Here is a 332,267-nt window from a genome sequence, read left to right on the forward strand (position 1 = left end):
TGGCGCTCGATGGTAGCCCGGGAGTAGATGTAGCAGGGAGTGCCATAGCGGTCAGCCAGTTCGGCAACACTGACCTGTTCAGCCATCAGGCGTCCTTGGTGATAACTGAAATGGTCCATGGCGGTGTCCTATTGCTGAGGGTCGCTTTCCTGTTTGGGTTCGGGGGCGACAGGGTGTTCCGTGACTGGCGGATTGACGGCTTCAGGCTCGGGCAGCACAAGTGGCCCTTTCTGGCCACAACCGGCCAGTAGCCAGCAGCAAAAAAATGCAGTAAACAGTCGTAACATGGGAAAAGCGATGACCTTAGGAATCTAGCCCTCTATAATCGCATTCCAACCGCTAATTGCAAACAAAGAGAATAGATCATGTCGATGGATACAAGCCGCTTTCACCAACTGGCCGACGACACGCTGGAGGGCATCGTCGATGCCATCGATGACAGTGAGCTGGAGCTGGATTATGAGCAGTCCGGCAATGTACTGGATCTGGAATGCATCGATGGTAGCCACATTGTGCTGAATAAGCAGGAAGCGATGTGTCAGTTGTGGTTGGCAACCAAGTTTGGTGGTTACCGTTTTAGCCAGGTTGAGGGCCAGTGGATTGAGGAGCGGGAAGGCGTTGAGCTGTTAGCGTTTTTATCCGAATCGGTAGCCAAGCAAGGCGGAGAGCAGATTCAATTCTAATGCTTGCCAGGCGAATCCCTCCGTGGATTCGCTGGCGGAGTTACCCCAGCTGCAGCAGTTCCGATTCCGCCAGTGGCATCACGGTCAGTTCGCCGTTGCAGCGCTTGAGCCGATAGAACTGCGGCAGATTAAAGCTGCCACCGCCAAACTTCCCTTCCTGCTTAAATACATAGAGATCGCTGATGTTGTCGATCAGGGCGCTCAGCTGAGTGACGGAGTGGAAAAACCGCTGCATGACGTTGTTCTCATCCAGCAGGTAGATGTCCAGCCCCTGCTGGCGCTCGCGCACAAAGTACTGTCGCATCCCCTTGCGGGCGTGCAGCCTCAGGATTGCCGGAGCGCTGGCGTAGGGGTCATCGCCCAGGTGGGGTTGGGGCAGTGTCTGCAGGGTGCCCTCTCTGAGCGGCGCCGGCAGCGGTGGCAGTTCAGCGGCGGGCCGCCAGTGCATGCCCTGACTGGAAAACAGCAGTCCGTACTGATGCTCGCCGATGGTCAGCGGCAGAACCTGCAACTGCTCAGCCCGACTCTGTTGCCGTAAGCGTCCACACTGTTCGATCAGAAACTGCAGCTTATCGGTGATTTGACGGTTGGCTCTGTGGCCGACCGACACCACCCTGACTCGAGGCAGGTGTTCATTGGTGATGCCGGACATCAGCTGTTCCAGCATCTCCAGAATGCCATGCTCGCCGTCGAAGCTGTGGTAGTGCAGCTCTCCCCAACTGTTGCGACACAGCAGCTCCAGCGAGCCGATCAGCGGCCGCTTCGGCCGTCCGGTGGACAGCACCTTGTTGCCCCTCAGATCCAGCATCGCCTCGGATCCGTGCCAGTGGCGGGAGGGATCCTGCTCCAGATTGACCACCACCGTAATTTCGTCCAGATGCCAGGGTTGCTGCAAGGCCTCCAGATCGCTTATTTCCGGCTGCGGCAACTGCTGGCTAAACTGGCGCGCCAACCGGGTCAGTGAGCGACTGCTTCGCCCCTGGCCGGCATTGAAGCAGTGAATCTGGGTGTGGAAGTCCACCAAGCCGTTGGCGGCGGCCCAGGCGATGCATGCCAGACGGCTGCGGTGGTGGAACAACGGGCTTTCACCAAACAGCAGCCGTTTGTCCGGTTGTTGGCGATACAGGTACCAGTTGCCGCCGTGGCTGTCGCTGGCATCCACCTGCAGCAGGGTCAGGTGCGGCTCCACCAGCCCGTGGCTCCATAGCGGGTTGAGTCGCACCAGCTTGTCCGGCTCCGACTCAAACTGGGTGTAGAGTTTGCGGGTCAGAATGCCCATGTCCTGAATCTGCAACTGTCTCGGCAGGCGCTGGCCGCTGGCGAAATTGGTCAGTCTCTGGTAGCTGGCCAGCATCAATTGTTGCAGCTGTTGATTGAACCAGCGCACCTGGCCCGCATGCCAGTTTTGCGCCTGATCCAGTGAGTCGATCAACAGCGGCGTCCATTGCCATTGTTTGGCCAGTTTGGTCAGTGTGCGCCGGCGCCAGTCGTCTAGATCCACCGGGGCACTGTTACTGTGGCATTTCAAGTAGAAGCAGCGCTGTACCATCGACAGCCGGCTCGGCTCCTGCTGCCGGCTCAGATAGTGTTCGAGGCGCTGGTACAGCATCAGATAGTGATCGGTCTCCTGAACCGACTTGCCGGCCTTAAGCCCATACCATAACTGATCCCGCAGGATGCGCTGATCCGGATAGTCGGCCACGTAGGCCTCCAGCAGCAGCACTTTTAGGGCGGATTTATGGGGCCGATCGATGCCCTTGAACAGCTGCCACAGGGCGGCACCAAAAAACTCACTGGCGGGCAGGTGTTGGATCTGTCCCAGAGACAGCAGCGCGGGGTGGTCGGTTGGTGCGCCGGGCCACCAGGCCAGGGCCTTGCCGGCCAGGCGGGTCTGAGTGCGGTAGAACTCCTCCAGCAGCAGCCAGTGCTGGGCGCTGCCGCTGTGCTCCTTGTCCAGGCATCGCTGGCAGGGCTGGCCGAATTGGCAGGGGTTAATCAGGAACAGGTGGGTTTCCAACCCCTGTTCGGTGGCCCAGCGGCTGAGCCATTGCATCTTCTGTTGCAGGGCTTCCAGGGTGTCGCTGTCGAGACCGTCTTCGTGAACCAGCCACAGATCCACGTCGGAGCTTCGGGTCTGTCCCAATGAACCGCTACTGCCCATGGCATAGAGCCCCAGCAGTGGACCGTCATGGCGAAGGTCATCATCGGAAGGGCGGAACAGCGGTGGCGAAACGAAGCCGCTGATGGCGGTCGGGCAGCCGGGTAGCGCCCGAGATTCCGGGCAATGCAGGGCGCCGATCACCGTCGATAACACGGCAATCTGGTGCGGGCTCAGTAGTTGCTGGAATTGCTTAAGCCGAACCTGATTCAGGGTGTTACTCAGAGCAATGTCGGCCGAAACCTGGTTCAATGCAATCTCACAAAATGGAAGGGAAGTGTGATCATGATAACATTATTCCCGCATCGACGAGAAATCGTGAAAAGGATCAATTTTCCGAGATTTAGGGCGATAAAAGCGTGGCTAACCGCCGTGCCTGCTTTAACGCAATACGAAATGCTGGCAACATGAGCGCTAATTGTTGTTGGTAACGGCGCAAATCAGTGCCGATATTAGTTAAGGAAACCGAGACTTATGGCGCGTAAAGAGATTCGAATCGCAACCCGCAAGAGCCCGCTGGCCATGTGGCAGGCGGAGTTTGTTAAGGCCGAGCTGGAGAAAGCGCATCCCGGCCTGGAGGTGATTCTGCTGCCGATGTCCACCAAGGGTGACATCATTCTCGATACGCCGCTGGCCAAAGTCGGTGGCAAGGGCTTGTTCGTAAAAGAGCTGGAAGTGGCCATGCTGGAAGGGCGGGCTGACATCGCGGTGCATTCCATGAAGGACGTGCCGGTGGACTTTCCGGAAGGGCTGGGCCTGACCACGATTTGTGAGCGTGAAGATCCCCGTGATGCCTTCGTGTCAAATAACTACAAGACACTGGATGAGCTGCCACAGGGCGCCATCGTCGGCACCTCGAGCCTGCGTCGTCAATGTCAATTGCGTGAACTGCGCCCGGATCTGAAGATTCACGATCTGCGTGGTAACGTCAACACCCGCCTGCGTAAGCTGGATGACGGCGAGTACGATGCCATCATTCTGGCGGCAGCGGGCCTGAAACGACTGGAATTTGATCACCGCATTACCAGCTTTATCGAAAGCGAGCAGTCCCTGCCAGCCAATGGTCAGGGGGCGGTCGGCATCGAAGCCCGTCTGGACGACGCCGAGTTGCTGGAGCTGCTGAGCGTTCTGGAGCACCAGGAGACCCGTGCCCGGGTGATTGCCGAGCGCGCCATGAACACCCATTTGGAAGGGGGCTGCCAGGTGCCAATCGGTGCCTACGCCGAACTGGAAGGCGATCAGTTGTGGTTGCGTGGCCTGGTGGGCAAGCCGGATGGCAGCGTGCTGCTGCGCAACGAAGTGCGCGGCAACAAGGCCGACGCCGAAAAGCTGGGCATTGAACTGGCTGAAATGCTGCTCAGTGCCGGTGCCGGTGAGATTCTCAAAGAGGTGTACGGGGAGGCCTGATGCACGTCTTGCTGACCCGCCCGGCGGGTCGCAACCGGTCTCTGGCCGCCCGGCTGGAGGCCATGGGGGAGCAGGTAAGCTGCTGCCCCATGATGGAGATCGTCGCTGAACCGCAGCCGTGTCCCTCCCCACTGGCTGGGGCTGATGCGGCTTTTTTTGTGTCTGCTAATGCGGTTGACTACGCCGCCCGCCTGTTGCCTTCTTGGCCTCCCATTCGCTATCTGGCCGTTGGTGGTGCCACCGCCAGGGCGTTGCGCACCCACGGTGTTTCTCCCTTGACCGCACCGGTCGACAACGAAACCACCGAAGGGGTGTGGTCACTGCCGCAGATGGCGGATGTGGCCCGGCAGCGTTTTGTCATTGTCCGTGGTAATGGCGGTCGTGAGACCATGGCCGAGCGCCTGGTAGCGGCGGGTGCATCGGTGCAGTACTGGTCGGTTTATCGTCGCCAGTTACCCAAAATAAATGGTTCAGATCAAGTACAAAGCTGGCAACGGGACGGCGTTAACGCCATACTGGCTACCAGTGTCGAGATCCTGCACAACCTATTTCAAGTGGTGCCCGAGCCTCAGCGACCCTGGCTTCAGCAGCAATTGTTGTTGGTGCCGGTGGAGCGGGTGGCTGCGGCGGCCCGAAAATTGGGGTGCCAGCACATCTGCGTGACCCAGGGAGCAGGAGATGACGCTATCATTGAATCGATAGCAAACTGGAAGAATCGTTAGTAATGGATAAGAAGCCGGAACATCCCAACTCTCCCAGCCCCGATGAGTCAAAACTGGAGTCGCCAGACTCCGCTGATCACAATGCCACGCCGCCGCAGCCTGAGGCCGACGTCCATCAAGCGGCTCGGCAAAGTGAGGCTGTGCCCGATGGTGCCGAGCCGGCAACCGGAACGGGTGACACCCCAACTCCAGAGGCCGAGACGGCCATCAGCCAGCCAGTGACCGCTGCCCAGCCCCCTCTGTCTCAATCGGTGAAAGGTGAGAGCAAGGGCGCCAGCGTCGCCATTCTGGTTGCCATCGTCGCCCTGCTGCTGGCAGCGGCGTCCACCGCCTTTACGGTGTGGCAGTGGCAGCAACGTCAACAACAACAACTGCAGTCGCAGGCCCTGACCGGCAAGCTGGACGAGATGCGCACTCAGATGTTGTCCGAGCGCAACATGCTGGAGCAACGCATCGGTGAGCAGGCCCGCCAGCAACAGGGGATGATTAAGCAGGTGGCCGAGTTGCAGTCGGCACTGACCAAGGCCCGCAACCTGCGGCCACAGGACTGGTTACTGGCCGAAGCCGACTATCTGGTGCAGATGGCCGGTCGCAAGCTGTGGCTGGAGCAGGACGTGCAAACCGCCATCGCCCTGCTGCAGGATGCAGATCGGCGTTTGAATCTGGTGAATGACAATGCTTTGACGTCGATTCGGGCGGCGTTGAATGATGATATTGCCACCCTCAAAGCCCTGCCCAGACAGGATCTGGCCGGGTTGGCCCTGTCCATCGAGGCCTTGATCGCCAAGGTGGATCAGTGGCCGTTGAACCGGGTGGAGTTGCCGGACTTGGCACAAGCGGAGACCAGCAACGCACCCTCGGAGTCGGTGGATGACTGGCGTACCAATCTGGCCAAAACCTGGAGCGCGCTGATGGACGATTTCATCACCGTCCGTCGCCGTCAGGGAGATCTGCAGCCATTGCTGGCCCCGGAGCAGGAGTGGTATCTGAGAGAGCACCTCAAAGGCAAGATGATGCAGGCCCAGTTGGCGCTGTACCACGGCCATACCCAGGCCTACCGTAAGGCACTGGGAACCGCTTCTGAGTGGATCGATACCTATTTCAAACGGGACGCGGCCGAGATCGATGCGGCCCTGGCAACCTTGTCGGATCTGAAATCGGCGGAGTTGGCCAGTCGTCTGCCAACGGAGTTAAGCAGCCAACCGCTGCTGGAACGGATAGTGGCGGATCGCCTGGGTAGTGCCAGGGAGAATCGCTGATGATTAGGCTGCTGATTTATACCCTGATTGTATTGGCCGGTGCCATTGTTGGTCCCAAACTGGTCGAGAACAAAGGTTATCTGTTGCTGGCCATCGGCGATTACACCATCGAAACGTCGGTGGTGGCGGCGGTGGTGATGTTGCTGGTGGGCTTTGCCCTGCTGCAGTTGCTGGAGTGGCTGTTGGTTAAGGGCATGCAGGGTATCGGCCTGACCTGGTCGCTGCCCAGGCGCTGGCGGCTGCGCAGCTCGCGCAAATTCACGTTGCAGGGGGCGCTGGCGCTGGCGGAAGAGAACTGGTCTCTGGCGCAGAAGGCGATGTCGAAAGGCGCCGGAGCCGGTGAGTTGCCACTGGTGAACTACCTGGCGGCGGCCCGTGCAGCCCATCATCAGGGCGATGCCGAGCAGACCGAGGCCTTCCTTAAACAGGCGGAAGCCCTGCCCGGCAGCGACGCGGCGGTTAACATTGCCCGCATCCGCTACCTGATTCAGGACGGTGAGCTGGCGTCCGCCCGTCAGTGCCTGGAGGCACTTCCAGCGTCACTGAGAGCCCGTCCGACGGTGTTGAAGCTGGCCCATGAGCTGTATCAGCGTCAGCAGGACTGGGACGCTATCTCCCGCATTGCCCCGGCATTGACCAAGCATAAGGTTTTGCCCCAGGAGCAGTTGCAGGCGTTGCCGGTGGAGATTGAGCGCGGTGCCCTGCAAGCCTGTCCCACCCTGGAGGCGGTTCAGGAGCGTTGGCAACAGTTGCCGCGGCGAACCCGCAAACTGGACTCCATTGCCCTGGCGTACATCGAGGCGCTGATTCGATTTCAGCAGGCCACCGAAGCCCGCAAGATGCTGATGGCACAGCTGACGAAATCGGCGCCGCAGGCGCTGCTGCTGGAGGTGCTGCCTCTGTGCAGTGAGGATGCCGGTGAATCGCTGATTCATCAATTGCAGCGTCATTATGCGGCGCCGGAATCGGCGGAGTATTATGATTGCCTGGCCAACCTCAGTCGTCAGATACGTCAGTATCGGGAAGCGAAGAAGTACCAGCGTAAAGCTATCGAGCTGGCTCCGACCCGATACCGGTACTCACAGTTGGCGGAGTTACAGGAGCAACTGGGTGAGCACAGTGGTGCCCTGGAGAGCTATCGAAAGTTGTTGGATCGGCAACTGGCTTAGTCGCCGCTCTGGTCAGACACAGCCCCGCTTTTGCGGGGCTGTTTGGTTTTCAGGCGCGGCGTTTTTTTCTCGACTGGCGCCACATGTCAAAGGTGAACAACACCAGCGCCGCCCAGATAAAGCAGAAGGTCGTTAGCTGGGCCGGATCCAGCTGCTCGTCGTACAGGGTGATGGCCAGGCCAAACATCAGGCTGGGGCCGATGTACTGGAATACTCCCAGCATGTAAAACGGGATTCGCACTGCGGCGGCGGCGAAGCAGAGCAGCGGCAGGGTGGTGATCACCCCGGCGGCGGCGATCAGCAGATTGAGCTGTAGCGGGTTGTTGCCGAAGTTCGAGGTGGGGGAGTCCAGTTGAGCCCAGAACAGCAGCGCCACCGGCAGCATCATCGCGGTTTCCACAAACAGGCCGGTAATGGACTGCAATGCCACTTTCTTGCGCAGCAGGCCGTATAAGCCGAAGCTGCTGGCCAGTGCCAGGGAGATCCAGGGCAGGGAGCCAAAGTGCACCAGCTCCACCACCACCCCGGTGGCCGCCAGCCCCACCGCCATCAACTGCATTCTCGGCAGTCGTTCACCCAGGAAAAGCATCCCCAGCGCGACGTTGAACAGAGGGTTGATGAAATAGCCCAGGCTGGCATCGAGCATGCGACCTGAGTTGACGGCCCAGATGAAAATCAACCAGTTACCAGCGACCAGGGTGGCGGTGGCGGTCAGGGTGAGCAGCTGTCTGGGTTGGCGAAGCAGTCGGCGTACCGCGCTGAACTGCCCGGTTACGGCCACCAGCAACAGCATCATCACGAAAGACCAGATCACCCGGTGCATCAGGATCTCCGTTGCCGGTACTTCGGCAATGGATTTGAAGTACAGGGGGGCGAAGCCCCACATGCAGTAGGCCATGATGGCGTAGATCACGCCGTGGCGGAATTCCTGATTTTGCATGGGTCACACTGGTCGAAGTCGGGGGCAATAGCCGTAAAAGGAGCGACAGTATGCCCCTGCGGTGGCCATGGATGCAATGACGGCGTTAACCCACCATGTAAGTGCCGGTGCCAAAGGCGATGTGGCTGCCCCGTTCGTTGTGCAGCTCCATGCGGGAGACCGCCACTTTGTTACCGGCTCGGATGACGGTACCGGTGGCCACAAACAGTTCGCCCCGGCCGGGGCGCAGGTAATCCACCCGTAAGTCGATGGTTCCGAGCGTCTTCAGGCGCCGGACCAGTACCGCTTCGGGCCAGAGGTCGCGACTCTGGATCACGCCGGTAAAGGCGGTGAGTCCGCCCACCACGTCCAGTAGGGTGGCGGTGACGCCGCCGTGGAGAATCTGCTGGGCCGGATTGCCGACCAGTTGCGGCCGCATCGGCACTCTTAATTCAAGCTGATCCAGGCTGAGCTGTTTTAACTCAATGCCGACCAGCTGATTAAACGGGATGCGTTCGGCAAAGAGTCCGCGTACGTACTCCAGCGCTTGTGGCTGGGTCAGGGTGGTCATTGGCGCTCGCCCTCGCTCGGGTTGATTGTTTTTCAATCACTTATCAAAGCACTTCGGGGATCGGGGCACAACCTTTTTGTGGTGGCAGACAGCGGCGGTCAGTTGAATTACAATAACGGGCCTTTTGCGACCCTGTATTGAGATTCATGGACTCCACCGCTGCTGCCACGCCCCTATCCGACTGCACTGACCCTGCGCTGGCCCTGCTTCAGCAGGTGTTTGGGTACCGTCAGTTCCGTCCCGGCCAGGAACAGGTGGTGGCCTCGGCTTGCCAGGGGCGGGATGGGTTGGTGATCATGCCGACCGGCGGTGGTAAGAGCCTGTGTTATCAATTGCCGGCGCTGCTGCTCGAGGGGGTCACCGTGGTGGTGTCGCCTCTGCTGTCGCTGATGAAGGATCAGGTGGACGCCGTTCGTCAGCTGGGGATCGGAGCGGTGGCGTTGAACTCCAGTTTGAGCCGGGAGGAGTGGCTGGCCAGCCTGGCCGCCATCCGCGATGGTCAAATCAAGCTGATCTACCTCTCGCCGGAGCGTCTGCTGGCACCGGATATGATGGCCAGGTTGGCGGAGTGGCCGTTGGCGTTGATCGCCGTGGACGAGGCCCATTGCATCAGTCAGTGGGGCCACGATTTCCGTCCCCAGTACGCCCGTCTCGGCGAGGTTAAACAGGCGTTTCCCCACATTCCGATGATGGCCCTCACCGCCACCGCCGATCAGGCCACCCGGGTCGACATCGTTCAGCGCCTTGGGTTGCACCAGCCCCACGAGCACCTGTCCAGCTTCGATCGACCCAACATCCGCTACAGCGTGATGGACAAGCTCAGCCCCTTCACTCAGCTGAAGACCTTCCTGCAGCAGCAGAAAGGCAACGCCGGCATTATCTACTGCGGCAGCCGCCGTCGGGTCGAAGAGGTGGCCGAAAAGCTGCGTAAAGAGGGGTTTGCTGCCGAAGCTTATCATGCCGGTCTGGAGTCGGATCTGCGTAATCAGGTGCAGGAGGCGTTTCTGCGTGAGCAGGTGGACATTGTGGTGGCTACGGTAGCCTTTGGCATGGGCATCAACAAGTCCAATGTCCGCTTTGTGGTGCACTGGGACCTGCCAAAATCCATCGAGAGCTACTATCAGGAAACTGGCCGTGCCGGCCGCGACGGCCTGGACGCCGAAGCGCTGATGCTGTTTGACCCCGGTGACATTGCCCGGGTGAGGCAGTTGCTGGAGAGCGGCGATCGCGAGCCCAACCCGGTGGACATCCATAAGCTTAATGCCATGGCCGCGTTTGCCGAGGCCCAGACTTGTCGGCGTCAGGTGTTGCTGAACTATTTCGATGAACCCGCCCACGAGTCTTGCGGCAACTGCGACATCTGCCTGGATCCGCCGAAACGCTTCGACGCCACCGAACAGGCGCGCAAGGCCCTCAGCTGCATCTACCGGGTGAAGCAGCGGTTTGGCATGGGTCACGTCATCGAGGTGTTGCGTGGCAGTAAGAATCACGCCGTGGTGGAGCGGGGCCACGACAAGCTGACCACCTGGGGCATTGGTAGCGAGCACTCCAGTGACCACTGGCTGTCGGTATTGCGACAGTTGGTACACCATGGCCTAGTGAATCAGGACATTACCCGCTCCATGGCACTGACGCTGAATCCGGCGGCCCGATCGGTGTTGCAGGGGAATCAAAAGCTGGAGCTGGCGGAGCCCCGCATTGTGCTGGCCAAGCCCAGCCGTGGCCGCAGCCGGTTATTGCCGCAAAACTACGACCGGCGTCTGTTTGCCCTGTTGAAGCAGTTGCGTCGCACCCTGGCCGACGAGGCGGGAATTCCGCCCTACCAGGTGTTCTCCGATGCCAGCCTGGCTGAGATGGCCAGTGAGTTGCCCACCACTGAGTGGACACTGCTGCGGATCAACGGAGTGGGTGCCAAGAAGCTGGAGCGTTACGGACAGCAGTTCATCGATGCCATTGCGGCTTATTTGGACGAATGATGTTTTCCGGCCGCATCAGGCTGTGTTGAATCTGGTTGCACTCCAGCCGTGCCAACAGAGAATCGCTGCGATCCAGTGGATGAGAACGGGCCACACCGGTGGTGATGTTCAGGTAGCCGGCCTCCGCCAGGCTGCGACTGAGGCGATAGCGTAGCCGTTCGGCCTCGGCCTCACTGGCGTCCACCAGCAGCATCAGCAACTGGTGATCGCCGGGCTCCAGCATGATGTCATTGATGCGCAGATCCCGACTCAGAATCCGCTTTCTGTCCAGTTCACTCAGGGCTGGACCTTCCCAATTGAACTGCACTACCGGCAGCGTTCGGTCTGTGGTCGCCAGGGCGTGTTCCAGCTGGCTGCGCCAGTCCTGACTCTGCAGAGGCCGGTTGCCAGCGCCGGCGCCAGTGTTGCTGGTGAGTTTGAACAGCAGCCAGATCAGCCATAACAGCAGACTCAGCGAGGCGATCACCTGCCAGATCATCAATTTGTTGTGGAGCTTAAAATACTCTTCTGACTGGGCGGCCAGCCGTTCACGACTGCGGTCGATGCGCTGATCCAACTGGGCTTGCTGCTGCAACAGCGCGTCTTTTCGCAGCTGTTCCTGCAGGCCGGCGTAGGCTTTCTGATAGGACAGCTGCAGCTGATAGGCTTTTTGAAAGTGCCCCTGCAGGGCCTCGCCTTCCGACTCGATGCGATCCAGATCGGCCAGTACCCGGATGTCGTTGTCTTGCCGGTAGCGCTCCCGGGCCAGCTTCAGGTGGTAGCGGGCGTCCTCGAACCGTTCCAGGTGAAAGGCCGATTCGGCCAGAAAGCCGCGGGCCCGTGCCTGACGTTCATCCATCCCCAGCTCACCAAACTGACTGATGGCCAGCTCGGCGTATTGGTAGCCTTTGGCGAAACGGTCGAGTTTCAGACTCAGGTGGGCGTACAGCAGGTTGAAATGGGCCTGGTCGGTCAGGCTCATGTTGGGTACCAGGGCGTCCAGGCTCTCCATCTGCTGACTGGCTTCGATAAAGCGTTGTTGTTGCATCAGGGTGAAGGTTTGATTGACGCGAATCACCCAGCTGAGCACCGAGTCCGAAGGCGCTTCCCTGACGGCTTGCTCAAATAGGGTGTCGCTGCGCAGGTAGTCGCCCAGATAGTAATAGGTCCGCGCCAGTGAGTAGGACAGCATGGCGGGATGAGGCTGAAACAGTGGCGGGTAGTCGTGGGTGCTTTCAAGCCAGGTGAGGGCCTGGTACAGGTCATCCAGTGCCGCTTCAAGATTCCCCTGATCGGCGTAGATGTCGGCCCGGCGCAGCAGGCTGATGCCCAGCGCACCGTAGGCGCTGTTGTCATGGATGGCGCGATTGATGCTGTCCAACGCCTGCTCATACTGCCCCTGGGTCATGAGCTTGCTGCTCTCGCAGGCGTTCATGTAGGCCGCCAGTTGTGGCTGTTGCAACCTCTCCGCCAACGCCAGGCCCTGACGAACCACCTGCTGCACCTCGGACAGCGAGCGACTGCCTGCGGCGGATTCGCAGCGCAGCACATGCCAGCGCATCTGTTGCAGGGGGGTGGCCGATTGAATCTGTGGACCCAGCTTGTCCAGATGGGCGTAACTGTCGGGCGCACCCAGTTGCACCTCGAGAGTCAGGGCGTCCAGGCGTTGGGTCAGATCGTCCGCCAGTGCGCTCCAGGGGAGAAGCGTCAGCAGCAGGATTCCAATCATCCTAATCGGAGACAGCATTATGGCCTGCATAAATAAAGGGTAGGCCTATAGGATAATGCTTCTGTTACACGTTGGTAAAGAAGTGGATACCGACAGGGCGAGGTGGCTCTCAAAAGCGGCACCAGAACTGACTTGGAGGCGAATATGTAAGTGACGGTAATTGTTGCTTAATTGGCACATAATGGTGTCGTTTCTCGGCTGGCTTTGGGCCAGGGTTTGGTCAGAAAAAAGCAAAAATTTCCACCGCTCCGAGGATTAGTGGTTGACAGGCTTTGCGAAATACCGCCATAGTTAGGTCACTTCGTAACCACGATAAACTGAATTTTTATGTACAACGTTTTTGGTTCCACCCTACTACTAAGCCTAACCCTAGCAGGACGCTGCGCGGGCCGGCCGGTCGTGGACTAAAAACAGTACCACTCGAGCATAGCCAACCCGCGCCCTAGAGCGCGGGTTTTTTTTTGCTTGCGCATGGGAACGGGTTGTCAGGGAGGCAGTAATGACAGATCAGGTAATCTTGTTTGATACCACACTGAGAGACGGAGAGCAGGCGCTGGCCGCCAGTTTGTCGGTCAACGAAAAGTTGCAGATTGCCCGGGCGCTGGAACGGATGGGGATCGACATTATCGAGGCCGGTTTCCCGGTCTCTTCGCCCGGGGATTTTGAATCGGTGCGTCAGATTGCCGCCACCATCAAGGACAGCCGCATCTGCGCCCTGTCCCGGGCGGTGCAGGCCGACATCGATGCCGCCGCCGAGGCGATGAAAGTGGCGGACCAGTTCCGTATCCACACCTTCATTTCGACCTCCGACATTCATGTACAGAGCAAGCTGAAGCGCAACTTCTCCCAGGTGGAGGAGATGGCCACTGACGCCATCCGGTATGCCCGTCGTTTTACCGATGATGTCGAGTTTTCCTGTGAAGATGCCGGCCGGACCCCCATCGACAATCTGTGCCGTATGGTGGAGTCGGCCATCAAAGCCGGTGCCGGCACCGTTAATATTCCCGACACCGTCGGTTACACCACTCCCACCGAGTTTGGCGGCATTGTCCGCACCCTGTTTGAGCGGGTACCCAACATCGACCAGGCGGTGATCTCGGTTCATTGCCACGACGATCTCGGCTTATCGGTGGCCAACTCCATCGCGGCGGTTGAAGCCGGTGCCCGTCAAGTTGAGGGCACCATCAACGGCATTGGTGAGCGTGCCGGCAACGCGGCGTTGGAGGAGGTGATCATGATCCTCAAGACCCGCATGGCCCGTTTTGGCCTGGAGGTGGGCGCCAACCCCGCCGAGATCCACCGGGTCAGCCAGACCATCAGTCGTCTGTGCAACATGCCGATTCAGTCTAACAAGGCCATCGTCGGTGCCAATGCCTTCAGCCACAGCTCCGGCATTCATCAGGACGGGGTGCTCAAATCACAGAACACCTATGAAATCATGACCCCGGAATCCATCGGCCTGGGGCGCAACAACCTCAACCTGACTTCCCGCTCCGGTCGTCACGTCATCAAACACCGCATGGCGGAGATGGGGTATAGCGACAGCGAGTTTGATCTCGAGACCCTGTATCAACGTTTCCTGGCCCTGGCGGATAAGAAAGGCCAGGTGTTTGATTACGATCTGGAGGCGCTGCTGTTTTTTGAGAATCAGCGTGAAGAGGAAGCCCATTACCAGATTCGACAGCTGAATGTGCAGGCGGGCAGCAGTCATTTTGCCACCGCCTCGGTGGAGATGCAGGTGGGCGACGAGGTGATGACCGAGGCGGCCACCGGCAACGGCCCGGTGGACTCCGCCTATAAGGCCATCGCCAGGGCCACCGGCCACCAACTGGCCATCAAGAGCTACCACATCGGGGCCGAAGGCGGCGGTCACGACGCCCTGGGTCGGGTCGACATTACCGCCGAGTTTGAGGGGCGCACCTTCCATGGCATGGGCCTGTCGACCGACATCATCGAGTCGTCCGCCATCGCCCTGGTACGGGTCTACAACCTGATCCACAGACAACAGCAGATTCAACAAAAAAAACAACGCATCTTGGAGGAAGCATGAGCAGGCAGCATCGCATCGCAGTACTGGCCGGGGACGGCATCGGCCCAGAGGTGATGGCTGAAGCCATCAAGGTGTTGCAGGCCGTGTCCGGCCAGTTTGGTTTTAGCTTGGACTACCATCCCCATGACATCGGCGGCATCGCCATCGATCGTCATGGCCGGGCACTGCCCGAGGCCACCCTGGAGGGGTGTGAGCAGGCCGACGCCATACTGTTCGGCTCCGTTGGTGGCCCCAAATGGGAAGGGTTGCCCCCTGCCGAACAACCGGAGCGGGCATCGCTGCTGCCGCTGCGGGGCCATTTCGGCCTGTTCTGCAACCTGCGCCCGGCGCAGATTCATCAGGGGCTGGAGTCCTTGTCGCCTTTACGGGCAGACATCAGTGCCCAGGGCATGGACCTGCTGGTGGTCAGGGAGCTGACCGGCGGCATCTATTTTGGTGAGCCCAAGGGGCGTCGGGGTGACGGAGCCGAGGAAACCGCCTTCGACACCATGGTTTACAGTCGTCATGAGATTCGACGCATCGCCCGGCTGGCGTTTGAAGCCGCCCGCAAACGTCGGGGCAGGGTGGCCTCGGTGGACAAGGCCAACGTACTGGCATGTTCGGTGATGTGGCGCGAAGAGGTCAACGCCATGGCCAACGATTATCCCGATGTGGAACTGGAGCACATCTACATCGACAACGCCGCCATGCAGTTGCTGCGTCGGCCCTATGACTTTGACGTGATGCTGTGCTCGAATCTGTTTGGCGACATCATCTCCGATGAAGCGGCGATGATCACCGGCTCCATGGGGCTGCTGCCCTCCGCCAGCCTCAATGAAAGCGGCTTCGGCTTGTATGAGCCCGCCGGAGGCAGTGCGCCCGACATCGCCGGTCGCGGCATCGCCAATCCGGTGGCGCAGATTCTGTCGGCCAGCCTGATGCTGCGCCACAGCCTGGGCGAGCAGACCGCCGCCGACGCCATCGATCGGGCGGTCTCCGAGGTTCTGGCCGCCGGCCAGATGACCGCCGAACTGCTGCCGCCGGAACGTCGTCAGCAGGCGCTGTCGACCGCACAGATGGGGGATGCCATCGCCGCCCGCATTGCCGAAGGAAGCACACAATGAGCCAAACCCTGTTTGAGAAGATCTGGCACAGCCACACCCTGAATGTGCCCCAGGGGGAGACCCCGCTGCTGTACATCGATCGTCACCTTGTGCATGAAGTCACCTCACCCCAGGCGTTTGATGGTTTGCGTCAGGCCGGTCGCTCGGTGCGGGCGGTCGGCAAAACGTTGGCAACCATGGACCACAACACCTCCACCCGGACCCGATCCATTGAGGCGCTGCCGCCGTTGGCCCGGACCCAGGTGGAGACCCTGCAGGCCAATTGCCGTGAATTCGGTATTACTCTGTATGACATCCATCATCAGAATCAGGGGATTGTTCATGTGATGGGGCCGGAGCAGGGGTTTACCCTGCCGGGTACCACCATCGTCTGTGGCGATTCCCATACCGCCACTCACGGTGCCTTCGGTGCCCTGGCGTTTGGTATCGGCACCTCCGAGGTCGAGCATGTGCTGGCCACCCAGACTCTGCGTCAGCGCCGGGCCAAAACCATGAAAATTGAGGTTCGGGGGACGGTGGCCGAAGGCATCACCGCCAAGGACATCGTGCTGGCGATCATCGGCCGGGTGGGTCATGGTGGCGGCACCGGCTATGTGGTGGAGTTTTGCGGTGAGGCGATTCGCAACCTGTCCATGGAGGGGCGGATGACCGTGTGCAACATGGCCATCGAGCTGGGCGCCAAAGCGGGATTGATTGCCCCGGATCAGACCACCTTCGATTACCTCGAGGGCCGGCCCATGGCACCTGAAGGGGATGACTGGCAGAGTGCGGTGGCGCACTGGCGCAGCCTGCACAGCGATGCGGATGCCTGCTTCGATGCCGAGGTGGTGCTGGACGGAGCGGCCATCGCCCCACAGGTGACCTGGGGTACCAACCCCGGTCAGGTGATCGCCATCGATCAGCCGGTGCCGGCCGCCGAGGCGTTTGAGGAGTTGGTGACCCAGTCTGCCGCCATCAAGGCGCTGGCTTATATGGATCTGACCCCGGGTACGGCGTTAACCGATGTCAGCATCAATAAGGTGTTTATTGGCTCCTGTACCAACTCGCGCATCGAAGATCTGCGGGCGGCGGCGGCCATCGCTAAAGGTCATAAGGTGGCGCCCGGGGTGGATGCCATCGTGGTGCCCGGTTCCGGGCTGGTGAAACAGCAAGCGGAGCGGGAGGGGCTGGATGCCATCTTTATCGATGCCGGCTTCGAATGGCGTCTGCCCGGGTGCTCCATGTGTCTGGGGATGAACGACGACCGTCTCGAACCGGGCGACCGCTGCGCGTCCACATCCAATCGTAACTTCGAAGGGCGACAGGGGCGGGGCAGCCGAACTCACCTGGTCAGCCCGGCCATGGCCGCCGCCGCCGCGTTGGCGGGCCGGTTCGTCGACATTCGTACCCTGTAGGAGATCACCATGCAGCCATTCACTCACCATCAGGGCACGGCCGCGGTGCTCGACCGGGCCAACATCGATACCGACCAGATCATACCCAAGCAGTTTCTGGCCAAGGTCACCCGCGAGGGCTTCGGGGTGCATCTGTTCCATGACTGGCGTTACCTGGATCATGAGGGACAGCAGCCCAATCCAGATTTTGTGTTGAACCAGCCCCCCTGGGATCGGTCCACCATTCTGATTGCCGGGGAAAATTTTGGTTGCGGTTCCAGCCGTGAGCATGCCCCCTGGGCGTTGGCGGACTTCGGCTTGCGGGCCATTATCGCCCCCAGCTTTGCCGATATTTTTTATCAGAATGCCATTAATAACGGCCTGTTGCCGGTGACCCTGCCCGAGTCCCAGGTTCAGGCACTGATTCAGGCGGCGGCAGTGGCGCCGGTCAGCATCGATCTGCAACGTTGTCAGGTGCAGTGCGGCGAACAGAACTGGTCATTTACCCTGGACGCCGATGCTCGCCATAATCTGCTTAATGGGCTGGATGCCATCGGCCTGACCCTGGGCCACCGGCACGCCATTGATGAGTACGAAGCGGCTATTCCCGCCTGGCAACAGTAATCAGATGTACGCTGAAATCGGCTTCGACGATCAGCTCCGACCAGTGTAAATGCTTTACTTTCAATGGTTTGGGTCGTTGATTTTGGTGTGCCATTAGGTGCTGGTGAAATTCACTGTTTTAAATTCCTTGATTGGGCGTACACTGTGCGCCCAGTTTTCGAGCTTAAGTCTTTGAATTTAATGATTTATAACTTTGGTCGCTGGTGTTTAGAGCAAACATTCAGTACACCCGTTCAGCTTTGGAGCCACCAAAGCTGTGTCAATCGATCGCCTTTGTGGTGATTTATTCCAGACATCTGTTTTGAATTAGGGTTTTTATACAATTCGGATGAAGAGCAATTGCACTATTTTTTTCTCTCTCTACTATGGCGGCAAATCAAAATGACCGTATGAGGTTTGGGGAGAGTATGAAAATTCGTGTAGTTGCTGCCGTTGTTGCCACTGTGTTGGCGGCGCAGGCCCAGGGGGCTGGTTTCCAGCTGGCCGAGTATTCCGCGACTGGCCTGGGGCGGGCGTTTGCCGGCGAGGCGGCCATTGCCGATAACGCCAGTGCACAGGGGCGCAACCCGGCGCTGTTGATGCAACTGGAGGGGCAACAACTGTCTCTGGGTGCCATCTACGTGGATCCCAATATCGACTCTCAAGGTGACGTTAGCGTTAGCCTCAACGGTACCCCGGTGTATGCCACCGGACCGGGTGAAGCGGATGCGGACGATTTCGCTCCTTCGGCCCTGGTGCCAAACTTCTATTACAGCAACCGACTGTCGGATCAGTGGGCCATTGGGGTGGCACTGAACTCCTCCTACGGCCTGGCCACCGAAGTGCCGGCCGGCCATGCTACCGCGATCTTTGGTTCCACCACTGAAGTGACCACCATCGAATTTGCCCCCAGTGTGGCCTATAAAGCCAGTGACGCCCTGAGCTTCGGCGTGGCGTTGCGTGCCCTGTACGGTGACGGCAAGGTCGAGGCCACGGTTCCCGCCTGGGCTGAAGGCCTGGGCGTACTGCCTCAGGGTTCGACCGGTTCCATCCTGAAATCGGTCGAGGGTGACGGTGTGGCCTTTGGGTATCGCCTTGGCGCTACCTGGGAACCCGCTGCCGGCCACCGCATCGGTGTGGCTTATCACAGTGAGATCGAAGTGGAGCTGGAAGGCGATGCCATCGGAGCCGGCTTCGGCCTGGCGCCCGGCGCCAGCAAGCCAGGCAGCCTGAAGTTGCCTCTGCCGGCGTACGCCGAGTTTGCCACCTTCCATCAGCTGACTGAGCGATTCGCCATGCACGGCTCCATCAACTGGACTGACTGGAGTGCGTTTGAGGCTTTGATTGTGGAGTTCCCCGGCGAGCCAAGTAACCTGCTTAAAGAGGAAAACTTCAAAGACAACTGGCGCTTTGCTCTGGGCGGCACCTATCAGGCCAGCGACATCTGGACCCTGCGGGCGGGCATGGCCTATGACAAAACCGCCGTGGGTGATGCAGACCGCACTCTGACCATTCCAGATTCGGATCGTCTGTGGTTTTCCGTCGGCTCCGCCTGGCAGCTTCAGAAAGACCTGACCCTGGATCTGGCGCTGACCTACATCGAGGCCACCGGTGATGCACCGGTCAACGAAACCATCGCCATGCCCATCTCCGGCATGGGTAATGCCGAAATCAGCTACAGTGGTGGCATCGAAGGCAATGTGGTTCTGGTGGGCGCGCAGCTGAGCTACGTCTTCTAAGCTCTTTATGCTTACAAAAAAACCGGCGACCTGTTCGCCGGTTTTTTTATGCCTGTTGGCTTACTCCGGCTAGGAATTGGGCTTAATCAACGCCGACTTACCATGCTGAATCAGGGTGTGGCCGACGGTTTCCATCACAGGGCTTTGCAGGCGCCAGCTGTGCCAATACAGGGGGACCTGGATGCGGTGATCGCTCAGGGCCTGAAGCTGCCCCTGGGCCAGCGCTTCCTGAACCTGGGGTTGTGGTAACAGCGCATAGCCCATGTGTTGCAGCACCGCGTCGAGAAATCCCTGTGACGAGGGCAGCTGGTGATGGGGAGGCCGGCCGTTGGCGTCGCCGAAGTGCCGGCTCAAAAACCGGGTCAGCAGCTCGTCATCGCGACCAAACAGCAGGGTGGGAGCCTGCATCAGGGTTTGGGAGCAGATGCCGTTGGTAAAGTGGCGGTCAATAAATCGGGGGGTGGCCACCAGTTGGTAGCCCAGGGCGCCCAGCAGGGTCGATCGGCATCCCTGCACCGCTCGGGCGTGGGCCGAGATGCAGCCGGCCACCTCGCCTCGTCTTAGCCGCTCAAGGGTGACCACCTCATCCTCCACCGTCAGCTCCGACAGCACGCCGTGGTGCTCAAACAGGTGTGCCAGTGCCGTTGGTAGCCAGGTGGCGAGGCTGTCGGCATTCACCGCCAGGCGGATGGTGCTGTAAGCGCTCTCCTGTTCATCGACCAGGGTCGTCGACAGGGTCGATTCCATCATCGCCACCTGTTGCTGGTGCCGCATCAGCGCCAGCCCCGCCTGGGTTGGGCGGATGGGATGGGCCCGTACCAGCAGCGGTCGTCCCAGTCGCTGCTCCAGCAGTTTGACCCGCTGTGATATCGCCGATTGGGTCAGCCCCAGCTCCCGGGCCGCGTGATCGAAACTGCCCAGGCGGGCAACGGCGGACAGGGCTTCCAGCAGCTTGTAATCGAACATAATGTAAATAAGCTCCGCTAATATTTCATTAGCATTATTAATTTTTGTTAATTGTTGCCCCAGCCTACAATGGCTGCCATCAAGTCACAAGCCCACTGGGTTCAGGTAGAGGTAGTCGGGGATGGTTTCAGCGTACATTAATGGATTAGGGGTCGGTGCCGGATTGATCATGGCCATCGGTGCCCAGGGGGCGTTTGTCCTGAGCCAGGCGTTGAAGCGGCAATACCACCTGATGGTGGCGCTGGTGTGCACCCTGCTGGATGTGATTCTTATTGGGCTGGGGGTGGCCGGGGTTGGCGCCCTGATTACCGACACGCCGGAGCTGCTGGCGGTGGCGCAGTACGGCGGTGCGGTGTTCCTGCTGTGGTTTGGCTTTTGCTCACTGCGCCGGGCCATTGCCGGTCAGGGCGGCATGCAGGCCGTTGAGGCCATTGCCAGTCGTCGTAAGGTGCTGATCACCACCCTGGCGGTGACCCTGCTGAACCCCCATGTGTATCTGGACGCGTTGGTGCTGTTGGGCTCCATCGGCGCCCAGTTTGGCGATGCCCGCTGGTCGTTCTATGCCGGCACCGTGACCGCGTCGCTGCTGTGGTTCCTCGGGCTCAGTCTTGGCGCCGCCCGGCTGGCGCCGGTGTTGTCCACTCCCAAGGTGTGGCGGGCCATCGACCTGCTGGTGTGGGCGTTGATGTGGAGCATCGCGGTCAAGCTGCTGCTCAGCTGAGCGTAAGGCAGCGAGTGCCTTAGCCGGGCGGATCGGGTTGCGGTTTTTTGGTGGCGATTGGCATGTTGAAGTTCTGATCCATGGCGGTCTTCCAGGCCAGCTCCAGCTTTTTCGGGTTCAATAGGGGGCCGTCGATGTGCCAGTCCAACTGGCCGAGCACCAACTCGCCAAGTTGACACAGTTTTTCCGTGGCCACCAGGTTAGGGCGAAACATGATGTTGGTGCGCATTACGCGTAATACCCGCGTACCCCGACAGACAATCGACAGGTCGGCGACCACCTCCATGGCGCGGGCTTTGTCGTTTGCCAACGCCTGTTGTTCGATCAGGCTGTCGATCAGTCCATCCACCTGGAGCCGATACAGCTGGAAATGGTCCTTGAGCTCGGCCACGATCTCTGCGGAGGCCTGGCCCACCAGTCCGCAGTTATCCAGCAGAAAGCCGGTGCCCATATCGTCGTTGTTGAGGTCAAAGCTGACAAAGTCGATGCAGTAAGGGGCAAAACCAATCTGGAACATCACCTGCTCGGCACTGTTCAGTCCCAGTGCTTTGGACTGATTCAGCCCCAATCCGTGACGACGAATGTTCTCCGCTGCGGCCAACAGCAGCAGATCGTCCTTATTGCGAACCTCCCGGTACAGGCTACCCACCGACAGGCCGGCAGCCTTGGCCAGATCCCGCATGGAAAATTCAAACAACCCCTTTTCGATGACCAGTGCCCGCGCGGCTTCCAATACCTGCTGCCGATGCTGTCCCATCCCACCTCCTCCTGCTTGCTGTTGCCACTACCTTAGACGGTGTCTGGGCGCAGGCCAAGGACGGGGGTAAGCATATCAACAACAGTGTGAATGTTCACCGTCCTGCTCGGCGGCCTGAAGTCGGGAATGGGCCGTCGGTACACGGTTCCGGCTGTGGACTGAAATCGGTGGCATCGCTGTGGGTCGAGGTCAGTTGCAGCCGCAACCGACGCTTTGTCCCGGGCAAAAATGTGACCAGGCTCCTGGACGGGTGTTCCACTTTGGCCTCGCTCGGCCTTGCTTGATGTGACCGCCGTCACTCGTGAGTGCTTGCCGCGGTAAAGGCTCCACCTTTTGGGCTTGGTATTTGTGATGGCGATCATAACGGGTGGCGCCAAAAGCCGGAGTCGAACCGAATCCAACCCCCTTGGCATATTGGCGCTTTGGTGGCCGATAGACTGTTGCTGCATTGTTTAACGAGGAGGAGCCGATTTATGCAGCCAACGGGTTGGATCTTTTATCAGTCAAAATGTCACGACCTGTCACAGCACGCCTCCTGCGAAATGCGCAGCTGGGACCTTAAGTTCGACGCTGAGTTTGAATGCAGCAACATCTGCGTCTCCCGCCCGGCGCTGCGGCAAAGTGCTTGCGCCGTGCTGGCCTCAGAGAAAAGTGTCGCCTTTCATTTTGGCCTGGCGACGGATAGCCAGATTCAGGGGCAGAAGGTCTACAGTGCCCAGCTGAATCTGGGCTATCTGATCTTGCTCTTCGATCGGGTCTACCGGCCTAAAGTCGACGACGTTAAGCACTACTTTCATGAAAAGGTGCTGCCCTTTCTGCAGCCACTCAGGCAGCAGGAGGAACCCACCCGCCGCACCATGACCATTGTTAAGTTGACGGCATTGGGGTTTACCACCACCGAAATCGCCAACGCCCTGTTTTTGTCGAATCGAGGGGTGGACTACCACCTCGATCTGGCGAAAAAAAACTTGGGGGCCACCAATAAATCGGCTTTGGTCTTCCTGGCCATGCAGCACGGCTGGCTTGCCTGAGTACTCTCTAACTAAAACCGAGTAATGATGATGAAAAAATTGATTGCCTTGGCAGCCCTGTCTGCCATGGGGTTGGCCGGTTGCGGCTCCGATTCGGACAGCGCTGCGCCCACTCCGGTGCCGGAATCGCCTGCTCCGGCGCCCCTATATGACAACCTGGATGTGCATGTCGAACCCAGCCGTCAGTTCGATGGTATCGTTCGTATCTATCTGGGTCGCTGGTATCCCTGCACCGACGAGCATCCTGAGATGTGCGCCAAAGAGATGCCGGCCGACTACGATCTGCCCACCACCGGCAGCCAGACCGGCAGCTATGGCAAGCCCAAGGACGAGAACGACCGCAATAAGAACAAGTACTACAACGTTCGAACCCGTGATGACAGTAAGTACTACATGGAGGTCCATTCCGATGCCATCAAGGCATGGCGCAGCAGCGCCGTCCGCGACGATATCTTCGTTCCCGGCCAGTACTCTATTCTGGATGTGATGCTCTATGTCTCCACCCTCCGTGACGATCTGGAAGTCACCCTGGGGGAGTGGAACGATGAGCTCAACAGCTATGATTTTACCGTATCCTTCGATGCCGACGGCGATGGAAAATTCGATAACCCCGATGCCGGCGACTATCTGGACAGTGAGAACTGGTACGCCGCCAGCACTTATGATCAGGGGGATAACCTCAAGATTGCCAACCCCTACCTCGATACGTTGTATGAGCGTCTGGACGAGTACTGGGTGCAGCCGGAGATGAACATCCGTTTCCAACCCGTGTCTCCGGCGATGCGGGAGCGGGTCAAGCAGATGCAAAAAGCCGAGGCCGATCGCCTCAAGGCCAATGGCGGTAAGGTGATTCTGCCCAGCCTGGTGCTGGCTTATTTGGATGGTCGCAAGGGGCCACAACTGCCTGCCAGTAACTTCGAGGTCAAGGCCTACAACCTGCGCCCCGATGTCTATCAGCCCGGAGTGATCACCGTAATGGATGCCATGATGACCGCCTATCACGAGTATGGGGTCGACATCCGCTTTGGCTTCTGGCCCACCCTGTCTACTGGCGCTACCATCGATGCCTACATCATCACCCGGGCAGACGGTGTGCGTAACGGCAGTGAAGGGATGAGCGGTTGGGGTTGGGTTGCCGGCGAATCCCAGTCAGCCTTGGATTTCTTCAACGGCCCCGCCTGGCCTAAGGCCCAGGAGCTGGTCAATGGCAGCGCCCCCTACGACAATCCCACCATCTGCCATTTTCTGCGTGATGAGCAGGGGCAGTTGAATGAGACCACCGCCCAGGAGTGCATCGACCACTGGTACTCAGGCTATGGCGGCATCAATTTGCACCGTACCGCCGATGTTTCGGTGATGATGAACCCCAAGGAGTTTATTCAGTTGTACTGGGTGGGGCCGGATTATGGCTCCAAATATGAGATGACCGAGCACAACATCGCTTACGACGGCAAGTTCCCCATCTATGACATCGACGAAGCGGTGGTGCCCCTGAAGAACAGCCACTTTGGCTGGGGGGTCGCCGACTGTGGCCTGTGCCACGGCCTGGATAACACCCACCTTGAGGGCGGGGATTCACCGGTGTTACCCGATAATACTCAACCGCACTTCTGCGCCTCCTGCCACGGTGGCAACGGCGCTCCCCAAGGACACGGCGCAATAGTGCGCTGCCACTTCTGCCACTCCAAGGACAAGCTGATGCTGAACCACGGTGAAGCGTCGAAGCAGTACCGCTTCGACGAGATCCAATGTCTCGGGGTCACCCAGAAGGGCAACGAACTCAACGGCGAGATGGGCTCCTGTGCCGATGTGGTCAAGTCCAAGGACCCCTACACCCAAGATTTGCTGGACGGTTACGCCCACAATGGCACCACCTATGGTGAGCAGGATCCGCGCAAGCAGCTGACCCGGGGCAACAGTGATTGGCATACCAGCAAAACCTTCCCGGACCCCTACTCCTGCATGACTTGTCACAAAAACCGTTAACCGGGGTTAAACGGCAATGAGTATTCACGGCGCTCAGCTTGAGCGCCGTTTTTACTCGCGCGTCGCTTCGGGCTTTGCTGCCGGATCGAGCCTGCCCTGGCTTCTGCACCATAGGCAATTTATCTCCGGCACCAGTCAGGGCATTATTATCGAGTGAAGGTTCAGCGGTGCTTTTCTAAGCCCCGTTCTTTTAATGGCACCGAGATCATGCAGTTCTGAACCATGGCGATCTTCCAGTCCAACTGGCCAGGAATCAGCTCGCAGGTGTTCACTCTAAGGCCGTGCCCACCATACCGTTTGCTCCCATCACCGGCGGCTCGACCGCCTCGACACCTTGCAGCAGTGGCTGGCAAGGTACAATCAGCAATTTGCCATTGTCGTCCGCGACACCTTGGGAAAGACCCCGTCAGAGATCCTGAACGTGGCCCGCCACTAGATCCCCGAGGCCTGACGCCGGGGCACTACACCTCGGTGTACCAAGGCTCGGTGGGGAACAGCTCGAGGGTCTCGATGTCACTGATTCCGGCGAACCTATGGGGCAGATCCAGGCGGTTGAGCCCGGGGTTGCTGTAGGTACTGAAATAGAAGTAGCAGTTCTGATGATCTCGGATGGTGCAGAACTGGCTGAAGTCATTCAGGTTTTGCGGCGGGTTCAGCAGCAGTTTGTCCACCGGCGCCGCGTCCCGCCCCAAGCTGGTGTTTTCCAGCACCGACCCCATCGGTACCCACATGGTCTGCAACACCTTGAACATCTGCATGATGCGCAGCTGGTAATTCAGGTGTGCGGGTTCGTCCGGATTGATGCTGGCCCCGGCCTGACGCATCTTGAAGGCGCGCACAAAGCGGGACTCCGGTGTGGCATCGGCGGGTAACCCCTGCAGGCCGCTGCCGTTGGCCTGGTAGGCCTGCCCCTGAGGGTCAAACTTCACCACATTGGTGCAGGACAGGTGGGTGTAATGGTTGAGGTTGTTCAGCTGCCAGGGGTAGGAGGGTTGATTGGTCATGACGCCGTGGTGGTTGCGGTACAACTGGGTCTCGCCGTTGAGGCATTCGATGATCAGCGCATTGCCCGCTTGGTCGGTAAACGCCATGTGCAGCGGCAGAATCTGTTCCAGTACGCCGGGCAGGGGATTGACCACCGCCAGGGGGCCGTCAGGGCCGAAGTCGCGCTCAATCTCATCCACGCTGGCGTAATGCCGCAGGACAAAGCCCACCAGCTGGTTGTAGGGCACTCCGGCCCGGGTGTCGCTGACCGCTTCATAGCGTGAGCCCACCATATACAGGGCCGAGCCACTCAGGCCGGCCTCATTGAGGCCGTCGTAAAAGGTGTTCTGGGCCAGGGTCTTAAATTTGCCCTCGAGTGCCAGCTTCATCGCCGGGGTGACCGGGTAGTCATTCAGGTTGTCGGAGGCCCGCACCGAGGCAAAGCCGTAGCGCTGTCCCGTGGATGCTCGGGGCCCGTCGGCAAACAGGTCGGCCTGTTTGGGAACCAGTTGCAGGGTGGTGGGGATCACAAAGGGAAAGTCGTGGCAGCGGCCGGACAGACGGGGGTTGTCGTTACTGATGGTGCCCTGGGGGGCCAGAGTCAGATGGGTGCACATGGGCTAAAGGTCCTTTTTGATGTGCCAATGGAGCCTTTAAGCTACAAAAAAAGGGGTGCCTGACGACACCCCTTTCAACCAGCATGAACGGTATTATTTCAGGTCTTTGCCCAGAACGTAATGCTCAAACCAGGCCAGATCCCAGCTCATCTTGGTCTTGCGATGAGACATTTTGCCCAGGCCGTGGCCTTCACCGGGGTAGATCACCAGCTCGGTGGGCACGTTCAGGTAGTGGCGCAGGGTGCGGTACAGCCCCTTGGCGTGCGGAGCCGGAACCCGGGGATCATTCTCACCCATGTGGATCAGGGTCGGGGTGGTGATGCTGCCGGCGTGGGTCAGGCTGGAGCCGTGAGTGTAGGCTTCCGGTTTCTCCCATGGCAGGCCCTCCATGTAGTTGAGGACGTGACCCGGAGTGTCTTCCAGTAGCCACTGCAGACGCTGATCAAACACACCGGCACCGGAGCTGGCCGCCTTGTAGCGGGTGGTGGTGCTGATCAGGGCGTTGGTGAGGTAGCCACCGTTGCTCCATCCCATCACTGCCAGCTTGTCGGCATCGGCAATCCCCTCCTTGATCAGGGCATCGACGCCCGCTTCGATGTCGTTCACTTCGATGTCGTGCTCATGGCCGACCAGTTCCACCAGGAACTTATCGCCGTAGCCGGTGGAGCCTCGGTAGTTGGGGGACAGCAAGGCCCAGCCTTTGGCGGCGAAGCTGGCGCGGCCATAGGAGCGGTGCTGCAGGGCGTACGGTGTCGCGGCAGTCGGGCCTCCGTGAATCTGCACCACCAGTGGCAGCGGGCCGTCGGATTTCTTATAGCCAGGAGGCAGTTCCAGCATCCCTTCGACCTGGCTGCCATCCGGGGCCGTCCACTGGAAGCGGCTGATCTGAGGTAGTTTCCAGTTGTCGGTTTGCGGGTTGATGTTGGTGATGCGGTGTGGCGTCTTGCCCACTTTGCCCTGGTACAGGTCGTAGAAGTGCTCCAGGCTGTTGTGGCTCATGACCATGGTCTTGCCGTGGCCATCGAAGGCGTAGCTGCCGACCACGTAGTCGCCGTCGGTCAGGGTGCGGGTGTGGCCCTGTTCGCCGTCATCGATGTCGGTACAGAAGATCTTGACCGAGCCCTGCTCAGCGCCGCGGTAACACAACTCGTCGCTGTTGGGGCGCCAGATGCTGTCGGAGCCGTTGAGGGTGGCTTTGCCGGGACGGTCGAGATTCAGTTGCCACTGCACCTGGTTGTCATCACCGATGGCGGCCACAAACAGTTGGCCGGGGTGGCCGTCGTAATCGATGCGCCAGGACAGCTTGTCGCCATCCGGACTCCATTTGGGGTGCATCAACCAGCCGTAAGGCGAGGGCGCCTGTTCGCGCCAGGCGCTGTCTTCCAACACCGTATTGGTCTCGGCGTCGATGTCGTACACCTCGACGTGGGACCAGCCTTCCAGGAAGATCAGCTCGTTATCTGTGGTGGTGACCCGCGCCAGACGTTTGCCATCCGGGCTGACATCGAAGTCCCATACCACCTTATCGTCATCCAAAAGCAGTTTGGTGCGGAAATTCTGCAGATTGAGGCTGTAGATGGGGTTAACGTCGACGTTGCCATGGCCGTAGTTGGGGCCCTTGTTGGCGCTGCGCTGGGCGGTGAACGCATCCTGTTCGGTGTGGCTGCGGCTGGTACTGAACCACAGGCTGTCCTGACCCAGTTCGAAGTGCTTAACCCCTTTCTCTTCCCGGGTCAGTGGCACCGCCTCACCGCCGCTCAGCGGCATGCGGAAGATCTGGCTCTTGCCATTGTAGGGCGGCTGTTTGCCTTCGCCGCGTTTTTCCGCCCGCAGGAAGTACAGGTATTTGCCCTGGCTGTCGATGCGTGGTTGAGACTCCTTGTCAGGGCTGAAGGTCAGGCGCTCCGGTTTTTGCTGGCCCAGCTTGACCCGCCACAAGTCGTTCAGGCTTTTATCGGCGGCTTCATCCCAATAACTCTGTACCCAGACGGCTTGCTTGCCATCGGCACTCAACTGGACCTGGCTCATGCCCTGAATGGAGAAATAGTCATTGGGAGTGATGTCGTGGGTGCGCTCGGCCAGAGCCGGGTGCGCTGCGAGGGCAGCCGCAATTGCTGCGGGGAGCCAAGCTGTCTTCATGGGGTTATGTCCTTGTTGTGATTATTGGCATTGAGCTTAACCAATTCTCACAACTCAGAGTAGAGCTAATAACGGGATTTGTGTTTTTTGGCGTCTGGTATAACCGCAAAAGAAAAGGTGGCAGGCCGGTCGAGGGAAACCGACCCACCAAGAATCGATCAGTGACCGGTCACCAACTCAGGATCACTGGAGTGATCGACGATGACCGGGATGGCATTGGTGCGAAAGTTCAGGGGCCTGACCTGGCTACGGAGGCTATCCGGAGAGGCGTCCGGAAACGGCCTCAATCGCTGCTGACAGGGAGCCGCCACCGAGGAGACGGTTAACAGCAACGGCGGCGCTGCCGCAGAGAGGCGCGAATTCATCGTATTCATCCTTGATGAGATCATAAGCCGTGGGCGGAGCCGCCAGAGTTTTTACAGGTCGCAGGCATCCTGTCTGTCGACCGGCCTGACAGCGCAGCGAATGGTACCAAATAAAATCAAAAAAGCTATAAAAAATAGATAGATGCAAGGATTTCTGTGAATTATTTCAGTGATTTTTCTTTAGATTTCATCCGCTTGAGTGTTGTTCGCGCACCTTGGTAAAAGCTACTGAAATATATGAATTTTATTCATGGGTGCCTGCCGATTTGGCTGCGCTGTTACGCCGGCGTCGGTTGGCGCGCATCGGCGGCTTGGCGGGCACCGGACGGCGATTGTCCCGCAGGTGCTGCAGGGCTTCCCACGGGTGTCGCAGCAGCATTCGCGGGCCGGCATAGCGCATCATGATGCGGGTTTGTTGCCTGGGTTCCGGCTTATAGCAGTGGATGGGGCATTTTCCGCAGGTGGGTTTGCTGTCGCCATAGGGGCAGCGGTCGAGCTTTTTTTCGGCGTAATCCAGCAGGGTCTGGCATTGGTCGCACAGGCCCTGTGATTTGCGCTGGCCGTGGCAGTTGGCCCGGCAGTAGATCTGGGCCATGTGGCCCATGGTGCGATATTCGTTGGCCAGGCGGCCGTGCAAAATGCGGCTTTTCATAAATAACCCAGTTAATGGCTCAGGTATAGTGGTATCTTAACGGGTATTGAGAATCTATCTATACAGGGCTGCCGCATTTGCGAACCGGATCAAAGGTGCAGCACCTTGTCGCTGTGCAGGGTCCAGTGGCTTAGCTCGATCAGGGTGCCGATCTGAACACCATCGATGATCTTGTCCTCGGTCAGCCCCCGTGCCTCGGCGCAGGTTTTACACAGGTTGACCGGTACTCCCTGGGCCAGCAGCAGCTCGATCATCTGGCCGATGTGGTAGCTGAGATCCGGTGTTTGCTGGCCAGCCAGGGCGGCGACCACCGCATCGGACATCAGGAACAACCGTTGATTGACCGGCTGATCCGCATGTTCCTGCATCGCCAAGGCGATGCGCAGGGCGTTGTAGAGCTTTTCACTGCCGTAGGGGCTGTCGTGGGCCACCATCAGAATGGATGTCATAAGGATCTCCTGGAGAAAGGCTGGCGAAGGTGTAAATGGGCATTGAATCAAGGAGAAAGATTGTGCTGAATTTGTCTGCGGGAATCAATCAGGCGGTGGCCGGGTTGGCCCGTCCGGTTGAGCCTTCGCCGTTGCGCGATCCGGTGTGGCTGGGTTGGAGCGAGGATATGGCCCGGACCCTGGGCTTGCCGGCCCGCGCCACCGAGGCCTTGCTGAAGCAGTGCAACGGCGAGGGGCCGTTTACCTTGCCACCCATGGCACAGGTCTACTCAGGCCACCAGTTTGGTGGCTATACCCCAAGATTGGGGGACGGCCGCGGGTGCCACCTGGGGGAGGTGCAGGGCTATGAACTGTTTCTCAAAGGCAGTGGCCCCACTCCCTACTCCCGGGGGGGGGACGGCCGGGCGGTGATTCGCAGTGCCGTGCGTGAGTTTCTGGCCAGTGAGGCGTTGCATCATCTGGGGCTGGCCACTACCCGGGCACTGGCGGTGCTGGGATCGGATACCCCGGTATGGCGGGAGCAGCAGGAGCGGGGCGCCATTACGGTGCGGGTCAGTCGCAGCCATCTGCGCTTTGGTCATTTTGAGTACTTTAAACACAGCGATCAGCCGAAGGTGCTCGCGGCTCTGATTGATTACACCCTGGAACGGTATTTCCCCGACTGCCTGACCGGGAAGAAACCGGTGCAGGCGTGGTTTTTTGAGGTGGTGTCCCGCACTGCCGAAACCATTGCTGACTGGCAGGCGATGGGCTTTGCCCACGGGGTACTCAACAGTGACAACATGTCGATTCTGGGCGAGACCTTTGATTATGGTCCGTTTGCCTTTATGGATCGCTGCGATCCTGGTTTAGTGTGCAACCATTCCGACCATCATGGCCGCTACGCCTTCGATCAGCAGCCCGCCATTGGTTGGTGGAATCTGCAGCGGCTGGCGCTGGCACTCAGCGACCATCTGGACGCCGAGGTGATGGCGGCGGCGCTGGCGCACTATCAACAACAACTGGTGGCCCGTTACCTGTGGCGAATGGAGGCGCGACTGGGGGTCGCCTCCGACGGGGAGGTTCAGTCCAGGCTGGATCTGGTGGCGGATCTGGTGGAGATGATGCGACGTCAGCAGGTGGATTTTCACCGCTGCTTACGCAGCCTGTGCCGAATGGACCCCGGCATTGATGACAATGCGCTGGCACAGTGGCTGGGAGACGATGCCCAGTGGTGGTCCTGGCTGTCGCGTTATCGTGACCGGCTGACGCTGACGGAGCTGCAGCCCTGGCAGCAGCAGCGAGCCCGGGCCAATCCCAATGTGATTCTGCGTACCCATCTGGCTCAGCAGGCCATCGAAGCCGCCGAAAACGGCGATGCTGCACCACTGAATCAGTTGCATCAGGCCCTGCGACATCCCTATGATGAGCACCCGGATCACCCTCACTATACAGAGGCCCCCCCCTCATGGGCACAATCGATCACCCTCTCCTGCTCCAGCTGAGTGCGCCTCAGTGGCAGGCCGAGACCGGCCAGTTGCTCTGGACCCTGGCGACGGATGATGACACGTTGGCGCAACTGGTGCCGCTGATGCTGGCGCGGCTCGACTGCCGCCTGCTGGAGCACAGCTGGGGCGCGGATCGTCACCTGTGGTTGCTGGAGTTTGAAGGCTGTCGACTGGCGCTGCAGTATGAAGCGCTGTGTGACACTCTGTGGTTGCAGGCCGAACGCGCCGGCGATCAGGAGGTGACCGAGTATCTGGCACAACTTTGGACCTCATTATGACCCTCGCTCAATTTGATTTTCACTCCCTGAGTCCCGATTGCATCCTGGACGCCGTGGAGTCCGTCGGCTTGTATCCGGAAACCGGCCTGCTGCCGCTGAACAGCTACGAGAACCGGGTTTACCAGTTTCGTGCCGACGACGGCCGTCGTTATGTGGTCAAGTTTTACCGGCCTCAGCGCTGGACCGAAGCGGCGATCCTGGAGGAGCACGCTTTTGCCCACGAGCTGGCTGCGGCGGAGGTGCCGGTGGCGGCGCCGAAATTGATCGACGGCACCAGTTTGTTTGAGCATCAGGGGTACCGCTTTGCCCTGTGGGACAGCATCGGCGGCCGTGAATTTGAGGTGGATAACCTCGAACAGCTGGAACAGGTCGGTGTATTTCTGGGACGCATGCACAAGGTGGCGCAGGCGGGGCAGTTTGCCCACCGGGCGCCGCTGACCATCGAAACCCATGGCTATCAGCCACGCCAGGTCCTGCAACAACAGGCGCAGCTGCCGTCGCACATCGAGACGGCGTTCTTTACCGTACTGGATCAAGTGCTCGAGCGCGTGGCACAGGCACCGTGGCAGCGAGCGCACACTCAGCGCCTGCATGGCGACATGCATCCGGGTAACATCTTGTGGACCCCGGATGGGCCAGGTTTTGTCGATCTCGATGATGCCCGTACCGGCCCGGCGGTTCAGGATTTGTGGATGATGCTGGCGGGAGAGCGCAGCCATCAGCAGATGCAGCTGGACATTTTGCTGGAAGGGTATGAAACTTTTTGTGATTTCGACCACTCTGAATTACAGCTGGTGGAGCCGCTGCGGGCATTGAGGATGGTGCATTACCTCTCCTGGCTGACCCTGCGTTGGCAGGATCCCGCGTTTCCACGTAACTTCCCCTGGTTCGGCAGCGATCGCTTCTGGGAAGATCAGGTGTTGGCGATGAAAGAGCAACTGTCTGCCCTGCAGGAGCCGGCGTTGTCGCTGTCCCCGGGGTTAAGTTTTTGAGTTTGTTGTGGCACAGTGAGCCGCAGTTTTTGAGAATTGTTTAGAGAAGCCACTATGAAAAAATTATTCGCGATTGCGTTTACCCTGATGTTGGCGCCGTTGGCACTGGCGGCCCAATTTGAGGAAGGCACGCACTATAAAGTCGTCAGTCAGGCGCCGGTTCAGGGCCAGCCCCGGGTGACCGAGTTTTTCTCCTTCTACTGCCCCCATTGCTACACCTTTGAAAAGGTGCATCTGCCCAACCTGAAAAAGAGCCTGGATAGTGGCATCAAGCTTGAGCAGAAGCACGTCGACTTCATCGGCGGCCCCATGGGCATAGAGATGACCAAGGCGCTGGCGGTGATGCAGACCATGAAGGTGGGCGAACAGGTGAAAAAGCCGCTGTTTGCCGCCATCCATGACAACGGCGTCAAATTCAGTACCGGCAGCGATGTGAAGCAGCTGTTCGTGGATCAGGGGGTTGACGGAGAGAAGTACGATAAAGCGATCAACAGCTTTATGGTGAACTCCAAGGTCAAGAGCTGGAAGAAAGAGCAGGTCAGCAGTGGTATCCGCGGTGTGCCGGCGATCATCGTCAATGGCAAGTATCAGGTGGAGATGGGCGCCCTGGAGAGCACCGAGCAACTGTCTGAGTTGATCAACTATCTGGCTAAGAAGCAGGACTGAGTTCCGCTTCACGCCGTTAAGGGGAGCCATCGGGCTCCCCTTTTTGTTACACGATGTTTTGTATATTGAATGCAATTAATGTTAACAAAAAAAAGATCGGTGCAACACCGATCAAAAGCGAGCGTGACTCCTACCGCCTCTCAGCCCCATACCCCTCGAGGCGGCGGAACTAACCGTCATGACTCGCGGTTAGGAACACTGCTCAATCACAGTAACAAGTTTGCAACATGATGCCAAATGCCGGGGTGTCAAAAATTCACTACGGAAAGCTTTGGGATAATCTAATATCAGTAGGTTGTATTGCGAGCAAAACTAAATACAATTGCCGCGGTCTGATAGTGTGCATCAGCCAGAATAAAACAAGGAATTTTGTCGGTGAGAATTTTCCCAATTTACGCGCCAAGGATGATCGCAAAACACGCCAGAGTCTTTAGGGACGGGGTGGTGCTGGTTAAGCACGTAGGTCGACTGGAGTTTAAAGCCGGGCGTTTCATCATGCCCGTTCGTTCGTTGCCCAAGGTTCGTGAGGTGATTAACGAACTCAATGACCTGCTGCAGCCAGACGCCGCAGCAGCGACCTGATACTGGCCTGATTCCTCAGGCCGGTCAGTTTTATGCCAGTTCGCTTAGGCCAGGTGTAGGCGGCTCAGCTTCCGCATCGGCCTGAGACAATTTGTTCAATAGCCCTTCCGCTTTGCTGTTCCAGACAGCCAGTTGCTGCTCCAGCTCCTGGGTGCGTTGCTCCAGTTGCTGGTTATGCAGTTCCAGCTCCTGGGCGCGTGTCCGCTCCTCTTCCAACTCCATCTGTTGAAGTTCGATGGTCTCCAGCGCATTTTGTACGCGAGACTCCAATTTATCTAACAGTTCTAAGCTCATACGACAGTTACTACTTAATTTGGGACAGAACGCGATTCTATCAGTGCCTGCGGCTGTGATCACGGTATTTTGCCAAGGGGATTGTCGATCTCCTGACACCGTACTGGAGGGGGGCGATACAGAGAGGAAAAAGGACCGGCTTCCTAGCAAAGCCGGGATCCTTGGGTGAGATAAATAAAGCGCACCAGAGAGAGGCTCTGGCAAACGGGCCCCAGGCCCAGCCGATGATGAGAGGCGGGCTAGGGACACCTTCAAAGGCGCCCCCGTTGGCGGCCAGCGGGGGAGCTTGGGGGGTTACTTGCGCTTCAAGTCCGGGTATTTGAACTCATGGCAGTTGTTGCAGTAAACCTCGGTCTTCTTATGCTGAGCATGACAGTAGACGCAGCTCAGATCCTGGCCGTAATGCAGGCTGTCGTGAGGGTTCGGCTCAAACTCGGCACCGTGACCCGAACGGACGGTCTGCTGGGCCAACTCCTGTTTGCTGCCGTGGCAGGTCAGGCAGTTGTCCTCAGACGGGATGGTATATGGCTTGCTGTCACCGTGGCAGGTAGAGCATTCCACGTTGCCCTGTTCGTCGGTGAAAATCTCTTTGTGATACGACTTCAGCGGCATCTTGGCGGCCAGAGCCGGAACGGACAGGCCCACGCTGGCGGCGATGAAGGCGGCAATAAGTGCGTTGCGAGTAGACATGCTGTCTCCTGATTTCAAAAGGGCGTTGGGCTTAAGCCTGTTTAAGGGAAATGGCGGATGCCGCCGCCGCGCTGCGGGCAGCGTTGCGACCGGTTACCACACCTTCGGCAACCGCACAGGCGCCCAGACGGGAGGCACCGTGGATACCCCCGGTGGCTTCCCCTGCCGCGTACAGGCCGGCGATGGGCTTGTCGGAGACCAGGTGCAGCACCTCAGATTGGGTGTTCACCCGAACACCGCCCATGCAGTAGTGCACTTTCGGCCACATCCGCACCGCATACCACGGCCCCTCTGTCAGCTCGAAGGCCTGCATCAGCGGCCGTCCGAACTGTTTGTCTTCTCCGTCCCGCACAAACTGGTTCCACTGTGCCACCTGGGCCTTCAGCTTGTCCGCCGGTATGCCGTACTCTTTTGCCAGCTGCTCCAGGGTGTCGGCCTTCTTGATGACGTCGTACTTCATGCCCCAGGCCAGCGTCTGTGCCTTGGCGGCGCCTTTGGCGTTGGTCAGGCCGATGGGGTACACCGGTTTGCCCTGTTCATCGCGACGGGTCATGATGGCGTCGGCCCGGGCCTTACGATCCGCCAACTCATTGAAGAAGCGCTCACCGGTACGGGCATCGACAACGATGCCGTTCTGGTAGGTGGCGGCGGTATTGAACTGGGAGGCGGTACCAAACCCTTTCTCATCGGGGGAGGACCAGGGGCCCAGCTGAATCTGATCCAGGTGGATGGGGTTGGCACCGATCAGCATCATCTGCTTCAGGGCGCCGGCGGTGGCGCCCGGGTGGTTGGTGGAGTCCAGTTCCGAGGTCAGCTTAGGCTGCTGCATCTGGCGGAAGTCGATGTCGCGACCGAAGCCGCCGGTGGCCATGATCACCCCTTTACGGGCCCCAAGGGTACGCTGCGATCCGGTCCGCTCTTTCGGGAAGAAGTACTGGCTTTTAACGTTGACGCCAATGACGCGCTGGTCGTCATCCTGGATGAAGGATTCCAACTTGGTTTGCTTGTACATGGTGACGCCGATCTTCTCCGCCGCCTTGATCAGCGGACGGATGATGCCCGCCCCGGAGCTTTCGCGGGTCTGCAGGACGCGGGGCACCGAGTGGCCGCCGAAGTGCTGAACGAAAGGCTTCCAGACGGTACCGTAGCTTTCCAGCCACTTGGCGGACTCCGAAGTGCCGTTGCACACCAGCTTCAGCATGTTGACGTCGTTCATGCCGCGGCCGGATTTCAGCATGTCGCTGACCATCAGTTCGATGCTGTCGTTAACGCCCTCTTTGGCCTGCAGCTCCGAGCCGGCTACGGCCATGGCGCCACCGTTGATGGTGGAGTTGCCGCCAAACACCGGCATCTTATCGATGACCAGTACTTTCGCTCCCTCTTCGGCAGCCTGTACCGCCGCCGACATGCCGGCAAAGCCGGAGCCGACCACGATGATGTCAAACACCTCGTCGAACTTCTGGGGGGCGGGTGTGCAGTTTGCTTTGGCCTGCGCCTGGCCGGTCACCATCAGGGTGCCCATGCCGGCCGCGAGGGCGGCGCCTTTTTTCAGTAGCGCCCGACGGGACGCCACCAGGTTGTTGTTGTTGGTCATCTTAATCTCCAGTGCACCTTGGCATTGATATGCCTGAGTCAGTGCGAAGGTCGTGCCAGTTAAGGTTTTTCAGGGAAAAAGGGGGGGATTTATGATCGGCCCCACATGAGCACGAGATTTCGGGGAATGGGGTTACGGTATTTAGTAGGGGTTACGATAGCTGGTGTCGGACGCTCTGGTCGGGATCGCGGCGATGGCGGGTGGGAGCGAACATCTGTTTTCCACGGGGGTGGCTGGTGCGATCTGGGTGGGGGTTTTACGACATGCCGTAAAAAGCCGGCGCTGAGGCCGGCTTTTGGGAGAGGCAGAGTGGCTTAGTAGGCTTTTACAAATTCAGTAGAGGCCTTGAAGTCCGGAGTGTAAGGACGGTCTTTGTCCACGAACTTAACCAGTTTGCGGTATTCCTTGTACATCTTGCCGGTCTCTTTACCCAGCTTCAGCTTAGGGTTGTCCAGTTTGCGCAGGTCGATGGCCTGGGCGGAGTGGAACAGTTCCAGACCGAAGATGGTGCTGAGGTTGTCGGAGATCTGAATCAGGTTGTCGGACGCCAGCTTCAGGTTGGTGAAGGTGTCTTCGATGTTACCGGCGATGGCCACACCCTCGAAGCTGACTGGCTGAGCCAGTTGCTTGTTGCGCACGTGCAGATCGACGTAGGCTTTCTGGATGGCACCGAAGGCGTGCCCCACGTTGCCCGGCGCAGTCAGGAAGCGCGGCAGGTGAGTGAAGTGGTCATCCGACAGACGGGTTGAGCGCATCACAGAGTTGTGAGACACCTGGGTCATGGCCACGCTCAGCTGTTGCACCGCCATGGCGACCGGCAGCGGGTTGAAGTTGGTGGTCGGGAATACGCCACCCTTGCCGTCGATCAGGTACTTGGCCACCTGAGGCTTGTTGACGTATTTCTTACCTGGGTTGAGCACGACCGCCGGGTTGTCGTCGGAGGCGTTGATCTGAATCTTCAGCATCGCTTCCAGCTCGTCCGCCGCTTTTTCAGCCATGGCGAAGGTGTAGCCGGAGGTGCGGAAAGACAGCGGATCCTGTAGCGGACGGGTGTCGTTCAGATCCCACAGGTAGGAGCCATCCAGCTTGTTGAGAATGGTGTCAGAGGTCGCCTGAACGTAAGGGAACGGACGCACCCCGTTGGTTTGTGGCAGGAATGGGGCCACGTTGCCGTTCAGGCCTTCCAGAGACAGGCCGAACAGAGTCGGGGCCACTTCCAGAACCTGCTCGGCGTCTTTCAGTCCCTGCATGGCGTAGGCGGTGGCAAAGGCGTTGTTGGACAGGATGGACAGCGCGTCCTTACCGATGGGGTTCAGTGGCTTGATGCCGGCTTTTTTCATCGCCTTGGAGGAGCTCATGCGCTCACCCTTGTAGAACACTTCCCACTCACCCAGCATCGCCAGACCCACGTGGGAGGCCAGCAGGATGTCGGCTTCGCCCACAGTACCCTTGGACGGGATGACCGGCACGATGTCGTTGTTCAGGTAGGCTTCGTACAGATCCGCAACCTGAGGTTGTACACCGGTCTGACCGTGCAGCAGGGTGTTCAGACGAACCGCCATACCCAGACGAACCATTTCGGCAGGCATAGGTTCACCGACGCCGGCGCTGTGGGCACGCAGGGCGTTGATCTGGAACTCTTTGGATGCCTTCAGGGCTTCCTTGGTCATTTCACCGCTGGCATCAAACAGTTTGTGGTCCTTGTTCAGGCCCACACCCACGGTCAGACCGTAGACCGGCTTGCCCAGACGCGCTGCGGTCATCAGGGTGTCGTACGCCTTGTCCAGACGGGTTTCTGCTTTCTTGGCAATATCCACATCGGCATCGCCGGCCGCAATGGCCCAGGCTTGGTCGATGGTCATGTCAAAACCGTTCAGAGTGATGGTGTCTTTGGCCAATGCCGAACCTGCGGTCAGGCTCAGGGCCAGTGCAACAGCAACTTTACTTGTTACAGCTTTCACTATGCTTTCTCCAGCTTTTGTATTGTTAGTCTGTGTAAGACAAACAGGGATTCCCATTCATCGATGACAGACAATTGCAGCTTGTGTGCCAGCCATGCCAAAAGCCGGTTTTGGGGGCGGAACTATGATCGGTCACGGGCAGTTACGAAATGCCGTGAATCGATTTACCGCATTTCGTGGGACACTACGAAATCTAACTATGGCAGTGGCGGTGGTGCTCGCCAGAGTGTGGCAGTAAACGCAGGGTGAGGTAATGGCTGCGTCAGAGGCAATTATCAGGCTGTGAGCTTGCTCATAAAACAGGGGGTTTCATGAGCCTAAAAGCGCTCCGTCAATAACTGTGAGCTGGATCTTTTATTATCAATATAAGTAATTGGGATGAGTTCAGAATTGATAAATCGATGAAATATGTCGACTGGGTCTCATTTAACATTTTAGTTAATTCGTCTTTGGTTGCCCGTGGTTTTCAGTCCTTTTTTAATATCGCTTTTTTAGCATCAAATACATGACGCAATCCTCGGTATTACCTCGCTTCAGCTTTTAAAATGACGACAATTCGTAATTGAGGCCCCTGTGTCATGTCCACCGAGCTGAAGTTTTTCTATGAGGTGACCCAGCACCTGTCCGGCAGCCTGCAGCTGGATAAGTCCCTGAAGCACTGTTTTGACTACCTGGTTCAGCATATTCCCATTGATGGCATCTACATCAACCTGTTTATGCAGGAGAGTCAGGAGATTCAGATGGTGGCGCACGCCGATCGTCAGGGGGGGCAACTGCTGGACCGCCGCATCGCACTGACGCCCGAGATGTGTGACTCTCTGAACGATCGGGAGCGCCCGCCCATCCGCATTCTGAACCACATCTCTATGGATGGGGTCAGCCATCATGTGCTGTCGCAGCTGATTCCCGGTGCCAAATCACTGATGCTATTAAGAATGAAGTGCGATGATTTTCACCTTGGGGTGGTGGGGCTGTACGCCAATCAGGAGCAGAGCTTCCGCGCCCGCCATGCGGATCTGCTGCAATCCCTGCATCAGCCCTTCAGCATGGTGACGGCGTTTAACCTTCAGGGGCGAAACCTGCTGGCGGAGAAAGCGCAATTGGAGGCGGAAAACCGCAGCTTACGTCGTTCCATCGACAGCCGTGAAGACGTCATCGGCGCCAACAGCGGCCTGCGTCAGGTGATGGAGCAGGTGGAAGCCATTGCGCCCCTGGACAGCACGGTGCTGATTAATGGTGAGACCGGTTGTGGTAAAGAGGTGATCGCCAACGCCATCCATACCCGCTCCTCCCGGGCCAACAAACCGTTCGTCAAGGTGAACTGCGGTGCCATTCCCGACTCGCTGATCGATTCCGAGCTGTTTGGCTATGAAAAGGGGGCCTTTACCGGCGCCGAGAAACGTAAGCAGGGTTATTTCGAGCAAGCCAATGGCGGCACCATCTTCCTGGACGAACTGGGAGAGTTGCCGTTGTCGGCCCAGGTACGTTTGTTGCGGGTACTGCAGAGTCGCACCATCGTCCGGGTTGGTGGCATCGAGCCGGTGGAGCTGGACATCCGCATTGTGGCGGCGACCCACAGGGATCTGCAGCAGATGGTCAAGGCCGGATCATTCCGTGAGGATCTCTGGTACCGGCTGAATGTGTTTCCCATCGCCATACCGCCGCTGCGCCATCGTCGCGAAGATGTGCCGTTACTGGTACACCATTTGCTGGAGCAGTTTCTGAGCCGCTTCAAGCTGGAGCGTTTGCCCTCCATCGCCCCGGAGCAGCTTGCTAAGCTGCAGAACTACGCCTGGCCAGGCAACGTCCGTGAACTGGTGAATGCGGTGGAACGGGCGATGATTCAGTCCCGCGGGGCGCCGTTGGTGTTTGATTTTCTCAACACCGGCGGTGAGCCGGAACCGGGCCGCAGTGGTGGTGGTGAGACCGTGGTGATCGATCCCAGTCGTGCCAGCGATCATCTGGTGTCGCTGGATACCATGACCGCCAAATACATTGAGCATGCCCTGAGAATCACCGGTGGTAAGATTCACGGCAGTGGCGGCGCGGCGGAGAAGCTGGAGATTCATCCCAATACCCTGCGCAGCAGAATGAAGAAGCTGGGGCTGATGTAATTCCTCCCCGCAGAGACAAAAACGCGGCTTTAGCCGCGTTTTTTTATGCCCCATAAAAAAGCCACCGCTCAGGCGGTGGCAAAAGGGTCAGGAAATAAAACAGGGTGTTGAGGTTCGGTTAGAAGTAGTAACCGAAGTTGATGTTGATGCGCTGATCCCAGCCGTCGCCGGCTTCTGGCAGACCAACGTGATCGTCCATCTCGGTGGAGAAGGTCATGTTTTTACCCATGATGAAGTCCGCCATGATGTAGATAGGGCCGGCAGAGAATGCGGCACCGGTAACGTTCTGGTAGCTGTTGTCGTAGCTGCTGTCATCCACGTCTGGAGTCATCAGGCCGAAGTCGTTGTAGATCTTGACGCTGCCCCAGGAGGTCGGGATGGTTTTCGCCAGGTTGAAGGAGTAGATCTGACCTTTGGAAGCCACTTCATACTGCCAGCCTGCACCGCCCAGACCGATTTTGTTGTTGTCCATGCCATCTGGATTTTCGGCATCGAACTCGTACTGCATCGCCTGCAGTTGCAGCTTCCAGCCCTGGTAGCCTGCGTCCATGTGGACGGCAAAGGCGTTGCGATCACCGTTTTTCTCGGTTTTGCTGTTGTAGATCTGGCCGTACTCCAGGGAGCCGCCCATCACCACTTTCAGGTCACCGTCGGTGAGGGTGTAGGTCTGACGCAGGTTGATCTGGTTGGTTTCTTCGTTGTTGTACTCGGTGCCGTTGACGGTGCCGGAGAAGATGTCAGGGGCGTAGGCCTTGTTGTCTTTGGAGTTGTACTCGCCGTTTTTGTAGAAGGCGATGTCGGTGTGCCACTTGCCGTTGTCGAAGGTGGCCTTGGCGCCCACATCGAAATCATCCTCGAAGCCCAGGTAGTAAGGCAGGCCGAACCACCAGCTGTTGGAGATGAAGCCCGGGTTACCGAATGGAACTTTGTTGATACCGAACTGCAGTTGCCATTCCGGATCGATGTTGTAGTAACCGTAGCCCCATTTGATGAAGTTTTTGCCAGAGGCAAAACGGTATTCGCTGGACAGGCCCCAGTCGCCGTGTGTGCCATCAAATTTAAGCGTTAATACGTCAAAATTCAGGTCGCCGCCTTTATCTTTTGACTGGTCGTTATACAGCTTCATGCCGTAATTAACACGAACGGAACCACCGATATTCATGCCATCTTCTGCGGCGGCATTCACGGTGTATAAAGAAGACAAGAGTGCCGAAATAACTAAGGCAGATTTTGTCAGGCGCATGCTGTTCATCATATTTACCTTTCAATGTTTGTTGTTGTGGTAAATACAGAGCACGGGCTGTGCCAAGCAGCAAAAACCCTGAATCGGGGCTGAATTTCTTGAAACCGGATTTGCAAAAACGATATCTGGTGATTTTGCGGTTACGAGATGTCGTGAGATTAACGATATTTCACATGGGGTAGGCGCCGATTCGGGCGAATCGGCGCCATGGATGCTTACGCCATCAACAGGTAGGCCAGGAAGCCGCCCCAGCTCAGTCCGAGCAGAACCCAGGGCAGAAGGGCGGTCTGCCGGGGCATGGTGTCGATCGACACCGGCGTTTCCTCGGGCTGGGATTTGTCCCGTTGATCACGCTTCTTCTGCTTGTCCCGCTCGCGGGCCTTGGCCTTCTCCCGCTTTTTGTATTCGGCGATGCCTTTCTCGATGCCTTTGGCGATCAGCCGGGTTTGCTCTTTGGTCTGGCCCGGTTTCTGGGTGGCCTTGGCAATCTTATCGGCCTGGGCCACCACCTGGGGGGAGACGGCCTGCTGGTTCTTTGCTTTCATGGTGTCGTTCAGGTGAGAAGTGGTTGGCCCAGTGTACCCCAGACGCCATGAAAAAGGGGGCCGAAGCCCCCTTGGTGATTACTGGCCGAGTCAGTCCGGATTGTGGACGGTATCGATGCCGAAGGTTTTGCCTTCGCCATGACAGGTGCTGCAACTCTCCACCGGCAGGTTGGCGCTGCTGTCCGGGTTGCTGTCGACGGTAGCGCCGTTGCTTTCGAAGTGTGCCATGGCGGCGGCATCGGCGTGGGCGTGGCAGGAGCGGCAGCTGGCAGCGACCGGTGACACGTACTGATCGGTGCCGATGGCGATGGCGCGCTTGCCTGACGTCAGGCCACCGTCAGCGGCAAACAGCGATTGACCTGGGGTGTGGCAGGCTCCGCAGTCGTTAACGGCGCTGGGGTAGCCCTGCAGCTCGGCATCGCTGTCAAGGTAGACACCGTGGGCTTCTTCGTTGTCCCAGGCGCCGCTGTGGTAACGGTGCACCACAGTCATCAGATCCCGATTGCTGTAGGTCAGTCCAGGCACCTCGGTGAAGGAGCCATCCTCGTTGATCAGGTTCACCCCGGGGTGGAAGGAGCCAGCCCAGGTGCTGTTGTGGCAATGCATGCACTGGGTGAACTCGGTGGCACCGTGGGTGCCCTTCACATGAGTCAGGTTGTCGTGGCAGGCGTTGCAGTTGGCCTCGGTGACGGTTACCCGGTCAGGCTGGCTATGGCGAGCCGGGGTGGGCTCGCCGCCGTCGAGGTTGAAGTAGGCTACAGGCGCCAAGTTGGCGTAGCCGGTGCCGTCGGCCTCGCAGGGCATCGCCTCGCCCAGTGCACCGCAGAACTGCACCTCGGCGGTCAGGTAGATACTGCCGCTTAAGGTGCTGTCGGCCAGATCCTTGGCCACGGTCAGTACGCCGCCACTGAGGCTGACCCGATCCGGTGCATTGATGGAGAGGGTGGCATTGCGGGTCACCACGCCGTCGGGGTTGACGTTACCGAGCAGGATGCCCCGACCGGTGTTGGTCATGTAGGGGGCAAAGTCGAAATCGTCGTCGGCCGGCGCACCGTTGAAGGTGACATTGGCGGTGACCGTCAGGGTGCTGAGATCATCGGCAAGGCCGTTGTCGCTGACCGCAGCGGAGGTGAACTCAAATCCCAGCCCTTCATTGGCCAGCATCAGCGCCCGGCGCATCGGCTGGTGGCTGTATTCCACGGTACCGGGAAGCCCGGGGCCTGCCGGTGGGGCATCGGGACCGTGGCAGCTGTCACAGCTGCGGTCGCTGCCGACGGCGGCGATGTGGTTGCTGGCGTCCTCACTGGTGTGACAGGCCTGACAAGCCTGGCCATAGAGGTTGGCCTGCCAGCTGTCCTGTTCGCCATGGCAGTGTTTGCACTGGAACAGCTCCCCCGGAAATCCGATGGCTTCAAAACCGTCGCGGATTCCAGCGTGCAGGTCGTGAATCATGGCCGGGAAGTTGGCATCGCCCAGGTCCGGAGTGTGGCAGGCCACACATTGCTCCACCTTCTGGTAGTTGGAGTGGGTACTCAGGTAGGCGATACGCGGGTCATCATCCGGATAGCCCTCCAGCGCACCGTGGCACTGAATGCAGGCGGCATTGGCGACGCTGTCTTTGACCGACACCGCCAGGGCATCGCTGGCGGGAATGAAGTCCAGTGGTGTCGACAGCACTTTGTCCGCCACCCCTTCGCCGTCGCTGTTGTTCAGGTCATAGGCTCGTATGATCACCCGGTGCAGCAGGTTGGGATCGCCTTCAGCCAGAACCACCGGGGCATTGCCGTCGTGGGTCCAGCTGCCGCGATAACTGCCTGGCATGGCGTCATCCTCGACTAAGGTACAGGCATCAACCTCGTTGCCGCCGCGATCGGTGGTTTTGCCGGTCAGGGTGCAGGTCATGGAGGAGCCGGCGCCATTGGCCTGGGTGTGGCTCTGCCATTGGGTCGGTGCGCCGGTGTCACTGCTGTTGGCTGATTGGTTCAGCACATACAGGGCGATGCGCGACAGCCCGACCAGGGGCACGCGGTTACCGCCATTGACTCCGCTGGCGCTGAACTCAATGCTGAAGGGGTCGGTGCCGGTGACTACCACGTCGCCGGGTTGCAGCATCAGCTCAACCTCGGCGGCGGACTCCGCGGTGCGGGTAAAGGAGCCGGCTGGCAGGCCGGGATCTCCCGGAGGCCCCGGGGGGCCCTCCGGTCCCGGTGCGCCGTCGGCGCCGTCGTCGCCGTCACAGCCAAAGATCAACAGAGAGGCGCCCAGCAGCAGGGCTGAGCGTGTTGCAGCTGACTGAATCATCATCATTGTCCTTTTCGATTGTTGATTGCGGGCTCCTAAAATGTAGGCGAGCATTCGCGATTCGGACAGCGTGTGGGCCGATGTTTTGTCAGTGCTAAAACCCAGTAATTTAGTTGGTTTTTTCTCGGTTGAGCTGTTTCAGTGGGTGAACGCAGCGATATCCCTGCTGCAGCCAGCGTCGGTAGGCGCAGTTAACGCAGGAGCGCAGGGTGTCATCCACCTGTTCATCTTCGTCGTCGGCGATGAACCAGCGGCATTCACGGGCAGTCATGCGACTCTGTTTGCTTTCCATGGTGTCCTCAATAATGCTTCAGGTGGCGTTTCTGGGCGTTAAACCAGCGGTCGCCGTCGAAGGCCACCAGCAGGGTCATGCGGTGATTGAGCTGCACCGCTTTCAGTTTGCCCTCCAGTTCAACCCGGGTGTGGTTGGGAACCGGTTGATGGCTCAGGGTCCAGACCTGCTCCAGCGGCGTATGGCGCAGCAGCGCAGCGATGCTCACCGGTTGCCCCAGATCTTCAGGCAGTGCCAGTTGCCCCTTGTAGCGGCCGTCATCACCGCACAGTCTCAGGCCGATGCCGGCCAGGGCACCGATCACCCCGTCACCACTGCCGCCATGTTCCGATAGCCGGGCCTGACACCGCTGCGCCAGTTCATAGGCCTGATCCTTGGTCAGCACCTCCTTTTTGGCCTTCAGGCCGAACTCGATCAACGCTCGGCGCGCCTCGGTGTCGGTGTCGCTGAACAGGCACAGACCCGGATCGGAGCCCGGGGCCGATTCCGACAACAGGTGGTCCACCGCCAACTGGCGGATGCGATCCGGATCGCCGGGTTCGTCAATGCAGAAGCACATGGCACTGTTGTGCGAGGTGTAGGGGATGTCGTCGTGGACAAAGAGTTGGTGGCGGGTCACCGGCGAGCAGTGTCCCAGCCCCAACTGGTGGATCTTGCCGGCCAGCTCTTCGGCCAGCTCTCCGGTGCCCTTGGTGCCGATCTCGTCGGTGTCGTCGATGCTGAGGTAGAGGGTCATTGTGGTTGCCTGTGTGTGGGAATCAGTTGGTGGTGAGCAAGGCGCTGCAGCAGCATGGGGGTGCAGCAGGCGCCGAGAGTGGAGAACAGTCCGCCGCCGAGGGTTTTCCAGCCGGACTGGATCAGGATGACTGCCGGGTCGGCGCCGGCCAGCCACAGCTCCAGTGCGCCTTTGCCAACCCACACCGTCAGGGCCGCCGCTGCCACCAGCAGTGCCTGGGCGGTAAACCAGGGCGCCATGGGCAGCAGCAGCAGCGCCAGCTCCATTCCCAAGGCCGGCAGCAGAAACTTCAGCAGCACCAGCGGACCGCCCTTGCCGACGCCCATGATCAGCGCCAGCAGGCCGGTCATCAGGCCGCAGTACAGTACCGAGCCCCGTTGCGGCACCAGACCGCGGGCCAGCAGGTAGACCAGCACCAGCAGGAACATCGAGTGGCCGGTCAGGCCCAGTTTCAGCCGCACCACGGCTTTGAAGCTGACCAGCAGCAGGGCCAGTCCGCCGAGCAGGATGGCGTCGCTGAGTGAAAAACGGTTCACGGATTACTCCTCCGGGTAGTGGGTCATGGGCCTGGGGTTGTCATCGCAGTAACCCCGGGCCTGCAGGGCGGTGGCCTGCAGCTGGCTCAGACGAATCAGGCGAATCAGTAGCGGCAGCAGTACCTGGGTCGCCAGGGCCTTCCAGGCCGCCGGCCGCCACAGATCGCCGCTGCTAATGGGCGCGCCTCGAAGCCGTTGCAGCAGATACAGTTCTTTGGCCTCATCGGCGATCAGCGGAATCTGGCTGAGGCTGGCGCCTAGGATCAGGGCGTTGCGGTCACTCATCCAGCCCCGAATCGCCGCCAGGGTGTGGTGGCCCGGGGTGGACAGGAAAAACCACAGACCGGGAACCAGCATCAGGGTCATCCTCAGGCACAGCAACAGGGCGTCCGGCCAGCTGTCCGGGCCGAAGCGGATCAGGTACAGCGACAGGATCAGCAACAGCTGCACCACGACCAGCCGGCTAAGCTGCGACAGGGCTTTGACCCCCTGAGGCTGGCCCAGCAACAGACCCAGGTTGAGCAGGGCCAGTGGTGCCAGTGCCCAGGGGGGCAGCAACAGTGCCGCCGTTGCCAGTGCGGGAACCAGCGCCAACTTGAACCGGGTACGGCTGCGGGTGCTAACGCCCATGGATCTCTCCACCCTCTATGTGCCACTGGCGGTGGCTCAGAGGCAAAGGACGATGGCTGGCGATCAGCACGGCGCCGCCTTGTTGGAGCCGCTTCGACAGCGCCTGCCATAAGCGCCGGCCGGAGTCGGCATCCAGTCCGGCAAAGGGGTCGTCCAGCAACAGCAGTTTGGGCTTGCGGCACAGTTGACTGGCGATGGCCACCAGATGCTGTTGCCCGTAGGACAGGGTCAGCGGCGAACGCTCGGACAAAGTACTCAGGCCTAACTGGGCTAACTGCTGATCGGCCCGCTGCCGGCACCGGGATTCGGGTAGCCCCAGTTGCCGCAATGACAACCTCAACTCCTCGGCGACGGTGGTGGCACTGAGCTGGCGGGCCGGTTCCTGACACACCAGGGCCAGTTGCCCGCCGTGGTTGTCGAGACGGGGAGGGCGATTCAGTACCAGAACCTGGCCGTCGGGTGCCGGCGACAGCCCACACAGGGCGCGCAGCAGCGTGGTTTTGCCACAGCCGTTGTTGCCCCACAGCTGCACGCACTCGCCGGGGTGGATGGCCAGGCTGTCGGCCCGGAGCCGATGCCGGTTCCCCAGCGTCAGGACCAGGTTGGTTAACTGCAACACCGGTGCGCTCTGAGCCGCTGGCGGGCTCAGTGCCATTGGGCCGCACAGTGAGTCCGGTTGCGGTGGCTGGCCCAGACCGGATGGGGTCAGCCAGCAGTGACGGTCGATGAGATTGCCGTAGCCGTCACTGTGGTGTTCGGTGATGACCAGGGTGATGCCCCGTTGCTTGAGGCGGACCAGTAAGGCCAGTAACTGGGTAAACCCCTGGTCGTCCAGTTGTGCCCAGGGCTCGTCCAGCAGCAGCAGATCGGGCTGGCTGACCAGCTGGGCGGCAATCAGTACCCGGTATTTCTGCCCCAGAGACAGCGCACGGGTGGGGTGGGTCAGGGGCAGATCCAGCTCTACCAGATCCAGGGCCTGGCGGACGCGGGATTTCATCTGCTCGGAGGGGACGCCCCGAGTCTCCAGGGCCAGGGCCACTTCGGGACCGATCTGATCCCGGAGCAGCTGCAGGTTGGGGTCTTGCAGCACCAGCCCGCAACGACTCTGGCTGCGCACTTCGCCCCGGCTGACCGGTTGCAGTCCGGCCAGGATCTGCAACAGGGTACTTTTGCCGCAGCCGGTGGGGCCGGACACCAGCAGGGCCTGCCCCTTAGCCAGGCGCAGATCCAACGGCGCCCACAAAGGGGCGCCGTGACGTTCGAGCGTGACCCCGGTAAGGGTCAGAGCCGCCATGATCAGAACTCGGCGCGCAGGCTGAGCATCCACTGCCGTCCGGCGGCGGGCAGATCTTCGCTCTGCTCGTAGTACTCATCCAGCAGGTTGGTGACCGTCAGTTGCCAGGAGGTGCCCTGCCAGGGCAGGGGTTGTCCCAGGCTCAGGTCTACCAGGCTGTAGTCCTCGATCTCCACCGGGCCGTTGGCATCGTAGTACACCTGATCCATCACCCGTTGGGCGTCCAGACGGGCGGTCATCTCCCACGGCAACCGGGTCAGCAGGCTCAGCTTGACTGTATGAGTGGGTCGGTTCTGCAGTTGATCCCGGTTCTGGTCGTCCTCACCGCGGTTCTCCGCATCCAGATAGCTGTAGGTCAGATCCAGATCCAGCGCGTCCAGCGAGCGGTTGCTCCAGCCGAGGTCGATGCCACGGAAACGGTATTCGGCGTAGTTACGGTAGACGTCGTTGCTGTCCTTTTCGATGTAGTTGTCGACATCGCTGTGGTACGCCGACACCATCCAGCTGTTGGCAGCGTTGAACTGTTGCTCCAGCCCCAGTTCGAAGTGTTCGGTGGTTTCCGGCTCCAGCTCGGCGTTGGCGCCGCTGCCTTCGTACAGGTTGCGCAGTGTCGGAAAACGGATCTTACGGGCCGCCGAGGCGTGCAGCTGGGTGTTGCTACCCAGCATGTAGAAGCCGGAGGCCAGGGCCGAGTAGCGATTCTTCTCTTCGATGTCGCTGCGGTGCCAGCCGGCGGACAGGGTGGTGCCATAGTCGCCGTTGGCCAGCCATTGGTATTCGGTGACCACGGTGTACAGATTCTGGCTTTCGTCCAGATGGCTGATGCTGGGGGCACTGACACCGCCGCCACCGCCACCGCCACCGCCACCGCCGCCGCCACCGGCCCGGGCCAGGCTCTTGTTGCCGCCGCCGGAGCTGGCAGCTTTGATCACCGTGGCATCGTACTGCTGGTTCTCCAGAATCACCGCCGTAGTGAGCACGTGCTGCTGATTGCTTAGAATCCACTGGCCATTAAAGCCCTGGTTGGTCGCGGTGGAGTCGCTCTGCTGTTTATAAGCATCGAAGTCGGCGTCGGTGTACTGGTTTTCGATCTTGTCCTGCCGGTTGTAGTAGGCAAAGCCGCGCACACTGTTGTGGCTGTTAAAACGGTGCGCCACGCTGAACTGCATGCCGCCTTTCTTCAGGTCATCCACTCGTTCGTACTTGATTTTGCTGTCAGCCAGGTTACCGACCCGGCTCGGTTTGCCCCACTCCGCTTGCTCGTACTCGCCGGTCAGGCTCATGCGGGTATCATCGCCCCATTGCCACTCGGCGTTGCCATACAGGCTGTCAGAGCGGTTGTCACTGTTGTTGCGCTGGCCGCCGTTCTCTTCCGGACCCGGAGTGAAGTCATCGGCCAGGTTGAAGCCGTCCTGGCCGCTGCCGCTGTAGCTGAGCAGCAGGTTGCGGGTATCGGTGGCCCCGGCGACGCTGGCATTGGCTGCCCAGCGGCCGTCATTGCCTGCGCCCACTTCGGCGCTGACGCTGCTGGCATCGACACCGGTGCGGGTAATGACATTGATGACCCCGGCATTACCACCAGTGCCGTACAGCAACGAACTTGGTCCCATGCTGACCTGAATCTCTTCGATGCGGCTGGCGGGAATCAGGCTGGCATCAAACTGGCCGTCATAGCTGCTGTTGGCCGGAACGCCGTTGACCAGCAGCAGCACGTGGCGGGTCTTGAAGCCGCGAATGTCGATCAGCGGTCGACCGGCGCCGCCGGTGCGTACGTAGACACCGGGGATCTTGGTCAGCGCCTGGTCCAGGGTCAGGGCACCCTGTTGCTGCAGATCCTCTTTGGAGATGCTGTAGCTGGTGGTGGCCAGTTGCTGGGGCGCCGGTGCGTCACCGGTGACCACGATTACTTCCTGTACGTCAAACACTGAATCGGACTGGGCCGTCGCCATTGCCGGGCCACTGCATACCAGTGCAATGGCACTTGCCACCGTAGTAAACCGCATAACCTGTTGTTCCACTTGTAATAAGACTGGGGTTGTGGCGCCATTCTCGGATCTTGGTCACGTTATTTTCAATCGTCTTGCTCTGACCCTTAGAGCTGGATCAACAGTAAATGCGCCCAAGGGGAAGGAGTAACCTGAAATAACCATCGTGGATGGACAGAATGTCGCAATGTGCCGTTTCGCCGGACAGAAAGGGGCGGTTGTCACGGGGCCGCCATTTAGCCGCCATCGTCGCCAGTGTTATGCTAGAGGCATTCTTGAACAGGGGTGGATGCCCATGCAATTTTATCGTCGTCTGCATCCAGTGAAAGCGATCAGCTTCGATCTGGATGACACCTTATACAACAACAAGCCGGTGTTGCTGGCCGCCGAAGGCCGGTTGATGCAGTGGCTGGCTGATCACAGTCGCCAAGCCCGGGCCGGAGAGCGCAGCTGGTGGTGGCAGCAGCGAACCTTGCTACTGGATGAAACGCCGGAGTTGCGCCACGACACTACCAGGCTGCGGCACCGTACCCTGGAGCGCGGCCTGCTGGCGCTGGGGTTGTCCGAGTGCGCGTCGGCGGAGCTGGCCGATGGCGCCATGGCGAACTTCCTGGAGTGGCGTAATGAGATTGTGGTCAGCGACGAGGTGCAACAGGTGATTCAGCAGCTGGCGCGGCGTTGTCCGTTGGCGGCGATCACCAATGGCAATGCGGATCTGGCCCGATTCTGGCCACAGGCGCCGTTTGTGGTGGCCCGGTATGCTGGCCAGCATGGGCCGATGAAGCCGGCGTTACCCCTGTTTGAGCAGACCTGGCAACGGCTGGGGGTGGCTCCCGCCCAGCTGCTGCACATCGGCGACCACCCTAATGCGGATGTGGCTGGCGCCAATCGGGCCGGCTGTCAGAGTGGCTGGCTGACGCCACCCTATGAGCAGGCGGTGCGGCCGCTCGCCGCCAGTCTGCCCACATTTGCCTTCCAGCGACTGCCGCAGCTGTTGCAGTTGCCACTCTGAATACTGGTTAAATACTCAGTGTTTTTTGCTATAGTGGCGTTTTTTCCCATTGGAGCCCTGCCATGATCCCGTCGGCCTCAGCGTCTGAGTTACTCGACTCCCTCAACGATAAGCAGCGGGCTGCCGTTGAGTCGGCGCCCGGTTCGGTGTTGGTGCTGGCCGGTGCCGGCAGTGGCAAGACCCGGGTGCTGACCCATCGCATCGCCTGGTTGCTCAATGAACAGGGAGAGAGTCCGTTCGCCATTCTGGCGGTGACATTTACCAACAAGGCGTCGGCGGAGATGCGCAGCCGCATCGAGTCTCTGGTGGGTGGCCCCATGAATCGCATGTGGATCGGTACCTTCCATGGCCTGGCGCACCGGCTGTTGCGGGCACACCATCACGAAGCGGGACTGCCGGAAGGGTTTCAGATTCTCGACTCCGACGATCAGTACCGGTTGATCCGCCGTATCCTGAAAAGCCTCGATCTGGATGAAAAGCGCTGGCCACCCCGGCAGGCCATGGGCTACATCAATGCCAAAAAGGACGAGGGCCTGCGCCCGGCGCACATTGATGCCGGTCACCACCCCATGGAGCAGATGCTGCTTCGCATCTACAGCACCTACCAGGAAGCCTGTGATCGGGCCGGGCTGGTGGATTTTGCCGAATTGTTGTTGCGGGCGCATGAGCTGTGGCTCAAGCACCCACAGATTCTGCGTCATTACCAGGGGCGATTCCGCCATGTGCTGGTGGATGAGTTCCAGGACACCAACGCCATTCAGTACGCCTGGATTCGGTTGCTGGTGGGCCAGAGCAGCAACGTGATGATCGTGGGTGATGACGATCAGTCCATCTATGGCTGGCGTGGTGCCAAGGTGGAGAATCTGACCAAGTTTCTGGATGATTTTCCCGGATCGGAAGTGATTCGGCTTGAGCAGAACTACCGCTCCACCGGTAACATCCTGGCGGCGTCCAATACTCTGATTGCCAACAATGCCGAACGGATGGGCAAACAGCTGTGGACCGATGGCAAGGACGGTGAGTTGATCGCCGTGTTTCAGGCTTTCAACGAACTTGAGGAAGCCCGCTTTATCGTCAGTCGGGTCAAGCAACACCTGGAGCAGGGCGGGGCACTGGCGGACTGCGCGGTGCTGTACCGCTCCAACGCCCAGTCACGGGTGTTGGAGGAGGCGCTGCTGCATCAGCAGGTGGCCTACCGCATCTATGGCGGCCTGCGCTTTTTTGAGCGTCAGGAGATTAAAGATACCCTGGCCTACCTGAGGTTGGTGGCCAACCGCAGTGATGATGCGGCGTTCGAGCGGGTGGTCAACACTCCGGCGCGGGGCATCGGCGATCGCACCCTGGACATTGTCCGCACTACCTCCCGTCAGCACGGCTTGTCATTATGGCGCAGCTGCCAGCAGTTGTTGAACGAGAAAGCGCTGTCCGGACGGGCCGCCAACGCGGTTCGTGGTTTTATGGATCTGGTGGCGGAGATCGACGACGAGATTGCCGATTTTAGCCTCAAGCTGGCCACCGATAAGGTGATCGAGCTGTCCGGGTTGCGGGCCATGTATGAACAGGAGAAGGGCGAAAAGGGCCAGGCACGGGTGGAAAACCTGCAGGAGCTGGTGACGGCGGCCGGCACCTTTGAAAAGCCGGAAGAGGCCGAGGAGATGAGTGACGTCAACGCCTTCCTGGCCCATGCGGCGCTGGAGGCCGGTGACAACCAGGCCAGCGACAGCGAAGATGCGGTGCAGATGATGACCCTGCACTCGGCCAAAGGGCTGGAGTTTCCGCTGGTGTTCATGTGCGGCGTCGAAGAGGGGATGTTCCCCAGTCAGAAGGCGGTCGAGGAGGGGGATCGGCTCGAGGAGGAGCGGCGCCTGTGTTACGTCGGCATGACCCGGGCGATGCAGAAGCTGACCATTACCTACGCCGAAAGTCGCCGCATCTATGGCCGGGAAACCTTTGCCAAGGCATCCCGCTTTCTCAGTGAGATCCCCGAACAGTACCTGGAGTCGATTCGGGCCCAGACCAAGGTCAGCAGTACCAAGAGCGTCAACCGCTTCAGCCAGACGGAAAAGAGTTTCGATGCCACCGGCCTTAAGTTGGGGCAGAGGGTCAAGCATCCGAAGTTTGGTGACGGGGTGATCATCAACTACGAAGGCACCGGCCCCCAGAGCCGGGTGCAAGTGGCGTTCGATGGTCAGGGCATTAAGTGGCTGGTGGTGGCTTACGCCCGTCTGCAACCCATGTAGGGCCTGGCCAGCGCCGGTTCCCTGCCGGCGCCGGCATTTGCGATTACACTTAAGGTGGTGCAAGCCTAAGGAGGAATCGTCATGGGCATTGCCATTAGCGTCAGTGAATACCTCAACCACCACCACATTCCGTTTCGGGTGGTGTCCCACCCCTATTCCGAATCCGCCCTGCAATCGGCCATCGGCGCCGGCATCCCTCAGCAGCAGGTGGCTAAAGCCGTAATGTTGCAGGATCATCAGGGGCGTCACCTGATGGCGGTCATTCCGGCGGATCGGCGCCTGCGCCTGAAACGCCTGGGCGAGTTGCTGGATCGGGATCTGTCCCTGATGTCGGAAGTGGAGGCGTCGCAAACTTTTCCAGATTGTCAGTTTGGCGCCTTGCCGGCATTGGGTCAGGCGTACCATGTCCCCGTGGTGTTTGATGAGGTACTGCAGGATCAACAGCAGATATTTTTTGAAGCCGGTGACCACCAGTTGCTGGTGCAGTTGAGTCAGCGGGATTTTGGTCGGGTGATGGCCGAGGATCGCCATGGCCGCTTCAGTGTGCAGCCGACCCTGGACTACGGCCAACGACGATTGTGAGTGCTTTCCCAATTCACTAACGGCTCGTGATCCAGATCAAGACTCCTTGTGTAATAAGTGTGTACTTTGCCGGTACATACTTAGCAGGGAATAGTTAACGTGCTGTTACTTAAGCGTATTTCATTGGGCAAGAAGCTCTGGTTACTGGTCATCCTTTCCATCATTGCCACTCTGTGGTTGCTGATTTTTTCTGCGGATTTGTTGAAGCAGCGAATCAACGAAGCCAGGGATGAGGCTCTGATTAACCAGGTGGAGCAGGCCAGTTCCCTGCTGTCTCACTATCAGACCCTGGTGCCGGATCTTGGTGAGTCGGCGGCCAAGCAGCAGGCGTTGGATGCCTTGTCTGCACTGAGGTTTGAGGGGGACAACTACTTCTGGGTACTGGATCGTCAGGGCACCCTGTTGGCCCACAACCGCCGGCCGGATCAGCTGGGACAGGTGATGACTGCCGTCACCGATGCCAATGGCCAGCGTTACTGGCAGGCGATGCTGGATCGCACCGCCAACGGTGGTCGTGGCTTCCTGACCTACGCCCTGACCCAGAAAGACCAGTCGGTGCGGGATAAAACCTCCTACGTGATTGCCGATGATCGCTGGCACTGGGTGGTCGGTGCTGGCGTTGAGCATGCCAATACTCAGGCGCTGTTCTGGGATCTGATTGTGCGGCTGGTGTGGGTGTCGCTGATCGCGACTGCCATTACTCAACTGGTGAGCCATTTTATTCGCCGAGACATCAGCCAGGCCATCGGTGATCTGGAGAAAGCCTGCGATGCCATGGCCGATGGTGATCTCAGTGGCCGCGACGACCAGCTGCTGGATCGTCGTGATGAGCTGGGGCATCTGGCCCAGGCGCTGACCAAGATGCGCCGTTCGCTGGTGCAGGTACTGGCCGAGGTGAAGCGCAATGCCGACGATGCCCAGCAGCAGTCTCAAGCTCTGAGTGAGTCGGCTCAGGCCAGCCAGCATACGGTGGAGGAGCAACAGGCACAGCTGCAGCAGGTGGCCACGGCCGTTAATGAGATGAGCCACACCATCGGTGATGTGGCCCACAATGCCGAGCAGACCGCCTCTTCGACCGATTCAGCGTCTCAAAGTAGCGTCGACGGCCAGCAGCGCATGGAGCAGGCAGAGCAGCAGATCAACCGCCTGGCAGACAGTGTCAGTACCAGTGCCGATCGCATCTCCGAGTTGCATCAGGGGGTTCAGGCCATCAGCGAGATCACCGAGGTGATCAACGGCATCTCCGAACAGACCAACCTGTTGGCACTCAATGCGGCGATTGAGGCGGCCCGGGCCGGAGAGCAGGGCCGCGGCTTTGCCGTGGTTGCCGACGAAGTGCGGCAACTGGCCGCCCGCACGCGGGAGTCCACTTCCCAGGTACAGAGCACCATCGAGAGCCTGCAGCGAGGCGCGGTGACTTCGGTGGAGGCGATGCAGGGCTGTGCCACTATGGCCACAGAGAGCGCCGAAACCAGTCAGCAGATGGCAGAGACCCTTAAGGGGATGGTGACTCAAATCCGTGACGCCAACGAACGGGCCGGCCAGATTGCCACCGCTGCCGAGCAGCAGAGTTCGGTGTCTGAAGAGATCAACCAGAACCTGATCCGGGCCAACGACGCCGGCGTTGAGGTGAAAACCCAGGCAGAGCAGGTGGCCGAGCAGAGTCAGGTGCTGCTGAGTCATGCCAGCGACCTTCAGGTGCAACTGCAACGGTTTAACTTCAGCGCCGGATAGTAGTTTGGCCGGGATTGCCGCATAATGGCCCCAGTTGGAACTTGAAGAGTACGGGCACGGAAGATGCTTGCAGTGATGCGTGATCGATTAGGGCCATACCTGCGCCTGGCCAGACTGGATCGGCCAATTGGAACCTTTTTGTTGTTATGGCCGACGCTGTCGGCCATCTGGCTGGCCGCCAATAACGGCTCTCCCGATCCTCGGGTGGTGTTGGTGTTCTTTGTGGGCGTGTGGCTGACCCGCGCTAACGGCTGCATCATCAACGACTACGCCGATCGTAACCTGGACGGTCACGTAGAGCGAACCAAGGGGCGGCCGCTGGCCAGTGGCGAAATTAAGCCCAGAGAGGCCCTGGCGCTGTTTGTGGTGCTGGGGCTGGTGTGTTTTTCGCTGGTGCTGACCCTCAATACCCTGACGGTGCTGATGTCCTTTGTGGGCATGGCGCTGACCATCCTCTATCCCTTTACCAAGCGTTTTTTCCCCGGGCCCCAGATGGTACTCGGGGTGGTGTGGAGCTGGTCAATACCGATGGCATTTGCGGCCCAGACCGGTGCGGTACCGCTGGAAGCCTGGTATCTGTTTTTTGCTCACTGGTGCTGGACCGTGGCCTACGACACCATGTATGGCATGGTCGACCGCGAAGATGATCTGCAGGTGGGGATTCGCTCGACCGCCATCTGGTTTGGTCGCTACGATCGTCACTTTATCGCGGTGTTCCAGCTGATGACCCTGGTGTTGTTGTCGGCACTGGGCTGGCGTCTGCAGCTGGCCTGGCCTTACTATCTGGGGCTGGCGGTGATGGCGCTGCTGTTTGCCCATCAGCAGTGGCGGATTCGCCATCGCCACCGCGATGCCTGCTTCAAGGCGTTTTTGAACAACAACTGGGCCGGGTTGGCGTTGTTTACCGGTGTGGTGAGCAGTTACGCCCTGTAATCCGGCGAGCGTCCATAAAAAAACCGCCCACGGGCGGTTTTTTTATGGCCTGGTCAGGGCTACTTGATGTAAGCGAAGGCGTCACCGAACAGGCGTCGTTCATCGACCCCTTTTTCGCGAAAGGCTTCACGGGCGGCACCTGCCATCTCGAAGCGTCCGGCGATGTAGACGTCGTAGTCGCCCAGGCTGATGAAATCGCTGCAGACGGCGTCAATCACCGTTCCCTGGCGCTGGCCCGCGACCGCTTCATCAAACACCGGCACCACCGTCAGGTGAGGGTAGTGTTCGGCCCACCGTGCCAGCTTGTCGGCCTGATACATGCTGGCTTGATCACGGCAGCCCCAGTACAGGAAGGTGGTGGTGGTATCACCGGCGGCAATCAGGGTTTCCATGATGCTGTTGATGTAGGAGAAGCCGGTGCCTCCGGCAATCAGCAGCCGCGGCCGTGGCAGGTCCTGGCGCAGGTAGGCGTCACCGAACGGCAGCTCCACCTCGATGCTGTCGCGGCTTTGCATCGCCTCGATCACTTGCATGGCGTAGCTTTCCGCTACGGCGGCGCCGATGTGCAACTCCAGCTGCTCGCCGTTAACCGGGCTGGAGGCGATGGAGAACGGACGTTTATCTTCATCACTCATCACCACGGTCAGGTACTGACCGGCGGCAAACGTCACCGGTTGTGACGGGGTGAGGATGACCTTGAAAACGGTATCGCAAAACGGCGTCACCGAAGCGATGTTACAGCGGATCCTTTGCATTCTATTCTCATTGTTATCGGGTTACTGCGGCGCATTGTAGCCCGAAGCCCGGGCCACACGCCAGCGTAAGGATCGATTGCCGCTATCGCCACTAATCGATTCCAAGAGAGTCCCACAGGTCGTCGACCCGGGTTTTAACGGCGTCATCCATGACAATGGGTTCGCCCCACTCCCGCTGGGTTTCACCCGGCCACTTGTTGGTGGCATCGATGCCCATCTTGGAGCCCAGACCCGCTACCGGAGAGGCGAAATCCAGGTAATCGATGGGGGTGTTGTCCACCATCAGGGTGTCACGGCTGGGGTCGACCCGGGTGGTCAGGGCCCAGATGACGTCGTTCCAGTCGCGGGCGTTGACGTCGTCGTCACAGATGATGATGAACTTGGTGTACATAAACTGGCGCAGGAAGCTCCAGGCCCCCATCATCACCCGCTTGGCGTGGCCCGGGTACTGCTTCTTAATGGTGATCACCGCCATTCGATAGCTGCAACCCTCGGGGGGCAGGTAGAAGTCTTCAATTTCCGGATACTGCTTTTTCAGAATCGGCACAAACACCTCGTTCAGCGCCACGCCGAGCATGGCCGGCTCATCCGGCGGTCGGCCGGTGTAGGTGCTGTGGTAGATGGCGTCTTTGCGCATGGTGATGTGGGTGACCGTCAGCACCGGGAAGCGTTCCACTTCGTTGTAGTAGCCGGTGTGGTCGCCGTAGGGGCCTTCATCCGCCTCTTCGCCGGGCTCCAGGTAGCCTTCGAGGATGATCTCACTGTGGGCCGGTACATCCAGATCGTTGCTGATGGATTTGATCACCTCGGTGCGCTCGCCCCGCAGCAGTCCGGCGAAGGCGTATTCGCTCATGGCGTCCGGCACCGGCGTCACCGCCCCCAGGATAGTCACAGGGTCTGAACCCAGTGCCACCGATACCGGGTAGCGTTCACCCGGGTACTTCTCCTGAAAATCTTTGTAGTCCAGCGCGCCGCCACGGTGGGCCAGCCAACGCATGATCAGCTTGTTTTTGCCCAACAGTTGTTGGCGGTAGATGCCCAGGTTCTGGCGCTTCTGATTGGGGCCCTTAGTGATGGTCAGCCCCCAGGTCACCAGAGGGGCCACGTCGCCGGGCCAGCAGTGCTGGATGGGCAGTTGGGTCAGATCGACGTCGTCGCCGCTGATCACCACCTGTTGGCAGGGAGCTTTAGAGACCCGCTTGGGAGGCATGTTGAGTGCCTGCTTGAACATCGGCACTTTGGAGATGGCGTCCTTGAAACCGGACGGAACCTCGGGCTCTTTCAGAAACGCCAGCAGCTCGCCAACTTCCCGCAGGGCACTGCTGTCTTCTCGGCCCAGAGCCATCGCCACCCGTTTCGGGGTGCCAAACAGGTTGGCCAATACCGGCATCTGCTTGCCTTTGACGTTCTCAAACAGCAGCGCCGGACCGCCGCTGCGAAGCACCCGGTCACTGATCTCGGTCATCTCCAGATGAGGGTCGACCTCGGCATTGACCCGTTTGAGCTCGCCAGCCTGTTCCAAGTGGCTTATGAACTCTCGTATATCCCTGAATTTCATGCGATAGTCTCTAGTTTACAGGCTACAATCATAGCTAGTTTGCGCGGTCAGACGGCGCTTTTTGGCTAGTATACGCGTCATAGTCGGGGATGTCGCCGCTCAGGACGCTGCCGCTCACTCGAGGAGTATCCATGGATATTGGTATGTTTATCGATTTGCTGGGACCCAGCTTTATTTTTGTCGTGTTTGCCCTGGTGGCCGTGTTTACAGCGGTCAAAATTGTGCCTCAGGGGCATGAGTGGAACGTGGAGCGGTTTGGGCGCTTCACCCGCTCGCTAAAGCCAGGCCTGCACCTGGTGGTGCCCTTTATCGATAGGGTCGGGCACAAAATCAATGTAATGGAGCGAGTACTCGACATCCCCAGCCAGGTGGTGATCAGCCGTGATAACGCCAATGTGACCGTGGATGGCGTGACCTTTATTCAGGTGATCGACTCAGGCCGGGCGGCCTATGAGGTCAATAACCTGGAGAACGCCATCCAGAATCTGGCCATGACCAACCTGAGGACGGTGTTGGGGTCGATGGAGTTGGATGAGATGCTGTCCCGCCGTGATGAAATTAACGATCGCTTGCTGGCGGTGGTGGACGCGGCCACCCAGCCCTGGGGGGTGAAAGTGACCCGCATCGAGATTAAGGACATCTCACCGCCGATGGATCTCATCGAGTCGATGAATGCGCAGCTTAAAGCCGATCGCTCCAAGCGGGCTGAGATCCTTGAAGCCGAGGGGGTGAAGCAGGCGGCGATTCTCAAAGCCGACGGTGAGAAGCAGGCGGCAATATTGCGGGCCGAAGGGGAGCGTCAGGCGGCGTTTCTGGAGGCGGAAGCCCGGGAACGTCAGGCGGAGGCGGAGGCCAACGCCACCACCACGGTGTCCAATGCCATCGCCAGTGGTGACCTCAATGCGATTAACTACTTTATTGCCCAGCGCTACACCGAAGCGCTGGCGGACATCGGTAAGTCGGACTCCAGCAAGCTGGTGATGCTGCCGGTGGAAGGCAGCAATCTGGCCGGTTCCGTTGCCGGCATCACCGAGCTGATTCAACAGGTGAGGAACTCCTGATGATGGAATTGTTGCTGGGCATGACCGCTACCCATTGGCTGATTGTCGGCTTGCTGTTACTGACCCTGGAGTTGATCGGTTCTGGTGGCTATCTACTGTGGATTGGTGGTGCCGCCATTGCCACCAGCGTACTGGCGCGGTTGTCTTCGGTCAGTGTTGAAAACCAATGGTTTGTGTTTGGTTGCTTGTCGCTGCTGTTTACCTTTTTCTGGTACCTGTATCAACGGGGGCGGGACAAACGCGGCCTGGAGCGTACCGGGCTGAACCAGCGTGGCCGCGGTTTGATTGGCGCATTGGGCACCACATTAACCTCGGTATCGGCTCAGACTGGCCGGGTCAAAATCGGCGATTCCAGCTGGTCGGCGCGCTGTGTTGATCAGCAAGAGGTGGAAGCCGGTGAGCAGGTGGAAGTGATCGAGGTGGATGGCACCGTGCTGGTGGTGCGGCCGAAAGATTAAAAAAGGGCCACCGCTGGGGTGGCCAAAGTAGGATGAGATCCCGGAACAACCGGGGGCCGTCCTGGCCAAGAAAATCGTCCTGTGTCGCAACGGGCGGCGGCGATTGCCGGCTCGGGTCATCACGCCGAAGGCAATCGCGCCGGCGCCGTTATTCGTGACAGTTGGCGCAACCGGCATTGAGGTCCACTTCGTCGTGGGCCACATGGCAGTCGGTGCATTCCAGTGTGCCATCGTGCTTTTCATGGGCGTCGCCGCCCAACTCCTTCATGGCGCCGTGGCAATCCAGGCAAGCCTGGTTTTCATAGTCCATGTCGCCGGAAGGCACCCCCTCTGCGTGACAGCTTTCACAGCCACTCATATCGCTGTGGGTATCGGCGATGGGCTGAGCGCTGATTGCCAGGGGCAGGCTGCACAGCATCAGGGTTATCAGGGTGTGTTTCATCATCATCTCCAGTGGTGTTGATGCCGAAGCATCAGGCGACGGTCAACTGACCGGCGTACAAAACAAAGTGCCTCAGGGCGAACACCCCGATCAGGGTCAACATGCAGGTGGTCACCACAAAGGCATTGCTGTGCCGCAGTCGTTCCGGCATCCAGCGATTCAGTGCCGCCGGTACCAACATGCCGCCGACCACCACCAGTCCCCAGAAGATGGCGGACCAGAAGCCTCCGCCCAGTGCGACCTTGGCGGCCTCCAGGCTTTGGCCGCCGGCAAAGGCCAGGCCGATGAAGAAGGCAAACAGCAGGAAGGCCTCGAAGATCACCAGCGGGGACTCCAGTTCATGGACAAAGTGGATGTCATCGTCGGTGGGGCGGTGCTTGAACAGCAACAGGCTCATCAGAATGGAGGCGCCGATTCCCGAGGAGATGCCGGACACCAGGAACAGGATCGGCAGAATCGGGTTGTTGAGCATGGGGTAACCCTTGAGCGCCGACAACAGGAAGCCGGTGTAGGCGCCGAGGATGATCGCCAGCGCGGCCAGTACGTTTTCCACCGGGCGGCTGTGACGGCATAACCAGTTCACCAGCGCGACGAATCGCGGCAGTACCGCTTCCAGTTTGCGCATGGGCGCCGCAAAGGCGATCAGCAGCCACACCATCAGTACGCCGATGTACAGTGACGCGGCGATAACCCCCAGGGACATCACCGAGGTGGGGTTGTAGAACACCATGATTTTCCAGAAATCAAACGGCTTGGTAAGGTCGAGCACCAACAGCCCCAGGCCCACCATGATCGCCAGAGGCCCTACGGCAGCGGCACCCTGGACAATGCCACTGTGGTGGGCGGGCAGCCCTTTATTTTCCAGTTTGCGCTTGGTCAGAATGCCAATCACCGTGGCACCGGCGGAGACGCCAGCCAGAAACAGGTAGATGGCGATAGGCCAGTGCCAGACCAGGGTATCGAAATGCAGTGCGCTCTCTACGGTGTTCATTACAGTACTCCTGCTTTCTGGCTAGGGATGCGGAACAGCTTGGGATTGGTGCCGAGATCCAGCTTGGCGCGCTCGGTGCGTTGGTGGCGCAAAATGGCCGCCAGTTCACTGTCCGGATCGTTGAGATCACCAAAGGTCAGTGCTTTGGTGGGACAGGCTTCGACACAGGCTGGCAACCGGCCTTCGGCCAGGTTGGTTTTACGGCAGAAATCGCATTTGTCCGCGGCTTTGGTAACCGGGTGGATGAAGCGAACCCGGTAGGGGCAGGCGGCGATGCAGTATTGGCAGCCGACGCACTTGAACGGGTCGACGTCGACAATGCCGGTTTCCTTGTCCCGAAACGCGGCGCCGGTGGGGCAGACACTGATGCAGGGTGCATCCTGACAGTGCTGGCAGCTGTCACGGCTGAAGCGGTAATAGGGGTCTTCGTCGGCGTTGAACGGGCCGTCAATATTGAGTTTAAGGCGGCTGACCCCTTCCGGGACATGATTGACCTCGCGGCAGGCGTGCTCGCAGGCGCGGCAACCGATGCACTTGGTCTCATCGTGAATCATCGCCAGGTTTTTCACTTTACCGTCAGCGTCGGAGCTGGCGTCGGTGCTGATGGCCGCTGTGACGGCGCAGGCAGCGGAGCAGCCTAGGAATTGGCGTCTGGACAGGCTCATGATCTCTCCTTATTGCTGGCTGCCGTGGCAATCCACGCACAGTTGGGTCCGGCCGATCTCATCCAGCTGGGAGATGGGGTCGGTATGGGGGTGCAGTTGATGGCAGTCGGCGCAGCCGACTTTGTCCTGATGGACATCGTGGGTCCAGTCGGCGTTACGCAGCTTGACCGGCTTGTGGCAGCGGGCGCAGCGCTGGTTTTGGAGCGCCACCTCGGTCTGGCTGTCGGTGCCAAATTCGATGACCGGCGCTTTCTTTCTGGGATGGCTACCCTGATCGCCGTGACAGCTGGTGCAGGCCAGTCCCTGTTCGCCGATGGTGCTGTGAACGCCCTCCATAGAGCCGTTTTTCTTATGGCAGCGTAGGCACTTGGCTGAGGCGTCGTTGGCCGCCTGCAGGGGTGAGGCAGCCATGGCCAGCAAGGCGCAGCTCACCAAGATCGATAGCAGATGCCGATCTCTCATATATCCTCCGGGGAGATTGGGGGCCCCGCAGGGCCCGAAGTCGATCAGTGTTGCGGTTTGGCGTGGCGGGCTGGAGCGGCGACGGTTTTCTTTTTACCGTCGGTCAGGTACTCGTAGAAACCAACCACGATGGCAGAGGCCACATAGGGCAATGCAATAAACAGAACAAAGAACAAGAACAGGTAAGGCAATACAACTGTTAGGAAAGTAGTGAAGCTCATAATATCCTCCTGGGCTTAAAAAGGGGATTTCCCTTCCTTGACTATATTTTTAGTCTTTATTTGCCTTATTAATATTGATTACGATCAACTTTAAATCCTAACTTGCCTTATAAATAAGAATATTTTGATCTAGAAAATATTTCTATTTTCGGGAAATGCATTCTTCAAATATCAATTATTGGTAATATGATTAATTGCTTTTTCAAGCTTCTGAATATTGCTAGTCGCAACTTAGTATTGCGCTTTTGACAATTTCACCGCGGTTCTCATTGATTTGGCTTAAATTGCTGTATTTAAAAGTAATAAATTGAAAGATGCAGTTCTACAAATCGAGTTTGGGGTTAATAAATATCTGAATTAGATCTTTTGCTTTTTATCTATTTAGTGGTATTTTTTATAGTGATGATGATGTAACAAGGAGTTGCTATGAACCCGTGTTCAAAGATAGATAGCATATGCGACTTATCAATATTTAATGTTACTGTGTTTGTTAATATATACCAAGTTCTTAACTCACAGGCAGTCGCTAAAAGAATGGGAGTGCAGCCCTCAAAAATCAGTCGAGCTTTGGCTGCATTAAGACAAGTATTTAATGATCAATTGTTTATTAGAAAACAGTATGGATTTGAGCCGACCTCTCTCGCGGCTCGCCTCTACCCCACCATGGAGCAGTTGCTGCAGGTATCCGACAGTTTATCGGACCAACTGCACCCCGATGTGATTGAGCGGCGCCGTATTTCCATTGCCGTTCCGGCGACCATGCAGGCGGGTCTGACCCAGTACCTGAGCAAGGTGTGTCGCAGTCGCGGTGAGCAGCTGGACATTGTCACCACCGGCTGGAATGGCAAGGTGGTGGAGGATATGGAATCCCATCACCTGGATCTTGGGGTATTTTATGCCTTGCAGGGCTGTCCACAGCTGGGCAGTGAGCTGGTGGCCCGCAACACCTCGGCCTACCTGGTGGGCTGCAGTGAGCACCCCATATGGCAGCATGGCAGCGTGAATCTGTCGGAGCTGTTCCGTTACCCTATCGTAGTGACAGAGATGACCGAGTTTAACGATACCGAAGATCCGCTGGAGGCGGTGGCCCGCAAAATGGCCCAGGATCTCAAGGTGGCAGCCCGGGTGAGCAGTTTGACTGAGCTGACCGAGATGATCGCCAACTCCAGCAATCTGTCGGTGGTGTGCGGTGCCCATGCGGTCAACTTCCTGCGGTCGGTTAACGGCATTCGAGTGCAGCGCATTCCCGATGCGGTACGTCAGGAGGTGCTGAAGTTGAGCTGTGGTGACGCTGAGCCGGGGTTCCACCTGGTGCAGCGCAGTGGCCGTGCAGTACCGCCCTGGTTGGTGGAATCGCTGCGTCAGTTTACCCGTGAGGCCGCCGAGCCCCGGGATTGAGTGAAATCCAGATACAAAAAAAGCCGCATTCAGCGGCTTTTTTATTGTCCGTCGGCGTTAGCCTTTGGAGCGTTTCATGGCGGTGAAGAACTCGTCGTTGGTCTTGGTCATTGCCAGACGGTCGATAAGGAACTCCATCGCTTCGATCTCTTGCATCGGGTGCAGAATCTTACGCAGGATCCACATCTTCTGCAGCTCCTCGGAGCTGGTCAGCAGTTCCTCACGGCGGGTACCGGAGCGGTTGAAGTCGATGGCCGGGAAGACCCGCTTCTCGGCGATCTTACGGGACAGGTGCAGTTCCATGTTACCGGTGCCCTTGAACTCTTCGTAGATCACTTCGTCCATCTTGGAGCCGGTATCGATCAGCGCGGTGGCGATGATGGTCAGGCTGCCGCCCTCTTCGACGTTACGGGCCGCACCGAAGAAACGTTTAGGACGGTGCAGGGCGTTGGCATCCACACCACCGGTCAGTACCTTGCCGGAGGAGGGGATCACGGTGTTGTAGGCGCGGGCCAGACGGGTGATGGAGTCCAGCAGAATCACCACATCCTTCTTGTGCTCAACCAGGCGCTTGGCCTTCTCGATCACCATCTCCGCAACCTGTACGTGACGGGAGGCTGGCTCATCGAAGGTGGAAGCGACCACTTCGCCCTTCACCAGGCGCTGCATCTCGGTTACCTCTTCCGGGCGCTCATCGATCAGCAATACCATCAACTCACAATCTGGATGATTGTAGGCAATAGACTGAGCAATGTTCTGCAGCAGCAGGGTCTTACCGGCTTTTGGCGGCGCAACGATCAGGCCACGCTGACCTTTACCGATTGGGCTGGCCAGATCCAGCACCCGGGCAGTGATGTCCTCGGTGGACCCATTTCCACGCTCCATACGCAAGCGATCATTCGCGTGCAGCGGGGTCAGGTTTTCAAACAGGATCTTGTTGCGGGAGTTTTCCGGACGATCGTAGTTAACCTGATTCACCTTCAGCAGGGCGAAGTAACGCTCGCCCTCTTTCGGTGGACGAATCTTACCGGCAATGGTGTCACCAGTGCGCAGGTTGAAGCGTCGAATCTGGCTAGGAGACACGTAGATGTCATCCGGACCAGCCAGGAAAGACGCGTCGGCGCTGCGCAAGAAACCAAAGCCGTCTTGCAGAATCTCCAGCACGCCACCGCCGAAGATGTCTTCGCCGCTTTTTGCGTGTGCTTTGAGAATGGAGAATAGGATGTCTTGCTTCCGTGCGCGAGCCATGTTGTCGAGTCCCATGGACTCAGCCAGAGCAACTAGCTCGGAGACGGGTTTCTGCTTAAGTTCAGATAGATTCATGGGTGGGTCTTTGTGGTTTTGGCGCCAGTTGAATATCGACGCGTTCGTTACAAAACTAATTGAGGTTTTTTTAGGTCGCCCAAAAAGGCAGAAGCCGTGAAAGGCTGGCAAGTGTTGGCTAATAAACTAGCACTAAAGCAAAACAGCGTCCAGTGTCGGTCGGGCTTTTTAATTGAATGGTGACATGGGGAAGGTCAACCCAGGCCTAAGCCTGGGTTGAAAGGCGTTACAGATGGGAGTCAATGAACTCTTTCAACTGAGTTTTTGAGGCCGCGCCTACCTTGGTTCCAGCCAGCTCACCGCCCTTGAACAGCAACAGGGTCGGGATGCCACGAATGCCGTATTTGGCCGGGGTACCGCTGTTCTGGTCAACGTTCATTTTACCGATAACGACTTGATCGCCGTACTCTTCAGCCAGTTCATCCAGAACCGGGGCGATCATTTTACAAGGACCACACCATTCCGCCCAGAAGTCCACCAGCACAGGGGTGTCGGATTTCAATACATCGGCTTCGAAGCTGTCGTCACTCAGCTGTACAATCTTTTCGCTCATTGTTTACTCCGTTTGTTTTTTGGTCGGGACGGGTCCCATGACTGCGATCTTGGGCCAATCGGCGACGCTTTCAACCCTCAGACGAACAAAAAGTGTTGTCTCCGCCTGGGTATCAGATCTTGTCAGTTTCTTCTGCTGCGCTGGCGTCCGTTCGAGTTTCATCCGTTTACAGTCCTGGACTGTGGTGCCCTGTTTGGGCATCGGACAGTGACGGAGCGCAAACTGCTCTGTGTCGATTGAATGATTCCTCAATAGAATCGGTAATATTTGACTGGATCACGTTTTCTAATGCAAGCGCATCCGGTATGCTTTCCAACCATGAGCAAAACACACTTAACTGACACCCGCTTCACCGACCTGCCGCTGGCCCCTCAAGTGGCTGATGCGCTGGTGCAGACAGGGTTCACTCACTGCACGCCGATTCAGGCTCTCTCCCTACCTATCGTACTGGACGGCAAAGACATTGCTGGTCAGGCGCAGACCGGTACCGGTAAGACCCTGGCATTTCTGGCGGCGACTTTTCATGAACTGATCACCCGCCCTGTGCCGGAGCAGCACGATGGCAAGAGCCCGCGGGCCATTGTCATGGCGCCTACCCGTGAATTGGCGATCCAGATTCACCGTGACGCTGAGCCACTGGCTGAAAGCGCCGGCCTGAAAATGGGTCTGGCTTACGGTGGCGAAGGCTACGATGCCCAACGGGCTACCCTGGAAGCCGGCGTGGATGTTCTGATTGGTACCACCGGTCGCTTGATCGATTACTTCAAGCAGGGCGTGTTCAACCTCAACTCGATCCAGGTCATGGTGCTGGATGAAGCGGATCGCATGTTCGATCTTGGCTTTATTCGCGATATCCGCTACCTGTTCCGCCGTATGCCTGCGGCAAAAGATCGCCGTAACATGCTGTTTTCTGCAACCTTGTCTCATAAGGTGAAAGAACTGGCTTACGAACACATGAACGATCCGGTTCACGTGGAAGTGGAGCCAGAGCAGAAGACGGGTAAGCGTATCAAGGAGGAGTTGTTCTACCCCTCCAACGAAGACAAGATGCGTCTGTTGCTGACGCTGGTGGAGGAGGAGTGGCCAGACAAAGCCATCATCTTCGCCAACACCAAGCACCGCTGCGAAGACATCTGTGGCTGGATGGCCGGAGACGGTCATCGGGTTGGACTGCTGACCGGTGATGTACCGCAGAAAAAGCGGGTGCGTATCCTGGAGCAGTTTAAAGGCGGCGAGCTGGATTTCCTGGTGGCCACCGACGTGGCGGCCCGGGGCCTGCACATCAGCGATGTGACTCACGTGTTTAACTATGATCTGCCCGACGATTGCGAAGATTACGTTCACCGCATCGGGCGTACCGGTCGTGCCGGTGCCGATGGCTCCTCCATCAGCTTTGCCTGTGAAGAGTATGCCCTTAACCTGCCTGATATCGAGGCCTACATCGGTCATACCATTGCGGTGACCAATTACAACGCCGATGCCCTGCTGACCGACGTAAAGCGTCCGCAGCGGATTCAGCGTCACCGCCGCCCCAACACCGGCGGCAAACGCCCCGGCGGGCGGGATCGCTCCTCCGGCCAGCGTGGCCCTCGTCGTCATGACAAGCGGTAACCCCTCCAACGGCGGCCTTTTGGCCGCCGTTACCTTAGGTTCCAACAGTTTTAATCTGCTCCTGGCCAGTCCCAGTGCCTCTGGCGTTCCTGTAGTGGTGGCCAAACATAAGCGTAAAGTTCGCCTGGCGGAAGGGCTGGATGCCGACACGGGCCTGTCGACAGAGGCATTTGAGCGAGGCATCGATTGTCTGGCCTGGTTTGGTGACATCCTGCGACAGACACGACCACAACGGGTGCAAGTACTGGCGACTGCCGCCTTGCGGGTGGCAGCCAATGCGGATCATTTCAGGGCGCAGGCCGAGCCATTGCTGGGCTACCCCATTGAAGTGATCAGCGGCGATGCCGAAGCGGAGCTGATCTACCAGGGCATGCGCGCCTGCACGTCGGTGGCCGGAGAGGCCCTGGTGATCGATATTGGCGGCGCCAGTACCGAATTGGTGATCGGCGACGCCGAGAGAATCCATTTCAAACACTCCTTCGAGCTTGGCTGTGTGCTCTATACCCAGCGCTATTTTTCCGGTGCGGTCACCGAGACCGGTTTCGAGGCGGCGGCCGGGGCGGTGGCGCGGCTACTGACGCCACAGCTGCCGCAGATAAGGCAGTTACAGTGGCAACACTGCCTCGGCGTGTCGGGTACCGTTCGGGCATTGTTTGAGCTGGCGCCGCAACTGGGATGGCAGCAACCGGTATTGACGCTCGAGTTGCTGACGTTGGTGAAAACCCGACTTTGCGAGGACAGTGATGCGGTGCTGGCGTTGCTGGACAGCGAACGGCGGCCCCCTTTTACCGCCGGTGTGGCCATTTTGCTCAGCATCTTTCAGCTTCTGAACATCACCGAGCTTCGCCAGGCGGGCGGGGCTTTGCGCGAGGGGTTGCTGCATCGACTGCAATCCGGTTCTTACTAGGCCACTTGCACCGAACGTTATTACGATTTGTTTATAACAAATTCATTTTGGTACTAAGGGCGATCTTTCCCGGTCGAGTATTCTGTACTACCCGAAAATCAGGGCTTACTCCTGAATTCGGACAAGAATTCGATATAACAAACTGTAAACATTTTTGATACAGGCATGACTCCCCAGGCAGTGGGGTGAGGTAAGTATAAATGAGCGTATTGGTGGTGGCGAACGTCCTGGTGATGTTGGCACTGTTGTGGATGCTGTACCGCATGCAGCAGAAGCATGTGAAGTTTACCCACAGGGTGTTTGCCGGTCTCGGAATTGGCGTGGCCTTTGGTTTGATCCTTCAGCTGGTATACGGCGTGGATTCTCCGGAGCTGGCAACCTCCATCGACTATTTCAACATCGTCGGCAAGGGCTATGTGCAACTGCTGAAGATGATCGTCATGCCGCTGGTGATGGTTTCCATCATCAGTGCCATCCTTAAACTGAAGGATGCCGAGTCGCTGGGTAAAATCAGCGGCCTGACCATCGGTATACTGCTGATCACCGTGGCCATCGCCGGCTTGATCGGCTTCTTCGTCGCTAACCTGTTTGGCTTGACCGCCGAGGGGCTGACCCAGGGGGCCAGAGAGGCCGACCGTGCCGCCTACCTGATGTCACGTGAAGGTGCCGCCTCCGGCATCTCCATCGCCACCACTCTGGTGAACCTGATCCCGGCCAACCCCTTCCTCGATATGACCGGTGCCCGGGATACCTCCATCATTTCGGTGGTGATCTTCTCCGCCTTCGTCGGCATCGCCGGCCTGGGCCTGCATCGCAAACAGCCTCTGGTGGCGGAGCGATTTGATCGCTTTGTCGAAGTGGCCTACACGGTGGTGATGCGGATCGTGACTCTGGTGTTGCGCCTGACCCCTTATGGCGTACTGGCTCTGATGACCAAGGTACTGGCCACCAGCAAGTTTGCCGACATCTTCAACCTGATCAATTTTGTGGCGGCGTCTTACACCGCATTGGGATTGATGTTCCTGATTCACCTGCTGCTGGTGAGCTTCTTTGGTGGTAACCCGGTGACCTACATCCGCAAGGTACTGCCGGTGCTTTCCTTTGCCTTTACCAGTCGCACCAGTGCCGGCACCATGCCGCTGAACATTCAGACCCAGACGCATCGCCTCGGGGTGCCGGACGGCATTGCTAACCTGTCGGCCTCCTTTGGGGCCACCATTGGCCAAAACGGCTGTGCCGGCATCTATCCGGCGATGTTGGTGGCGATGATCGCCCCGACCATCGGCATCGACCCGATGACGCCGTCGTTTATCATTACCATGATCGCCACCATCGTAGTGGGCTCCTTCGGGGTTGCCGGTGTGGGCGGTGGCGCGACGTTCGCCGCGCTGATTGTGCTGACGGCGCTGGATATGCCCGTAGCCCTGGCCGGCCTGCTGATCTCCATCGAGCCACTGATCGATATGGGCCGTACCGCCCTGAACGTGAACGGCGCTATGACCGCTGGTTTTGTTACCAGCCGAGTATTGGGTCAGACCGACATGTCGGTGTATAACGGTGAGCAGGAGCTGGATGTGGATCTGGAGTCCGCTTCCTGACACTGGGAAATTAATAGAAAAGGCCGCCATCGGGCGGCCTTTTGCGTGGAAACAGAGTCTATGAAAATTGTGATTATCGGCGGCGAAGCCGCAGGCATGAGTGCCGCCGCCAAGGCGCGCCGAACCGACAAGGGTGCCGAGATTATTGTGTTCGAGCAATCGGAGGTGGTCTCGTTCGGCGCCTGCGGCCTGCCTTACTTTATCGGTGACAGCTTTGATGAGCCGGCATACATGGCGGAGCGCAGCGTGGCTCAGTTCCGTGATTCCGGCATCGATCTGCGGATTGGCCACCGGGTAGAGCAGTTGGATGCCGACCGGCAGCAACTGCTGGTGACCGATCTGGCGTCCGGGGAACGCTTCACCCAGGACTATGACAGCCTGATGATCGCCACCGGTGCTTCGGTGGTGAAACCGCCCATCGAGGGGCTGGCGCTGCAGGGGGTGCACTTCCTGAAAACCCTCGACGACGGCCTGACCATTAAGCCGCAGCTGCAGTCTGCTGCCATCGAGGACGTGGTGGTGATCGGCGCCGGCTATATCGGCCTGGAGGTGGTCGAAGCCTTGGTGCATCAGGGCAAGCGGGTGCGGCTGATTGAGCTGAGTGAGCGGGTGCTGACCGAATCGTTCGATACCGAGATCAGCGAGCTGATTCAGCAGGAGCTGGTGGATAAGGGCGTGCAGCTGCACCTTCAGGAGGCGGTTCAGTCGTTGTCTGGGGAGCAGGGGCGGGTATGTAGCGTCCAGACCGATGCCGGCCAGTACCGCGCCGATATGGTGATCGTGGCCACCGGCGTGCGACCCAACAGCGATTTTGTCGCCGATACCGGCATCGAACGGTTGGGTAACGGCGCCATTATCATCGATGAGCAGGGCCGTACCAGCCTGCGTGCGGTGTACGCCGCCGGCGATTGTGCCACGGTATGGCACCGGGTTCGCCGTGAAGCGGTCTACCTGCCGCTGGCGACCACCGCCAACAAGCTGGGCCGAATGATCGGCGAGAACCTCTGTGGCGGCGCGCGCGCCTTCCCGGGGACTCTGGGCAGTGCCGGGGTCAAGGTGCTGGCCGTGGAGGCGGGTCGTACCGGCATCAGTGAGCGGGAAGCCCAGGGGTTAGGGCTGGATTACAAGACCGTGGTGATCGACGATAAAAACACCACCAACTATGTGCCGGATCAGCAGTCACTGCGGGTAAAACTGGTGTACGACAGGGTCACTAAGCGGCTGTTGGGTGGACAGGTTGCTGGTGGGCCAGGGGCCGTGCTGCGGGTCGATACCCTGGCGGCCGCCATTCATGCCAAGATGACCACCGCGGATCTGGGGATGCTGGATCTGGTGTATGCACCGCCGTTTGCCCGCACCTGGGACGCCATCAACGTGGCTGGCAACGTGGCCAAATAACCGAAAAGGGCGCTCAGGCGCCCTTTTTTGTGCGTCTGTGCCAGGGAAGCTGGCTGCCGGAAAGGGTTAATCAGGGGCTGCTCGCAAGGAGCAGCCCCCGAGGGGTTAGGGCAGCAGCTCGAAGCGGAAGGTGTCTAACGACCCTTCCATGGCGGTGCCATCGGCCAGCATGGTGGTGCTGCGGCTCAACACCCGCTCTGTGGTTTGCGATCCAAACCAGTACAGCAGGTGAGATTCCGGGGCCATTTCATTACTGGAGGGCACCATCTGAACCTTCAGTCCGGCTTCAGTCTGGGCCCACAGGAACTCCTGGTTAGCCGGGACGGTGCCGTCACCGGCCTCGCTACACTGGCTCATATCGACCCAGCCACTGCCTTCCAGGCCGGTATCGAACGCATCCAGATGCAGATCCATGGCGCAGCCGTTCTCGTCCTCGTCGGTCAGTCGGAATGTCAGTGAAGTGGCGAAACCATCCAGGCTCAACGGGCGAACTAACTGCATGGCGTACTCCAGCTGTTCATCACCGTCCTGCTCGAAGACCTTCATCACGTCGCCGCCCAGCCCTTCGGCAGGCAACTGCATCAGTACCCAGTCATCGGCGCCAAATTGCAGTAACAGACGGTGTTCGGCGTCAATCAGCCATTCTCCATGCAGGGTTTCCCGCTCCATGCCCTCGTCATCCTGCTCTTCGACCCAGGCCATGACCCGACCCTGTTCGTTCAGCTGGATCAGGGCCTGGAATTCCGCATCTACGGCCAGGTACAGTTTGCCGGCCAACGCGGCAGTGGCCGCGTCATCGGCGATCAGCTGCGGTGGCGCGGGCTTGTCGTCGCCGTCACCGGGCTCGGTGCCGTCACCGGGATCCTGACCGTCGTCCGGATCGAAGCCACACTCCTCGGCATCCTCCACTTCGCGCAGTTCAGGCGTACCCAGGTTGGCCAGGAAGGCATCCATAGCGACCTCGTTGAAGCCCCACTGATCGCTGCGGGTCAGTCCCTCTCCGAGAACAAAGCCGTGGCGCACCGCACCTTCATACTCGGTCAGAAGAGGCTGGGCGCGGCGGCGATGAGTGAAGGAGTGGCCCCACTCAGGCAGGTTCAGTACCAGGCCCATGGGCGTCTTGGTCCAGCTGGCATCGGCGTTTTCTTTCAGCTCTGGAGCACCACAGCCGTTGTCATCACACTCACCGTGTTCGACCACATAGAGTTGTACCTTACCCTGGTCCTCCTCGATGGAGCCCTGCAGGGCAACGGCCAGGCTGGTGCCATCGTCACCACCGATGTAGACCAGCTTGGGCGCTTCGGTGCTGGCGTCATTCATCAGTTCGGCCAGGGTCTGAACCGGACCCGTCGGCAGAACCACCTGGTTGCACCATTGAACCGAGGCGTCACACTCTGCCCGGTAGGGCAGCATGGCGCGACTCTCAAGTTGCTTGAAGGTCATCTGGTAACCGCTGGCGCCCTCGGGGAAGAGTTGATTGCCACTGAACAGTGATTTCCACTCGTGCTCACCCTTGGCGTAGCGCTTCAGTTTCAGATCAGAGAGGTCCAACTGCTGAGCCCAGACCTGCTGGCGGCCATCCATATCGGAGCTGACGATGACGGAGCCATCCTCCTCCTGGGAGACAACCTCCACCTGATCGCTCATCTCGGCCCAGGCTGCCTCTTTCCACACCAGCATGTCGCGATCTTCCTCTTCGGTGATCTCGATAAAGCCGACATCGGGGCCGTCGTAACGGAAGCGGTTAAAGGTGATCAGGGATTCAACCTTCTGAATCTGCTGATATCCCAGTTCGCGCTCCTTGATGCACTGGTTGGTGCTGGAGTCGAAGAACACGTCGGAGTGGCCATCCAGTTCGAACATGCCCCCTTCGGATTCGAGCAGGGTCAGCAGGCTGGCCTCCTCAAGGTCGCCGCGCTCACGTTTGCGCTCGACCCTGTCCTGAACGTCTTCAGGGGCGAGGGGCAGTTCGTCGGCGACTTCGTCGGCGATGGTGTCGGCATCGGGCTCCTGACCATTGGCTTCCGCCTCATCCACCCGGTTTACCAGGCGTTCCAGGTTTTCGGTCAGGGTTTCGGCGATGGCATCGGCCACTTCGTTGTCTTCGGCATCACCACCGGTGCCGCCGTTCTGCTCTACGGCATGTTTCGCCTTGGCAGTGACCCGGGCGACTACCTGGGCTACCCGGTGCAGTCGCTTGTAGCCGTTGCCATTGGCCTGCTGCTGTTTGCCGACAATGTAATCTTCCACCAGGCTCAGGTCTGAGCCCAGAATGCCCAGAGTCTGCTCCAGGGCCGCCGCTGCGGTCTCCTGGTCCACGCCGGCCCGGTCCATCTCGGAAGCGAGCAGGGTAGTCAGCGGGCTGACAAACTCCACCACACCGGCCGGTGCCGTCATGGTGTAGCTCTGGGTCAGTACCACGCCTGGGTTGTCTTCATCCTCGGTCTGGCCGGCGATCACCTTCACCAGCATCTGCACCTGGTTCAGATCCAGAGTGGCATCCAGATCCTCGAAACTGTACTGGCCTCCGGCCTGGGTCAGGGTGCTGGGCTCATCGGCATCGCACTCGCCGTTGTTGTTGAGATCCAGGCACACCTGGGCATTGACCAGGTAACCATCGGCGGTGGCGCCGGACAAGCTTTGAGTGGGTTCCGGTGCCGGCGGCTCTGGAGTCGGGGTTGAATCTGAAGAGGAGGAACCGCCGCAGGCGGCGAGTTGGGTTAATGCTGCGGCCATGGACATGGCCAGCAGGTGGCGTCTGAAGTGCATAGTCTACCATCCCTAATGGTTGAGCCTGTTCAAACGCTGGCGTTGGCGAACACCGAGCAACGAAATCAATCGTTGACTCTCACGCTGGAAACCCCGCTGTCTCTCGTAACAAGAGACCGGTGGCTTTGCGTCCCAGCCTCGCGGCTGGTTTGCCATTGTCAGCGAAACATCGTGTGATGTTGTTATTGTGTAGTCAGGCCAATCGATCCACAGATAGCTCGACTCAAGGTGGTCAGCGGATTGTGGTGATTGGACTAACGAATCGAATTAAACCATGAGGTTACATGGATGTCATGGCAAAGATGGCGGGATGTGTGGGGATGCTGAAAGCGTGTGGAAAAAACATACATATAAACAGATGTTTACAGTTTAACTAAGGTGCCAAGTCATTGAATTTAATGGCGTTGGCACCCTTTTTAAGCTTACTTCAGAATCTCAACCAGATCCTGTTCCAGTGAGGTGGTTGGCGATTCGACGATGCGGCCAATCTCTTTACCCTGTTGCTGGATAATGAAGGTGGGAATGCGCTGGAAATCGTAGGCAGCGGCTAGCTGCTGGGGATCCGCTTTACTGCGATCGACGCCGATGTAACGCACCTTAAGGTGGTCGTTGCCAGCCAAATCCACAATCTTGGCAAACCGCGGGGTCTCCCGGTGGCAGTCCGGGCACCAGGTGCCGATGATGACGACAATCTCGGTTGGAGTGTCGACCGCTTTCAGTGCGTCCAGCCACTGGGGCTGAGGGGCGTAGTCAGCGTAGTTGTCGCTGTAGCCCGGAATGGCGTCCATGATGTCGGCCATGGCCAGTTCACCGGTCAAAATAACCTCCTGTTTGTCTGGTTGATCGCAGGTGGCGAAGGGGCCTTTCTGCCCCTCTTCAAAGCCACAGCCTGAGTTGGCAAAGGCGCCGCTGCTCAGCAGGGCCGGGGCCAGAAGCATGGCCATCAACGTGCTCTTCTTCATCATTCTCTCACCTTAGTTTGTCTCCTGTTAGTCTGACCCAGATTCAGCCCGGAGGTGCCCCGGCGGTGACGGAACTGTGAAGCGGATCATGACCATTTTCACAGTTTTTCCGTTGGCACCGGGGAAAGCTCCCGGCATAAAAAAGGCGGCCGAAGCCGCCTCAGTCGAGTCAGTTCAGGGGATCACTTCTCGTTCAGCCACTGAGCCACACGTTTGGCGAAGTAGGTCAGAACGCCATCGGCACCGGCCCGCTTAAAGCACAGCAGGGATTCCAGTACGATTTTACGCTCGTCGAGCCAGCCATTCTCGATGGCAGCCATGTGCATGGCGTACTCACCACTGACCTGGTAGGCAAAGGTCGGTACCTTCAGCTCGGTCTTAACCCGGCGGACGATGTCCAGGTAAGGCATACCCGGCTTGACCATCACCATGTCGGCACCCTCTTCGATGTCCATGGCCACTTCCTGTAGGGCCTCATCGGAGTTGGCGGGATCCATCTGATAGGTGTGCTTGTTGCCGCCTTTCAGGTTACCGGCAGAGCCGACCGCGTCGCGGAACGGACCGTAGTAGCTGGAGGAGTACTTGGCCGAGTAGGCCAGGATCTGGGTGTTAACGTGACCGGCGGCCTCCAGGGCATCGCGGATGGCACCGATGCGGCCATCCATCATGTCGGACGGTGCGACCACGTCGGCTCCGGCTTCGGCATGGGACAGGGCCTGTTTCACCAGCACCTCGGTGGTGATGTCGTTGAGGATGTAGCCTTCGTCATCGATGATGCCGTCCTGACCGTGGGTGGTGAACGGATCCAGTGCCACGTCGGTGATCACACCCAGCTCGGGGAATTCACGCTTCAGGGCCCGAACCGCTTTCTGGGCCAGGCCATCCGGGTTGTAGGCTTCTTCGGCGCCCAGAGACTTGATCTCTTGCGGGGTAACCGGGAACAGAGCGATGGCGGGGATACCCAGAGCGACAATCTCACGGGCTTCCTCGATCAACAGGTCAATGGACAGACGCTCGACGCCAGGCATGGACTCGACCTGCTCTTTACGGGCATTGCCCTCCAGTACGAATACCGGGTAGATCAAATCATTGACGCTCAGCTGGCTCTCGGCCATCAGTCGACGGGAAAAGTCATGACGACGCATCCGACGCATGCGGCGACGAGAAAAAGGTCCGGTTACAACGGTCACTTGCTGCTCCTTGGTAATGGGGTGATGGCCAAATTTGCCCGTCAAACAGGAAGACGACGGGTCTGGGCCGATCTCGTGGTGACAATATTAGCAAACTCTACCTCTCTGGATAGGAGCTTAATCACACTTGAAACAGGCGTTTGGCGTTCAATTGGCACTGGTACGACAACGATTCGAGGGATTCGTTGCGCAGCTCCGCCACTTTATTGGCAATGTGTGGCAGCCATCGCGGTTCGTTGCGGCGGCTCTTGGGTTTGGGTCTCAGATCCCTCGGTAACAGGTAGGGGGCATCGGTCTCCAGCAGCAGCCGATCGGCAGGAATCGACGGCACCAGTTGCGCCAGCTCCTGGCCTCTTCGTTCATCGCACACCCAGCCGGTAATGCCGATGGACAGATCCAGATCCAGTGCCTGGTTCAGCTCCTGCTCGGTGCCGGTAAAGCAGTGCAGCACGCCTCCGACCAGGTGTGGACGATGCTCCCGAACCATGGCCTGAAAGTCGTCACCGGCCTCCCGGCAGTGCATCAGCACCGGTTTGGCCAGTTCGCCGGCCAGCTTCAGTTGGGCTGCAAAGGCCCGGCGCTGGTCCGCCCTGGGGGAGAAATCGCGGTTGTAATCCAGGCCGCACTCGCCGACGGCGACCACCGACCGGTGGTGACACAGCTGACGCAGTTGCTGTGGGCTGTCGGCGTCAAACCGGCTGGCATAGTGAGGGTGAACCCCGGCGGTTGTGTGGATGCCGGGGTGATGCCGAGCCAGATTCTGCAACTGCCTGGCTTCGTCGAGATCGCTGGCAACGGCGATGAGGTGCGTGACTCCGGCCTCGGTGGCCCGAGCGATGACCTCATCCAGATCCGGGCGAAACTGACTCGAGCTCAGGTTAACGGCGATGTCGGTCCAGGGCAGTGGCGCGGTGTTAGTGGACACGCTTTACCCGCACGCTGCCATTACGGCCTTCCTGAGTCAGCAGGAACGAGCCCAGGGCCGCTTTGCTGATGGTGATGGTGGCCTGCTTGTCGAGACGGAAGTTGCGTGACTCGGTCTGTTTCCAGCTCTGGCCGTTGTCCAGGGTGATGGTGAACTTACCGTAGGCATCTTTACTCATCTTGGTGATGGTGCCCTGAATCTGCTCAGGCTCGTTCTCATCGGCCTTCTTGATCAGCCCGAACTGCTGTTCGGCGGATTGGGGTGAGCTGGCTGCGGCAGCGGGGGGGGCGACGGTGACCGGAGCCGGATTCAGAGTGGCGGCGGTGGTGCCGCTGAGTTTGTCGAAGCACACCAGGCGGTCGAGGCGATCCTGTTGCAGCTGGCAATTGGCGATGGCTTCGGCGGCCTGGTCATAGCATGCCAGACGTTGCAGTTGATCGTCGATGGACTGACAGCTGGATTCTGCGGCCTGGGTGGCAACGGGAGTGAGCAGTAAAGCGAAGATGGCGGCCTTGTTCATATAACGTTTCCTTTAATTGTTATTGTCCCTTAGACCGCCAGATCGGGAGGGAAGTTACTCTTTGGTGGCTTCCTCGGTAGTCTCTTCCTGATCCTCTTCTTCTTCATCTCGGGGCTTGTAGAGGCGAGCGAAGAACAGGCCTCCTTCAAACAGCAGCAGCATCGGCAAAGCCAACATACTCTGTGAGATGATGTCCGGCGGTGTCAGTAGCATACCAACAACGAAGGCGCCGACAACAATATAAGGTCGGTTTTTCTTCAAATCCTCCGGGGTGGTAACCCCTGCCCAGCACAATAAAATCACCGCTACCGGGATTTCAAAGGCCAGTCCGAAGGCGAAAAACAGCTTCAGAACAAAGCTCAGGTAGCTGTTGATGTCGGTTGCGACCTGTACCCCTTCCGGTGCCACACTGGTGAAGAATCCGAATACCACCGGGAATACGATGTAGTACGCAAACGCGATGCCACCATAAAACAGCAGTGAGCTGCTAACCAGCAGCGGAAACACCAGTCGCTTCTCATGCTTGTACAGTCCCGGTGCCACAAAGGCCCAGATTTGGAACAGCACATAGGGCATGGCAATGAACAATGCCACAAACATGGTCAGCTTGAAGGGAGCGAAGAACGGTGAAGCCACGTCGGTGGCGATCATCGAGGCGTTGTCCGGCATTACCGCCAGCAGCGGTAAGGACAGATAGTTATAGATGTCGTTAGCCCAGTACGCCAGACTGGCGAACACGAGCAAGACACCGCCGATGATGTGCATCAGGCGGTTTCTCAGCTCAAGCAGATGACTGATTAGGGGTTGCTGCTCGGACATACTTACTCTGAAGGTTTACCCGATTCCGTGGCCTTGGGGGCTGAGGGCTCGGGAGTGGGCGAGATCGAAGGGGCAGGGGACTCGGTGGTTTCCGGTTGTTGCACCTGATAGGGGCGATTAACCGATTGTGCAGCGTCACGAAGTTCCTGAATCGATTGCTTCAGGCCCGGATCCAGAGATTCGAGTCCTTTGGACTCGGCCTTCTTAAGATCCGACTGCAGCTGCTCGATCTTCAGTTCCTGCTCAAGTTCGTCTTTTACTGAACTGGCCATGCGTTTGATGGTAGTCAGCCACCGGCTGACACTTCGCATGGCAACTGGTAGCCGCTCTGGTCCCAGCACCACCAGGCCCAAAACGGCAATCAGAACCAGTTCAAACATGCCAATACCGTCAAACATAGTGGATTAGGCCTGTTCTTTGTTTTTCTGCTCGGCAGTGGTGGAGTCTGCTGCCTTCTCTTCTTCGATAGCTTTCTTTTCTGCAGGCTTGGCGTCTTCGTCGCCAATGGCTTTCTTAAAGCCCTTTACCGCGCCACCCAGATCGGAGCCCATGCCACGCAGTTTCTTAGTTCCGAACAGCAGAACTACGATCAGTGCGATGATTAGAAGTTGCCAAATACTGATGCCACCCATGTTGTCTCCGGGATCTCTAAAAAAGTAAATAAACGATATTCAATGTATCAAGTTTTGACGGCTTTTTCACTGGTTGTTGAGCCGCCACCCTTGGGTCCATGCCGCAATTCCGGCAAGAGCCAAAGCCGTTGAAGGCCAGATTGTACTGAATTTCCCTAGCAATATTGTGCTTGAGATCAACAAAACCGAGCCAATAATGAGGAAGTAGTGACTATTGTGAATCCTGCGGCGTTGGTGGATGTATCGATCCATGATCCCCTGGGGATGTCGGAGCAGTTGCCGACTCAGTTGCAGGTTGTCGTGCAGCAGATCCGGCATCTCCGGAAGCTTCTCCAGCCAGAACGGTAATGCCTCACGAACCCGCTTGGCCTGAGCCGATGGTCCGATCTGTTCGGCCATCCACTGCTCCAGGAAGGGTTTGGCGGTTTGCCACAGATCCAGCTGTGGATACAACTGCCGCCCCAGGCCTTCGATGTACAGCAGGGTCTTCTCCAGCAGCACCAGTTGCGGTTGCACCTCCATCTCGAATTCTCGGGCACAACGGAACAGCTCCACCAGCAGGTGGCCGAAGCTGATCTGCGACAGCGGTTTGTTCTCCAGAGGTTCCAGTACCTTGCGCAGTGCCTTTTCAAACTCGATGGGGTCGGTGTCGGCGCTGACCCAGCCGGAACCGATGTAGACGTGGGCCAGGCGGGGGTAGTCCTGGTTGAAGAAGGCCAGGAATACGTCGGCCAGGCAGCGCTTGTCGTTTTCGGTCAGGCTGCCGACGATGCCGCAGTCGATGCCGATGTAGGTGGGGTCGTCCGGGTGCTCGCGGCTGACAAAGATGTTGCCCGGGTGCATGTCGGCGTGGAAGAAGTTGTCGCGGAATACCTGGGTAAAGAACACCTCCACCCCGCGCTCCGCCAGCTTCTTCATGTCGGTACCCTGGGCTTTAAGGGCCTCCAGGTCGGTCACCGGAATGCCGTAGATCCGCTCCATCACCAGCAGCTTACGCCGGCACAGCTCCGGGTAGACTCTGGGGATGTAGAGTGCCGGTGAACCAGCGAAATTGTCTCTCAGGCGGCGGGCGTTGCTGGCTTCCTGTACCAAATCCAGCTCCGCCAGAATGGTTTTACGGTAGTCGTCCACCACCTCGGCGGCACGCAGACGCTTGCCTTTCTCGGTGTTGCTTATCAGTGCGGCGGTGGCCGCCATCAGCCCCAGATCGGCGTGAATCACCCGCTCGATGTCCGGGCGGACCACCTTGAGGATGATCTCGTCACCGGTGGCTTTAATGGTCGCGGTGTGCACCTGAGCCACCGAGGCGGAGGCCAGCGGTGTAACGTCGAAGTCACTGAACAGGCGGTCGATGGGTTGCCCCAGTGCCTGCTCAATCTCCTGCTGGGCCAGCAGACCATCGAACGGCGGGACCCGGTCCTGCAGTTCTGCCAGGGCGTTGGCAAACTCATCCGGCAGCAGATCCCGTCGCGTAGACAACATCTGACCAAATTTAATGAACACCGGCCCCAGAGATTGCAGTGCCAATTTGACTCTGGCGCTGGCGTTGGCATTGCTGGCTTTGCGCCCGACCCAGAACATCAGCCGATCCATGATTTTGAGTATCAGTGGAGTGCGCTCGGCGGGCAGAAGGTCGATCAGCCGGTATTGACGAACGGTTCGGGCTATCTGATAGGCACGCTTGAGGGCACTAAGGCTCATGGCGTTTCTCCAGCGCAGTCAGGCGGCTCAGCAGGGCCTCGGCCCGTTGCTGCAGTTCATCCACGTGATGGCAGAATAGGCCGACTTCGCTGGAACCAGGCAGTACCTGGCGTTCCTCGATCAGGTAGTCGCTCAGGTGGGCGCCACCTGCCTGAAGTTGTTGGCGACCGAGATCAAACAGCCCTTTACCCAGGCTGTGCATGCGGTAAGCCATGCCGTCGCCGACAATCTTGCTCAGGGGCTCGGTCAGATCCGGTTCAATCTGCCCCAGTAGCTGGGTCAGCTTGCCCACCAGCTGCATGTCGCCGCTGATCTCCAGCTTCTGCTGCTTGACCAGCTCCGACAGGGGTTCGCCCGCCTGAATGGCGGCCAACACCGACAGGCTGACGCTGAGCTTGGCCTGGCTGTCGCCGCCATAGCGACTGTACACCTGAATGGGGTCGGCCATGATCAGGTACATGGGCCATGGCAGTTCGGCAAGCTGCAGTTCGATCACCTGCCCCTGGCAGTCGGCCAGGGGACGGGCATCGGGGTGGTACTTCAGCAGGTGCCCCAGCGCCGCTTCCAGGCTGCCTGCTACTAGGGTGGCAAGGTGCATAGTGCCTCGCTGATCAGAACTTATAGCCGCGGTGCAGGGCAACCACACCATTGGTCATGTTGACGTAGTCCGCCTGGTCGAAACCGGCGTTGAGCATCATCTGCTTCAGGGTTTCCTGATCCGGATGCATACGAATGGACTCCGACAGGTACTGGTAGCTCTCGGCATCGCCGGCCACCATGGAGCCCATCTTGGGGATCACCTGGAAGCTGTAGAAGTCGTAGGCTTTCTGCATCATCGGGCTCAGTGGCTTGGAGAACTCCAGTACCAGCAGTTTTCCACCAGGCTTAAGCACCCGATTCATGGACGCCAGCGCTTTCTCTTTCTCGGTGACATTACGCAGGCCGAAGGCGATGGTAATGATGTCAAAATGGTTATCCGGGAACGGCAGGGCTTCGGCGTTGGCCTGTACGTAGTTGACGTTGCCGACGACACCCTGATCCTGCAGCTTGGCGCGACCGACTTTCAGCATCGAGTCGTTGATGTCGGCCAGAACCACTTCGCCTTTTTCACCCACCAGCTGGGAGAACTTCTTGGTCAGGTCACCGGTACCACCGGCCAGATCCAGAACCTTCATGCCCGGACGGGCGGCGGCGCATTCGATGGTGAAACGTTTCCAATAGCGATGAACCCCGAAAGACATCAAATCGTTCATCAGGTCGTATTTGGAGGCGACAGAGTGGAATACATCGGCAACCATTTCGGCCTTTTTATCGGCCTCTACCGTTTTGTATCCGAAATGGGTCTTGTCCCCGTTATCAGCCATGAGCGGGCATTCCTATGTTAGCTAGCTGGAAATTGGACACAGTCTACACTTTAAAACAGTGAACAGAAACGGGGTGCGGCCAATCTGTAACCGTTATCACGATGCATACTGTGCCCCCTTACAGAATTATTGCTTCGATTTCGGGGTCTGGCATTACGTGTGCGTATCGTTTTGATCATTCTTACTTTGTTGACCAGTTCTGCCTGGGCGGAGCCGCTGCCCCAATGGCGGGTATTTTTCGCCCCGGATCGGTTAGCCCAGGTTGAGAAGCACTTTGGCGCCAAGGGGGTGGACGAGGTGATGAAGCTACACGATTTTATTGATGCCCGCCTGCAACTTTCCCTGCCCCCTTTCGACCACTTGAAACCGGTGAACGACTACTTCAATCAATACCGTTTTGTCTCCGATCAGCGCCATTGGCAGCAGCCGGATTACTGGGCCACCCCGTTTGAGTTTGTGGCCAGCGGCGGTGGCGATTGTGAGGACTTCTCGCTGGCCAAGTTTTTTACCTTGCGGGTGCTGGGCATGCCGTCGGTGCAGATGCGTCTGATGTACGCCAAAGCGCTGGAGCTCAACCAGGCCCACATGGTGCTGACCTACCTGGAGCAGGAGCAGGCGATGCCCCTGGTTCTGGATAACCTCAACAAGGCGATTCTGCCCGGAGACCAGCGACCGGATCTGCTGCCGGTCTATAGCTTTAACGGTGAAGGGTTGTGGCGGGCACGGGCGTTCGACCAGGGGGTGCGCCTGAAGCAGGGGGAGAACGGCATTTTGCTGTGGCAGGAGTTATTGGAGAGGCTGGCGGCCGGGGAGGGGAGATGACGTTATTTCGGTTGTTACTGATCTGTCTGGTGCTGCTGGTGGCCAGCCTGACCGCCACCACGCTGGCGCTGTTTGTGCGTGGTAGCCAGGAGTACCTGGTGACCCAGCTGGCCAGCCATGGTCAGGACACGGCCACCTCCTTTGGGTTGTCCCTGTCGCCGGTGCTGGCCGGCGATGACTGGGTGCTGGCCGAATCCATGGTGGATGCCATCTTTGATCGCGGTGATTTTGCCTCGCTGACTCTGGAGGGCGGCGGCCGTCGGCTCGAACGGGTCGCCGGCACTCCCCCCGAGGTGGCTCCGGCGTGGTTTCGGCAGTGGGTGACGGTGCAGGTCCCCCCCAGAGTGACCGAAATCAATGCCGGCTGGCGGCTGGTGGCGACCCTGACGGTGACCGTGAATCCGCAGCCGGCGATATTGCACCTGTATCGCGTTACCCGTCATGCACTGATGGTGGCATTAGTGGTGGCCCTGTTGGCGATTGTGTCCGGAGCCTGGATTCTGCGCTGGATCCTGGCGCCTCTAAAATCGGCTCAGGCTCAGGCGGAGGGGTTGCGGCGACGGCGTTTCATCCGCCAGCACAAACTGCCGCTGCTGACCGAGCTGCGTGCCCTGACCCTGACCATGAACCGCATGGTGGAGAACAGCGAGCAGCAATATCGTCACCAGTGCAAACGCATCGAACAGCTGCAGCGGGCCAGCTTCATCGATGCCGAAACCGGTCTGGGCAATGGTCAGCGAGGCCGGGATCGGTTGGATCAGATGCTTAATGACCGTGAGCTGGAGTATGGCGTGCTGGTGCAGGTGCATCTCAGTGGTCTGGAGCAGTTGGAACATCAGCTCGGGTTAGCTGCCCAGCAGCCTTTGATCCAGGGGGTCAGCGAACTGATGCGCCAGCAGTTGGCACGGTTGCCACTGGCCAGGTTGTACCGCATGGGGCAGGCGGATTTCTGGATCCTGTTGCCAGGGGTGGAGGCACCGGACTGGGCCGCTAGTGGTGAGCAGCTGACGGCGGCGTTGAATCAGCAGGTGACCCTGGCCGGTGCGACCCGGGTGGTGCTGGCCCAGCAACCGTTCCATTTTGGTCAGTCGGTGACCGAGGTTGAGCAGCAGTTGCACCTTCAGTTGCAGCGGCGTCTGAGCGGAGCGGCCGAGGTGCCGGAGGCCGAGGTCGAGCGGGCGGATTTGTCGGTTCAGCGTGCGCGGCTGGCGCGGTTGCTGGAGCGGGTTCCCAGGCTGTTGTTGCAGCCGGTCGTTGGGCCTCAGGGGCAACCGCTGTATTACGAAGTGTTGGCGCGTTTTTTTGATGGCCAGTGCTGGCGGGCGCCGGCCTCAGTGGTGGTACTGGCGCAGCGGCTGGAGCGGGATCAGCAGGTGGACCTGCTGGTACTGGAAGCCTTGCTGGCCCAGGTAAAGCAGCAGCCACTGGCGGCAACGCTGGCGGTCAATCTGACGGCTGCCTCGTTGCTCTCTGCCCAGTGTGCACCGCGGCTGGGACGGGTTGGCAAACAGCTGAAGGCCTTTGGTGCGTCGCTGGCGGTGGAGATACCGGAACAGGCCCTGCTTGAACATCCGGACGGAGTTCGGTTCGCGGTGGAGCAACTGCTGCAACAGGGGATACCGGTGTGGCTGGATCACGTCACTCCGGCCGGGGTGGCGGAGCTGGAGACCCTGCCGGTCACCGGCATTAAGCTGGATCCCGGCTACAGCCGTCACCTGAATCAGCAGGGAAGCTACGAGTCGCTGCTACCGTTGATGGTGACCGCTGCCCATGCTCGGGGGGTGCTGGTGGTGGCGGAGCAGGTGGAGGAGGCCGAAGTCGCAGAGCGATTGTGGGGCCATCAGGTGGATGGACTGCAGGGGTTTGCCCTGACCAAGCCCAGGCCCTTTACTGAGGTGTCCGCTGCCGACCGTTCAGATAGCTGAGCACCAGCTCTGACAAGGCCTGGCCGATCTGACGCCGGCCGGCGACGAGGCCGGCGGGGTGACACTCAGGCGCTCCCTCTGCCAGGTGCAGGTAACGGCAGGCCGGGTGACGGGCCAGGGCATAGACGATGTGCAGCGCATCCATCAGCGGAATGCCGGCCACGGTTTCGGCGGAGCTGGCGAGGGCGGCAATGGCATCCAGATCCACTTCGATGCCCAAAGGCAGGGTCGAGGCACTGACGTCGTTGTCGATCTGTTCCAGCACCTGGTGCAGGGGGCGTTCACGCCGGACCCAAAGCTGCTGAAGGCTGGTCCAGTGTTTGCCGGACTGACGCAGTGCGATCAGGCTGGCTTGATTGTTCTTCTGTTCGTGTAACCCCAGCACATGGTAATAGCCCAACGCACCCTGTTCATGGGCGTAGGCGAAGCCGTTGCCGCTGTGGCGACCTTCGGGGGCTCGAAAGTCGCTGTGGGGATCGAGGTTGACGGCGGCCATGGGGCTGTCCAGCGCCTGGCTGCAGCCCATCAGGATCGGAAAGGCGTTATTGTGGCCGCCACCGATGACGATGGGTTCCAGCCCGGCGTCGACGATGGTTTCAATCACCGGCATGACCCGCTGATCCAGGTCGGCGGTGTGCTCGCGTAGGGCCTGCAGTTGTTCCGGATCCGCCGGGTCCAGAAACTGGCTCTGTTCCAGCAGTTCGGTGGTGTCGATGTGGCCCAGCAGCAGCAGTTGTTCACCGCCCAGCAGTTCATTGGCCTGCAGGTTGGCAAATTGGGCCAGAAACGCGCCCCAGCCCTGTTCGGCGCCGCCACGGCCGAGGTTGGCCCGGGGGCCGATGTCTTCAGGAATGCCCAGCAGTACATAGCGGGCACCCTGTTGGCGGCCCTCAATCAGCCGCTCAGACAGAGAAGCGGTTATCGGACCGAGTTCCGCCGCGAGCAGCCAGTGTTCGCCTTGGTGCGCCTCGCCACCGCGATGGTGAACGTAGGCGCCGAGATAGTCCTTATCTGCCAGCACCAGCGTCATGATCAGTCGATGTCCAGCGGGTCGGGGGACAGGATGATGCCGGTGGAATCGGCGTACAGGTGATCCTCCGGCAGGAAGGTCACACCGCCAAAGTTCACCGGTACGTCGACGGCACCTTCGCCGGTCTGGTAAGCGCCAACCGGAATCGAGGCCAGAGCCTGAATGCCGACGTCGATGTCCTCAAGGGCATCCACTTCTCGGACGCAGCCGTAGACGATCAGGCCTTCCCAGTTGTTGCGTGCCGCCAACTCCGCCAGTTCGGCGTCGATCAGGGCGCGGCGCAGTGAGCCTCCGCCGTCAATCAGCAGCACTTTGCCGGTGCCTTCCTGCTCCAGGGTGTCGGCGATCAGCACGTTATCCTCAAAACACTTGATGGTGTGCAGTTCGCCCCCGAACGAATCGCAGCCACCAAAGTTGGTGAACATGGGTTCGACCACGTCGACTTGTTCGGCGTACAGGTCGCAGAGTTCAGATGTGTTGTAGTGCATGATTGCCCCCTTCGCAGTGCGTTTTCGACCCAAGTATAACCCCAATTTTCACCATTGAAATGCGGCTTTTGTGGCAGAACTCATTGTTTGTTAATTGAGTTTTGCTTTCCTTGGCAGACATCTATTTCAATTGTGTTGTAAAATAACGAAACAAATCAATTTGTCAGGCAACTAATGCGTGATCTCGATCACGCTTAATGCACGAATGTATTGATGTTAACAACTTGTTTGCTACCATCTGTCGCGATTTTTTTGATTAATGATTCACCAGACAGTTCGGGGCAAGGAGTCTCCATCACCAGTCAAGGTAGAGGGGAATCGTCAGCATTTCTGAGGAAGTATCATGGAACTGAACCTGGTTGAAGTCGTCGGTCATATGGCCTCCATTATGGTTGCCATCTCCCTGATGATGAAAAATATTGTGCGACTGCGAGTGCTCAACTTCATTGGTTGCTCGTTGTTTGTGATTTACGGTTTGCTCATCGACGCATCACCGGTCTGGACCATGAACGCCTTCGTTGCCAGCGTCAACGTGTTCTATCTGGTGAAGATGTTCCGCGAAGACAAATCGCCTCAGGCTGAAAGCGCTTAAGCCGCTGATGCCGGAGAAAAGGGTCGCCAAGGCGGCCCTTTTTTGTGGCTGAAATTTGAACCTTCCCTCCCGTACCCCTGCGCTATCACCCTGTTTTTATTGATGTCATTGAATTGACCTGCGGGCGTAATTTTTCTGTCACCGGACCACCATACCTTCACAGCTAATTCGAAGAGCGAGGGGACTCGTGATGTGGCAACAACTGGATGAGTGGGACAGAGAGTGCTTTTTGTGGCTGAACAAAGCCGGTAACCATCCCGGAGCCCAGTGGTGGGCCCGCAACCTTTCCCGCAGCGGCGACGGGGCCGGATACGCGCTGTTTGCGTGCATTGCCGCCGGCTACGATGGCGCGCAGGGGATGCTGCTGCTGGCGGTGTTGCTGCTGGCCTATGCCATCGAACTGCCGCTGTATTGGCTGCTCAAGACCCGTCTGCGGCGCCAGCGCCCCTGCCAGGCGTTGGTGGGCTGCCAGGCGCTGGTGAATCCCCACGATAGATTCAGCCTGCCGTCCGGGCACAGCGCGGCGGCGTTCCTGTTTGCCACCTTGCTGGCCTGGTACCTTCCGATCCTTGCTCCCTGGTGTTTCGTCTGGGCCTCCGGCGTGGCCTGGGGACGGGTGGTGCTCGGGGTGCACTACCCCGGCGACGTGGTGGCGGGGGCGTCTCTGGGCACCTGTGCCGCTTTGGTAAGCATGTCATGGTTGATTTAGGGCGGATTGATGCGAATTTTGTACGGCATACAAGGTACAGGCAACGGTCATCTGACCCGGGGCCGGGTAATGGCGCCGGCGTTGGCCGATGAGGGGATCGAGGTGGACTACCTGTTTTCCGGTCGTCCTCGTCAGCAGTTTTTCGATATGCAGCCTTTCGGGGAGTTCCAATGCCGCGACGGCTTGTCGTTTGCGACCCGCGTTGGCGGGGTCGACATGTGGCGGACCTGCCGAACGAATCGTCTCGACACCTTCTGGAACGATGTGCGGCACCTGGACTTGGGCGATTACGATCTGGTGTTGAATGACTTTGAACCCATCAGCGCCTGGGCGGCGCGGCGCCAGGGCAAGGAGTGCATCAGCGTCAGCCATCAAAACGCCTTCCAACACGATGTGCCGGTGGCGGGACAGCGCTGGCTGGACAAGCTGATCATGAGCCGGTTTGCGCCGGCTTCTATTCACCTGGGGTGCCACTGGCATCATTTTGGCTGTGATCTGCTGCCGCCCTTTATCGAGCCGCCCCATGAGCAGGTGACCGAGGTCGGGCACGTACTGGTGTACCTGCCGTTTGAGGAGCCGGCGGCCATCGCCACTCTGTTGCGGTCGGTGCCCGAGGTGTTGTTCCAGGTGTATCACGGCCAGCCGGCGCCATTGTCGCTGCCGGCCCACGTGCACTGGAACCGTTTCGATCGTCAGGGATTTCAGCGCCACCTGGGTGGCTGCTCCGGGGTGATCTGTTCCGCCGGCTTTGAGCTGGTGTCTGAGGCGCTGGTGCTGGGGAAAAAGCTGTTGTTGAAACCGCTGAAAGGCCAGTTTGAACAGAGATCCAATGCGCTGGCTCTGGCGCTGCTCGGGGCGGCGACGGTAATGGACAGCGGTGGCCGGCATGAGCTTAAGCGCTGGCTGGCGAGCAGCGCCTGTGAACCGGTCCACTATCCGCAGATGGGGACGATGCTGGCCCGCTGGTTAAAGCAGGGGGAGTGGCACACCATCTCGGCCCTGTGCCGGGATGCCTGGGCGCAGGCGCGGTTGCCGGAGAGTTGGCAGCACAAATGGGCCTACGCCTATTAAAAAAGGAGCCGTCCGGCTCCTTTTCGATTACTTATCGCTGTAGTGAATCTTTACGTCCAGCAACGGCTCGCGGCTGCCCTTGGCGGCTTTGAGGCGGGTGAGGTACTCCTCCCACATCTGGCCCTGGTTCATGGCAAAGCTGTACAGCACATCCCAGGAATAGAGGCCACTGTCGTGGCCATCATCGAACACCAGCTTGACCGCGTATTTGCCTACCGGCTCGATCTTGTTGATGTTCACTTCCCGCTTGTTGGTGACCAGCTGGGGGTTGCCGTGGCCGTGCACCTCCGCAGAGGGCGAGCAGACCCGCAGCAGTTCGCAGGCCAGTTGGGCGGTTTCGCCGGTTTCGAACGCAACCTCGAGAACCCGTGACTTGCGCTTCAGTTTGAGCTTGGTGACTTTTGGTGCCTGACGCATGGCAAACCTCGTTGTAGTTACAGGATAAAGCGAGACAGATCTTCGTTCTCTACCAGCATGTCCAGATGATCATTGACGTACTTGGCATCGATGGTCAGGGTGTCACCGCTCTTGTCGGAGGCCTCAAACGAGATCTCCTCCATCAACTTTTCCATCACCGTGTGCAGGCGACGGGCACCGATGTTTTCGGTGCGCTCGTTGACCTGCCACGCGGCTTCGGCAATGCGCTTAATGCCGTTGTCGGTAAACTGGATGGCGACCCCTTCGGTGGCCATCAGGGCGCGATACTGCTCGGTCAGGCTGGCGTTGGGCTCGGTCAGAATGCGAATAAAGTCATCCGCAGACAGGGCTTCCAGTTCCACACGAATCGGCAGCCGACCCTGGAGCTCCGGAATCAGATCCGATGGCTTGGCCAGCTGGAAAGCGCCGGAGGCGATAAACAGGATGTGGTCGGTTTTTACCATGCCGTGCTTGGTGTTAACGGTACAGCCTTCCACCAGCGGCAGCAGATCACGCTGAACCCCTTCCCGGGAGACGTCCGGGCCGGAGCTTTCACCGCGCTTACAGATCTTGTCGATCTCATCCAGAAACACGATGCCGTTCTGCTCGACCGCGTCGATGGCTTTCTCTTTCAGCTCTTCCGGATTCACCAGCTTGGCGGCTTCCTCCTCCACCATCAGCTTGAGGGCTTCGGAGACTTTCATCTTGCGGCGCTTGCTGGGTTGGTTGCCCATGTTCTGGAACATCGACTGCAGCTGGTTGGCCATCTCCTCCATGCCCGGCGGGGTCATGATCTCCACGCCCATGGGGGATTGAGACACATCGATCTCGATCTCTTTGTCGTTTAACTGGCCTTCACGCAGTTTCTTGCGGAAGGTCTGGCGAGTGGCGCTGTCGCTGCTGCTGTTGTCCTGGGACCATTCATCGCGGGGCTTGGGCAGCAGGGCGTCAAGTACCCGCTCTTCAGCCGCTTCTTCGGCACGGAAGCGGTTGCGCTCCACTTCGTGTTCCCGGGTCATCTTGATGGCGGAGTCGGTCAGATCGCGAATGATCTGCTCGACCTCTTTGCCCACGTAACCCACTTCGGTGAACTTGGTCGCTTCGACCTTGATGAACGGCGCCTTGGCCAGCTTGGCCAGACGACGGGCAATTTCGGTTTTACCCACACCGGTGGGGCCGATCATCAGAATGTTTTTCGGCGTCACTTCCTGGCGCAGTTCGCCGTCCAGCTGCATGCGGCGCCAGCGGTTACGCAGAGCAATGGCAACCGCTTTTTTAGCGTCGTTCTGACCGATGATGTGACTGTTCAGTTCGGAAACAATTTCTCTTGGCGTCATTTCAGACATGGCGATTAACCCTTGCTTGGAAGTTCTTCAACGGTGTGGTTCTGGTTGGTGAATACGCAGATATCACCGGCGATGGTCAGGGCTTTTTCGCAGATTTCGCGGGCACCCAGATCGGTATTCTGCAGCAGAGCCTGGGCAGCGGCCTGGGCGAAGTTGCCCCCGGAGCCGATGGCCACCAGGTCGTGCTCCGGCTCCACCACGTCACCGTTGCCGGAAATCAGCAAACTGGTTTCCTCGTCTGCTACGATAAGCATAGCTTCCAGCTTCTGCAGTGACCGTTCGGTCCGCCAGGCTTTTGCCAGCTCGACGGCCGCCCGGGTCAACTGGCCCTGATGGGCGTTGAGCTTGGCTTCCAGCAACTCAAACAGGGTAAAGGCATCGGCGGTGGCACCTGCGAATCCGGCCAGCACTTTGCCGCCGTTCAGCAGCCGCACTTTGCGGGCGTTCCCTTTCATTACCGTGTTGCCCAGGGATACCTGGCCATCTCCGGCGATGACTACTTTGTCGCCGCGGCGAACCGATACAATGGTGGTCATAGTGATTCCTTTTTGCGTTCCGGGCCAGGCCCGGCTCTGGAAGTCGAATATCTGTTGTTAGCAGTAGATGTGGGGACAGTATCGGCCAGCTTCAACCCTAAAATCGGCCTCAGCCGAGATTTATGACATAAAAGCGGTGTTTGAGCGGACTAACGTGGCGATGGAAGCGGTAGTGGCCGGCAGGGGAGTGATACCAAGGCCTGGAGCAGACACCCACGTCGCCCGCGGGCTGAAGGTAGCCAGAGTGTCGTTCAGCTTTTCGTTTGGTAACGGTGTTTTACGTCGGCGGGCATGTGGGCCAGCTGGCTGGCTTTGAGGGCGTCAAAGGCGGCAAACAGTGGCCCGGTGTCGCAGCGATCGATGGTGTTCAGGCCGTGGGCAATGGCCTCCAGTGTCGACAGGCTGTCGGCCCGATGGGCTTTGCGAATCTGGTAATCGCCTTTGGGCACCTCGGCAAAGCTCAGCTTGGGCAGGGCCTGCAACCAGGGGTTGAGTTGCAACAGGCGATAGACTTTCTTCCAGGTGCCGTCGAGTACCAGCAGGTTCAGGGGGGCGCTGTCCTGGCCCAGGGTTTCCATGGCGGTGGCGTCTTCGCCTGGGTACAGCAGGTAGCTGGGGTGGTCGCTGTCGGCCAGCCGTTGTCGCAACGAAGCAAAATCCTCGGGGTGTTCGCCCGGCCATAACTGGCCCTTGTCCAGACACAGCAGACTGAGGGCAGCGGTGCCTTTGGCGGCATTCGCCTCGGAGGGGTGCTGCAGGATGTGGATCGGATGCCGGTTGTGCACCGGTGCGATGGCGGCGCACAGGCACACTTTTTGTGGTCGTTGGCAGTGGGGACAGGTTGGGCGTTTGCTCATAATTCAGTATCGAAAAAAAGGGCTACCCCAGGGTAGCCCTAATCTTTGGTTCAGTTCCACAGCCAGATCTGGCAGCCGTTGATGCCGCCGCGCTGGACCTTGTGGCGTTCGCTCTCGGCCACCCGTTTGCGCTCATAGGGGCCGAGAACCACCCGGAACCAGACGCCATTGCTGCCGGTGGTTCGTCGTACCTGGGACTCCATCCCCATAAAGGCGATCTTGGCCTTCATGGCTTCCGCCTGGCTCTGCTTGCGGAAGGAGCCGCACTGCATCTGGTAGGGGCCACCCAGCTCCTGCTTGGGCACCTCGACCTCAACCTCTTTCTCCGGCAGGGTCTCGATGTATTCCCAGGTTTCCTGTGGCTTTTCCGGCAGTGCCGGTTCGGCCTTGGCAGGTTTCGGCTTCGTCACCGGTACCGCGACCGGGGTGTCGGCCACCGGTTGCCCGTCGGACGCACCCTGAATCGACCAGAGGAAATAGCCAAAACCGCCGATCAGGGCGATCACCAGCACCAGCCTCAGCCAGGGAAAGGCCGGTTTCGATGCGGCTTTACGGCCTTTGGCGCGCGGCTTTCGACCGCGCTTGGCGTAGTCCCGGGTAGCCATGGATTACATGCGCTCCAGGGTGTTGATGCCCAGCAGACCCAGGCCGACTTTCAGGGTGTTGGCGGTGGCCAGGCACAGGCGCAGGCGGCTGGCCTTGACCTCGGCTTCGACATCATCCTTGTTGATGGGGCAGGCTTCGTAGAAGCTCATGAAGGCACCGGCCAGCTCAAACAGGTAGGTACACATCAGGTGAGGGGCGCCCTTGGCGGCAACGCCATGGACCACGTCGTTCAGTTGCACCAGCTTTTGTGCCAGCGCTTCCTCTTTGTCGTGCTCCAGGATGATGCTGCCGGTCAGTTCGGTGGCGCTGACACCGGCTTTACGGAAAATCGACTGGATGCGGCTGTAGGCATACAGCATGTACGGGGCGGTGTTGCCTTCAAAGGTCAACATGTTGTCCCAGTCGAAGACGTAATCGGTGGTGCGGTTCTTGGACAGATCCGAGTATTTCACCGATGCCATGGCCACGGTGGTGGCGATGGTGTCCAGCTCCTCGCCCTGCAGATCCGGGTTTTTGTCACCGATCAGCTTGGTGGCGCGTTGATGGGCTTCTTCCAGCAGGTCGGCCAGTTTCACCGTACCGCCGCTGCGGGTCTTGAACGGCTTGCCGTCTTTGCCCAGCATCATACCGAAAGCGCAGTGCTCGGTGGTGGTGGTCTCAGGCAGGTAACCGGCCTTGCGGGCGATCAGCCAGGCCTGCTGCAGGTGCTGCGCCTGACGGGAATCGATAAAGTACAGGATGCGGTCGGCGGCAAAGGTGTCGACCCGGTATTTGGCGGCGGCAATGTCGGTGGTGGTGTACAGGAAGCCACCGTCGCGCTTGCGGATGATCACCCCCATGGGGTTGCCGTCTTTGCCTTTGTATTCGTCGAGGAAGACCACGGTGGCGCCGTCGTCTTCCACGGCCAGGCCTTGCTCAACCAGATCGGCGACCACTTCAGGCAGCAGGGCGTTGTACAGGCTTTCACCCATGACATCGTCGTTGCTCAGGGAAACATTGAGGCGATCGTAGATGGCCTGGTTCTGGGCCATGGTGATGTCCACCAGCTTTTTCCACATGGTGCGGCAGTATTCGTCGCCACCCTGCAGTTTCACCACGTAGTTGCGGGCACGCTCGGCGAAGGCGTTGTCTTCGTCGTAGTACTTTTTGGCTTCGCGGTAGAAGGCTTCCAGATCGGACAGATCCATATCGGAGGCGCTTTCGTTCTCCATCTTTTCCAGATAGGCGATCAGCATGCCGAACTGGGTACCCCAATCGCCGATGTGGTTGGCGCGAATCACCTTGTGGCCCAGGAACTCCAGGGTACGGGTGACGGCATCGCCGATGACGGTAGAGCGGATGTGGTGTACCGCCATCTCTTTGGCGACGTTGGGCGCCGAGTAGTCGGTCACAATGGTCTGAGGCGCGGCGACGGCGGCCACGTTGGCTCGGCTGTCGGAGGCGATGGTTTCGATCTGCTTGCCGAGCCAGCCGGAATCGAGGAAGAAGTTGATGAAGCCGGGGCCGGCGATCTCGACTTTGGACACCAGTTCGGAGGCCGGCAGGGTGTCGATGATCAGTTGCGCCAGTTCACGGGGATTTTTCTTGGCGGGCTTGGCCAGCATCATGGCCAGGTTAGTCGCCAGGTCGCCGTGGCTTTTGTCCCGGGTTCGGTCTACCTGAACGCGAGGCGCAGCCTCGGCTGGAATGTGATCATTCTCTTTCAGGAGAGTGACAGTCTGTTCAAGTAACTGCTGGATATGTTCTTTCATCGCGACACCGAAAAACTCTATGGGGACAGGCCGGATAACGGCTGATAATCAAACCGCCCATATTAGCGCCTAAAGCGCTTAATACCAACGCTTTGTTTGTCCGGTAATCGAGTTTCTTGCTGTTGTAGGCCAGTGGCGGTGATTTTGCTTCGACGGCGCTTTACAGCAGATCCTGGGGATCCCGTTCCAGATGCCAGCGGCAGCGCTTTGCGGAGGGCAGTTGCTCGATGCGGGGCAGGGCCTGTTCCAGTGCCTGTTGCAGGTGCTTGCGATCGTTGGCCAGCAGCAGGGTGTGGTAGCGGAATTTTCCCGCTTTGCGCTCCATGGGGGCCGGCATCGGCCCAACCCGCTGAATCGGCAGGGCATCAAAGCAGTGGTTGGCCTCATTGAGGAACTGCTGTGCCTGATTGGCGTAGGTGGCTTCGGCCCGAATGATCGCCATCTGGCCTGCCGGTGGCAGCATGGCATCCATGCGCTCTTTCAGGGCGGTGTCGGCAAAGGGGCCGTAGCCCTGGGTGGTCAGTTGGTGCAGTAGCGGATGTTCCGGCTGGTGGGTTTGCAGGATCACTTCGCCGGGTTTGCTGGCACGACCGGCGCGACCGGCCACCTGGATGTACAGCTGTGCCAGGCGCTCCGAGGCTCGAAAATCGGCGGAGAACAGGGCACCGTCGACATCCAGCAGCCCCACCAGGGTGACGTCGGGAAAGTGGTGGCCCTTGGCGAGCATCTGGGTACCGATGAGGATTCGGGCTTCGCCGCGGCGAATCTTCTCCAGTAACTGGTTGAGACTGCCTTTGCGGGAGGTGGTGTCGCGGTCGATGCGAACCACGGGGTACTGGGGGTAGCGCTGCACCAGCGCCTGCTCCAGCTGTTCGGTGCCCACTCCCTGGGTGAACAGCTGGGTCGATCCGCATTCGTGGCACTGGCGCGGCAGGCGTTTCTGGCTGCCGCAATGGTGGCATTGCACCATGCCCGAGCCCTGATGCACCGTATAGAAGGCGTCGCAGCGACTGCAGCCATGGAGGTGGCCGCATTCGTGACACAGCAGCGCAGGGGCGAAGCCGCGGCGGTTAAGGAACAACATCACCTGGTTGCCGGCACTCAGATGTTGCTCCATCTTTTCCAGCAGTTGCTTGGACAGGCCGGCATCCAGGTTTTGCAGCCGCAGATCGACGATGCGCTGCTTAACGTGCTGGGCCACCCCGGCGCGCGCGGTCAGTTGCAGTCGTTTGTACTTGCCGTTGGCGACGTTATACAGGCTTTCCATGGAGGGGGTGGCAGATCCGAGAATGATGGGCACCTGCTGCAGTTGTGCCCGCATTACCGCTAGGTCGCGGCCGTGGTAACGAAATCCCTCCTGCTGCTTAAAGCTGGCGTCGTGCTCCTCGTCGATGATGATCATTCCCAGTTTTGGCATGGCGGTGAACAGGGCGGAGCGGGTGCCGATGACGATGCCGAGGGCGCCGGCCTGGGCTTGTTGCCACACCTGCAGGCGTTCGTTGTCGTTCATGGCCGAGTGCAGCACTCCGACCGGCACCGGAAAGCGTCGCTGGAAGCGTTCGATGGTTTGCGGAGTCAGGCCGATCTCCGGCACCAGTACCAGCACGGTTTTACCAGCCCGAAGAATGGGCTCCATCAGGTGCAGGTAGACCTCTGTCTTGCCGGAACCGGTGACCCCCTCCAGCAGGTAGGCGCCGAAGTGCCCCAGATCGCCGCTGATGGATGCCACCGCGACTGCCTGCTCCCGGTTCAGCACCTGCGGGGTTTCCCCCAGCGTCAGTTGCTGCTGCCAGTCGGTATCGAAGCTAAGGGCCTGTTCGCCGGCCTCGATCAGGCCTTTGTCGGCCAGGGCTTTCAGTGCCTGGCGGCTGAACTCCAGCTTACTGACGTCGCTGTCGGCGATTCGGGTCTGGGTCTGCAGGTAAGCCAGCAGGCGCTGCTGCTGAAAGGCGCGTTTGAGGCTGTCGAGATCGGTGCTGCGGCCGGTGTCGGTCAGTTGCCACAGTTTGATCGGCTGCGGCCGGGCCGATTCGCCCTGGCGCAGTTTTACCGGCAGCAGTTGGTTCAGCACCATGCCGATGGGGCTGCAATAATAGCGTGCCGCCAGCCGCGACAGCTGCCATAGGGTATCGTCCAGCACCGGCGTCGGGTCCAGCACCCGCTCTATGGGTTTCAGTTTGCTGTCCGGCAGATCGCTGTGCTCGCTGGTGGCCACCACCACACCCACCATCGACTGGCGACCAAAGGGCACCTCGACCCGGCAGCCTGGCTGCGGCAGGGGGTGATCCGTTGCGGGCAGATAGCTGAACAGTTGGCGAAGTGGAACGGGCAGGGCGACCTGAATGTACACAGAGCTGTCTCATTAGTTAGCGGGCATCGGTGGTCCGGGCGATTGAAGTCCCCGGTTTCTGCGGCCATCGCAGGGATCCAGCGACGGCCTTCGACTACCCTATCAGAGGTGGAACAATGATACTATGGAGGGTGATTGATGCTTGCGGCGGTTGGTCACATCATGTACCATTACGCGCCTTAAAATTGTCAATAACGACGTATGGTGTCCGGCTTTGGATCGGATAGCGATACGGCCTTAACTGAGGTTTTCCCAATGAAACAAGGTATTCACCCAGAGTACGCTGAAATCAACGCTACTTGCTCTTGCGGTAACGTAATCAAGACTCGTTCTACCGTAGGTAAAGATCTGCACCTGGACGTATGTTCTTCTTGTCACCCATTCTACACCGGTAAGCAGAAAGTTCTGGACACCGGCGGCCGTGTGGACAAGTTCAAGAAACGTTTCGGCGCGCTGTCTTCCAAGTAAGCCGACCCGTTTTAGGAAAAGGGCACCCATCGGGTGCCCTTTTTCGTTCCGGTTCGAAAATTTATTCGATAGAAAAAGACTATTTAAATTGGTCAGTCTTTTTTACCATCTAAATAGCCAAAGCTCACCTTCCAACTGACGTTTCTTCCTATATTACTGTCAGTGTTGAATTAGTTTATTTCTTCATTTAGTCACTTTTTCTGAACGATACCTAAGTATTTAATTACTTTTGCCTTCGCGGCAATGAAACTGGTCGGAATTGCCTGTTATATCAAGTGCTAATGACAACATCGGTTGCAAATTCAGGCCAGAGGAGTAAGGTTTCATGCGACTGTACCCCTCCCTTAAAATAAATGTAGTGACTGGAATTAAGAGAATGGCAGACCTCCGCGAACAAGCGCTCGAATATCACGCCCAACCCGTTGCCGGAAAAATCAGTATTGCCCTGACAAAGCCGGCGGAAACCCAACACGATCTGGCTTTGGCATACAGCCCGGGTGTTGCTGAACCGGTTCGTGAAATCGCCTCTAACCCTGCAGATGCTTATAAATACACCAACAAAGGCAATCTGGTTGCGGTGATCACCAACGGCACCGCCATTCTGGGTCTGGGAAACCTGGGGCCTCTGGCGTCCAAACCGGTAATGGAAGGCAAGTCTCTGCTGTTTAAGCGTTTCGCCAATATCGACTCCATCGACATTGAGGTGAAGCACCGTACTCAGGAAGAGTTTATCGATACCGTCGCCAACATTGCTGACACCTTTGGTGGCATCAATCTGGAAGACATCAAGGCACCGGAGTGCTTTGAGATTGAGAAACAGCTGATTGAACGCTGCCAGGTTCCGGTGTTCCACGATGACCAGCACGGCACCGCCATTGTGACCGCTGCGGGGATGCTCAACGCCCTGGAGATCCAGGGTAAGAAGCTGGAAGAGTCCACCATCGTCTGCCTGGGCGCCGGTGCGGCAGCCATCGCCTGCATGGAGTTGCTGATTAAGTGCGGCGCCGTGCGTGAAAAGATCTACATGCTGGATCGCAAAGGGGTGATTCACACCCGTCGTGATGACCTTAACGAGTACAAGAAGCTGTTTGCCAACAACACCGACAAGCGCACCCTCACCGATGTGATTCAGGATGCCGACGTGTTTGTAGGCGTGTCCGGCCCGGATCTGCTGACCGAAGATCAGGTCAAGTTGATGGGTGACAAGCCGGTGCTGTTTGCCTGCTCCAACCCGGATCCGGAGATTCGTCCCGAACTGGCCAAGGCCGCTCGTCCCGACGTGATTATGGGTACCGGTCGTAGCGACTACCCCAACCAGGTCAACAACGTACTGTGTTTCCCGTTCATCTTCCGTGGTGCCCTGGACGTTCGTGCCCGCGCCATCAACGATGAGATGAAAGTGGCGGCGGTGGAAGCGATTCGTGAGCTGGCCAAGGAGCCGGTGCCTCAGTCAGTTCTGGAGGCCTATCAGGTCAGCAGCCTCAGCTTTGGTTCCGAATACGTGCTGCCCAAGCCGATGGATCCCCGCCTGCTGCCACGGGTGGCCAAGGCGGTGGCCCAGGCGGCCATTGAGTCCGGAGTGGCGGAGATTGAGACCCTGCCGGATCACTACATGATCGACTAAGGCTGACACGCCACCATCAAGGCAGCGCATGGCGCTGCCTTTTTTTATCTGAGTAAAACGTCACTCATTTTTTTGCGGTCGATTCTCCAGTAGGCCACTGGGGGTGGGCGGTGGGATAAGACCAGCAGCGAATGGGTATTCAACAAAAGTGCAAACCCTTGCGTCATTCATAATAAGTTACTGATTTGCATCTTTAAAATGCTTAATTGAATGCACTCGCTCATGATATCGTATCGAATTAAACCCGATAGTGATTGGAGAGATGATGAAAAGTGTAATCGGTTCAGGATTGGTGTTAATAGCGGCATTGGGCTCCACTGCCGCCATGGCCGAAGTGGATCAGACCGGCTTCTATGTGGGCGGTTTTGTCGGCAGCACCACCCTGGAAGTGGAAGATTTTGATAAGTCGGAAGCGGGCTTTGGTGCCTACGGCGGCTACAACTTCAACCAGTGGTTTGGATTGGAATCGACGCTGTATATCACCAGCGACTACAAGTTGGATGATGAGGACGACGCCTACGCGGCGGCGTTCACCATTGCGCCGAAGTTTACTGCCGCCATCAATGACACCTTCTCAGTCTACGGCAAACTGGGCCTGGCCAGCATGCTGGTGAGTGTCGATACCCGCCTTGGCGATCAGGATTTCTACGGAGTCGGTTTTATGTGGGGCCTGGGGGTGAACGCCGCCCTGACCGACAACCTCAACCTGCGCCTGGCCTATGAGTCCATGAGCGGTGACCTGGAGCACGAAGACTTCAGCAGCTGGGAGATTGATACCGATCTGTCCCAGGTTAACCTGGGTCTGCACTACCAGTTTTAATCCAGCTGCAATCAGAAGGGGGCCAGAAGGCCCCCTTTTTTATGTTTTGCTCAGCGCGACCGGTTCGTTGTGGCGTCGATGGCCGCAATCAGTCCAGATCTTCCCAGGTGATGCCCAGCGCTTCCATCTGCTCTTTGGCGGCAGCGGGAATGGTGTCGGGACGATCCTTTCTCAGATCTTCATCGACCGGCAGCGGTTGACCGGTAAAGGCGTGCAGAAACGCCTCGCACAGCAGTTCGCTGTTGGTGGCGTGACGCAGGTTTCCGACCTGGCGCCGGGTACGCTCGTCGGTCAGCAATTTCAACACACCCAAGGGGATGGATACGGTGATTTTCTTCACCTGTTCACTCTTTTTCCCGTGCTCTGCGTACGGGCTGATGTATTCACCACTCCACTCTGTGCTCATTCTTAGCTGCCTTAAACGTAAGTTAACGGGGCAAATTTTAACGACTCCGGCGAGGGAGTCAACTTGTCGACATCTTAACCTATAAACGTTTAGACGTCTAAACGCCTTGACGCCCAAATTTAGATTGGTTACTTTGGACGTCCAGACATCTTGCGATCACAGAATAATCAGGAGCCACGGATGAGTACCCCAAAGCCAGCCACCATTGCCGCCCGTGAGGGCATCGACAGCGATCTGACTCATGGCGCCGTGGTGCCGCCCATCTACCTGTCCAGCAACTACACCTTTGCGGATTTTAATCAGCCTCGTCAGTACGACTATACCCGCTCCGGCAATCCGACCCGGGACACCCTGGCGTCGGCCATCGCCCAGTTGGAGCAGGGCCACGATGCGGTGATCACCGCCACCGGCATGGCGGCGGTGACCCTGGCGGTCAGCCTGCTGAAACCCGGTGAGCGTCTGGTGGTGCCCCACGACTGCTATGGTGGCAGCTATCGGCTGTTCACCAATCTGGCGGCCAAGGGCGCGTTCGAACTGTCGGTGGTGGATCAGGGTGATGAAGCGGCCCTGGCGCAGGCGCTGGCATTGAATCCGAAAATGGTGTGGCTGGAAACCCCGAGCAATCCGCTGCTGCGGGTGGTCGATGTGGAGAAGGTGGCGCAGCAAGCCAAGGCCGTAGGTGCCCTGGTGGTGGCCGACAACACCTTCCTGTCGCCGGTGCTGCAGCAGCCGTTGACTCTGGGGGCCGATATCGTCATCCACTCCACCACCAAATACATCAACGGTCACTCCGACGTGGTCGGCGGTGCGGTGGTGGCCAAGGAGCCAGAGCTGGCGGAGACGCTGGCCTGGTGGGGCAACTGCCTGGGGATCACCGGTGCCCCGTTCGACAGCTTCCTGACCCTGCGTGGTCTACGAACCCTGCCGCTGCGGATGAAGCAGCATCAGGCCAATGCTGAAGCGGTGGTGGCGCTGTTGCAGGCTCACCCGGCGGTTGCCCGGGTGCACTACCCGGGGCTGGAAAGCCATCCCGGCCATGAATTGGCCCGGCGCCAACAATCCGGTTTCGGCGCCATGCTCAGTTTTGAACTCAAGGGCGGAGAAACCGAAGTCCGCGCTTTCCTCAGCCGGTTGCAGCTGTTTTCGCTGGCCGAAAGTCTGGGGGGAGTCGAAAGCCTGGTGGCGCACCCTGCGACCATGACCCATGCGGCCATGGATCCCGAGGCCCGCGTAGCCGCCGGCATTGAAGACAGCCTGATTCGTCTGTCGGTTGGCATTGAGGACAGCGAGGATCTGGTGGCGGATCTGAGTCGGGCTCTGGGATAGGGGGCGCTGGAGTGAGCGGCAAACAGCTTCATAAGTTTGGCGGGTCCAGCCTGGCCGATGCCGAGTGCTATCGACGGGTGGCCCACGTCATTCAGACCCAGGGCCAGAGTGGTGATCTGGTGGTGGTGTCGGCGGCGGGTAAAACCACTAACGCCTTGTTGAAACTGGTGGCACTGGCCAGCAGTGATCTGGCCTGGCAGGCGGAACTGGAGGCGGTGATCGCGTTTCAGCAGCGGTTGGTGCACGCCCTGCTCGGGGAGCAGGGCGCCGGCCTGGCGGCGACGCTGGACGCGGATCAGCAGCGGCTGCAGCAGTTGCTGCAATGCCGGAGTGTCGACGGTGCCGAGGTTCAGGCCTTTGGCGAGCTGTGGTCAGCGCGGCTTCTGGCGGCCCTGTTGTGTCTGCAGGGCGCGCCGGCCACGGCGTTGGATGCTCGTGACTTCCTGATTCTGCAAGCCGGGGTGCAGCCGCAGCCCGATTGGGCGGGATCGGCAGAGCGACTGCATCGCTGCCTGGCCCAGCGTCCCAATCAGCGGGTGGTGATCACCGGCTACTACGGCAGCGATGGCGACGGCTGCACTCGACTGTTGGGACGCAATGGCTCGGACTACAGCGCCACCTTGATTGCGGCTCTGGCCGAGGTGGCCGAGGTCACCATCTGGACTGACGTGGCGGGCATCTACAATGCCGACCCCAATGTGCTTACCGATGCCCGGCTGCAATCCAGTCTCAGTCTGGACGAGGCCGATCAGTTGGCCAAGCTGGGTTCGCCGGTGTTGCATTGCCGTACCCTGCAGCCGTTGCGGCAGGTGAACCTGGCCCTCAACGTTCGCTCCAGTTTTACCCCCGATGCCGGCTACACCCGCATCCTGCCAGCAGGCAGTGAACAGACCGAGCCCGTGGTGACCAGTCTGAACCAGGTGGTGTTGCACCAGTGGCAGGGAGAGATTGAGGGATTCGAAGGTTTGCTGCAGTGGTTGCAGAGCCAGGAGATTACGCCTCTGGCCAGCTACCCGCAGTCGCGGTCATTGGCGCTGACGCCGGAGCAATCCCGCAGCCTTGGTGAGGCCTTGCTTAAGCAAGCCGGCTCACTGGGGTTGACCGAACCAAGCTGCGATGACCGCTATGGCCTGGTGGGGGTTGTCAGCCAGCACCCGGCCCGGTTGGCGGGGGCGTTTTCCCGCTTGTTGGGACGGCGGGCGTTGCCCTGTTTCCGCCATGATCATGCCCTGGTGAGCCTGGTGCCTCACTCTCAGGTGAACGCACTGGTGGACTCGGTTCACCGCCGCTGCGCCGGTCCGCGTAAGCGCATCGGCATCGTGCTGGCCGGCAAGGGCAATATCGGCAGTGCCTGGCTGGATCTGTTCGCCCAGCAGCAACTTGGGCTCAACGACGAACTGGAAGCGGAGCTGAGGTTAGTGGGGATCATCGGTTCGGAACATTATCTGATCGATCCGAATGGCCTGTCCCCCGAACGGTGGCAGCAGGCGTATGACCAGCATGCCCGCCCTTTCAGCCGGCTGGAGTGGCTGGAGCAGGCCGCCGGACTGGATCTGGATGAAGTGGTGCTGCTGGACATTACCGCCAGCGCATCGCTGGGACTGAACTACCCCGCCATCGTGTCGGCGGGCCTGCATGTGGTCAGTGCCAACAAACAGGCAGGCAGTGGCCCGAATGCTTTCTATCAGGAGCTGCAGCGGCAGCTGTCCAACTGCCATCGTTATTGGCGTTATAACGCGTCGGTGGGCGCCGGTCTGCCGGTGTTCTACAGCATCGATGACCTGAAGCGCAGTGGCGACGCCATCAACGGCGTGTCCGGAGTGTTTTCCGGCACCCTGAGCTGGCTGTTCGACCACTTTGACCGGCGGGAGTCGTTTTCCGAACTGGTGCTGCAGGCCAAGGCCGAAGGCCTGACGGAGCCGGATCCCAGGGACGATTTGTCTGGCCGGGACATGCAGCGTAAGTTGTTGATATTGGCACGCGAGCTGGGATTGACCCTGGAGCTTGAGCAGATCGAGCTGGAGTCTCTGGTGCCTGCGGCCCTGGTGGATGTGCCGCTGGAGGAGTTTCTGCAGCGCATCGGTGAGCTGGATGAGGCGATGACCTCGGCTGCGCAGCAGGCCAGGGCCGAGGGCAAAGCACTGCGCTATGCCGCCAGTCTGGTGATCGACGGTGAGCGGGTGCAGGCCCGAGTCGGCCTGGAGCGCGTCGAGCCCGACCACCCCTTTGCCACTCTGCCGGCCGGGGACAACCAGTTTTTGTTTTTGAGTAAGCACTACCCCAACGGGTTAGTGATTCAGGGGCCGGGGGCCGGGCGGGAAGTGACCGCCGCCGCCGTACAGTCCGACTTCGTCGCTATTTGCCGGCGTTTGTTGCACTGAGTAACGCACGTTTCAAAGGAGCAGTAACCATGGGATTTCATCACGCACAGCAGTTAGAAGCCTTGAACGAGCGTCTCAGCCACCTTAAAGACATTCAGGTTTCATTCGAGTTTTTTCCACCGTCATCGGAATCCATGGAACAGACGCTGTGGCAGTCCATTGAGCGGCTGCAGCCTCTCAAGCCCCGCTTCGTGTCGGTGACTTACGGTGCCAACTCCGGGGTGCGGGATCGCACCCATAAGGTGATTGAGAAGATCCATACCGAAACCGATCTGGTGGCGGCCCCGCACCTGACTCTGGTGGATGCCAGTGACGAGGAGTTGCGTGCCCTGGCCAGGCAGTATTGGCAGCAGGGAGTGCGTCACATCGTGGCCTTGCGTGGCGATCTTCCGGAAGGCCAGGGAAGACCGAACCGGTTTGCGTCCGATCTGGTGTCGCTGCTGAAGCAGGAGCACGATTTTGAGATCTCGGTGGCCGCCTATCCGGAAGTGCACCCGGAAGCCCGCAACGCCCAGGCGGATCTCATTAATCTGAAGCGCAAGGTTGATGCCGGTGCCAACCGGGCGATTACCCAGTTCTTCTTCGATATTGAAGCCTACCTGAGATTTCGCGATCGCTGTGCCGCGGCCAACATCGATGTGGAGATTGTGCCCGGGATTCTGCCGGTCACCAACTACCGGCAGCTACTGAAGTTCTCCGAGTTTGCCAAGGTGCATGTGCCCAACTGGCTGCACCACATGTTCGATGGTCTGGATGAAGACCCGGCCACCCGTAAGCTGGTGGGAGCCAACGTTGCCATTGAGATGGCCAAGGTGCTGGCCAAGGAGGGGGTCAAGGAGTTCCACTTCTACACCCTCAACCGGGCCGAACTCAGCTACGCCATCTGCCATGCTTTGGGGGTACGCCCGACGCCCTGATAAAGGGGGCCATGGCAGCGGAATTCCAGCGGCACGCTACCGGCGTGCCGCTGTGGTTTTGGTTGCCGCAACGGCCCGACAGCCCCCGCCGGCATCACCGGGGCTGCTTTGTGAGCTTTCTTGTGATTTTGCTCTAAATTTTAGCAAGTTGCATTTAGATTCGCTGGTGCAACTTTGACCGCTGTCATGTTTACGGCAGCCGGTATTTGTCAAAATACTGACACCCCAAATTCAAACAAGTATCCCATGCGCAACAATCAACCCGTGACCCAGAACGAGAAGACGCTCAGCATCGATTCTATCCTGCTGTCGACCACGGATCTGGAGGGCAACATAAAATACGCGAATGAGGATTTCACCAGCATTTGTGGTTTCTCATTTGAGGAGCTGCATCGCCAGCCTCACAACATTGTCCGTCACCCGGATATGCCGCCGGTGGCGTTCGAGTCGATGTGGTCAACGGTGAAAACCGGTCAGCCGTGGATGGGGCTGGTGAAAAACCGTTGTAAAAATGGCGACTATTACTGGGTTAATGCCTACATTGCCCCGGTCTATGAGGACGGCGTGCTGCATGAGTATCAGTCGGTGCGGCGCAAACCCACCGAGGCTCAGGTTAAGTCGGCGGATCGCATCTATAAGGCGGTCAATGCCGGTAAGACGCCCAAGGAGCTGAAGCCAGACTGGCTCGGTTTTGGCGGTCGGCTGATGGTGTGGACCCTGCTGGCGGTATTGCTGACGGCCTACGGGGCCAGCTTTTCACCGCTGCTGGCGGGTGTGGTCGGAGCCGTAGTGGCTTCGCTGGGGATCTACAGCATGATGTCGCCGTTTCGGGCTCTGGTGGATACCGCCACCAACATCATTGACGACCCCATTGCCTCGGCGGTGTACACCAATCGTCAGGATGAGATCGGCAAGATCGATCTGGCGATGCACTTCCTGGTCACCGAGACCGGTGGTGTCGTCGGCAGAATGGCCGATTCGGCCGGCTCCATCAGCGTCCAGAGTAGCGATCTGAATGGCACCATCAACGAGACCCGTGAGCGGGCCGACAGCCAGAGCCAACAGACCGGCCAGGCGGCCACCGCCATGGAGGAGATGACCGCCAGTTTTGCCGAAGTGAACAGCAACACCCAGACTGCGGCCGAGGAGATGGGCGCCAGTCATCAGGCGGCCGAGCTTGGCCATGAGCGGCTGGTGACGGTGATCGACGCCATCAACAAGCTCAGCGACGAGGTGGGTCACTTCTCCGAAGTGGTGGAGTCCATCGAGCAGGACAGCCGCGATATCAGCGGTGTGCTGGAGGTGATTCGCGGCATCGCCGAGCAGACCAACCTGCTGGCACTGAATGCGGCCATCGAGGCGGCGCGGGCCGGTGAGTCCGGCCGGGGCTTTGCGGTCGTGGCGGATGAAGTGCGGCAGCTGTCCAGCCGAACCAGCGAGTCGACGGCGCAGATTGAAACCATCGTCAATAAGTTCCAGGACAGCACCCGTCGTGCTACCGCAGCCATGGAAGCGGGCCAGAGCCAGGCATCCCGCTCGGTCAATCTGGCGGAAGAGGCCGATGCGGCGTTTGAGTCGCTGCGGGCCTCCATCAACCGCATCAGCGGCATGGCGGAGGAGAACGCCTCGGCCATGAGCCAGCAAACCACGGTGGCGGCGGAGATCAGTGAAGCGATTCAGGTGATCAGCGAACTGGCCCAGGAAAGCCTGCAGCAGACCGAGCTGGCCAAGGAGCGCGGTGATCAGATGAACCGCCTCTCCAACAAGACCCATAACCTGTCGCAGCAGTTCTGGAAGCAAAGCGTACAGCGGGAATATTAACCGGGTTGGCCTTTGGCCGATGAGACGCCAAACCCGCAGGTTATGTCACTGACCTGCGGGTTTTTGCGTGTTTGTGCGTTTAACACCAGCAAAGGGTGAGAGTTTGTCCTTTTCTGAGATTGTTATTCGTTAACACATGAATAACTTGATGTGGGTCATATTCCCCACCTGAACGGTTTGCCAGAATGGCGCCACATCCCCAAAAACATCATAACTATGCGTGATAATCAACCGGTTACCCAGAAAGAGAAGCCCCTCAGCCGTGATTGCATTCTGCTGTCGACTACGGATCTGAATGGCAACATCAAGTACGCCAACGAGACCTTTATCGAGGTGGGGGAGTACTCGTTTGAAGAGCTGCACCGTCAGCCCCACAACATCGTGCGTCATCCGGATATGCCCGGGGTGGCCTTCAAGTCGTTGTGGGATCGCGTAAAGTCAGGCCAGCCCTGGATGGGAATGGTAAAAAATCGTTGTAAAAGCGGCGATTATTATTGGGTTAATGCCTATGTGGCGCCGGTGTACGAAGACGGCAAGTTGCACGAGCTGCAATCGGTGCGTCGCAAGCCCACTGCCGAGCAGGTAGCGTCGGCCGACCGCATCTATAAGGCGGTGAATGCCGGCAAGACGCCGAAGGAGATGCGCAAAGACTGGCTGGGCTTCGGCGGCAAGATGATGTTGTGGGCGTCGGCAGTGACCGCCGGCACCGCAGCCGGGGCGGTCTACTCGCCGTTGATGGCCGGGGTGGTGGGCGCAGTACTGGGGGTGGCTGGTATCTATGTGATTCTGTCGCCGCTGCGCAAACTGGTGGATACCGCCACCAGCATCATCGACGACCCCATTGCCGGGGCGGTGTATACCGGTCGTCAGGACGAGATTGGCAAGCTGGATCTGGCCATGCACTACCTGGTGACCGAAACCGGCGGTGTGGTGGGCAGAATGGCCGATTCGGCCGGTTCCATCAGTGGCCAGAGCAGCAACCTCAACGTCACCATCAATGAAACCCGCGAGCGCGCCGACAGTCAGAGCCAGCAGACCAGCCAGGCGGCCACCGCCATGGAGGAGATGACTGCCAGCTTCGCCGAAGTGAACAGCAACACCCAGAAAGCGGCCGAGGAGATGGGCGCCAGCCATCAGGCGGCCGAGCTGGGCCATGAACGTTTGATGACGGTGATCGACGCCATCAACAAGCTCAGCATCGAAGTGGGTCACTTCTCCGAGGTAGTGGAGTCCATCGAACAGGACAGCCGTGACATTAACGGTGTGCTGGAGGTGATTCGCGGCATTGCCGAGCAGACCAACCTGCTGGCGTTGAACGCGGCCATTGAGGCGGCGCGCGCCGGTGAATCCGGTCGGGGCTTTGCGGTAGTGGCGGACGAGGTGCGTCAGCTCTCCAGCCGCACCAGCGAGTCGACGGCGCAGATTGAAACCATCGTCAATAAGTTCCAGGACAGCACCCGCCGGGCCACCGCAGCCATGGAAGCCGGCCAGACCCAGGCGTCCCGCTCGGTCAACCTGGCGGAGGAAGCCGATGCGGCGTTCGAGTCACTGCGGGCCTCCATTAACCGCATCAGCAGCATGTCGGAGCAAAACGCCACCGCCATGAGCCAGCAGACCACGGTGGCCAGCGAGATCAGCCAGGCGATTCAGGTTATCAGCGAGCTGTCCACCGACAGCCTCGAGCAGACCGAGCAGGCCAAAGATCGCTGTGAGCAGATGAGTCGTCTGTCCAGCAAGACCCACCACCTATCGCAGCAGTTCTGGAAGCAGAGCGTGCAGCGCGAGTACTGAGTTTCCAATTTGCTCCCTATGCTTGCCCCGCTGTTGCGGGGCTTTTTTATGGTTGTGTTTCAGGTAACTGCCGGGCTCCAGTAACAGCATTGTGCCCCGCTTTCACTCTTCCCTCCGTTATACCGGCGCCGGCTTGTATCCGCTGGCTTTTGGATAAACCCAAGACTCTGGCCCCCGGTTTGGCAGTGGCGACCCCTAAGTGACAAGCGGCACGGCTCGAAAACCCAGATGAAGCGTGGCCACGATCGCAATTCTCTCTTCGGATCGGGGTATTGAACCGAGCTCAGATATACCATCCAAAAACTTTGCAGTTGCTTGGTTTTGTTTGCTTTTATCTGTGGCTAGTCATTTTCCGACCGGCAACTTCAACGCCAACCACCGGCAAGGCTGGCCGGAGAATGACCTCCGGTGTTCTTAGAAGAGAATCATGATGACGTTAAAACGCAACCTGGTCGCGGCGCTGCTGTGCACCGCGCTACCCCTGACGCTCCAGGCATCCGAAACCCAACCCTACGCCCCCTCTTACCTCACCGTTGTGGGTGATAAGGCTCCGGCCCTTAAAGACTGGAGCGAGCCCAAACGCTGTAAGGGGTGCCACCCGCGGCAGTGGACCGGTTGGCAGGGCTCGATGCACTCCATCGCCTTTATCGATCCGGTATTTCAGTCAGAGTGGGCCATGGGTGACAAGGAAACCGATGGCGTCACCCGTAATCTCTGTGGCGGCTGTCATACGGCATTCGGCACCGTTACCCAGACCGTGGAGTTCGACCCGGATCAGGAAAAAAATGGACTGTTTACCACTCAGGGGGTGGCTGCCAAGGGGATCTCCTGCGAAGTGTGTCACAGTGTGGTCGACACCAATATGCGCCACACCGCCATGGGCGAGCATGGCAACGGGTCACTGGCGCTGGCCAACGATAAGGTGAAACGCGGACCATTGAGTGATGCCAAGGCCCGTGGCCACCAGGCCGAGTACTCGGAGCTGCACACCAAATCTGAGTTTTGTGCTAACTGCCACAATGTGTTTAACCCGGCCCACGATAACTTCGCCCTGGAGCATACCTACCAGGAGTGGAAGGCGTCGCCGTATGCCGAGAGTGGCATCCAGTGTCAGGATTGCCACATGGTGCCGGTCGAGGCGGCCATCAGGGTGGCCGATGAAATGAAACCTGTGGCTGAACTGGCCAACCATGGCCTGGGTGGCAAGGCCGCTCGCGGTGGTAAACAACGTCCCTTGGTGCATGACCATGGCTTTGTCGGTGGCAACGCCGTGTTGGCCCCCCTGCTGGGCGTAAAAAATGGCGAAGAACACGCCGCCGAGGCCAAAAAACGCCTCAAGAGTGCCGCAACGGTGGATACCAAGATCATTCGCGACGGCGATGACGGCGTGTTGCAGGTGACGGTACACAACCGCCGGGCCGGCCACGCGTTGCCAACCAGCCTGACCTTTATCCGCCAGGTGTGGCTGGAAGTGGTGATTCGTGATAGCCAAGGTAAAGAGCTGTTGCGGTCTGGCAGCCTGGATGCCGATAACCTGCTGCCGGAAGGTACCGTGCTGTTCCAGAACGGGTCGGTGGACGCAAAGGGCAACCCTGAACATAAGCCGTGGAAAATTGCCCGTTTTGCCACCGAAAACACCATTGCGCCCAAAGGGCACAAGACGGTGGAGTATCGTTTCAGCCTGCCCGAGGGTGCGGATGACTACCGGGTTGAAACCAAGCTGAACTATCGCTCTTTTGACCAGGGCGTGGCCGACTACTTGTTGAAGGATAAAGTGTTGGTGCCGTCGGTGGAGATGGCCAGCTTGAGCCAGGTTTTCAACGGCACTCAGTTGAAGGCCTCCGAGGCCTCATTCTGAGGGTCTGGATAACGGGGTTCAAAACTCAGTTAAACCCTAGGGAGGGGCAAGGGAGCTGGTGCTGACGGTTATCAGTCCGCTGATAAAAAGCAGGACATTTAGGCCTATCCCTCTACCTCTTCAGCATCCCGGCCTCAAGGCCGGGATTTTTTTTCAAACCGGTTTACGTCAGCGGCAGTTGATGGCTACTCCTGGCGGCGAAACGCCGTCGGGGTAACACCAATCAATCTGCGAAAAAACTTAACGAAGTTGGTTGGCTCGCTGAACCCCAATTGGTGGGCGATCTCTGCCACCGACGCGGTGCTGTGTGCCAGTAGCCGTTGAGCCTCCAGCGCGATACGGTGGTCTATGACCTGTTTGGCCGAGCGGCCCTCCGCGGCCAGGCAGGCCCGGGAGAGGGTACTTTCAGAGTAGCCAAGAGCGCGGCCATAAAACTGGACACTGCGCTGCTCCATGAAATGGAGCTCCAGCGCCTGGCGGAACAGCCGATAGGTCCGCCCGTGGCTCGATTGCCCTGTCTCAACTGTGGGTTGCAGCCGTTGCAGCTTGGCAATTCTGAGTAGCAGGCTCATCAGTTCGTGGCGGATCAGTGCCGCATCCAGCTCTTCGCCATCGTACTGCTCAAAGTCGTGGCGCAGCCGTTTAAACTCGTCCCCGAGCTGGGCGGCGTCGCCCTGAGGCAGCGACAGCAGCGTGTGCCACTCATCGAAGCGCAGCAGGCTCAACTGCTGCGGCAGTTGTTGGCCACTGTGATAGGGCAGCGCATCGGGGGCGATCAATATGATATCGGCTTCGTAGTGGTTGTTGGTGAGCCACTGCTGTACTTGGCCGGGCCGAACGCAGATGAGGGTGCCGGGCACCATCGGCCAGTTCTGAAAGTCGATGCGGTGTTGGCCCTGGCCGGAGGTAACCAGGATCAGCATATAGAGGTTGACCCGCTCTGGCTTTTGGATGAAGTCGGCGGATACCTTGCTTTTTAACTCCGACAGCGTCATCGGCTCCAATCCCAGCCCGGTTAACCTGGGGTTGTGAAACGTGATACTTCGAAGAGAGGCGTCGCTGTTCTCGGGTGAGGGCATGGGCGAGCTTGCTCGATTTTGACCATTCTTTGGGGTAAATGTACCTATAAGGTCAGCTTTAATAAAGGAATAATCCCCTCATTGTGATTTTGCAGTCAGTAATGATAAAGGATTTTGACCATGAAGAGCTGGACCAAGACCGTTACAACAAGTTCGGTGCTAGTGTTGTCTCTGGCCACTGCGGCGTGCAGCAACACCTCGCACCAGCAGCCGGAGCCATTGAGCCAAAAGGAGAAGGTGACCGCGCTGTTGAAGAGCATCGAGACCGGCGATGCCGAGCCGGTGAGTTACATCAACCCCAACAAGTACATTCAGCACAATCTGGGGGTGGCCGACGGCCTGGCGGGATTTGGCGCGGCGTTGCAGGCCCTGCCGGAGGGATCGGCCCGAGTGGATACGGTGCGGGTGTTTCAGGATGGGGATTTCGTCTTTGCCCATACCGATTACAACTTCTTTGGCCCCAAGATCGGCTTCGACATCTTCCGCTTCGAGCAGGGGCTGATTGTGGAGCACTGGGACAACCTGCAACAGACGCCGGACAGCGCCAACCCCAGTGGTCGCACCATGACCGACGGCCCCACCCAGGCCGAGGAGCTGGACAGCACCGATGCCAACAAGGCGCTGGTGCAGGGCTTTGTGAACGATGTGCTGGTCAACGGCAAGATGGACACCATCACTCAGTACATCGAGCCGAACTACTACCTGCAGCATAACCCGGGCATCGCCGATGGCCTGGATGGACTGGGTGCGGCCCTGGCCGCCATGGCGGAGCAGGGGATTACCATGGAGTACCAGCAGGTGCACCGGGTGCTGGGCGAGGGCAACTTCGTGCTGACCGTCAGCGAAGGCACTCTGGGGGGGCAGCACACCTCGTTCTACGACCTGTTCCGGGTGGAGAATGGCAAGATTGTCGAGCACTGGGACACCATCGAAGCGATTCCACCGCAGAGCGAGTGGAAGAACGGCAACGGTAAATTCTGAGCCGTACACCGGGACATCATCATCACCCGGGAAACAGACGCCCGGCCTTTTGGCCGGGCGTTTTTCGTTTCGGTGTCGCGGCTAGTCCAACGGCAGTTGATGACGGCGGCAGAACTCGCGCCAATCGTCGGAGTAGTGGGGGTTGGTGACCACTAACTCCGGTGCGTCCGGCGCCAGCTTTATCTCCAGTTCCCGGGCGAACAGCAGGTGATGGCGGGCGCCCAAACGGGCCCGGTCGGCATCGGTGACCGCATCGGCCAGCCGCTTCAGGTAGTAGTCGCCGTCGTTGGCGTAAATCTTGTCGCCGACGATGGCGTGGCCCAGATGAGCCAGGTGGGCACGAATCTGATGTTTGCGACCGGTCACTAACTGGCATTCCACCAGTGCATGCCCCGGTTCCCGGGCCAGTACCCGAAAACGGGTGTGGCTGGCCTTGCCCTTTTCATGGTCACTGACCACGTGCATCTGGCAGCGAATCGGACTGTCGGGCCGGGTATTCAGCTTGCACTGCAGCTCGTGGCTGTCCCACAGCGGGCTGCCGTGGACCACCGCGTGGTAGACCTTGCGCGGCATCAGTTCACTCAGTTTGGGCTGCCAATGGCTGGCGGCGCGCTGATCTTTGGCCATCAGTACGATGCCACCGGTGTCGAGATCGAGCCGGTGCAACAGGTGCGCCTGTTTCCAGGGGCTCTGCCGCCGCACCAGCTGCACCAGGGTGTTGTGAATATTGCGGGTGGTGCGGCTCACCGGCAGGCTGGGGGGCTTGTGCACCGCGATGATCTCCGTGCCTTCCCACAGCAGTTGCCACTGGGTATCGACATCCGGCTCGGCGTAGTCGGTGATGCGGTAGTGGAGCACCTGGCCGGCCACCAGTGCGGGATTGCCCTCGGCGAGCTCACCGTCTATCTCCACCGACGCGGCGGCTTCAAAGGCCTGCCATACGGCGGCATCCAGATAGGGAAACAGCGAACGCAGAAAGCCATACAGCGGCTTGCCGGCGTCTTTGGGGGCAACGATGTCGGTGAAGGTGGCGGTCATGGGGTCTCCGTGGTTTCGGGCAGTGTAGCCTATTTGGGGTTGGCCCAAAACTGCCGCAGTTTCACCCTGGAGGCCCGTTGATGGCAGCCGCGCTTCACAGACCCGGCCGTCTTGACCGGGTCTGTGAGGCAGTGCCGTGCGGTAATCAGGAGATCCTGAACTGGCCTATTTGGCTGTCCAGCTGCTCCGACAGTTGCCCCACCTGGTTGCTGGCGGCATTGGAATCCTCGGCATTCATGACCGTCGATTTGGCTTCGTCACTGATGTTGACGATGTTGCGGTTGATGTCATTGGCCACCGAGGTTTGCTGCTCTACGGCGGTGGCGATCTGGGTTGCCATGCTTGAAATCGTGGCCACTGACTCCGTGATGTGGATAAGGGCTTCGCCGGCCTGGGTTGCCTGCTTGGTGCTGTTCTGTGCCTGCTCCTGACTCCTCTGCATCGCCAATGCAGCATCTTTGGCGCCGCTTTGCAGCTGGCTGATCATCTGCTGAATCTGGTCGGTGGACTCCTGGGTGCGTTTGGCCAAGGTTCGGACTTCATCGGCAACCACGGCGAAGCCGCGCCCCTGTTCTCCGGCACGAGCCGCTTCGATGGCTGCGTTCAAGGCGAGCAGGTTGGTTTGGTCGGCGATGCCGACGATCACATCCAGGATGGTACCGATGTCGTCGACGTTGGTTTCCAGCTTTTGCAGCACCTGGGCGGCGTGTTCGACGCCGCTGGCCAGGCTGTTGATGGAGGCGGTGGTTTGGCTGACAACGGTCTCGCCCTCGATGGCATGCTCATTGGATTCATTGGCTGCCCGGGCCGCTATTTCGGCGTTGTTGGCGACTTCCGTTACCGTTGCCTGCATCTCGTTCATTGCGGCGGCAACCTGATCGGTTTCCGATTGCAACTGCATCATTCCATGGAGGGTTTGGTTGCTGGCGTCCGTTAGTTGGACCCGTGCCGAGGCTAACTGCAGGGTACTTTGATTGAACCCTTGAAAAAGTTCGCGAATATTACCGACAAACTGGTTAAAACTGCGCGCAACTCTGGCGATTTCATCGTTTCCGGAGTCGTCCAGGCGGACGGTTAAATCTTTGGCGCCGGAGGCGATGTTGCTCATCGACGATTCCAGCTCAGCCAATGGTGTTAATGTCCGGCGATAAAGCAGGCCCATCACGGCAATGAGAAACAGGCTTATTAGAAGGCTGCCCCAAAGGACGGCCTGTTCGGCATCACGAGTCGATGTGAGCGTGTGTGCCATCGCCAGTTCGACCTGGGTATCCAGTGACTGAGAAAGTTGATCGAGGTTTTCGGCCAGGATGCTGGACGCCTCATCGAAGCCTCCACTGCCCTTCATTAGGTCGTTTCCTGCCTCCGTCCCCTGATGCAGGTAAGCATCGGCCATTTTGACCCCGGTGTTATGAAGGGCGGTGACCTGCTGCTGAAGCGATCTGGCTTGTTGGGCCAACTCCGGGGCAAAGGTTACCAGCCTGTCCAGGTTCTGTTTGGCACCCTGCAAGCTCGCTTCGGCCTCGGCCTTGGCTTCGTCACTGCGTGTGGCGCCAACATCCGTCAGAAATTGTTGGATCTGAACCACGTAATAGCGACTGTCCTTGAGGGCGAATACGGCATTAACCAGGCGTTCTTCATCGGCTACGCTCTGTCTGGTCTGTTCAAGTTGGTTTTCAGTACTCCAAAACAACACGAACATCGCCAACAGGGAGAGGGTTATCGTCAGCTGAAGCATGCCTTTAATAGAGATCTTAATGTTCATAAATGTCCGATTTATGGATCGTTAGTATCAGTGGCTAAATTTGATCTCCTCGACTACATCGAAAGGTAAGAAGGTTCTCAAGCATTTTCCCGAGGTTTATTTGCTAATGTGAACAAAATCAGTATTTGAGGGGGAAAAGAGCAAAATAATTAGATGGGTTTAGGCTTAATAACCTCTTATGGCGCGAGTAATAATCAAGAATAAGATCAGGGGGTCAGTTATTAATGCTATTGGCTCTATATCATTGCCGGGCATTAAAAGTGAGAATGGATTTTCCTTTCATTTTCGTTTGCCGCTGGGTGACTAACGTTAATTTTGAGGCTGGGGTTGTTGTTCATCAGCGCTTCAACGGCTTTTGCCACCACGAAGCGGTCATTGTAAAGCTGAATAGTGTCTATGGTGTTGAGGGCTCTTCACCCTGCCCGAATCTCTTTCTGGTTGCCTTGTTGAAGGTTCTCCCAGGTAGGATCATCAGGTGGCAACGCATAACGACCGACTCCGCACAAATAGCCTCTCTAACACAACGATGCATGCATTGATGACTACAATATGACGATATATCCAGTGATGACTCCAACAACTTTGAGTGCCTCAGTGATTTGTGCGGTTGTGTGATTTAACGTGCGTCACACTTCTACTGCCTGAATTTTATTCCTGGAGAGAGGGCTCACGCTTTTATGATGCTTTTCTGTATTAGCTATTGCTTATATTGCAATTTCGTTTTATTCATTAGCCCGAACTTTACTAGCACCCGCAATATGGAGAAATCATGAAAAACTTTATCAGCATGAAAACCATGCTAATTGCTTTCAGCTTGGCTTTCACCTGCCTGACAACATCAGCCTTCGCGGTACCAAATGACAGCGTCGCTCTCGGTGACTTGACCGAAGGGAAAATCCTGTTTGATATCAATCTCAGCGCTCCAGAAAGTCTCCCCCTGTATCTGAATGTCATCAAAGAAACCTATGATGGCCTCGAAGCACAAGGCGTTACTCCAGATTTTGTCATCGCCTTCCGTGGCGCGGCCGTTTCTTTTGTTACTTACGAGGCTGCTGATGCTGCCCTGGAAACACAGATCGTAACATTGGCAGGACTGAACGGCGTTAGATTTGAAGCCTGTGCCGTCGCCACGAGATTGTTTGGTGTTGATAATGGTGACATCCTTGCTGACATCAACGTAGTTGGTAACACATTTATTTCCGCCGCTGGGTTTGGCAGCAGCACTAAGGGGTACGCGACAATTCCAATTATGTAACCGTCGCCGTTCGTACACCTTAAAGCTGTAAAGGAAATTACTATGAAAAAAATATCAAAGTTTACTTTGCTCGCCGGTCTATTCGGCACGGCACTGCTGACCGCTGGTTGCGGCAGCGACTCAGATTCAACCCTGCTGCCAACAGAACCCAATGACCGGGTTGCCCTGGCCGGAGAAACTACCGGGAAACTGTTTTTTGATATCAACCTAGCTGACGCCGATAAATTGGGTCTCTACTTTGATGTTATCTTGGAAACCAATAAAGGATTAGAAGAGCAAGGTGTTGAACCAAAGTTTGTCATCGCCTTTCGTGGCCCATCGGTTACCTTAATTAACGATGCCGCCACCGCCAACACCAAGACCGTGATCAAGGCTATGGCTGAACTGCCCAATGTTCGCCTGGAAGCCTGTTCAGTCGCCACAGAGCTATTCGGTGTCGATAATGCAACAATTCTTCCCGAGATTGTAGTCGTTGGTAATACCTTCATCTCCTCTATGGGTTATCAAGCCGTTGGCTATGCACCGGTTTTGATTCAATAGTTGAATTAGTTGCACAGCGTCAACAAAAGAACAAGGGGGCAGAGTAAACTTTATTCTGCCCCCTTAACCTGAGCGGAAAACCGCCTCTGGTTTTCCTTCATAGCCTTTGCGGTATATAACGTAATTAAACTCGCTTTAAGTCATGCTCTGTATACATGGCATACACCTGATTCAACTTCAATGTCGTCTGCATGCCAATTTTCGTATCCGTCTTTTGACACAGTTAGGTTATAGAACCCAGTGCGGTCATAGGCGCCAATCAATGCGTTATATGTTCGGCAATCTGGTCCGCTTGGACTCTCTAACGTTTCTTTATGACTTGAGTTTGAATCAACGCGGTTGCTCCACAAGAGATTGCCTCATCTGTCTGGTTATCGACGATCTCAATCACGATCCCGGTAGTGGCCCGGTGAAATGGACCACGCCTTGTAGCCCAACGGGATCCTGCACGTATAACCCCTTCGTTTCCAAACCGCCATGTCCCCTGCTGGCGCCGAAGCAGGCATCAGCAGCTAACCAGTTTCGTGCTGACTACCAAGGAAATCACCAGAGACTCCTGACGCCACGAAGGGGCCTTCCGGTTAGGTTCTGGCATTGGCCGATTCACTGCCCATTGCGGGCTTTCAGTCGAAGCTCGGAAATGCCCCAAAGTTTTCTAAAACCATCATAGAATCTCATTACTATCGCTTATGACAATAGCCCTGCTTCAATCAGAAGGCAGGGCTATACAGTGATTTGAGTAAGCTAATTTTGCACCAGGCTTGAATAACTTCCACCATAGCTAATCTAGTTGGTTGTGCGCATGTCGCTCAGGTTATGCGCCGTTCATCTACGATACCTGTTGCTCGTTCACTAATAGCAATTTCCCAGTTAACTCCAATGCTAGTTCTAGCAAAAGTATTCAGATTCTGTAGATTTCTTTCCTTTTCGAGAATGCTCGCCTACCACCCTCAAGTATTTCACAACACTGATCCTGGGTCGTTCTGTTGTCTATAGAACCCATACCAACAATTGAAGATTTATCGTTAGAAGCAACAAGCGGAATTACCAACTCGGCATCACCAAGAACTCCTATATTTGAATTATGTGTAACAACAATTATTTGTCTTTTCTCTTTACATTTTCTAAGGTTAGATACCACACTATTGAATATGAACTCTGAATCTAGATTATCCTCAGGTTGATCAATGATAAGAGGGAGATTGCTATCTGATTGAATTAAGATGGATAGCATAATCGATTGCTGCTGCCCCAAACTCAATTCACTGATATCCTTAACATCTGCGTCACCCTGAGATTTGTTGTGACGAGTAACTGTCAATTTCGGTCTTTCTCTAAATGGTATCGACAGAACCTTTTCTAGTGTTAATCCGGAAATATTTATCTTCACATCTTCAATGTCAATATCGCTTAGACCCAAACCAGATAGAAAATCATATCTCTTAAACCTCATATTCTTGTAAAAATCAAGAGGAGATATAGTATTGGCAATCTTGTCACTATTTGCCCATCTATGCCAACCAGTGGCATTCTTAATAAATCTTGAAAATTCTTTGGACAAGTAACCATCACCAACCTTAGCGTGAACAAACAAACCATCAACAGACTCTGAAAGGTCTTGGTTAATTCGAGTGCAGAATTTCATCCTGCGTTTCTGTATTTCACTGCTAATTCTCTCTCGATCTTTAAACAACTTTGCTCTATCAGCTTTAATTTCTTTAAGTCTAATGTCAGACTTTTGAATCTCTTTTTGTCTTCGCTGTAGGTGAGTGATTCTATTGGACAGAGTGACGAACTTCCCTTCATCGTAAGGGATTTTCTTATCGTCTAACTCTTTCTTTTTGACCTCAATCTGCTGCTTTGCAATTCCTTCTTTGCCACGCCAAGCTCTAACCTCAGTCCTGAGAAGATTTAACTTTTGCTCTAACTCATCACTTAACTCTTTATGGTGCCTGTCAACGACGTCCGAGAAATCTTGAACGATACTGAGTACATTATCCACATGATCTTTACCTACATGAACTTTGGTTTTATCGATATTGAGTAACTCGGTTATGTCACTTTTATCGGATAGGACCTCCTTGTATCTTTTGCTAAGTGCGCACAATGACTCTTCTAGCTCTTTTCTGAGTGCTTCTTCCTCAACTAAGCCAGAATGGAGCCTCATCAACTCACCTACGTTCTGCTTCTCGTAGGCACTTTTCATGCTTTCTAGCTCTTGCAGTTCTTTGTCTACGGTAGCTTTTTGAGTGACCTCATTGGTTAGATCCTGTAAATGTTCAAAGTTTGCAGAAAGTTGGACGATTTTTGATTTGTCCTCACCTTTCAGATGTTTAACGTTTGTAAACCCATCAAAGAATTTCAGAAGCTTATTGTCTTTATCATCTTCGCCAACACTATTTGAAAAGGTAGTGAAACCTTGAGAGTAAGCTTCTAATGAAACTTGAGCATCGATGAAATTAGAATTTGTATCGATACATGTTAAGGTTCCATGCTCAAGTGTGTAGTTGAACTCTTGACCAGCTTCATCCTCGTATATGAGTTCAATCTTTGATGGCCAAGCATTACTTTTTTGAACCGCTGTGGTATCTACGGGGTTGTTCGATGCCTCCTGGATAGCTGTCACAAGAGTAGATTTTCCAGTACCTCGACCACCGATAATGCAGTTCATGTTATTACTTAGTTGAATAGTCATCCCATCCAGTATTCCACCCAAAGCTTTGATTTCTTTAAACCTTGGTGGGGCGACAGGAACATCATCTTCAAGCCTAACCCTAGAGTCATGGCTGATTAGGGCAATTCTCAACCCATCGAAACTTAGCTCATCTAACTTGAAGCGAGTTAGGCGTTCTGCACCAGATGCATTTTTACCGAATGCATTCATAGAATGTGCATCCGAAGACATCACTTTGGCTAACTTGTTACAATCGGGTAACCTATGACTTTGATTTCTCTTCTTCATCGCATGTTTTCTATCTGGATTCTCATCATCCTGTGTATAGAAATTCACCGATTCATGATTTTTGATTTCGAGAGCAAATATCGAAGGGTGTTGAAAGGCTCCATCAAATATTTCATTAAACTTGCCAATACTTGCTTCAAACCCAGAGTCTACCTCTATATGAGCTAGGATGCCAAAACCATTATATTTTTTAACATACTCTAAGGACTCATAGATTCCTTGGGTTGAAAACCTTTTATCATGATCGAAGTTCAATTTGCCGTAGAAATTTTCTAGATCTTGGGTAGTGGGGAAGTAGGCAAGTAGATGACCTTGTGTCGTCGATATTTCAATTCCAGGTATAACTAGAATATCTTTGTTACCTTCAGACAAGTTAACCGCAGTAATGGAATTGGCAATCTTATTGTGGTCTGTGATACTAATGATCGAGAGGTCTTGTTCTATTGCTTTTGCGATGATGCCTTCAGGTGTCATCCGCTCATCAGTAACATCGTATGAGCCACCAGAACCAAAGCTGTGAATGTGTAGATCTCCTCGATGAAACTTTGCCCCACTAGCCATCTTATACGCCTCTAAAATATTCAACTAAATACTCAATTCATCTTACAGCCAGGGGTTCTATATGTCATCAATTTCATTGAGGTGGTATTTGATATAAATCATTGATAGCATTAGCAAGTTCCCACTCAATTTTCTGAAGCTTACTATGGTTTATTTACCCTATACAGTTTGTAGTGACTAGGTGTGGCAATCAGTTTTTCCCTAAATTTTCTAATCCAAATTTTGTTAATTTGCTAAATGTTCCAACTCACGCCATTCCAAAAGTGACTAAGAACCAATGACCGCTACTGGCGCCAAAGCAGTCACTAGCTAACTGCTAATAGTGAATTTGGAGTGTGGCGTTTTAGGAAGGCGATTAACCTCCGTCGTTGATACTTTAATGGGCGCGTGCCAAGATTCGCGCATACTGCGTTGGCAGGGTTAATCGGTTCATTTCCGGGGGCGTGATGCGTTGGTTTGTGTTGGTGTTGATAACCACATTGAGCGGAGTTGGGATGGCTGTGGCTGCCGATGAGGCCGGTTTGAGCCAATGCCGGGATAACCTGCCTGAGCTGGTAGAGCGCATCAATGCCATTCGGGCCAGTGGGCAGTTGTGCGGCGAAGTCCGTTACCCGGCAGTGGCACCCTTAGAAGCCAATACGTTGCTGCAACAAGCCGCCTGGAACCACGCCTCCAATATGGCCAACTACAACTTTCTCAGTCATACCGGCCTGGATGGCAGTGACGTGGGCCAGCGCGTGATCGATCTGGGGTATGAGTGGCAGTTTGTCGGTGAAAACATTGCCGCCGGTCAGCCCAATGTGGATACCGCAGTCAAAGAGTGGCTGGCCAGCCCTGGCCACTGCCAAAACCTGATGTCACCGGAATACCGGGAAACCGGGGTCGCCTGTGTCGCCAATTCGGATTCGGAATACGGTTTTTACTGGACTCAGGTATTTGCGGTGGGGTTTGATTAATTAAGTATGAAATTGGAAATATTATTACTATGTCCAATCAAATAATTTTAGTGAACTCATCTTCCAGTAACAGACCATTTGTTGAAGATGAGCGAATACCTTGCCCTCATTGTTACCACAATACTTAGAGCAAGCCCTATATCCTTACTGATTGTTAGTGTGTTAATTGGTGGCGATTCAGTTTTCGGTGGCATCCTTAATCCTTAATCCTGAATCCTTGTTTAGAGTGTCTACTACCGAAAACTAAGACTAATGACGTTATGTAATCAGCACCTCTGAGGTTCAAGGCATCAGGCTTAGGCGAGCGGAAGCGCTGATTGGCCAGAATTGGTATCTGGCCATACTGCCGTAGTTACTGCCACTCACCCTGTGCCTGTTCGTGGCGAATCACCTGATAGACGGCGATGTTGGCCATGGTCAGGTTGCGCACCAGCTCTGGGATGCACTGCATCGGCAGTTCGCACTGGTAGCCGTGGGGCAGGGCGATGAGTTTGCGGCTGTGGTCCGGGCCAAGAAAGTCGCTGAGAATGGTTTTGGCGGCGCCGTTGGATTCCGCTACTTCAAAGGTGACCCGGTAGAGATCGCTTGAGTAGTCTTTGGGAGTGCCCTGAATCTGGGTGTCGCTAGAACGCATGAGATCTTCCTGTGGTTGGCTGCTTTTGGCCAGCGTTTAAGCGCCATTATTGGCGTAACCGTCGAACAGTTCAATCTTGACATCCCGTCCGAGTTTGGGCGGGTGGCTCACACCACGCCGTTGCGTTTCAGCCCTCGGTGAACGTTGCGGCACAGCTTGCCCAAGCGGGAGATATCGCCCAGTTTGGGCACCTCTCCATGCTCCAGCCGGGTTTCCCAGTCGCACAGTTCGGTGTCCACCAGCTCCAGCAGTTTTTTGGGGCAGCCAATGCACTTGCCGCCACACAGCTCGGCTTCGGGCACGCCAAAGGGGAAGGCGTCCCGGGCCTGTTGAATCAGCTGGATCATGGCGGTGTGGCAATCGGGTTTCATAGCGGTGTTGGTGCTTAAACAAAGAGGCCCAGTCTCTCGCGACCGGGCCTGGTGGGTCAATATCGGCGTTGCTGTCAGCCGAGCAGCGGCTTCAGGAAGCGGGCGGTGTGCGAGGCCTTGTGCTTGGCCACCTGTTCCGGTGTGCCGGTAACCAGAATCTCGCCGCCACCGGAACCGCCCTCGGGGCCGAGGTCCACAATCCAGTCGGCGGTTTTGATCACATCGAGGTTGTGCTCAATCACCACTACGGTGTTGCCGTGGTCACGCAGCCGGTGCAGTACGTCCAGCAGCATCTGAATGTCCTGGAAGTGCAGGCCGGTGGTGGGCTCGTCCAGAATGTACAGGGTTTTGCCGGTGTCGCGCTTGGACAGCTCCCGCGCCAGTTTCACCCGCTGGGCTTCACCGCCGGAGAGGGTGGTGGCCGACTGGCCCAGGCGGATGTAGGACAGGCCCACGTCCATCAGGGTTTGTAGCTTGCGGGCAATGGCCGGTACCGGGTCGAAGAACTGACGCGCCTCTTCGACGGTCATCTCCAGCACTTCGTGAATGCTCTTGCCCTTATAGTGCACCTCCAGGGTCTCGCGGTTGTAGCGCTTGCCCTTACACTGGTCGCACGGCACGTACACATCCGGCAGGAAGTGCATCTCTACCTTGATAACGCCGTCGCCCTGGCAGGCTTCGCAGCGGCCGCCGCGCACGTTGAAGGAGAAGCGACCGGGCTTGTAGCCCCGGGCGCGGGATTCGTGAGTACCCGCAAACAACTCCCGAATCGGGGTGAAGATGCCGGTGTAGGTGGCCGGGTTGGAGCGGGGGGTACGACCGATGGGACTCTGGTCGATGTCCACCACCTTGTCGCAGTTATCCAGGCCCTGGATGCTGGTGTAGGGCGCCGGTTCGTCGACGCTGGCACCGTTCAGTTCGATGTGTGCCAGCTTGTAGAAGGTGTCGTTGATCAGGGTCGACTTGCCAGAGCCGGACACGCCGGTAATGCAGGTCATCAGGCCGCAGGGGATGGTCAGATCCACCTGCTTCAGGTTGTTGCCGCTGGCGCCTTTGAGTTCAATGACGCTGTCTTTGTTGAATGCCACCCGTTGTTCGGGAATGGCGATCTGTTTCTTGCCAGACAGGTATTTGCCGGTAAGTGAGTGCTCGCTAGCGCAGATGGCCTGGTAGTCACCCTGGGCCACCACCTCGCCGCCGTGAACGCCGGCACCGGGGCCGATGTCGACAATGTGGTCGGCGGTGCGAATGGCGTCCTCGTCGTGTTCCACCACGATCACCGTGTTACCCAAATCCCGCAGGTGGGTCAGGGTGCCGAGCAGCCGTTCGTTGTCGCGCTGGTGCAGGCCGATGGAGGGCTCATCCAGCACGTACATCACACCCACCAGGCCGGCGCCAATCTGGCTGGCCAGACGAATGCGCTGGGCTTCGCCGCCAGACAGGGTTTCGGCCGAGCGCGACAGCGTCAGGTAGTTCAGGCCCACGTTCACCAGGAAGCCGAGGCGGTCGCAAATCTCTTTCAGTACCTTCTCGGCAATCTGGGCCCGTTGCCCCTCCAGCTCGATGCTCTGGAACCACTCCAGCGCCTGGCCGATGGACCACTCCGCCAGGATCGGCAGGTTGATCTCATTCACGAACACGTTGCGGGCTTCTTCCCGCAGCCGCGAGCCGCCACAGCTGCGGCAGCTGGAGGTGCTGATGTATTTGGTCAGCTCCTCGCGCACCGAGTTGGACTCGGTGTCTTTGTAGCGGCGCTGCATGTTGTTGAGAATGCCTTCGAACGGGTGGTTGCGGGTCACCACATCGCCACGGTCGTTGACGTACTTAAAGGCGATGCTCTGGCGGCCGGAGCCGTTAAGCACCACGTCGCGGGCTTTCTTGGGCAGATCTTCAAACGGCTCATCCAGGTCGAACTGGTAGTGTTCGGCCAGGGATTTGAGCATCTGGTAGTAGTAGAAGTTGCGTTTGTCCCAGCCGCGGATGGCGCCGCCGGCCAGCGACAGCTCCGGGTTAGTGATCACTCGCTGCGGATCGAAAAACTGCTGCACTCCCAGGCCGTCACAGGTGCCACAGGCCCCGGCAGGGTTGTTAAAGGAGAAGATCCTCGGCTCCAGTTCGCTCATGGCGTAGCCACAGAGCGGGCAGGCGAAGTTGGCCGAGAAGATCAGCGGTTCGGCGTCGGCGTCGTCCATGCTGGCAACGTGAACCACGCCGCCGGAGAGTTCCAGCGCGGTTTCAAACGATTCCGCCAGTCGCTGGGCCAGGTCGTCGCGAACCTTGAAACGGTCGACCACCACTTCGATGTTGTGCTTTACGTGCAGATCCAGCGGCGGTGGATCCGACAGGTCGCAGACCTCGCCGTCGATGCGGGCACGAATGTACCCCTGGGCGGCCAGTCCCTCCAGCAGTTTGGTGTGTTCACCTTTACGGCCCTGGACCACCGGCGCCAGCAGCATCTGCTTACTGCCCGAGGGCAGGGTCAGAACCTTGTCCACCATCTGGCTGACGGTCTGCGCTGCCAGCGGCTGGCCGTGGGTGGGGCAGCGCGGCTCGCCGACCCGGGCAAACAGCAGTCGCAGGTAGTCGTATACCTCGGTAATGGTGCCCACGGTAGAGCGCGGGTTGTGAGAGGTGGACTTCTGCTCAATGGAGATGGCCGGCGACAACCCCTCGATGTGGTCGACGTCGGGCTTTTCCATCAACGACAGAAACTGGCGGGCGTAGGCCGACAGCGATTCCACGTAGCGGCGCTGGCCTTCGGCATACAGGGTATCGAACGCCAGCGACGACTTGCCTGATCCCGACAGCCCGGTAATCACAATCAGCTTGTCGCGGGGAAGGGTCAGGGAGATGTTTTTCAGGTTATGGGTGCGGGCGCCGCGGACGTCAATCTGATCCATGATACTGCCAGAGTTAAAAACAATTTGATCAGTATCGCATAATCTCTATTGCTAAGGCACTTCCACAAAATCGATGGTCTTAATCTGCATTATAAAGTCCAGTTTAAGGGCGGCGGGTGTTCACACCGGCACAGATTGGCACTGTGCAGCGTGTTCAGCTCTGGTAAACTGTCGCCCCCGGAGCGCTCCAGTAAGAGGATGCATGCAGTGAGTAATGGGTTGAACCCTACCGAACGCCGAGCGGCGTTTACCCTGGCCAGTGTTTATGGCCTGCGGATGTTTGGGTTATTTTTGATTATGCCGGTGCTGGCGATTTATGGTCAGCATCTGGACGGCTTCTCCCCCATGTGGGTCGGATTGGCCATTGGTGGCTACGGCCTGACGCAGGCGTTGCTGCAGATCCCGGCGGGCATGCTGTCGGACAAATACGGTCGTAAACCGGTGATCACCGTCGGCCTGATCCTGTTTATCATTGGTAGTCTGGTGGCGGCCACCGCCGACAGCATTCAGATGGTGACGGTGGGGCGTGCCCTGCAAGGCATGGGTGCGGTGGCCTCGGCGGTGCTGGCCCTGGCGTCGGATCTGACCCGGGAAGAGCAACGCCCCAAGGTGATGGCGGTGATCGGCTCCTTCATCGGCCTGTCGTTTGCCATCAGCCTGGTGGCCGGCCCGACGTTGGCGTCCTCCATGGGGTTGAGCGGCCTGTTCTACCTGACCGCGGTGCTGGCTTCGGCAGCGCTGCTGGTGGTGCATGGTCTGGTGCCCAATGCGGTACGCCAGGCGCCCACCGGTGATGTGGTGGCGGTTCCGACCCGGTTCCTGAAGATGCTCAAGAACCCGCAGCTGCTGCGCCTGGACATCAGCATCTTCGCCCTGCACTTCATTATGTGCGCGCTGTTTGTGGCCCTGCCCATTGCCGTGGTCGACAGCGGCCTGGCGGCCACCTCCCACTGGAAACTGTACCTGCCGGCGTTGCTGCTGAGCTTTGTGCTGATGGCACCGATGATCATCTTCTCGGTTCGCAAGCAGGACAGCCGTCGTCCGTTCCTGATGGCGATGCTGTTGCTGATGGGATCGATGCTGATGATGGCCTCCGCCCACCACAACCTGTGGGTGCTGGGGGCGGCGACACTGGTGTTTTTCACCGGCTTTAACTACCTGGAAGCCTCGCTGCCGACACTGATCTCCCGCCTGAGTCCGGCCGGTGACAAGGGGTCGGCCATGGGCATCTACTCCACCAGCCAGTTTATGGGAGCGTTCTTTGGTGGCTCCATCGGCGGTGGCATGTACACCATGTTCGGTGCCGAAGGGGTATTCCTGGCGTGTGCCGGCCTGACCCTGCTGTGGTTTATGCCGATGCTGGGCCTGAAAAACCCTCGTTCGGTCAAGAGCATTACCATGGACGCGCACATCGATAGCGACGCCCACGCCAAGACCCTGGCCAGCCAGTTACTGGCTCAGCCCGGAGTGGCAGAAGTGACCCTGATTATCGAACAGCAGGCGGCCTACCTGAAGGTCGAGGAGCCGTTTGATATTGAACAAGCCCGGCAGTTACTGGCGAACTGATAGCGAAGGCTGAGGGGAACACGATGGCCAAGGGAGTGGTGTTTTGGTTGTTGTTGCTGTCAACCGCATCGGTGCATGCCCGAAACGTGGAGCACCTGAGTATCAACCAGGTGCACTCCCGGCCGGGCGAGCCCCTTGAGCTGACCATTAATGTGGTCGGCGACGCCTTTGTGGTGGAACAGCTGCGCTTCTTTCTGGTTCAGGATGGCCACCGCACCCTACTGCACCGCTCTTCGGTCAACAACTATAAGCTGCACCTCGAGGGCAGTGAGCCGGTGAACGGCAACCGCGCCGAGGTGCTGGTGTCCAGCCTGTTTCACGATTCCGCCGATACGCAGATTCACTTTAGCGTGACACTGGATGGCGACAAGGCGCACTCACCGCAGGTGATGACCAGCGTACAACCGGTTGCGGCAGCCACCGTTACGGCCGCCGCCCCGCGAACCCGCTCCGCTACCCTGAAGGCGTGCCCGCTGAACGGCAACAGCTTCTGGTCCATGAGCCGGGAGTTGGCTCCGCAACTGGGTTTGGGCCATTACGGCGCCATGATGGCGTTGCTGCAGGTTAACCCAGACTGCTTTACCAATGGCGATCCGCAGAAACTGCACTGCGAGGCCCTGGCCTGCCCGCCGGCCCTGGTATTGAACCAGTGGCAGAACGAAGCCCGGGCCAAGCTGGCGTTTTACCGCGCTCCCGAAGTCAAACCTCGGCCTGCCATCGTGATGGACAAACGCTCCTTGTGGTCGGTGGCCAGGGACACCGCCACGAAGATGGGGCTGGGCCGCTACGGTGCCTTGATGGCGTTGGTGCAGGCCAACCCCGGCTGTTTTCGAAGTGGCAATCCAAATTACCTGATTTGCGAGCAGCTTAGCTGGCCGGAGGCCAAGATTATTGGCCACTGGAACTCAGAGGTCAGTGCCAAAAAGCGATTTGAAAGCTTGAGCAAAGCCGGCGTCAGGTGATGATCCTGCCACACTGCTGTGGTACCCTTGCTCGATTAGAGAAAATTCAGAATTGGAGACAACGATGGCCAGCCGTGGCGTCAATAAAGTGATTCTCGTTGGTAACCTGGGACAAGATCCCGAGGTTCGTTATATGCCGAACGGTAACGCCGTGGCAAACATCACCGTAGCAACCAGTGAAACCTGGAAAGACCAGCAGGGTCAGCAGCAGGAGCGCACTGAATGGCACCGTGTGGTGATGTTCCGTCGTTTGGCTGAAATCGCCGGTGAATACCTGCGTAAAGGCTCCAAAGTCTACCTGGAAGGCAAACTGCAAACTCGCAAGTGGCAGGACAACAACGGCCAGGATCGTTACACCACCGAAGTGGTGGCGGAAGAGATGCAGATGCTCGATTCCCGTGGCGGCCAGCAGGGCGGCGGTTTCCAGGGTGGCCAGCAAGGCGGTGGCTTCCAGGGCGGCCAGCAAGGCGGTCAACAGGGCGGTGGTTTCCAGGGTGGCCAGCAGGGCGGCCAGGGTAACTACGGCGGTGGTCAGCAGTCTGCGCCTCAGCAGAACTACGCGCCACGTCAGCAGGCAGCACCCGCACAGCAGAAGCCGGCCGCGCCTCAGCAGCCTGCCCAGCAAAAGCCGGCCGCGCCACAGCAGACAGCCCAGCAGAACTACACCCCGGATCTGGACGATGGCTGGGATGACGATATCCCGTTCTAGGATTCCGGTGTCACTCTGGACAGATTAAAAAAAGGCCCTGACTCGTCAGGGCCTTTTTATTTTCGGTATGGCGGTGGGGCGGGGCCAAGTGCGACGCGCCGCACTCCGCGGAACGGATGCCGTTTACGTTGCCGCTCTGTCAGCGGCAAAGAGCCGGGCCAATACGGCGGCAATCCATAGCCAATGCCCGCCGGAAGAGGCTTTTCGATATTGACGGAGCAATTTACTCGCTGTGCATATTGGAGTACCGTGATCGCTATGGCATGTCATGCTGCGGGTTTCATTGGTAAGTTCATTGGCGGTGGGGGAGAGTGCCGTCGTTCAAGCGTTCACTGAGACAATAAATTCACTGAATTTTCCTGCTGGCGAACCGCCTTTAGGAATGGATGATTAAGATAAGCCCGGCAAGGACAAGATCGGGCAGACAGGGGCGTCGATGAAGAAAACCCAGGAACAGACCCAGCGCTTAATTGCGTTTTGGGTCGCCTCTTTGAGTATCGTGGTGTTTGCGCTGCTGGTCAGTGCCTGGACCGCCGCCTACTCCCACTCCAGCCGCAACCAACAACAGAATGTGCAGCACCTGGCCGCGACACTGGAGCGGCAGTTTTTCCGCAATGCGGATCTGTCGGCGCTGGATCGCTGGCTACCGGACATGCTGCTCAGCTATGAGTTTTCCCGTTTCGGTCTGGTGCGGGACGGCCAGGATCTGTATCGCTGGCAGGCGCCCTTCCCGCTGCATCGGCGTCAGAATCATTTCGACATTCGCCTCTCTAATGAAGTGCACATGCAGGTGGTCATGCCCGCGCCGCAGATTCTGACCGGCTTTTCCGGCAGAGAGTGGGCGGTGATTTTTGCCGGCTTGCTGGCTTCGGTGGCGATGGTGGTTGTCGGCTACTTCTGGTTGTCGCGGGAGATGAACGGGGTGGAGATGCTGGCCAGGCGGAGTCGGAAAATATTGGCGGGCGATCTGTCGGCGGCCGCCCATGCCGCCTCCGGCGAGCGCCCCATCAGCGCGGCCCGGGCCATCAGCCGGTTGCATCGCAGCTGGAATCACGAGCGCCAGGCCAAGAAAAACCTGGACCACTACATTCGAGCCAACACCTTTCTCGATGCCAATCTGGGCATCGGTAACCGCTCCTTCTTTGAGCACCGGCTGCAGGCGTTTGCCGAGCAGGGTGAAATTAAACAGCAAGGCATGGTCAGCCTGATTCAGTTTACGGCGCTGGAAGGCATTCCGGCGGCGGAGCGTAAGGCGTTCATGATCCAGTTCATCGATCTGACCCGGCCGCTGATTGCCGGCTATTTTGATGCGGTATTCGCCAGCCGCAGCTCTTTGGAGCTTGGGCTGTTGATTCCGCAGCTGCCGCTGAAGGAGTGTGAAGGGCTGCTGGCCAAACTGGTCAAGGTGGGCAACATGTTGTCGCTGCCCAAGGCGGTGGACGCCGAAGAGCTGATGCACATCGGGGTGGCCTACTACAACCGTGGCGACACACCGGATCAGGTGATGAGCGAAGCGGAGATGGCGCTGAGGGCGGCTCAGCTTCAGGGCGACAGCGGCTGGTTCATGTATGACAAGGGGGCGGTAGACAGGGAGTTGGCCCAGGGCTCGGTGCGCTGGCGATCGATGATTGAAAACGCCCTCTCCCGCGATGGTCTGGTGATCTACATGGCGCCGGTGAAAGACCACCAGGGTGGCCTGAACCACCTGGAGGTGTTCAGCCGCATGCGCAACAACCAGGGAGAGCTGATGCGGGCCAGCCTGTATCGGCCCATGGCCTGGCGATGTGGGTTGATTCCACAGATCGAGTTGCGACTGGTTGAGATCGCCCTGCGTCAGTTACGAGACCACGACTGGCCGGCGGCGATATCGGTGAATGTGTCGGCGGAGTCGCTGCTGCATGAGCGCTTCATTAAACGGCTGAAGATGATCCTCGCCAGCTACAGCACTCGTCGTCAGCAGTTGATCGTGGAGATCAACGAGCGCGAGTTGGTCAGCCAGGCCGATAAGTTGGAAAAGCCGCTGCGGCAGCTGCAGGCGGCAGACTGTCTGCTGGCGGTGGATGGGGTTGGGCAATCCGTCGAAGAATTGGACTATATCGACCGCTTTGCCGTTAACTACCTTAAATTGCACACTAGCCTGTCGCAGAAAATACACCTTCGCCCAGAAAATCAACTGTATATCGGTAGTCTGGTAAAAAGCTTGGCTCACTCTAAAGTCAAAGTCATGGCAGAGGGGGTCGAGCTGGAAGCGGAGCGACAGCGATTGTCGATGCTGGATGTCGTGGCCTATCAAGGCGCCCTTGCTGGCAAGGCAACGCCAAAATTGCAGCAGATAAAGTCGCAATTTAAGGCTTTTTGACACTGTCAGGCTATTGACGCCTATGGATGGTTACCGTTAGGGAATGTGGTAATATAGCAAAATGGGTGTTTAACTAACTGACATCGCTTAAATAACTAATTAGCTTCAATGTAAAAGGCGGTTTTATGGGAATCTTTTCTCGCCGGTCAGCAGAGCCGGTGCTGATGGGTGGTTATTGGGTGGGCAATTTATGCCACCTCGCTGTCGAGAATTTCCGTCTGCCACCACTTTCTGTGGATAATCCAGACTCCTGGAAAGCAGCCTTTAACAGTTTACCCAATCTCCCTAAAGTGATTCGCTTACTGCTCAGTTCCGATCTCTATGAGGTGATCACCGTCGATCGCCCCAATGTCGATGCGGCAGAGTTGCGGGCGGCACTGACCTGGTCGGTGAAAGACCTCAGTGGCATTCCCCTTGAGCACCAGCACCTGGACTTTTTCGAACTCAAGGTACAGCCGGCGGGCCCGAAAAAACTGCAGGTAGTGGTGGCGGATAAGCGCAAGCTGGCCCCTCTGGTTACGGCGCTGCAGAAGCAGAAAGTGCGTATTGAGCTGATTACCATTGAAGAGATTGCCCTGACGAATCTGATGCCGAAAGATGAACGGCCTCAACTGATGTTGTGCCAGCAGCAGGACAACCAGTTGAACCTGGTGGTGTCGGTGGGCGGCGAGTTCGTGTTAAAGCGCCCCATCAGCGGTGTCCAGTTTGTCGAGGGGCAGGATGATGTCGGCCGTCAGACCCAGTTTGATTTTTTGACCCTGGAGCTGCAGCGATCGCTGGATTATCTGGATCGGCAGTTGCGGCTGTCGGCGCCCTCCAGCATCAACCTGCTGCTGCCGGTAGAGCTGCAGCAGTGGTTGGAACCCAGAATTCAGACCTTTTTTGAGATTCCCGTGGTGCAGGTTGCCAGTGTTGATTGCGATGTGCTGCAGTGCATCGCCAAGGCGGCCCTGGCAGAAGCTCCCGAGGTGATGGATGAAGCATAGAGTAAACCTATTCAGCCCGGATCTGCTGCCTCAGCAGATTCGGCTTAACTTCAATCGCACCGCCTCAGCACTGGCGTCCGTACTGGTCCTGATGGTGGCGGTGTACGGTTGGCTGAGTTACCTGAATCAGCAGGCCGGTGCCGAGCTGGCCAGCCTGCAGCAGCAACAGGCGAGCCAGCAGCAGCAGATCAAACAGCTCACCGAGCAGATGACCGCTCGCCAGCCGGATCCGCACCTGTTGCAGCAAGTGGAGATTTTGCAGCGTCAACTGGATGCCATGGAGTCGCTGGGGCTGGAGCTGGATCGTCGCAGCGTGATGGCCAATCCGGGCTTTTCCAACCTAATGAAAGAGCTGGCGCAAAGCAGTGATCAACAGGTGTGGTTGCAGCGATTCGGGGTGTCCGACAACGGCATTGTGTTGCAGGGGCTGGCACAGTCGCCGGCCGCCGTCCCCCAGTGGCTGGCCAGGCTGGGCCTGAAAGAGTCGCTGCGGGGCCGCTCCCTGAGTCAGTTTACCCTCCAGGGTGGCACGGATGGTCCGGTGACCTTTGTGGTGGGGCACGGTCTCGAAGGTGAGGAGGAGGGCGAGTGAATCGTATCGAGAAACTGAGAAGCCAGTTTGATGTCCTCAGCGTTCGAGAGCGCGGCCTGATCTTTGGCGGCGGTCTGGTGGTGTTGGCCATGTTGCTGTTTACCCTGCTGGTGGAGCCGATGTGGTTGAAGTTGCAGCGGAGCCAAAACAGCATCGCTGCCATCGAGGCGCAGTTGCCCGCCTATCAGGCACAGGTGATGGAGTTGAACGACCGGCTGGCGTCCGACCTGGATGAGGCCAATCGGCGCAAGATGGGCGAGCTGTCCGATCAGATTGCCCTGGAGCAGTCAAAATTGGGGGAGCGGGTTATTGGCCTGATTCTGCCCGAACAGATGCCGGCGGTACTGGCGCAGATGCTGACCAGTGCGTCCCAGGTGGAGCTGGTATCACTGGTCTCCAACCCTGCTGAGCCCCTGTCGGCGGCCAGCTCCCTGTATCAACACGGGCTGACGCTGACCCTGAGAGGGGAGTACTTTGGCCTGATGAAGGTACTGGCGAAGATGGAGTCCCTGCCGCAGCAGTTTTATTGGCAGAAAGTGAATTATCAGGTGGAAGAGTATCCGATGGCGATCATGACCCTGGATATTTATACCTTAGGAACAGAGAAGGAGTTGATTCGTGTTGGTACGCGTCTTCGTAGTGATACTGAGCTGTTTTCTGTTTACTGAGGTACAGGCACAGCCATTAAGAGATCCCACCCAGCCACCGGCCTGGGCGGCCCCGTCGCAGGCGGCGGCGCCGGTTTCCAATTCCGGCAAGCTGCAATCCATCGTGGTGTCTGACACCAAGCGGGTGGCCATTATAGGCGGCAAAAGCTATGGCCGTGGCGGCCAGGTACTGGGATCCAGAATTACAAGAATCGAGCGGGATGCAGTCTGGCTGGCCGATGGCCGAAAGCTGGTGCTGTTTCCGAAGTTAGGTGTTCAATTATGAAGAAAATCAGGGAATCGATGACGGTTATCAAAGCACTTCCCCTATTGGCTCTGGTGCTGCTGGCGGGGTGCAAATCCCTGCCGGCGGATCGACAGGATCCTGCGGGCAGCAAGCAGGCCTTGAATCAAGCCATTGAGGAGCAAGCCGGGGCGGCGTCAACGGTGCAGCCGCCGATGGCATTACCAACCGAGATTGCCCAGGAGCTGGCGGCTTCGACTCCGATGATCCCCAAGCCGGCGGTACCGCTGATTGATGTGGCTGCCAAGGATGTGGACGCCCGGGTGTTTTTCTCCAGCCTGGTAGAGGGCAGCCCCTACAGTGTGGCCTTGCACCCCGGTGTGCAGGGCAGCATCTCGCTGAACCTGAAGCAGGTGTCGGTGGATGAGGTACTCAAGACCATCGAAGACATCTACGGTTACGACGTGCGTCGCACCGGCCGCGTGCTGCAGGTGTACCCCACCGGCATGCGCACCGAAACGTTTTCGGTCAACTACCTGTATATGCAGCGTAACGGCCTGTCGGTGACCAGTGTCAACTCCGGTGGCCTGACCGATGACAACTCGAACAACAATAACGACAACAACAACAGCAATAACAACAGCTCCAATAACTCGAATAACAACAATTCGGACAGCAGCTCCAACAGCAACAATGTTAACGGCACTCGGATTGAAACCCTCAACAAGACCGATTTCTGGACTGAACTGAAAGACACCCTGACCACCCTGGTGGGCAGCGGAAAGGGGCGCTCCGTGGTGCTGTTGCCCCAGGCCGGCTTGGTGACCATTCGCGCTTTTCCGGATGAGATTCGCCAGGTTCGCGAGTTCCTGACCACCGCCGAAAGTCACATGCAGCGGCAGGTGATTCTGGAGGCCCGGATTCTGGAAGTGCGCCTGAACGATGGCTACCAGCAGGGGATTCAGTGGAGCCTGCTGGATGACGGCACCGGTGCCGACAACGTCTGGTCCGGTGGCACCAGCGGCGGTACCTTCGGCAACGCGGTGACCGATGTGCTGGGTAACGTCACCGGCCTTAAGTTCAGCAACAGTGATTTCAGCGCGGTGATCAACCTGCTGGATACCCAGGGCGATGTGGACACCCTGTCCAGCCCGCGGGTAACCGCCACCAACAACCAGAAAGCGGTGATCAAGGTGGGTTCCGATGAGTACTTCGTCACCGAGGTGTCTTCCACCACCGTGGCCTCGACCACCCCGGTGACCAGCCCGGAAGTGGAATTGACGCCGTTCTTCTCCGGCATTGCCCTGGACGTGACTCCGCAGATCTCCGCCGATGGCCAGGTGTTGCTGCACGTCCACCCTTCGGTCACCGACATCTCCGAGCAGGTGAAAACCATCAAGGTGCTGGATGACGTGCTGGAACTGCCTCTGGCTCAAAGCGACATTCGTGAATCCGACACCCTGGTGCGCGCCAAGAGTGGCGACGTGGTGGTGATCGGTGGCCTGATGAAGACGTTGATGGAAGACGTGGAGTCAAAAGTTCCGTTCCTGGGCGACATTCCGGCGGTGGGCGAACTGTTTACCAACAAATCCCAGCGTGAGCAGAAAACCGAACTGATCATTCTGATCAAGCCGACAGTGATTGAGAAGGGGACCTGGGAGCAGCAACTGAAGCAGTCCCAGTCCCTGATCAACACCTGGTACCCGAACGAGTAACTATGTACCTGTATCACTTTGGCCTCAGGGAGTTGCCTTTCTCCCTGACGCCGAACACCCAGTTTTTCATGCAGATAGCGCCCCATGTGGAAGCGCTGCAGGTGCTGCATACGGCGCTGGCGGCGGGCGAAGGGTTCATCAAAGTGACCGGCGAAGTGGGGACAGGAAAAACGCTGTTGTGCCGCAAGATGCTCAATGAGTTGGGCAATCAGTACCAGATCGCCTATCTGCCCAACCCGTGCCTGAGCGCCGATGAGCTGCGCCGGGCGGTGGCCAGTGAGCTGGGGATCGCCCAGCAACAGGATCAGCATCGCCTGACCGAAGCCATCAGCCACCGGTTGTTGCAACTGGCCGGGGAGGGCAAGCGGGTGGTGTTGCTGCTGGACGAGGCCCAGGCCTTGCCCGACGAGAGTCTGGAAGCGCTGCGCCTGTTTACCAACCTGGAAACCGAATACGCCAAGCTGCTGCAGGTGGTGTTGTTTGGCCAGCCCGAGCTGGATCGCCGCCTGGCGGATACCCATTTCCGGCAGTTGCGTCAGCGCATCACCTTCAGCTACCAGCTGCGGGGACTGACGCTGCAGGAGACTTGTGCCTACGTCGAGCACCGGTTGGCCATAGCCGGTTATAAGGGGCAACCCCTGTTCAGTTGGCAGCAGATGGCCTGGCTGCACCGGGCCAGCAACGGCATTCCCCGGTTGGTGAACGTGCTGTGTCACAAAACCCTGATGCTGGCCTACGGCGCCGGTGTGCAGGGCAGAATCGACAACGCCATGGTTCAGGCGGCGGTGGCGGACACCGAGTCGGCCTATGGTCTGTTGCCCTGGTGGCGGGAAAACCTGTTGATGGTGATGTCGCTGATGATGCTGACCCTGGCGGCGGCCGGACTGGGGCTGAGTTTCTACCTGGAGGGTGGCCTGTGAGTGTAATCAACAAGATGCTTAAGGATCTCGACCAGGATCAACGCCAGCGCATCGTCGACCCGAACCTGGTGTCGATGCCGTCGTCGCCGACAGCCCGTCAGCCACGCAATTGGTGGTGGCTGGTGCTGGTCGCCAGCATGGTGGCGGTTGGCCTGAGTTGGTACAGCCTGTGGCCGCGCCTTAGCGACCGGGCGGAAACCCTGTTGGCACAGCCGCAGCCGCAATTGATTGCGGCCGTTCCGGTGACGGCAGAGCCTTTGCCGATGGCGCAAACTCCGGCTGTCAGCGAGGTTCCCGTGGCCGGAGACAGCGCCACGACCAATGAGCCGGCACCGAACAGCGTCCGTCAGCCGACGGTGCGAACCGAACCTGTCATCGAACCGGAGCAGCGCCGCGCCGCCACCATCGAGCAGACCCAGGCTCAGTCGCCCCGGCCGGTTAAGGCCAAGCCGGAGCCCACCGTCGTGGCCGCCGCGCCGGTGCTCAAACCCAAGCCGGTGATGGTGGTGACGCCGGCGGCGTTGACGCCAGAACAGCAAGCGCAGCAGTTTCTGTCCCAGGCGCAGCAGCGCCAGGGGGGCACCGACCTGCTTAAGCAGGCTCTGGCGCTGGATCCGCAGTTGCACCAAGCCCGGGTGTTGCTGGCCGAACGTCAGGCCGACACCGATCTGGGAACCGCGCTGGTGACCCTGGCCAAAGCCAGCCAGGCCTATCCGCAGCACAGCGAGTACCCTCTGCTGGCGGCAGAACTCAGTCATCAGGCGGGCCAGAGTGAGCAGGCCAAACTGTGGCTGGGGCAGTTGGCGAACAAGCCGCTGTCCTCCGAGTTGCTGGCCCGACGGGCCGCGGTGGCCCAGGGGTTGTCCATGTTGACCATGGCGGTCAGTGATTATCAGGCCCTGGTTCAGGCGCAGCCGGATCAAGGTCGCTGGTGGTTGGGGCTGGCCTACAGCCTGGATCGCATGGGGCAGTATTCAAAGGCGTTACCGGCGTATCAGCGGGCGGCGCGCACCAACACCTTATCGACGTCAGCCCGGCAGTACATTGACCAGCGGTTGAAGCAACTTGGAGAAGCGGGATGAAGCCTCAGTTAAAGCAGCGTCTGGGTGATCTGCTGGTGGGCCAGCAGATCATTAGCGAGGCGCAGCTCAACCAAGCACTGGAAGCCCAGCGCAGCGGCGGTCGCAAACTGGGTCGAACCCTGATTGATCTCGACTTTATCAGTGAAGAGCAGCTGCTGTCGTTTCTGTCGAAACAGCTGAACGTGCCCTTTGTGGACATCAGCGAACGTCGCCTGGATCCGGCGGTGGTGAAGCTGTTGCCGGAGATGCACGCCCGCCGCTTTCGTGCCCTGGCCATCGACGGTGACGACCACTCGGTGACCGTGGCCATGAGTGACCCGGCCGATCTGGGCGCCTACGACTCCATCGTCAGCTTGGTGGCGCCGCGTCGGGTGGAGCTGGCGCTGGTGACCGAAGGCCAGCTGTTTGAGGGCATCGACAACCTGTTTCGACAGACCGATCGCATCGCCTCCATCGCCGGTGAATTGCAGCAGGAGTACGAGCAGGAGCAGGAGTTCGATCTTGCCAGCATTACCGCCCAGGACGCGGATAACGAGGCCACCGTTGTCCGGCTGCTGAACTCGATCTTTGAAGACGCCATTCGAATTCGGGCATCGGACATCCACATCGAGCCCGGCGACAAAGAGCTTCGCATCCGTCAGCGGGTCGACGGCCAGCTGCAGGAAACCGTGCTCACCGAGTACGGCATCGCCAACGCCCTGGTGCTGCGGATTAAGCTGATGGCCAGCATGGACATCTCCGAGAAGCGGATTCCTCAGGATGGTCGCTTCCACTTCGAGGTGGGCAAGCACCAGCTGGATGTGCGGGTCTCCAGCATGCCGGTGCAGTTTGGTGAGTCTGTGGTGATGCGTCTGCTGGATCAGTCAGCGGGGCTGCTGCAGCTGGAACAGACCGGTATGCCGGCGGAGATCATTGCCCGAATCCGTCACCAGATCAGTCGTCCCCACGGCATGATCCTGGTGACCGGCCCCACCGGTTCCGGCAAGACCACCACCCTGTATGCGGTGCTGAACGAGCTCAACAAGGCCAATACCAAAATCATTACCGTTGAAGACCCGGTGGAATACCGGCTGCAGCGGGTCAACCAGGTGCAGGTAAACCAGAAGATCGGCCTGGGGTTCTCCGAGGTGCTGCGGACTACCCTGCGTCAGGATCCCGACATCATCATGGTGGGGGAGATGCGTGACCAGGAAACCGCCGAGATTGGTCTGCGGGGCGCAATCACCGGTCACCTGGTGCTGTCGACGCTGCACACCAACGACGCCATCACCTCGACCCTGCGTCTGATCGACATGGGGGCGGCCCCCTACCTGGTGGCCAGTGCCCTGCGGGCGATCATCGCCCAGCGACTGGTGCGCCGAATCTGTCCCCGCTGTGGTGAAGCCCACGCGCCGAGCACCTCTGAGCTGGCGTGGCTGCGCCACATTCAGCCCGATGTCGACCACGGTCAACAGGGTTATCGCAAGGGCCGGGGTTGCCAGTATTGCAACCACACCGGCTATCGGGGCCGTATCGGCGTATTCGAGATGCTGGAGCTGGATGAGCCGATGGTGGAAGCCCTGCGAATGGGCAGCCCGGAAGCCTTTGCCAAGGCGGTCCGCAGTAGCGGCCAGTTCCGGCCTTTGGTGGACAGCGCCCTCTCCTATGCCGCCTCCGGCATCACCAGCATTGCCGATGCCATGCGACTGGCGGAGGACGTCAGCGAGATCGCGGCGCCCCTGATTGAGCGGGCCCAGGAGATGAGGGACTGATATGGCCCAGTACAGCTATCAAGGCCGCGACGCCAGCGGAACCCAGGTTGAAGGGGTACTGGAAGCGGCCAATGAAAGCGCGGTGGCGGATCAGCTGATGCGGCGGGCCATCATTCCGCTGCGTATCGAAGAGAAGCGTGGCGGCGATGGCATCGACTGGCAGGCGATGTTCCGGCCCAAGGTCAAGATGACCGACCTGCAGATGTTCACCCGTCAGATGCTGTCTCTGACCCGCTCGGGCATTCCGCTGCTGCGGGCGATTAACGGCCTGGCGGACAGCAGCCATTGCAAGGTGCTGTCCAAGGCGCTGAGAGAGGTCGCCGGGCAGCTGACCTCGGGTTACTCGCTGTCGTCGGCGCTGAACCAGCACCCGCACGTATTCAGTGATCTGTACGTGGCCATGGTGCACGTGGGTGAGAATACCGGTCAGCTGGATCAGGCGTTTTCGCGTCTGTCTCAGCACCTGGAGATGGAGCAGGACACCAAGCGGCGCATCAACAGTGCGCTGCGCTACCCGATCATGGTACTGGGCGCCATCGCCATTGCCCTGGTGATACTGAACATCTTCGTGATCCCCGAGTTCGCCAAGATGTTTTCCAAGTTCGGCGCCGAGTTGCCGTTGCCGACACGAATCTTGATCGCCACCTCGGATTTCTTCGTCAACTACTGGCCGCTGTTGCTGCTGGGGATGATCGCCACCGTTATTGGCTGGCGTATGTGGCTGGCAACCGACTCAGGAAGGTTCAAGTTTGATCGCTTCAAACTGCGAATGCCCATTGTCGGCAGCATCATGGAGCGAGCCACCCTGGCCCGGTTTGCCCGCAGCCTGGCGATGATGCTGCGGGGCGGGGTGCCGGTCAACCAGTCTCTGTCTCTGGTGGCCGATGCGGTGGACAACCGCTTTATGCACGATCGCATCGTCGAGATGCGTCGTGGCATCGAAGGGGGGGAATCCATCACCCGTACCGCCAACCATTCACAGCTGTTTACGCCGCTGGTGCTGCAGATGCTGTCTGTAGGCGAAGAAACCGGAAGAATTGATGAGCTGCTCGATGATGCCGCCGAGTATTACGAGCGCGAAGTGGATTACGACCTGAAGACCCTGACCGCCAGAATCGAGCCGATTTTGCTGGTGATTGTGGCGGCGATGGTGATGGTGCTGGCGTTGGGTGTGTACCTGCCGATGTGGGACATGTTCAGTGCCTATAAGGGCCGCTGATGAGCCTTCAGCATGGGGTCGACAATCGATTGAGGCGGGACCTCATTCGATTGGCCAGCCTGATTTTGGTACTGGCTATCATATTGGCCCTATTAATGAATTGGCGGCAGGGAGAACCTAAAGTCGATCGGCAACTGGCTTATCTGATGCAAAGCCGGTTGGTGACCAGCGTCAACCTGGCAAGGGTGACCTGGATGAAGTCCGGCCGCCCTGGGCGGATTCGATGGCAACCGCCGGGGTGGGATACCGACCCGGTGTGGCTGGAGATGAATCATCGGGGCTGGCCACAGCCGCACGGAGAGTGTGGTCGCCTGTGGTCGGCGATGATGGGCACAGAGCTGTCGGGCGAGGCGGTAACTATTGACCAGGATGATAAAAATTGCTGGGTTAGTTTTAACTCCCATGCGCTTATAAGGTATCATTCGGCCACAGGAAGTGTCATTTTATTGGCAGGTGCCAAATAATTTGCACATTGTCGAGATAGATAGCTGTTTTTATGGGTTTATTGTTTAGATTTTATCCATAAAATGGAGTAAACGTTTTGAAACGGAAGGAAGCGAGTATGAAGAAGCAGAACGGCTTTTCCTTAGTGGAATTGGTGATTGTTGTTGTGGTGTTGGGGTTGCTCGCAGCAGTGGCGCTTCCCCGTTTTATTGACATTACTGACGAAGCGGAAGACGCCGCTTCCGAAGGGGTGGCGGGCGGTTTCGCCTCCGCCATCGGCATTACCCGCGCCCAGTGGGAAGTGGAAGGTCGCCCAACCGACGGTTCGGTGGTTCTGGGTGGCCAGACGGTGTTCGTCAATGACTATGGCTACCCATCGGGAACCAGTGGCCGGGCACCGACGGCGATGACGGCTGGTCGTTGCCTGACCGCGTTTGAACAAGTCCTGCAAGCACCGCCACGGGTTGAGTTGCTCTCCTCCAATGATGTGGCTGACGCTCGCTACGCCGTAGACGTGAGCGACGGAACCGGCGGTGAGATCGTGGTTCCGGGCGGAACCAACGTGACTGCCCTGGATGAATGCATCTATGTTCAAACCGCCACCCTGGACTTGGACAGCCTGCCAGCCTCTTTGGATCGCACGACCGGTAAAGGGTTTGTTTACAACCCGGGTACCGGTCAGGTTGTGAACTTCACCAACTAATTGATTTAATAAAAGACAGGATAGAGTTTATGCAAACACAACGTGGTTTTACCCTGATTGAGTTGGTGGTGGTGATCATCGTTCTGGGTATCTTAGCTGTTACCGCGGCACCGAAGTTTATCGATCTGCAGACCGATGCCCGTGTGGGTACATTAAACGGTGCTAAAGGCGCGTTGCAGGGCGCCAATGCGCTGGTGTATTCCAAGTCAGCAATTAACAACCTGCATAAACAAGCCGCCAGTGGTTCAGACACCGTTACTCTGTATGGCACGACGAAAGTGACTCCGCTGTTTGGCTATTTGAGAGCATCGAAAGATGATGTAGCCAATGCTGTCGAGTTGGACAGCAGCTGGGTGGTTGCTGTCGATGATGCGACCACTCCGACCAAAGTGTTTATCTACCCCTCAGGCGTCACCTTTGATAAAGATGAAACCGGTGAAACCGGTGCCAGCTGCCATCTGAGCTATACACCGGCGGGTTCAGAAGGCGCGTCACCGACCTATTCAATAGTGAAAGGTAAGTGCTAATTATCTTGGGGAGGCGCTCAGTCTTCCTGTTAAATTGTTGATAGCCCATAGCATCAACAAGATTGCTCGAATTAGGATGATATGAGAATGAAAAAACAATCCGGTTTTACCCTGATTGAATTGGTGGTGGTGATCATCGTTCTGGGTATCTTGGCAGTGACTGCTGCACCAAAGTTTATTGATCTTCAAAAAGACGCTCGGACCGCGACGCTGAATGGTATGAAGGCATCTGTACAGGGCGGTAACTCACTGATTTATGCCAAGGCCGCCATTGCCGGGATCGAAGACACCTCAGGAACCGTTGCTGATGTTGCAACTACTAAAGGTTACGCTGATGCCACTTATGCGGCGATCACCGAGATGGTCGAAGCTGAGTTTGGATCGGCTAAGTTGGCTTCAAAGACTGTTAAAGCGACTGCCGAGTGGGGCATTTTTGAAGATACGGCTAATAAGGCTGCAATTATTGTCCCTAAAGATCAGACTGCTGGCGGGACTTGTAATCTGACCTACACCAACAATGACGGTGCGGTTAGCTATGTTGTAGACGGCTCTGGCTGTTAATTAAAGTACTTCTGCTAATGACCTGCCATGGGTGAACAACAGAAAGGCTTCACGCTGATCGAGCTGGTTACCATCATCGTGCTGGTGACCATCCTTTCTGTTGCCGCCCTGTCCCGATTTTTAGGGGCGGATCAGTTCGCCACCTACACTACTCGTGATCAACTGCTGTCGGAACTGCACTACCTGCAGCAACTGAATCTGGCCGGCCAGAACTGCCAGTTGAACGTCAATGGCAACGGCTTCTGGCTGACCGCCACCTGCGGTTCCCCCTCAAAACGCGCCCGTCAGGAGCGCTGTGACTCCGGCGCGGTGATCCGCAACGGCGTCTGTCTCAACGACGGCGTCGCCCTGACCCTGGCCGGTGCCAACACCTTTACCCTGAGCTTTGACGATCTGGGCCGGGTCTCCAACTGCACCCTCACCGCCGGCCAGTGTCGTCTGACCCTGTCCGGCTCAGACAGGTTGTCGCTGTGCATCGAAAACCAGGGGTACATCCATGATTGCCCGTAAGCGCGGTTTTACCCTGATTGAGATGGTGGTCGGCATGGTGGTGCTGGCGATCTCGTTGGTGATGCTGTCGACCCTGATGTTTCCGCAGGCGGAACGCGCAGCGCAGGGGATCTACCAGGCCCGGGCCGCTCAGGCCGGCCAGGTGGTGATGGGTGAGTTGATGGCCAGGCAGTTCGACAGTGCTACTCCCAGCGGTGGCGGGGCGGTGACAGCGTTGAATTGCACCAAGGTGACACCGGGCACCGATCCCACCCAGTGGCTGTTTTTGGAAGACTTCAATGGCTATCGCGGCAGCGTCGATGACCTGCTCGGCAGCAGCAGTTACGATCGCTATCAGGTGGCCGTCGATGTTGGCTGCAACACCGGAGCCGTCGGCGCCACCGTCTGGTCCGGTGGCGCCAAGGTGGTGACCATCACCATCTCGGCCCCGGATGGCAGTCCCTACCCCTATCAACTCGTGCGGGGGAACTACTGATGCGTCAGCGTGGCTTTACCCTGATGGAGTTGCTGGTGACCATGTTGATTCTGGCCATCATCGCCATCGGCGTGACCAGTTTCATCAACTTCTCCACCCGCATCTACGTCGACAGCCAGCAGTGGGGCGATGCGGTGGCCCAGCAGCGCTATGGCATGCAGCGCCTCAGCCTCGAGGTTCGCGATGCTCTGCCCGGCAGCGTATCGGTGACCACCGGCGCCACCGCCCATTGCCTGAACTTCCGCCCCATCGTCGACAGTGGCCATTTCCTGGAAGCGCCGCTGCACAACAACCCTCAACAGATCTCGATTTTCGCCATGGACTGCTGCACCGCCGCCGGGTGTCAGGACTGCATTCCTGATGATGCCGGCGATCAGTTCGGGGTGGCGATCCTCGACGGCTACAGCGTGCCCAATCCGCTGCCCAGGTTCCCCAGCTCCAGCTGCAATGGCGATAACATCTGCACCCTGAATCTGGACACGGCCATGACTCAGGGGGATTTTTCGGTGGGTAAACGCTTCTATCTGGCCGGCGCTCCCATCAGTTACTGCCTGCAGAATAACGGCGCCCTGGTGCGCAGCAGCGGCAGTGAGGTCAGCACCATGGGCGAAGGCTACACCAACAACCTGGCCGCCTGTGATCTGAATGCCCGCAACAATGAGCAATGCCCTTTCATTGTGCAGCCACCGAGCCTGGCTAGAAACAACGTAGTGAAGCTGCAGCTGTGGCTGACTCAGGCCGGACAGAGCACCCGCTTTGCCCAGGAGGTGCAACTTGAAAACGTTCCCTAGCCGGCAACGTGGCAGCACCCTGATCATTGCCCTGTTTGTCATCGTGGTGATGCTGATGCTGGGGGTGGCATTGATGCAGATGCTGGAAAACCAGGACGACCAGATGCTGCTGGAGGTCAACGGCAGTCGCACCTGGGCGGCGGGCCAATCCGGCCTGGACTGGGGCCTGGCCCGGGTACTGAACCGGGGTGCCGAAGTTGCTGCCACCGCCTGTACCAATGCCGCCGGTACCCTGACCCCTGGAGCGGGCCTGCCTAACAACGGTGGCTTTCCCGGTTGCCGGGTGGAGGTGGCGTGCACCCATATGGCGTTTATGGTGGATGGCGTTGCCCGAAATCGATTTATGATTACCGCCGACGCCAGTTGCGGCCCTACTGGACTGACGGTGAATCGTAGCTTTGAGTCACAGGCGTTTGATTAATATGGTGGCCTTAGGAAGCGTTCTAATACACAGCTATCGGGGATTAAAGCCAATGAGGAAGCATGGATTGCGTGTCGGTATGGTGCTGGCCTTGCTGCTGTGCTTGCCCATGGCCGCGATGGCGAAACCGCACACGTTGATTGATCTGGATCCTCACCCCAGCGAAAAACTGAAAGTGGTCATCAACGAGATCAACGTCGATGAAGGCTACGTTGAGCTGTTTTTTAAAGAGACCCTCACTGACTCTTCGGGTTGGCAACTGCAGTGGGCAACCAATGGCAGCAAAATGACACCTAAGCAGTTGGACTGCAGCAATAACAGCTGCCGCGCCAACTCATTTAAAGTGATAACCGGTTTTAGCTTCCACCCTAATCATATCGAAGTGCTGCTGACGGCGCCGGCCAGCCCAAGCTGGTCAAACAATGAAGTGGTGCATTACGTTCGCTCCTCCAATAATGCCAATAGCATTAAAAACAAGCAGATCTGGAGCGTCGAGTCCGAGGTGGGCACCGACGTATTCAAAAACGGCAGCCTGAGTGACATCTGTGCCAAGCCCGATGGCAGCGTTCAGGATCCAGATTGGGGCGCCTGTTTACCCTCGAAAGGAACCTCCAATGACGGTGGCATTGTTCCCGAGCCGCCCTACATCCGCTTTGGCAATGTCGATCTCAGCTCCGGCAGTGCCACCATCACCTTCGACGGCTACGGTGGCAGTGAGGCGCCGCTGCTGTTCCTGATGCCGCCGATCGACCGCAACAACCTCGGCAGTCAGCCTCCCGCCTCGGTACGGGTCTCATCCATCAATACCAGTGGCGCCACCATCACCGGCTGGCGCCCGGATGGCGGTAATGATTCCGGAATAGATTCGGTGGACTACCTGGTGGTGTCCCAAGGGACCCAGACCTTCTATGACCAGGGTGGCGATCCCCTGGTGGTGCTGGAGGCTGGTGCCATCGAAACCTGTGACTACAAGGGCAAGGAGTCCAGCGGCACCCTGTGGAGTCCCTGCGACGGAGACGATTCTGATTGGGTGGAGTTCAGCCATGACTTTGGCGGGCAGTTGGCGGTGTTGGCGGAGTTGCAGAGTTACCGCAATCTGGATTGGCGGGCCCCCTTCTATACTGCGAGGGCGGAGCTGGCTTATACCTCCGGCGTCAGCCTGGGCCTGGAGGGCAGCGAGGTCAGCAACCTGTTCCGCCACAATGAGACCCTGGCCTGGCTGGCGGTCGAGGGCAGCGGTGTGGTGGAGATCAACGGTGAGTTGTTGCGGGTCGAAGCGGGCAACCATCTAACTAACTACAAGTTCAACAACAGCAACGAGACGACTACCCAGACGCTCGCCGTCCAGTGTGGCAATCAAAGCAACGTGAAGTTCTCTACCGCGTTCCCGGCACCGCCCTATTTTTACTCCAATAAACGTACCCGAAACGGTGGCGATGGCGGCTGGGCCCGAACCTGTCACGTCAACAAAAAAAGGTTTAACGTTGCGGTCGATGAAGACCAGCAGGCCGATAACGAACGCAATCACATGGGGGAGTATTTCAGTTATCTGGCCATTGAGGCGCCGTCGGTGGCGCCGCCGACCACGGTTCGTCTGCGTCATCCGGACACCGCCATCAACTGCGTCGGTGCCCAGGTGGTGGTGGAGCTGTGTAGCGACGCCAACTGCACCAGTTTCGATACCGGCGCCGAGCTGGTGGTCACCTTCACCTCCGACGTCGCCGGGCAGTGGAAGAACAGCCGTACCGGCCAGATCGGCAGCACCCTGTCGGTTCGCCACAACGACATCCTGACGCTGTGGCAGCCACTGGAAACCACGGTGACCCTGGGGGTCAGCAGCCACCCCTATCGGTGCCTCAGCGACAACGGCGATGCCGATTGCCAGGTGGGTTATCGGCTCAGTGGCTTGCTGCTGACACCGGATACGGCCGAGATGACCTCCTGTTACACCGGCCACCGGCTGCAGGTGGCGGTGGTGGAAACCGATACCAACAGCCCGCAACAGTGCATCGCCGGAGCCTCAGGCACCGAAACCGTGAACCTGAGCTTTGCCTACGAGCAGCCCTTGTCTCCCGAGGTGCAGGCGTCGCTGTTTGTCGATGGTCAGACGCTGTCCGCGGCGGTGCAGCAACCGCTGACCATGGACTTTAGAGTCGATGGCATCGACTCGGTGCCCATGCGCTACTTGGAAGCCGGCAAGCTGAAGCTGCTGGCGTCGATGACCCGGGGCGAAGGGGACGGTCAGGTCACCCTGACCGGCGAGGCCAGTTTTGACTGGCTGCCGGCCGGGTTCCACATCCGCGCCGACAACGACCAGTGCGACAGCAACTTCACCGGTTGCAAGCCCTACCGCAAGGCGGGTCAGTCGCTGCAGGTGGAGGTCAGTGCCCACTGCTGGGTCGCCAATGACGATGGCTCTTACGCCAATAACCCCGTCACCAGGAATTTCCGTCACGACGGCATCAAGATTAAGCCTGAGCTGGTGGCACCAGCCAACAACAACGCCAGCGACAGTAGCGACGACGCCGATGCGACGGCGGAAGTGACTGCCGGCGGCAGCGGCAGCGCCGATAAGATATTGGATGAAGTGGGGGTGTTCCGCTACGTGCTCGATGGCGGCGTCAGCTACCTGGGTGGGCAGATCGATGCGGCCAACTACAGCAGCCGCAACATCGGCCGCATCACCCCGGCCTACCTGAGCGCTGAGACCAGCAACACCCAACTGGAGGGGTATTGCGGCGACTTCAGTTACCTGGGCCAACCCATCGCCTTTAGCCATGCGCCGGTACTGACCGTGGTGGCCAAGGGCACCGGCAACAAGGTTACCAACAACTTCGACAGCGAGTTCTGGAACCTGGGCAACCCCCTGTCCAGCCTCAGTTACGCCACCAGTGTGGCCGGACTCGGTCTGCAAGACACCGGCCTGCCAGCGCTGGAGCGGGACAGCGGCGATTTCGACGGCTCGCGGGAGTTTGTCCTGAGCAAAGAGTGGCTGCGCTTTAGCCGGCCGGTGGCCGCCATGGCACCGGTGAACTACCACGTTGCCGCCGCTCCCAACCTGCAGATGAGCATCGACGAAGATGCCTTTACCATCAGCGCCGACAAGGTGTGTCTGGGCCAGTGGGGCAGTTGCGAAGGCACCAGTTTTGGAACCGATGTGGCCGGCCAACGGCAGAATTACGTGTTGGCACCGCAGCTGCGCTATGGCCGGGCGGTGCTGGCCAGCGCCTATGGCAGCGAGAACCAGACTCTGACCCTGCCGCTGATGGTGGAGTACTACAATGGCGCCAATTTCAGTGCCAACATCCTCGATAGCGGTTTCTATGCCGACGGCCGCGCCTATGTGGCGGCCTCGCCGGCCAGCTCCGGCCGGGTCAGCCTCAGTGGCAGCCTTGACCCCCTGCCGGCGACCTCGGGCAACGGTTACGTCAATCAGGGTGAGTTCGCCGCCCTGCAGGTGATCGGTACCGGGGTGGTGACGCCGACGCCGCTGACCCTGGAGTACCATCTGGAATCGCCCTTCGTGGCGCAGGGGCTGTGCTCGTTCCCCGGCCAGGGCTCGGAAGCGCCGACCTGGCTGCAGTGGTACTGGGAGTCCGCGACCACACTCAGCAACCCTAAGGCCTCGGTGACCCTAGGGCGTTTCCGCGGCCATGACAAGGTGATCTACCGCCGGGAAATTTTTTAATCCACCGTGGTGGCCGGCACTTAAAAAAGCTGCGTTTAATGGGCTGTTGAGTGTGCTTAAAAGCGCTAGCCGTCATAAAAAAGTAGTGCGCCGATTTTTCGACACTGTGAAATAAGCCATAACCCTAGTGCTCAAGCGGGTTGTGGATTGGTCAGGGCGTTGGTAAAGTTAGCTGATTTTCGCATTTCTTACCGTTTCGCAAACAGGGCTGGTACATGTTCAAAAAGCTTCGTGGAGTATTTTCCAACGACCTATCCATCGACTTAGGTACCGCCAACACTTTGATTTACGTAAAGGATCAAGGGATAGTCTTGAATGAACCGTCTGTGGTGGCGATTCGTCAGGAAGGGCCTAACGCCAAGAGCGTGGCCGCAGTTGGTAGTGCAGCTAAGCAGATGCTGGGGCGTACCCCTGGCAATATCAAGGCCATTCGCCCGATGAAGGACGGTGTTATCGCCGACTTTATGGTGTGTGAGAAGATGTTGCAGCACTTTATTAAGCAGGTGCATGACAGTGGCATTTTCCGTCCTAGCCCTCGGGTACTGATTTGCGTGCCTTGCGGTTCCACCCAGGTTGAGCGACGCGCCATTCGCGAGTCGGCCCTGGGCGCCGGTGCCCGTGAGGTGTATCTGATTGATGAGCCGATGGCGGCCGCCATTGGTGCCGGGTTGCCGGTTTCCGAGGCCACAGGCTCGATGGTGGTCGATATCGGTGGCGGTACCACCGAAGTGGCCATCATCTCTCTTAACGGTGTGGTGTACTCCGCATCGGCCCGTGTCGGTGGTGACAAGTTTGATGAGGCGATCATCAACTACGTACGCCGTAACTACGGCAGCCTGATTGGTGAAGCCACCGCCGAGCGCATTAAGCACGAGATCGGTTCCGCCTATCCGGGTGAAGAGGTACGCGAGATCGAAGTGCGTGGCCGTAACCTGGCCGAGGGTGTGCCGCGCAGCTTTACCCTCAACAGTAACGAAATTCTTGAAGCGCTGCAGGAGCCGTTGTCCGGTATCGTCAGTGCTGTGATGACCGCCCTGGAGCAGTCTCCGCCGGAACTGGCGTCAGACATCTCCGAGCGAGGCATGGTGCTGACCGGTGGTGGTGCCATGCTGCGCGACCTGGATCATCTGCTGCAGGAAGAGACCGGTATCCCGGTTGTGATCGCCGATGAACCTCTGACCTGTGTTGCCCTGGGTGGCGGCAAGGCGTTGGAGATGATCGACGTTCATGGCGGCGACATCTTTGCCGAAGAGTAAGCCGCAGGCCCCCGCTCAATGAAGCCCTTTTTTATTCGTGGCGCCTCACCGCAATACCGCCTGTTTATGGCGGTATTGCTTTCTCTCGCCCTGATTTTGGCTAACGATCGCCTGTTGCCGATGCGTTCTGCATTGGCCACCCTGGTCAGCCCGCTGCAGCACTTTGCCAACATACCGGCGGTGGTGATGGACGAACTGTCCACCAACCTCTCCAGCCGTTCCAACCTGTTGCGTGAAAATGAGCGCCTGCAGCAACGGCAGTTGCTGATGAGTGAGCAGTTGTTGAAGATGGCCAACCTGCAGGAGGAGAACGCCCGTCTGCGTGCCCTGTTGCAATCCTCCACCCGTCAGGATGCCCGCCGTATGGTGGCCGAGGTGATGTACGTCGATCGCGACCCGTTTAAAAATCAGGTGCTGATCGACAAAGGGGTGAACGAAGGGGTATACGTCGGCCAGCCGGTGCTGGACGACTCCGGCGTGGTGGGGCAGGTGACCGAGGTGTCGCAAACCACTGCCCGAGTACTGCTGATCGCCGATTTTACTCACGCCATTCCAGTGCGGGTGGCGCGCAACGACGTGCGGGCGGTGGCCAGCGGCAGTGGTAAGCTGGATCTGTTGCAGCTGACCAACGTGGCCATGAGCACCGACATCAAGGTGGGGGATCTGCTGATCTCCTCCGGTCTGGGGCGGCGCTTTCCGGAAGGTTATCCGGTGGCCATCGTGACTGAGGTGATGCGGGATGAGGGCATGACCTGGGCTCAGGTCTCGGCGGAGCCGGTGGCGCACCTGGATCGCATTCGTTATCTGCTGCTTCTGTGGCAGCAAGAGGTTCAGGGCCCGGCGTCCAAGGAGAGCTCCGATGGATAAGCCGCAGCGTTACAGTCTTATTTGGATCACCATTCTGGTGGCCCTGTTTTTACAAATCATGCCGCTGCCTCAGGTGGTGGCGTCCTGGCGCCCGGACTGGGTGCTGCTGGTGCTGGCGTACTGGACGCTGGCACTGCCTCACCGGGTCGGTATCTTTACCGCCTTTGTGGTCGGGCTGCTGCTGGATGTGCTGTTGGGGGCGACCCTGGGGGTGCGCTCGCTGGCACTGTCGGTGGTGATCTATCTGGTAGCGTTGCAATACCAGAAACTGAGGCACTTTTCCTGGGTGCAGCAGGTCAGCATTCTGGCGGGGTTGAGCCTGGCCAGCCATTTACTGGTATTCTGGGCGGAGTACCTGCACAGCGGCGTGTCGCTGTCGTGGGAATACCTTCGCCCCGTGGTCACCACTCCGCTGTTGTGGCCCTGGGTATTCTGGTTACTGCGGCGAATTCGACGTCACTATAAGGTGAAGTAACATGACACAGATTCAGTGTTTCCTGGCTTCCTCCTCTCCGCGTCGCAGAGAGTTGCTGGGACAGCTGGGCTATCGATTTGATTGCGTCAGCCCGCAAATCGATGAAACCCCGGCGGCCGGTGAGAGTCCAAACCAGTATGTCAGCCGTCTGGCGGCAGAGAAGGCACGGGCCGGCCAGGCGCTGGTCAGCCAGCCGTTGCCGGTGATCGGTTCAGACACCATCGTGGTGCTGGATCAACAGATTCTGGGCAAGCCTAAAGACGCCGAGGATGCCATGGCCACGTTGCAGCGCCTTCAGGGGCGTAGCCATCAGGTGATGACGGCCGTGGCCTGTGTTCAGGGCGATCGCATCGAGCAGACCCTGGTGGTCACCGAGGTGACGTTCTGTGCCATGAGCGAGGCTCAGATTCGTGCCTACGTCGACAGCCAGGAGCCGATGGATAAAGCCGGCAGCTACGGCATCCAGGGGTTGGGGGGCGCCTATGTGCAGGCCATCAATGGCAGCTACTCTGCCGTCGTGGGTCTACCTATGGTGGAAACCCGTCAACTTTTACAAAGCATTTAACCGGGAGGCCAGGTGCAACCGTCTTCAGTCGTTGGAACCGAGCTATTAATTAACGTCACCCCTACCGAAAACCGGGTCGCGCTGCTTGAGCGTGGCCAGTTGCAGGAGGTGCACATCGAGCGTCGCGGTAAGCTGGGCATTGTCGGTAACATCTACCGGGGCAAGGTGACCCGGGTGTTGCCGGGTATGCAGGCGGCGTTTGTCGACATCGGCCAGGACAAGGCGGCGTTTCTGCACGCGTCTGACATCATCCCCCACACCGAGTGTGTGGCGGAGCCGGAGAAGAAGCAGTTCCAGGCCCAGGATATTGCCACCCTGGTTCGCCCTGGCCAGGACATCATGGTCCAGGTCACCAAAGACCCGCTGGGCACCAAAGGGGCCCGCCTGACCACCGACATTACCCTGCCGTCCCGTTACCTGGTGTTTATGCCTGGCGCCGCCCATGTAGGGGTGTCGCAGCGGGTGGAATCGGAGCAGGAGCGGGAGCGGTTGAAGAAGATCGTCGGCCAGTTTGTGGATACCGACGGTGGCTTTATCATTCGAACCGCTGCCGAAGCCGCCAGTGAACAGGAGCTGGCCCACGATGCCGCCTTCCTGCGCCGGGTGTGGCGCAAGGTGTCGGAACGTCGTCGCCGTCCCGGTGGCAAGGTCACGCCGCTGTATGAGGATTTGACCCTACCGCGCCGCATTCTGCGGGACCTGGCCATCAGCAAGATTGAACGGGTGCAGGTGGACTCCAGGCTGGCCATCGCCGAGCTGACCGAGTTTGCGGAAGAGTTTGTGCCGGAAGTGGCACCGGTGCTGGAGCACTTCACCGGTCCGTCGCCGCTGTTTGATCTGTTTGATGTGGAAAATGAAATCCAGCGCTCCCTCGAGCGTAAGGTGGAGCTGAAAAACGGTGGCTACCTGATCATCGACCAGACCGAGGCGATGACCACCATCGACATCAACACCGGTGCCTTCGTCGGTCATCGTAACCTCGAAGAGACCATCTTCAATACCAACCTGGAAGCCACCCGGACCATTGCCCACCAGCTGCGTCTGCGCAACCTGGGCGGCATCATTATCATCGATTTTATCGACATGACCTCGGAAGAGCACCGCAGTCGGGTACTCAGTACCCTGCAGGCGGCCCTGGATCAGGATCGGGTTAAAACCAGTGTCAGCGGCTTCTCCCGCCTGGGGCTGGTGGAGGTTACCCGCAAACGTACCCGGGAAAGCCTGGAGCATGTGCTGTGCGGTGAGTGCCCAAGCTGTAAGGGCACCGGCAGCATGAAGACCGTCGATACTGTTTGCTACGAGATGTTCCGTGAGATCATTCGGGTGGATCGCCAATACGATGCCGATGAATTCTCGGTGTACGTGGCGCCGACGGTGCACGATGCCCTGATCGGTGACGAAGCCCATAGCCTGGCGGAGCTGGAGGTGTTCATTGGAAAACGGATTCGCTTGCAGCCTGAGCCGTTGTACAGCCAGGATAAGTTTGACGTGGTGATGATGTGACACTCTCCGCGCGCGCGCGGCGTCTGTTCCGGTTTTGTTGGTACGGTGCCGCTTCGGTCATCGTCCTGTTCGCCTTGCTGGTCAGTGCGGTGCGCTCCCTGCTGCCCGAGTTGGACTCCATTCGTGATGACCTGACCCAGCAGATTCAACAGCGCAGCGGCCTGATTATGACTCTCGGCCAGCTGGGCGCCAGCTGGGAGCCCAAGGGTCCGCAGCTGATGATCAAGGCGTTTCACCTGCCGACCCAGGAAGATCTCGATATCGATATCCAGGTTCAGGAGGCCGTGGCCCAGCTGGATTTCTGGCGCTCGTTGCGGGATCTGGACTTTCGTTTCGACCGGGTAACCTTTCATGGGGTCGAGGTGCATGTCCACGGCCCGCTCGCCAGCTCTGGCGGCGACAGTGGCAATGCCGTTACCGCGTTTAAAAATACTTTCCTGCATCAACTCAGTGAACTGAATATCTCCGAAGGGGTGCTGTACCTGCACCTGTCGGATCAAAAACCGGAACCCATCCACATTGCCAATCTGCAATGGCGCAACCACGGCAATCGTCACCTGGGTGAGGGTCGGCTGTACCTGGATGAAACCAGCAACCTGGATGAAACCCTGAAGCTGGCAGTGGAACTGCGCAGTGCCCAGCATCAACGCCTGTTCGGCCGCGGTTACCTGCAGGCGGAGCAACTGGACATCGGTGACTGGCTGGCGCGGCAGTTTGGCAACGACACTCGACAGTTCCGAGGCGTACTGAACATGCAATCCTGGCTCAGTTTCGACGAGCAGGGGGTACGCGGAGCCCAGATTGCCTTTGGAGAGAGTGATTTCAGTTGGCAGCAGCCTCAGGCCCAGCGCATGGCCATCAAGGGGGGCAACCTGGTGTGGACGCCCACCGCCACCGGTGGCGAGTTGACCAGTCGTGATCTGCAACTGACCAGCAATGGCCAGCCCTGGCCGGACACCCGCCTGGCGGTGTCGAAGCACGGCGATGACGTCAGCCTGTGGATGAACCGCTTACCGCTGGACAAGCTCAAGCCGCTGCTGGGCCTGTTGCCTGGCATTAAGGATCGAACCCTGGCGGACCTGCTGGACGCCAACGGCCGCGGAGAGCTGGCCGACATCAAGCTGCAGCAGCGTCAGGACGGCTGGGCCGCCTCGGCCGGAATGAAAGACCTGGGTTGGGACATGAGCGGCAAGGTGCCGGGGTTGTCCGGGCTCAATGGCCAGTTTGTCTGGCGTAAAGATCATGGCCGGTTGATCCTGCCCAAGCAGGATCTGGCCTTCTACTGGCCATGGCAGTTTTCCCACACGGTGAAATTCAGCGAAGTTTCCGGTGAACTGGCCATTGAGCAGCAACAGGGCTGGGTGGTGAAAACCGACAACCTTAAGCTCGATGGTGACATCTTAAAGGCCGATCTCGAGGCCGCCTTGCTGCTGCCGGAGCAGGGGGCGACGCGGCTGCAACTGTATGGCAATGCCGAACTGAAGCAGGCGGATAAGGCGGGGCGGCTGTTCCCCCGCAAGGCCATGGGCGAAGCGCTGTCAGATTATCTGTCGACGTCGCTCCAGGCCGGTCACACCGACGATGCCCAGGTTCTCTGGCACGGTGATTTCGCTGATTACCCCTATGACGGCGGTCAGGGGGTGTTTCAGGCCGGCTTCACCCTCAAGCAGGGCCAGTTCCAGTTTCTGCCCTCCTGGCCGGCGGTGACCGACATCACCCTGCAGGCGCTGTTTGAAAACATACGCATGGATTTGTGGCTGAAACAGGGCCTGCTGGACCAGGTGCCGGTACAGGATGCCCACGTGTTTATTCCGACCCTGGATCGCAGTGCCACCCTGACGGTGTTGGCTGGCGTCCGGGCTGATGCCCAGGCGGTGACCCGGCTGATGCAGGCGTCGTCACTGGCCTCGTCGGTCGGAGCGACCCTGGAGCAGTTGAAGATCGACGGCCCGGTGGCAGCCAGCCTGGATCTGACCTTCCCGCTGGGATCCAAGGTGGCGGATCAGTCGCCTGCCATTCTGGGACGGGTGGCGTTCTGGGACAACCCGGTGTATCTGACGGCCCTGTCCACTCAACTGTCCGGGTTGCGCGGTGAGCTGCAGTTCGACGGCGATAAGGTCACCGCTACCGATCTCAGCGCCCGAGTGTTCAATCAACCCCTGTCCATCAGCCTGCAGACCGGTCGCAGCGGCGACAGCGAGTATAAAGCGGATCTGCAGCTTGGTGGTGAGTGGCAAACGGCCAACATCGATGAGGCCAATTCGTTTCCGCTGTTCAGCCACCTCGAGGGTGGAGCCAACTGGACTGGCGATGTCGGACTGGTGTTCCTGCAAGATGGCCAGTATCGCTACGACGCCCAGGTCAACAGCAACCTGGAGGGGTTGGCCATCGACCTGCCGGCGCCGGTGGGCAAGTCGGCGTCGACGCCCCACCGGGCGGCTCTGGAGGTTCATGGTGACAACCGCGGCGCCGAACTGCAGTTCAGTGAAGGGATGCGGTTGGGGTATCTGGCCCAGTTCAGTATTGACGATCAGGGCTTCCATTGGCCCAAATACCAACTCGCCATCGGTAAACGCCCCAGCCTCTACGGCGTTGAGGGCGGCTCCATCGATCTGGCCATGGCCGAAGTCGAACTGGCCCATTGGCTGCCTCTGATCACGGGTTTTATCGACACCAGCGACGACAAACAGGCCAGTCTGGTGCCACCGCTGACGCGGGTGCATGGCTCCATCTCCCGGTTGGACATCTTTGGTCTCTATTTCGACCAGACCCTGCTGGAGGGCTGGCCGGATGAATCGGGCTGGCGTTTCCGGGCCGAATCGGATCAGCTGCGCGGTGACGTCCTCATCGGTAAGCAGTGGCGGGAAAATGGCATTGGTGTCATCGCCGATCATCTGCAGCTGCTGTGGGACAGTAATGGCGGCAGTCCACAGAAAGCCAGTGCCGATCTGATTGATCAAATGCCCGGGGTCAGCATCGAAGTGGCCGATTTCTCAGTCAAGGATCTGCCTCTGGGCCGGCTGGCCCTGGCTGCGTCCCATACCGAGTCGGGTTACAGCGTCGATCGCCTAGAGTTGTCGCGGCCCGAGTATCGGCTGGATGCGTCCGGTTTGTGGGTGGCGGACGGGGACCTGACCCGGTTCGATCTCTCCGGGGAACTGAACAGCCCTGACTTTGGCAAGCTCAGCTCGGTGATCAAGCAGCCTCTGGGGATCAAATCGTCGCCCCTGGATACCCACTTTGCGGTGAGCTGGCAGGATGCTCCCTGGGATCCGGATTACGCCAGCCTTAACGGCCACCTGGGCTTTGAGTTGGGCAAGGGCCACCTGTCCGAGGTCTCCGATAAGGGGGCACGGATTCTGTCCCTGTTCAGCCTGGATTCACTGTTGCGTAAATTGTCGCTCGATTTTACCGACGTGTTTGGCAAAGGGTTTTATTATCAGTCATTTAAAGGTGATATCGCCTTTGTTGACGGCGTCTCGACCACCACCAATACGGTGCTCGATGGCGATGCCGGGGTGATGAAGATTAACGGCGACAGCGATCTGGTCAGCCACCAGCTGGATTACCGCATCAGCTTTTCTCCGGCCCTGACCGCCAGTGTGCCGGCGGTGGCACTGATCTCCGGAGCGTCCCTGACCGTGGGGGTGGGCGCCTTTGCGGTGTCCAAGATCCTGGAGCCGGTGATTGAGATCATCACCCAGCTGAACTTCAAGTTGACCGGAACCTTTGAAGAGCCGATTCTGGAAGAGCTGGAGCGGGCCAGCAGGGAGATTCGCATCGTCGATGACAGCCCTGCTCCAGAGGCCAGCCCGAAGCCGGCGCCGGCAACCGAGGCGCAACCGGAGATGGAGTCGCTGCCGGAACCCCTGCCAGACGGGGAAGGCAAAAGCGTCGGTCAATAACCTGATTCTGGCCAGGAGGGCCTTATGCAGTTGTATGCACTGCAATGCTGCTCGTTAGCGCAGCCCCAGGAGAATCTCGGCCAGTTGCGACAGCTGATGCAGCCGTTGCTGGCGCAGCCCGGCCCCAAATTGGTGGTGTTGCCGGAGTGCGCCCTGTGCTTCGATGGCCCCACGGGCCAGTGGCAGGCGTTGGCCGAGCCTCTCGGGCAGGGGCCGATGCAGCAGGCGCTGTCGCAGCTGGCGATGGAGTTCAGCTGCATTCTTGTCGCCGGTACCGTACCGATACAGGCCGATGACGGCCGGGCTTATGCCGCCTCGCTGGTGTTTGATGACCAGGGGCGCCGTATCGGCCACTACAATAAGATTCATCTGTTCGACGTCGATGTGGATGATGCCACCGGCCGCTACCGGGAAAGCGATACCACCTGCCCCGGGGAGCACATCGAGGTGATCGACACGGCCGCAGGCCGCATCGGCGTGGCGGTGTGTTACGATCTGCGCTTTCCGGAGCTGTTCCGGGCACTGGCGGCCGAAGGCGCCGATGTGGTGGTGGTGCCCAGCGCCTTTACCCACAAAACCGGTGAGGCCCACTGGCGGGCGTTGCTGCAGACCCGGGCGTTGGAAAACCAGCTGTACCTGGTGGCCGCCAACCAGACCGGCACCCATGCACGGGGGCGGCAGACCTGGGGCCATTCGATGATTGTGGATCCCTGGGGCCAGGTGCTGGATGAACTGGCTCAACAACCCGGGCTGGCAACGGCCCGGTTTGACCAACAACGTATTACTGAGATTCGGCGAGCGATGCCGGTTCTTAACCATATTCGGCTTCCCCTGGGAGTCAGAGAAAGGAAGAAGTGAACCCTATGACTCTTAAGAATGTGTCAGCTACCCTGCTCAGCCCCACCGGTTTGTCGGTGGACGATCTGGAGCGCACCCTGGCGCGCATCCATCAGCACAAGCTGGATTATTCCGACATCTATCTGCAGTCGGCGCGGCATGAATCCTGGGTGCTGGAAGATGGCATCGTTAAAGAGGGCAGTTTCAACATCGAGCAGGGGGTGGGTATCCGCGCCATCGATGGTGAAAAAACCGGGTTTGCCTACGCCGATGAGATCACCCTGGATGCCCTGCAGCAGTCCGCCGATGCCGCCCGCGGTATTGCCGCCGCTGGTGGTGAAGGCCGGGTCATGGCGCTGAGCAACCGCCCCAGCGTGCGTCGCTACCCCGCCGAAGACCCCATTCGCAGCTGGGAGCAGCAGCAAAAGCTGTCACTGCTGCAGGAGATGGACCAGTATGTGCGCGCCCTGGACTCTCGGGTACAGCAGGTGATTGCCAGCCTGTCGGCGGTGTACGAAGAGGTGCTGGTAGTGGCGTCCGACGGCACCCTGGCCACCGACATTCGTCCCCTGGTGCGATTGAACTGCTCGGTGATCATGGTGGACGGTGATCGCCGTGAACGCGGCAGTGCCGGCATGGGCGGCCGTTACGATTACGCCCAGCTGGACGTCACCAATGCCGACGATCGTCGCCGGGCGCTGGATCTGTGCCATCAGGCGGTGCGCATGGCCGAGGTGAACCTGAGGGCGGTGGACGCTCCTGCCGGGGAGATGCCGGTGGTACTGGGTTCCGGTTGGCCTGGGGTTCTGTTGCACGAAGCGGTGGGCCATGGTCTGGAGGGCGACTTTAACCGTAAGGGATCCAGTGCCTTTGCCGGACGCATCGGTGAAAAGGTGGCCAGCGAACTGTGCACCATTGTCGATGACGGCACCCTGGACGGTCGCCGTGGCTCCATCAGCATCGATGATGAGGGCACGCCGGCGCAGAACACCGTGTTGATCGAAAACGGCATCCTCAAAGGCTACATGCAGGACAAGCTCAACGCCCGCCTGATGGGCATGGCGCCCACCGGCAACGGCCGTCGCGAGTCTTACGCCCACATGCCGATGCCGCGTATGACCAACACCTACATGCTGGCGGGTGACAAAGAGCCGGAGGAGATCATCGCGTCGGTGAAGCAGGGGATCTACGCCCCCAACTTCGGTGGCGGTCAGGTGGACATCACTTCAGGTAAGTTTGTGTTCTCGGCCTCGGAGGCCTACCTGATCGAGAACGGCAAGATCACCACCCCGATTAAGGGGGCGACCCTGATTGGCAATGGCCCGCAGGCGATGCAGACCATCAGCATGGTCGGTAACGACCTTAAGCTGGATAACGGCGTCGGGGTCTGTGGCAAGGAGGGCCAGAGTGTGCCGGTGGGTGTCGGCCAACCAACGCTGAAGTTGGACCGCCTCACTGTTGGCGGCACAGATTGAGTCTTTTGCACTGATTTAACTTAATAAAAGCGAGCTATGCTCGCTTTTTTACTGCCTCTACTACTCCACTCATCGGATCAGCTTATAATGCTTCTCCTTACGACTTTAATGGGTTTAAAATTAGAGCTATGACTCTAAGTACAGGATGCACCATGCGTTACTGGATTGGGATACTCGCGTGCATCTGCACCGCAGCCACGGCACAACCGCTGAGCTTGCTGCAAGCCTGGCAGCGGGTGGAAACCGTCAGCGATAAGCTGCAGGCCGAGCACCAGGCGGAAAACCGCGCCGCCGCCGAGCTGGGCGCCGCCGAGCAACTGGGGATGCCGTCGCTGTCCCTGAGCGGCAGCTACACCCGGCTGGACAAGCCGATTGAACTGGACTCCCGGGCCATCAACCCCATTGGTGACCTGTTGCAGCTTCCCCAGGTGGGCGCCATTGCCGGCCAGCTCGGTCTGGATCTGTCCGAGCTGAACTGGAAGACCGAACTGACTGACCGTGACATCTACCATGCCAGCCTGAAAGCGGTCTGGCCCCTGTATGTGGGGGGCCGTATCGAAGCCGCCCAGGCGATTAAGGCGGCCGAGCTGGATCAGCAGAAGCAGCAGGGGGAGCTGAGCCGGCAGGAGCGGTTCACGACTCTGGTGGAACGCTACTTTGCGGTGGTGCTGAGCACTCAGGTGGAGCAGTTGCAGCGTCAGCGTCTGCAGACGCTGACCGAGCACCTGCAGCACGCCGAGGCGATGCAGAAGCAGGGACAGATTGCCGAGGTGGAGCGCCTGAACGCCCAGGTGGCCATGGAGCAGGGTCAGGTGGCGCTGTCTCAGGCCCGGCGCCGCAGCAAACTGGCGCACATGGCGCTCAACACCCTGTTGCAGCAGAACCAGGTCGATACTGCCCAGGGGCTGGGATTGCCTCTGACTCAGCCGGATCTGGACCGCTGGCAGCGGCAGATGCTGGAGGTGCATCCGGCGCTGGCGTTGTACCACGCCAAAGAGGCCCAGGCGCAGGGCGCCATCGATGCCGAAAAGGGCCGTTACAAGCCGGAGGTGGCGCTGTTCGGCAACTACACCTTAGAGACTCAGGATACCCTGGCGGCGGAGCTGGAACCGGACTGGCTGGTCGGGGTGACGGTCAAGGTGCCGCTGTTTACCAATGATGGCCGCTCTGATCGAGTGCGGGCGGCGAAAAGCGCCCAGTTGCAGGTGCAGCATCTGCGGGCCCAGACTCAACAGGATCTGGAGCTGCTGATGGCGTCCCGGGGCCAGGAGCTGAGCCAGGCACAGCATGAATACCGAGCCCTGGCGACGGCAGAGAAGCTGGCCAAGGAGAATTTGCGCTTGCGGAAACTGGCGTTCAGTCAGGGGCTGAGCACCTCCATCGAACAGGTGGATGCCAGCGACAAATTGCTGGAGGTGCAGACTGCCCGCGCCGCCGCTCAATACCGTTATTTGGTCGCTCTGGGGCAACTGGCCGCCATGAGCAGCAACCAACAACGTCTTTTCCAACTGCTTGAACGCACGGAATCAGAATGAAACGAATCAACCAATCTCTGGGCTTTATCGCCCTGCTGCTGTTGCTTGGGCTGGCTGCCCGCGCGGCCTGGATCCTGAGCCAGCCTAAGGCGGCCCACATTCAGGGCCAGATTGAAGCCCGCCAGTACCATGTCTCCTCCAAGATTCCGGGAAGACTGGAGCGGATTCTGGTGCACCGGGGCGATCAGGTCACCAAGGGGGATCTGTTGTTTGCCATCAGCAGCCCGGAGCTGGAAGCCAAGCAGATGCAGGCCCAGGCCGGATTGGAAGCGGCGAAGGCGCTGAAAGCCCAGGCCGATAACGGTGCCCGGGCGCAGGAGGTGCTGGCGGCCAAGGAGCAATGGAACAAGGCCAAGGCGGCGGCGGAACTGGCCAAGGTCACCTATGAACGGGTGGAAAACCTGTTCGACGAAGGGGTGATCGCCAGGCAGAAGCGTGACGAAGCCTTTACCCGGTGGCAGGCGGCCAACTTTACCGAAAGTGCTGCCCGGGCGGTGTACCTGATGGCCGATGAAGGGGCGCGTCAGGAGACCAAGGACGCCGCCGCTGGCAAAGCCATGGCGGCCCAGGGGCAGCTGAACGAGGTGCAGGCGGTGCTGGCCGACAGCCAGATGCGGGCTCCCCGAAGTGGTGAGGTGAGCCAGGTGATGCTGGATGAAGGGGAGCTGGCCCCGTCCGGCTTCCCGGTGGTGACCCTGGTGGACATGACCGACGCCTGGGCGCTGTTTAACGTTCGCGAAGATCGGCTGGCGGACTACCCCGAAGGCGAGCAGGTGCAGGTGCGGATTCCGGCCCTCGGTGCCAGCTTCCCGTTTGTGGTGCGCTACCGGTCGGTGTTGGGGGATTACGCTACCTGGAATGCCAGCGAAAGCGGTATGGATTTTGACTTACGCACCTTCGAGGTGGAGCTGGTGCCCCAGAGCCCCGTCGACGGGCTGCGGGCCGGCATGACGGCGCTGATTGATCTATGACCCGCTCTCGGGTGGTCCTGCTGCATCGCAGCTTTCGGGACCTGTTGTCGGACCCGTGGCAAGCGAGCCTGATGACCTGGCTGCCGGTGCTGCTGGGGATCATCCTGTGGGGCGTGTTTGCCCGTGGCCTGCCCACGGAACTGCCTGTGGCCTGGGTCGACATGGACAACACCGCCACCAGTCGCACCCTGGGGCGCCATCTCGAGGCGTCCCCGGCCATCGCGCTGACCCAGTTTGCCGACGGCCGCAGCGCCCAGCTGGCGATGCGCCAGGGGGAGATGTTTGCCCTGGTGCAGATTCCCGCCCATTTCGGAGAAGATCTGATGGCGGGGCGCACGCCCGATCTGGCGGTGCGCTACAACACCCAATTCATTCTGGTGGGCAAACGCCTCTACAGCGCTGCGCTGGCCTCGTTGCAGGGCGGCCTGGCCGACGTAGGCTCGCTGGCAACCCTGGCCTCCGGGGTGCCGGCGGAGTACGCCGAACAGGCGTTGTCACCGGTGAAGGTTGAATTGAAGTCGATGTTCAACCCGGATCTGAGTTACCTGCCTTTCCTGCTGCCCGGCATCATGCTGGCACTGTTCCAGTTGCTGGTGATGGCCACCCTGGTGAATGCCGTTGGTCGTGGCCGACGCGGCCTGCCGCTGCGCATCGCGCTGTTGATGCTGTGGTGGTGGCTGATGGGTGGCATCGGCTTGCTGGTGATGTACGAAGGGCTGGCGTTGCCCATGAGCGGTTCCCTGTGGGTGCTGTGGCTGGCGATGATCCCTCTGTTGGGCGCCATCGCCGGGATGATGCTGCTGATCGCCCTGATTGTGGATGACCCGGTTCGGGCCACCAGCATCGGCGGCGCCCTGTTTGCGCCGGCATTTGCCTATATGGGGGTCAGTTTCCCGGTCAACAGCATGCCCTGGGTGGCGGAGATCTGGCGAGTACTGATGCCGAGTACCCACTACGTTCCGCTGCTGCTGCAGGGGGGCGGTAATCACAACTGGTCGTCACTGTGGCCGCTGTTTTTGATGTCGCTGCTGTTGCTGCCGGTGGCCCGTCGTTACCGGGGAGTGAGTCTATGAGCTGGTGGTTGTTGTTTCGGCGCGAATGGCTGGGGCTGCTGACCGACAAGGCAGCCATGCTGACCGCCATCGGCGGTATTCTGTTTTACGCCGTTATCTACCCCTTGCCTTACGATCATCAGGTGGCCGGGGCCCAGCCGGTGGCGGTGGTGGACTTGGATCAGAGTGCCACCAGTCGCAAGCTGGTTCGTATGTGGTCGGCGTCACCGAAGATTCACCTCAGTGATAACTACCCGGCGGTAGAGCGGGCCGAGCGTGCCCTGGCTGACGGTGACATTGCCGCCATGGTGGTGATTCCGGCCCAGTTTGAGCGGAATCTGGCGCGGGGACAGCAGCAGACGCTGGCGGTCGCCGGCGACGGCAGTTTTTTTCTTGCCTATGGCAATGTGGCCACCGCCATGCTGCAATCCAGCGGTTATCTGAATGCCGAGATTCGCCTGGCCCGCAGCGTTGCCAATGGCGCCCGTGCCGAGGAGGTGATGCGTCAGCTGCAACCGGTGTCGACCCGGGTGCAACCGGTGTTTAACCCCAATGGCAGCTACGTCAGTTATGTGGTGCCGGGAGCGCTGGTACTGATTCTGCACCAGACCCTGTTGATGGTGGCATCGATGCTGGGGGCCAACAACTGGCACTGCCGTGGCGAGTGGCACCAGTATCCGTTGATGACCTGGGTCAGCGCCCGCACCACCATGCTGGTGTGCCTGTACCTGCCCTCCTGTATTCTCTATTTCGACCTGGTACTGCCCGGCCATGATGTGGCAATGCTGGCGTCCTTCTGGGCCATGGTACAACTGCTGGTGCCGTTTCTGTTGTCGACGGCGTTGGCGGGCATCGCCATCAGTACCCTGTTTAACCGCCGGGCGGTGCCGGTGCAACTGCTGGTGCTGACCGGAATGCCGATTCTGTTTACCTGTGGTTTTGTCTGGCCCGGGATCAGCATGTCGCCGCTGCTCAGTGGCATGTTTGCCTGGTTGCCGGCACAGCCGGCGATGATGGGGATGATAAAACTTAACCAGATGAACCTGGGAATCGTAAACCTTTATTACGAGCTGTCGACTCTATGGATTCAGGTGATAGCATGGGGAATACTGGCACTGCTGGGTATGCACTGGCGCCAGACTCATCGGTCCAAGGTGCTGATTGACCGCATCGAACCGAACTTTGATTAACCCCCTTTTCGTTTTTTACTTCCTTGTCAGGGATGAACTATGCAACGGCTGCTTCTGGCTTCGACTTTACTGATTTCCTCTGCGTGTTGGGCTCAACCGACTGGCGGCGAGCGGCCGCTGCCGTTTGAGTTCAGCGCTTACAGCGTCGGTTTCCCCTCGGCGTCGCTGGAGAACGATGGCGGCATCAGCCAGGACAACTACGGCTTCAACTCCAGCTATCGTAAATCGCTGAATCAGCAATGGTTGGTGCGTTACCAACTGGACTACGAATACAGCCGCTTCGATTTTGATCGCGGTCGTTTGTTTGGCGGTCGTCTCGACAGCTGGGACAGCAAGCATCAACTGGGTGCCGGCGTCAGCTTCGTTCGCCCTGGCCGGGACGGTCTGACCTGGATCGTGGCACCACGCCTGCAATGGGCTTACGCCGACAGCGCCAGTTTCAGTGACGGCTTTGGTTACGGGTTGATGGCGGCGGCCACCTACCCGGTGTCGGATACCCTGACCCTGGGGTTTGGCGGCGGCTACTTTAATGATCCCTATGATGTGTCGGTGATTCCGGTGTTGTTGGTGAAGTGGCAGATCACCGACAAGTTGCGTCTGGATAACCCGTTTGAGCCCGGCTTCTCCGGGCCGGGTGGGTTGGAGTTGTCGTACGCCTTCAATGACTTCTGGGAGTTTGGCTTTGGTTCGGCCTACCGCACCCAGCGATTTGCCTTGGAGCAGGGCAGCGTCGAGATTGAGAATCCGCTGACCTTCTTCAGGGGCACTTATCGCAACCCGGACCACTGGCGCATCTCCGGTTATCTGGGCTATCGCAGTGATGGTGAGATGAAGGTGCATGGCCAATTTGAGGCCAGTCAGGATGTGAAGGCCGAATCGGCCTTCGGTGCCATCTTTACTTACAACTTCTGAGCCGGTCTGGCGAGCGAAATTCAGGCGGCCCCTAGTCAGGGGGCCGCCTTTTTTGTTAGCTTCAATGCAGTTGTTGACACGTTAGCCAAAGATGGCTGTCGTTTTGCCCCCAACTCCGAACAGAAGGATCAACCAATGAAGTTTCAGGGAACCGGTGAATACATCGCCACTGAGGATTTGCAGATGGCGGTTAATGCCGCGGTGACCCTATCTCGGCCGCTGCTGATCAAGGGGGAGCCGGGAACCGGCAAAACCATGTTGGCGGAGCAGGTGGCGCGGTCTCTGGGGAAGCCGTTAATTCAATGGCACATCAAATCCACCACCAAGGCCCAGCAGGGGCTGTATGAGTACGATGCGGTGTCGCGGCTGCGGGACTCCCAACTGGGCAACGACAAGGTGCAGGATGTACGCAATTACCTGAAAAAAGGCAAGCTGTGGCAGGCGTTCGAGGCCGATGAACAGGTGGTGCTGCTGATTGACGAGGTGGATAAGGCCGACATCGAGTTTCCCAACGATCTGCTGGTGGAGCTGGATAAGATGGAGTTTCATGTGTATGAGACCCAGGAGGTGATTCAAGCCCGCCATCGCCCCATCGTCATCATCACCAGCAACAACGAAAAGGAGCTGCCGGATGCGTTTCTGCGCCGCTGTTTTTTCCACTACATCAGCTTTCCCGATGTCGAGACCATGAAGCGCATCGTCGAGGTGCATTTCCCCGATATTAAGCCGCGTCTGGTGCAACACGCCATGGAGGTTTTCTTTGAGCTCAGGCAGGTGGCCGGGCTGAAAAAGAAGCCGTCCACCTCGGAACTGGTGGATTGGCTGAAACTGCTGATGGCCGACGACATCGATCCGTCGGTGCTGGCCAATACCGACATCCGTACCGCGCTGCCGCCGTTGTGTGGCGCCCTGGTCAAGAATGAACAGGATGTGGCGTTGCTGGAGAAGCTGGCCTTTATGACCCGGCGGGGGTGAGGCGATGCTGATTCGGTTTTTCTTTGCCCTGAGGCGGGGTGGAATTCCGGTGTCGGTGACCGAGTTGCTGGCACTGCTGGAGGCGATGGACCAGCAGCTGGCGTTTGCGGATCTGGAGCAGTTCTATGCCCTGGCGCGATTGTGTCTGGTCAAGGATGAAACCCAGTACGACAAGTTTGATCGGGCCTTCGGGGCATTTTTCGACGGCTTGGACGCGGCGACGGAGCACTGGCAGGAGGCGATTCCCGATGAGTGGCTGCGGGCGGAGATGGCCCGCTCGCTAACCGAGGAGGAGCGCCGCCAGCTGGAGGCGGTGGGGGGCATCGAGGCGCTGTTGGCGGAGTTTCGCAAACGCTTCGAGGAGCAGCAGGACCGCCATCAGGGCGGCAACCGCTGGATCGGTACCGGCGGTACCTCGCCCTTTGGTCACAGTGGCGACCGGCCCGGAGGCGTGCGGGTGGGCGGTCAGGGGCGCAATCGCTCGGCGGCCAAGGTGTGGCAGCAGCGCCAATACCGTAATCTTGACGGTGATGTGGAGTTGGGCATTCGTAATCTGAAACTGGCGTTGAGGAAGCTGCGCCGCTTTGCCCGCAGCGGTGCCGACACCGAACTGGATCTGGATGGCACCATTCAAGCCACCGCCGACAGTGGTGGCTTACTGGATGTGAAGCTGGTGCCGGAGCGTCACAACGCCATAAAGCTGTTGCTGTTTTTCGATGTGGGGGGGTCCATGGATCCCTATGTCCGGCGCTGTGAGCAACTGTTCAGTGCCTGCCGCAGCGAGTTTAAGCACCTGGAGCAGTTCTACTTTCATAACTTCATCTACGATCAACTGTGGCGGGATAACCGCCGCCGCCGTGATGAGTCGACGCCGCTGGCGGAGATTTTGCGCACCTACCCCAAGGACTACAAGGTGATTGTGGTGGGGGACGCCTCCATGGGACCGTATGAGATTTTCAGCCGCTATGGCAGTGTCGAGTTGATGAACGAGGAGCCGGGGGCGGTCTCCATGCAGCGCCTGTGCGACCGGTTTTCACGGCTGATCTGGCTCAACCCGGTGCCCAGAGAGCACTGGCGCTATACCCAGAGCATCGGCGCGGTACGGGAGCTGATTGCCGATCGCATGTATCCCCTGTCACTGTCGGGACTGGAGCAGGGGATCGGATCACTACTGGGCAAGCAGAAGCCTTGATATCAGGCCCCCGGGGGCCTGAATGATCTCAGTCGTCCAGGTATTGGCGAATCAGTTTGAACAGTTCGCGGGAGGATTTGGGTGGCTTGCTGGCCTGTTGTTCCTTTTTGGCCTGACGGATCAGCTGGCGCAGGCGCTGGCGCTCACTTTCCATCTCCGGCACCTTGGCAAACAACTCCTGTACCGCCTCATCACCTTCGGCGATCAGACGATCCCGCCACTCCTCCATCTGGTGGAAGTGCTGGTTGGCCTGGTTGTGTTTGTTGCGAATCTTGTCCAGTGCCTGGCGGATGGGATCCGGGTCGCGGAACCGCAACAGCTTGCCGATAAACTGCATCTGGCGGCGGTAGGCTTCGTTTTTTCCCTTGAGGCGATTGGCCAGGGCGACGGCGACTTCCAGCTCTTCGTCCATGGGGATCTTGGCCAGATCGCTTTTGCCCAGGGCGAGAATCTCGGTGCCAATCTTCTGCAGCTCCTCAGCTTCCCGCTTCAGCTCGCTTTTACTGATCCACTCTTCTTCCTGCTGATCCTGAGGGGGGCGTTTTGCCGCCATGATACTTCTCCGCTGCAATATAAGTCTTAACTGAGGGGCATTCTACCAGCCCATGGGCGGTTCAGGCCAATAATGGCGTGCCTGAACCCTATCGCAGGGCTGTCGGGGTTTGCTATCCTGTGCACAATTGACTTTTTGTGGGACAGACGAGTGACTCAAGTGAGTATCGAACAGCAGCGTCAGCATCTGGAAGAAGCGGTAGCCGTCGCGCTGGAGGAAGCCGGAAAGCTGGGTGTGACCGCTGCGGAAGTGGCGATCAGCAAACAGCAAGGGTTGTCCATCTCCACCCGTCAGGGGGAAGTGGAAACCGTGGAGTTTAATAAAGACGGCGCTCTGGGAATCTCCCTGTACCGTGACGGCAGTAAAGGCAACGCCTCTACCTCGGATCTGAGCCCACAGGCGATCGTTGATGCAGTGCGGGCCGCCGATGGCATCGCCCGCTATACCACCGCCGATGAGCATAACGGTCTGGCGGACGCCAGCCTGATGCCGACCGAGCTGCCGGATCTGGATCTGTACCACCCGCACCCGATAACACCGGAGCAGGGTATCGAACTGGCCAGCCGCTGTGAGCAGGCGGCCCTGGCTGAGGGCGGGCGCATCGAGCAGTCCGACGGCGCCAGCTGCAACAGCCACGAAGGGATCAAGGTGTATGGCAACAGCCACGGTTTTATCGGTAGCTATGCCTCCTCCCGTCACAGTCTTTCCTGCGTGCTGATCGGCAAAGATGAGCACGGTATGGAGCGGGACTACGACTACACCGTCAGCCGTCGTTTTGACGCCCTGGATGGCCCCGAGGCCCTGGGCAAACGGGCGGCGGCCAAGGTGGAAGCCCGCCTCGGCGCTCATAAGATCGATACTTGCGAAGTGCCGGTGCTGTTCTCCGCCGAAACCGCCACCGGCCTGATTGGCCACCTGGTAGGGGCCATCAGTGGCGCGTCCCTGTATCGGGAGTCGTCGTTCCTGCTCAACAGCCTGGGCACCCAGATTCTACCGGATTGGTTTTCCATCCATGAGAATCCGCACCTGCTGCGCGGCTTGTCCAGCGCCGCCTTTGATGGCGAAGGGGTGGCCACCCAAGCCCGGGACATCGTCATCGACGGGGTGTTGCAATCCTATCTGCTGACCGCCTACTCCGGCCGGCGCCTGAAGATGGCGACCACCGGCCATGCCGGTGGCATCTATAACTGGGACATCAGCAGCAACGGAGGGGATCTGGCGGCCATGCTTAAGCAGATGGGCACCGGCCTGTACGTGACCGAACTGATGGGCCATGGTGTCAACAGCGTCACCGGCGATTACTCCCGCGGCGCCGCCGGTTTCTGGGTGGAGAACGGCATCATTCAGTATCCGGTGCATGAGATCACCATCGCCGGCAATCTGAAGCAGATGTACCGGGAGATGGTGGCGGTGGGCAGCGATCGCGATCCCCGCTCCAGCATCGGCACCGGCTCGATCCTGCTGTCACGGATGAAAGTGGCGGGCAACTGAGTTCAGCCCCTGCAATAACGCACAACGCCGGCCCTGGGCCGGCGTTGTTGTTTGGGCTATTCCGATTCGTCGAAGCGGGCGCTGAACAACTCGCTAATGGCGGTCATGGCCGGCTCGGCATCGTCGCCGTCGCAGATGATGGTGACCTCCTGGCCCTGGCAGGTTTCCAGCATCAATACCGCCAGTACGCTGTTGGCATCGGCACTTTGACTGCCATGGATAATCTGAATGTTGGCGTCGTAGTTGTGGGCCACCTGGGCCAGGCGGGTGGCGGCACGGGCGTGCAGCCCGAGCTTGTTTACCACCCTCAGGGTTCGGGTCAGTTTCATTGGCTGTCGTCGAGGTTCAGTTCCCGGTGGCGTACGGAGATGTGTTTCTGGCTCAGCTTAAAGCGATTGCCCAGTTGCTGGGCGATGTAGACGCTGCGGTGCTGGCCACCGGTACAGCCAATGGCGACGGTCAGGTAGGCGCGGTTGTTGCGCTCCAGCATCGGCAGCCAGTTCTTCAGGAAACTCTCGGTGTGGTCGATAAACCGGGCTACCTCGGCTTCCTTGGTAAAGTAGCGTTGTACCGGGGCATCCAAGCCGGTCAGAGGTCGAAGCTTCGGATCCCAATGGGGGTTGGGCAGGAAGCGGACATCGAACACGTAATCGGCGTCTTTGGGGATGCCGTGCTTGAACCCAAACGACTCAAACACCAGCAGGAGATCCCGCTCGGCCTTGCCTAAAAGACGGGTGCGAATCTCGTCCGCCAACTGATGCACCGACAGGTTGTCGGTATGGATGCTGTGATCAGCCAGTTGCCGAATCGGTGCCAGCATCTCGGTTTCCGAGGCGATGGCCTGGGCCAGGGAGGTGGTGCCGGTCTGCGACAACGGGTGCAGTCGCCGGGTCTCGCTGTAGCGCTTAATCAGGCTGCTGTCGGAGGCATCCAGGAAATAGATCTGCCACTCTACGCTGTCCGGCAAGCGCTTCAGTTCATCGGGAATGCTCTCTGCCTGTTCCGGCAGGTTGCGAATATCCAGGCTGACCGCCAGGGTGGTGCAGCGATCCACCATTTCGTTGACCAGTGCTGGCAGCATGCTGGCTGGCAGATTATCGACGCAGTAATAGCCCAGATCTTCCAGGACCCGAAGGGCCACGGATTTGCCTGCGCCGGAGCGGCCGGAGAGGATAATCAATTTCATGAGGTCACCAGCTGATAGATCTCATGGTCAGCGGCCGACTTGCGCAGCGACCGACAGGTGTCTTTGTTGTCGAGCACCTTGGCCATGGAGGCCAGGGTCGACAGGTGCTGTTTGCAGTTGTCTTCGGGGACAAACAGGGCGAACAGCAGATCGACGGGTTTGCCGTCGATGGCATCAAAGGGGATCGGCTCGTCGCATTTCACGAACACGGCGATGGCTTGGTCAACGTTCGGCAGCCGGCCGTGGGGCAGGGCGATGCCTTTGCCGATGCCGGTGCTGCCCATCTTCTCCCGGGCCAGCAGGCTTTCAAACAACTGCTGCGGGTTGACGTCGGTGTAACGCTGGCTGGCCAGCTGGGAAATGAGCTCCAGGGCGCGTTTCTTGCTGGTACCCGGAGCGGCAATAGTGGCACACTCCGGGCTGAGTATCGTCTCAATATCCATGGTCAGTGACGTGAAATTTTCTCTTTGTGTTTAAGGACTTGCCTGTCGAGTTTGTCGATCAGGCCATCGATGGCGGCGTACATGCTGCTGTGGTTGTGGGTGGCATAGACCTCCCGGCCGCTCAGGTGCAATTTGGCTTCCGCGGTTTGCTGCTGCTTTTCCACATTCAGAACCACATGCACGTTGGAGATGTGTTCGAAGTGGCGCTCTAACTTATCGAACTTGGTATGCACATAGTCTCTTAGGGCCGTGGTGATTTCGACATGGTGGCCGGTCAGGTTAATCTGCATATGGGTTCCTCCTTAGTTAGCCGTTTACAGGCTTTTCCTCTGATTTGAGGGAGCAATAGACAGGGCTTCTCGGTATTTGGCGATGGTTCGCCGTGCAACCTTGATTCCCTGTTCTGCCAGCAGCTCCGCCATCTTACTGTCGCTGAGAGGCTTCCTCGGGTTCTCTGCAGCAACCAATTTTTTAATTAAAGCACGAATTGCGGTGGAAGAGCATTCTCCGCCGTTTTCTGTGCTGACATGGCTGGAGAAAAAGTACTTCAATTCGAAGATGCCACGGGGGGTATGCATGTATTTCTGGGTGGTGACCCGGGAGATGGTGGACTCGTGCATGTCGACCGCTTCGGCGACGTCATTGAGTACCATGGGCTTCATCGCTTCGTCGCCGTACTCCAGAAACCCCTGTTGGAACTGAACGATGCAGTTGGCCACTTTCAACAAGGTGTCGTTGCGGCTTTCGAGGCTTTTGATGAACCACTTCGCTTCCTGCAGGTGGCCGCGGACAAACTGGCTGTCGGCCTGGTTGCGGCTGTGGCGGCTGAGGGCAGCGTACTGTTCGTTGATGCGAATCTTCGGCATGGTCTCCGGGTTCAGCTCCACCACCCAGCGGCCTTTTTTCTTACTGACGGCCACGTCGGGGATGACGTACTGGTCGTTGTCGGAGATCAGGGCGCTGCCCGGGCGAGGATTGAGGGTCTGAATCAGCTCCATGGACAGCTTCAGCTCCTCCTCACTGAGGCGGGTTTTACGCATCATGCCGCGAAAGTCCCGGTTGGCCAGCAGATCCATGTGCTCTTTAATCAGCATCTCGGCTTCGGCTTTCCACGGGGTGTCGGCGTCGAACTGGCTCAGCTGCACCAGCAGGCATTCGCCCAGATCCCGGGCGCAGACGCCGATGGGGTCGAATCGTTGTACCCGTTTGAGTACCGCTTCCACTTCGTCCAGTTCGATGTCGTCGTCGCCCATGGCCTCGAGAATCTCGTCGCTGCTCTGGGTCAGATAGCCCCGCTCGTCGGTGGCGTCGATGATGGCGATGGCGATGGCGCGATCGGTGTCCGACATCGGCGTCAGTTCCATCTGCCATAACAGGTGGTCTTGCAGCGAGTCCGAAGTGCTGCCCTGGAACGGCATGTCGTCTTCGCGGCTGGCGCTGCCGCTTGAGGTGGGGGCCGAAGTGTAATATTCGTCCCAGGAGGTGTCGACTTGCAGGTCATCGGGCATGTCGGTCTGGGACAGGGCTTCGCTGGTGTCGAGGCTGGCAGGTTCGGGGGCCACATCCAGCTCATTGCCGCTGTCGCTGGCTTCGGGGGCGTCAGCGCTGGCGGGGGCCGCCAGAAACTCTTCGTCGGCTTCCAGCAGGGGATTGGAGTCCAGCGCTTCCTGGATCTCTTGCTGTAAATCCAGAGTCGACAACTGCAACAGCCGGATGGCCTGCTGCAGCTGCGGAGTCATGGTGAGTTGTTGCCCCAGTTTCAGCTGAAGAGAAGTTTTCATTTACAACAACCCGTCCTTTTCCTTGTTTTTGTGTAGTTGTGTCCAGGTTGCCCTGCCTACCAATTACTATAGCTTGAACTGATCGCCCAAGTATACCGAGCGCACCAGCTTGTTCTCCAGGATGGCAGCTGGCTCACCCTGGGCAATCAACTCACCGTGACTGACGATGTAGGCGTGCTCACACACGTCCAGGGTTTCGCGCACGTTGTGATCGGTGATCAGCACGCCCAGCCCCCGATCCCGCAGGTGTTGGATGATTTTCTTAATGTCGATGACCGAAATGGGGTCAACACCGGCAAAGGGTTCATCGAGGAGAATGAACTTGGGATCCGCCGCCAGGGCGCGGGCGATCTCCACCCGGCGCCGCTCACCGCCGGACAGGCTCATGCCGAGGCTGTCGCGGATGTGGGTGATGTTGAACTCCTCCAGCAACTGCTCCAGCTTCTCGACCCGTTGGCTGGTGCTCAAGCCCTTACGGGTCTGCAGGACGGCCATCAGGTTGTCGTAGACGGAGAGTTTGCGAAAGATCGACGACTCCTGGGGCAGATAGCCGATGCCCTTGCGGGCGCGGCTGTGCATCGGCAACAGGGTGATGTCTTCGCCGTCAATCTGGATGCGGCCACGATCGTTTTGCACCAGGCCGACCACCATGTAGAAGGTGGTGGTTTTACCGGCGCCGTTGGGGCCCAGCAGGCCGACAATCTGGCCGGTGCTGACCTCCAGGCCGACATTTTTGACCACTTCCCGGCCTTTGTAGGCCTTGGCCAGCTTCTCTGCAGTCAGGGTTGAACGACTCATGGTTGCTGCTCACCTTGCTTGGGCTCCACGGGGGCCTGTTCCGGCTCTGGCTTTGGCTCCGGCTCCGGTTTCAGATCCGCATCGGCGGGCAGGAAGATGGTGGTGATCTGTTCGTCGCCACTGCTTTCGGCCAGCAGCTTTTGCTGGTCCAGATCGTATTGAATGGTATCGCCTTTCACCAGGCTGCCCGATTGGCGCATCTCGGCGTTGTGGCTCAGGGTCAGGATGCGGTCCTGCAGGCTGTAGCGAATCTCACCGGCTTCCGCCTCCGCCAGTTTGCCGTTCTCCATCATCTGCTGATAGGTGGCCGGTGTGCCCGTGGCGACCAGTACCTTGACGTCTTTGTTGTCGGTGGCCTCTACCCGCAGTTCATCGGCATTGATCAGCAACGTGCCCTGGGAGATGCGTACCCGCCCGGAGTAGACAATGGTGCCGTTGGGCAGGTCGGCTTTGGACTTGTCCGCCTTGATCTCCACCTTCTCCCGGGTGTCGCTTTCCAGGGCGGGGGCGCTGGTGCTGGCAATGACCAGCAAGGCAGTGAGCAGCAGTTTAATTGGTTTCATAGATGGCATATACCTGACTCTTCAGTTCTACCTTGTTCAAATTCAAATCGGCCCATAAGCCCTTGGCATTGATCTCAAAATCCTCTCCGGTGGCCAGAATCTGGCGGTTGGAGGTCATGATCATGGTTTCCAGATCCAGCTCAAGATAGCTGGTGGTTAGGGTTTTCAGCGGTTCATTGGGCTCAATGGCAGTGATGATAACATCATTTTCCAGAACCACATGGCGGCCGTCGCTTAACTGGCCTCGTTTTGCCTGGATGCGCCACTGCCCCTGGCTGTCCTGAGGGTACAGCAGGTACTCCGGCTTGGTCAGCCGGGTAAGCGCCAGCGATTGGTAGTGCTCCATCTCGTCGGCGGCGATTTCGGCATTCAGGTGTCCCTGTTCCGAATAGATTCGGCTTTTCAGGTTTTCGGCAATGAAGTCCGGTTGATAGCTTGGCTTCACCTCGTCGGTCAGTTGATCCTTGAGGACCATGGAGCGCCAGGTCAGGAACGACGCGGCACCGAACAACAGGGCGATGGCCAGGGCTTCGCGTTTCATACGCTCATTCCTTGGGCATGTTCCAGAGTGCCCTGGGCAGCCATGATCAGATCACACAGCTCGCGCACGGCGCCGAAGCCGCCCCGGGTTACCGTTGTCAGTGTAGCCTGCTTACGCACCAGCGGGTGGGCGTCATTAACGGCAACCGACAACCCGGTCAGGGTCATGACCGGCGTATCCACCAGATCGTCGCCAATGTAGGCGCACTGGTCATCACTGACGTTCAACTGACGTTTCAGCTGCTCGTAAGCCTCGATCTTATTGTCCACCCCCTGGTGGATGTGTTTGACGCCGAGGGCCGTCATGCGTCGCTGCACGATGTCGGATTTGCGGCCGGTAATCACCGCCACGTCGACGCCACTGGCTTGCAGCGCCTTGATGCCGAAACCGTCCCGAGTGTGAAATGCCTTCAACTCTTCGCCGTTGTTGCCGAGGTAGATGCGGCCGTCGGAGAACACGCCGTCGACGTCACAGACCAGCAACCGCACGCCTTTAGCCAGTTCAAAGGCCTGTTGGCTGACAGGGCCGTAGAGGGTATCGATGTGATTCATTACAGCACTCCTGCCTTAAGCATATCCATCATGTTGAGGGCTCCCAGCGGCTGCCCTTGCGGGGAGACGCGCACCAGGCCGTTGATTTTCTTCTCTTCCATCAGCTTTAAGGCTTCTGCAGCCAGCAGGTTGTCCGCCAGGGTGATGGGGTTGCGGGTCATCACCTCGCCAATGGCGGTGGCGTGAATGTCGATGCGGGCATCCAGGACCCGGCGCAGGTCGCCGTCGGTAAAGATGCCGCTGAGGTGGCCGTCGTCATCGAGGACGCAGGTCATGCCCAGGCCCTTGGCGGAGACCTCCAGCAGGGCTTCCGAGATGGTGACGCTTTCTGATACCGCCGGCAGTTGAGTGCCGGTGTGGGTCAGTTCGTCGACCCGAAGCAACAGCTTACGGCCCAAAGCGCCGCCGGGGTGAGACAGGGCGAAGTCGTCGGCGGTAAAGCCTTTGGCCTGCAGCAGCGCCACGGCCAGGGCATCGCCCATCACCAGGGTGGCGGTGGTGGAGGAGGTGGGGGCCAGTCCCAGCGGGCAGGCCTCCTTGGTCACCTTGATATTGAGGTGAACCTGGGCCAGTTTGGCCATGCTGGAGTCGGGTTTGCCGGTCATGGCGATGACCGGAATGCCAAGACGGCGAATCACCGGCATCAGGGTCATGATCTCACTGGCTTCACCTGAGTTGGAGATGGCCAGGACCACATCGCCTTCGGTCAACATGCCCAGATCGCCGTGACTGGCTTCTCCGGGGTGAACAAAGAAGGACGGGGTGCCGGTGCTGGCCAGGGTGGCGGCGATCTTGTTGCCGACGTGGCCGGACTTGCCCATGCCCATGACGATGACTTTTCCCTTGCACTGTTGCATCAGTTCGCAGGCCGCAACAAACGCGTCATCGATGTACTGCTGCAGTCCCTGCAGTGCTTCAATCTCTACGTCGATAACTTCTCGCGCCCATTGGCGCAATTGAGAGGGGGTGGCCATGGTATTACAAAGCTCCTTCTAGCCGGCCTGCGTAAACAGGATGCCTTGGTAGGCGATAAAAATGATAAGTAAGATCAGCCCTTCGATACGGCCGAGCACCTGACGCTTCTTCATCCACAGGATCAGCAGCGGCGCCAGGCTGGTAGCGAGCATGACGTACAGGTCGCGGCCGGCGGCATTGGCGTCGACGCTGCCGGGGGCCAAAAGGGCCGGAATCGCCAGCACCGCCAGGATGTTAAACAGATTGGAGCCGACCACATTGCCGATGGCCAGGTCGTCTTCATTCTTCAGTACCCCGGCGATGCAGGCCGCCAGTTCCGGCAGACTGGTGCCGATGGCGATGATGGTCAAGCCGATGACCAGATCCGACATGCCGAACCACTGGGCGATGCCGACGGCGCCGTCCACCATCCAGTTGGAGGCCAGCGGCAGCAGCGCCATTCCCAGCAGTAACCAGAACGTGGCATGGCTGGTGGGCAGGTTGGTGGGGATCTCATCCTCGCTGGCCTTAGCCATGGGATCGTTTTCCCGGTGGCGCCAGGCGCTGGTGCACAGGTAGCCGAGAATCAGGGTAAAGGCACACAGCAGCAGTGCGCCGTCGAAGTAGCTCAGGTGCTGATCGCTGAGCAGGTACCCGGCCAGCAGGGTGCCAGCCATCATCAGCGGCATCTCCCGGCGCAGGGTGTTGCTGCCGACCACAAGAGGCCGCAACAGGGCGGTGAGGCCCAGAATCAGGGTGATGTTGGCGATGTTGGAGCCCAGGACGTTGCCGATGGCGGTATCGCCTTTGCCTTCCAGGGCGGCGGTGACTGATACCATCATCTCTGGTGCCGATGAGCCCATGGAGACGATCGTCAGGCCGATGATCAACGACGGCAGCCCGAGATTGCGGGCAATGGCGGCGGCGCCATAGACGAAGCGGTCGGCACTCCAGACCAGTAGCGCCAGCCCGCCCAGCAGCATCAGAATATTGAGAAACATGATTAAAAGCCCTGGCATTGAAGAGGCGCATTGTCGCCCGAACATTTTGAAAAGAAAAGGCCGGGCCCGCTTGTTGTGGGCAAAAAGAGGACTCCGTAGAATCAAACTTGGAAACCCGATGGGCTGCCTGTCGGCCTGTTCAGTTATCTAGAGGGCGGGTTTACTGCTCTGGCCCATTTGATTTACGTCATTTTACAACGGAAATTCGGTCCGATTAGTTATATTCCTAACTGAATATTGATAATCTGCCATATTCCGGTCGAAAAGACCCGTGTAAGGGAATGAATTTCTTAGTGGATAACCCAGACAACCTGATTGACGTCCAGGGGCTGACCTTCAGCCGCGGGACGCGACAGATATTTAAAGGCCTGGATCTGGTGATCCCCAGAGGCAAGGTGACGGCCATTATGGGCCCCAGCGGCATCGGCAAGACTACCTTGCTGAAGCTGATCGGCGGCCAACTGCTGCCGGATTCGGGCCGGGTGCTGTTTGATGGCAAGGATCTGCATCGGCAAAGTCGCAGTGACCTGTTTGGACTGCGCCGTCGCATGAGCATGTTGTTTCAGTCCGGGGCGCTGTTCACCGACATGTCGGTGTTCGACAATGTCGCCTTCCCGCTGCGGGAGCACACCGACCTCAACGAGACACTGATTCGTAAACTGGTGCTGATGAAGCTGGAAGCCGTGGGGCTGAGGGGCGCGGCCGCCCTGATGCCGTCGGAGCTGTCTGGCGGCATGCAGCGCCGGGCGGCGCTGGCAAGGGCCATCGCCCTGGAGCCGGAGTTGGTGATGTACGACGAGCCGTTTGCCGGCCAGGACCCCATCTCCATGGCGGTACTGGTGAAGCTCATCAAGGAGATGAGTGAGGCGTTGTCGCTGACCTCTGTGGTGGTGAGCCATGACGTACAGGAGGTGCTGTCCATTGCCGATTACGCCTATGTGATTGCCGATGGTCAGGTGATTGGTGCCGGCGACGCTGACAGCCTGAGACAGGCGGATTCACCGCAGCTGCAACAGTTTCTCCGGGGGCAGGCGGACGGACCGGTGGCGTTCCATTATCCGGCGCCGGAGTATCAACAGGAGTTGCTTAACTCATGATGGTTCAGATGATTCAGCGATTGGGGCGCACGGGTCTGGAGACCCTGAGTTCCATGGGGCGTGCCACCCTGATGCTGGTGGGAGCCCTGGTACACAAACCCGAGCCCCGCAAAATGTGGCCGTTGCTGGCCCGGCAAATCTACAGCGTCGGCGTGTTGTCGATGCTGATCATTCTCGTTTCCGGCCTGTTTATTGGCATGGTGCTCGGCCTGCAGGGCTATACCATCCTGGTGGACTTTGGTACCGAAGAGAGCCTGGGCCCGATGGTGGCGCTGTCGCTGCTGCGTGAATTGGGACCGGTGGTGGCAGCGCTGCTGTTCGCCGGCCGTGCCGGTTCGGCGCTGACGGCGGAGATTGGCCTGATGAAGGCCACCGAGCAGCTGGCCAGCCTGGAGATGATGGCGGTGGATCCGCTGCGGCGGGTGATTGCGCCCCGGTTCTGGGCCGGCGTCATCTCGCTGCCGCTGCTGACGCTGATGTTCGTGGCCGTGGGTGTCTGGGGCGGCCACCTGGTCGGCGTCGAGTGGAAAGGCATCGACGATGGTGCGTTCTGGTCAATCTTGCAGGCTCAGGTGGAGTGGCGTCAGGACATCGTCAACTGCCTGATCAAGTCGGTGGCGTTTGCCACCGTCGTGACCTGGATTGCCACCTATAAAGGCTATAACGCCCTGCCGACCGCCGAAGGGCTGGGGCGGGCAACCACAGATACCGTAGTACACGCCTCTCTGGCTGTTCTGGGATTGGATTTTTTGCTGACCGCATTGATGTTTGGGAATTAGCATGACGAATAGAAAAATTGAATTAGCGGTGGGGGGCTTTTTGCTGGCCGGCATCATCGCGTTTCTGGTGTTGGTCTTTAAGGTGGCGGACATCGATCCCCGCGCCCACACCAATGTGTATATGCTGACCGCTCAGTTCGACAACATCGGCAGCCTGAAGGAGCGTTCACCGGTGAAGGTGGGTGGCGTGGTGGTTGGCCGTGTGGCACACATCGATCTGGATCCCGAATTATTGGTTCCGGTTGTGACCCTGGCCATTGAGAGTCGCTTTGATCAGTTTACCGATACCAGCAGTGCCTCAATTCTGACCTCAGGGTTGTTGGGGGAACAGTACATCGGCCTGACCCCGGGCTTTATGGATGACGAATCTGAGCTGCTGGCCGATGGCGATCGCCTGGAAGACACCCGCAGTGCCATGGTGCTTGAGGAACTCATTGGCCAGTTCCTGTACAGCAGTGGCAACAAAGGTTAATCGGGAGAGCAGACTATGATGCAGCGAATTTTGCAACTGGCCCTGATGCTGGTAATGGGGATGGGTTCGGTACAGGCCAAGGATTACACCGATCCCTATGAAATGATGAAACAGGTGGCTGACCAGGCGTTTACCAGGCTGAGTCAGGAGCGCAACGAACTGGATAGCGATCCGGTTAAGGTACGCCAGTTGATCGATGAAGAGCTGCTGCCCTACATCGATTACAAGTATGCCGCCTACAAGGTGATGGGGGTGCATGCCCGCAAGACCACCCGCGACCAGCGGGACAAGTTTACCGCCGAATTTAAAGAGTACATGCTGGCGACGTTTGCCAGTGCGTTTGACAAATACACCGACCAGACTTTGGAGTTTGCTCCGGAGAAGCCCTATGGCAATGCCAAGATCGTGGCCATCGACGTGAAACTGATCGAGAAGCAGCGTGAGCCGGTGGATCTGCAGTTTAAGGCCAGAAAAAATAAGAAGGGTAACTGGAAGGTATTTGATCTTGTTGCAGAAGGCATCAGCTTGCTGGCATCACAGCAGGCGGAGCTTGGCGGTCTTATCCGGCAGCAGGGGATCGATTCTGTCACTGAACAGTTGGCTGAGCGCAATCGACAAGGTATTGTGGCGACCACAGGACAGAGCCAATGACCGTTAGTGCTCGTGCCTCCGGCCGCCGCTTGTGCCTGGAGGGCCAGTTGACCCTGGATACGGTCAGCCGTTTTTGCGGACCAACATCGTCGCCCCTGACGGACGCCATAGCCGAGATTGACCTGTCCGGGCTGACCCGGTGCGACAGCGCCGGTGTGGCGTTGCTGCTGGATTGGGTTGGCCAGGCCGAAGGCCGGGGACAGTCACTGACGTGGATTGGGGTGCCAGCAGGCGTACGAGCCCTGTTGGACCTGTATGATATTGATTTTTTAGCTATCGCATAGCGAAGCTCGAGGGAAAGCGTAATGCAGAACAATGAAGTCGCCGATATGCTGCGCCAGGCCATGGACCTGGACGATGTGATCGTCACTGCCGAAGGCACTCACTATAAAGTGGTGGTTGTCGGGGCCTGTTTTGACGGCATGAGCCGAGTAAAACGCCAGCAGGCTGTTTACGCTCCATTGATGGAAAAGATCACAGATGGAACTCTGCATGCTTTGACCATCAAAGCTTTTACGCCAGCGGAATGGCAACGTGAAAAAATGTTTAACATGTGAGCTGGCTGATATAGCGTGGATAAATTGCAAATTCGGGCAGCCGGCCCCTTAGCCGGCGAAGTCACCATTTCGGGTGCAAAAAATGCGGCCTTGCCGATTCTGATGGCATCGGTATTGGCGGACGATGAGATGCGCATTGGCAACGTGCCAGCGCTGCGTGACGTCAACACCAGCTGCCAGTTGCTGCGCCAGTTGGGTGCCGACGTCAGTGAGCTGTCCCAAGGCGTGGTGTCCATCCGCCCCCAGACCATCGATCAATACGTGGCACCTTATGACCTGGTGAAAACCATGCGCGCCTCGATCATGATTCTGGGTCCGTTGCTGGCGAAATATGGCCGTGCAGACGTGTCCCTGCCCGGTGGCTGTGCCATTGGTGCCCGCCCGGTGAACCTGCACATTCATGGTTTGCAGTTGATGGGAGCCGAGGTCTCTGTCGAAGAGGGTTACATCAAGGCTCGCATCGACGGTCGCCTCAAAGGCGCCACCATCCTGATGGACATGGTGTCGGTGACCGGTACCGAGAACCTGATGATGGCGGCGGCACTGGCTGACGGCACCACGGTGATTGAAAACGCAGCCCGGGAACCGGAAGTGGTGGATCTGGCGAACTGCCTGAACGCCATGGGAGCCGACATCAAAGGCGCCGGAACCGATACCCTGGTGATTGAAGGGGTGGAGCGGTTGTCCGGTATCCACTATGAGGTGATGCCGGATCGCATCGAAACCGGCACCTATCTGGTGGCGGCGGCGGCGACCGGTGGACGCATTGTCTGCCGTAAGGCGGCGCCGGAGACCATGGATGCGGTGTTGCTGAAACTGCAGGAAGCGGGCGCCGAGATTGAGCGCGGCAGCGACTGGATCGCCCTGGACATGGGCGGTAAAGCGCCCCTGGCCGTGGATATTAAGACTGCGCCCCACCCGGCCTTCCCCACTGACATGCAAGCCCAGTTCTGTGCCCTGAATGTGGTGGCACAGGGGGTCAGCAAGGTGACGGAAACCATTTTCGAAAACCGCTTTATGCACATTCCCGAGCTGCAGCGGATGGGCGCCGATGTAGACCTGGAAGGCAACACCTGCCTGATTAAGGGCGAGGCGAAACTGACCGGTGCCCAGGTGATGGCGACGGATCTGCGGGCGTCTGCCTGCCTGGTGATTGCCGGGCTGGTGGCAGAGGGCACCACCATCGTCGATCGCATCTACCACCTGGATCGCGGCTACGAGCACATCGAAGATAAGATGGCCGGGCTCGGTGCCAATGTGGTGCGCCTGAAGTAGGTTTATCGACCCATACTAAGAAACAAGCCGGCTGACCGCCGGCTTTTTTATTGGGACTCAGAGCCGGCAACTGCTCAATTCGAAGTGATAGTCGTTGCCGTTGTAGTCATCGGACAGAACTTGGTCGACCACTTCGCCGGCCTGCACAGACAACGGCAGGGTAAAGCTCGGCTGGCGCTCAAAAAACGCATCATACAGAGTAAATTCCACCTGGCCCTGAGTCATCTGGGTCTGCACATGAGTGTGTTCTTCATCGAAGATATTGATGTAATCCACATCCACCACACCATTTTCATGGATCAGAATCTGAATGACGCCGTCCGCCGGAGTCCCACCTAACGGATTGACCCTGTAGGTACCCACGTATTTGAATTGGGCGCCCTCGTCGTCTGGAATCACTTTTTCTGCCTGAAAATCGCCGCCGCTTCGGACATCCGGCCAGATCCAGCTGCCGGATATCTCTGAGTAATTTGAGATGGTACCGAGAAAGCCTGCGTCACTACCAGCACCGGTAATGCCCATGGACAGCGGTGCGGCGGGCTCCTCCAGAAATATGGGAGCGCTGGCTTCTATGCCAAAAAGAGGTTGGTAGGGCTGACTGCTGTGCAGCGAGCCCCTGACGGTCAGGGACACGGGGTCGACGGCGGCGGCAAAGAAGCCGGTGTCATCCCCTGAGTATTGGCCGACATAGAGCCCGGCATATCCACATCTCAGGGTGTTTTCCAGATGCGCTTGTGCCTGCAGTGCCGTTGGCAGACTAACGTCAGTGGTGTTGCCTTGATCATCGAAGATGTTCAACTGCGACAACAGCGACGTCATGTTGGCTTCGTCGAGGGTTAAGCCCGAGGCATCAATCTGCTGTTTAAGTTGATTGCGCAGTTCATTGCCGATCTGGATGCCATTGACGGGATCCTGATCGGTATCCAGCGCCATCAGCAACCGCACCATATTGGTGACCTCTGTGTCACCGAATCCATGTTGCGCCAATAGCTCAACCGGAGTGGTTAGTGGGGCCCCTGGCGCATCGCCCAGAGGAAGGGTGCCGATATGAAACGTCACCTGCTCGCCTTCCCGGTACTGATACTCGCCATTGGGGCCGGTAAGGCCACTCAGACTGGGAGTGTGGTAATTGACGCCCGCCAGTGCAGAATCTTTGAGGTAGCCCGTGAGCGGTTCTGGTTGAGCCGAAGAGCCGGAGCTACCTCCGCAAGCTGCGAGCAGGCTAAGCAGCCCTGAAAGTGTCAATATTTTGCAATGTGTCATTTTTATGCCTATGAATTTAAAGGAAAATGTTTGTTTGACGGGATTAGGGAGGATGTAATGTGAAAAATTTGTGGAGAATCTGCAGGTATTTATCCACATTGGCGATTTTTGTTTGAATGCGGCGGTGAGTCACATTGGCCTGTGGACTTTTGTGTCTGACATCTTCCGTTACAAGGGCGGAGGGGTTTCATTTCTACATCCTCAAGATGGCCATTTAGCATAGGGACAGAGACCAACAAGGAGAGTGTTATGAAGGACTCAAAACAGCAACTGGCGCCGCTGACGGTAGCGCTGCACGTGGCCGGTGCCTTGAAGCACCAGTTGATGGATGGCGATGGCACCCTATCGAGAATGTTGGGCCGGAGAGTGTAACCGGCCGCTCTGGACGATTGCGGCATCGATGCCGCGACTCGGTAGGATCCCCAAACCCCGACGGTGTCGGGGTTTTTGTTGCCTGTAAACCCACTCGAAACAGCGTCTGGCCTTCCCTTTTTGCCGGTGTGCATGGGTTATCCGGTTTTGATCACCGTGATGCCGGCCGCCTGTGGAGGCGGCAACCATGAAGGCGGTATACCGCGTATCGCCGTCGGTTGTTATCCTGGCTGAGTTGTTGTCCGGTGCTGCTGTGGCCGATGACCGTTGTACGGACTCGGGGATTTTGGAGCTGCGGCCATTGGTGTCCGGATCTGGCTCATTGGTGGGTGGGGCTGTGATACAGTGGCCCCATGACACTGACTCATTCCCAATGTGAACGGGCGCGCCTGGCCCGGGATCACCGCTTTGACGGCCGCTTTTTTACCGCCGTGAAAACCACCGGCATCTATTGCCGGCCGGTGTGTCCTGCTCCGGCCCCGAAATCCGCTAACGTCGAGTATTTTGCCAATGCGGCCGCGGCGGCAAAGGCCGGCTACCGCCCGTGCCTGCGTTGTCGCCCGGAGAGTGCGCCGTTCAGCCCGGCGTGGCGGGGAACGGAAACCACGGTGGCCAGGGCGTTGTCGTTGATTCATGCCGGCGAGCCGATGCCGTCGCTGACGGCTTTTGCCGAGCGGCTCGGAGTCAGTGACCGTCATCTGAGGCGCCTGTTTGACAAACACCTGGGGGTGTCGCCGCTGGCCTATGCCCTGAATCACCGCCTGCTGTTTGCGAAACAGTTGCTGACGGAGAGCCGGTTGCCGGTATTGGCAGTAGCCCAGGCCTGTGGGTTCCGCTCCCGTCGCCGCTTCAATGACGCGTTTCAGCGCCAGTTTTCCTTGACCCCCTCCGACATTCGGCGTCGTGCTGATGTTTCTGGTTCCGGCTGCCGGGTGCAGCTGCGGTTCCGCCCCCCGTTTGACTGGCAGGCGCTGTTGGCGTTTCTGCGCACCCGGGCGTTGCCCGGGGTGGAGCGGGTCGAGGCCGACCGCTATTGCCGTGCCATACAACTGGGACAGCAACGGGGGTGGTTCGAACTGTCACCGGATCTCGAACACTGCCGGCTGAACCTGACGATCCATTGTGATGATCCCCGCTGCCTGCGGGCGCTGGTACAGCGGGTCAGGGAGGTGTTTGATCTGGATACCGATCCGCAGTCGCTGTGGCAGGCGTTTGCCAACGACCCGGATCTCGGGCCGATCTGGCGCCGCCATCCCGGGCTGCGATTGCCGGGAATTTGGAGTGAGTTTGAGGCTGTGGTGCGGGCCATTGTCGGTCAACAGATCAGCGTCAAAGGCGCCAGAACGATATTGAGCCGGCTGTGTGAGCGTTTCGGAGAGCCATTGCCAGGGGCGTCGGGTTTATCACGGACGTTTCCGTCGCCAGCGCAGTTGGCCGATGCCGATCTCACCGGAGTGGGGCTCACGGCCACCCGGGCCCGTTGGCTTCAGGGCATTGCCCGGAGCTATACCGAGGGCTTTGAAGCCGGCCATGGCGAGTTGCCGACCCGTGTGCAGCGGTTGCAGACCCTGACCGGCATTGGTGACTGGACGGCACAGTACGTGTGCATGCGGGGTTTGCAGGAGAGCGATGGCTTTCCCGCCTCGGATCTCGGCTTGTATCATGCCCTTAAACTGGAGAAGGGCAGCCCGGCGCAGACCCGGGTGCGGGCGGAATCCTGGCGGCCCTGGCGTGCCTATGCCGTGATGGCATTGTGGCAATCTTTAGGAGAATCAACATGAAGTACGATCAGTGGCCGACTCCCTGGGGAGAGGTTGTGGCGGTGGTATCGGACAAAGGCCTGGTGGCATTGGGGTTTCAGCAGGGCGCGCAGCCGTTGACCATTGAAGCCCACTGGCAGCGCTGCCCCCAGGCGCTGCAACCGGTGCGGACTCAGTTCGAGGAATACGTCCAAGGTCGGCGGCAACGCTTTGATCTACCGTTGGATATGCGTGGCACGGCTTTTCAGCAGCAGGTATGGCAGGCACTGGTTGAGATTCCCTATGGCGAAACGTGTGCCTATTCCGAGATCGCCGAGCGTATCGAACGCCCGAAATCGGTGCGGGCGGTGGGGGCGGCCAATGGCCGCAATCCGGTGGCGGTGGTGGTGCCCTGCCACCGGGTGATCGGCAAAGACGGCAGCCTGACTGGCTACGCCGGGGGAGTGGCGCTCAAGCAGGCGCTGCTGGAACATGAGCGACAGGACTGATCACTGCTACCAGGGTACTTCCTCGACACCGAGGGCGCGCGGCCGGGCGCCTGCCGGGGGTGACGCTGCCGGTGGTGCAGCAGAGCCGCGGATAAGGGGCGCTGCCATGCCTGAAGGGCTCATGTTCTTGCGATAAAAAAACGGCTCACTGACGAGCCGTTTTGTTGTGTAGCGTGGCGTTTAGCGTGCCGGCCCCTGATAGGGGGGCACTTCTCCGATGGTCACCGGCAGTCGCAGTGTCTTGCCATTGCGAATCAGGGTCAGGTTGACCTCGGTGCCTGGTGGGGTCTCGGCGATGGCATCCATCATGGCATTGACCCCCTCGAGCTTCTGGCCATTGAGTTCGGTGATCACGTCGCCAGCGGCCAAGCGGGCGCGGGCGGCCGGACTGTTGCGATCGATGTTGGTCAGCAGCACACCGTCGGTGTTGGCGATGCCCATTAATCGTGCTCGAGTGGGATCCAGCGGTGACGCACTGACCCCGAGGTGACCGCGAATCACCCGGCCATCTTTGATCAGTTTTTCCATGACGTGGTGGGCCAGTTGCAGCGGAATGGCAAAGTTGATGCCGACACCGCTTTCGCCGCCGACGTTGTAGTTGGCGGTGTTCACCCCCACCAGGTAGCCGTCGGCATCCACCAGTGCGCCCCCTGAGTTGCCCTGGTTAATAGCGGCATCGGTCTGGATGAAATCCTGATAACGGGAGCTGAGGCCAAAGCGACCGGTGGCGCTGATGATCCCCTGGGTAATGGTCTGGCCCAGATTATAGGGGTTGCCGATGGCCAGCACGGCATCGCCAATTTCTGGCTGGCGCTGCAGGTCGTAAGGGATGGTGGGCAGGGACTGGCCTTCGGTATCGATGTACAACACCGCCAGGTCGGTCCAGGGATCGGCACCGATCATCACCGCCGAGCCCCAGCGGCCATCCTGCAGCGCCACATAGATCAGGTCGGCGCCGCTCACTACGTGGTAGTTGGTGAGCACGTAACCGTCTTTACGCATGATGATCCCCGAGCCCAGACCGGCGTCGGTGGACTGATTCGGGAAGGCGGTATTCTGGGTACGGGAGTAGATATTGACCACGGCGGGGGAGGCGCGCTTAACCGCCTGGGCGAAACTGGTGCGATTGACCTGGCTGCTGGGCCAGTTCAAATCCGGCAGTTGTTGCCTGAGGTTGGGACTCAACAGCACGATGGCGATGGCCAGCACCAGCCCGGCCAGAATCGGTTTCGCAATGTAGAGCAGGAACTTTGCCATGGTCTTAATAATATTGATGAATGAAAGCAAGAGGGTATCACATCGAAGGAACACAAAAAATGAGCCGCCGCCGGAAAGGCAGCGGCTCATGGCGGGCATTGGGGTTAGCGGATAATCAGGTACATGTTGCTGTCATCCCGACGGATGTTCAGTGCCAGTGCCCCTTCATAATCTTCCAGCAGGCTGCGCAGCTCTTTCAGGCTCTGTACCCGCTCGCGGTTGACGCCGAGAATGATGTCCCCCTTACGCAGTCCCTGGCGGGCAGCGGCTGAGCGCTCCTCCAGTTCGGTAATGGCCACCCCTTCGATGCCATCCTGGTGGTAGGTGGACAACTTGGCGCCTTCTAGGGCGGGGTGAACCACACTGGCCTTGACGTTTTCCCCTTCCGCTTCGCTCAGGGTGACCTTGACGGTCTCTTGATCGCCGTCGCGAATGATGCCGAGGTCCACCTTGCTGCCAGCGCCCATGGTGGCCACCTTGGCCCGCAGTTCGGAGAAGGTGCGAATCTTACGGCCGTTGACGCTGATGATGATGTCGCCAGCCTTCAGGCCCGCCTTGGCCGCAGCAGAGTCGGGGACGACCTGGCTGACGAACGCGCCATGCTGGGACTCGAGGCCAAACAGCTTGGCGGTTTCGTTGTCCAGTTCGCGGCCAAGCACACCCAGCACACCGCGGCGCACTTCACCGAATTCGATGATCTGCTGGGTCAGGCCCCGGACCATGTCCGAGGGGATGGCAAAACCGATGCCGACGTTGCCACCGCTCGGGGCCAGAATGGCGGTGTTGATGCCGATCAGCTCGCCGCGAAGGTTCACCAGTGCGCCACCGGAGTTACCGCTGTTGATGGCGGCATCGGTCTGGATGAAGTTCTCCAGGCTTTCGATGTTAAGGCCACTGCGCCCCAGAGCACTGACGATGCCGGAGGTCACGGTCTGTCCCAGGCCGAAGGGGTTACCAATGGCGACCGCGAAGTCACCCACCCGCAGGCCATCGGACTTAGCCAGTTTCACTTCGGTGAGATCGTCGGCGTCCACTTTCAGCAGGGCCACATCGCTGCTCTGGTCTGAACCGATCAGTTCGGCTTCAAACTCGCGACCGTCGCTGAGGCTGATGAGAATTTTGTCGGCGCCGTCGATAACGTGGTGGTTGGTAACGATGTAGCCTTCACCGGCATCGATGATGACCCCGGAACCCAGGCCACGGAAAGGGCGTTCCTGGACGCGCTCCCGCGGCGCGTTGGGGCCGAAAAAGTAACGGAATGGCTCAGGAATCTCCTGACGGGAAACCTGGGTGCCGGACACCGACACCGACACCACGGCAGGACCCACCTGCTCAATCATCGGTGCCAGGCTTGGCAGTTGCTGCCCCTCAACCACCAGAGGCAACGCGGCGTGGCTGGTGGCGGGAAACAGAGATACTCCGGCGGCGAAAATCGCGGCGGTCAGCACGGCAACAGACTTATTCATCTATAAAAATTCTCCGTATTTCAGCAAATATTTCTACTTGCTTATCGACCCCCTCGCGACCGCTTTAGTTCCCCTGGTCAGCTGACTTTTTTCCGAGGACTGATGATGCCGTGAGAGCCGTGAACGTAATCATTGGGCTGCTGATCTTCGGTGGTCAGCGGCTCTGGATCAGGTTGGTGCAGCGGCAACTTGGCGGTGCTGAGCTGCTCCTCAAACAGGTGTGAGGCCGATTCGTTCCACAGTCGGTTGGCCCTGTCCACATCCTGGCTCAGTTGCAGCAGGGTGGCGTGGGACTGCTCAAAATAATCCGCCATCTCCTGTCGCTGTTGATCCAGTTCAAAACGGGCTTTTTCCAGCTTTTGCCTCACACTGTGGGCATCGGCGGGGGTGCCAGAGGTGCGCCAGCGGACGGCGTAACCGATGCCAAATCCCACAATCAGGGCCAGTACTATCCAAACTTCATTCATATCTACTCCAAACCGACCCGTAAATTAAGGCCAAAAAAATTAGCACTATCTACTTGTTATAGACCAACTATACATCGGCTTGGGCCGCCATGGTACTATGACCACTCAAAGCTACGACCAGTGACGAGGGCCATGGAAGTGCCACAGGCTACCCCCCTACAACTATATCAGGCGGATCTCTCCCGACCGGATTTTCACCCCGACCCGGCTCAGCGCCACGCCGTTGAACAGTTGCAACAACTGTACGATGCCCTGCTGGCCCGAGACCAGTTCGAACCGGGCTTACTGGGTAAGTTGGGGGGCTGGCTTGGAAAACCCGCTCCACAGCCGGCGGTTCGGGGGCTCTATTTCTGGGGCGGCGTCGGCCGGGGCAAAACCTACCTGGTGGATACGTTTTTTGAGGTGTTGCCGCTGCAGCGCAAAATGCGTATCCATTTCCATCGCTTCATGCACCGGGTCCATCAGGAGCTGAATCAGTTAAAGGATCAGGCCAATCCGTTGGAACGGGTGGCACAGACGCTGGCGGATGAGGCCGAGGTGATCTGTTTCGATGAGTTCTTCGTGTCGGACATCACCGATGCCATGTTGCTGGGGGGGCTGATGAAGGCCCTGTTCACCCGGGGGGTGGTGCTGGTGGCGACCTCTAATATTCCGCCCCGGGAGTTGTACCGCAACGGCTTGCAACGGGCCCGCTTCCTACCGGCCATCGACCTGATAGAGCAGCATTGCCAGGTGGTCAATGTGGATCATGGCATCGATTACCGCCTGCGGGCGCTGGAGCAGGCGGAGATCTTCCACTCCCCCCTGGATCAGCAGGCGGACGACAACCTGCACCGCTACTTCGAGCAGTTGGCTCCGGAGGCCGGTCATTACGGTGGCGACATCGAGGTCGAGGGGCGAACCATTTCCGTACGCCGGCAAGCGGACGGCGTATTGCTGGTGGATTTCATGGCGTTGTGCGACGGTCCCCGCAGCCAGTTAGACTACATGGAGCTGGCCCGCTGCTACCATTCGTTGCTGCTCAGCGGCGTCAAGGCCATGGGGGCCCAGCTGACTGGTGACGACATTGCCCGGCGTTTCCTGGCGCTGGTGGACGAATTCTATGAACGCGGGGTGAAGCTGATCATCTCCAGCGAAGTGCCGCTGGAGCAGTTGTATCAGGGCGGCGGGCTGGAGTTTGAGTTTCGCCGCTGCCTGAGCCGGCTGCAGGAGATGCAGAGCCACGACTACCTGGCCCGCCCCCACCTGCCTTAGTGCGGTTTTTAAGGCGGCAGGAGTGCTGCCGGTCCTTCCCGAGCCAGGGAAAAGTGTGTCCCTGGCGAATTGGCTGTAAAAAACGGGTGATTTTTACGGCGCCTTACTCTATAATTCGCGCCCTGCCCACGTTACGAATGGTTGATTTATCAACCGACACTCGGTTCCGATGTGTTCGAAGGGGCACGGAAGAAACCAACATAGGGCGTATTGTCGGCCCCGACAGTACGCTGATGTGTAACAGCTAATTTGGGTTATTAGTCTGATGAAAACCTTTACTGCAAAACCAGAAAGCGTAAAGCGCGACTGGTTCGTCATCGATGCCGATGGCAAAACTCTGGGTCGTCTGGCCACTGAAATTGCTCGTCGCCTGCGCGGCAAGCATAAGCCAGAATACACTCCTCACGTTGATACCGGTGACTACATCGTAATCATCAACGCTGAGAAAGTTACCGTTACCGGTAACAAGGCTCAGAACAAGATGTACTACAGCCACTCTGGTTACCCTGGCGGTATCAAAGAGATCAACTTCAACGATCTGCAGGCTCGCAAGCCTGAAATGATCATTGAAAAAGCGGTTAAGGGCATGCTGCCGAAAGGCCCTCTGGGTCGTGCCATGTTCCGTAAGCTGAAAGTGTACGCAGGTAACGAGCATGCTCACGCAGCTCAGCAGCCTCAAGTACTAGACATCTAATACGGAGATTTTGGCAATGGCACAAACTCAATACTACGGCACTGGCCGCCGCAAGAGCTCTACCGCTCGTGTATTCATCAAAGCTGGTAGTGGCAACATCACTGTAAACAAGCGTACTCTGGACGTTTACTTCGGTCGTGAGACTGCTCGTATGGTTGTTCGTCAACCTCTTGAGCTGGTTGAAATGCTGGAGAAGCTGGACATCTACGTAACTGTTCAGGGTGGTGGTATCACTGGTCAAGCCGGTGCAATCCGTCACGGCATCACTCGTGCTCTGATGGAGTACGATGAGACTCTGCGTCCTGCACTGCGTAAAGCTGGCTTCGTTACTCGTGACGCCCGTGAGGTTGAGCGTAAGAAAGTCGGTCTGCGTAAAGCACGTCGTCGTCCACAGTTCTCCAAGCGTTAATTCGCCGCGAGCACAAGGACTGGAAAACCCGCTGCATGTCAGCGGGTTTTTTTATGTCTGTTGAAAATCAAAGAGCAATCCACTGTTTTGTAAACTTATCGCCAACTCATGTTTTCAAATTATTGTTATTCAGCACAATATCCCCATGGAAAGTATGATCTATCTCTAATTTTTCTATATAATGGGCGCGCGACCGAGCTCCAGCGCTACCTGAAACCACAATTTGGGTAACAACTGCTCGGATCATTAAAAAATAAAAGCAGACCCCAATGGGAGAAAAGTGGATGAGCAATGCGCCTGTCGATAATGGACGTCGCAGATTCCTGACCGCTGCTACAGCCGTAGTGGGCAGTGTCGGCGCCGCTGCTGTTGCGGTTCCATTCATTAAATCATGGAACCCGAGTGCCAAGGCAAAAGCCGCTGGTGCTCCAGTAGAAGTCAATATCAGTAAAGTGGAACCTGGACAGCTGCTGCGCGTTGAGTGGCGCGGTAAGCCAGTGTGGATCGTACGACGCACCAAAGAGGTGCTGGACGGGTTAACCAAGATTGGTGACCAGCTGCGTGATCCGGACTCCGTCGAGCCTCAACAACCTCCATACGCTCAGAATGCCTTCCGTTCCATCAAGGACGAATATTTTGTCGCCGTTGGCCTGTGTACCCACCTTGGGTGCTCACCAACCTATCAGCCCGATACCTTTGGCCAGCAGGTCGAAGGCGTGCCTTCCGGCTTCTTCTGCCCTTGCCACGGATCAAAATTTGATATGGCCGGCCGGGTTTTCCAGGGGGTGCCTGCACCGTTGAACCTGGTGATTCCGCCGCACTTCTATGTTGATGAAAAGACCATTTTGATCGGCGTTGAGAAGGGAGTGGCCTGATTATGAGAAAGATCATTGACTGGATCGACGAGCGGATCCCGATGACGGCCACGTACAACAAGCACGTGGGCCAGTATCCGGCTCCTAAAAACTTTAACTTCTGGTACTACTTCGGTTCTCTGGCGATGCTGGTTCTGGTGAACCAGTTGCTGACCGGCGTGTGGTTGACCATGAACTACGTCCCCACCGCCGAAGGCGCGTTCGCCTCGGTAGAATACATTATGCGGGATGTGGAGTTTGGCTGGTTGCTGCGTTACATGCACTCCACCGGCGCCTCCGCCTTCTTCGTGGTGGTCTACATGCACATGTTCCGCGGCATGATGTACGGCTCCTACCAGAAGCCCCGCGAACTGCTGTGGATCTTCGGCATGCTGATCTTCCTGATCCTGATGGCCGAAGCCTTTATGGGTTACCTGCTTCCCTGGGGACAGATGTCCTACTGGGGTGCTCAGGTGATCATCTCCCTGTTTGGTGCCATTCCGGTCATCGGTGACGATCTGACCCTGTGGATTCGAGGCGACTATGTGGTCTCCGGTGCCACGCTGAACCGTTTCTTTGCCCTGCACGTGATTGCCCTGCCTCTGGTGTTGGTGGTGCTGGTGTTCCTGCACATCATCGCGTTGCACGAAGTGGGTTCCAACAACCCGGACGGCATCGAAGTGAAGAAGAACAAAGGCCCGGATGGCTGGCCGGTGGATGCGATTCCATTCCACCCTTACTACACCGTGAAAGACATCATGGGTGTGGCCGGATTCCTGATCATCTTCTGCTACGTGCTGTTCTTCATGCCCGAGGGCGGCGGTTACTTCCTTGAGCGTCCGAACTTCGAGGCGGCCAACCCGCTGAAGACGCCGGAGCACATCGCACCTGTGTGGTACTTCACGCCGTTCTACGCCATTTTGCGGGCCATCCCGGATAAGTTGCTGGGTGTGGTCGGCATGGGCGCCGCCATCGGTGTGCTGTTTGTGTTGCCCTGGTTGGACCGCTGTAAGGTGAAGTCCATCCGCTACCGCAGCATGCTGCACCGGGTGAACCTGTCACAGTTTGTGGTTTGCTTCATCATTCTGGGCTATCTGGGTGCCGTACCGGCGACTCCGACCCTGACCCTGCTGGCACGCATCTGTACCCTGGGTTACTTCGGCTTCTTCGTGCTGCTGTTTGTGTACAGCAAGAACGAAAAGTGCAAACCGCTTCCAGAAAGGGTGACAGGCTAATGAAAAAGGTAATCGCAGTATTGATGGCTTGCCTGCCGGCTCTGGTGTTTGCCGCCGGCGGCAACAATGAACACGTGGTCAGTGCCAACATTGACCTGACCGATAAGGCGTCGCTCAAGCGGGGTGCACAGGCATTTATGGACAACTGCAGTGGCTGTCACAGCCTGCAGTACCAGCGTTACCAACGCATCGCCGATGACCTCGAGATGACCGAAGAGGAGGTCAGCAACCTGATCCTGAGTGATGTTAAGGTGGGTGAGCAGATTAAATCGGCCATGAGCAGCGACAACGGGGCGACCTGGTTCGGTGCGCCGCCACCGGATCTGACCCTGGAAGCGCGTCTGAAAAGCCCGGACTGGATCTACTCTTACCTGAAGTCGTTCTATGTGGATGAAAGCCGCCCCTTCGGTGTCAACAACCTGGTGTTCCCCGCCGTGGGTATGCCCCATGTGCTGGAAGGACTGCAGGGGACACCGGTGCTGCAGGAAGACGGCACCATCGTCGCCAGCGGCGGTCAGATGAATGCCGAAGAGTATGACCAGTACGTTCTGGATATCACCAACTTCCTGACCTACACCGGCGAGCCGGTGAAGCTGGAGCGTGAACGTATTGGTAAATGGGTATTGGCTTTCCTGGCGTTCTTCTTTGTTATTGCGTTTTTCTTGAAGAAGGAATATTGGCGAGATGTACACTAATCGCCAATAACAGGTTACAATCTACCTCTTGCGCATTTGGGGGCATTCTTGCCCCCAAATGTTTTATCGTTTCTGAGTGAGTTTGGAGGATGTCGATGGCTGTTGCTGCCAATAAACGCTCTGTAATGGCGCTGTATTCCGGTGCTAGTGATCTCTATAGCCACCAAGTACGCATTGTCTTGGCGGAGAAGGGCGTCGGTGTCGAGGTAATCCAGGTTGATCCAAACCAGCTACCGGAAGACTTAGCAGAGCTCAACCCCTACAACAGCGTTCCGACCCTGATCGATCGTGAATTGGTGCTGTACAACTCCCGTATCATTATGGAGTATCTGGATGAGCGTTTCCCTCATCCGCCGTTGATGCCTGTGTATCCGGTATCCCGTGGTCAAAGCCGCCTGATGATGTACCGCATCCAGAATGACTGGTATGCACTGGCCGAGCGTATTATGCGTGGCGAGAAAGCCGATGCGGCTCGCAAGCAGCTGACCGAAAGCATCCTGGGTCTGAGCCCAGTGTTTGCGGAAACCCCTTACTTCATGAGCGAAGAGTTCACTCTGGTCGATTGCTACCTGGCGGCCCTGTTCTGGCGTCTGCCCCAGCTGGGCATCGAAGTGGCCGGTCGTGGCAGTAATGAGGTGAAGGCCTACATGACCCGCATCTTCGAGCGCGAATCCTTTAAGGCGTCGCTGACCGAAGCCGAGCGCGAGCTGCGCATCGGTGTCTGAGGTGGAGCACAGCCTATCACCACAACGCCCCTACCTGTTACGGGCACTGTATGAGTGGCTGGTTGATAATGATCTGACCCCCCATCTGGCGGTCAATGCCGAGTTGCCCGGTGTCCAGGTACCGACTCAGTATGTACAGGATGGCCAGATAGTGCTGAACATTGCTCCCCATGCGGTGGGCAATCTGCAGCTGGGTAATGACGATGTGAGCTTTAATGCTCGTTTTGGCGGCCAGCCGCAAGCCATTGTGGTACCGCTGTATGCCTGTGAGGCTATCTATGCTCGGGAAAATGGCGCCGGAACCCTGTTCCCGCCAGAGCCGAGCTATGAGCTTCAACTGGATCAGCAGCAGAATGAGGCCGGTATCGAAGAGGTTACCGACGAGCAGGACAACCGTCCTGAACCGGGCCGACCTACCCTCAGGGTCATCAAGTGAGCCTTAGATAACTGAAAAGCCGGAGCCGACGCTCCGGTTTTTTTTGTTTTGTTCCTGGACAACCTTTCGGATTTAGTAAAGCCTGGATTCTGCCAGGGCTCGCTTGGCGAAGTTGAGTTACAAAAAAGGGATTTTCTCCACATCGCTACCGTGATCTTGATCACAACATTGATCTTTAGCGCTCAAGCTTTCGCATTTTGCGACGGTGCCGGGCTTGCTCCTGCTACGACCTCTAAAATTGGCCTCAGAACAAACGATTGTAAAAGACCTCCCGAAATTGGTATCTGATTGTGCCGCCTTAATTGCATGCATAAGTGCAATTAATAAAGATCGTTTTTTGTGCGGAATCAGTAAATTAATTTCTTCAAGAGGGGGTTTTTGAGCTGTTTGTCTAAAAAATGGGCCTTGAGTATTCTCTTCCCACTTCGTTATTCGATGTTCGCGGCAACTGCAGCGGCATCGGGTGTGTTTAGACAGCAGACAAAGGCAAAACCAGCGAGAGCTGGCGACGCAAAATCTCCGGTCTTAAGGCGTAGGCCAAAGATAGCGGGATTACCTCATGTCGTATGTGGTGTATTGAGGGAACAACGGTACCGTAAGTGTATCGACCAACCGTCGCGTGAAATTGTCTGCCGATTTAGGAGCATTTAATGTCAAATCGGCATTTTGAGCTGGGCCCCAACGGCCTGGTTAAGCTGAAAACGTTGTTTTCAGTCACCCTGTTAGCAGTGACCCTGAGTGGGTGTGGAGGCGGGTCTTCGGATCCTTCGCCGGATCCGGATCCACCACCGGTCATTCCGGACCCGGATCCAGAGCCGGACCCGGATCCAGAGCCGGACCCGGATCCGGATCCAGAGCCGGAGCCAGAGCCAGAGCCGGACCCGGATCCAGAGCCGGACCCAGATCCAGAGCCGGACCCAGATCCAGAGCCGGACCCAGATCCGGAGGTGGGGATCATTCTGAGCTCCGATGCGGTGGTGTTTAATGGTCAAGATGCCTATGGCGAGATCGCCGATTGGCGTGCCGATGGTGATTTCCGGGTGGTGGCCTGGCTGGACGAGATTGCGGTTGAGGCGGGTGCCAAAACCATGTTGTTGTCCTCTGCGGCCAATGGCGATTACCTGGCCTTTACCCACAACAGCGTCGAAGGTCGCTGGAATGGTCAGACGGTGTCTGTCGGTGGTCAATTGGCATTCGATCAGAGCCATTACGTGGAGATCACCGTGGCTAATGGCAGCCTGAGCGCATCGGATGGCAGTAGCAGCGCCACCACCAGCAGTGGTGCGGTGAGCCCGACTTCGGTGACCTATAACTGGTTGTATCGTCAGCAGGAGCAATACTCCCAGGGGGCGTTGCAGTCACTGGCGCTGATTGATCTGGATAACAACGACCACTCCCGTGCCCTGAGCTTTAAACAGGACAAGGGTGTGGTGGCTTCCGGAGCAGGCGCCGACGGCACGCATCTGTTGATGAATGTGGCGGCGTCCGATTGGCGCGCCATTGAGTCGAACGTCAAGGCCCCCATGCCCCACCTGGCGAGCCAGGCGGATTGGGATGCCCGTTTCGAGCAGATCTATGGTAACCAGCGGCCGGTGTTGAACGAGACCAAGGGTAACGACAACCTGGTGTATGCCTGGGAAGGGCACTATTGGCTTCGGGCCTATGTGCGCATGGCTCAGACCTACGGCGACAGTAAATACGTGGATTACGCGGTAGAACTGGCGGATCACATGCTGTATTACACCGATGAACAGCGGGTTGAGCGTGGTGAGCTGAACATCTTCAATGAGCCCTACCATGAGTTGGCGCCGAAGCTGTATCTGACCACACCCGGGTTGCCGGTTCCGGGTTGGCGTCGTCCCTATAATGGTGGCTGGCGCAATGAGGCTCTGACCGACGGCATGATCCTCAACGCCATCATGCGGCTGGCGGATTACATCAAGAGCGAAAATCTGACCGGCTATATGGCCAAGGCAGACAGCTACATTGAGCGGGCGAAAGTGATTGTCCGGGCCCACAACACCTCATTCAGCACCACTAAGAATGCGGCGATTCAGGGCTCCTATTTTTACGTTAATCCGGATAATGCCGATACCGGTGACAGTGGTTTGTACTCCAATCCTCTGCCGTTTAACCACAACATGACCCTGGGTGTGGCGATGATCTACCTTAACAAGTGGACCAGCGATAGCGGCGACCTCGGTCAGAAGGCCAATGAAATCCTTGGCTTCTATATGGATAACCTCAATGCGGACAGCAACAATGTCTGTACCTGGGATTATCAGTACAAGGCCGACGGCAGTGGCAAGATGGAAGACTTTAATCACGCCCACCTGGATGTAGGCTTCATGGTTCTGGCCCGTCAGGAGGGGATGCTGGACAGCGACCAGCCGCTGACCTGCCTGGCCAACACCATGGTCAGCAATGTGTTCGTGGCACCGGCGATGGCCAGCTTTGGTGTGGATGGCACCGGGCTGAGTTCCACCTGGGATCAGGTGGCCGTGGGCTATGACTGGATCGATCTGCAGGCGTACGATGCACGCATCGGTGACATCAGTGATCATATACTGCGGCACTACGGTGCGCCGAATTGGTACCGGCCGTATCTGGCGTCAGCCAATACCCTGTACTGGGACAACCAGTAACCCGCAAGGGTGACCGGTAAATGGATTGGCTGCCTTCGGGCAGCCTTTTTGTTTATTTGCTCAGTTAATGACTCTGATTACTCCGGTTAACCCACCGGTGGTCGTGGGTTAACTAGTTAAAAAATAACTGTAAGAATCCCATTCTGACGGGATTTGACGCCGATCGTCTCACCTTGACAATACTCGCTTTGTGTCCATAAACTTGGTAGCTTGTGGGAAAAAGTGGTTATTTGTGGGATAAAGTCGTCCGATTGTATTTAACAGGGATGGGATAGCTTTTGTTTAGAGGCGCCAGTAGCATCTCTCTTGATGCCAAAGGCCGGATCGCCATACCAAAGCGATACCGGCTGTTGTTGTGCGCGCAAAACGACAATCAGCTGGTGGTGACCGTCGACATCAAGTCGACTTGTCTGCTGCTGTACCCTCTGGATGCCTGGCAGAAGGTCGAGCAAAAACTGGCGACCCTGTCCGACACCCAACCCAGTGAACGTGCCATCAAACGGCTGTTGCTGGGCTACGCCGCCGATGTGGAGATGGACCGCATGGGCCGGGTGTTATTACCTCCCCCTTTACGACACTACGCGCAACTGGACAAGCAGTTGATGCTGGTCGGCCAGCTCAATAAATTTGAGGTCTGGTCGGAAAGCAATTGGCAGCAACAGATTGCCGATTCTCAGACCGCTTTGAAAGCGGAAGCCTTTATTGATAACCAACGTTTACAGGAATTTGCCCTCTAATGGCGGAAACTTTTAGTCACGTAACCGTGCTGTTGAAAGAAGCAGTGGACGGATTGAACATCAAAACCGACGGTACTTACATCGATGGGACCTTCGGACGTGGCGGTCATAGCCGGGAAATTCTGTCGCGCCTCGGACCCGATGGCCGTTTGTTTGGCATCGACCGTGATCCCCAGGCGGTACAGGTGGGGCAGCAACTGCAGCAGCAGGATCCTCGGTTCACCATCATCCATGGTCCCTTCTCCGGATTGGCCGGGTACCTGGAAGAGCGTGACCTGGTGGGGCAGGTGGACGGCGTGCTGCTGGACCTTGGGGTGTCGTCACCCCAACTGGATGATGCCGAACGCGGCTTCAGCTTCCTGAGAGACGGGCCGCTGGATATGCGGATGGACAATACCCAGGGCGAAACCGCATCACAGTGGCTGCACCGAGCCGATGCTAAGGATATCGCCTGGGTGATTCGTACCTTCGGCGAAGACAAGTACGCCGGTCCCATCTCCCGGGCCATCAAGGCCCACATTGAGGAGGGTAAACCACTGGAGCGGACCCGGGACCTGGCGAAATTGATAGAAGACATCACCCCGAAACATAAGATGGAGAAGGGCAAGCACCCGGCGACCCGCACGTTCCAGGCGGTGCGCATCTACATCAACAGCGAGCTGGAGGAGATCGAGCAGGCGCTGAAAGGCTCCCTGGTGGCACTGGCACCACAGGGACGTTTGTCGATCATCAGTTTCCACTCGCTGGAAGATCGCATGGTCAAGCGCTTCATGCGCCGGCAGAGTCAAGGCGAACCGTTGCCTCCGGGCCTGCCCCTGACCGAGGAGCAGATCAATAAGACTCGAACCATGAAGACCGTCGGCAAGGCGTTAAAGCCATCGGATGGCGAGGTGACCGATAACACCCGTTCCCGCAGCTCGGTGCTGCGGGTTGCCGAGCGATTGGGGTAACCCATGATTGGCGACTCCAGCCTGGCAGGCATCATCTGGCGAGATCTGTGGCAACACAAAGGCGTGGTGCTGCTGAGCGTGCTGGTGCTGGTGAGTGCCCTGGGGGTGGTCTGGACCGCGTATGAGGCCCGATTGCTGACCAACAATCTCAACGATCAGCGTCAGCGTCGCGATGAACTCGATATCGAATGGCGCCACCTGTTGCTGGAGGAGCAAACCCTTACCGAACACAGCCGGGTCAGCCGGTTGGCGGAAAAACAGCTGGGCATGAGTCGGCCGGCACCGGGGCAGGAAGTGGTGGTGAGGTTGCCATGAAACCCAGCCAACGCCGCAGCCGGCGTCCCAATGCCCGTGCCACCAAAGCCGCCAAGCCGGCGGCGAAGTCCGGCGCCAAGCAGAAGCTGAGGCCAACGCTGTTTCAGATGCGCTACCGCTTCGTGGTCTTTGCCCTTTGCAGCGTGTTTGTGGCCATTGTCGCGCGTGCGGCCTACATCCAGGTGATCTCACCGGATCGGCTGATCAACGAAGGGGACATGCGCTCGCTGCGTACCCAGACCCACGAAGTTCAGCGCGGGCTGATCACCGACCGTAACGGTGAGATGCTGGCGGTCAGCGTGCCGGTCGAGGCGATCTGGGCGGATCCCAAGGTTTTGAATCAGCGCCACAGCTTTGACGATAAGCGGCGCTGGCAGGCACTGGCGGAGGTTATCGATGAGCAGCCCGAGGCGCTTGCAGCCCGCCTGAAGGCCAATCCTAAGCGTCGTTTTGTCTATCTGAAGCGTCAGGTGACTCCGGCTCTGGCCCGTTATGTGCGCGAGCTGCGCATTCCCGGTATTGGCCTGAAGCCGGAATCCCGCCGCTACTATCCGGCGGGAGAGATCACGGCGCAGCTGGTGGGGATCACCAACATCGATGACAAGGGGCTGGAGGGGGTCGAAAGCCAATATGACAACTGGCTCACCGGCTCGGCCAGCAAGATGAAGGTGCGTAAATCCCGCGACGGCAAGGTGGTTGAGAATCTGTCGGTGATCGAAGAGGGGGAGAACCCCAATGATCTCAAGCTCAGCATCGACATGCGACTGCAGTCCCTGGCCTACCGGGAACTGAAAAAGGCCACCGAATACCATATGGCTTCATCCGGTTCCATCGTCATCATGGATGTCGTCACCGGTGAGGTGCTGGCGATGGCGAACACCCCCAGCTACAACCCCAACCAGCGTAGCAGTATGCAGAGCTTCGCCATGCGCAACCGGGCCATTACCGATACCTTTGAGCCGGGGTCGACGATCAAGCCTCTGGTGGTGGCCACGGCGCTGGCAGAGGGGGTGGTCAAGCCCGATGAGGTGATCAACACCAGCCCGGGCTGGCGCCGCATCGGTGGCAGCATTGTTCGAGATTACCGCAACCTGGGCAAACTGGATTTGACCCATGTGCTGCTGAAATCCAGCAACATGGGCACCGCCAACCTGGCCCTGCGAATGGATGTGGAGACCGTCCTCAACAGCTATGCCGGCTTTGGCCTTGGGGATTATTCCGGCGTGAACCTGCCGGGCGAGTCCACCGGAGTGCTGTCGCGACGCACTCGTTGGTCCGATTTTGAGCGGGCGACCCTGTCGTTCGGTTATGGCCTCAGTGCCACACCGCTGCAACTGGCCAAGGTGTACGCCATCCTCGGTAACGGCGGACGTAAGCATCCGGCCTCCGTGCTGAAAGTGCGCGCCGATCAACTGCCGCCGGCTGAGCAGGTGGTTCCCGAGTGGGTCGCCGATGAAGTGGTGACCATGTTGTCGGGAATCACCGGCCCCGAGGGCACCGCCAAGCAGGCCCACATCGACGGTTACACCGTGGCCGGCAAGACAGGTACCTCCCGTAAGGCGGTGGCCGGAGGCTATGGTGACGACTACGTAACCTATTTTGCCGGTCTGGCGCCGGCGGAGCGCCCCCGGCTGGCGATGTCGGTGGTGATTAACGACCCGAAAGGGGAACAGTATTACGGCGGCACCGTGGCTGCGCCGGTCTTTGCCAAGGTGATGGCGGGCGCACTGCAGATGTTGAACGTCGCGCCCTATACTCCGAAGCCATCGGTGCGGGTAGCCGCCAAACGAGGAGGCGTGAATGATCGCTCTTGATGATCTGTTAGCGCCGTGGATGCCACTGTCAACGGGCATAGAGGTTAAGGGGTTGACCCTGGACAGCCGCCGGGTTGAGCCCGGGGACCTGTTTGTGGCCCTGCCGGGGCACCTGGTGGACGGACGTGATTACATCGACGCTGCCGTGGCTAATGGGGCGGCAGCGGTACTGGAGGAGTCCGACCGCTGCGGCGTGTTGCAGCAGAAGCCGGTACTTCGCATCGGCCTGACCGGATTGAACCAGGCGCTGTCGGCCATGGCGGTGGCGGCGTACCCCGAGGCGTCCCAACCCGTACTCTATGGTGTCACCGGTACCAATGGTAAAACCACAGTGACCCAGCTGCTGGCGCAACTGCATCATCATCTGGGCCAAACGGCCGGCGTGATGGGCACCGTGGGCAATGGCCTCTGGGGCCAGCTGAAGCCCTCGGTCAACACCACTTCAGACGCCATTACCGTGGCCCGGAACCTGGCGCAGCAGGCGGTAGAAGGGGCCGATGCGGTGGCACTGGAGATCTCCAGCCACGGCCTGTGCCAGCACCGGGTGGACGGCCTCCGCTTTGATGTGGCGGTGTACACCAATCTCAGCCGTGACCACCTGGATTACCATGGTGACATGGACAGTTATGCCGATGCCAAGCTGCGGTTGTTCCAGTTACCGGGCGTGGGTGCCGCTGTATTCAATCTGGATGACCAATACGGTGCCCAGTGGCACCGTCAATGGAACTCCCAACGCCCGAGTGTCGGTTACAGTCTCGACGGGGCCAGTTGCCGCGGCCAGTACCTGTCGGTGACCCGGGCTGAATATCATAGCGGCGGGGTTAATGCCACGGTGCGCTCCAGCTGGGGTGAATTTGAGCTGGCGTCGCCGCTGATCGGCGCCTTCAACCTGGCCAACCTGTTGGCGGCGTTGGCGGCCATGCTGGTGCGCGATGTGCCTCTGGCACCACTGCTTGACGCTGTGACTCAACTGCAACCGGCGCTGGGGCGGATGGAAGCGTTCACGGCACCGGGCAAGGCCACCATGGTGGTGGATTACGCCCACACGCCGGACGCCCTCAAGCAGGCACTGCTGGCGCTGAAGGCCCACTGCAAAGGCAAACTGTGGTGTGTGTTTGGTTGTGGCGGCGACCGGGATCAGGGCAAGCGGCCGCTGATGGCGCTGGAAGCGGAATCGGTGGCGGACAACCTGATCTTGACGGCGGACAACCCCAGAAACGAGTCGGTGGAGGTCATTATCGAGCAGATGCAACGTGGCCTGGTGGGAAAAGCGCGGGTGTGGCTGGAGACCGACCGTGCCAAGGCGGTATCACTGGCCCAGCGCCAGGCAGACAGCAACGACATGATCCTGGTGGCCGGCAAGGGCCACGAGGATTACCAGATTATTGGCAATACCCGGCAAGACTACAACGAACGTCACTGGGTGCAACAGGTGATGGAGGGCAAGGATGATTAAACTGACCTTGTCTGAGCTGGCGCAGATCGTGTCCGGCCAGCTATTGGGCGACGACGTCGAGGTTGAGCAGCTGTTTACCGACAGCCGCCAGGTCGTGGCCGGCGGACTGTTTGTGGCGATCCAGGGCGAGCAGTTTGACGGCCATGGCTACGTGGCTGCGGTTGCCCAAACGGCCGCTGCCGCGCTGGTGAGCGAACCGCAGCCGGTGGCTTTGCCACAGGTGATGGTGGCCGATACGCGCCTGGCGCTGGGGCAACTGGGCGCCTGGTTGTGCCGTAAGCTGGCACCCTACCGGGTGGCGATCACCGGTTCGGTGGGCAAAACCTCGGTTAAGGAGATGGCCGCGGCCATCTTTCGGCAGCAGGGCGAGACGCTGGCGACGCTGGGGAACTTTAATAATGATCTCGGCGTGCCCCTGACCCTGCTGAGGCTGGAGCCTCAGCACCGTTACGGCGTGTTTGAGCTCGGAGCCAACCACGCCGGTGAGATTCGTTATACCTCGTCGCTGGTGCGGCCCAATGTCGCGATGATCAACAACGTGCAGGCCGCCCACTTGGAGGGCTTTGGCTCCCTTGAGGGCGTGACCGCCGCCAAGAGTGAGATTTTTGAACACCTGACTGACGACGGCGTGGCGGTGCTGAATCTCGACGATCATAAAGCCGATGCCATTCGCGACAACATCGGTACCCGCCCAATCCTGACCTACTCCAGTCGTCAGTATGCCGATCTGCACGCCACCGATATCGAGCGCCTCGGTGATGGGTGTTACCGTTTCAGCCTTAACCGGGTTGATGGTGCCCGTACGGTCACCCTGCCTCTGGTGGGGCGGCACCAGGTGGACAATGCCCTGGCGGCCGCGGCCCTGGCTACCGCTGCCGGCATTGAGTTGGATAAGATTCAGGCCGGGCTGCATAGCCTGGTACCGGTCAAGGGTCGAATGCGGCCGCTGCCATTGCAGCCGGGACTGCTGGTGATCGACGACTGTTACAACGCCAGCGTGGCCTCCAGCAAGGCTGCTATCGATACCCTGGCCGAACTCAGCGGCACCCGGGTGCTGATATTTGGAGATATGGGAGAGCTTGGGGGCGACAGCGATGCGCTGCATCTGGATGTCGGTCGACATGCTCTGAAAAAAGAGATTGACCATGTGCTGACAGTGGGTACATTAAGCCGCTCGGTTTCGGCGCCCCACTCGTCAGGACGTCATTTTGCGGCTCAATCGGATTTGATCGCCGCCGTCATCCGCAGCCTGCCTGATTGGGCCGGGCCGGTGACCCTATTGATTAAAGGTTCCCGCGGCGCCGCCATGGAGCGAGTCATAGACGCTTTGCAGGAACAATATGGAGAACAGAAGTAGATGCTGGTTTATCTGGCCGAGTACCTGGCCCAGTTCCACAGTGGATTTAACGTCTTTTCCTATCTGACGTTCCGCTCCATTCTTGGCTTGTTGACGGCCCTGTGTTTTTGCCTGTTCATGGGCCCCTATCTGATTCGCTATCTGCAGGATATGCAGATCGGTCAGGTGGTCCGTGACGACGGCCCCGAGTCCCACTTCAGCAAGCGCGGCACCCCGACCATGGGCGGGCTGATGATTCTGGGCGGCATCTTTATCAGTGTGTTGCTGTGGGGCGAGCTGACCAACCGTTACGTGCTGGTGATGCTGTTCGTGCTGGGGGCCTACGGTACCATCGGCTTTGTCGACGACTACCGCAAGGTGATTCGAAAGGATCCTAAAGGCTTGATTGCCCGCTGGAAGTACTTCTGGCAATCGGCCGTTGCCCTGTTGGTTGGTGCCTACCTGCTGTGGAGCGCGCAAAGTCCGGATGAGACCATGCTGGTGGTGCCCTTCTTCAAGGATGTGATGCCGCAGCTGGGGCCGCTGTTTATTCTGTTGGTGTACTTCACCATCGTCGGCAGTTCCAATGCGGTCAACCTGACCGACGGCCTGGACGGCCTGGCGATTGTACCGACGGTGATGGTGGCGGCGGCGTTTGCCCTGGTGGCCTACCTGTCCGGCCACGCGGAGTTCTCCCGTTACTTGCATATCCCCTATCTGCCCGGGGTTGGTGAGCTTGTGATCGTCTGTACCGCCATGGTGGGCGCCGGATTGGGCTTTTTATGGTTCAACACCTACCCGGCCCAGGTGTTTATGGGGGATGTGGGCTCGCTGGCGCTGGGCGCGGCACTGGGGGCGATTGCGGTGCTGACCCGCCAAGAGATCCTGCTGGTGATCATGGGGGGCATCTTCGTGATGGAAACCCTGTCGGTGATTTTGCAGGTGGGCTCCTTCAAGCTGCGCCGCAAGCGCATCTTCAAGATGGCGCCGATTCATCACCATTTCGAATTGAAAGGCTGGCCGGAGCCGCGGGTGATCGTCCGTTTCTGGATCATCTCCCTGTGTCTGGTGCTACTGGGTCTGGCGACCCTTAAGGTGCGTTAACGTGAGTCTGACGTCGCGAGTGGATTGGTTGGTACTGGGGCTGGGCATTACCGGCCTGGCCTGCGTGCGCCATCTCCATGGCCGTGGCGAGACCATTGCGGTGTGGGACACCCGCGAGACGCCACCCGGGGCAGACGAGCTGGCGGCCGAGTTTTCCGATGTGGCGCTGCTGAGTGGAGCGTTCGATGCCGCCGGTCTGATGCAGGCTAGGACCCTGGTGGTGTCGCCTGGCATTGCCCTGGCCACGCCCGCCATCGCCGAAGCCATGGCGGCCGGGGTGGAGGCCATTGGCGACATCGAGTTGTTTGCCCGTGAGGCGGACAAGCCGGTGATCGCCATTACCGGCTCCAACGGCAAGTCGACGGTGACGACTCTGGTGGGGGAGATGATCGAGGCGGCCGGCCTGAGTGCCGGCGTCGGCGGTAACATCGGCGTGCCAGCGTTGCAGCTGCTGAACCGTGGCCACGACGTCTATGTGCTGGAGTTGTCCAGTTTTCAGTTGGAAACCACTCACAGCCTGGCGCCGCGCATCGCCACGGTGCTCAATGTCAGTGATGACCACCTGGATCGTTACCGGGACTTCGATCACTACTGCGACACCAAGCGCACCATCTATGACGGTGCCCAGCTGTGCCTGCACAACCACGATGATCGCAATACTCACTGCGACAACCCGCAGGCCTGGAGTTTCGGCCTGCAGGCGGGCCGCTTCCATCTGGCCGATGGCCAGTTGTGGGACGGGGCGGTGGCGATCATGCCGGTGGCAGAGATGGCGCTGGTGGGGCAACACAATCAGGCTAACGCCCTGGCGGCCATGGCGTTGGCCACGGCGGTGGGCATCGGCCATGACGCCATGCGCCAGGCGCTGCGTCAGTTTGGCGGCCTGGCACATCGCTGCCAGACGGTGGCGGTGAAACGCGGCATCCACTTTGTGAATGACTCCAAGGCCACCAATGTGGGCGCTACCCTGGCAGCCCTGGAGGGGTTGGCAGAGTTTCCCGGCCGGTTGCATCTGATTGCCGGTGGCGTCGGCAAGGGTGCCGATTTCTCGCCGCTGGCGCCGGTGTTTGCCTCGCGGCTGGCGAGTCTGTTTACCCTTGGGCAGGATGGCCCGTCGCTGGCGGCGCTGTTTGCCGGGGCGGTGCAGTGCGACTCCATGGAGAGTGCGGTGCGCCGGGCGGCGGCGGTGGCCGTTGAGGGCGACATGGTGTTGTTGTCCCCCGCCTGCGCCAGCCTGGATATGTTCGCCAACTACATGAAACGCGGCGACAGCTTTCAACGTGCGGCGGAGGCGGTCTGAATGGCGTCTACCGAGCAGCAGCTGTCACTGGATTTGCCACGCAGCGGCCTGATGGGCTGGCTGGGGGCGCGCTCGGGCCAGTCGCCGCTGTACGACCGCTTCCTGCTGTTGCTGTTGTTGACGCTGGCAGCCATCGGCCTGGTGATGGTGACCTCGGCGTCACTGGCGGAGGCACAGAGTCTGACTGGCGATCCGCTCTATTTCGTTAAACGCCACCTGGCGTTTCTCGGCGGTGCCCTGGTGATCCTGGCACTGGGGCTGCGAATCCCCATGAGCTGGTGGCAACAGCGCAGTACCCAGTTGATGCTGGGGGGACTGGTGCTGATTGTGCTGGTGCTGTTCGTCGGCCGCAGTGTCAACGGCGCGACCCGCTGGCTACCGCTGGGACCGGTGAATATTCAGGTCGCCGAGGTGGCCAAATTCACCCTGTTCCTGTACCTGGCCGGTTATCTGGTGCGGCGTCATCAGGAGGTTCGGGAGGAGCTGAAGGGCTTTTTGAAACCCTTTGTGACCCTGGGAGTGTACGCCGGCTTCATTCTGGCTCAGCCGGATCTGGGCACCGTGGTGGTGATGTTTGTCACCGTGATGGGGATGCTGTTCCTGGCTGGCGCCAAGCTGAGGGACTTCTTTGCCCTGATGTTGCTGGGGGTGTCTCTGGTGGTGGGGCTGATCATCTCGGCTCCGTACCGGCTACGACGGGTCACCAGTTTCTGGGATCCCTGGGCCGATCCCTTCGGGGCCGGTTACCAGTTGACCCAGTCCCTGATGGCCTATGGTCGCGGCGACTGGTTGGGGCAGGGGCTGGGCAACAGCATCCAGAAGCTGGAGTACCTGCCCGAGGCTCATACGGATTTTATTTTTGCGGTACTGGGTGAGGAGCTGGGGTTTGCCGGCGTCACCTTCGTGCTGCTGCTGGAATTGGCTCTGGCGCTGCGGGCGTTGCGCATTGGCAACCTGGCACTGCAGGCCAATCAGGCGTTTGCCGGCTATTTTGCCTACGGCATCGGTATCTGGTTCAGTTTTCAAACCGCGGTAAACGTCGGTGCCAGTGTTGGTCTGTTGCCAACCAAGGGATTGACGTTACCCATGGTCAGTTATGGTGGAAGCAGTTTATGGGTAATGACCGTCGCAGCCGTTGTATTGCTGCGCGTCGATTACGAGCGACGATTGGCCGGGGCAACCCCTGGCAAAAAGGGGGGCAGTGATGACGGCTCCTAAACGATTAATGGTGATGGCCGGCGGTACCGGCGGTCACGTATTTCCAGCTCTGGCTGTGGCCCGGCAACTGCGGCAGCAGGGCTGGGAGGTCAGTTGGCTGGGCACTGCCGATCGCATGGAGGCCCGTCTGGTGCCTCAGCATGGGTTTGAGATCGACTTCATCGACATCCAGGGAGTGAGGGGCAATGGTTTGATGCGTAAGCTCAAGGCGCCCCTGCAGATCCTCAAGGCGATCTACCAGTCTTGGCGTATTCAGCGTCGGCGTAAGCCGGATGTGGTGCTGGGCATGGGCGGCTACGCCGCCGGCCCCGGTGGCATCGCTGCCTGGCTCAGGGGGACCCCGGTGGTGCTGCACGAGCAGAATGCCGTCGCCGGCGCCACCAACCGTATCCTTGCTCGCTTCGCCAGTCGCATCCTATGCGCCTTCGACGGCGTCTTTCCCGGCCGGGATGCCCGCCGGGTTGGCAACCCGGTGCGAGAGGAGTTGCTGGCGGTGGGCCGGGATCATCCTGTGGTCCCGGGTGATCAGCTCAAGGTATTGATCGTCGGCGGTAGCCTGGGGGCCAAGGTGCTCAACGAGACCCTACCCCAAGCGGCGCAGCGTCTGGGCCCGAACACCAGCTTGACCGTCTGGCATCAAGTTGGGCGTGGCAACGAGGCCGCCACCCGGGATGCCTGGCAGGCCATGGCTCCGGCCGTGGGGGTGCAGGTGTCGGAGTTTATTGATGACATGGCGGCCGCCTATGCCTGGGCGGATCTGGTGATCTGCCGGGCGGGTGCCCTGACCGTGGCCGAACTTAGCGCCACCGGCCGACCCTCGATTCTGGTGCCGTTTCCCCATGCGGTGGATGATCACCAGACGAAAAACAGCGAGGCCCTGGTGGCCGCAGGGGCGGCCAAATTGATGCCTCAGTCCAAGCTGACGCCTAAAAGCCTGGCGCTCCGGCTCACCCAAATGGCTCATGATTCAGAGCGGTTGATGTCCATGGCGCGGGCGGCAACCGAGGTGGCGGTTCCTCAGGCCACCCAGTTGGTGGCGCAGGAGTGCATCCAGGCCGCCGGGGGGCAACACAATGAGTAATTCAGCCATGCAGAACGGAATGGGCGCCATGCGCCGAGTAAAAGCGATTCATTTTATCGGAATCGGCGGTGCGGGCATGGGCGGCATCGCCGAGGTGCTGGCCAATGAGGGCTATCGCATCAGCGGCAGCGACATCGCCGAAAATGCGGTGACCGATCGGCTCAAGGCGCTCGGGGCAGTGATTCACCTGGGCCACGATGCCCGCTGGGTGGCCAACAAGGACGTGGTGGTGGCTTCTACCGCCATTGCCGACAGCAATCCGGAGATCATGGCGGCCCGTGAGCGACGGATTCCCGTGGTGCAGCGTGCCCAGATGCTGGCGGAACTGATGCGGTTCCGCCACGGCATCGCCATCGCCGGTACCCATGGGAAAACCACCACCACCAGTTTGATCGCCAGCATCTTTGCCCAGGCGCAGCTGGATCCGACCTTTGTCATCGGCGGACTGCTCAACAGCGCCGGCACCAACGCCCGGCTGGGGTCGGGTAAGTTTTTGATTGCCGAAGCCGATGAGTCCGATGCCAGCTTCCTGCATCTGCAGCCGATGGTGTCGGTGGTCACCAACGTCGAACCGGACCATATGGACACCTATGGTGGTGACGTGGGCCGGTTGCACGACACCTTTATCGAGTTTCTTCACAATCTGCCGTTTTATGGTCTGGCGGTGGTGTGTGGCGACGATGACGGTGTGCAGGCGATTCTGCCCCGGGTTAGCCGTCAGGTGACCACCTACGGCTTTGGCAGCGACGTCGACGTGCAGGGGCGGGATTTCGTTCAGCACGGCACCCACAGCGAGTTTGTGGTCCAGCGCCATGGCTGCGATGACCTCAAGGTGACCCTGGCGCTGCCTGGGAGGCACAACGCCCTCAACGCCCTGGCGGCCATCGCGGTGGCCTCCGACGCCGGCATCGACGATGCGGCCATTGTCTCAGCCCTGGCGCAGTTTGAAGGCATCGGCCGCCGCTTCCAGCAGTACGGTGAATTTGATACCGGTCGCGGCCGGGCCTTGCTGGTGGACGATTACGGTCACCACCCCAGCGAGGTGGCGGCCACCATTCGCGCTGCCCGTGCCGCCTGGCCCGAGCGCCGGCTGGTGATGGCGTATCAACCGCATCGCTACAGTCGCACCCGGGATCTGTATGACGATTTCTGCCAGGTGCTGGGCGAAGTGGATCAGTTGCTGCTGCTGGAGGTGTATGCCGCCGGTGAGGAGCCGATTCCCGGCGCCGACAGTCGCGCCCTGGCCCGGTCGATCCGTGGCCGGGGGAAAGTGGACCCCATCTACGTGGCCTCGCCCCAGGCGTTGCCCGGAGTGTTGGCGGACCTGATTCAGGACGGTGACGTGGTGATGACTCAGGGGGCCGGCAACATTGGCGCCCTGGCCAAGCAGTTGGGCGCGATGAAGTTGAGTATTGACGCCATGAAAGAGGTAGGCGATGAGTAAGTTTGGCAAAGTGGCGGTGATGTTCGGTGGCAGCAGCGCCGAGCGGGAGATCTCTCTGAATTCCGGACAGGCGGTTCTGGCCGGATTGCAGGCCGCCGGCGTGGACGCTCACCCGTTTGATCCGGCGGAGCGCCCCCTGGCTCAGCTGCAGCAGGAGGGGTTCGATCGGGTGTTTGTGGTGCTTCATGGCCGTGGCGGCGAGGACGGTACCCTGCAGGGAGCCCTCGACCACATGGGCCTGCCCTACACCGGCAGTGGCGTGCTTGGCTGCGCCCTGGCCATGGATAAGATTCGCACCAAGATGCTGTGGGCCGGCATGGGGTTGCCGACGGCGGCCTTTGAGGTGGCCCGCCAGGAGACGTTTCAGGCCGACCAGGTTGGCGCCATGTTGGCGCGCCTGGGTGGCAAGGTGATGGTGAAACCTGCCAATGAAGGCTCTTCCATCGGCATGGCCATTGCCGACACCGAGTCGCAGCTGCAACAGGCCATCGAAGCGGCGCTGGAATACGACCGCCAGATCCTGATAGAGCGTTTCATTGATGGCCCCGAGTACACAGTGTCAATCCTCGGAGAGCAGGCGCTGCCAGCCATCGAGATGCAGACCGACAACCAGTTTTACGACTATCAGGCTAAGTACCAGTCCACTGCGACCCGCTACCTGTGTCCGTGTGACCTGTCTGAAGGGGAAGAGCAGCAGCTTCGAGCCCTGGCTCTGGATGCGTTTAAGGCAGTGGGCGCCAGCGGTTGGGGCCGGGTGGACGTGATGCGCAGCGCCGATGGCGAGTGGCAGTTGCTGGAGGTGAATACCGTGCCCGGCATGACCCAGACCAGCTTGGTGCCCAAGGCGGCGCAGGCCACCGGCCTGGATTTCCAGGCTCTGGTTGTGGCCATTTTGGCCCAGACCCTGGGGTAAGCCATGGTCTCCTTGCCGGCACTGCCTAAATGGCGATGGCCAGTGGTCAACTGGTATTCCCTGATGGGGGTGCTGTTGCTGGTGCTGGTGCTGGTGCTGTTGGCATGGGGCGGCAACCGTCTCGGGCAGACGCTGGCGGACGCCGATCGGTTGCCCATCAGTGAAATCGCTCTCGTGGGGGAGCGGCAGTTCACCTCGGATGCCGAGGTGCAACAGGCGCTGACAGAGATTGACGGCGCCAGCCTGGTGACCGCCAATATGCAGGGTGTGGCTGCGGCGTTGACCGAATTGCCCTGGGTTAAGCGGGTGACGGTACGCCGGGAGTGGCCCAACCGCCTACGGGTGTATCTGGTGGAGCAGCAGCCCCGGGCGCACTGGAATGGCGACCACTGGCTGAATCAGGATGCGGATGCATTCAGCGCGCCGGCCCGACCCGGGTTGGTGCCGCTGCCCGAATTGTGGGGGCCGGTGAACAGCAACCCAAAAGTGTGGCAGCACTGGCTGATCTTCAGTCAGCTTTTGCGGTTAAATGGGTTTGAGCCGGCGGCGCTGGAGTTGACGGCCCGGCATGCCTGGAAGGTGCAGCTCAAAGACGGACTGGAGCTGCGGCTGGGAAGAACGGACGGCGTCGAGCGTCTGCAACGGTTTATTGACCTGTGGCCGACACTGAAAACGCAAGGAAGACGAGCACAATACATTGATCTTCGGTACGATACGGGATTGGCCGTGGGTTGGCAGTTAGAACAACAAGAGAATCAGTAGATCATGACTAAGAGTCAGGAACGTAACCTCATCGTCGGGCTGGATATTGGCACCTCTAAAGTGGTGGCGATCATTGGTGAGCTGATGCCCGATGGGGTCATCAGCATTGTCGGCCTGGGCAGCCAGCCTTCCCGCGGCATGGACAAGGGTGGCGTCAACGATCTTGATTCGGTGTCACGCAGCATCAAAAACGCCATTGGTCAGGCGGAGATGATGGCCGATTGTCAGGTCAGCTCGGTGTTCCTGAGCATCTCCGGCCGTCACGTAGACAGCCAGAATGAAAAGGGGATGGTCTCTATCGACGACGATGAGGTCACCCAGGATGACGTCGACCACGCCATCCACACCGCCCGCTCGGTGAAGATTCCCACCGAGCGTCGAATCTTGCACGTGCTGCCCCAGGAGTTCAGCATCGATGAGCAGGAGGGGATTCGCAGCCCGGTGGGCATCTCCGGCATGCGGATGCAGGTCGACGTGCACATCGTCACCTGTTCCAACGACTGGGCCAAGAACATCATCAAGTGTGTGGAGCGTTGTGGCATTCAGGTGGAGGACCTGGTGTTCTCTGCCCTGGCTTCCGCCGATGCGGTGCTGACCCAGGACGAGAAAGACCTCGGCGCCTGCCTGGTGGACATCGGTGGCGGTACCACCGACATCGCCATCTACACCAATGGCGCCCTGCGTCACTGTGCCGTGATTCCGGTGGCCGGCAATCAGGTCACCAACGACATCGCCAAGATTTTCCGTACGCCGCTGGCGCATGCCGAGCAGATAAAGGTGCAGTACGCCTGTGCCCGCAGCGCGCTGGTCAGCCAGGAGGAGAGCATCGACGTTCACTCTGTCGGTGGCCGGCCGTCGCGGACCATGTCCCGCCATACCTTGGCGGAGGTGGTGGAGCCCCGTTACCAGGAGATCTTTGAGCTGGTGCAGGAGGAGCTCCGCAGCAGCGGCTTTGAAGAGCAGGTGGCGGCGGGGATCATTCTCACCGGAGGGACCTCTGCCATCGACGGCGCCGTCGAAGTGGCAGAGGAGTGCTTTGGCATGCCGGTCAGGGTGGCTATCCCTACGGAATCCAAAGGGTTAAATGAATATGTCAGTGAGCCAAGCTTTGCAACACCCGTTGGCTTGCTGTACTTTGGCGCCGAAAGAATCCGCGATCGCGAACGCGAGCGGGAAACCGGCAACGGAGTCACCAGCTTTCTGGATCGAATCCAAGGCTGGTTTAAGGGTGAATTTTAGCGGTCGATGGCAGCGGGACAGGGTAGGATAGCGCTCCTGTCTGCATGATGCGGCGGCCGCAGGGTCGATAGAACAATTTGGACGCAGGCTAAACGGAGAGATATGTATGTTTGAGGTTGTGGATGCGCACACCGAAGATGCCGTCATTAAAGTGATCGGTGTAGGTGGCGGTGGCGGTAATGCCATCGAACACATGGTCGAACAGACCATCGAAGGAGCTCAGTTTATCGTGGCCAACACGGACTCGCAGGCACTGCGCAAGTCCTCGGCGGGCACCACGATTCAGCTGGGCAAGAATGTCACCAAGGGACTGGGCGCAGGCGCCAACCCGGCCATCGGCCACGAAGCGGCCATGGAGGACAAAGAGTCCATCCGCGCAGCCCTGCAAGGATCCGACATGGTATTCATTGCGGCAGGCATGGGCGGTGGCACCGGTACCGGCGCGGCGCCGGTGGTAGCCGAAGTGGCCAAGGAGGAGGGCATCCTCACCGTGGCAGTGGTGACCAAGCCGTTCGTGTTTGAAGGCAAGAAGCGCTCGGCCTACGCCGAACAGGGCATCCAAGAGCTGTCCAAGCACGTAGATTCACTGATCACTGTGCCCAATGACAAGCTGCTGAAGGTTCTCGGTACCAAGACCAGCCTGCTGGAGGCGTTCAGCGCTGCCAACAATGTATTGCTGGGTGCGGTGCAGGGGATTGCCGAACTGATCACCCGCACCGGTCTGATTAACGTCGATTTCGCCGACGTGAAAACCGTGATGTCCGAAATGGGCAATGCCATGATGGGCACCGGTGTGGCCCGCGGCGAAAACCGTGCCGAAGAGGCGGCGGAAGCGGCCGTCTCCAGCCCGCTGCTGGAAGACATCGATCTGACCGGCGCCAAGGGCGTATTGGTGAACATCACCTGTGGCATGGATCTGTCCATCGAAGAGTACACCCTCATCGGTGACCACGTTCGTGCCTACGCCTCCGAGAACGCCACCATTGTAGTGGGTACCGTGATCGAGCCGGAGATGAGCGACGAGATTCGAGTCACGGTTGTGGCTACCGGCATCGGTGCCGATAAGAAGCCGGACATCCAGATCGTGGTACCGCCGAAAGCGGCGACGCCACCACCTCAGCCGGTTGCAACCCCGGCACCGACCCAGAATCTGGAGCAGCCGGCGGTATCCATGCAGCCGATTCGGGTAGAACCGGCGGTCAGCAGCGAGCCGGCAGCACCGCAGCCGACAGCACCGAGCTCCAACCCGCAAAGCAATGCCGCACCGGCGCAGGACCCTCAGAAAGGGGCCTACCTGGACATTCCGGCATTCCTGCGTAAGCAGTTGGATTAAGCCACTGGAAATTGTCTCCTCTGACCAGATTTTGGCCTGAGGGACTTTTTCTGGTAGAATATGCGCCCTTAATTGAGTTTATACGAGAGCAGGACCGTCTATGAGTAAACAACGCACTCTGCAACGCCCGGTTCAGGCTACTGGTGTGGGTCTCCATTCCGGTAACAAGGTAACCATGAGCATCAATCCCGCCCCAGTGGGCACCGGGATTGTGTTTCGTCGTACCGATCTGAGCCCCGCCGTTGAGATTCCTGCTGCCGCAGGTCTGGTGCGTGAAACCACTCTGTGTACCGGTCTGGTGAATGAACAGGGTCACCGCATCGCCACCGTTGAGCACCTGCTGTCGGCTCTGGCCGGCCTGGGTGTCGATAACGCCGTTATCGAGGTGGATGCCCCTGAGATTCCGATTATGGATGGCAGCGCCAGTCCATTTGTCTTTCTTCTGCAGACCGCCGGTCTTGTGGAGCAGCCTGCGTCCAAACAGTATCTGCGTATCCGCAAGCCGATTCGGGTGGAAGAGGGTGACAAGTGGGCCGAGTTCCGCCCCTACAATGGCTTTAAACTCAACTTCGCCATCGACTTTGATCACCCGGAGATCGCCCGTAGCCAGCAGAAGATGGTGATGGATTTCTCCTCTGCCGAGTACATTAAGCAGGTGAGCCGCGCCCGTACCTTTGGGTTTATGCGCGACATCGAGTACCTGCGTGCCAACAACCTGGCACTGGGCGGCAGCATGGAGAATGCCGTGGTTCTGGATGAGTTCCGCATCCTTAACCCGGATGGTCTGCGGGTCGACAATGAGTTCGTCAAGCACAAGATTCTGGATGCCATTGGCGATCTGTATCTGGGGGGCTACGCCATCCTGGGTGAGTTCACGGCGTACAAATCAGGCCACGCCCTCAACAACCAGTTGATTCGGGCCGTACTGGAGCAGCAGGAGTGCTGGGAGCTGGTGAGCTTCGAGAAGCCACAGGAGGTCCCGATGGACTACCTGGCTCCGGTTACCGCTTGATGCGATTATGATTTCTTCTGGCCGCCCCCATGGGCGGCCAGTTTTTTTAGTTTCTCTCCTAAGCTGCCGCCTACTGAATTTGCCAGCTCCTGAAGCTGATCTGCGGCCTGTTGGCTCAGTTGATTGGTGTTTTTTGCAACCGGGCGCTGGATCCTGGATAACCCCGGGTTGACTTTGATCTCAATAGTGGTGAGCATTGGGAAGTTTTGTTGCCTGAGTTGTTGCAGCAGCTGCATTTTTTGAAATTGCAGTCTGGTGGCCCAGGCGGCGGAGTCCGTTTCGATAATGACGACGCCGTTGCGCACATTGGCAACCCGATAGCGGCCATTGAGCTCGTTACCCACTAATTGGGTAACCGCCTGCTGCAATCTTCGCAGAGTGTCGGTCCGCTGGCGCACGTCGACCAGCTTATGGCCCATGAGATCTGCAAGGTCAGTCGGTTTTGATTTCATACCAAGACAATAAACAAAAGATAAGTACTCTATGAGTGTAACAGTCTTTATTAAGGGAAAGCACGGTGTCAGGCACTGGCAACCGGGAGCCGGGTGGTTTTTACTGCCTCTGGTCCTGGTCGCGGCGGGTGTCGGTCTGTGGAAGGTCAGCAATGATCAGCTCCAGGATGCCCTGCGCCAGGTGGCGGAGGCGCAGAAGAGCCAGACCGAAGACCAGGAGCAGGTGCAGGAGATCAAGCAGCTGACCCAGACCCAATTGGCGACCCTGGCGTTGCGCCTGGGCCGCATGCAAGCGCAGATGAACCGGCTTGAATCCCTGGGTATTACCCTGGCCGACAAGGCCGAATTAACTGAACAATTTGATTTTTCGTCTGAAGTAGGCCTTGGCGGAGCCAACGCCGATCAACTCGGTGACGTCGAGTTGAAACAGCTTTTGCTGGAGATGGAGCAGCTCGCCCTGAGATTGCAACGTTCCGATGAAAAGCTGAGCCTACTTGAAACTGTCGATCGCAACCACCATATCGATTTGAGCAGCTATTTGTCCGGGCGTCCTATCGCTAAGGGCTGGCAGTCTTCCGATTATGGGATGCGCAATGATCCATTCACCGGACGGCCCGCGATGCACAAAGGCATCGATTTTGCGGGAACCGAGGGTGGGGATGTCGTGGCTACCGGCGCCGGAGTGGTGACTTACTCCGGCGAGATGTTTGGCTACGGCAATCTGGTAGAGATTGATCATGGTAACGGTTTGAAAACCCGATATGGTCATAATAAGTCGCTTTTGGTCAAGGCAGGCCAGGTGGTCAGTAAAGGTGATGTGGTCGCCGAACTGGGCAATACCGGCCGATCTACCGGACCCCATGTACACTACGAAGTGTTGCGCAATGATCGGCAAGTAGACCCGAACAAATACGTGTATCGTAAGCCCCGCAGCTAGTGGAACTTGAATGGTAACCACGCTGAACTCTGGCTCTGCCAGCCTAAGCGTAAGTCAAAAGTGAATTAAAACGATGTTTGCACAACTCCTCACCAAAATTTTTGGTAGTAAGAACGAACGGACTCTGAAGCAGCTGCGCAAGGTTGCCGAACAGGTCAACCAACTGGAAGCGGAATTCGAAGCGCTGAGCGATGAGCAGCTCAAGCAGAAAACCGAGGAGTTTAAGAAAAGGGTGGCCGATGGCGCCAGCCTGGATGACATCCTTCCGGAAGCCTTTGCCGTGGTCCGTGAAGCGTCCAAGCGCGTGTTTGGCATGCGTCACTTCGACGTCCAGCTGATGGGCGGCATGGTGCTGCAGTCCGGCCGCATCGCCGAGATGCGTACCGGTGAAGGTAAAACCCTGACTGCGACCCTGCCGGCTTACCTGAATGCCCTGACCGACAAAGGCGTTCACGTCATTACCGTCAACGACTACCTGGCTACCCGGGATGCGGAGTGGAACCGTCCACTGTTTGAATTCCTGGGCATGAGCGTGGGCATCAACGTGCCTGGCATGGGCCCGCAGCAGAAGAAAGAAGCCTACGCTGCCGACATCACTTACGGAACCAACAATGAGTTTGGTTTTGACTACCTGCGTGACAACATGGCCTTCTCTGCCCCTGAACGGGTTCAGCGTCCGCTGTTTTACGCCATTATCGATGAAGTGGATTCCATCCTGATCGATGAGGCCCGTACCCCGCTGATCATCTCCGGCGCTGCCGAAGACAGCTCCGAAGCCTACATCAAGGTCGATACCCTCATTCCGAAACTGACCCGTCAGGATCAGGAAGACACCGAGGAGTACACCGGCGAGGGTGACTACACCATCGATGAGAAGGGCAAGCAGGTTCACCTGACCGAGCGGGGCCAGGAGAAGGTGGAGCAGTTGCTGATGCAGATTGGCATGCTGCCTGAGGGGGATTCCCTCTACAGCGCCGCCAACATCTCGTTGCTGCACCACGTCAATGCCGCCCTGCGGGCGCACACCCTGTTTGAAAAAGACGTCGACTACATCATTCAGGATGGCGAGATCGTCATCGTCGACGAGCACACCGGCCGTACCATGCCCGGTCGTCGCTGGTCCGAAGGTTTGCACCAGGCGGTGGAAGCCAAGGAAAACGTCAAGATTCAGAATGAAAACCAGACCCTGGCGTCCATCACCTTCCAGAACTACTTCCGTCTGTACGACAAGCTGGGTGGCATGACCGGTACCGCCGACACCGAAGCGTTCGAATTCCAGCACATCTACAACCTGGATACCGTGGTGGTGCCGACCAACCGTCCTATGGTTCGTGACGATCGCCCGGATCAGGTGTACCTGACCGAAGCGGAGAAGTTTGAGGCCATCATTGCCGACATCAAGGATTGCCAGGAGCGCGGCCAGCCGGCGCTGGTGGGCACCATCTCCATTGAAGCGTCAGAGCTGCTGTCCAACGCCCTGCGTAAGGCCAAGATCAAGCACAACGTACTGAACGCCAAGTTCCACGAACAGGAAGCGCAAATCGTGGCCGACGCCGGCCGTTCCGGCGCCGTGACCATCGCCACCAACATGGCCGGTCGTGGTACCGACATCGTGCTCGGTGGCAGCTGGCAGGCGGAACTGGACAAACTGACCGCCGATGGCGCCAGCGAACAGAAAATTACCGAGAAGAAGGCCGACTGGCAGCTGCGTCATGACGCGGTACTGGAAGCCGGTGGTTTGCACATCATCGGTACCGAGCGTCACGAATCCCGTCGTATCGACAACCAGTTGCGTGGTCGTTCCGGTCGTCAGGGTGATGCCGGCTCCTCCCGTTTCTACCTGTCCATGGAAGATTCGCTGATGCGCATCTTTGCCTCTGATCGGGTCTCCGGCCTGATGAAGAAGCTGGGTATGGAGAAGGGCGAAGCGATCGAGCATCCCTGGGTGACCCGTTCCATCGAAGGCGCCCAGCGTAAGGTGGAAGCGCGTAACTTCGATATCCGTAAGCAGTTGCTGGAGTTCGATGATGTGGCTAACGATCAGCGGAAAGTGGTGTACGCCCAGCGTAACGAGCTGATCGAAAGCGACAGCATCGCCGAAACCATCGAAGTGATTCGTGAGGACGTGCTCAGCAACGTTATCAACAGCTACATTCCACCGCAGTCTCTGGAAGAGATGTGGGACGTTCCCGGGCTGGAAGAGCGCCTGAACTCCGAATTCGCCCTGCAACTGCCCATCAGTGCCTGGCTGCAGGAGGATGATGACCTGCATGAAGAGACGCTGCGTGAGCGGATCATCGAAGCCTGGAGCGCCGCTTACAAAGAGAAAGAGCAATTTGTCGGTGAGCCGGTACTGCGCCAGTTTGAAAAGGCGATCATGCTGCAGACCCTGGACAATCTGTGGAAGGAGCATCTGGCGGCCATGGATCACCTGCGTCAGGGTATCCATCTGCGCGGTTACGCTCAGAAGAACCCTAAGCAGGAATACAAGCGTGAATCGTTCGAACTGTTCGAGAACATGCTGGAGTCCCTGAAGCACGACGTCATTGCCGTGCTGTCCAAGGTGCGGGTGCAGACCCAATCGGAGGTGGACGAGATGGAAGCCAAGCGCCGTGAGCAGGAAGAGGCTCTGGCGGCTCAGCGCAACTACTCCGGTGCCGGTGAGCAGGAGCAGCCACAGCAGCCTAAGGTGGGCCGTAACGAGCCGTGCCCATGTGGCTCAGGTAAGAAATACAAACAGTGCCACGGTAAGTTGGCGTAACTGCCCTGGTACAAAGAATGCCAGTCTTCGGACTGGCATTTTTTTTGACGAAAGGAAGGGTCATGGAGATTCAGAAGATCGTTATCGGCCTGGTGGCCAATGACCGTAACCAGTATTTGATCAGCCTGCGCCAGGGCAAGCAGCACCTGGCAGGCAAGTGGGAGTTTCCTGGCGGCAAACTGGAGGCCGGAGAGACCCCGTTACAGGGGCTGAACCGGGAGCTGCAGGAGGAGGTTGGCCTGGAGGTCGACGACGCCGAGCTGATGGAGCGTAAGGTGTTTGCGTTTTCCGACCGCACCCTGGAGCTGCACTTCTTTCGGGTCATCCGGGTCAGGGGGCAGGCGGTTGCCCGCGAGGGACAGCCGCTGCGTTGGGCCAGCGTGGCGGAGTTAAAGCAGTTGCCGTTCCCCGACGCCAACCAATCGGTTATCGACCGGCTTTAGGGCCGGTTCAGTCCGGCTGTTTAAAGAAATCGCCTTCGTCGTAGCCCAGATCGTCCGGCAGTTCCGGATCCGCCGGGATGGCGTGTTTCTCGTCGGCCCAGTCACCGAGATCGATCAACTTGCAGCGCTCGCTGCAAAATGGTTTGAATGGGTGTTCGTTGTCCCAGGTGACCTTGGCGCTGCAGGTCGGGCATTGTACTTCTAAGGTCATGGGCTCTCCATCGACAGTGACATCATAAAGGGGATGTTACGCACATCGGCGTTGCCCTGCTCATAGTGCATCATATTGATGCTGAATCGATTCCTATGACCGCTGATGATGGGGTAGCACCCGTAGTGATTGTCCAGGCGCAGCCTCAGCAGTGCCAGGGGCTGGGGCGCATTATGGAGAAATTGCCCCTGTACCGCCACCTTGTTTTGCCACGGGCTGCACTCCCGAATCAGTTGCAGCTGTAGCTCAATGGCGTCCAGTACCGGTGCCAGAGTGGCGGTCCACTGCTGCATCTGTGCCAGCCGGGTCTCTTTTGGCAGGTGCAGCCAGTATTGTAGCCGTGGCAGATCGAAGCCACAGGCGCCGCCTGCCAGGCTGATTCGCTGCCGAATCTGGCTGAGGAACTTATCTTGCTTGATGTTCTGGCCCGGCCGCTCCATCTGTTGCAGTGCCTGGCTTTGTCCCTCTAGGGTACTGACCAGGGCGCGCAGTTGTTGCTGATCCACTCCGGCCTGGCTCTGCCACTGTTTGACCAGGGTCAGGCTGTGATCCAGCTGCTTGCCCAGATCACTTTTCAGATCCGTCCGCTCCAGCACCTCACACAACTCAAACAGGGTGCGAAAGAAGCCGCGATGGCTGCTGGCCTGATCGCCGCTGTGGGCGTCGGATAAAGCCTGATGGAGCTGCTCTACCCGCAGGTACAGTCGAGTGCGTTCGTTGAGCGGGTGTTCAAATACCGTTGTCTGAGTCATGGTTCCTGGCTAGGGTTAGATACTGTTGGTGCAGGGTGTCGACCTGTTGAGTAAGGTCGGCCAGATCGCCGCTGTTGTCAATGCGATCATCGGCACCGTCCAACCGTTGCTGGCGACTGGCCTGGTTTGCCATGATGTTTTCCACCAGGCTGCGGCTGTTGTCATCCCGGGCCATGGTGCGGCGAATCTGTTCCGTTTCCGGCAGATCCACCACCACCACCCGCTCCACCAGTGACTGCAGGCCGTTTTCGATCAGCAGCGGGATCACCAGCAGGGCGTAGGCCGACCTGGCCTGTCGGCCGCGCTCGACCATGGTGGTGCGAACCAGCGGATGGATCAGGGCGTTGAGCCAGGCCAGTTCCTGATCGTCGTGAAACACCCGCTGTCTCAGGGCGGCGCGATCCAACTGACCCTCTTCGTCGAGTACTCCGGAGCCGAAATGGTCGACGATGGCCGCCAGGCCGTCGCTGCCGGGGGCGACCACCTCGCGGGCGATGAGGTCGGCATCGATAAGCTCAATGCCGCGATCGGCAAACAGGTTGGCCACGGTGGTTTTGCCGGAACCGATGCCGCCGGTGAGGCCGATCAGCAGGGCACTCACAGGCCCAGCATCCGATTCAGGTACCAGCGGATAATGTCGTTGCCCCACAGGATCGCCACCCAGCCGGCGATGATGATCCAGGGGCCAAAGGGCATGGGGTGGTCACGATTGAGCTTGCCCAGCGCCATCTGTCCGAGGCCGAAGATCGCGCCGAGGACGGAGGAGAGCAAAATGATCAGCAGCAGCGGTTGCCAGCCCAGCCAGGCGCCAAACAGCGCCAACAGCTTGAAGTCGCCGTAGCCCATCCCCTCTTTGCCGGTCAGCAGCTTAAACCCCTGGAACACACTCCACAGGCTCAGGTAGCCAAAAGCGGCACCGATCACCGCTGCTTCCAGCGGCACCAGCCCGCCGTAGAGGTTAAACAGCAGTCCGGCCCACAGCAGCGGCAGGGTGATTTGATCCGGCAGCAGCATGGTATCGGCATCGATGAACGCCAGGGCGATCAGCCCCAGAGTCAGCAGCCAGAGGGCCAGGAAGGTCAGGCTGGGGCCGAAATGCCAGGCCAGGGTGGCGGACAGGATGCCGGTCAACAGCTCCACCATGGGGTAGCGCCAGCCGATGGGGCCCCGACAGTGATGGCAGCGGCCCTTGAGCAGCAGGAAGCTCAGCACCGGAATGTTATGCCGGGCTGGAATCGGGGTCTGGCAATGGCCGCAGCGGGAGCGGGGCACCGCCAGATTAAAGGGGCTGGGCAGATCCGGCATGGTCACCGGCTGTTGGCAATACTCCTGACACTCCTGGCGCCAGTCGCGGTCCATGATCAGCGGTAAGCGATGGATCACCACGTTCAAAAAGCTGCCGATGATCAAACCCAGCAGGGCGGTACCAGCCACAAAAAGCCAGGGCTGCTGTTGCAGTAGAGGAATCCAGTAATCCATTTATCTATTCAGCTGAATGAGTTAACTAGGGAGATCCTAGCCGACCACGCTACCTAATTGGAAGATCGGAAGATACATTGCCACAACTAAACCGCCCACTAAGGTGCCAATGACCACCATCAGCAGGGGTTCGATCAGGCTAGAGAGGCCGTCGACGGCATCGTCCACCTGCATTTCATAGATGGTGGCAATCTTATTCAGCATCTCATCCAGTGCGCCGGACTCCTCGCCAATCATCACCATCTGCACCAACATATCGGGAAAGCGCCGTTGGCCCCGCATCGCCATATTCATCTGCATGCCGGAAATCACCTCCTCGCGGATGGCTGCGATGGCCCGGCGGTAGACCGCATTGCCGCTGGCGCCCCCGGCTGACTCCAGGCCCTCAATCAGCGGCACCCCGGCGGCAAAGGTGGTGGCCAGGGTGCGGGCAAAGCGTGCGATGGCGCCCTTATTCAGGATTGGCCCCACCAGGGGCAGCGTCAGCAGCAGCGCATCGATGCGATCGCGAAAGAGAGCGGAGCGGCGGTGGCAGACCAGAAAGCCCCATACTGACGCCACCAGGCCAGCAACGAAATAGGGCCAGGCGTGTTGCAGGAATCGCGACAGGCCGATCACCATCTGGGTGAACGCCGGCAGCCGGGCATTGAAGCTGGCAAAGATCTCTTCAAACTGCGGTACCACAAACAGCAACAGAATCACGGTGACAATCACCGCCACCACGATCACCGCCGTGGGGTAAAACATCGCCTTCTTGATCTTGGATTTCAGTGCCTCGGCCTTCTCCCAGTAAGTGGCAATCCGGTCGAACACCCGATCAAGGGCGCCGGAATGCTCGCCAGCCTGAACCAGGTCGCAGTACAAATCGTCGAAGTGCAGCCGGTGTGGTCGCAATGCCTGGGACAGGGGCAGGCCGGCTTCCACCTGCAGCAGTACCTCACCAAGCAACTGGCGCATGCCGGCCTTCTCATGGCCCTGGCTGATCATCTTTAGAGTGGTCACCAGCGGCACTCCGGCCAGCAGCATGGTGGCGATCTGGCGGGTGATCACCGCCACGTCCATGGCGTTGACCTTGGCGTTGCGGTTCAACAGGGGCTGAGGCTTGCGTTTCAGCCGGATGGCGTGAATCCCCTGGCGCCGCAACTGGCCCCGGGCTTCTTCCAGGCTGTGGGCCCGAATCTCGCCCTTGGTCCGCTGGCCGGCGCGGTTGGCACCTCGCCACAGGTATTCGATGATTTTCGGCTGCACAGCCGGTGCCGCCTTGCTGATGGACATGGCGCCTCCTAGAAGCTGGTGATGCGGTTAATCTCTGCCAGGCTGGTGAGCCCCTGGGCCACCTTGGCCAGCCCCGACTCTCTCAGTGGCACCATCCCCTGCTTGCGGGCCAGGGCCTGCAGGGCCAGGGAGGTGCCACCGGCCATGATCAGTTCCGCCAGGGCGGGGTTCATGGGCATCAGTTCGTATACTCCCAGTCGGCCTTTGAACCCGCCGGTGCAGTGGCTACAGCCGACGGCCCGATACAGGGTCAGGCCGCCGTCGACCTGTTCGCGACTGAACCCCTCCCGAGTCAGGACCTGTTGCGGGAGGGATTCCGGTTGTTTGCAGTGGGGACAGAGGCGCCGACACAGGCGCTGGGCGATGATCAGCGACACCGAGGCGGCGATGTTGTAGGGGGCCACCCCCATGTTTTGCAGCCGGGTCAGGGTCTCGGCGGCGGAGTTGGTGTGCAGGGTCGACAGTACCAGGTGACCGGTCTGGGCTGCCTTAATGGCAATCTCGGCGGTTTCGAGGTCCCGAATCTCCCCGACCATCACCACGTCGGGATCCTGGCGCAGGAAGGCACGCAGTGCGGTGGCAAAGCTGAGGCCGGCTTTGTTGTTTATCTGTACCTGGTTGATGCCGTTGAGGTTGATCTCCACCGGGTCTTCGGCGGTGGAGATGTTGCGTTGGGCGGTGTTGAGAATGTTCAGACCGGTATAGAGAGACACGGTTTTTCCCGAGCCGGTAGGGCCGGTGACCAGAATCATCCCCTGGGGCCGGGCCAGGGTGTCGCAGAAGCGGGCTTTCTGATCCGGCTCGTAGCCGAGGGCGTCGATGTTCAGCAGTGCCGCCGAGCCATCGAGTATCCGCATTACGATCTTCTCCCCAAACAGGGTCGGCAGGGTTGAGACCCGAAAGTCGATGGATTTTTTCCGTCCCAGCCGCAGCTTGATCCGGCCGTCCTGGGGCAGGCGTCGCTCGGCGATGTCCAGTTTGGACATCACTTTCAGCCGGGCGGAGATGCGACTGGCCAGGTTCACCGGTGGGCTGGAGATGGGGTGCAACACGCCGTCGATGCGAAAGCGGATGCGGTACTCCTTTTCATAGGGTTCAAAGTGCAGATCCGAAGCACCGCGCTTGATGGCATCGGTGAGCAGTTTGTTGATGTAGATGACGATGGGGGCGTCATCCTTGGAGGGGCCAGGATCGTCAACGGCGGCGTCGCTGCCGTCGTCCACTTCGATGCTGCCCAGGTTCTGCTCATCCAGTTCACTCAGCTCCAGGGCATCGAAGTCGTTTTCCAGGTAGCCGTCGATAAAGGCGCCCAGAGGCTCTTCGGCGACCAGGATGGGGATCACGTGGTGGCCGGTATTAAACTCGAAATCCTCCAGCGCGGTCAGGTTGGCCGGGTCGCTGGTGGCCACAAACAGGTGTTGTCCCCGCTTGCCGATGGGCAGGCAGCGATACTGCTCCACCAGTCGCACGCTGATCTGCTCACCGGGCAGGTTGTCGGGGTTGAGGGCCTGAATGTCAAACAGCGGTGTGCCGAAGTCGACCGCCCGGCGGTACAGAGATTCGTCCATGATGGCAGGCGGGGAGGTGCTGCCTCCCCTGCCGAATCAGCACAGACCGGCGGCGACGCAGGTGCCGGATTGGGCCCAGGAGAGGGTACCGGCGCTGGCCGTGGGCGTCAGGATGTAGGTGGCACTGTCGACACCGGCGACGGCGGTGGCAGTGATGCCGGCGGCGGTGTAGGTCACCGAGGCGACATTGGCACCGCCGGCGGCGCCGGCGACGTTGCCGTCGGCGTCGATGCTGACTTTACCGCTGCAGGCGGTGTGCACCGCGGCGGCGTTGCCGGTGGTACCGTTGGTTTGCACGCACACCTCGATTTGGGTCTTGATGGAGCCGGTGGCCGAGATGACTTCACTGAACTTGGCTCGTTTGGTGTAGGTCTGGTAAGCGGGCAGGGCAATGGCGGCGAGAATGCCGACGATGGCCACCACAATCATCAGTTCGATCAGGGTAAAACCACCGGCGTGTTGACGGATTTTCATCAGGATACTCCTTTCCAGAAACGGCTGTCCTTGTCATCGCCCCGGAACTCCTTCCCAGAGCGGCTTCCACTATCAAAACTAGTACAGGATGGGGGTGACACAAGCCAAAAGCCGGCGCCTGAGTCTGCTTTTCGAGGTGAATTGGGTGGTTGTGACTGAAAAGGCGGGAGATTTAGGAAAAGAAAAACGGCACCCCGAGGTGCCGTTTTTGGCGTTTTATTTGAATCGCATCGACAGGTCCACCGCCCGCACGTGTTTGGTCAGGGCGCCGACCGAGATGTAGTCGATGCCGGTGTGGGCAAAACTGGCGATGGTGTCCAGGGTGACGTTGCCGCTGACTTCCAGCTTGGCCCGGCCGCCATTGAGTTTGACCGCTTGCATCTGCATGGTCAGGTCGAAGTTGTCCAGCATGATGATGTCGGCCCCGCCGTCGATGGCCTGTCCAAGCTCGTCGAGGTTCTCCACCTCAACCTCCACCGGCTTGTCGGCGTGCAGCGCGCGGGCGGCGTTGATGGCGGCGGCGATGCCGCCGCAGGCGTGGATGTGGTTCTCTTTGATCAGGAAGGCATCAAACAGGCCGATGCGGTGATTCTTGCCGCCGCCGCAGGTAACGGCGTACTTCTGGGCGGTGCGCAGTCCCGGCAGGGTTTTGCGGGTATCCAGCAGCTTGGTGTTGGTGCCATCCAGTTTGAGCGCGTATTGGTTGACCAGGGTGGCGACGCCGGACAGGGTCTGGACGAAGTTCAAGGCCACCCGTTCGCCGGTCAGCAGGGTACGGGCCGGGCCCGCCAGTTCACACAGTACCTGATTGGCGACCACCAGATCGCCGTCGTCCACATGCCAGTGCAGCGCGACGTCGCCGCCCAGCTGGTTGAAGACCTGCTCGACCCAGGCTTTGCCGCAGAACACCGCTTCCTCGCGGCAGAGGATGGTGGCTTCGCTGTAGCGATCCGCCGGGATCAGTTGAGCGGTGATGTCGCCCTGTTCGGCACTGAGGCCGCCGAGATCTTCCGCCAGGGCGGTGGCGACGGCGAGACGGATGTCATTTTCCAGCATAGTGTGTTACTTCCTGATTGTGAGCGTTTGACCACGTTGCACCAATTCCAGATGCCTCAGGGCATTCATACCCAGAAGAATGGTGTCGTCGTGTTGGCCAGGGTTAAGGCTGGCATCCAGATTATACAAGGTAAGCGCCCCGATTTTGAGTGTTTCTATTTGGGTTCGGTAAACGGTGACGGTGCCGTTGGCGGTGCTGACCGGAAACGGGGCGCCGGCCTGCAGCCCCAGCGATTCGGCCAGGTGCGCCGGAATGGAGGTGGTAGTGGCGCCGGTGTCCAGCATCAGGGTCACCGGCATCTGGTTGAGCTGGCCACTGACCACATAGTGGCCGCGCTGGTTTTGCTGCAGCACCAGTTCGCTGCCGACGGCGTCCGGTTGCTGGTTGGGATTGAACTGCTGCTCCAACTTGTCGTCGAAATAGAGGTACAGCAGGCCCAGCAGCGACAACCAGGCCAGAATCAGCATCGGCTTTCCAAAGGGGCTGGTGGGGCGTGTCTTGTCCATCTTCAACCTGTTACAGTGGCGATGGGATCATTATTAAGTTTCTGTATGCAAAAGGCCAACAGCAATTACACTGAACTGGAGTCCGGCCTTCGCTGGCTGCTGGGTGCCGAGCACCGCTTTTCACCGTTTCAGGACGCCCGCCCGTTGGGGTGTGACGTCGATGCCATTGTCATCCACAACATCAGCCTGTGCCCCGGCCAGTTCGGCAGCGGTTACGTCGATCAGCTGTTTCTGGGTTGTGTTCAGGTGGATCAGCCGGTGCTGGCGGATGTTCGGGGATTACGGGTGTCGGCGCACCTGTTTATTCGACGGGATGGCAGTGTGGTGCAGTATGTCCCGTTTGACCGCCGTGCCTGGCATGCCGGTGTCAGTGAACTGGCGGGGCGCAGCCGCTGCAACGATTTTTCCATTGGCATCGAGATGGAAGGCAGCGATGATCTGCCCTATTGTGAGGATCAATACACCAGCCTGGTTGAAGTAACGGCCGCTTTATTAGATGCTTACCCTCGAATCTCACGTGACCGGATTGTCGGTCACAGCGACATTGCGCCCGGCCGAAAGACCGATCCTGGCCCCGCATTTGACTGGCCCCGTTTTCTGACTGAACTGAACAAGGCGATGTAGATGGCACTGTTTTCCCTGTTGGTGGTACTGATCCTTGAGCGCTTAAAGCTGATTGCCCCCATGTTGCAATTCAACGTGGTATTTGGCGCCTATCAGCGAACGGTGTTTAATGACGTGCAGTTGCGCTCTTGGTGGCGGATGGCGCTGGTGCTGGTGCTGCCGGCGGCCCTGGTGGCATTGCTGGCCCACGAAGTTCAGGGCGCCGCCTACGGGCTCTGGCACCTGGCGTTGTGGCTGCTGGTCGGGGTAGTACTGTTTGGCCACAGTGAGTTGAGAGAGCGCTTTAAGGAGTACCTGCAGGCAGCGTGTCGGGGCGATGTTCAGGCCTGCTTCCATACCGCAGACAAGGTGGACGTGGTGCCGATGGACGCGGTGTCGGAGAAGGAGCTTGGGCAACGGATGGGGCAGGTGGCGGCCTGGCTGAACTACCGCTACTACGCGGCAGTGGCGCTCTATTTTGTGTTGCTGGGACCGGCGGTGGCGACCCTGTACTGCACGGTTCGTGCCTATCACGACCATTTTGAGCGGGCTCAGTTACACCGGCCGCTGGTTAAGCCGTTGCTGGCGCTGATGGATTGGCTGCCGGCCCGTATCGTGGCGTTTGGTTTTGCCCTTACCGGCCATTTCAGTCGCGCCCTGTCGGTGTGGTTGTCACTGGCCTTCCGGCCGACGGTGCCGGCCCGTGAGCTGATCACCGAAGTGGCGCTGGTGGCCGAGGAGATTCCGCTGGAAACCGCGGCACCGGTGTGCGTTCAGTCGACCCTGTCTCTGCTGAAGCTGGCTAAGCGCAATGTCACCCTGTTGTTGATAGTGGTCTCCCTGCTGACCATCTTTGGCTTCCTTAATTAAGCTAACGTCGCCGGTGTTCGACCGGCGGTTCTCCTCCTGCCGGTCGTTTTATCTCCCCCCTGGCCGGGTCGCCTTGAATTAAGGTGGTCGTTTTTCTCACCAATGACGCTATCGGGACTGTCCGAAATCGCCTGCCACAGGTCGGAATTCACTTTTTGCGCCCTGGCGCGGGTGAGCCAGCGCACAAAAGCCCTTGGTCCCAGAGCAGTGCCGCCTAAAAAAACGGCAGCTTTAGGGGGTGTTCAGGGTCGATAGCAATAAAACTAAGTTTAATTGTCGGTTTTGCGAGCTGGTCGATTGATCTGTCTCTCAAAGGTCGGATGATCTAATGTGGCAGCAATCCTCGTTGCTTGCCAGAATCTTATTCATTGATTCTTTTGATATCGTTGCTATGTAAAGTGGTCATACCATTGTGATAAGTCCCTGTTCGGTTTTGTCGATCGGGTCGATCTTTTAATTGCAATGTGTGATATCAATCAAAGTGGTTGCCATTAAAGAGTGTGATCTGGTACATTTCCGTTCGCACTATTAATGGTCATACCAATTGACAAACCATTAACAGACTGGGAAGTTATCCGACCATGGCCTACCAAAAAATTAGCCAGCCTAAGCTGTCTGACGTCATCGTAAACCAACTGGAAAAGATGATTTTAGAGGGCAGCCTGAAACCGGGGCAGAAACTGCCGCCGGAACGTGAGCTGGCGCAACAGTTTGAAGTGTCTCGACCATCACTGCGTGAGGCGATTCAGAAGCTGGAGGTTAAAGGCCTACTCAACCGGCGCCAGGGAGGCGGCACCTATGTGCAGGATCAGCTGTGGAAAAGCCTGGCCGATCCCCTGATTGAATTGCTGGCAGACAATCCAGAGACACAGTACGACTTACTGGAGTTCCGTCACGCAACCGAAGGTATGATGGCCTATTATGCAGCATTGCGGGGAACGGATTCGGACCGTGCAATACTGAAACAGCGAATTGATCGTCTTAATGAAGTTCAAGGTCAGCTGGAGCTTGAAGCGACGGCCATCGTGGACTTCTACCGGGCGGTGGCCGAGGCCTCTCACAACGTGGCAATGTTGCACGTTGTATTGAGTCTTTCGCCACTGCTAGAGCGTAATGTTGCTGAAAACCTTGAGCTTCTTTATCGCCGTGAGGGCTCAGCACACTACGCCAACCTGCATCGGGAAGCCCTGTTAAAAGCGATCCTGAATCGCGAGCCCGAAGTGGCACGCAGAGCGTCCAACGAACATCTGGCCTACATCGAAGAAGTCACTATCGAAGTGCGCCAGGAGGACAGTCGTCAGCAGCGGAGTTTGCGACGCTTGCGAAACGACTACTAGCAGAATGCGAGTAAAGGCAGTCCAGATCCTCTGGGCTGCCCCATCACAAGCAACGATGGAAAGAGGAACATTGTGATGCCGGAAATGATGCCACACGACGTGGATCCGCAAGAAACACAGGAATGGCTGGGCGCCCTGGCCGCGGTCTTGGAGCAAGAAGGCCCGGAACGTGCCCATTATCTGCTGGAGCAGATGATCGACAAAGCCCGTCGCAGCGGCGGCCACCTGCCCTACAAAGCCACCACGGCTTACGTCAATACCATCCCGGTGGGCCACGAGCCGCAAATGCCGGGTAATCAGGAGCTGGAACATCGCATCCGTGCCATCATTCGCTGGAATGCCCTGGCGATGGTGCTGCGAGCCTCCAAGAAAGATCTGGAGCTGGGCGGACACATCTCCAGTTTTGCCTCCAGTGCCACTCTGTATGACGTGTGTTTCAACCACTTCTTCCGCGCCCCGAACGACAAGGACGGTGGCGACCTGGTTTACTTCCAGGGGCACATTGCGCCGGGCATCTACTCTCGCTCCTTCCTGGAAGGCCGCCTGAGTGAAGAGCAGCTGGATAACTTCCGTCAGGAAGTGGACGGCAAAGGCATCTCCTCTTATCCCCATCCGCGCCTGATGCCGGATTACTGGCAGTTCCCGACCGTGTCCATGGGACTGGGTCCCATCGCGGCCATCTATCAGGCCCGTTACCTGAAATACCTCACCGACCGTGGCATTAAAGATTGCTCCGAGCAGAAGGTGTACTGCTTCCTCGGCGACGGTGAAGTGGATGAGCCGGAAGCCTTGGGGGCCATCGGCCTGGCATCCCGCGAAGAGCTGGATAACCTGATCTTCATCGTGAACTGTAACCTGCAGCGCCTCGACGGTCCGGTTCGCGGTAACGGCAAGATCATCCAGGAGCTGGAAGGCGAATTCCGCGGCGCCGGCTGGGAAGTGATCAAGGTGATCTGGGGCCGCTACTGGGATCCCCTGATGGCTCAGGACACCTCCGGCAAGCTGCTGCAGTTGATGGAAGAGACCGTCGACGGCGAGTACCAGAACTGCAAAGCCAAGGGTGGCGCCTACACCCGTGAACACTTCTTCGGTAAGTATCCGGAGACCGCCGAGATGGTGGCCAACATGTCCGACAGCGACATCTGGCGCCTGAACCGTGGTGGCCATGATCCGGTCAAGGTGTACGCGGCCCTGAAGAAAGCCAATGAAACCAAAGGTCGTCCAACGGTAATCCTGGCCAAGACCGTTAAGGGTTATGGCATGGGTGATGCCGGTGAAGGCAAGAACATCGCCCACGGCGTGAAGAAGATGGACATGGATGCGCTGAAGCACTTCCGTGACCGCTTCAACATTCCGTTGAGCGACGATCAGCTGGAAGACATCCCTTACTACCACCCGGGTGAAGACTCCCCCGAGGTGCAGTATCTGCGTGAGCGCCGTGAAGCGCTGAAAGGCTATATGCCGGCCCGCAGCTCCAAGTTCTCCGAAGAGCTGGTGACGCCGCCTCTGAAAGCTTTCGATGCCGTGCTCAAGGGATCCAATGGTCGTGAAATCTCCACTACCATGGCCTTCGTTCGAGTCCTGACTGCGCTGTTGAAGGACAAGCAGATCGGTAAACGTGTGGTGCCAATCATTCCGGACGAGGCCCGTACCTTTGGTATGGAAGGCCTGTTCCGCCAGGTGGGCATCTACGCCCACGAAGGCCAGAAGTACACCCCCCAGGATAAAGACCAGGTGGCGTACTACCGCGAAGACAAGAAAGGTCAGGTGCTGCAGGAAGGCATCAATGAACTGGGTGCCATGAGTTCCTGGGTGGCAGCGGCCACCAGCTACTCCACCAACGATGCGCCGACCATTCCTTTCTACATCTACTACTCGATGTTTGGCTTCCAGCGCATCGGTGACATGGCCTGGGCGGCCGGTGACCAGCGTGCCCGTGGTTTCCTGGTCGGCGGTACCTCCGGTCGAACCACATTGAACGGCGAAGGCCTGCAGCATCAGGATGGTCACAGCCACATTCAGGCCAACACCATTCCAAGCTGCATCACCTATGATCCGACCTACGGCTACGAAGTGGCGGTGATTGTCCATAACGGCCTGGAACGGATGTACGGTGAAGCTCAGGAAGATATCTTCTACTACCTGACCACCCTCAATGAGAACTACGAGCAGCCTGCCATGCCGGAAGGGGTGGAAGAGGGCATCATCAAAGGCATCTACAAGCTGGATACCCTCAAGGGTTCCGGCAAAGGCAAGGTGCAGTTGCTGGGCTGTGGTTCGATCCTGCAGCAGGTGCGCAAAGCCGCCGAGGCCCTGGCCAAAGACTACGGCATCGATGTGGATGTGTTCAGTGTGACCAGCTTCAACGAACTGACCCGTGACGGTCAGGCCGCTGACCGGGTCAACCTGCTGAACCCCACCGCCAAGCCACAGCAAGCGTACATCAGCACAGTCTTGTCTGCCGATGCGCCTGTGGTCGCCGCGACCGATTACATGAAGTCTTACGCCGATCAGGTTCGCGCCTGGGTACCGTCGGATTACAGCGTGCTCGGCACCGACGGCTTTGGCCGTTCCGACAGTCGCTCCAACCTGCGTCACCACTTCGAAGTGGATTCCCGCTGGATCGTGCTGGCCTCACTGAAGTCTCTGGTAGACCGCGGTGAACTGCCGGTGAAGGTCCTGACCGATACCATCGAGCAATACGGTATCGATACCGACAAACAGAACCCGCTGTGGGCCTGATAGGGATTAAGTAAGATGTCACAAATTAAAGAGATCCGCCTGCCTGACGTCGGTGGCGATGCGGTAGAGATCATCGAGCTGTGCGTCGCCGCTGGCGACGCCGTGGAAGCCGAAGGTTCACTGATCACCGTGGAGACCGACAAGGCCACCATGGATGTGCCCAGTGAGGACGCCGGTACCGTGGTTGAGTTGAAAGTGGCCGTCGGTGACAAGGTGTCCGAGGGCGACTTGATCGCCCTGGTCGAAGTGGCGGGTGCCGAAACATCGACCGAAGCACCGGTTGAGGCGCCCGCCGAGGTTGCCCCGGTGGCCGAAGCACCGGTGGCCGAGACCGAAGCCGCCCCGGCCCCCGTCGCGGCTGGTACCCCCAGCCTGCAACAGGTTCAGGTGCCCGACATCGGTGAATCCGGTGAGGTGGACATCATCGAGGTGCTGGTCGCCGTCGGTGATACCGTCGAAGCGGAGCAGGGGCTGATTACCCTGGAAACCGACAAGGCCACTATGGAAGTGCCCGCCCCCTTCGGTGGCGTGGTTAAAGAGCTGAAAGTGGCTGTGGGTGACAAGATTGGCGAAGGGGGCCTGGTGGCGGTACTGGAAACCGTCGCCGCCGAGGAAGCGGTCGTTGAGGCGCCCGTAGCGGCGGCCCCGGTTGAGACCCCGGCCCTGGCCACGTCGGCGCCCAAGCCCAGCGCCCCTCCGGTGCCTCATCATCCCTCAGCGGCCGCGCCAAAGAGTACCGGCGCCGTGTACGCCTCACCGGCGGTACGTCGTCTGGCCAATGAGTTTGGCGTCGACCTGACTAAGGTGAAAGGCAGCGGCCGCAAGAATCGCATCGTCAAAGAGGATGTGCAGGCCTACGTCAAGTACGAGCTGTCCCGTCCTAAGGCCAGCGCTGCCACCAGTACCGGTGCCGGTAACGGCTTGCAGGTGATTGAGCCGCCGAAGGTCGATTTCGCCAAGTTTGGTGAAGTGGAGCAGGTGCCTCTGACCCGAATCCAGAAGATCTCCGGTCCGAACCTGCATCGTAACTGGGTCACCGTTCCCCATGTGACCCAGTTTGATGAAGCGGACATCACCGATCAGGAAGCGTTCCGCAAGCAGCAGAACCAGTTGGCGGCCAAGCTGGAGGACGGCGTTAAGCTGACACCGCTGGTGTTTATCCTCAAAGCGGTGGCCCGGGCGCTGGAGCTGCATCCCAAGTTCAACAGCTCTCTGTCGGCCGACGGTGAGCACCTGGTGATGAAGAAGTACATCCACATCGGTGTGGCGGTGGATACGCCAAACGGTCTGGTTGTGCCTGTGGTTCGTGACGTCAACACCAAGGGCATCAATGAGTTGTCCCGGGACCTGGGGGAGTTGTCCGCCAAGGCCCGTAAAGGCAAGTTGACAGCGTCCGACATGCAGGGCAGCTGCTTTACCATCTCCAGCCTGGGTGGCATCGGTGGGACCCAGTTTACCCCCATCGTCAATGCGCCGGATGTGGCCATCCTCGGCGTGTCCCGCTCCGAGATGAAGCCGAAGTGGGACGGGCAGGCCTTCCAGCCGCGCCTGATGCTGCCGCTGGCCCTGTCCTATGACCACAGGGTGATTGACGGAGCCGATGGTGCCCGATTCATCAATACCCTGAGCCAGACACTGGCTGACATCCGTCGATTGATTCTGTAAATCGGCATATAAAGGCCGACCAATCTGGTTGGCCTTTTGTTTATGGAACCGGGGCAGTACAATGCCCGCATCCCCGCCGTCAGGTGGTGGCTGCCCCAACGGAATGAATAATAAATAGAGGATATTATGAGCAACGAGATTAAAACCCAAGTAGTGGTTCTCGGTGCCGGACCTGCCGGTTACTCCGCCGCGTTTCGTGCCGCTGATTTAGGCCTGGAAACCGTAATCATCGAGCGCTTCAGCACCCTGGGTGGGGTCTGTCTGAATGTCGGCTGCATCCCATCAAAAGCACTGCTGCACGTGGCCAAAGTCATCGATGAAGCCAAAGCGATGGCCGCCCACGGCGTAACCTTCGGCGAGCCTAAGATCGATCTGGATCAGGTGCGTGCCCACAAAGAGAAAGTGATTGGTCAGCTGACCGGCGGTTTGTCCGGGATGGCCAAGATGCGTAAGGTGAAAGTGGTCAACGGCTTCGGTAAGTTTACCGGTCCGAACTCCATCGCAGTGGAAGGCGCAGAAGGCACCACGGTGGTGAACTTTGACCACGCCATCATCGCTGCCGGCTCCCGTCCCATTGAGTTGCCGTTCATTCCTCATGAAGACCCCCGCATCTGGGACTCCACCGATGCGCTGGAACTCAAAGAGGTGCCAGAGCGCCTGTTGATCATGGGTGGCGGCATCATCGGGCTTGAAATGGGCACCGTTTACCACGCCCTGGGCAGCCAGGTGGAAGTGGTCGAGATGCTGGATCAGGTGATTCCGGCGGCCGACAAAGACGTGGTCCGAGTGTTCACCAAGCGGATGAAGAACAAGTTTAACTTCATGCTGGAGACCAAGGTCACCCAGGTGGAAGCCAAAGACGATGGCATCTACGTCAGCATGGAAGGCAAGAAGGCCCCCGCCGAGGCCCAGCGTTATGACGCAGTACTGGTGGCCATTGGCCGGACGCCGAATGGCAAGCTGATTGACGCCGACAAGGCTGGGGTCAAGATTGACGAGCGTGGTTTTATCAACGTCGATAAGCAGATGCGCACCAACGTCAACCATATCCACGCCATCGGCGACATCGTTGGTCAGCCGATGTTGGCTCACAAAGGGGTGCACGAAGGCCATGTGGCTGCCGAAGTGATCTCCGGCAAGAAGCACTACTTTGATCCTAAGGTGATCCCTTCCATCGCGTACACCGATCCGGAAGTGGCCTGGGTGGGTCTGACCGAGAAGGAAGCCAAGACTCAGGGCATCAGCTATGAGACCGCCACCTTCCCTTGGGCCGCCAGCGGCCGGGCCATTGCCCAGGATGCCTCCGACGGTATGACCAAGCTGATTTTCGATAAGGACACCCACCGGGTGATCGGCGGTGCCATTGTTGGTAGCAACGGCGGTGAACTGCTGGGTGAGATTGGTCTGGCCATTGAAATGGGCTGTGATGCGGAAGATTTGGCACTCACCATTCATGCCCACCCAACCCTGCATGAATCAGTGGGATTGGCTGCGGAAGTGTACGAAGGTAGCATTACTGACCTGCCAAACCCCAAGGCGAAGAAGAAGTAATCCTCTTCAAATGCGAATTAAGCGGCTTAGGCCGCTTTTTTTATGCTCAGTTGGATGGACGTTTTGTCGAAGTAAATTTAAAGTAACGACTGTAGAACAACAATAACAACTGGTGCCATGTGCGAATAGGACGATTTTTGTTGTGGGTCCTGCTGCTGCTTGGGCAGGGGAACACGGCGTTTGCTTATTACAGTCGGGTGTTTGATCACAACTCCGGCCTGACGGTTAACTCCGTCAATGATCTTGCTATCGGCGCCGACGGCATGGTGTGGGTGACATCCCATGATGGCCTGTACCGAATTGCCAGCCACCGGGTTCGGCGCATCGATCGCCAGCAGGAGCAGCGCCTGATCACCGACAACAGCCTGATCCGGGTGAGAAGCATCGGTGACCACACCCTGTTTGTAGCTGGTGAGCACGACCTGTTTCTGTTCGATATCCTCCATAACCGCGCCCAACTGCTGGGGCGGGATCGTTTCCCTCAGTATCAACGCGCCGGCAGTTTTGCGGTGACCCCCGCCCAGGACAATGTACTGTGGTTCATCAATCTTAATGGTCAGTTGCACCGGCTGGATCTTGAGCAGTCCTCCCTGACCCAGTTAGCGGACATCGGACCCCAGGTGCATCCGTTCCAGGCGCTGGTGCGCCACAACAACACGCTGGTGACGGCCACCAGAGAACAGCTTCTGACTTTCTCCATGGATGGCCGATTGATGGAGCGCCGTCGCTGGGACAGTGGTCAGGGCACCCTTACCACCCTGTTTGTGGATCGGCAGCAGCGACTGTGGCTGGCGTCCACCCGGGGTTTGTATCTGTACCGCCATGGCCAGTTTGAACTGCTCGATGCGGTCGGCCGTTCAGTGCGAGACATGGCCCAGGACAGCCAGGGTAACCTGTGGGTTTTGAGTACCGCCGGTTTGCACCGGGTGGAACCCGATACCCTGGCCGTGACCTCCATCGGCCGTGGCTCCCAGGTGTTTGATGGCAACAGCAGTATGCACAAGCTGGTGATCGACGATCACGATCAGCTGTGGATTGCCACCCTGAATGATGGCCTGGTTGCCCTGTCGCAGCCTGAGTCGTTTCTGTTGGATCGGCTTAGTACGGACAGCAATCCCCCCCTGACCAATGAGATGGTCTGGGGCTTCTGGGGCTCGTCGCAGGCGCTGTACGTCAGCACCGAGCAGGGCTTGGATCGTGTCGATCTGCAGAGCCGGGCCAGCAAGGCGATGGTGATGGAGGGGCTGGATAGCCTCGACAGCGTGTTTTCGGTGGCAGAGATGTCGGATTCGGCACTGATGGTGGGCACCTCCAAGGGCTTATTCCGGTTGGACAAAGACAGCGGCGTGGCCCGTCGCTTTGCCGTGGGTGACGATGGCCGGGTGGATCTCAGCAGCCGGGTGATCCTGAGTCTGAGTCAGGGTCAGGACAGGGTTTGGATCGCCACCGATATTGGACTGTATCTGTATCGAGGGTCTGACGATAGTGTCACGCCGGTGACGGTATCCGACCAGTTGGTCACAGGAGTGCGCAATGTGCTGGATCTCGGTGGCCAGGTGTGGCTGGGAGGCAAGCGTCGCTTAGGGGTCTATGATCCCGAGACCGGTGAGTATGAGTCCCGGATTCATTGGCTGCCCGACGGGGCTGAACAGTATCATTTCGGCCCCATGGCGCAGATCGGTCCTGGTCGCTTCTTGATGGGCAGCTTTGGTGAGGGGGTGTTTGAGATCGATGAAGCGACGCAAACCGGTACCTACCTTAACAAGGGGTGGCGCCTAAACTGCACCTCGCCCTATTTCATTGCCCCCATTGCCACTGGTGCCCTTATCGGCTGCCCCCAGATTCTGGCCCGCTACGACAGTGACAGCGGCACCATTACCAGCGTCGGCGGCGAACGGGGATTGATGGACACCGAGCTCAATGAAGGCGGGGTCCACGTAATGGAGGACGGCACCGTCATGGTGGCCACCACCTCCGGTGCCTGGCGGGTGGATCCGCAGCGGATTTTGGCCCGGGATGATTCTTTTGCCATTCAGCTGGAGTCCATCAAGATTCAGTACGATGACGGCCTTGAGACCTACCTGATGCCGGAGTCACAGCCCATAGAGGTTAAGCCTAACTTTGAGCTGGTAAGCATCGCTCTGGGCACCACTAACCTGCTGTCGGCCAAGCCGGTTAACCTGAGGTATCAGCTTGCCTTCGATGGCCGTCTCAGTAGCCTGACCGAACTTCAGGGAGAGAGCACCATCAGCCTGTCGCGTCTGCCGGCCGGTTCCCATGAGCTGCTAATTTTCGCTGAGTTCGATGGCGTATGGCAGGCCGAGCCATTGAGGCTGCCCTTCGTCGTTAAGCAATACTGGTGGTTGCGCCAGGGAATGCAGTTGCTGTTTGTCACGGCCGCCATGCTGTTGCTGTTCCTGATGGCGGTGAACTGGCGCAATCAACTTCGCAGTCAGCGCCGAATCAACCAGGCGCTGCAGCACAGTCAGCACCGACTGCAACTGGCCCTGCAGGGCGGCGGTTCCGACATCTGGGAGTGGGACGTAAAGAGCGACAGCTTCTACGTGGAAAACCGCCAGTCGGCCCTGTCTCACTCCGACCGGCCGATGCGCATCCCAAGGGTGGGGATGAGTCTGCACCAGCTGGATCGCGCCCTGGTGGTGGAGGCCTGGTTTGCCTTGCTTAAAGGGGAGCAGGAGCGAATCAACATTGAGTTCAGGGCAGTTAACCCCATTGGGGAGTGGCGCTGGCTGTGGGTCACAGGAACGGTGATTGAACGGGATCCGGAAACCGGTCAGGCGCTGTTGGTGGCCGGGGTCTACAGCGATAAGACCAAGGTGCGCAAGATGGCCCACCTGCATACCCTGTATGCCCATGCCGTGGAAAATACCACCGAAGGGATGCTGATTCTGGATGCCGACTACGTGGTGACGGCCCATAACGCCTCGGCATTGTCGATTCTGGGTTACGACCACGCCGGTCTGGATGGCCTGAGCCTGAGTCAACACATTTTGTGTGACGATACCGTGTTGGAGGAGCTGAGTCAGAGCCGGCGCTGGAGTGGTGAAGCCAGTTTGCGCCGACAAAATGGTACCGATGTGTCGGTATGGCTGAACCTGTCCTACATGTCCCTGGACAACGACGGCGAGTACCAGGTCGTGCTGTTTTCCGATATCACCCAGCGCAAGAATCAGGAGTTGGAGTTGCAGAAGCTGGCCAACTTCGACCTGGTTACCGGGTTACCCAACCGCAGCCAGTTCAGTCAGTTGCTAGATACTCTGATGACCCAGGATCCGGATCAGCCGCTGGCGCTGCTGTTCCTGGATCTGGATCGCTTCAAGCACATCAACGACACCTTCGGTCATGGCACCGGTGATGCCCTGCTGGTAGAGGTGAGCCGGCTACTGGCGGCGGTGGTGGGTCACAGCGGAACCGTGTGCCGGTTCGGCGGGGATGAATTTGTGATTCTGATGCGCGGTTTCAACTACCGTCTGGAAGTGGAGGCTTTGGCGGAACGGGTGCTCAGCGCCCTGTCTGAGCCGATTAAGGTGCAGCAGCAGGTGATGTATCAATCGGCCAGTATCGGCATCGCCCTGTATCCGGAAGACGGCGGTCAACCGGAGGAGTTGTTGAAAAACGCCGATCTGGCCATGTACCACGCCAAGGAGGAGGGGCGGGGGCGGGTCTGTTTCTATACTCGCGAGCGCGATGCCCGGGCTACCTACCAGCTGGAGATGGAAAACGAGTTGCGCCAGGCGTTGGAGCAGGGCCGGCTGACTATCCATTACCAGCCATTGGTGGAGCTGAGCGACCGCAGTGTCTGCGGGGTGGAGGCGCTGATGCGCTGGAACCGCAGTGATGGTACGCCGGTGTCGCCGGATGTGTTTATCGAACTGGCGGAATCCAGCGGCCTGATTATCCGCCTGGACCGCTGGATGCTGGAGAACGCCTGCCGGGAGTTTATGTCCTGGCCGGACAACCGCCGGCTGAAGCTGTCCATCAATGTGTCCGCCAGTCACTTCCGTCAGTACGATTACGTGGAGTTCATTCAGTCGATGCTGGAGCGTACCGGCATGCCGCCGTCGCAGCTGTGCCTGGAGATCACCGAAGGGGTGCTGATGCAGCAGATCAATCTGGCTCAGGCGCACCTGGTGGCGCTGCGGGAGCTGGGCATATCGGTGGCGGTTGACGATTTCGGTACCGGTTATTCGTCGTTGTCCTACCTGAGTCAATTTGCGGTTAACAGCTTGAAAATTGACCGCTCTTTCATTCAGTCTATGCTGGAAAACAAGGCCAACCGGGCCATTACCTGCAGTATTCTGGATCTGGGACGTAACCTGGAGCTGGACGTGGTGGCCGAAGGGGTGGAGACCGATGAGCAGTTGGCCTTCCTGAAGCGCCAGGGCTGCCATCTGGTTCAGGGGTTCTATTTTGCCCGCCCCATGGCGGCGTCGGCTTGTTGCCGCTGGCTGGCGGAGCGGGCGTCGGCCTCGTTGGTAACCGACTAACTTTCTCGGAGAGAGATCTTGATCAGATTGTGTATGTGCTTGCTGCTGTTGCCGATGACGGTTTGGGCGGCTGAGCGGCCAACCGTTGGGGTGGTTCTGTCTGGCGGTGGCGCCAAAGGGGCCGCCCATGTGGGGGTGTTGCGGGTTCTGGAGCAGAACAATGTGCCGGTGGATTACATCGCGGGTACCTCCATGGGCGCCTATGTGGCCGGCCTGTATGCCCTGGGCTACAGCGCCGATGAGATTGAGGCCGTACTGACGACCCTGGATTTCAATACCGGTTTCGACGACGACATTCCCCGGGAAAGCCTGTCCTACAGGCACAAGCAGCAGCAGGATGATTTTCCTTTGCCGGTGAAGATGGGCTACCGGGATGGCGAATTGCGCTTTCCCAAAGGGGCGCTGCAGGGGCAGACCATGCGGTCGTTAATTCGTCGCTCTGTGGGCAGTATTCCCGAGCTTAACAGCTTTGATGATCTGCCGATTCCGTTGCGCACGGTGGCCACGGATCTGGCCGATCGCAGTGAAGTGGTGCTGGAAAGCGGCAACCTGGTACTGGCGATGCAGGCCAGCATGACCGTACCCGGGGCCCTGGCGCCCATTGAGCTCGACGGCCGCCTGTTGGTGGATGGCGGCATGGCCAACAACCTGCCGGTAAGTGTGGTCAAGGCGATGGGCGCCGATGTGGTGATTGCGGTGGACATTGGCACGCCACTGAAGGGCAAGGATGAGCTCAACTCGGTGTTCGATATTGTTGACCAGCTGACCGGTTATCTGACTAACCTGACCCGGGATCAGCAGGTGGCCCTGCTGGCGAAGGGGGATCTGTTGCTGGTGCCGGAGATTGGCGAAGTGGGCACCAGTGACTTCGATCAGATGCCGGCGATGATTCCCCGCGGCGAGAAGGCCGCCAACGATCAGATCGAGGCCATTCGTTCACTGGCGGTGTCCGATGCCGACTACCTGTCCTACGTGGCTCAGAAAAAAGCGGTGCAGCGATTTTGGCAGCGTAAAGGCTCCGGCGAACTGGTGGCCATTGAGCTGGATAACGACTCCTGGGTCAGTGAAACCCAGATTCTCAATGCCCTGCAGGTCGAGGCCGGTCAGGTACTGGAGCAGGATGAGATTGAAAATGCCATTGCCCGGGTGTATGCCCTCAATGAGTTTGAGCGGGTGGATGCCTATATTGAAGAGCGTACTGACGGCCGGGTGCTGGTGGTGGATACCGACGGCAAAAGCTGGGGTCCTCACCAGTTCGAGCTGGGGCTGAGGTTCGAAGACAACTTTGACGATCCCACCAGCAACAGCCTGGATATGGCGTTCACCATGAACAACCTCAGTCTGTTTGGAGCCCAGTGGCGCAACGAACTGAGCCTGGGCACCAACCGCCGGTTTAGCAGTGAGCTGTATCTGCCGCTGGAGACCAGCCAGCAGTGGTATCTGCGCAGCCAGTTTGAGTACGAACAAGAGGTGTGGGAAAGCGTGACGCCGGTGGCGGAGTTTCCGTTTACCAACATCGAACGCAGCCGCAGCAACCTGCTGGTGGGAGCCGGAATCAACATCGGCATCAATGCCCAGTTTGAACTGGCCTACCAGCTCGAGGGGGGGGACGTTCGCACCAGCCACAGCGTCGAGTTTTCTGACCTCGGGGACTACACCTTTCACGGTGCCAAGGCCAGCTTTGGCTATGACTCTCTGGATCAGCCGATGTTTCCCACCCAGGGCAGCAAGTGGCTGGTGGAGGTGTCTCATCTGAATGAGAAATCGGATCTGACCTTTGATGGCCTTCCCACTAATGAGGAGAGTTCACTGGTGTACCACCTGGAGTGGACCGGTGCCACCCGCTGGGATCAGCACAGTGTGTTTATGCGGACCGAGTTTGAAACCATCGACAGTGATGGCATCAGCTTTGTCCACTTCACCTCACTGGGAGGATTCTTGAACCTGTCGGGTTTCTATCGGGATTCGTTGCTGGGCAGCCATAAGGCCTTTGCCGCCGGTGTCTACACCTATGATCTCAGCGAAGGTACTCTGGGGATTAAGTGGCCGCTGTATCTCGGGGTATCGGGAGAAGCGGGCAATGTCTGGCTGGAACGGGATGACGCCAACGTCAATGATCTTATCTATGCCGGCAGTCTGTTTGTCGGGGCCGAGACGGCACTGGGGCCGGCGGCGCTGGCGTGGGGCTGGGCCGACAGCGGCAACTCCAGCCTGTATCTGTTTCTGGGTAAGCAGTTCTAGCGTCCATGGGAGTTTAATATCGCCAAAGGCGTCCTGTGGGCGCCTTTTTTATTGCCAGTGGTTCAGGTCAAACTCACTTAGGCTGCCCAGTTTCTGGTCGGCAATCACGTAGCGTGGATCGTTACGGTGATCGCGATCGGGAATCGCCAGCACCCGCATTCGTGCCGCTTTGGCGGACAGCAGGCCGTTAAACGAGTCTTCGACGGCCAGGCAGTCGGTAGCGGCGACGCCGATGGCTTCGGCGGCATCCAGATACACCTGGGGGTGGGGTTTGCCCAGAGGCAGTTGTTCGGCGGAGCAGGTGGCCTGAAAATAGTGGCGAATGCCGAGCTTATCCAGGGTGGCCTCCATCAGAATCGCTGGCGAGGAGGTGGCCACCGCCAGTGGCACCCCGACCTGTTGTAACAGGGCAAGGGTCGGGAGCACCCCGGTCATGGGCTGGCCCTGGGCACGAATGACCGCCACCATGGCATCCAGAATCTCGGTTTCCACCTGTTTGACGCTGGCGTTGTCCCAAGGGTAGCGGCTGTACCAATACTGAACCACATGATCGATTCTCAGTCCCTGGGTTTTCAGGGTGTCTGCCAGGGTAATGGGGACGCCGTACTTAGGAAACACTTCCATTTCAGCCTGTTGCCAGAATGGCTCGGAGTCCACCAGCACTCCGTCCATGTCGAAGATGACCGCTTTGATCATAACTGCTCCTGTAGTGCGGGATGAAGAGGTTGTCTTTGCCTGCAAGAAGGTTAGACTTTGGTGAATTCGGTTCACCCCGCTTTGCCGTAAATGAGCCTAAACTCAATGGGGTAGATTAGCCTATTACACAAGGATTCCTCTATGATCAAGTCGCCTTTTCTGCTTTCTCTCAGTGCCGTTGCCCTACTGTCCGGTTGCGGCGGCAGTAGTGATTCCCCCACACCACAAACCGGACAATTCTCGCTGGCGGTGTCCGATGCACCGGTGGACGATGCCAGTGAAGTGGTGCTCTATTTTAATGAGGTGGTACTGGTGCCGGAAGATGGAGGGGAGCCGACCCTGATCGACCTGAGTGCCGATGGTCCCGATAGAATCAATCTCAAGGACTATACCGGCAGCGACAGTGCCCCCATCGTAACCGATGAAACCCTGACCGTAGGCAACTACACCATGTGTCTGTACGCCCTTGATGGCGATGGCAGCACGGACCTGTCCTATGTCGACAGCGACAGCCAGGGCATCGTGTCATTGAAAGTGAATAGCAAAGGCAGCTGTCAGGGGGTCAAGGGCAATACCGAGGATGCCGGGCGGATCTTCTTTAATCGCCCGTTTACCATCAATACCGGCAACAACAATTTTGTGGCCGAGTTTGATTTGCGCCAGGCTCTGGTTGATCCCGTGGGCCAGACAGGAATGTTCATCAAACCCACCGCGGTGCAGTTGATCAACCTGGCGGGGGTGGGCAACATCGCCGGTACCCTGACAGAGACTCAGAGACTGGCGTGTGAGGCCGATACGGCGTCATTGCTGGGAGTGTCCGAGTTCCAGCATGCGGCCTACCTGTATCAGGACAGTCGCGATCGAACCACCATGGGTGACATTATTGGCGATGCCAGTTACCCCGACGGCAGTGTGCTGGTGGAGCCGGTGGCGACTGCCGACATCGCCTTCGATGATGCCAGTCAGAGCTATCGCTACGAGTTTGGCTTTGTCGGTGAAGGTGACTACAGCATCGGTTATACCTGTGTGGCCAACAACGATCTTGCCGACAGCCATGAAACTGACGCCGAAGATTTTGCCATCTACCAGCACTACACTCCGGTTACCGTTGACGCGGACCAAACTACCACTCAGGATCTGGCCCCGATTCTGTGATCCGACACGGCGGGCGTCCGAAAGGATCCCGCCGAGCCTCACCGTCTTACACTTTAGTCCAAAAAAACGCCGCTTTAGGGCGGTTGCAATTTAAACTTCCGTTTTAATTCAGATATACTGCCTCTAGCTCGAAAAGGTGTGGCATTCATCACAAAATGGAACCAATATGCCACACACAACCGGAGGTTATTGACTAGCCGCATTCGCCGCTATCGGAGTCATACCCGGAATCTATAACAGGACGAGCAGCTTCGTCGTAAGCCTGCCAGTAAAAGAGGATTTTTGCCGTGCTAGAAGCCTACCGTGAACACGTTGCCGAACGCGCAAACCAAGGTATCGCCCCTAAACCACTGGATGCGGAACAGACCGCAGCCCTGGTGGAACTGTTTAAGAACCCTCCTCAGGGCGAGGAGGCGTTCCTTATCGATCTGCTGGAAAACCGCATTCCACCCGGCGTGGATGAAGCGGCCTACGTAAAAGCCAGCTTCCTGACCGCTATTCTGACCGGTGAGGCCAGCAGCCCCCTCATCAGTCGTGAGCGTGCCACCGAGTTGCTGGGCACCATGCAGGGCGGGTACAACATTGAGCCACTGATTGCCGCCCTGGATGACGCCGAACTGGCGCCACTGGCGGTGAAAGCCCTGTCCCACACGCTGTTGATGTTCGACTCCTTCCACGATGTGGTTGAGAAGATGAACGCCGGTAACGACGCTGCCCGTCAGGTGGTACAGTCCTGGGCCGACGCCGAGTGGTTCCTGTCCAAGCCTGCGCTGGCGGAGAAAATTACCCTGACCGTGTTTAAGGTCAGTGGGGAAACCAACACCGACGATCTGTCACCGGCCCCGGATGCCTGGTCCCGCCCGGACATTCCGCTGCACGCCCTGGCGATGCTGAAAAATGCCCGTGACGGCATCACGCCGGACAAACCCGGTGAAGTCGGGCCCATTACCACCATCGAGTCATTGAAGGCCAAGGGCCACCCGGTGGCCTACGTCGGTGACGTTGTCGGTACAGGCTCCTCCCGAAAATCCGCCACCAACTCGGTGCTGTGGTTCATGGGTGACGACATCCCCAATGTGCCCAACAAGCGTGCCGGTGGCTTCTGCCTCGGCGGCAAAATTGCGCCGATCTTCTTCAACACCATGGAAGATGCTGGTGCACTGCCGGTAGAGCTGGACGTCAGCCAGATGAACATGGGTGATGTGGTCGAGATCTATCCCTATGACGGGGTGGCCAAAAACGCCGATACCGGTGCCGAGCTGTGCCGATTCGAACTCAAGACCGACGTGTTGCTGGATGAAGTCCGGGCCGGTGGCCGCATTCCGCTGATCATCGGTCGCGGCCTGACCGACCGGGCCCGTGAAGCACTGAACCTGGGCAGCAGCGACGTATTCCGTCGGCCTGCCGATGTGGCCGAGAGCAGCAAGGGCTATACCCTGGCCCAGAAGATGGTGGGTAAGGCTTGTGGTGTTGAGGGCGTGCGCCCCGGCCAGTACTGTGAGCCTAAGATGACCACCGTTGGATCTCAGGATACCACCGGTCCTATGACCCGGGATGAGTTGAAAGATCTGGCCTGCCTCGGCTTCTCCGCCGATTTGACCATGCAGTCGTTCTGTCATACCGCGGCCTATCCTAAGCCGGTGGACGTCACCACCCACGCGACCCTGCCGGACTTCATCATGAACCGTGGCGGCGTGTCTCTGCGTCCAGGTGACGGCGTGATCCACTCCTGGCTGAACCGCATGCTGCTGCCGGACACCGTTGGTACCGGTGGAGACTCCCACACCCGCTTCCCGCTGGGAATCTCCTTTCCGGCCGGTTCGGGCCTGGTGGCCTTTGCGGCCGCCACCGGCGTGATGCCTCTGGACATGCCAGAGTCGGTGCTGGTGCGCTTTAAGGGCGAGATGAAGCCGGGCATTACCCTGCGCGATCTGGTGCACGCCATCCCTTACTACGCCATTCAGCGGGGGCTGTTGACCGTAGAGAAGCAGGGCAAGAAGAACATCTTCTCCGGCCGGGTTCTGGAGATTGAAGGTCTGAATGACCTCACCGTCGAGCAGGCGTTCGAGTTGTCCGACGCTTCTGCCGAGCGTTCTGCCGCCGGGTGTACCATCAAGCTGTCCGAGGACTCCATTGCCGAGTACCTCAACTCCAACATCGTGATGCTGAAGTGGATGATTGCCGAAGGCTATGGTGACCGCCGTACCATCGAGCGTCGCATTCAGGCGATGGAGAAGTGGCTGGATAACCCGGAGTTGATGCAAGCCGATGCCGACGCCGAATACGCCGAGGTGCTCGAGATCGATCTGGCCGAGATCAACGAACCGATTTTGTGTGCCCCGAACGATCCGGATGATGCCCGACTGTTGTCCGAGGTTCAGGGCGAGAAGATCGACGAAGTGTTCATCGGATCCTGCATGACCAACATCGGTCACTTCCGTGCCGCCGGTAAGTTGCTGGATAAGTTCAAAGGCAGCCTGCCAACCCGCCTGTGGGTGGCGCCGCCAACCAAGATGGACCAGCAGCAGTTGGTGGATGAGGGTTACTACGGCATCTACGGCCGTGTGGGCGCCCGCACCGAACTGCCTGGCTGTTCCCTGTGTATGGGTAACCAGGCCCGGGTGGCGGAAGGCGCGTCGGTGGTGTCCACCTCAACCCGTAACTTCCCTAACCGTCTGGGAACCGGTGCCAACGTGTACCTGGCGTCGGCGGAGCTGGCGGCGGTGGCTTCCATCATGGGTAAGCTGCCAACCGTGGCCGAGTATCAGGAGTACGCCAAGGAGATCGACGCTCAGGCGGCCGATACCTACCGTTACCTGAACTTCCACAAGATGGAGCAGTACACCAAGCCAGCCGGTGAGGTGATCATTCAGGCTGCGGTCTGACCGAGCGGGGGCGACCGCCCCCTTAAGCAAAAAGCCCTGCATTGGCAGGGCTTTTTTGATCAGGGCTGAAGGGCCTTGGTATCGGCCTCAGGGGTTGGTCTGCAGCTCGGCGGTCACTTTTTTGTGCAGGGTGTCCAACAGCTGGTCTTCGTAGGCAAACCGCTCTTCCATCGCCTGGCCGAGCCGGGACAGCTCTTCATCCAGCTCCAGCATGCGCTCATCTTCCGAGGTCAGCTTGGTGCCGAACTTGTCGTTGAAGTCCAGGGCAACGTCGGTGCTCTTGGCGATCTGCGGCACCAGGCTGCTGGCCACCTGGCGGCTGTCGTCGCTGTGTTTTTCGCATTCAGATACCACCTGGTCGTAGACTTCGAAGTGCCCTTCAGACACGTAGTCCACCAGCATGTTACAGAAGCTGTGTACCCCTTCCGGTTCAGGTAGGGAACTGTCCTTGTTGTCATAGGGAGGCAGGTTTGCCAGCTTGAAGTAATGAATCAACAGCGTACGACGATTTTGAAGCCATTGGTCGATGAGCTTGTTCTTACCGCCCCATTCGTCTTCGGCGCGTTGCAGTCTGGTGAGCATGGCCTATCCCTCTTGTTCTTCAATCCTGTTGTTTCAAATTTAAGTAATTGAACGCATGTTTATCAATCTTTTTTTGCGCAATGAGACAGATTCATTACTTTAGAGGAAGAACAAAAGCGGGATATTGGCGGGATTGGAGACATAAAAAACCCCACAGCAAAGCTATGGGGTCCAAGATATGGTCTTTCAGGGCTCGCTTATCACGAGCTTCTGCGTTATTTGCTAGCGCGCTAATTTTATACCAAAGCCAGATTGCCGGCGCAATAGCTTGTTACGAATAAGTTCCCATTGAATTTGAGTCGCAGTTCAAATTTTTTGCCATTAATTTTGCGAAACCGCTCACGCGGACAGGCCCATAATCCGTGCTCATGATGCTACAATACCGGCACTTTTATACCGCTTGCGTGTTAGGGATGAGCGAAATGTCCGAGTTGAAAAACGATCGTTATCTGCGTGCGCTTCTGCGCCAACCCGTTGATAAAACCCCAGTATGGATGATGCGCCAGGCAGGCCGTTATCTGCCAGAGTACCGTGCCACCCGTGCCGAAGCCGGTGACTTCATGTCTCTGTGTCGCAACGCCGAACTGGCCTGTGAAGTGACTCTGCAGCCTCTGCGCCGTTATCCTCTGGATGCCGCCATCCTGTTCTCCGATATTCTGACCGTTCCCGATGCCATGGGTCTGGGTCTGTACTTCGAACAGGGTGAGGGACCTCGTTTCCAGACCCTGTGCGACAGCAAAGCGGTCATCGAAAATCTGCCAGTACCGGATCCGGAAGGTGAGCTGAAGTACGTGATGGATGCGGTACGCACCATCCGTCGTGAACTGAAAGGCGAAGTGCCGCTGATCGGTTTCTCCGGCAGCCCATGGACCCTGGCTACCTACATGGTTGAAGGCGGTAGCTCCAAGGACTTCGCCAAGATCAAGAAGATGGCCTTTGCTGAGCCGGCCACACTGCACATGTTGCTGGACAAGCTGGCCGACTCGGTCATCCTGTACCTGAACGCTCAGATCAAGGCTGGTGCCCAGGCGGTACAGATCTTTGATACCTGGGGCGGCGCCCTGTCCGGTCCGGCTTACCGTGAGTTCTCCCTGCACTACATGCACAAGATTGTAGATGGCCTGATCCGTGAGCATGACGGTCATAAGGTGCCGGTTGTGCTGTTCACCAAGGGTGGCGCCCAGTGGCTGGAAGACATCGCGGCTACCGGTTGTGATGCTGTTGGCTGTGACTGGACCGTTGACATGAAGGCCGCCCGCGAGCGGGTTGGCGACAAGGTTGCCCTGCAGGGCAACATGGATCCGTCCTGGTTGTATGCGCCAGCGGACAAGATTCGTGGCGAAGTCAGCCGCATCCTGGAAGAGTTTGGTCCTCACAACGGCCACGTCTTCAACCTGGGCCACGGTATTCACCAGCACGTGGACCCAGAGAACGCCGGTGCCTTTATCCGCGCCGTGCACGAACTGTCCGAACCTTACCACAAGTAAGCGTCCGTCAAGACAGTCGAAGCCCAGCCATCGTGCTGGGCTTTTTTGTGCCTGTTTCACAGGCTGCTTCAAAAAGCCAAAAAGGACTTTATTTATCGAGTGATATGATCCATGATGCAAACAGATGTTTGTATAGCGGACAAAAGTTTATGACCGATCGGGAGCAACAGATTCTGGCCATTCTTCGTCAGGACCCCATGATTCCACAGCAGGATCTGGCGGATCGCCTTGGCATCAGCCGCAGCGCGGTTGCCGGACACATCATGAACCTGACCCGTAAGGGCGAAATTCAGGGCAAGGGTTACATCCTGGCCCCGGAGCGCTACGCGGTGGTGATTGGCGGCGCCAACATGGATCTCTGCGGCCGGGCAGACAACCCGTTGGTGAGTGGTGACTCCAATCCGGGGCAGCTGACCTGCAGCGCCGGCGGGGTGGGCCGCAACATTGCCGACAACCTGGGTCGCCTGGGCAGCGGGGTGCAGTTTATTGGTGCCCTCGGGGATGACAGCTGGGGCGAGCAGCTTAAGCAGGCGTGTCGGGAAGCCGGCGTGGGGGTGGAGCACTGCCTTACCGTCGGTGGTGCAACCACCTGCAGTTACCTGTCCATTCATGACCCTGATGGTGAGATGCAACTGGCACTGAATGACATGTCGCTGATTGAGTGTCTCAACGCCGATCAACTGGCTAAACGGGAAGGGGTACTGAACCGCGCTTCGGCGCTGGTGGTGGACGCCAACCTCGGTGCCAGCGCCCTGGATTACCTGTTCCACTGCCATGGCGACAAGCCGATACTGGTGGATCCGGTGTCGACGGTCAAAGCCTCCCGACTGGCCCCCTACCTGTCAAAAATTCACACCCTCAAGCCCAACCGCCTGGAGGCGGAACTGCTGTCTGGCCGACCGCTGAACCGATTGGAAGATCTGCCGGACGTGGCCCGGTCGCTGCACGATCAGGGGGTTAGCCGATTGCTGATCAGCCTCGGCAGCGAAGGCGCCTACTCCAGCAGTGAGAGTGGCAGTCGCCTGATCCCCGCATCGGCTACCCAGGTCAACAACGTCACCGGCGCCGGTGATGCCCTGATGGCGGGACTGGCCCACGGACACCTGAATCAATGGCAATGGGACCACAGTGTCGACTTTGCCCTCGGAGCCGCCCGCCTGGCGCTGGCTGCCGAAAAAACCATCAACTCAACCATGTCAGAGCAGTCGGTTACCCGCCTGCTAGAGGAAGCAAAATGATGTTAGAGCAATATCTGGATATTCAACCTGAAGTGGCTGCGGCCCTGGCCAATAACCAAGCTGTCGTCGCTCTGGAATCGACCATTATTTCTCACGGCATGCCCTATCCCCGCAACGTGGATACCGCGCTGGAAGTGGAGCAGGCGATCCGTGATCAGGGCGCGGTTCCGGCCACCATCGCCATCATCGAGGGCCGCCTCAAGGTGGGTCTGGATGAAGCGCAGATTCGCCATCTGGGCCAGGCCGGTCAGGCCGTTGCCAAGGTCAGCCGTCGTGACATTCCGTTCGTTGTTGCAGCCAAGAAAGACGGCGCCACCACTGTGGCGGCAACCATGATTCTGGCGGCCATGGCCGGCATCAAGGTGTTTGCCACCGGCGGTATCGGCGGCGTTCATCGCGGTGCCCAGGAGACTTTCGACATCTCGGCCGACCTGCAGGAGCTGGCGCACACCGATGTGGCCGTGGTCTGTGCCGGTGCCAAGTCGATTCTGGATCTGGGCCTGACCCGTGAATACCTGGAAACCCAGGGGGTTCCGGTTGTCGGCTACCAGACTGACAGTCTGCCGGCGTTCTACACCCGCGAAAGTGAGCACAGCATCGATTACCGTCTGGACACCCCTGAGCAGATTGCTTCGGCTCTGAAAGCGAAATGGGCCCTGGGCCTGAATGGCGGTGTGGTGGTGACCAACCCGATTCCTGAGCAGTACGCCATGGCGCCAGAGCTTATCAGCGAAGCCATTGAAACCGCGTTGAAAGAGGCGGAAGAGCAGGGCATTGCCGGTAAGGCGTCCACCCCGTTCCTGCTGGCTCGAGTGTGCGAGCTGACCGGTGGCAACAGCCTGGACTCCAACATCCAGCTGGTACTGAACAACGCCCGTCTGGGCGCGCAGATCGCGGCATCTTACTGTAAGTAAGCCCGCTCCTCGGGGCGGCGTCCGTCGCCCCGACCTTCCCTCTTTGCTCTCCTTGATTCGCTAGTCGCCCTGTTTCAGTGCGGCCCGGACCCGATGCTGTAACTCTGGCACCACCTGCTGTTCAAACCAGGGGTTGCGTCTCAGCCACAGGTTGTTGCGCGGCGACGGGTGGGGCAGCGGCAGACAGCCCGTATCCAGGTGATCCCGCCACCGGCGCACGCTGTCAGTCAGCGAGCTGAATCCGTTGAGGTAATGACGCTGAGCGTACTGTCCCACCAACAGCGTCAGCCGCACGTGAGAAAGTCGCTGCAGCACCTGCCGGTGCCACTGTGGCGCGCAGCGGGGATCCGGCGGGTTGTCGCCGCTTTTGCCCCGGCCGGGGTAGCAAAACCCCATGGGAACAATGGCCACATCGTTGGGGTTGTAAAACTGCTCCGGCGTCAGGTTTAGCCATTGCCGTAATCGCTGGCCGCTGGGGTCGTCCCAGGGGATGCCGCTATGGTGCACTTTCAGGCCTGGCGCCTGGCCGATGATCAGCAGGCGGGCACTGGCGTTGAACTGCACCACCGGTCGCGGGCCCAGCGGCAGTTGTGCTTGGCACAGACGGCAGTCTCGAATCTCGGTGACGAGAGGGTCGTCGCTTAACCTTGTCGGAACAGTGTGTGGAGTATCAGAAAACATATTGATTTTGCATTTCCCATTTAAAAGGAAACCGAATTTCGGTAACTTGGGGGCATTCGAGATTCACTGCGGGCAATGCACCACTGCGTCAATGAGCATTACCAAGCGCTTCATATTACAACTCGGTGCCATCGCCTTGCCGATTCTCATCTTTATCGGCAGCTCGCTGTATTGGCAACTGGAAAGTGGGTTGTCGTCGATGACGACGGATCTGCACAGTCGCACTCTCGCCAATGTCGTCAATGAGCTGGAGTCGGATCTGCGGGATCAGATTCAGAGCATTAACGACGTGGCTCTGGCCCAGCCCCCCCTGCAAACCCAGCTGTTGTCGCAACAACGGTTGCTGGGGCGAACCCTTCTGGTCATGAATCACCATGGTGAACTCAGGTTGCTGTTACCTGAAGATAGCCGACCCAACGGCATTGAGCAGAGCATACTGGAACGATTCCAATCGATATTCACCGTCGGCAGCTTTCAGTTCGAACGCAGTGGCGTGATGCCGGTCGCCCACCAATTTTATAGCGTCAGTGTGATTCCAGTACAAAATAAATTGTGGCGCGGTATGGCTTTGGTACAGGAACTGACCCCGGCCAAGCTTAAGACTTTGGGCAATGCCAGCGAGCTGATTGGCAGCATCAGCGTGACGCCAGAGTCGCAATTGGGCAGCACCATCAGCATTCCCATTGCCACCTTTTCCGGCGAGCCATTGCGGTTGTCAGCGACGTTCCACCATTGGCAGGCGATGCAGAAAAACCAGCTGTTGATCTCGCTGATGGCGATGTTTGTGCTGGCCATTGTGCTGATGCTGGCGGTGATGGTGTTCCACCTGTGGCGGCAGTTGATCGCCCCGGCCCAGGAGTTGTCGACTCTGCTCAAGCAGCATCAGGCCAATAAGGATTGGCACAAGCCGGTGGTGATGAAGGGCTCCGGTGCCACCAAGGGGCTGAGCGCACTGATTAACAGCCTGTCGTTGGAGATCGCCAACAGCCACCTGTTTTATCATACCGCCCTCAATGCGGTATCCGACGCCGCCATCATGGTGGATCGGCACGGGCGGGTGACCCAGCTTAGCCCGGTGGCGGAGTTGTTACTGGGGCTCAAAACCGATCAGGTTTGGCAAAAACAGCTGGCGGACATCATGCCGGGCAACTCCGGAGCTCAGCTCGACGCCATGTTGGTGGCGCTGCTTAATGGCAGCCAGGTCCACGAAGAGGGGCGGGTGCAGCTGGCGAAGGCCCAGCTGGCCAAGATGGTGGATTTCAGCATCACCCGTGTCGATGACCGCAGTGGCAGTTGCCTGGGGGCGGTGGTGACCCTCAAAGACATCACTCGCTCCGAACTGCTCAAGCGGGAGTTGAAGCGCAAAGCCCAGTACGACGTGATTACCGGCCTGTTCAATCGGCAGAGCTTTGATCAGCACCTGGCTCAGCTGGAGAGTGACGATGGCCAGCATGCTATCTGCTACATGGATCTGGCTCGCTTTAAGCTGATCAACGACAGTTGTGGCCACGAAGCCGGCGACCGGATGCTCAAGGATGTGTCTGATGCCATGCAGCGGTGTCTGCGCAAGAGTGATTTTCTGGCCCGCATCGGTGGCGATGAGTTTGCCCTGATCCTGACCAATACCACGGCACTGGAAGCGGCCCGGCAGCTGAAGATTCTGATGGACAAGGTACGGGGTATTACCCTGTACTGGGACTCCGGCAGCTATACCGTCGGCCTGCACATCGGCGTGGCCTTCCACCGCGGTGAGGAGAGCAACCCGCGGGAGGTGTTCAAGGACGCCGAGCTGGCCTGTCAGGCGGCGAAGAGCAAAGGCGACAGCCAGATTCACTTCTTCGATTCTCTGGATCAGGACTTGGCGCACCAACGCAACGCCCCGGCCTGGGCGATGAAGATCAACGAAGCGATTCTCAACGACAACCTGGTGCTGTTCTTCCAGCCCATCGAGGCGATCTCCCATAAGACCCCCAAGCGGCGGATGGAGATTCTGTTGCGGATTCGGGAGGAGAACGGCAGCATTCTGGCTCCGGCGCAGTTCATCGCCGCGGCCGAGCGCTTTAATCTGATGCCGACGGTGGATCGGGCGGTGGTGCGTAAGGCGTTTGAGTGGCTGGCCCGCCACCCCGAGCTGTGGGATACCCAGGTGATGTCGGTGAACCTGTCAGGAACCAGTCTCTCCAGTGACGGCCTGGTGGACTATATCGACGAGTTGGTGAAAAGCCTCAACATTCCCACCCATTGCATCTGTTTCGAGGTGACCGAAACCGCCGCCATCTCCAACGAGAGCCGGGCACTGGATATTCTTCATGCCCTGCGCCGCCGTGGCTTTGCCTTTGCCCTGGATGACTTCGGTTCCGGCTTTGCCTCCTATGGCTACCTGCGTCAATTGCCGGTGGATTACGTTAAGATCGACGGTTGCTTCGTGCGCAACCTGGCCACCAACGCCAAGGATTACGCCATTGTCAAATCGATTCACGACGTGTGCCGGGTCATCGGCATCGAAACCGTGGCCGAGTTTGTCGAGGATCAGGATACCCTGGATCAGCTCAATGCCATCGGCGTCAACTACGCCCAGGGTTATGGCATCGGCCGGCCTAAAGATCTGGAAACCTACCAGCCGGACCTGCCTTCCCCCGAGGAGGCGATGCAGGCCTGAGCCTGGCAGGGAGCCGGAGCATTAACCACAAGGATGTCGTGATGCCCACTGTAAAAGACAAGGTGGTAATTGTTACCGGCGCCTCCGAGGGGATCGGTCGGGCCCTGGCGATGCAGTTGTCTGCCGCCGGTGCCAGGTTGATGCTGGCTGCCCGCAATCGGGAGCGACTTGAGGAGTTGGCCAACCAGTTGCCCGGCGAGGCCGAAGTGTGCCCCTGTGACGTGGCGCAGCCGGAGCAGTGCCAGCAACTGGTGCATCAGACCCTGGCGCACTTTGGCCGCCTCGACATCCTGATCAACAACGCCGGCATTACCATGTGGAGTCGCTTCGATGACCTCGAGGATCTCGGGGTGTTTGAGCGGCTGATGCGGGTGAACTACCTGGGGGCGGTCTATCTGACCCACGCCGCCTTGCCAGCCTTGAAGCACAGCCGGGGCAGTGTGGTGGCGGTGGCCTCCATTGCCGGTTTGACCGGGGTGCCCTGTCGCAGCGGCTACGCCGCCTCCAAGCATGCGATGGTGGGCTTTTTTGATTCGCTGCGCATCGAGCTGAAGGACCAGGGGGTGGACGTAACACTGATCTGTCCCGATTTTGTGGTCTCCCAGACTCACAAGCGGGCCATGGGTGCCGACGGTCATCCGCTGGGGCAGACGCCGATGCAGGAGTCGAAAATCATGACCGCCGAGCGGTGCGCCCAGCTGTGCCTGACTGCCATCAGTCGCCGGGAGCGTCTGCTGATCACCTCGCTACGGGGAAAGTTGGGGCGCTGGCTCAGGCTGCTGGCCCCCGGGTTTATCGATGCCCTTGCCGACCGGGCGATTCGGCAGCGACGTTGATTGCGTTGGCGGGGCGGCATCCCTTGTTTACCTGTGGTTAAAAGTTAACCGTCGCCAGCTCCCTCATCCTCTGCTACAATCCGCGCCCGGTACGCATTAAGGTGGCAGCATGATCCCAAAACCCAAAACCAAACTGTTCGAGTACCCCAAATACTGGGCAGAGTCTTACGGGCCGGCGCCGTTTATGCCGACCTCCCGTGAGGAGATGGAGGCCCTGGGTTGGGACAGCTGTGACATCATCGTGGTCACCGGCGACGCCTATGTGGATCACCCCTCCTTTGGCATGGGCATCGTCGGCCGCATGCTCGAAGCCCAGGGGTTTCGGGTCGGCATCATCGATCAGCCGGACTGGCACAGCAAAGACGACTTCATGAAGCTGGGTAAGCCGAATCTGTTTTTTGCCGTCGGGGCTGGCAACATGGACTCGATGATCAACCATTACACCGCCGATCGCCGCCTGCGCCATGACGACGCCTACACCCCGGACAACGTCCACGGAAAACGGCCGGATCGGGCGGTGGTGGTGTACACCCAGCGTTGCAAAGAAGCCTACAAAGAGGTGCCGGTGACCATCGGCAGCATCGAGGCCAGCCTGCGCCGTATCGCCCATTACGACTACTGGCAGGATAAGGTGCGGCGCGCCATCCTGTTTGATGCCAAGGCCGACCTGTTGATCTACGGCAATGCCGAGCGCCCCATCATCGAAGTGGCTCATCGCCTGGCGGCGGGAGAGTCGATTCAGCAGATGCGCAACATTCGCGGCACCGGCTTCCTGACCAAGGAGCCGCTGCCTGGCTGGGCCGGGCTGGATTCCACTACCCTGGATACTCCCGGCAAGATTGACCCGATTCCCAACCCCTACGGTGCCGATGACATGGGTTGTGAGCTGGGCAGTGGCAGTGCCGCCGTGGCGCCGTCGCAGCAGCAGGCCCAGGCGGTGACGGTGCAGCCGGCCAAGCCCAAGCCCTGGGACAAGCAGTACATCCTGTTGCCCGCTTTCGACCAGGTGCGGGCCGACAAGGTGTTGTACGCCCACAGTTCGAGGGTGTTCCATCAGGAGACCAATCCCGGATGTGCCCGGGCACTGATGCAGCGCCATGGCGATCGTTTCGTCTGGCTCAACCCGCCGGCCATTCCGCTGGAAACCGACGAGATGGACTGGGTGTTTGGCTTGCCCTACCAGCGGGTGCCTCACCCTAAATACGCCGGTCGTAAGATTCCGGCGTACGACATGATTAAGACCTCCATCAACATCATGCGTGGCTGCTACGGCGGCTGCTCGTTCTGCTCCATTACCGAGCATGAGGGACGGATCATTCAGAGTCGTTCTCACGAGTCCATCGTCAATGAGATCGAGGAGATCAAACAGAAGGTCCCCGGCTTTACCGGTGTGATCTCCGATCTCGGTGGGCCCACCGCCAATATGTATGGCCTGAGATGCAAAAGCCCAAAGGCGGAATCCACCTGTCGCCGATTGTCCTGCATCTATCCGGACATCTGCGGTCACATGGACACCGACCACACGCCGACCATCGAACTGTACCGTAAAGCGCGTAAGGTGAAGGGGATTAAGAAGATCCTCATCGCCTCCGGAGTGCGCTATGACCTGGCGGTGGAGGATCCCCGTTACGTGAAGGAGCTGGTGACCCACCATGTGGGCGGCTACCTGAAGATCGCGCCGGAGCATACCGAAGAGGGGCCGCTGTCTAAGATGCTTAAACCGGGCATGGGCAGTTACTACCGTTTCAAGCAGATGTTTGAGCAGTATTCCGCCGAAGCGGGCAAGAAGCAGTATCTGATCCCCTACTTCATCTCCGCCCATCCGGGGACCACCGATAAAGACATGGTCAACCTGGCACTGTGGCTGAAAGCCAACAACTTTAAGTTGGACCAGGTGCAGAACTTCTACCCGTCACCGCTGGCGAACGCCACCGCCATCTGGCATACCGAGCACGACTCCATGCGCAAGGTCAGCTACAAGGGCGAGAAGGTGCCGGTGGCCAAAGGGGGGCGCCAGCGTCGCCTGCATAAGGCGATTCTGCGCTATCACGATCCCGCTAACTGGCCGCTGATTCGCGAAGGGTTGCGAGCCAACGGCCTGGCAAAGCTGATTGGCAATGGACCCAACTGCCTGGTACCGGCAGAAGGCCGTGGCGACCAACGAGGCCAGCAGGGCAAAGGCAAGCCGGCGCTGTCAAAGCATACCGGCCTCAAGCAGTTTGATAAGCCGCGCCGGGCCGCTAAAGCCGCTGGTCAGGGGGCCAAGGCCGGCGGTGGTGGTCGCTCCGGCCAGGGGAAGCCGGCCGGGCGCCCTCAGGGCACTAGCAATGGCGGTAAGCCGGCGAGTCGCAGCGGCGGTCGCCCTAAGCCGTCGCGTCAGGGACGTTAGGCATAAACGGACAACGGTCGCCCAGGGGCGACCGTTGTTGTATTGGCTGGGCGGTTAGCGGTTGTAGCGGTCGATCATCAGGGTGACGCTGCTGCCGTTGTGGGTGTGGCAGGTGCCGGCATCGTATTCCCGCTCCAGAGTAAATTCACACTCCCCCAGTTCCGGGGCGCTGAGGCTGAGCCGGGTCGCCAGCTCATCGACGCTGATTACCAGCTCCAGGTGGCCAGCACTGCCGCGATCCAGCTTGAGGTAATAGGGTTTGACCAAGGTGACCTGGATCTGCTGGGCGTGCAGTAGACTGCCGTCCGGGCCGTGGATGCCGTACAGCAGTTTCACCTGAGGTGAGGTGCTGTCGTAGGCTGTGGCCACGGCGCTGAGTAGCAGGGTGATGGCGAGCAGTAGTGTTCGCATAGGCAGTTTCCATTGGCGATGTAGCCTAAGCATAGGTGCCCACCGTCCAGGCCGCCAATGGCCAGCCCCATCCGGGATTACTTTGTTTGTGGCGTCACGCGTAGCCCGGGAACTGGCAAAGATGCCCCCGTTTCGCCTTGGAAACGCTGTGCTCGCGGGCAACCGGTTCCCCGCTCCAGGGAGTGGTTTGGTCCTATTTTTCGATACGCCGTTGTCCTGAAGGGCTTGAGACGCAGCCACACAGCAAAACTTAGGCAGCCGAAGCGACGGCACAGTGGTGCAGGGATGAGCTGCCGGGAAACGGTTGTTAGGCTGAGGAGAGAGGCCGTCGGCGCAGCATCAGGCCAGAGCCAGCAGCAGGCCACCAATGGACAGAGCCGCCTTGGCGTATTGGCCGGCGGTGTAGGTGGGGTCGTCGATCTCTTCGATGACGTCCGGATGATCCATGCCCAGAGCACCATAGGTGAAACTGGTCACTTCATCCATATTGCTGTTTTTGTCGGCCGGGGCCGGAGTGGTGGTCGCGGACGGTGCCTCGGTGGCATTGAGTTTGGCGGCGCCGGCTTCGTCGGCATGGGGCTGCGGGCGTGCCGTTTTCGGCGTCAGGGACTGATACGCCTGAAGCGATGCTTGAGAACCAACCTGCACGAACGACACTCCTTACTCTGATAACTTCAGCTACTGTACAGATTATCGGTTTGAAATGCTGTGACTTTAGCGATCTTTGCATTGGCATCAGTGCTTTGGGGAGAAATCAGCTCAGTTGCTAAGTAATAGCCGGTAATCGCAGTTTTGGGATCCCAAAAGGTGCCCCAAATCACCCAAAATGGCGACCGATTAACATTTGCGCATCTTTTTGTTTCTGCTTTTGTAGCCCGGCCGCAGCTTTTCAGCTACCGCAATGGCCGCTTTTGCCTGTTGGATCACAGTTCGTTTTTTCGCCGCATTTGCAACCGAAGCAGTCACGGTCTGTGGCTGGCCCGGTCAGTATCGTGTCCCTACCCAATAAAGGGTCCAATCAATGATGATGATTGAAAGGGATATGATGATGAACTCTCCAAAATTTAAGGTCGCAACCCTAGCGACCATGCTCACCCTGGCCTTGACCGGCTGTAGTGGTGACGATGGCAAAGATGGCGCCCCCGGAACTCCGGGTGAAGACGGCAAGCCCGGGCTGATCATTGCTGACAGTGCGAAAAGCCTGGCAGTGACCGTGGATCAGATCCTGGTGGCCGACGAGTCGAAGCTGACCTTCACCGTCCGTAATGAAGAAGATCTGCCGGTAGTCGGACTGGATAAGTTTGGCTTTATCCTTAGCGGGCTGGAGCAGGGCAATAACGGCAATGCCGATGCCTGGAAGCTGCTCTCTTCCGAAGGATGCCCTGCCAGCAAGTACTCCAAGTGTGGCACCCTGGAAGACAATAAAGATGGCACCTACAGCTATCTGTTTGATAAGGACGTCACCACTGAAGAGGCCTTCACCCTGGCCGACGACAAGACTCTGCGTCTGGTCGTTCGCGTTGGTGGTGAGCAGGTGGGTAGCTCCGAGGTGCCTTACATCAACGACGTTCATGACTTCCGCCTCGATGGCAACGCCGTGGCCTACACCAAGAACGTCACCACCGTCGAGAACTGCGCCGGTTGTCACGATGACATCGCCATGCACGGTGGCAAGTACACCGAGGTGGAAACCTGTGTCGCCTGTCACGCCGACAACAAGGTGGGCGACGATGCGCTGTTCACCAACCTGGCTCACAAGGTTCACGTCGGGGTGATCGCTGCTCCGGTGGGGGGTTGTGACAACTGCCACATGGCCACCGAGGGTGCCACCGATTTCGCCAACTGGAAACAGGTACCGACCGCCGAGTCCTGCTCGACCTGTCACGCCGATGTGGATTTTGAAACCGGAGAAAACCACCTGGGCGGCCCGCGCGCGGACAACAGCGCCTGTGCGGTGTGCCACTCCGAGTCGATGACCGAGATGAACCACCTGTCCACCTACAAGGGCCAGACCTCTCGTCGTGAGAACGTGCACCTGACGGTAACTGATGCCAAGATGGTGGCGGCACCACAGGCTCAGGAAAACATCGATGCCGGCCTGGATACCGCCAGCACTGGCTACGTGCAGCTGACCGTCGACATTCGCGACCAAGACGGCCAGAGCATGAACCAGCAGCTGGATAAGGCTGATTTCTTCTATTACTCCGAGTTTTACATCAACTGGGGTGGCCATGACATGGCCATGGAGCGCGGTAAGATTCTGCGAGTGTTCACCAACAAGGAGCTGTACCCGGGCTACGTTGATAAGCCAATCGTGCTTAACTACGAGAACGGCGAAACCACCTTTGAGATTGGTCCGTTCGAGATGAACGACACCTTCGACGGTGATCTGAGTGCCAGCTACGGCATGGTGACGCCACGCATCTGGTTCTGTATGGATGAAACCGGTACCAACATCCAGTCCTGTTCTGAAACTGCCAGCGTCTGGGGACAGGGTGCGGCTGGCTACAACTGGCTGCACTTCTTCGACGACCAGGGCATGCTCAATGAACGTCCTCGTCGCCAGGTGGTGACCAACGAGAAGTGTGGTTCCTGCCACGGTACCACCACCCGTGAAAGTGATGGCATGGTGCAGATGACCCTTAACTGCCGCAGCTGCCACCCGGTTACCAAGACCGACTCAGAGTTCTTCGGAACCACCTGTGCCTCCGGTTCACTGGACAAAGATGGTGACGGCAGCCTGGACGAGCAGGTGATGCTGAAAAACCTGATGCCTCGGGGCGAGCGTGACTGGACTACCGCATCCAATGCCGGTGAAGAGTGCCTGGCGTGCCACAATGCCAACAACCCGCCGACTCAGGTGATTCGTGATGCCCACACCAAGCAGGGTGACGCGGATTACGTCGAGCAGCTGACCATGAGCCACCCGGATCACAAGGTATGGATTCACGCCATGCACGCCAACAACCGCGCCAACCAGGGCGGTGAAGGCTGGGTGCGTAACGTCGAGTATTCCGCCGACCTGGCCAACTGCGTCAAGTGTCACGACGGTGACAGCTTCGATACCAAGTACCTGGTGGGTCGTAAGCCTCTGGCGCTGGATCTGGACTACATGGACACCTACGACGGCCTGGATCCGGCCAACGGCAAAGACACCAGCGGTAACAAGCGTTACGCCGTCGATGCCAAAGCCGATGCCTACGTGTCACCGACTGCGGCCGTGTGCCTGAGCTGTCACGGTAAGCGTGCTCCGGAAGCCGGTGAAGACCGCCGCCAGGTGCGCAAAGACGTGGTGGGTCACATGAAGCAGAACGGTGCTCAATTCGGCGTCACCGAGGGTGAGTACACCGGCGAGGAGTCCTGCGCCGTGTGTCACGACCTGGGTAACCTGAAGACGGTCCATGGCCTGAATTAAGGCCGCCGGGCGGCCTTGGCGGGCCGCCCCATTTTCCCTGTAATGCGAGACTGGCCCGGGCTTCATCACCCGGGCCTTTTTTGCTCCACCGAGAGAGTTTCGAAATTCAGAACTGCATCATGCTAAATCTGAAACAGAGTCAGTATGATTGGGGCGTGCGGTAGTTGCCGTGCGGTATCCCGGTGGTGAACACGGGGTTAGAGAGGATTGAATTGAAGTTATCCAAGCATCTGACTATCGACGAAGAGCGTCGCGAGCTTATTGATCTCAAGCTGAATCAGACGCATCCCTTGTCTTTTGCCGAATTGGCTATCCTGACGCTGTTGCTGCAGGAGAGCGGTGGCGTGGTCGACAAACAGACCCTGACCGAAGCCGGATGGCCGGGCCGGGTAGTGGCCCAGTCGTCACTGACGCAGTGCATCAGTACGCTGAGGCGTAAGTTGGCCGGACACCCTGAGGTCGAGCTGAAGACCATTCCGCGCTACGGCTACAGCCTGTGCAGTGCCCAGCCGGCGTCTGCAGAGGCGGTCTTGGCCCCGGAGCCTCAGCGATCCGAGGTTACTGAGACGGTGCCGGGACGGGCCCGTCCCCGCTGGCGTTGGCTGCCCCTGCCGGCAGTACTGATTCTGGTGGCATTTCTGCACTTGAGTGGCACCCTGACCCAGATCACCGACTGGGTATTGTTGATGAATCAGCCCGGGGTGGCGGAGATTGAAGCGGATCGCATGCGGGTTGGCTCCCACCCCAACCAGGTACACCGGGTGGTGTTTGAGGATGAAGCTACGGTAGAACAGGTGTCACCGCAGCAGTTTATCGCCAACTGGCAGCGCGCCGACGAGATGTTGCCGGAGGTGCGTCCACAGCAGAGCTATCTGAAACAGAGCGCCGATTTTGACTCCATCGCCCTGTGCGCCGATTACGACGGTCAGTGCCGGGACCGGCAGCCACTGAATCTGGTGCGCCGCCATGATCAGCAGCCGCCCCTGGATCTGAAGTGGTTGCAGGAGACCAAGCTGCGCATGGAGCAGGTGACCTACAACAAGATTCTGCTGGACCGCTTCGATGGCCCGACAGAGGGGATGCTGGAGGATGTCTATCGGGCTGACGTGTACTACTACGGTGACAGTGACAATGTGGTTCGGGGGGATCTGCGCTTTTCGGTGCTGTATCAGTCCGACAATCATGGCCAACTGCTGGTGGCGGCCTGTTTCACCGACGCGGTCAATAAAGAGATCAGCATGCGCTACGAGTTTTCCGGACCGTTCCGGGTGCAGCAGCGAACCATCGATGGCAAAGCGGTGAAGCGATTTTTGATCGACGTCGACAATCAGAACTTTCGCCGGCCGGAACAGCTGTCTGAAGAGGGTGCGGTGATCTACCGTGAAATTCAGCGGGCAGTACTGTCCAAGAAGCAGATGACGTTGCATCAGCTGTACGAAGACGATCAGAGCGGGGTCTGGAGCCTGCCTTTGTGGGGTGAAACCGTGGTCTGGGCTCATCGTGCCAAGCTGACTCTGTAGTCGCGAGCACCATTAAAAAAAGGGCCATTCGGCCCTTTTTTTTGGGGTTGGCGGTGAAGTTAGTCCCGCACCACCTTGATGTCGGTGAACCCTTTCTGGCGAATGTAGGTATCGCGAAAGTTGCGCACGGTCTTCTTGTCGCGGGTGGACATCTTTACCGCCTGCTCCATATTGAGGTAGTCACTGGTGTCGATCCCCTCGGCGGCGGCCACGGCTTCAAAGGCGTCGTGGAACTTGTCGTTGGCGTAGCCGATGCTCTTGTTAACCCCTTTAAAGGTGTAGCTGATGGTCAGGGCCATTACTGCTTCTCCTTCAGGCGGATACCGTCGCTGTCGATACTGATTTTGCCGGATTTAAACAGGCCGCCGATGGTGCGCTTGTACATCTTCTTGCTGACTTTGAATAGCCGTTTGATCGCCTCTGGATCCGCTTTATCGCCCAGGGGGCTGAAGCCATTGTTGCGGGCCAGATGATCCAGTACCTGCTGACCCAGTTGATCCACTGCTTCGTTGACCGGCGGATTCAGGGTCAGATCGATGCCGCCATCCTCTCTGACCCACTTGACGTAGCCTTTCATCCGCTGACCCACCCTGGCGTCCTTAAACAACTCGTTGTGGTACAGAATGCCCCAGTAGCTGTCGTTGACGATGGCCTTGAAGCCCAGGTCGGTGTTGTTGGTCAGCATCAGATCGACCTCTTGCATCTTGCGGAAGCGCCCAGGGCGCTCGGACACAAAGCGGTCCAGCTTGCTGGAGGCGGCCAGTCGTTCGGTGTGGCGATCCTGGTAGATGTACACCACGTAGTGGCGGCCTTTCTCCATCGGCACTTTCTGCTGGTTGTAGGGTACCAGCAGATCCTTATCCAATCCCCAATCCATGAAGGCGCCGGCGTCATTGATGTCCACCACCTGCAATAGGGCAAACTCACCCAGGCAGGCTTTGGCCTTCTGGGTGGTGGCGATCAGCTGATCGTTGGAGTCGAAGTAGATGAACACCTCGATCTCGGTGCCGATAGCCGCGCCTTCGGGCACGTATTTGTTGGGGAGCAGGATGTTGCCGAAGTTATCGCCGTCCAGAAAGACGCCGTAATCGCTGAGGCGAACGACCTTGAGTCGATTGTACTGACCAATTTTAACCATGGTGATGTAACTGTCCGAATAATGCCAAAGGCGCGCGCAGCGTCGGTGTGACCTGCCAGCGAAGGGCCGCGTTAAGCCTGTCTTGGCTTCGCGGAGAGGAAGATCTGCGCCAGAATGGCAATGATTATATCAAACTGGTGGGGGTTGTGCGCGGTTGAGGTCACCACCCAGGCCGGATTGAACCGGCCTGGACAGGATGTTGGTGTTGGCGGGGTTGGCCAGTTACAGCTTGATGCCCTCTACATGAAGGTCAATCTGCACCTCGGCGGACTGGGGACCCAGATCCATCGGAATGCCAAACTCCTTCATGGTGACGGTGGTGCTGCCTGCGAAACCCACGCGCTCACCGCCCCAGGGATCCTTACCCTCACCGATCTTCTGTACCTCGATGGCGATGGGCTTGGTTACGCCGCGCAGGGTAAAGTCGCCATACAAGGTGCCGGAGGTGTCGTCCTTGGCCTTGTAGGAGGTGCTGTTGAAGGTCGCCTCGGGGTAGGTGCTGACCTCCAGGAAATCTTCACCGCGGATGTGCTTGTCCCGCTCGGCGTGGTTGGAGTTTACGCTCTTGGTGTCGATGCTGACCCGAAAGGCGCTCGGCTGGTTACCGTCGTAGCTGAAGCTGCCTTTGAAGCTGTCGAAGCGACCGATGACCCAGCTGTAACCCAGGTGGTTGATCTTAAAGTTAACCGAGGCGTGGGCGCCTTTGGTGTCGATGGCATAGTCGTCGGCCAGGGCCAGGTTGCTGATGGCCAGGGTGGTGCCCAGCAGGGCGGCATTGATCAGTTTCATAGTGTTGCTCTCTCTTTAGTTTGCGGTGAAATCATGCGACTCAGGGTGTTGTCCCGGTCGATAAGTTGATGTTTTACGGCAGCCAGTGCGTGACCGGCGGCCAGGATAATCAGGCTCCAGGCGGCGTAAGCGTGCACCGTGCCGGCGAACTCCTCCTGCTGTGGCAGGCCGTGGATCAGCGCCGGAACGCTGAACCAGTTGAAGACGTCGATGGCCCGGCCATCGGCGGTGGAGATCAGGTAGCCGGAGACCATCAGGGCCAGCAACAGCACGTAGATGGCGCCGTGTCCCAGCTTGGCGGCGATTCGGGTGGCCCGCCCCTGATTGGCCGGGGCATCGGGTGACGGGTTGCTGAAACGCCACAGCAGCCGAAACAGAGTGGCGAGCAGTAGCAGCATGCCCAGGCTTTTGTGAATGAAAGGGGCTTCACGGTACCAGGGGTGGTAATAGGTCAGATCCACCATGTACAGGCCCAGACCAAACAGACCGAACACAGCCAGGGCCGATAGCCAGTGCAGGACGATGGTGATCCAGCCGTAGCGGGCTTGTGTATTGCGTAACATCACACTGTCTCCGTAATTTGAATGATGGCCGTTATTTTAGATGCATCAAAAAGAATGAAAATCGCAAAATTGCGGCCAAATCGTTCGATTTTGTTGGTGTTGGCTTGCGTCAATGTGAAGAGTGGGGTAGCGTGCGGATATTGTATGCAAAATGGCGGAGCCGTTCATGTGGGGAAAATCGGGGATCTGGGCTGGAGGGCTGATGCTGACGTCAGCGTTGGTTTATGCTGATAAGGGACCGGCGACGCCGACGGTCGATCAGCTATTGGGGCAGCAGCACCGCTGCAGTGGAACGTTGCTGCTACGCTCGCAGGCCCTGACCGACGAGCAGCAACGCCAGGCCTGCGAGCATCTGCTGGTTCAGGAGGCGCGCTTTCATCAGTTGTTTGGCACCGAGGGTTCTCCGGTTGCAGACGACAATAACCTGGCCATGCGCGCCAACGTCTATCGTGATCGTGACAGTTACGTGGCGCATGTGACAGCCCACTTTAATGTTCCCAGTGACAATGGCGGCATGTACCTCGAGGGCACGCCGTCGAAGCCGGGAAATCAGGCGGAGTTCGTGGCCTACCAGAAGCAAGGGACGATCTGGAACCTCAATCATGAGTACGTGCATTACCTGGATGGTCGTTTCAATCTGTACGGGGACTTCTGCATGAACCTGCACGATGACCACAGTGCCCCGGAGTATTGCCCCGAACCGACGCCACCGCTGCCGCATTTGGTGTGGTGGAGTGAGGGGGTTGCCGAATACATTGCCCTGGGGTCGGATAATCCCAAAGCACTGGCGCTGGCGGCCAAGGGGGGCTATACCCTCAGTGAGCTGTTTAACACCAGTTACAACGCCAATGGTGGCAGCGATCGGGTGTATCGCTGGGGCTACCTGGCGGTGCGGTTTATGATGGAGCAGCAACGCTCCCGGGTGGAACAGATGTTGACCCTGACCCGCCGCGGCGATTATCAGGGCTACCAGAAACTGGTGGCTGGCTGGGGCCAGCAAATGGATGCAGATTTTGACCGTTGGCTGGCGGAGGCAGTCGGCTTAACAAATTAATTCACAAGAGATTTATCTAAGTTGGTGCCAGGGCGATGGAAATGTGACCCAGTTAATGGCGGTGCTGCTTGTGGCGCGGCATGCTGGAGTCTGGCAGACAAAGTAGCGTGGAGGAGGGCAGGCATGGAATCGGCGTTGACCGTTGTGTTTTTGTTGGTGGTGGCTACCGGTGCGGTGGCATTTTTCGTGATTCCCGGAAAGCGAAAACACCGGGACATCACCCCGGTTTCCAATCGCAGCCGTAAAAAGCGGGCTCGCAAAAAACACCACGCATAAAAAAGGCCGCGGATGCGGCCTTTTTTGCAGGCGGGAGGGTTATTGCTGTTCCCGGGCGATGGCGCGATAGGCGATGTCGCTGCGACTAAAGGCGCCGTCCCAGCGGATCTGTCGGGCCAATTCATAGGCCCGCTGCTGGGCGTCGGTTACCGTGGCCCCCAGGGCGGTGGCACACAACACCCGGCCGCCGTTGGTCACCACCTGGCCGTCAGCATTGGCCGTTCCGGCATGGAACACCTTTTGGTCTTCGGCTTCCGACGACGGCAGTCCGTGAATGACGTCGCCCTTGCGGTAGTCTCCCGGGTAGCCGCCGGCGGCCAGCACGATGCCTACTGCGGCACGGGAGTCGTAGTCGGCGCGCAACCCCTTTAACTCCCCTTTGCTGCCGGCCAGACACAGCTGCACCAGATCCGACTGCATCCGCATCATGATGGGTTGAGTCTCTGGGTCGCCAAAGCGACAGTTGTATTCAATCACTTTGGGAGTGCCGTCGGCGGCGATCATCAGGCCGGCGTACAGGAAGCCCTGATAGGGGTGGCCTTCGGCCTTCATTCCCTCTACGGTCGGCAGGATCACCTCATTCATGATGCGATCGTGAATCTCGGCGGTGACTACTGGTGCCGGAGAGTAAGCCCCCATGCCGCCGGTGTTGGGGCCGGTGTCACCATCGCCGACCCGTTTGTGGTCCTGGCTGGTGGCCATGGGCAGGACGTGATTGCCATCCACCATCACGATGAATGAGGCCTCTTCGCCCTCGAGGAACTCCTCGATGACCACCCGGTGGCCGGCGTCACCAAAGGCGTTGCCTGCCAGCATATCCTTCACGGCGGCCTCGGCCTCTTCCAGAGTCATGGCCACGATCACCCCTTTACCGGCGGCCAGGCCGTCGGCCTTGACCACGATCGGTGCGCCGTGCTGGCGCAGGTAGGCCAGTGCCGGTTCCACCTCGGTGAAGTTCTGGTAACTGCCGGAGGGGATGTCGTGGCGAGCCAGAAAATCCTTGGTAAAGGCTTTGGAGCCTTCCAGCTGGGCCGCCGCAGCGGTGGGGCCGAAGATGGCCAGGCCGGCGGCGTTAAAGGCGTCGACAACGCCCTCCACCAGTGGTGCTTCCGGACCAACAATGGTCAGCGCCACATCGTGGTCGCGGGCAAAGGCCACCAGGGCCTCATTGCCGCTGACGGCGACGTTTTCCAGCTTGGGCTCCAGCGCCGTACCGGCGTTACCCGGGGCCACATAGACGGTGTCCACCTCGGCAGACTGGGCCGCTTTCCAGGCAAGCGCGTGTTCGCGGCCGCCACCACCAATTACTAATACTTTCATCTGTTCATTCCTTTGGGGAGGTCATAACCTGCCAAACGATTACATGCCATTAATGTTTGAAGTGGCGTTGTCCGGTAAAGATCATCACCATCCCGTGCTCGTTCGCCGCATCAATCACTTCCTGATCCCGCATCGAACCGCCAGGCTGAATCACGCACTTGATGCCGGCTTCGGCGGCGGCATCGATGCCGTCACGGAAGGGGAAGAAGGCGTCCGAGGCCATCACGGATCCTGGTACTTCCAGGCCCTCATCGGCGGCCTTGATGCCGGCGATCTTGGCGGAGTAGACGCGGCTCATCTGCCCGGCGCCGACACCGATGGTCATGCCGCCTTTGGCGTAGACGATGGCATTGGACTTAACAAACTTGGCCACCTTCCAGCAGAACAGGGCGTCCTTAAGCTGCTCGGCGCTGGGCTGGGCGTCGGACACGACCGCCAGATCGGCCTCGGATACCATACCTTGGTCGCGGTCCTGCACCAGGATGCCGCCGTTGACACGCTTGATGTCGAACTCGGTGGTGCGGGACTGCCACTGGCCACACTCCAGCAAGCGAACGTTCTGCTTGGCGGCAACGATGGCCTTGGCGTCTTCGCTGACGGACGGGGCGATGATCACCTCGACAAACTGGCGGTCGACAATGGCCTTGGCGGTTTCGCCATCCAGTTCACGGTTAAAGGCGATGATGCCGCCGAAGGCTGAGGTGGGATCGGTCTTAAAGGCACGATCGTAGGCTTGCAGCTGGGTCTCGCCCAGAGCCACACCGCAGGGGTTGGCATGCTTAACGATGACGCAGGCGGGCTGGTCAAACTCCTTGACGCACTCCAGCGCGGCATCGGTGTCGGCGATGTTGTTGTAGGACAGCGCCTTGCCCTGAAGCTGAATCGCGCTGGCTACCGAGGCTTCCTGCAGCTGTTTCTCGACGTAGAAAGCTGCATCCTGATGGCTGTTTTCGCCATAGCGCATGTCCTGCTTCTTTTCGAACTGCAGGTTGAAGGTGCGGGGAAACTTGGAGTCGGCATCGCCATCGGTGTTGTCGCCGTAGCTGGGTACCATGGTGCCGAAGTAGTTGGCGATCATGCCGTCGTAGGCGGCGGTGTGTTCAAAGGCGGCAATGGCCAGATCAAAGCGGGTGGCGTGGGTCAGACCGTTGTGGTTGGCGTCCATTTCGGCGATCACCCGATCGTAGTCATGGGCGTTAACGACGATGGTGACGTCTTTGTGGTTTTTGGCCGCAGAACGAACCATGGTCGGGCCACCGATGTCGATGTTTTCGACCGCATCGGCCAGGGTACAGCCGGTTTTGGCGACGGTGTCTGCAAAGGGGTAGAGGTTAACCACCACCATGTCGATGGGCTTGATGCCGTGGCTGTCCATCACCGCATCGTCCTGCTCGCGCCGGCCAAGAATGCCGCCGTGAACCTTGGGATGCAGGGTTTTGACGCGGCCATCCATCATCTCCGGAAAGCCGGTGTAGTCGGAGACTTCGGTCACGGGCAGACCGGCGTCGGCGATCAACCGAGCGGTACCGCCGGTGGACAGCAGCTCCACGCCGCGCTCGGTCAGGGCCCGGGCAAAGTCGACCATGCCGGTTTTATCGGACACACTCAGCAGTGCGCGACGAATTGGACGTGCAGATTCCATGGGTACAGATCCTTTATGTAGGGTTAGCTCGTTGCCTCTGGGGCAACGTTATTATGGGAAGATATTTCGCTAAACCGTCACCGGACGCCTTGGCGAAATACCCTCGTCAGGACCCTGTTTTACCCTGCAGTCTGTGGCGCGCATTGTACGTGAAAATGCTCACAAAATCAGGTCTTATCCTCAAGTATCGTTCGCCCATAAGAAAAGAGCGTTCCGACATAGAAAACATTTGACCTTTGACCTAACTCCAAGGTTTATACTGGCTGCCATAGAGTAAGCGGGAGTGGATCATGTACAAAATTGGTGAGCTGGCAGCGGCCTGTAAAGTAAAGCCCGATACATTAAGGTTTTATGAAAAGAATGGCCTGTTGCATCCAGCGAATCGTTCTGACAAAGGCTATCGCATCTACAGCGATGACGATGCTCAGCAGTTGCGCTTTATTCTCAGGGCCAAAGCGATGGGGTTCAGCCTGTCGGACATTCGGGAACTGTTGAATATCGAAGCCAGCCGCTCTGACTGGGCCTGCGCCGACGTCAAAGGGATGGTGGAAGCCAAGGTACAGGAGCTGCAAACCAAAATTGATGAAATGACCCGCCTGCGTGATTCCCTACAAGAGCTAGCGGATGCTTGTTGTGGTGGCCCGGAAAGTGCCATTCACTGCTCCATTCTCGACACTCTGGAGACCAAATAATGTTGTTGTTAGAGAACTTTCTGGATCTGTTTCTGGACTCGGCCCCCTGGCTACTGCTGGGGCTGTTTCTGGCGGGCATGCTGAAGATGTTTGTGCCGATGGAATGGATGAACCGTCAGTTGGGCGGCCATGGGTTCAAAACCACCCTCAAGGCGGCCATCTTTGGCGCGCCACTGCCCCTGTGTTCCTGCGGTGTGATTCCGGCCGCCGTTGGATTGCGCCGTTCCGGTGCGTCCAAGAGCGCCACCACCTCATTTCTGGTGTCGACACCGGAAACCGGCGTCGATTCGGTGTCGGTGTCCTACGTGCTTCTGGGGCCCTTTATGGCGGTAGTACGCCCCATTGCCGCCATTACCTCGGCCATTGTCGCCGGCCTGCTGGTGGGTAAAGATGATGAGCCCGCAGCCAAGCCCGTCGTTAAAATGAAACCGATGCAGCCGTCCAGTGCCTTGATGGCCGCACCGGCAGCCACCATCAAACCTGCGCCTAAGGCCCAAGGCGGTTGTTGCAGCACTCAAGCGGAACCTAAGCCCCAGAGTAGTTGCTGTAGCTCTAAGCCGGAACCGGCGGTTAAGAGCAGTTGTTGCAGTGCCGAGCCCGCGCCCAAGGCCCAGAGCAGCTGCTGCAGTTCAAAACCGGCAGCCAAAGCCGACTCCGGTTGCTGCAGCAGCAAGTCGGAACCCAAGGCCACCGATTCCGTCGTTACTCGCTTGTGGCAGGGGATCGTTTACGCCAGCAATGATCTGGTGAAAGACACCACGGTATGGTTACTCATCGGCCTGTTTTTTGCGGCGTTGGTTAATACCTTCGTGCCGCCTCAATACCTGGCCCAGTGGGGTGACGGTATCCTGGCGATGTCGTTGATGGTGCTGGTGTCGATTCCTATGTACATCTGTGCCACCGCGTCGACCCCGATTGCGGCCGGTCTGTTGTTGGCTGGTGTATCCCCCGGGGCAGTCCTGGTGTTTATGATGGCCGGCCCGGCCACCAACATCGCGACTCTGGGAGTGGTACGTAAAGAGTTGGGGGCCCGCGCCTTGTGGGGCTATCTGGGGGGCGTCATTGGCACCGCTATGGTGTTTGGCTTTGTGGTCAATTTCCTGGTCAGTCAGTACGGTTTTACCGTGACACCCTTGGTAGGCGAGGAGCATCGTATGCTGCCTGAGCCTCTGCTGTACGGCAGTGCCCTGTTGCTGGCGGTGTTGATGATTAAAGCCCTGGCCCAGAGCGTTAAGCGGCGTCTGATGCCGGCGATCACCGGTTAACCCGGACTGCGATAGAGCCAAACAACGCCGCCTAGCGGCGTTGTTTGCGTTTTGACGGAGGGTGGCGTAGCAGAAGCATCGCAGGGAGTGTGGCCAGCCTCTTTGTTCTGACGCAAAGTACAGTGTTGAGGGTGTGATAGACTTTCTTTTGTAGGCAGTTGGATTTAATGTCTTTTTTGCTATGGGCGCGTTGGCTGTCGCTTTATTGCGCCCGTTGAATCATCCACCGGCACCCGGTTCGGTGACGGAATTCGGAGAGAAGCATGAGTGCGTTATTGGTATTGGTGACGGCCCTGGCCGTTGAGCCCGGTTTGGACGGGGTGGAGAACGGGGTCGAATACGTGTGCAGCAACGGTCAAAATGAGCGCCGTATCCAGGTGATCTATCCGAAAGGGGCCCCGCTGCCCTGTGAAGTGCACTATATCAAGGGCAGTGACAGTCAGGTGCTGTGGCGGGCCAACAATGAATCAGGCTACTGCGACGCCAGGGCGGCGGAGTTTGCCGAGAAACAGAAAGAGATGTATTTCCCCTGCACTCAGAATCAATGATTCGCTGTTTGTTACCCCACTCTTAACAGAGCCGGCGCACTGCGCCGGTTTTTTTTGCCCTGGTTCCGGTGGTGGCAGGGACGGCCTTCCCGGAGAACATCTTTTTCTCTTTGGACTGCAGTTTGTGACCGTTTTTGCCCTCCGGGACAAAAGTGAGAGGTTGAAATTGCCAAAAAATCGTGCTGGAAAAGGGGGGAGTGGTTCGGGAGGTGAGTTTCGGGTGGGTGGCCCAACCGAATGGTGGTGATAATGGGTTACGTTTATCAACCACCTCTGTATTTAAATAACGAAATCAGCGGTGGTTATTCCATCACTGAGTGACCAGTCTCAATTATTTGCCAATAAAAAATTCCGGTTACTTACATTTTTCAATGGGCGGTTACCGACGCCGACGTTTGTGTGATCTGGATCGGCAATGTTCTAAAAGGCATTGCCCAATGTTTCTCATGTCTGGAGTGCTATCTATTTTTTCATTTTTTAAGTTTTATTAAATCAATTCGAATTTATTTCTACAAAGCCTATTGCTATCGCCTTTATATTGCCGGTTTATGACTTCTGATGGTCTAAGTTATAGGAACGATTGGTGTGGGTGACGCCTATCTGGCTTAAAAGTTCGGCACTCTATTTTGCTTAATTTGCCTTATTTAACACTCGCTGCACTTTGAGGGTTATTTGTGATCCTTGTCTGGGTTGGGGGTTGGTTCGGGATCTTGATCTTGCTTCGTGCGGTGTCGTGGTCGCCGCTGTCGATGTTTTGCCGTGCATTTGCGATCGCGATCACGCCGGTGGCGGTGGGGTGAAGCCACGGCGGGTTCGGGCTTGTTAAATTCCGCGGTGAATTGTTTCGGCCTGCGCGTGGCGAACGATGTGAGTTTGTGAGCTCGACTGGTGCGCTGTTTACTTGTTGGCGCTGGCTGCAACAACCGACACGAATGACCAACCCGGTGGCCCTTGATACGACGCCGGGTAAACCCTTCACCTTTATAAGGGAAAGTGAGATGTTTATTTCAAAAATTAAAAATGCTGCGTTAGTTGCCTCTCTTGCCGCTTTGGCTACCCCCGCAATGGCTGCTTATGAAATTCAACTTAATGATAATGATAAATTGATTTTCGGTGGCTACATTAAAGTCGACGCCCGTTATGTTGACGGTGATGTGGCTTATAAAGATCAGTGGACCGGTGGCGGCACTGGCCTTGAGGAGAGCGCTTCTCAGTTCCGTATTTTTGCTAATGAAACCCGCTTTAATACTAAGTATATCCACGGTGATCTGACCGGCTTCATCGAGATGGACTTCTTCGGTGGCGGCGGTAACGAAATTATCTCTAACTCCATCCATCCCCGTTTGCGCCATGCCTTTATCCAGTATCAGAATGTACTGGCCGGCCAGACCTGGACCACCTTCATGAACACCAGCGCCATTGGTGAAACCGCCGACTTCGGCAGCACCATGATGGGCATCTCTTTCCTGCGTCAGGGGCAGTTGCGTTACACCAACGGTGGCTTGCAGCTGTCATTGGAAAACCCTGAGAGCTTCGGCGGCGATACTGCCAACGACAAGCTGCCGGATGTGGTTGCCAAGTACACCTTCAAGGGTGACTGGGGTAACGTCTCTATTGCCGCGGTTGGTCGCCAGTTGAATACTGAGGGTGGCAACACCGAAACCGCCATCGGTGGCTCCATTGCCGGTCGTATTCACACCTTCGGTAAAGATGATCTGCGCTTCCAGTATCATCAGGGCGAACTGGGCCGCTACGTCGGTACTGCCGCGGTCAAGGATCTGGTAGGCGAGAAGGTAGAAGACACCACCGCTTATAACGTGGCCTATCGTCACTTCTGGACCGAGTCTCTGCGCTCTACGCTGATCTACGGTCACATCGAAGGCGATGTGTCCGGTAACGAGACCACCCAGTGGGGTGTCAACCTGTTCAAGAACCTGACTCCGGAGCTGTCTGTGGGCATGGAAGTGGGTAACTACGCCATCGACCACGAAGACAAAGACTCCTTCTACGGTCAGTTCTCCATGCGCTACGCGCTGTAAGGGCAGGCGGGGCGGCCGGGGAAACCGGCTGCTCTTTTAGAAGTGTGCACTCAGGACCGAGGGGCAATCAGGATGGGTACCCCAGAGCGGGCGCATCGGCTGAGGGTCGTTCGGGCACAAAAAAAGCCAGTCGCCTGGCGACTGGCTTTTTGATGACTGCTGCTAAGGCAGAGTCATTAGAAGCGGTAGCGCAGACCTACGGTGAATACGCTGTCATCGATGTCTTCAGCACCTTTCACGGAAGCATCGTAGTAAGCGTAGTGGCCGTAAACGTAAGCGGCTTTGCTCAGGGTGTAGTCACCACCGATGGTGTAGTTGGTTACATCTTCAACGGTACCGGTGTTGGTGTCGTCAGCGTTGGCTTTCTTAGCGAAAGTACCCATGCCGCCGTCGTCGAAGCCGTACTGAGCTTTCAGCATGAAGTTACCCAGAGGGTACTTGGCGGACAGGGTGTAACCGGTAGCGTCGATGCTGGAATCGGAAGTTTTTTCACTGTCCTGGTAGATGGCACCCAGAGCCAGTTCGCCAACTTTAACCTGACCGGTGATACGGTAGGCGGTCAGACCCTTGATGCCGTCAACGTAACCGGCACCGACATAGTAGTTGGCTTTCTTCAGCTTCTTGTCACCGTAGCCTACCATCAGGGCGAAGTTGTCGCCGTCATCGCTGGTGGCGCCATCGTTGTCGTCTTCCAGGATGTAGGTGGCTTTTGCGGAAACCAGACCCATGCTAGGCAGGGTGTAGGTCACGCCATCGGCAACACGATCCTGACCAGGCAGAATCATGGTGATGTCGGCGTTCAGGTTACCGAATGCATCGGCACCGCCTTCGGAGCCTTTAAAGGCAGTGTCGTTACGACCGAAGACCACTTCACCGAAACCACCGGCCAGACCCAGGTAGGTGTTACGAGAGGAGAAGGTGTCGGCATCGTTGTCGGTACCGTTAACACCGAACTCAGCCTTGTAGACCAGCTTCAGTGCGCTGTTGATCTCGTGAGAACCTTTGATACCGATGTTGGAAGAGTTGTTTTCCAGCACGGTGCCTTTGTCGTTGGAGGTACCCTGTACGGTGTAACCGGTGTCGGAATCGGTTACGGAGATGTTCAGGTCACCATAGAAAGTTGGCATTTCTGCCATAGCACCAAAAGAAGCTGCTGCGAAGATGGAAGCAACTGAAAGGGCTAGCGTCCGTTTTTGCATGATCATTTTACTCCTGACGATCAATGAATACCCGACCCTAGATTCACATCGCGGCAACATTTAATTCCGCATGACAATGAAAGATCAGGCTTTTTAATTATTTTGCGCCAACGATTCTGGCAGGAAGCGTGTGACATGCAACTGTCTTGGGTGGCGTTTTTTGAGCTGGCGCACGTTTTAAGGTGAAATAGTTGTGAATCTTGCTCAGTGTCAATAAAGGACCATTTAATTCATTGAATCAATGAAATTATCTGGTTATGGTTATCGGTTCCTCTCCGTGAAAATTCGCGCCCGCATCGGCTCCTCCTGTATCCCCTGTTATACTGCTCACCTCTGTTTTTGGAATTTCAGTAATGAACGACGATTACCTTCAGCGATTCGGTGGAATCGGCCGCCTCTATGGAGCCGCGGCACTGCAATATTTTTCCCGGGCCCATGTCTGTGTGGTCGGGATCGGCGGGGTCGGCACCTGGGTAGCCGAGGCCCTGGCCCGAAGTGGCATCGGCCAACTGACGCTGATCGATCTCGATGACATCTGCATCACCAACAGCAATCGCCAGTGTCATGCGTTAACGCACACCATTGGTCAATCCAAGGTGGCGGTGATGGCACAGCGCATTCGCGACATCAACCCGGATTGCAAGGTGAATGAGGTGGAGGAGTTTGTCGACGTCGACAACCTGTTTGAGCTGATCGATGATCAGCTGGATTATCTGGTGGACTGCATCGACAGCGTCAAGGCTAAGGCGGCGTTGATTGCCCACTGCAAGCGGCGCAAGATCAAGCTGGTTACTGTCGGCGGCGCCGGCGGGCAGTTGGATCCCACTCGGGTTCAGGTGGCCGATCTGGCCAAAACCTATCAGGATCCCCTGGCTGCCAAGGTGCGCAACCTGCTGCGACGGGAGTACAACTTCAGCAAAAACCCGAAGCGCCGTTTTCAGGTGGAGTGCGTGTTCTCGGATGAGCAGCTGAAATACCCCGGTGCCGATGGTCAGATCTGTCTGGCGAAAGGGGCTGCCGAGGGCCCCAAGGCGATGGACTGCGCCAGTGGCTTCGGTGCGGTCACGCCACTGACCGGTACCTTTGGTTTTGTTGCTGCCAGTCGGGTATTGATCAAACTGGCCGAAAAGGCCCATCGTTGAGCCCGGCCCGAGGGCGGTTTGCTGTGACGGTGGGCCGCCGCATATACTGACAGAAGGCAATGAAGGTCAGGGGGTTGGCATGCTGGGGTGGGGATGCAGAATCGGTGTAATGATGCTGCTGCTCGGCGCGCCCGGGTGGGGGGCGGCCACCGAGACACCGGCACCGGAGCAGGAAGCCGAGCCCGATCGGCCTGAGCTGGATCAGGAGCTGCGCTGGTTCGATAAAGCCCATACGCTGTTGTCCGGTTCGGCGCAATCCTCGGCGCTGTGGTTCGATGATTTCTTCGGGCCCAGTGACGATGCCGATCAGGCCAGCAGTCATTTTCGGCTGCGATTGCAGCAGGAGTTTGTCGAGCGAGAAGAGGACGAACTGAGGCTGAGGGTGTCGGCGTCCTACTACCTGCCAAAAACCTCTAAGCGTTTGAAATTGCTGCTTGAATCTGATGAGCAAGATGACCTGTCCCAGGTGAGCGACAGCCTGGGGGCCGATGCCGAAGCCACTACCCGGGCAGCGCTGCGATGGATCCCAATCAACCTGGACTCCTGGGATCTGTCGGTGGATCTGGGGGCGTCGCTCTCCTCCGGGCTGAACCCCTTCCTTCGCAGCCGGGCCCGCTATTTTGAATCCGTCAATGACAACACCTTGCTGAAATTGTCTCAGGAGGTGCGGGTAGAGTCGAACGATGGCTGGAGCGAAACCTCGCGGCTTAACCTGGAGCGGGTCTACGACGATCACGTCTACCGCTGGCAAAATCGGGCCCGCTTTGGTGAGGAAACCGAAGGACTGGAGTGGGTGACCTCGCTGAGCCGGATTCAGTGGCTGGACGACAAAACTGCCTTTTCCACCTTTATTGCCGCTTCAGGGGCGACCCGGGATGATGGCGACGAGAGCGAGATACGGCGGCTGGGTTTCACCTTTCGGCGTAATTTCGCCCGCGACTGGCTGTTTTATGAGGTTGAGCCGCAGCTGACCTGGCCCCGCAAGTACGGTTTCGACACCAACATCGAGCTGCAACTGACACTGGAGGCGCAGTTCGGCGAACGCCGCCGCTGAACCCTATTGCTGTTGGTGTGCCAGTATGGCCGTGACCAGTGCGCTCAGGCCGTTGGCGCGGGAGGGGCTCAGGTGCGCCGACAGGCCCAGGGTGTCAAACCAGCCGGACAGATCCAATTGGGCCAGCTGCGCCGAGGTCTTGTGATTGCAGGCACTGAGGATCAGCACCAGCAACCCTTTGATGATTCGCGATTCGCTGTCTGCCAGGAAGTGGTGGACTCCCTGTTCGTCCTGATGGTGATACAGCCAGGCGGCACTTTCACAGCCGGAGACCTTGGCTGACGCCTGTTGCCAGCGTGGCTCCAGCGCCGGCATGCGGTTGCCCAGCTTCATGATGATTCGGTAACGGCCCTGCCAGTGACTCACGGCCATCAACTCCCTATTCAGCTCTGCCTGATCGATCTGATTTCCCAGAGGGGAGTCGATAAACTGCTGTACACCGGGCTTAGTCATTTAAAAACTCCGTAATCTCTTGTAACGCCGCCACAAAGGCATCCACTTCCGCTTCGGTATTGTAGAGGGCAAACGACACTCGGCAACTGCCTTTGAGGCCCAGGGCCTGCATCAGTGGCTGACAGCAGTGATGGCCACAGCGTACCGCAATGCCGGCTTGATCCAGCAAAATGCCGATGTCTTGATGGTGTTCGCCGTCCACTCGAAAGGAGAGGGCACCCAGGTTGTCGCCGTCGGCAGCGATGGCTGCGACGCCGTCCAGACCGGCCAGACCGGCTTTGGCCCGGTTCATCAGCGCCTGCTCGTGGTTGGCGACGGCGTTGGTATCCAGGGACTGGATGAAACTCAGGGCGGCGCCAAGGCCGATGGCTTCGGCGATGGCCGGGGTGCCCGCTTCAAATTTATAGGGCAGGCGGTTAAAACGGCTGCCTTCAAAGCTGACTGTGTCGATCATCTCGCCGCCGTACTGGTAGGGCGGCATCTGCTGCAGCAGCTGCTGACGTCCCCACAACACTCCGATGCCGGTCGGCCCGTAACACTTGTGGCCGGAGAAGGCGTAGAAGTCGCACCCCAAAGCCTGTACGTCCACCGGCAGGTGGGCCACTGCCTGGGCGCCGTCGACAATAGTGATGGCGCCCATCGCCTTGGCAGCGGGGAGCATCTGGTGAAGCGGCGCCTGTTTGCCCAGGGCATTGCTGATCTGAGTCAGGCTGACGACCTTGGTGCGCGGGCTAAGCAGTGATTCATAGGCGTCCAGATCCAGATCGCCAGCCGGGGTCAGTGGAATCGGTACTAGCTTGGCACCGGTCTGAATCGCCATCTGCTGCCAGGGGACGATGCAGGCATGGTGGGCCCAGGTATCAATCAGTATCTCATCGCCGGGTTGCAGAAGGTGGCTGCCAAGGGAGCGTGCCAGCAGGTTCATTGCTTCGGTGGTGCCACGGGTAAAGATCACCTCCTCCCGTGCCGAGGCATTGAGGAAGTTGGCCACGATGTCGCGGGCGCCTTCGAAGTCGCGAGTGGCCAGATCCGACAGCCGGTGTGCGCCACGATGTACATTGGCATTATGACGGCGGTAAAAGTGGTTCATGGCGTCGAGAACGGCCACCGGTTTCTGGGTGGTGGCGGCGTTGTCGAGGTAGATCAGTCCGGGCTGGGCCAGGGCCGGGAACTGCTCCCTGAGCCGCGACAAGGAAGGGGTCATGGTCACTCCGAAGGCGAATGTCGGCGGCGAAGGATGACGAATCCCCGCCCCGCTTTCAAGTCTGTGCAGCATAGAATATCAGGTTTACGGTGAGCGAGTCTTTTTCGATGACCCTGGTTAATTGATTGTTATCAAGGTTAAAACGGTGTGGATCTCTCTGGTCGGAGCTGCTTAAATGGCCATTGGCTCACTGGGGAGGTGGGCGTGACAACAAGGATGACGATAATGAAAAAAACACCTTTATGGATAGCCATGTCCCTGGCGTCCGGCCTGCTGGTCAGCGGCTGCAGTAATGACGATGACCGCACAGACGCCGTTACGCCCGAGCCTGAGCCCCAGGTGATGGTGTTTGCCCCTGATGGCAAACTGGACGCCCGCATTCGCCGCACCACCTACGGGGTGCCGCACATCGAAGCCGACAACATCGAAAGCCTGGCCTTTGGCTCCGGCTACGCCCAGGCCCAGGATCACCTGTGCCTGCTCGCCGATGGGGTGATCAAGGCCAACAGTGAGCGCTCTAAGTACTTTGGCCCCCACAAGAGCATCGATTTTGCCACCGGCTTGCCGTTGCAAGAGGACAACCAGAATCTGGTCAATGATTTCGGTTACAAAGCTCTGGGTATTCGCGAAGCCGCCGCGACGGCGATGCCGACCCTGGGTGAGCGTTCACGGGCGATGCTGTCCGGTTTTGCCGCTGGCTACAACCTCTATCTGGCGGATCTGGCCAGTGGGGCCGTCACCACGCCGAACCTGCCCTGTGCCGGCCAGCCCTGGGTGAAGCCGATCACCGATGTGGACATGCTCACCTACCTGTTTTCCATGGCCCTGTTGCCGGGGGCGGCCAATTTCCTGGATCTGATCTTTTTTGCCAATCCGGGTGACGGCGATGAGTACCTGCCGCGGCCGGCGGCAACCGCGCTGAACACGCCGGCGTCCAAGGCGATGCTGGCCGATGTGCGTACCAAGGCGCTGGCGCGCTCACAGACGCTGACCACTCCGCAGGTCAACCCGATGGATATGGGGTCGAACGGATGGGGACTGGGCGCCGAGGTGACCGAAAATGGCAAAGGAATGGTGCTGGGCAACCCCCATTTCCCCCATACCGGTCAGTTACGCTTCTGGCAGTCCCACCTGACCATTCCCGGCTTCCTGGATGTGATGGGGGGTTCGCTGGTGGGGATGCCCGGTGCGGTGAACATCGGCTTTAACCAGAATCTGGCCTGGACCCACACCTTCTCCACCGCCGAGCACTTCATCATGTACAACCTGGCGTTGAAACAGGGTGATCGTCTTACCTACCTGTTCGACGAGGAGGAGATGGCCATTACTCCCCGCACCTACTCGGTGGAGGTCAACATTGGCGGTGGGGTGACGATTCCGTTGGAGAAAGAGGTGTACCTGACGGCCAAGGGGCCGATGGTAGAGGCGCCACCCCAGCTGGCCCCGTTTGGCTGGGACGACAACCAGGCGTTCTTTATTCAGGATGCCAACATGGCCAATACCGATGTGCTTGAGCACTGGTCGGCCATGAATTTTGCCAGCAACCTGGAGCAGTTCCAGCAAGCGTTCAAGGACTTCGACGGGGTGATATTCAACAACACCATGTACGCCGATGATCAGGGTAACGCTTTCTACATCGATGACTCGACCGTACCCGGGCTCAGCAGCGATGCCGAAAACGCCATCTGGCTCAGTCCGGACATTCGTGCTGCCCGGGAGAGTGCCGGCTTTACCATTCTGCCCGGCGACGACTCCATGTTTGCCTTTGACGCTCCGGTGGCCTACGACCAGGCACCGAAACTGGTGCGTCAGGATTTCGTTCAGAACTCCAACAACTCCTACTGGATCACCAATCCGGCGTCCCCCATTGAGAACGTGTCACCGTTGTATGGCGATCGTCGGGTAGAACAGAGCCTGAGAACCCGGATGGCGCTGACCCTGATGAGCGATGCCCGTGGTGACGACGGCAAGTTCAGCCGCCAGGATGTGGAAGCGGCGTTGATGTCCAACCGGGCTTACCTGGCCGAACTGGTGTTACCGCAGCTGCTGGTTCAGTGTGAGGCGCAGGGCACCACGCCGGTGGTGGTCAGCGACAGCCTCAGTGTCGATGTGTCTCCCGCCTGTGCCGCCCTGGCCAAGTGGAACGGCGCCCAGAATCAGGACAGCGTTGCCGGTGCCCTGCTGAGGGAGTTCGGCTACCGTTTCGATACCGAGGCCCATCTGGATGTGCCCTTTGTGTACACGGATCCGCTCAATACGCCGAATACGCTGGCGGCCGACGGCTCCGCGCTGGTGGCACTGGCGGCAGCCAGCGCCACATTAACCGGCAACGGTTTTGCACTGGACGCGCCGTTGGGCAGCATGCAGTTCGTGGAGAAATCGATGCCCGACGGCAGCGCCTCCGGTGTACGTTTCCCCTGGGCCGGGGCCAACAACCGCGAGGGCGGCTTCAACGTGTTCGCCTACTCCAATGAAGCCAACGACGACACCCTGCTGCCTCAGCACGCCTATCCCGCCGCGTTGGACGCGGTCACCGGCGCGCCGACGGCCTCGGAGCTGACCACCGAAGGCTACCATGTGCGCTATGGTTCCAGCTGGATGATGGTGGTGGGCTTCGAGGAGGAGGGACCACAGGCCCGGGGTCTGCTGAGCTACTCCGAGTCCAACAACGTGATGTCTCCCCATTGGAACGATCAGACTCAGTACTACTCGCAGAACACCGCGTTGCGGCCGCTGCTGTTTACCGAGTCCGCCATTGCCGCCGAGACGCTGTCGGATAGGAGCATTGAGTTCCAGAAATAACTCGGTTGCACAGAGCCAAAGGGCCTCATCATGAGGCCCTTTTTTGATCCCTTGTCGCCCTGTCTGGCGACGGCTGTTGTGCGACGGGGGTCACGAACCTGACTTCCGCCGGCCCGTTTTCCGAATTCCCTCTCGACCCGAGAAAAACATTTGGCTATTTTGCCAAGTGTTGAATCAATTTATCTGGATGAGCGCATGTTATCGACTACTCCCGACTGTGACCGCCTGCATCAACGTGCGGCGGTGCTCAAGGCGCTGGCACATCCGACCCGGCTGTGGCTGGTGGAGCAACTGCAGCAGCAGGAGCGTTGTGTCTGTGAACTGATGGAGGAGGTTGACGCCGACATCTCGACGGTCTCCAAGCATCTGGCTGTGTTAAAGCAGGTGGGGCTGGTGACCGTTCGCCGGCAGGGGAAGCAGCGTTATTACCGCCTGACGACCCCCTGCCTGATGTCGATGTTCCACTGCATCGAACGGGTCCTGGATCATCGCTCGCCACTCACCAAGCAAGAGGAAGCATCATGAAAGTTGAAGTACTGGGTTCTGGTTGTAAAAAGTGCAATACCCTGGCTGAGCTGGTTGCCGAACGGGCTCAGGCCCTGCAGCTGGAGATTGAACTGGAGAAGGTCAGCGACATGGCGACCATTCTGGAGTATGGCGTGATGTCCACTCCTGCCATCGTCATCAACGGCGAAGTCAAAGTCAGTGGCGGCGCGCCGACAGCGGCCGAGATTGACGCTCTGCTGCAAAGCCACTGATCCCCGTACACAAGGATGTAGTCATGAGAGTTATCCAGTTACTGCTGTTGGTGCTGCTGCTGTCCGGATCCGCGTGGTGGGCCTGGGTTCAGACCCAGGCGATGCCGGAGGAAGCAGAGGTGATGGTATTACCCGGCTACCAACTGGGGCCGGATCAGCAGTTGACGGTGTACTACTTCCATGGCCGTGCCCGTTGCAGTTCCTGCCTGAAGATTGAGGCATTAACGCGGGAGGCGGTGGAAAAAGGCTGGCCTGAGTTGGTACACCAGGGTCAGGTTGAGCTGCGTAGCATCAATGTCGATGAGGCAGAAAATCGACATTACATCGAAGACTTTCAACTGGTGACCCGCTCGGTGGTGGTGACCCTGACCCAGCCGGATAGTGAACGCCAGTGGCGGCGCCTGGACGCGGTATGGCAACTGTTTGATAACCGGCAGGCTTTCTTTCGCTACCTGTACGGAGAAACCGGGTTGCTGGTAAGCGGAACCCGATCATGATGGCACTGTCGGTGGCGGCGCTGAGTGCGCTGTGGCTCGGGGTTCTAACCTCTGTGTCGCCCTGCCCACTGGCCACTAACGTGGCGGCGGTTTCCTACCTGAGTCGCCAGGTGGCCAGTCCCCGGCGGGCGGTCTATCAGGGGGTGGCCTATGGCCTGGGACGGACGATCAGTTACCTGGCTTTGGCGGCACTGCTGTTGGGTGGCGCACTGTCGGCGCCGGGGTTGTCGCAGTTCCTGCAGTCCAACATGAACATGATGCTGGGCCCGGTGCTGCTGGTGGTGGGAGTGGTGCTGCTGAGCTGGCTGCGGCTGCCGCTGCCGACCCTGGGGTTGTCCCAGTCGCTGCAGCAGCGACTGGGACAGGGCGGCCTACCCGGCGCCCTGGCATTGGGGGTGCTGTTTGCCCTGTCGTTTTGTCCCACATCGGCGGCGCTGTTCTTTGCCTCGTTGCTGCCACTGGCTATGGCCCATCAGTCGGTAGTGGTGCTGCCAGGCATGTACGGCATCGGCACCGCCCTGCCGGTGCTGGCATTTGCACTGATGGTGAGCCTGGGAACGCTGCAACTGGCGGCGATCCACCAAGGCATCGCCCGGGCTGAACGGGTGTTGAGACGGCTGTCTGGAATGCTGTTCCTGGGCGCCGGTCTGTATTACTGCTGGGTGTATTTAATCCCACTGATAGGATGAATGATGTTATCTGTGTTTACTGAGTTAGCGGATTGGCTGGTGTACCAACTGTTGGGGCTGTCCGATCAGACCCGGTTGGGCCAGGCGCTGCACTTCTTCGTCGAGGACACCAGTAAGATTCTGGTGCTGCTGTTGGTGATGATCTACGCCATCGCCCTGATACGGGCCTCTCTGGATGTGGAGCGGGTGCGTCAATACCTGGCGGGCAAGAGCCGCGTCAGCGGCTACGTGCTGGGCTCGAGCTTCGGTGCGATTACCCCGTTCTGTTCCTGCTCCAGCATTCCGGTGTTTCTCGGTTTTACCTCCGCCGGGATACCGGTGGGCATCACCATGGCGTTTCTGCTGACGTCGCCGCTGATCAATGAGGTGGCGGTGTTGCTGCTGCTGAGCCTGCTGGGGTGGAAGCTGACGCTGATTTATGTGGTCATCGGCCTGGTGATCGGCATGCTGGGAGGGTGGATCCTGGACAGCCTCAAGGCGGAGCGCTGGCTGCAGCCTCTGGCGGCTAAAGCCTACGCCATGGGGCAGGGCCAGTCGCAGTCACAGTCGCCGTCTCAGCCGCAAGCTCGGCCCTCACTGACTCTGGCCCAGCGGCATCAGTTTGCGTCATCGGAGACCCGGGAGATCGTCGGCCGGGTATGGAAATGGGTGATCATCGGCGTCGGCATCGGTGCCGGGCTGCATGGCTTTGTCCCTGCAGGCTGGCTGCAAGCCAATCTGGGAGCAGGCCAGTGGTGGTCGGTGCCGTCGGCGGTGGCGCTGGGCATTCCTCTCTATGCCAACGCCACCGGCGTGATTCCGGTGATGGAAAGCCTGCTGCTGCAGGGGGTGCCGCTGGGCACGACTCTGGCGTTCTGCATGAGTACCGTGGCGGCCAGTTTCCCGGAGTTTGTGATGTTGAAACAGGTGATGCAGTGGCGGCTGCTGGCCCTGTTGATGGTGATGCTGCTGACTGCCTTTACCCTGATGGGGTGGCTGCTGAATCTGGCTTAGCCGAGGCGGTGGCCTGGAACAGTTCCGGATGCAGGAAGGGGGCCAGCAGCATGCACAGGGTATCGCTGTAGACACTGGTCCGGTCCACCAGGTTGTTGGTGAGTATGCCCATGGCTCCGCCTTTCTGGCGAATGTTATGGTCATCGAACAACTCGTCCATCAACGGCCCCAACTCCTCGCCCTGTTCCAGACGCTGGCTGATGACCTCCGGCAGCGGCAGCAGCCCGGTGCGACCGATCTGGGTGTGCTGACCGTCGCTGATGGCTACATAGGCAAAGGTAAATCCCTGGCCATGGATTCGGTCATAGCCACCTTCGAATGACACATACAGGTCGCCGGCCATCGCCTTGATGGCATTGAGGCGGTTAATGGCCCCGACCCGAGTCTCGGTTTCGCCCAGCGGTTGCTCATCCACCCCCGACGGAACGCTGACGCCTTGTACCCGCCAGTGGCAATCCGGGTAGGCCGCCTGAAGTGCCCGGGTGGCGGCGTTGACTTTAACCGGGTTGCGGGAGGCAACAATGAGAGTTTTTTGTACTATTTGGGTCATCGTCGATGCCGTCAAAGAGGGAATGTGACACAATAGTCGGCAATCTAATCAGTGACTTCAAGTATTATGATCTACCTTCTTTATTTGCTTCTTGGTGCGTTTGCCGGCGTGCTGTCCGGTTTGTTCGGCATTGGTGGTGGGCTGGTGATCGTACCGGTGTTGCTGACTACCTTTAAGCTGTTGAACTTCGATCCTCAATTGACGATTCACATGGCCCTGGGGACCTCCCTGGCGACCATTATTGTCACCTCGATGAACTCCATGTGGGCCCATCACCGCAAAGGCGGGGTGGACTGGAAGGTGGTGCTGACCATGGTGCCGGGCATCGTGGTGGCCGCCTACCTTGGTGGTTTTGTGGCCCACCTGCTGGACGCCACTGTGCTGGCATACTGTTTTACCGGCTTCATCACCCTGGTGGCCATTAAGATGTGGTTCGGCCTCAAACCCAGTGGCCAGCAACCTTTTCCGGGCGTTGTGGGTCTGAGCATCTCCGGGGTCGGCATCGGCTTTCTGTCTGCCATCTTTGGCATTGGTGGCGGCACCATCAGCGTGCCCCTGTTGTCGCGTTTTGGACTGGAGATGCGCAAAGCGGTGGGAATCTCATCGGCGCTGGGGTTGCCCATTGCCCTGACCGGTGCCCTCAGTTACGCCATCAGCGGCTGGAATGAACCGGGCCTGCCTGAGATGAGCCTGGGCTATGTGTACCTGCCAGCCTTCATCGGCATTGTGCTCACCAGTTCGGTGTTTTCCCGGGTGGGGGCCAACCTGGCTCATAGGCTGGATGCGCGAGTGATGCAAAAGAGTTTCGCCCTGCTGCTGGTGATCATTGCGATAAAGACTTTGCTAACCAGTTAGCCATAGGTATAGATGTTGTAATTTTATTACATATGAAAGTTTGCGACTGGGCCCCTGCGGCCCAGTTTTTTTATCTAATCGCTTTGCTGTTGTTACATCAGTAACCATGTTCACCCCTTATTTAACGGCTTTTGCGCCCTTTTAACCCGCTTTTTACAATCAGATTAATCATATTTATGCGGGCATTCGAAAGATCAATGCTGTGAGCTGGGTCACGCTAGAAAACCATGTTTGAGATGTGAATCACGTTTAGTTTGTAATAAATCTATATATTTGCCCTCGCTAACTCGAACACTCAAAGGTGATTTCCCATGCAGAACCAAAACACTGCAACTGCCACTGCGACCAATACCAAAGCGGTGGGCTATACCAAACAAGACCTGACCTGGTCATTGTCCATGTTCGGCACCGCGGTTGGTGCCGGCGTCCTGTTCCTGCCGATTCGCGCTGGCCTGGAGGGCTTCTGGCCTCTGATCGTCATTGCGATGCTGGTGGGTCCTATGACTTACCTGTCTCACCGTGCCCTGGCGCGCTTCGTTCTGTCTTCCAAGCGTAAAGATGCTGACATCACCGATGTGGTGGAGGAGCATTTCGGTAAAAGTGCCGGCTTGCTGATCACCTTCCTGTATTTCTTTGCCATCTATCCCATCGTGTTGATCTACGGTAACGCCATTACCAACACCATCGATAGCTTCATGGTGAACCAGTTGGGTCTGGAGTCCATGCCTCGCTGGATCCTGTCCGGAGCGCTGGTGGCCATGATGATGGGCGTGATGATCCTGGGTCGTCGCCTGATGCTGAAAGCCACCGAGCTGCTGGTATACCCTCTGGTATTCATCCTGTTCGCCATGTCCGTCTACCTGATTCCGGACTGGTCCATGGCTGCCATGAGCACCGATAACATCCCGGCCATGGGCGACCTGTTGACCGTGGTGTACCTGACCATCCCAATGCTGATCTTCTCCTTCAACCACAGCCCGGCGGTTTCCTCCATGGCGCTGGCTCAGCGTGAAGCTCACGGCGACAACGCGGTTGCCAAGTCCGACATGATCCTGAAGCGTGCTTCTGGCATGCTGCTGGGCTTCGTGATGTTCTTCGTATTCAGCTGTGTACTGGCCCTGACTCCTGAGCAACTGATGGAAGCCAAGACTCAGAACCTTCCGGTACTGAGCTACCTGGCCAACGAATACGACTCGCCGCTGATCTCCGTGATCGGTCCTCTGGTGGCGTTCCTGGCTATCTTCTCCTCCTTCTTCGGCCACTACCTGGGTGCGAAAGAGGGTCTGGCGGGCATCGTTAAGAAAGCCGCTCCAAAAGCCGTTGCCAACATGGGTGAGAAGAAGTTCGACAAAGCCCTGGTTGCCTTCTTCTTCTTCACCGTTTGGGGTGTGGCCATCATGAACCCATCTGTACTGGGCATGATTGAGTCTCTGGGTGCGCCGTTCATCGCCGCCATCCTGTTCCTGATGCCGATGTACGCCATCAAGAAGGTACCATCCATGAAGAAGTACGACGGTGCACTGTCCAACATCTTCGTCACCGTCATGGGCCTGGTGGCCATCTCTGCCATCGTTAAAGACCTGATTTAATCAGCGTCCCCTGACTCTGCAAGCCGGAGTCGCAAGACTCCGGCTTTCTTATTTCTACAGAGGTTTTCTTCATGTTCAGTGTTTTCGATATCTTTAAAATTGGTGTAGGTCCTTCAAGTTCCCATACTGTGGGGCCCATGAAGGCCGCCAAGCAGTTTATTGATGAACTGCGTGCCATGGATAAGTTGCGCGAGGTGACTCACATCAGTGTCGACATCTATGGCTCTTTGTCCCTGACCGGCAAAGGCCACCATACGGATATCGCGATCATTATGGGCCTGGCGGGCAACAGTCCGGAAACCGTCGACATCGATGGTATTCCTGATTTCATTCAGCGGGTTGAGCAAACTGAACGTTTGCCGGTTGGCATGCATTGCCATGTCGTGGACTTTCCCCGTGATGCGGTGACCTTTCACAGCCATGCGCTGGACCTGCACGAGAACGGCATGAGCATCCATGCGTTTATCGGCGAAGAGGTGGCCCTGTCGAAGACCTACTACTCCACTGGCGGCGGCTTTATTGTCGATGAAGAGAACTTTGGTAAACCTGCCTCTAACCTGAAGCCGGTGCCTTACTCCTTTACCGATGCCGAAGAGATGCTGCAACAGTGCCGTGACACCGGCATGAGCATCTCGGCGCTGATGATGGAGAACGAAAAGGCCTACCACAGCGAAGCCGATATTCAGGAGGGATTCGGCCGAGTGTGGAACGTCATGCGTGAGTCCATTGAGCGGGGGTGTGGTACCGAAGGTTTGCTGGCCGGGCCGTTGAGAGTGCCGCGCCGGGCTGCGGCGTTGCATCGGCAACTGATCGCTAATGAGCGTAACAGCAACGATCCCATGAGCATCATTGATTGGGTCAACATGTTCGCACTGGCGGCCTCGGAAGAGAATGCCGCCGGAGGCCGGGTGGTCACCGCTCCCACCAATGGTGCCGCCGGCATCATTCCTGCGGTGCTGGCTTACTACGATAAGTTCATTGAGCGTGTGGATGCCCAGCAATACAGCAAGTTCTATCTGGCGGCGGGTGCCATCGGTGCACTGTACCAGATGAACGCCTCCATCTCAGGTGCAGAAGTGGGCTGTCAGGGCGAAGTCGGTGTGGCCTGCTCCATGGCAGCTGCCGGCCTGGCTGAGCTGATGGGCGCCAGCCCGTCCCAGGTGTGTGTGGCAGCAGAGATTGCCATGGAGCACAACCTGGGGCTGACCTGTGACCCTGTGGCAGGCCAGGTGCAGGTTCCTTGCATCGAGCGTAACGCCATCGCTTCGGTGAAGGCGGTCAATGCCACCCGAATGGCGATGCGCCGTAACTCGGATCCCTGTGTGTCTCTGGATAAGGTGATTGCCACCATGTATGAGACCGGTAAGGACATGCACCCGAAATACCGCGAAACCTCCCAGGGGGGATTGGCGATTAAAGTTCTGAACGTTTGCTAGCGCCAGTAAACGATCTCCAAGCCGGCTCCTGAGCCGGCTTTTTTTATGGCTTGTTAATGGTGGCTGAGTGTCAGTAACCGGTGTTCATTGCCGGCGTCCATGGTTGCCGTAATGGATACAGGCAGTTGCTGCTGCAGTTCTCGAAACCAGGTGTCGGCGCGGTGACCGCCCAGACGCAGCTCGATCAGGCATCGGTGCTCGCGGCAGATGGGCGTATGGGAGAAAGCTTGGTTCATTGGCGGGCGTATGGCCTGGTTCAACCACCATGGCTGTGCCCACTCCCCCCATTCCTGTGCACCATAAAAGCGCTGCCAGCTGAGGCGGTGAGCGGGGTTGTCGTCGTCGGTGGGAAAGGCCGGATGCAACCGCCGAAACTGATGTGGCGAGCCCTGGCTGTCGTCGGCCTGATACACCCAGTCGTGCCAGACAAATTGTGGCCCCATACGCTGATACTCGGCCAGCAAAGACTGGCGATCGACAGTCTCAACCGGAAATTGCAACTTGTCGCTGCTGGCGTGCAGTGGCGATTGTGGCCATATCAGAGTGTCACCATAGGCCGAAAGGGCGTCCATAAAGGGGTGGGATTCTGGCTTCCACAACAGCAGAGCCGCCAATAGCGGCGTTAGCCAGATCAGGGTTATCAGGCTCTGGGATCGCATCTCTCACTCCTTGAGAAAAGTCCCCTCTATTGTAGAAAGCGCGGCCTAGGACTTGGTGTTTTTTCCGGCGATAAAGCCGGGGACATTGTCTGCCGCCATCGGTCTTCCCAGTTGAAAACCCTGACCAAAGTGGCAACCCATGTTGCGCAAAATCTCAATCTGCCGAATGTCATCGATGCCTTCGGCATTGACCTTCATATTGAGGGCGTTGGCCAGATGAACGATGGCCTGAATCACATCCCGGGCCCGTTGTTCGGTATGCACCTGACAGGTGAAGCTGCGATCGATCTTGACGATGTCCAGCGGCAGGCGGTGCAGGTAGTTGAGAGAGGAGTAGCCGGTGCCAAAATCGTCCATAGCCAGGCGCACCCCCAGTCGGCGGATCTGCTTCAGTACCACCGACGCCTGCTCATGCTGACCTAGCAGGGAGCGTTCGGTGATCTCCAGCCGCAGGGATTCCGGAGGCAAGCGGGTTTCCTTGAGGATGGAGTTGATCACATCCAGGCTGTTCTGGCGGGAGAACCACTCGGAACAGAGGTTAACGCTGACACTGGTGCGTGCCATGCGGGGGTACTTGCGCTGCCAGTCGGCGAACTGCTGGCAGGTTTTCTGCAATACCAGCCGGTCCAGTTCCAGAATCTGGCGGGTTTCTTCCATCACTTCGATAAACTGGCCGGGCAGTTGCAGGCCCTTGCTGGGGTGGCGCCAGCGCACCAGCGCCTCGAAGCCCACCAGTTGCTCATTGTCCAGGCGCCACACCGGCTGATAGTGGATCTCAAATTGATCCTGCTCGATGGCCCGGGCCAGCTCGGTTTCCAGTCGCAGGCGAACCTGAGCGGCCTGGCGCATGGTGCCGGTAAAGACCACCGGCTGGCGACCCCCCTTGGCTTTGGACTGGTACATGGCCACGTCCGCGTCCCGCAGGATCTCTTGAGGGCTGTTGTAGGCGTCGTCACAGTAGGCGATACCGATGCTGCCGCCGCTGTAGATCTCTTCGTTTTTGATCAGGAATGGCAGCGATAGCATCTTGTGAATGCGCTGGGCGGTGATCATCGCATCCTGACTGTCGTGCAGGTTGTCCAGCAACACGGCAAATTCGTCACCACCGAGGCGGGCCACGGTATCGCTGCCCCGCAGGCAGCGTTTGAGCCGGGTCGACACCTGCACCAGCAGGCTGTCACCAGTGAGGTGACCGAGGCTGTCGTTGACCATCTTGAACCGGTCCAGATCCAGGTAGATCAAGGCGTAGTTGAAGTCGGCACAGCGCTTTCGTTGGGCAAACAGCTGATCCAGCCGTTCCAGTAACAGTGCTCGGTTGGGGAGGCCGGTAAGGTGATCATGAAGGTTGTCGTGGCGTAGCTGACTCTCGATGCGCCGTCGCTCGGCAATCTCATGTTGCAGCGCCTGGGTGCGTTCATTGACCGCCCCTTCCAACGCTTGCTGAGTTTCCGACAGGCTGCGATGGGCCTGTTGAATGATGATGACGTTGGCGATGTGCTGGGCCAGGTAGGACAGCATCTGCAGATCGTCGTCGCCGTAGTGGTCGGCCTGATGGTAATCCTGAATCACCACCGCCCCGATGACGTTGTCGTCGTTGATCAGCGGCGCGCCCATCCAGGACTGGGCGGCTTGCCCCATTTCATGGGCCTGGCCTTCATCGATCAGCGCCTGGCGCTGCTGATAATCCAGCAGCAGCGGTTCGGCCTTTTGCAGCAGGTACTCGGTGAGGCCTTTTCCCAGAGGGCGGCGTTTATGCAGTTTGTGCTGAAACTCATCCACCATGTAGGGGAACTCCAGCTGCCGCCGCTCCTGATCCACCAGGGCCACATAGAAGTTGTTGCAGGAAAGCAGGCGCTTGAATTGCTGATGGAACTGCTGACACAGTTGATCCAGCGGCAGCAGTTGCCGGCTGAGACTGGCGATCTGATGTTGGATCGACAGCAGGGTTTTTTGTTGCGCCAGCTGGCGGTCCACCTGTTGCTGCTGAGCCCTTAGCCGCTGCAGCTGGCGGCGGACAGTGCGGGTGTGCAGCGCCTGCTTCACCAGGCCGGAGAACTGCTGCAACAGCCGTTGCTCCTGCTCGCTGTAGCGGTGCTTGTCGGTGCAGAACACCACCACGGCACCGCTGCCGGTATCGCTGTCATACCAGGGCACGCCCAGCCAGGCCTGGGGTTTGGGCGCTGTCAGCTGGACCTGTTTGTTCATCTGCCGGGCCACCAGATCGGCCTGGGACAGATTCAGGGGGCTACGGCCTTTCATCAGGTAACTGACCAGGCCATCGGAGGCCAGCAGGCTGTCGGTGTCCAGATCGCTGCCTTTGTACCTCAGTTGGGCGGGGTCGCCTTCGATGAGCAGGAAATGTGGTGCGTGCAGCTGTTGCTGCAACCACTGGTGCAGGGTGGCAAACAGCGGCTCTGACGGCTGTTCCGGCACACTCAATTGAGCCAGGGCTGTAATCAGCGGGGCGTTGTCTGGTGTGGCGGGGAGCGGCGAGAGCGAAGTCAGCATCGGCAGTTGTAGTAAAGATCTTAAAGCTATCATTATTTTGCGCCCATGATGCCACTTTCTCCTTTATGTTGCCAAGTGAATGAGCGACTAAACTTTAAACAACATTACTGCTAACTACAGAGGGGGCTGTATGCATCTTGGCTTTTGTGGTTGGTGTGCGCGCTCGACGCCCCATCAGGCCGTGTCGGTATGCCACGGAGTTCACCTCGCCATGACCCTGATGACCCTGGGTGGCTGGAGTTTTGTCTGGGCTTACCTGGATTGCAACGCACGGCGGTGTCAGCGTTGTGGCCTCGGAAGCGGTCTCCCCCTGCTGGGGTTTGCCGGGGCGTATTACCAGAGCCTGGCCGAGCGCCGGCGTAGCCCGCTGGCGCAGTGGCGGGCGTAACATACTGATCCTGGTCAGGGGCTGTCACCGGGGTTAGCTTTGATCACGTTTGTGCCCTTTTGAGCAGCCCTCGAAGGGGATTTTTGCTAAAATTCGCCGCGGTTGTACCCTCCCTACATAAAGAACGAACCGATAGGAATACTATGTCTACCTCCCGCAATCCCTTGGCCGATCTCTGGCGCAAGTGGTCGTCTGTGCCTCTGTGGTTGAAAATCCTCACCGGCATGCTGCTCGGTATTGCCACTGGCGTTGCCATGGGCGAGTCTGCCGAATACCTCAAGCCCATTGGCTCCCTGTTTGTGAATACCATCAAGATGCTGATTGTGCCCTTGGTATTCTGTTCACTGATCGTCGGGGTGACCTCGATGCAGGATACCCAGAAGATGGGCCGCATCGGTTTGAAATCCTTTGTGTTCTATCTTGGGACTACCTCCATTGCCATCACCATCGGCCTGGCACTGGGCTACCTGCTTGAACCCGGTGCCGGGGTGCAGATGGCCGGCTCGGTGGAAGCGGGCGCCAATCTGGCCAAAGAGGCCCCCAGCCTGGCAGACACGCTGGTGAACATGATCCCCACCAACCCCATTGCGGCGCTGGCGCAGGGTAAAATTCTGCAGGTGATTGTGTTTGCCGTGGCGCTGGGCATCGCCCTGGTGCTGATCGGCGATCATGGTAAGCCAGCCATCAAGCTGTTTGAGTCCCTGGCGGAAGCGATGTACAAACTCACCGACATGGTGATGAACCTGGCCCCTTACGGCGTATTCGCCCTGATGGCCTGGGTCGCAGGTAAGTACGGATTGGACGTACTGCTGCCGCTGCTAAAAGTGATCATCGCGGTGTACCTGGGTTGCGCCCTGCACATCTTTGGCTTCTACAGCCTGGTGCTGGCCGGTTTGTCCCGCATCAGCCCGGTCCATTTCTTCCGTACCATCTCCGAAGCGATGGCGGTGGCATACACCATGTCCAGCTCCGCCGGTACCCTGCCAGCGTCGATGAAGTGTGCCAAGAAACTCGGGGTCAATAAGAGCATCTCCAGCTTTGTATTGCCGCTGGGCACCACCATCAACATGGACGGCACCGCCCTGTATCAGGGGGTCTGTGCCCTGTTTGTCGCCCAGTTGTTTGGTATCGATCTGACCTGGGTTCAGTACCTGACCATCATCGTCACCGCCACCCTGGCGTCCATCGGTACCGCCGGGGTTCCGGGTGCCGGCCTGGTGATGCTGACCCTGGTGCTGACAACCGTCGGCCTGCCGCTGGAAGGGGTGGCCCTGGTCGCGGGCATTGACCGGGTGCTGGATATGGCCCGTACCGTGGTCAACGTGTCCGGTGACCTGGTGGCAACCACCGTCGTGGCCCACTCCGAAGGGGAGATGGGGGAAGCGACCGAGGTCGAGGCTGAAGCCGAAGCCGCCCGCGTTTAAGCGGCGTTGCAGTAACAACAACCCAGCCAGATGGCTGGGTTGTTTGGTTTTGGGGCCTGGCCAGCAGCACGCTGGAGATCACCACCAGCCTGGCGGCGTGTCGGGGCGGTGAGCGAGATCAACGATATGACCAGTCAGAACGTCATTGCCGCTGCCGGGCTGGTGTATGCTCGACCCAGTCTGGGGCCTCGGGCCACAAACTGAGTCAGCTCAAGGGGCGCGGCCAGATTGAGCGCCAGCCATAAAAAAACCTGGCCATGGCCAGGTTTTTTTTGGGGGGGAAGCGGGATTACAGACCCAGCTTCTTCTCCAGGTAGTGGATGTTGGTGCCACCGTTCTGGAAGTTCTCGTCCGCCATGATTCTTTGCTGCAGCGGTACGTTGGTCTTGATGCCGTCCACCACCAGTTCGCGCAGGGCGTTCTTCATGCGGGCGATGGCGATGTCGCGATTTTCCCCATAGGTGATCAGCTTGCCGATCATGGAGTCATAATGCGGCGGCACCTTGTAGCCGGCATAGATGTGGGAGTCCCAGCGAATCCCCATGCCACCCGGAGGGTGGAAGCGCTCGATGTTGCCCGGGGACGGAATAAAGCTGTCCGGATCCTCGGCGTTGATGCGGCACTCTACCGCATGGCCACGGACAATCACCTGCTCCTGGGTAATGGACAAAGGCTGGCCGGCGGCAATGCGCAGCTGCTCTTTGATCAGATCCACGCCGGTGACCATCTCGGTGACCGGGTGCTCCACCTGAATCCGGGTGTTCATCTCGATAAAGTAGAACTCGCCGTTTTCATACAGGAACTCAAAGGTGCCGGCACCGCGGTAGTTGATGTCGATGCAGGCTTTGGCACAGCGTTCACCGATGAATTTACGCATCTCTTCGGTGATGCCCGGCGCTGGTGCTTCTTCAACCACTTTCTGGTGGCGACGCTGCATGGAGCAGTCGCGCTCGGCCAGGTGGATGGCGTTGCCTTGGCCGTCGGCCAGAACCTGGACTTCGATGTGGCGTGGATTCTCCAGGAACTTCTCCATGTAAACCATGCTGTTACCAAAGAAGCTGCCCGCTTCTGACTGGGTAATGGCAATGGCTTCCAGCAGTTCACTCTCCTGGCGGACCACCCGCATGCCTCGACCACCACCACCACCGGCGGCTTTGATGATCACCGGGTAGCCGATGCGCTTGGCGATCTGAATATTGGTCTTGGTGTCGTCGCCCAGCGGGCCATCGGAACCAGGAACGCAGGGGACACCGGCTTTCTTCATGGCGGTAATGGCCGATACTTTGTCACCCATCAGGCGAATCACTTCCGGTGACGGGCCGATAAAGATGTAGCCGCTCTTCTCCACCTGTTCGGCGAAGTCGGCATTCTCGGCCAAGAAGCCATAACCGGGATGGATGGCGATGGCATCGGTCACTTCGGCGGCGGAGATGATGGCCGGAATGTCCAGGTAGCTTTCGGTTGCCGGAGCACGACCGATGCAGATGGTTTCATCGGCCAGCAGTACGTGTTTCAGATCCCGGTCGGCGGTGGAGTGCACCGCCACGGTTTTGATCCCAAGTTCGCGACAGGCGCGCAGAATTCGCAGAGCGATTTCACCGCGGTTCGCAATAACCACTTTGTCCAACATGGCGGATTCCTTACTCGATGATGAACAGAGGTTCGTCGAACTCTACGGACTCGCCGTTTTCGATCAGAATCTGCTTCACCACACCGGATTTGTCGGATTCAATCTGGTTCATCATCTTCATCGCTTCGATGATGCACAGGGTATCGCCGGCGGCAACGGTATCGCCCACTTCAACGAACGGCTTGGCGGCCGGGCTGGCGGCACGGTAGAAGGTACCGACCATTGGCGACTTGACCGCGTGACCATCGATGGCAGCGGCGGCAGGTGCTGCTGCCGGGGAGGCGGCTACCGGAGCGGCGGCAACCGGTGCCGGCTCGGCAACCGCGTAGGTGGCCGGGGCGACTGGGGCGTTGCCAGTACGACAGATGCGTACGGATTCTTCACCTTCGGAGATCTCCAGCTCGGCAATACCGGATTCCTGCACCAGTTCGATCAATTTTTTGATTTTACGAATATCCATAATGGTTCTCTTATTTTAGCTCTGTACGTACTAGCTAGCACGATTCAAATAGTTAGCCGCACTTTGTAGTGCAAATTGATAACCGTCCGCACCCAGACCGCAAATCACTCCAACGGCGACGTCGGAAAAGTAGGAGTGATGACGAAACGCTTCCCGGGCATGGACGTTAGATAGGTGTACTTCGATAAAGGGCGTGGATACCGACAACAGGGCGTCACGCAGGGCGACACTGGTGTGGGTAAAGGCCGCGGGGTTGATGATGATAAAATCCACCTCGGTGTGGTGGATGGCATCGATCAGTTCCGCTTCGGAGTTGCTTTGGATATGGCTCAGGCTAAGCTGATGATTTTCAGCGGATTTGGTCAGACCAGTTACGATGTCATTCAGGGTCTGGTGACCGTAGTGACCCGGTTCCCGTCGCCCCAACATGTTCAAATTCGGGCCATTTACCAGCAATATCCGCTTTTGCTTCGCCATTTTGCGTCTATCCTCTGCGAAAAAGTATCTAACTTCGGTCAATGTTATTAGGAGCCAAAGTGAGTTACTTAGTTCCGCCCTAGAAAGTGGTTTTTTTCCATTATAACGACATCAATGAAAATGGCAGCATTTTACTGGTCTAATCACGTGAGATTGCCACACTGTTTCCCTGGTTCGAGTCGGTCTTACCCGGCTTAATCGTTGCCCGGCGCGCGGCGCATCTGCTTGCGCTGGCTGTGCTGCTTTTTGGCGTCGAGGCGTTTACGGACACTGGAGCGGGTGGGGCGGGTGGCGTGGCGGGTTTTGGGGCGAAATGCGGCGGCGACCAGCAGGGCTCGCAGACGCTCGAGGGCGTCCTGGCGGTTCATCTCCTGGCTGCGATGTTGCTGAGCCTTGATCAGGATCTTGCCGCCGGCGGTGATGTTGGCATGGGAGCGGTTGTCCAGTGCCTGTTTATAGCTGTCCGGCAGCACCTTGGAGTTGCGATAGTCAAACACCAGTTGAATTGCCGTCGACACCTTGTTGACGTGCTGTCCCCCCGGACCCGAGGCCCGAATTGCTTGAAACTCAAGCTCGCTATCTGGGATGGTTAGGCGGTTGGAGATCACTAACATGCTGGCACGATCATGGTTGAGGCTGGTGTTTCAGTATACCAGCTTGCGTCCGCCACCGGGGCCTGGGCACAAAAAAGGCAGCAAGGGGATGCTGCCTGTTTGAATGGCGGAATGGTTAGCGGGCAGATCAATCTGCCAACAGGGCCGTCACCGCCCCATTGCCGATATAGGCTTGATACGCGATCTGCTGATCGTCTTGTTGAATGGTAAATTTCGGCTTTTTGGCGAAGGCCTTGGCGTCCTTCAGGTGGTACGGAATGTCGGCGTTCAGGTTGTAGTTGGATTGGCCGTCGGTGGTGAAGACCACATAGATGGGCTTGGACACCACGGTTTCGTGCAGATTTCGTTGACCGATGTAGGGGTTGGCATAGCGCAGGGTGACCACTTGCTTGCCCGCGTCCAACTCCAGAGTGGTGGCATGGGCGGAAACCGGTTGGCCATTGACGTCGGTGGCGTAGAAACCTTTTGGCAGTTCCAGAGAGGTTGCGGAGGCCGTGGCAGATAACACCAGAGCAGCGGCCAGAGTGGCCAGAGGCAGTTTGCGCATATAGATACTCCTTCCTTCATTTAGCGCCTGTGGCTCCGCCGGGGAATCCCTGCAGGAGCCGGTGAGCCGCACCCCGGAGCCAGTGACGATCCGGTCAATGGCTGTCGCCGGGAGGGGGTATTATGTTATGAGTCCCCCTTTGCGACTTTGCTTATGTTTTACCATTAGGTTACGCAAAAGTGAACTCCCGCCCGACTATATCCGGCAAATCAAATGTTAAATCTATAGAATGTTCTGCCTAATGGTGATTAAAAGGCAGGATCTATAAAATCTGTTGTGCTGGGTCGCAGCACTGCTGGTGACTGAGCAGGAAAAAAGTGACATTGTTCTAAATTTTAACATTTTCTGTTACTTTCAACGCCTAAATCGCTGGGGACTAATCAACAGCGCCACCGTTTTAAAGGAACTCAGAGTGAACGCATTACGGATCCTCGCCGGGCGGCATGCCCGTGACCAGATTGCACAGCAAGGCCTACAGCCGGCCCTGTTCGATCGCTTTATTGCTGCCTCTGGCGGCCCTAAATGGTTGCCACTGGCGGCGCTGGATCGCCACCTTCTGACTCAGTGGGTGCCCCGGGAACAACCGATGGAGTTGCTGGGCACCTCCTCCGGTGGCTGGCGCTGCGCCGCCCTGTGCCATCCTCAGCCCGAAGCTGCTCATCAGCGCCTGCAGCAGGCTTACATCAATCAGCGTTATGAGCAGTACCCGAGTGAGCAGGAGGTGCGGGATAACTGCCTCGGCATCATCGATGCCCTGGTGGCCGAGGCCGGACTGGCGGCGCTGTTGGCCCAGCCGACGCGGACATTGAATCTCATCGCCTGCCGCTGGAGGGGGATGCGCAACCACAGCCGCCCCCGGCAACTGGCAAACCTGGGCCTGACAGCACTGGTGAACCTGGTCAGCCGTTCCGGCCTGGAGCTGTTGTGGGAGCGTTGGTTGTTCTCTGCCGGTGGCGCGGCGTTCGAGCCGTTGGGCGGGCTGACCACCCACCCCGCCAGGCTGACGCCCGCCAATCTGGAGGCGACCCTGCTGGCCACCGGCAGTATCCCGATGTTGTCGCCGGGTGAGTTGGATATCGACGGAGCCCGGCCGGGGCGCTACATGGATGGGGGGATTACCGATTACCACCTGGATTTTCCGGTGCTCGGTCAGGGGAAGCTGGTGTTGTATCCGCACTTTAACCCGTTTGTGTTACCGGGGTGGTTCGATAAATCGCTGAAGTGGCGACGGGCCGGTGCCAACCTCAGCAATGTGGTGCTGCTGGTGCCTAGCCCTGAGTTTGTTGCCGGCCTGCCGGCGGCGAGGATTCCGGATCGGGGCGATTTCAAACGTTACGGTAATGAACAGCGCATCGAGTCGTGGAACCGTTGTTGCCAGCAGGGGCAGGCTCTGGTGAGTGCGTTTCAGCAGGCGGTTGCCGAGGGGCGCCAGGTTGAAATCGAAAAGTTAGATTAAATCAAGCGAGAACTATTTCTTTTAATCTAAATGATAATTGTTATCATTAGGTCATCCGCTGTTATCTCAACGAGGCCATGACCATGATTAAGACCCTGAGCTTTGCCGTAATGCACTTTTCCATCGCTTTTACTCTGGTGTACTTGCTGACCGGAAGCTGGACGTTGGGCGGCCTGGTGGCCATCGTCGAACCCCTGGTGAACACCGTGGCATTCTACTTTCACGACAAGTTCTGGAAACGGAGGGAGTTGCGTCGACAGCGTGCCCCCTTGCTGATCGCCTGAGCTTCGCCGCCGCATCTGAAACCCACCCCTCTTAACAGGGTCTAAACTAGTGGGAGACCAGCGGGCACCGGCCTTTGGTTTCTGTTCGTTTTCAAACCTCCGGCGCCCGGGTATGCCCCTGTGGTTGTCTGGGAGTTTGGTATGCAACGAATGATTGTCGCCCTGTTACCCATCGACAGTCCGGTATTGCCCCAGGGGCGCCGGGAGCTGCGAATGGTCACGCCCGGTCAGAGTCGAGTGGTGGCCGAGCATTTTCGCAACCAGTTGCCACTGGTGGCCTGTGTGCAGCGGGAAGACGGTCACCCTTTGCCCTGTTACCCCATCGCTGCCGTGGTGGAAATTCTGGATTTTCATCTACTGGATGATGGCTGCCTGAGTGTGGTGGTCGAGGGGCAACGCAAGTTTACCGTGTCCCAGGCCTGGGCTGAGCCCGACGGGGTGTGGATGGGACAGGGGTTTGTGATGAATAACTGGCCGTCACTGCCGATGTCACCGCGGTTTGAGTTGCTCAGTGAAGCCTTGCTGAAGTTGTTTGATGCCCGTCCCGAACTGGGGGAGTTGTACGCCGATAAGCGCCTCAGCGATGCTTGTTGGGTTGGTCAGCGCTGGCTGGAGATCCTGCCGTTGCTGGAGCAGGATACCCAGGAGTTGCTGCAGTCGCCGGATTGCCAACGCACCCTGAACTTTATTCTGTCTCTGATCATAAAACCAGAGCTGTATTCATTTCCATCCAGATAGCGTCGCTGTAACTCTTCAGGCGAAAGTGAATCACTCTTTGCCAAACTTTACGTTTCCAAAAGGCACCTATACCAAAGGATCGGGTCTACTAGTCGCAGGCTTATCCACTTTTTTGGGAACAGAACACAATGAAACACTGGCTTGTCTCTCTGCCTGCTTTGGCGTTGATCATCGGTTGCAGCAGCCCGGCGGATCGCACGCCGCCCCAAGAGTATTTCTCTTTCGAGGCTGGCCAGGACGGCTATCTGCATTTCTCTTTGTTTGTTGAAGGGATGGGCGGCAAAGGGGATCGGCAGGCATCAAAAGGCAGTGGTAAGCGGGCTGGCAAAGGCGCAGGGCGTCGTAACGGCGGTGGCCAGAGTCAACCGGAGCCGCAACAGGAGACCACGGCCTTAAGCGGTCGTCTGGCGGAGCGGGTGGATCATCACCTTCGGCTCAATGAGTTGTGCGATCAGGGCTACGAGATTGTCGAGCAGCGGCGCCTGTCGGAGGGGGTCGCGATACTGGGAGAGTGTCGATTATGATTCGATTACGATGGACCATGGTGTTTGTGATAGTGCTGGCCCTGGCTGCCAGCGCCCGGCTGTTAAGCCAGGCGCTGATGTGGTTGGGTTAGAGCACCCCATCCAGGTGTGAGGCGAAGCGACCGGCTTTCATAAACCCGGTAACCCGTTGCTGGGCCAACTCCTGGCCCTGGGTGTCGAAGAACAGAATCGTCGGCAGCCCCAGTACCTGATAGTGCTCCTGAACCTCGATGTCGATGGCGTCATTGGCGGTCATGTCCGCCTGCAGCAGCACCATCTGCTCGGTGCGGGCCACCACCTCCGGTTCCGGGAAGGTGTATTTTTCAAACTCTTTACAGGCGATGCACCAGTCGGCATACAGATCCAGCATCACGGTTTTGCCCGCGGCGTTGGCTTTGGCGACTTCCCGGTCGATGTCTTCCAGGCTCTTAACCCGAATAAACTCGGTGCCGTGATGGGCAGCGGCGCCCGGTGTGGCCTGCAGCTGGGTAAAGACACCATAGCCGCCGTAGCCAATGGCTCCGAGCATGGCCACCGCCAGCATCGCATAGCGGCCGGTTTGCATCAGGCTGAAGCGGGTCTTGCGGTTTTCGTGAAGCAGGTAGGCCACAAAGGCCACGCCCCATACCGCCCACAATAGGTCGGCCACCAGACCGGTCCAGATACGGGTCAGCATCATGATGGACACCGCAATCAGCAGGAAGCCAAAGGTGTGCTTGATGATGTCCATCCAGGCTCCGGCTCTTGGCAGCAGTTTACCGCCGGAGGTACCCAGCAGCAGCAGCGGTGCCCCCATGCCCATGGACAGGGCATACAGAGCCAGGCCACCCAGCATCAGGTCGCCACTCTGGGCTACGTAGATTAGGGCACCGGACAGCGGCGCGGTGGTGCAGGGAGAGGCGACCAGGCCGGAGATCAGCCCCATGATCAGCACCCCGGTAAAAGAGCCGCCTTTCTGTGAGTTAGAGGCCTGGTTGAGGCGATTTTGCAGTGATGACGGCAACTGCAGGTTGTAGACACCGAACATCGACAGTGACAACACCACAAACAATACCGCCAGGCCGATAAGAATGGCGGGGTGCTGCAGTGCGGCCTGGTATTTGAGTCCGGCGGAGGCGACCACCAGCCCCAGGGCCGAATAGGTAATCGCCATCCCCTGCACATAGGTCATGGACAGGGCAAAGGCGCGACCGGTGGACAGCTTTTCACCCTGGCCAGCGATGATGCCAGTCAGGATGGGGTACATGGGGAACACACAGGGGGTAAAGGCCAGCAGGATGCCGAGGCCAAAAAACGTCAGCAGCACCAGGCTCAGGTGGCCGTCGGACAGCAGCGCTGCCAGGCTATCCTGTTCGGTGGCCGGCGCCGCAGGCGTGGTTGAGGCCGACGCAGCCGGAGTGATGATGCCGCTGTTGGCCGCCACTTCCGACAGCAGGATGGTCTGGCGGGTCGGTGGGTAGCACAGCACCTTGTCCAGGCAGCCCTGATAGGTGATGGTGAGTTCGGTGTTGTTGGCCGCTTGCTTGATCGGCAGTTGCAGGGTGACCCGGTCAAAATAGACCGGCTGTTCGCCAAAGAAATCATCGAAGTGGGACACCGCTTGCGGGTAGACCAGCTCACCGACGTCGACATCGCCTTCAACCTTTACCGTAAACCGCTCCTGATAAAGGTAATACCCCTGTTCAGGCATCTCCCAGGTCAGTTCCAGTACATTGTCTTGCTGGGCAAAGTTAAACAGGTACGCCTGATCTACCGGCAGCACCTGGGGCTCCTGATTCAGGAAGGAGAAGTTGGCCGATGCTGTCAGGCTCATGAGGAGCAGCGTCGCCAGGGCAAAGAGTCGCTTTGTCATTGTCAGTGTAATGTCCAATAATCGGTGTAGGGGTCATTACCCGAGGTACGGGCAATAGCCTGCGCATCTGCATTGTCAACGCCATTATGGCCCGTTTGGGTGGGCTTACTGTAAAGGATCCACCCGGTGGCTGCATTGATAAATGTAACAGTGCATGAACGCCGACTTGAAAATAGACCGGGGAAACCCCATTTGAGTTTCTGACAACAACCGTATTTGTGAGGCCTGTGTGGTTTTTTATCTGTTTCTGCTGTTTGCCATCATGCCCATCATCGAGATTTCGGTGCTGATTCAGGTCGGTACCGCCCTGGGGGCGCCGACCACCATTGCCCTGGTGTTGGTCACCGCAGCGGTGGGCGCGTCTCTGGTTCGCAGCCAGGGCCTGAGCACCCTGATGGAGGTGCGAAACCGAATGAACCGGGGTGAGTTGCCCGGTACCCAGATCATGGAAGCGATGTTGCTGGCGGTGGCGGGCGTGTTGCTGGTTACACCGGGTTTCGTGACCGATTTCCTCGGTCTGCTGGTGCTGACGCCGTTCACCCGTAAGCGCCTGGCGACCTGGTTACTGAGCCGGGTGCAGGTGCGCACCATTCATGGCCAGGGTTTCGGCGCCGAGTTTCATCAACAGCAGGATCCGTTTCAGCAACAGGATCCGTTCCAGCGACCCCAGCAGCCTCGGGATCTGGATGGCAAGTCCACCATTGAAGGCGAGTATGAGCGCAAAGACTGATAAACAGACCGCGGGTCGGTTTATCAGGTCATAGCCAAAGGCTATCTTGTGGCGCGGCGATGGTTTGTGATTCACTGTGCCGGTCACTTCGGCGGCGGTCATGGACTCGATGCCACTAAGCCGAAGAGCGACCGCACCTCTTTTCGAGTACGTCACTTTGGGTCGAGTTAGCATTTGAACCGGACGTGACCAAAAAGCCGATACCTCAGGGTATCGGCTTTTTTTTTATGGGGTATCGGTGTCGAGGTTATTGCGGCTGAGGGGCGGTGACCGAGGCGGGTTCGCACACCTTGGTGGCCAGGTGGTAACAGGCGACGCCCATCACCAGGTTGGCCAGTCCGATGCCGGCGAAGGCGCCTTTGACCCCGAACAGCCAACTGCCGATCATGGTCATCGGAATCAGCATCAGGAACAGGCGGACCATGTTCAGGCTCAGGGCGGTCATCGGGCGGTGATAGGCGTTCAGCGCCAGTACAAACAGAATGACCACACCCAGAGTACCGTACGCCAGAGGCACGATCTGCAGGTACCAGATCAGATACCCCTGTACGGTCGGGTCGTCACTGAACAGGGCGGCAACCTGGCCCAGAAACGGCAGCACCAACAGGTACAACAGCAGCTGTGATACCAGCACAAACCGAATGCTGCCCATCAGGGCCTCTTTGGCCCGCCGGTAGTGGCCGGCACCGAGGTTTTGCGCAATAAAGGGCATCAGGGCGCCGCACAGGGCGGTGACCACCACCAGCATCAGGGCCTCGATGCGGGTACCGGCACCAAAGGCGGCCACGGCCTTGGTATCGATGCGTGCCAATATCGCCAGAATCAGCGCATTGGCCAGAGGGTTGAGCAGGTTGGATATGGCCGCGGGCCGGGCGATGTGCAGCAGCTTGCGCCAGTGTTCCAGCACTCGCTGGCAGGGGCGGGCCAACAGTTGGTAGCGCCAGCCCAGCATCCAGGCGGCCACCACAAAGGTGATGATCCACGACAGCACGGTGGCGATGGCCGCCCCCTGCATCTCCAGCCGTGGAAACGGTCCGATGCCGAAGATCAGCAGTGGATCCAGAATGGCATTGACGATGGCGGCCACGGCGGTGACGATGGCCGGGGTGCGGGTGTTGCCGGTGGCCCGCAGCGCCTGGTTGCCTACCATGGGCAGCACCAGCAGGCCGATGCCGGAATACCACACCAGCATGTAGTCATTGATCAGCGGCAACATGGTGTCGCCGGCGCCCAGCAGGGTAAACAGTGGGGTGATGGTCATGGCCCCGGCGGCGGCGATGACAGTGACAACCAGCCCTGCCAGCATCAGGCCATGGGTCAGGAAGCTGCGTGCCTGTGGCAGATCGCCCTTGCCCAGGAACCGGCCCATGTTGGCGCTCATGCCCGCCCCCATGCCCAGGGCGATGGAGGAGATCACCATGGTCACCGGAAAGGTCATGCTGATGGCGGCCAGAGGTTCGGTACCCAGTTGGCTGATGAAATAGGTGTCGGTCAGATGGTAGAACAGCAGGCTGAGCACCCCCAGCAGATTAGGCACACTCATGCGCAGCAGAGTTCTGCCGATGGGAGCGGTTAATAGGCCATGCGTGTTATACATCCGGTAGGTCACATTCGTTGCGGTGGAGCGGGTTGGTCGGGGGCCTATGGTAGCGTCCCCGGCCCAGCGGCGCAAAGCGGAGCGAGCAAAATTCAGACATCGGTTGAAACTTTTTTACAGCAGCCAGAGGAAGGATTTGGCGAAGGCGGGGAAAAAAATCTCCACCCGACCCTTGTGTTTTTTCCGCCGCCGCCCCATATACAGAATCAGAACGCAGCTAAGCTGCAGAGAAATCACAGATTTGATTTAGACGGAACCTTTTAGGAGAGATCACAGATGAAGATTCGTCCATTGCATGACCGGGTAATCGTTAAACGTACCGAGCTTGAGTCCAAGTCTGCAGGCGGCATCGTGCTGACCGGCAGCGCAGCTGAAAAATCCACCCGCGGTGAAGTCGTGGCTGTTGGTAATGGTCGCATTCTGGAAAACGGCGAAGTTAAGGCCCTGGACGTGAAGATTGGCGACGTTGTCATCTTTAACGAAGGCTACGGCGTAAAGACTGAGAAAGTGGACGGTGAAGAGGTCCTGATCATGTCTGAAGGCGACATTCTCGCCATCGTTGAATAAATTCACTCTGTAGAATCAAGATTTAGAAGGGAAAACGGAAATGGCAGCTAAAGACGTAAAATTTGGCAACGACGCTCGCGTAAAAATGCTGGCGGGTGTGAACGTACTGGCCGACGCAGTAAAGGTGACTCTGGGTCCTAAGGGCCGCAACGTGGTACTGGACAAATCCTTCGGCGCCCCGACCATCACCAAAGATGGTGTGTCTGTGGCCAAGGAGATCGAACTGGAAGACAAGTTCGAGAACATGGGCGCCCAGATGGTGAAAGAGGTTGCCTCTAAAGCCAACGACGCCGCCGGTGACGGTACCACCACTGCCACCGTTCTGGCTCAGTCCATCGTCAACGAAGGCCTGAAGGCCGTTGCCGCCGGCATGAACCCAATGGATCTGAAGCGCGGCATCGACAAGGCGGTTGTGGCTGCCGTAGCCGAGCTGAAAGAGCTGGCCGTTGAGTGTAAAGATTCCAAGTCCATCGCCCAGGTGGGCACCATCTCCGCCAACTCCGACGTTGAGATTGGTGAGATCATCGCCACCGCCATGGAGAAAGTGGGTCAGGAAGGCGTCATCACCGTGGAAGAGGGCCAGGCTCTGGAGAACGAGCTGGACGTGGTTGAAGGCATGCAGTTCGACCGTGGTTACCTGTCTCCTTACTTCATCAACAACGCCGAAGCCGGCACCGTTGAGTTGGATTCTCCGTTCATCCTGCTGGTGGACAAGAAGATCTCCAACATCCGTGAGCTGCTGCCGATTCTGGAAGGCCTGACCAAAGCGGGTAAGCCGCTGCTGATCATCGCCGAAGACGTGGAAGGCGAAGCCCTGGCGACTCTGGTTGTGAACAACATGCGTGGCATCGTTAAAGTGGCTGCCGTTAAGGCGCCTGGTTTCGGCGACCGTCGTAAGGCGATGCTGCAGGACGTGGCCATCCTCACCGGTGGTACCGTGATCTCCGAAGAGATCGGCCTGGAGCTGGAGAAAGCCACCCTGGAAGATCTGGGCAGCGCCAAGCGCGTGGTGATCACCAAGGACAACACCACCATCATCGACGGTGTGGGTGAAGAGGAGCAGATTCAGGGTCGTGTGGGCCAGATCAAGGCTCAGATCGAAGAGTCTACCTCTGACTACGACAAAGAGAAGCTGCAGGAGCGCATGGCCAAGCTGGCTGGCGGTGTTGCGGTCATCAAGGTTGGCGCCGCCACCGAAGTTGAAATGAAAGAGAAGAAAGCCCGCGTTGAAGACGCCCTGCACGCAACCCGTGCGGCCGTTGAAGAGGGTGTGGTTGCCGGTGGTGGTACCGCCCTGGTTCGCGTGGCGTCCAAGCTGACCGAGCTGAAAGGCGACACCGAAGAGCAGAACGTCGGCATCAAGCTGGCTCTGCGCGCCATGGAATCGCCACTGCGCCAGATCGCCTACAACGCCGGTGAAGAGTCCTCTGTTGTGGCCAACAACGTCAAAGGCGGTGAAGGTAACTACGGCTACAACGCCGGTAACGACACCTACGGCGACATGGTTGAGATGGGTATCCTGGACCCAACCAAGGTAACCCGCAGCGCGCTGCAGTTTGCCGCTTCTGTGGCCGGTCTGATGATCACCACCGAAGCCATGGTAACCGAAATGCCGCAAGACGCCGCACCGGCAGCCCCAGACATGGGCGGCATGGGTGGCATGGGCGGCATGGGCGGCATGATGTAATCCCCCGCTCTAGCAGCAACAAAAAACGCACGCTTCGGCGTGCGTTTTTTTATGCCTGATCGGTAGCCTTGGGGGGCTTGCTCAGGCCGCCAGACTTTGCTGCAGCAGCCGCTGCATGCTGCGGCGCTGGCATTCGGTCCAGCTGTCCAGTTGCAGAAACAGGCGCCGCCCTTGTTGGGTCAGGCTCAGTGGATTGCTGGTGTCGGCCCCCCTGGCCCGGGCCTGCAGCCCGCCGTGGCCATAGGCCAGCTTCAGCCGCAGCAGTTCGCCACTGTGCTCCGGGCTGAGGCAGAGCGCCTTGCTCTGGTAACAGGCGCGTTGTATCGAGCGATAGTGATTGAGCAGGCACAGCATTCTGGCCTGTTCGCGATGGCACAGCACGTCAGTCATTGGCGCTGGCCTGAGGCCGCGGCTGTTCCTTGGCATGGCCGGGTTCGGCTGAGCCGAAAATCGGCCACAGGACGCCAACGGTGGCGAGGGTCAATAGCACGGCACCGGGTAGTGGGATCATAGTCTGCCTCCTCGCAGGGGGTCGTCAGTGATTGAGTGTGCAGGCATTGTCGACGGCCCTGGCTTGATTGGCGCTTAATTACGGCTGAATTGCCGCTGAACCGGATGCCGGTCGGGGCTGCCCCCGGGGCGGAAACCGGGGCGGAAACCGGGGGCTACGGAGTGATTTGCCGATTGTTGATATCGCTTTTCTGACCCCACTTCAAACTATTTGCGCTGTCGTGATCCGTCGCAAAGGCGGTGGTTTGGGGGCCGATTTGTGAGCGACGCGGCTTTCTTTCGGGCTAAAAATGAACCAATTTCGTTTTGGAGCCGCAATTCACTTCCTGGCATCGATTTTTACAAAGCCGGTGCCTTTGACCGCTTTACTTTCGCTTTTACGATCTCTAGCCTCTTATCGACGCTTGATATAAGTTGTTGATTTTTAAGATATTTATAATCTTTAAATGCGATAATTCAATTACTGGATATGTGAATCCAGGAGTCAGGAGAGCAGTTGATGAAAGTAGATAGACGACAGGCAATGGGTAAGATCGTGGGGTTGGCCAGCATGGCGGTGGGAACATCGGCGGTTTCGCCGGCAATCTTTGCCGCAGACGCCTGCCCGGGCGATGCCACCATCGGGCTGGGTAGTGGTGGGAGTGCGAACCTGGGGAGCAGCCTGCTTGATTATGCGAACCTTGACCCAATGAAAGTTGCTAAGCTGGCTTATCAGAGCTACTTCAAGGGCGGCTGCATGTATGGCGTATTTAATGCCATCGTTACCGAATTGGCAGCCCAGGGCCACGAGGATGCCTGTCACTTTGCTGCCATCCCTACCAACCTGGCTGTTTATGGTGGTACCGGTGTCAGGGGCTGGGGTACCCTCTGCGGCTGCCTTAACGCGGCGGCCATGGCGATAAACGTGCTGGGCGGTGTCGACCAGCAGGCGGTCATCGATGCGGTATACCGTTACTATGAGAAGACCTCCATGCCCCGTGGCGACCAGGAGTTCCTCGATGGCATCGGTGCCCCAACCCCGGATCTCATATTCGGAACGGGAAGGAGCATGACTCAGGAGGAGATTGGTCAGTCCGTTGCCAACTCGGTACTGTGTCACACCTCGGTATCCCACTGGTCCAGCGCCAGCGGGTTTGGTTCCGGTCATTGGGCCAAGTATGAACGCTGTGCCCAGGTAACGGCAGAGATCGCCTACATTTCCGCTAAGTATCTTAACGCCTCGCTGGCGGGAACCTTGGAGGCCGAAGGGCATGCGGCCAGCAACGATCAGTGCGACAGCTGTCACGCTCCCACCCAACGTGAGCCGGATACCTATATTGGCCCGGATGTGAAATCCCACATGGAGTGCCAGACCTGTCACTCCTCCCACGAGCAACTGTCGGCGCTGCCTAAGCATGCCGATGCTAGTGAATGCCAAGTGTGTCATAACTGAGGCGGGCTAAGATGCGTAATCAAATGATCATCGGGGCGGTGGCGTTGCTGCTTAGTGGCTGTGGCTCCGACAGCAGCAGTGGTGACGGCGGTGCCGAGGTGGATCCCAGTGTGACCCTGGATCAGGCCAATAGTATCGTGTTGACGGTGGACGCTGCCGAGCGGGAAAGCCTGACGGTGAGATTCAGCCTGGCCGATGAAGACGGGCTGGCCATCACCGATGCCGGACACAATCTGGAGATCGTCTATCTGGGGTTCCCCGGTGACTACGACTCTTCGTTTGCGATTCCCTGGCACCGGGCTCAGCAGTATCTTTGCGGCGATAATGGCAGCGGTTGTGTCGGTGAGTTGAAGGAGCTGCAACCGGGCTCCTACAGGTTCAGCCCCAGTATCGAACTGGAGCCGGAGCAGATGATGCCGCACCTGAAGTTTAAGATTCAGGTGAATGGCGCTTTGGCCAGCAATCCCCCTGAACTGTTCGACTTTCCGGACCAATAGGCCGTAACTGAGCCGATCCTGACGGATCGGCTGCTTTGGTTTGGGGGGCGGATCCCTCCTGGAGCGGAGAGGCGGGTCTTTATTCTTAGGCGGCGCTCAGGCGCTGCCTCAAACTGGAGGCCAGTCGCGCTGCAAAGGCCTGGTCGGCGCCATGATGGGCCTGTAGGTAGTACTGAAGCGACTGGTGGCTCTTAGTTTCATTGAGCCAGATGTCGGAGACATTCATACAGGTGAGACCGGGCTGACTTTGCAGGTAGGATTGAAAGGCGGTGCCAACGACCAGGCCGACGCTGTTACACTCTTTGACGTGATCGAGCAGCAAACCCAGATCGGAGATCTTGAGGGCAACAGAGATAGGCAGGTTTTTCTGGTCGGCAATGGCTTGCAACCTTGGGACTTTTGTTTCGTCAAAGGCGTAATTCAAGATGGCCAGTTTATAACGAAGAATTTGATGTAGAGTAATCTCGGCATTAAATATCGGGTGGTCTTCATTTGCCACCAAGAAATATTTTCCAACCGGCGCAATCTCATAATGCGCAATACCATCTATTGGCGATGGATCGATTGAGATGCAATAATCAATGTTACGATTTATCAGTCTCTTTTGAGATTCTGTAGTCCAGGGGTGAACCTCAAAAGCGAAGTGGTTATCGTACTCGCTGGTAAGCTCATTCAGACAGCTCAGCAGGGGCCGGTGGAAATGTTCCTGAGCGCAGATATTGATGCTTCCCTGCTCGTTGGCGGTCAGCTCCATGGTGTAGGCCAAGGACTGAAAGCCCGCCACCAGCTGCTTTGCCTGAGGGTAGAGGCGGTCGGCGACCCGGTTGGGTTTCATGCCATGCTGATGACGGGTAAACAACTCGTCATTAAAGGTTTTTCTGAGCATGGTCAGGGTGCGACTGACTTTAGGTTGAGTGGTGGCCAGGGTGATTGCTGCCGCGGTGCCACTTTTTTGTTCGTACAACTCAATAAAAACACTTAAGCTAAAGAAATCAAGATGATTGATTCTTTTCATAGATAAACTCCAGCAGGGAACACGATTATTTTATCTGAAGTGATTGTTTATTGAAATCGAGTCATCTCACATTTTGCATAAATCGCGATTTACATTTGATTTGTCGGGAATTGCATAACCAGTTTGCCGCTTTTGCATATCCGGATTTCGCAGGGCAATTAATATTATTTATTGGTGCTGTAATAAAGCGAATTAACTCATCATAATAAAAATAAGATCACTCTGATCACGGGTTTCCGGTAGGGGCCCGCCTCTGCCAACCTGTGCTTGCGGGCCGAGGTGTCTACCCCGCCTTGAGTCACCCCCATGCCCGTAGGCCGGGCATGGGGGGGCAGTTGTCTTAGTGGTCGCCCTGGCACTGCGCTTCGCTGAGGGTCTGCTCGGAATCCCCGCATTCGGTTTTGTGGGTACCGTTGTGGTAGTTGGTCAGTCGCTTCCACAGGCCGTCACTGTCATGGCTGGTCATGATCTGGGATGGCTGTGAGGGCTGATCGCTGAACTCGTTTCTGACGCGGGACCAGTAGTCGGCTCCGTGCCCCTGTTCGCTGTAGGACTCAGTATCGATGGCGTTTCTTGACGGGCATCGATTCTAAGGAGGAACCTCCGCTGCGTCCCAGTCTAAAAAGTCGTTGCCGCTGGAGACAGAGAAAACCGGGTGGAGGATCCAGGGGAGGGGCGTCTGCGGATTTCTGAACTGCCCCTTAACCGAGTGTGCGGTTTCGCAAATATTTGCCGTAGTGAATTGAATTTTTTTTGTTCAATTGACTCTAAACATTGTGAATAACGCAGTTTGAGTCCGAAAAGGGGATCGATATGAGAGTGTTTGCTTGGCTGATGGTGCTGGTCATGAGCCCTATGGTAAGCGCCGCCGGTGGCGATGATCAGCAGTGGCCAACTCAGGATGGTCCCGTGACCGTGGTGTGGCAGAGCCCTGATGATTACCGTGACGTTCGAGCCAGTTCGGGGCGTCAGGATCGGTATGAAAATCATGTTTTCGCCACCCTGGGAAAGGAGTTTCAGAAACGGCTGCAGCCGACCCTGGCCGAGGGAGAAACCCTGACTATTGTGGTGACGGATCTGGATCTGGCCGGTGATGTGCGTCCCTCTTTCGGGGCTGCCGCCAACGATATTCGCGTCGTAAAGAGCATCTACCCGCCGGGCATTAACTTCCAGTGGACCCTTAAAGGCGCCGATGGTAAGGCGATCGCCTCAGACAGTGTGGAGATTCGAGAGCTGAACTTTGAGAATACCGCATCCAAAATGCGTTATCAGAGCGAGGCGCTCCACTATGAGTTGCGAATGATCGAGCGCTGGGTAGACAGGGATCTGCCGGAGAAACTGGCCAGCCGGTAATCGGCAGACGAGTAACCGCCGGAGCCTTGCTCCGGCTTTTTTGTGTTCGTCATCGATTGTTGGGCCCGTCTTGTATAACTCTGACTCTCTGTTTTACTTGGACTTTGTGGCCTGCAAGGCGAGTGTTGCGACCTGACGAGCGCGAGATCCTGAAAAAAAGCCACCCGCTGAGGGTGGCTTTTCCGTTTAGTCTTTCAGGCTCTGCTTGAACTGGGCCAGGGTGTTGAGCAGCAGTTCCAGCTTCTTCACCAGAGGGGGGAGTTGCTCGGCGGACGGGGCCGCTTCAAAGGCGTCGAACTCGCCGACGACCTCCTCCAGGTAGGGCATAAACCGGGTGGCGTCGGTTTTAAAACCCTGATCGGCGGTGAAGATGCGCTTAAACTTTCCGTGACCATCCTGTTGCAGTTTGTCCAGGTAAGCGTCGGCATCCACCACTTGGCGATAGGCTTGCTGAAAGCTGGCTTTAAACTGGGCAATGACATTGGTGTACGGCATCGGGGCCTCTGTGAACTGTGGAAATACAAAAGGGTGTCTGGGGCTAATTATCCAGTGAAATCACAGCAAATGAAACCGTTTTGGGCCGCTCCGGACTGGTGCCCGGCAGGCCGATAGTGCGATAGTGGAGTCATTGGCACCCAAGGGGGCCGTTGTTAACGTTGAGAGTCATGGGAGAAGCGATGAAGCGGTTGCTGGGAGCGGTATGGGCAGTCTGTGTGGCGGCAGGCGCGGTGGCGGCGCCAACGGACAAACCGCCTTTTTTTCTGGTTAGCGGAGAACAGGGGCAGGCGTGGTTATTGGGGTCGGTGCACGTGGGGCAGCCGGATTTCTACCCGTTCGCCGAGGTGATTGAGCAGGCCTTTGCCGAGTCTTCGGTGCTGGCACTGGAGGCCGATACCAATGATCCCCAATTGCCCCGAAAGCTGCAGCCCTATCTGTTTGCCAAGCAGCCGTTGCCGGCACCGCTGGCCGGCAAGTTGAGCCGGTATTGTCAGAGTCGGGCGATGCAGTGCGATCCCTCACTGGCGCCCTGGATCCTCAGTTCGCAGCTGCTGATGGCGGAGATGGCCAGTTCCGGCTTCCACTCGGATCAGGGAGTGGAGCACTATTTTTCCAGTCGCCTCGGCAGCAAAAGCTTGTGGGAGCTGGAGGGGATGGCGTTGCAACTGCGGGTGTTTGACGGCCTGTCGGCCGACACCCAGCATGCCATGCTGGAGGGGGCGATGGAGCCCATGGAGGTCGATGAGCTGATTCAGGCGTGGCGCAGCGGCGATCAGGCTACCCTGGCGCGGTTGACCTACGACGACATGGCGCAGGAGCCGGAGGCCTGGCAGGCGTTGATGATCAACCGCAATCAGGGCATGACCCAGACCCTGGTCGACTGGTTACGCCAGGACGATCGTTTGTTTGTGGTGGTCGGAGCCGGTCATCTGGTGGGGGAACAGAGTATTCCGGCCCTGTTGCAACAGCAGGGGCTGACGGTCACCGACTGCTGGCAACGTGCCTGCGTGGCTGTCGATTAACCGGCGATCAGACTCTGGATCCAGCGCCAGCCGGTATCGGCGGCCTGGGCGTCGTAGTTGGGGCTGCGTGGGTTCATAAAGCCGTGTCCCGCGTCGCAGATCTGTACCGAAGCGGGCCAATCCAGTGTGGCGTCACTGACGCCGGCATCGTCCCGACACAGCAGCAGGTGGGTGGTCACCGGCAGCGGCTCCAGCGGCAGCTCGTTGCCGTAGATCATCAGCACCCGCTGCACTTGAGGAAAGGACCGGCGCCGAAGCAGTTGCGCAATGGCGTTGGCGCCGGCGCTGAAACCCAGCAGCGTTACCGGCTCTGGGTGGCATTCCAACCAGGCTTCCAGCTTGTCGACGTAGCCCGGCTTGCTGCAACGGCACAGGAAATAGTCGTAGGCCTGCTGTTCATCGGCAAAGGCAAATGGCTGGCCGGCGTAGGGATCCAGAAGCTGACAGTCGCCGGCAACGTCGGTGAGCCGCTCAATGCGGGCTGTCAAAGTAGAGTGTTGGCCCCAGATATCGGTGACCCAAAGCAGAGACATGCGGTGTCCTCCAAGGTGTGTTGCCGCGATTGTACTAGAAAATGGTCGCAGCGGGGATCCGTTGCCCCGCCGCCGCGATCAGTTCAGGTGAAGATCGATGGGGGTTTTACTGGTTTTGCCGCCCACCTCACGCACCAGCCGGGGTACCAGAAAGCCGGGCAGGGCATCCAGCATCCCGGCCATCAGTTGCCGGGCACGCTGTTCCGCCAGGTCATAATGGGCGGCGCCGTCCACCTTATCCAACAGGTGCAGGTAATAGGGCAGGATGCCGGCGGCAAACAGGGATTCGCTCAGGGCCACCTGGGTGCTCACCGTGTCGTTGACCCCCTTCAGCAGGACCGATTGGTTGAGCAGGGTGACTCCGGCCTGTTGCAGGCGTTTAAGCCGCTCGGTTAACCCTTCACTGATCTCATTGGCGTGGTTGATGTGCAGCACCAGCACCACCTTCAGTCGCGTGTTGGCCAGCAGTTCAGTTAGCTGGGGAGTCAGCCGGGCGGGGATCACCACCGGCAGCCGGCTGTGGATCCGCAGCCGGACCAAGTTGGGGTTGGCTTCCAGACGCCGGATCAGGCGGCTCAGGTGGTTGTCTTTGGCCATCAACGGGTCACCGCCGGACAGAATCACCTCATTGAGGTTGGGATCCTGCTGCAGATAGTCCAGGGCCTGCTCCAGTGCCTGGCCACCGAGTTGGTTGTCCTGGTAGGGAAAATGGCGTCGGAAACAGTAGCGGCAGTTCACCGCGCACCCGCCCTTGAGCATCAGCAGTGCCCGGCTGCGGTATTTATGCAGGATGCCGGGAACCGCCGCCTGTTGCTCCTGCAGCGGGTCGGGGCTGAATCCGGGCACCGTGGCGAACTCTTCGGCCTGGGGCAGCACCTGCAACAGCAGTGGATCCCTGGGGTTTCCCGCTTCCATGGCGGCCACAAACGGGCGCGGTACCCGCATGGGAAACAGGCGCCGGGCAGCGATGTGTTGCTCAAAATCAGCGGGGTTGAGATCCAGTGCCTGAAGCAGAAGTTTGGGATCTGTGTACGCTTGTGCCAACTCCTGTTGCCAGCAATCGTGCAAATTTAGGGGATTTCGGGTTATCATTTACCGTTAGACGTCAAAACGACCTGTTGGAAGAGAAAATAATGGCTTCTTACTCAACGAACGAATTTCGCTCCGGCCTTAAGATAATGCTGGATGGCGAGCCGTGCAACATCATTGAGAACGAGTTTGTAAAACCGGGTAAGGGCCAAGCCTTTAACCGAGTGAAAATTCGCAAATTACTGTCTGGCAAAGTCCTGGAGAAAACCTTCAAGTCCGGTGAATCCGTGACCGCCGCCGACGTAATGGATCATGAACTGGCCTACCTGTACAACGATGGCGAGTTCTGGCACTTCATGAACAACGACACTTTTGAGCAGGTTGCGGCGGACGCGAAAGCGGTAGCCGATGCGGAAAAGTGGCTGGTTGAGCAGGATGTGTGCACCATTACCGTGTGGGACGATAACCCGATTGTGGTGACTCCGCCTAACTTTGTTAGCCTGGAAGTGACCGAGACCGATCCGGGTCTCAAGGGCGACACCCAGGGCACCGGCGGCAAGCCTGCCACCCTGGCCACCGGCGCCGTCGTGCGCGTGCCTCTGTTCATTCAGATTGGCGAAGTGGTGAAAGTGGATACCCGTACCGGCGAATACGTCGAGCGCGTTCGCACCAAGTAAGACCGCGGTGCCAACCAGACCAGAAGCGGGCCCAGGCCCGCTTTTTTTGTTGCGGAGAGTGAGATGAGAGCCCCATTGTTAGTGTTGTTGCTGCTGGCCGGTTGCCAGGCGCCGATGACGCCGGAGCAGGCAGAGCGGCACCAGGCCCGCATGGCCAGGCAGAGCGCCATCGAGCAGCAAGCCCCGAAAGTCAGTAATACCCTGGGGCAGCGTCAGGCTACCGGCGCAGAGTGCGAGGTGGCCGACGGCAGTCGTTGCGTGATCTGGGGGGAGCTGCCGGTGGGTTCCGGCTGTCGCTGTGATGGTAAAGAGGGGATGGTACGATGAGCTGGCAACCCAGTGCGGAAATCGCCATGCTGAAACGACGCAGTGCCCTGCTGGCGACCATTCGTGGCTTTTTCGAGTCCCGGGGCGTTCTGGAGGTGGAGACGCCGGCGCTGTCCCAGGGGGCCGTGACCGATGTGCACCTGCACAGCTTCAGTACCCGGTTTGTCGGACCTGGCATGGCCCAGGGCGTGGATCTGTACCTGGTAACGTCGCCGGAGTTTCATATGAAGCGCCTGCTGGCGGCGGGCAGCGGTCCCATCTTTCAGTTGGGCAAGAGTTTTCGTAACGAGGAGGCCGGCCGGTTTCACAATCCGGAGTTCACCATGCTGGAGTGGTACCGGCCCGGCTTTGATCACCACCGCCTGATGGACGAGATGGCGGAGTTGCTGACGCTGGTGCTGGGTACGGCCAGTGCAGACCGCATCACCTATCAACAGGCATTTTTGACTGAGGTGGGGGTTGATCCGCTGCTGCGGGATTTGGCGGCGCTGCGTCACAGCTGTCATCAGCATGGGCTGGGGGATCTCGCCGAGCAGGAACAGGATGTCGACACCTTGCTGCAACTGCTGTTTTCTGTGGTGGTCGAGCCGGCCATCGGCCAGAAGCAGCCGTGCTTTGTGTACGATTTCCCGGCCTCCCAGGCGGCTCTGGCCCGCATCAGTCAGCAGGACTCGCGGGTGGCGGAGCGGTTTGAGGTGTACTTCAAGGGGATTGAGCTGGCCAATGGTTTCCATGAGCTCAGTGACGGTGATGAGCAACTGGCCCGGTTTGAGCAGGACAACGCTTACCGCAGCCGGCATGGATTGCCGCTTCGCCCTATTGACATGCACCTGATCGAGGCGCTGCGGGCCGGCTTTCCCGATTGCGCCGGTGTGGCGATGGGGATCGATCGCCTGGTGATGCTGGCGCTGCAGGCCGATCACATCGATCAGGTGATCGCTTTTCCTGTCTTTAAGGCGTAAGCCTCCGGCGGATAATGGGTAACAGTTGTTTACGTTTTTTGTCTGCCTGAGTTAACGGAATGTGTCTTGCTGCCGGACAGGATTCCTTTTACCATTGATGGTGAATTCGATTTTTCGTGGATAGCATGAGTTACAGGACGACTCTGACAAAACTGATGATGCTTTGGGTACTGGTGCTGTCACTGGTTGGCCCGGCTCATGCTGTCCAGCATTTCGATCACCATCAGGACCTGGTGAACTGCGCCTGGTGTTTCCACGGTGATCAACACGGCAAGTCCCTGACGCCATCGCTGCCGGTATTGCCGGTTGTTTCCGGTATCGACTGGGTCGAAGGGGCGGATGTTGATGCTCCGGCCCTGGCACCTCGTCGCAGCAGTCCTATTCGCGCCCCCCCTCTCGCCTGAGTTCCACCTCGCCATTAGTCCCAAACAGTTTTTATCGCCCCACGCGGGCGAGGCTTAGTGCAACTTAGGAAAAATCATGAAATTGAATGCTGTAATGGCAGGCTTGGTTGTAGCCTGCGCACACTCCGTGGCCGTAGCGGCCGACTCTCCGGCGATCAGTGTGATTCTGGATGGCTACTATCAGGATGGCGCCCGTGCCCTGGGTGCCCGTGAAGACGGCTTTGGCCTGGGTGAGACCGAGCTGGCGCTCAGCGGCGCCATCGACGATCAGTTCTACGGTAAGGCCACCGTGGTGCTGGCCACTGAAGGCAGCGACACCGAGGTGGAGCTGGAAGAGGCGTTTATTCAGACCCTGGCGTTGCCGGCGGGCTTATCCATGAGGGCAGGACGTTTTACTGCCGATCTGGGCTACCTCAACAACCAGCACCTGCACACCGATTCGTTTGTGGAGCGTCCGGCGGTGTACCGGGCGTTTCTGGGCGGTCACTACTTTGACGATGGTCTGCGCCTGAACTGGGTGGCCCCCACCGACGTGTACTGGACCCTGGGTCTGGAAGGCTTCAGTGGCGATAACCTGCAGGCCGAAGGCCTGGAAGATCCGAAATCCGTCGGCGTGTACCACCTGTACTCCAAGTTCGGTGGTGACTGGGGTACCGATCACAGCTGGCAGTTGGGTCTGTCCTGGTTGCGCAACGAAAACGGCCAGGGCCACCTGGAGGAGCACGAAGAGGAGGAGCATGAGGAGGAGGCCGATGACGAACACGGCCATTCCCACAGCGCCAGCCTCACCGGCCGTGACCTGTACGTCGTGGATGCGGTGTACAAGTGGGCCCCCAACGGCAACTACAAGAACAACTTCCTGACCCTGTCCGGCGAATACCTGTATATGGACAAGCCGTTTGAACAGGCCGGTGGCGAGGAGAACATTCCGGGTAACTACGATGGCTGGTACCTGTCCGCTGTGTACCAGTTTAGCCCCAAGTGGTCTGCCGGCCTGCGTTATGGTGAAGTCAGCGCTGCCATGGCCCACGAAGAGGAGCTTGACGGTCAGCACCATCTCCACTTCGAGGATGGCAAAGTGAAGGAAACCGAAGCCATGGTGGCCTGGCATCATAGCCACTTCTCCACGGTTCGTTTTCAGTACACTCATCAGAGCGATGATCTCTATGAATCTGCCGATGATCACATCCTGACCCTGCAATTTGTCATGGCATTAGGAGCTCACGGTGCGCATCAGTTCTAAACTGTGGATGCCTGCCATGGCGGCGCTGCTTGCAGCGCCCCAGGCGTGGGCCATGAACATCTTTACCTGTGAGCCTGAGTACGCTGCTCTGGCCCGCGAACTGGCGCCTCAGGCGTCAGTCTTCAGCGCCACCTCGGCGATGCAGGATCCCCACCATGTGCAGGCCAGGCCCAGCCTGATTGCCAAGATGCGCCGGGCGGATCTGGTGATCTGCGCCGGTGCCGAGCTGGAGGTTGGCTGGCTGCCGATGCTGCAGATGAAGGCCAACAACCCGGATATCCGCGATGGCCAGCCGGGCATGTTCTACACCGCATCGGTGGTAGAGCCGTTGGGCAAGCTGGAGAAGGTTGACCGCAGCATGGGCGATGTCCATGCCGGTGGTAACCCGCATTTCCATTTTTCGCCACCCCGAATGCAGGCCATCGCCGAGGCGGTGACCGACAAGCTGGTGCAGCTGGATCCTGACAGTCAGGCACTGTATCAGCAGCGCTTGGAGGCGTTCAGCCAACGCTGGCAGCTGGCGATCGGGGAGTGGGAGCGCCGGGCGGCACCGCTGAAAGGCAAAAAGGTGATCGCCTATCACTCCAGTTTCCAGTACCTGTTTGACTGGCTGGGAATGGAGCAGGTTGGCGATCTGGAGCCAAAACCCGGGCTGCCACCCACTACCGGGCACCTTGCGCAGCTGCTGAAGCTAACCGAGTCCACCCCTGTCATGGCCGTGATCTATACCGGTTACCAGGATGATCGCGGTGCCCATTGGCTGGGTAAGCGCGCCAACCTGCCGGTGGTGCAGTTACCCTTCGGTCCAGGTGTGGATGGCGTCGATGATCTGTTCCAGCTTTATGACACCAATATCACCTTGCTGCTGACGGCGATGGAGAAGAGCGATGTTTGATCTCACCATGTTCAGCATTTTGCTGCCGGCGTTGGCGGCCGGCACCCTGGTGCTGGCCAGCCATGTGGTCATGGGGCGGCAGGTGTTGGCTCGGGGGATCATCTTTATCGATTTGGCCATTGCTCAGATCGCCGCTCTGGGGGCGGTGTTCGCTTCCACTCATCATGATTTGGCCCACCTCCCCGGTTCCGGTTTGTGGATGCCCTTGTTGTTTGCCTTGGCCGGGGCCGGGGTGATAGCCCTGCTGGAGAAGCATGCCAAGGCGGAGCTGGAGGCGATGATCGGTTGCCTTTACGTGTTGTCGGCGGTGGCGGCCATGCTGGTGCTGGCCAAGGATCCCCATGGCGGAGAGTTGCTCAAACAGCTGCTCTCCGGTCAGATTTTGTGGACTGACTGGCCAGCGCTAACCTTGCCTGGGCTGTGTACCGCATTGGTGCTTGGATTGTTGCTGTGGCGGCCGGGGTTGCTCAGTGGCCGTGCCTTTTACCCGCTGTTCGCCTTGATGATCACTTTTTCGGTGCAGCTGGTTGGGGTCTATCTGGTGTTTTCCAGCTTGATCCTGCCGGCACTGGCGGTTAATCGCCTTAAGGGCAGCAGGGCACTGGTACTGGGTTATGGCACCGGTCTAAGCGGCTATCTGGTTGGATTATGGGTTTCAGCCACCTGGGATCTCCCCTCGGGCGCCACCATCGTCTGTGTCCTGGCAGCGGTGTGTGCCTTGGTGCGCCTCACCCTGGCCAGGGGCGAACAGCTGACCCAGGTTCGTCATGGCGGCTGAGGCAGAAAGAGCGGCCCTGGGCCGCTCTTTTTTTAGCAGAGATCCCTAGTCGTCGATGGTCTGGGACTGCAGATAGTTCTGGATGCCCATCTTGTCGATCAGCTCCAGTTGGGTCTCCAGCCAGTCCACGTGTTCCTCTTCCTCCTCGAGGATATCATCCAGTAGCTCGCCACTGACGTAGTCGCGTACCGATTTACAGTAGGTTATCGCTTCCCGCAGATCCTGGATGGCGTCCATCTCCAGGGCCAGGTCGCACTCCAACATCTCTTTGGTGTTCTCACCGATGCGCAGCTTGCCCAGACTTTGCAGGTTGGGTAGCCCCTCCAGGAACAGAATCCGCTCGATCAACTTGTCGGCGTGCTTCATTTCGTCGATGGACTCGTCGTACTCCTTCTTGGCAATTTTTTTCAGACCCCAGTCTTTGTACATCCGCGCGTGAAGGAAGTATTGGTTGATGGCGATGAGCTCGTTAAACAGAATCTTGTTCAGGTGGGTGATGACTTTCGGGTCAGCTTTCATGTTTGTGCTCTTCTAGTGGGGAAGATAAATAAGCATAGAAGAGCCGACTGAGCTGTCAAAACAGGCAGACTAGGGGGGAAGGGCGTTACGGAGCCTGCGGAATCAGGCGACTTCGTAGTAGCAGGGCTCCTTGTCCATCTGCGACTGAATCACCTCCAGAGTGGCCTGAATGCAGCGGCCGCATTCACTGCCCACACCGAGCTTTTGCTTCAGCGTCTTAACGTCCACAGCACCATCCGATACCGCTTGGCGAACCTGTTTTTCTGTAACGGCGTGGCAGATGCAAACGTACATGGTGCAGATAACCTCATTAACGACTTTGCCAAAATTGTAAATGCTAATAATTCTCATGTCCAATTCGTTTTGGATGTAAATTTGGCATTTGTTAGGTTTTGTAGTTATAAAAATATGTGATGTCTATCTATGAAAGTGAAAGGAACTGACGAATGGCCGTGGATAAAGAGGTTTTAAATCAATCTATTAGGCGTTTTTTGAAGGAGGTGGGCATCAAGTCCCATCAACAACTGGAGCAGCAGGTGCTGGCCGCGGTGGAGGCAGGCCTCACATCGGAGAGCATTGAGGTGTCGATGACGTTGACGCTACCGTCTCTGAATCACACCACCACCATCAGCGGTCGGCTGGCGTTGCGGGATCAGTAACCCCGTTGCCACTGGAATTGGTGTTGCAGCGGCCGACCGTCGATAAAGCGATGATAGTTGTCGATGACCTGATCGCAGACCTGCTCCGGTTGGCTGACGGCAGCGACATGGGGCGTCACGGTGACGGCCGGGTGGTGCCAGAACGGGTGCCCGGCCGGCAAGGGTTCCTGTTTGAACACGTCCAGAAAAGCATGCGCGATGTGGCCAGCATTGAGCGCCTGCAGCAGCGCTTGTTCGTCAATGGCACTGCCACGTCCGACATTGAACAGCAGGCAGGCTGGCGGCAGCTGTTGCAGCACTGATGCATCGATAAGACCCCGGGTCTCGGCGGTGTCGGGCAGTACGCTCACCAAAACCTGAGCCCGGCTCAGGGTGGCGCTGGCCTCCTCAAACCGGCAGACGGCATCAAACTCTGTCCTGGCTTCGCCGCTGCGGCTGACCCCCAGCACCGTCATGCCAAAGGCGCGGGCGACGGTGGCGATGTGCCGGGCGATGTCGCCGGTGCCCAGGGTGACCAGGGTGGTGCCCGCCAGGCTGGTGTAGGGATGGGGCTGCCATTGCTGGTGCCGTTGTTGCCGGGCCAGCTGAGGCAGGTGCCGTAGGTGGCTGAGCAGGTGGCCAAACACGTATTCACTCATCAGCGGGCCGAACAGGCGGCGGATGTGAGTGAGGCTGTAATTCCGGGGCAAGCCCGGAGTCAGCAGGGCGTTAACGCCGGCATAGGTGCTGGCCAGCCAGGCGGGTGGCGGTGAGTGGGCCAGTTGCCGAGCGGCCAGCTCGGGATCCGCTAACCAGATGTCGGCGTGTTCCACCTTGTTGGTAAAGGTCACTCCCGGGAGGTGAGCATTCACTAACAGTTGATGGTAACGATCGTTCTGATTGGTGAGCAGTGCCAATGACGGCATAGTAGCGGACTCCTCGGTTCGGTCAGGACCAGACGTGTCCCGGTGCGATGGTGTGTGAGCCCAGGGTGGCCCGGGCCTGGTCCGGCAGGTTGGAGAACACCCCGTCTACCCCCTGTCGCTGCAGTTCCAGCATATCTTCCGGTTCGTCGACGGTATAGACAAACACCTTCAGGCCCCGGCGTTTGGCATCGGCAATGAACTCGGGCTCGGCGAAATTGACGTCGATGTGCACCGAATAGGCGCCCAACTCCTCGGCAAAGCGGGCATAGTCCAGGGGGCAACTGGCGGTCAGGGCACCGATCTTCAGATCCGGTTGCAGCTGCTTCAGACGCATCAACTTGGGGTGGTTGAAGGAGGAGATCAGAAACTGCTGTGGTTGATACCCCAGCTGCAACTGAGCCTGGGACAGCAGTTCAATCAGGGGTTGATTGGTGTTGCGGCCTTTGAGTTCAATATTGAGATCGCAACGGCCATCGATGCACTCCAGCACTTGCCACAACGTCGGAACCCGCTGTCCCTGACCGGCATCCAGGTTGGCAAGCGCCGCCAGGGTGGAGTGGTGCACCAGTCCATGGCCATCGGTGTGGCGCTGCAACCAGCGATCATGAATCACCACCAACTGGTCTTCCACCCGGTGGACATCGAGTTCGATGGCACTGGCACCCAGCTCGAGGGCCTTCTCCATCGCCGCCAGGGTATTTTCCGGTGCCAGTCCACTGGCGCCACGGTGTGCAATGATGAGCATAATCGGTCCTTGCAGACGAAGTTATCGAATCAGGTTGCCACTGCTGTCGACCATTTCGGCCTTACTTTTCAGTTGAATCTCCATCTGAGGGTAAGCCATATCCACCTTGGATTCACGGAACTTCTTGATGATCAACTGATGCAGTCGATGGCGCAGCGGCCAGCGTTTGCCCATCTCATCGGTATAGACTCGAATCTCGTAGTCCTGAGTGTGGGAGCCAAAGCCGGCGAAATAGATCTCCGGTTCCGGTTGTGTCAGGGCATGGGGGGTCTCTTTAACGGCCTGGTGCAGCAGGGCTTCCACCAGGGCCGGATCGCTGTCGCGCGAGACGCCCACCTTGATGGTGACCCGGGTAATGGCATCGGACAGGGACCAGTTGATCAGCTGTTCGGTAATGAACGCCTTGTTGGGAACAATGATCTCTTTGCAGTCCCAGTCGACGATGGTGGTGGCCCGGGTCTGAATCTTGGAAACGTTGCCGGTCAGATCGCGAATGGTGACGGTATCGCCAATGCGAATCGGCTTTTCAAACAGGATGATCAGACCGGAGATGAAGTTGGCGAAGATCTCCTGCAGGCCGAAGCCCAGACCCACCGACAACGCCGCCACCAGCCACTGCAGCTTGCTCCACGCCAGCCCCAGGGTGGAGAAGGCGGAGATGGTGCCGATCAGCAACACCATATAGCGACTGATGGTGGTGATGGCAAACCCGGTGCCGGGAGACAGCTCCAGCCGCTGCAGGATCACCAGTTCCAGCATGCCGGGCAGGTTGCGGGCGGTCATCAGGGTGAAGCCCAGTATCAGGCCGCCGGCCAGTATCGACCTCAGGGTGATGGGCACCGCCTGTTCGATGCCGCCGATCACCTCATTGCTGGTCCACAGCACAATGCCGTCGAGTGAGGTAAACACCGCCGGGTGAGTCTGGCTCCAGACCCCCAGCAGGGTCAGGATAAAGGCCAGAATCATCAGCGAGCGCACCAGCCCGAGGGATTGGGTGGAGATGGTGTCCAGATCGATCTGCGGATCGTCCAGAGGTTCCAGCGGCTCATTGCCGGGTTCATTGCGCTCTTTTTCCCTCAGGGCCAGCACTTCGGCCCGTTTGGCTTTGGCGCGTTCAAAGGCCAGTCGGCGGCGCTGAATCAACATCCAGCGCTTGATCATCAGGTGGGCCAGCATAAAGCCGATGGCCAGCAGCACCGTCAGCTGCACCTGGGTCAGTACCGAAAAGGCGGTGAAGTAGTAGCCTTGCACAGTCAGAACCAGGGCCACCAGCGGCACCAGAATCAGGGTCAGCCATACCAGACGCTCCAACAGGTGTTGATTGGGGCGGGTTTTGGTGTGGTAGATGTGGTATTCGTCCACGATCTTAATCAGCTTCCAATAGGCGTACGCCAGTACGGCGCAGAACAGCAGGAATGCGGCCCGGCCGAGACTGTTGCTCAGCAGCGGTACTTCGCTCTCCTGGCAGAAGCGCACCAGCATCAGCAGTGGTGCCGAGGTAAACAGCAGCTGTTTAAAGAAGGCGATGTTGCGCTGAACCAGGGGCGGGTGACGGCGGAAGTGGGCGATAAACAGGCCGTCTTCCCGACTCAACTGGTGGAACAGCCAGAACAGGTACAGCAGCAGCACGCCGGCCAGCAATCCGGCACCGATGGCGTGGGTGAAGGGGAGATGCACCTGTTGCTGCAGCTTCCAGGCGGCGGCGATCAGCGGGGCCGGAATGATCAGGCTGTAGGCCATGGCCGCCATCAGCGATTTAAAGGAGGCGCTGAAGCGGTCGTGGGTTACGTTACCTACGTAGCGGGCCTGATGCTGACGTAACTGGGCATAGGGGCCGCGCAGCAGATCTTGCAGTACCAGGGTCAGCACCATGGCAACCAGCCAGATGGACCACCAGTCGCTGTTGTCGTCGATGGCCCGGGACAGCTCCTGCCAACGATCGGTGGTCAGCAGCCAGTGAATGCTGCCGATGACCTGGGAAAACCAGCTGGCATCGATGGATTGGGCATTGGGCAGCCAGAACATGCGCTCGCTGATCAGCTGCACCAGTTTGTCTTCCAGTTGCTCCGCTTCGTGACGCAGTTGATTCAGCCGGGACAGCTCAATCACCTGCTGCTCAAGCGCCGATTGCAGCTGGTTAAGCAGGGTAAGCTGTTGCTGCCACAGCGGTGCCCGCTCATCGGCGGGGTACTGTCGCAGCTGGTATTCCATGTCCGCCTGGCGCTGCTCGATATCGAATTTTTGCACCCGTGAGCGGCTGATGTCTTGATCCAGCACCGGCAGTTGCTGCTGACGTTCCAGCTGTCGCAGGCGTTTGAGCAGGCTGGCGCCAAAGGTGGCATCCCGGGTCATCCACTCAAACTGCTCCTTGATCTCCTTCAGGCGCTGCCTCTGCTTCTGGTAATGCTGCTCCACCTGCTGCTGTTGCTGCACCAGGGTCTCGGTGGTGGTGTTGACCGAGGCCAGCTGGCGGGCGACGCTGGCGTTGGTTTCGTTGAGCTGCTGCAGTGCCGGGTTACCGCTACTCACCGTCTGGGAACTGTCGCTGAGGGCTCGCTCACTCTGTTGACGCCGCTGTTGGTTGGCCTGCTGATTCAGGGCTTCAATCAAACGCTCCTGCGCCAGCAACTGGGCCCGAACCAGCTGCTGGCGCAGTTGGGTCAGTTTCAGCTCCAGTGGTCGACTCTGCTGCTCCAGATTGAGACTTTGCTGCCACTGTTGCAGATACTCCAGCCGTTCGGGCATCACATTGGGGGTGTCACTGGCCAGTTGTTGTTGTGCTTCCGCTTGCTGCAGTTCCTGTTTGACCGCATCGAGGCGGTGGCGCAGCTGGTCCACCTTGTCGCCCAGGGCATCGAAACTGCTTTTGAACTCCTGCAACAGGTTGTGGGCCAGCGACAGCTGCTGAGACAGCGGCTGAGTCGGGTCGACCTGTGGCTGGGCCGGGGACTGCAGCTGCGACAGGATCTGTTGCTGCAGCACCGCAAAATCGTCCAGTTGACGCTGGAAGCCATGGGCACGCTGAATCTCCACGGCGGTGGCCTGTTGCCACTGGACCGGGGTCAGGGGTTGGGAGCTGTCACTGGCCGGGGCCAGTTTTTTTTCCAGGGAAAACGGAGCCGCGGTTACCGATGAGATAACCAGTAGGGTGAAACAGAAACTGAGTATGCGCCACATGATCGATTTAAGGGAGTTTGCAGGGCTGTAAGGGCTGCCCCAATGGTAGCCGACAACGGTGGGTGTGAATACTGATTTTGCGCCTATTTTTGATTCTTTGCCGTGCTTTGCAGGTGGGTTTCCACTAGCGCGGTGCAGACCACCAGCGTGCCGCCGACCAGGGTCTGCCAATTTGGCCACTGGGCCAGCAATACTGCCGCCAGGGAGACGCCGTACAGAGGTTGCAGGCAGCCCACCAGTCCCACGGTCTTGGCGCTCAGATGGCGCAGAGATTGAGACATCAGGGCGTGGGGCAAGGCGGTGAACACGACGGCGAGCAACAGCAGCAGGCCCAGATCGCCGCCAGGCAGTGACAGAGGCTGGTGACTGACAAAGGGCAGCAGCATCACGGCTGCTACCCCGGTCTGATAGGCCATGGTAGTGGGCCCGTCATAGCCACTGAAATAGCGTTTCTGCAACAAGTTGCGGGCGGTAAACAGCGCCGCCGATATTGTGCCCAACAGCACGCCGGTGGTGATGTCGTTGTCCAGAGACGGGGCGGGGATCAGCAGCGCAATCCCGGCCAGCACCACCAGGCCGCTGAGCAGGTCGCGACGGTGAATCGATTGGCGATTGAACAACGGCTCGGCAATGACCGTCATCACCGGGTAGGTGAAAAAGGCGATCATGCCAATGGCCACGTTGGACAGCTGCATGGCGGCAAAATAGGTGACCCAATGCAGGCCGACGATGATCCCCAGGCCAAGGACGATGCCGTAGTCCTGCCACTGTCGCAGTTTGAGGTGTCCACGTCGACGGGCGACGAACAGGCTCAGCACCACGGAGGCGATGGCAGTTCGAAATGCGGTGATGTCGGTGGCGGGAAGCGGTAACAGGTTGGAAAACAGGGCGGTGCCGCCAAACAGCAGCACCGCCAGGTGCAGTTGCAGCAGGGGCGTCATTAACGCAGGGTGGCCATGGGCTGCCCCAGTCGGGTGCTGGCTCCGGGCTCGAAGTTGTCGTCGAACTGCTCCAGCATCTCTTTGCCAAACAGGGCGATGATGGTGCTGCCCAGTTTAAAGCGTCCGAGTTCATCGCCCTTGTTGAGCACGATGGCGTTGTCGCCCTCTGCCGGATAGTCCCAGCTGAACACCTGGGGGCCGGTGGGGGGCGTGACGGTGCCGGCCCAGACGGTTTCAATGCTGGCGACGATGGTTGCACCCACCAATACCATGGCCATGGGGCCGTGGTCGGTATCGAATATGGTGACCACCCGTTCGTTGCGGGCAAACAGGCCGGGAACGTGGGCGGTGGTCAGTGGGTTGACCGAAAACAGATCGCCGGGAATGTAGATCATCTTCCGCAGGGTGCCGGTCATTGGCATATGGATGCGGTGATAATCGGTGGGTGACAGGTATACGGTGGTGAACTGGCCATCGTGGAACTTGGCTTCGTCCTCGCTGGTGCCGGCCAGCAGGGTATGCAGGCTGTAATCGTGCCCTTTGGCCTGGAACAGGCGGCCACCCTCAATGGGGCCAGCCTGGCTGACGGCACCGTCTACGGGTTGGACAACGACTTTATCACCCTCGGCAATCGGCCGCAGGCCGGGTTTCAGCTCCCGGGTAAAGAAGTCGTTAAACGTCTTGAATGCTTTCGGGTCACTATGAAGCGCTTCATCCATATTGATGTTGTAGCGCTTGATGAACCATTTAATGAATGCCTGAGTCAGCGGGCCGGCCTCGGAGGCGGCAAAGCTGCCCACCAGCCTTGATACGGCGTGCTTTGGCAGGATGTACTGGAGGTTCACTTTCAATTTGTCCAGAGACACGGTAGTTCCTTTGTTATTTTCTGTCCAGGGGATCGCTGCTTTGACGCGTGGGGCGATCGGTGGCCATGGTCTCAATGATTCTGTGGTAATTACTGAATCGTTGTTGACTGATTTTTCCTTGTTCTACGGCTTGTTGCAAGGCGCAGCCAGGATCATTTTGGTGCTTACAGTCTCGAAAGCGACAGCTGCCCATCCATTCTCGAAACTCTTTAAAGCCCCAGGTAACCCGCTCGGTGTCCAGGTGCCAGAGGGCAAACTCCCGTACACCCGGTGAGTCGATGAGATCGCCACCGCCGGGGAAGTGGATCAGTTTGGCGGTGGTGGTGGTGTGCTGGCCCAGGCCGCTGACCTCTGAGATTTCACCCACATCCAGATCGGTGTCCGGCATCAGGGCATTGATTAGGGAAGATTTTCCTACCCCGGATTGGCCGACAAAGATGCTGACGGTGTCTTTCAGCTGTTCCCGGAATGCGTCTACGCCTTCACCGGTGTGGCTGGAGAGCAGGAAGATCGGGTAGCCGATCGCCCGGTACGGGGCCAGTACTTGATCCACCTCTTGTCGACCGGCGTCATCCAGGAGATCGATCTTATTGAGCACCAGTACCGGCGGGATGCCGGTGTCCTCGGCGGCAACCAGGTAGCGATCGATGATCTGGCTGGACAGATCCGGACGCACCGAAGAGACGATGTAGATCTGATCGATGTTGGCTGCCACCACTTTGACGCCGTCGTAGTAATCCGGCCGGGTCAGGGCGGTGCGGCGGGGGTGAACCGCTTCAACCACACCACTGATTCCCTGCAGGTGCTCTTTGCCCTGGCGCCACTCTACCTCATCACCGGTCACCAGACTGGTGATGGTACGGCGCAGGTTACAGCGGTGAACCGTGCCGTCTTCGGCCTCGATATCGGCATGCTGGCCGTAGCGACTGATGACCCGGCCGATCATCTGGGCACCCAGCTGGTCGCTGTCCCATTCCGGTTCCTGTCGCTTCAGTCGCTTTTGCTGATTCGCCCTAACCCGGCGAATCTGCCCTTTTGTCAGTTTCTTTTTGCCTTTGCTCACGCGTATTTTTAACCTTGCTCACGCCAGAGTCGTGATGTCACTAAGTTGGCCGAGGGTGAAGTAAAACGGGTATCATACTACTAATAGCATCAAAAATACTGGAATTGAGGTAAATAGCCTATGTCATCGGACCCGAGTAATCTGATCTGGATCGACCTTGAGATGACCGGACTGGATCCGGAGCAGCACTGCATCATTGAGATTGCCACCATAGTGACGGATGCTCAATTGAATGTGCTGGCGGAGGGCCCGGTGATTGCCATTCACCAGCCAGACTCTGAGTTGGCGAAGATGGATCAGTGGTGTACCGACACCCACGGCAACAGCGGCCTGACCAAGCGGGTGCAGGAGAGTGCCATTGCCGTCGCGGAGGCGGAGCGTCAAACCATTGAGTTTCTGCAACAATGGGTACCGGCGGGCGTGTCCCCCATCTGCGGCAACAGCGTGGGTCAGGATCGCCGCTTCCTGTACCGTTATATGCCATTGCTGGAGCAGTACTTCCATTATCGCTACCTGGATGTCAGCACGGTGAAGGAGCTGACGCGTCGCTGGAAGCCGGAATTGTTGAAGGGCTTTACTAAGCAGGGAACCCACCTGGCTTTGGATGACATCCGTGAATCCATTGCCGAGTTGGCCTATTATCGAAGCGAAGTTTTTAAAATTTGACCACTTAAACCAAATTTATTTGTCGGGGGTTGCAGCGCGGCGATTTTCGCTTATAATGCGCCCTCGTTTCCTGACGCAAGTGAGGAAACAGAATGTAGCATTCTAAGTGAGGCGACACTAGCTCAGCTGGTAGAGCGCAACCTTGCCAAGGTTGAGGTCACGAGTTCGAACCTCGTGTGTCGCTCCAAATT

Annotated in this window: 309 protein-coding genes, 1 tRNA gene, 2 pseudogenes and 2 riboswitches (1 of these 314 only partly in view); of the genes and pseudogenes, 184 read left to right on the forward strand and 128 right to left on the reverse strand. The window is 58.6% G+C overall.

Annotation, left to right across the window (positions count from 1 at the left end; translation table 11 throughout):
* Together lysA and lptM are read right to left on the reverse strand one after the other, a co-directional pair.
* Positions 1 to 119, reverse strand: the 5' end (the start) of a protein-coding gene (gene lysA / locus BLT77_RS00775) for a diaminopimelate decarboxylase (protein ID WP_090360330.1). The gene continues 1,126 nt to the left of window position 1, outside the view; the window shows 119 of its 1,245 coding nt (coding positions 1–119); its start codon is at positions 117 to 119; its stop codon lies beyond the left edge, outside the window.
* A gap of 9 nt (positions 120 to 128) precedes the next feature.
* Complete coding sequence (lptM, locus tag BLT77_RS20625) at positions 129 to 287, reverse strand: LPS translocon maturation chaperone LptM (protein WP_143026525.1); 159 nt, start codon at positions 285 to 287, stop codon at positions 129 to 131.
* A 78-nt stretch (positions 288 to 365) separates the two neighbouring features.
* Between lptM and cyaY the strand changes: the two genes are divergently transcribed.
* On the forward strand, positions 366 to 683 hold the full coding sequence (gene cyaY, locus BLT77_RS00780; RefSeq protein WP_090360336.1) for an iron donor protein CyaY: 318 nt from the start codon (positions 366 to 368) through the stop codon (positions 681 to 683).
* 40 nt (positions 684 to 723) lie between these two features.
* On the opposite strand, the gene BLT77_RS00785 is transcribed toward cyaY, so the two are convergent.
* Positions 724 to 3,093 carry a class I adenylate cyclase gene (locus BLT77_RS00785; RefSeq protein WP_090360341.1) on the reverse strand — a complete coding sequence of 790 codons (2,370 nt, stop codon included), beginning with the start codon at positions 3,091 to 3,093 and terminating at the stop codon, positions 724 to 726.
* Between the two features lie 222 nt (positions 3,094 to 3,315).
* Here BLT77_RS00785 and hemC point away from each other — a divergent pair, with 222 nt between their 5' ends.
* The 4 genes from hemC to BLT77_RS00805 are packed head-to-tail and all read left to right on the forward strand — an operon-like array spanning position 3,316 to position 7,398.
* On the forward strand, positions 3,316 to 4,248 hold the full coding sequence (gene hemC, locus BLT77_RS00790; protein ID WP_090360345.1) for a hydroxymethylbilane synthase: 933 nt from the start codon (positions 3,316 to 3,318) through the stop codon (positions 4,246 to 4,248).
* On the forward strand, positions 4,248 to 4,970 hold the full coding sequence (locus BLT77_RS00795; RefSeq protein ID WP_090360349.1) for a uroporphyrinogen-III synthase: 723 nt from the start codon (positions 4,248 to 4,250) through the stop codon (positions 4,968 to 4,970). Before hemC ends, BLT77_RS00795 begins: the two co-directional genes overlap by 1 nt.
* A gap of 2 nt (positions 4,971 to 4,972) precedes the next feature.
* Positions 4,973 to 6,229, forward strand: coding sequence for a uroporphyrinogen-III C-methyltransferase (locus tag BLT77_RS00800; RefSeq protein ID WP_090360354.1), 1,257 nt, complete (start codon positions 4,973 to 4,975; stop codon positions 6,227 to 6,229).
* A complete protein-coding gene (locus BLT77_RS00805) occupies positions 6,229 to 7,398 on the forward strand; it encodes a heme biosynthesis HemY N-terminal domain-containing protein (protein WP_090360357.1) in 1,170 nt (389 codons plus the stop codon). The genes BLT77_RS00800 and BLT77_RS00805 overlap by 1 nt, the downstream gene beginning before the upstream one ends.
* Positions 7,399 to 7,447: 49 nt before the next feature.
* Here BLT77_RS00805 and rarD read toward each other — a convergent pair whose 3' ends face one another.
* A complete protein-coding gene (rarD, locus tag BLT77_RS00810) occupies positions 7,448 to 8,338 on the reverse strand; it encodes an EamA family transporter RarD (RefSeq protein ID WP_090360362.1) in 891 nt (296 codons plus the stop codon).
* Between the two features lie 85 nt (positions 8,339 to 8,423).
* Entirely contained in the window at positions 8,424 to 8,888 is a 465-nt protein-coding gene (locus tag BLT77_RS00815; RefSeq protein WP_090360366.1) for a thioesterase family protein, read from the reverse strand.
* A gap of 146 nt (positions 8,889 to 9,034) precedes the next feature.
* Between BLT77_RS00815 and recQ the strand changes: the two genes are divergently transcribed.
* Positions 9,035 to 10,864, forward strand: coding sequence for a DNA helicase RecQ (recQ, locus tag BLT77_RS00820; RefSeq protein WP_090360371.1), 1,830 nt, complete (start codon positions 9,035 to 9,037; stop codon positions 10,862 to 10,864).
* Here recQ and BLT77_RS00825 read toward each other — a convergent pair.
* The gene (locus BLT77_RS00825; protein ID WP_176819150.1) at positions 10,830 to 12,590 is read right to left on the reverse strand and encodes a tetratricopeptide repeat protein; all 1,761 of its coding nucleotides are present in this window, start codon (positions 12,588 to 12,590) and stop codon (positions 10,830 to 10,832) included. The two genes, recQ and BLT77_RS00825, sit on opposite strands and share 35 nt — an antisense overlap.
* Positions 12,591 to 13,071: 481 nt before the next feature.
* On the opposite strand from BLT77_RS00825, the gene leuA reads away from it, so the two are divergent.
* The 5 genes from leuA (at position 13,072) to BLT77_RS00850 (ending at position 19,440) form a co-directional block, all read left to right on the forward strand.
* A complete protein-coding gene (gene leuA, locus BLT77_RS00830; protein WP_090360379.1) occupies positions 13,072 to 14,622 on the forward strand; it encodes a 2-isopropylmalate synthase in 1,551 nt (516 codons plus the stop codon).
* Entirely contained in the window at positions 14,619 to 15,725 is a 1,107-nt protein-coding gene (gene leuB / locus BLT77_RS00835; protein ID WP_090360383.1) for a 3-isopropylmalate dehydrogenase, read from the forward strand. The genes leuA and leuB overlap by 4 nt, the downstream gene beginning before the upstream one ends.
* Entirely contained in the window at positions 15,722 to 17,119 is a 1,398-nt protein-coding gene (gene leuC / locus BLT77_RS00840) for a 3-isopropylmalate dehydratase large subunit (RefSeq protein ID WP_090360391.1), read from the forward strand. The genes leuB and leuC overlap by 4 nt, the downstream gene beginning before the upstream one ends.
* Before the next feature lie 9 nt (positions 17,120 to 17,128).
* Positions 17,129 to 17,722: a 3-isopropylmalate dehydratase small subunit gene (gene leuD / locus BLT77_RS00845; RefSeq protein ID WP_090360394.1), complete on the forward strand. Its 594-nt coding sequence runs from the start codon at positions 17,129 to 17,131 to the stop codon at positions 17,720 to 17,722.
* Between the two features lie 407 nt (positions 17,723 to 18,129).
* Positions 18,130 to 19,440: an outer membrane protein transport protein gene (locus BLT77_RS00850; RefSeq protein ID WP_090360399.1), complete on the forward strand. Its 1,311-nt coding sequence runs from the start codon at positions 18,130 to 18,132 to the stop codon at positions 19,438 to 19,440.
* Between the two features lie 69 nt (positions 19,441 to 19,509).
* On the opposite strand, the gene BLT77_RS00855 is transcribed toward BLT77_RS00850, so the two are convergent.
* Complete coding sequence (locus BLT77_RS00855) at positions 19,510 to 20,406, reverse strand: LysR family transcriptional regulator ArgP (RefSeq protein ID WP_090360402.1); 897 nt, start codon at positions 20,404 to 20,406, stop codon at positions 19,510 to 19,512.
* Positions 20,407 to 20,527: 121 nt separating this feature from the next.
* Between BLT77_RS00855 and BLT77_RS00860 the strand changes: the two genes are divergently transcribed.
* Positions 20,528 to 21,127, forward strand: coding sequence for a LysE/ArgO family amino acid transporter (locus BLT77_RS00860; protein ID WP_090360408.1), 600 nt, complete (start codon positions 20,528 to 20,530; stop codon positions 21,125 to 21,127).
* Between the two features lie 19 nt (positions 21,128 to 21,146).
* Here the strand turns inward: BLT77_RS00860 and BLT77_RS00865 are convergent, their stop codons facing one another.
* Positions 21,147 to 21,884, reverse strand: coding sequence for a TetR/AcrR family transcriptional regulator (locus tag BLT77_RS00865; protein ID WP_090360413.1), 738 nt, complete (start codon positions 21,882 to 21,884; stop codon positions 21,147 to 21,149).
* Positions 21,885 to 22,357: 473 nt separating this feature from the next.
* Here BLT77_RS00865 and BLT77_RS00870 point away from each other — a divergent pair, with 473 nt between their 5' ends.
* Positions 22,358 to 22,915 carry a LuxR C-terminal-related transcriptional regulator gene (locus BLT77_RS00870; RefSeq protein WP_090360418.1) on the forward strand — a complete coding sequence of 186 codons (558 nt, stop codon included), beginning with the start codon at positions 22,358 to 22,360 and terminating at the stop codon, positions 22,913 to 22,915.
* 27 nt (positions 22,916 to 22,942) lie between these two features.
* Positions 22,943 to 24,901 carry a hypothetical protein gene (locus BLT77_RS00875; RefSeq protein WP_143026526.1) on the forward strand — a complete coding sequence of 653 codons (1,959 nt, stop codon included), beginning with the start codon at positions 22,943 to 22,945 and terminating at the stop codon, positions 24,899 to 24,901.
* A gap of 461 nt (positions 24,902 to 25,362) precedes the next feature.
* On the opposite strand, the gene BLT77_RS00880 is transcribed toward BLT77_RS00875, so the two are convergent.
* The 5 genes from BLT77_RS00880 to BLT77_RS00900 all read right to left on the reverse strand — a co-directional run bounded on the left by BLT77_RS00880 (position 25,363) and on the right by BLT77_RS00900 (position 30,107).
* Positions 25,363 to 26,502 (reverse strand): linear amide C-N hydrolase, encoded by a 1,140-nt coding sequence (locus BLT77_RS00880; RefSeq protein ID WP_090360425.1) that lies wholly within the window; start codon positions 26,500 to 26,502, stop codon positions 25,363 to 25,365.
* Positions 26,503 to 26,595: 93 nt separating this feature from the next.
* Complete coding sequence (locus BLT77_RS00885) at positions 26,596 to 28,641, reverse strand: S9 family peptidase (protein ID WP_090360429.1); 2,046 nt, start codon at positions 28,639 to 28,641, stop codon at positions 26,596 to 26,598.
* A gap of 158 nt (positions 28,642 to 28,799) precedes the next feature.
* Entirely contained in the window at positions 28,800 to 29,006 is a 207-nt protein-coding gene (locus BLT77_RS00890) for a hypothetical protein (RefSeq protein ID WP_090360434.1), read from the reverse strand.
* Positions 29,007 to 29,250: 244 nt separating this feature from the next.
* Positions 29,251 to 29,658: a nitrous oxide-stimulated promoter family protein gene (locus BLT77_RS00895; RefSeq protein WP_090360437.1), complete on the reverse strand. Its 408-nt coding sequence runs from the start codon at positions 29,656 to 29,658 to the stop codon at positions 29,251 to 29,253.
* A gap of 89 nt (positions 29,659 to 29,747) precedes the next feature.
* On the reverse strand, positions 29,748 to 30,107 hold the full coding sequence (locus BLT77_RS00900; RefSeq protein ID WP_090360442.1) for a DsrE/DsrF/TusD sulfur relay family protein: 360 nt from the start codon (positions 30,105 to 30,107) through the stop codon (positions 29,748 to 29,750).
* Positions 30,108 to 30,172: 65 nt separating this feature from the next.
* On the opposite strand from BLT77_RS00900, the gene BLT77_RS00905 reads away from it, so the two are divergent.
* From BLT77_RS00905 to BLT77_RS00925, 5 genes are all read left to right on the forward strand, one after another.
* The gene (locus tag BLT77_RS00905; RefSeq protein WP_425431710.1) at positions 30,173 to 31,591 is read left to right on the forward strand and encodes a protein adenylyltransferase SelO; all 1,419 of its coding nucleotides are present in this window, start codon (positions 30,173 to 30,175) and stop codon (positions 31,589 to 31,591) included.
* On the forward strand, positions 31,555 to 31,872 hold the full coding sequence (locus BLT77_RS00910) for a DUF3630 family protein (RefSeq protein WP_090360451.1): 318 nt from the start codon (positions 31,555 to 31,557) through the stop codon (positions 31,870 to 31,872). The genes BLT77_RS00905 and BLT77_RS00910 overlap by 37 nt, the downstream gene beginning before the upstream one ends.
* Positions 31,869 to 32,864 (forward strand): serine/threonine protein kinase, encoded by a 996-nt coding sequence (locus BLT77_RS00915; RefSeq protein ID WP_090360455.1) that lies wholly within the window; start codon positions 31,869 to 31,871, stop codon positions 32,862 to 32,864. Before BLT77_RS00910 ends, BLT77_RS00915 begins: the two co-directional genes overlap by 4 nt.
* Before the next feature lie 54 nt (positions 32,865 to 32,918).
* Positions 32,919 to 33,530 carry a thiol:disulfide interchange protein DsbA/DsbL gene (locus BLT77_RS00920; RefSeq protein ID WP_090360459.1) on the forward strand — a complete coding sequence of 204 codons (612 nt, stop codon included), beginning with the start codon at positions 32,919 to 32,921 and terminating at the stop codon, positions 33,528 to 33,530.
* 375 nt (positions 33,531 to 33,905) lie between these two features.
* The gene (locus tag BLT77_RS00925) at positions 33,906 to 34,112 is read left to right on the forward strand and encodes a DUF1107 family protein (protein WP_028111349.1); all 207 of its coding nucleotides are present in this window, start codon (positions 33,906 to 33,908) and stop codon (positions 34,110 to 34,112) included.
* Positions 34,113 to 34,142: 30 nt separating this feature from the next.
* On the opposite strand, the gene BLT77_RS00930 is transcribed toward BLT77_RS00925, so the two are convergent.
* The 4 genes from BLT77_RS00930 to BLT77_RS00945 all read right to left on the reverse strand — a co-directional run bounded on the left by BLT77_RS00930 (position 34,143) and on the right by BLT77_RS00945 (position 38,708).
* Entirely contained in the window at positions 34,143 to 34,406 is a 264-nt protein-coding gene (locus BLT77_RS00930; protein ID WP_090360463.1) for a cell division protein ZapB, read from the reverse strand.
* Between the two features lie 294 nt (positions 34,407 to 34,700).
* Entirely contained in the window at positions 34,701 to 35,096 is a 396-nt protein-coding gene (locus BLT77_RS00935) for a cytochrome c3 family protein (RefSeq protein WP_090360467.1), read from the reverse strand.
* Between the two features lie 31 nt (positions 35,097 to 35,127).
* Positions 35,128 to 36,690 carry a flavocytochrome c gene (locus BLT77_RS00940; protein WP_090360471.1) on the reverse strand — a complete coding sequence of 521 codons (1,563 nt, stop codon included), beginning with the start codon at positions 36,688 to 36,690 and terminating at the stop codon, positions 35,128 to 35,130.
* Positions 36,691 to 37,004: 314 nt separating this feature from the next.
* Positions 37,005 to 38,708 (reverse strand): HAL/PAL/TAL family ammonia-lyase, encoded by a 1,704-nt coding sequence (locus BLT77_RS00945; protein ID WP_090360474.1) that lies wholly within the window; start codon positions 38,706 to 38,708, stop codon positions 37,005 to 37,007.
* Positions 38,709 to 39,229: 521 nt separating this feature from the next.
* On the opposite strand from BLT77_RS00945, the gene BLT77_RS00950 reads away from it, so the two are divergent.
* Positions 39,230 to 40,765, forward strand: coding sequence for a sigma-54 interaction domain-containing protein (locus tag BLT77_RS00950; protein ID WP_090360477.1), 1,536 nt, complete (start codon positions 39,230 to 39,232; stop codon positions 40,763 to 40,765).
* Positions 40,766 to 40,883: 118 nt separating this feature from the next.
* On the opposite strand, the gene BLT77_RS00955 is transcribed toward BLT77_RS00950, so the two are convergent.
* From BLT77_RS00955 to BLT77_RS00995, 9 genes are all read right to left on the reverse strand, one after another.
* Complete coding sequence (locus BLT77_RS00955; RefSeq protein WP_090360482.1) at positions 40,884 to 42,020, reverse strand: hypothetical protein; 1,137 nt, start codon at positions 42,018 to 42,020, stop codon at positions 40,884 to 40,886.
* A 203-nt stretch (positions 42,021 to 42,223) separates the two neighbouring features.
* Positions 42,224 to 42,553, reverse strand: a complete 330-nt coding sequence (locus BLT77_RS00960) for a DUF2956 domain-containing protein (RefSeq protein ID WP_090360488.1) — start codon at positions 42,551 to 42,553, stop codon at positions 42,224 to 42,226.
* Between the two features lie 90 nt (positions 42,554 to 42,643).
* Complete coding sequence (locus BLT77_RS00965; RefSeq protein WP_245709828.1) at positions 42,644 to 44,857, reverse strand: OmcA/MtrC family decaheme c-type cytochrome; 2,214 nt, start codon at positions 44,855 to 44,857, stop codon at positions 42,644 to 42,646.
* Positions 44,858 to 44,963: 106 nt separating this feature from the next.
* A complete protein-coding gene (locus tag BLT77_RS00970) occupies positions 44,964 to 45,146 on the reverse strand; it encodes a hypothetical protein (protein WP_090360490.1) in 183 nt (60 codons plus the stop codon).
* Between the two features lie 7 nt (positions 45,147 to 45,153).
* Entirely contained in the window at positions 45,154 to 45,882 is a 729-nt protein-coding gene (locus BLT77_RS00975) for a hypothetical protein (RefSeq protein WP_090360492.1), read from the reverse strand.
* Positions 45,879 to 46,418: a hypothetical protein gene (locus BLT77_RS00980; protein WP_090360495.1), complete on the reverse strand. Its 540-nt coding sequence runs from the start codon at positions 46,416 to 46,418 to the stop codon at positions 45,879 to 45,881. Before BLT77_RS00980 ends, BLT77_RS00975 begins: the two co-directional genes overlap by 4 nt.
* Before the next feature lie 3 nt (positions 46,419 to 46,421).
* Positions 46,422 to 47,048: an energy-coupling factor transporter transmembrane component T gene (locus BLT77_RS00985; RefSeq protein WP_090360498.1), complete on the reverse strand. Its 627-nt coding sequence runs from the start codon at positions 47,046 to 47,048 to the stop codon at positions 46,422 to 46,424.
* Positions 47,038 to 48,342: an ATP-binding cassette domain-containing protein gene (locus BLT77_RS00990; protein WP_090360499.1), complete on the reverse strand. Its 1,305-nt coding sequence runs from the start codon at positions 48,340 to 48,342 to the stop codon at positions 47,038 to 47,040. The genes BLT77_RS00985 and BLT77_RS00990 overlap by 11 nt, the downstream gene beginning before the upstream one ends.
* Before the next feature lie 2 nt (positions 48,343 to 48,344).
* Positions 48,345 to 50,345 (reverse strand): TonB-dependent receptor, encoded by a 2,001-nt coding sequence (locus BLT77_RS00995; protein WP_090360502.1) that lies wholly within the window; start codon positions 50,343 to 50,345, stop codon positions 48,345 to 48,347.
* Between the two features lie 277 nt (positions 50,346 to 50,622).
* Here BLT77_RS00995 and BLT77_RS01000 point away from each other — a divergent pair, with 277 nt between their 5' ends.
* The 5 genes from BLT77_RS01000 to ubiA all read left to right on the forward strand — a co-directional run bounded on the left by BLT77_RS01000 (position 50,623) and on the right by ubiA (position 56,828).
* On the forward strand, positions 50,623 to 51,339 hold the full coding sequence (locus BLT77_RS01000) for an HAD family hydrolase (protein ID WP_176819151.1): 717 nt from the start codon (positions 50,623 to 50,625) through the stop codon (positions 51,337 to 51,339).
* Between the two features lie 62 nt (positions 51,340 to 51,401).
* Complete coding sequence (gene uvrD / locus BLT77_RS01005; protein ID WP_090360507.1) at positions 51,402 to 53,579, forward strand: DNA helicase II; 2,178 nt, start codon at positions 51,402 to 51,404, stop codon at positions 53,577 to 53,579.
* Between the two features lie 81 nt (positions 53,580 to 53,660).
* Entirely contained in the window at positions 53,661 to 54,161 is a 501-nt protein-coding gene (locus tag BLT77_RS01010) for an aminoacyl-tRNA deacylase (protein ID WP_090360510.1), read from the forward strand.
* 99 nt (positions 54,162 to 54,260) lie between these two features.
* A complete protein-coding gene (locus BLT77_RS01015; protein ID WP_090360515.1) occupies positions 54,261 to 55,895 on the forward strand; it encodes a methyl-accepting chemotaxis protein in 1,635 nt (544 codons plus the stop codon).
* Positions 55,896 to 55,970: 75 nt separating this feature from the next.
* The gene (gene ubiA / locus BLT77_RS01020) at positions 55,971 to 56,828 is read left to right on the forward strand and encodes a 4-hydroxybenzoate octaprenyltransferase (RefSeq protein ID WP_245709829.1); all 858 of its coding nucleotides are present in this window, start codon (positions 55,971 to 55,973) and stop codon (positions 56,826 to 56,828) included.
* A gap of 59 nt (positions 56,829 to 56,887) precedes the next feature.
* Here ubiA and fre read toward each other — a convergent pair whose 3' ends face one another.
* Both fre and ubiD read right to left on the reverse strand, forming a co-directional pair.
* Positions 56,888 to 57,583: an NAD(P)H-flavin reductase gene (gene fre, locus BLT77_RS01025; protein ID WP_090360524.1), complete on the reverse strand. Its 696-nt coding sequence runs from the start codon at positions 57,581 to 57,583 to the stop codon at positions 56,888 to 56,890.
* Positions 57,584 to 57,674: 91 nt separating this feature from the next.
* Complete coding sequence (ubiD, locus tag BLT77_RS01030; protein ID WP_090360528.1) at positions 57,675 to 59,141, reverse strand: 4-hydroxy-3-polyprenylbenzoate decarboxylase; 1,467 nt, start codon at positions 59,139 to 59,141, stop codon at positions 57,675 to 57,677.
* Between the two features lie 131 nt (positions 59,142 to 59,272).
* On the opposite strand from ubiD, the gene BLT77_RS01035 reads away from it, so the two are divergent.
* The gene (locus BLT77_RS01035) at positions 59,273 to 60,202 is read left to right on the forward strand and encodes an SPFH domain-containing protein (RefSeq protein WP_218126880.1); all 930 of its coding nucleotides are present in this window, start codon (positions 59,273 to 59,275) and stop codon (positions 60,200 to 60,202) included.
* The gene (locus BLT77_RS01040; protein ID WP_090360531.1) at positions 60,202 to 60,660 is read left to right on the forward strand and encodes an NfeD family protein; all 459 of its coding nucleotides are present in this window, start codon (positions 60,202 to 60,204) and stop codon (positions 60,658 to 60,660) included. The genes BLT77_RS01035 and BLT77_RS01040 overlap by 1 nt, the downstream gene beginning before the upstream one ends.
* A gap of 148 nt (positions 60,661 to 60,808) precedes the next feature.
* On the opposite strand, the gene BLT77_RS01045 is transcribed toward BLT77_RS01040, so the two are convergent.
* Genes BLT77_RS01045 through BLT77_RS20140 form a run of 5 tightly spaced genes read right to left on the reverse strand, consistent with a single transcriptional unit; the run spans position 60,809 to position 63,441 of the window.
* Positions 60,809 to 61,108 (reverse strand): cytochrome c3 family protein, encoded by a 300-nt coding sequence (locus BLT77_RS01045; protein WP_245709830.1) that lies wholly within the window; start codon positions 61,106 to 61,108, stop codon positions 60,809 to 60,811.
* Positions 61,109 to 61,133: 25 nt separating this feature from the next.
* Positions 61,134 to 62,093, reverse strand: coding sequence for a cytochrome c nitrite reductase subunit NrfD (gene nrfD, locus BLT77_RS01050; RefSeq protein ID WP_090360535.1), 960 nt, complete (start codon positions 62,091 to 62,093; stop codon positions 61,134 to 61,136).
* The gene (locus tag BLT77_RS01055; RefSeq protein WP_090360540.1) at positions 62,093 to 62,758 is read right to left on the reverse strand and encodes a 4Fe-4S dicluster domain-containing protein; all 666 of its coding nucleotides are present in this window, start codon (positions 62,756 to 62,758) and stop codon (positions 62,093 to 62,095) included. Before BLT77_RS01055 ends, nrfD begins: the two co-directional genes overlap by 1 nt.
* Positions 62,759 to 62,767: 9 nt before the next feature.
* Positions 62,768 to 63,220, reverse strand: coding sequence for a multiheme c-type cytochrome (locus BLT77_RS01060; protein WP_090360545.1), 453 nt, complete (start codon positions 63,218 to 63,220; stop codon positions 62,768 to 62,770).
* 44 nt (positions 63,221 to 63,264) lie between these two features.
* Positions 63,265 to 63,441, reverse strand: a complete 177-nt coding sequence (locus BLT77_RS20140) for a hypothetical protein (protein WP_176819152.1) — start codon at positions 63,439 to 63,441, stop codon at positions 63,265 to 63,267.
* 426 nt (positions 63,442 to 63,867) lie between these two features.
* Here BLT77_RS20140 and BLT77_RS01065 point away from each other — a divergent pair, with 426 nt between their 5' ends.
* Positions 63,868 to 64,839: a LysR family transcriptional regulator gene (locus BLT77_RS01065; protein WP_090360551.1), complete on the forward strand. Its 972-nt coding sequence runs from the start codon at positions 63,868 to 63,870 to the stop codon at positions 64,837 to 64,839.
* A gap of 57 nt (positions 64,840 to 64,896) precedes the next feature.
* Here the strand turns inward: BLT77_RS01065 and rho are convergent, their stop codons facing one another.
* The gene (gene rho / locus BLT77_RS01070) at positions 64,897 to 66,162 is read right to left on the reverse strand and encodes a transcription termination factor Rho (protein ID WP_028111377.1); all 1,266 of its coding nucleotides are present in this window, start codon (positions 66,160 to 66,162) and stop codon (positions 64,897 to 64,899) included.
* A gap of 226 nt (positions 66,163 to 66,388) precedes the next feature.
* Positions 66,389 to 66,715 (reverse strand): thioredoxin TrxA, encoded by a 327-nt coding sequence (trxA, locus tag BLT77_RS01075; RefSeq protein ID WP_090360554.1) that lies wholly within the window; start codon positions 66,713 to 66,715, stop codon positions 66,389 to 66,391.
* 318 nt (positions 66,716 to 67,033) lie between these two features.
* On the opposite strand from trxA, the gene rhlB reads away from it, so the two are divergent.
* The 4 genes from rhlB to BLT77_RS01100 all read left to right on the forward strand — a co-directional run bounded on the left by rhlB (position 67,034) and on the right by BLT77_RS01100 (position 72,229).
* Positions 67,034 to 68,326 (forward strand): ATP-dependent RNA helicase RhlB, encoded by a 1,293-nt coding sequence (gene rhlB, locus BLT77_RS01085; RefSeq protein WP_090361326.1) that lies wholly within the window; start codon positions 67,034 to 67,036, stop codon positions 68,324 to 68,326.
* Entirely contained in the window at positions 68,313 to 69,233 is a 921-nt protein-coding gene (locus BLT77_RS01090; protein WP_090360564.1) for a Ppx/GppA phosphatase family protein, read from the forward strand. Before rhlB ends, BLT77_RS01090 begins: the two co-directional genes overlap by 14 nt.
* Before the next feature lie 200 nt (positions 69,234 to 69,433).
* Positions 69,434 to 70,831 carry an L-cystine transporter gene (locus BLT77_RS01095; RefSeq protein WP_090360569.1) on the forward strand — a complete coding sequence of 466 codons (1,398 nt, stop codon included), beginning with the start codon at positions 69,434 to 69,436 and terminating at the stop codon, positions 70,829 to 70,831.
* A 60-nt stretch (positions 70,832 to 70,891) separates the two neighbouring features.
* Positions 70,892 to 72,229 (forward strand): CoA-disulfide reductase, encoded by a 1,338-nt coding sequence (locus BLT77_RS01100; RefSeq protein ID WP_090360573.1) that lies wholly within the window; start codon positions 70,892 to 70,894, stop codon positions 72,227 to 72,229.
* Positions 72,230 to 72,334: 105 nt separating this feature from the next.
* Here BLT77_RS01100 and BLT77_RS01105 read toward each other — a convergent pair whose 3' ends face one another.
* The 11 genes from BLT77_RS01105 to ubiE form a co-directional block, all read right to left on the reverse strand.
* On the reverse strand, positions 72,335 to 74,998 hold the full coding sequence (locus BLT77_RS01105; protein WP_090360578.1) for a hypothetical protein: 2,664 nt from the start codon (positions 74,996 to 74,998) through the stop codon (positions 72,335 to 72,337).
* An 83-nt stretch (positions 74,999 to 75,081) separates the two neighbouring features.
* A riboswitch (cyclic di-GMP riboswitch) is annotated at positions 75,082 to 75,162 on the reverse strand.
* A 258-nt stretch (positions 75,163 to 75,420) separates the two neighbouring features.
* The gene (locus BLT77_RS01110; protein ID WP_245709832.1) at positions 75,421 to 75,963 is read right to left on the reverse strand and encodes a thioredoxin family protein; all 543 of its coding nucleotides are present in this window, start codon (positions 75,961 to 75,963) and stop codon (positions 75,421 to 75,423) included.
* A gap of 179 nt (positions 75,964 to 76,142) precedes the next feature.
* A complete protein-coding gene (gene hemB, locus BLT77_RS01115) occupies positions 76,143 to 77,114 on the reverse strand; it encodes a porphobilinogen synthase (protein WP_425431711.1) in 972 nt (323 codons plus the stop codon).
* 157 nt (positions 77,115 to 77,271) lie between these two features.
* Positions 77,272 to 78,075, reverse strand: coding sequence for a TatD family hydrolase (locus BLT77_RS01120; RefSeq protein WP_245709833.1), 804 nt, complete (start codon positions 78,073 to 78,075; stop codon positions 77,272 to 77,274).
* Positions 78,065 to 78,595 (reverse strand): hypothetical protein, encoded by a 531-nt coding sequence (locus BLT77_RS01125; RefSeq protein WP_090360584.1) that lies wholly within the window; start codon positions 78,593 to 78,595, stop codon positions 78,065 to 78,067. Before BLT77_RS01125 ends, BLT77_RS01120 begins: the two co-directional genes overlap by 11 nt.
* Positions 78,596 to 78,649: 54 nt before the next feature.
* Positions 78,650 to 79,414 (reverse strand): twin-arginine translocase subunit TatC, encoded by a 765-nt coding sequence (gene tatC, locus BLT77_RS01130; RefSeq protein WP_090360593.1) that lies wholly within the window; start codon positions 79,412 to 79,414, stop codon positions 78,650 to 78,652.
* A gap of 2 nt (positions 79,415 to 79,416) precedes the next feature.
* On the reverse strand, positions 79,417 to 79,812 hold the full coding sequence (gene tatB, locus BLT77_RS01135) for a Sec-independent protein translocase protein TatB (RefSeq protein WP_090360597.1): 396 nt from the start codon (positions 79,810 to 79,812) through the stop codon (positions 79,417 to 79,419).
* A 6-nt stretch (positions 79,813 to 79,818) separates the two neighbouring features.
* On the reverse strand, positions 79,819 to 80,046 hold the full coding sequence (tatA, locus tag BLT77_RS01140) for a Sec-independent protein translocase subunit TatA (protein WP_028111390.1): 228 nt from the start codon (positions 80,044 to 80,046) through the stop codon (positions 79,819 to 79,821).
* Positions 80,047 to 80,112: 66 nt separating this feature from the next.
* Entirely contained in the window at positions 80,113 to 81,747 is a 1,635-nt protein-coding gene (ubiB, locus tag BLT77_RS01145; RefSeq protein ID WP_090360604.1) for a ubiquinone biosynthesis regulatory protein kinase UbiB, read from the reverse strand.
* On the reverse strand, positions 81,737 to 82,345 hold the full coding sequence (locus tag BLT77_RS01150; protein ID WP_176819154.1) for a ubiquinone biosynthesis accessory factor UbiJ: 609 nt from the start codon (positions 82,343 to 82,345) through the stop codon (positions 81,737 to 81,739). The genes ubiB and BLT77_RS01150 overlap by 11 nt, the downstream gene beginning before the upstream one ends.
* Before the next feature lie 13 nt (positions 82,346 to 82,358).
* The gene (ubiE, locus tag BLT77_RS01155; protein ID WP_090360613.1) at positions 82,359 to 83,111 is read right to left on the reverse strand and encodes a bifunctional demethylmenaquinone methyltransferase/2-methoxy-6-polyprenyl-1,4-benzoquinol methylase UbiE; all 753 of its coding nucleotides are present in this window, start codon (positions 83,109 to 83,111) and stop codon (positions 82,359 to 82,361) included.
* A gap of 186 nt (positions 83,112 to 83,297) precedes the next feature.
* On the opposite strand from ubiE, the gene BLT77_RS01160 reads away from it, so the two are divergent.
* Complete coding sequence (locus tag BLT77_RS01160; RefSeq protein WP_218126881.1) at positions 83,298 to 83,933, forward strand: transglutaminase-like cysteine peptidase; 636 nt, start codon at positions 83,298 to 83,300, stop codon at positions 83,931 to 83,933.
* Positions 83,930 to 85,858 (forward strand): bifunctional diguanylate cyclase/phosphodiesterase, encoded by a 1,929-nt coding sequence (locus tag BLT77_RS01165; RefSeq protein WP_090360616.1) that lies wholly within the window; start codon positions 83,930 to 83,932, stop codon positions 85,856 to 85,858. The genes BLT77_RS01160 and BLT77_RS01165 overlap by 4 nt, the downstream gene beginning before the upstream one ends.
* On the opposite strand, the gene BLT77_RS01170 is transcribed toward BLT77_RS01165, so the two are convergent.
* Positions 85,821 to 86,888: a formimidoylglutamase gene (locus BLT77_RS01170; RefSeq protein WP_090360620.1), complete on the reverse strand. Its 1,068-nt coding sequence runs from the start codon at positions 86,886 to 86,888 to the stop codon at positions 85,821 to 85,823. The genes BLT77_RS01165 and BLT77_RS01170 overlap by 38 nt on opposite strands.
* A gap of 2 nt (positions 86,889 to 86,890) precedes the next feature.
* The gene (gene rraA, locus BLT77_RS01175) at positions 86,891 to 87,376 is read right to left on the reverse strand and encodes a ribonuclease E activity regulator RraA (RefSeq protein WP_090360623.1); all 486 of its coding nucleotides are present in this window, start codon (positions 87,374 to 87,376) and stop codon (positions 86,891 to 86,893) included.
* 343 nt (positions 87,377 to 87,719) lie between these two features.
* On the opposite strand from rraA, the gene BLT77_RS01180 reads away from it, so the two are divergent.
* The 3 genes from BLT77_RS01180 (at position 87,720) to BLT77_RS01190 (ending at position 89,748) form a co-directional block, all read left to right on the forward strand.
* Positions 87,720 to 87,968 (forward strand): YgjV family protein, encoded by a 249-nt coding sequence (locus BLT77_RS01180; protein WP_028111397.1) that lies wholly within the window; start codon positions 87,720 to 87,722, stop codon positions 87,966 to 87,968.
* A 190-nt stretch (positions 87,969 to 88,158) separates the two neighbouring features.
* Complete coding sequence (locus BLT77_RS01185) at positions 88,159 to 88,677, forward strand: phosphatase PAP2 family protein (protein WP_090360626.1); 519 nt, start codon at positions 88,159 to 88,161, stop codon at positions 88,675 to 88,677.
* 9 nt (positions 88,678 to 88,686) lie between these two features.
* Positions 88,687 to 89,748 (forward strand): MJ1255/VC2487 family glycosyltransferase, encoded by a 1,062-nt coding sequence (locus BLT77_RS01190; RefSeq protein WP_090360630.1) that lies wholly within the window; start codon positions 88,687 to 88,689, stop codon positions 89,746 to 89,748.
* 27 nt (positions 89,749 to 89,775) lie between these two features.
* Here BLT77_RS01190 and BLT77_RS01195 read toward each other — a convergent pair whose 3' ends face one another.
* From BLT77_RS01195 to priA, 7 genes are all read right to left on the reverse strand, one after another.
* On the reverse strand, positions 89,776 to 90,165 hold the full coding sequence (locus BLT77_RS01195) for a gamma-butyrobetaine hydroxylase family protein (protein WP_090360634.1): 390 nt from the start codon (positions 90,163 to 90,165) through the stop codon (positions 89,776 to 89,778).
* A gap of 17 nt (positions 90,166 to 90,182) precedes the next feature.
* On the reverse strand, positions 90,183 to 91,511 hold the full coding sequence (gene hslU, locus BLT77_RS01200) for an ATP-dependent protease ATPase subunit HslU (protein WP_090360640.1): 1,329 nt from the start codon (positions 91,509 to 91,511) through the stop codon (positions 90,183 to 90,185).
* 5 nt (positions 91,512 to 91,516) lie between these two features.
* Positions 91,517 to 92,047, reverse strand: a complete 531-nt coding sequence (gene hslV, locus BLT77_RS01205; RefSeq protein WP_028111402.1) for an ATP-dependent protease subunit HslV — start codon at positions 92,045 to 92,047, stop codon at positions 91,517 to 91,519.
* 251 nt (positions 92,048 to 92,298) lie between these two features.
* A complete protein-coding gene (locus BLT77_RS01210) occupies positions 92,299 to 92,904 on the reverse strand; it encodes a tRNA-uridine aminocarboxypropyltransferase (protein ID WP_090360645.1) in 606 nt (201 codons plus the stop codon).
* Between the two features lie 50 nt (positions 92,905 to 92,954).
* The gene (locus tag BLT77_RS01215) at positions 92,955 to 93,509 is read right to left on the reverse strand and encodes an SPOR domain-containing protein (RefSeq protein WP_090360649.1); all 555 of its coding nucleotides are present in this window, start codon (positions 93,507 to 93,509) and stop codon (positions 92,955 to 92,957) included.
* A gap of 3 nt (positions 93,510 to 93,512) precedes the next feature.
* Positions 93,513 to 95,261 (reverse strand): arginine--tRNA ligase, encoded by a 1,749-nt coding sequence (gene argS / locus BLT77_RS01220; RefSeq protein ID WP_090360654.1) that lies wholly within the window; start codon positions 95,259 to 95,261, stop codon positions 93,513 to 93,515.
* A gap of 160 nt (positions 95,262 to 95,421) precedes the next feature.
* Positions 95,422 to 97,611 carry a primosomal protein N' gene (gene priA / locus BLT77_RS01225; protein WP_090360657.1) on the reverse strand — a complete coding sequence of 730 codons (2,190 nt, stop codon included), beginning with the start codon at positions 97,609 to 97,611 and terminating at the stop codon, positions 95,422 to 95,424.
* Between the two features lie 255 nt (positions 97,612 to 97,866).
* Between priA and rpmE the strand changes: the two genes are divergently transcribed.
* The 3 genes from rpmE (at position 97,867) to BLT77_RS01240 (ending at position 100,523) form a co-directional block, all read left to right on the forward strand.
* Positions 97,867 to 98,079 carry a 50S ribosomal protein L31 gene (gene rpmE, locus BLT77_RS01230; protein WP_084144269.1) on the forward strand — a complete coding sequence of 71 codons (213 nt, stop codon included), beginning with the start codon at positions 97,867 to 97,869 and terminating at the stop codon, positions 98,077 to 98,079.
* A 376-nt stretch (positions 98,080 to 98,455) separates the two neighbouring features.
* Positions 98,456 to 99,703 (forward strand): malic enzyme-like NAD(P)-binding protein, encoded by a 1,248-nt coding sequence (locus BLT77_RS01235; RefSeq protein ID WP_090360661.1) that lies wholly within the window; start codon positions 98,456 to 98,458, stop codon positions 99,701 to 99,703.
* Positions 99,704 to 99,965: 262 nt separating this feature from the next.
* A complete protein-coding gene (locus BLT77_RS01240; RefSeq protein ID WP_090360665.1) occupies positions 99,966 to 100,523 on the forward strand; it encodes a porin family protein in 558 nt (185 codons plus the stop codon).
* An 88-nt stretch (positions 100,524 to 100,611) separates the two neighbouring features.
* On the opposite strand, the gene metJ is transcribed toward BLT77_RS01240, so the two are convergent.
* A complete protein-coding gene (metJ, locus tag BLT77_RS01245; RefSeq protein ID WP_028111411.1) occupies positions 100,612 to 100,929 on the reverse strand; it encodes a met regulon transcriptional regulator MetJ in 318 nt (105 codons plus the stop codon).
* A gap of 180 nt (positions 100,930 to 101,109) precedes the next feature.
* On the opposite strand from metJ, the gene metB reads away from it, so the two are divergent.
* From metB to BLT77_RS01275, 6 genes are all read left to right on the forward strand, one after another.
* Complete coding sequence (metB, locus tag BLT77_RS01250; protein ID WP_090360670.1) at positions 101,110 to 102,255, forward strand: cystathionine gamma-synthase; 1,146 nt, start codon at positions 101,110 to 101,112, stop codon at positions 102,253 to 102,255.
* An 11-nt stretch (positions 102,256 to 102,266) separates the two neighbouring features.
* The gene (metL, locus tag BLT77_RS01255) at positions 102,267 to 104,636 is read left to right on the forward strand and encodes a bifunctional aspartate kinase/homoserine dehydrogenase II (protein WP_090360673.1); all 2,370 of its coding nucleotides are present in this window, start codon (positions 102,267 to 102,269) and stop codon (positions 104,634 to 104,636) included.
* Positions 104,637 to 104,665: 29 nt separating this feature from the next.
* Complete coding sequence (gene metF, locus BLT77_RS01260; RefSeq protein ID WP_090360678.1) at positions 104,666 to 105,553, forward strand: methylenetetrahydrofolate reductase; 888 nt, start codon at positions 104,666 to 104,668, stop codon at positions 105,551 to 105,553.
* 246 nt (positions 105,554 to 105,799) lie between these two features.
* Positions 105,800 to 107,374 carry a methyl-accepting chemotaxis protein gene (locus BLT77_RS01265; RefSeq protein ID WP_090360683.1) on the forward strand — a complete coding sequence of 525 codons (1,575 nt, stop codon included), beginning with the start codon at positions 105,800 to 105,802 and terminating at the stop codon, positions 107,372 to 107,374.
* A gap of 216 nt (positions 107,375 to 107,590) precedes the next feature.
* A complete protein-coding gene (locus BLT77_RS01270) occupies positions 107,591 to 109,165 on the forward strand; it encodes a methyl-accepting chemotaxis protein (protein ID WP_090360688.1) in 1,575 nt (524 codons plus the stop codon).
* Between the two features lie 427 nt (positions 109,166 to 109,592).
* Positions 109,593 to 111,023, forward strand: a complete 1,431-nt coding sequence (locus BLT77_RS01275) for a multiheme c-type cytochrome (protein ID WP_245709834.1) — start codon at positions 109,593 to 109,595, stop codon at positions 111,021 to 111,023.
* 185 nt (positions 111,024 to 111,208) lie between these two features.
* On the opposite strand, the gene BLT77_RS01280 is transcribed toward BLT77_RS01275, so the two are convergent.
* Complete coding sequence (locus BLT77_RS01280) at positions 111,209 to 112,102, reverse strand: AraC family transcriptional regulator (protein ID WP_090360693.1); 894 nt, start codon at positions 112,100 to 112,102, stop codon at positions 111,209 to 111,211.
* A 120-nt stretch (positions 112,103 to 112,222) separates the two neighbouring features.
* Here BLT77_RS01280 and BLT77_RS01285 point away from each other — a divergent pair, with 120 nt between their 5' ends.
* On the forward strand, positions 112,223 to 113,083 hold the full coding sequence (locus BLT77_RS01285; protein ID WP_090360698.1) for a nuclear transport factor 2 family protein: 861 nt from the start codon (positions 112,223 to 112,225) through the stop codon (positions 113,081 to 113,083).
* An 81-nt stretch (positions 113,084 to 113,164) separates the two neighbouring features.
* On the opposite strand, the gene BLT77_RS01290 is transcribed toward BLT77_RS01285, so the two are convergent.
* On the reverse strand, positions 113,165 to 114,121 hold the full coding sequence (locus tag BLT77_RS01290; protein WP_090360702.1) for an RluA family pseudouridine synthase: 957 nt from the start codon (positions 114,119 to 114,121) through the stop codon (positions 113,165 to 113,167).
* 145 nt (positions 114,122 to 114,266) lie between these two features.
* On the reverse strand, positions 114,267 to 115,883 hold the full coding sequence (locus BLT77_RS01295) for a methyl-accepting chemotaxis protein (RefSeq protein WP_090360706.1): 1,617 nt from the start codon (positions 115,881 to 115,883) through the stop codon (positions 114,267 to 114,269).
* A gap of 769 nt (positions 115,884 to 116,652) precedes the next feature.
* On the opposite strand from BLT77_RS01295, the gene BLT77_RS01300 reads away from it, so the two are divergent.
* On the forward strand, positions 116,653 to 117,138 hold the full coding sequence (locus tag BLT77_RS01300) for a DsrE family protein (RefSeq protein ID WP_090360709.1): 486 nt from the start codon (positions 116,653 to 116,655) through the stop codon (positions 117,136 to 117,138).
* 42 nt (positions 117,139 to 117,180) lie between these two features.
* Positions 117,181 to 117,678 carry a hypothetical protein gene (locus BLT77_RS01305; RefSeq protein WP_090360714.1) on the forward strand — a complete coding sequence of 166 codons (498 nt, stop codon included), beginning with the start codon at positions 117,181 to 117,183 and terminating at the stop codon, positions 117,676 to 117,678.
* Between the two features lie 901 nt (positions 117,679 to 118,579).
* Here the strand turns inward: BLT77_RS01305 and BLT77_RS01310 are convergent.
* Entirely contained in the window at positions 118,580 to 121,225 is a 2,646-nt protein-coding gene (locus tag BLT77_RS01310) for a TrlF family AAA-like ATPase (RefSeq protein ID WP_090360719.1), read from the reverse strand.
* Positions 121,226 to 121,695: 470 nt separating this feature from the next.
* Between BLT77_RS01310 and BLT77_RS01315 the strand changes: the two genes are divergently transcribed.
* Positions 121,696 to 122,157 (forward strand): CAP domain-containing protein, encoded by a 462-nt coding sequence (locus tag BLT77_RS01315; RefSeq protein ID WP_176819155.1) that lies wholly within the window; start codon positions 121,696 to 121,698, stop codon positions 122,155 to 122,157.
* Between the two features lie 352 nt (positions 122,158 to 122,509).
* Here the strand turns inward: BLT77_RS01315 and BLT77_RS01320 are convergent, their stop codons facing one another.
* The 3 genes from BLT77_RS01320 to uvrA all read right to left on the reverse strand — a co-directional run bounded on the left by BLT77_RS01320 (position 122,510) and on the right by uvrA (position 126,062).
* Complete coding sequence (locus BLT77_RS01320; RefSeq protein ID WP_090360730.1) at positions 122,510 to 122,791, reverse strand: hypothetical protein; 282 nt, start codon at positions 122,789 to 122,791, stop codon at positions 122,510 to 122,512.
* 107 nt (positions 122,792 to 122,898) lie between these two features.
* Positions 122,899 to 123,162, reverse strand: coding sequence for a hypothetical protein (locus BLT77_RS01325; RefSeq protein ID WP_090360733.1), 264 nt, complete (start codon positions 123,160 to 123,162; stop codon positions 122,899 to 122,901).
* A gap of 74 nt (positions 123,163 to 123,236) precedes the next feature.
* A complete protein-coding gene (gene uvrA, locus BLT77_RS01330) occupies positions 123,237 to 126,062 on the reverse strand; it encodes an excinuclease ABC subunit UvrA (RefSeq protein WP_090360736.1) in 2,826 nt (941 codons plus the stop codon).
* 198 nt (positions 126,063 to 126,260) lie between these two features.
* On the opposite strand from uvrA, the gene BLT77_RS01335 reads away from it, so the two are divergent.
* The 37 genes from BLT77_RS01335 (at position 126,261) to BLT77_RS01515 (ending at position 167,644) form a co-directional block, all read left to right on the forward strand.
* Positions 126,261 to 127,628, forward strand: a complete 1,368-nt coding sequence (locus tag BLT77_RS01335; RefSeq protein ID WP_090360739.1) for an MFS transporter — start codon at positions 126,261 to 126,263, stop codon at positions 127,626 to 127,628.
* A gap of 23 nt (positions 127,629 to 127,651) precedes the next feature.
* The gene (locus BLT77_RS01340; RefSeq protein ID WP_090360744.1) at positions 127,652 to 128,590 is read left to right on the forward strand and encodes a type IV pilus assembly protein FimV; all 939 of its coding nucleotides are present in this window, start codon (positions 127,652 to 127,654) and stop codon (positions 128,588 to 128,590) included.
* A 64-nt stretch (positions 128,591 to 128,654) separates the two neighbouring features.
* Positions 128,655 to 129,299, forward strand: a complete 645-nt coding sequence (ssb, locus tag BLT77_RS01345; RefSeq protein ID WP_090360748.1) for a single-stranded DNA-binding protein — start codon at positions 128,655 to 128,657, stop codon at positions 129,297 to 129,299.
* Positions 129,300 to 129,735: 436 nt separating this feature from the next.
* Entirely contained in the window at positions 129,736 to 131,658 is a 1,923-nt protein-coding gene (locus BLT77_RS01350; RefSeq protein ID WP_090360753.1) for an EAL domain-containing protein, read from the forward strand.
* A 125-nt stretch (positions 131,659 to 131,783) separates the two neighbouring features.
* The gene (locus tag BLT77_RS01355; RefSeq protein ID WP_143026527.1) at positions 131,784 to 132,644 is read left to right on the forward strand and encodes a type IV pilus biogenesis protein PilM; all 861 of its coding nucleotides are present in this window, start codon (positions 131,784 to 131,786) and stop codon (positions 132,642 to 132,644) included.
* On the forward strand, positions 132,634 to 133,236 hold the full coding sequence (locus BLT77_RS01360) for a PilN domain-containing protein (protein WP_090360762.1): 603 nt from the start codon (positions 132,634 to 132,636) through the stop codon (positions 133,234 to 133,236). The genes BLT77_RS01355 and BLT77_RS01360 overlap by 11 nt, the downstream gene beginning before the upstream one ends.
* Positions 133,233 to 133,904 carry a type II secretion system protein GspM gene (gene gspM, locus BLT77_RS01365; protein ID WP_090360766.1) on the forward strand — a complete coding sequence of 224 codons (672 nt, stop codon included), beginning with the start codon at positions 133,233 to 133,235 and terminating at the stop codon, positions 133,902 to 133,904. Before BLT77_RS01360 ends, gspM begins: the two co-directional genes overlap by 4 nt.
* Complete coding sequence (locus BLT77_RS01370) at positions 133,855 to 134,169, forward strand: MSHA biogenesis protein MshK (protein WP_143026528.1); 315 nt, start codon at positions 133,855 to 133,857, stop codon at positions 134,167 to 134,169. The genes gspM and BLT77_RS01370 overlap by 50 nt, the downstream gene beginning before the upstream one ends.
* A gap of 17 nt (positions 134,170 to 134,186) precedes the next feature.
* Positions 134,187 to 135,842, forward strand: a complete 1,656-nt coding sequence (gene mshL, locus BLT77_RS01375) for a pilus (MSHA type) biogenesis protein MshL (RefSeq protein WP_090360774.1) — start codon at positions 134,187 to 134,189, stop codon at positions 135,840 to 135,842.
* Between the two features lie 2 nt (positions 135,843 to 135,844).
* A complete protein-coding gene (locus tag BLT77_RS01380; RefSeq protein WP_090360778.1) occupies positions 135,845 to 136,762 on the forward strand; it encodes an ExeA family protein in 918 nt (305 codons plus the stop codon).
* Complete coding sequence (locus tag BLT77_RS01385; RefSeq protein WP_090360782.1) at positions 136,759 to 137,844, forward strand: tetratricopeptide repeat protein; 1,086 nt, start codon at positions 136,759 to 136,761, stop codon at positions 137,842 to 137,844. The genes BLT77_RS01380 and BLT77_RS01385 overlap by 4 nt, the downstream gene beginning before the upstream one ends.
* The gene (locus BLT77_RS01390) at positions 137,841 to 139,595 is read left to right on the forward strand and encodes a GspE/PulE family protein (RefSeq protein WP_090360787.1); all 1,755 of its coding nucleotides are present in this window, start codon (positions 137,841 to 137,843) and stop codon (positions 139,593 to 139,595) included. Before BLT77_RS01385 ends, BLT77_RS01390 begins: the two co-directional genes overlap by 4 nt.
* Before the next feature lies 1 nt (position 139,596).
* A complete protein-coding gene (locus tag BLT77_RS01395) occupies positions 139,597 to 140,814 on the forward strand; it encodes a type II secretion system F family protein (protein ID WP_090360792.1) in 1,218 nt (405 codons plus the stop codon).
* A complete protein-coding gene (locus tag BLT77_RS01400; protein WP_090360797.1) occupies positions 140,814 to 141,278 on the forward strand; it encodes a hypothetical protein in 465 nt (154 codons plus the stop codon). Before BLT77_RS01395 ends, BLT77_RS01400 begins: the two co-directional genes overlap by 1 nt.
* 98 nt (positions 141,279 to 141,376) lie before the next feature.
* The gene (locus BLT77_RS01405; RefSeq protein ID WP_090360800.1) at positions 141,377 to 141,961 is read left to right on the forward strand and encodes a prepilin-type N-terminal cleavage/methylation domain-containing protein; all 585 of its coding nucleotides are present in this window, start codon (positions 141,377 to 141,379) and stop codon (positions 141,959 to 141,961) included.
* A 29-nt stretch (positions 141,962 to 141,990) separates the two neighbouring features.
* Entirely contained in the window at positions 141,991 to 142,488 is a 498-nt protein-coding gene (locus tag BLT77_RS20545; protein WP_090360805.1) for a type II secretion system protein, read from the forward strand.
* A gap of 87 nt (positions 142,489 to 142,575) precedes the next feature.
* Positions 142,576 to 143,049: a type II secretion system protein gene (locus BLT77_RS20550; RefSeq protein WP_090360809.1), complete on the forward strand. Its 474-nt coding sequence runs from the start codon at positions 142,576 to 142,578 to the stop codon at positions 143,047 to 143,049.
* Between the two features lie 27 nt (positions 143,050 to 143,076).
* Positions 143,077 to 143,559: a type II secretion system protein gene (locus BLT77_RS01420; protein ID WP_090360815.1), complete on the forward strand. Its 483-nt coding sequence runs from the start codon at positions 143,077 to 143,079 to the stop codon at positions 143,557 to 143,559.
* Entirely contained in the window at positions 143,546 to 144,034 is a 489-nt protein-coding gene (locus tag BLT77_RS01425) for a type II secretion system protein (protein ID WP_090360820.1), read from the forward strand. The genes BLT77_RS01420 and BLT77_RS01425 overlap by 14 nt, the downstream gene beginning before the upstream one ends.
* A complete protein-coding gene (locus BLT77_RS01430) occupies positions 144,034 to 144,825 on the forward strand; it encodes a PilW family protein (protein ID WP_090360824.1) in 792 nt (263 codons plus the stop codon). Before BLT77_RS01425 ends, BLT77_RS01430 begins: the two co-directional genes overlap by 1 nt.
* Complete coding sequence (locus tag BLT77_RS01435) at positions 144,809 to 145,246, forward strand: hypothetical protein (RefSeq protein ID WP_090360829.1); 438 nt, start codon at positions 144,809 to 144,811, stop codon at positions 145,244 to 145,246. Before BLT77_RS01430 ends, BLT77_RS01435 begins: the two co-directional genes overlap by 17 nt.
* A gap of 52 nt (positions 145,247 to 145,298) precedes the next feature.
* Complete coding sequence (locus tag BLT77_RS01440; protein ID WP_143026529.1) at positions 145,299 to 148,934, forward strand: DUF6701 domain-containing protein; 3,636 nt, start codon at positions 145,299 to 145,301, stop codon at positions 148,932 to 148,934.
* A gap of 215 nt (positions 148,935 to 149,149) precedes the next feature.
* Entirely contained in the window at positions 149,150 to 150,190 is a 1,041-nt protein-coding gene (locus BLT77_RS01445; RefSeq protein ID WP_028111456.1) for a rod shape-determining protein, read from the forward strand.
* An 18-nt stretch (positions 150,191 to 150,208) separates the two neighbouring features.
* Entirely contained in the window at positions 150,209 to 151,057 is an 849-nt protein-coding gene (gene mreC, locus BLT77_RS01450; RefSeq protein ID WP_090360834.1) for a rod shape-determining protein MreC, read from the forward strand.
* On the forward strand, positions 151,050 to 151,532 hold the full coding sequence (gene mreD / locus BLT77_RS01455; RefSeq protein WP_028111457.1) for a rod shape-determining protein MreD: 483 nt from the start codon (positions 151,050 to 151,052) through the stop codon (positions 151,530 to 151,532). The genes mreC and mreD overlap by 8 nt, the downstream gene beginning before the upstream one ends.
* 10 nt (positions 151,533 to 151,542) lie before the next feature.
* Complete coding sequence (locus BLT77_RS01460; protein WP_090361340.1) at positions 151,543 to 152,097, forward strand: Maf family protein; 555 nt, start codon at positions 151,543 to 151,545, stop codon at positions 152,095 to 152,097.
* 12 nt (positions 152,098 to 152,109) lie between these two features.
* The gene (rng, locus tag BLT77_RS01465; RefSeq protein ID WP_090360838.1) at positions 152,110 to 153,600 is read left to right on the forward strand and encodes a ribonuclease G; all 1,491 of its coding nucleotides are present in this window, start codon (positions 152,110 to 152,112) and stop codon (positions 153,598 to 153,600) included.
* Positions 153,597 to 157,505, forward strand: a complete 3,909-nt coding sequence (locus tag BLT77_RS01470; RefSeq protein WP_090360842.1) for a YhdP family protein — start codon at positions 153,597 to 153,599, stop codon at positions 157,503 to 157,505. Before rng ends, BLT77_RS01470 begins: the two co-directional genes overlap by 4 nt.
* 24 nt (positions 157,506 to 157,529) lie before the next feature.
* Positions 157,530 to 158,363, forward strand: a complete 834-nt coding sequence (locus BLT77_RS01475; protein WP_090360849.1) for a carbon-nitrogen hydrolase family protein — start codon at positions 157,530 to 157,532, stop codon at positions 158,361 to 158,363.
* A gap of 5 nt (positions 158,364 to 158,368) precedes the next feature.
* On the forward strand, positions 158,369 to 159,817 hold the full coding sequence (tldD, locus tag BLT77_RS01480) for a metalloprotease TldD (protein ID WP_090360853.1): 1,449 nt from the start codon (positions 158,369 to 158,371) through the stop codon (positions 159,815 to 159,817).
* Between the two features lie 152 nt (positions 159,818 to 159,969).
* Positions 159,970 to 161,352, forward strand: coding sequence for a TolC family protein (locus tag BLT77_RS01485; protein ID WP_090360856.1), 1,383 nt, complete (start codon positions 159,970 to 159,972; stop codon positions 161,350 to 161,352).
* Positions 161,349 to 162,323, forward strand: a complete 975-nt coding sequence (locus tag BLT77_RS01490) for an HlyD family secretion protein (protein WP_090360859.1) — start codon at positions 161,349 to 161,351, stop codon at positions 162,321 to 162,323. The genes BLT77_RS01485 and BLT77_RS01490 overlap by 4 nt, the downstream gene beginning before the upstream one ends.
* Positions 162,320 to 163,396, forward strand: coding sequence for an ABC transporter permease (locus BLT77_RS01495; protein WP_090360862.1), 1,077 nt, complete (start codon positions 162,320 to 162,322; stop codon positions 163,394 to 163,396). The genes BLT77_RS01490 and BLT77_RS01495 overlap by 4 nt, the downstream gene beginning before the upstream one ends.
* On the forward strand, positions 163,393 to 164,565 hold the full coding sequence (locus BLT77_RS01500) for an ABC transporter permease (protein WP_090360864.1): 1,173 nt from the start codon (positions 163,393 to 163,395) through the stop codon (positions 164,563 to 164,565). The genes BLT77_RS01495 and BLT77_RS01500 overlap by 4 nt, the downstream gene beginning before the upstream one ends.
* A 39-nt stretch (positions 164,566 to 164,604) precedes the next feature.
* Positions 164,605 to 165,477: a hypothetical protein gene (locus BLT77_RS01505; RefSeq protein ID WP_090360867.1), complete on the forward strand. Its 873-nt coding sequence runs from the start codon at positions 164,605 to 164,607 to the stop codon at positions 165,475 to 165,477.
* Positions 165,478 to 165,612: 135 nt separating this feature from the next.
* Entirely contained in the window at positions 165,613 to 166,452 is an 840-nt protein-coding gene (locus BLT77_RS01510) for an AAA family ATPase (RefSeq protein ID WP_090360871.1), read from the forward strand.
* Positions 166,453 to 166,456: 4 nt separating this feature from the next.
* The gene (locus BLT77_RS01515; protein WP_090360875.1) at positions 166,457 to 167,644 is read left to right on the forward strand and encodes a vWA domain-containing protein; all 1,188 of its coding nucleotides are present in this window, start codon (positions 166,457 to 166,459) and stop codon (positions 167,642 to 167,644) included.
* Between the two features lie 28 nt (positions 167,645 to 167,672).
* On the opposite strand, the gene yjgA is transcribed toward BLT77_RS01515, so the two are convergent.
* Positions 167,673 to 168,197 (reverse strand): ribosome biogenesis factor YjgA, encoded by a 525-nt coding sequence (gene yjgA, locus BLT77_RS01520; RefSeq protein WP_090360878.1) that lies wholly within the window; start codon positions 168,195 to 168,197, stop codon positions 167,673 to 167,675.
* Positions 168,198 to 168,347: 150 nt separating this feature from the next.
* Here yjgA and pmbA point away from each other — a divergent pair, with 150 nt between their 5' ends.
* The gene (gene pmbA, locus BLT77_RS01525) at positions 168,348 to 169,688 is read left to right on the forward strand and encodes a metalloprotease PmbA (protein WP_245709835.1); all 1,341 of its coding nucleotides are present in this window, start codon (positions 168,348 to 168,350) and stop codon (positions 169,686 to 169,688) included.
* A gap of 56 nt (positions 169,689 to 169,744) precedes the next feature.
* Here pmbA and BLT77_RS01530 read toward each other — a convergent pair whose 3' ends face one another.
* The 11 genes from BLT77_RS01530 to BLT77_RS20420 all read right to left on the reverse strand — a co-directional run bounded on the left by BLT77_RS01530 (position 169,745) and on the right by BLT77_RS20420 (position 177,506).
* A complete protein-coding gene (locus BLT77_RS01530) occupies positions 169,745 to 170,017 on the reverse strand; it encodes an HPr family phosphocarrier protein (RefSeq protein ID WP_090360884.1) in 273 nt (90 codons plus the stop codon).
* Positions 170,014 to 170,874, reverse strand: coding sequence for an RNase adapter RapZ (gene rapZ, locus BLT77_RS01535; protein WP_090360887.1), 861 nt, complete (start codon positions 170,872 to 170,874; stop codon positions 170,014 to 170,016). Before rapZ ends, BLT77_RS01530 begins: the two co-directional genes overlap by 4 nt.
* On the reverse strand, positions 170,871 to 171,317 hold the full coding sequence (ptsN, locus tag BLT77_RS01540; RefSeq protein ID WP_090360890.1) for a PTS IIA-like nitrogen regulatory protein PtsN: 447 nt from the start codon (positions 171,315 to 171,317) through the stop codon (positions 170,871 to 170,873). The genes rapZ and ptsN overlap by 4 nt, the downstream gene beginning before the upstream one ends.
* Positions 171,318 to 171,319: 2 nt before the next feature.
* Positions 171,320 to 171,607 carry a ribosome hibernation promoting factor gene (gene hpf / locus BLT77_RS01545; protein WP_090360893.1) on the reverse strand — a complete coding sequence of 96 codons (288 nt, stop codon included), beginning with the start codon at positions 171,605 to 171,607 and terminating at the stop codon, positions 171,320 to 171,322.
* A 24-nt stretch (positions 171,608 to 171,631) separates the two neighbouring features.
* Positions 171,632 to 173,098, reverse strand: a complete 1,467-nt coding sequence (locus BLT77_RS01550) for an RNA polymerase factor sigma-54 (protein ID WP_090360896.1) — start codon at positions 173,096 to 173,098, stop codon at positions 171,632 to 171,634.
* A 66-nt stretch (positions 173,099 to 173,164) separates the two neighbouring features.
* The gene (lptB, locus tag BLT77_RS01555; protein WP_090360899.1) at positions 173,165 to 173,896 is read right to left on the reverse strand and encodes an LPS export ABC transporter ATP-binding protein; all 732 of its coding nucleotides are present in this window, start codon (positions 173,894 to 173,896) and stop codon (positions 173,165 to 173,167) included.
* Entirely contained in the window at positions 173,893 to 174,459 is a 567-nt protein-coding gene (lptA, locus tag BLT77_RS01560) for a lipopolysaccharide transport periplasmic protein LptA (RefSeq protein ID WP_176819156.1), read from the reverse strand. Before lptA ends, lptB begins: the two co-directional genes overlap by 4 nt.
* Positions 174,446 to 175,000, reverse strand: coding sequence for an LPS export ABC transporter periplasmic protein LptC (gene lptC, locus BLT77_RS01565; RefSeq protein WP_090360904.1), 555 nt, complete (start codon positions 174,998 to 175,000; stop codon positions 174,446 to 174,448). Before lptC ends, lptA begins: the two co-directional genes overlap by 14 nt.
* On the reverse strand, positions 174,997 to 175,551 hold the full coding sequence (gene kdsC, locus BLT77_RS01570; protein WP_090360907.1) for a 3-deoxy-manno-octulosonate-8-phosphatase KdsC: 555 nt from the start codon (positions 175,549 to 175,551) through the stop codon (positions 174,997 to 174,999). Before kdsC ends, lptC begins: the two co-directional genes overlap by 4 nt.
* On the reverse strand, positions 175,551 to 176,525 hold the full coding sequence (locus BLT77_RS20415) for a KpsF/GutQ family sugar-phosphate isomerase (protein ID WP_090360910.1): 975 nt from the start codon (positions 176,523 to 176,525) through the stop codon (positions 175,551 to 175,553). The genes kdsC and BLT77_RS20415 overlap by 1 nt, the downstream gene beginning before the upstream one ends.
* A gap of 18 nt (positions 176,526 to 176,543) precedes the next feature.
* Positions 176,544 to 177,506: a calcium/sodium antiporter gene (locus BLT77_RS20420; protein ID WP_090360916.1), complete on the reverse strand. Its 963-nt coding sequence runs from the start codon at positions 177,504 to 177,506 to the stop codon at positions 176,544 to 176,546.
* A 281-nt stretch (positions 177,507 to 177,787) separates the two neighbouring features.
* On the opposite strand from BLT77_RS20420, the gene BLT77_RS01585 reads away from it, so the two are divergent.
* From BLT77_RS01585 to murA, 7 genes are read left to right on the forward strand one after another with little or no spacing between them, the layout of a single operon-like run.
* On the forward strand, positions 177,788 to 178,603 hold the full coding sequence (locus BLT77_RS01585; protein ID WP_090360919.1) for an ATP-binding cassette domain-containing protein: 816 nt from the start codon (positions 177,788 to 177,790) through the stop codon (positions 178,601 to 178,603).
* Positions 178,603 to 179,382, forward strand: coding sequence for a lipid asymmetry maintenance ABC transporter permease subunit MlaE (gene mlaE, locus BLT77_RS01590; RefSeq protein ID WP_218126887.1), 780 nt, complete (start codon positions 178,603 to 178,605; stop codon positions 179,380 to 179,382). The genes BLT77_RS01585 and mlaE overlap by 1 nt, the downstream gene beginning before the upstream one ends.
* A 1-nt stretch (position 179,383) precedes the next feature.
* On the forward strand, positions 179,384 to 179,854 hold the full coding sequence (mlaD, locus tag BLT77_RS01595; RefSeq protein WP_090360922.1) for an outer membrane lipid asymmetry maintenance protein MlaD: 471 nt from the start codon (positions 179,384 to 179,386) through the stop codon (positions 179,852 to 179,854).
* 15 nt (positions 179,855 to 179,869) lie between these two features.
* Positions 179,870 to 180,505: an MlaC/ttg2D family ABC transporter substrate-binding protein gene (locus tag BLT77_RS01600; protein ID WP_090360926.1), complete on the forward strand. Its 636-nt coding sequence runs from the start codon at positions 179,870 to 179,872 to the stop codon at positions 180,503 to 180,505.
* Positions 180,502 to 180,789, forward strand: coding sequence for an STAS domain-containing protein (locus BLT77_RS01605; RefSeq protein WP_090360929.1), 288 nt, complete (start codon positions 180,502 to 180,504; stop codon positions 180,787 to 180,789). Before BLT77_RS01600 ends, BLT77_RS01605 begins: the two co-directional genes overlap by 4 nt.
* A 21-nt stretch (positions 180,790 to 180,810) precedes the next feature.
* Positions 180,811 to 181,062, forward strand: a complete 252-nt coding sequence (locus BLT77_RS01610) for a BolA family protein (protein WP_090360932.1) — start codon at positions 180,811 to 180,813, stop codon at positions 181,060 to 181,062.
* A gap of 15 nt (positions 181,063 to 181,077) precedes the next feature.
* Positions 181,078 to 182,337 carry a UDP-N-acetylglucosamine 1-carboxyvinyltransferase gene (murA, locus tag BLT77_RS01615; protein WP_090360936.1) on the forward strand — a complete coding sequence of 420 codons (1,260 nt, stop codon included), beginning with the start codon at positions 181,078 to 181,080 and terminating at the stop codon, positions 182,335 to 182,337.
* A 57-nt stretch (positions 182,338 to 182,394) separates the two neighbouring features.
* Here murA and BLT77_RS01620 read toward each other — a convergent pair whose 3' ends face one another.
* Positions 182,395 to 183,600, reverse strand: coding sequence for a hypothetical protein (locus BLT77_RS01620; protein WP_143026531.1), 1,206 nt, complete (start codon positions 183,598 to 183,600; stop codon positions 182,395 to 182,397).
* Between the two features lie 249 nt (positions 183,601 to 183,849).
* On the opposite strand from BLT77_RS01620, the gene BLT77_RS20555 reads away from it, so the two are divergent.
* The 3 genes from BLT77_RS20555 to BLT77_RS20560 all read left to right on the forward strand — a co-directional run bounded on the left by BLT77_RS20555 (position 183,850) and on the right by BLT77_RS20560 (position 186,220).
* Complete coding sequence (locus tag BLT77_RS20555) at positions 183,850 to 183,972, forward strand: hypothetical protein (RefSeq protein WP_281241945.1); 123 nt, start codon at positions 183,850 to 183,852, stop codon at positions 183,970 to 183,972.
* Positions 183,973 to 184,325: 353 nt separating this feature from the next.
* Positions 184,326 to 185,753 (forward strand): DNA-3-methyladenine glycosylase 2, encoded by a 1,428-nt coding sequence (locus BLT77_RS01630; protein ID WP_090360945.1) that lies wholly within the window; start codon positions 184,326 to 184,328, stop codon positions 185,751 to 185,753.
* On the forward strand, positions 185,750 to 186,220 hold the full coding sequence (locus BLT77_RS20560; RefSeq protein ID WP_090360948.1) for a methylated-DNA--[protein]-cysteine S-methyltransferase: 471 nt from the start codon (positions 185,750 to 185,752) through the stop codon (positions 186,218 to 186,220). Before BLT77_RS01630 ends, BLT77_RS20560 begins: the two co-directional genes overlap by 4 nt.
* Before the next feature lie 180 nt (positions 186,221 to 186,400).
* Here BLT77_RS20560 and degS read toward each other — a convergent pair whose 3' ends face one another.
* The 3 genes from degS to BLT77_RS01650 form a co-directional block, all read right to left on the reverse strand.
* The gene (gene degS / locus BLT77_RS01640) at positions 186,401 to 187,477 is read right to left on the reverse strand and encodes an outer membrane-stress sensor serine endopeptidase DegS (RefSeq protein WP_090361342.1); all 1,077 of its coding nucleotides are present in this window, start codon (positions 187,475 to 187,477) and stop codon (positions 186,401 to 186,403) included.
* 104 nt (positions 187,478 to 187,581) lie between these two features.
* Positions 187,582 to 188,943, reverse strand: a complete 1,362-nt coding sequence (locus BLT77_RS01645) for a Do family serine endopeptidase (protein WP_090360956.1) — start codon at positions 188,941 to 188,943, stop codon at positions 187,582 to 187,584.
* 77 nt (positions 188,944 to 189,020) lie between these two features.
* Positions 189,021 to 189,410 carry a Z-ring associated ZapG family protein gene (locus BLT77_RS01650; RefSeq protein WP_090360960.1) on the reverse strand — a complete coding sequence of 130 codons (390 nt, stop codon included), beginning with the start codon at positions 189,408 to 189,410 and terminating at the stop codon, positions 189,021 to 189,023.
* A 138-nt stretch (positions 189,411 to 189,548) separates the two neighbouring features.
* On the opposite strand from BLT77_RS01650, the gene zapE reads away from it, so the two are divergent.
* From zapE to lpxC, 25 genes are all read left to right on the forward strand, one after another.
* Entirely contained in the window at positions 189,549 to 190,664 is a 1,116-nt protein-coding gene (zapE, locus tag BLT77_RS01655) for a cell division protein ZapE (RefSeq protein ID WP_090361345.1), read from the forward strand.
* A 265-nt stretch (positions 190,665 to 190,929) separates the two neighbouring features.
* Positions 190,930 to 191,358: a 50S ribosomal protein L13 gene (rplM, locus tag BLT77_RS01660; RefSeq protein ID WP_090360963.1), complete on the forward strand. Its 429-nt coding sequence runs from the start codon at positions 190,930 to 190,932 to the stop codon at positions 191,356 to 191,358.
* Positions 191,359 to 191,374: 16 nt separating this feature from the next.
* Positions 191,375 to 191,767, forward strand: coding sequence for a 30S ribosomal protein S9 (gene rpsI, locus BLT77_RS01665; RefSeq protein WP_028111496.1), 393 nt, complete (start codon positions 191,375 to 191,377; stop codon positions 191,765 to 191,767).
* Positions 191,768 to 192,051: 284 nt separating this feature from the next.
* Complete coding sequence (petA, locus tag BLT77_RS01670; RefSeq protein ID WP_090361348.1) at positions 192,052 to 192,642, forward strand: ubiquinol-cytochrome c reductase iron-sulfur subunit; 591 nt, start codon at positions 192,052 to 192,054, stop codon at positions 192,640 to 192,642.
* A 2-nt stretch (positions 192,643 to 192,644) separates the two neighbouring features.
* A complete protein-coding gene (locus tag BLT77_RS01675; RefSeq protein ID WP_425431706.1) occupies positions 192,645 to 193,856 on the forward strand; it encodes a cytochrome b in 1,212 nt (403 codons plus the stop codon).
* On the forward strand, positions 193,856 to 194,551 hold the full coding sequence (locus BLT77_RS01680) for a cytochrome c1 (RefSeq protein WP_090360967.1): 696 nt from the start codon (positions 193,856 to 193,858) through the stop codon (positions 194,549 to 194,551). The genes BLT77_RS01675 and BLT77_RS01680 overlap by 1 nt, the downstream gene beginning before the upstream one ends.
* Positions 194,552 to 194,646: 95 nt before the next feature.
* The gene (sspA, locus tag BLT77_RS01685) at positions 194,647 to 195,276 is read left to right on the forward strand and encodes a stringent starvation protein SspA (protein WP_028111500.1); all 630 of its coding nucleotides are present in this window, start codon (positions 194,647 to 194,649) and stop codon (positions 195,274 to 195,276) included.
* 1 nt (position 195,277) lies between these two features.
* Positions 195,278 to 195,712, forward strand: a complete 435-nt coding sequence (locus BLT77_RS01690) for a ClpXP protease specificity-enhancing factor (protein ID WP_218126882.1) — start codon at positions 195,278 to 195,280, stop codon at positions 195,710 to 195,712.
* A 475-nt stretch (positions 195,713 to 196,187) separates the two neighbouring features.
* Positions 196,188 to 196,272: riboswitch (cyclic di-GMP riboswitch) on the forward strand.
* A 90-nt stretch (positions 196,273 to 196,362) separates the two neighbouring features.
* Positions 196,363 to 198,357 (forward strand): hypothetical protein, encoded by a 1,995-nt coding sequence (locus tag BLT77_RS01700; RefSeq protein ID WP_176819158.1) that lies wholly within the window; start codon positions 196,363 to 196,365, stop codon positions 198,355 to 198,357.
* Positions 198,358 to 198,635: 278 nt separating this feature from the next.
* On the forward strand, positions 198,636 to 199,094 hold the full coding sequence (mraZ, locus tag BLT77_RS01705) for a division/cell wall cluster transcriptional repressor MraZ (RefSeq protein WP_090360976.1): 459 nt from the start codon (positions 198,636 to 198,638) through the stop codon (positions 199,092 to 199,094).
* Entirely contained in the window at positions 199,094 to 200,044 is a 951-nt protein-coding gene (gene rsmH / locus BLT77_RS01710) for a 16S rRNA (cytosine(1402)-N(4))-methyltransferase RsmH (protein ID WP_090360979.1), read from the forward strand. The genes mraZ and rsmH overlap by 1 nt, the downstream gene beginning before the upstream one ends.
* A 3-nt stretch (positions 200,045 to 200,047) precedes the next feature.
* The gene (gene ftsL / locus BLT77_RS01715) at positions 200,048 to 200,359 is read left to right on the forward strand and encodes a cell division protein FtsL (protein ID WP_090360982.1); all 312 of its coding nucleotides are present in this window, start codon (positions 200,048 to 200,050) and stop codon (positions 200,357 to 200,359) included.
* 107 nt (positions 200,360 to 200,466) lie between these two features.
* On the forward strand, positions 200,467 to 202,173 hold the full coding sequence (locus BLT77_RS01720; RefSeq protein ID WP_218126888.1) for a penicillin-binding transpeptidase domain-containing protein: 1,707 nt from the start codon (positions 200,467 to 200,469) through the stop codon (positions 202,171 to 202,173).
* Positions 202,160 to 203,629, forward strand: a complete 1,470-nt coding sequence (gene murE, locus BLT77_RS01725) for a UDP-N-acetylmuramoyl-L-alanyl-D-glutamate--2,6-diaminopimelate ligase (RefSeq protein ID WP_090360988.1) — start codon at positions 202,160 to 202,162, stop codon at positions 203,627 to 203,629. The genes BLT77_RS01720 and murE overlap by 14 nt, the downstream gene beginning before the upstream one ends.
* Positions 203,622 to 204,986, forward strand: a complete 1,365-nt coding sequence (locus BLT77_RS01730) for a UDP-N-acetylmuramoyl-tripeptide--D-alanyl-D-alanine ligase (protein ID WP_090360991.1) — start codon at positions 203,622 to 203,624, stop codon at positions 204,984 to 204,986. The genes murE and BLT77_RS01730 overlap by 8 nt, the downstream gene beginning before the upstream one ends.
* On the forward strand, positions 204,987 to 206,069 hold the full coding sequence (gene mraY, locus BLT77_RS01735; RefSeq protein WP_090360996.1) for a phospho-N-acetylmuramoyl-pentapeptide-transferase: 1,083 nt from the start codon (positions 204,987 to 204,989) through the stop codon (positions 206,067 to 206,069).
* Positions 206,070 to 206,076: 7 nt separating this feature from the next.
* Positions 206,077 to 207,369 (forward strand): UDP-N-acetylmuramoyl-L-alanine--D-glutamate ligase, encoded by a 1,293-nt coding sequence (gene murD / locus BLT77_RS01740; protein ID WP_090361352.1) that lies wholly within the window; start codon positions 206,077 to 206,079, stop codon positions 207,367 to 207,369.
* Positions 207,370 to 208,587, forward strand: coding sequence for a cell division protein FtsW (gene ftsW / locus BLT77_RS01745; protein ID WP_090360998.1), 1,218 nt, complete (start codon positions 207,370 to 207,372; stop codon positions 208,585 to 208,587). It abuts the gene before it with no gap.
* Positions 208,571 to 209,668: an undecaprenyldiphospho-muramoylpentapeptide beta-N-acetylglucosaminyltransferase gene (gene murG / locus BLT77_RS01750; protein ID WP_176819159.1), complete on the forward strand. Its 1,098-nt coding sequence runs from the start codon at positions 208,571 to 208,573 to the stop codon at positions 209,666 to 209,668. Before ftsW ends, murG begins: the two co-directional genes overlap by 17 nt.
* A gap of 7 nt (positions 209,669 to 209,675) precedes the next feature.
* On the forward strand, positions 209,676 to 211,112 hold the full coding sequence (gene murC / locus BLT77_RS01755; RefSeq protein WP_245709837.1) for a UDP-N-acetylmuramate--L-alanine ligase: 1,437 nt from the start codon (positions 209,676 to 209,678) through the stop codon (positions 211,110 to 211,112).
* The gene (locus BLT77_RS01760; RefSeq protein ID WP_090361005.1) at positions 211,105 to 212,025 is read left to right on the forward strand and encodes a D-alanine--D-alanine ligase; all 921 of its coding nucleotides are present in this window, start codon (positions 211,105 to 211,107) and stop codon (positions 212,023 to 212,025) included. Before murC ends, BLT77_RS01760 begins: the two co-directional genes overlap by 8 nt.
* A gap of 42 nt (positions 212,026 to 212,067) precedes the next feature.
* Positions 212,068 to 212,787 carry a cell division protein FtsQ/DivIB gene (locus BLT77_RS01765; RefSeq protein ID WP_245709838.1) on the forward strand — a complete coding sequence of 240 codons (720 nt, stop codon included), beginning with the start codon at positions 212,068 to 212,070 and terminating at the stop codon, positions 212,785 to 212,787.
* Positions 212,788 to 212,790: 3 nt separating this feature from the next.
* Positions 212,791 to 214,026, forward strand: coding sequence for a cell division protein FtsA (ftsA, locus tag BLT77_RS01770; protein WP_090361008.1), 1,236 nt, complete (start codon positions 212,791 to 212,793; stop codon positions 214,024 to 214,026).
* Positions 214,027 to 214,132: 106 nt separating this feature from the next.
* Complete coding sequence (gene ftsZ, locus BLT77_RS01775) at positions 214,133 to 215,359, forward strand: cell division protein FtsZ (protein WP_090361012.1); 1,227 nt, start codon at positions 214,133 to 214,135, stop codon at positions 215,357 to 215,359.
* Between the two features lie 100 nt (positions 215,360 to 215,459).
* Positions 215,460 to 216,371 (forward strand): UDP-3-O-acyl-N-acetylglucosamine deacetylase, encoded by a 912-nt coding sequence (gene lpxC, locus BLT77_RS01780; protein ID WP_090361014.1) that lies wholly within the window; start codon positions 215,460 to 215,462, stop codon positions 216,369 to 216,371.
* Between the two features lie 5 nt (positions 216,372 to 216,376).
* On the opposite strand, the gene BLT77_RS01785 is transcribed toward lpxC, so the two are convergent.
* On the reverse strand, positions 216,377 to 216,823 hold the full coding sequence (locus BLT77_RS01785; protein ID WP_090361017.1) for a DUF721 domain-containing protein: 447 nt from the start codon (positions 216,821 to 216,823) through the stop codon (positions 216,377 to 216,379).
* 31 nt (positions 216,824 to 216,854) lie between these two features.
* Here BLT77_RS01785 and BLT77_RS01790 point away from each other — a divergent pair, with 31 nt between their 5' ends.
* The 3 genes from BLT77_RS01790 (at position 216,855) to mutT (ending at position 220,964) form a co-directional block, all read left to right on the forward strand.
* Positions 216,855 to 217,760: a M23 family metallopeptidase gene (locus BLT77_RS01790; RefSeq protein WP_090361020.1), complete on the forward strand. Its 906-nt coding sequence runs from the start codon at positions 216,855 to 216,857 to the stop codon at positions 217,758 to 217,760.
* A gap of 73 nt (positions 217,761 to 217,833) precedes the next feature.
* Complete coding sequence (gene secA, locus BLT77_RS01795; RefSeq protein WP_090361023.1) at positions 217,834 to 220,521, forward strand: preprotein translocase subunit SecA; 2,688 nt, start codon at positions 217,834 to 217,836, stop codon at positions 220,519 to 220,521.
* A gap of 62 nt (positions 220,522 to 220,583) precedes the next feature.
* The gene (gene mutT, locus BLT77_RS01800) at positions 220,584 to 220,964 is read left to right on the forward strand and encodes an 8-oxo-dGTP diphosphatase MutT (RefSeq protein ID WP_176819160.1); all 381 of its coding nucleotides are present in this window, start codon (positions 220,584 to 220,586) and stop codon (positions 220,962 to 220,964) included.
* A gap of 7 nt (positions 220,965 to 220,971) precedes the next feature.
* Here the strand turns inward: mutT and yacG are convergent, their stop codons facing one another.
* From yacG to BLT77_RS01845, 9 genes and pseudogenes are all read right to left on the reverse strand, one after another.
* Positions 220,972 to 221,175: a DNA gyrase inhibitor YacG gene (gene yacG / locus BLT77_RS01805; protein WP_090361029.1), complete on the reverse strand. Its 204-nt coding sequence runs from the start codon at positions 221,173 to 221,175 to the stop codon at positions 220,972 to 220,974.
* Positions 221,172 to 221,927 carry a cell division protein ZapD gene (locus tag BLT77_RS01810; RefSeq protein WP_090361032.1) on the reverse strand — a complete coding sequence of 252 codons (756 nt, stop codon included), beginning with the start codon at positions 221,925 to 221,927 and terminating at the stop codon, positions 221,172 to 221,174. The genes yacG and BLT77_RS01810 overlap by 4 nt, the downstream gene beginning before the upstream one ends.
* Positions 221,905 to 222,528: a dephospho-CoA kinase gene (gene coaE, locus BLT77_RS01815; protein WP_090361035.1), complete on the reverse strand. Its 624-nt coding sequence runs from the start codon at positions 222,526 to 222,528 to the stop codon at positions 221,905 to 221,907. The genes BLT77_RS01810 and coaE overlap by 23 nt, the downstream gene beginning before the upstream one ends.
* Positions 222,525 to 223,406 carry a prepilin peptidase gene (locus BLT77_RS01820; RefSeq protein ID WP_090361037.1) on the reverse strand — a complete coding sequence of 294 codons (882 nt, stop codon included), beginning with the start codon at positions 223,404 to 223,406 and terminating at the stop codon, positions 222,525 to 222,527. The genes coaE and BLT77_RS01820 overlap by 4 nt, the downstream gene beginning before the upstream one ends.
* Before the next feature lie 36 nt (positions 223,407 to 223,442).
* Positions 223,443 to 224,681 carry a type II secretion system F family protein gene (locus BLT77_RS01825; RefSeq protein WP_090361039.1) on the reverse strand — a complete coding sequence of 413 codons (1,239 nt, stop codon included), beginning with the start codon at positions 224,679 to 224,681 and terminating at the stop codon, positions 223,443 to 223,445.
* 8 nt (positions 224,682 to 224,689) lie between these two features.
* Positions 224,690 to 226,219, reverse strand: a pseudogene (gene pilB / locus BLT77_RS01830) (type IV-A pilus assembly ATPase PilB); the annotation flags it as partial.
* Between the two features lie 66 nt (positions 226,220 to 226,285).
* Positions 226,286 to 226,723, reverse strand: a complete 438-nt coding sequence (locus BLT77_RS01835) for a pilin (protein WP_090361045.1) — start codon at positions 226,721 to 226,723, stop codon at positions 226,286 to 226,288.
* 216 nt (positions 226,724 to 226,939) lie between these two features.
* Entirely contained in the window at positions 226,940 to 227,779 is an 840-nt protein-coding gene (gene nadC / locus BLT77_RS01840; RefSeq protein ID WP_090361048.1) for a carboxylating nicotinate-nucleotide diphosphorylase, read from the reverse strand.
* A gap of 6 nt (positions 227,780 to 227,785) precedes the next feature.
* Positions 227,786 to 228,286: a retropepsin-like aspartic protease family protein gene (locus BLT77_RS01845; protein ID WP_090361051.1), complete on the reverse strand. Its 501-nt coding sequence runs from the start codon at positions 228,284 to 228,286 to the stop codon at positions 227,786 to 227,788.
* 45 nt (positions 228,287 to 228,331) lie between these two features.
* On the opposite strand from BLT77_RS01845, the gene ampD reads away from it, so the two are divergent.
* The 8 genes from ampD to BLT77_RS01885 all read left to right on the forward strand — a co-directional run bounded on the left by ampD (position 228,332) and on the right by BLT77_RS01885 (position 243,803).
* Positions 228,332 to 228,910, forward strand: a complete 579-nt coding sequence (gene ampD / locus BLT77_RS01850) for a 1,6-anhydro-N-acetylmuramyl-L-alanine amidase AmpD (protein WP_090361054.1) — start codon at positions 228,332 to 228,334, stop codon at positions 228,908 to 228,910.
* Positions 228,911 to 229,759, forward strand: coding sequence for a beta-lactamase regulator AmpE (ampE, locus tag BLT77_RS01855; protein WP_090361057.1), 849 nt, complete (start codon positions 228,911 to 228,913; stop codon positions 229,757 to 229,759).
* Positions 229,760 to 230,340: 581 nt separating this feature from the next.
* Complete coding sequence (gene pdhR / locus BLT77_RS01860) at positions 230,341 to 231,096, forward strand: pyruvate dehydrogenase complex transcriptional repressor PdhR (RefSeq protein WP_028111535.1); 756 nt, start codon at positions 230,341 to 230,343, stop codon at positions 231,094 to 231,096.
* A gap of 75 nt (positions 231,097 to 231,171) precedes the next feature.
* Entirely contained in the window at positions 231,172 to 233,838 is a 2,667-nt protein-coding gene (gene aceE, locus BLT77_RS01865; RefSeq protein WP_090361059.1) for a pyruvate dehydrogenase (acetyl-transferring), homodimeric type, read from the forward strand.
* A gap of 15 nt (positions 233,839 to 233,853) precedes the next feature.
* The gene (gene aceF, locus BLT77_RS01870; RefSeq protein WP_090361061.1) at positions 233,854 to 235,503 is read left to right on the forward strand and encodes a dihydrolipoyllysine-residue acetyltransferase; all 1,650 of its coding nucleotides are present in this window, start codon (positions 233,854 to 233,856) and stop codon (positions 235,501 to 235,503) included.
* Between the two features lie 126 nt (positions 235,504 to 235,629).
* Positions 235,630 to 237,054, forward strand: a complete 1,425-nt coding sequence (gene lpdA, locus BLT77_RS01875) for a dihydrolipoyl dehydrogenase (RefSeq protein WP_090361063.1) — start codon at positions 235,630 to 235,632, stop codon at positions 237,052 to 237,054.
* Between the two features lie 137 nt (positions 237,055 to 237,191).
* Entirely contained in the window at positions 237,192 to 241,562 is a 4,371-nt protein-coding gene (locus tag BLT77_RS01880) for an EAL domain-containing protein (protein WP_090361065.1), read from the forward strand.
* An 18-nt stretch (positions 241,563 to 241,580) separates the two neighbouring features.
* Positions 241,581 to 243,803 carry a patatin-like phospholipase family protein gene (locus tag BLT77_RS01885; protein WP_143026533.1) on the forward strand — a complete coding sequence of 741 codons (2,223 nt, stop codon included), beginning with the start codon at positions 241,581 to 241,583 and terminating at the stop codon, positions 243,801 to 243,803.
* Positions 243,804 to 243,851: 48 nt separating this feature from the next.
* Here BLT77_RS01885 and hxpB read toward each other — a convergent pair whose 3' ends face one another.
* A complete protein-coding gene (hxpB, locus tag BLT77_RS01890; protein ID WP_090361070.1) occupies positions 243,852 to 244,499 on the reverse strand; it encodes a hexitol phosphatase HxpB in 648 nt (215 codons plus the stop codon).
* 141 nt (positions 244,500 to 244,640) lie between these two features.
* Between hxpB and BLT77_RS01895 the strand changes: the two genes are divergently transcribed.
* Positions 244,641 to 245,654 (forward strand): DUF4382 domain-containing protein, encoded by a 1,014-nt coding sequence (locus BLT77_RS01895; RefSeq protein WP_090361072.1) that lies wholly within the window; start codon positions 244,641 to 244,643, stop codon positions 245,652 to 245,654.
* A gap of 287 nt (positions 245,655 to 245,941) precedes the next feature.
* Positions 245,942 to 248,539 (forward strand): bifunctional aconitate hydratase 2/2-methylisocitrate dehydratase, encoded by a 2,598-nt coding sequence (acnB, locus tag BLT77_RS01900; RefSeq protein ID WP_090361074.1) that lies wholly within the window; start codon positions 245,942 to 245,944, stop codon positions 248,537 to 248,539.
* A gap of 87 nt (positions 248,540 to 248,626) precedes the next feature.
* Here acnB and rsd read toward each other — a convergent pair whose 3' ends face one another.
* The gene (gene rsd / locus BLT77_RS01905; protein ID WP_090361077.1) at positions 248,627 to 249,121 is read right to left on the reverse strand and encodes a sigma D regulator; all 495 of its coding nucleotides are present in this window, start codon (positions 249,119 to 249,121) and stop codon (positions 248,627 to 248,629) included.
* Between the two features lie 422 nt (positions 249,122 to 249,543).
* On the opposite strand from rsd, the gene hemE reads away from it, so the two are divergent.
* The 3 genes from hemE (at position 249,544) to BLT77_RS01920 (ending at position 252,760) form a co-directional block, all read left to right on the forward strand.
* Positions 249,544 to 250,608 (forward strand): uroporphyrinogen decarboxylase, encoded by a 1,065-nt coding sequence (gene hemE / locus BLT77_RS01910; protein ID WP_090361080.1) that lies wholly within the window; start codon positions 249,544 to 249,546, stop codon positions 250,606 to 250,608.
* Positions 250,609 to 250,757: 149 nt separating this feature from the next.
* The gene (locus BLT77_RS01915; protein ID WP_090361082.1) at positions 250,758 to 251,846 is read left to right on the forward strand and encodes a PfkB family carbohydrate kinase; all 1,089 of its coding nucleotides are present in this window, start codon (positions 250,758 to 250,760) and stop codon (positions 251,844 to 251,846) included.
* The gene (locus tag BLT77_RS01920; RefSeq protein WP_090361359.1) at positions 251,846 to 252,760 is read left to right on the forward strand and encodes a pseudouridine-5'-phosphate glycosidase; all 915 of its coding nucleotides are present in this window, start codon (positions 251,846 to 251,848) and stop codon (positions 252,758 to 252,760) included. The genes BLT77_RS01915 and BLT77_RS01920 overlap by 1 nt, the downstream gene beginning before the upstream one ends.
* Positions 252,761 to 252,820: 60 nt before the next feature.
* On the opposite strand, the gene BLT77_RS01925 is transcribed toward BLT77_RS01920, so the two are convergent.
* Complete coding sequence (locus tag BLT77_RS01925) at positions 252,821 to 253,441, reverse strand: uracil-DNA glycosylase family protein (protein WP_090361085.1); 621 nt, start codon at positions 253,439 to 253,441, stop codon at positions 252,821 to 252,823.
* 91 nt (positions 253,442 to 253,532) lie between these two features.
* On the opposite strand from BLT77_RS01925, the gene BLT77_RS01930 reads away from it, so the two are divergent.
* The 3 genes from BLT77_RS01930 to BLT77_RS01940 all read left to right on the forward strand — a co-directional run bounded on the left by BLT77_RS01930 (position 253,533) and on the right by BLT77_RS01940 (position 259,325).
* Entirely contained in the window at positions 253,533 to 256,100 is a 2,568-nt protein-coding gene (locus tag BLT77_RS01930; RefSeq protein ID WP_090361088.1) for a putative bifunctional diguanylate cyclase/phosphodiesterase, read from the forward strand.
* A 41-nt stretch (positions 256,101 to 256,141) separates the two neighbouring features.
* Positions 256,142 to 256,936, forward strand: a complete 795-nt coding sequence (locus BLT77_RS01935; RefSeq protein WP_090361091.1) for an SDR family oxidoreductase — start codon at positions 256,142 to 256,144, stop codon at positions 256,934 to 256,936.
* 109 nt (positions 256,937 to 257,045) lie between these two features.
* Positions 257,046 to 259,325 carry a YgiQ family radical SAM protein gene (locus BLT77_RS01940; protein ID WP_090361094.1) on the forward strand — a complete coding sequence of 760 codons (2,280 nt, stop codon included), beginning with the start codon at positions 257,046 to 257,048 and terminating at the stop codon, positions 259,323 to 259,325.
* A 54-nt stretch (positions 259,326 to 259,379) separates the two neighbouring features.
* Here BLT77_RS01940 and BLT77_RS01945 read toward each other — a convergent pair whose 3' ends face one another.
* Both BLT77_RS01945 and BLT77_RS01950 read right to left on the reverse strand, forming a co-directional pair.
* On the reverse strand, positions 259,380 to 259,736 hold the full coding sequence (locus BLT77_RS01945) for a hypothetical protein (protein WP_090361097.1): 357 nt from the start codon (positions 259,734 to 259,736) through the stop codon (positions 259,380 to 259,382).
* 339 nt (positions 259,737 to 260,075) lie between these two features.
* Positions 260,076 to 260,384 (reverse strand): hypothetical protein, encoded by a 309-nt coding sequence (locus BLT77_RS01950; protein WP_090361101.1) that lies wholly within the window; start codon positions 260,382 to 260,384, stop codon positions 260,076 to 260,078.
* 373 nt (positions 260,385 to 260,757) lie between these two features.
* Between BLT77_RS01950 and BLT77_RS01955 the strand changes: the two genes are divergently transcribed.
* Positions 260,758 to 263,151 (forward strand): multiheme c-type cytochrome, encoded by a 2,394-nt coding sequence (locus BLT77_RS01955; RefSeq protein WP_143026534.1) that lies wholly within the window; start codon positions 260,758 to 260,760, stop codon positions 263,149 to 263,151.
* Between the two features lie 212 nt (positions 263,152 to 263,363).
* On the forward strand, positions 263,364 to 264,671 hold the full coding sequence (locus BLT77_RS01960; protein ID WP_176819161.1) for a winged helix-turn-helix domain-containing protein: 1,308 nt from the start codon (positions 263,364 to 263,366) through the stop codon (positions 264,669 to 264,671).
* 59 nt (positions 264,672 to 264,730) lie between these two features.
* Here BLT77_RS01960 and BLT77_RS01965 read toward each other — a convergent pair whose 3' ends face one another.
* The 4 genes from BLT77_RS01965 to BLT77_RS01980 form a co-directional block, all read right to left on the reverse strand.
* Positions 264,731 to 264,970 carry a DUF2960 domain-containing protein gene (locus BLT77_RS01965; protein WP_090361110.1) on the reverse strand — a complete coding sequence of 80 codons (240 nt, stop codon included), beginning with the start codon at positions 264,968 to 264,970 and terminating at the stop codon, positions 264,731 to 264,733.
* On the reverse strand, positions 264,970 to 265,809 hold the full coding sequence (locus BLT77_RS01970) for a CvfB family protein (RefSeq protein ID WP_090361113.1): 840 nt from the start codon (positions 265,807 to 265,809) through the stop codon (positions 264,970 to 264,972). Before BLT77_RS01970 ends, BLT77_RS01965 begins: the two co-directional genes overlap by 1 nt.
* Before the next feature lie 222 nt (positions 265,810 to 266,031).
* Complete coding sequence (locus tag BLT77_RS01975) at positions 266,032 to 266,598, reverse strand: YceI family protein (protein WP_090361116.1); 567 nt, start codon at positions 266,596 to 266,598, stop codon at positions 266,032 to 266,034.
* The gene (locus BLT77_RS01980; protein WP_218126883.1) at positions 266,595 to 267,161 is read right to left on the reverse strand and encodes a cytochrome b; all 567 of its coding nucleotides are present in this window, start codon (positions 267,159 to 267,161) and stop codon (positions 266,595 to 266,597) included. The genes BLT77_RS01975 and BLT77_RS01980 overlap by 4 nt, the downstream gene beginning before the upstream one ends.
* 202 nt (positions 267,162 to 267,363) lie before the next feature.
* On the opposite strand from BLT77_RS01980, the gene BLT77_RS01985 reads away from it, so the two are divergent.
* Positions 267,364 to 268,215 (forward strand): collagenase, encoded by an 852-nt coding sequence (locus tag BLT77_RS01985; protein WP_090361122.1) that lies wholly within the window; start codon positions 267,364 to 267,366, stop codon positions 268,213 to 268,215.
* A gap of 123 nt (positions 268,216 to 268,338) precedes the next feature.
* A complete protein-coding gene (locus BLT77_RS20150) occupies positions 268,339 to 268,491 on the forward strand; it encodes a hypothetical protein (RefSeq protein WP_176819162.1) in 153 nt (50 codons plus the stop codon).
* A gap of 39 nt (positions 268,492 to 268,530) precedes the next feature.
* Here the strand turns inward: BLT77_RS20150 and purD are convergent, their stop codons facing one another.
* Both purD and purH read right to left on the reverse strand, forming a co-directional pair.
* Positions 268,531 to 269,811 carry a phosphoribosylamine--glycine ligase gene (gene purD, locus BLT77_RS01990; RefSeq protein ID WP_090361127.1) on the reverse strand — a complete coding sequence of 427 codons (1,281 nt, stop codon included), beginning with the start codon at positions 269,809 to 269,811 and terminating at the stop codon, positions 268,531 to 268,533.
* 49 nt (positions 269,812 to 269,860) lie between these two features.
* Positions 269,861 to 271,453: a bifunctional phosphoribosylaminoimidazolecarboxamide formyltransferase/IMP cyclohydrolase gene (purH, locus tag BLT77_RS01995; RefSeq protein WP_090361130.1), complete on the reverse strand. Its 1,593-nt coding sequence runs from the start codon at positions 271,451 to 271,453 to the stop codon at positions 269,861 to 269,863.
* Between the two features lie 290 nt (positions 271,454 to 271,743).
* Between purH and zntR the strand changes: the two are divergent.
* The 4 genes and pseudogenes from zntR to BLT77_RS02015 form a co-directional block, all read left to right on the forward strand.
* A pseudogene (gene zntR, locus BLT77_RS02000) lies at positions 271,744 to 272,139 on the forward strand (Zn(2+)-responsive transcriptional regulator); the annotation flags it as partial.
* An 8-nt stretch (positions 272,140 to 272,147) separates the two neighbouring features.
* Positions 272,148 to 273,410, forward strand: coding sequence for an SO_0444 family Cu/Zn efflux transporter (locus tag BLT77_RS02005; RefSeq protein WP_090361362.1), 1,263 nt, complete (start codon positions 272,148 to 272,150; stop codon positions 273,408 to 273,410).
* 263 nt (positions 273,411 to 273,673) lie between these two features.
* Positions 273,674 to 273,958 carry a hypothetical protein gene (locus tag BLT77_RS02010; RefSeq protein WP_090361135.1) on the forward strand — a complete coding sequence of 95 codons (285 nt, stop codon included), beginning with the start codon at positions 273,674 to 273,676 and terminating at the stop codon, positions 273,956 to 273,958.
* Between the two features lie 998 nt (positions 273,959 to 274,956).
* Positions 274,957 to 275,997, forward strand: a complete 1,041-nt coding sequence (locus BLT77_RS02015) for a DcaP family trimeric outer membrane transporter (protein WP_090361138.1) — start codon at positions 274,957 to 274,959, stop codon at positions 275,995 to 275,997.
* A 176-nt stretch (positions 275,998 to 276,173) separates the two neighbouring features.
* Here BLT77_RS02015 and BLT77_RS02020 read toward each other — a convergent pair whose 3' ends face one another.
* A complete protein-coding gene (locus tag BLT77_RS02020; protein WP_090361141.1) occupies positions 276,174 to 277,256 on the reverse strand; it encodes a porin in 1,083 nt (360 codons plus the stop codon).
* Positions 277,257 to 277,549: 293 nt separating this feature from the next.
* Between BLT77_RS02020 and tcdA the strand changes: the two genes are divergently transcribed.
* Together tcdA and BLT77_RS02030 are read left to right on the forward strand one after the other, a co-directional pair.
* The gene (gene tcdA, locus BLT77_RS02025) at positions 277,550 to 278,338 is read left to right on the forward strand and encodes a tRNA cyclic N6-threonylcarbamoyladenosine(37) synthase TcdA (RefSeq protein ID WP_090361144.1); all 789 of its coding nucleotides are present in this window, start codon (positions 277,550 to 277,552) and stop codon (positions 278,336 to 278,338) included.
* A gap of 109 nt (positions 278,339 to 278,447) precedes the next feature.
* Positions 278,448 to 279,392: a hypothetical protein gene (locus BLT77_RS02030; RefSeq protein WP_090361147.1), complete on the forward strand. Its 945-nt coding sequence runs from the start codon at positions 278,448 to 278,450 to the stop codon at positions 279,390 to 279,392.
* Between the two features lie 3 nt (positions 279,393 to 279,395).
* Here the strand turns inward: BLT77_RS02030 and BLT77_RS02035 are convergent, their stop codons facing one another.
* Positions 279,396 to 279,845 (reverse strand): SufE family protein, encoded by a 450-nt coding sequence (locus tag BLT77_RS02035; protein WP_090361149.1) that lies wholly within the window; start codon positions 279,843 to 279,845, stop codon positions 279,396 to 279,398.
* Complete coding sequence (locus tag BLT77_RS02040) at positions 279,838 to 281,049, reverse strand: aminotransferase class V-fold PLP-dependent enzyme (protein ID WP_090361153.1); 1,212 nt, start codon at positions 281,047 to 281,049, stop codon at positions 279,838 to 279,840. The genes BLT77_RS02035 and BLT77_RS02040 overlap by 8 nt, the downstream gene beginning before the upstream one ends.
* A gap of 225 nt (positions 281,050 to 281,274) precedes the next feature.
* On the opposite strand from BLT77_RS02040, the gene BLT77_RS02045 reads away from it, so the two are divergent.
* From BLT77_RS02045 to BLT77_RS02070, 6 genes are all read left to right on the forward strand, one after another.
* The gene (locus BLT77_RS02045; RefSeq protein WP_090361156.1) at positions 281,275 to 283,851 is read left to right on the forward strand and encodes an acylase; all 2,577 of its coding nucleotides are present in this window, start codon (positions 281,275 to 281,277) and stop codon (positions 283,849 to 283,851) included.
* 195 nt (positions 283,852 to 284,046) lie between these two features.
* Positions 284,047 to 284,376, forward strand: a complete 330-nt coding sequence (locus BLT77_RS02050) for an ArsR/SmtB family transcription factor (protein ID WP_090361159.1) — start codon at positions 284,047 to 284,049, stop codon at positions 284,374 to 284,376.
* The gene (locus BLT77_RS02055) at positions 284,373 to 284,609 is read left to right on the forward strand and encodes a thioredoxin family protein (RefSeq protein WP_090361162.1); all 237 of its coding nucleotides are present in this window, start codon (positions 284,373 to 284,375) and stop codon (positions 284,607 to 284,609) included. The genes BLT77_RS02050 and BLT77_RS02055 overlap by 4 nt, the downstream gene beginning before the upstream one ends.
* Positions 284,610 to 284,632: 23 nt before the next feature.
* Positions 284,633 to 285,106, forward strand: coding sequence for a nitrophenyl compound nitroreductase subunit ArsF family protein (locus BLT77_RS02060; protein WP_090361165.1), 474 nt, complete (start codon positions 284,633 to 284,635; stop codon positions 285,104 to 285,106).
* Positions 285,103 to 285,795 carry an aromatic aminobenezylarsenical efflux permease ArsG family transporter gene (locus tag BLT77_RS02065; protein ID WP_090361168.1) on the forward strand — a complete coding sequence of 231 codons (693 nt, stop codon included), beginning with the start codon at positions 285,103 to 285,105 and terminating at the stop codon, positions 285,793 to 285,795. Before BLT77_RS02060 ends, BLT77_RS02065 begins: the two co-directional genes overlap by 4 nt.
* A gap of 3 nt (positions 285,796 to 285,798) precedes the next feature.
* A complete protein-coding gene (locus BLT77_RS02070) occupies positions 285,799 to 286,788 on the forward strand; it encodes a permease (protein WP_090361364.1) in 990 nt (329 codons plus the stop codon).
* On the opposite strand, the gene yjjX is transcribed toward BLT77_RS02070, so the two are convergent.
* The gene (yjjX, locus tag BLT77_RS02075) at positions 286,754 to 287,338 is read right to left on the reverse strand and encodes an inosine/xanthosine triphosphatase (protein ID WP_090361171.1); all 585 of its coding nucleotides are present in this window, start codon (positions 287,336 to 287,338) and stop codon (positions 286,754 to 286,756) included. The genes BLT77_RS02070 and yjjX overlap by 35 nt on opposite strands.
* A gap of 66 nt (positions 287,339 to 287,404) precedes the next feature.
* On the opposite strand from yjjX, the gene BLT77_RS02080 reads away from it, so the two are divergent.
* From BLT77_RS02080 to BLT77_RS02090, 3 genes are all read left to right on the forward strand, one after another.
* Positions 287,405 to 288,193: a sulfite exporter TauE/SafE family protein gene (locus BLT77_RS02080; protein WP_090361174.1), complete on the forward strand. Its 789-nt coding sequence runs from the start codon at positions 287,405 to 287,407 to the stop codon at positions 288,191 to 288,193.
* Between the two features lie 311 nt (positions 288,194 to 288,504).
* The gene (locus BLT77_RS02085) at positions 288,505 to 289,782 is read left to right on the forward strand and encodes an aromatic amino acid transport family protein (RefSeq protein ID WP_090361176.1); all 1,278 of its coding nucleotides are present in this window, start codon (positions 288,505 to 288,507) and stop codon (positions 289,780 to 289,782) included.
* Between the two features lie 71 nt (positions 289,783 to 289,853).
* A complete protein-coding gene (locus BLT77_RS02090) occupies positions 289,854 to 291,218 on the forward strand; it encodes an L-serine ammonia-lyase (RefSeq protein WP_090361179.1) in 1,365 nt (454 codons plus the stop codon).
* A gap of 53 nt (positions 291,219 to 291,271) precedes the next feature.
* Here BLT77_RS02090 and BLT77_RS02095 read toward each other — a convergent pair whose 3' ends face one another.
* Complete coding sequence (locus tag BLT77_RS02095) at positions 291,272 to 291,877, reverse strand: hypothetical protein (RefSeq protein ID WP_090361182.1); 606 nt, start codon at positions 291,875 to 291,877, stop codon at positions 291,272 to 291,274.
* Positions 291,878 to 291,922: 45 nt separating this feature from the next.
* Entirely contained in the window at positions 291,923 to 294,385 is a 2,463-nt protein-coding gene (locus BLT77_RS02100) for a putative bifunctional diguanylate cyclase/phosphodiesterase (RefSeq protein ID WP_176819164.1), read from the reverse strand.
* 211 nt (positions 294,386 to 294,596) lie between these two features.
* Here BLT77_RS02100 and BLT77_RS20155 point away from each other — a divergent pair, with 211 nt between their 5' ends.
* Positions 294,597 to 294,773 carry a hypothetical protein gene (locus BLT77_RS20155; RefSeq protein ID WP_176819165.1) on the forward strand — a complete coding sequence of 59 codons (177 nt, stop codon included), beginning with the start codon at positions 294,597 to 294,599 and terminating at the stop codon, positions 294,771 to 294,773.
* Between the two features lie 143 nt (positions 294,774 to 294,916).
* Complete coding sequence (locus BLT77_RS02105) at positions 294,917 to 296,197, forward strand: dicarboxylate/amino acid:cation symporter (RefSeq protein ID WP_090361189.1); 1,281 nt, start codon at positions 294,917 to 294,919, stop codon at positions 296,195 to 296,197.
* 289 nt (positions 296,198 to 296,486) lie between these two features.
* On the opposite strand, the gene accC is transcribed toward BLT77_RS02105, so the two are convergent.
* From accC to BLT77_RS02130, 5 genes are all read right to left on the reverse strand, one after another.
* A complete protein-coding gene (accC, locus tag BLT77_RS02110) occupies positions 296,487 to 297,827 on the reverse strand; it encodes an acetyl-CoA carboxylase biotin carboxylase subunit (RefSeq protein ID WP_090361191.1) in 1,341 nt (446 codons plus the stop codon).
* 10 nt (positions 297,828 to 297,837) lie between these two features.
* Entirely contained in the window at positions 297,838 to 298,287 is a 450-nt protein-coding gene (gene accB / locus BLT77_RS02115) for an acetyl-CoA carboxylase biotin carboxyl carrier protein (RefSeq protein WP_090361194.1), read from the reverse strand.
* A 30-nt stretch (positions 298,288 to 298,317) separates the two neighbouring features.
* Positions 298,318 to 298,764 (reverse strand): type II 3-dehydroquinate dehydratase, encoded by a 447-nt coding sequence (aroQ, locus tag BLT77_RS02120; RefSeq protein ID WP_090361196.1) that lies wholly within the window; start codon positions 298,762 to 298,764, stop codon positions 298,318 to 298,320.
* A 194-nt stretch (positions 298,765 to 298,958) separates the two neighbouring features.
* The gene (gene arfB, locus BLT77_RS02125; protein ID WP_090361199.1) at positions 298,959 to 299,378 is read right to left on the reverse strand and encodes an alternative ribosome rescue aminoacyl-tRNA hydrolase ArfB; all 420 of its coding nucleotides are present in this window, start codon (positions 299,376 to 299,378) and stop codon (positions 298,959 to 298,961) included.
* 127 nt (positions 299,379 to 299,505) lie between these two features.
* Positions 299,506 to 299,925 (reverse strand): DUF2057 family protein, encoded by a 420-nt coding sequence (locus tag BLT77_RS02130; RefSeq protein ID WP_090361201.1) that lies wholly within the window; start codon positions 299,923 to 299,925, stop codon positions 299,506 to 299,508.
* A gap of 412 nt (positions 299,926 to 300,337) precedes the next feature.
* On the opposite strand from BLT77_RS02130, the gene BLT77_RS02135 reads away from it, so the two are divergent.
* From BLT77_RS02135 to BLT77_RS02150, 4 genes are all read left to right on the forward strand, one after another.
* Positions 300,338 to 301,381 (forward strand): hypothetical protein, encoded by a 1,044-nt coding sequence (locus BLT77_RS02135; RefSeq protein ID WP_090361204.1) that lies wholly within the window; start codon positions 300,338 to 300,340, stop codon positions 301,379 to 301,381.
* 83 nt (positions 301,382 to 301,464) lie between these two features.
* Positions 301,465 to 301,665 carry a DUF2061 domain-containing protein gene (locus BLT77_RS02140; protein WP_090361367.1) on the forward strand — a complete coding sequence of 67 codons (201 nt, stop codon included), beginning with the start codon at positions 301,465 to 301,467 and terminating at the stop codon, positions 301,663 to 301,665.
* 141 nt (positions 301,666 to 301,806) lie between these two features.
* On the forward strand, positions 301,807 to 302,403 hold the full coding sequence (locus BLT77_RS02145) for an ATP-dependent protease (RefSeq protein WP_090361206.1): 597 nt from the start codon (positions 301,807 to 301,809) through the stop codon (positions 302,401 to 302,403).
* 128 nt (positions 302,404 to 302,531) lie between these two features.
* Positions 302,532 to 302,927 (forward strand): hypothetical protein, encoded by a 396-nt coding sequence (locus tag BLT77_RS02150; RefSeq protein ID WP_143026535.1) that lies wholly within the window; start codon positions 302,532 to 302,534, stop codon positions 302,925 to 302,927.
* An 88-nt stretch (positions 302,928 to 303,015) separates the two neighbouring features.
* Here BLT77_RS02150 and BLT77_RS02155 read toward each other — a convergent pair whose 3' ends face one another.
* Positions 303,016 to 304,779 (reverse strand): protein-disulfide reductase DsbD, encoded by a 1,764-nt coding sequence (locus BLT77_RS02155; RefSeq protein ID WP_090361211.1) that lies wholly within the window; start codon positions 304,777 to 304,779, stop codon positions 303,016 to 303,018.
* A 229-nt stretch (positions 304,780 to 305,008) separates the two neighbouring features.
* On the opposite strand from BLT77_RS02155, the gene BLT77_RS02160 reads away from it, so the two are divergent.
* The gene (locus BLT77_RS02160; RefSeq protein ID WP_218126884.1) at positions 305,009 to 305,509 is read left to right on the forward strand and encodes an FxsA family protein; all 501 of its coding nucleotides are present in this window, start codon (positions 305,009 to 305,011) and stop codon (positions 305,507 to 305,509) included.
* Positions 305,510 to 305,756: 247 nt separating this feature from the next.
* On the opposite strand, the gene BLT77_RS02165 is transcribed toward BLT77_RS02160, so the two are convergent.
* Positions 305,757 to 307,106, reverse strand: coding sequence for an MATE family efflux transporter (locus BLT77_RS02165; protein WP_090361214.1), 1,350 nt, complete (start codon positions 307,104 to 307,106; stop codon positions 305,757 to 305,759).
* A gap of 276 nt (positions 307,107 to 307,382) precedes the next feature.
* Between BLT77_RS02165 and BLT77_RS02170 the strand changes: the two genes are divergently transcribed.
* Both BLT77_RS02170 and groL read left to right on the forward strand, forming a co-directional pair.
* Positions 307,383 to 307,673, forward strand: coding sequence for a co-chaperone GroES (locus BLT77_RS02170; RefSeq protein WP_028111597.1), 291 nt, complete (start codon positions 307,383 to 307,385; stop codon positions 307,671 to 307,673).
* 40 nt (positions 307,674 to 307,713) lie between these two features.
* Positions 307,714 to 309,360 carry a chaperonin GroEL gene (gene groL, locus BLT77_RS02175; protein WP_090361217.1) on the forward strand — a complete coding sequence of 549 codons (1,647 nt, stop codon included), beginning with the start codon at positions 307,714 to 307,716 and terminating at the stop codon, positions 309,358 to 309,360.
* A gap of 81 nt (positions 309,361 to 309,441) precedes the next feature.
* Here the strand turns inward: groL and BLT77_RS02180 are convergent, their stop codons facing one another.
* Together BLT77_RS02180 and BLT77_RS20565 are read right to left on the reverse strand one after the other, a co-directional pair.
* The gene (locus BLT77_RS02180; RefSeq protein WP_090361220.1) at positions 309,442 to 309,750 is read right to left on the reverse strand and encodes a hypothetical protein; all 309 of its coding nucleotides are present in this window, start codon (positions 309,748 to 309,750) and stop codon (positions 309,442 to 309,444) included.
* Positions 309,743 to 309,871, reverse strand: coding sequence for a hypothetical protein (locus BLT77_RS20565; protein WP_281241948.1), 129 nt, complete (start codon positions 309,869 to 309,871; stop codon positions 309,743 to 309,745). The genes BLT77_RS02180 and BLT77_RS20565 overlap by 8 nt, the downstream gene beginning before the upstream one ends.
* A 498-nt stretch (positions 309,872 to 310,369) precedes the next feature.
* Between BLT77_RS20565 and BLT77_RS02185 the strand changes: the two genes are divergently transcribed.
* Positions 310,370 to 311,302, forward strand: coding sequence for a C-GCAxxG-C-C family (seleno)protein (locus BLT77_RS02185; RefSeq protein ID WP_090361223.1), 933 nt, complete (start codon positions 310,370 to 310,372; stop codon positions 311,300 to 311,302).
* 11 nt (positions 311,303 to 311,313) lie between these two features.
* Positions 311,314 to 311,799 (forward strand): hypothetical protein, encoded by a 486-nt coding sequence (locus tag BLT77_RS02190; protein WP_090361226.1) that lies wholly within the window; start codon positions 311,314 to 311,316, stop codon positions 311,797 to 311,799.
* Between the two features lie 85 nt (positions 311,800 to 311,884).
* On the opposite strand, the gene BLT77_RS02195 is transcribed toward BLT77_RS02190, so the two are convergent.
* Complete coding sequence (locus BLT77_RS02195; protein WP_090361229.1) at positions 311,885 to 312,814, reverse strand: LysR family transcriptional regulator; 930 nt, start codon at positions 312,812 to 312,814, stop codon at positions 311,885 to 311,887.
* Positions 312,815 to 313,154: 340 nt separating this feature from the next.
* Complete coding sequence (locus BLT77_RS20570; RefSeq protein ID WP_281241949.1) at positions 313,155 to 313,280, reverse strand: hypothetical protein; 126 nt, start codon at positions 313,278 to 313,280, stop codon at positions 313,155 to 313,157.
* A 347-nt stretch (positions 313,281 to 313,627) separates the two neighbouring features.
* Between BLT77_RS20570 and BLT77_RS02200 the strand changes: the two genes are divergently transcribed.
* Positions 313,628 to 314,167, forward strand: a complete 540-nt coding sequence (locus BLT77_RS02200; RefSeq protein WP_090361232.1) for a DUF3016 domain-containing protein — start codon at positions 313,628 to 313,630, stop codon at positions 314,165 to 314,167.
* Between the two features lie 186 nt (positions 314,168 to 314,353).
* Here the strand turns inward: BLT77_RS02200 and BLT77_RS02205 are convergent, their stop codons facing one another.
* Positions 314,354 to 314,662: a prephenate dehydrogenase gene (locus tag BLT77_RS02205; RefSeq protein WP_090361234.1), complete on the reverse strand. Its 309-nt coding sequence runs from the start codon at positions 314,660 to 314,662 to the stop codon at positions 314,354 to 314,356.
* A gap of 182 nt (positions 314,663 to 314,844) precedes the next feature.
* Between BLT77_RS02205 and BLT77_RS02210 the strand changes: the two genes are divergently transcribed.
* Complete coding sequence (locus tag BLT77_RS02210) at positions 314,845 to 315,687, forward strand: TraB/GumN family protein (protein WP_176819166.1); 843 nt, start codon at positions 314,845 to 314,847, stop codon at positions 315,685 to 315,687.
* Here BLT77_RS02210 and BLT77_RS02215 read toward each other — a convergent pair.
* Both BLT77_RS02215 and epmB read right to left on the reverse strand, forming a co-directional pair.
* Positions 315,684 to 316,220 carry a PEP-CTERM sorting domain-containing protein gene (locus BLT77_RS02215; RefSeq protein ID WP_090361241.1) on the reverse strand — a complete coding sequence of 179 codons (537 nt, stop codon included), beginning with the start codon at positions 316,218 to 316,220 and terminating at the stop codon, positions 315,684 to 315,686. The two genes, BLT77_RS02210 and BLT77_RS02215, sit on opposite strands and share 4 nt — an antisense overlap.
* A 78-nt stretch (positions 316,221 to 316,298) precedes the next feature.
* Positions 316,299 to 317,312 (reverse strand): EF-P beta-lysylation protein EpmB, encoded by a 1,014-nt coding sequence (gene epmB / locus BLT77_RS02220; protein WP_090361244.1) that lies wholly within the window; start codon positions 317,310 to 317,312, stop codon positions 316,299 to 316,301.
* A 41-nt stretch (positions 317,313 to 317,353) separates the two neighbouring features.
* Between epmB and efp the strand changes: the two genes are divergently transcribed.
* The 7 genes from efp (at position 317,354) to BLT77_RS02255 (ending at position 322,535) form a co-directional block, all read left to right on the forward strand.
* The gene (efp, locus tag BLT77_RS02225) at positions 317,354 to 317,926 is read left to right on the forward strand and encodes an elongation factor P (RefSeq protein WP_028111608.1); all 573 of its coding nucleotides are present in this window, start codon (positions 317,354 to 317,356) and stop codon (positions 317,924 to 317,926) included.
* Positions 317,927 to 317,989: 63 nt separating this feature from the next.
* Complete coding sequence (locus BLT77_RS02230; RefSeq protein WP_143026537.1) at positions 317,990 to 318,253, forward strand: hypothetical protein; 264 nt, start codon at positions 317,990 to 317,992, stop codon at positions 318,251 to 318,253.
* Entirely contained in the window at positions 318,250 to 319,215 is a 966-nt protein-coding gene (gene epmA / locus BLT77_RS02235) for an elongation factor P--(R)-beta-lysine ligase (protein ID WP_090361250.1), read from the forward strand. The genes BLT77_RS02230 and epmA overlap by 4 nt, the downstream gene beginning before the upstream one ends.
* Positions 319,216 to 319,340: 125 nt before the next feature.
* Positions 319,341 to 319,619 (forward strand): hypothetical protein, encoded by a 279-nt coding sequence (locus tag BLT77_RS02240; RefSeq protein WP_143026538.1) that lies wholly within the window; start codon positions 319,341 to 319,343, stop codon positions 319,617 to 319,619.
* Between the two features lie 76 nt (positions 319,620 to 319,695).
* Complete coding sequence (locus tag BLT77_RS02245; RefSeq protein ID WP_090361257.1) at positions 319,696 to 320,862, forward strand: TonB-dependent receptor; 1,167 nt, start codon at positions 319,696 to 319,698, stop codon at positions 320,860 to 320,862.
* The gene (locus BLT77_RS02250; RefSeq protein WP_425431709.1) at positions 320,846 to 321,757 is read left to right on the forward strand and encodes a metal ABC transporter solute-binding protein, Zn/Mn family; all 912 of its coding nucleotides are present in this window, start codon (positions 320,846 to 320,848) and stop codon (positions 321,755 to 321,757) included. The genes BLT77_RS02245 and BLT77_RS02250 overlap by 17 nt, the downstream gene beginning before the upstream one ends.
* The gene (locus BLT77_RS02255; RefSeq protein WP_090361260.1) at positions 321,750 to 322,535 is read left to right on the forward strand and encodes a metal ABC transporter permease; all 786 of its coding nucleotides are present in this window, start codon (positions 321,750 to 321,752) and stop codon (positions 322,533 to 322,535) included. The genes BLT77_RS02250 and BLT77_RS02255 overlap by 8 nt, the downstream gene beginning before the upstream one ends.
* A gap of 45 nt (positions 322,536 to 322,580) precedes the next feature.
* On the opposite strand, the gene bfr is transcribed toward BLT77_RS02255, so the two are convergent.
* Both bfr and BLT77_RS02265 read right to left on the reverse strand, forming a co-directional pair.
* Entirely contained in the window at positions 322,581 to 323,054 is a 474-nt protein-coding gene (gene bfr / locus BLT77_RS02260; protein ID WP_090361263.1) for a bacterioferritin, read from the reverse strand.
* 102 nt (positions 323,055 to 323,156) lie between these two features.
* Entirely contained in the window at positions 323,157 to 323,405 is a 249-nt protein-coding gene (locus BLT77_RS02265; RefSeq protein ID WP_245709839.1) for a (2Fe-2S)-binding protein, read from the reverse strand.
* A 95-nt stretch (positions 323,406 to 323,500) separates the two neighbouring features.
* Between BLT77_RS02265 and BLT77_RS20160 the strand changes: the two genes are divergently transcribed.
* A complete protein-coding gene (locus tag BLT77_RS20160; RefSeq protein ID WP_090361266.1) occupies positions 323,501 to 323,713 on the forward strand; it encodes a DUF6494 family protein in 213 nt (70 codons plus the stop codon).
* On the opposite strand, the gene BLT77_RS02275 is transcribed toward BLT77_RS20160, so the two are convergent.
* The 6 genes from BLT77_RS02275 to rsgA all read right to left on the reverse strand — a co-directional run bounded on the left by BLT77_RS02275 (position 323,707) and on the right by rsgA (position 331,410).
* The gene (locus tag BLT77_RS02275) at positions 323,707 to 324,618 is read right to left on the reverse strand and encodes a D-2-hydroxyacid dehydrogenase (RefSeq protein ID WP_090361269.1); all 912 of its coding nucleotides are present in this window, start codon (positions 324,616 to 324,618) and stop codon (positions 323,707 to 323,709) included. The genes BLT77_RS20160 and BLT77_RS02275 overlap by 7 nt on opposite strands.
* A 22-nt stretch (positions 324,619 to 324,640) precedes the next feature.
* Positions 324,641 to 325,363, reverse strand: a complete 723-nt coding sequence (locus BLT77_RS02280) for a glycerophosphodiester phosphodiesterase (RefSeq protein ID WP_090361271.1) — start codon at positions 325,361 to 325,363, stop codon at positions 324,641 to 324,643.
* A 21-nt stretch (positions 325,364 to 325,384) separates the two neighbouring features.
* On the reverse strand, positions 325,385 to 328,540 hold the full coding sequence (locus BLT77_RS02285) for a mechanosensitive ion channel domain-containing protein (RefSeq protein ID WP_090361273.1): 3,156 nt from the start codon (positions 328,538 to 328,540) through the stop codon (positions 325,385 to 325,387).
* Between the two features lie 83 nt (positions 328,541 to 328,623).
* Entirely contained in the window at positions 328,624 to 329,481 is an 858-nt protein-coding gene (locus tag BLT77_RS02290; protein ID WP_090361276.1) for a DMT family transporter, read from the reverse strand.
* Positions 329,481 to 330,341, reverse strand: coding sequence for an archaetidylserine decarboxylase (gene asd, locus BLT77_RS02295; RefSeq protein ID WP_090361379.1), 861 nt, complete (start codon positions 330,339 to 330,341; stop codon positions 329,481 to 329,483). The genes BLT77_RS02290 and asd overlap by 1 nt, the downstream gene beginning before the upstream one ends.
* 19 nt (positions 330,342 to 330,360) lie before the next feature.
* Positions 330,361 to 331,410 (reverse strand): small ribosomal subunit biogenesis GTPase RsgA, encoded by a 1,050-nt coding sequence (gene rsgA, locus BLT77_RS02300; RefSeq protein WP_090361279.1) that lies wholly within the window; start codon positions 331,408 to 331,410, stop codon positions 330,361 to 330,363.
* Between the two features lie 120 nt (positions 331,411 to 331,530).
* On the opposite strand from rsgA, the gene orn reads away from it, so the two are divergent.
* Together orn and BLT77_RS02310 are read left to right on the forward strand one after the other, a co-directional pair.
* Complete coding sequence (orn, locus tag BLT77_RS02305) at positions 331,531 to 332,076, forward strand: oligoribonuclease (RefSeq protein WP_090361282.1); 546 nt, start codon at positions 331,531 to 331,533, stop codon at positions 332,074 to 332,076.
* A gap of 111 nt (positions 332,077 to 332,187) precedes the next feature.
* Positions 332,188 to 332,263, forward strand: a tRNA-Gly gene (locus BLT77_RS02310).
* The last annotated feature ends 4 nt before the right edge of the window (positions 332,264 to 332,267 follow it).

It is taken from the genome of Ferrimonas sediminum (assembly GCF_900100175.1).
Lineage (GTDB): Bacteria > Pseudomonadota > Gammaproteobacteria > Enterobacterales > Shewanellaceae > Ferrimonas > Ferrimonas sediminum.

What these genes read in the sequence shown, in the direction of transcription:
- rplM (WP_090360963.1), top strand. Translation starts at nt 190,930, where the DNA reads ATGAAAACCTTTACTGCAAAACCAGAAAGCGTAAAGCGCGACTGGTTC.
- BLT77_RS00900 (WP_090360442.1), bottom strand. Translation starts at nt 30,107, where the DNA reads ATGACATCCATTCTGATGGTGGCCCACGACAGCCCCTACGGCAGTGAA.
- BLT77_RS01475 (WP_090360849.1), top strand. Translation starts at nt 157,530, where the DNA reads ATGCAGTTGTATGCACTGCAATGCTGCTCGTTAGCGCAGCCCCAGGAG.
- BLT77_RS01915 (WP_090361082.1), top strand. Translation starts at nt 250,758, where the DNA reads ATGACCGATCGGGAGCAACAGATTCTGGCCATTCTTCGTCAGGACCCC.
- BLT77_RS00890 (WP_090360434.1), bottom strand. Translation starts at nt 29,006, where the DNA reads ATGAATTCGCGCCTCTCTGCGGCAGCGCCGCCGTTGCTGTTAACCGTC.
- BLT77_RS01895 (WP_090361072.1), top strand. Translation starts at nt 244,641, where the DNA reads ATGATCAAGTCGCCTTTTCTGCTTTCTCTCAGTGCCGTTGCCCTACTG.
- BLT77_RS02105 (WP_090361189.1), top strand. Translation starts at nt 294,917, where the DNA reads ATGTCTACCTCCCGCAATCCCTTGGCCGATCTCTGGCGCAAGTGGTCG.
- rarD (WP_090360362.1), bottom strand. Translation starts at nt 8,338, where the DNA reads ATGCAAAATCAGGAATTCCGCCACGGCGTGATCTACGCCATCATGGCC.
- BLT77_RS01185 (WP_090360626.1), top strand. Translation starts at nt 88,159, where the DNA reads ATGTGGCAACAACTGGATGAGTGGGACAGAGAGTGCTTTTTGTGGCTG.
- BLT77_RS01495 (WP_090360862.1), top strand. Translation starts at nt 162,320, where the DNA reads ATGACCCGCTCTCGGGTGGTCCTGCTGCATCGCAGCTTTCGGGACCTG.
- hpf (WP_090360893.1), bottom strand. Translation starts at nt 171,607, where the DNA reads ATGCAGATTAACCTGACCGGCCACCATGTCGAAATCACCACGGCCCTA.
- BLT77_RS01675 (WP_425431706.1), top strand. Translation starts at nt 192,645, where the DNA reads ATGAGAAAGATCATTGACTGGATCGACGAGCGGATCCCGATGACGGCC.
- BLT77_RS02180 (WP_090361220.1), bottom strand. Translation starts at nt 309,750, where the DNA reads ATGACTGACGTGCTGTGCCATCGCGAACAGGCCAGAATGCTGTGCCTG.
- BLT77_RS02080 (WP_090361174.1), top strand. Translation starts at nt 287,405, where the DNA reads ATGATCTACCTTCTTTATTTGCTTCTTGGTGCGTTTGCCGGCGTGCTG.
- BLT77_RS01180 (WP_028111397.1), top strand. Translation starts at nt 87,720, where the DNA reads ATGGAACTGAACCTGGTTGAAGTCGTCGGTCATATGGCCTCCATTATG.
- BLT77_RS20140 (WP_176819152.1), bottom strand. Translation starts at nt 63,441, where the DNA reads ATGAGCTTCACTACTTTCCTAACAGTTGTATTGCCTTACCTGTTCTTG.
- BLT77_RS01215 (WP_090360649.1), bottom strand. Translation starts at nt 93,509, where the DNA reads ATGGCTACCCGGGACTACGCCAAGCGCGGTCGAAAGCCGCGCGCCAAA.
- BLT77_RS02050 (WP_090361159.1), top strand. Translation starts at nt 284,047, where the DNA reads ATGTTATCGACTACTCCCGACTGTGACCGCCTGCATCAACGTGCGGCG.
- purD (WP_090361127.1), bottom strand. Translation starts at nt 269,811, where the DNA reads ATGAAAGTATTAGTAATTGGTGGTGGCGGCCGCGAACACGCGCTTGCC.
- BLT77_RS02290 (WP_090361276.1), bottom strand. Translation starts at nt 329,481, where the DNA reads ATGACGCCCCTGCTGCAACTGCACCTGGCGGTGCTGCTGTTTGGCGGC.
- ampE (WP_090361057.1), top strand. Translation starts at nt 228,911, where the DNA reads ATGGCACTGTTTTCCCTGTTGGTGGTACTGATCCTTGAGCGCTTAAAG.
- BLT77_RS01010 (WP_090360510.1), top strand. Translation starts at nt 53,661, where the DNA reads ATGGGCATTGCCATTAGCGTCAGTGAATACCTCAACCACCACCACATT.
- BLT77_RS01945 (WP_090361097.1), bottom strand. Translation starts at nt 259,736, where the DNA reads ATGCGAACACTACTGCTCGCCATCACCCTGCTACTCAGCGCCGTGGCC.
- BLT77_RS00880 (WP_090360425.1), bottom strand. Translation starts at nt 26,502, where the DNA reads ATGTGCACCCATCTGACTCTGGCCCCCCAGGGCACCATCAGTAACGAC.
- BLT77_RS01430 (WP_090360824.1), top strand. Translation starts at nt 144,034, where the DNA reads ATGCGTCAGCGTGGCTTTACCCTGATGGAGTTGCTGGTGACCATGTTG.
- BLT77_RS02145 (WP_090361206.1), top strand. Translation starts at nt 301,807, where the DNA reads ATGCAACGAATGATTGTCGCCCTGTTACCCATCGACAGTCCGGTATTG.
- pdhR (WP_028111535.1), top strand. Translation starts at nt 230,341, where the DNA reads ATGGCCTACCAAAAAATTAGCCAGCCTAAGCTGTCTGACGTCATCGTA.
- aceE (WP_090361059.1), top strand. Translation starts at nt 231,172, where the DNA reads ATGCCGGAAATGATGCCACACGACGTGGATCCGCAAGAAACACAGGAA.
- BLT77_RS00825 (WP_176819150.1), bottom strand. Translation starts at nt 12,590, where the DNA reads ATGCTGTCTCCGATTAGGATGATTGGAATCCTGCTGCTGACGCTTCTC.
- murC (WP_245709837.1), top strand. Translation starts at nt 209,676, where the DNA reads ATGCAGAACGGAATGGGCGCCATGCGCCGAGTAAAAGCGATTCATTTT.
- BLT77_RS02040 (WP_090361153.1), bottom strand. Translation starts at nt 281,049, where the DNA reads ATGACCCCTTCCTTGTCGCGGCTCAGGGAGCAGTTCCCGGCCCTGGCC.
- BLT77_RS01835 (WP_090361045.1), bottom strand. Translation starts at nt 226,723, where the DNA reads ATGAAAATCCGTCAACACGCCGGTGGTTTTACCCTGATCGAACTGATG.
- BLT77_RS00985 (WP_090360498.1), bottom strand. Translation starts at nt 47,048, where the DNA reads ATGGGCGTTAGCACCCGCAGCCGTACCCGGTTCAAGTTGGCGCTGGTT.
- hemC (WP_090360345.1), top strand. Translation starts at nt 3,316, where the DNA reads ATGGCGCGTAAAGAGATTCGAATCGCAACCCGCAAGAGCCCGCTGGCC.
- BLT77_RS00915 (WP_090360455.1), top strand. Translation starts at nt 31,869, where the DNA reads ATGACCCTCGCTCAATTTGATTTTCACTCCCTGAGTCCCGATTGCATC.
- BLT77_RS01300 (WP_090360709.1), top strand. Translation starts at nt 116,653, where the DNA reads ATGAAAAACTTTATCAGCATGAAAACCATGCTAATTGCTTTCAGCTTG.
- ampD (WP_090361054.1), top strand. Translation starts at nt 228,332, where the DNA reads ATGCAAAAGGCCAACAGCAATTACACTGAACTGGAGTCCGGCCTTCGC.
- BLT77_RS01620 (WP_143026531.1), bottom strand. Translation starts at nt 183,600, where the DNA reads ATGACACATTGCAAAATATTGACACTTTCAGGGCTGCTTAGCCTGCTC.
- BLT77_RS02010 (WP_090361135.1), top strand. Translation starts at nt 273,674, where the DNA reads ATGAGTGCGTTATTGGTATTGGTGACGGCCCTGGCCGTTGAGCCCGGT.
- lptM (WP_143026525.1), bottom strand. Translation starts at nt 287, where the DNA reads ATGTTACGACTGTTTACTGCATTTTTTTGCTGCTGGCTACTGGCCGGT.
- hxpB (WP_090361070.1), bottom strand. Translation starts at nt 244,499, where the DNA reads ATGATCAAAGCGGTCATCTTCGACATGGACGGAGTGCTGGTGGACTCC.
- leuB (WP_090360383.1), top strand. Translation starts at nt 14,619, where the DNA reads ATGAGCAGGCAGCATCGCATCGCAGTACTGGCCGGGGACGGCATCGGC.
- yjjX (WP_090361171.1), bottom strand. Translation starts at nt 287,338, where the DNA reads ATGACCCAAATAGTACAAAAAACTCTCATTGTTGCCTCCCGCAACCCG.
- sspA (WP_028111500.1), top strand. Translation starts at nt 194,647, where the DNA reads ATGGCTGTTGCTGCCAATAAACGCTCTGTAATGGCGCTGTATTCCGGT.
- BLT77_RS20155 (WP_176819165.1), top strand. Translation starts at nt 294,597, where the DNA reads ATGACCCTGATGACCCTGGGTGGCTGGAGTTTTGTCTGGGCTTACCTG.
- BLT77_RS01170 (WP_090360620.1), bottom strand. Translation starts at nt 86,888, where the DNA reads ATGACGCTGGTGCTGGCAGATAAGGACTATCTCGGCGCCTACGTTCAC.
- BLT77_RS01585 (WP_090360919.1), top strand. Translation starts at nt 177,788, where the DNA reads ATGAATTTCTTAGTGGATAACCCAGACAACCTGATTGACGTCCAGGGG.
- lpxC (WP_090361014.1), top strand. Translation starts at nt 215,460, where the DNA reads ATGAGTAAACAACGCACTCTGCAACGCCCGGTTCAGGCTACTGGTGTG.
- BLT77_RS20560 (WP_090360948.1), top strand. Translation starts at nt 185,750, where the DNA reads ATGAAGTACGATCAGTGGCCGACTCCCTGGGGAGAGGTTGTGGCGGTG.
- BLT77_RS01820 (WP_090361037.1), bottom strand. Translation starts at nt 223,406, where the DNA reads ATGGATTACTGGATTCCTCTACTGCAACAGCAGCCCTGGCTTTTTGTG.
- BLT77_RS01975 (WP_090361116.1), bottom strand. Translation starts at nt 266,598, where the DNA reads ATGAAACTGATCAATGCCGCCCTGCTGGGCACCACCCTGGCCATCAGC.
- BLT77_RS02130 (WP_090361201.1), bottom strand. Translation starts at nt 299,925, where the DNA reads ATGCGCAAACTGCCTCTGGCCACTCTGGCCGCTGCTCTGGTGTTATCT.
- BLT77_RS01630 (WP_090360945.1), top strand. Translation starts at nt 184,326, where the DNA reads ATGACACTGACTCATTCCCAATGTGAACGGGCGCGCCTGGCCCGGGAT.
- BLT77_RS01700 (WP_176819158.1), top strand. Translation starts at nt 196,363, where the DNA reads ATGTCAAATCGGCATTTTGAGCTGGGCCCCAACGGCCTGGTTAAGCTG.
- BLT77_RS02015 (WP_090361138.1), top strand. Translation starts at nt 274,957, where the DNA reads ATGTTTATTTCAAAAATTAAAAATGCTGCGTTAGTTGCCTCTCTTGCC.
- BLT77_RS01600 (WP_090360926.1), top strand. Translation starts at nt 179,870, where the DNA reads ATGATGCAGCGAATTTTGCAACTGGCCCTGATGCTGGTAATGGGGATG.
- BLT77_RS02060 (WP_090361165.1), top strand. Translation starts at nt 284,633, where the DNA reads ATGAGAGTTATCCAGTTACTGCTGTTGGTGCTGCTGCTGTCCGGATCC.
- BLT77_RS01190 (WP_090360630.1), top strand. Translation starts at nt 88,687, where the DNA reads ATGCGAATTTTGTACGGCATACAAGGTACAGGCAACGGTCATCTGACC.
- BLT77_RS01165 (WP_090360616.1), top strand. Translation starts at nt 83,930, where the DNA reads ATGACGTTATTTCGGTTGTTACTGATCTGTCTGGTGCTGCTGGTGGCC.
- BLT77_RS01320 (WP_090360730.1), bottom strand. Translation starts at nt 122,791, where the DNA reads ATGCGTTCTAGCGACACCCAGATTCAGGGCACTCCCAAAGACTACTCA.
- BLT77_RS01290 (WP_090360702.1), bottom strand. Translation starts at nt 114,121, where the DNA reads ATGACCGCCACCTTCACCGACATCGTTGCCCCCAAAGACGCCGGCAAG.
- ubiE (WP_090360613.1), bottom strand. Translation starts at nt 83,111, where the DNA reads ATGGCTGATAACGGGGACAAGACCCATTTCGGATACAAAACGGTAGAG.
- BLT77_RS00875 (WP_143026526.1), top strand. Translation starts at nt 22,943, where the DNA reads ATGATGAAAAAATTGATTGCCTTGGCAGCCCTGTCTGCCATGGGGTTG.
- BLT77_RS20550 (WP_090360809.1), top strand. Translation starts at nt 142,576, where the DNA reads ATGAAAAAACAATCCGGTTTTACCCTGATTGAATTGGTGGTGGTGATC.
- purH (WP_090361130.1), bottom strand. Translation starts at nt 271,453, where the DNA reads ATGGAATCTGCACGTCCAATTCGTCGCGCACTGCTGAGTGTGTCCGAT.
- secA (WP_090361023.1), top strand. Translation starts at nt 217,834, where the DNA reads ATGTTTGCACAACTCCTCACCAAAATTTTTGGTAGTAAGAACGAACGG.
- BLT77_RS00965 (WP_245709828.1), bottom strand. Translation starts at nt 44,857, where the DNA reads ATGATGATTCAGTCAGCTGCAACACGCTCAGCCCTGCTGCTGGGCGCC.
- BLT77_RS02275 (WP_090361269.1), bottom strand. Translation starts at nt 324,618, where the DNA reads ATGCCGTCATTGGCACTGCTCACCAATCAGAACGATCGTTACCATCAA.
- BLT77_RS01440 (WP_143026529.1), top strand. Translation starts at nt 145,299, where the DNA reads ATGAGGAAGCATGGATTGCGTGTCGGTATGGTGCTGGCCTTGCTGCTG.
- BLT77_RS01790 (WP_090361020.1), top strand. Translation starts at nt 216,855, where the DNA reads ATGAGTGTAACAGTCTTTATTAAGGGAAAGCACGGTGTCAGGCACTGG.
- BLT77_RS01210 (WP_090360645.1), bottom strand. Translation starts at nt 92,904, where the DNA reads ATGAGCAAACGCCCAACCTGTCCCCACTGCCAACGACCACAAAAAGTG.
- BLT77_RS01530 (WP_090360884.1), bottom strand. Translation starts at nt 170,017, where the DNA reads ATGAAACTGACCCGAACCCTGAGGGTGGTAAACAAGCTCGGGCTGCAC.
- BLT77_RS00995 (WP_090360502.1), bottom strand. Translation starts at nt 50,345, where the DNA reads ATGCGGTTTACTACGGTGGCAAGTGCCATTGCACTGGTATGCAGTGGC.
- BLT77_RS01510 (WP_090360871.1), top strand. Translation starts at nt 165,613, where the DNA reads ATGAAGTTTCAGGGAACCGGTGAATACATCGCCACTGAGGATTTGCAG.
- BLT77_RS01045 (WP_245709830.1), bottom strand. Translation starts at nt 61,108, where the DNA reads ATGATGATGAAACACACCCTGATAACCCTGATGCTGTGCAGCCTGCCC.
- mshL (WP_090360774.1), top strand. Translation starts at nt 134,187, where the DNA reads ATGACGGTTATCAAAGCACTTCCCCTATTGGCTCTGGTGCTGCTGGCG.
- fre (WP_090360524.1), bottom strand. Translation starts at nt 57,583, where the DNA reads ATGCAAAGGATCCGCTGTAACATCGCTTCGGTGACGCCGTTTTGCGAT.
- tatA (WP_028111390.1), bottom strand. Translation starts at nt 80,046, where the DNA reads ATGGGTGGCATCAGTATTTGGCAACTTCTAATCATCGCACTGATCGTA.
- uvrA (WP_090360736.1), bottom strand. Translation starts at nt 126,062, where the DNA reads ATGGATCAGATTGACGTCCGCGGCGCCCGCACCCATAACCTGAAAAAC.
- BLT77_RS00795 (WP_090360349.1), top strand. Translation starts at nt 4,248, where the DNA reads ATGCACGTCTTGCTGACCCGCCCGGCGGGTCGCAACCGGTCTCTGGCC.
- metJ (WP_028111411.1), bottom strand. Translation starts at nt 100,929, where the DNA reads ATGAGCACAGAGTGGAGTGGTGAATACATCAGCCCGTACGCAGAGCAC.
- epmB (WP_090361244.1), bottom strand. Translation starts at nt 317,312, where the DNA reads ATGATAACCCGAAATCCCCTAAATTTGCACGATTGCTGGCAACAGGAG.
- BLT77_RS01935 (WP_090361091.1), top strand. Translation starts at nt 256,142, where the DNA reads ATGCCCACTGTAAAAGACAAGGTGGTAATTGTTACCGGCGCCTCCGAG.
- BLT77_RS02285 (WP_090361273.1), bottom strand. Translation starts at nt 328,540, where the DNA reads ATGTGGCGCATACTCAGTTTCTGTTTCACCCTACTGGTTATCTCATCG.
- recQ (WP_090360371.1), top strand. Translation starts at nt 9,035, where the DNA reads ATGGACTCCACCGCTGCTGCCACGCCCCTATCCGACTGCACTGACCCT.
- BLT77_RS02065 (WP_090361168.1), top strand. Translation starts at nt 285,103, where the DNA reads ATGATGGCACTGTCGGTGGCGGCGCTGAGTGCGCTGTGGCTCGGGGTT.
- BLT77_RS01035 (WP_218126880.1), top strand. Translation starts at nt 59,273, where the DNA reads ATGGATATTGGTATGTTTATCGATTTGCTGGGACCCAGCTTTATTTTT.
- BLT77_RS00945 (WP_090360474.1), bottom strand. Translation starts at nt 38,708, where the DNA reads ATGGGAATCCCTGTTTGTCTTACACAGACTAACAATACAAAAGCTGGA.
- BLT77_RS20420 (WP_090360916.1), bottom strand. Translation starts at nt 177,506, where the DNA reads ATGTTTCTCAATATTCTGATGCTGCTGGGCGGGCTGGCGCTACTGGTC.
- BLT77_RS02205 (WP_090361234.1), bottom strand. Translation starts at nt 314,662, where the DNA reads ATGCCGTACACCAATGTCATTGCCCAGTTTAAAGCCAGCTTTCAGCAA.
- BLT77_RS00910 (WP_090360451.1), top strand. Translation starts at nt 31,555, where the DNA reads ATGGGCACAATCGATCACCCTCTCCTGCTCCAGCTGAGTGCGCCTCAG.
- BLT77_RS01040 (WP_090360531.1), top strand. Translation starts at nt 60,202, where the DNA reads ATGATGGAATTGTTGCTGGGCATGACCGCTACCCATTGGCTGATTGTC.
- rhlB (WP_090361326.1), top strand. Translation starts at nt 67,034, where the DNA reads ATGAGCAAAACACACTTAACTGACACCCGCTTCACCGACCTGCCGCTG.
- BLT77_RS02195 (WP_090361229.1), bottom strand. Translation starts at nt 312,814, where the DNA reads ATGAAAAGAATCAATCATCTTGATTTCTTTAGCTTAAGTGTTTTTATT.
- BLT77_RS01720 (WP_218126888.1), top strand. Translation starts at nt 200,467, where the DNA reads ATGCGCTACCGCTTCGTGGTCTTTGCCCTTTGCAGCGTGTTTGTGGCC.
- ubiB (WP_090360604.1), bottom strand. Translation starts at nt 81,747, where the DNA reads ATGAGCCTTAGTGCCCTCAAGCGTGCCTATCAGATAGCCCGAACCGTT.
- BLT77_RS01055 (WP_090360540.1), bottom strand. Translation starts at nt 62,758, where the DNA reads ATGAGCCTGTCCAGACGCCAATTCCTAGGCTGCTCCGCTGCCTGCGCC.
- BLT77_RS01955 (WP_143026534.1), top strand. Translation starts at nt 260,758, where the DNA reads ATGATGATGATTGAAAGGGATATGATGATGAACTCTCCAAAATTTAAG.
- mlaD (WP_090360922.1), top strand. Translation starts at nt 179,384, where the DNA reads ATGACGAATAGAAAAATTGAATTAGCGGTGGGGGGCTTTTTGCTGGCC.
- leuD (WP_090360394.1), top strand. Translation starts at nt 17,129, where the DNA reads ATGCAGCCATTCACTCACCATCAGGGCACGGCCGCGGTGCTCGACCGG.
- BLT77_RS01680 (WP_090360967.1), top strand. Translation starts at nt 193,856, where the DNA reads ATGAAAAAGGTAATCGCAGTATTGATGGCTTGCCTGCCGGCTCTGGTG.
- BLT77_RS01550 (WP_090360896.1), bottom strand. Translation starts at nt 173,098, where the DNA reads ATGAAAACTTCTCTTCAGCTGAAACTGGGGCAACAACTCACCATGACT.
- BLT77_RS00970 (WP_090360490.1), bottom strand. Translation starts at nt 45,146, where the DNA reads ATGGAAAGCAAACAGAGTCGCATGACTGCCCGTGAATGCCGCTGGTTC.
- BLT77_RS00920 (WP_090360459.1), top strand. Translation starts at nt 32,919, where the DNA reads ATGAAAAAATTATTCGCGATTGCGTTTACCCTGATGTTGGCGCCGTTG.
- BLT77_RS01825 (WP_090361039.1), bottom strand. Translation starts at nt 224,681, where the DNA reads ATGTCCATCAGCAAGGCGGCACCGGCTGTGCAGCCGAAAATCATCGAA.
- BLT77_RS00865 (WP_090360413.1), bottom strand. Translation starts at nt 21,884, where the DNA reads ATGGGACAGCATCGGCAGCAGGTATTGGAAGCCGCGCGGGCACTGGTC.
- BLT77_RS01785 (WP_090361017.1), bottom strand. Translation starts at nt 216,823, where the DNA reads ATGAAATCAAAACCGACTGACCTTGCAGATCTCATGGGCCATAAGCTG.
- BLT77_RS02035 (WP_090361149.1), bottom strand. Translation starts at nt 279,845, where the DNA reads ATGACTAAGCCCGGTGTACAGCAGTTTATCGACTCCCCTCTGGGAAAT.
- BLT77_RS01270 (WP_090360688.1), top strand. Translation starts at nt 107,591, where the DNA reads ATGCGTGATAATCAACCGGTTACCCAGAAAGAGAAGCCCCTCAGCCGT.
- BLT77_RS01285 (WP_090360698.1), top strand. Translation starts at nt 112,223, where the DNA reads ATGAAGAGCTGGACCAAGACCGTTACAACAAGTTCGGTGCTAGTGTTG.
- BLT77_RS02045 (WP_090361156.1), top strand. Translation starts at nt 281,275, where the DNA reads ATGAAAAAAACACCTTTATGGATAGCCATGTCCCTGGCGTCCGGCCTG.
- metF (WP_090360678.1), top strand. Translation starts at nt 104,666, where the DNA reads ATGGGATTTCATCACGCACAGCAGTTAGAAGCCTTGAACGAGCGTCTC.
- BLT77_RS01095 (WP_090360569.1), top strand. Translation starts at nt 69,434, where the DNA reads ATGAGCGTATTGGTGGTGGCGAACGTCCTGGTGATGTTGGCACTGTTG.
- BLT77_RS01390 (WP_090360787.1), top strand. Translation starts at nt 137,841, where the DNA reads ATGAAGCCTCAGTTAAAGCAGCGTCTGGGTGATCTGCTGGTGGGCCAG.
- BLT77_RS01505 (WP_090360867.1), top strand. Translation starts at nt 164,605, where the DNA reads ATGCAACGGCTGCTTCTGGCTTCGACTTTACTGATTTCCTCTGCGTGT.
- BLT77_RS01810 (WP_090361032.1), bottom strand. Translation starts at nt 221,927, where the DNA reads ATGACTCAGACAACGGTATTTGAACACCCGCTCAACGAACGCACTCGA.
- BLT77_RS02240 (WP_143026538.1), top strand. Translation starts at nt 319,341, where the DNA reads ATGAGTTACAGGACGACTCTGACAAAACTGATGATGCTTTGGGTACTG.
- BLT77_RS01980 (WP_218126883.1), bottom strand. Translation starts at nt 267,161, where the DNA reads ATGTTACGCAATACACAAGCCCGCTACGGCTGGATCACCATCGTCCTG.
- tldD (WP_090360853.1), top strand. Translation starts at nt 158,369, where the DNA reads ATGACTCTTAAGAATGTGTCAGCTACCCTGCTCAGCCCCACCGGTTTG.
- BLT77_RS02090 (WP_090361179.1), top strand. Translation starts at nt 289,854, where the DNA reads ATGTTCAGTGTTTTCGATATCTTTAAAATTGGTGTAGGTCCTTCAAGT.
- mutT (WP_176819160.1), top strand. Translation starts at nt 220,584, where the DNA reads ATGGAGATTCAGAAGATCGTTATCGGCCTGGTGGCCAATGACCGTAAC.
- BLT77_RS02215 (WP_090361241.1), bottom strand. Translation starts at nt 316,220, where the DNA reads ATGTCTCTGCTTTGGGTCACCGATATCTGGGGCCAACACTCTACTTTG.
- ftsA (WP_090361008.1), top strand. Translation starts at nt 212,791, where the DNA reads ATGACTAAGAGTCAGGAACGTAACCTCATCGTCGGGCTGGATATTGGC.
- BLT77_RS01065 (WP_090360551.1), top strand. Translation starts at nt 63,868, where the DNA reads ATGAACCCGTGTTCAAAGATAGATAGCATATGCGACTTATCAATATTT.
- lpdA (WP_090361063.1), top strand. Translation starts at nt 235,630, where the DNA reads ATGAGCAACGAGATTAAAACCCAAGTAGTGGTTCTCGGTGCCGGACCT.
- ssb (WP_090360748.1), top strand. Translation starts at nt 128,655, where the DNA reads ATGGCCAGCCGTGGCGTCAATAAAGTGATTCTCGTTGGTAACCTGGGA.
- BLT77_RS02280 (WP_090361271.1), bottom strand. Translation starts at nt 325,363, where the DNA reads ATGCTCATCATTGCACACCGTGGCGCCAGTGGACTGGCACCGGAAAAT.
- BLT77_RS01265 (WP_090360683.1), top strand. Translation starts at nt 105,800, where the DNA reads ATGCGCAACAATCAACCCGTGACCCAGAACGAGAAGACGCTCAGCATC.
- tcdA (WP_090361144.1), top strand. Translation starts at nt 277,550, where the DNA reads ATGAACGACGATTACCTTCAGCGATTCGGTGGAATCGGCCGCCTCTAT.
- BLT77_RS02255 (WP_090361260.1), top strand. Translation starts at nt 321,750, where the DNA reads ATGTTTGATCTCACCATGTTCAGCATTTTGCTGCCGGCGTTGGCGGCC.
- rpmE (WP_084144269.1), top strand. Translation starts at nt 97,867, where the DNA reads ATGAAACAAGGTATTCACCCAGAGTACGCTGAAATCAACGCTACTTGC.
- BLT77_RS01110 (WP_245709832.1), bottom strand. Translation starts at nt 75,963, where the DNA reads ATGATGAAGAAGAGCACGTTGATGGCCATGCTTCTGGCCCCGGCCCTG.
- rraA (WP_090360623.1), bottom strand. Translation starts at nt 87,376, where the DNA reads ATGCACTACAACACATCTGAACTCTGCGACCTGTACGCCGAACAAGTC.
- groL (WP_090361217.1), top strand. Translation starts at nt 307,714, where the DNA reads ATGGCAGCTAAAGACGTAAAATTTGGCAACGACGCTCGCGTAAAAATG.
- ubiA (WP_245709829.1), top strand. Translation starts at nt 55,971, where the DNA reads ATGCGTGATCGATTAGGGCCATACCTGCGCCTGGCCAGACTGGATCGG.
- BLT77_RS01195 (WP_090360634.1), bottom strand. Translation starts at nt 90,165, where the DNA reads ATGCGTCAGGCACCAAAAGTCACCAAGCTCAAACTGAAGCGCAAGTCA.
- BLT77_RS02165 (WP_090361214.1), bottom strand. Translation starts at nt 307,106, where the DNA reads ATGTATAACACGCATGGCCTATTAACCGCTCCCATCGGCAGAACTCTG.
- BLT77_RS20160 (WP_090361266.1), top strand. Translation starts at nt 323,501, where the DNA reads ATGGCCGTGGATAAAGAGGTTTTAAATCAATCTATTAGGCGTTTTTTG.
- BLT77_RS01760 (WP_090361005.1), top strand. Translation starts at nt 211,105, where the DNA reads ATGAGTAAGTTTGGCAAAGTGGCGGTGATGTTCGGTGGCAGCAGCGCC.
- BLT77_RS00885 (WP_090360429.1), bottom strand. Translation starts at nt 28,641, where the DNA reads ATGAAGACAGCTTGGCTCCCCGCAGCAATTGCGGCTGCCCTCGCAGCG.
- leuA (WP_090360379.1), top strand. Translation starts at nt 13,072, where the DNA reads ATGACAGATCAGGTAATCTTGTTTGATACCACACTGAGAGACGGAGAG.
- nadC (WP_090361048.1), bottom strand. Translation starts at nt 227,779, where the DNA reads ATGCTGGAAAATGACATCCGTCTCGCCGTCGCCACCGCCCTGGCGGAA.
- BLT77_RS02245 (WP_090361257.1), top strand. Translation starts at nt 319,696, where the DNA reads ATGAAATTGAATGCTGTAATGGCAGGCTTGGTTGTAGCCTGCGCACAC.
- BLT77_RS20150 (WP_176819162.1), top strand. Translation starts at nt 268,339, where the DNA reads ATGGAATCGGCGTTGACCGTTGTGTTTTTGTTGGTGGTGGCTACCGGT.
- BLT77_RS01940 (WP_090361094.1), top strand. Translation starts at nt 257,046, where the DNA reads ATGATCCCAAAACCCAAAACCAAACTGTTCGAGTACCCCAAATACTGG.
- BLT77_RS01305 (WP_090360714.1), top strand. Translation starts at nt 117,181, where the DNA reads ATGAAAAAAATATCAAAGTTTACTTTGCTCGCCGGTCTATTCGGCACG.
- BLT77_RS00815 (WP_090360366.1), bottom strand. Translation starts at nt 8,888, where the DNA reads ATGACCACCCTGACCCAGCCACAAGCGCTGGAGTACGTACGCGGACTC.
- rho (WP_028111377.1), bottom strand. Translation starts at nt 66,162, where the DNA reads ATGAATCTATCTGAACTTAAGCAGAAACCCGTCTCCGAGCTAGTTGCT.
- BLT77_RS01395 (WP_090360792.1), top strand. Translation starts at nt 139,597, where the DNA reads ATGGCCCAGTACAGCTATCAAGGCCGCGACGCCAGCGGAACCCAGGTT.
- BLT77_RS02210 (WP_176819166.1), top strand. Translation starts at nt 314,845, where the DNA reads ATGAAGCGGTTGCTGGGAGCGGTATGGGCAGTCTGTGTGGCGGCAGGC.
- ftsW (WP_090360998.1), top strand. Translation starts at nt 207,370, where the DNA reads ATGGCGTCTACCGAGCAGCAGCTGTCACTGGATTTGCCACGCAGCGGC.
- BLT77_RS00930 (WP_090360463.1), bottom strand. Translation starts at nt 34,406, where the DNA reads ATGAGCTTAGAACTGTTAGATAAATTGGAGTCTCGCGTACAAAATGCG.
- BLT77_RS00940 (WP_090360471.1), bottom strand. Translation starts at nt 36,690, where the DNA reads ATGACCAACAACAACAACCTGGTGGCGTCCCGTCGGGCGCTACTGAAA.
- aroQ (WP_090361196.1), bottom strand. Translation starts at nt 298,764, where the DNA reads ATGGCGAAGCAAAAGCGGATATTGCTGGTAAATGGCCCGAATTTGAAC.
- mreD (WP_028111457.1), top strand. Translation starts at nt 151,050, where the DNA reads ATGGATAAGCCGCAGCGTTACAGTCTTATTTGGATCACCATTCTGGTG.
- BLT77_RS01350 (WP_090360753.1), top strand. Translation starts at nt 129,736, where the DNA reads ATGAAGAAAACCCAGGAACAGACCCAGCGCTTAATTGCGTTTTGGGTC.
- rsmH (WP_090360979.1), top strand. Translation starts at nt 199,094, where the DNA reads ATGGCGGAAACTTTTAGTCACGTAACCGTGCTGTTGAAAGAAGCAGTG.
- metB (WP_090360670.1), top strand. Translation starts at nt 101,110, where the DNA reads ATGAGTACCCCAAAGCCAGCCACCATTGCCGCCCGTGAGGGCATCGAC.
- BLT77_RS01925 (WP_090361085.1), bottom strand. Translation starts at nt 253,441, where the DNA reads ATGTTTTCTGATACTCCACACACTGTTCCGACAAGGTTAAGCGACGAC.
- hemB (WP_425431711.1), bottom strand. Translation starts at nt 77,114, where the DNA reads ATGCGTCGGATGCGTCGTCATGACTTTTCCCGTCGACTGATGGCCGAG.
- BLT77_RS01405 (WP_090360800.1), top strand. Translation starts at nt 141,377, where the DNA reads ATGAAGAAGCAGAACGGCTTTTCCTTAGTGGAATTGGTGATTGTTGTT.
- ftsZ (WP_090361012.1), top strand. Translation starts at nt 214,133, where the DNA reads ATGTTTGAGGTTGTGGATGCGCACACCGAAGATGCCGTCATTAAAGTG.
- epmA (WP_090361250.1), top strand. Translation starts at nt 318,250, where the DNA reads ATGAGCTGGCAACCCAGTGCGGAAATCGCCATGCTGAAACGACGCAGT.
- BLT77_RS00990 (WP_090360499.1), bottom strand. Translation starts at nt 48,342, where the DNA reads ATGGCGGCTCTGACCCTTACCGGGGTCACGCTCGAACGTCACGGCGCC.
- BLT77_RS01090 (WP_090360564.1), top strand. Translation starts at nt 68,313, where the DNA reads ATGACAAGCGGTAACCCCTCCAACGGCGGCCTTTTGGCCGCCGTTACC.
- BLT77_RS00870 (WP_090360418.1), top strand. Translation starts at nt 22,358, where the DNA reads ATGCAGCCAACGGGTTGGATCTTTTATCAGTCAAAATGTCACGACCTG.
- BLT77_RS20555 (WP_281241945.1), top strand. Translation starts at nt 183,850, where the DNA reads ATGAAGGACTCAAAACAGCAACTGGCGCCGCTGACGGTAGCGCTGCAC.
- BLT77_RS01360 (WP_090360762.1), top strand. Translation starts at nt 132,634, where the DNA reads ATGAAGCATAGAGTAAACCTATTCAGCCCGGATCTGCTGCCTCAGCAG.
- murE (WP_090360988.1), top strand. Translation starts at nt 202,160, where the DNA reads ATGATCGCTCTTGATGATCTGTTAGCGCCGTGGATGCCACTGTCAACG.
- BLT77_RS02070 (WP_090361364.1), top strand. Translation starts at nt 285,799, where the DNA reads ATGTTATCTGTGTTTACTGAGTTAGCGGATTGGCTGGTGTACCAACTG.
- BLT77_RS01970 (WP_090361113.1), bottom strand. Translation starts at nt 265,809, where the DNA reads ATGGTTAAAATTGGTCAGTACAATCGACTCAAGGTCGTTCGCCTCAGC.
- mlaE (WP_218126887.1), top strand. Translation starts at nt 178,603, where the DNA reads ATGGTTCAGATGATTCAGCGATTGGGGCGCACGGGTCTGGAGACCCTG.
- rsd (WP_090361077.1), bottom strand. Translation starts at nt 249,121, where the DNA reads ATGCTCACCAGACTGCAACGCGCCGAAGACGAATGGGGCGGTAAGAAC.
- kdsC (WP_090360907.1), bottom strand. Translation starts at nt 175,551, where the DNA reads ATGAATCACATCGATACCCTCTACGGCCCTGTCAGCCAACAGGCCTTT.
- BLT77_RS20545 (WP_090360805.1), top strand. Translation starts at nt 141,991, where the DNA reads ATGCAAACACAACGTGGTTTTACCCTGATTGAGTTGGTGGTGGTGATC.
- leuC (WP_090360391.1), top strand. Translation starts at nt 15,722, where the DNA reads ATGAGCCAAACCCTGTTTGAGAAGATCTGGCACAGCCACACCCTGAAT.
- BLT77_RS01610 (WP_090360932.1), top strand. Translation starts at nt 180,811, where the DNA reads ATGCAGAACAATGAAGTCGCCGATATGCTGCGCCAGGCCATGGACCTG.
- BLT77_RS01605 (WP_090360929.1), top strand. Translation starts at nt 180,502, where the DNA reads ATGACCGTTAGTGCTCGTGCCTCCGGCCGCCGCTTGTGCCTGGAGGGC.
- yacG (WP_090361029.1), bottom strand. Translation starts at nt 221,175, where the DNA reads ATGACCTTAGAAGTACAATGCCCGACCTGCAGCGCCAAGGTCACCTGG.
- BLT77_RS02200 (WP_090361232.1), top strand. Translation starts at nt 313,628, where the DNA reads ATGAGAGTGTTTGCTTGGCTGATGGTGCTGGTCATGAGCCCTATGGTA.
- BLT77_RS01400 (WP_090360797.1), top strand. Translation starts at nt 140,814, where the DNA reads ATGAGCCTTCAGCATGGGGTCGACAATCGATTGAGGCGGGACCTCATT.
- arfB (WP_090361199.1), bottom strand. Translation starts at nt 299,378, where the DNA reads ATGTTAGTGATCTCCAACCGCCTAACCATCCCAGATAGCGAGCTTGAG.
- BLT77_RS00860 (WP_090360408.1), top strand. Translation starts at nt 20,528, where the DNA reads ATGGTTTCAGCGTACATTAATGGATTAGGGGTCGGTGCCGGATTGATC.
- BLT77_RS01490 (WP_090360859.1), top strand. Translation starts at nt 161,349, where the DNA reads ATGAAACGAATCAACCAATCTCTGGGCTTTATCGCCCTGCTGCTGTTG.
- ftsL (WP_090360982.1), top strand. Translation starts at nt 200,048, where the DNA reads ATGATTGGCGACTCCAGCCTGGCAGGCATCATCTGGCGAGATCTGTGG.
- BLT77_RS02030 (WP_090361147.1), top strand. Translation starts at nt 278,448, where the DNA reads ATGATGCTGCTGCTCGGCGCGCCCGGGTGGGGGGCGGCCACCGAGACA.
- bfr (WP_090361263.1), bottom strand. Translation starts at nt 323,054, where the DNA reads ATGAAAGCTGACCCGAAAGTCATCACCCACCTGAACAAGATTCTGTTT.
- BLT77_RS01425 (WP_090360820.1), top strand. Translation starts at nt 143,546, where the DNA reads ATGATTGCCCGTAAGCGCGGTTTTACCCTGATTGAGATGGTGGTCGGC.
- BLT77_RS00895 (WP_090360437.1), bottom strand. Translation starts at nt 29,658, where the DNA reads ATGAAAAGCCGCATTTTGCACGGCCGCCTGGCCAACGAATATCGCACC.
- BLT77_RS01420 (WP_090360815.1), top strand. Translation starts at nt 143,077, where the DNA reads ATGGGTGAACAACAGAAAGGCTTCACGCTGATCGAGCTGGTTACCATC.
- BLT77_RS01280 (WP_090360693.1), bottom strand. Translation starts at nt 112,102, where the DNA reads ATGCCCTCACCCGAGAACAGCGACGCCTCTCTTCGAAGTATCACGTTT.
- aceF (WP_090361061.1), top strand. Translation starts at nt 233,854, where the DNA reads ATGTCACAAATTAAAGAGATCCGCCTGCCTGACGTCGGTGGCGATGCG.
- degS (WP_090361342.1), bottom strand. Translation starts at nt 187,477, where the DNA reads ATGGCAAAGTTCCTGCTCTACATTGCGAAACCGATTCTGGCCGGGCTG.
- BLT77_RS01100 (WP_090360573.1), top strand. Translation starts at nt 70,892, where the DNA reads ATGAAAATTGTGATTATCGGCGGCGAAGCCGCAGGCATGAGTGCCGCC.
- BLT77_RS20415 (WP_090360910.1), bottom strand. Translation starts at nt 176,525, where the DNA reads ATGGCCACCCCCTCTCAATTGCGCCAATGGGCGCGAGAAGTTATCGAC.
- lptB (WP_090360899.1), bottom strand. Translation starts at nt 173,896, where the DNA reads ATGAGTCGTTCAACCCTGACTGCAGAGAAGCTGGCCAAGGCCTACAAA.
- BLT77_RS01275 (WP_245709834.1), top strand. Translation starts at nt 109,593, where the DNA reads ATGATGACGTTAAAACGCAACCTGGTCGCGGCGCTGCTGTGCACCGCG.
- BLT77_RS01845 (WP_090361051.1), bottom strand. Translation starts at nt 228,286, where the DNA reads ATGGACAAGACACGCCCCACCAGCCCCTTTGGAAAGCCGATGCTGATT.
- efp (WP_028111608.1), top strand. Translation starts at nt 317,354, where the DNA reads ATGGCTTCTTACTCAACGAACGAATTTCGCTCCGGCCTTAAGATAATG.
- BLT77_RS00855 (WP_090360402.1), bottom strand. Translation starts at nt 20,406, where the DNA reads ATGTTCGATTACAAGCTGCTGGAAGCCCTGTCCGCCGTTGCCCGCCTG.
- uvrD (WP_090360507.1), top strand. Translation starts at nt 51,402, where the DNA reads ATGATCCCGTCGGCCTCAGCGTCTGAGTTACTCGACTCCCTCAACGAT.
- yjgA (WP_090360878.1), bottom strand. Translation starts at nt 168,197, where the DNA reads ATGGCGGCAAAACGCCCCCCTCAGGATCAGCAGGAAGAAGAGTGGATC.
- accC (WP_090361191.1), bottom strand. Translation starts at nt 297,827, where the DNA reads ATGTTGGACAAAGTGGTTATTGCGAACCGCGGTGAAATCGCTCTGCGA.
- BLT77_RS02020 (WP_090361141.1), bottom strand. Translation starts at nt 277,256, where the DNA reads ATGTTGCCGCGATGTGAATCTAGGGTCGGGTATTCATTGATCGTCAGG.
- BLT77_RS01730 (WP_090360991.1), top strand. Translation starts at nt 203,622, where the DNA reads ATGATTAAACTGACCTTGTCTGAGCTGGCGCAGATCGTGTCCGGCCAG.
- hemE (WP_090361080.1), top strand. Translation starts at nt 249,544, where the DNA reads ATGTCCGAGTTGAAAAACGATCGTTATCTGCGTGCGCTTCTGCGCCAA.
- BLT77_RS02185 (WP_090361223.1), top strand. Translation starts at nt 310,370, where the DNA reads ATGAAAGTAGATAGACGACAGGCAATGGGTAAGATCGTGGGGTTGGCC.
- BLT77_RS01335 (WP_090360739.1), top strand. Translation starts at nt 126,261, where the DNA reads ATGCATGCAGTGAGTAATGGGTTGAACCCTACCGAACGCCGAGCGGCG.
- BLT77_RS01485 (WP_090360856.1), top strand. Translation starts at nt 159,970, where the DNA reads ATGCGTTACTGGATTGGGATACTCGCGTGCATCTGCACCGCAGCCACG.
- BLT77_RS01445 (WP_028111456.1), top strand. Translation starts at nt 149,150, where the DNA reads ATGTTCAAAAAGCTTCGTGGAGTATTTTCCAACGACCTATCCATCGAC.
- BLT77_RS01515 (WP_090360875.1), top strand. Translation starts at nt 166,457, where the DNA reads ATGCTGATTCGGTTTTTCTTTGCCCTGAGGCGGGGTGGAATTCCGGTG.
- BLT77_RS01500 (WP_090360864.1), top strand. Translation starts at nt 163,393, where the DNA reads ATGAGCTGGTGGTTGTTGTTTCGGCGCGAATGGCTGGGGCTGCTGACC.
- nrfD (WP_090360535.1), bottom strand. Translation starts at nt 62,093, where the DNA reads ATGAACACCGTAGAGAGCGCACTGCATTTCGATACCCTGGTCTGGCAC.
- BLT77_RS02190 (WP_090361226.1), top strand. Translation starts at nt 311,314, where the DNA reads ATGCGTAATCAAATGATCATCGGGGCGGTGGCGTTGCTGCTTAGTGGC.
- BLT77_RS02265 (WP_245709839.1), bottom strand. Translation starts at nt 323,405, where the DNA reads ATGAGAATTATTAGCATTTACAATTTTGGCAAAGTCGTTAATGAGGTT.
- BLT77_RS01235 (WP_090360661.1), top strand. Translation starts at nt 98,456, where the DNA reads ATGGCAGACCTCCGCGAACAAGCGCTCGAATATCACGCCCAACCCGTT.
- BLT77_RS00935 (WP_090360467.1), bottom strand. Translation starts at nt 35,096, where the DNA reads ATGTCTACTCGCAACGCACTTATTGCCGCCTTCATCGCCGCCAGCGTG.
- BLT77_RS02150 (WP_143026535.1), top strand. Translation starts at nt 302,532, where the DNA reads ATGAAACACTGGCTTGTCTCTCTGCCTGCTTTGGCGTTGATCATCGGT.
- accB (WP_090361194.1), bottom strand. Translation starts at nt 298,287, where the DNA reads ATGGATATTCGTAAAATCAAAAAATTGATCGAACTGGTGCAGGAATCC.
- mreC (WP_090360834.1), top strand. Translation starts at nt 150,209, where the DNA reads ATGAAGCCCTTTTTTATTCGTGGCGCCTCACCGCAATACCGCCTGTTT.
- orn (WP_090361282.1), top strand. Translation starts at nt 331,531, where the DNA reads ATGTCATCGGACCCGAGTAATCTGATCTGGATCGACCTTGAGATGACC.
- BLT77_RS00960 (WP_090360488.1), bottom strand. Translation starts at nt 42,553, where the DNA reads ATGAAAGCAAAGAACCAGCAGGCCGTCTCCCCCCAGGTGGTGGCCCAG.
- BLT77_RS02230 (WP_143026537.1), top strand. Translation starts at nt 317,990, where the DNA reads ATGAGAGCCCCATTGTTAGTGTTGTTGCTGCTGGCCGGTTGCCAGGCG.
- BLT77_RS01315 (WP_176819155.1), top strand. Translation starts at nt 121,696, where the DNA reads ATGGCTGTGGCTGCCGATGAGGCCGGTTTGAGCCAATGCCGGGATAAC.
- BLT77_RS01325 (WP_090360733.1), bottom strand. Translation starts at nt 123,162, where the DNA reads ATGAAACCCGATTGCCACACCGCCATGATCCAGCTGATTCAACAGGCC.
- BLT77_RS01105 (WP_090360578.1), bottom strand. Translation starts at nt 74,998, where the DNA reads ATGCACTTCAGACGCCACCTGCTGGCCATGTCCATGGCCGCAGCATTA.
- BLT77_RS02155 (WP_090361211.1), bottom strand. Translation starts at nt 304,779, where the DNA reads ATGACAAAGCGACTCTTTGCCCTGGCGACGCTGCTCCTCATGAGCCTG.
- BLT77_RS00950 (WP_090360477.1), top strand. Translation starts at nt 39,230, where the DNA reads ATGTCCACCGAGCTGAAGTTTTTCTATGAGGTGACCCAGCACCTGTCC.
- ubiD (WP_090360528.1), bottom strand. Translation starts at nt 59,141, where the DNA reads ATGAAATTCAGGGATATACGAGAGTTCATAAGCCACTTGGAACAGGCT.
- BLT77_RS01645 (WP_090360956.1), bottom strand. Translation starts at nt 188,943, where the DNA reads ATGAATAAGTCTGTTGCCGTGCTGACCGCCGCGATTTTCGCCGCCGGA.
- BLT77_RS20570 (WP_281241949.1), bottom strand. Translation starts at nt 313,280, where the DNA reads ATGACCAGCCATGACAGTGACGGCCTGTGGAAGCGACTGACCAACTAC.
- BLT77_RS00800 (WP_090360354.1), top strand. Translation starts at nt 4,973, where the DNA reads ATGGATAAGAAGCCGGAACATCCCAACTCTCCCAGCCCCGATGAGTCA.
- BLT77_RS02085 (WP_090361176.1), top strand. Translation starts at nt 288,505, where the DNA reads ATGCAGAACCAAAACACTGCAACTGCCACTGCGACCAATACCAAAGCG.
- BLT77_RS01985 (WP_090361122.1), top strand. Translation starts at nt 267,364, where the DNA reads ATGCTGACGTCAGCGTTGGTTTATGCTGATAAGGGACCGGCGACGCCG.
- tatC (WP_090360593.1), bottom strand. Translation starts at nt 79,414, where the DNA reads ATGTCCGAGCAGCAACCCCTAATCAGTCATCTGCTTGAGCTGAGAAAC.
- rapZ (WP_090360887.1), bottom strand. Translation starts at nt 170,874, where the DNA reads ATGAAATTGATTATCCTCTCCGGCCGCTCCGGCGCAGGCAAATCCGTG.
- BLT77_RS01920 (WP_090361359.1), top strand. Translation starts at nt 251,846, where the DNA reads ATGTTAGAGCAATATCTGGATATTCAACCTGAAGTGGCTGCGGCCCTG.
- BLT77_RS01240 (WP_090360665.1), top strand. Translation starts at nt 99,966, where the DNA reads ATGATGAAAAGTGTAATCGGTTCAGGATTGGTGTTAATAGCGGCATTG.
- BLT77_RS01355 (WP_143026527.1), top strand. Translation starts at nt 131,784, where the DNA reads ATGGGAATCTTTTCTCGCCGGTCAGCAGAGCCGGTGCTGATGGGTGGT.
- BLT77_RS01965 (WP_090361110.1), bottom strand. Translation starts at nt 264,970, where the DNA reads ATGGCCCTGACCATCAGCTACACCTTTAAAGGGGTTAACAAGAGCATC.
- BLT77_RS01060 (WP_090360545.1), bottom strand. Translation starts at nt 63,220, where the DNA reads ATGAGAGATCGGCATCTGCTATCGATCTTGGTGAGCTGCGCCTTGCTG.
- BLT77_RS01295 (WP_090360706.1), bottom strand. Translation starts at nt 115,883, where the DNA reads ATGAACATTAAGATCTCTATTAAAGGCATGCTTCAGCTGACGATAACC.
- BLT77_RS00850 (WP_090360399.1), top strand. Translation starts at nt 18,130, where the DNA reads ATGAAAATTCGTGTAGTTGCTGCCGTTGTTGCCACTGTGTTGGCGGCG.
- BLT77_RS00955 (WP_090360482.1), bottom strand. Translation starts at nt 42,020, where the DNA reads ATGATGAACAGCATGCGCCTGACAAAATCTGCCTTAGTTATTTCGGCA.
- rpsI (WP_028111496.1), top strand. Translation starts at nt 191,375, where the DNA reads ATGGCACAAACTCAATACTACGGCACTGGCCGCCGCAAGAGCTCTACC.
- BLT77_RS01340 (WP_090360744.1), top strand. Translation starts at nt 127,652, where the DNA reads ATGGCCAAGGGAGTGGTGTTTTGGTTGTTGTTGCTGTCAACCGCATCG.
- hslV (WP_028111402.1), bottom strand. Translation starts at nt 92,047, where the DNA reads ATGACCACCATTGTATCGGTTCGCCGCGGCGACAAAGTAGTCATCGCC.
- BLT77_RS01650 (WP_090360960.1), bottom strand. Translation starts at nt 189,410, where the DNA reads ATGAATGAAGTTTGGATAGTACTGGCCCTGATTGTGGGATTTGGCATC.
- BLT77_RS20565 (WP_281241948.1), bottom strand. Translation starts at nt 309,871, where the DNA reads ATGATCCCACTACCCGGTGCCGTGCTATTGACCCTCGCCACCGTTGGC.
- ptsN (WP_090360890.1), bottom strand. Translation starts at nt 171,317, where the DNA reads ATGGATATTGAGACGATACTCAGCCCGGAGTGTGCCACTATTGCCGCT.
- BLT77_RS02140 (WP_090361367.1), top strand. Translation starts at nt 301,465, where the DNA reads ATGATTAAGACCCTGAGCTTTGCCGTAATGCACTTTTCCATCGCTTTT.
- BLT77_RS01000 (WP_176819151.1), top strand. Translation starts at nt 50,623, where the DNA reads ATGCAATTTTATCGTCGTCTGCATCCAGTGAAAGCGATCAGCTTCGAT.
- BLT77_RS02100 (WP_176819164.1), bottom strand. Translation starts at nt 294,385, where the DNA reads ATGCTGACTTCGCTCTCGCCGCTCCCCGCCACACCAGACAACGCCCCG.
- mraY (WP_090360996.1), top strand. Translation starts at nt 204,987, where the DNA reads ATGCTGGTTTATCTGGCCGAGTACCTGGCCCAGTTCCACAGTGGATTT.
- BLT77_RS02055 (WP_090361162.1), top strand. Translation starts at nt 284,373, where the DNA reads ATGAAAGTTGAAGTACTGGGTTCTGGTTGTAAAAAGTGCAATACCCTG.
- BLT77_RS02095 (WP_090361182.1), bottom strand. Translation starts at nt 291,877, where the DNA reads ATGCGATCCCAGAGCCTGATAACCCTGATCTGGCTAACGCCGCTATTG.
- argS (WP_090360654.1), bottom strand. Translation starts at nt 95,261, where the DNA reads ATGAAAGAACATATCCAGCAGTTACTTGAACAGACTGTCACTCTCCTG.
- BLT77_RS01125 (WP_090360584.1), bottom strand. Translation starts at nt 78,595, where the DNA reads ATGAACAAGGCCGCCATCTTCGCTTTACTGCTCACTCCCGTTGCCACC.
- tatB (WP_090360597.1), bottom strand. Translation starts at nt 79,812, where the DNA reads ATGTTTGACGGTATTGGCATGTTTGAACTGGTTCTGATTGCCGTTTTG.
- hslU (WP_090360640.1), bottom strand. Translation starts at nt 91,511, where the DNA reads ATGTCTGAAATGACGCCAAGAGAAATTGTTTCCGAACTGAACAGTCAC.
- cyaY (WP_090360336.1), top strand. Translation starts at nt 366, where the DNA reads ATGTCGATGGATACAAGCCGCTTTCACCAACTGGCCGACGACACGCTG.
- BLT77_RS02170 (WP_028111597.1), top strand. Translation starts at nt 307,383, where the DNA reads ATGAAGATTCGTCCATTGCATGACCGGGTAATCGTTAAACGTACCGAG.
- BLT77_RS01150 (WP_176819154.1), bottom strand. Translation starts at nt 82,345, where the DNA reads ATGCACCTTGCCACCCTAGTAGCAGGCAGCCTGGAAGCGGCGCTGGGG.
- trxA (WP_090360554.1), bottom strand. Translation starts at nt 66,715, where the DNA reads ATGAGCGAAAAGATTGTACAGCTGAGTGACGACAGCTTCGAAGCCGAT.
- BLT77_RS01380 (WP_090360778.1), top strand. Translation starts at nt 135,845, where the DNA reads ATGTACCTGTATCACTTTGGCCTCAGGGAGTTGCCTTTCTCCCTGACG.
- BLT77_RS00975 (WP_090360492.1), bottom strand. Translation starts at nt 45,882, where the DNA reads ATGACCCTCTACCTCAGCATCGACGACACCGACGAGATCGGCACCAAG.
- lptA (WP_176819156.1), bottom strand. Translation starts at nt 174,459, where the DNA reads ATGAAACCAATTAAACTGCTGCTCACTGCCTTGCTGGTCATTGCCAGC.
- lptC (WP_090360904.1), bottom strand. Translation starts at nt 175,000, where the DNA reads ATGAAACGCGAAGCCCTGGCCATCGCCCTGTTGTTCGGTGCCGCGTCG.
- BLT77_RS00805 (WP_090360357.1), top strand. Translation starts at nt 6,229, where the DNA reads ATGATTAGGCTGCTGATTTATACCCTGATTGTATTGGCCGGTGCCATT.
- BLT77_RS01930 (WP_090361088.1), top strand. Translation starts at nt 253,533, where the DNA reads ATGAGCATTACCAAGCGCTTCATATTACAACTCGGTGCCATCGCCTTG.
- petA (WP_090361348.1), top strand. Translation starts at nt 192,052, where the DNA reads ATGAGCAATGCGCCTGTCGATAATGGACGTCGCAGATTCCTGACCGCT.